Source organism: Plantibacter sp. PA-3-X8, assembly GCF_003856975.1.
Lineage (GTDB): Bacteria > Actinomycetota > Actinomycetes > Actinomycetales > Microbacteriaceae > Plantibacter > Plantibacter auratus.
Genome location: NZ_CP033107.1, coordinates 1,684,398 through 2,143,880, shown reverse-complemented (window position 1 = coordinate 2,143,880; position 459,483 = coordinate 1,684,398). Strand labels below are relative to the sequence as shown.

The 459,483-nt window shown below is 69.7% G+C and carries 418 protein-coding genes, 7 tRNA genes, 2 pseudogenes and 1 riboswitch (2 of these 428 running past the window's edge); of the genes and pseudogenes, 143 read left to right on the top strand and 284 right to left on the bottom strand.

The features are described 5' to 3' along the window. Window positions 1–699, bottom strand: partial view of a Gfo/Idh/MocA family protein gene (locus EAO79_RS10195; protein WP_124768904.1) — the 5' portion only. It extends 336 nt beyond the left edge of the window; 699 of the gene's 1,035 nt are visible here — the first part of the coding sequence; its start codon is at window positions 697–699; its stop codon lies beyond the left edge, outside the window. A 164-nt stretch (window positions 700–863) separates the two neighbouring features. Between EAO79_RS10195 and EAO79_RS10190 the strand changes: the two genes are divergently transcribed. Further along, window positions 864–1,361: a LysM peptidoglycan-binding domain-containing protein gene (locus EAO79_RS10190; RefSeq protein ID WP_159878082.1), complete on the top strand. Its 498-nt coding sequence runs from the start codon at window positions 864–866 to the stop codon at window positions 1,359–1,361. Between the two features lie 19 nt (window positions 1,362–1,380). On the opposite strand, the gene EAO79_RS10185 is transcribed toward EAO79_RS10190, so the two are convergent. Beyond that, a complete protein-coding gene (locus tag EAO79_RS10185) occupies window positions 1,381–2,805 on the bottom strand; it encodes a CitMHS family transporter (protein WP_124768902.1) in 1,425 nt (474 codons plus the stop codon). 228 nt (window positions 2,806–3,033) lie between these two features. Here EAO79_RS10185 and EAO79_RS10180 point away from each other — a divergent pair, with 228 nt between their 5' ends. Together EAO79_RS10180 and EAO79_RS10175 are read left to right on the top strand one after the other, a co-directional pair. After that, a complete protein-coding gene (locus tag EAO79_RS10180) occupies window positions 3,034–4,773 on the top strand; it encodes an ATP-binding protein (protein WP_124768901.1) in 1,740 nt (579 codons plus the stop codon). Next, complete coding sequence (locus tag EAO79_RS10175) at window positions 4,773–5,444, top strand: response regulator (RefSeq protein WP_124768900.1); 672 nt, start codon at window positions 4,773–4,775, stop codon at window positions 5,442–5,444. Before EAO79_RS10180 ends, EAO79_RS10175 begins: the two co-directional genes overlap by 1 nt. A 216-nt stretch (window positions 5,445–5,660) precedes the next feature. On the opposite strand, the gene EAO79_RS10170 is transcribed toward EAO79_RS10175, so the two are convergent. The 6 genes from EAO79_RS10170 to EAO79_RS10145 form a co-directional block, all read right to left on the bottom strand. Continuing rightward, a complete protein-coding gene (locus tag EAO79_RS10170) occupies window positions 5,661–6,314 on the bottom strand; it encodes a ScbR family autoregulator-binding transcription factor (RefSeq protein ID WP_079705384.1) in 654 nt (217 codons plus the stop codon). A 182-nt stretch (window positions 6,315–6,496) separates the two neighbouring features. Beyond that, complete coding sequence (locus EAO79_RS10165; protein WP_079705383.1) at window positions 6,497–7,339, bottom strand: LysR family transcriptional regulator; 843 nt, start codon at window positions 7,337–7,339, stop codon at window positions 6,497–6,499. Between the two features lie 78 nt (window positions 7,340–7,417). Next, window positions 7,418–7,489: transfer RNA gene (locus EAO79_RS10160), tRNA-Arg, on the bottom strand. Between the two features lie 25 nt (window positions 7,490–7,514). Continuing rightward, window positions 7,515–8,012: an HNH endonuclease gene (locus EAO79_RS10155; RefSeq protein WP_079001921.1), complete on the bottom strand. Its 498-nt coding sequence runs from the start codon at window positions 8,010–8,012 to the stop codon at window positions 7,515–7,517. A gap of 428 nt (window positions 8,013–8,440) precedes the next feature. Further along, window positions 8,441–9,610, bottom strand: coding sequence for a CHAP domain-containing protein (locus EAO79_RS10150; protein WP_124768899.1), 1,170 nt, complete (start codon window positions 9,608–9,610; stop codon window positions 8,441–8,443). Between the two features lie 249 nt (window positions 9,611–9,859). Continuing rightward, complete coding sequence (locus EAO79_RS10145; protein WP_079705381.1) at window positions 9,860–10,561, bottom strand: metal-dependent transcriptional regulator; 702 nt, start codon at window positions 10,559–10,561, stop codon at window positions 9,860–9,862. A 144-nt stretch (window positions 10,562–10,705) separates the two neighbouring features. On the opposite strand from EAO79_RS10145, the gene serC reads away from it, so the two are divergent. Further along, window positions 10,706–11,818: a phosphoserine transaminase gene (gene serC / locus EAO79_RS10140; RefSeq protein ID WP_124768898.1), complete on the top strand. Its 1,113-nt coding sequence runs from the start codon at window positions 10,706–10,708 to the stop codon at window positions 11,816–11,818. Window positions 11,819–11,904: 86 nt separating this feature from the next. Here the strand turns inward: serC and EAO79_RS10135 are convergent, their stop codons facing one another. Continuing rightward, window positions 11,905–12,591 carry a DUF3027 domain-containing protein gene (locus EAO79_RS10135; RefSeq protein ID WP_124768897.1) on the bottom strand — a complete coding sequence of 229 codons (687 nt, stop codon included), beginning with the start codon at window positions 12,589–12,591 and terminating at the stop codon, window positions 11,905–11,907. Beyond that, window positions 12,584–12,967, bottom strand: a complete 384-nt coding sequence (locus EAO79_RS10130; protein WP_079705376.1) for a cold-shock protein — start codon at window positions 12,965–12,967, stop codon at window positions 12,584–12,586. Before EAO79_RS10130 ends, EAO79_RS10135 begins: the two co-directional genes overlap by 8 nt. 136 nt (window positions 12,968–13,103) lie before the next feature. Between EAO79_RS10130 and EAO79_RS10125 the strand changes: the two genes are divergently transcribed. From EAO79_RS10125 to EAO79_RS10100, 6 genes are all read left to right on the top strand, one after another. Continuing rightward, window positions 13,104–13,379: a multidrug ABC transporter ATPase gene (locus tag EAO79_RS10125; RefSeq protein WP_124768896.1), complete on the top strand. Its 276-nt coding sequence runs from the start codon at window positions 13,104–13,106 to the stop codon at window positions 13,377–13,379. A gap of 5 nt (window positions 13,380–13,384) precedes the next feature. Beyond that, a complete protein-coding gene (locus EAO79_RS10120) occupies window positions 13,385–15,220 on the top strand; it encodes a helicase-associated domain-containing protein (RefSeq protein ID WP_124768895.1) in 1,836 nt (611 codons plus the stop codon). A 50-nt stretch (window positions 15,221–15,270) separates the two neighbouring features. After that, entirely contained in the window at window positions 15,271–16,914 is a 1,644-nt protein-coding gene (locus EAO79_RS10115) for a DNA repair helicase XPB (protein WP_124768894.1), read from the top strand. A gap of 46 nt (window positions 16,915–16,960) precedes the next feature. Further along, on the top strand, window positions 16,961–17,650 hold the full coding sequence (locus tag EAO79_RS10110) for a response regulator transcription factor (protein WP_056007716.1): 690 nt from the start codon (window positions 16,961–16,963) through the stop codon (window positions 17,648–17,650). A 10-nt stretch (window positions 17,651–17,660) separates the two neighbouring features. After that, complete coding sequence (locus tag EAO79_RS10105) at window positions 17,661–19,325, top strand: HAMP domain-containing sensor histidine kinase (RefSeq protein ID WP_124768893.1); 1,665 nt, start codon at window positions 17,661–17,663, stop codon at window positions 19,323–19,325. A gap of 153 nt (window positions 19,326–19,478) precedes the next feature. Continuing rightward, the gene (locus EAO79_RS10100) at window positions 19,479–19,769 is read left to right on the top strand and encodes a WXG100 family type VII secretion target (RefSeq protein WP_124768892.1); all 291 of its coding nucleotides are present in this window, start codon (window positions 19,479–19,481) and stop codon (window positions 19,767–19,769) included. Window positions 19,770–19,835: 66 nt separating this feature from the next. On the opposite strand, the gene EAO79_RS10095 is transcribed toward EAO79_RS10100, so the two are convergent. From EAO79_RS10095 to EAO79_RS10075, 5 genes are all read right to left on the bottom strand, one after another. Continuing rightward, the gene (locus EAO79_RS10095) at window positions 19,836–21,014 is read right to left on the bottom strand and encodes a hypothetical protein (protein WP_124768891.1); all 1,179 of its coding nucleotides are present in this window, start codon (window positions 21,012–21,014) and stop codon (window positions 19,836–19,838) included. A 179-nt stretch (window positions 21,015–21,193) separates the two neighbouring features. Then, window positions 21,194–22,813 (bottom strand): chaperonin GroEL, encoded by a 1,620-nt coding sequence (groL, locus tag EAO79_RS10090; protein ID WP_064296567.1) that lies wholly within the window; start codon window positions 22,811–22,813, stop codon window positions 21,194–21,196. 204 nt (window positions 22,814–23,017) lie between these two features. Continuing rightward, on the bottom strand, window positions 23,018–23,221 hold the full coding sequence (locus EAO79_RS10085) for a cold-shock protein (protein ID WP_079705369.1): 204 nt from the start codon (window positions 23,219–23,221) through the stop codon (window positions 23,018–23,020). A gap of 285 nt (window positions 23,222–23,506) precedes the next feature. Next, window positions 23,507–24,079 (bottom strand): LytR C-terminal domain-containing protein, encoded by a 573-nt coding sequence (locus EAO79_RS10080; RefSeq protein ID WP_079705367.1) that lies wholly within the window; start codon window positions 24,077–24,079, stop codon window positions 23,507–23,509. Window positions 24,080–24,100: 21 nt separating this feature from the next. Then, window positions 24,101–24,409 carry a DUF3263 domain-containing protein gene (locus EAO79_RS10075; RefSeq protein WP_079705365.1) on the bottom strand — a complete coding sequence of 103 codons (309 nt, stop codon included), beginning with the start codon at window positions 24,407–24,409 and terminating at the stop codon, window positions 24,101–24,103. 217 nt (window positions 24,410–24,626) lie between these two features. Here EAO79_RS10075 and msrB point away from each other — a divergent pair, with 217 nt between their 5' ends. Both msrB and EAO79_RS10065 read left to right on the top strand, forming a co-directional pair. Next, window positions 24,627–25,046, top strand: coding sequence for a peptide-methionine (R)-S-oxide reductase MsrB (gene msrB / locus EAO79_RS10070; protein ID WP_079705364.1), 420 nt, complete (start codon window positions 24,627–24,629; stop codon window positions 25,044–25,046). Next, window positions 25,043–25,591, top strand: coding sequence for a nitroreductase family protein (locus EAO79_RS10065; protein ID WP_124768890.1), 549 nt, complete (start codon window positions 25,043–25,045; stop codon window positions 25,589–25,591). The genes msrB and EAO79_RS10065 overlap by 4 nt, the downstream gene beginning before the upstream one ends. Before the next feature lie 42 nt (window positions 25,592–25,633). Here EAO79_RS10065 and EAO79_RS10060 read toward each other — a convergent pair whose 3' ends face one another. The 3 genes from EAO79_RS10060 to EAO79_RS10050 form a co-directional block, all read right to left on the bottom strand. Then, complete coding sequence (locus tag EAO79_RS10060; RefSeq protein ID WP_124768889.1) at window positions 25,634–26,590, bottom strand: DMT family transporter; 957 nt, start codon at window positions 26,588–26,590, stop codon at window positions 25,634–25,636. Window positions 26,591–26,651: 61 nt separating this feature from the next. Further along, a tRNA-Thr gene (locus EAO79_RS10055) sits at window positions 26,652–26,727 on the bottom strand. A gap of 46 nt (window positions 26,728–26,773) precedes the next feature. After that, window positions 26,774–27,742 (bottom strand): thioredoxin domain-containing protein, encoded by a 969-nt coding sequence (locus EAO79_RS10050; protein WP_079705360.1) that lies wholly within the window; start codon window positions 27,740–27,742, stop codon window positions 26,774–26,776. A 256-nt stretch (window positions 27,743–27,998) separates the two neighbouring features. Between EAO79_RS10050 and EAO79_RS10045 the strand changes: the two genes are divergently transcribed. Together EAO79_RS10045 and EAO79_RS10040 are read left to right on the top strand one after the other, a co-directional pair. Continuing rightward, the gene (locus EAO79_RS10045; protein WP_079705359.1) at window positions 27,999–29,108 is read left to right on the top strand and encodes an ABC transporter ATP-binding protein; all 1,110 of its coding nucleotides are present in this window, start codon (window positions 27,999–28,001) and stop codon (window positions 29,106–29,108) included. Between the two features lie 104 nt (window positions 29,109–29,212). Next, window positions 29,213–30,493, top strand: coding sequence for a DUF4032 domain-containing protein (locus EAO79_RS10040; RefSeq protein WP_064296363.1), 1,281 nt, complete (start codon window positions 29,213–29,215; stop codon window positions 30,491–30,493). Between the two features lie 95 nt (window positions 30,494–30,588). Here EAO79_RS10040 and rlmB read toward each other — a convergent pair whose 3' ends face one another. Together rlmB and cysS are read right to left on the bottom strand one after the other, a co-directional pair. Continuing rightward, window positions 30,589–31,599 carry a 23S rRNA (guanosine(2251)-2'-O)-methyltransferase RlmB gene (gene rlmB / locus EAO79_RS10035; protein ID WP_064296364.1) on the bottom strand — a complete coding sequence of 337 codons (1,011 nt, stop codon included), beginning with the start codon at window positions 31,597–31,599 and terminating at the stop codon, window positions 30,589–30,591. After that, window positions 31,589–33,043, bottom strand: a complete 1,455-nt coding sequence (cysS, locus tag EAO79_RS10030) for a cysteine--tRNA ligase (RefSeq protein WP_124768888.1) — start codon at window positions 33,041–33,043, stop codon at window positions 31,589–31,591. The genes rlmB and cysS overlap by 11 nt, the downstream gene beginning before the upstream one ends. A 40-nt stretch (window positions 33,044–33,083) precedes the next feature. On the opposite strand from cysS, the gene EAO79_RS10025 reads away from it, so the two are divergent. Continuing rightward, entirely contained in the window at window positions 33,084–34,196 is a 1,113-nt protein-coding gene (locus EAO79_RS10025; RefSeq protein WP_124768887.1) for a winged helix DNA-binding domain-containing protein, read from the top strand. Window positions 34,197–34,207: 11 nt separating this feature from the next. Here EAO79_RS10025 and ispD read toward each other — a convergent pair whose 3' ends face one another. Together ispD and EAO79_RS10015 are read right to left on the bottom strand one after the other, a co-directional pair. After that, window positions 34,208–35,452, bottom strand: a complete 1,245-nt coding sequence (gene ispD / locus EAO79_RS10020; RefSeq protein WP_124768886.1) for a 2-C-methyl-D-erythritol 4-phosphate cytidylyltransferase — start codon at window positions 35,450–35,452, stop codon at window positions 34,208–34,210. 46 nt (window positions 35,453–35,498) lie between these two features. Next, window positions 35,499–35,981: a CarD family transcriptional regulator gene (locus tag EAO79_RS10015; RefSeq protein ID WP_064296368.1), complete on the bottom strand. Its 483-nt coding sequence runs from the start codon at window positions 35,979–35,981 to the stop codon at window positions 35,499–35,501. A 211-nt stretch (window positions 35,982–36,192) separates the two neighbouring features. On the opposite strand from EAO79_RS10015, the gene EAO79_RS10010 reads away from it, so the two are divergent. Beyond that, entirely contained in the window at window positions 36,193–36,726 is a 534-nt protein-coding gene (locus EAO79_RS10010) for a hypothetical protein (protein ID WP_192005412.1), read from the top strand. A gap of 76 nt (window positions 36,727–36,802) precedes the next feature. Here the strand turns inward: EAO79_RS10010 and EAO79_RS10005 are convergent, their stop codons facing one another. Both EAO79_RS10005 and EAO79_RS10000 read right to left on the bottom strand, forming a co-directional pair. Further along, window positions 36,803–37,486 (bottom strand): response regulator transcription factor, encoded by a 684-nt coding sequence (locus EAO79_RS10005; protein ID WP_064296370.1) that lies wholly within the window; start codon window positions 37,484–37,486, stop codon window positions 36,803–36,805. Beyond that, window positions 37,483–38,649 carry a cell wall metabolism sensor histidine kinase WalK gene (locus EAO79_RS10000; RefSeq protein ID WP_079705355.1) on the bottom strand — a complete coding sequence of 389 codons (1,167 nt, stop codon included), beginning with the start codon at window positions 38,647–38,649 and terminating at the stop codon, window positions 37,483–37,485. The genes EAO79_RS10005 and EAO79_RS10000 overlap by 4 nt, the downstream gene beginning before the upstream one ends. Before the next feature lie 166 nt (window positions 38,650–38,815). Between EAO79_RS10000 and phoU the strand changes: the two genes are divergently transcribed. Beyond that, the gene (gene phoU / locus EAO79_RS09995; protein ID WP_064296372.1) at window positions 38,816–39,484 is read left to right on the top strand and encodes a phosphate signaling complex protein PhoU; all 669 of its coding nucleotides are present in this window, start codon (window positions 38,816–38,818) and stop codon (window positions 39,482–39,484) included. Window positions 39,485–39,558: 74 nt separating this feature from the next. Here phoU and EAO79_RS09990 read toward each other — a convergent pair whose 3' ends face one another. The 3 genes from EAO79_RS09990 to EAO79_RS09980 form a co-directional block, all read right to left on the bottom strand. Then, window positions 39,559–40,968 (bottom strand): chaplin family protein, encoded by a 1,410-nt coding sequence (locus tag EAO79_RS09990; RefSeq protein WP_124768885.1) that lies wholly within the window; start codon window positions 40,966–40,968, stop codon window positions 39,559–39,561. 110 nt (window positions 40,969–41,078) lie between these two features. Then, window positions 41,079–41,945 (bottom strand): hypothetical protein, encoded by an 867-nt coding sequence (locus EAO79_RS09985; RefSeq protein WP_124768884.1) that lies wholly within the window; start codon window positions 41,943–41,945, stop codon window positions 41,079–41,081. A gap of 162 nt (window positions 41,946–42,107) precedes the next feature. Then, window positions 42,108–42,857, bottom strand: coding sequence for a phosphoglyceromutase (locus EAO79_RS09980; RefSeq protein WP_079705352.1), 750 nt, complete (start codon window positions 42,855–42,857; stop codon window positions 42,108–42,110). A gap of 71 nt (window positions 42,858–42,928) precedes the next feature. On the opposite strand from EAO79_RS09980, the gene EAO79_RS09975 reads away from it, so the two are divergent. Beyond that, complete coding sequence (locus tag EAO79_RS09975) at window positions 42,929–43,753, top strand: class I SAM-dependent methyltransferase (protein WP_124768883.1); 825 nt, start codon at window positions 42,929–42,931, stop codon at window positions 43,751–43,753. A gap of 19 nt (window positions 43,754–43,772) precedes the next feature. On the opposite strand, the gene EAO79_RS09970 is transcribed toward EAO79_RS09975, so the two are convergent. The 4 genes from EAO79_RS09970 to EAO79_RS09955 all read right to left on the bottom strand — a co-directional run bounded on the left by EAO79_RS09970 (window position 43,773) and on the right by EAO79_RS09955 (window position 47,199). After that, complete coding sequence (locus EAO79_RS09970; RefSeq protein ID WP_124768882.1) at window positions 43,773–44,897, bottom strand: FUSC family protein; 1,125 nt, start codon at window positions 44,895–44,897, stop codon at window positions 43,773–43,775. A gap of 5 nt (window positions 44,898–44,902) precedes the next feature. Continuing rightward, window positions 44,903–46,069, bottom strand: a complete 1,167-nt coding sequence (locus EAO79_RS09965; protein WP_371413637.1) for a folate-binding protein YgfZ — start codon at window positions 46,067–46,069, stop codon at window positions 44,903–44,905. Between the two features lies 1 nt (window position 46,070). Further along, complete coding sequence (locus EAO79_RS09960; protein WP_079705349.1) at window positions 46,071–46,775, bottom strand: FABP family protein; 705 nt, start codon at window positions 46,773–46,775, stop codon at window positions 46,071–46,073. 133 nt (window positions 46,776–46,908) lie between these two features. Next, on the bottom strand, window positions 46,909–47,199 hold the full coding sequence (locus EAO79_RS09955; protein ID WP_064296602.1) for a hypothetical protein: 291 nt from the start codon (window positions 47,197–47,199) through the stop codon (window positions 46,909–46,911). A 110-nt stretch (window positions 47,200–47,309) separates the two neighbouring features. On the opposite strand from EAO79_RS09955, the gene EAO79_RS09950 reads away from it, so the two are divergent. From EAO79_RS09950 to pstB, 8 genes are all read left to right on the top strand, one after another. After that, a complete protein-coding gene (locus tag EAO79_RS09950; RefSeq protein WP_175116223.1) occupies window positions 47,310–47,999 on the top strand; it encodes a response regulator transcription factor in 690 nt (229 codons plus the stop codon). Further along, window positions 47,971–48,876, top strand: coding sequence for a mycothiol synthase (mshD, locus tag EAO79_RS09945; protein ID WP_124768881.1), 906 nt, complete (start codon window positions 47,971–47,973; stop codon window positions 48,874–48,876). Before EAO79_RS09950 ends, mshD begins: the two co-directional genes overlap by 29 nt. Before the next feature lie 90 nt (window positions 48,877–48,966). Then, window positions 48,967–51,162, top strand: a complete 2,196-nt coding sequence (locus EAO79_RS09940; protein WP_124768880.1) for an RNA degradosome polyphosphate kinase — start codon at window positions 48,967–48,969, stop codon at window positions 51,160–51,162. 52 nt (window positions 51,163–51,214) lie between these two features. Continuing rightward, window positions 51,215–52,153, top strand: coding sequence for an NUDIX domain-containing protein (locus EAO79_RS09935; RefSeq protein WP_085510315.1), 939 nt, complete (start codon window positions 51,215–51,217; stop codon window positions 52,151–52,153). Between the two features lie 193 nt (window positions 52,154–52,346). Then, window positions 52,347–53,438: a phosphate ABC transporter substrate-binding protein PstS gene (gene pstS / locus EAO79_RS09930; RefSeq protein WP_079706246.1), complete on the top strand. Its 1,092-nt coding sequence runs from the start codon at window positions 52,347–52,349 to the stop codon at window positions 53,436–53,438. Window positions 53,439–53,559: 121 nt separating this feature from the next. After that, entirely contained in the window at window positions 53,560–54,504 is a 945-nt protein-coding gene (pstC, locus tag EAO79_RS09925) for a phosphate ABC transporter permease subunit PstC (protein ID WP_124768878.1), read from the top strand. Beyond that, entirely contained in the window at window positions 54,504–55,604 is a 1,101-nt protein-coding gene (gene pstA, locus EAO79_RS09920) for a phosphate ABC transporter permease PstA (RefSeq protein ID WP_086474391.1), read from the top strand. The genes pstC and pstA overlap by 1 nt, the downstream gene beginning before the upstream one ends. Before the next feature lie 20 nt (window positions 55,605–55,624). Further along, window positions 55,625–56,404, top strand: a complete 780-nt coding sequence (pstB, locus tag EAO79_RS09915) for a phosphate ABC transporter ATP-binding protein PstB (protein WP_056007815.1) — start codon at window positions 55,625–55,627, stop codon at window positions 56,402–56,404. Window positions 56,405–56,532: 128 nt separating this feature from the next. Here pstB and EAO79_RS09910 read toward each other — a convergent pair whose 3' ends face one another. The 3 genes from EAO79_RS09910 to EAO79_RS09900 form a co-directional block, all read right to left on the bottom strand. Then, window positions 56,533–57,381, bottom strand: coding sequence for an anti-sigma factor domain-containing protein (locus EAO79_RS09910; protein WP_124768877.1), 849 nt, complete (start codon window positions 57,379–57,381; stop codon window positions 56,533–56,535). Next, complete coding sequence (sigK, locus tag EAO79_RS09905) at window positions 57,378–58,049, bottom strand: ECF RNA polymerase sigma factor SigK (RefSeq protein ID WP_079705341.1); 672 nt, start codon at window positions 58,047–58,049, stop codon at window positions 57,378–57,380. Before sigK ends, EAO79_RS09910 begins: the two co-directional genes overlap by 4 nt. Before the next feature lie 267 nt (window positions 58,050–58,316). After that, window positions 58,317–58,946 (bottom strand): DNA-directed RNA polymerase subunit beta, encoded by a 630-nt coding sequence (locus EAO79_RS09900; protein WP_079705340.1) that lies wholly within the window; start codon window positions 58,944–58,946, stop codon window positions 58,317–58,319. Between the two features lie 129 nt (window positions 58,947–59,075). Between EAO79_RS09900 and EAO79_RS09895 the strand changes: the two genes are divergently transcribed. The 3 genes from EAO79_RS09895 (at window position 59,076) to EAO79_RS09885 (ending at window position 60,815) form a co-directional block, all read left to right on the top strand. Further along, window positions 59,076–59,151 (top strand) — tRNA-Lys (locus tag EAO79_RS09895). 87 nt (window positions 59,152–59,238) lie between these two features. Further along, entirely contained in the window at window positions 59,239–60,165 is a 927-nt protein-coding gene (locus EAO79_RS09890; protein ID WP_241160845.1) for a pyridoxal-phosphate dependent enzyme, read from the top strand. A gap of 140 nt (window positions 60,166–60,305) precedes the next feature. Next, window positions 60,306–60,815 (top strand): hypothetical protein, encoded by a 510-nt coding sequence (locus tag EAO79_RS09885; RefSeq protein ID WP_124768876.1) that lies wholly within the window; start codon window positions 60,306–60,308, stop codon window positions 60,813–60,815. A gap of 59 nt (window positions 60,816–60,874) precedes the next feature. On the opposite strand, the gene EAO79_RS09880 is transcribed toward EAO79_RS09885, so the two are convergent. From EAO79_RS09880 to EAO79_RS09870, 3 genes are all read right to left on the bottom strand, one after another. After that, window positions 60,875–61,528, bottom strand: a complete 654-nt coding sequence (locus EAO79_RS09880) for a ScbR family autoregulator-binding transcription factor (RefSeq protein WP_124768875.1) — start codon at window positions 61,526–61,528, stop codon at window positions 60,875–60,877. A 301-nt stretch (window positions 61,529–61,829) separates the two neighbouring features. Next, window positions 61,830–62,633: a hypothetical protein gene (locus EAO79_RS09875; protein WP_124768874.1), complete on the bottom strand. Its 804-nt coding sequence runs from the start codon at window positions 62,631–62,633 to the stop codon at window positions 61,830–61,832. Between the two features lie 4 nt (window positions 62,634–62,637). Beyond that, window positions 62,638–63,249 (bottom strand): TetR/AcrR family transcriptional regulator, encoded by a 612-nt coding sequence (locus EAO79_RS09870; RefSeq protein WP_079705324.1) that lies wholly within the window; start codon window positions 63,247–63,249, stop codon window positions 62,638–62,640. Window positions 63,250–63,355: 106 nt separating this feature from the next. Between EAO79_RS09870 and EAO79_RS09865 the strand changes: the two genes are divergently transcribed. Continuing rightward, window positions 63,356–64,852 carry an MFS transporter gene (locus EAO79_RS09865; protein ID WP_124768873.1) on the top strand — a complete coding sequence of 499 codons (1,497 nt, stop codon included), beginning with the start codon at window positions 63,356–63,358 and terminating at the stop codon, window positions 64,850–64,852. An 81-nt stretch (window positions 64,853–64,933) separates the two neighbouring features. Here the strand turns inward: EAO79_RS09865 and EAO79_RS09860 are convergent, their stop codons facing one another. Continuing rightward, window positions 64,934–65,290 (bottom strand): DUF2200 domain-containing protein, encoded by a 357-nt coding sequence (locus EAO79_RS09860; protein ID WP_124768872.1) that lies wholly within the window; start codon window positions 65,288–65,290, stop codon window positions 64,934–64,936. A 117-nt stretch (window positions 65,291–65,407) separates the two neighbouring features. On the opposite strand from EAO79_RS09860, the gene EAO79_RS09855 reads away from it, so the two are divergent. Further along, complete coding sequence (locus EAO79_RS09855; RefSeq protein WP_124768871.1) at window positions 65,408–66,511, top strand: CPBP family intramembrane glutamic endopeptidase; 1,104 nt, start codon at window positions 65,408–65,410, stop codon at window positions 66,509–66,511. Here the strand turns inward: EAO79_RS09855 and EAO79_RS09850 are convergent. After that, on the bottom strand, window positions 66,453–66,968 hold the full coding sequence (locus tag EAO79_RS09850) for a YbaK/EbsC family protein (RefSeq protein ID WP_124768870.1): 516 nt from the start codon (window positions 66,966–66,968) through the stop codon (window positions 66,453–66,455). The genes EAO79_RS09855 and EAO79_RS09850 overlap by 59 nt on opposite strands. Window positions 66,969–67,045: 77 nt before the next feature. Further along, the gene (locus EAO79_RS09845) at window positions 67,046–67,858 is read right to left on the bottom strand and encodes a DeoR/GlpR family DNA-binding transcription regulator (RefSeq protein WP_079705319.1); all 813 of its coding nucleotides are present in this window, start codon (window positions 67,856–67,858) and stop codon (window positions 67,046–67,048) included. A gap of 83 nt (window positions 67,859–67,941) precedes the next feature. Here EAO79_RS09845 and galT point away from each other — a divergent pair, with 83 nt between their 5' ends. The 3 genes from galT (at window position 67,942) to EAO79_RS09830 (ending at window position 71,301) form a co-directional block, all read left to right on the top strand. Further along, window positions 67,942–69,093: a galactose-1-phosphate uridylyltransferase gene (gene galT, locus EAO79_RS09840; protein WP_124768869.1), complete on the top strand. Its 1,152-nt coding sequence runs from the start codon at window positions 67,942–67,944 to the stop codon at window positions 69,091–69,093. Next, entirely contained in the window at window positions 69,090–70,250 is a 1,161-nt protein-coding gene (gene galK / locus EAO79_RS09835; protein WP_124768868.1) for a galactokinase, read from the top strand. The genes galT and galK overlap by 4 nt, the downstream gene beginning before the upstream one ends. A 133-nt stretch (window positions 70,251–70,383) precedes the next feature. Then, window positions 70,384–71,301 (top strand): hypothetical protein, encoded by a 918-nt coding sequence (locus EAO79_RS09830; protein WP_124768867.1) that lies wholly within the window; start codon window positions 70,384–70,386, stop codon window positions 71,299–71,301. 26 nt (window positions 71,302–71,327) lie between these two features. Here the strand turns inward: EAO79_RS09830 and EAO79_RS09825 are convergent, their stop codons facing one another. Beyond that, window positions 71,328–72,200 (bottom strand): bifunctional methylenetetrahydrofolate dehydrogenase/methenyltetrahydrofolate cyclohydrolase, encoded by an 873-nt coding sequence (locus EAO79_RS09825; protein WP_071259424.1) that lies wholly within the window; start codon window positions 72,198–72,200, stop codon window positions 71,328–71,330. 11 nt (window positions 72,201–72,211) lie between these two features. Beyond that, window positions 72,212–73,483 carry a serine hydroxymethyltransferase gene (gene glyA / locus EAO79_RS09820; protein WP_124768866.1) on the bottom strand — a complete coding sequence of 424 codons (1,272 nt, stop codon included), beginning with the start codon at window positions 73,481–73,483 and terminating at the stop codon, window positions 72,212–72,214. Between the two features lie 42 nt (window positions 73,484–73,525). Continuing rightward, window positions 73,526–73,644: riboswitch (ZMP/ZTP riboswitch) on the bottom strand. 158 nt (window positions 73,645–73,802) lie between these two features. On the opposite strand from glyA, the gene EAO79_RS09815 reads away from it, so the two are divergent. Both EAO79_RS09815 and EAO79_RS09810 read left to right on the top strand, forming a co-directional pair. Beyond that, complete coding sequence (locus tag EAO79_RS09815; RefSeq protein WP_124768865.1) at window positions 73,803–75,305, top strand: beta-N-acetylhexosaminidase; 1,503 nt, start codon at window positions 73,803–73,805, stop codon at window positions 75,303–75,305. Between the two features lie 404 nt (window positions 75,306–75,709). Continuing rightward, on the top strand, window positions 75,710–77,947 hold the full coding sequence (locus EAO79_RS09810) for a sigma-70 family RNA polymerase sigma factor (protein ID WP_124768864.1): 2,238 nt from the start codon (window positions 75,710–75,712) through the stop codon (window positions 77,945–77,947). Window positions 77,948–77,986: 39 nt separating this feature from the next. Here EAO79_RS09810 and EAO79_RS09805 read toward each other — a convergent pair whose 3' ends face one another. Then, a complete protein-coding gene (locus tag EAO79_RS09805; RefSeq protein WP_124768863.1) occupies window positions 77,987–79,213 on the bottom strand; it encodes an MFS transporter in 1,227 nt (408 codons plus the stop codon). Between the two features lie 184 nt (window positions 79,214–79,397). Between EAO79_RS09805 and EAO79_RS09800 the strand changes: the two genes are divergently transcribed. The 5 genes from EAO79_RS09800 to EAO79_RS09780 are packed head-to-tail and all read left to right on the top strand — an operon-like array spanning window position 79,398 to window position 83,620. Continuing rightward, window positions 79,398–79,790, top strand: coding sequence for a MerR family transcriptional regulator (locus EAO79_RS09800; protein WP_161578547.1), 393 nt, complete (start codon window positions 79,398–79,400; stop codon window positions 79,788–79,790). 27 nt (window positions 79,791–79,817) lie between these two features. Next, on the top strand, window positions 79,818–80,714 hold the full coding sequence (purU, locus tag EAO79_RS09795) for a formyltetrahydrofolate deformylase (protein WP_371413636.1): 897 nt from the start codon (window positions 79,818–79,820) through the stop codon (window positions 80,712–80,714). Window positions 80,715–80,754: 40 nt separating this feature from the next. Continuing rightward, a complete protein-coding gene (locus EAO79_RS09790; RefSeq protein ID WP_234993927.1) occupies window positions 80,755–81,111 on the top strand; it encodes a YrdB family protein in 357 nt (118 codons plus the stop codon). After that, window positions 81,108–82,262, top strand: a complete 1,155-nt coding sequence (gene nagA / locus EAO79_RS09785; protein WP_124768861.1) for an N-acetylglucosamine-6-phosphate deacetylase — start codon at window positions 81,108–81,110, stop codon at window positions 82,260–82,262. The genes EAO79_RS09790 and nagA overlap by 4 nt, the downstream gene beginning before the upstream one ends. Further along, window positions 82,259–83,620: an FAD-binding oxidoreductase gene (locus EAO79_RS09780; protein WP_124768860.1), complete on the top strand. Its 1,362-nt coding sequence runs from the start codon at window positions 82,259–82,261 to the stop codon at window positions 83,618–83,620. The genes nagA and EAO79_RS09780 overlap by 4 nt, the downstream gene beginning before the upstream one ends. Window positions 83,621–83,817: 197 nt before the next feature. Here EAO79_RS09780 and EAO79_RS09775 read toward each other — a convergent pair whose 3' ends face one another. From EAO79_RS09775 to EAO79_RS09750, 6 genes are all read right to left on the bottom strand, one after another. Further along, on the bottom strand, window positions 83,818–84,972 hold the full coding sequence (locus EAO79_RS09775) for a mannitol-1-phosphate 5-dehydrogenase (RefSeq protein ID WP_079705308.1): 1,155 nt from the start codon (window positions 84,970–84,972) through the stop codon (window positions 83,818–83,820). Beyond that, complete coding sequence (locus tag EAO79_RS09770) at window positions 84,972–85,406, bottom strand: PTS sugar transporter subunit IIA (protein WP_064296632.1); 435 nt, start codon at window positions 85,404–85,406, stop codon at window positions 84,972–84,974. Before EAO79_RS09770 ends, EAO79_RS09775 begins: the two co-directional genes overlap by 1 nt. Before the next feature lie 118 nt (window positions 85,407–85,524). Then, entirely contained in the window at window positions 85,525–87,111 is a 1,587-nt protein-coding gene (locus tag EAO79_RS09765; RefSeq protein ID WP_124768859.1) for a PTS mannitol transporter subunit IICB, read from the bottom strand. Beyond that, window positions 87,108–88,787 (bottom strand): phosphoenolpyruvate--protein phosphotransferase, encoded by a 1,680-nt coding sequence (ptsP, locus tag EAO79_RS09760; protein WP_124768858.1) that lies wholly within the window; start codon window positions 88,785–88,787, stop codon window positions 87,108–87,110. Before ptsP ends, EAO79_RS09765 begins: the two co-directional genes overlap by 4 nt. 4 nt (window positions 88,788–88,791) lie before the next feature. Continuing rightward, on the bottom strand, window positions 88,792–89,067 hold the full coding sequence (locus EAO79_RS09755) for an HPr family phosphocarrier protein (protein ID WP_064296634.1): 276 nt from the start codon (window positions 89,065–89,067) through the stop codon (window positions 88,792–88,794). Between the two features lie 4 nt (window positions 89,068–89,071). Further along, window positions 89,072–89,395, bottom strand: coding sequence for a PTS sugar transporter subunit IIB (locus EAO79_RS09750; protein ID WP_124768857.1), 324 nt, complete (start codon window positions 89,393–89,395; stop codon window positions 89,072–89,074). 124 nt (window positions 89,396–89,519) lie between these two features. Here EAO79_RS09750 and EAO79_RS09745 point away from each other — a divergent pair, with 124 nt between their 5' ends. After that, the gene (locus EAO79_RS09745; protein ID WP_371413635.1) at window positions 89,520–91,505 is read left to right on the top strand and encodes a transcription antiterminator; all 1,986 of its coding nucleotides are present in this window, start codon (window positions 89,520–89,522) and stop codon (window positions 91,503–91,505) included. A gap of 59 nt (window positions 91,506–91,564) precedes the next feature. On the opposite strand, the gene EAO79_RS09740 is transcribed toward EAO79_RS09745, so the two are convergent. Next, window positions 91,565–92,137 carry a helix-turn-helix domain-containing protein gene (locus tag EAO79_RS09740; RefSeq protein ID WP_124768856.1) on the bottom strand — a complete coding sequence of 191 codons (573 nt, stop codon included), beginning with the start codon at window positions 92,135–92,137 and terminating at the stop codon, window positions 91,565–91,567. A 66-nt stretch (window positions 92,138–92,203) separates the two neighbouring features. Between EAO79_RS09740 and EAO79_RS09735 the strand changes: the two genes are divergently transcribed. Then, complete coding sequence (locus EAO79_RS09735) at window positions 92,204–92,893, top strand: AzlC family ABC transporter permease (protein WP_124768855.1); 690 nt, start codon at window positions 92,204–92,206, stop codon at window positions 92,891–92,893. Further along, window positions 92,890–93,213 (top strand): AzlD domain-containing protein, encoded by a 324-nt coding sequence (locus EAO79_RS09730; RefSeq protein WP_124768854.1) that lies wholly within the window; start codon window positions 92,890–92,892, stop codon window positions 93,211–93,213. The genes EAO79_RS09735 and EAO79_RS09730 overlap by 4 nt, the downstream gene beginning before the upstream one ends. A 4-nt stretch (window positions 93,214–93,217) precedes the next feature. On the opposite strand, the gene EAO79_RS09725 is transcribed toward EAO79_RS09730, so the two are convergent. Next, entirely contained in the window at window positions 93,218–93,997 is a 780-nt protein-coding gene (locus EAO79_RS09725; protein ID WP_124768853.1) for a glucosamine-6-phosphate deaminase, read from the bottom strand. Beyond that, window positions 93,990–94,901 carry an ROK family protein gene (locus EAO79_RS09720; RefSeq protein WP_124768852.1) on the bottom strand — a complete coding sequence of 304 codons (912 nt, stop codon included), beginning with the start codon at window positions 94,899–94,901 and terminating at the stop codon, window positions 93,990–93,992. The genes EAO79_RS09725 and EAO79_RS09720 overlap by 8 nt, the downstream gene beginning before the upstream one ends. A gap of 259 nt (window positions 94,902–95,160) precedes the next feature. Here EAO79_RS09720 and EAO79_RS09715 point away from each other — a divergent pair, with 259 nt between their 5' ends. Continuing rightward, window positions 95,161–95,574 (top strand): hypothetical protein, encoded by a 414-nt coding sequence (locus EAO79_RS09715; RefSeq protein ID WP_064296639.1) that lies wholly within the window; start codon window positions 95,161–95,163, stop codon window positions 95,572–95,574. 68 nt (window positions 95,575–95,642) lie between these two features. Here EAO79_RS09715 and EAO79_RS09710 read toward each other — a convergent pair whose 3' ends face one another. The 4 genes from EAO79_RS09710 to EAO79_RS09695 form a co-directional block, all read right to left on the bottom strand. Beyond that, window positions 95,643–96,467 (bottom strand): carbohydrate ABC transporter permease, encoded by an 825-nt coding sequence (locus tag EAO79_RS09710; protein ID WP_240044020.1) that lies wholly within the window; start codon window positions 96,465–96,467, stop codon window positions 95,643–95,645. 89 nt (window positions 96,468–96,556) lie between these two features. Next, window positions 96,557–97,510 carry a carbohydrate ABC transporter permease gene (locus EAO79_RS09705; RefSeq protein WP_371413634.1) on the bottom strand — a complete coding sequence of 318 codons (954 nt, stop codon included), beginning with the start codon at window positions 97,508–97,510 and terminating at the stop codon, window positions 96,557–96,559. Continuing rightward, window positions 97,507–98,844, bottom strand: a complete 1,338-nt coding sequence (locus EAO79_RS09700; protein WP_124768850.1) for an ABC transporter substrate-binding protein — start codon at window positions 98,842–98,844, stop codon at window positions 97,507–97,509. The genes EAO79_RS09705 and EAO79_RS09700 overlap by 4 nt, the downstream gene beginning before the upstream one ends. 149 nt (window positions 98,845–98,993) lie before the next feature. Continuing rightward, a complete protein-coding gene (locus EAO79_RS09695; protein WP_064296642.1) occupies window positions 98,994–100,208 on the bottom strand; it encodes an NADP-dependent isocitrate dehydrogenase in 1,215 nt (404 codons plus the stop codon). Between the two features lie 281 nt (window positions 100,209–100,489). Between EAO79_RS09695 and EAO79_RS09690 the strand changes: the two genes are divergently transcribed. Both EAO79_RS09690 and EAO79_RS09685 read left to right on the top strand, forming a co-directional pair. Continuing rightward, window positions 100,490–100,942 carry a GNAT family N-acetyltransferase gene (locus EAO79_RS09690; protein ID WP_079705295.1) on the top strand — a complete coding sequence of 151 codons (453 nt, stop codon included), beginning with the start codon at window positions 100,490–100,492 and terminating at the stop codon, window positions 100,940–100,942. 4 nt (window positions 100,943–100,946) lie between these two features. After that, on the top strand, window positions 100,947–101,267 hold the full coding sequence (locus EAO79_RS09685; protein ID WP_064296644.1) for an MGMT family protein: 321 nt from the start codon (window positions 100,947–100,949) through the stop codon (window positions 101,265–101,267). A 16-nt stretch (window positions 101,268–101,283) separates the two neighbouring features. Here the strand turns inward: EAO79_RS09685 and EAO79_RS09680 are convergent, their stop codons facing one another. From EAO79_RS09680 to sucC, 12 genes are all read right to left on the bottom strand, one after another. Next, complete coding sequence (locus tag EAO79_RS09680) at window positions 101,284–103,062, bottom strand: histidine kinase (protein WP_124768849.1); 1,779 nt, start codon at window positions 103,060–103,062, stop codon at window positions 101,284–101,286. After that, window positions 103,055–103,732, bottom strand: coding sequence for a response regulator transcription factor (locus EAO79_RS09675; RefSeq protein ID WP_124768848.1), 678 nt, complete (start codon window positions 103,730–103,732; stop codon window positions 103,055–103,057). The genes EAO79_RS09680 and EAO79_RS09675 overlap by 8 nt, the downstream gene beginning before the upstream one ends. Before the next feature lie 94 nt (window positions 103,733–103,826). Further along, entirely contained in the window at window positions 103,827–105,647 is a 1,821-nt protein-coding gene (locus EAO79_RS09670; RefSeq protein ID WP_124768847.1) for an ABC transporter ATP-binding protein, read from the bottom strand. Further along, complete coding sequence (locus EAO79_RS09665; RefSeq protein ID WP_124768846.1) at window positions 105,644–107,476, bottom strand: ABC transporter ATP-binding protein; 1,833 nt, start codon at window positions 107,474–107,476, stop codon at window positions 105,644–105,646. The genes EAO79_RS09670 and EAO79_RS09665 overlap by 4 nt, the downstream gene beginning before the upstream one ends. 159 nt (window positions 107,477–107,635) lie before the next feature. Beyond that, window positions 107,636–107,761, bottom strand: a complete 126-nt coding sequence (locus EAO79_RS19470) for a hypothetical protein (protein WP_255376697.1) — start codon at window positions 107,759–107,761, stop codon at window positions 107,636–107,638. Window positions 107,762–107,941: 180 nt separating this feature from the next. Further along, window positions 107,942–108,256 (bottom strand): hypothetical protein, encoded by a 315-nt coding sequence (locus tag EAO79_RS09660; protein ID WP_124770137.1) that lies wholly within the window; start codon window positions 108,254–108,256, stop codon window positions 107,942–107,944. An 88-nt stretch (window positions 108,257–108,344) separates the two neighbouring features. Continuing rightward, window positions 108,345–109,556, bottom strand: a complete 1,212-nt coding sequence (gene ddaH / locus EAO79_RS09655) for a dimethylargininase (protein ID WP_124768845.1) — start codon at window positions 109,554–109,556, stop codon at window positions 108,345–108,347. Between the two features lie 109 nt (window positions 109,557–109,665). Continuing rightward, window positions 109,666–111,273: a bifunctional phosphoribosylaminoimidazolecarboxamide formyltransferase/IMP cyclohydrolase gene (gene purH / locus EAO79_RS09650; RefSeq protein WP_124768844.1), complete on the bottom strand. Its 1,608-nt coding sequence runs from the start codon at window positions 111,271–111,273 to the stop codon at window positions 109,666–109,668. Then, window positions 111,270–111,896 carry a phosphoribosylglycinamide formyltransferase gene (gene purN, locus EAO79_RS09645; RefSeq protein ID WP_085510275.1) on the bottom strand — a complete coding sequence of 209 codons (627 nt, stop codon included), beginning with the start codon at window positions 111,894–111,896 and terminating at the stop codon, window positions 111,270–111,272. The genes purH and purN overlap by 4 nt, the downstream gene beginning before the upstream one ends. A gap of 9 nt (window positions 111,897–111,905) precedes the next feature. Further along, on the bottom strand, window positions 111,906–113,183 hold the full coding sequence (locus EAO79_RS09640) for a DUF6350 family protein (protein WP_124768843.1): 1,278 nt from the start codon (window positions 113,181–113,183) through the stop codon (window positions 111,906–111,908). A 125-nt stretch (window positions 113,184–113,308) separates the two neighbouring features. Further along, the gene (gene sucD / locus EAO79_RS09635) at window positions 113,309–114,199 is read right to left on the bottom strand and encodes a succinate--CoA ligase subunit alpha (protein WP_064296653.1); all 891 of its coding nucleotides are present in this window, start codon (window positions 114,197–114,199) and stop codon (window positions 113,309–113,311) included. 14 nt (window positions 114,200–114,213) lie between these two features. Beyond that, the gene (gene sucC, locus EAO79_RS09630) at window positions 114,214–115,377 is read right to left on the bottom strand and encodes an ADP-forming succinate--CoA ligase subunit beta (protein WP_124768842.1); all 1,164 of its coding nucleotides are present in this window, start codon (window positions 115,375–115,377) and stop codon (window positions 114,214–114,216) included. 160 nt (window positions 115,378–115,537) lie between these two features. Here sucC and EAO79_RS09625 point away from each other — a divergent pair, with 160 nt between their 5' ends. Both EAO79_RS09625 and EAO79_RS09620 read left to right on the top strand, forming a co-directional pair. Further along, the gene (locus EAO79_RS09625) at window positions 115,538–116,338 is read left to right on the top strand and encodes an oxygenase MpaB family protein (protein WP_124768841.1); all 801 of its coding nucleotides are present in this window, start codon (window positions 115,538–115,540) and stop codon (window positions 116,336–116,338) included. Window positions 116,339–116,442: 104 nt separating this feature from the next. After that, window positions 116,443–118,017: a hypothetical protein gene (locus EAO79_RS09620; RefSeq protein ID WP_124768840.1), complete on the top strand. Its 1,575-nt coding sequence runs from the start codon at window positions 116,443–116,445 to the stop codon at window positions 118,015–118,017. On the opposite strand, the gene EAO79_RS09615 is transcribed toward EAO79_RS09620, so the two are convergent. The 3 genes from EAO79_RS09615 to EAO79_RS09605 all read right to left on the bottom strand — a co-directional run bounded on the left by EAO79_RS09615 (window position 117,944) and on the right by EAO79_RS09605 (window position 122,577). Next, on the bottom strand, window positions 117,944–118,945 hold the full coding sequence (locus EAO79_RS09615; RefSeq protein ID WP_124768839.1) for an SseB family protein: 1,002 nt from the start codon (window positions 118,943–118,945) through the stop codon (window positions 117,944–117,946). The two genes, EAO79_RS09620 and EAO79_RS09615, sit on opposite strands and share 74 nt — an antisense overlap. A 70-nt stretch (window positions 118,946–119,015) precedes the next feature. Continuing rightward, entirely contained in the window at window positions 119,016–121,484 is a 2,469-nt protein-coding gene (locus EAO79_RS09610) for an ATP-dependent helicase (RefSeq protein WP_124768838.1), read from the bottom strand. Window positions 121,485–121,497: 13 nt separating this feature from the next. Continuing rightward, window positions 121,498–122,577, bottom strand: a complete 1,080-nt coding sequence (locus EAO79_RS09605) for a glycerophosphodiester phosphodiesterase family protein (protein ID WP_124770136.1) — start codon at window positions 122,575–122,577, stop codon at window positions 121,498–121,500. Window positions 122,578–122,771: 194 nt separating this feature from the next. On the opposite strand from EAO79_RS09605, the gene EAO79_RS09600 reads away from it, so the two are divergent. Next, window positions 122,772–123,629 carry a Bax inhibitor-1/YccA family protein gene (locus tag EAO79_RS09600; RefSeq protein WP_064296659.1) on the top strand — a complete coding sequence of 286 codons (858 nt, stop codon included), beginning with the start codon at window positions 122,772–122,774 and terminating at the stop codon, window positions 123,627–123,629. A gap of 220 nt (window positions 123,630–123,849) precedes the next feature. Here the strand turns inward: EAO79_RS09600 and guaA are convergent, their stop codons facing one another. The 8 genes from guaA to guaB all read right to left on the bottom strand — a co-directional run bounded on the left by guaA (window position 123,850) and on the right by guaB (window position 133,371). Then, on the bottom strand, window positions 123,850–125,454 hold the full coding sequence (guaA, locus tag EAO79_RS09595; RefSeq protein WP_124768837.1) for a glutamine-hydrolyzing GMP synthase: 1,605 nt from the start codon (window positions 125,452–125,454) through the stop codon (window positions 123,850–123,852). Next, window positions 125,451–125,894: a DUF3817 domain-containing protein gene (locus tag EAO79_RS09590; RefSeq protein ID WP_056778703.1), complete on the bottom strand. Its 444-nt coding sequence runs from the start codon at window positions 125,892–125,894 to the stop codon at window positions 125,451–125,453. Before EAO79_RS09590 ends, guaA begins: the two co-directional genes overlap by 4 nt. A gap of 37 nt (window positions 125,895–125,931) precedes the next feature. Next, complete coding sequence (locus EAO79_RS09585; protein ID WP_124768836.1) at window positions 125,932–126,708, bottom strand: SURF1 family protein; 777 nt, start codon at window positions 126,706–126,708, stop codon at window positions 125,932–125,934. 64 nt (window positions 126,709–126,772) lie between these two features. Then, window positions 126,773–128,149 (bottom strand): cation:proton antiporter, encoded by a 1,377-nt coding sequence (locus EAO79_RS09580; RefSeq protein ID WP_124768835.1) that lies wholly within the window; start codon window positions 128,147–128,149, stop codon window positions 126,773–126,775. A gap of 2 nt (window positions 128,150–128,151) precedes the next feature. After that, complete coding sequence (locus tag EAO79_RS09575; protein WP_056008027.1) at window positions 128,152–128,679, bottom strand: cation:proton antiporter regulatory subunit; 528 nt, start codon at window positions 128,677–128,679, stop codon at window positions 128,152–128,154. A gap of 109 nt (window positions 128,680–128,788) precedes the next feature. Then, on the bottom strand, window positions 128,789–130,522 hold the full coding sequence (locus tag EAO79_RS09570; RefSeq protein WP_201299379.1) for a glycerol-3-phosphate dehydrogenase/oxidase: 1,734 nt from the start codon (window positions 130,520–130,522) through the stop codon (window positions 128,789–128,791). 140 nt (window positions 130,523–130,662) lie between these two features. Next, window positions 130,663–131,781, bottom strand: coding sequence for a GuaB3 family IMP dehydrogenase-related protein (locus tag EAO79_RS09565; RefSeq protein WP_124770134.1), 1,119 nt, complete (start codon window positions 131,779–131,781; stop codon window positions 130,663–130,665). Between the two features lie 87 nt (window positions 131,782–131,868). Continuing rightward, window positions 131,869–133,371: an IMP dehydrogenase gene (guaB, locus tag EAO79_RS09560; RefSeq protein ID WP_124768834.1), complete on the bottom strand. Its 1,503-nt coding sequence runs from the start codon at window positions 133,369–133,371 to the stop codon at window positions 131,869–131,871. Between the two features lie 315 nt (window positions 133,372–133,686). Between guaB and EAO79_RS09555 the strand changes: the two genes are divergently transcribed. The 5 genes from EAO79_RS09555 (at window position 133,687) to EAO79_RS09535 (ending at window position 139,054) form a co-directional block, all read left to right on the top strand. Then, window positions 133,687–134,904, top strand: coding sequence for a branched-chain amino acid ABC transporter permease (locus tag EAO79_RS09555; RefSeq protein ID WP_079706237.1), 1,218 nt, complete (start codon window positions 133,687–133,689; stop codon window positions 134,902–134,904). A gap of 10 nt (window positions 134,905–134,914) precedes the next feature. After that, window positions 134,915–135,895 (top strand): branched-chain amino acid ABC transporter permease, encoded by a 981-nt coding sequence (locus EAO79_RS09550; RefSeq protein ID WP_124768833.1) that lies wholly within the window; start codon window positions 134,915–134,917, stop codon window positions 135,893–135,895. Next, entirely contained in the window at window positions 135,885–136,856 is a 972-nt protein-coding gene (locus tag EAO79_RS09545) for an ABC transporter ATP-binding protein (protein ID WP_064296668.1), read from the top strand. The genes EAO79_RS09550 and EAO79_RS09545 overlap by 11 nt, the downstream gene beginning before the upstream one ends. Continuing rightward, window positions 136,853–137,629 carry an ABC transporter ATP-binding protein gene (locus EAO79_RS09540; protein WP_064296669.1) on the top strand — a complete coding sequence of 259 codons (777 nt, stop codon included), beginning with the start codon at window positions 136,853–136,855 and terminating at the stop codon, window positions 137,627–137,629. The genes EAO79_RS09545 and EAO79_RS09540 overlap by 4 nt, the downstream gene beginning before the upstream one ends. 480 nt (window positions 137,630–138,109) lie before the next feature. Beyond that, a complete protein-coding gene (locus EAO79_RS09535) occupies window positions 138,110–139,054 on the top strand; it encodes a hypothetical protein (protein WP_124768832.1) in 945 nt (314 codons plus the stop codon). A gap of 341 nt (window positions 139,055–139,395) precedes the next feature. Here EAO79_RS09535 and EAO79_RS09530 read toward each other — a convergent pair whose 3' ends face one another. From EAO79_RS09530 to groES, 3 genes are all read right to left on the bottom strand, one after another. Further along, complete coding sequence (locus EAO79_RS09530) at window positions 139,396–140,673, bottom strand: ABC transporter substrate-binding protein (protein ID WP_079705276.1); 1,278 nt, start codon at window positions 140,671–140,673, stop codon at window positions 139,396–139,398. 187 nt (window positions 140,674–140,860) lie between these two features. Further along, window positions 140,861–141,799: an EamA family transporter RarD gene (gene rarD, locus EAO79_RS09525; protein WP_124770133.1), complete on the bottom strand. Its 939-nt coding sequence runs from the start codon at window positions 141,797–141,799 to the stop codon at window positions 140,861–140,863. A 195-nt stretch (window positions 141,800–141,994) separates the two neighbouring features. Further along, window positions 141,995–142,291, bottom strand: coding sequence for a co-chaperone GroES (groES, locus tag EAO79_RS09520; RefSeq protein WP_056008047.1), 297 nt, complete (start codon window positions 142,289–142,291; stop codon window positions 141,995–141,997). Between the two features lie 158 nt (window positions 142,292–142,449). On the opposite strand from groES, the gene EAO79_RS09515 reads away from it, so the two are divergent. Then, on the top strand, window positions 142,450–143,655 hold the full coding sequence (locus EAO79_RS09515; protein WP_124768831.1) for a class I SAM-dependent methyltransferase: 1,206 nt from the start codon (window positions 142,450–142,452) through the stop codon (window positions 143,653–143,655). A gap of 38 nt (window positions 143,656–143,693) precedes the next feature. Here the strand turns inward: EAO79_RS09515 and EAO79_RS09510 are convergent, their stop codons facing one another. The 71 genes and pseudogenes from EAO79_RS09510 to EAO79_RS09160 form a co-directional block, all read right to left on the bottom strand. Further along, window positions 143,694–144,431, bottom strand: a complete 738-nt coding sequence (locus EAO79_RS09510; protein ID WP_124768830.1) for a DUF4190 domain-containing protein — start codon at window positions 144,429–144,431, stop codon at window positions 143,694–143,696. A 94-nt stretch (window positions 144,432–144,525) separates the two neighbouring features. Then, a complete protein-coding gene (tsaD, locus tag EAO79_RS09505) occupies window positions 144,526–145,584 on the bottom strand; it encodes a tRNA (adenosine(37)-N6)-threonylcarbamoyltransferase complex transferase subunit TsaD (protein ID WP_124768829.1) in 1,059 nt (352 codons plus the stop codon). Next, window positions 145,581–146,117 (bottom strand): ribosomal protein S18-alanine N-acetyltransferase, encoded by a 537-nt coding sequence (rimI, locus tag EAO79_RS09500; protein WP_241161032.1) that lies wholly within the window; start codon window positions 146,115–146,117, stop codon window positions 145,581–145,583. The genes tsaD and rimI overlap by 4 nt, the downstream gene beginning before the upstream one ends. Next, a complete protein-coding gene (gene tsaB / locus EAO79_RS09495; protein ID WP_086474456.1) occupies window positions 146,114–146,743 on the bottom strand; it encodes a tRNA (adenosine(37)-N6)-threonylcarbamoyltransferase complex dimerization subunit type 1 TsaB in 630 nt (209 codons plus the stop codon). The genes rimI and tsaB overlap by 4 nt, the downstream gene beginning before the upstream one ends. A gap of 10 nt (window positions 146,744–146,753) precedes the next feature. After that, entirely contained in the window at window positions 146,754–147,254 is a 501-nt protein-coding gene (tsaE, locus tag EAO79_RS09490; protein ID WP_124768828.1) for a tRNA (adenosine(37)-N6)-threonylcarbamoyltransferase complex ATPase subunit type 1 TsaE, read from the bottom strand. After that, entirely contained in the window at window positions 147,251–148,411 is a 1,161-nt protein-coding gene (alr, locus tag EAO79_RS09485; protein ID WP_124768827.1) for an alanine racemase, read from the bottom strand. The genes tsaE and alr overlap by 4 nt, the downstream gene beginning before the upstream one ends. After that, window positions 148,408–148,764 carry a holo-ACP synthase gene (locus EAO79_RS09480; protein WP_064296680.1) on the bottom strand — a complete coding sequence of 119 codons (357 nt, stop codon included), beginning with the start codon at window positions 148,762–148,764 and terminating at the stop codon, window positions 148,408–148,410. The genes alr and EAO79_RS09480 overlap by 4 nt, the downstream gene beginning before the upstream one ends. 74 nt (window positions 148,765–148,838) lie before the next feature. Next, window positions 148,839–150,686 (bottom strand): glutamine--fructose-6-phosphate transaminase (isomerizing), encoded by a 1,848-nt coding sequence (gene glmS, locus EAO79_RS09475; protein WP_124768826.1) that lies wholly within the window; start codon window positions 150,684–150,686, stop codon window positions 148,839–148,841. A 126-nt stretch (window positions 150,687–150,812) separates the two neighbouring features. Further along, window positions 150,813–151,766 carry a type I pantothenate kinase gene (coaA, locus tag EAO79_RS09470; protein ID WP_064296681.1) on the bottom strand — a complete coding sequence of 318 codons (954 nt, stop codon included), beginning with the start codon at window positions 151,764–151,766 and terminating at the stop codon, window positions 150,813–150,815. Between the two features lie 46 nt (window positions 151,767–151,812). Then, complete coding sequence (gene glmM / locus EAO79_RS09465; protein ID WP_124768825.1) at window positions 151,813–153,174, bottom strand: phosphoglucosamine mutase; 1,362 nt, start codon at window positions 153,172–153,174, stop codon at window positions 151,813–151,815. Window positions 153,175–153,199: 25 nt separating this feature from the next. Next, window positions 153,200–153,685, bottom strand: coding sequence for a 30S ribosomal protein S9 (gene rpsI / locus EAO79_RS09460; protein WP_064296683.1), 486 nt, complete (start codon window positions 153,683–153,685; stop codon window positions 153,200–153,202). A 28-nt stretch (window positions 153,686–153,713) separates the two neighbouring features. Further along, entirely contained in the window at window positions 153,714–154,160 is a 447-nt protein-coding gene (rplM, locus tag EAO79_RS09455) for a 50S ribosomal protein L13 (RefSeq protein WP_071259493.1), read from the bottom strand. A gap of 176 nt (window positions 154,161–154,336) precedes the next feature. Then, on the bottom strand, window positions 154,337–155,281 hold the full coding sequence (gene truA, locus EAO79_RS09450; RefSeq protein WP_124768824.1) for a tRNA pseudouridine(38-40) synthase TruA: 945 nt from the start codon (window positions 155,279–155,281) through the stop codon (window positions 154,337–154,339). Beyond that, a complete protein-coding gene (locus EAO79_RS09445; protein ID WP_124768823.1) occupies window positions 155,271–156,284 on the bottom strand; it encodes a GNAT family N-acetyltransferase in 1,014 nt (337 codons plus the stop codon). The genes truA and EAO79_RS09445 overlap by 11 nt, the downstream gene beginning before the upstream one ends. Before the next feature lie 94 nt (window positions 156,285–156,378). Then, window positions 156,379–156,936 carry a 50S ribosomal protein L17 gene (rplQ, locus tag EAO79_RS09440; RefSeq protein WP_124768822.1) on the bottom strand — a complete coding sequence of 186 codons (558 nt, stop codon included), beginning with the start codon at window positions 156,934–156,936 and terminating at the stop codon, window positions 156,379–156,381. A gap of 44 nt (window positions 156,937–156,980) precedes the next feature. After that, complete coding sequence (locus EAO79_RS09435; protein WP_056008091.1) at window positions 156,981–157,973, bottom strand: DNA-directed RNA polymerase subunit alpha; 993 nt, start codon at window positions 157,971–157,973, stop codon at window positions 156,981–156,983. A gap of 157 nt (window positions 157,974–158,130) precedes the next feature. Continuing rightward, window positions 158,131–158,529, bottom strand: coding sequence for a 30S ribosomal protein S11 (gene rpsK, locus EAO79_RS09430; RefSeq protein WP_056008094.1), 399 nt, complete (start codon window positions 158,527–158,529; stop codon window positions 158,131–158,133). 41 nt (window positions 158,530–158,570) lie between these two features. Then, window positions 158,571–158,945: a 30S ribosomal protein S13 gene (gene rpsM, locus EAO79_RS09425; protein ID WP_064296688.1), complete on the bottom strand. Its 375-nt coding sequence runs from the start codon at window positions 158,943–158,945 to the stop codon at window positions 158,571–158,573. Between the two features lie 162 nt (window positions 158,946–159,107). Continuing rightward, a complete protein-coding gene (gene rpmJ, locus EAO79_RS09420) occupies window positions 159,108–159,221 on the bottom strand; it encodes a 50S ribosomal protein L36 (RefSeq protein ID WP_021759549.1) in 114 nt (37 codons plus the stop codon). Window positions 159,222–159,301: 80 nt separating this feature from the next. Further along, window positions 159,302–159,523, bottom strand: a complete 222-nt coding sequence (gene infA, locus EAO79_RS09415; protein WP_017885304.1) for a translation initiation factor IF-1 — start codon at window positions 159,521–159,523, stop codon at window positions 159,302–159,304. Between the two features lie 149 nt (window positions 159,524–159,672). Beyond that, window positions 159,673–160,557 carry an aminodeoxychorismate lyase gene (locus tag EAO79_RS09410; protein WP_241161030.1) on the bottom strand — a complete coding sequence of 295 codons (885 nt, stop codon included), beginning with the start codon at window positions 160,555–160,557 and terminating at the stop codon, window positions 159,673–159,675. 57 nt (window positions 160,558–160,614) lie between these two features. Further along, complete coding sequence (map, locus tag EAO79_RS09405; RefSeq protein WP_124768821.1) at window positions 160,615–161,454, bottom strand: type I methionyl aminopeptidase; 840 nt, start codon at window positions 161,452–161,454, stop codon at window positions 160,615–160,617. Window positions 161,455–161,475: 21 nt separating this feature from the next. Further along, the gene (locus tag EAO79_RS09400) at window positions 161,476–162,081 is read right to left on the bottom strand and encodes an adenylate kinase (RefSeq protein ID WP_124768820.1); all 606 of its coding nucleotides are present in this window, start codon (window positions 162,079–162,081) and stop codon (window positions 161,476–161,478) included. Continuing rightward, window positions 162,078–163,406, bottom strand: a complete 1,329-nt coding sequence (secY, locus tag EAO79_RS09395) for a preprotein translocase subunit SecY (RefSeq protein ID WP_064296691.1) — start codon at window positions 163,404–163,406, stop codon at window positions 162,078–162,080. Before secY ends, EAO79_RS09400 begins: the two co-directional genes overlap by 4 nt. Window positions 163,407–163,499: 93 nt before the next feature. Continuing rightward, window positions 163,500–164,096, bottom strand: a complete 597-nt coding sequence (gene rplO, locus EAO79_RS09390) for a 50S ribosomal protein L15 (protein WP_079705265.1) — start codon at window positions 164,094–164,096, stop codon at window positions 163,500–163,502. Continuing rightward, window positions 164,096–164,278, bottom strand: a complete 183-nt coding sequence (rpmD, locus tag EAO79_RS09385) for a 50S ribosomal protein L30 (protein WP_079001710.1) — start codon at window positions 164,276–164,278, stop codon at window positions 164,096–164,098. The genes rplO and rpmD overlap by 1 nt, the downstream gene beginning before the upstream one ends. Beyond that, a complete protein-coding gene (gene rpsE / locus EAO79_RS09380) occupies window positions 164,278–164,946 on the bottom strand; it encodes a 30S ribosomal protein S5 (protein WP_229939737.1) in 669 nt (222 codons plus the stop codon). The genes rpmD and rpsE overlap by 1 nt, the downstream gene beginning before the upstream one ends. Before the next feature lie 38 nt (window positions 164,947–164,984). Further along, complete coding sequence (gene rplR, locus EAO79_RS09375) at window positions 164,985–165,344, bottom strand: 50S ribosomal protein L18 (protein WP_064296693.1); 360 nt, start codon at window positions 165,342–165,344, stop codon at window positions 164,985–164,987. Between the two features lie 2 nt (window positions 165,345–165,346). After that, window positions 165,347–165,883 carry a 50S ribosomal protein L6 gene (gene rplF / locus EAO79_RS09370; RefSeq protein WP_064296694.1) on the bottom strand — a complete coding sequence of 179 codons (537 nt, stop codon included), beginning with the start codon at window positions 165,881–165,883 and terminating at the stop codon, window positions 165,347–165,349. A gap of 6 nt (window positions 165,884–165,889) precedes the next feature. After that, a complete protein-coding gene (rpsH, locus tag EAO79_RS09365; RefSeq protein WP_064296695.1) occupies window positions 165,890–166,288 on the bottom strand; it encodes a 30S ribosomal protein S8 in 399 nt (132 codons plus the stop codon). 145 nt (window positions 166,289–166,433) lie between these two features. After that, the gene (gene rplE, locus EAO79_RS09360; RefSeq protein WP_056008119.1) at window positions 166,434–167,018 is read right to left on the bottom strand and encodes a 50S ribosomal protein L5; all 585 of its coding nucleotides are present in this window, start codon (window positions 167,016–167,018) and stop codon (window positions 166,434–166,436) included. Continuing rightward, window positions 167,018–167,377 carry a 50S ribosomal protein L24 gene (gene rplX, locus EAO79_RS09355; RefSeq protein WP_056008121.1) on the bottom strand — a complete coding sequence of 120 codons (360 nt, stop codon included), beginning with the start codon at window positions 167,375–167,377 and terminating at the stop codon, window positions 167,018–167,020. Before rplX ends, rplE begins: the two co-directional genes overlap by 1 nt. A 3-nt stretch (window positions 167,378–167,380) precedes the next feature. Continuing rightward, on the bottom strand, window positions 167,381–167,749 hold the full coding sequence (gene rplN, locus EAO79_RS09350) for a 50S ribosomal protein L14 (protein WP_064296696.1): 369 nt from the start codon (window positions 167,747–167,749) through the stop codon (window positions 167,381–167,383). Between the two features lie 31 nt (window positions 167,750–167,780). Further along, the gene (gene rpsQ, locus EAO79_RS09345; RefSeq protein WP_056008125.1) at window positions 167,781–168,101 is read right to left on the bottom strand and encodes a 30S ribosomal protein S17; all 321 of its coding nucleotides are present in this window, start codon (window positions 168,099–168,101) and stop codon (window positions 167,781–167,783) included. Window positions 168,102–168,103: 2 nt separating this feature from the next. After that, a complete protein-coding gene (gene rpmC, locus EAO79_RS09340; RefSeq protein ID WP_064296697.1) occupies window positions 168,104–168,439 on the bottom strand; it encodes a 50S ribosomal protein L29 in 336 nt (111 codons plus the stop codon). Then, window positions 168,439–168,858, bottom strand: coding sequence for a 50S ribosomal protein L16 (rplP, locus tag EAO79_RS09335; RefSeq protein WP_056008131.1), 420 nt, complete (start codon window positions 168,856–168,858; stop codon window positions 168,439–168,441). Before rplP ends, rpmC begins: the two co-directional genes overlap by 1 nt. A 2-nt stretch (window positions 168,859–168,860) precedes the next feature. Continuing rightward, window positions 168,861–169,649: a 30S ribosomal protein S3 gene (rpsC, locus tag EAO79_RS09330; RefSeq protein ID WP_064296699.1), complete on the bottom strand. Its 789-nt coding sequence runs from the start codon at window positions 169,647–169,649 to the stop codon at window positions 168,861–168,863. Continuing rightward, on the bottom strand, window positions 169,649–170,041 hold the full coding sequence (gene rplV / locus EAO79_RS09325; protein WP_056008137.1) for a 50S ribosomal protein L22: 393 nt from the start codon (window positions 170,039–170,041) through the stop codon (window positions 169,649–169,651). Before rplV ends, rpsC begins: the two co-directional genes overlap by 1 nt. A 26-nt stretch (window positions 170,042–170,067) precedes the next feature. Then, a complete protein-coding gene (rpsS, locus tag EAO79_RS09320) occupies window positions 170,068–170,349 on the bottom strand; it encodes a 30S ribosomal protein S19 (protein ID WP_064296700.1) in 282 nt (93 codons plus the stop codon). Window positions 170,350–170,361: 12 nt separating this feature from the next. Further along, window positions 170,362–171,201: a 50S ribosomal protein L2 gene (rplB, locus tag EAO79_RS09315; protein ID WP_064296701.1), complete on the bottom strand. Its 840-nt coding sequence runs from the start codon at window positions 171,199–171,201 to the stop codon at window positions 170,362–170,364. A gap of 28 nt (window positions 171,202–171,229) precedes the next feature. Beyond that, window positions 171,230–171,529: a 50S ribosomal protein L23 gene (gene rplW / locus EAO79_RS09310; protein WP_056008147.1), complete on the bottom strand. Its 300-nt coding sequence runs from the start codon at window positions 171,527–171,529 to the stop codon at window positions 171,230–171,232. Further along, window positions 171,526–172,191, bottom strand: a complete 666-nt coding sequence (gene rplD, locus EAO79_RS09305; protein ID WP_124768819.1) for a 50S ribosomal protein L4 — start codon at window positions 172,189–172,191, stop codon at window positions 171,526–171,528. Before rplD ends, rplW begins: the two co-directional genes overlap by 4 nt. A gap of 4 nt (window positions 172,192–172,195) precedes the next feature. Further along, entirely contained in the window at window positions 172,196–172,849 is a 654-nt protein-coding gene (gene rplC, locus EAO79_RS09300; RefSeq protein ID WP_056008154.1) for a 50S ribosomal protein L3, read from the bottom strand. Window positions 172,850–172,873: 24 nt separating this feature from the next. Then, window positions 172,874–173,182, bottom strand: coding sequence for a 30S ribosomal protein S10 (rpsJ, locus tag EAO79_RS09295; RefSeq protein ID WP_005050520.1), 309 nt, complete (start codon window positions 173,180–173,182; stop codon window positions 172,874–172,876). Between the two features lie 469 nt (window positions 173,183–173,651). Then, a complete protein-coding gene (locus EAO79_RS09290) occupies window positions 173,652–175,466 on the bottom strand; it encodes a DUF4012 domain-containing protein (protein WP_124768818.1) in 1,815 nt (604 codons plus the stop codon). Between the two features lie 175 nt (window positions 175,467–175,641). Next, a complete protein-coding gene (tuf, locus tag EAO79_RS09285; protein WP_064296705.1) occupies window positions 175,642–176,832 on the bottom strand; it encodes an elongation factor Tu in 1,191 nt (396 codons plus the stop codon). A 141-nt stretch (window positions 176,833–176,973) separates the two neighbouring features. After that, window positions 176,974–179,088, bottom strand: coding sequence for an elongation factor G (gene fusA, locus EAO79_RS09280; protein WP_124768817.1), 2,115 nt, complete (start codon window positions 179,086–179,088; stop codon window positions 176,974–176,976). 87 nt (window positions 179,089–179,175) lie between these two features. Beyond that, entirely contained in the window at window positions 179,176–179,646 is a 471-nt protein-coding gene (rpsG, locus tag EAO79_RS09275; RefSeq protein ID WP_064296707.1) for a 30S ribosomal protein S7, read from the bottom strand. Then, window positions 179,646–180,020 carry a 30S ribosomal protein S12 gene (gene rpsL, locus EAO79_RS09270; RefSeq protein WP_056008169.1) on the bottom strand — a complete coding sequence of 125 codons (375 nt, stop codon included), beginning with the start codon at window positions 180,018–180,020 and terminating at the stop codon, window positions 179,646–179,648. Before rpsL ends, rpsG begins: the two co-directional genes overlap by 1 nt. 347 nt (window positions 180,021–180,367) lie before the next feature. Beyond that, window positions 180,368–181,843: a hypothetical protein gene (locus EAO79_RS09265; protein WP_124768816.1), complete on the bottom strand. Its 1,476-nt coding sequence runs from the start codon at window positions 181,841–181,843 to the stop codon at window positions 180,368–180,370. Between the two features lie 120 nt (window positions 181,844–181,963). Next, window positions 181,964–182,605 (bottom strand): spermidine/putrescine ABC transporter substrate-binding protein, encoded by a 642-nt coding sequence (locus tag EAO79_RS09260; protein WP_079705259.1) that lies wholly within the window; start codon window positions 182,603–182,605, stop codon window positions 181,964–181,966. A gap of 37 nt (window positions 182,606–182,642) precedes the next feature. Next, complete coding sequence (locus EAO79_RS09255; protein ID WP_124768815.1) at window positions 182,643–185,096, bottom strand: transglutaminase-like domain-containing protein; 2,454 nt, start codon at window positions 185,094–185,096, stop codon at window positions 182,643–182,645. After that, window positions 185,093–186,472 (bottom strand): DUF58 domain-containing protein, encoded by a 1,380-nt coding sequence (locus EAO79_RS09250; protein WP_124768814.1) that lies wholly within the window; start codon window positions 186,470–186,472, stop codon window positions 185,093–185,095. The genes EAO79_RS09255 and EAO79_RS09250 overlap by 4 nt, the downstream gene beginning before the upstream one ends. Beyond that, complete coding sequence (locus EAO79_RS09245) at window positions 186,469–187,437, bottom strand: MoxR family ATPase (RefSeq protein WP_124768813.1); 969 nt, start codon at window positions 187,435–187,437, stop codon at window positions 186,469–186,471. The genes EAO79_RS09250 and EAO79_RS09245 overlap by 4 nt, the downstream gene beginning before the upstream one ends. A 42-nt stretch (window positions 187,438–187,479) precedes the next feature. Further along, complete coding sequence (locus EAO79_RS09240; RefSeq protein ID WP_124768812.1) at window positions 187,480–192,726, bottom strand: Ig-like domain-containing protein; 5,247 nt, start codon at window positions 192,724–192,726, stop codon at window positions 187,480–187,482. Window positions 192,727–192,828: 102 nt separating this feature from the next. Then, the gene (locus tag EAO79_RS09235) at window positions 192,829–193,590 is read right to left on the bottom strand and encodes a hypothetical protein (protein ID WP_079705255.1); all 762 of its coding nucleotides are present in this window, start codon (window positions 193,588–193,590) and stop codon (window positions 192,829–192,831) included. Between the two features lie 39 nt (window positions 193,591–193,629). Further along, window positions 193,630–195,273 carry a serine/threonine-protein kinase gene (locus tag EAO79_RS09230; RefSeq protein WP_124768811.1) on the bottom strand — a complete coding sequence of 548 codons (1,644 nt, stop codon included), beginning with the start codon at window positions 195,271–195,273 and terminating at the stop codon, window positions 193,630–193,632. A 1-nt stretch (window position 195,274) separates the two neighbouring features. Then, window positions 195,275–196,633, bottom strand: a complete 1,359-nt coding sequence (locus EAO79_RS09225) for an FHA domain-containing protein (protein WP_124768810.1) — start codon at window positions 196,631–196,633, stop codon at window positions 195,275–195,277. A 10-nt stretch (window positions 196,634–196,643) separates the two neighbouring features. Beyond that, window positions 196,644–197,465 carry a PP2C family serine/threonine-protein phosphatase gene (locus EAO79_RS09220; protein WP_124768809.1) on the bottom strand — a complete coding sequence of 274 codons (822 nt, stop codon included), beginning with the start codon at window positions 197,463–197,465 and terminating at the stop codon, window positions 196,644–196,646. Next, window positions 197,462–197,863 carry a hypothetical protein gene (locus EAO79_RS09215; protein WP_164486925.1) on the bottom strand — a complete coding sequence of 134 codons (402 nt, stop codon included), beginning with the start codon at window positions 197,861–197,863 and terminating at the stop codon, window positions 197,462–197,464. The genes EAO79_RS09220 and EAO79_RS09215 overlap by 4 nt, the downstream gene beginning before the upstream one ends. A 140-nt stretch (window positions 197,864–198,003) precedes the next feature. Next, the gene (locus EAO79_RS09210; RefSeq protein ID WP_124768807.1) at window positions 198,004–199,662 is read right to left on the bottom strand and encodes a hypothetical protein; all 1,659 of its coding nucleotides are present in this window, start codon (window positions 199,660–199,662) and stop codon (window positions 198,004–198,006) included. Beyond that, complete coding sequence (locus EAO79_RS09205; protein WP_124768806.1) at window positions 199,659–200,603, bottom strand: hypothetical protein; 945 nt, start codon at window positions 200,601–200,603, stop codon at window positions 199,659–199,661. The genes EAO79_RS09210 and EAO79_RS09205 overlap by 4 nt, the downstream gene beginning before the upstream one ends. Further along, window positions 200,603–201,100: pseudogene (locus EAO79_RS09200) on the bottom strand (hypothetical protein); the annotation flags it as partial. The gene EAO79_RS09205 and the pseudogene EAO79_RS09200, both read right to left, overlap by 1 nt. 119 nt (window positions 201,101–201,219) lie before the next feature. After that, window positions 201,220–201,516, bottom strand: coding sequence for a WXG100 family type VII secretion target (locus EAO79_RS09195; RefSeq protein ID WP_056008215.1), 297 nt, complete (start codon window positions 201,514–201,516; stop codon window positions 201,220–201,222). Between the two features lie 121 nt (window positions 201,517–201,637). Continuing rightward, on the bottom strand, window positions 201,638–206,158 hold the full coding sequence (locus EAO79_RS09190) for an FtsK/SpoIIIE domain-containing protein (RefSeq protein WP_124768804.1): 4,521 nt from the start codon (window positions 206,156–206,158) through the stop codon (window positions 201,638–201,640). A 92-nt stretch (window positions 206,159–206,250) separates the two neighbouring features. Beyond that, entirely contained in the window at window positions 206,251–206,859 is a 609-nt protein-coding gene (locus tag EAO79_RS09185; protein ID WP_124768803.1) for a hypothetical protein, read from the bottom strand. Between the two features lie 7 nt (window positions 206,860–206,866). Next, window positions 206,867–209,260, bottom strand: a complete 2,394-nt coding sequence (locus EAO79_RS09180; protein ID WP_124768802.1) for a hypothetical protein — start codon at window positions 209,258–209,260, stop codon at window positions 206,867–206,869. Continuing rightward, the gene (locus EAO79_RS09175; protein WP_124768801.1) at window positions 209,260–209,538 is read right to left on the bottom strand and encodes a hypothetical protein; all 279 of its coding nucleotides are present in this window, start codon (window positions 209,536–209,538) and stop codon (window positions 209,260–209,262) included. The genes EAO79_RS09180 and EAO79_RS09175 overlap by 1 nt, the downstream gene beginning before the upstream one ends. A gap of 132 nt (window positions 209,539–209,670) precedes the next feature. Beyond that, the gene (locus EAO79_RS09170) at window positions 209,671–211,002 is read right to left on the bottom strand and encodes an FHA domain-containing protein (RefSeq protein WP_124768800.1); all 1,332 of its coding nucleotides are present in this window, start codon (window positions 211,000–211,002) and stop codon (window positions 209,671–209,673) included. Window positions 211,003–211,131: 129 nt separating this feature from the next. Continuing rightward, on the bottom strand, window positions 211,132–211,620 hold the full coding sequence (locus tag EAO79_RS09165) for a DUF6121 family protein (protein WP_124768799.1): 489 nt from the start codon (window positions 211,618–211,620) through the stop codon (window positions 211,132–211,134). A gap of 2 nt (window positions 211,621–211,622) precedes the next feature. Next, window positions 211,623–212,657 carry a hypothetical protein gene (locus tag EAO79_RS09160; RefSeq protein WP_124768798.1) on the bottom strand — a complete coding sequence of 345 codons (1,035 nt, stop codon included), beginning with the start codon at window positions 212,655–212,657 and terminating at the stop codon, window positions 211,623–211,625. A gap of 259 nt (window positions 212,658–212,916) precedes the next feature. On the opposite strand from EAO79_RS09160, the gene EAO79_RS09155 reads away from it, so the two are divergent. Beyond that, on the top strand, window positions 212,917–213,912 hold the full coding sequence (locus EAO79_RS09155) for an amidase domain-containing protein (protein WP_124768797.1): 996 nt from the start codon (window positions 212,917–212,919) through the stop codon (window positions 213,910–213,912). Between the two features lie 109 nt (window positions 213,913–214,021). On the opposite strand, the gene EAO79_RS09150 is transcribed toward EAO79_RS09155, so the two are convergent. The 6 genes from EAO79_RS09150 to EAO79_RS09125 form a co-directional block, all read right to left on the bottom strand. Continuing rightward, a complete protein-coding gene (locus tag EAO79_RS09150) occupies window positions 214,022–214,792 on the bottom strand; it encodes a hypothetical protein (protein ID WP_124768796.1) in 771 nt (256 codons plus the stop codon). 172 nt (window positions 214,793–214,964) lie between these two features. After that, window positions 214,965–218,846, bottom strand: a complete 3,882-nt coding sequence (locus EAO79_RS09145) for a DNA-directed RNA polymerase subunit beta' (RefSeq protein ID WP_124768795.1) — start codon at window positions 218,844–218,846, stop codon at window positions 214,965–214,967. 45 nt (window positions 218,847–218,891) lie between these two features. After that, window positions 218,892–222,383, bottom strand: a complete 3,492-nt coding sequence (gene rpoB, locus EAO79_RS09140) for a DNA-directed RNA polymerase subunit beta (protein WP_079705237.1) — start codon at window positions 222,381–222,383, stop codon at window positions 218,892–218,894. 236 nt (window positions 222,384–222,619) lie between these two features. Further along, a complete protein-coding gene (locus EAO79_RS09135) occupies window positions 222,620–223,486 on the bottom strand; it encodes a biotin-dependent carboxyltransferase family protein (protein WP_124768794.1) in 867 nt (288 codons plus the stop codon). Beyond that, window positions 223,486–224,181 (bottom strand): allophanate hydrolase subunit 1, encoded by a 696-nt coding sequence (locus tag EAO79_RS09130; protein WP_241161029.1) that lies wholly within the window; start codon window positions 224,179–224,181, stop codon window positions 223,486–223,488. Before EAO79_RS09130 ends, EAO79_RS09135 begins: the two co-directional genes overlap by 1 nt. Beyond that, a complete protein-coding gene (locus EAO79_RS09125; protein ID WP_124768793.1) occupies window positions 224,175–224,963 on the bottom strand; it encodes a LamB/YcsF family protein in 789 nt (262 codons plus the stop codon). The genes EAO79_RS09130 and EAO79_RS09125 overlap by 7 nt, the downstream gene beginning before the upstream one ends. Window positions 224,964–225,019: 56 nt before the next feature. Here EAO79_RS09125 and EAO79_RS09120 point away from each other — a divergent pair, with 56 nt between their 5' ends. The 5 genes from EAO79_RS09120 (at window position 225,020) to EAO79_RS09100 (ending at window position 229,192) form a co-directional block, all read left to right on the top strand. Next, window positions 225,020–225,874, top strand: a complete 855-nt coding sequence (locus EAO79_RS09120) for a spermidine synthase (protein ID WP_071259566.1) — start codon at window positions 225,020–225,022, stop codon at window positions 225,872–225,874. Window positions 225,875–225,876: 2 nt separating this feature from the next. Continuing rightward, complete coding sequence (locus EAO79_RS09115) at window positions 225,877–227,109, top strand: sorbosone dehydrogenase family protein (RefSeq protein ID WP_124768792.1); 1,233 nt, start codon at window positions 225,877–225,879, stop codon at window positions 227,107–227,109. Between the two features lie 73 nt (window positions 227,110–227,182). Continuing rightward, complete coding sequence (locus tag EAO79_RS09110; RefSeq protein WP_079705233.1) at window positions 227,183–227,707, top strand: SprT-like domain-containing protein; 525 nt, start codon at window positions 227,183–227,185, stop codon at window positions 227,705–227,707. Then, the gene (locus tag EAO79_RS09105; RefSeq protein WP_206428313.1) at window positions 227,704–228,270 is read left to right on the top strand and encodes a DUF1697 domain-containing protein; all 567 of its coding nucleotides are present in this window, start codon (window positions 227,704–227,706) and stop codon (window positions 228,268–228,270) included. The genes EAO79_RS09110 and EAO79_RS09105 overlap by 4 nt, the downstream gene beginning before the upstream one ends. Window positions 228,271–228,370: 100 nt before the next feature. Further along, window positions 228,371–229,192 carry a TspO/MBR family protein gene (locus tag EAO79_RS09100; RefSeq protein WP_124768791.1) on the top strand — a complete coding sequence of 274 codons (822 nt, stop codon included), beginning with the start codon at window positions 228,371–228,373 and terminating at the stop codon, window positions 229,190–229,192. A 27-nt stretch (window positions 229,193–229,219) separates the two neighbouring features. On the opposite strand, the gene EAO79_RS09095 is transcribed toward EAO79_RS09100, so the two are convergent. From EAO79_RS09095 to EAO79_RS09080, 4 genes are all read right to left on the bottom strand, one after another. Further along, window positions 229,220–229,723: a DinB family protein gene (locus EAO79_RS09095; RefSeq protein WP_124768790.1), complete on the bottom strand. Its 504-nt coding sequence runs from the start codon at window positions 229,721–229,723 to the stop codon at window positions 229,220–229,222. Further along, entirely contained in the window at window positions 229,723–230,025 is a 303-nt protein-coding gene (locus tag EAO79_RS09090; RefSeq protein ID WP_124768789.1) for a DUF427 domain-containing protein, read from the bottom strand. Before EAO79_RS09090 ends, EAO79_RS09095 begins: the two co-directional genes overlap by 1 nt. Window positions 230,026–230,034: 9 nt before the next feature. Further along, complete coding sequence (locus EAO79_RS09085) at window positions 230,035–230,685, bottom strand: 2-phosphosulfolactate phosphatase (protein WP_241161028.1); 651 nt, start codon at window positions 230,683–230,685, stop codon at window positions 230,035–230,037. A 194-nt stretch (window positions 230,686–230,879) separates the two neighbouring features. Next, window positions 230,880–231,353, bottom strand: coding sequence for an EVE domain-containing protein (locus tag EAO79_RS09080; RefSeq protein ID WP_124768787.1), 474 nt, complete (start codon window positions 231,351–231,353; stop codon window positions 230,880–230,882). A 73-nt stretch (window positions 231,354–231,426) separates the two neighbouring features. Between EAO79_RS09080 and EAO79_RS09075 the strand changes: the two genes are divergently transcribed. Further along, window positions 231,427–231,954 carry a hypothetical protein gene (locus EAO79_RS09075; protein WP_229940281.1) on the top strand — a complete coding sequence of 176 codons (528 nt, stop codon included), beginning with the start codon at window positions 231,427–231,429 and terminating at the stop codon, window positions 231,952–231,954. Window positions 231,955–231,988: 34 nt separating this feature from the next. Here the strand turns inward: EAO79_RS09075 and EAO79_RS09070 are convergent, their stop codons facing one another. The 15 genes from EAO79_RS09070 to EAO79_RS09000 form a co-directional block, all read right to left on the bottom strand. Continuing rightward, window positions 231,989–233,518, bottom strand: a complete 1,530-nt coding sequence (locus EAO79_RS09070) for an aldehyde dehydrogenase (NADP(+)) (protein ID WP_124768786.1) — start codon at window positions 233,516–233,518, stop codon at window positions 231,989–231,991. 26 nt (window positions 233,519–233,544) lie between these two features. Continuing rightward, entirely contained in the window at window positions 233,545–234,546 is a 1,002-nt protein-coding gene (locus tag EAO79_RS09065; RefSeq protein ID WP_079705225.1) for a proline racemase family protein, read from the bottom strand. Window positions 234,547–234,601: 55 nt separating this feature from the next. Then, a complete protein-coding gene (locus tag EAO79_RS09060) occupies window positions 234,602–235,516 on the bottom strand; it encodes a dihydrodipicolinate synthase family protein (RefSeq protein WP_064294275.1) in 915 nt (304 codons plus the stop codon). 41 nt (window positions 235,517–235,557) lie between these two features. Then, complete coding sequence (locus EAO79_RS09055) at window positions 235,558–237,078, bottom strand: FAD-dependent oxidoreductase (protein WP_124768785.1); 1,521 nt, start codon at window positions 237,076–237,078, stop codon at window positions 235,558–235,560. Then, window positions 237,075–237,425: a (2Fe-2S)-binding protein gene (locus tag EAO79_RS09050; protein ID WP_124768784.1), complete on the bottom strand. Its 351-nt coding sequence runs from the start codon at window positions 237,423–237,425 to the stop codon at window positions 237,075–237,077. Before EAO79_RS09050 ends, EAO79_RS09055 begins: the two co-directional genes overlap by 4 nt. Next, a complete protein-coding gene (locus EAO79_RS09045) occupies window positions 237,425–238,621 on the bottom strand; it encodes an FAD-binding oxidoreductase (RefSeq protein ID WP_124768783.1) in 1,197 nt (398 codons plus the stop codon). The genes EAO79_RS09050 and EAO79_RS09045 overlap by 1 nt, the downstream gene beginning before the upstream one ends. Window positions 238,622–238,739: 118 nt before the next feature. Then, entirely contained in the window at window positions 238,740–239,417 is a 678-nt protein-coding gene (locus EAO79_RS09040) for a GntR family transcriptional regulator (protein WP_064294279.1), read from the bottom strand. A 41-nt stretch (window positions 239,418–239,458) separates the two neighbouring features. Further along, on the bottom strand, window positions 239,459–240,949 hold the full coding sequence (locus EAO79_RS09035) for an aminopeptidase P family protein (protein WP_371413685.1): 1,491 nt from the start codon (window positions 240,947–240,949) through the stop codon (window positions 239,459–239,461). After that, window positions 240,946–242,259: an alpha/beta fold hydrolase gene (locus tag EAO79_RS09030; protein ID WP_124768782.1), complete on the bottom strand. Its 1,314-nt coding sequence runs from the start codon at window positions 242,257–242,259 to the stop codon at window positions 240,946–240,948. The genes EAO79_RS09035 and EAO79_RS09030 overlap by 4 nt, the downstream gene beginning before the upstream one ends. Continuing rightward, entirely contained in the window at window positions 242,256–243,134 is an 879-nt protein-coding gene (locus tag EAO79_RS09025) for an ABC transporter ATP-binding protein (protein WP_124768781.1), read from the bottom strand. The genes EAO79_RS09030 and EAO79_RS09025 overlap by 4 nt, the downstream gene beginning before the upstream one ends. Continuing rightward, complete coding sequence (locus EAO79_RS09020) at window positions 243,131–244,012, bottom strand: ABC transporter ATP-binding protein (protein ID WP_124768780.1); 882 nt, start codon at window positions 244,010–244,012, stop codon at window positions 243,131–243,133. Before EAO79_RS09020 ends, EAO79_RS09025 begins: the two co-directional genes overlap by 4 nt. Continuing rightward, window positions 244,009–245,004, bottom strand: a complete 996-nt coding sequence (locus EAO79_RS09015; RefSeq protein ID WP_079705218.1) for an ABC transporter permease — start codon at window positions 245,002–245,004, stop codon at window positions 244,009–244,011. Before EAO79_RS09015 ends, EAO79_RS09020 begins: the two co-directional genes overlap by 4 nt. Beyond that, the gene (locus EAO79_RS09010; RefSeq protein ID WP_371413691.1) at window positions 245,001–245,936 is read right to left on the bottom strand and encodes an ABC transporter permease; all 936 of its coding nucleotides are present in this window, start codon (window positions 245,934–245,936) and stop codon (window positions 245,001–245,003) included. Before EAO79_RS09010 ends, EAO79_RS09015 begins: the two co-directional genes overlap by 4 nt. Window positions 245,937–245,981: 45 nt before the next feature. Further along, the gene (locus EAO79_RS09005) at window positions 245,982–247,676 is read right to left on the bottom strand and encodes an ABC transporter substrate-binding protein (RefSeq protein ID WP_124768779.1); all 1,695 of its coding nucleotides are present in this window, start codon (window positions 247,674–247,676) and stop codon (window positions 245,982–245,984) included. 78 nt (window positions 247,677–247,754) lie between these two features. Next, complete coding sequence (locus EAO79_RS09000; RefSeq protein ID WP_124768778.1) at window positions 247,755–249,773, bottom strand: glycoside hydrolase family 127 protein; 2,019 nt, start codon at window positions 249,771–249,773, stop codon at window positions 247,755–247,757. A 478-nt stretch (window positions 249,774–250,251) separates the two neighbouring features. Here EAO79_RS09000 and EAO79_RS08995 point away from each other — a divergent pair, with 478 nt between their 5' ends. Beyond that, entirely contained in the window at window positions 250,252–251,841 is a 1,590-nt protein-coding gene (locus tag EAO79_RS08995; RefSeq protein ID WP_079705214.1) for a DEAD/DEAH box helicase, read from the top strand. Window positions 251,842–251,950: 109 nt separating this feature from the next. Next, window positions 251,951–252,445, top strand: a complete 495-nt coding sequence (locus tag EAO79_RS08990) for a GNAT family N-acetyltransferase (RefSeq protein WP_079705213.1) — start codon at window positions 251,951–251,953, stop codon at window positions 252,443–252,445. Between the two features lie 50 nt (window positions 252,446–252,495). Here EAO79_RS08990 and EAO79_RS08985 read toward each other — a convergent pair whose 3' ends face one another. Then, complete coding sequence (locus EAO79_RS08985) at window positions 252,496–253,065, bottom strand: NUDIX hydrolase family protein (protein ID WP_064294286.1); 570 nt, start codon at window positions 253,063–253,065, stop codon at window positions 252,496–252,498. A gap of 152 nt (window positions 253,066–253,217) precedes the next feature. Here EAO79_RS08985 and EAO79_RS08980 point away from each other — a divergent pair, with 152 nt between their 5' ends. Both EAO79_RS08980 and EAO79_RS08975 read left to right on the top strand, forming a co-directional pair. Beyond that, on the top strand, window positions 253,218–258,062 hold the full coding sequence (locus tag EAO79_RS08980) for an ATP-dependent helicase (protein ID WP_124768777.1): 4,845 nt from the start codon (window positions 253,218–253,220) through the stop codon (window positions 258,060–258,062). Window positions 258,063–258,142: 80 nt separating this feature from the next. Then, window positions 258,143–258,916 (top strand): DNA-formamidopyrimidine glycosylase family protein, encoded by a 774-nt coding sequence (locus tag EAO79_RS08975; RefSeq protein ID WP_124768776.1) that lies wholly within the window; start codon window positions 258,143–258,145, stop codon window positions 258,914–258,916. A 573-nt stretch (window positions 258,917–259,489) separates the two neighbouring features. Here the strand turns inward: EAO79_RS08975 and EAO79_RS08970 are convergent. Beyond that, complete coding sequence (locus EAO79_RS08970; protein WP_124768775.1) at window positions 259,490–260,182, bottom strand: TMEM175 family protein; 693 nt, start codon at window positions 260,180–260,182, stop codon at window positions 259,490–259,492. Window positions 260,183–260,184: 2 nt separating this feature from the next. Beyond that, a complete protein-coding gene (locus EAO79_RS08965; RefSeq protein ID WP_124768774.1) occupies window positions 260,185–261,087 on the bottom strand; it encodes a hypothetical protein in 903 nt (300 codons plus the stop codon). 72 nt (window positions 261,088–261,159) lie between these two features. On the opposite strand from EAO79_RS08965, the gene EAO79_RS08960 reads away from it, so the two are divergent. Further along, window positions 261,160–262,764: an AMP-binding protein gene (locus EAO79_RS08960; RefSeq protein ID WP_206428312.1), complete on the top strand. Its 1,605-nt coding sequence runs from the start codon at window positions 261,160–261,162 to the stop codon at window positions 262,762–262,764. Between the two features lie 120 nt (window positions 262,765–262,884). On the opposite strand, the gene EAO79_RS08955 is transcribed toward EAO79_RS08960, so the two are convergent. The 4 genes from EAO79_RS08955 to EAO79_RS08945 all read right to left on the bottom strand — a co-directional run bounded on the left by EAO79_RS08955 (window position 262,885) and on the right by EAO79_RS08945 (window position 265,424). Next, entirely contained in the window at window positions 262,885–263,874 is a 990-nt protein-coding gene (locus EAO79_RS08955; protein ID WP_124768772.1) for an NAD-dependent epimerase/dehydratase family protein, read from the bottom strand. A 112-nt stretch (window positions 263,875–263,986) separates the two neighbouring features. After that, window positions 263,987–264,160: a hypothetical protein gene (locus EAO79_RS19075; protein WP_164486924.1), complete on the bottom strand. Its 174-nt coding sequence runs from the start codon at window positions 264,158–264,160 to the stop codon at window positions 263,987–263,989. Between the two features lie 71 nt (window positions 264,161–264,231). Next, complete coding sequence (locus EAO79_RS08950) at window positions 264,232–265,065, bottom strand: SDR family NAD(P)-dependent oxidoreductase (protein ID WP_124768771.1); 834 nt, start codon at window positions 265,063–265,065, stop codon at window positions 264,232–264,234. Further along, the gene (locus EAO79_RS08945; RefSeq protein WP_079705204.1) at window positions 265,062–265,424 is read right to left on the bottom strand and encodes a hypothetical protein; all 363 of its coding nucleotides are present in this window, start codon (window positions 265,422–265,424) and stop codon (window positions 265,062–265,064) included. Before EAO79_RS08945 ends, EAO79_RS08950 begins: the two co-directional genes overlap by 4 nt. A gap of 296 nt (window positions 265,425–265,720) precedes the next feature. Here EAO79_RS08945 and EAO79_RS08940 point away from each other — a divergent pair, with 296 nt between their 5' ends. The 9 genes from EAO79_RS08940 (at window position 265,721) to EAO79_RS08900 (ending at window position 275,002) form a co-directional block, all read left to right on the top strand. Beyond that, the gene (locus tag EAO79_RS08940; protein WP_124768770.1) at window positions 265,721–266,386 is read left to right on the top strand and encodes a GtrA family protein; all 666 of its coding nucleotides are present in this window, start codon (window positions 265,721–265,723) and stop codon (window positions 266,384–266,386) included. Then, window positions 266,386–267,906 (top strand): glycosyltransferase family 2 protein, encoded by a 1,521-nt coding sequence (locus EAO79_RS08935; RefSeq protein ID WP_241161027.1) that lies wholly within the window; start codon window positions 266,386–266,388, stop codon window positions 267,904–267,906. The genes EAO79_RS08940 and EAO79_RS08935 overlap by 1 nt, the downstream gene beginning before the upstream one ends. Continuing rightward, entirely contained in the window at window positions 267,903–269,933 is a 2,031-nt protein-coding gene (locus tag EAO79_RS08930) for a glycosyltransferase family 39 protein (RefSeq protein ID WP_124768769.1), read from the top strand. Before EAO79_RS08935 ends, EAO79_RS08930 begins: the two co-directional genes overlap by 4 nt. Window positions 269,934–270,013: 80 nt before the next feature. Then, a complete protein-coding gene (locus EAO79_RS08925; protein WP_124768768.1) occupies window positions 270,014–270,862 on the top strand; it encodes a DUF4397 domain-containing protein in 849 nt (282 codons plus the stop codon). Window positions 270,863–270,864: 2 nt separating this feature from the next. Beyond that, on the top strand, window positions 270,865–272,049 hold the full coding sequence (locus EAO79_RS08920) for a glycosyl hydrolase family 8 (RefSeq protein ID WP_124768767.1): 1,185 nt from the start codon (window positions 270,865–270,867) through the stop codon (window positions 272,047–272,049). Next, on the top strand, window positions 272,046–272,717 hold the full coding sequence (locus EAO79_RS08915; RefSeq protein ID WP_124768766.1) for a class F sortase: 672 nt from the start codon (window positions 272,046–272,048) through the stop codon (window positions 272,715–272,717). The genes EAO79_RS08920 and EAO79_RS08915 overlap by 4 nt, the downstream gene beginning before the upstream one ends. Window positions 272,718–272,794: 77 nt before the next feature. Next, on the top strand, window positions 272,795–273,562 hold the full coding sequence (locus EAO79_RS08910) for a polyprenol monophosphomannose synthase (protein ID WP_079705198.1): 768 nt from the start codon (window positions 272,795–272,797) through the stop codon (window positions 273,560–273,562). Between the two features lie 103 nt (window positions 273,563–273,665). Continuing rightward, window positions 273,666–274,649, top strand: a complete 984-nt coding sequence (locus EAO79_RS08905; RefSeq protein ID WP_124768765.1) for an SDR family NAD(P)-dependent oxidoreductase — start codon at window positions 273,666–273,668, stop codon at window positions 274,647–274,649. Window positions 274,650–274,762: 113 nt separating this feature from the next. Then, window positions 274,763–275,002, top strand: coding sequence for a hypothetical protein (locus EAO79_RS08900; protein WP_086474520.1), 240 nt, complete (start codon window positions 274,763–274,765; stop codon window positions 275,000–275,002). A gap of 242 nt (window positions 275,003–275,244) precedes the next feature. Here the strand turns inward: EAO79_RS08900 and EAO79_RS08895 are convergent, their stop codons facing one another. Next, the gene (locus EAO79_RS08895; protein WP_079705195.1) at window positions 275,245–276,981 is read right to left on the bottom strand and encodes a sodium:proton antiporter; all 1,737 of its coding nucleotides are present in this window, start codon (window positions 276,979–276,981) and stop codon (window positions 275,245–275,247) included. 63 nt (window positions 276,982–277,044) lie between these two features. Next, the gene (locus EAO79_RS08890; RefSeq protein ID WP_124768764.1) at window positions 277,045–280,662 is read right to left on the bottom strand and encodes a DEAD/DEAH box helicase; all 3,618 of its coding nucleotides are present in this window, start codon (window positions 280,660–280,662) and stop codon (window positions 277,045–277,047) included. Window positions 280,663–280,841: 179 nt separating this feature from the next. On the opposite strand from EAO79_RS08890, the gene EAO79_RS08885 reads away from it, so the two are divergent. From EAO79_RS08885 to EAO79_RS08870, 4 genes are all read left to right on the top strand, one after another. Further along, window positions 280,842–282,335 (top strand): SDR family NAD(P)-dependent oxidoreductase, encoded by a 1,494-nt coding sequence (locus tag EAO79_RS08885; protein ID WP_064294305.1) that lies wholly within the window; start codon window positions 280,842–280,844, stop codon window positions 282,333–282,335. 16 nt (window positions 282,336–282,351) lie between these two features. Further along, window positions 282,352–282,621 (top strand): hypothetical protein, encoded by a 270-nt coding sequence (locus EAO79_RS08880; protein ID WP_241161026.1) that lies wholly within the window; start codon window positions 282,352–282,354, stop codon window positions 282,619–282,621. A gap of 9 nt (window positions 282,622–282,630) precedes the next feature. After that, complete coding sequence (locus EAO79_RS08875) at window positions 282,631–282,936, top strand: hypothetical protein (RefSeq protein ID WP_124768763.1); 306 nt, start codon at window positions 282,631–282,633, stop codon at window positions 282,934–282,936. 82 nt (window positions 282,937–283,018) lie between these two features. Beyond that, window positions 283,019–283,681, top strand: coding sequence for a pentapeptide repeat-containing protein (locus tag EAO79_RS08870; RefSeq protein WP_124768762.1), 663 nt, complete (start codon window positions 283,019–283,021; stop codon window positions 283,679–283,681). Between the two features lie 161 nt (window positions 283,682–283,842). On the opposite strand, the gene EAO79_RS08865 is transcribed toward EAO79_RS08870, so the two are convergent. Both EAO79_RS08865 and EAO79_RS08860 read right to left on the bottom strand, forming a co-directional pair. Further along, window positions 283,843–285,126 carry an FAD-binding protein gene (locus EAO79_RS08865; RefSeq protein WP_124768761.1) on the bottom strand — a complete coding sequence of 428 codons (1,284 nt, stop codon included), beginning with the start codon at window positions 285,124–285,126 and terminating at the stop codon, window positions 283,843–283,845. A 56-nt stretch (window positions 285,127–285,182) separates the two neighbouring features. After that, window positions 285,183–285,533 carry a DUF6804 family protein gene (locus tag EAO79_RS08860; RefSeq protein ID WP_124768760.1) on the bottom strand — a complete coding sequence of 117 codons (351 nt, stop codon included), beginning with the start codon at window positions 285,531–285,533 and terminating at the stop codon, window positions 285,183–285,185. Between the two features lie 71 nt (window positions 285,534–285,604). Between EAO79_RS08860 and EAO79_RS08855 the strand changes: the two genes are divergently transcribed. Continuing rightward, window positions 285,605–285,922: a hypothetical protein gene (locus tag EAO79_RS08855; protein WP_124768759.1), complete on the top strand. Its 318-nt coding sequence runs from the start codon at window positions 285,605–285,607 to the stop codon at window positions 285,920–285,922. Window positions 285,923–285,935: 13 nt separating this feature from the next. Here EAO79_RS08855 and EAO79_RS08850 read toward each other — a convergent pair whose 3' ends face one another. The 5 genes from EAO79_RS08850 to EAO79_RS08830 all read right to left on the bottom strand — a co-directional run bounded on the left by EAO79_RS08850 (window position 285,936) and on the right by EAO79_RS08830 (window position 288,738). Continuing rightward, window positions 285,936–286,427, bottom strand: a complete 492-nt coding sequence (locus EAO79_RS08850) for an SRPBCC family protein (protein ID WP_124768758.1) — start codon at window positions 286,425–286,427, stop codon at window positions 285,936–285,938. A 17-nt stretch (window positions 286,428–286,444) separates the two neighbouring features. After that, window positions 286,445–286,708: a DUF1653 domain-containing protein gene (locus EAO79_RS08845; RefSeq protein WP_124768757.1), complete on the bottom strand. Its 264-nt coding sequence runs from the start codon at window positions 286,706–286,708 to the stop codon at window positions 286,445–286,447. A 9-nt stretch (window positions 286,709–286,717) separates the two neighbouring features. Beyond that, on the bottom strand, window positions 286,718–287,086 hold the full coding sequence (locus EAO79_RS08840; RefSeq protein WP_206428311.1) for a nucleotide pyrophosphohydrolase: 369 nt from the start codon (window positions 287,084–287,086) through the stop codon (window positions 286,718–286,720). A gap of 40 nt (window positions 287,087–287,126) precedes the next feature. Continuing rightward, a complete protein-coding gene (locus EAO79_RS08835; RefSeq protein ID WP_124768756.1) occupies window positions 287,127–288,092 on the bottom strand; it encodes a nuclear transport factor 2 family protein in 966 nt (321 codons plus the stop codon). A 397-nt stretch (window positions 288,093–288,489) separates the two neighbouring features. Further along, entirely contained in the window at window positions 288,490–288,738 is a 249-nt protein-coding gene (locus EAO79_RS08830) for a hypothetical protein (RefSeq protein ID WP_124768755.1), read from the bottom strand. Between the two features lie 125 nt (window positions 288,739–288,863). Here EAO79_RS08830 and EAO79_RS08825 point away from each other — a divergent pair, with 125 nt between their 5' ends. The 3 genes from EAO79_RS08825 (at window position 288,864) to EAO79_RS08815 (ending at window position 290,951) form a co-directional block, all read left to right on the top strand. Next, entirely contained in the window at window positions 288,864–289,223 is a 360-nt protein-coding gene (locus tag EAO79_RS08825; RefSeq protein WP_124768754.1) for a hypothetical protein, read from the top strand. Window positions 289,224–289,697: 474 nt separating this feature from the next. After that, the gene (locus tag EAO79_RS19545; RefSeq protein WP_124770126.1) at window positions 289,698–289,751 is read left to right on the top strand and encodes a chloramphenicol resistance leader peptide; all 54 of its coding nucleotides are present in this window, start codon (window positions 289,698–289,700) and stop codon (window positions 289,749–289,751) included. Between the two features lie 21 nt (window positions 289,752–289,772). Continuing rightward, the gene (locus EAO79_RS08815) at window positions 289,773–290,951 is read left to right on the top strand and encodes a Cmx/CmrA family chloramphenicol efflux MFS transporter (protein WP_124768753.1); all 1,179 of its coding nucleotides are present in this window, start codon (window positions 289,773–289,775) and stop codon (window positions 290,949–290,951) included. Between the two features lie 190 nt (window positions 290,952–291,141). Here EAO79_RS08815 and EAO79_RS08810 read toward each other — a convergent pair. Next, a tRNA-Ser gene (locus EAO79_RS08810) sits at window positions 291,142–291,231 on the bottom strand. 109 nt (window positions 291,232–291,340) lie between these two features. Between EAO79_RS08810 and radA the strand changes: the two genes are divergently transcribed. Next, window positions 291,341–292,717 carry a DNA repair protein RadA gene (gene radA, locus EAO79_RS08805; protein WP_124768752.1) on the top strand — a complete coding sequence of 459 codons (1,377 nt, stop codon included), beginning with the start codon at window positions 291,341–291,343 and terminating at the stop codon, window positions 292,715–292,717. A 171-nt stretch (window positions 292,718–292,888) separates the two neighbouring features. On the opposite strand, the gene EAO79_RS08800 is transcribed toward radA, so the two are convergent. From EAO79_RS08800 to EAO79_RS08780, 5 genes are all read right to left on the bottom strand, one after another. Continuing rightward, complete coding sequence (locus EAO79_RS08800) at window positions 292,889–293,296, bottom strand: SseB family protein (RefSeq protein WP_079705172.1); 408 nt, start codon at window positions 293,294–293,296, stop codon at window positions 292,889–292,891. A 105-nt stretch (window positions 293,297–293,401) separates the two neighbouring features. Then, the gene (locus EAO79_RS08795) at window positions 293,402–294,067 is read right to left on the bottom strand and encodes a hypothetical protein (protein WP_124768751.1); all 666 of its coding nucleotides are present in this window, start codon (window positions 294,065–294,067) and stop codon (window positions 293,402–293,404) included. A gap of 120 nt (window positions 294,068–294,187) precedes the next feature. After that, window positions 294,188–299,101 carry an ExeM/NucH family extracellular endonuclease gene (locus EAO79_RS08790; RefSeq protein ID WP_124768750.1) on the bottom strand — a complete coding sequence of 1,638 codons (4,914 nt, stop codon included), beginning with the start codon at window positions 299,099–299,101 and terminating at the stop codon, window positions 294,188–294,190. 260 nt (window positions 299,102–299,361) lie between these two features. Continuing rightward, complete coding sequence (locus EAO79_RS08785) at window positions 299,362–299,880, bottom strand: amino-acid N-acetyltransferase (RefSeq protein WP_124768749.1); 519 nt, start codon at window positions 299,878–299,880, stop codon at window positions 299,362–299,364. A 226-nt stretch (window positions 299,881–300,106) separates the two neighbouring features. After that, window positions 300,107–301,483, bottom strand: coding sequence for a glucose-6-phosphate dehydrogenase (locus EAO79_RS08780; protein ID WP_124768748.1), 1,377 nt, complete (start codon window positions 301,481–301,483; stop codon window positions 300,107–300,109). Window positions 301,484–301,766: 283 nt separating this feature from the next. Here EAO79_RS08780 and EAO79_RS08775 point away from each other — a divergent pair, with 283 nt between their 5' ends. Then, the gene (locus tag EAO79_RS08775; RefSeq protein WP_064294323.1) at window positions 301,767–302,693 is read left to right on the top strand and encodes a Ppx/GppA phosphatase family protein; all 927 of its coding nucleotides are present in this window, start codon (window positions 301,767–301,769) and stop codon (window positions 302,691–302,693) included. A gap of 127 nt (window positions 302,694–302,820) precedes the next feature. Here EAO79_RS08775 and EAO79_RS08770 read toward each other — a convergent pair whose 3' ends face one another. The 8 genes from EAO79_RS08770 to lysS all read right to left on the bottom strand — a co-directional run bounded on the left by EAO79_RS08770 (window position 302,821) and on the right by lysS (window position 317,745). Further along, entirely contained in the window at window positions 302,821–305,349 is a 2,529-nt protein-coding gene (locus EAO79_RS08770; RefSeq protein WP_064294324.1) for an ATP-dependent Clp protease ATP-binding subunit, read from the bottom strand. Window positions 305,350–305,522: 173 nt separating this feature from the next. Beyond that, a complete protein-coding gene (locus EAO79_RS08765) occupies window positions 305,523–306,656 on the bottom strand; it encodes a hypothetical protein (RefSeq protein ID WP_124768747.1) in 1,134 nt (377 codons plus the stop codon). Window positions 306,657–306,835: 179 nt separating this feature from the next. After that, window positions 306,836–310,351 (bottom strand): SdrD B-like domain-containing protein, encoded by a 3,516-nt coding sequence (locus EAO79_RS08760; RefSeq protein ID WP_124768746.1) that lies wholly within the window; start codon window positions 310,349–310,351, stop codon window positions 306,836–306,838. 174 nt (window positions 310,352–310,525) lie between these two features. Next, complete coding sequence (locus tag EAO79_RS08755; protein ID WP_124768745.1) at window positions 310,526–314,104, bottom strand: SdrD B-like domain-containing protein; 3,579 nt, start codon at window positions 314,102–314,104, stop codon at window positions 310,526–310,528. Between the two features lie 75 nt (window positions 314,105–314,179). Next, window positions 314,180–315,649, bottom strand: coding sequence for a cardiolipin synthase (gene cls / locus EAO79_RS08750; RefSeq protein ID WP_124768744.1), 1,470 nt, complete (start codon window positions 315,647–315,649; stop codon window positions 314,180–314,182). 78 nt (window positions 315,650–315,727) lie between these two features. After that, window positions 315,728–315,925 carry a hypothetical protein gene (locus EAO79_RS08745; protein WP_194718988.1) on the bottom strand — a complete coding sequence of 66 codons (198 nt, stop codon included), beginning with the start codon at window positions 315,923–315,925 and terminating at the stop codon, window positions 315,728–315,730. Between the two features lie 111 nt (window positions 315,926–316,036). Continuing rightward, window positions 316,037–316,183: a hypothetical protein gene (locus tag EAO79_RS19070; protein ID WP_153303387.1), complete on the bottom strand. Its 147-nt coding sequence runs from the start codon at window positions 316,181–316,183 to the stop codon at window positions 316,037–316,039. A 41-nt stretch (window positions 316,184–316,224) separates the two neighbouring features. Beyond that, window positions 316,225–317,745, bottom strand: a complete 1,521-nt coding sequence (gene lysS, locus EAO79_RS08740) for a lysine--tRNA ligase (protein ID WP_086474544.1) — start codon at window positions 317,743–317,745, stop codon at window positions 316,225–316,227. 217 nt (window positions 317,746–317,962) lie between these two features. On the opposite strand from lysS, the gene EAO79_RS08735 reads away from it, so the two are divergent. After that, window positions 317,963–318,460 (top strand): DoxX family protein, encoded by a 498-nt coding sequence (locus EAO79_RS08735; RefSeq protein ID WP_124768743.1) that lies wholly within the window; start codon window positions 317,963–317,965, stop codon window positions 318,458–318,460. Window positions 318,461–318,517: 57 nt separating this feature from the next. On the opposite strand, the gene EAO79_RS08730 is transcribed toward EAO79_RS08735, so the two are convergent. From EAO79_RS08730 to tilS, 11 genes are all read right to left on the bottom strand, one after another. Further along, window positions 318,518–319,231: a Rossmann-like and DUF2520 domain-containing protein gene (locus EAO79_RS08730; protein ID WP_124768742.1), complete on the bottom strand. Its 714-nt coding sequence runs from the start codon at window positions 319,229–319,231 to the stop codon at window positions 318,518–318,520. Next, a complete protein-coding gene (locus tag EAO79_RS08725) occupies window positions 319,228–321,048 on the bottom strand; it encodes a PH domain-containing protein (RefSeq protein ID WP_124768741.1) in 1,821 nt (606 codons plus the stop codon). Before EAO79_RS08725 ends, EAO79_RS08730 begins: the two co-directional genes overlap by 4 nt. After that, on the bottom strand, window positions 321,045–321,659 hold the full coding sequence (locus tag EAO79_RS08720) for a PH domain-containing protein (protein WP_371413684.1): 615 nt from the start codon (window positions 321,657–321,659) through the stop codon (window positions 321,045–321,047). Before EAO79_RS08720 ends, EAO79_RS08725 begins: the two co-directional genes overlap by 4 nt. Next, window positions 321,616–322,095 carry a DUF3180 domain-containing protein gene (locus EAO79_RS08715; protein ID WP_079705159.1) on the bottom strand — a complete coding sequence of 160 codons (480 nt, stop codon included), beginning with the start codon at window positions 322,093–322,095 and terminating at the stop codon, window positions 321,616–321,618. The genes EAO79_RS08720 and EAO79_RS08715 overlap by 44 nt, the downstream gene beginning before the upstream one ends. Beyond that, window positions 322,092–322,652, bottom strand: coding sequence for a 2-amino-4-hydroxy-6-hydroxymethyldihydropteridine diphosphokinase (folK, locus tag EAO79_RS08710; RefSeq protein WP_124768739.1), 561 nt, complete (start codon window positions 322,650–322,652; stop codon window positions 322,092–322,094). Before folK ends, EAO79_RS08715 begins: the two co-directional genes overlap by 4 nt. After that, a complete protein-coding gene (gene folB, locus EAO79_RS08705) occupies window positions 322,652–323,041 on the bottom strand; it encodes a dihydroneopterin aldolase (RefSeq protein ID WP_079705157.1) in 390 nt (129 codons plus the stop codon). Before folB ends, folK begins: the two co-directional genes overlap by 1 nt. Beyond that, window positions 323,034–323,837 (bottom strand): dihydropteroate synthase, encoded by an 804-nt coding sequence (gene folP, locus EAO79_RS08700; protein ID WP_124768738.1) that lies wholly within the window; start codon window positions 323,835–323,837, stop codon window positions 323,034–323,036. Before folP ends, folB begins: the two co-directional genes overlap by 8 nt. A 4-nt stretch (window positions 323,838–323,841) precedes the next feature. Further along, window positions 323,842–324,504 carry a GTP cyclohydrolase I FolE gene (gene folE, locus EAO79_RS08695; protein ID WP_079705155.1) on the bottom strand — a complete coding sequence of 221 codons (663 nt, stop codon included), beginning with the start codon at window positions 324,502–324,504 and terminating at the stop codon, window positions 323,842–323,844. Window positions 324,505–324,509: 5 nt separating this feature from the next. Continuing rightward, window positions 324,510–326,528: an ATP-dependent zinc metalloprotease FtsH gene (gene ftsH / locus EAO79_RS08690; protein WP_079705154.1), complete on the bottom strand. Its 2,019-nt coding sequence runs from the start codon at window positions 326,526–326,528 to the stop codon at window positions 324,510–324,512. A gap of 154 nt (window positions 326,529–326,682) precedes the next feature. Further along, the gene (gene hpt / locus EAO79_RS08685) at window positions 326,683–327,234 is read right to left on the bottom strand and encodes a hypoxanthine phosphoribosyltransferase (RefSeq protein ID WP_064294334.1); all 552 of its coding nucleotides are present in this window, start codon (window positions 327,232–327,234) and stop codon (window positions 326,683–326,685) included. A 62-nt stretch (window positions 327,235–327,296) separates the two neighbouring features. Beyond that, window positions 327,297–328,304, bottom strand: coding sequence for a tRNA lysidine(34) synthetase TilS (gene tilS / locus EAO79_RS08680; RefSeq protein WP_241161025.1), 1,008 nt, complete (start codon window positions 328,302–328,304; stop codon window positions 327,297–327,299). A 129-nt stretch (window positions 328,305–328,433) separates the two neighbouring features. On the opposite strand from tilS, the gene EAO79_RS08675 reads away from it, so the two are divergent. After that, window positions 328,434–328,925, top strand: coding sequence for an inorganic diphosphatase (locus tag EAO79_RS08675; RefSeq protein WP_079705152.1), 492 nt, complete (start codon window positions 328,434–328,436; stop codon window positions 328,923–328,925). Between the two features lie 87 nt (window positions 328,926–329,012). Here the strand turns inward: EAO79_RS08675 and EAO79_RS08670 are convergent, their stop codons facing one another. Continuing rightward, window positions 329,013–330,308 (bottom strand): M23 family metallopeptidase, encoded by a 1,296-nt coding sequence (locus EAO79_RS08670; protein WP_241161024.1) that lies wholly within the window; start codon window positions 330,306–330,308, stop codon window positions 329,013–329,015. Window positions 330,309–330,599: 291 nt separating this feature from the next. Between EAO79_RS08670 and EAO79_RS08665 the strand changes: the two genes are divergently transcribed. The 9 genes and pseudogenes from EAO79_RS08665 to EAO79_RS19065 all read left to right on the top strand — a co-directional run bounded on the left by EAO79_RS08665 (window position 330,600) and on the right by EAO79_RS19065 (window position 335,524). Continuing rightward, window positions 330,600–330,675 (top strand) — tRNA-Glu (locus tag EAO79_RS08665). A 117-nt stretch (window positions 330,676–330,792) separates the two neighbouring features. Then, a tRNA-Asp gene (locus EAO79_RS08660) sits at window positions 330,793–330,866 on the top strand. A gap of 78 nt (window positions 330,867–330,944) precedes the next feature. Next, window positions 330,945–331,017, top strand: a tRNA-Phe gene (locus EAO79_RS08655). A 140-nt stretch (window positions 331,018–331,157) separates the two neighbouring features. Beyond that, window positions 331,158–331,610, top strand: a complete 453-nt coding sequence (locus EAO79_RS08650; RefSeq protein WP_124768736.1) for a hypothetical protein — start codon at window positions 331,158–331,160, stop codon at window positions 331,608–331,610. A gap of 362 nt (window positions 331,611–331,972) precedes the next feature. Next, window positions 331,973–333,244, top strand: a complete 1,272-nt coding sequence (locus EAO79_RS08645) for an HNH endonuclease signature motif containing protein (RefSeq protein WP_124768735.1) — start codon at window positions 331,973–331,975, stop codon at window positions 333,242–333,244. A 378-nt stretch (window positions 333,245–333,622) separates the two neighbouring features. Continuing rightward, a complete protein-coding gene (locus EAO79_RS08640; RefSeq protein ID WP_124768734.1) occupies window positions 333,623–334,081 on the top strand; it encodes a hypothetical protein in 459 nt (152 codons plus the stop codon). A 42-nt stretch (window positions 334,082–334,123) separates the two neighbouring features. Continuing rightward, on the top strand, window positions 334,124–334,723 hold the full coding sequence (locus EAO79_RS08635) for a TetR-like C-terminal domain-containing protein (protein WP_124768733.1): 600 nt from the start codon (window positions 334,124–334,126) through the stop codon (window positions 334,721–334,723). Further along, a pseudogene (locus EAO79_RS08630) lies at window positions 334,720–335,130 on the top strand (arsenate reductase ArsC); the annotation flags it as partial. The gene EAO79_RS08635 and the pseudogene EAO79_RS08630, both read left to right, overlap by 4 nt. A gap of 253 nt (window positions 335,131–335,383) precedes the next feature. Beyond that, on the top strand, window positions 335,384–335,524 hold the full coding sequence (locus tag EAO79_RS19065) for a hypothetical protein (RefSeq protein WP_159877829.1): 141 nt from the start codon (window positions 335,384–335,386) through the stop codon (window positions 335,522–335,524). A 26-nt stretch (window positions 335,525–335,550) separates the two neighbouring features. On the opposite strand, the gene EAO79_RS08625 is transcribed toward EAO79_RS19065, so the two are convergent. From EAO79_RS08625 to EAO79_RS08605, 5 genes are read right to left on the bottom strand one after another with little or no spacing between them, the layout of a single operon-like run. Beyond that, window positions 335,551–336,312 (bottom strand): GH25 family lysozyme, encoded by a 762-nt coding sequence (locus EAO79_RS08625; RefSeq protein WP_124768731.1) that lies wholly within the window; start codon window positions 336,310–336,312, stop codon window positions 335,551–335,553. A 45-nt stretch (window positions 336,313–336,357) separates the two neighbouring features. Further along, complete coding sequence (locus EAO79_RS08620) at window positions 336,358–337,434, bottom strand: sulfate/molybdate ABC transporter ATP-binding protein (protein ID WP_124768730.1); 1,077 nt, start codon at window positions 337,432–337,434, stop codon at window positions 336,358–336,360. Beyond that, the gene (locus tag EAO79_RS08615) at window positions 337,431–338,198 is read right to left on the bottom strand and encodes an ABC transporter permease (protein WP_124770124.1); all 768 of its coding nucleotides are present in this window, start codon (window positions 338,196–338,198) and stop codon (window positions 337,431–337,433) included. Before EAO79_RS08615 ends, EAO79_RS08620 begins: the two co-directional genes overlap by 4 nt. Before the next feature lie 52 nt (window positions 338,199–338,250). Beyond that, window positions 338,251–339,066, bottom strand: a complete 816-nt coding sequence (modA, locus tag EAO79_RS08610; protein WP_124768729.1) for a molybdate ABC transporter substrate-binding protein — start codon at window positions 339,064–339,066, stop codon at window positions 338,251–338,253. Continuing rightward, complete coding sequence (locus tag EAO79_RS08605) at window positions 339,063–339,467, bottom strand: molybdopterin-binding protein (protein ID WP_079705145.1); 405 nt, start codon at window positions 339,465–339,467, stop codon at window positions 339,063–339,065. Before EAO79_RS08605 ends, modA begins: the two co-directional genes overlap by 4 nt. Before the next feature lie 125 nt (window positions 339,468–339,592). Here EAO79_RS08605 and EAO79_RS08600 point away from each other — a divergent pair, with 125 nt between their 5' ends. Further along, window positions 339,593–340,261, top strand: a complete 669-nt coding sequence (locus EAO79_RS08600) for an SGNH/GDSL hydrolase family protein (protein WP_124768728.1) — start codon at window positions 339,593–339,595, stop codon at window positions 340,259–340,261. A gap of 21 nt (window positions 340,262–340,282) precedes the next feature. Here the strand turns inward: EAO79_RS08600 and EAO79_RS08595 are convergent, their stop codons facing one another. Further along, window positions 340,283–341,578 (bottom strand): M23 family metallopeptidase, encoded by a 1,296-nt coding sequence (locus tag EAO79_RS08595; RefSeq protein ID WP_124768727.1) that lies wholly within the window; start codon window positions 341,576–341,578, stop codon window positions 340,283–340,285. Window positions 341,579–341,597: 19 nt separating this feature from the next. Next, on the bottom strand, window positions 341,598–342,914 hold the full coding sequence (gene coaBC / locus EAO79_RS08590) for a bifunctional phosphopantothenoylcysteine decarboxylase/phosphopantothenate--cysteine ligase CoaBC (protein ID WP_124768726.1): 1,317 nt from the start codon (window positions 342,912–342,914) through the stop codon (window positions 341,598–341,600). Window positions 342,915–342,994: 80 nt separating this feature from the next. Between coaBC and EAO79_RS08585 the strand changes: the two genes are divergently transcribed. From EAO79_RS08585 to EAO79_RS08575, 3 genes are all read left to right on the top strand, one after another. Then, window positions 342,995–343,744: an NRDE family protein gene (locus EAO79_RS08585; protein WP_164486923.1), complete on the top strand. Its 750-nt coding sequence runs from the start codon at window positions 342,995–342,997 to the stop codon at window positions 343,742–343,744. A 99-nt stretch (window positions 343,745–343,843) separates the two neighbouring features. After that, window positions 343,844–344,749 carry a LysR family transcriptional regulator gene (locus tag EAO79_RS08580; RefSeq protein ID WP_124768724.1) on the top strand — a complete coding sequence of 302 codons (906 nt, stop codon included), beginning with the start codon at window positions 343,844–343,846 and terminating at the stop codon, window positions 344,747–344,749. 223 nt (window positions 344,750–344,972) lie between these two features. Continuing rightward, window positions 344,973–345,962 carry an MBL fold metallo-hydrolase gene (locus EAO79_RS08575; RefSeq protein ID WP_079705139.1) on the top strand — a complete coding sequence of 330 codons (990 nt, stop codon included), beginning with the start codon at window positions 344,973–344,975 and terminating at the stop codon, window positions 345,960–345,962. A gap of 9 nt (window positions 345,963–345,971) precedes the next feature. Here the strand turns inward: EAO79_RS08575 and EAO79_RS08570 are convergent, their stop codons facing one another. The 4 genes from EAO79_RS08570 to EAO79_RS08555 form a co-directional block, all read right to left on the bottom strand. Beyond that, window positions 345,972–346,460, bottom strand: a complete 489-nt coding sequence (locus tag EAO79_RS08570; protein ID WP_079705138.1) for a hypothetical protein — start codon at window positions 346,458–346,460, stop codon at window positions 345,972–345,974. 124 nt (window positions 346,461–346,584) lie between these two features. After that, window positions 346,585–347,100, bottom strand: coding sequence for a DUF427 domain-containing protein (locus EAO79_RS08565; RefSeq protein WP_079705137.1), 516 nt, complete (start codon window positions 347,098–347,100; stop codon window positions 346,585–346,587). Between the two features lie 40 nt (window positions 347,101–347,140). Continuing rightward, on the bottom strand, window positions 347,141–347,569 hold the full coding sequence (locus tag EAO79_RS08560; RefSeq protein ID WP_124768723.1) for a hypothetical protein: 429 nt from the start codon (window positions 347,567–347,569) through the stop codon (window positions 347,141–347,143). Further along, window positions 347,566–348,177 (bottom strand): helix-turn-helix transcriptional regulator, encoded by a 612-nt coding sequence (locus EAO79_RS08555; RefSeq protein WP_079705135.1) that lies wholly within the window; start codon window positions 348,175–348,177, stop codon window positions 347,566–347,568. The genes EAO79_RS08560 and EAO79_RS08555 overlap by 4 nt, the downstream gene beginning before the upstream one ends. A gap of 109 nt (window positions 348,178–348,286) precedes the next feature. Between EAO79_RS08555 and EAO79_RS08550 the strand changes: the two genes are divergently transcribed. Then, window positions 348,287–349,258: an NAD(P)/FAD-dependent oxidoreductase gene (locus EAO79_RS08550; protein ID WP_124768722.1), complete on the top strand. Its 972-nt coding sequence runs from the start codon at window positions 348,287–348,289 to the stop codon at window positions 349,256–349,258. A 91-nt stretch (window positions 349,259–349,349) separates the two neighbouring features. Then, on the top strand, window positions 349,350–349,724 hold the full coding sequence (locus EAO79_RS08545) for an iron chaperone (RefSeq protein WP_124768721.1): 375 nt from the start codon (window positions 349,350–349,352) through the stop codon (window positions 349,722–349,724). Window positions 349,725–349,739: 15 nt separating this feature from the next. On the opposite strand, the gene EAO79_RS08540 is transcribed toward EAO79_RS08545, so the two are convergent. The 4 genes from EAO79_RS08540 to EAO79_RS08525 all read right to left on the bottom strand — a co-directional run bounded on the left by EAO79_RS08540 (window position 349,740) and on the right by EAO79_RS08525 (window position 353,632). Beyond that, on the bottom strand, window positions 349,740–350,942 hold the full coding sequence (locus EAO79_RS08540) for an SLC13 family permease (protein ID WP_124768720.1): 1,203 nt from the start codon (window positions 350,940–350,942) through the stop codon (window positions 349,740–349,742). A gap of 102 nt (window positions 350,943–351,044) precedes the next feature. Next, the gene (locus EAO79_RS08535) at window positions 351,045–351,422 is read right to left on the bottom strand and encodes a DUF1801 domain-containing protein (protein WP_124768719.1); all 378 of its coding nucleotides are present in this window, start codon (window positions 351,420–351,422) and stop codon (window positions 351,045–351,047) included. 4 nt (window positions 351,423–351,426) lie between these two features. Further along, window positions 351,427–352,719, bottom strand: coding sequence for a C40 family peptidase (locus tag EAO79_RS08530; RefSeq protein WP_241161023.1), 1,293 nt, complete (start codon window positions 352,717–352,719; stop codon window positions 351,427–351,429). 427 nt (window positions 352,720–353,146) lie between these two features. Further along, the gene (locus EAO79_RS08525; protein ID WP_197977384.1) at window positions 353,147–353,632 is read right to left on the bottom strand and encodes a MarR family winged helix-turn-helix transcriptional regulator; all 486 of its coding nucleotides are present in this window, start codon (window positions 353,630–353,632) and stop codon (window positions 353,147–353,149) included. A gap of 486 nt (window positions 353,633–354,118) precedes the next feature. Here EAO79_RS08525 and EAO79_RS08520 point away from each other — a divergent pair, with 486 nt between their 5' ends. From EAO79_RS08520 to EAO79_RS08505, 4 genes are all read left to right on the top strand, one after another. After that, window positions 354,119–355,663 carry a sugar transferase gene (locus tag EAO79_RS08520; protein ID WP_241161022.1) on the top strand — a complete coding sequence of 515 codons (1,545 nt, stop codon included), beginning with the start codon at window positions 354,119–354,121 and terminating at the stop codon, window positions 355,661–355,663. 473 nt (window positions 355,664–356,136) lie between these two features. Further along, complete coding sequence (locus tag EAO79_RS08515) at window positions 356,137–357,405, top strand: glycosyltransferase (protein ID WP_124768718.1); 1,269 nt, start codon at window positions 356,137–356,139, stop codon at window positions 357,403–357,405. Continuing rightward, the gene (locus tag EAO79_RS08510) at window positions 357,402–358,175 is read left to right on the top strand and encodes a CDP-alcohol phosphatidyltransferase family protein (RefSeq protein ID WP_124768717.1); all 774 of its coding nucleotides are present in this window, start codon (window positions 357,402–357,404) and stop codon (window positions 358,173–358,175) included. The genes EAO79_RS08515 and EAO79_RS08510 overlap by 4 nt, the downstream gene beginning before the upstream one ends. 396 nt (window positions 358,176–358,571) lie before the next feature. Beyond that, window positions 358,572–360,212 carry a hypothetical protein gene (locus tag EAO79_RS08505; RefSeq protein WP_124768716.1) on the top strand — a complete coding sequence of 547 codons (1,641 nt, stop codon included), beginning with the start codon at window positions 358,572–358,574 and terminating at the stop codon, window positions 360,210–360,212. Window positions 360,213–360,245: 33 nt separating this feature from the next. Here EAO79_RS08505 and EAO79_RS08500 read toward each other — a convergent pair whose 3' ends face one another. Genes EAO79_RS08500 through EAO79_RS08490 form a run of 3 tightly spaced genes read right to left on the bottom strand, consistent with a single transcriptional unit; the run spans window position 360,246 to window position 363,837 of the window. Next, on the bottom strand, window positions 360,246–361,190 hold the full coding sequence (locus EAO79_RS08500; RefSeq protein WP_124768715.1) for a glycosyltransferase family 2 protein: 945 nt from the start codon (window positions 361,188–361,190) through the stop codon (window positions 360,246–360,248). Next, window positions 361,187–362,695: a lipopolysaccharide biosynthesis protein gene (locus EAO79_RS08495; protein WP_124768714.1), complete on the bottom strand. Its 1,509-nt coding sequence runs from the start codon at window positions 362,693–362,695 to the stop codon at window positions 361,187–361,189. The genes EAO79_RS08500 and EAO79_RS08495 overlap by 4 nt, the downstream gene beginning before the upstream one ends. Next, a complete protein-coding gene (locus EAO79_RS08490; protein ID WP_164486922.1) occupies window positions 362,692–363,837 on the bottom strand; it encodes a glycosyltransferase in 1,146 nt (381 codons plus the stop codon). Before EAO79_RS08490 ends, EAO79_RS08495 begins: the two co-directional genes overlap by 4 nt. Window positions 363,838–364,058: 221 nt before the next feature. Here EAO79_RS08490 and EAO79_RS08485 point away from each other — a divergent pair, with 221 nt between their 5' ends. Further along, entirely contained in the window at window positions 364,059–365,492 is a 1,434-nt protein-coding gene (locus EAO79_RS08485; RefSeq protein ID WP_164486921.1) for a polysaccharide biosynthesis tyrosine autokinase, read from the top strand. A gap of 14 nt (window positions 365,493–365,506) precedes the next feature. Beyond that, entirely contained in the window at window positions 365,507–366,865 is a 1,359-nt protein-coding gene (locus EAO79_RS08480) for an O-antigen ligase (RefSeq protein WP_124768711.1), read from the top strand. On the opposite strand, the gene EAO79_RS08475 is transcribed toward EAO79_RS08480, so the two are convergent. The 3 genes from EAO79_RS08475 to EAO79_RS08465 all read right to left on the bottom strand — a co-directional run bounded on the left by EAO79_RS08475 (window position 366,799) and on the right by EAO79_RS08465 (window position 374,299). Further along, window positions 366,799–367,722, bottom strand: a complete 924-nt coding sequence (locus EAO79_RS08475) for a glycosyltransferase (protein WP_124768710.1) — start codon at window positions 367,720–367,722, stop codon at window positions 366,799–366,801. The genes EAO79_RS08480 and EAO79_RS08475 overlap by 67 nt on opposite strands. 10 nt (window positions 367,723–367,732) lie before the next feature. Beyond that, window positions 367,733–373,417 carry a PKD domain-containing protein gene (locus EAO79_RS08470; protein ID WP_124768709.1) on the bottom strand — a complete coding sequence of 1,895 codons (5,685 nt, stop codon included), beginning with the start codon at window positions 373,415–373,417 and terminating at the stop codon, window positions 367,733–367,735. Window positions 373,418–373,636: 219 nt separating this feature from the next. Further along, entirely contained in the window at window positions 373,637–374,299 is a 663-nt protein-coding gene (locus EAO79_RS08465; RefSeq protein ID WP_124768708.1) for a hypothetical protein, read from the bottom strand. A gap of 230 nt (window positions 374,300–374,529) precedes the next feature. Here EAO79_RS08465 and EAO79_RS08460 point away from each other — a divergent pair, with 230 nt between their 5' ends. From EAO79_RS08460 to EAO79_RS08450, 3 genes are all read left to right on the top strand, one after another. Further along, window positions 374,530–375,009, top strand: coding sequence for an adenylyltransferase/cytidyltransferase family protein (locus EAO79_RS08460; protein ID WP_124768707.1), 480 nt, complete (start codon window positions 374,530–374,532; stop codon window positions 375,007–375,009). Between the two features lie 102 nt (window positions 375,010–375,111). Further along, window positions 375,112–375,834 (top strand): polysaccharide deacetylase family protein, encoded by a 723-nt coding sequence (locus EAO79_RS08455; RefSeq protein ID WP_124768706.1) that lies wholly within the window; start codon window positions 375,112–375,114, stop codon window positions 375,832–375,834. Window positions 375,835–376,191: 357 nt separating this feature from the next. After that, window positions 376,192–377,652 carry a hypothetical protein gene (locus EAO79_RS08450; RefSeq protein WP_124768705.1) on the top strand — a complete coding sequence of 487 codons (1,461 nt, stop codon included), beginning with the start codon at window positions 376,192–376,194 and terminating at the stop codon, window positions 377,650–377,652. Window positions 377,653–377,690: 38 nt separating this feature from the next. On the opposite strand, the gene pip is transcribed toward EAO79_RS08450, so the two are convergent. The 4 genes from pip to recQ form a co-directional block, all read right to left on the bottom strand. Next, window positions 377,691–378,650, bottom strand: coding sequence for a prolyl aminopeptidase (gene pip / locus EAO79_RS08445; RefSeq protein ID WP_079705114.1), 960 nt, complete (start codon window positions 378,648–378,650; stop codon window positions 377,691–377,693). Window positions 378,651–378,715: 65 nt separating this feature from the next. Next, complete coding sequence (locus EAO79_RS08440) at window positions 378,716–379,603, bottom strand: neutral zinc metallopeptidase (RefSeq protein WP_124768704.1); 888 nt, start codon at window positions 379,601–379,603, stop codon at window positions 378,716–378,718. Between the two features lie 90 nt (window positions 379,604–379,693). Next, entirely contained in the window at window positions 379,694–381,775 is a 2,082-nt protein-coding gene (locus EAO79_RS08435; RefSeq protein ID WP_124768703.1) for an acyl-CoA dehydrogenase, read from the bottom strand. A gap of 161 nt (window positions 381,776–381,936) precedes the next feature. Then, window positions 381,937–383,940, bottom strand: coding sequence for a DNA helicase RecQ (recQ, locus tag EAO79_RS08430; RefSeq protein WP_124768702.1), 2,004 nt, complete (start codon window positions 383,938–383,940; stop codon window positions 381,937–381,939). Between the two features lie 208 nt (window positions 383,941–384,148). Here recQ and EAO79_RS08425 point away from each other — a divergent pair, with 208 nt between their 5' ends. Beyond that, window positions 384,149–384,805: a fasciclin domain-containing protein gene (locus EAO79_RS08425; protein ID WP_079705110.1), complete on the top strand. Its 657-nt coding sequence runs from the start codon at window positions 384,149–384,151 to the stop codon at window positions 384,803–384,805. A gap of 483 nt (window positions 384,806–385,288) precedes the next feature. Here the strand turns inward: EAO79_RS08425 and EAO79_RS08420 are convergent, their stop codons facing one another. The 5 genes from EAO79_RS08420 to EAO79_RS08400 form a co-directional block, all read right to left on the bottom strand. Then, window positions 385,289–385,945, bottom strand: coding sequence for a copper resistance CopC family protein (locus EAO79_RS08420; protein WP_124768701.1), 657 nt, complete (start codon window positions 385,943–385,945; stop codon window positions 385,289–385,291). After that, window positions 385,945–386,712, bottom strand: a complete 768-nt coding sequence (locus EAO79_RS08415) for a YcnI family protein (protein WP_124768700.1) — start codon at window positions 386,710–386,712, stop codon at window positions 385,945–385,947. The genes EAO79_RS08420 and EAO79_RS08415 overlap by 1 nt, the downstream gene beginning before the upstream one ends. 142 nt (window positions 386,713–386,854) lie before the next feature. After that, window positions 386,855–387,469, bottom strand: coding sequence for a hypothetical protein (locus EAO79_RS08410; RefSeq protein ID WP_124768699.1), 615 nt, complete (start codon window positions 387,467–387,469; stop codon window positions 386,855–386,857). A 102-nt stretch (window positions 387,470–387,571) separates the two neighbouring features. Continuing rightward, window positions 387,572–388,015 carry a DUF3592 domain-containing protein gene (locus EAO79_RS08405; RefSeq protein ID WP_164486920.1) on the bottom strand — a complete coding sequence of 148 codons (444 nt, stop codon included), beginning with the start codon at window positions 388,013–388,015 and terminating at the stop codon, window positions 387,572–387,574. A gap of 47 nt (window positions 388,016–388,062) precedes the next feature. Next, window positions 388,063–389,181, bottom strand: a complete 1,119-nt coding sequence (locus EAO79_RS08400; protein ID WP_079705105.1) for an AI-2E family transporter — start codon at window positions 389,179–389,181, stop codon at window positions 388,063–388,065. Window positions 389,182–389,299: 118 nt separating this feature from the next. Between EAO79_RS08400 and EAO79_RS08395 the strand changes: the two genes are divergently transcribed. From EAO79_RS08395 to EAO79_RS08375, 5 genes are all read left to right on the top strand, one after another. Further along, on the top strand, window positions 389,300–390,250 hold the full coding sequence (locus EAO79_RS08395) for a pirin family protein (RefSeq protein ID WP_124768697.1): 951 nt from the start codon (window positions 389,300–389,302) through the stop codon (window positions 390,248–390,250). A 113-nt stretch (window positions 390,251–390,363) separates the two neighbouring features. Continuing rightward, entirely contained in the window at window positions 390,364–390,945 is a 582-nt protein-coding gene (locus EAO79_RS08390; RefSeq protein ID WP_079705103.1) for an ECF transporter S component, read from the top strand. Then, complete coding sequence (locus tag EAO79_RS08385; protein ID WP_124768696.1) at window positions 390,946–392,697, top strand: ABC transporter ATP-binding protein; 1,752 nt, start codon at window positions 390,946–390,948, stop codon at window positions 392,695–392,697. Next, window positions 392,694–393,524 (top strand): energy-coupling factor transporter transmembrane protein EcfT, encoded by an 831-nt coding sequence (locus EAO79_RS08380; RefSeq protein ID WP_124768695.1) that lies wholly within the window; start codon window positions 392,694–392,696, stop codon window positions 393,522–393,524. Before EAO79_RS08385 ends, EAO79_RS08380 begins: the two co-directional genes overlap by 4 nt. Window positions 393,525–393,571: 47 nt before the next feature. Continuing rightward, window positions 393,572–394,663 carry an Rv2578c family radical SAM protein gene (locus EAO79_RS08375; protein ID WP_124768694.1) on the top strand — a complete coding sequence of 364 codons (1,092 nt, stop codon included), beginning with the start codon at window positions 393,572–393,574 and terminating at the stop codon, window positions 394,661–394,663. A gap of 9 nt (window positions 394,664–394,672) precedes the next feature. Here the strand turns inward: EAO79_RS08375 and EAO79_RS08370 are convergent, their stop codons facing one another. After that, the gene (locus tag EAO79_RS08370) at window positions 394,673–395,095 is read right to left on the bottom strand and encodes a GNAT family acetyltransferase (RefSeq protein WP_124768693.1); all 423 of its coding nucleotides are present in this window, start codon (window positions 395,093–395,095) and stop codon (window positions 394,673–394,675) included. A 99-nt stretch (window positions 395,096–395,194) separates the two neighbouring features. Here EAO79_RS08370 and EAO79_RS08365 point away from each other — a divergent pair, with 99 nt between their 5' ends. Beyond that, window positions 395,195–396,712 (top strand): carboxylesterase/lipase family protein, encoded by a 1,518-nt coding sequence (locus tag EAO79_RS08365; protein WP_124768692.1) that lies wholly within the window; start codon window positions 395,195–395,197, stop codon window positions 396,710–396,712. 56 nt (window positions 396,713–396,768) lie between these two features. Here the strand turns inward: EAO79_RS08365 and EAO79_RS08360 are convergent, their stop codons facing one another. Next, a complete protein-coding gene (locus EAO79_RS08360) occupies window positions 396,769–399,201 on the bottom strand; it encodes a DEAD/DEAH box helicase (RefSeq protein ID WP_124768691.1) in 2,433 nt (810 codons plus the stop codon). A 244-nt stretch (window positions 399,202–399,445) separates the two neighbouring features. Here EAO79_RS08360 and EAO79_RS08355 point away from each other — a divergent pair, with 244 nt between their 5' ends. Continuing rightward, window positions 399,446–401,302 carry a glycoside hydrolase family 15 protein gene (locus tag EAO79_RS08355; protein WP_256386834.1) on the top strand — a complete coding sequence of 619 codons (1,857 nt, stop codon included), beginning with the start codon at window positions 399,446–399,448 and terminating at the stop codon, window positions 401,300–401,302. Window positions 401,303–401,356: 54 nt separating this feature from the next. On the opposite strand, the gene EAO79_RS08350 is transcribed toward EAO79_RS08355, so the two are convergent. Next, the gene (locus EAO79_RS08350; RefSeq protein ID WP_124768689.1) at window positions 401,357–401,842 is read right to left on the bottom strand and encodes an NUDIX domain-containing protein; all 486 of its coding nucleotides are present in this window, start codon (window positions 401,840–401,842) and stop codon (window positions 401,357–401,359) included. 65 nt (window positions 401,843–401,907) lie between these two features. On the opposite strand from EAO79_RS08350, the gene EAO79_RS08345 reads away from it, so the two are divergent. Beyond that, complete coding sequence (locus EAO79_RS08345) at window positions 401,908–402,522, top strand: antibiotic biosynthesis monooxygenase (protein WP_086474605.1); 615 nt, start codon at window positions 401,908–401,910, stop codon at window positions 402,520–402,522. A gap of 28 nt (window positions 402,523–402,550) precedes the next feature. Here the strand turns inward: EAO79_RS08345 and EAO79_RS08340 are convergent, their stop codons facing one another. Then, complete coding sequence (locus EAO79_RS08340; protein ID WP_164486919.1) at window positions 402,551–403,468, bottom strand: AraC family transcriptional regulator; 918 nt, start codon at window positions 403,466–403,468, stop codon at window positions 402,551–402,553. A 150-nt stretch (window positions 403,469–403,618) separates the two neighbouring features. Between EAO79_RS08340 and EAO79_RS08335 the strand changes: the two genes are divergently transcribed. Continuing rightward, window positions 403,619–404,101, top strand: a complete 483-nt coding sequence (locus tag EAO79_RS08335) for a hypothetical protein (RefSeq protein ID WP_064294230.1) — start codon at window positions 403,619–403,621, stop codon at window positions 404,099–404,101. Between the two features lie 46 nt (window positions 404,102–404,147). Here the strand turns inward: EAO79_RS08335 and EAO79_RS08330 are convergent, their stop codons facing one another. Next, window positions 404,148–404,900 carry an IclR family transcriptional regulator gene (locus tag EAO79_RS08330; protein ID WP_124768687.1) on the bottom strand — a complete coding sequence of 251 codons (753 nt, stop codon included), beginning with the start codon at window positions 404,898–404,900 and terminating at the stop codon, window positions 404,148–404,150. Window positions 404,901–404,945: 45 nt separating this feature from the next. On the opposite strand from EAO79_RS08330, the gene hutH reads away from it, so the two are divergent. Next, on the top strand, window positions 404,946–406,634 hold the full coding sequence (gene hutH / locus EAO79_RS08325) for a histidine ammonia-lyase (protein ID WP_241161021.1): 1,689 nt from the start codon (window positions 404,946–404,948) through the stop codon (window positions 406,632–406,634). Between the two features lie 107 nt (window positions 406,635–406,741). Here the strand turns inward: hutH and EAO79_RS08320 are convergent, their stop codons facing one another. Together EAO79_RS08320 and EAO79_RS08315 are read right to left on the bottom strand one after the other, a co-directional pair. Next, window positions 406,742–410,629 carry an efflux RND transporter permease subunit gene (locus EAO79_RS08320; protein ID WP_371413681.1) on the bottom strand — a complete coding sequence of 1,296 codons (3,888 nt, stop codon included), beginning with the start codon at window positions 410,627–410,629 and terminating at the stop codon, window positions 406,742–406,744. Between the two features lie 168 nt (window positions 410,630–410,797). Beyond that, window positions 410,798–412,240: a PLP-dependent aminotransferase family protein gene (locus EAO79_RS08315; RefSeq protein WP_079705091.1), complete on the bottom strand. Its 1,443-nt coding sequence runs from the start codon at window positions 412,238–412,240 to the stop codon at window positions 410,798–410,800. A 63-nt stretch (window positions 412,241–412,303) separates the two neighbouring features. Here EAO79_RS08315 and EAO79_RS08310 point away from each other — a divergent pair, with 63 nt between their 5' ends. Continuing rightward, the gene (locus tag EAO79_RS08310; RefSeq protein WP_064294226.1) at window positions 412,304–412,969 is read left to right on the top strand and encodes a YitT family protein; all 666 of its coding nucleotides are present in this window, start codon (window positions 412,304–412,306) and stop codon (window positions 412,967–412,969) included. 85 nt (window positions 412,970–413,054) lie between these two features. Here EAO79_RS08310 and EAO79_RS08305 read toward each other — a convergent pair whose 3' ends face one another. After that, window positions 413,055–414,377, bottom strand: a complete 1,323-nt coding sequence (locus tag EAO79_RS08305) for a cation:dicarboxylate symporter family transporter (RefSeq protein ID WP_124768685.1) — start codon at window positions 414,375–414,377, stop codon at window positions 413,055–413,057. Window positions 414,378–414,576: 199 nt separating this feature from the next. Between EAO79_RS08305 and EAO79_RS08300 the strand changes: the two genes are divergently transcribed. From EAO79_RS08300 to EAO79_RS08290, 3 genes are all read left to right on the top strand, one after another. Next, window positions 414,577–416,235, top strand: coding sequence for a sensor histidine kinase (locus EAO79_RS08300; protein ID WP_124768684.1), 1,659 nt, complete (start codon window positions 414,577–414,579; stop codon window positions 416,233–416,235). Further along, window positions 416,232–416,939: a response regulator gene (locus tag EAO79_RS08295; RefSeq protein ID WP_124768683.1), complete on the top strand. Its 708-nt coding sequence runs from the start codon at window positions 416,232–416,234 to the stop codon at window positions 416,937–416,939. Before EAO79_RS08300 ends, EAO79_RS08295 begins: the two co-directional genes overlap by 4 nt. Before the next feature lie 97 nt (window positions 416,940–417,036). Then, window positions 417,037–417,264 carry a hypothetical protein gene (locus tag EAO79_RS08290; protein WP_124768682.1) on the top strand — a complete coding sequence of 76 codons (228 nt, stop codon included), beginning with the start codon at window positions 417,037–417,039 and terminating at the stop codon, window positions 417,262–417,264. 62 nt (window positions 417,265–417,326) lie between these two features. Here EAO79_RS08290 and EAO79_RS08285 read toward each other — a convergent pair whose 3' ends face one another. Genes EAO79_RS08285 through EAO79_RS08275 form a run of 3 tightly spaced genes read right to left on the bottom strand, consistent with a single transcriptional unit; the run spans window position 417,327 to window position 419,643 of the window. After that, entirely contained in the window at window positions 417,327–418,979 is a 1,653-nt protein-coding gene (locus tag EAO79_RS08285; protein ID WP_124768681.1) for a hypothetical protein, read from the bottom strand. Continuing rightward, window positions 418,976–419,371: a hypothetical protein gene (locus tag EAO79_RS08280; protein WP_124768680.1), complete on the bottom strand. Its 396-nt coding sequence runs from the start codon at window positions 419,369–419,371 to the stop codon at window positions 418,976–418,978. Before EAO79_RS08280 ends, EAO79_RS08285 begins: the two co-directional genes overlap by 4 nt. Then, a complete protein-coding gene (locus tag EAO79_RS08275) occupies window positions 419,368–419,643 on the bottom strand; it encodes a hypothetical protein (RefSeq protein WP_124768679.1) in 276 nt (91 codons plus the stop codon). Before EAO79_RS08275 ends, EAO79_RS08280 begins: the two co-directional genes overlap by 4 nt. 205 nt (window positions 419,644–419,848) lie before the next feature. Here EAO79_RS08275 and EAO79_RS08270 point away from each other — a divergent pair, with 205 nt between their 5' ends. The 3 genes from EAO79_RS08270 to EAO79_RS08260 all read left to right on the top strand — a co-directional run bounded on the left by EAO79_RS08270 (window position 419,849) and on the right by EAO79_RS08260 (window position 422,077). After that, a complete protein-coding gene (locus tag EAO79_RS08270) occupies window positions 419,849–420,463 on the top strand; it encodes a hypothetical protein (protein WP_124768678.1) in 615 nt (204 codons plus the stop codon). A gap of 130 nt (window positions 420,464–420,593) precedes the next feature. Next, complete coding sequence (locus EAO79_RS08265) at window positions 420,594–421,451, top strand: DUF4097 family beta strand repeat-containing protein (protein ID WP_124768677.1); 858 nt, start codon at window positions 420,594–420,596, stop codon at window positions 421,449–421,451. Continuing rightward, window positions 421,448–422,077 (top strand): PadR family transcriptional regulator, encoded by a 630-nt coding sequence (locus EAO79_RS08260; protein WP_124768676.1) that lies wholly within the window; start codon window positions 421,448–421,450, stop codon window positions 422,075–422,077. The genes EAO79_RS08265 and EAO79_RS08260 overlap by 4 nt, the downstream gene beginning before the upstream one ends. Window positions 422,078–422,164: 87 nt before the next feature. Here the strand turns inward: EAO79_RS08260 and EAO79_RS08255 are convergent, their stop codons facing one another. Continuing rightward, the gene (locus EAO79_RS08255) at window positions 422,165–422,671 is read right to left on the bottom strand and encodes a septum formation family protein (RefSeq protein ID WP_229940073.1); all 507 of its coding nucleotides are present in this window, start codon (window positions 422,669–422,671) and stop codon (window positions 422,165–422,167) included. A gap of 260 nt (window positions 422,672–422,931) precedes the next feature. On the opposite strand from EAO79_RS08255, the gene EAO79_RS08250 reads away from it, so the two are divergent. Continuing rightward, window positions 422,932–424,935: an APC family permease gene (locus tag EAO79_RS08250; protein WP_371413680.1), complete on the top strand. Its 2,004-nt coding sequence runs from the start codon at window positions 422,932–422,934 to the stop codon at window positions 424,933–424,935. A gap of 59 nt (window positions 424,936–424,994) precedes the next feature. Next, a complete protein-coding gene (locus EAO79_RS08245; protein ID WP_124768674.1) occupies window positions 424,995–425,285 on the top strand; it encodes a hypothetical protein in 291 nt (96 codons plus the stop codon). 69 nt (window positions 425,286–425,354) lie between these two features. On the opposite strand, the gene crcB is transcribed toward EAO79_RS08245, so the two are convergent. The 4 genes from crcB to EAO79_RS08225 are packed head-to-tail and all read right to left on the bottom strand — an operon-like array spanning window position 425,355 to window position 427,276. Next, the gene (gene crcB / locus EAO79_RS08240) at window positions 425,355–425,735 is read right to left on the bottom strand and encodes a fluoride efflux transporter CrcB (RefSeq protein ID WP_124768673.1); all 381 of its coding nucleotides are present in this window, start codon (window positions 425,733–425,735) and stop codon (window positions 425,355–425,357) included. Next, window positions 425,732–426,109, bottom strand: coding sequence for a CrcB family protein (locus tag EAO79_RS08235; protein ID WP_124768672.1), 378 nt, complete (start codon window positions 426,107–426,109; stop codon window positions 425,732–425,734). Before EAO79_RS08235 ends, crcB begins: the two co-directional genes overlap by 4 nt. 53 nt (window positions 426,110–426,162) lie before the next feature. Beyond that, window positions 426,163–426,687 carry a universal stress protein gene (locus EAO79_RS08230; protein ID WP_124768671.1) on the bottom strand — a complete coding sequence of 175 codons (525 nt, stop codon included), beginning with the start codon at window positions 426,685–426,687 and terminating at the stop codon, window positions 426,163–426,165. A 4-nt stretch (window positions 426,688–426,691) separates the two neighbouring features. Then, a complete protein-coding gene (locus EAO79_RS08225) occupies window positions 426,692–427,276 on the bottom strand; it encodes an HhH-GPD-type base excision DNA repair protein (protein WP_124768670.1) in 585 nt (194 codons plus the stop codon). Between the two features lie 207 nt (window positions 427,277–427,483). Here EAO79_RS08225 and EAO79_RS08220 point away from each other — a divergent pair, with 207 nt between their 5' ends. Beyond that, entirely contained in the window at window positions 427,484–427,699 is a 216-nt protein-coding gene (locus EAO79_RS08220; protein WP_064294210.1) for a DUF3073 domain-containing protein, read from the top strand. Window positions 427,700–427,833: 134 nt separating this feature from the next. Beyond that, the gene (locus tag EAO79_RS08215; RefSeq protein WP_124768669.1) at window positions 427,834–429,024 is read left to right on the top strand and encodes a 2TM domain-containing protein; all 1,191 of its coding nucleotides are present in this window, start codon (window positions 427,834–427,836) and stop codon (window positions 429,022–429,024) included. A gap of 69 nt (window positions 429,025–429,093) precedes the next feature. Here EAO79_RS08215 and purF read toward each other — a convergent pair whose 3' ends face one another. The 3 genes from purF to EAO79_RS19215 all read right to left on the bottom strand — a co-directional run bounded on the left by purF (window position 429,094) and on the right by EAO79_RS19215 (window position 432,210). Next, window positions 429,094–430,551, bottom strand: coding sequence for an amidophosphoribosyltransferase (gene purF, locus EAO79_RS08210; RefSeq protein WP_079705073.1), 1,458 nt, complete (start codon window positions 430,549–430,551; stop codon window positions 429,094–429,096). A gap of 70 nt (window positions 430,552–430,621) precedes the next feature. Then, entirely contained in the window at window positions 430,622–431,734 is a 1,113-nt protein-coding gene (gene purM / locus EAO79_RS08205) for a phosphoribosylformylglycinamidine cyclo-ligase (RefSeq protein WP_124768668.1), read from the bottom strand. Continuing rightward, window positions 431,731–432,210, bottom strand: coding sequence for a DUF2273 domain-containing protein (locus EAO79_RS19215; RefSeq protein WP_206428309.1), 480 nt, complete (start codon window positions 432,208–432,210; stop codon window positions 431,731–431,733). Before EAO79_RS19215 ends, purM begins: the two co-directional genes overlap by 4 nt. An 84-nt stretch (window positions 432,211–432,294) precedes the next feature. Between EAO79_RS19215 and zapE the strand changes: the two genes are divergently transcribed. Continuing rightward, the gene (gene zapE / locus EAO79_RS08195) at window positions 432,295–433,440 is read left to right on the top strand and encodes an AFG1/ZapE family ATPase (protein WP_164486918.1); all 1,146 of its coding nucleotides are present in this window, start codon (window positions 432,295–432,297) and stop codon (window positions 433,438–433,440) included. Between the two features lie 6 nt (window positions 433,441–433,446). Here the strand turns inward: zapE and EAO79_RS08190 are convergent, their stop codons facing one another. The 3 genes from EAO79_RS08190 to EAO79_RS08180 form a co-directional block, all read right to left on the bottom strand. Further along, window positions 433,447–434,451 carry an NAD-dependent epimerase/dehydratase family protein gene (locus EAO79_RS08190; protein WP_124768666.1) on the bottom strand — a complete coding sequence of 335 codons (1,005 nt, stop codon included), beginning with the start codon at window positions 434,449–434,451 and terminating at the stop codon, window positions 433,447–433,449. 90 nt (window positions 434,452–434,541) lie between these two features. Beyond that, complete coding sequence (locus EAO79_RS08185; protein WP_124768665.1) at window positions 434,542–435,543, bottom strand: glycosyltransferase family 2 protein; 1,002 nt, start codon at window positions 435,541–435,543, stop codon at window positions 434,542–434,544. Between the two features lie 21 nt (window positions 435,544–435,564). Then, complete coding sequence (locus EAO79_RS08180; protein ID WP_124768664.1) at window positions 435,565–435,930, bottom strand: sterol carrier family protein; 366 nt, start codon at window positions 435,928–435,930, stop codon at window positions 435,565–435,567. A gap of 38 nt (window positions 435,931–435,968) precedes the next feature. Between EAO79_RS08180 and purD the strand changes: the two genes are divergently transcribed. Genes purD through EAO79_RS08165 form a run of 3 tightly spaced genes read left to right on the top strand, consistent with a single transcriptional unit; the run spans window position 435,969 to window position 438,625 of the window. Next, window positions 435,969–437,234, top strand: coding sequence for a phosphoribosylamine--glycine ligase (gene purD, locus EAO79_RS08175; RefSeq protein WP_124768663.1), 1,266 nt, complete (start codon window positions 435,969–435,971; stop codon window positions 437,232–437,234). Between the two features lie 11 nt (window positions 437,235–437,245). Beyond that, on the top strand, window positions 437,246–438,124 hold the full coding sequence (locus EAO79_RS08170) for an alpha/beta fold hydrolase (protein ID WP_124768662.1): 879 nt from the start codon (window positions 437,246–437,248) through the stop codon (window positions 438,122–438,124). Between the two features lie 3 nt (window positions 438,125–438,127). Further along, the gene (locus tag EAO79_RS08165; RefSeq protein WP_124768661.1) at window positions 438,128–438,625 is read left to right on the top strand and encodes a 2'-5' RNA ligase family protein; all 498 of its coding nucleotides are present in this window, start codon (window positions 438,128–438,130) and stop codon (window positions 438,623–438,625) included. A gap of 30 nt (window positions 438,626–438,655) precedes the next feature. Here EAO79_RS08165 and EAO79_RS08160 read toward each other — a convergent pair whose 3' ends face one another. Next, a complete protein-coding gene (locus EAO79_RS08160) occupies window positions 438,656–440,236 on the bottom strand; it encodes a DHA2 family efflux MFS transporter permease subunit (RefSeq protein WP_124768660.1) in 1,581 nt (526 codons plus the stop codon). Window positions 440,237–440,326: 90 nt separating this feature from the next. Further along, the gene (locus tag EAO79_RS08155; protein WP_124768659.1) at window positions 440,327–440,968 is read right to left on the bottom strand and encodes a PadR family transcriptional regulator; all 642 of its coding nucleotides are present in this window, start codon (window positions 440,966–440,968) and stop codon (window positions 440,327–440,329) included. A 94-nt stretch (window positions 440,969–441,062) separates the two neighbouring features. On the opposite strand from EAO79_RS08155, the gene EAO79_RS08150 reads away from it, so the two are divergent. Beyond that, the gene (locus tag EAO79_RS08150; RefSeq protein WP_124768658.1) at window positions 441,063–442,001 is read left to right on the top strand and encodes a phosphoribosylaminoimidazolesuccinocarboxamide synthase; all 939 of its coding nucleotides are present in this window, start codon (window positions 441,063–441,065) and stop codon (window positions 441,999–442,001) included. Between the two features lie 33 nt (window positions 442,002–442,034). On the opposite strand, the gene EAO79_RS08145 is transcribed toward EAO79_RS08150, so the two are convergent. From EAO79_RS08145 to EAO79_RS08115, 7 genes are all read right to left on the bottom strand, one after another. Then, a complete protein-coding gene (locus tag EAO79_RS08145) occupies window positions 442,035–442,739 on the bottom strand; it encodes a hypothetical protein (RefSeq protein WP_124768657.1) in 705 nt (234 codons plus the stop codon). Between the two features lie 211 nt (window positions 442,740–442,950). Further along, a complete protein-coding gene (locus tag EAO79_RS08140) occupies window positions 442,951–444,078 on the bottom strand; it encodes a zinc-binding dehydrogenase (RefSeq protein ID WP_124768656.1) in 1,128 nt (375 codons plus the stop codon). 19 nt (window positions 444,079–444,097) lie between these two features. After that, window positions 444,098–444,898, bottom strand: coding sequence for an HAD family hydrolase (locus EAO79_RS08135; protein WP_241161020.1), 801 nt, complete (start codon window positions 444,896–444,898; stop codon window positions 444,098–444,100). Continuing rightward, on the bottom strand, window positions 444,895–446,157 hold the full coding sequence (locus EAO79_RS08130; protein ID WP_241161019.1) for a TIGR03364 family FAD-dependent oxidoreductase: 1,263 nt from the start codon (window positions 446,155–446,157) through the stop codon (window positions 444,895–444,897). The genes EAO79_RS08135 and EAO79_RS08130 overlap by 4 nt, the downstream gene beginning before the upstream one ends. After that, complete coding sequence (gene phnE, locus EAO79_RS08125; protein WP_124768655.1) at window positions 446,154–447,911, bottom strand: phosphonate ABC transporter, permease protein PhnE; 1,758 nt, start codon at window positions 447,909–447,911, stop codon at window positions 446,154–446,156. Before phnE ends, EAO79_RS08130 begins: the two co-directional genes overlap by 4 nt. Further along, window positions 447,911–448,906, bottom strand: a complete 996-nt coding sequence (gene phnC / locus EAO79_RS08120; RefSeq protein ID WP_206428308.1) for a phosphonate ABC transporter ATP-binding protein — start codon at window positions 448,904–448,906, stop codon at window positions 447,911–447,913. The genes phnE and phnC overlap by 1 nt, the downstream gene beginning before the upstream one ends. 138 nt (window positions 448,907–449,044) lie before the next feature. After that, window positions 449,045–449,965: a phosphate/phosphite/phosphonate ABC transporter substrate-binding protein gene (locus EAO79_RS08115; protein ID WP_124768654.1), complete on the bottom strand. Its 921-nt coding sequence runs from the start codon at window positions 449,963–449,965 to the stop codon at window positions 449,045–449,047. A 261-nt stretch (window positions 449,966–450,226) separates the two neighbouring features. Here EAO79_RS08115 and EAO79_RS08110 point away from each other — a divergent pair, with 261 nt between their 5' ends. Beyond that, window positions 450,227–451,366, top strand: coding sequence for an alpha/beta hydrolase (locus tag EAO79_RS08110; protein ID WP_241161018.1), 1,140 nt, complete (start codon window positions 450,227–450,229; stop codon window positions 451,364–451,366). Between the two features lie 69 nt (window positions 451,367–451,435). On the opposite strand, the gene EAO79_RS08105 is transcribed toward EAO79_RS08110, so the two are convergent. Continuing rightward, window positions 451,436–453,199, bottom strand: coding sequence for a cell wall-binding repeat-containing protein (locus EAO79_RS08105; protein ID WP_164486917.1), 1,764 nt, complete (start codon window positions 453,197–453,199; stop codon window positions 451,436–451,438). A gap of 234 nt (window positions 453,200–453,433) precedes the next feature. Between EAO79_RS08105 and EAO79_RS08100 the strand changes: the two genes are divergently transcribed. Continuing rightward, window positions 453,434–454,864, top strand: a complete 1,431-nt coding sequence (locus EAO79_RS08100; protein ID WP_124768652.1) for an alanine--tRNA ligase-related protein — start codon at window positions 453,434–453,436, stop codon at window positions 454,862–454,864. A gap of 14 nt (window positions 454,865–454,878) precedes the next feature. On the opposite strand, the gene EAO79_RS08095 is transcribed toward EAO79_RS08100, so the two are convergent. Further along, a complete protein-coding gene (locus tag EAO79_RS08095; RefSeq protein ID WP_124768651.1) occupies window positions 454,879–456,930 on the bottom strand; it encodes a bifunctional lysylphosphatidylglycerol flippase/synthetase MprF in 2,052 nt (683 codons plus the stop codon). Between the two features lie 54 nt (window positions 456,931–456,984). Further along, the gene (locus EAO79_RS08090) at window positions 456,985–458,580 is read right to left on the bottom strand and encodes a PucR family transcriptional regulator (RefSeq protein WP_124768650.1); all 1,596 of its coding nucleotides are present in this window, start codon (window positions 458,578–458,580) and stop codon (window positions 456,985–456,987) included. A 156-nt stretch (window positions 458,581–458,736) separates the two neighbouring features. Between EAO79_RS08090 and gabT the strand changes: the two genes are divergently transcribed. After that, window positions 458,737–459,483: the 5' portion of a 4-aminobutyrate--2-oxoglutarate transaminase gene (gene gabT, locus EAO79_RS08085; protein ID WP_124768649.1), read on the top strand. It continues 618 nt past the right edge of the window; only the first 747 of its 1,365 coding nucleotides appear in the window; the start codon lies at window positions 458,737–458,739; the stop codon falls past the right edge of the window.

Sequence of the window (459,483 nt, the reverse complement as noted above, 5' to 3'; positions counted from 1 at the left end):
GCCGAAGAGGGTCGCGACCTGCATGTCCGCCCCCGTGTCGCGGAGCGCGGCCGTGGCCTGGATCGTCGTCGGGGTCCCGAAGACGGACGACGCGAAGGAGACCGGGTACACGCCGAGGTCGAGCAGCGCGCCGCCGCCCAGCTCGAGGTTGTTCATGCGGTGCTCCGGGTCGTCCGAGAGCAGCTGAGTGTGATCGGCGACGAGGCTGCGCGGCTGCCCGATGACGCCGTCGGCAAGCAGCTCGCGGAGCCGGACCATGTGCGGGAGGAACCGGGTCCACATCGCCTCGAGGACGACCAGACCGCGCTCCGCGGCGAGCGCCACGACCGCCTGCGCCTCGGCGGCGTTGAGGGTGAAGGGCTTCTCGATGAGGACATGCTTCCCGGCGTCGAGCGCCAGCACCGCCTGCTCAGCGTGGAACGGGTGCGGGGTCGCGATGTAGATCACGTCGACCTCGGGGTCGGCGGCGAGCGCCTCGTACCCCACGTGGACGTTCGGGATGTCGAACTCGGCGGCGAACGCGGCTGCGGTCTCGGCGGATCGCGAGGCGACGGCCCGGACGTCGAAGCCGTGCCGTCGGAGGTCGGCGGTGAAGCTCTTCGCGACGCCGGCGGGGCCGAGGATGCCCCATCGCAAGCCGGTGGACGGGCCTGCCGTTGGGGTTCCCGTTCCGGTCCGGTCGATGTCCTGCTCCGTCATGGCTCTCCTTCGATGCGCGTTCCAGCAGCCTACTGGAGGGCCTCCGGCGCTCGGGATTTCGGGGGTAGCCCTGCTCGGACTCGCGGCGCCTCGCCGTAGGCTGAGGGTTCGACCGAGCCCCGCCGACCGCGCTGAGGGCCCGGTCCATCCTGGGGGGATGCGTTGTGGGGCCGAAGGAATCGACCGGACGTCGACGTGCGCTGTCGCACGTCCGGACCCTCGCGATCGGTGTCGTCGGTCTCCTCGCCCTCAGCGGCTGCGTCTCGGAGCCGGCCCCGCCTCCGGTGACGGTCGTCGTCACCCAGCAGCCGGACCCGTCGCCCTCGGTCGCCCCGGTGCCCACCTCCACTGCGCGCGACGCGCTGCCTCCTGAACCGGCGCCGATCGTGCCGAACGCGCCGGCGGAACCGGCGGAACCGATTCCGGAGGGCCCCGCGTTCGACCTCGGGCCGAGGGACGGTGCGCTCGGCCCGGTCGTCTCGGACGCCGATGGCAATCCGATCAGTTACACGGTGGTCGCCGGCGACGTGTTCTTCGACATCGCGCAGCGCTTCGACCTGCCGCAGCAGCAGTTGCTCCGCATGAACCCGTCGATCCCCGGCTTCGGACTCGACATCTACATCGGCGACATCGTCAACCTCGACTGGACGACCACGCGTTGAGCCTCGGCGCCCGCCGGTGTCAGCCGAACGGGATGGTGCCCACGAGCACGCCGACGACGAGCATCACGAGCGAGACGATCGCGGCGCGCCACAGGACCTTCTTGTGGTGGTCGCCGAGGTTCACGCTGGCGAGCGAGACGAGCAGGAGGATGGCCGGCACGAGCGGGCTCTGCAGGTGGACCGGCTGACCGGTGATCGACGCCCGCGCCATCTCGACCGGCTCGATGCCGAAGGTCGAGGCGCTCTCGGCCAGCACCGGCAGGATGCCGAAGTAGAACGCGTCGTTGCTCATGAAGAACGTCATCGGGATGCTGAGCACCCCGGTGATGACCGCGAGGAACGGACCGAGCTCCGTCGGGATGATGTCGACGATCCAATCGGCCATCGCGGTGACCATGCCGGTCCCGTTGAGGACGCCGATCAGCACACCGGCCGCGAGCACCATCGAGACGACGCCGACGATGCTCGGGGCGTGGGCGACGATCTCCTTGGACTGCTGCGCGAGCCGCGGGAAGTTCACCAGGAGGGCGATGGCGGTGCCGACCATGAACACGTAGGGCAACGGCACGAGGTCGAGCACGAGCAGCGTCATGACCGCGACCGTGAGCACGAGGTTGACCCAGATGAGTCGCGGGCGCAGGGTGTCGCGCTCGGGGTCGAGCATCGTGTCGGCCATGGCCGTGTCGTCAGGGCGGACGAGGGTCGCGAGGCGCCCACGGGCACTGGTCGAGAAGGTCGTCGACATGCCGCCGGTGAGCGGGTGGTCGGCGGGCCCGGAACCCGAACCCGGTGCGGCGACGCCGGAGGCGCCGTCGCCGAGGAGGTCGACGCCCGCGAGGCGCTTGCGCTCCCCCAGTCCCAGGAACCAGGCGAAGGCGAACACGAGGACGAGGCCGGCGGCGAGCGACGGCAGCATCGGGACGAAGATCTCGGTCGGCGAGACGCCCAGGGCCGAGGCGGCTCGAACGGTCGGCCCACCCCACGGGACGATGTTGAGCGTGCCGTTCGCGAGCCCGGCGACGCAGGTGAGGACGACCGGGTTCATGCCGAGCCGCAGGTAGATCGGCAGCATCGCGGCGGTCGTCACGATGAAGGTCGTCGACCCGTCGCCGTCGAGTGACACCGCGCCCGCCAGGAGCGCCGTACCGACGACGATCTTCGCCGGGTCATTGCCCAGCGCACGGACGATGAACCGGACGAGCGGGTCGAAGAGCCCGACGTCGATCATGATCCCGAAGTACATGATCGCGAACATCAACAGGGCGGCGGTCGGAGCGAGGCTGCCGATCGCCTCGATGACCATGTCGCCGAGCCCGAGTCCGGCCCCGGCGAACAGCCCGAAGACCGTGGGGACGATGATGAGCGCCACCATCGGGGTGAGGCGCTTCGTCATGATCAGCACCATGAAGGTGAGGATCATCGCGAATCCGAGAATGACCAGCATGTCGACTCCTTCGTCTGCGTGCACCGCGGTGTGCACGACGGGACGCGGCGCGGCGACACGGGCGATGGACCGAGCGCGGCGGGCGTTCCCGGAACCGTACGGGAGCGGCACGGAGCTGTCTCGCTTGTGGGCGTTCGGCTCGGATCTGCGGGTTACACCACCTTCTGCGCATTCTGCTCATCACGCGGTCGACGCCGCCCATCGCCCCGGCGACGTACGATCGGAGCCATGATCGGCGACGAAGCGGAGCGGCCAGGTCGACGACGGGGCGGGCGCTCCAGCTTCGCGGCGCAGGTGCTCGTGCTGCAGCTGGTCGTCGTCATCGCGGTCGTCGCCGTGTGCACGGGCGTGTTCGCCTGGATGAGCAGCGAGCGCCTCGTGCAGGAGGCCCAGTCCACCGCCCTCGCGATCGCCCAGAGTGTCGCGAGCGATCCCGACGTCCGCACCGCCGTGACGCTCGAGGCACGTACCCCGGGGACGCCGACGGCGGCCGACCTCCGGACCGGCCCCCTGCAGGAGCTCGGCCGTGAGGTCGGCGCACGGACCGGGGCGCTCTTCGTGGTCATCACCGACGAGCGCGGGATCCGTCTGGCGCACCCCGACCCCGACCAGCTCGGGCTCCGGGTGAGCACCAGCGCGGAAGCGGCCTTGGCCGGTACGGAGTCGGTCTCGTGGGAGACCGGCACCCTCGGCCCGTCTGCGCGCGCCAAGGTGCCCGTCTTCGCCGCCGAGTCCTCCGACACCGGTGGGGCCGTGGTCTCGTCCGGCGCCGGCGAGGTCGTCGGCGAGATCAGCGTCGGGTTCGCCCCGCAGCGCGTGTTCGCCGACGTCGTGGGCGAGACCATGCTGGTCGCGGGCGCAGCGCTCCTCGCGCTGACGATCGGTCTGGTCGCTTCGATGCTCATCCGGCGCCGGCTGCGGCGGCTGACCCTCGGCCTCGGACCGGAGGAACTCGCCGCGCTCGTGCAGAACCAGGCTGCGGTCCTCGGCGGGGTCGGCGAAGGCGTCCTCGGTGTCTCGCCGGACGGCGTCGTGACGGTGTGCACCGATCAGGCGGCCAGGCTCCTCGACATCGGGTCGGTCGTCGGGCGCCGGTTCGACGACCTCGACCTGCCCGATCCACTGGTGGACCTCGTCGTGGACGACGCCGCATCGCCGACCTCGGCCCAGCTCGTCGTCGGGTCCCGCGTCCTGTTCGTCGACGTCCGGCCCGTGTCCCGGGACGGCGTCGACCTCGGGCGGGTGGTCGTCGTCCGCGACCGTACCGACGTCGAGGCGCTCACCCGGCGGCTCGACGCGGTCGCGACGATGACGACCGCCCTCCGCGCGCAGCGGCACGAGTTCGCGAACCGGTTGCACGCGATCTCCGGACTCCTCGAGACCGGGCAGGACGCCGAGGCCCGCGACTATCTCGCCAACGTGCTCGACCATGGACCGCTGAAGTACCCGGTGCAACACGCGGACCGACTCACCGAGCCCTACCTCCAGGCCTTCCTCGGCGCGAAGGGCGTCGAAGCTGCGGAACGCGGGGTGCTCGTGACCATCGGCTCCGAGACCCTCGTCACCGGCTCCCTGTGCGATCCTGAGGACGTGACCACCGTCCTCGGCAACCTGCTCGACAATGCGGTGAACGCGGCCGTCGCGGGCCGGGTCCGACCGGCCTGGGTGGAGGTCGAGGTCCTCGACCACGGCACCGAGCTGCACTGCTCCGTGATGGACTCGGGCGACGGCGTCGTGGCGACCGGCCAGGACGACGCTCCACCCGCCTCCCCGACCAGCGACCACGGCGATCTGGACGACGTCCACGGCCACGGGTTCGGTCTGCCCCTCTCACGCGACATCGCCCGTCGTCGAGGAGGGGACGTCTGGTTGGCGTCTCCCGGCGTCCGCGGCGAACACGGAGCGGTCTTCTGCGCGCGGCTCCCCGGGACGGTCGTACCGGCGCCGTCCATGGCGGGAGACGGATGATGGCGGCCGATCTCACCGTGCTGGTCGTCGACGACGACTTCCACGTCGCCCGCCTGCACTGCCGGATCGTCGACGAGGTCGACGGGTTCCGGGCGCTCAGTCCTGTCGGGTCTGCTGCCGAGGCCGCACGGAGCATCGCCGCCGAGCCGCCCGACCTCGTGCTCCTCGACGGCTACCTTCCCGATCGGAACGGGCTCGAGCTCCTCGTGGACCTCCCGATCGACACCATCGTCGTCTCCGCAGCGTCGGACGGTGCGTCCGTGCGCAGAGCGCTTCGTGCGGGAGCCCTCGGGTATCTGGTGAAGCCGTTCGCGCCGCAGGTGCTCCATGACCGGCTCGCCGCCTACGCCCGCTTCCGCAACGTCCTCGACGAGGCGGTGAACGCCGACCAGGAGAGGATCGAGCGCGCCCTGCGCATCCTGCACTCCGGCGACGCCGGGGCGACGACCCGGTCGAGATCCGCGACGGAGACAGCAGTCCTCGAAGCGGTGTCGGAGGCGGACGGAGAGCGCTCGGCCGCCGAAGTGGCCGAGCTGGTCGGCGTCTCACGCGCGACGGCGCAACGGTATCTCTCCGCGCTGGCCGCCCGAGGGCTCCTGACGACGCAGCTGCGGTACGGGACCGCCGGGCGTCCAGAGCACCGGTACGCGCCGCCAGGCGTCGGCCGCTGAGGCGTCCACACGCCGTCGGCTGGGCGATCCCCCCACGACATCGCCCAGCCCGGCACGTGAACCAACTCTTCACCGATGGAACGCGGAATGCCCCCGCACGCCGTGATCCATCCGTCGTCGCACGACGATCAGCAAAGTGAGTTAATCACCCGATTCAGTTTAGGGTGACCTCACGGCGCATGCGTCAGGGCTACCCCCTAACGTGCACCCGACCGCTCAGGCGTCCTGCGCGTCGAAGGCGGCGTCGAGGACGGCGAGCACCTCGGCCTGGCGATCCGCGACGATGACCGCTGCGATGAGGATCCGCCACATGGTGTCGACCGCGTTGAGGAGGTCGGTCCGGCCGGCCAGCAGGTTCGAGATGAGCTGCGTCCCGGTGAAGAACGCGACGAAGGACCTCGCCAGTTCCGCCGGCTCGAGCGGAGACTGCAGCTCACCGAGCTCGATCGAGGCCTGCACCCGCTCCTCGACGCTCGCTATCCACTGCTCGTGGAACGCGGTCGTCGGAGCCTGGATGACGCCCTGCTCGAGGGACAGCCGCAGGCCGGCGCGCGTGATGGGGTCGGTGAGCAGTTGCTCGGTGATGAGGCGGGAGGCCTGGACCAGCCCACCGAACGGCGAGGGCGCGGTGGTCGGCGCGGTCAACGCAGCGATCGAGCGCGTGCTCTGCTCGTTGATGACGGCGATCGCCAGTTCCTCTTTCGAGGGGAAGTAGAAGTAGAGCGAGCCCTGCGTCGTCCCCGCCTCGCGGGCGATGTCCGACAGGCTCGCCTGTCCGTAGCCGACCCGGTCGAACATGCGGGCGGCACCTTCGACGACGGTCTGGCGTCGTTCATGACCTCGTTGCTGCTGTGGTCGTCGTTCGGGCATGTGCGTTTCCTGCTTCTGTCATCCCCCGATTCAGGGATAAGCGTACCCACTCCGAGCTGAGAAGACGGTGTCGAACGCGGCAGAAATTCGGAACAAGTCGACCGACTTGATCGCGAGAAGATCCCGGTCGGGTCGCAAAAGGGCGCATCGAGGGTGTCATCACCGACCGCGACCGAGCGGACTCACTCGCGTCGGGTGACCAGGGCGAACCGTTCGCGGAGCTCAGGTGCGTCGGCGAACGGTCGCCAGCACAGGCCGTCGTCCTCCCGCATCGCAGCTACCGGACGGAGGGCGACGAGTCGCTCACCGAAGCGCAGGGCGTCGAGGAACAGGGTGTCGTTCCCCGCGTCGATCGTCAGCGAGCGCGGGTACCAGCCGCGCGCCGCGAGCGCGCCGGCCAACCAGGCCGAGTACGCCGGGTCCTTGCCGGGCTCGGGACGGAGCAGCTCCTGGTCGGCGAGATCGGACCACTCGATGACGTCCTTCGCCGACAGCGGGTGCGCGGCGCGCATGACGACGCCGAGCGGCAGCGCAGCGATCTCCTCTGCGGCGAGCTCGTCCGGCAGCTCCATCGGCAGACGCACGATGGTGGCGTCGAGACGACCGGTGGTGACGAGGTGCAGCTGCTCGACCGGTTCGATCGCGACGGCGACCGCCGGGACGTCGATGCGGCGACCGGCCTCGGAGACGACCGCGTCCCACGTCGTCGGCGGACGGCCGACCCGGATGTGCCGAGCCGGTGACGCGGGATCCATGTCGGCGACGACGTCGATGAAGGTGCGGACCTTCAACAGGAAGCGCTGCCCCTCACGCGTCGGGCGGTACTCCTCCCCCAGGACGCTGAACAGCTCGACCCCGAGCGCGGCCTCGAGCCGCCGCAGCTGCTGCGCGAGACTCGGCTGTGCGACCCCGAGCAGGTTCGCCGCGGCACCGAGCGTCCGAGCATCCGCGACGACCACGGCCGACCGCAGCTGACGAAGGGTGATGGCGTCGCGTTCGAGTTGGCGGTGGAGGTCGTGCGTCATGCTTCGAGCCTACGGCGTGCTCGCAGCCCTACCCGACAGGCGAAGCCGTGCTCGCCTGGACGACCGTACCTCCGACAGTGCCCCTGGAGGGACTCGAACCCCCAACCCTTTCCTTAGGACGGAACTGCTCTTCCATTGAGCTACAGAGGCTGACCCGACGAGTTTAGCCGGTCGCTCAGGCGGCGGGCGCCAGGTACTGCTCCCAGTCGGGCTCCGAGCGCTCGACGCCCCGCACCATCCACTGCGAGCCGTGCGGCGTCCCCGGTGAGACCCGGAGGCTCCAGTTCATCTCCATCGGCGTACGGTCGCCCTTCACGTTGTTGCAGCGCAGGCAGCAGGCCACGAGGTTCTCCCAGCTGTCCACACCCCCGCGCGAGCGCGGCTGCACGTGGTCGATCGTCGTCGCCGCCTTCCCGCAGTAGGCGCAGCGGTGGCCGTCGCGGCGCAGCACCCCGCGGCGGGTCACGGGCACCCGGCGGGCGTTCGGGATCCGGACGTATCTGGTGAGCAGGATGACCGACGGCCGATCGAACGATCCGCTCGTCGCCACCACGGGATGCGAGGAGTCGATCTCGACGACGGTCGCCTTGTGATGCATCACGAGCACGAGGGCCCGCTTGAACGAGACGATCGCGAGCGGCTCGTAGCCCGCGTTCAACACCAGTGTGCGCATGCACGTTCCCTTCCGAAGGGCCACGACGGCTGCCGTGACCGGTCGACGATCACCACCTGCAGCGTCCGTGACGCGCCGGATCGAGTCGTCTCCGGGGAACAAAAAAGGGCACTGTCATGACGACAGCACCCTCTTGACCCACGGCGGAGCCGCGGCACGCTTGGCTGGAATGCCGCAGCACGTAGAGGCCGCGACCATTCGCGACCACGTGGCGACGTATAGCGTGCATCAGCTCCTGAACCTCTCCGAGTTGCAGAGCACCAGATTAACCCACACCGACCGGATTTCCGCACGTTGCAGGAGAATTCCCCTCCGCGCCACCTCGGCTTCGACCGGCGGACACCGCATGGTCGCGAACGGTGACCCCGCATCGACGACGAATCGCGTCCCTCCGACGGAGGGACGCGATCCAGGTCGAGCGGGTCGGATCAGCCGACGCCCGGCGGGTAGAGGTAGAGCGCCACGGCACTCGCGGCGATGGTGCGCGTGTTGTAGCTGTGACGCGCGGACCCCCAGTTGTACTCCTCCAGGGTGACCGTCCCGTCGGCGTTGACCGACTGCACGTAGGCGACGTGGTTGTAGTTGAACCAGGCGACGGAGCCGGCGATGGCGTTGGTCCCCTTGTTGTACTGCCACGAGTCCGCCCAGCCGTAGGCACTGCTCGGCGGCAGGCCGTTGCCCCAGGTGAAGGCCCAGTTCCCGCTCGGCGTGCCCGCGTCGCGGTTGAGTCGCCAGGCGACGAAGTCCACGCACTCACGGTAGTAGTAGCGCAGTGGCGAGAGCCCGCCGCCCTCGTCGTCGGTCGCCTGGTCGAACCAGGGGTAGTCGTCGCCGGCCTGGCGTGCGCCGACGGTGATCGAGTAGGTGGCGTTGCTGGCAGCTGCCGCGGCGTCGAGCTGCCGCTGGCGCTCGGCGAGCTCGTCCGGCGTCGTCGCACTGTAGAGATCGCGAGAGATCGGCGCGTCGGCCACCTTGTCGGAAGCGACGACGCTCTGGGCGCCGGAGGTCTTCAACTGCTCCGAGGCGGACGTCCCGTACGTGGTCTGCGCGCTGCTGCTCGCCGCATACGCCGGGAGGGCGACGGTGGCGACCAGTGCCGGCACGAGGAAGGCCATGGTGGCGACGCCGCGGACGGATCCGGGTCGGGCTCCGGACGGCTTCGGCTTGCGCACGGCGACCGTCGACGCGGTCGGCTTGACCGGGGGCTTGCTGCGGGCGACGCGGTCCGCGCCGGTGCGGAGCGGAGCGACGGTCGCGAACGAGGTGTCGGTGGCGGACGTCACGGTGAAGGATTGGGGGGTCGTCGGCTCCGGCGCGGCGGGCTTCGTCAGCGGCCGCTCGTCGAGACGGACCTCGCCGGTCGTGACGGCGGCGTCGGCCTCCTCGACCACGGCATCGTCGAGGATGATCTCGGGGTGCTCGACGGGTGCGTCCGGAGCGACGTCGGCGACGAGCGCGTCGTCGGTTGCCGACTGGGACGGGGTGGTCGGCTCCGCCTGCTTCGCGGCCTGCTCCTGGATTCGGAGCTGCTTCCGGGTGAGGGGGACGTTCGGGGTCGTCTCGGCCTGTTCGGGGCCGCTCTCGCCAGCTGCAGTCAAGTGGATTCCTCCGGCACCCCGCATGAGCGACGACGATCGCGGTGTGGCGATCGGCATGGCGCAGCCCCATCCGACGATTGATGTCGGTTCGTGTGGCCGAGGGACGGGCTAGGGGGTGCCTCGGTCGTCTTCCTGGGGCCAGATCATGGCCTTCAGGACGAGTGACAGCCTACGGGTTACCCCTCAGAAAGTCACGTTTCGATCACGGGAAAACGGGCACATGAGGGAATCCTCATACACGTCTCATGCTCACGCGGCAGGGGTCTCCACGAAGATGTGCGTCGCGAGCTCGTTGGGCAGCTCGAGGCCGCCCTCGACACCGTCGATGGTGACGAGCACGTAGCCGCCCGCTGCCGCGAAGGTTCCCGAGCGACCCGGCATGACGCCGGCCTGCTTCAGCTGCAGGAGGAGTTCGGGGTCGACCTGCGCCGGTTCGCCGAGACGTCGGACCGTCGCCGTGACCGGCTCGGAGCGTCCTTCGACGAGGCCGACGATGTTGATGACGCCCTGCGAGAAGGCGACGGCGGGGCTGTCGCCGAACTCGTCGAGTCCGGGGATCGGGGTGCCATACGGCGACTCGGTGGGGTGGTTGAGCATGTCGAGCAGCTTGCGCTCGACCTGCTCACTCATGACGTGTTCCCAGCGACAGGCTTCCTCGTGGACGAACTCCCACTCGAGCCCGATGACGTCGCTCAGGAGGCGCTCAGCCAGGCGGTGCTTCCGCATGACGTGGACCGCCTTGCGTCGGCCCGGTTCGGTGAGCTCGAGGTGCCGGTCGCCCGACACGACGACGAGTCCGTCGCGCTCCATCCGACCGACCGTCTGCGAGACCGTCGGTCCGGAGTGCCCGAGGCGCTCGGAGATCCGCGCACGAAGCGGGATGATGTTCTCCTCCTCGAGCTCCAGAATGGTGCGGAGATACATCTCTGTGGTGTCAATCAAATCGGTCATCGACGCCCTCCCTGCCCGATTGCACGTTCCCGGTAAGCCTAGTGCGCGGCGGCGACGTTCCCGCGCCAAGCCACTCCGCCCCGCGTGGACGCATCCGGGCGCCGTGGCACGACGCCATCAGGCCCTCGCCTCTAGAATCGCCGTATGCCGGAGATCACGATTCCCACGTCCCTTCTGCCCGCCGATGGTCGATTCGGCTGCGGCCCCTCCAAGATCCGACCTGAGCAGATCGCAGCGCTCTCCGAGGCCGGCCTGTCCCTCCTCGGCACCTCCCACCGTCAGGCTCCCGTCAAGCAGCTCGTCGGCCGCGTGCGCGCCGGCCTGGCCGACTTGTTCCGCGCCCCCGAGGGCTACGAGATCATCGTCGGCAACGGCGGCTCGACCGCGTTCTGGGACGCGGCCGCCTTCGGCCTCATCGAGCAGCGCAGCCAGCACCTCGTCTTCGGCGAGTTCGGCGGCAAGTTCGCCAAGGCGGCGGGCGCCCCGTGGCTCACCGCTCCGGACGTCCGTGAGGTGCCGGGTGGATCCCGCATCGATCCTGAGGTGGTCGAGGGCGTCGACGTGTACGCCTGGCCGCACAACGAGACCTCGACCGGCGTCATGGCCCCGGTGCGACGCGTGTCCGGCGACACCGGCGCCCTCACGGTGATCGACGCGACGAGCGCCGCGGGTGGTGTGGACTTCGACGCGAGCCAGGCGGACGTCTACTACTTCGCACCGCAGAAGAACTTCGCATCCGACGGCGGCCTGTGGTTCGCGCTCTGCTCCCCCGCGGCGATCGAGCGCATCGAACGGATCGCGGCGAGCGGCCGCTACATCCCGGAGTTCCTGAGCCTGAAGAACGCGGTCGACAACTCCCGACTCGAGCAGACGCTCAACACTCCCGCGTTGTCGACGCTCGTGCTCCTCGAGGAGCAGATCTCGTGGATCAACGGCAACGGCGGCCTCGCCTGGGCATCGGCACGGACCGCCGAGTCCTCCGGCGCCCTGTACGAGTGGGCCGAGCGCACCTCCTACACGACGCCGTTCGTGACGAACCCCGACCACCGCTCGCAGGTCGTCGTCACGATCGACTTCGACGACGCCATCGACGCCGCGCTGGTCGCGAAGACCCTGCGGGCGAACGGCATCGTCGACACCGAGCCCTACCGCAAGCTCGGCCGCAACCAGCTGCGCGTCGCGACCTTCACGGCGATCGACCCCGCAGACGTCCGTCAGCTCATCGCGAGCATCGAACACGTCGTCGGGGCGCTCTGATCCGTCTCCCCCGCTGAACGCCGAACGGGCGGTCGAACCTTCTCGAGGTTCGGCCGCCCGTTCGTCTGTCTCGCGGTGTGCGAGTGCTACTCGTCCTCGAACCGGTCGTCGTCCTCGTCGGAGTCCTCGTCCTCGTCCGAGTCGTCCTCGTCCTCGTCCGAGTCGTCGTCATCCGAGTCGTCCGACGCCGCATCGACGTCGTCCTCGTCGTACTCGAGTTCGATGCCGTCGCGGTCGCGGTCGCGGGGGTCCCCGGACAGCGCGACATCGTCGTCGTCGAACTCGTCGGAGTCGTCCGCGTCGTCGAGCGCGTCGTCAGCCGCAGCCGCAGCCGCTGCCTCCTGCGCGGCGCGGTAGTCCGCGAGGCGTTCCGACCACGGCACCCACTGCGGAGCCAGCAACGCGCCGTCGCCGGGCATCAGCTCCGTCTCGAGCACGTTCGGCGCAGCGTCGTCTGCGGTCCGCGAGAGCGTCACCGTCCAGAACCATCCGGGGTAGCCCGCCATGGTGTTCGCGAACAGCAGCGAGACGACGTGATCATCGACCACGACGTGCCCGGCCGGCTCACCGACCGTGCTCGCGGGCGTGATCTCCTGCAGCGCTTCGCGCGCGAGCTCCACGGCGGCGATCAGGGTCTCGTCCGGCACGGGTGCCGGGGTCGACTCGCCATCGGTGCCGTCGTCCGAGCGATGCTCGTCCGACTCGGCTCGTGTGTCCGTCTCGGCCGTGACGTCGCGATCCTCGACGGGCGTCTCCTGATCGGCGTCAGGCATCCAGCTCGTCCGCGACCTTGCGCAGCACGGCAGCGATCTTCGTGCTGTGACTGCTGTTCGGGTACTTGCCGCGGCGCAGGTCGCCGCCGATGCCGTCGAGGAGCTTCACGAGGTCCTCGACGATGATCGCCATGTCGTCGGCCGGCTTGCGCTTCAGCTTGACGAGGCTGGGCGGAGCCTCGAGGACGCGCACGGACAGCGCCTGGGCGCCGCGCTTGCCGTCGGCGATGCCGAACTCGAGCCGCGTCCCCGGCTTCACGCCGGCCGTGCCCGCAGGCAGTGCGGAAGCGTGCAGGAAGACCTCCTGGCCGTCATCAGAGCTGATGAAGCCGAAGCCCTTCTCCTCGTCGTAGAACTTGACCTTGCCGGTGGGCATGGGAACCTCGCTGTGTGTCGTGCGCAGAAAATGCAGCGCCGTGCGGTGATCGCGCAGGAAGCGCGATCGAGAGGACCATCGGTCCTCGGCCCCCAGCCTATTCGGTGCAGCAGCCGCGTGCCTCTATCCTGGGAGCGTGACTGATGAGCAGACGCCGAGCATCTCGCGGCCCGAACGGATCCTGGCCTACATGGTCGTGACGATCGTCGCCGTGTCGATCGCCGCATTCGTCGCGGTGATGGTCGGCACCGCCACCGGCCTCGAGCAGGGCGACTTCGCCGTCGGCGTCTGGCCGGTCGTGACGATCCTGCCGCTCGTCGGACTCCCGATCGCCTTCCTGATGCTGATCACGCTCATCATCGTGGGTGCCGTACGACGGTCCCGCGAGTCCCGCGGTCAGTCGCCGCGCTGACGACCATGGGCGAGGCCTTCGCGATCGCGCGCCGCCTCCGGGAGCTCCCGGACGACGCGCTCCGCCGGCTGACTCCCGACCGCAGGGCCTCCTCAGCCCGCATCGCGGACTTCTTCGACTTCGCCGAGGCCCTGTTGGACGATGCGAGCGTCGCCCGCCGGATGGCACTGCTCGACCGGGACACCCTTGCAGTGCTCGCCGCCGCGCTGGACGGGACCGAGCGCCACTCGCTCGCGACCGCGCTCGGACGCGAGCAGTCGGAGGTGGATGCCGCCCTGGAGCGGCTGGAGCGGGACATCCTCGTGCTGGACGACGGAGCCGGTCCGATCAGGCCGGTGAGCGCGGTGGCCGCGGTGTTCGAGGAGTGGACGGCGAGCGGCAGACCAGGCCGAGCAGAACTCCGACTTCCGGCGGCGGCGCCGACGTCCCACGCGACCCGCCCCTCGCCCGACACGGACGCCCTCGCGAGCGAGCGAGCGGCCGGCGCGGTCGGCATCGTCGGCGAGAGCCTCCATGAACTCGACCGCGAGCCCGCACGCCTGCTCGGCCGTGGAGCCCCGTCCATGCCGGACCTCAAACGGCTCGCAGCCGCGGCGGCGAGCACGCCCGACCAGATCGAGCTCGCCCTGTCCGTGGCGTCGGCTGCCGGGCTCACGGACGCGATCGGCTCCGCCATCCGCCTGAGCGAGGTCGGCGAGGCCTGGCTGGCGTCGGCCACCGCGGAACGCTGGCTCCGTCTCGCGACAGCCTGGCGCGACGCGATCCCGGCCACGATCCGCGATCGCATCCTGACGGCGTACCGGCGCGGTTCCGTCGACCTGGTCGAAGAGCTCAGCTGGTGGTACCCGTTGGCGGAGGATGCCGTCGTGGCGCCGACGCGGGCGGTCGACGCGGTCGCCGAGCTGCTCGGGATCACCGTCGACGGCGCGACCAGCGGATTCGGACGACTCCTCGTCGACGACCACGCGGCCGACGCGGCCTCGACGCTCGCGTCCATGCTCCCCGCCGAGGTGTCGCAGGTCGTCCTCCAGGACGACCTGACGGTCATCGCGCTCGGTCCCCCGACGGCGGAACTCGACGTGCGACTCCGGGCCCTCGCGGAGCCGGAGGGGCGCGCTCAGGCGTCGAGGTACCGCATCACGACCGCGAGCGTCACCCGGGCCCTCGCCGACGGAGACACGGCCGAGGACCTGCTCGCGTACCTCGAGTCGATCTCCCTGACCGGCGTCCCTCAACCCCTGCGGTACCTCGTGTCCGAGGCCGCTTCCCGATTCGGCCTCGTCCGCGTCGGGACGATCCGCGCGTCGGCCGACGCCTCGGCCGACCCTGGACGCAGCAGCTACATCCGCTCCGAGGACGCCGGCCTGATCGCGGCGATCTCGGTCGACCAGAGCCTCGTGGCCCTCGGTCTCCGTCCGAGCGACGAGCACCGGCTCACCAGCCGGATCGAGGCGGCGACGGTCTACTGGGCGCTCCACGACGCGCGCTACCCGGTGGTCGCGGAGGACGACGGCGGCGCACCGCTCCGGATCCGCCGGCAGCCGGTCATGCGCACCAACCTCTCCGCTCCGGCCGCCTCGACGGAACCGGATCTGGTGTCGCGGCTCCGCGCCGACGACAGCGGCGACACGAGCAGCGCATGGTTGGCCAAGCAACTGGAGATCGCCGTCCGCGACCACACGCCGGTCACCGTGCAGCTGCAGCACGGCGAGCGCCGATCCACGTTCACGATCGAACCGGTGAGCCTTGCCGGCGGTCGCCTGCGCGGTCTGGACCGGTCGGCCGACGTCGAACGCACCCTGCCGCTCGCGATGATCACCGAGGTCCGGATCGCCGGCTGAGCGCTCGCTCAGGGGGTTGCGCACCGGATCCGCCGGTAGACTCGACCGTTATGTCTGATGGACCACTGATCGTCCAAAGCGACCGCACCGTGCTGCTCGAGGTCGCCCACCCGCTCGCCGAGGACGCCCGCCACGATCTCTCGGTGTTCGCCGAGCCCGAACGCGCGCCGGAGCACATCCACACCTACCGGATCACCCGTCTCGGACTCTGGAACGCACGGGCCGCCGGGCACGATGCCGACCAGATGATCGAGACGCTGGAGCGGTACTCGAAGTTCTCCATCCCCGCGTCCGTGACGATCGACATGCGCGAGACCGTCAACCGCTACGGCCGGCTCGTGATCGAACGCTCCGAGGAGGGCGAGCTCGTCCTCCGCTCCACGGACCTCCCGATCCTGACCGAGGTGGCCGGCGCCAAGCGGATCGCGCCCCTCCTCATCGGGCACCCGACGCCGGACACCTTCCTCGTCGAGCCGTGGGCACGCGGTGCGCTCAAGCAGGAACTCGTGAAGCTGGGCTGGCCCGCCGAGGACCTCGCCGGGTACACCGCCGGCACGCCGCACCAGATCGACCTGGTCGAGGACGGCTGGCACCTCCGCGACTATCAGCAGCAGGCGGTCGACAACTTCTTCTCCGGCGGTTCCGGCGTCGTGGTGCTCCCCTGTGGTGCGGGCAAGACCCTGGTCGGCGCCGGGGCGATGGCGACGGCGTCCACCAACACCCTGATCCTCGTCACGAACACGGTGTCGGCACGGCAGTGGCGCGACGAGCTGTTGAAGCGCACCTCCCTCACCGCCGAGGAGATCGGCGAGTACTCGGGGCAGGTGAAGGAGGTCAAGCCGGTCACGATCGCGACCTACCAGATCCTCACGGCCAAGCGGAAGGGCGAGTACGCCCACCTCGCGCTGCTCGACGCCATGGACTGGGGCCTCGTGGTCTACGACGAGGTGCACCTGCTCCCGGCACCCGTCTTCAAGCTCACCGCCGAGCTGCAGGCGCGGCGTCGCCTCGGCCTGACGGCGACGCTCATCCGGGAGGACGGCCGCGAGGGCGACGTCTTCTCGCTCATCGGCCCGAAGCGGTTCGACGCCCCGTGGAAGGAGATCGAGGCGCAGGGCTTCATCTCCCCCGCCGCGTGCTTCGAGGTGCGCGTCGACCTGCCCCAGGCGGACCGACTCACCTACGCCGCATCCGCCGACGACGAGCGATACCGCCTCGCGGCGACCGCCCCGGCGAAGCTCGACGTCGTCCGGCAGCTCGTCGAACGGCACCGTGGCGAGCAGATCCTCGTCATCGGGCAGTACCTCGATCAGATCGAGGAGCTGGCAGAGACGCTCGGTGCCCCGCAGTTGACGGGCGCAACGCCGGTCGACGAGCGCGAACGGCTCTATCAGGCCTTCCGCGACGGCACCGAGCAGGTGCTCGTCGTCTCGAAGGTCGCGAACTTCTCGGTCGACCTGCCCGAAGCGACCGTCGCCATCCAGGTGTCGGGATCGTTCGGTTCACGACAGGAGGAGGCGCAGCGTCTCGGCCGCCTGTTGCGCCCGAAGTCCACGGGACTCACCGCGAGCTTCTACACGCTGGTGTCGCGCGACACGGTCGATCAGGAGTTCGCGCAGAACCGCCAACGCTTCCTCGCCGAACAGGGCTACAGCTACACGATCCTCGACGCCCACGCCCTGCAGACCGCGTGAAACAGGCTCTCAGAAAAGTCTCAAGAAACGTGCAGATAATGGTGTCATGACCGGACCCCGCATCCTCATCGTCGACGACGAACCGAACATCCGCGACCTCCTCACCACCAGCCTGCGATTCGCCGGCTTCGCCGTCCGTGCCGTGGGCAACGGCGCAGCCGCCATCTCAGCGGTCCTCGAGGAGGAGCCCGACCTCATCATCCTCGACGTGATGCTGCCGGACATGAACGGCTTCGGCGTCACCAAGCGCCTCCGCAGCGCCGGCTACACGGCGCCCATCCTCTTCCTCACCGCGAAGGACGACACCGAGGACAAGATCACGGGCCTCACGGTCGGCGGCGACGACTACGTCACCAAGCCGTTCAGCCTCGACGAGATCGTGGCACGCATCAAGGCCATCCTTCGCCGGACCATGCAGGCCGACGAGGATGCAGTGATCCGCACCGGCGAGCTGACGATGGACCAGGACACCCACGAGGTCCTCGTCGGCGATACCCCGATCGACCTCAGCCCGACCGAGTTCAAGCTCCTCCGCTACCTCATGCTCAACCCGAACCGTGTCCTGTCGAAGGCCCAGATCCTCGACCACGTCTGGGAGTACGACTTCAACGGCGACGCCGGCATCGTCGAGAGCTACATCTCCTACCTGCGCAGGAAGCTCGACCAGTTCTCCAGCGAGCCGCTCATCCAGACCAAGCGCGGATTCGGCTACATGCTCAAGGCCGGAAAGGCGTAGCCCCCACCCGATGGCCGATTCCCTGTCCACCTGGTGGAGCAGCGTCTCACTCCGGACGAAGATCACCGGGGTGACGGTGCTCGTCCTCGCCTTCGGCCTGCTCGTCGCGGGCATGGGGACGACCCCGCTCCTCAAAGAGGTCCTCACCCAGCAGGCGAACGACAGTCTGGTCACTGCCGCCAAGGGCAAGATCGTCGGTGAGATCTCCGAGGACGGACAACTCCAGCTCGACGCCCCCTCGACGCTGTTCGTCGCCGTGTACGACACGAACGGCGAACTCCGCGCCTCGTCCGGGTGGGACGACAGCATCGCTCCCGAACACCCGGCGCACCTCAGCGCGAACGACGTCGCCGCGAGCGGGACCCAGATCTACACGACCACCAACGCGAGTGGCACGATCGTGTACCACGCGGTCTCCGTCCCGGTCACCCTCGACGGGTTCCGCACGGGAGCGGCATGGGTCGCCATCTCGATGCAGGGCACCGACAACACCATCGCGACCTACCTCACGATCTTCTTCGTCCTCGGCGTGCTCATCATCGTGGTCGGAGCGCTCCTCACCCGGTGGCTGGTGACCGGCACGTTCGAACCGCTCCGCCAGGTGGAACGGACGGCCGCCGCGTTCGCCGACGGCGACTTCAGCCAGCGACTCGCCGGCTCGACACCGAACACCGAGGTGGGGCGACTCAGCCGATCACTCAACACGATGCTGGCTCGCATCGACCGCGCGTACTCGGATCGCGGGAAGACCATCGAGCAGATGCGCAACTTCGTCGGGGATGCGAGCCACGAGCTCCGCACCCCGCTCGTCTCCGTGCGCGGCTACGCCGAGCTCTACCGGATGGGTGCCCTCCAGACGCCGCAGGACGTGGCACAGGCCATGGAGCGCATCGAGAAGGAGGCCATCCGCATGGGTGCGCTCGTCGAGGACCTCCTCCAGCTCGCCCGCCTCGATGAGACGCGACCACTGAATGTCGCCCCCGTCGACCTGCTCCCGATCGCGCGCGACGCCGCGCTCGACACCACCGCCCAGGCCCCCGGGCGCACGGTCCAGGTGGTCCGCGACGAACGCATGGCGCGAGCCGTCGACGACGATGCCTCCGAGACCACCGGCGAGTCCCCGGCCACTGCCGACGCACCAGCCCAGACGAACTCGACCGGGCCGATCTTCGGCGCGACGTTCAACCGCTTCCGGCGTCGGCCGAAGCCGTCCGGCGACGCCACCACGCCCGACACGAAGCCCATCGCCGAACCACTGACCCTGGCCGTGCCGCCGATCGTCCTCGGCGAGGAGAACAAGATCCGGCAGGTCGTCACGAACCTCATCGGAAACGCCCTGCGCTTCACGCCCGCCGACAGCCCGATCGAGCTCGCGGTCGGCACGGACGCCCGCGCAGGGACCGCCAGCATCGCCATCGTCGACCACGGCGAGGGCATCCCGCCACAGATCCGCGAGAAGATCTTCCAGCGTTTCTGGCGTGCCGACAGCTCGCGAACGCGCGAGACGGGCGGCAGCGGCCTCGGACTGGCCATCGTCGCCTCCATCGTCGCGGCGCACGGTGGCACGGTCGACGTGACCGAGACCCCCGGCGGCGGCGCGACGTTCCGCGTCATCCTGCCGCTCGCCCCGTCGGCGGCCACGAGCCCCATCGTCATCGCGGGCCCTCCGGCCTGACCCGCCGGCGGGCTGGCTCGACCCTCCTCCACAGGCTCCGGCCTGCTTCGGAGTGCGCGCACGAAACCTTCCTCGCCGGTTCCGGCCGGTGGCGAGCATCTACCGTCTCGGTAGCGGCGATGACAGGCATCGCCCGGACGAACGGAGTTCCCGATGGCCACTTTCCAGGTCGACAGCGACGCGGTCGAGCGCGCCTCCACGGCAGCACGCGTCACGATCGAGCAGATCCAGAACGAGGTCGCCCGCCTGCATACGCAGCTGGCGGCACTCGACGGCCAATGGACCGGCGCTGCGGCCGCCGCGTTCCACGGTGTCGTCGAGCGCTGGAGGGGCACCCAGCGTCAGGTCGAGGAGAACCTCGGCGAGATCAGCCGGGCGCTCGCCGTCACGGGTACCCAGTACGCCGAGATCGAGCGGGCGAACGCGAGTATGTTCAGCGGCTGATCCGCGCGCGGAAGGTCCCACCACCGGGCATCCCGGTGGCGGGACCTCCCGCGCGGGGTGCGGGGATCAGGGAAGCGCGGCGATACCGGCGGCGGCGAGTGCTGCGTAGGCGAGAGCCTGCTGACGCAGCTCGTCGACGTCGTAGGTGTCGTCGAGGGAACTCACGTTGTTCGCCTCGACTTCCAACCAGTGCCCGGCGACCGCCATCTGCACGCTGCACGTGGACCACGGGCTCGTCTTGCACTCGATGAAGGCGTCCCGGACTCCGAGCCCGTCGATCGTCAGGAACTCGATGTCCGCTCCCGCGCTCATGCGGGTCTCGACCAGCTGCTCGTACGCCCAGCGTCCGCCCGGGAGCGCTCGCAGGACGCCTCGCGACGAGTCACTGTCGGGGAGGGAGAAGATGCAGTCCGGCGCTCCGAAGTCCTCGGCGGCGACGCCTCGGTTCCACAGTCGCTTCTTCGGTGCCGAGTTGTAGGTGAGCTCCTGGCCGAAGGCCTCGCTCATCGCCGCCGCAGGCACGAACACCTCGCACTCCGTCGGCAGCGCGTTCGCCCCCGGCGTCGTCCCGCCCCAGGCGTACCGTGGCGCCGTGCCGACCGGTTCGAGCGCCGAGCGGATCGCCTCGATGAAGGGTGTGACTGCGGCGACGGCATCCTCGTCCGACGCTGCGGCATCGTCGGCCGGGCCATACATGATCAGGTCGACCCAGCTGTCGCCGACCAGGAAGTTGATGCTGCAGACGCCGGGCACAGCTCCGTTCTGGGTGAAGCAGGACAGCTTGGTGGAGTCCGGCCACGGCCCTGATTCGCCGTTCGCCCAGCGTTCGTAGTAGAAGTCCCAGTCGGCGTGCGACCCGGGCAGGATGGTCAACTCGGCCCACCGTTCCGTGCCGACCGGCGTCCCACCCTCCGCCAGGTCTCTCGGCTCACCATTGCTCCACGTGCAGTGCATGCCCCCGAGCGAGGTCGCCGCCCACAGCAGCGGGTTCGCACTGGACGGGTCAGCGAAAGCGGGCTCCAGGGTCGCCGTGGGGGCGAGCGCGGTCGCCACCACGTCCTGGGGGACGAGATTCTCGCACCCGAAGCCGTATGAGCTCACCGGCGCAGTCGGCTTAGCCGTCGCCGAGGGCTTCGGCGAGGACGACGCCGTCGGTGATGCGGTCGGAGCCGCTTCACTCGGCGTGCACGCGGCCAGCGCCAGAACCAATACAGCGGCGATCGCCGCTCCCCCGATACGTCTCATAGCTCGATCATAGGAACTGGCGTGCGGGCCGATATGCCGTTCCGATCACGTCTCTACAACGACTGTCGGACCCATGCGGAAACAGGCATACAGATCGAGGGTTCTCCCCGATGCGTCTGGTGGAAACGACGCAGGGCGCCTCCCGAAGGAGACGCCCTGCGCAGGTGTTGCTGTCGAACTTAGAAGTCCATGCCACCGGTCGGGTCGCCAGCCGGAGCCGGGTTCTTCTCCGGCTTGTCGGCGACGACGGCCTCGGTGGTGAGGAACAGGCCGGCGATCGACGCTGCGTTGAGCAGCGCGGAGCGGGTGACCTTCACCGGGTCGTTGATGCCGGCAGCGAGCATGTCGACGTACTCACCGGTCGCGGCGTTGAGGCCGTGTCCGACGGGCAGGTTGCGGACCTTGTCGGCGACGACGCCAGGCTCGAGGCCTGCGTTGAGCGCGATCTGCTTGAGCGGAGCGTCGATGGCGACCTTGACGATGTTCGCACCGGTCGCCTCGTCGCCGACGAGCTCGAGCTTCTCGAACGCGGTCTTGCCGGCCTGGATCAGGGCGACGCCACCACCGGCGACGATGCCCTCTTCGACGGCAGCCTTCGCGTTGCGAACGGCGTCCTCGATGCGGTGCTTGCGCTCCTTGAGCTCGACCTCGGTCGCTGCACCGGCCTTGATGACCGCAACACCGCCCGCGAGCTTGGCGAGACGCTCCTGGAGCTTCTCGCGGTCGTAGTCGCTGTCGGTGTTGTCGATCTCCTTGCGGATCTGCGAGACACGACCGGCGATGGCGTCGGCGTCGCCGGCACCCTCGACGATGGTGGTCTCATCCTTGGTGATGACGACCTTGCGAGCACGGCCGAGCAGGTCGAGGGTGACGGTCTCGAGCTTGAGGCCGACCTCTTCGGAGATGACCTGGCCACCGGTGAGGATGGCGATGTCCTGCAGCTGAGCCTTGCGGCGGTCGCCGAAGCCCGGAGCCTTGACGGCGACGGACTTGAAGATGCCACGGATCTTGTTGACGACGAGCGTCGCGAGCGCTTCGCCGTCGACGTCCTCAGCGATGATGAGGAGCTGCTTGCCCGACTGGATGACCTGGTCGACGATCGGCAGGAGGTCCTTGATCGCGGAGATCTTCTGGTTGGCGATGAGGATGTAGGGGTCCTCGAACACCGCTTCCTGGCGGTCGGGGTCGGTCACGAAGTACTGCGACAGGTAGCCCTTGTCGAAGCGCATGCCCTCGGTGAGCTCGAGCTCGGTGCCGAAGGTGTTCGACTCCTCGACGGTGACGACGCCCTCCTTGCCGACCTTGTCGATCGCCTCGGCGATGATCTCACCGATGGTGGTGTCGCCGGCGGAGATGGAAGCGGTCGCAGCGATCTCCTCCTTGGTCTCCACCTCCTTGGCGTTGGCGATGAGCTCGACCGTGACGGCCTCGACGGCCTTCTCGATGCCGCGCTTGAGGCTGATGGGGTCGGCGCCTGCGGCGACGTTGCGGAGGCCCTCGCGGACGAGCGCCTGTGCCAGCACGGTCGCCGTGGTGGTGCCGTCGCCGGCGACGTCATCGGTCTTCTTGGCGACCTCCTTGACGAGCTCCGCGCCGATCTTCTCGTACGGGTCGTCGAGTTCGATCTCCTTGGCGATGGACACGCCGTCGTTGGTGATCGTGGGGGCGCCCCACTTCTTCTCGAGGACAACGTTGCGACCGCGCGGCCCAAGGGTGACCTTGACCGTGTCAGCAAGAATGTTCAGTCCACGCTCGAGGCCGCGACGGGCCTCCTCGTCGAAAGCAATGATCTTAGCCATGTGTGTTTTTCGTCCCTCCCGGACGTCATGAACGTTGTTAGCACTCAATGAGTACGAGTGCTAAGTCGATTCTGGCACTCAGGGGGTGGGAGTGCAAGTGAGCACCGGCGCCCTGAGCGAACTCCCGGGAACAGCCCCGGAACGACGAACGACGCCGCCCACCGAAGTGGACGGCGTCGCAGGAATCGCGTACCTGATCAGCGGCTACGCCAGGCGCACACCCTCGGCCTGAGGCCCCTTTGCTCCAGTGCCGACCTCGAAGACGACCGCCTGGCCCTCTTCCAAGGACTTGTAGCCGCTCATGTCGATCGCCGAGTAGTGGACGAAGACATCCTGTCCGCCGTCGTCGACCGTGATGAAGCCGAAGCCCTTCTCAGCGTTGAACCACTTGACGGTTCCGTTCGCCATTTCATACTCCCATTGCTGCGTGCTCGCAGGCATCGACTGTTGCCGAACCCGGACCTGCCATCCGGGATCGGGACCCCGGTGACCACCCTGCGCCGAAGCGGACCCGGGGGCGAGTCGAGACGGGACGGGATGAGCGGCCAGTTCCAGATACTAATCCGGAGCACCGCGCGGATTCACCCTCAAATCGACAAACGGGGCCGAGTGATACGACAACTCAACATGGAGGAAACACTCCGGAAACACGGCGTGCCTGCGACCTGCTCGATCGACCTGCTCCAGCTGCGCTCAGGCGGCTGGCTGGTAGTCCGCGCCGACCACGACGACGATGCGGAGGACCGGTGCCTCGCCCTCCTCGACGGGGATCGCGTACGTGTCCGTGATCTGGATCGGGATGCCGCCGAGCGCGTTCGCGATGGCGCGGGCGACGCCCTCCTGCGACGGATCCTGGTAGTAGACGCCGCTCGCCGTGACGTCCTCCGTGCTGGCGTCGCTCGTCGGGATCTGCTGCGTGAAGCCGGCGGCCGTGATCGCTGCCGCCGCCGATGCGGCCAGGCCGGCGGTGGGTGTGCCGTTCAGGACGAGGATGCTGGCCGCGGGGTCGACGACGGGGGCCACCTCGGTCGGGGTGGGGGTAGGCGTTGGCGTGGCGCTCGGGCTCTGCGAGCCGCCGAAGAAGTCGATCCGGTCGTTCAGCCCGAAGAGGGCGAAGGTGCCGACCCCCACGAGGACGAGCGTGGCGACGACGGCGACGAGGAAGGCGATCCAGCCGCGTCCCTTGGGAGCAGGGGCACGGTGCGCGCCGACGCGCTTGAGGTCGGGGACCTCGTCGAAGCGGTCGGGCGGGAAGGATTCAGCCATGGTGTGGTCTCCGAGAGCTGCTCAGCCGTCGGTGCGGGGAGCCGAGGCTCCTCGCGCCGAGAGTCGGGCGTCGCGGGTGCGCTGCAGCCGCTTGATCAGCATGGGGTCGTGGGCGAGGGCGGACGGCGAGTCGATGAGCGCGCCGAGCAGTTGATAGTACCGGGCCGGGGACAGGGCGAAGCGGTCGCGGATGGCGGCCTCCTTGGCCCCGACGTGCTGCATCCAGTGGGACTCGAACTCGAGGATCTCGAGCTCGCGCTGGTCGAGGCCTCCCGTCGGCGTCGACGCGTCGTCATCGGCAGGCGTGCGCGACGCTGGCTGCATGCTCATCTCCTGCCGATCGGTGCCGATGCGGCGACCGTGGAGTCATGCTCCGGTCCGCCGCCGTCCAAGTCTATTCAGCCGATGGCCGCCGGGCCGCATCCACCCCGGCGAGGGCCGACGTTCACCGGGAAGGATCAGGCTCGGTGCAGTGTTATGGAATACGTCGGGAGCCGCATGCACGAGGCAGCCCCGCACGTAGGATGACCGAGACGAATGGAGCAGCATGACGTACGACGTGTCGAAGACCGATGAGCAGTGGCGCGAGGAACTCACGCCGGAGCAGTATCAGGTCCTCCGCGGAGCGGCGACCGAGCGGGCCTGGACAGGTGAGCTCCTCGACGAGTCGCGCGCGGGCCTCTACACCTGTGCCGCCTGCAACGCCGAACTCTTCAAGAGCGGTACCAAGTTCGATTCCGGCTGCGGATGGCCGAGCTTCTACGAGTCCGTGAACCCCGAGGCGGTGCAGCTCATCGAGGACCGCACCCTCGGCATGGTGCGCACCGAGGTCCGGTGCGCCAACTGCGGCTCGCACCTCGGCCACGTGTTCGACGACGGCTTCGGCACGCCCACCGGCGACCGCTACTGCATGAACTCGATCGCGCTCAACTTCGCCGCGGCCGACACCACCGAGCCGACGGAGTGACCGAACCGGTCGAGCGCCCCGTCCTCGCCGCCGTCGCCGGGCGGCGTTCGTGGTCCAAGGTCACCGACGTCGCTCCGAGTGACGCGGAACTCCTCGAGGTCCTCGCGGCGGCCGGTCGAGTGGCCGATCACAGCGCCCTGCGTCCGTGGCGGGTCATCACCCTCCGCGGCGACGACCGCGTGAAGCTCGGCCGGGCGTTCGCGAAGGCGGAGGGCGACTCGAAGCCCTCGACGAAGCCGCTCCGCGCGCCCCTGTTGCTCGCCGTCGTCGTGAGCGTGAAGAAGTCGAAGGTGCCCGCCTGGGAGCAGGAGGCGGTTGCGGCCGGAGTGGCCCACATGGTCAGTCTCCTGCTCGACGACGCCGGTTGGGGCGTGTTCTGGCGCACCGGCGGCGCGACTCGCGCCAAAGCGGTCCGGAAGGCACACGGCCTGAAGAAGGGCGAGGATCTCCTCGGCTGGCTGTACGTCGGGGGGAAGCCGGGTAACGCTCGCACAGGGCGCCGCAAGACGATCAACGCGAAGGCGCACCTCAGCTCCATGCCCTGAGGACGGAGTCGCTCACGGCATCCGACGGCTCGACGGCTCGACTCAGTCGGCGGACGACGATGCCGTGGGACGACGCCTGAACCGCGCCGATGCGATCGCCACGGCGGCGAACGCGAGGAGTGTCCCGACGACGGTCGCGACATGCACGCCGCCGTCGTCGGTGGGCAGGAGCACGTCGAGGGCGAGCGCACTCAGGGTCTGACCGGCCACCGTGCCGAGCCCGAGGATGAGCACGCCCGTGTGCTGCACGAGGAACGCCGCCACGGCGATGAACACGCATCCGATCGGGCCGCCGAGGTAGAGCCACCACTCCCCCGGGAGCGGTCCGGGCGGCGCGACGATGACCGCGTGCAGCGCGGCGGCGATGACCAGCACGACCGTCCCCACGACGAAGTTGATGAACGTGGCGGCGAGCGTGCTCTGTGCCCGCATCTTCACGCGGCCGTTGACCGCCTGCTGCCAGCCGATCCCGATCCCGGCGAGCAGCGGCAGGACGAGCAGGCCGAGTGGAATGCTCCCGCCGAGCTCGCCCGAGACCGCGACGCCGACTGCGATGAGGGCGACGACCGCCCCGAGGACGCGCTGGACGCTGAACCCGACGACGCCTCCCGGGCCGAAGCCGATCCGGTCGAGCACGAGTCCGCTCGCGGTCTGGCCGGCGACGACCGCGACCGTGAAGAGGGCGACGCCGAGCGTGGCGGCGGTGAGCCCCTGCGAGAGCACGAGGAACGCGCCGGCACACCCACCGAGCACCGTCCACCAGGGCATCTCCCTGCGTCGGACGGCACCGGCCACCGTGGAGAGACCGCGACGACCGGTACGGGACAGCGCCAGTCCGACGGTGAGGATGATCAAGCCGCCGCCGAACGAGATCGCAGCTGCGGTGAACCCGTCACCGAGGCGGGCTCCGAGTTCACCGTTCAGCCTTGCCTGCACCGCGATGAAGGCACCGCTGACGACGGCGATGAGGAGCGCGAGCGGCGCTGGGACACGGGTCACGGGAGGGTTCCTTCCAATGAGGAACCGCCCACTCAGCGAGGCTGAGCGGGCGGTTCTCGGCTGGAGCCGACGACGGGACTTGAACCCGTAACCTACGCTTTACAAGAGCGTTGCGCTACCAATTGCGCCACGTCGGCCGACAGGGGCTGGCCCCGGTCCCACCCATCCTACGATGACGGCGGATCAGCCGTTGGTCACGGGCGACTCGCTGGCTCCCGGCGTCGGCGTCCCGGTGGAGTAGCTCTCGCTCGAGACGGCGAGGACGAAGGCCGCGAACTGCTCGGCGTCGGTGAGCGAGCCCGTGTACTGCTTGCCGTTCACCAGGATGGTCGGCGTCCCCTCGACCTTGGCGACGTCGGTGCCGGGCAGCGGGCCGCTGCGCGCACGGTCGGTCGAGTCCTTCACCCACGACTTGTAGGTGCCGTCGTCGATGCAGGCGTTGATCTTCTTCTCGCCGCCGGAGATGACGCCCTTGGCGATCGACTTCAGCTCGGCGTCGGTCAGGCCCTCGGTGTTCTCCTTGGGCTGGTTCTCGAACAGTGCGGTGTTGAAGGAGAAGAAGTCGTTCGGCGAGTACTCCGCGACACAGGCCGCCGCGTTCGAGGCGCGCAGCGAGTACTGCGTCCCGAGCGAGAGGTTGCTCAGCGTTGCGAGGGGATGGACCGTGTAGGTCGCGGCGCCGGCCTCGAGCCAACCCTTGACCTGCTCGGCGTTCGTGGTCTCGAACTGACCGCAGTAGGGGCAGAGGAAGTCCTGGTAGACGGCGATCTCGACGCCGTCGGCGGCCGGGGTCTCGGAGGCTGCCGGCGTCTCGGCCGGAGCGGGCTCCGCGGGGGCGGCCGGATCGGTCGCGCTCGGCGTCGGTGTGGACGCACCGGCCGGGGCCCCGACCAGCTGCAACCCGGCGGAGACGGTGAAGCCGTCGTTCTTGGCCGCGGTCGGGACCGGTCCGGCGGGCTTGATCGACGTCACGATGATGACCGCCACCACCGCCACGATCGCGAGCGCACCGAGCACGATGCCGCCCTGGAGCAGCACCCGGTTGCGGCGGTCGCGGCGCTTCTGCTGCTCGCGCAGCACCCGCGCCTTCTCGCGTGCCGCGTCGCGTCGTTCGTTCTTGGTCGGTCGGTTCTGCGATCCAGCGCCAGACATTGATCCTCGTTTCGGGGGGCTCGCGCTGCGGAGACGAGGCAGCGCCAAACAGAGTAATCGTAGACCTGCCGCCTGGGAGAGGCCCAAACCAGGCCGGGAGCCGGCTGTGCGTCCACCGAGAGATCCACTGGCCGCTGGACCTTCCATTCACAGGTGGTCGTGGCATACTGGAACGGCGAACCGGCCATCGATGACGGGTTCGCGTCCATTCACAACGGATCGTCCGGCACGTACCTGCCGGTGAAGGAGAACAACCATGGCGTCTGTGACGTTCGACAACGCAACCCGTTTCTACCCGGGTGGCACCCGCCCCGCGGTCGACAAGCTGAACCTCGAGGTCGCCGACGGCGAATTCCTCGTCCTCGTCGGCCCGTCCGGCTGCGGCAAGTCCACCTCCCTCCGCATGCTCGCCGGTCTCGAAGAGGTCAACGACGGCCACATCTTCATCGGCGACCGCGACGTCACCGACGTGCCGCCGAAGGACCGCGACATCGCGATGGTGTTCCAGAACTACGCGCTCTACCCGCACATGACCGTCGCCGAGAACATGGGCTTCGCGCTCAAGATCGCCGGTGTCGGCAAGGAAGAGCGTGCCACCCGCGTGCTCGAAGCCGCCAAGCTCCTCGACCTCGAGGACTACCTGACCCGCAAGCCGAAGGCGCTCTCCGGTGGTCAGCGTCAGCGCGTCGCGATGGGTCGAGCCATCGTCCGTCAGCCCCAGGTCTTCCTCATGGACGAGCCGCTGTCGAACCTCGACGCCAAGCTCCGCGTCCAGACCCGCACCCAGATCGCGTCGCTGCAGCGTCGTCTCGGCGTCACCACCGTCTACGTCACCCACGACCAGACCGAGGCGCTCACCATGGGCGACCGCATCGCGGTCCTCAAGGACGGCATCCTGCAGCAGGTCGGCACCCCGCGCGACCTCTACGAGAAGCCGAACAACGTCTTCGTCGCCGGCTTCATCGGCAGCCCGGCCATGAACCTGTTCGAGGGCGAGATCGCCGACGGCGGCATCAAGCTCGGCGGATTCATCATCCCGGTCGAGCGCGAGATCACCGACGCCGCTCCGTCGAAGAACGTCACGGTCGGCGTGCGCCCCGAGGACATCACCGTGTCCAGCAACTCGGGCTCCGGCATCGAGGTGACCGTCGACCTCGTCGAGGAGCTCGGCGCCGACGGCTACCTCTACGGCCACACCGACGTCTCCGGCAAGCGCACCGACATCGTCGCCCGCGTCGACGGTCGCAACCACGCGCACATCGGCGACACGGTGTTCCTCGCGCCGACGCCGCACCACGTGCACGCGTTCGACTCGGCATCGGGTGAGCGTCTGGGCAACAAGCCGGTCGTGTCCTCCTCGATCTAGTTTCCCGCCGACGATGGTCGAGCGGTCGGTCTCCGATCGCTCGGCCATCGTCGTTTTCGCTTGTCCAGTCTCAGTACGACGATCCCCGAGGAGCGCTCCGCACCATGTCCGGCGCATTGAACATCACCGCTGCCACCGTCGACCCGGCGCTGCTCGATCTCCCCTGGGAGCTCCCCCTCGAGAACTGGCCGAATGAGGCCATCGCCTCGCTCCCGAAGGGCATCTCGCGCCACCTGGTCCGGTTCGCGAACCTGTCCGGCTACGTCATCGCCGTCAAGGAGACGACCGCGGAGATGGCGAAGGGCGAGTACGACATGCTGCGCACCCTGCAGCGGCTCGACATCCCCTGCGTCGACCCGCTCGCGGTCATCACGAACCGGAGCGATCGCAAGGGCCGTGAGCTGCCGAGCGTGCTCGTGACGCGGCACCTGAAGTTCTCACTCCCCTACCGTGCGCTCTTCCAGGGCACCCTCCGGCCCGACACCGCGACCCGCCTCGTCGACGCGCTCGCCGTCCTCCTCGTCCGCCTCCACATCGTCGGCTTCTTCTGGGGTGACGTGTCGCTGTCGAACACGCTCTTCCGGCGTGACGCGGGAGCTTTCGCCGCCTACCTCGTCGACGCCGAGACGGGCAAGCTCTACGAGGGCGGGCTGTCGAACGGGCAGCGTGAGAACGACCTCGAGATCGCCCGGGTGAACATCGCCGGCGAGCTCCTCGATCTCGAGGCCGGCGGACGCGCCGACGCCGAACTCGACCCCGTCACCGTGAGCAACGGCATCGTCGCCGCGTACCGGTCCCTCTGGAAGGAGCTCACGGGCTCCGAGTCCTTCGACGCGTCCGAGCGCTGGCGCATCACCGAGCGCGTCCACCGTCTGAACGAACTCGGCTTCGACATCGAGGAACTCGCGATCAAGACGACCGACGAGGGCTCGACCGTGCGGATCCAGCCGAAGGTCGTCGACGCCGGGCATCACCAGCGCCGCCTCCTGCGGCTCACCGGCCTCGACGCGGGCGAGAACCAGGCGAGGCGCCTGCTCAACGATCTCGACGCCTACTCGGCCTCGTTCGGGAAGGACGGGTTCGACGAGGAGATGGCGGCGCACGAGTGGCTCATCCGCGTGTTCGAGCCGGTGGTGAAGGCGATCCCGCGCGAACTCCGCGGCAAGCTCGAGCCCGCCGAGATCTTCCACCAACTCCTGGAGCACCGCTGGTTCCTCGCGCAGAACGAGGGTCGCGACATCCCGCTGGCGGAAGCCGTCGGTTCCTACGTGAACACCGTCCTGCGGCACCGCCGCGACGAGGCGACCATGATCGTGCCGCCGACCGAGGCGATCAGCATCCCCGCCGCCATGACCGGACCGGTCGACTGGCGAGACCTCGTCTGACCACGTCCGTCTCCTCGACTGACGACAGACAGGCCCTCGGAACGGAGATCCGTTCCGAGGGCCTGTCCTCGTTCGTGCGGCGCGAGCGCGGTCGCCTACTCGGCGTTCCGGCGACGCGCGATCTCGTACAGCGTCACGCTGGCCGCGATCCCGGCGTTGAGCGATTCGGTCGAGGCCGAGATCGGGATCGACACGACCGCGTCGCAGGTCTCGGTGACGAGGCGGGACAGGCCCTTGCCCTCGCTGCCGACGACCACGAGGATCGGCTGGTCGGCGAGTTCGAGCCCGGGAAGGGAGACGTCGCCGTCGCCGTCGAGACCGATCACGAAGACGCCGCGCTCCTTGAACGCTTTGAGCGTCTGGGTGAGGTTGGCGGCCATCGCGACCGGCGTCCGAGCCGCCGCTCCTGCCGAGGTCTTCCACGCGGAGGCGGTGAGGCCCACGCTCCGGCGCTGCGGCAGGATCACGCCGTGACCACCGAAGGCTGCGGTCGATCGGATGATCGCACCCAGGTTCCGGGGGTCGGTGATGCCGTCGAGGGCGATGAACAACGGGTTCTCGCCACGGGCGATGACCTGGTCGAGCAACTCCATGGGGTGCGCGTACTCGTAGGGCGGCACCTTGATGGCGAGGCCCTGGTGCACGCCGTCGAACCCGGCCATGCGGTCGAGCTCCGGACGCATGACCTCGAGCACCGGGATCCCGCGTCGGGTGGCGATGCTGAGCGCCTCCTTCACCCGGTCGTCCATCTCGATGCGGGTCGCGACGTACAGCGTGGTGGCTGGGATCTTCGCGCGGAGCGCTTCGAGGACGGAGTTGCGGCCGGTGACGACCTCGGACTCGTCGCTCGACTTCTGCTTGGTCCGGCCGTTCGTGGACGGGCGTCCGTTCTGGCCGGCCGCCTGCCTCGGCTTGCCGGTGCCGCCGGAGGCCGCGTAGCGCTCCTGCGCGGCCTTCCGCTTGCCGGCCGGGTGCCAGGCGCGGTCCTCGGCCTTGGGGGTCGGTCCACGACCCTCGAGCGCCTTGCGGCCGAGGCCGCCGGTGCCCTTGGTGGGACCCTTCTTCGCTTTCTTCGGCCCGGTCGGGCGGGAAGGCTTACTTGCCACTGATACTCCAATGTGCTCCGGACGGGGTGTCTTCGATGGTGATCCCAGCCGCTGTGAGTTCGTCGCGGATCCGGTCGGCCGCTGCGAAGTCCTTGGCGACCCTGGCGTCCGCGCGATCGACGAGCAGACGCTCGACGAGTGCGGACAGGGATCGGTGAGTGACGGGGTCGGTGCCCGACGACCACGAAGGGTCGGTCGGGTCGATGCCGAGCACCCGGGTCATGTCGAGGACGGCGACCGCACGCTCGCGGGCTGTCGCCAGGTCGTCGCCGCCATCGAGGGCGGCGTTGCCGACGCGCACGGCGTCATGCAACACGGCGAGCGCGCGGGGGATGTTCAGGTCGTCGTCCATCGCCTCGACGAAGGCGGCCGGGAGCGTCGCTCGACTGGCGGCCGTGTTCGTCTCGGTGAGCAGGTCGGCGCGGGCGGCACGATCGAGGAAGCCCTCGATGCGTCCGAGTGCGGCTTCGGCCTCGGCGAGTGCGCCCGGATGGAACTCGAGCGTCGATCGGTACTGCGCTGCACCGAGGTAGTAGCGGACCACGAGCGGCCGGGCTGCTGCCAAGAGGTCGGCTGCGTAGACGGAGTTGCCGAGGGACTTCGACATCTTCTGCCCGCCCGTGACGGCGACCAGCCCGTTGTGCAACCAGTACCGGGCGAAGGGGTCGCCGGCTGCGCTCGACTGGGCGAGCTCGTTCTCGTGGTGGGGGAAGCGGAGGTCGAGTCCGCCGCCGTGGATGTCGAACTCCTCGCCGAGGTACTTGGTCGACATCGCCGAGCACTCGATGTGCCAGCCGGGCCGTCCCTCGCCCCAGGGCGACATCCAGCTCGCCGAGCGCGGCTCCCCAGGCTTGGTGCCCTTCCAGAGCGCGAAGTCGCGGGGATCGCGTTTGCCGCGAGGGTCGGCGTCGGTCGCGGCCTCCATGTGCTCGGCGGTCTGCCGGGTGAGCTCGCCGTAGCGGCTCCATGAGGCGGTGTCGAAGTAGACGTCGCCGGAGTCGTCGGGAGCCGGGTACGCGTGCCCGGCGTCGATGAGCCGCTCGATGAGCTCCTGCATCTCCGGGATGCTCGCCGTCGCGCGTGGTTCGTAGCTCGGGGGCAGGATGCCCAGGGCACGGTAGGCGGCCGTGAACTCGAGTTCGTACCGGTAGGCGAGCGCCCACCACTCCTCACCGGGCTGGGCGAACCCGCCCTCGACGCCGGAGGCGGCGTTCGCGAGGATCTTGTCGTCGATGTCGGTGACGTTGCGGACGAGCGTGACGCGGACCCCGGACGCCGTCAGCCAGCGTCGCAACTGGTCGTAGACGAGCGCGCTGCGGAGGTGTCCGATGTGCGGGGAGGATTGCACGGTCGGTCCGCAGACGTACAGCCCCGCCTCGGCTTCGCGGAGCGGCACGAAGTCCCGGAGGGACTGCGTTTTCGAATCGTAGAGTCGGAGGGCCACGAGACCAGACTAGCCGCCGTCGTCCGGGCATGATGGTCGCATGACCACGGGACGCGACGACCAGCAGGTTCTCCGCGCGCGACTCGCGGCACAGCTCCTCGCCGGAGCCGATCACCGCTCCCCCACGGGTGTCGTCTCGCGGCTGCTCGCGGTCCAGGCCCAAGACCTCGCTTCGTCGCTGTGGGCGGTCGGCGTGAGGTCGAGCGGGACGACGATGGACGAGGTGCTCGCGGCGCTCGAGTACGGGTCGATCGTCCGGTCCTGGCCGATGCGCGGCACCCTGCATCTCGTCGCCGCCGAGGACCTCGGGTGGCTGCTCGGACTCGGTGTCCCGCGGGTCCGCTCGACGATCGCGGCCAGACACCGTCAGCTCGAGCTCGACGCCGAGACCTTCTCGCGCTCCCGTGCGCTCACCGAGGGACTGCTCAGCGGGCATCGGCGCGTGACGAGGGATGAGCTGTTGACGGCCCACACCGATGCCGGGATCCCGATCGACGGACAACGGGGCTCCCACCTCATCATGGAACTCGCGATGTCGGGCGTGGTCTGCTGGGGACCTCCAGCAGGAAGACAGCAGGCACTCGTCCTGACTGAGGAGTGGATCCGTGCACCGCGGGTGCTTGAGGCGGACGAGGCGCTCGGCGAGTTCGTCGTCCGGTATCTCACCGGCCACGGCCCGTCGACGATCGCCGACCTCACCTGGTGGTCGAAGCTCACCGTCGCACAGGCGAAACGCGGCGTCGACGTGGCCGCCGGACGGCTGGTCTCCGAATCGAGCGACGGGGTCACCCGCTGGTCGACGGCCGAGGGCATCGAGCCGTCAGCTGCTCCACGACCACCGCGGGTACTCGCGCTTCCCGGATTCGACGAGCTGCTCCTCGGCTACCGCGACCGCGAGTTGACGCTCCCGGCGGCGTTCGCAGACCGCATCGTGCCCGGCGCGAACGGCATCTTCCTCCCGATGATCGCCGTCGACGGACGCGTCGTCGGCACCTGGCGCCGACGGACGAGCGCGACCGGCGTCGTCGTCACCCCGACGCCGTTCCAACCACTGTCGCAGCGGGTGCAGGCGGGGTTCCGACGAGCCGCTGGCGAATACGGCCGGTTCCTCGGGCTCAGTGCGTCGGTCGACGAGGGCACGTCTGCCGTCTGAGGGTCGACCCGTCAGCGGCGCTCGATGAGGGCGGTGGCGATGGCTGTGACACCCTCGCCACGGCCGGTGAACCCGAGCGCATCCGTGGTCGTCGCCGCGATGCTGACCGGCCCGTGGACGAGCGCGCTCAACACGCTCTCCGCCTCCGTCCGACGTGGCGCGAACCGCGGGCGGTTGCCGACGAGCTGCACCGCGACGTTGACGACGACGAAGCCCGCGGCGTGCAGCCGTTCGACAGCTGCCCGCAGGAAGACCTCGCCGCTCGCCCCGGCGAAGCGGGGGTCATCGGTGCCGAACATGGAGCCGATGTCGCCGAGGCCGGCAGCGGACAGCAGGGCGTCGACGATGGCATGGGCGACCGCATCCCCGTCGCTGTGTCCGGCCAGCGGCCGTTCCCCCGGCCAGCTGAGGCCCGCGAGGCTCAGCTCGCCGTCGTCGGCGAAGGCGTGGACGTCGACGCCGATGCCTGTCCTGATCGAGGAGGTCGGCCGTGCGCCCACCTCGCGCTCTCGGCCTCGGTCCGCCAGGAGTCGCTCAGCACGCTGGGCGTCCCACGGGGTCGTGATCTTGAACGCCGCCTCCGATCCCGCGACCGTGAGGACGGGATGTCCGGCGTCCGCGTAGAGCGCAGCATCGTCGGTGGCCGCCGGGAGGCGGTCCTCGGCGACGCGGAAGGCCGCGATGAGGGCATCACACGGGAACGCCTGCGGTGTCTGGACGGCTCTGAGGGCGGCCCGATCAACGTTCTGCTCGACGAGGTCGCTCGCGTCGACGCGCTTGATCGTGTCGGTCACCGGGAGCCCCGGCACGACCCCCCACCCCGTTCGCGCGGCGGCGTCGATCACCCGTTCGAACTGTTCGGTCGGGGTGAGTGCTCGTGCGGCGTCGTGGACGAGCACCGTGCGGACTCCCGGCCACAGGGCGGCGAGTCCGGCGAGGACGGAGGACTGTCTCGTGTCGCCTCCGACGACGACGCGGAGGTGGTCGGCCGCCTTCCCCGCCGCGCGACGACCGATCGTCTCCGCCTCACCGACGCGATCCGCTGGGACCACGACGACGACCTGGACCGCGTCCCGCAGGCGGAAGACCGGGGCGAGCGCGTGTTCGAGTACGGTGCTGCCGGCGAGCGACACGAACGCCTTCGGGATGCCGGCACCGAGGCGCGTCCCACTGCCCGCCGCCACGACGATCACGCCGACAGCCGGGCCGTCCAGGGATGGGTCGGCAACGGCACCCGGTTCGTCGATCGCAATCATGCCACGAGCCTACTTCTCGGGCGCCCCGCCCGAACGGACGGTCGGCTCAGGAGGCGAGGACCTCGTCGAGGACGGACGACGCCTGCTCCTCGTCGGTCTGCTCCGCCAACGCCAGTTCGGAGACCAGGATCTGGCGGGCCTTCGCGAGCATCCGCTTCTCTCCCGCTGAGAGGCCTCGGTCCTGGTCGCGACGCCACAGGTCGCGGACCACCTCGGAGACCTTGATGACATCGCCCGAGGCCAGCTTCTCGAGGTTCGCCTTGTAGCGCCGGGACCAGTTCGTCGGCTCCTCGGTGAACGGCGCACGGAGCACGTCGAACACGCGGTCGACACCCTCGCGTCCGATGACGTCGCGCACCCCGACCAGGTCGACGTTCTCGGCCGGGACCTCGATCATGAGGTCGCCCTGGGTGACGCGGAGCTTGAGGTAGAGCTTCTCCTCGCCCTTGATGATCCGGGTCTTCACCTCGGTGATGGTCGCGGCGCCATGGTGCGGGTAGACGACGGTCTCGCCAACTTCGAAGATCATGGGTCTCGGTCCCTTCAGCGTCTCCCAGAATACCACGGGACCCCTGATCAGAGCCGGGTACCGGGTGCCCCGCGGACCGGGTGGCGCACCGGCCGATCACGGGTCGACGACCCGGCCACACCCCTTCGCAGCCGTGGGCTAGACTCGAATCCGGATCCCGGGACACCTGTCACTCGTCTGCGCCCGGGGCCACCACATCTTGGAGGGTTCTGTGAAGGCGCGTCTCATCGCTTCCATCGTCGTCGCGGGTGCTGTCGCACTCGGCATGAGCGGTTGCAACCTCATCGCGCCGCAGGCGACCCTGAAGCACTACGACGCCTCGGACGGCGTCGGTGTCACCGTCGGCTCCGTGGCCGTCCGCAACGCCATCGTCGTCTCCGACGACGGCGAGACCGGCAACCTCGTCTTCAGCGTCGCGAACCGCGACGACCGCGCCCACACGGTGCTGATCGAGATCGAGGGCAAGGACGAGCAGTTCCAGGTCCTCGCGGAGCCCGGCCTGACGACGTTCGACGGCTCGGGAGCCAACGACCCGCTGCGCATCGAGTCCCTCGGCACGCAGCCCGGAGCCGTCCTGGACGTCTTCTTCCAGTACGGCGACGAGACGGGCGCCACGGCGAGCGTGCCGGTCCTCACCGGCCAGCTGCTCGAGTACTCCACGCTCGTCCCGACGCCGCTGCCGACGGATGAGCCCACCGAGACGCCGACGCCGCTCGCGACGCCCACCACGGAGCCGACCGAATAACGCTCCGTCGCCCAACACGACCGAACGCCCCGCACCTCTTCAGAGTTGCGGGGCGTTCGTCCGTCCTGGACCTGCGTCAGGCCTCGAAGCGGTAGCCGAGCCCACGCACGGTGACGAGCATCACGGGTTCGGAGGGGTTCGCCTCGATCCGGGAACGGATGCGCTTGATGTGGACGTCGAGCGTCTTGGTGTCGCCGTAGTAGTCGCTCCCCCACACCCGGTCGATGAGCTGACCACGGGTGAGGACCCGTCCGGCGTTCCGCAGGAGCAGCTCGAGCAGCTCGTACTCCTTGAGCGGCATCGGGATCGGCGCCCCGTTGACCTCGACGACATGACGTTCGGTGTCCATCCGGACCGTGCCTGCCTCGAGCAGCACCTCCTCCTGCGCCTGGTCCGCCTCGACACGGCGTCTCAGCACCGCCCTGATCCGCGCGAGCAGCTCGCGGGTCGAGTAGGGCTTCGTGACGTAGTCGTCGGCGCCCAGCTCGAGCCCGACGACGATGTCGACCTCGGAGTCCTTCGCGGTCAGCATGATGATCGGCGTGCTCGAGACCGCGCGGATCTGACGGCAGACCTCCGTCCCGGGGATGCCGGGGAGCATGAGGTCGAGCAACACGAGGTCCGCGCCGCGAGCCGTGAAGGCCTGGACCGCCGAGGGGCCGTCCTCCGCCACCTCGACCTCGTACCCCTCCCGTTCGAGCAGGTAACTCAATGGTTCGCTCAGGGACGCTTCGTCTTCGACGAGCAGGATGCGGGTCACGGGGTACTCCTTGCCGTGCCGGTGGAGAGGTCCTCCGGCGGGGTCGTTGCTCTGGGAAGGCGGATGGTGAACGTCGAGCCACGGCCCAGCTGCGACCAGACCTTCACTTCGCCGCCGTGGTTCTGGACGGTGTGCTTGACGATGCTGAGGCCGAGGCCGGTGCCGCCCGTGTGGCGGGACCGCGCCTGGTCGACGCGGAAGAACCGTTCGAAGACCCGATCGCGGTCCTCTTCGGCGATCCCGACGCCCTGATCGGTGACGGCGATCTCGACGACGTCGTCGACCGCCCGGACGCCGACACCCACGTGTGCGCCGGTGGGCGAGTAGTGGATGGCGTTCGAGATGAGGTTGTGCACGGCGACGACGAGCATGGCCTCGTCACCGTACACCTCGAGGTTCTTGCCGCCTTTGAGGGAGAGCCCCACCCCGGTCGCCTCGGCCGGCACGCGGTTCTGGTCCACCGCCGCGGCGATGACCCGATCGAGGCGGACGAGTTCCGGCTGATGGAGGGCGTCGGCCGCCTGCAACCGCGAGAGGTCGATGATCTCCGCCGTCATCCGGGTGAGTCGCTGCGACTCGGTCGAGAGCCGGCTGGCGAACCGCTTCACCCGTTCCGGGTCGTCCGCCGCCGTGTCGAGTGCTTCCGAGAGGAGCCCGATGGCGCCGATCGGCGTCTTCAACTCGTGGCTGATGTTCGCGATGAAGTCCCGGCGGACCTCGTCGAGTCGACGCGCCTCCGTGTGGTCCTCGGCGAGCAGCAGGATGAACCGCGACCCGAGCGGCGCCGCCCGCACGCGCAGGTGCCGGGTTGCCTCACCGAAGCGCCCGAGCGCGAGTTCCAGGTCGCTCGTGACGGCCTCGCCGGTGCGGCGGACCTCGAGCGCGAGGTCGATGAACTCCTGGTTGTCGAGCACGCGGTCGCGCACCAGCCCGAGCGCAAAGGCCCCAGGAGAGGCCTTCAGCACGTTGTTGGACGGATCGACGACGATGCCCGCGCTGTCGAGGGCCTCGAGCACCTGGTCGACCCCGTCGGGCACGACCGGGTTGACGACCGTCGCGGCGCGCTCGCCCCGTCTGAGGGCGAGGGTGATGAGGGCGACGAAACCGCCCCCGACGATGAGGCCGAGTGCCAGGGCGATCAGCACCAACCACATGGTGTCCATGGGTACTACGTTACTCAGTCCGCCGAACGCCGAACTCGCGAATACCCCGCCACTTCGACGACTGTTCACGCTTGGTGCCCCAACTGTTAACCTTGGTTCGGCATCATCGGCGGAGCGGGCATCTGCCTGCCCACCGCCAGGTCACGGAAGGACGGCACCCAGAGCCATGCGCGAGGTATTCCAGCAGTCACTGCGAGAGGTCCAGGATCGCCTGGTCGAGATCGCCGAACTCGTCACGATCTCCATCGAGAAGGCGACGCAGTCCTTCGGCAACTCGGACGTCGCGGTCGCTGAAGAGGTCATCGCCAACGACAACCGCATCGACCAGCTCGCGATCGAACTCGACGAGCTCGCCATCGACATCCTCGCCCGCCAGCAGCCGGTCGCGCGCGACCTCCGCATCGTCGTGAGCGCGCTGCGCATCAGCGCGTCGCTCGAGCGGATGGGTGACATGGCCGAGCACATCGCCCAGCTGTCGCGGTACCGCTTCCCCGACAAGGCCGTGCCCAAGGGCCTGCGGACCACCTTCGCCGAGATGGGGCGACTCGACGTCTCGATCGCTCGCAAGCTGACGGAGCTGCTGCGCACCCAGGACCCGCGCATCGCCGACGAGATCCGCAACGACGACGACGACGTCGACGAGCTGCACGCCAGCGTCTTCGAGAAGGTCCTCGGCGACACCTGGAAGGGTGAGCCCGTCGCGACCGTCGACGCCACCCTGGCCTCGCGGTACCACGAGCGCTTCGCCGACCACGCCGTCTCCATCGCCAAGAAGGTCCAGTACCTCGCGACGGGCGACTGGATCCCCGAGGCGACCACGCCGGTGCACCACTGACCAGCTGATCCCGGACACCCCGACGAGCGGTGTCGACCCGAGACCGGGTCGGCACCGCTCGTCTGTTCGTGGGACTAGCTCATCCGACGACGGGTGATCGCGCCGCCTGCCAGGAGCAGGAGGCCGAGGACCGTGGCGAGACCGGCGAGCGGCAGGAGCTGACCCGCGGCGCTGCCGGTGTCGGCGAGCGTCGGCTCAGCTGAACGCGCGGCCGAGGCCGTCGTGTTCGAGCCGGTCGAGGACGCCGCCGTCGCGGTGGTGATCACCGTGGCGGGGACCGTCGGCACGACGGGGGTCACCGGGGTGGTGGGGTCCGTCGGGTCGGTCGGGTCGACCGGGGTGGTGGGATCGGTCGTCCCGGGACCACCGGTCTCGCTGTCCCCGATCACGGAGATCGCGTTGCCGCCGATCGTGACCGGCAGCTCCAGGCCGAGGTCGATCTGGTTCCCACCGCCGAGGCTGTCGTCACCATCCGTGGTCGACGTGGCGCCGCCGGACGATGCCGGAGCGGAGGCCGAGGTGCCCGTCGACTCGGAGTCGCCGATCACGCTGACGGCGTTGCCCACCACCGAGATCGGGAGCCCGACGTCGCCGAGGACCTGGTTGCCACCGGCGACACTGTCGTCACCGGTCGTGGTCGACGGCGCCGCCGGAACAGCCGCACCACCCGACGTGGCAGGTGCACCCGCCTGCTCACTGCTCGAATCACCGAACAGCGAGATGGCGTTCCCTCCGACCGTGACCGGAACAGTCACCACCGGCGACACCTGGTTGCCACCGGCGACACTGTCGTCACCGGTCGTCGTCGACGGCTCCACCGGGACAGCCGCACCACCCGACGTGGCAGGCGCACCCGCCTGCTCGCTGCTCGAATCACCGAACAGCGAGATGGCATTCCCACCGACCGTGACCGGAACGGTCACGACCGGTGACACCTGGTTGCCACCGGCGACACTGTCGTCACCGGACGTCGTCGCCTCGTCGGTGACCGGCGAGGCGGACTCCCCCGCCACCGGTCCGGACGTCGAACCCGACTGCTCGGCATCGCCGATGATCGAGATCGCGTTGTCCTCGACCGTCACCGGGATGGAGACGGGCAACTGGATCTGGTTCCCACCCGCGACACTGTCGTCACCACTGGTGGTGGCGGCCGGCGCGGGCTCGGGTACCGGTGCGGGCTCCGGCGCAGGTGCCGGCTCCGGTGCTGGCTCCGGTGCGGGTGCGGGTGCTGGTGCCGGCTCCGGTGCGGGTGCCGGCTCAGGCGCCGGTACCGCCTCCGGTGCGGACGTCGCCGTTGAATCGCCGACGACGCTCACCGCGGTGTCGACGATCTCGACGGGGGCCTCGAGGACCACGTCGACGAGGGTTCCGCCGAGGATGCTGTCGTCCCCAGACGTGTCGGCGTTGGCCGCCGTAGCGCCGAGGAACGTGAGTCCCGCGACGAACAGGCCGCAGTAGAGGCCTTTCTTGACATACGAATTCATGATTCCTGCTCCTTGCAGAGTGACTGATGTGCTCCCGTGATCGGGAGGCTTCGGACCGTTGAACCGCCCAGGGGGCGGGTCTCCGCCGCGAACGGCAGAGTGGTCCGGGGTCAGTCAGGAGAGGTATCGGAGGGGAACGTGGGTGAAGCCGGGAGGTCTTCGTCTCGCGCGGGTCCGCGACGGTCGTCGCCGGGCGCAGGGAGGATGACGGAGATCGCCTGTTCGGCCGCCGCGGCGCCACCGACGGCCCCACCGGAGCCGGAGGAACCGGAGCCGCTCGGCGTGACGGCCCAGCGGCCGTCGGCGTCCGGCAGCAGCGGAAGGTTCGCAGGGGTGGCGGGGAGGCTGGACGATCCGACGACGGCGGCGGGCTCGGCCGCGGTGGACGACGTGTCTTCGCGATCCTGGCCGCCCGACACGATCGTCGAGTCACCCTGCTGGCCGGTCGGCGGTCCGAGGACCGTCGTCGGGAGGATCACGCCAACGGCGGTCGAGTCAGTGGCCGACACGTCCTCTGCCGGGCCCTGCGGAAGCGCTGGGACGACCGGATCGATGATCGGCGTACTGGGGACCGGGACCGCGGTGACGACATCGGCGACGCCGGTCAACGTCTGGTCGACCGTTTGCACGACCGGATCGACGATCGCGGCGACCGGTGCCGCGCCGACGGTCTCCTCGACCACGTCGTTCACCACCGGTACCGCCGCGACGGTCTCGTCGACGACGTCGACCACCGGTTCGAGCACGGTGGTGTCGACGACGTCGACGACGTCGGCGACAGCATTGACGGGCTGTTCGAGCGAGCCGACGACCTCGGTCACGGCGCCCAGGAGCGACGGATCGGTGGCGCCGTCGTCGGCATGCGCGGAGGACGGGGACCCGAAGAGGGCCACCGCCGTGAACGCAGCGGCGGCGAAGCCACCGAGCGCTAGAGCGCGCCACAGGGGGAAGCGGGTGCCGTCGGTCGACTGCTCCATGCGTATCCCCCCAATCGGGTTACAGTGCAGTCACTGTACGCCCAACCCCGAAGCGGTTCAACCCCTTTTTTTCGACATGGAAAACCCCGGCCAGGAGCACTTTCGGCGACGATGTCGCCACGCCGCGCTCCCGACCGGGGTGGTGGTTTGGTGGGGTTTCCGCTACTTCTTCCCCTGCGCCGCGACGGCGGCGGCGCCTGCTGCTGCGGCCTCGGGATCGAGGTACCGGGCCGGGGCGACCGGACGGAAGTCCGCGTCGAGCTCATAGACGAGCGGGATGCCGGTGGGGATGTTCAGCTCGGCGATCTCGTCGTCCGAGATGTCGTCGAGGTGCTTCACGAGTGCGCGGAGCGAGTTGCCGTGCGCCGTCACGAGGACGGTCTTGCCGGCGGCCAGGTCGACCGTGATGTCGGACTCCCAGTAGGGCAACATCCGGTCGATGACGTCCTTCAGGCACTCGGTGCGGGGCAGTTCTCCGTCGATCCCGACATACCGGGGGTCATCGGCCTGCGACCACTCGTTGTCGTCGTCGATCGGCGGCGGCGGCACGTCGAAGGAACGACGCCAGGTCTGGAACTGCTCCGGGCCGTACTCGGCGAGGGTCTGCGCCTTGTCCTTGCCCTGCAGCGCGCCGTAGTGACGCTCGTTGAGGCGCCAGCTGCGCTTGACCGGGATCCACATGCGGTCGGCGGTCTCGAGGGCGAGGTTCGCCGTCTGGATCGCGCGGGAGAGCACCGAGGTGTACAGCACGTCCGGGGTGATGCCGGAGTCGGCGAGCAGTTCGCCCGCACGCTTGGCCTCCGTGACGCCGAGTTCGCTGAGTCGGACGTCGACCCAACCGGTGAACAGGTTCTTCTGATTCCAGTCGCTGTTGCCGTGGCGCAGCAGGACGAGGGTGTAAGTCTCAGGCATGTCCCCAGCATACCGACGGCGCATGACCGCAAGGTGGACGATGACCCCGCTCCGTGAGGGAGAATGGGTCCATGCCCGTCGGATCGATCACCCGCGGGACGACGGGTACGAACCGGCTCCGGCGGGTGGACCGCTGGATCGCGACCCACCCCTCACTCAGACGGACGACGAACCCGCTGGTGGTGGACCTCGGCTACGGCGCGAGCGGCATCACGGCGTTGGAACTGCACGACCGACTACTCGCCGTCCGGCCCGACGTACGGGTCATCGGATTCGAGATCGAGCCGGGGCGCGTCCGCACCGCCGACGCGCAGCTGCAGCAGGTGCGCGCGGGCACGACCCGGTTCACGCCGACGGCTGCGGTCTCCTTCGCACGCGGAGGGTTCGAGGTGCCGACCGGCGACGACCGTCCCACGGTGATCCGGGCGTTCAACGTGCTCCGGCAGTACGACGAAGCCGAGGTCACGGGGGCCTGGCGTCTCATGGCGTCGCGGCTGCAGCCCGGCGGTGTGCTCGTCGAAGGGACGTGCGACGAGATCGGACGGGTGTCCAGCTGGATCGCGGTCGACGACCAGGGGCGTGCTGAGTCGTTCTCCATCAGTCTGCGGCTCGCCGACCTCGAGCTGCCGTCCATCGTGGCCGAACGACTGCCGAAGGCGCTGATCCATCACAACGTGCCGGGCGAACGTGTCCATGCGCTCATGACGGACCTCGACCGCGCCTGGCGGATGCATGCGCCCTTGGCGGTCTACAGCCCGGTCCAACGATGGCTGGCGACCGTCCGGACGCTCCGGGACAGCGGGTGGCCGGTGCTGGCCGGCCGCAACCGTTGGCGCCTCGGTGAGCTGACACTGCCGTGGTCGGCTGTAGCCCCGAATCCCTCCTCGACGGACTGAGTGTCGGGGAAGGCTGCCGTCAGAGCGAGGGTAGCGCCGCCTGCGCCGCCTGCGTCGGCAGCCCCGTCGCCGTGAGCAGGTCGACGAGGTACGGCCGGAGCACGAGCACGAGCGCCTGCTCGGAGACCGAGGCGTCGGGGAGGACGGCGACCGGCTCGAGGTGCTTCGCGATCTCCAGCAGAGACTGCCTCGCGACCGGCTGCTGGGCGATGTCGCCGATCGACTGCGACAGGATGCCGAGCGCGACGGAGGTGCGCGCGAGCAGGTCCGCGAGCTCGGGGCGGCTCGTGGCGTCGCGCGACACGTAGTCGATGCGCCGGGCGATCACCCGGAGGTTGCGGGTCGCGAGGTCCATGCCGTCGAGCATGGTCCGCTGCCGTTCGAGGTCGAACACCGCCTTGCGGAGGAACGGCGAGATGCGCGCGATGGCGAGCCCTGAGTCGAGGGTTCCGCGCCACGCGTCCAGGGCCGGCTGGGTGGCCCTCGCCCGTGCGAGCGCGCGGTCAGCCTCCTCGAGGTCGCCGAGACGGAGGGCGGCGACGAGCGAGGCGAGGGTCCGGACGTGTTCGTCGATGAGCCGCTGGCCGTCCCGGCGAGCGCTCCGGCGTGGGTCGCGCGGGATGAGCGCGGTCGCGAGCAGGGCGAAGACCCCGCCGATCAGACCGTCGAGGGTGCGCACGAACGGGCCGCCGTCGGGCACGGGCAGGAGCATGACGAGGACGGACTGCACCGCCGCCGCGATCGCGAACGACGCCGCCGGCGACAGGAACCGGGCGACGAGCAGCGTGAGCACGAGCGCGACCGCGAGCTGCCACGTCCCCTGCCCGAAGCCGAGGAGCAGGATCTCGGCCAGCGCGATCCCGACGCTCATCCCCACGGCCGTCTCGAGGACCCGGATCGGACGGGCGTCGCGAACGAACCCGAGACTCGAGATCGTCACCGTCAAGGCGAGGAGTGGCACGGCGTGCCCGAGCACGTAGTGGGCGAACGCGTACGCGCCGATCGCCGTGGCGCTGACCTGCAGCACCGCCGGCACGGATCCGACGAGACGATGCCAGGCGTCGCCGAGCGCGATGCGGCGACGCACCGCAGCGGTCCATCGGTCGACCCGTACGCCCGGGTCCGAGGCGTCGTCCTTCCCCACCGAGGTCAGCGCCGGACGGCGCCGAGTCGCGGCAGCCGCGGCACGTTCGCCGTGGCCCCGGCATCCGCCGGCACGACGATCTCCTGCGATGCCGCGACATCGATGCCGTCGGCTTCCACCGTCAGCACGGCCGCCGGATCCGCGGAGCGCTTGACGATCGCCAAGGCCACCGGGCCCAACTCGTGATGGATCCCGCTCGAGGTGATGCGTCCGACGGGTTTCCGGGTCGCGTCGTCGCCGACGCCGACGAGCACCACGTTCGAACCGGCCGGCGGCAGGACCGCATCGGAGCCGTCGAGGAGGAGCATGACGAGGCGACGCGGCGGATGCCCGAGGTTGTGCACCTTGGCGACCGTCTCCTGACCGCGATAGCAGCCCTTGTTCAAGTGGACGGCCGAGCGCAGCCAGTCGAGCTCGTGCGGGATGCTCCGCTCGTCGACCTCGGACTGCAACCGCGGGCGCCAGGCAGCGATCCGCAGGGCCTCGGCGGCCAGCGAACCCGCGGCGGAGAACGTCCCCGCACGGACCTGCTGCACGAGCGACTCGAGCTGCTCGCGCGCGACGATCGTCTCGGTCCATGTCCACGCTGCACCCGGGTGCTCGCCCGTCGCGTACTGATGCCCGCCGACCGCGACCTCGGACCACGGATCGTGCCAGACGAGCGGCATGCCGTTCGGCTCTGCAGCGTCGACCGCGAGACCCGCCGCCGCACCGATCACGGCGTACTGCTCGGTCGCGACGGCCACCTCGACGCGCAGCATGAACCGCATCCGGTCGAGCCAGGCGTGGAGGGGCGCAGCATCGTCGGCTTCGGTGACGAGCCACGTGGTCGTGCCGTCGTCGAGCAGCTTGACCGCGTGCTCGATCCGGCCGCTCTGGTCGAGGAAGAGGGTCTCCGTCGAGATGCCGGCCGACAGCGAGCGCAGCTCCTGGCTCGTGATGGAGTTGAGCCAGCTCAGCCGATCGGGGCCGGTGACCGTCACGATGCCACGGTTCGACAGGTCGACGATCGCCTTACCGTTGGCGATGAGGCGCTGCTCGATGTTCGGGCTGCCGTAATGGGAGGGGACGCCGTGGTCGACGGCATCCGCCTGTTCGACGGCACCCGGCAGCGTGAGGAATGGCGAACCCGGAATCGGTTCCGGTGTGACCGCTCCGTTGGGAATGGTCACGTCAGTCGGCTTTGGCCAGGCGCGCCGAGGCGTGCGTCCGGAGGTCCTGTCCCAGGGCGGCGATGTCCCAGGCCCAGAGCAGGTGGTTCTCGACGAGACCGTACAGGCGGGTCGCGGCGGCGTACTCCTTGGCTCCAGCGGTCCGGACGACGGCGTCGGTCGCGAGGTCGATCCGCGGGCCGTCGATCTGGCCGAGGTAGAGCTCGCTCACACCGTTCGGGTGGACGATCGAGACCTGCAGGGGGAAGGCGCCGGTCGACGTGCGCAGGGTCTCGACCGATTGCGCGGTGCCGAACGGGCGGGGGCCCTGCCCTGGGAGCATGCCCGGGCCCGGGTCGCCTTCGATCAGCGGGCGTTCGAGGCGCCAATAACCCGTCTCGGTGACGAGCGGCTCGGGCACACCGGACTCGTCCGCCGAGGCTCCGTCAGGCGCGACGTCCGCAGCGGTGTCGTCCGACAGGGCGTCCTCGTCCGTGGACGAGGCCCCCTCGGCGTCGCGCGGGGGCTGCTCGGGCAGGAGCCAGGTGTAGGAGTTGTAGTTCAAGTACGGCAGGCCGTCGTGGCTGAAGCTCACGCGCTGACCGAACTCGCGGGTCACGGTCTCGTCGCCGACCTGGTAGTCGATGACGCCGGTGCCCTCCCAGACGCCGATGAGCCACGACAGCGGGACCAGTTCGCTCGGCAGGCCGCTCGGGATCTCGATCATCGAGGGACCCGGACTAGCGCTGACCGCGGTACAGGTTCTTCAGCACGACCACCGCGGTGAACGCGATGGCGAGGCTGGCGAGGACGAGCAAGCCGATGAAGAAGATTTCGAGAGCGAGCAGCATGGGGAGAGTCTACCCCGAGGCCAGGGCGATGAGGCCATACACGGCACCGCCGATGGCGAGGATGAGGACGGCGCCGGTGACGCTCGTCGACATCCGATCGACGAATCCCACCTTCTGTCGCGTCAACAGCTGTGCCGAGAACGCGGCCAGGGTGCAGAGGCCGAGCGTGGCCGACAGCCCGAAGAAGGTCTCCCCCGGGCTCCAGAGCAAGCCGGACACGACGACGCCGACGAGCGCGAGCGCCCAGATGGAGACGACACTGATCCAGCGCAGCCGGGGGGAGAGAGTGGTTTCGCTCACGGACCCATTGTCACAGAGCGGACGCCATCGGACCACCAGCGGGCGCCCGGTGCGGCGTGGGGTGCGGTCGTTCGCCTAATATGGTTCCAAACTCAGTCGGGAGGATGCGCGTGGCGCAAATTTTGGTCTTGACCTCCATGGTCGGCACCGAGGTCCTCCCATCCCTCGGGCTCCTGAGCCACCGCACCCGGCAGATCCCAGCCGACCCCGCACAACTCGTGAACGCTCCGAGTTCGGACCTCGTGCTCGTCGACGCCCGCCAGGACCTCGCGAGCGCCAAGTCGCTCTGCAAGATCCTCGGTGCGTCCGGGCTGTCGGTCCCACTCCTCCTCATCCTGACCGAGGGTGGCCTCACCGCCGTCAGCGCCGACTGGGGCGTGAACGACGTCATCCTCGAATCCGCCGGACCGGCCGAGGTCGACGCTCGGATCCGGCTCGCGATCGGCCGCGCCTCCCAGGAGCACTCGGCGAGCAAGATCCAGGCGTCGGGCGTCGTCATCGACGAGGCCAGTTACTCCGCGAAGGTCCACGGCAAGCCGCTGGACCTCACCTTCAAGGAGTTCGAGCTGCTCCGCTTCTTCGCGACCCACCCCTCCCGCGTGTTCACGCGCGAGCAGCTGCTGAGCGAGGTGTGGGGCTACGACTACTTCGGTGGCACGCGAACCGTCGACGTCCACGTCCGCCGGTTGCGCGCCAAGCTCGGCGACCTCGAGCAGCTCATCGGCACCGTGCGCAACGTCGGCTACCGCTTCAACGTCTACGAGGACGATCATGCCCCGGCTGACGCTGTCGGTTCGTAACGTCGACGACGCCCGCACCAGGGATGCGCTCGAGCGCGTCGTGCGCACGGCGTCGCTCGTCGACGGCCAGCCGCCGTTCAGCGACCAGTCGCTCATCGACGCCGCGTCCGGCGCCCGAACACTGATCCTCGCCGTCGAACCACAGGACCCGCCGGTCGACCCCGACGACTTCGCCGTCGTGGGCGCGGCCATCCTCGGCCATGGCGAACTCGAGTTCGTCGTCGAGCCCGAGTGGCGGGGTCACGGCTACGGTCGCGCCGCACTGCGCGGCGTCCTCGCCAACTGTCCTCCGCAGGTGCGCATCTGGGCACACGGCGACCACCCCGCCTCCCGGGTGCTCGCACAGGAGTTCGGCTTCTCGCCGGTCAGGACGCTGCTGCAGCTCCGCCTGACCAAGGCGCCGCCGAGCCGCGCACGACCGGCCACCACTGGGCACGCGGATGTCACGGTCGGCACGTTCCGGCCGGGAGTCGACGAGGAGGAGTGGCTCGAGGTCAACGCGCTCGCCTTCGCCGACCACCCCGAGCAGGGACGCATGACCCTCGACGATCTCCGCGCCCGGGAAGCCGAGTCCTGGTTCGACGCCGACGACTTCCTGCTCGCACGAGGCTCCGACGGCGACCTCCTCGGATTCATCTGGTTGAAGGTCGAGGACACGGTCGGCGAGGTCTACGCGGTCGGCGTGCACCCTGCGGCAAGTGGCCGAGGGCTCGGGCGACTCCTGATGGAGGCCGGCCTCGCCCGCCTGCGGGATCGACGCGTCGAGGCGGTCACGCTCTACGTCGAAGCCGACAACCTTCCTGCGGTGTCGCTGTACCGCTCGCTCGGATTCACCGACCACACGATCGACGTGCAGTACGCGAGAACCGACGCCTGATCCCCTCCACAGCGGCGCGGCGCTGCGGCATTTACACAGTGTTCACCGCAGTCGTCGCGACCACCCCCGCCACGGTGTCATGATGAAGACATGCCAGCAGACCCAACCGTGCTCGATGTCGGCCTCGATGGAGACGAAGAGGACTTCGACCCCGCCTTCGAGCGGAACGATCCCGCGCTGCCCGAACACCGTTACCTCGACCGCGAACTCAGCTGGCTCGCCTTCAACCAGCGTGTCCTCGAGCTCGCCGAAGACCCGGCGCTGCCCGTCCTCGAACGCGCCAACTTCCTCGCGATCTTCGCCTCGAACCTCGACGAGTTCTTCATGGTGCGGGTCGCCGGCCTGAAGCGCCGCATCCTCACTGGCCTGGCTGTCCCGACGAACGTCGGCAACGCTCCGGCCGACGTCCTGTCCGAGATCTCCCAGCAGGCGCACGTCCTGCAGGAACGGCACGCCCGCGCCTGGCACGACCTCGTCCGTCCCGACCTCGCCGAACGCGGCGTCACGGTCGTCACCTGGGACTCACTCGACGCAGCCGACCGCGAGTACCTCAGCGAGTACTTCAGCAACCAGGTCTTCCCGGTGCTCATGCCGCTCGCAGTCGACCCGGCCCACCCGTTCCCCTACATCTCCGGCCTCTCGTTGAACCTCGCGGTCCGAGTGCGGAACACCCGCACCGGGCGCGAGGAGTTCGCCCGGCTCAAGGTCCCGCAGATGATGCCGCGCTTCGTCCGCGTCGGTCCGGCGGAGCGCCGTTCCGCGTCACTGGACACCGCTCCCAGCGTGCGCTACATCGCCCTCGAGGAGGTCATCGCCAACCACCTCGGCCACCTCTTCCCCGGCATGGAGATCGTCGACCACCACGTCTTCCGCGTCACGCGCAACGAGGACATGGTGATCGAGGAGGACGAGACCGAGAACCTCATCCAGGCCCTCGAGAAGGAGCTGCTGCGCCGCCGGTTCGGGCCGCCCATCCGGCTCGAGATCACCGACGACATGGACGATGTCACCCTCGGACTCCTCGTCCGCGAACTCGACATCACCGAGCAGGAGGTCTACCGCCTACCCTCGCCGCTCGACCTCGGCGGACTCTTCAGCCTCGCCGGCATCGACCGCCCGGATCTCCAGTACCCGAAACGCGTCCCGACCACGGCGCTGCAGTTCCAGCCCGACGAGCCCAACGGCAAGCCCGACCTCTTCCGGTCGATCGCCCGTGAGGACGTCCTGGTCCACCACCCCTACGAGTCCTTCGCCACGAGCGTGCAGGCGTTCATCGAGCAGGCCGCCGCCGACCCGCACGTGCTCGCGATCAAGCAGACCCTGTACCGGACCTCGGGCGACAGCCCCATCGTCGAAGCACTCATCGACGCGGCGGGGGCCGGCAAGCAGGTCCTCGCGCTGGTCGAGATCAAGGCCCGGTTCGACGAGCAGAACAACATCTCCTGGGCCAGGAAGCTCGAGAAGGCCGGCGTCCACGTCGTCTACGGGCTCGTCGGACTGAAGACGCACTGCAAGCTCGCGCTCGTCGTCCGACAGGAGCGCGGCGTGCTGCGCCACTACAGCCACATCGGCACGGGTAACTACAACCCGAAGACGAGCCGCATCTACGAGGACCTCGGTCTGTTCACAGCCGATGACCAGGTCGGCAAAGACCTCACCCGCCTCTTCAACGAGCTGTCCGGGTACGCGATCGAGAAGAAGTTCAAGCGACTCCTGGTCGCGCCGCGCCACCTGCGCAAGGGCCTCCTCAAGCACATCGAGCAGGAGCGCACGAACGCGGAGGAGGGCAAGCCCTCCGGGATCCGCATCAAGGTCAACTCGATGGTGGACGAGTCGATCATCGACGCGCTCTACCGGGCCAGCCAGGCGGGGGTCCCGGTCGACCTGTGGGTTCGCGGGATCTGCGCGCTGAAGCCCGGCCAGCCGGGGATGAGCGAGACGATCCGCGTGCGCTCCATCCTCGGGCGGTACCTCGAGCACTCGCGCATCTTCTCGTTCCACAACGACGGCGACCCGCACGTGTTCATCGGCAGCGCCGACATGATGCACCGCAACCTCGACCGCCGCGTCGAGGCGCTCGTCAGGCTCACCGACCCGAAGCACCTCGAGGCGACCGCCGCGATGTTCGAGCAGGCCCTCGACGAGCAGACGTCGTCCTGGTGGCTCGACGCCGACGGCGTCTGGACGCGCCACGCGGTCGACGCTGACGGACGACCGCTCACGGATCTGCAAGACTCCCTCATGCTCGAGACCGCGGCGCGCCGCCGGCCGAGGAACCGTCGCTGACGACTTCGCACCGCGACCCACCCGAGCACCACGACACGACGAGGCAGTGACTATGACGACGACGGCAATCTATGCAGCCGGTGCCGTGTGCTGGCGTCTCATCGACGGCAAGGTCCACCTCCTCGTCATCCACCGGACGGTCTACGGCGACGTCACCATCCCCAAGGGCAAGGTCGATCCCGGAGAGACGCTCGCGCAGACGGCCGTGCGGGAGATCAAGGAGGAGACCGGCCTGAGCGTCCACCTCGGTGTGCCGCTCGGTGTCTCCACGTACCCCTTGTCGAGCGGACGCGAGAAGATCGTCCACTACTGGTCGGCCGAGGTCACCGACCAGGCCGTCCGCGAGAGCACGTTCATCCCCAACGGCGAGGTCGCCGCCCTGGAGTGGGTCACCATCAAGCGGGCACGGAGCTACCTCAGCTACGAGCGCGACGTGGAGATCCTCGACGCCTTCGCCGCGCTGGTCGACGAGGGCGTCACAGCGACCTTCGCCCTCATCGCGATGCGCCACGGGAAGGCCACGTCCCCCTCCGAATGGTCCGGTGAGGACGCGACCAGGCCACTGGCGCCGCGCGGCGTCAAGCAGGCCGCGGGGAACGTCCCCACCCTGCTCGCCTTCGGTCCTCGCAAGATCGTGACGAGCACGGCCGTGCGCTGCGTCAGCACCGTCAGCCCGATCGCCGCGGCCGCGGGCATCGAGCCGAAACGCTCCGACCTCATCAGCCAGGACGCCTACGAGCGGGGCGAATCGGATGTCCGCCGGGTCGTCGGCCGCCGCGTCAGGGCGCTCAAGACGGCCATCCTCTGCAGCCACGGACCGGTCCTCCCCGAGATCCTGCACGAGATCGCGCTCGCCACCGGGTCCACCCGAGGCTCCTACCTCGGGAGCGCCGCCGCACTCGAGACCGGGGCGTTCTCCATCGTGCACCTCTCCCGGACCAACCCGAGCTCCGGCATCATCGCCATCGAGACGCACGAACCCCGCGTCTGACCCATCCGCGCGAACCCCCTGAACAGGGGGCGTTCGTCGCGCATTCGCGGCATCGCCACGTCGGCCGCCATGAAGCCGTCGATATCCGTTCACCCGTTGTTTACCATCACGGGGGATGCTCGTCATGCCACGTGGTTAGCGTCACTGACGAGCCAGCACCGGCTCGCACCCACACCAATGAATGGACATCCCTGTGAAGTTCTCACGTTTCGGCCGCGTCGCGGTCGTAGCAGCAGTCGCAGCCGTCGCACTGACCTCCTGTGCGGCCAACGAAGGCGGCGCCACCGCCACGAGCGCAGCCGCCAGCGACCTCAAGGGCAGCCTGGCCGGTAGCGGCGCATCGTCGCAGGGCAGCGCCCAGGAAGCCTGGGTCGCCGCCTTCCAGACGTCGAACCCGGACGTCACCATCAACTACTCCCCCGACGGCTCCGGCGCCGGCCGCAAGGCGTTCATCGCCGGCGGCGTGCAGTTCGCCGGTTCGGACTCGGCCCTCTCCGACGAAGAGCTCTCGAGCACCTTCGCCGCATGTGCAGCCGACACCAAGGCGATCGACCTCCCGGTCTACATCTCCCCGATCGCGGTCATCTTCAACGTCGAGGGCGTCGACGAGCTCAACCTCGACGCAGCGACCATCGCGAAGATCTTCGCCGGCCAGATCACCAGCTGGGACGACCCGGCGATCGTCGCGCTGAACCCCGAGGCCAAGCTCCCCTCGACCCCCATCACCGCCGTCCACCGCTCGGACGACTCGGGAACGACGAAGAACTTCGCCGACTACCTGAACAAGAACGCTCCGGACGTCTGGACCGCTGAGCCGGCCGACACCTTCCCGTTCCAGTCGGGTGAGGGTGCCAAGGGCACCTCCGGCGTCGTCGACACCGTCAAGGGTGGCACCGGCACCATCGGCTACGCCGACGCGTCGAAGGCCGGCGACCTCGGTGTCGCGAAGATCAAGGTCGGCGAGGAGTTCGTCGAGTACAGCGCCGAGGGTGCTGCCGCCGTCGTCGAGGGCTCGCCGCTCGTCGAAGGCCGCGAGGCGAACGACATCGCGATCAAGCTCGACCGCGAGACCACGGACGCGACCCACTACCCGATCGTGCTCGTGAGCTACCTCATCGCCTGCCAGGAGTACGCCGACCCGAAGGTCGCCGACCTCGTCAAGGCCTACGCCGGCTACATCGCCAGCGACGCCGGCCAGGAAGAGGCTGCGAAGTCGGCCGGTGCTGCGCCGCTCTCCGCAGACCTCGCCAAGAAGGTCCAGGACGCGATCGCGTCCATCAAGTAGTCCAACGGTCGAGCGTGCCGGGTCCTGCCCGGCACGCTCGACCTGCGTCACCAGCACCCGCAGTACCCGCTCCCCGAGTCTGTCGAGGGGCACCACCATCGCATCGAGAGAACGGGAACCCATGGCTGTCGAGGCCCTAGCTGCGAGACCCAAAGCCAAGCAACGAGTCGGCGACCGCGTCTTCTCGACGCTCTCCGTCGTCTCCGGATCACTCATCCTCGTCATCCTGGCGGCGGTCGCGATCTTCCTCATCGTCCAGGCGTTCCCGGCCCTCATGGCCGACTCCTCGTCGTTCACCGGTGCTCCGACGAGCTTCTGGGCCTACGTCGGCCCGTTCGTCTTCGGCACCATCTGGGCGGCCATCCTCGCCCTCGCGATCGCCGTGCCGCTCTCGCTCGGGATCGCCCTCTTCATCACCCACTACGCGCCGCGCCGACTCGCGGTCGCCCTCGGCTACGTCATCGACCTCCTGGCCGCCGTGCCGTCGGTCGTCTACGGCCTCTGGGGTGCGCTCGTCCTCGCGCCGTTCGTCCAGCCCTTCTTCGCCTGGCTGTCCGAGAACCTCGGCTGGATCCCGCTCTTCGGTGGCACGGTGTCCGGCACCGGTCGCACGATCCTCACCGTCGCCCTCGTGCTCGCGGTCATGATCATCCCGATCATCACGGCCATCTCCCGGGAGATCTTCCTCCAGACCCCGAAGCTCCACGAGGAGGCCGCGCTCGCGCTCGGCGCCACGCGCTGGGAGATGATCCAGATGGCGGTCCTGCCGTTCGGACGCCCAGGCATCGTGTCCGCCTCCATGCTCGGCCTCGGACGCGCCCTCGGCGAGACGATGGCCGTCGCGCTCGTGCTCTCCCCCGCCGCCGTCTACTCGTTCTTCCTGCTCACCTCGAGCAACCCGAACACCATCGCGGCGAACATCGCCCTGAACTTCCCCGAGTCCTTCGGCATCGACGTGAACAAGCTCATCGCCACCGGCCTGATCCTGTTCATCATCACCTTCGTGGTGAACTTCATCGCCAGACTCATCGTCAACCGTCGTAAAGAATTCTCGGGAGCGAACTGATGACCGCCACGACCGACCGCCGCCAGGCGTCCATCGCCACGCCGTTCTCCAACTCGCTCACCGCGGGCAAGCTGCCGAAGTTCGCGCCGCTCACGATCCTCGCGGGCAGCCTCATCGTCAGCGGTGTCATCTTCCTGCTGTTGCAGCAGTCGACGGCTGACAAGAGCTACAACGTCCCCGGAGCCGTCGTGCTCGGCGCCGCGCTCTACGCGGTGACGGTGTACGTCTCGTCACTCATGGTGGAGGGACGCCGGAAGGCCAAGGACCGTCTGCTCACCACCCTGGTGACCGCGGCCTTCGTCGTCGCCCTCCTGCCGCTCGTCTCGGTCGCCATCACGGTGATCTCGGCCGGCGCCGCCCGCTTCGACATCGAGTTCTTCTCCCTGTCGATGCGGAACGTCGTCGGTGAGGGCGGTGGAGCACTGCACGCCATCACCGGCACGCTGCTCATCACGCTGGCCACGTCGGTCATCTCCATCCCGATCGGGATCCTGACGGCGATCTACCTCGTCGAGTACGGTCGCGGCAAGCTCTCCCAGGGCATCACCTTCCTCGTCGACGTGATGACCGGTATCCCGTCCATCGTCGCCGGACTGTTCGCCTTCGCCCTGCTGGCGATCTTCTTCGGCCCGGGCGTCCGGCTCGGCATCGGCGGCGCCATCGCGCTGTCGCTGCTCATGATCCCCGTCGTGGTCCGCTCCAGCGAGGAGATGCTGAAGCTCGTGCCGAACGAGCTGCGTGAGGCCTCCTACGCGCTCGGTGTGCCGAAGTGGCTGACCATCCTGAAGATCGTCCTCCCCACCTCGATCGCCGGCATCATCACCGGCGTGACGCTCGCCGTCGCCCGCGTCATCGGTGAGACCGCGCCCCTCCTGATCATCGCCGGCTTCACCCAGAGCATGAACTACAACCTGTTCGACGGCCCGATGATGACCCTCCCCGTCTTCGTGTACACCCAGTACGCGAACCAGGGCACCGACGGGGCCGCCTACGTGGACCGCGCCTGGACCGGCGCACTCGTCCTCATCCTCATCGTCATGGCGCTGAACCTCATCGCCCGACTCATCGCCAAGATCTTCGCCCCCAAGTTCGGCCGCTAGGCCGCGAGCAAAGGAACCCCGTGTCCAAGAGCATCGAAGTCAACGACCTCAACGTCTTCTACGGCAGCTTCATGGCTGTCGAGGGCGTCTCCCTCCAGATCCAGCCCCGCACGGTCACCGCCTTCATCGGCCCCTCCGGCTGCGGCAAGTCCACCTTCCTCCGCACCCTGAACCGCATGCACGAGGTCATCCCCGGCGCACGAGTCGAGGGCGAGGTCCTGATCGACGGCAACAACCTCTACGGCCCGGGTGTCGACCCGGTCCTCGTCCGTCGTCAGGTCGGCATGGTCTTCCAGCGCCCGAACCCGTTCCCGACGATGAGCATCAAGGAGAACGTCCTCGCGGGCGTCAAGCTCAACAACCGCAAGATGTCGAAGTCCGACCAGGACGCGCTCGTCGAGCGCTCGCTTCAGGGCGCCAACCTCTGGAACGAGGTGAAGGACCGCCTCGACAAGCCGGGCTCCGGTCTCTCCGGTGGTCAGCAGCAGCGTCTCTGCATCGCCCGCGCCATCGCCGTCTCCCCCGACGTCGTGCTGATGGACGAGCCGTGCTCGGCCCTCGACCCGATCTCCACGCTCGCCATCGAAGACCTCATCGAGGAACTCAAGCAGGAGTACACGATCGTGATCGTGACGCACAACATGCAGCAGGCGAGCCGCGTCAGCGACAAGACCGCGTTCTTCAACATCGCGGGAACCGGCAAGCCGGGCAAGCTCATCGAGTACGACGACACCACGACGATGTTCTCGAAGCCGTCCGTCCAGGCGACCGAGGACTACGTCTCTGGTCGCTTCGGTTGATCTGACGCCGGCATCACGACAGCCCCGCCCGGGAATCCCGGGCGGGGCTGTCGTCGTCTGCAGCGGCTCCGCGAGTCTGTCGAGGCGAAGGGCCTGCCGACACACCCTCTCGGGCCGGAGGGAACGGACTACGCCGTCTCGATGACCATGATCGGGTCGGTGGTGGGCTGCTTGGAGCCGCCCTGCGGCTCGACCGTCACGCCGACCTTGTCGCCCGCGCTCATGGCGCCGTCGAGGACCCGCCAGGTGGTGCCGTTCGCTGCGGAGAAGGTGCCGGCCGAGACCGGGCCTCCCTCGCCGATGTACCAGAGTTCGTAGACCTTGTCTGACGGCAGGGACCCGAGTCCGTCGACGAGCAGGGCTGACTTGCCGAGCTCGCCCGACCAGACGAGGGTCGCCGTCGCATCGTCCATGGACACCTTGGCGCGCTGGACGTCGGACGCCGCGTTGATCTCCGCGAGCGCGACCGTCTGCGTGAGGGATCCGCCACCGAAGGTGTTCGCGAGTCCGACACCACCGAAGATGAGGCCGACCGCTGCTGCGGCGCCGACCACCATGCCGACGGCGCTGCGACGCCACCGTGAGGCGGCCTTGCGCTCAGCCGCACCGGCCACCGGGGTGGTCGCTGCTGCGGGGACCGGCGTGGCGGTCGGTGTCGACACCGGCGTCTCGTCGACCTCTGGGACCGCGGTCGGAAGCGCCCGCACCTCGGCGACAGGAGCCTCGACGGGGGCGTCAGCGGGCAGCTGCGGCAGGTTCTGGATCGCAGCCATGAGCGAGTTCTTGAGCGCTGCCGACGGCTGCACGGGAGGTGCTGCGAGGTCGAGCATGGCGACGGTCTCCTCGAATTCCGCCGCTTCCTCGCGGACGGACTCGTGTTCGGCGCGCAGGCGGTCGAACCGCTCCTGCTCGCGCGGGGTCAGGGTGTGCAGCGCGTTTCCGGCTGCCAGGTCTGTTGCATCGTCTCGCTCGGTCATGTACGCACCCCCAACTCGTCTCGAAGTCTGATCATTCCGTCTCGCAACCTGGTCTTCACCGTACCGATCGGCACGCCGAGCAGGTTCGAGATCTCGCTGTGACTGTAGCCGCCGTAGTAGGCGAGAGAAACAGCTTCGCGTTGCAGCTCGCTCAACCGGACGAAGGCCCGCTTGACGCGTTCATGCTCGATCCGGATCTCGACCGTCTCCTGCACGTTGTCGACACGCTCATCGAAGTCGCGGATGCCGATCTTGAGATCGCGGTCGCGTCCGGCCTGTGAGGCGCGCACGCGGTCGATCGCACGACGGTGGGCCATGGTGAGCACCCAGGTCGTGGCCGTGCCCTTGCCCGCCTCGAACTTCTGGGCGTTCTGCCAGACCTCGAGGAACACCTCCTGGGTGACCTCTTCGGACTGCGCGTGGTCGACGAGCACACGCTTGACGAGTCCGAGGACCCGCGGCGCGATGTGGTCGTACAGCTCGCTGAACGCGACCTGGTCGCCGCCGGCCACGCGGATGAGCAGCGCGTCGAGCACGTTCGCCAAAGACACCTGCGGTGCAGCGTCGGCTTCCGGTCCCGTGGTCACAAGTCTTAGCTTCTCACGGACACCGGCCGTTTGCGCGACGCCCACCCGAGGTCGGGTCTGCGTGTACAGTGCGGCGGTCATACACGGAGTTCGGTGCCGACCCGGGATCCGATTGGAGGAATCGACGCGATTCGACACCCCAGTTCCGGTGTCATCACGGAACAGGCGGCAGGCGGCTGAAGACCTCCGCACAAAGTAAGTGCCAGGCCGCAGGAACGCCTCTCGGCGCAAGGCCGCTCGAAGCGGCGATTTTTGGAGCCCGGGGTTACTGCGGCCCGGCTAGAACAGTGTAGCAAGGGATCACCTGTGGACATTCCCAGGCCGAAGGCCTTGACCAGGGCGCCTGGATCAGTCCAGGGAGTCGGTGCGCCACAGTCGGGCGCAGCCGGCGAGCTCCTCGGCGATGGTGCTGAACCGTGCGGCCTTCGTGGTGAGTCTCGCGGCGTCTGCGGGGTCGAGCGCGTCCCGGTCGTTCGCGAGGGAGGTGCAGCCGACCGCGTTGATCCGGCAGAAGGACGCCGCCCGCTCGAGGGCGATCGCGAAGTCGCCGGTGTACAGCCCACGGAGGATCTGGTCGGCGAGGACGATGATCTCCTCCGGCCCGGTCGGCTCGGCCGCGCCGGCGATCACGGGGTCGACGGTGGTGATGAGCTCGGTGCCCCGCTGGAAGCTGAAGCTCGTGCCCACCGGGTCCTGCCTGATGAGCAGGCGCAGTAGGTAGATCCGCCAGAGCGCCCCTGGGAGACTCCGCGGGCTGGCGTGCGACCAGAGTTCGGCGATCGCGTCGATCCCGTGCTCGTCCGTGTAGGTCACGAGGCGATCGACCACGGCAGGATCCGGATCCGCCCGCACCCGGGTGAGGAGTGCGACGGCCGTCTCATGGGTGATCCTCGAGACGGCTTCCGGGTCGAGACCGCCCTGGATCGCTTCGAGCATCGACGGCGGAAGCTTCGTCGGACGATGGAATCCCTCGGTCATGCCTGCTCCTCCCTGCGACGCGCTTCGCGCACCCGACAACGGTACTCGCCCCGGCAGGCGATCCTCCCCTGTGGCCCCGACCCGCGCGTCAACGGGTGCCGTCGAAATCTCGTAGAGTAGAGCGCGTATGGGCCTGTAGCTCAGTTGGCAGAGCATCGGACTTTTAATCCGCGGGTCGTGGGTTCGAGCCCCACCGGGCCCACCACGACGCACGATGCCGGCGGATGCGATCTCGTCGTGACGAGGGGGACCCGTGAACGGTGAGCAGCAGCTGATTCCGGACCCGAGATTCGTGTCAGGCCCGACCCCGGTCGATCTGGCGGACCGGCTCGCGGTCGCGATCGGCCTCGACGCGGGCGACCTGCTCATCAAACGCGACGATCTCATCGGGCTCGGCGGCGGCGGGAACAAAGCGCGGAAGCTGCAGATCACCATGGGCGAGGCGTTACGGTCCGGTGCGGACTCCGTCCTCACGACCGGCGCCCCACAGAGCAACCACGCCAGGTTGACGGCCGCCGCGGCCGCCCGCGTCGGCCTCCGGTGCGTGCTGGTCCTGCAGGGAGACGCACCGCCGAGGTCGCTCGGCAACGTCCTCCTCGATCAGCTGTTCGGCGCGCACATCGTCTGGTCCGGTGACGAGTCGGCGGAAACCGTCGCCGATCACCTCCAGACCGCCGGTTCCTTCGGATCGATCTCTCGCATCCCGTTCGGCGGGTCGAGCGCTGCCAGCGCGAAGGCGTACATCGACGCCGCCGGGGAACTCCGGAACCAGGTTCTGGACGTCCGTCACGTCGTGGTGGCGGTCGGTTCCGGCGGCACGATGGCGGGGCTCGTCTCCGGTCTCGGAGCGGAGGTCGTACTCGGAGTCGACTGCGGCGCCGTGCCGGACGGACGCGCGACCGTCGCTGGACTCCTCGCCGCCATGGGCCACGGCGACCAGTATCCCGCTGAGTCCCTCCGGGTCGATCGCTCGCAGATCGGCGCAGGGTACGAACATCTCACGGACGGCACCCGCGCTGCACTCACGCTCGCCGCGGAGCGTGAAGGACTGCTCCTCGACCCCACCTACACCGGTCGCGCATGCAGCGGGCTCGTCGATGCGGTCGCGCGTGGCGACATCCGTCCGGGCGAGCGGACGGTGTTCCTGCACACCGGTGGGTTGCCCGGACTGTTCGGTCACCCGGCGTTCGCCGGACCCGACGCAGACCCGCCGGTCTGAGTTCCGGCTCGGGTCAGCGCATGAAGATCGCCGGTATCTGGTGGTCGTTTCCACCGGCTCGGCGCGACCGTATTTCTGGAACCATCGCCGTCGTGACGCCTGTGCTGTGCGAGTGTTCCCGTCGCAGGTAGGTTCGATGCATGGCTCAGACGCAGAACATCCAAGCATTCCGGAAGGTGGTCGATGAGCCGTTGGCCACCTGGCCGAGTGCCTTCGCGGTCCTCCTGGCGGTGTTGGGCGTCGGCTTCGTCACGGCGGCAGCGTATGTCGGCCCCCTGGACGGCTATTCGGAGGAAGAGCTGGCGCAGACGCTGCCGATCTTCGTGTCCTCGTTCGGGGCGCTCGTCTTGGCCGCCGGGGTCGCCGTCCAGCAGGGTGCAGGAACGGTGCAACTCCGGATCGACGCCGTCGTGCGTGCAGTGGAGCGTCTGACCGAGCCGACTTCCGCTCCGTCTCCGGAGACTCCTGCAGACGAGGCGCTGTTTCGCCGCTTCGGGGCGGAGATGGCGGGGTACATCGAAACCGTGACACGGCTCCGTCGACGCCTCGGCCTCGCCAAACGGACGAGCGCGGGCCTCGTCGGCAGTGCCGTGGTGATACTCGGTATGGGTGCGGCGCTGAGTTGCTGGGCGCTGCCGGTGCTCACCTGACACCAATCCCATGGAGGGAGGGCTGGCCGAGCCCTGCGTCTCGTCTCGCGCAGCCCGGCCTAAACCCCGAAGGCGTCCTCCCGGACGCTCGTCGCCGCTGACCGCCGCGCCTCGGGGACGATGGCGTCGATCGCGAGCCGCCACATGCGGTCCACCGACGCTGCGATGTCCGAGCGCCCGACCGTCGCCTGGGCGGTGAGCTGGACACCGGTGAAGAATCCGATCAGCGTGCGGGCCAAGTCCGGCGCCGACATCGAACTCACCAGATCCCCGGCTTGCAGCGCCACGTCGAGCTGAGCGGCCGTCCCCGAGATCCAGTCCTCGTAGAACGCGCCGGCCGGTTGGCTCAGCGAACCCTCATCGAGCGTCAGTCTGATCCCGGCCCGGACCACCGGGTCGTTCTCGAGTTGGTCGACGATGGCGCGCGAAACCCGGATGAGCCGTTCGAGGACCCCGTCGTACTGTTCCGACACCCTTGCCATGAGCGGCATCGACCGGTCGTGCTGCTCGTGGATCACCGCGAGGGCGATCTGTTCCTTCGATTTGAAGTGGAAGTACATGGAGCCCTGCGAGATCCCGGACGCCTGCGCGATCATCGACAGACTGGCGTTCCCGTAGCCGATGCGGTCGAAGACGGTCGCGGCACCCTCGACGATCGCGTCCTGCGTCACCTGTCCGCGCTCCTGGGTGGGCGTTCGTCGCGTCCCCGGCATCCTGACCTCCTCGCGCAGCCTGTGTTCCGACTCCGATCCACCGGCGCCGTATCCGTCGACCGTGGCCGGTCGGGGCCTCAGCCTAGAGGCTCGGAGCTCGCACAACCGACCTCTTCTCGATAACTGGTACGAACGACTTATTCGTGACACACTAGTGGAGGTGATGCCGCCGCGGTCCACGCCTCAGTGGACTGTGTATTCGCGACGGGGGTTTGCGACGCTCACCGCCTCGACCGGTGGGTCACGCAGGGATCGGGGGATCCAGCGCTGCGTGATCCACCCGGTCACACGCCCGAAGTGATCAGCGCGCGAGCAGCTCCGGGAGGCCGGTCACCGTCGCCTCGTCCGCGAGGCTCGCGTCGATCGAGACGAACGACAGGACCGTGATCGCGACCCCGAGACGCGCGGCTGCTTCGAGCTTGTGGTGGCCGTCGAGCACGAAGTGCACGAGACCCGTGTGGGCGTCGAAGCTGTCGAACGGCTGCGTCCGGTCCAGCACGGAGACCGCGAGCACGGTCGCCGCTCCCCCGGCACGAAGCCGCTCCTCATACGAGGCCACGCGCTCGCGGTCGTTCCAACCGGGCGGCACCATCGGCACCAGGAACTCGAAGAGGGTCTCGTGCTCGCCGGTCGTCCGGGTCGGGCCGCGGTAGTAGCCGGTCGCCGGGTCCTCCGGCGCACCAAGCGTGGGGTCGATGCCGCGGTGCGTGACCTGTTCCCGCGAGAAGTAGTCGTGATCGTCACCCGGAGCGACCAGGACGGGCTCGATGGACAGCAGGAGTGGCAGGTAAGTCCCCTCCGGCAGGATCGTCGACACGAGGTCGCGTAACGAAGGGTCGTCGATCGCGGGCACACCCTCGTCGAGGTGATCGTGCAGTGCGCCTGCGGCGAGCGCCCGAGCACCCTCGTCCAGACGTCGAAACAGCAGCGCGCAGCTTCCGCACGGGAAGCTCAACTCGAACGCCTCCGCGCCATCGACGATGAGGTGGCGTCCGCCCGGCTCACGGAAGCCTGAGAAGCGCAGTGCGGCGTCGGGCGTCCCGAGGTGGACCGGCGCGGCGTGATCGAGCAGCCCGGTTCGAGATCGGGCGGATCCGTCGGTCATCGAGCTACTTCCGGACGGCCGGGATGATGACGCCGTCGATCACCGACACGAGGAAGTCACGCGTCACCGGCTCCCGCAGCATGAGCACGCGATAGCTCACCATCGCCTGGCTGATCAGCGCAAGGGTCTCCACATCGGCGTCCGCGCGGATCTCACCGCGGTCGATCGCGCGCTGCAACAGGAAGCGGTTGACCGCCATGCGCGGCTCCACGATCGCCGCATGGATGGACTCGGTGAGCTCCGGGGCATCCGAGATCATCGACATCACGCCGGCGAACACGCGCATCTTGCGCTCGCCCTCGGCGATGGATGGCGCCTTGATCATCGCGACGAGGTCGCCGCGGAGTGAACCGGTGTCGGGCAGCTTCGAGAAGTCGGGATCGATCTGCTTCATGCAGGCGACCGCGTCGATCACGAGTTCGGACTTCGACGCCCATCGGCGGTAGAGCGTCGCCTTGCCGGCCTTCGCCCGCGCGGCGACCATGTCGACCGTCATCCCGGCGTAGCCCGTGTCGGCGAGGACGTCGAGCGCGGCGTCGAGGATCTCAGCGTCCCGCGTGTGGTCGCGCTTCCGGCCGAGCTTCGGCGCTGCGGGTGGGGTCTCGAGCTGCGTCATCGCGGCTCACCTCCCTTTCGTCTCCGGGAACAGCATAGTTCAGGAACTCGAACGTTCTGGAACTATTCGGTTCCGAAACTGCTCAGTTCCGTATAGAGTCCTCAGCATGACTTCGAATCTCGCCGCCGGAACCCCGGCAGTCTCCTCACGCCGCTGGTGGACGCTCGTCACCGTCGGCCTCGCGCAACTCATGGTCGTGCTCGACGCCACCGTCGTGAACATCGCGATGCCCGCCGCACAGGCCGACCTCGGGTTCTCCGACGGCGATCGCCAGTGGATCGTCACCGCCTACTCCCTCGCCTTCGGCAGCCTGCTGCTGCTCGGCGGACGCCTGTCCGACCTCATGGGCCGGAAGCGGGCCTTCATCATCGGGCTCGTCGGGTTCGCGATCGCCTCGGCCCTCGGAGGCGCAGCGGACTCGTTCGGCACCCTCGTCGCCGCGCGGGCACTCCAGGGCGTCTTCGCCGCCCTCCTCGCGCCGACCGCGCTCGCGATGCTCACGACCACCTTCACGATCCCGAAGGAGCGCGCCCGCGCGTTCGGCGTCTTCGGTGCGATCGCCGGCGCAGGTGGCGCGGTCGGTCTCCTCCTCGGCGGATTCCTCACCGAGCAGTTCGACTGGCGCTGGAACCTGTACATCAACGTCGTGATCGCCGTGGTCGCCATCGTCGGGGCGGCCCTCTTCATCATCACCCCGAAGACGACCGGCCCCCGCCCCAAGCTCGACGTTCCGGGCACCGTCCTCGTCTCGGGTGCGTTGTTCAGCCTCGTCTACGGCTTCGCCAATGCCGAGACCGACGGGTGGGACTCGCCGCTCAGCTGGGCCTTCCTCGCCGCCGCAGCCGTGCTCCTCGTCGTGTTCGTCCTCTGGCAGCGCCGGGCCGCGCACCCGCTCCTCCCGTTGTCGATCATCCTCGACCGCAACCGCGGTGCCGCGTTCATCTCGGTCATGATCGCCGGAGCCGGGATGTTCGGCATCTTCCTCTTCGTCACCTACTACCTGCAGGCCTCGCTCGGGTACTCACCACAGCAGACGGGCTTCGCCTTCCTCCCGATGATCGCGATGCTCGTGCTCGCCGCGCAGCTGGGGACCAACCTCCTCGTCCCCCGCTTCGGGCCGAAGGTCATGGTGCCGTTCGGCATGACGCTCGGTGCGATCGGCATGCTCCTCCTCACCCGACTCGACCTCGACAGCTCCTATGTCGGCAACGTCATGCCCGCGCTCATGGTGCTCGGCTTCGCGATGGGATCGATCATGCCCGCCTCGATGCAGACCGCGACGCTCGGTGTCGACCGGGCGTTCGCCGGGGTCGCGTCGGCGACGGTCAACACGAGCCAGCAAGTCGGCGGGTCGATCGGTGTGGCGCTGCTCAACACCCTCGCGGCGAGCGCCGCCACGGCCTACGTGACCGACAACGCGCCGCCCACCCCCGAAGTGCTGGCGCAGGCTGCGATCCAGAGCTACCAGACCGCCTATTTCTGGGGCGCCGGGTTCTTCGCGGTCGGCGCCGTGACGGCGGCACTGCTGTTCCGCCGACGCAACCAGGGGCTCGCCCTGCACCACGCCCCGGAGGCGTCCGCGGAACCGGTGCTCGCGCACTGATCCAAGCGGGTCCCGAGCACACGGCCGTCGCGCACTCGCGCGGCGGCCGTCTGCGTCATCGGAGGGGCTCGCGTTCGGCCGTCAGGCGGAGGTGCGGAGGATCGACGTCATCTTCTTCCCCTTCGCGACCTCGTCCACGAGCTTGTCGAGCTGACGGATGCGCTGCATCAGGGGATCCTCGATCTCCTCGACGCGGATGCCGCAGATGAGCCCCGTAATGAGCGACGCGTTGGGGTGCATCGCCGGCGCTTCGGCGAAGAAGGTCTCGAAGTCGGTATCGTCGGCGAGCACCCGTTCGATCGCGGCGTCGTCGTAGCCCGTGAGCCAGGTGATGACCTGGTCCACCTCGTCCTTCGTGTGGCCCTTCCGCTCCGCCTTCGCGACGTAGAGCGGGTACACGCTGGCGAAGCTCGTCGTGAAGATGCGGTGTCCGGCCATACCGGCCAGTCTCCCACCGTCGAGCGTTCGGGACCAGGCCGATCGCGGGCTATCCGTCGCTCGTCGTCCATCGCTCGGGGGACGCGTCCTGTCGCGACGGTTGCCTACCCTGGCAGCATGACGAATCCTGGACAGCACCCGCAGACGCCTTCGCCATCGCCATCACCATCACCCTCGACGGCACCAGCCTCGACGCCCGTCGATCCAGCCGTGCCCCAGCGGCAGCTCGTGACCTACGACCACGCCCTCCGCGCCGCACCGGCCTGGTGGCGCGGCGCCCTCGCACTCCTCCTCCTCGTCGTCGGGTTCCTGATCCTCTCGATCGTTCTCGGCGGCATCGCGCTCATCGTGGACGTGGCCACCGGGGCCTACACACTCGACGACGTCGCGAACGGCCTCATGACGCTGACGCCGGTGACGATGCTCGCGAACAACTTGTCGCTCGCCGCGCTCATCCCGGTGTCGATGCTCATCCAGTGGGCGCTCTTCGGCGTCCGGCCGCGGTGGCTGTCCTCGGTGGAGGGTCGCTTCCGCTGGCGCTGGTTCGGGCGTCTCGCGCTCATCATCGTCCCGGTGTGGATCGTGTACGTCGGAGCGTCCGTCCTGCTCTCGCCGCTCGAGCCCATCGTCGTCGACGGCACCATGATCGCGATGCTCGCCGTCGTGATCCTCACGACGCCGCTGCAGTCGGCGGGCGAGGAGTACGGGGCGCGCGGCCTCATCCAACGTTCCGTCGGATCCTGGTTCAGTCGACCGATCACGGCGTTCCTCGTCGGCACGGTCGTCTCCGGCGCGGTCTTCGCCTCGGTGCACTTCGCCGGCGACCCCTGGCTCATAGCCTACTACTTCGTGTTCGGCGCCTCGATGTCCTTCGCCGCCCGCGGAACCGGTGGCCTCGAGGCTCCGGTGCTCATCCACGCGACGAACAACGTCCTCCTCCTCGTCCCCACGGCCCTCATGTCGCAGACCGACCAGGTCTTCGAGCGAGGCGAGGGTGCCGGCGGACCGTTCATGCTCATCCCGATGGCGCTCTGCGTCGCCGCAGCCGTCGTGAGCACCTGGTGGGGGCGCAGGAACGGCGTGACCGCGACGGCTCCGCTGCCGCCGAGCCGGGTGACGAAGCAGCGGGGGACGCCGCCGGCCGCCATGGCCGCTCCGGTGGCTACACCGACGCAGCTGCCGACGACCCCGCAGGATCCGTCGGCGGCTCCACCGCGATGACCTGCCCGCCGGTCACCCGCACGAGCTCCTCGAAGGTCGTCGGGAACACCGTGTGCGCATGGCCGGCTGCGGCCCAGACCTCCGGGTAGGCGGTGAGCGCCTCGTCCACGTAGGTGCGGATCGGTTCCGGGTGACCGACGGGCGCGACGCCACCGATCACCTGTCCCGTCGCCGCCTTGACGACCTCGGCGTCAGCACGCTTCAGCCGTCCACCGAGCCGCTCGCCGACCCAGGCGGTGTCGACACGGTGGGCGCCGCTCGTGAGGATCAGCGTCGGCTCGCCGTCGAGCGTGAACACGAGGGAGTTCGCGATCGCCCCGACCTCGATCCCCAAGGCCTCCGCTGCGAGCGCTGCCGTTCGAGCAGCATCGTCGAGCCAGGTGACCTCGCCCTGAGCCCCACGATCACGCAGCGTCTGCTCGACGATTGACACGGCAGGATGCGCTCGATCACTCATGCGACCATGCTGCCGCATCGGGCCGTCGGCGCGCGAGTGCCGGGACGCCGCGCGGGACGGCAGGACGCGGCGCGAGGTCAGTCGCCGAGTGGGACGAGCGTCACCGCAAGTCCCGCTTCTCGGAGGAGCGCGATGGTCTCGGGCGCGGCCCCGTCGTCGGTCAGGAGGGCGTCGAAGGCCTCCAGCCCGGCGATCCGGCCGAGCTGCCGCACCCCGAGCTTCGAGGCGTCGGCGACCACGACCACCCGCTCGGCGGCGCGAACCATCCTGGCCTTCACCTCGGCCTCGGGCAGGTTGACGTTGGTCACGCCATGGCCGGCGTCGACACCGTTGCACCCGATGAACGCGAGATCGGCATGGACCTGGCTGAGCAGCGACCCGGCGAGCGGATCGACGAGCGAATGCTGGAGTGGTCGAAGCGACCCACCCGTGACGATCACCGAGAACCTCGGGATCTCCGACTCGAGTTCGAGCGCGATGGTCAAGCCGTTCGTGATGACCACCACGTCGGCGAGGTCGCGGCGAGCCTTGAGCGCGCGGGCGAGGGCGAGGCCGGTGCTGCCGACGTCGACGATCACGCTCTGACCGGAGCGCACCATCGCGGCCGCGGCCTCACCGATCCGCTGCTTCGCGTGCGCCGAGGTCGCGGTCGCGAGTTCGATCGGCGACTCCACGGCGCCGCGTCCCTGCACGGGCATCGCACCTCCGTGCACGCGGACGGCGTCGCCCTGGTCGACGAGGGTGTCGAGGTCCGTCCGGGCGGTCACCCGTGAGACACCGAAGTCGTCGGAGATGTCGGCCACGCGCACGAAGCCGCGCTCATCGAGGAGCTCGCGGATGCGGTCGCGTCGCAGCGGGGCGGGCAACAGCATCGGCTCGTCGTCGGACATGCTTGAATCTTCGCTGACTTGCCTATACTTTTCAAGGCGAAACGTTGTACGTTTCCTTTCGACAACCCGTTCTGAGGATCCCCATGCCCCCACTCGACGACACTTTCGTCATCGACCCGGCGATCGCGAGCTCGACCCAGCGCCTCGCCGACGGTCGCGAACTCATCTACTTCGACGACGTCGACTCGACGTTACCCGCGGAGCGACTGCCCGACGCACGCGAACTCGCCCCACGACCGCCGACCGCGTCCATGCGCCAGGACCCGCTGACGGGTGAGTGGATCTCGATCGCCGCCGCACGCCAGAACCGGGTGATGCTGCCCCCGGCGAACCTCGACCCGCTCGCACCCGCGAGTCCCTCGAACCCCTCCGAGATCCCCGACCAGTACGACGTCGCGGTCTTCGAGAACAAGTCGCCGTCCTTCGGGCCGCTGCTCGAAGACGAGAACGCACCGGTCGATCTCGCCGACCTCGAGACGATCGGGATCGGCCGGACGCGCACTTCGGTCGGCCGCTGCGAGGTCGTGAGCTTCAGCCCGTCGAGCACCGGCTCCTTCGGTTCGCTGTCCCGCACCCGGGCGCGCACGGTGATCGAGGCGTGGGCCCGCCGGACGCACGCGCTGTCGCAGATCGACTCGATCCAGCAGGTGTTCCCCTTCGAGAACCGCGGGGAGCAGATCGGCGTCACCCTCCACCACCCGCACGGACAGATCTACTCCTACCCCTACGTGACCCCGCGCACGCAGCGGCTCATCGCCGCGAGCGAGGCCTACGGTCCCGGGCTCTTCGCCGACATCCTCGCCGCGGAGCAGGCGGACGAGCGCGTCGTCCTCGCCGGCGAGCACTGGACGGCGTTCGTCCCGTTCGCGGCGCGCTGGCCAATCGAGGTGCACCTGCTCCCCCACCGCCACGTGCCCGACTTCGCTGCGACCTCGCTCGAGGAGCGCGACGAGCTCGCCGGCCTCTACCTGCGGTTGCTGCGCGGCGTCGACGCCCTGTACGACACCCCGACCCCGTACATCGCCGCCTGGCACCAGGCCCCGACCCGTGTCCACCGCGACGAGCTCCGACTCCACCTGCAGCTCACCTCCCCGCGTCGTGGAGCCGATCGACTGAAGTACCTGGCCGGCTCCGAGGCCGCCATGGGCGCCTGGATCGGCGACGTCCCACCGGAGACCACCGCCACCGCCCTGCGCGCCGCGATCGCCGCAGCCGACGAGGAGAACCCCGTATGACCGACCTGCAGCGCACCGCCACGAGCGGATTCGAGAACGCCTTCGGCAGCGAGCCGCACGGCCTCTGGACCGCGCCCGGCCGCGTGAACATCATCGGCGAGCACACCGACTACAACGACGGCTTCGTGTTCCCGATGGCGATCGACCGCCGCACCGTCGCAGCCGTCCGGCGTCGCGACGACGACCGCATCCGGGTGTCGAGCAGCTTCTCATCCGAGATCGTCGAGGTCTCCGTGCGCGCGCTCGATCCCGACGCCTTGCACGGCTGGTCCGCCTACCCGCTCGGGGTCGCGTGGGCGCTCGGCCAGTTCGGGGCTCCCTTGCAGGAGGTGCCCGGGGTCGACATCTACATCGACTCCGACGTCCCGGTCGGGGCCGGCCTCTCCTCCTCCGCGGCCATCGAGGCCTCGGTCGCCGTCGCACTGAATGAGATCTGGCACCTCGACCACGACCGCCGGACGCTCGCGAAGATCTGCCAGCTCGCCGAGAACCGGGCGGTCGGCGCACCGACCGGCATCATGGACCAGTCGGCGTCACTCCTCGGCCAGCGTGACTGCGGCGTCTTCCTCGACTGCCGCTCGCTCGAGACCGACGTCATCCCCCTCGGCTTCGAGGAGCACGACCTCGAGCTGCTCGTCATCGACACGCGCGTCGAGCATGCCCACGTCTCCGGCGGGTACGCGGCACGTCGGGCGTCCTGCGAGGCGGGGGCCGCAGCGCTCGGCGCCGACTCGCTGCGCGACGTCACGGTCGGCGACCTCGACCGCGCTCGTGAGTTGCTCGACGACGAGACCTTCCGTCGTGTTCGTCACGTCGTGACCGAGAACCAGCGTGTCCTCGACACCGTCCGGACCCTGCGCGAGCACGGCCCGACGTCGATCGGCGAGCTGCTCGTGGCCTCGCACGCGTCGATGCGTGACGATTTCGAGATCTCGGTGCCGGAACTCGACCTGGCCGTCGAGACGTCGATGGCGGCCGGTGCGATCGGTTCGCGCATGACCGGTGGTGGCTTCGGGGGTGCGGCGATCGCCCTGGTCCCCGTCGCCCTGGCATCGTCCGTGGCCGAGGCGGTCACGGCGGCCTTCGCCGAGGCGTCCTTCACCGCCCCGACCATCTTCCCCGTCCGCCCGGCCGCCGGCGCCACCCGAGAATCCTGACCTCCCCCTCCCCTGCCCGCGAACTGTCACTTCCGGCTAGTCCCGGCCGCTCGGACTAGCGTCGAGTGACAGTTCGCGGGCAGGGTGTGGAGAACTTCCGACGCCGAAGCGCCGCAGTCGGCACCGTGGTGGGATGGTCCGCCGACGTCCCCTCCCCCTCGAACTCAGCAAGCAGCCGTTCTCCATGGCCGACGCCGACGAACTCGGCGTGCCTCGATCGCGGCTACGAGCGGGCGACCTCGCCACGCCGCACCGAGGCGTCCGGGCACCGCTCGACCAGCCCACGGACATCCCCGGACGCTGTCACGCCTACGCCCCGCTCCTGCACGACGGGCAGTTCTTCAGCCACGTGAGCGCGGCGGCGTTGCACGGCCTCCCCGTGCCCACCTGGGAACACGAGGCACCACTCGATGTCGCCTCCATCGCGCCGGCACGCGCGCCTCGAGGAGCGGGCGTGCGCGGGCATCAACTCGACGGGGACCACTGGGAGGTCGTCGCCGTCGAAGGACTGCCGGTACTGACCGCCGTCGACGCCTGGTGTCAGCTCGGAACCCGGCTCCCCTTGGACGACCTGGTGATCGCCGGCGACGTGCTGCTCCGCCGCAAGCGACCACTGGCCTCGGAGCAGCAGATCGTCCGCGGGCTGGCACGGATGAACGGCCGTCGCGGCGCGAAACGGCTGCGGCTCGCGTTCTCGATGATGCGGCCTCGGACGGATTCGCCGATGGAGACCGCCTTGCGCTTGCTGATCGTCCGCGCGGGCCTTCCGGAACCACTCGTCAACGAGGTCATCTCAGACGCCCACGGACGGTTTCTGGCCTTGGGCGACCTGGTGTATCCCGAACAGCGGGTCCTCGTCGAATACGACGGCGGCACCCACTTCACGGATGAACGGCAGATCTTCCACGACATCGATCGCCTCGACCGAGTCATGGCAGCGGGCTGGCGGGTCATCCGGGTGAACCGCTCACACCTGACGGACCCGTCGCCCATCCTCACCGCCCTGGCTCGCGAACTGTCACTTCCGGCTAGTCGCGGGGCGCCGGACTAGCGTCGAGTGACAGTTCGCGGGCTGGGTTAGGGGGTGGCCATGCGGACGACGTTGGCGAGGAGACCAACGCGGGTCATGGGGCCGACACCACCGGGGTTCGGACTGATCCACGAGGCGACCTCGGCCACGTCGGGGGCGACGTCGCCCACGACCCGGGACTTGCCGGTCTCGGGGTCGGTCTCGCGGCTCACACCGACGTCGAGGACGATCACGCCCGGCTTCACGGCATCGCGCGTGACGATCCCGGGGACGCCTGCCGCGGCGACGATCACGTCGGCGGTGCGGAGGATGTCGTCGAGTCCGACCGTTCCGGTGTGCGTCAGCGTCACCGTCGCGTTGTATTCGCGACGGGTGAGCAGCGGGCCGATCGCGCGACCGACGGTGACCCCGCGGCCCACGACGACGACGTGCTTGCCCGCCCAGCTGATCCCGTGACGTTCCACCAGCTCGATGACGCCCTTCGGCGTGCACGGCAGCGGGGTGTGGATCGGACGGTTCACGTTGAGCACGAGACGCCCGAGGTTGGTCGGGTGGAGCCCGTCGGCGTCCTTCTCGGGATCGATGCGCTCGAGGATCGCGTCGGTGTCGATGTGCTTCGGCAACGGCAGCTGCACGATGTAGCCGGTGCAGCTCTCGTCGGCGTTGAGTTCGTCGAGGACGGCCTCGAGCTCCTCCTGCGAGACCGTCTCTGGCAGATCACGTCGGATCGACTCCATGCCGACCTCGGCGCAGTCGCGGTGCTTCCCGGCGACGTACCACTGCGAACCCGGGTCGGACCCGACGAGGACGGTACCCAGCCCGACCGAGATGCCGCGCTCCTTGAGCGCGGCCACCTCGATCGCGAGTTCGGACTTGATGGCGGCGGCCGTGGCCTTACCGTCGAGGATCTGTGCGGTCATGCTCCCGCGCCCTACTGCTGGAGGCCGGGGTAGAGCGGGAAGCGCTCGGCGAGCGCCGTGACACGCTCCCGGAGGGCTCCGGCCTCGGCACCGTTGCGCAGCGCGAGGGCGATGATGTCGGCGACCTCGGCGAACTCGGTGTCGCCGAAGCCACGCGTCGCGAGTGCCGGGGTACCGATCCGCAGCCCGGAGGTGACCATCGGCGGGCGCGGGTCGAACGGCACCGAGTTGCGGTTGACCGTGATGCCGACCTCGTGGAGGAGGTCTTCGGCCTGCTGGCCGTCGAGCTCGGAGGTGCGGAGGTCGGCGAGCACGAGGTGCACGTCGGTGCCGCCGGTGAGGACGTCGATGCCGGCGGCCTTCGACGCCTCGGAGGTGAGCGCCTCGGCGAGGAGCTTGGCACCGCGGAGCGTGCGCTCCTGGCGGTCCTTGAACTCCGCCGTGGCGGCGAGCTTGAACGCCGTCGCCTTGGCGGCGATGACGTGCATGAGCGGTCCGCCCTGCTGGCCGGGGAACACGTTCGAGTTGAGCTTCTTGGCGAGCTCCATGTCGCGGCTCACGATGAAGCCGGAGCGCGGGCCGCCGATGGTCTTGTGCACGGTGGAGGACACGACGTCGGCGAACGGCACGGGCGACGGGTGGACCCCTGCGGCGACGAGGCCGGCGAAGTGCGCCATGTCGACCCAGAGCTTCGCGCCGACCTCGTCGGCGATCGCGCGGAACGCGGCGAAGTCGAGCTGGCGCGGGTAGGCGGACCAACCGGCGATGATGACCTGCGGCTTGTGCTCGAGTGCCTTGTCGCGGACGACGTCCATGTCGACGAGGAAGGTCTCGGGGTCGACGCCGTAGGAGACGGCGTTGTAGAGCTTGCCGGAGAAGTTGAGCTTCATGCCGTGGGTGAGGTGACCACCGTGGGCGAGCTCGAGACCGAGGATGGTGTCGCGGGGGGTGGCGATCGCCGAGAGGACCGCCGCGTTGGCCGTGGCGCCCGAGTGCGGCTGGACGTTCGCGTACGCGGCACCGAAGAGGCTCTTGGCCCGCTCGATCGCGAGGGACTCGGCGATGTCGACGAACTCGCAGCCGCCGTAGTAGCGACGACCCGGGTAGCCCTCGGCGTACTTGTTGGTGAGGACGCTGCCCTGCGACTGCAGGACGGAGACGGGCACGAAGTTCTCGCTCGCGATCATCTCGAGGGTGTTGCGCTGGCGACCGAGCTCCTGCTCGAGGACCGCTGCGATCTCGGGATCGACCTCGGAGAGTGGCGCGTTGAAGGTGTCGGACAAGACTGGCTCCCTTTTGTGACAGAACGGATGTCGGTGATGTGCCGTTTCGGCCCAGGCGTGCGGCCGAATCCGCCCTTGTCTTCAAGGTGCAGGGTCGCTCCCCGATGGTGAACCATCTGAGGCGGAGCGGAACTCCGTCTATACGCCAGTTGCGACTGCTAGCAGCATAGCAACGGGACGCCCGACGCGCACCGTCCTGTGGAGAGGTCGGGCAGCGGTGGGGGCCGGTGTGTCAGGATGGCCCGACGCTTGTTCACCCTCCGAACAAACCCGTTCCAGCCCCCACGATCCCGCGTCGCCGACGCCGAAGGAACCGCGCATGAGCCTGCTGCCCCGCCCCGTCTCGCAGACCACGGACGCCTCCGCTCCCCCGTTCCGGTTGTCGACGGAGTCGGTGATCCGTACCGACCCGTCGGTGGCGACCACGGCTCGGATCCTCGCCGACGCCCTGCGCACCTCGACGGGGTTCGCCCTCCCGGTCGAGACAACCGGCACGGAGGAGGTCGTGGACTCCGCGGGTACGGTCATCACGCTGTCGATCGACCCCAGCCTGTCGACGACGAGCGGGGCCTACCGATTGACCGCCGCGGCCTCCGGTGTCGAGATCGTCGGCGCGGACGCCGACGGGGTCCACCACGGCACGCAGACGCTCAGACAGCTCCTCCCGGCGGCCAACTGGGCACCGACGGCCGGCGCACAGGACTGGATCATCGCCGCGACCGTCATCGACGACGCTCCGCGGTTCGCCTACCGCGGCGCGATGCTCGACGTCGCGAGGCACTTCTTCACGGTCGCGCAGGTGCAGCGGTTCATCGACCAGATCGCCGCACTCAAACTCAACCACCTGCATCTGCATCTCACCGACGACCAGGGGTGGCGCCTCGAGATCGCCGGGTGGCCGGAGCTCACCGGGATCGGTGCGGCGACCGCCGTCGGTGGTGGTACGGGCGGCTCGTACAGCGCCGACGACTACCGGGCGATCATCGAGTACGCCGCCGACCGCCGCGTCACGATCGTCCCCGAGATCGACGTCCCCGGACACACGAACGCGGTCCTCTCGGCGTATCCCGAACTCAACCCGGACGGCGTCGCCCGCCAGCCCTACACCGGCACGGAGGTCGGCTTCTCGAGCCTCGACATCCATGCCGAGTCCACCTACACGTTCCTCGAGGACGTGTTCACCCAGCTCGCCGCGATGACCCCGGGCCCCTACCTCCACCTGGGCGGCGATGAAGCGTTCGCCACCACTGAGGAGGACTTCCTCCACTTCGCCCGTCGGGTGTCCGAACTGGTCGCCACGACCGGGAAGACCGCCATCGCCTGGCACGAGTTCGGTACGTCACGCGACCTCGCTCCCGGCACCATCGGCCAGTACTGGAACTACGTCTCCCCCGAGGACGGTCACGCCGCCAAGCTGCGCTCGTTCGTCGATCAGGGCGGGCAGGTCATCATGTCTCCGGCCGACGCCGCCTACCTCGACATGCAGTACCCCGACGTCGCGACGGCCGGCCTCACGTGGGCGGACGGCCCCACGAGTGTCGAACGCTCCGCCGTCTGGGAGCCGACCGAGATCGTCGAAGGCGTCGGTGAGCAGGACATCCTCGGCGTCGAAGCCCCGCTCTGGACGGAGACCGTGGCCGACGTGCAGACGCTCGAGTTCCTCGTCTTCCCCCGTGTCGCGTCCATCGCGGAGATCGGATGGTCGGAGCGACGCGCGCCGGATTGGAGCGACTTCCGAGTCCGGCTGGCCGAGCTTGCTCAGAGCTGGTCGGCCGCGGGCATCGCCTTCCACCGCTCCCCCGAGGTCGGCTGGCTGGACTGATCCGAGCGACGGTCGGAAAAGCGGCCGGGAGTGATGCTCGCCCCCGAGCACCACTCCCGGCCTGTCGACGGGTACGCACGAAGGCGCCCCCTCCCGTCGAGATCTGCAACGTTTCGGGTCCGTTGCCCGATGCACACCGGCCGTGGCGCGCATCGTGGCCGTCCGAGGACGACCCAGCCGGGTCCCCGTCGCCGGGAATCCTGCTGTTCATCCTGAGAGAGTGCATCCCGAGCAGGTCATGACGCGGTTTCCCAGAACAATCGAAACGGATCTTCCTCGGCGCCAGCGGCTGTCCGCGAGACACCTCGTGCCAAGATGAGGAATCGGCGTCATGATCCCGCTTCACCCGACTCTCTTGAGCGGGCACGGTGCCCGGAAGTGCGCAGCTCGCAGACGGAGGCATCATGAGCCTGGACACATCCCCGGCTTCATCGCTCACCGAGCGATCGGATGCCGAGCTCATCGAGCGCACCCGAACGGGCTCGCAGGACGCCTACGCGGAGCTGTGGCGACGGCACTCGAACGCCGGACGGACCGTCGCCAGGTCCGTCACCTCGAGCCTCGATCCCGACGACCTCGTCTCGGAGTCCTTCGCACGCATCTATCAGGCGGTCCGCCGCGGGAAGGGCCCCACCGGCGCCTTCCGCCCCTACCTGTTCACGACCATCCGGAACACGGCGGCCGCGTGGGGCCGATCACGTCGGGAGACCTCGCTCGACACCCTGGACTCCTTCGAGGACCCGGACACGAACGAGGCGTCCTCGATCGAGGCCCTCGACCGCAGCCTGAGTGCCCGAGCGTTCCGAAGCCTGCCGACCCGGTGGCAGGAGGTGCTCTGGTACACGGAGATCGAGGCGATGACGCCCGCGGAGGTCGCGCCGCTCCTCGGGATGAAGGCCAACTCGGTGGCCGCGCTCGCCTACCGAGCACGCGAGGGGCTGCGCGAAGCGTGGATCCAGGCGCATCTGCAGGCCGTCGACGACGACTCGGAGCACGCCTTCACCATCAGCAGGCTCGGATCCTACGCGCGCGGGAACCTCTCCGCCCGGGACACGGCCAAGGTCGAGTCGCACCTGGACGCCTGTCAGCGGTGCACCATCGTGGCCGCTGAGGCGAAGGAGGTCGGCTCGCGCATGGCGCTCGTCCTCCTCCCCCTCGTCGCAGGCGCCGCCGGTGCGGCCGGCTACACCGCGTGGTTGCAGACGAACGGTGCGTCGACGACCGCGGTCGCCGCGATGCCGGCCGGCGTCACCGGCGGGGTCGCACTGACGGCGCACCTGAGCACCTCGGTGGCGGCCTCCGGCGGAGCAACGGCTTCCGGTGCGGCCGGTTCCAGTGGCGCCGCGTCCGGCGCGGGCGTCGCCTCGGGTGCGGGCGTCGCGGGTGCTGCGACGGCAGGTCTCTCCGGTGGCATCATCGCCGCGATCGGCGTCGGCGTCGTCGCGGTGGTGACCGCAGCCGCGCTCGTCCTGGGTCCGGTGGTGTTCCCACCAGCAGCCGACTCGGCGACCTCCGTCTCCGCCGACGAGAACAGCGACCCCGTCGCCGTGCCGACACCGGGCGCGACTCCGACCACGGGTCCGACGACGTCGCCGTCCGCGCCGACGACCCCGACACCCTCGGGACCGGCGCCCACGCCCCGGCCGACGCCCGGCACGGGTGCGACGCCGCCTCCGGTCGCCGAGCCGCAGGTCCCGTCGCCGACGGCTCCGCCCGTCGCCCCTCCCGTCGATCCCGTCGACCCGGTGGACCCCGTGGATCCGACTGACCCCGAGGAGCTTCCGGCGCCGACGATGGCCGCCGACACCGGTGGCGGCTTCCTGTGGCCTGCCTTCAGCGGTACCGCCGCGGCCGGCGCCACCGTCGACATCCTCGACGGCGACGTGGTCGTCGCGTCGACGGTCGTGCCGGCCTCCGCTCGGCCGGCGTCCGCCACAGCCGCTCCCGAGACCGCGACCTGGTCGACCGGCCCGATCGACCTCGGCCGCACGGGCACCTTCGTCCTGACCGTCCGCCAGACCCTGGGCGACGAGGTCTCCGTGTCCACCGAACCGGCCACCCTGTCGATCAGCGGGCCGGCCGTCACCGGGCTCCGGACGGTGCTGTCGGTGCAGTTCCTCGATCCGACCGGCCCGCTCGTGGTCGTCGGTGCTCCGAACGGCGAGGTCGGATACACGGTCGACGGTGGTGACGAGCAACGCGTCGCGCTCGACGCCGACGGTCGAGCGACGCTGACCGGCGCCGCCGTCGCCGTCGGGTTCCACGAGCTCAGCGTCTGGAGCGTCGACCCGTCAGACCCATCGCGCGTGGGACCTGCGACCTCCGTCGAGTACCTCTCGCTGACCGGACTCCTGAGTACCGACGCCGTCGTCGATCCGGCGACGGCCCCGCTCCCGGAAGCGGTTCTGGACACCGCACCGGAGGCGGCTCCCGCTCCGGTCCCGGTTCAGGCCGTCGTCGACCCGATCGCGGAGCAGGCCCCGGTGGAAGCGGCTCCCGCGACGGAGACGGACGTTCCGAGCGCGACCGAGCCGGATCCGGCGACGGAGACGCCGGTGGAGACCGCGCCCGACGTCACCGCGCCGACCGATGGTGCAGACGCCTCACCGGCGCCGACGACGGAAGAACCGGCTGTACCGTAAGCGGTCCCGCTCAGCACGTCCGCATCGGCTCGTGCTCGATCAGACGGTCTCGCGCTTGCGGGTGCGCAGCACGTCCGCCGCGAGGAGCGAGGTCGCGACCACGGCCAGGCACACGTACACCCACGGCAGCACGCCGAGACCGATCTCGGCGAGGAGCAACGCGCCGAGCGCCGAACCGCCACCGATCCCCGTGTTGAACGCGGTCGTGTAGAACGCGTTGGCGGTGTCGCGGATGCGCGGGCTCGCCGCGTGCAGGAGGCGCGTCTGCATGAGCGGCGGCAGCATGCCGAAGGCCGTCCCCCAGAGGAAGAACGCGACGAGCGCGCCCGGAAGCCACCCTGCCGAGAGGGCGAGGACGCTCACCATGGCCGCAGACACGGTCAGGGCGACGAACAGCCCCGTGGTCGCGCGCCTCGCGAAGACGCTGCCGGTGAGGATGAGGCCGATCGCGCCCGCGACGCCGTAGACGAGGAGGAGGATGCTGAGCTGGCCGGCCGGGACACCGACCTCGCCGATGAGGAACGGCGCGATGTACGTGTAGAACGCGTAATGGCCCGCCATGATGACGCCGACCGCGATGCAGACGATCGCGACCGGGACGATGCTCGGATCACGACCCGTGGCACCCGAGGCGGCCGCATGCGACTCCTCCCGACCGACGGGCGGCAGCTTCCACCACACGACGACGGCGCCGAGGAGCATGGCCGCGGCGAGCACGCCGAACGCGAGGCGCCAGCCGAGCGCGTGCCCGAGCGCGGTGCTGAGCGGGACGCCGAGGACGAAGGCGAGCGTGCCTCCGGCGATCGTCACGGACACGGCGCGGGCGAGCTGTTCCTTCGGGACCAGGTGACCGGCGTACGCGCCGACGACCGCCCAGAAGACACCATGGGCGAGCCCGCCGAGCACGCGGGTGGCGACGAGGAGCTCGTAGTTCGGGGCGAGCGCGCCGAGACCGGTGCTCACGCCGAGGACCACGATGACGGCCACGAGCAGCGCGTGTCGCGGGACACGCCTGGTGAGGTGGATGAGCGCGGTGCTCGACAGCACCACCGTGAACGCGAACACGCTGACGAGGAGCCCGATCTGCGACTCGGTGACGCCGAGCGAGGTGCTCATCTCCGGGAGGAGGCCGGTCGGGATCATCTCGCCGGTGACGGAGAGGAAGGTGCCCGCCGCGAGCGCGATCAGGCCGACCCAGGGGAACGGCGGTGACGTCGGCTTGGAGGGTTCGGCAGCGCGCGCCGAGGAGGGCGAAGAGGAGGTCATCGGATTGCTCCAACGATGGCGTTCACTCGTCGGCTGACGTGGCGGACGAGTTCGTCTACGCGCTGATGTGCGCGCCCAGGGTCAACCGACATCCGGCGACCGCGGACGAGTCTACCCGAGGGCGGGAATGCGGAGGGCTCGATCCGACGTTGCAGCTGACGTGAAGGTGACAGAGAGGCCGCTCATGCGCATTGCAGAACTCGCTGAACGAACGGGTGTCCCGGCCACCCGGCTCCGCTCCTACGAGGAGGAGGGACTCCTGGTGGCCGTGCGTGCGTCGCACGCGCCCGACGAGTACGAACCGTCCGCGATCGACCACGTCGTCACGGTCGACAACCTGTTCGACGCGGGGCTCACGACCCGTCTCGTGCGCGTGGTCCTCGATCTCGACGACGCACGCACCTCGCGTGCCGTGCCCGACTGCTCCCGCGCGACGGCCGAGTCGCTCCACGCGCAGATCGCCTCGATCGACGCCCGCATCGACTGCCTGCGGCAGAGCCGCGAGACGGTGCGGTCGTACCTGCGTCAGTCCTCGCACGCCGACCTCGTCGACGAGCGGTCCGTCCCTGCGGCTTGAGCGGTCGGGTCCCGGTAACCTGAGTCGGTGACGAACTCGACCGATCCCTCCGCTGTGCCCTCGACCACGCACGAGCGCTCCGTCCACTGGGTGCTCTCGATCATCTGCGAGGACCGGCCCGGCATCGTGCACGCCATCAGCGGTGCGATCGTCGAAGCCGCCGGCAACATCACCGAGAGCCAGCAGTTCTCGAGCGATGACACCGGACGGTTCTTCATGCGGCTCCAGGTCGAGGCGGCGGTCTCGCGCGAGCGGTTCGAGGCGGCCATCGCACCCGTCGTCGAGCGATACGCCCTCCAGTGGCGGCTCGACGTCGTCGGTCGTCCGCTCCGGACGCTCGTCCTGGCCTCGACGGCGGCGCACTGCGTCAACGACCTCCTCTTCCGCCAGCGGGCCGGCCAGCTCCCGGTCGAGATCCCCCTCGTGCTCAGCAACCACGGTTCGCTCCGCGATCTCGCCTCCTTCTACGGCGTGCCCTTCGAGGCGCTGCCCGTGACGGACGCCGCATCGAAGGCGGCGTTCGAGGCCAGGGTCGTCGAGGCCGTCGAGGAACACGACATCGAGCTCGTCGTCCTCGCCAGGTACATGCAGATCCTCTCCCCCGAGCTCTGCGAGCGCCTCGCCGGTCGCGCCATCAACATCCACCACTCCTTCCTGCCCGGTTTCAAGGGCGCGAACCCGTACAAGCAGGCGCACGCGCGCGGCGTCAAGCTCATCGGTGCGACGGCGCACTTCGTGACGAGCGACCTCGACGAGGGACCGATCATCGAGCAGAACGTCGTCCGCGTGGACCACTCCCGCTCCCCCGCGGAGCTCGTCGCCATCGGTCAGGACGAGGAGAGCCGCACCCTCACCCAGGCGGTGAAGTGGTTCGCCGAGGACCGCGTCCTCCTCGACGGTGCGCGCACGATCATCTTCCGCTGACCCGGAGCGGGCTCGCGGCCACGCGCCGTAGAATCGTGTGGTGTCTGAACGAACTCCCGCCGACGTGAAGATCGGCCCCAACGAGATCCTGCGGTTCTTCCTCGAACTCTTCGCCTTCTTCTCGCTCGGCTTCTGGGGCGTCGCGGTGTGGCCGTTCCCGCTGAACGTGGTCGTCGGGATCGCCGCCCCGGTCGTGGCGATCATCCTCTGGGCGCTGTTCCTCTCACCGCGCGCCGTGATCCGCATAGACCTCTACGGCCAGGCGGTCGTCGAGCTCCTCATCTTCGCGGCGGCGGCGCTCGCCTGGTTGCACCTCGGGCAGCCGATCATCGCGACCGTCTTCGCCGTGGTCGCCGTCGCCAGTGGTGTCGTCCGCGGACGGAAGCAGCTCGCATGACCGAGCTCCTGATCCACTCCACCACCAAGGTCGACGTCGACGGCCACCAGGACGCCTTCTGGCTGCACGCGGTCGACCGCGTCATCCGCTCCACCGGCACCGGCGACGACTGGCGGTCCATCCCCGTCGGCGACGGCGCATCCGTCCACGACGCACACGGCGGCCACCTCACGCCGGGGTTCATCGACCTCCACGTCCACGGTGGCGGCGGGTCGTCCTTCGACGACGGACGCGACGCCATCGGACGCGCTCTCGCGGTGCACCGGGCACACGGGACCACGAGGACACTCATCAGCCTGGTCTCGAACCCGGTCGACGCCCTCGTCGCGAGCCTCGAGGGGATCGCCGACCTCGTCGCCGAGGATCCCCTGGTCCTCGGCGCCCACCTCGAAGGTCCGTTCCTCTCACCGGCAAAGAAGGGCGCGCACGACCCCGGGGCGCTCATCGACCCGAGCCCGGCGGTCGTCGAACGCCTCATCGACGCGAGCCGCGGCACGCTGCGGCAGATCACGATCGCCCCTGAGCTGCCGAACGCCCTCGAGGCGATCCAGGTCCTCGTCGAGGCCGGCGTCATCGTCGCCGTGGGTCACACCGACGCCGACGAGGCACTGACGAAGACGGCGTTCGATCTCGGTGCCCGACTCGTCACCCACGTGTTCAACGCGATGAACGGGATCCACCACCGTGCGCCCGGACCGATCATCGCCTCCTTCGCCGACGAGCGGGTCACGGTCGAGCTCATCCTCGACGGCGAACACGTGCACCCCGACGTCGCCAAGCTCGCCTTCGAGCAGGCCCCGGGCCGCGTCGCACTCATCACCGACGCGATGGCCGCAGCCGGCTCTTCCGACGGCCGTTACCTCCTGGGCGCGCTCGAAGTCCAGGTGACGGACGGTCTGGCGCGGCTCGTGGAAGGCGACTCGATCGCCGGCTCCACGCTGACGCTCGACCGGGCGCTCCGACTCGCCGTCGCGAGCGGTGTGGCGGCGGACGCGGCGGTCGGTGCCCTCACGAGCACCCCGGCCCGTGTCCTCGGCCTCGCCGACCGCTTCGGACGACTGGCCCCGGGATACGCCGCCGACGCCGTCCTCCTCGACCACCAGTGGAACGTCCAGGCGGTCTGGGCCGACGGATCAGCCCTGCCGCGATGACGACGCCGACCGTCCTCGACGCCCTCCGTGACGCCCTCGGCGACGCGGTCTCGACGACGGACGCCGTCCTCGCGGACGCACGGTCCGACAAGTCGGGTCACGTGTCCGACGCCCCACCGATCGCCGTGGTCTCCGCGCGCTCCATCGAAGACGTCCAGACGGTCATGCGGATCGCCACCGCGACCGGGACGCCGGTCGTTACGCGCGGCGCCGGTACCGGACTGGCGGGCGGCGCGCTCGGCGGCGCGGGCGAGATCGTCCTGTCGACGCTCCAGATGCAGCGCGTCCTCGAGATCAACGAACCCGACCTCCTCGCGGTCGTCGAACCGGGCATCATCAACGGCGCCTTCAACGACCTCCTGCTCGCCCGTGGACTCTGGTTCGCGCCCGACCCGGCGAGCCGCGCGATCTCGACCGTGGGTGGGAACATCGCGACCGGTGCCGGCGGCCTGCTGTGCGCCAAGTACGGCGTGACACGCGACGCCGTCCTCGCCCTCAAGGTCGTCCTGGCCGACGGACGGCTCATCAGCGTCGGGCACCGGAGCGTGAAGGGGGTCACCGGCCTCGACCTCACGAGTCTCATGGTCGGCTCCGAGGGCGTCCTCGGCGTCATCGTCGAGGCGACCGTCCGCATCCGGCGCGTGACGCCGGGCACCGTCGCGACCATCGCCGGGTACTTCCCGAGCGTGGTCTCGGCAGCGGAGGCCACCGCCGCCGTCACCGCGTCCGGTGTCCAGCCGTCGATCATGGAACTGCTCGACCCCGTCGCGCTCGTCGCCGTGCACCGCTACCTGCAGCTGCCGACCCCGACCAGCGGCGAGGCGCACGTCGTGATCCAGACCGACGGCCCGAACGCCGAGGCGGAGGCCGCTGCAATCCTCGAGGTGCTCCGCGCCGGCGGCGGGCGTGCCGAGATGTCCACCGACCACGCGACGGGTGAGCACCTGTTGGCCGTCCGCCGCGCCCTGCATCCGTCACTCGAGCAGTTCGGCACCCCGCTCATCGAGGACGTGTCGGTCCCCCGCAGTCAGTTGGCGGCGATGTTCACGGCGATCGGTGAGATCGAGCGCCGGTACGGCATCTCCATCCCCACGGTCGCGCACGCGGGCGACGGCAACCTCCACCCGAACTTCGTCTTCGAGGGAGTCGAGGTACCAGACCTCATCTGGCAGGCCGCCGACGACCTCTTCACCACCGCGCTGCGGCTCGGCGGCACCCTCACCGGCGAGCACGGCATCGGCCTGCTCAAGAAGCGCTGGCTCGGCGACGAGCTCGGCGAAGATCAGCTCGCGCTCCAGCACGGGATCAAGCGGCTCTTCGACCCGGAGAACCTCCTCAACCCGGGCAAGATGTTCTGAGACCCTTCGACAGGCTCAGGGACCGGAATGAGGGGCGCTCAAGGACCGGAATGAGGGGCGTTCAGGGACCGGAATGGGGCGCGCTCAGGGACCGACGACGGGCGGCCGGAGGCAGGCTCAGGGACCGGAACAGGCTCCGGGAACGGCGACAGGCCCAGGGTCCGGACGGATCCGGTCCCTGAGCCTGTCGAAGGGTGTTACGCGAGCGATGCCTGTCGGGCGACGACCTGCGCGAGCACCGCGGGAGCCAGCGGGTGCTCGGGAGCGAGGCCGGTGACCTCCTCGACGAAGGTGCCCGGCGCGAGCTCGTGGAGCTTCGCCTGCAGGTGGACACTCTGCTCGTCGTCGGCGACGTCGAACTCGAGCGCGGCACCGATGGCCGAGACGAGGGCGTCGTGGGCCATGCCGCGCTCCGCCAGCTCCGCGGCGGGTCCGATGAACCGCTCGGTCCGGCTCAGCTTGCGCAGCGGCTGCCGACCGACGCGCTCCACGGTGTCGGGCAGGTGCACGTTCGCGAAGCGACGGAGGATCGTCTCGCGGTACTCGCGTTGCGCGTCGACGTCGAGCCCGTGCTTGGCGACGAGCAGCGCGGAGGTCTCCTCCAGCACCGCACCGACGGCTACGGCGATGGACGGCTCGGCGAGTGCTTCGGCGATGGTCCCGATACCGGCGCGTGCGCCGAAGTAGGCGACGGAGGCGTGGCCGGTGTTCACGGTGAAGAGCTTCCGCTCGATGTACGGCGCGAGCTCCTCGACGAAGTGGGCACCGGGGATCGACGGCAGCGAGCCGTTGAACGCCGGGGTCTCGATCGCCCACTCGTAGAAGGTCTCGACGGTCACGTCGATGCCCTGCCCGGCGGGCTGGCCCGGGACGATGCGGTCCACGGCCGTGTTCGCGAACACGGCCCGGGTCGACAGCGACGCCCAGGCCTCGTCGCCGACCGCCTGGCGCACCTCGGTGGCGAGAAGGTCGGTGGCGTTGATCGCGTTCTCGCAGGCCATGACGGCGAGCGGAGCGGCGTCGGCAGGACGGGCGGCGATCCCACGCGCGATGACCGGAGCGACGAAGCGCAGGATGGTCGGACCGACGGCGGTGGTCACCACGTCGGCGGCGGCGATCTCCTGGACCAGGGCCTCCTCGTCGGTGGCGCTGTTGATCGCACGGAACCCGGTGACGACCGTGTCCTTCGCGCCGTCGCCCACCTCGTGCACCGTGTAGCTGTCGGCCGCGGCGATCGCATCGATGAGCTCGGCGTTGACGTCCGCGAAGACGACCTCGTAGCCACCCTCGTGGAGGAGCAGGCCGACGAAGCCGCGCCCGATGTTGCCGGCGCCGAAGTGGACGGCTCGCATCACTCGTTGACCTCGCTCAGGAGCGCGTAGAGCTCCTCAGGCGTCTCGGCTGCGAGCAGCTTGGCGACCTCGTCGTCCTCGGAGAAGATGATGGCGATCTTGGAGAGGATCTCCATGTGCCCGCCGTCCTTGCCGGCGATGCCGACGACGAAGCGGACCTCGTCGCCGTCCCAGTCGATGGGGGTCTCATAGCGGGTGAACGACAGGGCGGAATCGCGGACCGCCTCCTTCGCGTCGTTCGTCCCGTGCGGGATGGCGAGGAGGTTGCCCATGTAGGTCGACACGGACTGCTCGCGGGCGAGCATGGCCTCGAAGTACTCGTCGGTCACGGCGCCGGCCGCTTCGAGGGCGTCGGCAGCGCGGCGGATGGCCTCCTCCTGCGTCACCGTCCCGGTGACGATGGTGATCCGATCCTGGGTCAGTACCTGCGACATGTCTTCCTCTGCATTCGTCGTGCGGGGCTCCGCCGGTGCGGTCCGGAGCCGGATGAAGGGCGGTGGATGGAGCCCCGGGGCGCACGCCCTTCGCGTGCGCCCCGGGATCGTTCCGTTGCTAGTGTGCTCCCTCTCCGCGGAGCAACTCCACCACTTCGTCGTACTTCGGAGAGTTCATGAAGTTGTCGACCGACATGTGCACGGCACTCGGGGTCTTCTCCTTCGCGCGCTCCGTCAGCTCGCGCTGGGTGATGACGAGGTCGACGTCGTCGGCGAGGTTCGCGATCGCCTTGTTGGTGACGGTGATCTCCTCGATGCCGGCCTTCTTGATCTTGTTGCGGAGCACCGAGGCGCCCATCGCACTCGAACCCATACCGGCGTCGCAGGCGAAGACGATGTTGCGGATCGGGCCGCGCTCGAGCGTCGTGACGACGCCCTCGTCGACGACGTCCGCACCGGCTGCGGCGCTTCCGGCGGAGAGGTTGCCGAGCACGCTCGACTTCTTGCCCTTGGCGGCTTCGGTCGCGGCGACGGCGGCCGAGAGGTCACCGGCGTTCTCGTTCTCGAGGTCGCGCTTCCGGCTGGCCCGCAGGATGATCGCGGAGATCCCGAACGAGACGGCTGCTGCGACGATGACCGACAGGATCACGCCGAAGTAGCTGTCGGGTGCGGTCTGGATGAGCACGGCGATGATGCTGCCGGGCGAGGCAGGGGCGCGGAGACCCGTGTTGAACGCGACGTTCGTCGCCACACCGGCCATGCCGCCACCGATCGCGGCCAGGACCAGCATCGGCTTCATGAGCACGTACGGGAAGTAGATCTCGTGGATGCCACCGAAGAACTGGATGATGACCGCGCCGGGGGCCGACGCCTTCGCGAGACCGATGCCGAAGAAGCAGAACGCGAGCAGGATGCCGAGGCCCGGGCCGGGGTTCGCCTCGAGAAGGAACAGGATCGACTTGCCGGTCTCCTCGGACTGCTGGACACCGAGCGGGGTCAGCACACCGTGGTTGATGGCGTTGTTGAGGAAGAGGATCTTGCCGGGCTCGATGAAGATGCTCGCGATCGGCAGGAGCGAGTTGGCGACGAGCCAGTCGACGATGCCCTCGAGGAAGCTGCTGAGCGCGGTGACGATCGGTGCGATACCGAAGAAGCCGCCGATGGCGAGGATGGCTCCGAGGATACCCGCGGAGAAGTTGTTGACCAGCATCTCGAAGCCGGCCTTGATCTTGCCGTCCCAGATCCGGTCCACCTGCTTCATGAGCCATGCGGCGAGCGGGCCCATGATCATCGCACCGATGAACATCGGGATCGCGCTGCCGACGATGACACCCATGGTCGCGATGGACGCGACGACGCCGCCACGCTCACCGTAGATCATGCGGCCACCGGTGTTCGCGATGAGCAGCGGGAGCAGGTACGTGATCATTGGGCCGACGAGGCCGACGTACTGCGGGAAGGTCGTGCCGTCGTCGGCCTGCGCGAGCGCCGTCGCGGCACCCTGCCAACCGATGAGGTCGGCGTTGCCGAAGCCGCCGAGGATCCCGTTCGGGAACCAGCCGGTCGCGATGAAGAAGGCGGTGATGAGGCCCCAGGCGATGAAGGCCGCGATGTTCGGCATGACCATGCCGGAGAGGAAGGTGCCGAATCGCTGAACGCCGACTCGTGCACCTCCCGGCTTCTTGGGAGTAGACGTCGTTGTCATGATGATGTTGCCTCTTTCATTTCGGGAGTCGTTGCAGCGGTGGCCGCTGCCCTGGCTTCGGCCGCACCGTCGGCGGCCAGTGCTGCTGCCGCGATGCGCCGGGCATCGTCGAGCGTGTACTGCTGGAGGGAATGACGGACGTCGGCGAGCGCCGACGGTGACATGGACAGGGTGGTGGCGCCGAGTCCGACGAGGACGACGGCGAGGAGCGGGTCGGCGGCTGCTTCGCCGCAGATGCCGACCGGCTTGCCGTGGTGCTGGCCGGCTTCGCCGACGAGCTGCACGAGACGGAGGACCGCCGGGTGCCACGGGTCCTGGAACGCGCCGACGGAACCGAGCAGGCGGTCCGCGGCGAGCGTGTACTGCGTGAGGTCGTTGGTCCCGATCGACGCGAATCCGGCGTGGGCGAGGACGCGGTCGGCGAGGAGGGCGCTCGACGGCACCTCCACCATGACGCCGGGCGTCTTCAGACCGTACTCGGCGGCGATCGCCATGAAGTACTTCGTCTCCTCGACGGTCGACACCATCGGGGCCATGACCCACAGGTCGGCGTTCGTCGCCGCATCGGCTTGGGCGAGCGCCGTGAGCTGCTCGCGCAGGATGTCCTCGCTCGCCCGCAACGCACGGAGGCCGCGGAGTCCGAGCGCCGGGTTGTCCTCGTGTGCGTCGTTCAGGAACGCCAACGGCTTGTCGGCGCCGGCGTCGAGGACGCGCACGACGACCTTCTGGCCGGGGAAGGCGTTCAGGAGCTTCTCGTAGTGCGCCCGCTGCTGCTCGACCGTCGGTGCGAGCGCCTGGTCGAGGAAGAGAAACTCGGTGCGGAAGAGGCCGACGCCTTCGGCGCCGAGCTCCGCGGCGGCGTCGGCGTGCTCGGCCGAGCCCAGGTTCGCGAGCAGCGGCACGGGGGTGCCGTCGGCCAGTGCACCGGGGACGACCGGTGCGTTCACGAGCGCGAGTCGGTCGGCGATGCGCTGCTCCGTGGCGGCGACGAGCTCGGGGGTCGGATCGACCGTGACCTCACCGGTTGCCGCGTCGACGACGAGCGTCGTGCCGTCGGTCAGTTCGGCTGCTCCGACGACGCCGACGATCGCGACGATCGACTTCTCGCGGGCGAGGATTGCCGTGTGCGAAGTCGGGCCGCCGTCGCTCGTGACGAGGCCCAGGACCAGGTCGAGGTCGAGGAGAGCGGTGTCGGCCGGCGCGAGGTCGCGGGCGACGAGGATGAACGGGTGGCCGGGCGAGGGGACGCCGGGGGCCGGCACGCCCATGAGGTCGGCGATGACCCGCTGCGACACGTCGTCGAGGTCGGCGGCGCGCTCCCCGAGGTAGCCGCCCATCGCAGCGAGCTGGTCGCGGAACGAGGCGAAGGCCGCGTAGACGGCCCACTCGGCGGTCTTGCCGTCCGCGAGCCGCGTGGCGATCTCCTCGGCGAGGGTCGGGTCCTCCGCCATCATCGCCTGGGCCTCGAGGACGTCGCGAGCGGCACCACCGGCGGCGGCGCCTCGGGCCTCGAGCTCACGGGCGACCGCGGCGAGGGAGGTGTTCGCGCGCTCGGTCTCGGTCGCGAGGTCGAGGGTGCTGGCGACGTCGGCGGGGGCGGGGAGCGGGTCGGCCATGCGGGCCACCGGGCCGACGGCGACGCCCTGGCCGATACCGATGCCCTGGAACGCGGTCATCGGACTACTGCTCGTCATGGTCGGTCACCAGGAGCTCGGAGAGCGTGTCGAGGGTGCCCTCGGCTGCGGCGCCCTCGCCGTCGACGGACAGGGTCACGTAGTCGCCGTGCTCGACGGCGAGCGCGATCACGCCGAGGATGCTCGCCGCGTTGACGGGCTTGCCGCTGCCCTTCGCGATCGTCACCGGGACCCCGGCGTCCTTCGCAGCCTGCGTGAACAGCTTCGCGGGCCTGGCATGCAGGCCGTGCGACGAGCCGATGCGGACGGTTCGAGTTGCCATGGGGTTACCTCCTGGTTGGTGATTGGATCGAGAGGACGAGTTCGAGGGCTCGCGCGCCGCCCTCGACGCCGAAGACGTCGCCAGGCAGGACGGCGACCGCGGTGCCGGTGGGCTCGGCCGCTGCGCGCAGCGCGGCCTCGTGGTCGGCGAGGTGGGCGCCGACGAGCAGGACGTCGACACCGTCGAGGGCGATCGTGCCGCTGAGGACCTGCGATTCGGCACCGGCCGCGACGGAGACGTCGACCGATCGGTCGGCTGCTGCGCGACGCAGGCGTTGGGCCATGAACGTGCTCGACGCACCCGCGCCGCAAATCACCAGGATCTTCATCGAACCTTCTCCAGAACCGCCGATTGCCTACCAACCCATCATTCCGTCGCGCCCCTCGCGGCTCCACCAGAAGCTCTTCCGCCGGGGCGGAAAGGTCGTCGAACGCGCGGAAGCAGCCGGGAAGGTGGTTGACTCGGTGGAGCGGTTCGCCCGGACCGCGCGACGGCCGACCGACGGAGAGGGCATCGTGGCACGCGAGAAACACGACCGCATGCTCGGCTACCTCGCGGGACGGGACGGTTGGACGACGGCCACGGAGGTCGCGGAGGTGCTCGGCGTCACTCCGCGGAGCGTCCGCAGCTACGTCACTGCGGTCAACACGCGCACCGCGCCGCACGATGTCGTCGAGTCCGGGCCGAACGGGTATCGGCTGAACGCCGACGGCTATGCGGTCTACCGGCGACGAGCCGCATCGGCGTTCGAATCGGAGACGCCCCGGGATCGGCTGTACGGGCTCGTCCGGTTGCTCATCAGCGCACCCTCGGGAATCGACGTGCACGAGACGGCACAGCGGCTCCACGTCAGCGAGTCGACCGTCGAGGGCGACCTGGGCCGGGTCCGCGCCATGCTCGCCGACACCGCCCTCACGCTCGACCGTTCCGGATCGACGGTGACGATGGCGGGCGGTGAGACCGAGCGGAGACGTCTCCTCAGCCGGATGTTCCGCGACGAGACCGATCGCGGCATCGTCGAACTCGAGGCGCTCCAACGCGCGTTCGCGCCGAACGAGTTCAGCCCGTTCAAGGGCGAGCTGCTCGAGGCGTTGACCGCGCGCGGTTACTACGTGAACGAGTACGGCATCGCGAACGTCCTGCTCCACATCGCGATCGCCATCGACCGCGTCACGAAGGACCGGCCGGCGGAGCCCGCAGACCATGCCCCGCGCACCCCGGAGGTCGAGGCGGTCGCGGAGGATCTGGCGCGGCTCGTCGACGCCCACTTCCACGTCGCGCTCGGCGAGGGCGACCTCGTGTACCTCAGCTACCTGCTCGTGACACGGGTGGTGACGCCGGGCAGTGGGGCTCCCGCTGAGGTCCTCGTCGACGACTACGTCAACCAGGACGACCTCGCCGCGGTCCGTCAGGCCGTCGACCGTGCCGGCCGCGAGTACCTCGTCGACCTCTCCGACGAGGACTTCATCGTCCGGCTCACCCTCCACGTCCAGAACCTCATCCGTCGTGCACAGGACCAGTCCTACTCACGCAATCCCCTGACCCGCTCGATCAAGACCTCATACCCGATGATCTACGAGCTCGCGGTCTTCATCGCCAGCCAACTGCAGCGGCACGGCTCGATCATCATCAACGACGACGAGATCGCCTACATCGCCATGCACGTCGGTGCCCAGCTCGAGCAGAAGGCCCGCAAGGAGGCCCTCCTCGGCTCCACGATCGTCTCCGCCGGCTACTACGACATGCACGAGGTGCTGCGCCGACGCGTCGAATCGCAGCTGGGCGACGTCCTCGACGTCCGATCCGTCATCACCCGCACCGATGTCGACTGGGCCGCCATCGACACCGACCTCGTGCTCACGACGATCGAGCCACCGGCCCCTGCCGACGGCATCGTCGTCATCCAACCGTTCCTCACCGCGGCCGACGTGGAGCGCGTCCGCACTGCGGTCAGCCGCGTCCGACGATCGTCCCGCTTGTCGGAGATCACCGACGAACTGCTGCAGTACTTCCACCCGGACCTCTTCCTCCGGAACGCGCGTGCCGAGGACGAGGAGGGCATGATCCGCCTGCTCGGCGAGCGCATGATCGCCCGGGGGATCATCGACGAGAGCTACCTCACCGCGGCGATCGAGCGGGAGCGCATGTCGTCGACGGCGTTCACCGACACGTTGGCCGTGCCGCACGCCATGGCGATGACCGCGCACTCGACGGCCATCGCGATCGCCGTGAACGAGACGCCGATGGAGTGGGGCGGAGCGCGCGTGAGCGTCGTCGCACTCGTGGCGTTCAGTGAATCGGGTCGCGCCGCGTTCCAGACGGTGTTCGACCAGTTCGTCGAGGTGTTCTCGGAGCGCTCGAGCGTCGCCCGGATCATCCGCCGTTCCGAGGACTTCGCCGGCTTCATCGACGAGCTCGTGCACGTCATCGACGGCTGAGCACCCGTCGCGCGGTCCCGGTCACCGAGCGGTCCCGGTCACCGAGCTTGTCGAGGTGCTCAGACGTGCTCGGTGACCACCACGGCGGTCGTGCCCGGCTCGAGTGCCTCGAAGACGTGCGGCACGTCCCCGGCGTGGGCGAGGTAGTCCCCCGGTCCGAGTTCGACCTCCTCGCCGACGGGTCCGACGGACGCGCGACCGGTGCTGAGGATCCAGTGCTCGACGACGCCCGGCATGTGCGGCTCCGAACGCCTCGGCTCCCCCGGTTCGACGACGATGCGGTAGATGTCGCGTCGGGCGTTCGGCGGGCACGCGGACAGCACCGTCGCGACGTAATCCGCCCCGGACGCGGCGAGGGTCGGCCCCTCACCGGCACGGATCACCTGGACCGGTCGCCGCACTGGCTCGACCAGGCGGGCGAACGGGACGTCGAGGGTGACGCTGAGCGCCCAGAGGGTCTCGAGACTCGGGTTCCCGAGCCCCGCCTCCAGCTGCGAGAGGGTCGACTTCGCGATCCCGGCTCGACGGGCCACCTCCGCGAGTGACAGGCCGGTGCGCTGCCGCTCGCGGGTCAGCGCCGCCGCGACCGCAGCGTGCGGTGCTCCGTCGTCGGATGGTTCGAGCTGCGGCATGCGTTCGCTCCAGAGTGTTACGCGTTCGATTTGACGAACGCCTGATCGACGTTCAATATAGTGTACGTGCGTTCGATATGGGGTCACCTCGGCCGGCCGACCACGCGGGCCATCGCGCTGGTCTGCATCGCCGACGGGCTGGTCGGCATCTCCTACGGAGCCGTCGCCGTGCACTCGGGCATCCAGCCCTGGGTCGTGCTGGCGCTCGCCTTGCTCGTCCTCGCCGGCGCATCGGAGATCCTGTTCGTCGGAATCGTCGCGGCCGGCGGGAGTCCGCTCACCGCGGCCCTGGCAGGGTTGCTCGTGAACGCCCGTCACCTGCCGTTCGGCCTCGCGATCCACGAGGTCGTCGGTACGGGCTGGCGTCGCGTGCTCGGGACGCACCTCCTCAACGACGAGTCCGTCGTCTTCGCGCTCGACCAGGACACCCTGGAGCGGAAGCGCGCCGCGTTCTGGGCGTGTGGCCTCGGCATCCTCCTCTGCTGGCCGGCGGGCGCGGCACTCGGAGCCTTCGCCGGCACGGTGATCGAGGACACGGACGCCATCGGACTCGACGTCATGTTCCCCGCCGTCCTGCTCGCCCTCATCTTCCCCGCCCTCCGCGAGCGCCGGACGCGCCGAGCCGCACTCGTCGGCGCGGTCGTCGCCGTCGCCGCGACGCCGTTCCTCCCTGCGGGGATCCCCGTCCTGTTGTCGCTCGTCGGTCTCCTGTTCGGCTTCGGCCGGAAGCAGCCGAAGCCGGAGGTCACCGCATGAACCAGTCGATGCTCGTGCTGGTCGGGATCGTGATCCTCGCGGTGGGCACCTACACGTTCCGCCTGGCCGGGCCACTCCTGCGGACCCGCACCGAGGTCTCGGAACGGGTCGAGACGCTGCTCGCGGACGCCGCCATCGTCCTGCTCATGGCGGTCCTCACGACCACGGCCCTGACCCAGGACCAGCAGTTCGCGGGATTCGCGCGACTCTCGGGCGTCCTGGTGGCCGGCGTCCTCGCGTGGAGGAACGCGCCGTTCGTCGTCATCGTCCTCGTGGCAGCCCTCACCACGGCGCTCCTCCGCCTGGCGGGCGTCGCCTGAGCCGTCAGATGCCCTGCCAGGCGGGCTTGTTTGCGTACGCGTAGCGGTAGTAGTCGGCGTGCTGCAGCTCGGACGCCGCCGCTTCGTCGAGGACCACCGTGGCACGCGGGTGCAGCTGCACGGCCGAACCGGGGAGGTTCGCGGAGAGCGGTCCCTCGAGCGCGGCGGCGATCGCAGCGGCCTTCCCCGCACCGAAGGCGAGGAGGACGAGGTGTCTCGCGCGGAGGATAGTGCCGAGTCCCTGGGTGATGCAGTGCATGGGTACGTCGTCGATCGAGTCGAAGAACCGTGCGTTGTCCCGGCGGGTCTGCTCTGTCAGGGTCTTCACGCGGGTGAGCGAGGCGAACGACGAGCCCGGCTCGTTGAACCCGATGTGGCCGTCGGTGCCGATGCCGAGGATCTGCAGGTCGACGCCACCGGCGGCCTGGATCGCCGCTTCGTAGTCGGCGCCGGCGTGCTGGATGGTCTCGGCCGCACCGTTCGGCACCTGGATGCGCTCGGGCACGAGGCCGAGTGGCTCGACGACCTCACGCGTGATGACGGAACGGTACGACTCGGGGTGCCCGGCCGGCAGGCCGACGTACTCGTCGAGGGCGAACCCGCGCACCTGCGAGAGGTCGAGGCCCTGCGAGCGTGCGGCGAGCGCCTCATAGACGGGGAGCGGTGTCGAACCCGTCGCCAGTCCGAGGACGGCGTCTGGACGCTCCTCGATCAGGGCGACGATCGCCTCCGCGACGAGGGCGCCTGCTGCACCGCTGTCCCCCACGATCACGACTTCAGCCATGCGACGATTCTCCTCTTCCCACGAGTGCTGCGCCGATCGCCGCGACGGGGGATCCCGTCGGCACGAGGCGCACGCGCTGTTCCAGTTGCAATGATGCGACGAATCGAGACCCGGCGGCGGATTCGGCCAGAGCCTCGCGGATGACGGCGAGCAGTCGCTCGCCGAGAGCGGTGAGTCCTCCTCCGAGGACGATGTCGTCGGCGTCGACGGTGAGGGTCAGGATGCGGACGGCCGCGGCCGCTCCGTGACCGAGGCGTGCGCGGAGCGCGATGGCCCGCGGGTCCCCGGCGTCGGCATGGTCGAAGAGGTCGAGCACCGGCAGCGCCACGTCGGCTCCCCAGGCGGCGGAGACCGCACCACCGGCGGCCATGGTCTCGACGCACCCGCGCTGCCCGCACCCGCAGCGGTCGCCGAGCGGATCGACCGACAGATGCCCGACCTCGCCGGCGACCCCGCTCGAGCCCTGCCAGAGCCGGCCGTCCGTGACGATGCCGGCGGCGACGCCCGTGCCCAGATTGAGGTAGGCCATCGTGCCGGAACCGTCGAGCAGCTGCCAGGCGCCGAGCGCGGCCGCCTTCACATCGTTCTCCACGGCGACGGGGACCCCGAGGCGCTGGGCGAGGATCGCACCGAGCTCGAGTTCCTCCACGTCGAGGTTGACGGCGTGGGTCACGCGGCCGGTGCCCGGGACGATGAGGCCGGGGATACCGACGCCGACCGACGTGAACGCGTCGACCGGACGCGCGACGGCGTCGGAGAGCCGGCTGACGGCCTCGACGGCGGTTTCGACGACCGCTTCCGGACCGCGTCCGGTGACCAGCCTGAGCCGGTGCAGGAGCGCGCCGTCATCCGTCACGACGACGGCATCGGTCTTCGTGCCGCCGATGTCGAGTCCCACCCTCACGCGGTTCGTCTCCGGAGGGCGTCGTGGCGCGTCTGCATGCTGTGGTTCCTTCGATCCGTGGTGCGACCCGCTCGCACCACCGGTTTGTTTGCCAAGCTTACAAATAAACGGGGCTCGCGTCCATGCCGACGACGACCGCACACGATGATCGGGCCGCGCACGCCTGCGGGTGGCGGGCTCCACCGGGTAGCCTGGAGGCCGACCCGCAGCGCGCGGGCGGGCCCGCCACGGGCACCGAACACGGGGGAATCACACCACCATGAAGAAGAACGCAGCAGCATTCCTCGGCGCGATCGCCGTCTCGGGCCTGCTCCTCACCGGCTGTGCCGGCGGCGCCCAGAGCAAAGAGGATGCGTGCAAGCTCATCCAGTCCGAGGTGACGGAGTCGGCTTCGCAGCTGCAGTCGGGCCTGAGCTCGCTGTCCTCCGACCCTGAGGCGGCCGTCACCCAGCTCGACGACTTCTCCGGAACGTTCAAGGCGGCGGCCGACAAGGTCACCAACGACGAGGTGAAGACCGCGGCGAACGACTCGGTGAAGGCGCTCAACGACTTCATCGACGTCGCGAAGACGGCTGTCGACGACCCGCAGAACGTCGACCAGACCGGGCTCACCGATTCACTCACGAAGCTCCAGGACGAGTTCACCACGCTCGGCAACACCTGCAGCCTCTAGCTCGACACGACTGATGACGGGCCCCGGATCGGCTGATCCGGGGCCCGTCGCCGTCTCCGGGCCGACGGCTACTTCACGGATCCCTCGGTGAGCCCGCCACGCCAGAAGCGTTGCAGCACGATCATCGCGATCGCCAACGGGATGATCGACAACAGCGCGCCGCCGGTCGTCAGCTCGTAGAACTCCGGCAGGCGGTCGACCTGGCTCCGCCAGTTGTTGAGGCCCAGCGTGATCGGGTACAGCGTGCTGTCGGACAGCATGACGAGCGGCAGGAAGTAGTTGTTCCAGATGCCGACCAGCTGGAAGAGGAAGACGGTCACGAGCGCGGGCGTGAGGATCTTCAGCCCCACGGTGTGGAAGATCCGCAGCTCGCTCGCGCCGTCGATCCGTGCCGCCTCGATGAGCGAGTCGTCGATCGTCGCGTCGGCGTAGATCCGGCAGAGGAACAACCCGAACGGCGAGACGAGCGACGGCAGGAGCACCGACCAGTACGTGTTCGCGAGCCCCATCTGGCTGAAGAGCAGGAACAGCGGGAGCGCGGTGGCCGTCCCCGGCACGAGGACCCCGCCGAGGATGGTGCCGAAGACGAGGTTGCGCCCGCGGAACCGGTACTTGGCGAGCGCGTACCCCCCTGCGGCGGCGAGGTACGTCGCGATGAGGGCTCCCACGCCCGCGTACAGCACCGAGTTGCCGAACCAGCGGACGAAGATGCCGCCGTCATAGGTGAGCACCTCGTGGAGGTTCGACCACAATGAGAACTCGGAGCCGAGGAGGAAGCCGTTGCTGCCGAACAGATCCTCGGTGCTCTTGGTCGCAGCGATCACCACCCAGTACACCGGTACCAGGAAGTAGATCGCGACGACGACGAGGATGCCCGTCACGAGCACCCGCATCGCCCTGGACCCACCGGGTCGACCCTGCTGGTCGCTCAGCCGCCGGGCACGCTTCGACGAGGTCGCGGTCGTGATGCTCCGGGTCTCGCTCATGATGCCCTCCTCGACGTCAGACGCAGGAAGATGAACGACAGCGCGAACGCGACAACGGCGATGAGCACCGCCTGCGCTGCGGCGACGTTGTAGTCGTTGTAGGCGAACGCGGTCGTGTAGGCGCTGAGGTTCGGCGTGTACTCGTTGTCGATCGCGGGCGACACGGTCTGCAGCACCTGGGGCTCGGCGAAGAGCTGGAGCGTGCCGATGATGGAGAACACGGTCGTGAGGATGAGCGCCGGCCGGATGAGCGGGAGCTGGATGCTCATCGCGACGCGGAACGGCCCGGCGCCGTCGACCTTCGCGGCTTCGTACACCTCGCCGGGGATGGCCTTCAACTGGGCGACGATGATCATCATGTTGTAGCCGGTGTAGGTCCACGTCACGATGTTGGCGATGGACCAGAGCACGGTGCCTGCGCCGAGGAAGTCGAGCTCGATCCCCATCGCCCCGGCGATGTCGATGATCGGGCTGAGTCCCGGGACGTAGAGGAACGACCAGAGGATCGTCGCGATCACGCCGGGGATGCCGTAGGGCAGGAAGTACACGGCCCGGAAGAATCCCGGCCATTTCGCGGAGGCGGACTCGAGGAGGAGCGCCAGCAGGGTGCACAGGGCGATCATGACCGTGACCTGCACGACGCCGAAGAGGAGCATCCGGCCGATCGAGGCGATGAAGTTGCCGTTCTCCAGGGCCTGGGCGTAGTTGGAGAACCACGCGAACTCGGTCGTGACACCTTCCTCGCCGAAGACGCCCTTCCGTGAGACCCGGAGGAAGCTGCTGCCGATCGCGACGATGATCGGCAGGATGAAGGTGAGGACGAAGAGCGCCAGGAACGGCCCGAGGAGCACCCACGGAGCCGCGATCGAGGTCCGGCGTCGGCGCTGCGCCCCTGACCGCGACGGGTCGTCCGCCACACCGCGCGCCGGGCGTTCCGTGACGGCGCTCACGACGCCGCCTCGATCCGGAGGCCCTTGTTGCGGAAGGCGGTGATGACGTCGCGCTGTCCCTGGACCACGGCGTCCACGAGGGTGCCGCCTGAGGCCTTGGCCCGGAACCCGTCGGCGAGGATGTTGAAGGTCTGCTGGGTGAGTGGCCACCACTGCCACTCGTTGTTCTGTTCCTTGGCCGCCGGCACGAAGACCTCCTCGTTGTAGTTCTGACCACCGAAGAACTCGCTCGGTTGCTGTCGGCGCGCGCCGATGTAGGCGTCGTTCGGCGACCACCCGATGCCTGAGTGCTCGATCATGGCGTCGATGCCGGCGTCGCTCGTGGTCATCCACACGGCGAACTCGAGCGCCTCGCTCGGGTGGGCGCTGTTCGCGAGGACGGCAGCCGTGGACCCGCCCTGGAAGGTCGAGCCGTACCCCTCACTCCCCCACCGGGGCAACGGCGCGACCTGCCACTTGCCCTCGGCCCCCGAGACGCCCTGCAGGAGGGCGTCTCCCCAGCTGGCTCCGGCGAGCGACGCGATCGAGTCCTTCGCCGCAGCGGCGAACCAGGCCGGTGAGAATTGACTGTAGGAGGTGGTCATGACGCCCTCGTCGATGGCCCGGTCGAAGAATCTGGCCGTCTCCAGGGTCGCGTCGTCCGTCATGTCCACGATCCACCGGTCGCCGTCGACACGGAACCAGGACGCGCCGGCCTGGGTCGCCATGGCCGCGAACCACGAGGCGTCGTCGAGGGCGAAGCAATCCAGGTACATGTCGGCCTCGCGCACCGCCCCGGCCACCTGCAACCACTCGTCCCAGGTGGCCGGGGGCTTCGCGCCCACCCGGTCGAGCAGGTCCGGGCGGTAATAGAGCGCCATCGGACCGGAGTCCTGTGGGATCCCGTAGACCCCGTCGACGTAGGAGACCTGGTTCCAGAGGGTCTCGTTGTACCGCGACGCGACCTCGTCCGCGCCGTAGCGCCGGAGGTCGACCAACCCGTTCACGAGCAGGAACTCGGGGAGCGTCCGCATCTCGACCTGCGCGAGGTCCGGACCACCACCCGCGGCGAGCGCCGAGTAGAGCTTCTGATACCCGCCGTCGTTGCCTCCGGGGATCCACACGGCCTCGACCTGCACGTTCGGGTGGTCGGCGTTCCAGACGTCCGCGACCTTCTGGAGGTCCTTCAACCAGGCCCAGTACGTGAGCGTGATCCGTTCGCCGGCGGCTGCCGGGGCGATCGTCGGACCGGTGTTCGGCGACACCGTCCCCGGGGTGGAACAGCCAGCCAGGAGCGCGGTCGCACCACCCGCTGCAGCCCAGGCGAGCAACTGTCTTCTCGTCATCGGTGACATCGATGGTCCTCACTTCGTCGTCGAGGTGGTCCATCGACGCTAACACGACCGTTGGCACCGGCGTCGAGACCCGAACGGCGGACGGGGCCCGGGAGCGTGTGCTCCCGGACCCCGTCCGTGTGGTGCTGGTGTCGGTCAGGCCGACGTCATCAGGCCAGGCGTGCCTTGAGGTTCGCCGAGATGGTCTCGAGGAACTCCTCAGTCGTCTGGTAGGCCTGGTCGGGGCCGACGAGGAGCGCGAGGTCCTTCGTCATGGCGCCGGACTCGACCGTCTTGATGACGACGTCCTCGAGGGTCGCCGCGAACTCGATGAGCTCCTGGTTGCCGTCGAGCACGCCTCGGTGCTGCAGGCCACGGGTCCACGCGAAGATCGAGGCGATCGGGTTCGTCGACGTGGGCTTGCCCTGCTGGTGCTGGCGGTAGTGGCGCGTGACGGTGCCGTGTGCCGCCTCCGCCTCCACGATCTTGCCGTCGGGCGTGGCCAGCACGCTCGTCATGAGACCGAGCGAGCCGAAGCCCTGCGCCACGGTGTCGGACTGCACGTCGCCGTCGTAGTTCTTGCAGGCCCAGACGTAACCGCCCTCCCACTTCATGGCCGAGGCGACCATGTCGTCGATGAGTCGGTGCTCGTAGGTGATGCCGGCAGCCTCGAACCGCTCCTTGAACTCCGCGTCGAAGATCTCCTGGAAGATGTCCTTGAACCGGCCGTCGTAGGCCTTGAGGATGGTGTTCTTCGTGGAGAGGTACACCGGGTAGTTGCGGTTCAGGCCGTAGTTGAGGCTCGCACGCGCGAAGTCGCGGATCGACGCGTCGAGGTTGTACTGCACCTGTGCGATGCCGTCGCCGGGCGACTGGAAGACCTCGAACTTCTGCGGCTCCGAACCGTCGTCGGGCGTGAACTCGACCGTGAGCTTGCCCTCGCCCTTGAACAGGAAGTCGGTCGCGCGGTACTGGTCGCCGAACGCGTGGCGGCCGATGATGATCGGCTTGTTCCACCCGGGCACGAGACGCGGGATGTTCGAGATGATGATGGGCTCGCGGAAGATGACGCCGCCGAGGATGTTGCGGATGGTGCCGTTCGGGCTCCGCCACATCTTCTTGAGACCGAACTCCTCGACACGGGCCTCGTCGGGGGTGATGGTCGCGCACTTGACGCCGACGCCGTGCTTCTGGATGGCGTGTGCGGCGTCGATCGTGATCTGGTCGTCCGTCTCGTCACGCTTCTCGATGCCGAGGTCGTAGTACTCGAGGTTCACATCGAGGTAGGGGTGGATGAGCGAGTCCTTGATGAACTGCCAGATGATGCGAGTCATCTCATCGCCGTCGAGTTCGACGACGGTGCCTTCGACCTTGATCTTCGACACTGGTTGTCCTTTCTGATGCCGCCCTGAGCCGAGCGGCCTACGGAGGTGCGCACGCGGTGGAGTGCTCCGCATGGCATGGAGGAGACCGCATCCGAAAGGTGGACGGCACGGCCACGCCCTAGCTTACAAGACCCGCCAGGTCTCTTGACATCGAGACAGTTGCGGATGGCCTGGTTCCGTCCACGACCCCAGCTGTGGGTCGGCCGTGGAAGTCGGCGGTCACCGCGTGTCGCCCGGGGGCCGGACTATCCGCGGTCGGCTCGACCGGTTAGCCTAAGGACATGGCTGAGCTGCGTCTGGAAGAACTGTCCGCATCGACGATCGTGGCGGTCAACGCGCTCACCATGAAACCCGGGCAGGAGCAGTTCATCGCCCCGGTGTCCTACGCGGTCGCCGCCGCGGTCGTGAACCCCGCCACCTCCTGGCAGCGCGTCATCCTCGACGGCGACGAGGTCGTCGGCTTCATCTCCGCCAACTTCGACCACGAGTCGACGCAGGAGGAGTTCCGCTCCGCCCTGTGGCGCATCAACGTCGACGCCGACGACCAGGGCCGGGGCGTCGGCCGGTTCGCGGTGGCCTCGCTCATCGAGGAGGCCAAGCAGCGTGACTTCGACCACGTCAACGTCATCTACGAGCCCGGTGATCTCGGTCCGGAGGCGTTCTTCCTCCGCGTCGGGTTCACCCCCGTCGGCGAGACCCAGTACGGCGAGACCATCGGCAGCATCAGTCTCTGAGGCCGTGAGCGGGTCGTCACCGACGGACTCGGCTGAGGCGTTCGCCGAGGCCGTACTGGCCGTCGTCGCCGACATCCCCGAGGGTTGCGCCTTGAGCTACGGCCAGGTCGCGTCGATCATCGGGTCGAAGTCGGCTCGTGGCGTCGGTCGCGTGATGGCGCAGTACGGGCATGCCGTGCCCTGGTGGCGAGTCGTCCGGTCGGGCGGTCTCCCTCCGACGGGGCACGAGGATCGCGCGCTCGAGCACTACGAGGCCGAAGGCACACCGATCGTCCCGATGAGCGGCGGGCGATACCGCCTGGGCCGCGAGGCGCTACTGTACTGACCGGATTCGCGCCCGATCAGCCGGGAAGGTGGATCGAGACGACCGTCCCTGCACCGACCGGGCTCTCGACGCGCATCGTCCCGCCCACGGCGTCGACCCGGTCCGCGAGGCCGCGCAACCCACTCCCCCGCGCAGGATCGGCACCGCCGACCCCGTCGTCCGCAACGACGACTCGGAGCCCGCCGTCGGGGTCGTCGGAGACGACCACCTCGCAGCTGGACGCCCCGGAGTACTTCGTGACGTTGGCCAGGCACTCCGAGACGACGTAGTAGACGGTCGCCTCGATGAGTTGCCCGGGCCGCTCGCGCAGCTCGACGGTGACCTTGGTGACGACGGTGCACCGGCGCCCGAGCTCGGCGATCGCCGGCACCAGTCCCCCCTCGGCCAGGAGCGCCGGATGCAGTCCTCGGGCGAGCTCGCGGAGCTCCTTGATGGCGCTCGCGAGCTGATCGATGGTGGTCTCGAGGCCGTCGGCCAGGGCGAGTTGGCCGTCGGCGCGTGCCGCGTCGCTCGCCATCCGGAGTCGCAGGGCGACGGAGAACAGCTGCTGCTGCGAGCCGTCGTGCAGGTCTCGCTCCGCCCGCCGTCGCGCTTCGTCGGCCGCCTGCACGATGCGCAACCGCGATCGGCTCACCTCCCGCAACGAGTGGCGGAGTTCAGCGGTGAGTCGTTCGTTGTCGATCATGATGCGCAGCGACGCCGACACCGACCGGAGCAACTGCGGGTTGTCGAGCAGTGCCGCGTCGTGCTCGATGTACACGAGCGGCGCGTCCGCATCGCCGACGCTCGACATCGCCCGACCGCGTGGGTCCCGGTCGGTGGTCCGCTGCGATCCCGGCCAGACGAGCCGGGCGGTGCGGTCGCCGAGGACGGTCTTCACGGCACCGTCCCAGCGGTCGTGGCCGGTCTCGCTCAGCTGTCCGGTCTGCACCAGGTCGACGGCCCTGGCGCGGATCGTCCGCATCCGGATGAGACCCGTCGCGTACGCCGCGGGAACGAGCACCACCGAGAACGCGTTGAGGTCTTCGACGAAAAGCCGGAGATGCTCCGGCCATCCCCCGAGGCGGACGAGGGACCACGCCACCCCGATGACGAGCCACAGCACGAACGCGACCGGCATGATGAAGGCCACCTGTCTGGCCGCTCCGCTGCTCCGCGCCCATCGCAGCAGCACGACACCCGCGACGACGACCGCGAAGGCCCCCATGACACCCGCATGGACCCGACCGAGCACGTCGGCCACGTCTCCGGCGGCGAGGACGGCATACCGACTCCGCTCGTGGCTCGCGTCGAGCACGTGGTTCGGCGTCGCCAGGAGCGTCACGATCGCATAGGTGACGAGGTAGACCGATGCGGTGATGACGAGCCGCCGGTCGAAGCCGCGCCGCAGCCGGCCGGCCGGGAAGGCCAGCGCGAGCCACACCAGCGCGACCCCCGGGAGCACGGAGATCGACATGAGGAGCGGCCACAGCCAGCCCGCGTCGACGCCGTACGCCCACATGTAGGCCGTCTCGGCCAGCGCGTACCCGACGATCACCCAGCCCGGAGTTGCCGTCGGAGCCAGCCACCAGATCAGCCCCGCCGCCACCAGCGCCGCGAGGTGGCCCACCAACCAGGGCAGACCGTTGCCGTCGGCGACGCCCGGCTGGACGACGCCGAACACGACCGACAGGACGCACACGAGCGCGGCGGCGAGCAGGATGCCGAGTCGCAGCGGCCACGGCAGTCGACCGCGGCCGGCCGGTGCCGGGATCGGCAGCGATGTCGCCCGTCCGTGTGGGCGACCGTCAGCCATCCGCGTGTTCCAGCCATCGCACGACCGCGAGGACGCGGCGGTGGTCCGCCGGAGAGTCCTCGAGTCCGAGCTTGGCCAGGATGCGGCTGATGTGTGCTTCGACGGTCTTCAGACTGACGACCAGCGCCTTCGCGATGCCGGAGTTCGACCGCCCCTCGGCCATGAGGGTGAGGACTTCACGTTCCCGCTCCGTGAGGTGGTCGAGACCGTCCGACCGGGTCCGCTCCGCGACGAGGAGGGAGACGACCTCGGGATCCACGACGGACTCACCCGCCGCCACGCGCTCCACGGCGTCGACGAGCGTCCCGGAGTCGGCGACGCGATCCTTCAGCAGGTAACCGGTGCCACCACCGGAGCCGAGCGCGCGGACCGCGTAGGACGGCACGGCGTAGGTGCTCAGCAGGAGCACCCCGGCGGCGAAGCCCGACGCCCGCAACTGCTCGAGGGCGACGATGCCCTCGTCGGTGTGGGTGGGCGGCATCCGGATGTCGAGCACGACGGCGTCGAGCTGCAGCCCCGCGTCGATGCGATCGACCAGGTCGACCGCCGAGCCGAACGAGCCGACCACGTCGTGACCACCCGCCTTGAGGATCTGCGCGACACCCTCACGGAGGAGCACCGCGTCGTCCGCGACGGCGACACGGAGCGAACGCGGTTCCAGACTGGTCATCCGCTCATTGTGGCAGGTCGACGAGACGAGGTGTAGTGCCCACGGGGTCACTCCGTCACCGGAGGACCCCGTGGACACGCCTGCGCGGTCCTGGTCAGCCGACCGAAGACCGCCAGGCGGCGTGCATCGCGGCGAACCGACCCGTCCCGCCGATGAGCTCCGCGGGCGCGCCGTCCTCGATCACCCGGCCGTGCTCCATCACGAGCACCCGGTCGGCGATCGCGACGGTCGACAACCGGTGCGCGATGATGATCGCGGTACGGTCCGCGAGCAAGGTCTGCAGCGCCTCCTGGACGAGTCGCTCGCTCGGGATGTCGAGCGAAGCGGTCGCTTCATCGAGGATCAGCACGGCCGGATCCGCGAGGAACGCCCGTGCGAACGACAGGAGCTGCCGCTGGCCGGCCGAGACCCGACCACCGCGCTTGTTCACGTCGGTGTCGTAGCCGTTCGGCAGCGCCTCGATGAAGGTGTGCGCGCCGACGGCCTTCGCTGCGGCGGTGATCTCCTCGATCGTCGCGTCGGGCTTGCCCAACGCGATGTTGTCGGCGACCGAGCCGGAGAACAGGTACGCCTCCTGCGTCACCATGACGATCGCCCGACGGAGGTCCTTCGGGTGCAGGTCGCGCAGGTCGATGCCGTCGAGGCGCACCGCACCGTCGGTCGGGTCGTAGAACCGACTGATGAGCTTCGCGAGCGTCGATTTGCCCGCACCGGTCGTGCCGACGAGCGCGATGGTCTGCCCTGCGGGGATCTCGAGGTCGAACTTCGGGAGCACCACCCGGTCGGCGGCGTACGCGAACGTCACGTCGTCGAAGGTGATCCGTCCCTGCGACGTCCACAGGTCGACCGGCGCGACCGGGTCTGGCACCCCGGGACGCTCCTCGAGCACGCCGGAGATCTTCTCGAGTGCCGCCGCGGCCGACTGGTAGGAGTTGTAGAACATCGCCATCTCCTCCATCGGGTCGAAGAACCGGCGCGTGTAGAGGAGCGCCGCGAGCAGCGCTCCGATCGCGAGCTGTCCGTCCGCGACGCGGAACCCGCCGACGAGGAGCACCACGGCGACGGAGACGTTGCCGATGAACACCAGTCCGGGATCGAACACCCCGAACAGCTGGATGACCCGGGCGTTGGTGTCGCGGTACTGCTCCACGAGCTCGCCGAACGCGCGCTCGTTCCGCCGCTCCTTCCGGAACGCCTTCACGGCACGGATGCCGGTCATCGCCTCCACGAAGAACACGATGAGCTTCGCCGACCGGACCCGCGACTCGCGGAACATCCGCTGCGAGCGGAGCTGGAACCAGCGCGTGAGCACGAACAGCGGGATGAGCGACCCGAGCAGCACCAGCCCGCTGACCCAGTCCACGAGGACGAGGGCCACGGCCGTGAAGCCCATGTACAGCACGCCGGACACGAGCTGGTTGATGCCGGAGTCGAGCAGCTCGCGGATGGAGTCGAGGTCGCTCGTCTGCCGGGAGATGATGCGACCCGAGGTGTAGCTCTCATGGAAGTCGAGGCTGAGCCGCTGTGTCTGCAGGAACACGCGCTTCCGCAGGTCGATCAGGATCGCCTGGCTGATCCGAGCGGCGAGCACGGTGTACCAGGAGATCAGCGTCGCACCGGCGGCGCCGGTCAGCAGGTACGCGCCGACCACGAGGAAGGCCGGCATCCAGTCGGCGCGTTCCAGGACGGCCGGGAGGGCGCGGTCGATGCCGAGGGCGATCAGCGCGGGCCCGGCGACCTGGGCGGCGGTCGACACCACGACGATGGTCATGGCGGCGATCACGCGCAGGCGCAGGGGCGCGAGCAGCGATCCGAGCAGGCGCAGCGAACGGCGCCGGATGTGCGCGGACTCGTCACGGGTGAGGTCGTCGCGCTCCTCACCCTCCACTCCGTGGACGGTCGTCGGCGGGGTCACAGGTTCACCTCCTGGCGGTTGGACTCTCGTTCGTCGTCTTCCAGACTCGAGATCACGTAGCGGTAATGGGCGTTGTGCTGCAGCAGCTCGGTATGGCGACCCACCGCGGTGATGCGACCGTCCTCGAGGAGGGCGACGCGGTCGGCGAGGGTGACGGTGCTCGGTCGGTGGGCGACGATGAGGGCCGTGGTCGAGGCGAGCACTCGGCGGAGTGCCGCCTCGACGAGCGCCTCGGTGTCGACGTCGAGCGCCGACAACGGGTCGTCCAGCACCAGTACCTCCGGCCGCGCAGCCACCGCTCGGGCGAGTGCGAGCCGCTGACGCTGCCCACCGGACAGGCTGAGCCCCTCCTCACCGACCAACGTCTCCACACCGTTCGGCAGTTCGTCGACGAACCCGGCCTGGGCGATGTCGAGCGCCTCGTGCAGGATCCGATCGGCCTCCGCGGAGTCGAGGTCGATGTCGTCCCGCCCGAGGAGGACGTTCTCCTTGACGCTCGCGGAGAAGAGGGTCGCATCCTCGAACGCCATCGCGATGTGCCGGCGCAGGTCCTCCCGGGTGAGCGCGCGGATGTCGACCCCGTCGAGCAGGATCCGCCCGCCCGTGACGTCGTACAGGCGGGTGGTCAGTGCCGTGATCGTCGACTTCCCGGAGCCCGTCAGACCGACGAGTGCCATGGTCTCCCCCGGCTCGAGCCGGAGGTCGACGCCGTTCACCACGTCCGCGTAGCGGTCGGGTGCGTCCTGGTAGCGGAAGTGCACGTCCTCGAACACGAGCTCACCACGCGGTTCACGGATGCGCTCGGGGTGTTCGGGGTCGGTGATCGTGTTGACCGAGTCGATGACCTCGAAATACCGGTCGGTCGCCGTACGGGTGTCGAAGGTCATCGCGAGCAGGAAGCCGATCGACTCGATCGGGAACCGCAGGATCGTGGCCGTCGCGAAGAAGGCGAACAGCTGACCGACGGTGAGTTCGCCGATCGACGCGAGCCAGACCCCCGCCAACAGGCAGAGCGCGAAGGCGACGTCGGGCAACAGGACCAGCCAGAACCAGATCCCCGCGATGGCCTTCGCCTTCTCGATCTCGGTGCCCCGCAGGTCCTCGGCGCGCGACGCGAAGCTCCGCAGGGCGTGCTTGCCTCGACCGAACGCCTTGAGCACCCGGATGCCGTGGACGGACTCCTCGACGGCGGTCGCCAGGTCACCGGCCTGGTCCTGGCTGCGCCGGGCGATCACCGAGTACCGCCCCTCGAAGGTGAACCCGAACACCCACACGGGGATGGCGAGCGCGATGAAGATGAGTCCGAGCAGCCAGTTCCAGGTGAACAGGATGACCGCACCGATGACGATCGTGACACCGTTGACGATCAGGAGCACGAAGCCGAACGAGATCCACCGGCGGATGAGTCCGAGGTCGCTGACGGCGCGCGAGAGCAGCTGCCCGCTCTGCCAGCGGTCGTGGAAGGTCACGGGGAGGTCCTGCAGCTTGGCGAACAGCGCATTGCGCATCCGCGCCTCGACGTGCGTCCCAGGAGTCAGGACGAACCAGCGGCGCAGCGCGATCATGACCGCCTCGAGGACACCGAGCGCGAGGACCACGAGCACCGCCGGCCAGATCTGCGAGGAGTCGCCGGTCGAGAGCGGGCCGTCGACGAGGGCCTGCAGCACGAGCGGGATCGCGAGCGCCACCAGGCCGGCGACGAGCGCGGCGACCATGCCGAGCACGATCCGCGGCATGGCCGTCTTCGCGAACGGGTAGATCCGCATCAGGGCACGGAAGGTGCTCTGACGCGGTTGGACAGGACGGCGTTCATCGCCGAGCGGAGTCATTGCGGGGATTCCTTGCGAGAGTGTCGGTGACGTCGATCACCGACGGAATGATGGTCGTGGAACGGCCGGACGGCGAGGTCGCTGTGCGAGGTCGCAGCATCCGGTGACGGGCCCGGACGAGGCCGGACGGACGGTGAGGTGGACTGCCTGGCGCTCGTGCTAAGCGTCGGCGTCCGCTGCGGCGGCGCGTCCGGCTGGCGCCGGGACGGCCACCGGGCGGCGGCTCGAGGCGGAGCGTGCACGATCGACCGTCGGCGCGAGCGCGGTGTGGTTCGAGAGCGTCATGGCATCCTCCTCATCCTGTGGGGCGAGAGCCGCGGGCCGGGTGCACAGGTCGCACTCGAACGCGGACGGCGACCGATCACGGTGAACGAGGTTCGGCGCAGCAGACCAGACTATGGGAATCGGCCGTCAGGCTGCAAGGGATCCATGCGGTTGCACGCACCGGACCGGGTGCGCTCGTCGTCAGGAGGTCGGTTCGTCGACGATGCCGACGAAGGCTCCGATGCCGTCGACCTCGCGCCGACGGGCGCCCTCGGGCACCGGAGGCAGCTCGTCGGCGCCGTGCCAGGAGCAGCTCACCATCGAGAACTCCGGCCACCACTTCTTCGGGCGGAGCGTCTCACTGGTGCCGCAGATCGTGCACCGCAACTCCACCCAGACCGGCCGTTTCCCGGTCCGGTTCGCGCGTGACTGCACGTACCAGGCCGGCGGGTCGGCCAGGAACGCCGCCAACTGGTCCGCCGACCAGAACGGCGGGATCCCGTGGTGCCTGGCCATCTCGAGCGGGATGTCCAGTCGCTGCGCGACGGTCCTCCGACTCAGATCCCGACCCCCGCGCGCTCCAGCCTGCTGCTCCACGATCGACTCAGCTGACCCGCACGGACAGGCAGGTCACGCAGCCCTCGAGCTTCTCGAACTCGCTGATGTCCACCTGGACCACGGTGTAGCCGCGGTCCTCGAGCAGCGCGGCCGTCTTGGGAGCGGCTGCGGAGATGAGTACGGTGTCCTCCGCGAGTTCGACCACCGCGACGCCCTCGCGCTCGGGCACGACGAGGTGGCGACCGAAGAAGGACGGGTCCTCGACGAGGTCGGGGTGGACGAGCACGGTCCCGTCGGGGAGCGCGGTGACGGTCGACTTCAGGTGGAGGGCGGTCGTGACGGGGACCGCCACGACGTCGAACCCGAGCGGCGCGAGGATGGCTCGGAGCTGCCGGACGCCTTCGGCGTTGGTGCGGCCGCTGCGACCGACGTAGACGGTCGTGCCGACCCGGAGGACGTCGCCGCCCTCGAGGGTGCCTTCGCCCTCGATGCGGTGGATCCGGAGGCCGAGCTCACGGGCGGTGGTCTCGGCTGCGACGACCTCGGGGCGACGGCTCTCGGCGCCCGGTCGGGTCACCACGGCGACGTCGCCGATCACGATGACGGCGTCCTCGATGAAGACGGAGTCGGCGAGCTGGTCGGCCCAGGAGACCTCGGTGGTGTCCCAGCCGGCGGCGTCGAACGCTGCGACGTACGCGTCCCACTGCTTGTCGGCGAGTTCGGTGTCGATCGGCGTGCGCTCCAAGTGCGTCACGAGGCCTTCAGCGAGGTTGGAGGCGGGCATCCGCACGAGTGCGACGCGGCGTCCGTCGTCGAGCACGGCGTCCTGCGTGCGGACGACCATCCAGTACACGGGGTATCCGATGAAGGCCGCGGAGAGCGCGACGACGACCACGAAGACGAGGTTGAGGCTGATGAGCGTCGCGACGATGCTGCCGAGCACGGTGCTGTCGATGGGCTGCCCCGTCGTCGCCACCTGGACGATGAGCCCGAGGAGCGCTCCGATGACGGCGAGGGCGGCGCCGCCCAGCAGGGCGAGGAGTCGGTACCGGTAGAGGCCGACGACGCCCACGATCAGCAGCAGCACGAAGGTGATGATCGTGCTCTCGAAGAAGTACGGACTCGCCTGGGCGAAGATCGTCCCGGCGAACTGGTAGCCGACGAACGTGACGAACATGACCCCCAGGAAGCCCACGACGATGGTCGCGGCGGCGGCGGCGGCGGATGCGATGAGCTTGCGGCTCCAGGTGGCAGTCATTCGACAACCGTAGCTCAACGACACAGCGGCGTCGGGCCACGAGGGCCCGACGCCGCTGGGAGATCACCACGAGCCTGCCCAGAACCCCCACAGGGGCGGGCGGCACGGCCTAGTGGAAGAAGTGACGCTCCCCCGTGAAGTACATGGTCACACCGGCGGCTTCGGCCGCAGCGATGACCTCTTCGTCGCGGACGGAACCACCGGGCTGCACGACCGCGCGCACGCCGGCGTCGAGCAGGACCTGCAGGCCGTCGGCGAACGGGAAGAAGGCGTCCGAGGCCGCGACGGAACCCGCGGCACGGTCACCGGCTCGGCTCACGGCGAGGTGGCAGGAGTCGACGCGGTTGACCTGCCCCATGCCGACGCCCACGCTCGCGCTCCCCTTGGCGAGCAGGATGCCGTTGGACTTCACCGAGCGGCACGCCTTCCACGCGAAGATGAGGTCGAGCAGGGTGTCGTCGTCGGCGGGTTCGCCAGTGACGAGCGTCCAGCCCTTGGCGGTGTCCTGGGGGTCGTCGGCGAAGCGGTCCGCGTCCTGGTAGAGCAGGCCACCGGAGATCTGCCGGACCTCGCGGTCCTCGCGCACGAAGTCCTCCGGCAGCTGCAGGAGCCGCAGGTTCTTCTTCGTCTTGAGCACCTCGAGCGCGGCGTCCTCGAACCCCGGGGCGACGAGCACCTCGGTGAAGATCTCCTTGACCGTCTCGGCCATGCCGAGGGTCACGACGCGGTTGGCCGCGATGACGCCGCCGAAGGCGGAGACCGGGTCGCACTCGTGCGCCCGACGGTGGGCCGAGGCGATCGGGTCGGGTGCCTTCGGGTTCGCGAAGGCGACACCGCACGGGTTCGCGTGCTTGATGATCGCGACGGCGGGGTTGGCGAAGTCGTAGGCCGCGCGGACTGCCGCGTCGGCGTCGACGTAGTTGTTGTACGACATCTCCTTGCCGTGCAACTGCGTCGCCTGGGCGATCCCGGCACCGCCCGGACGGACGTACAGCGCCGCGGCCTGGTGCGAGTTCTCGCCGTAGCGCAGTACCGCCTCGCGACGACCGGTGACGGTCAGCGTGCTGGGGAAGGCCTCGGCTGCGGTCGTCTCCGTGCTCGCGAACCACGCGGACACAGCCGCGTCGTAGGAGGCGGTGTGGTCGAAGGCCTGCGCGGCGAGCGAGCGACGCTGAGCGAGCGTGGTGCCGCCGGCGGCGACGGCCTCGGTGATCAGCCCGTAGCGCTCGGGAGAGACCACGATCGCGACGTTGGCGTGGTTCTTCGCCGAGGCGCGCACCATCGCCGGTCCACCGATGTCGATCTGCTCGACGACGTCGTCACCGGCTGCGCCGCTCGCGACCGTCTCGACGAAGGGGTACAGGTTCACGACGACGAGCTGGAACGGCTCGATGCCGAGCTCGGCGAGCTGGGCCTCGTGGGATTCGAGCCGCAGGTCGGCGAGGAGTCCGGCGTGCACCGAGGGGTGCAGGGTCTTGACCCGACCGTCGAGCGACTCGGGGAATCCGGTGACCTCGGACACATCGGTCACCGTGTGGCCCGCACCGCGGATGGTCGCCGCGGTGGACCCGGTGGAGACGATCTCGACGCCCGCTGCGGCGAGTGCGCCGGCGAGCTCGAGCAGCCCGGTCTTGTCGCTGACCGAGATCAGCGCCCGGCGGACGGGGACGAGGTCGCGTTCGCGGTAGAGGCTGTGGTCGTGGCTGGGACCGCTCATGACTGGGGTGCTCCTTCTGCTGGCGGGCGGGACGCCGTGGAGAGCGCCTCGAGGTCGATGGTTCCGGTGGCGAGGTCACGGACGGCCTGGACGAGGAGTCGACGCTCCACCGGCTTGATCCGCTCGTGGAGGCTGTGCTCCGTGTCTTCGGGCAGGACGGGGACGCGTTCCTGCGAGATGATCGGTCCCGCGTCCACGCCATTGTCGACGACGATGATCGATGCCCCGGTCTGCGAGGCGCCTGCCGCCAGGGCGTCCCGGACGCCGTGCGCACCCGGGAACTCGGGGAGGTACGCGGGGTGCGTGTTGATGATACGCGGCGAGAGGGCGTCGACGACGACGGGTGGCAGGAGGCGCATGAGGCCGCTGAGCACGAGGACGTCCGGGTTCCAGACCCGGATCTGTTCGAGGAGCGCCGCGCCCCACTCCGCCCGCGAGTCGAAGGACGAGTAGGGGACGGTGAACGACGGGATGCCGAACTCCTCGGCGTGAGCGAGTCCGTCAGCCTCCCGATCGGCACCGACGGCGATGACGCGAGCGGGGAAATCCGCGTCGCGTGAGGCTTCGAGGAGGGCGCGGAGATTGGATCCGCCACCGGAGATCAGCACGACGAGTGACAGCACCAGAGCATCCTATCGGTCGCGGGCACCCCGGCCGCTCGGCTGGGCGTGCAGCTCCGGGAGGCGGTCCTCCTCGGCGAGATGCGTCGGACCGGCCGCCATGCCGACCACGGCCGCGATCCCGACCGTCAGCGTGGTCCACAGGCCCGTCGCCCAACCGTTCGGGCCGACCTCGATGAGGCGGCCTGGGCCTGCCGCGCCCGCCGAGAGGGCGGCGAGGACACCGACGATGATGCCCGCTGTGACCCCGACGCCGAGACCGACGACCGCCAGCCGTGCGAGCCCGCCACGCCCGTCGAGGTCGACGAGCAGACGACGGCGCAGCACCACGGCAGCGGCGAATCCGATGACGACCGGGACCACGAGGACCGCGAAACCGAGTGGGCTCTCCCCCGTCGGGATGGCGCCGAGGACCGGCACGGCCGGCATGGGCCCGACGAGCGTGCCGATCGGCGAGATCGCCGTGCCGCTCCCGATGGCGAAGCCCGCGCCGGTGATCCAGCTCATGGCCCAGATCACGAGGTTCGGCAGGTACAGGAGTTCGGCGCCGGTGACGATGGCACCGCCCAGGACGCCGAACTGCGCGCTCTCATGCAGGGAGATGATGGCGCCGTAGCCGACGGCGATGAGGATGGCGGTCAGGACCGCGGAGACCGCCACGAGTCCGGTGGCGGCGAGTGCTCCACCACGCAGCGCCGCGACGACCATCGACCAGGTCCCGTCCGGCATCCGGTCCCGCATCGCGCGGAGTCCGTCGAGGATCGGATCAGCCGCGTCCTGCTCTCGGAACCGGACCCACAGCGCGGCGACCACGACCCCGCCTGCGAAGCGCACGGTCGGCGCGAGGGTCCCCTGGACGATCGAGGGACGCACCGCCGGGTGGAGGGCGGTGAGGGTCACGAGGAACGAGAGCAGGGCGAACACGAGCACCGACAGCACGACGGCACCCTGCCACCAGGTGCTGCGTGCCGCGCGGGCCCCGGTGCGCAGGCCGAACAGGACCGTGCCGATCGTGAAGGCGAGGGGCGCCAGGGAGACGAGGAACGGTTCCATCCCGGCAGGCAGGCCGAGCTGCGTGACGAGGGCCGTGTCGAGGGTGATGCGCATGCTCGAGCCGTTGCCGAGCGCCCAGATGTCGACGGCCCCCCGCCAGAGCGCGGCGGGGTCGACGTCCAACTGGAAGTGCAGGGCCCACAGGGCGAGGAGTGGGACGAGTGCGACACCGATGCCGATGGCCACGGCGAGGGTGGCATCGAGGGCGGCGAGGAGGGCGACGGTCAGACGGTTCATGCGCCTTCGACCCTACCTGGAGCCGCGCGTGCGGACGGTCAGGCACACGGCGTGCGTGGGCCGAAACGCCACGACGCGACGCCCGATCCGGGCGTCGCGTCGTGGTCGCAGTCGAGCTGCGGGTGTTACAGCGAGGCGATGATCTCGCGCATGAGGTCGGCGGTCTCGCTCGGCGTCTTGCCGACCTTGACGCCGGCGGCCTCGAGGGCCTCCTTCTTCGCCTGCGCGGTGCCTGCGGAGCCCGAGACGATCGCGCCGGCGTGGCCCATCGTCTTGCCCTCGGGCGCGGTGAAGCCCGCGACGTAGCCGACGACCGGCTTCGTGACGTTCGCCTTGATGAAGTCGGCCGCGCGCTCCTCGGCGTCGCCACCGATCTCGCCGATCATGACGATGGCCTTGGTCTCGGGGTCGGCCTCGAACGCGGCGAGCGCGTCGATGTGCGTCGTGCCGATGATCGGGTCGCCGCCGATGCCGATCGCCGTCGAGAAGCCGATCTCGCGCAGCTCGTACATCATCTGGTACGTGAGGGTGCCCGACTTCGACACGAGGCCGATCGGTCCCTTGCCGGCGATGTTCGCGGGCGTGATGCCCACGAGCGACTCCCCCGGCGTGATGATGCCGGGGCAGTTCGGGCCGATGATGCGGGTCTTCGAGCCCTTCGACTGGGCGTAGGCCCAGAACTCGGCGGAGTCGCCGACCGGCACACCCTCGGTGATGATGACGAGCAGCGGGATCTCGGCGTCGATGGCCTCGATGACCGCGTCCTTGGTGAATGCCGGGGGCACGAAGGCGATCGACACGTCTGCGCCGGTCTCCTTGATGGCCTCGGCGACCGTGCCGAACACGGGCAGCTCGACGCCGCCGTCGTGGGTCACGGTCGTGCCGGCCTTGCGGGCGTTGACGCCACCGACGACCTGGGTGCCGGCCTTCAGCATGAGCGCCGTGTGCTTGGTGCCCTCGCCGCCGGTGATGCCCTGGACGATGACCTTGGAGTCCTTGTTGAGGAAGATTGACATGCTTGTGCGATCCCTTACTTCGAAGCCAGCTCGGCGGCCTTGTCGGCGCCTTCGTCCATGGTTGCGGCGAGCGTGATGAGCGGGTGCGCGGCGGCGGCGAGGATCTCGCGGCCCTCCGCGACCTTGTTGCCGTCGAGGCGGACCACGAGCGGCTTCGTCGCTGCGTCACCGAGGATCTCGAGCGCCTTCACGATGCCGTTCGCGACCGCGTCGCAGGCGGTGATGCCACCGAAGACGTTGACGAACACGCTCTTCACCTGGGCGTCGCCGAGGATGACGTCGAGGCCTGCTGCCATGACCTCGGCCGAGGCGCCGCCGCCGATGTCGAGGAAGTTGGCCGGCTTCACGCCGCCGTGCTGCTCGCCCGCGTAGGCGACGACGTCGAGCGTGGACATGACGAGTCCAGCGCCGTTGCCGATGATGCCGACCTCGCCGTCGAGCTTGACGTAGTTGAGGTCGTTCTCCTTGGCCTTGAGCTCCAGGGGGTCCTCGGCTGCGGTGTCTTCGAGTTCGGCGTGGTTCGGGTGACGGAAGGCGGCGTTCTCGTCGAGCGAGACCTTGCCGTCGAGGGCGACGATGCGCCCCTCTTCCGTGAGGACGAGCGGGTTGACCTCGACGAGCGTCGCGTCCTCACCCTTGTAGACGTCGTAGAGCTTCACGAAGACGTCGGAGACCTGGTCGACGAGCTCCTCGGGGAAGTTCGCAGCCTTCGCGATCTCGACCGCGGCCGCCTTGTCGACACCGGTGAGCGGGTTCACCTCGATGCGCGCGAGCGCCTCGGGCTTCTCGACCGCGAGCTGCTCGATCTCCATGCCGCCCTCGACGCTCGTGAGCGACAGGTAGGAGCGGTTGGCGCGGTCGAGCAGCACCGAGAAGTAGAACTCCTGAGCGATGCGTGCGCCGGCCGCGACCATCACGCGCTTGACGACGTGACCCTTGATGTCGAGCCCGAGGATGGCCTTCGCCGCCTCGTAGGCCTCGTCGGGGGTCTTGGCGACCTTGACGCCGCCGGCCTTGCCACGACCTCCGACCTTCACCTGCGCCTTGACGACGACCACGCCGCCGAGACGCTCAGCCGCGGCCCGCACCTCGTCCGGGGTGTCGGCGATGATGCCGGCGAGGACCGGCACCTCGTACTGCTCGAACAGGTCTCGTGCCTGATACTCGTAAAGATCCACGTGTCATTCCCATCCGCGCTTCGCGCGTTCTGCTGTGATTGTCGTGGCGATTTTCGGCCGCGCGTTATCTCGGCGGCGAGAGAAAAAGGGCCAGTGACGACTCTACCCCCAGCGCTGCGCCGCAACCGGACGTTCACAGTGAACGACTAAGGTCGGGTCCATGACCGGCATGGCGGACCTCGCTCGCGAGGGCATCCTCGTCGCCGGCGCCGGGCGGGCCATCCTGCTGCAGATCGCGGACCCCTCGGTCGCCGCCGGGGTGGCCCGGCACAGCGACTTCGGTTCCCGTCCGCTCGACCGGCTGCACGCCACCCTCACCTTCGTCTACGCGCTCGCCCTCGGCACACCGGACGAGCAGCGCAGCGCGGCCCGGCGGGTGAACCACGCCCATGGACCGGTGCGCAGCCGACCCGGTGAGGCGGCTCCCGGGTACTCGGCCTTCGACCACGACGCGCAGCTCTGGGTCGCGGCCACGCTGTACGACACCGCCGTCCAGGTCTACGAGCTCGTGTTCGGCCCGCTCGACGAGGAGTCGCGGGAGCGCCTGCACCGTGAGTACGCGATCGTGGGGACGAGCCTGCAGCTCCCGCCCGACCGTTGGCCTCCGACCCGGGCCGCGTTCGATGAGTACTTCGCAGCCCGTGTCGCGCGCCTCCACGTCACCGCGGAGGCGCGTGCCGTCTCGATCGAGCTCCTGACCGCTCGCGCGGCGCCGCTCCCCGTCCGGTGCCTGCTCCCGCTCGTCCGGCTCGTGACGGCGGGACTGCTGCCCGACGGCCTGCGGAGCGCCTACGGGTTCCGTTGGACGCCGCGGCAGCAGCGTCGCTTCGCACGTCGGGTAGCCATCGCCCGAGCCGTCTGGCCGCGTCTTCCGCGGCGACTGCGCGCGGCACCCTCCGCCTGGTATCTCCGGGCAATGCGAGAGCGCGAACGCACGGAGGCGGCGCGCCACCGCGGCTGACGACGTTCCAGCACCGCCCTCCACAGCCCGCTGGCGGAGCCGTCCCGTCCACATTCGGATTCCCGCCCGGCTGACCGAGGTGCCGCGGTTCGCACGATGGGGGCATGACAACACACCACCTCCCCCAGACCGGCCGCCTCCTCGGCGGCAGACCGCGGATCCTCGGGCTCCTGGCAGCCGTCCCGATCCTGCTCACGCTCGTCCTCGGCATCGTCCTCGGCGGCGCGACCGCATCCTCCGCACTGACCGCCACCGGCGCCGCCTACGGTCACCGCGACGCGTCGAACGGCCGCTGGCTCGGCTCGTGGGCCTTCGACGACGGGACGGTCGGGTTCTGCATCAACCTCGACCTCCCGATCCCGCCGGGTCACGCCTACGAGCACGTCGACGGATCATCGCTCGGGTGGTTCACCCCCGAGGACGCCGCCCGCCTGGCCTACCTGTCGCGGCACTGGGGCGCCAGCCAGGACGCCGACGAGGCAGCTGCAGGCCAGCTCGCCACCTGGATCATCACCGGCCTGAACGGGTGGACGCCGGCGCAGATCGCCGCTCGGGCAGGAGCGAGCGCCGACCGCGTGCTCTCCCGGGCCCATCAGATGCTCGCCGAGGCCGACGGTCCCGGCGGCGCGAGTCGGGGAGCGAGCGCCACCATGTCCATCGAACGCGGCGAGGACGGATTCGACCTCGTCCGAACCGAACTCGCCGTCGACTTCATCTCCTCCGGCGTCACCACCCTGCCACCGGGCACCCACACCGGGACCGTCACCCTCGACGGCGCTACCTTCGAGGACGGCACGTCCGAGCGGGCCGTCGGGAACGGTGAGAGCCTGCGGATCCTGCCGAGCACCGATGCCGCCGTCGTGGCGTTCTCAGCGAACGCCACGTTCGGTGAGCTGCCCTACGGTGCCGGCCTCACGATCGCTCGAAGCGCCGCCAACGTGCAGAGCGTCCTCATCGCCCGCCCGATCACGGTCGCGGCCGGAGCGAGCGCCGACCGCGAGCGCCCCACGCCACTCCCCTTCCAGCCGGTCGTCGTCACCACCACCTCGCACGCGACGGCGACACCGGGAACCGAGGTCACCGACCGGCTGTCCGTCGGGATCGCGACCGACACCGGCCTCGCAGCGGAGTGGGGCCTCATCGGGCCGGAGGGTGGACCGTACACGCCGATCCCGGTGACCGTCCGAAGCCAGTTGCTCGGTCCGTTCGCGGAGCGCCCGGTCGAGGCACCGGAGGTCCCGCTCGGAGCACCGGTGGTCTGCGAGGTCGAGACGCTCGTGGATGCAGGCCCCGGCGAGTACACGACGCCGTCCTGCGTCCTCCCCGAGGACGGCTACTACGTCTGGGTCGAGCGCATCGAGCCGAGCGACACCCTGCCGGAGAACGGCGGCACGATGATCCGCCCCTGGCGATCCGCCTTCGGCGTCGCCTCGGAGATCACCCTCGCCTCGACGCCGACCGTGCCCGAAGCGCGCCTCGCCGAGACCGGCGCCGACGACCGCTCCCTGCTCCTGGCCAGCTCCGCGGCGATCGGAGCGCTCGCGCTCGGCGGCATCCTGCTCGCTCTCCGTCGGCGGATCACTCCGAGTGGTGCGGGTGCGGGGCTCAGCGCACGTCGAGGAGGGGTGCGAGCTGGGCGCGGTCGACGTCCAGCCACGGCGCCGCAGGGTTCACGATGATCCCGGTGATGCCCTCGTCGCTGCGGAGCGCGGCCGCGAGTTCCGCTGCGGTGACCGGGTACGCGTCATCCCCTCGTCCCAGTGCGGCGATCTCGATGGGCGAGGTGAAGACCTCGAGCAGTCGGCGGTCCCCGAGGCGCGTCTCCGCGATGCCGACGGTCTTGCGGTTGCCGTCCTCGTCGACCTCGGCGCGACCGGCTACGAACCCGCCGTGCGCGGCGAGTGCCGCCACCAGCCGCTGGAGGGCGTCGGGTTCTCGCGGCTGGGCGAGCGCCTGCTTCGCGAGGTCGTTGTTCCGGCCGTCCCCGAACAGACGCACGATCAGCGTCTTCGGGACGACCGCACTCGCCTTGCCGTCGGCGGGGTTCAGGACGATGCCGGCGTAGCCTTCGCCGGTCGCCTGACGGAGTGCCCAGACGGCGTCCACCGCGACCCCGGTGACCGGCCCGTCCGCCGTCCGCGTCTTCTCGAGCTCACGCGACGAGGTGAAGGCGAGGAGGTAGACGGCGCCCTCCGGGTCGCGGTGGACGCCGAGCGGGATGCGCCCGGCAGCCTTGTCTTCCTCCGAGACGCCGTCGAGGCTGGTGGACAACAGCAGCTTGCCCTGGATGCTCTGCCGCAACACGTGCATCATCGCCCGTTCATCGCCACCCTCCGCCAGGGCCGTGAGCGCCTGCGCGAGGTCGACGTTGGAGTCAGGCTCGACGGGAGCGGGCGCCCGGGCCGGCGCCGGGGCCGCAGCAGGCACGGAGACAGGTGCCTCCGGTGTCCGAGCGGCTGCGTTGACCGTCGTGACCGAGATCGACACCTGCGGCACGGTCTCCGGGGCTTCCGCGGCCGGATCCACCTCATCCTCAGGTGCGGATGTCTCGGCCTCCACGGCTGCAGATCGGGCATCGGACGCGTTGCGCTTGGAGAACAGACCCATGATGCATCAGCCTAGATGCTGGATCCCGCTCAGGGAACCGGCCGGACCGACGGTGCGCGCCTCAGCGCAGTCAGTCGAGCTTCTCGATGGGCGCGATCTTGATCAGCAGCTTCTTCGCTCCGGCTGACTCGAACTGGACATGGGCGATGCGCTTCGCGCCTTCACCGGTCACCGCGTTCACCCGGCCCGGTCCGAAGTCCGCGTGGGAGATGCGGTCGCCGGGAGCGAGCTCGAGATCGCCGTTGTCGCGGACCTTCGCCGTGATGCGGTTGGCCCAGGCCGTCTCCGGCTTGCTCGAACCGCCGGAGAACCGGGTGTCGCCCGCGGAGGCGCCCTCGGGGAGCGAGCGGACCGACCAGCGGTCGCTCGAGGGGGCACGGCGGGCGTTCAGGGCACGCGACTGCGTGCCACCACGACCGTTGACATTGCCGGGCGACTGACGCCACTCGATCAGTTCGGCCGGGATCTCCTGCAAGTAGCGGCTGGGCATGGCGACGGCCGTCTCGCCGTACTGGGCACGCGTCATCGCCAGCGAGAGGTACAGGCGCTTCCGGGCGCGGGTGATGCCGACGTAGAACAGGCGTCGCTCCTCGGCCGGGCCGCCAGGCTCGTTCGCCGACATCCGGTGCGGGAGGAGGTCCTCCTCGATGCCCGTCAGGAAGACCGCGTCGTACTCGAGGCCCTTCGCCGTGTGCAGGGTCATGAGCGACACGCTGCCCGTCGCGTCGTCGAGGTCGTCGGCCGCGGCGACGAGCGAGACCTCCGTCAGGAAGTCGACGATGCCGCCGTCGGGGTTGTTCTTGGCGAACTCCTTGGTGACGGCGATGAGCTCGTCGACGTTCTCGGCGCGTGCCTCATCCTGCGGGTCGCGACTGTTGCGCAGCGAGTCGAGGTAGCCGCTCTTCGTCATGAGGAGCGACAGGACGTCGCCGACGGCGGTCGCGGACGCCGTCGGGCGGTCGGCCGCGGCGGCGTCGTCGAGCGCGGCCTGCGCTTCGTCGAGGAGCGCCGACAGCTGCAGGATCGCGCTCGTGACCTTCGGCCCGAGCCCGAGGGCGTCGGCGCGCCGCATGGCCTCGCGGAAGGTGACGCCGTTGTTCTCGGCGAAGCTCGCGAGCGCCGTCTCCGTGGCCGGCCCGATGCCACGCTTGGGCGTGTTCAGGATGCGCCGCAGCGCCATGATGTCGGCCGGGTTCGCGACCGACACGAGGTAGGCGAGGGCGTCCTTGATCTCGGCGCGTTCATAGAACTTGGTGCCGCCCATGATCCGGTACGGGAGGGCCGCACGGATGAAGATCTCCTCGAGCGCACGCGTTTGGGCGTTCGTCCGGTAGAACACCGCGATGTCGCTGTAGGCCGTGCCGGCGTTCCGGAGCTTCTCGATCTCGTCGGCGATGAACTGCGCCTCGTCGTGGCCGGAGTACCCCGTGAAGCCGACGATCTTCTCCCCGTCGCCGACGGCCGTCCAGAGCTTCTTGTCCTTGCGGTCGAAGTTGTTGGAGATGACCGCGTTCGCGGCCGAGAGGATGTTCTGCGTGGAGCGGTAGTTCTGCTCGAGCAGCACCACCTTGGCACCCGGGAAGTCGCGCTCGAACTCGGTGATGTTCCGGATGTCGGCCCCGCGGAACGCGTAGATCGACTGGTCCGAGTCACCGACGACGGTGAGCGAGGCACCCTCGGTGCGGGTGGTGGCGAGCTGATCCGTGCCGGCCTCAGGCGCGCGGGTGAGCTCCCGGATGAGCGAGTACTGGGCGTGGTTGGTGTCCTGGTACTCGTCGACGAGGATGTGGCGGAACCGCTGCTGGTACTGCGCCGCGACGTGCGGGAACGCCCGGAAGAGGAACACCGTCTGGCTGATGAGGTCGTCGAAGTCGAAGGCGTTCGCGTCGGCCAGCGCGCGCGTGTACTTCCGGAAGACCTGCAGGAACACGAGTTCCTGCGGGTCGTTGGTGTTGATCGTGCGGGAGTACGACTCGACGTCCGACAGCTCGTTCTTGAGCTTCGAGATCTTCGCCGAGGTGTTCGACGGCGTGAAGCCGTATGCGTCGGCCTCGAGCTCCTTGATGATGCGCTTCAGGAGGGCACGTTGGTCGCCGCTGTCGTAGATCGTGAAGTTCTTGGTGAAGCCGAAGTGCTCGGCCTCGCGGCGGAGGATGCGGACGCAGGCGGAGTGGAAGGTGGAGATCCACATGCCCTGCGCGGCCTGGCCGACGAGCGCCTGCACCCGCTCGCGCATCTCGGCGGCGGCCTTGTTGGTGAACGTGATCGCCAGGATCTGGCTCGGCCAGGCCTCCCGCTGCTCGAGCAGCAGCGCAACGCGGCGGGTGAGCACACTCGTCTTGCCGGACCCGGCACCGGCGATGATGAGCAGGGCCTGGCCCCGGTACTCCACCGCGATCCGTTGCTGCGGGTTGAGCCCCTCCAGCAGCCGACTCCCGCCGGCACGCTCGTCGGAGGACGACTCGGGGACGGTTGCCGTGGGCCAGCCGACGATCACCGGTTGCACGGCGTCGGCGTTCGAAGAAGGAGAGCTCGCCATATCGCCTGCAAGTCTAGGCGCTGCCCCCGACATCGCTCGGCCGAGCATGACCGTCGCGGTGATCCGCACGGTCGCCGGCCGCCGACCGGGCGGCGACGCCGAGGTCGGCCTGGTCCACGAAGCAGCCGTCGACCCCCGAGGAGAGCACCAGGACGAACTCCTCGAGCCAGCGGCCGACCGCCGCCGGATCGGACCCGTCCCGGAAGGGTGGCGCGAGGAACCGGTTCTCGGGGCGGAGGGTCCAGGTGTAGACGCGCAGGCCCGCCGCGTGGGCACGCTCCACGAGGTCCGTCGGGTGGGCGCCGTCGTCGTCGCCCAAGTCGATGAGCATGGCCTTGTCGACACTGATGGCGTCGACCTCGAGGGCGAGCGCCGCGAGCCCGGCGTCGGTCATCGCGTCGGCGTAGGACGGGGCCGAATCCCCCAGCCGGGCGACGAGATCGCTCGGTCTGCCCGACCGCTCGATGAGGTACACGAACTCCGCCTGCACCCGACGGGCCTGCAACGCCATGAGGACCGACTGCTCGAACGACTCGATGATGAGCGGCTCCGCATCGGGATCGGTGCCGAACTCCAGGGCGGCGAGCTCCTCGGCGAGGAGCCGATCGAGCGGGAGGCCGATCGACGCGAAGTAGTCGGCGTGCTTCACCTCGGCCACGATGCCGACGGGTCGTCGGTGCGCTTCGGCCGCGCTGCGCACGACCGCGACGAGGTCGACGAACCGCAGGATGCCCTCGGTACCGTCGAATCCCGCGCTCACCGTCCGTACCTCGGGGATCCGCTCGCGTGCGGTCAGGGTCGACAGCTCGGCCCAGGTGAAGTCCTCGGTGAACCACCCGGTCAGCTCGTGGCCGTCGACGCGCTTCGTCGTCCGCCGGTCGGCGAACTCCGCTCGGGCGGCGACGTCGGTCGTCCCGGAGATCTCGTTCTCGTGTCGGACCACGAGGACTCCGTCCTTCGACGCGACGAGATCGGGCTCGACGGCGTCCGCACCGAGCGCGACAGCCAAGCGGTAGGAGGACTCGGTGTGCTCGGGGCGGTAACCGGGAGCCCCGCGGTGTCCGATGACGAGCGGGTTGGGCAGGGAGTCGATGCGCACGCCATCAGCCTAGGACGACGCTCCGGCGTGCGCGCAGGGAGCCGGCTGTCAGCCCGCCGCGAACATCGGCGTCCGTTCGGGGTTTTCCACGCGCGACCCGGCTGATTCAAAGGGAACTCGGATACTCTGGGTGTCAGCAGCGCCGCTTGGCGCGACACAGCCTCCACGACTGAGAGTAGGAATCAGCCATGGCCCTCGACAATCCCGCGTTCTCGAAGAACCCGGCATTCGCGAAGCAGGGAGGCGGGACGCTGCAGGCAGCTCAAGCAGCGAACCCCTCGCTGACCGCCGAACAGCTCCGCAAGATGTACGAGCAGCCCACCGCACCGGCGGGCGTCGGCACCGCCGACCGCATGACGATCGAGAACACGCTCGTCAAGACCCTCGGCTCGTTCGCCGTCCTCGTCGTGTTCGCCGTCATCTCCTGGATGTGGACGACCTCCCTCCTGCAGGCGGGCAGCGGCTACGCCCTCCCCATGATCATCGGCATGATCGGCGGCCTCGGCCTCGGTCTCGTCAACTCCTTCAAGAAGGAGCCGGTCCCGGCGCTCATCCTCGGGTACGCGGTCTTCCAGGGACTCTTCGTCGGTGGCATCTCGCGCGTCTTCGAGGCGAACCCGGCCTGGTCCGGCGTCGTCGTCCAGGCGGTCCTCGCGACCCTCGCCGTCGTCGGCGTGACCCTCGCCCTCTTCGCGAGCGGCAAGGTCCGCGCCTCGAAGAAGCTGACGAAGGTCTTCCTCGTCGCCATCATCGGCTACGGCGTCTTCCAGCTCCTCAACCTCGTGCTCATGTTCACGGGCGTGCTGAACAACCCGTTCGGCCTCTACGGCGCGACGATCTTCGGCATCCCGCTCGGGATCGTCATCGGCATCTTCGCGGTGCTGATGGGTGCGTACTCGCTGGTGCTCGACTTCGACTTCATCCAGCGTGGCGTGCAGAACCGCGCACCCGCCAAGTACGGCTGGACCGGCGCCTTCGGCATCATGGTCACGGTCATCTGGATCTACGTCGAGATCCTGCGTCTGCTGGCTATCTCCCGCAACTAGGAGCGCACGCACTGCAAGGCCCGTCCCGTTCGCGGGGCGGGCCTTCGTCGTTCCCCGGGCCGGTCGAGGTACTGCCCTTCGACAGGGACCGAACCCCTCGGACCGAGGCACCATCCCCGGTCGCTGAGCCACCCACCCCGGTCCCTGAGCCTGTCGAAGGGCGCGGACGACGGAAGGCCGCCCCGCGAACGGGACGGCCTTCCGATGGCTCAGGGAGCGATCACTCCCACTCGATGGTCCCCGGTGGCTTCGACGTGACGTCGAGCACGACGCGGTTGACGTCCTTCACCTCATTGGTGATGCGGTTGCTGATGCGCGCGAGGACGTCGTACGGCAGGCGGGTCCAGTCGGCGGTCATGGCGTCTTCAGACGAGACCGGTCGCAGCACGATCGGGTGGCCGTAGGTGCGGCCGTCGCCCTGCACGCCCACGGAACGGACGTCCGCCAGCAGGACCACGGGGCACTGCCAGATCTCCTGGTCGAGCCCGGCCGCGGTCAGTTCCTCGCGGACGATCGCGTCGGCGTCGCGGAGGAGGTCGAGACGCTCGGCCGTGACCTCACCGACGATGCGGATACCGAGTCCGGGACCGGGGAACGGCTGACGTCCGACGATCTCCTCCGGGAGGCCCAGCTCGCGACCGATAGCCCGGACCTCGTCCTTGAACAGGGTGCGCAGGGGCTCGACGAGTTCGAACTGGAGGTCTTCCGGCAGGCCGCCGACGTTGTGGTGGCTCTTGATGTTGGCCGTACCGGATCCGCCGCCGGACTCGACGACGTCGGGGTACAGCGTGCCCTGGACGAGGAAGCGGATGGGCTCACCCTCGCTCTGGGCCTCCTTCACGAGGTCGATCTCGGCCTGTTCGAAGGACCGGATGAACTCGCGGCCGATGATCTTGCGCTTCTGCTCCGGGTCGCTGACGCCGGCGAGCGCCGACAGGAACTGCTCGCGGGCGTCGACCGTGACCAGCCGGACGCCGGTCGAGGCGACGAAGTCCTCCTCGACCTGGCGTCGCTCGTCCTTCCGGAGCAGGCCGTGGTCGACGAAGATGCAGACGAGCTGGTCGCCGACGGCCTTGTGCACGAGCGCCGCGGCGACGGCCGAGTCGACACCGCCGGAGAGCCCGCAGATGACCTTGGCGTCGCCCACCTGGGCGCGGATGCGGTCGACCTGTTCGGCGATGACGTTGCCGCTGTTCCAGTCGGCCGGGATGCCGGCCGCCCGGTGGAGGAAGTTCTCGAGCACCTGCTGGCCGTAAGCGGAGTGCTTGACCTCGGGGTGCCACTGGACGCCGTAGAGGCCGCGTTCCGCGTTCGCGAAGGCGGCGACCGGGGTCGAGGCGGTCGAGGCGAGGACCTCGAAGCCCTCGGGGGCCTTGGAGACGGAGTCGCCGTGGCTCATCCAGACGTTCTGCTCGGTCGGGACGCCGTGCAGGAGGGTGCCAGGGACGTCGACGACGCTGGTCGCGTCGGTGGCGCCGTACTCCCGGAGACCGGTGTGCGCGACCTCTCCACCGAGCTGCTTGGCCATGACCTGGAAGCCGTAGCAGATGCCGAAGGTCGGGACGCCGAGCTCGAGGATGCCCTCGTCGAGCGACGGAGCGCCCGGCTCGTACACGCTGGACGGACCACCGGACAAGACGATCCCGACGGGGTTCTTGGCGGCGACCTCGGCGGCGGACACGGTGTGCGGCACGATCTCGGAGTACACGCCGGCTTCGCGGACGCGACGCGCGATCAGCTGCGCGTACTGCGCACCGAAGTCGACGACGAGGACCGGTCGGGCGGCGGTCTGCTCCGCTGCGGCGGCGGGGGTGGTTTCACTCACTGCATGGACTCCACGGGTTCGGCGGCCGCTGCTGCTTCGCGGCCGGAGAGGTAGCCCTTCACTTCCCGCGGGATGCGGCTCTCGAAGAAGAAGGACAGGAACGGGATGATGCCGCCGAGCGCGAGCCAGAGCAGACGCAGGACGTTCCACCGCATGAGGCTCCAGAGCCGGAACGCGGCGAACAGGTACACGACGTAGAACCAGCCGTGGATGATGAGGATGCCCGTGCTGAGGTTGACCGCGGTGGCGGTGCCGGAGGGCACGAAGGCGAGGAAGCCGTAAGCACCGCCGAGCTCGAGCTCGAGGCCGAACGCGTACTTCATGAGCATCTCGGCGCAGAGCGACAGGAGCAGCACACCGGTGATGGGGGCGGCCACCTGGTAGAACTTCAGCGCGCCTCGGATCGCGGGAAACGTCGACGGTTTCGGCTGGAGGGGCATGCCCCCATCTTACCCGTGGCCGCCAGGCGACCGGACATCACGGACGGAGCGCTGCGGCCTCCTCCTCGGCGTCCTCGAGCTCCTCGATCTCGCGCTCCCAGGCGTCCTTGGCGAGCCGGAACCAGAGGAACACGGCGAAGCACGCGAAGACGACCCACTCGGCCGCGTAGAAGATGTTCAACCAGTTGAGCTGGATCTCCTGGCTGGGCGCGGGCGACGAGATGGGCTCGAGTCCGTCGGCGGCGACGTCGTCCACGACGAACGCGCTGAACACCCGCAGGCCGTCGGCGTCGTTCCAGCGGTTCAGCAGTGCGGCGACCGACATGTTGTCGAGGTCGGTCGGTGCGGCGTCCGCTGCCGGCTCCTCCGGGCCCTCCGGCGGGTTCAGCCGCCCTTCGAGCTCGACGGCGCCGGTGGGGGCGTCCGCGTTCAACGCCTCTGCGACGCGGTCGGCGGTCTCGCGGTCCTTCGTCCAGCCGAGCGCGACCGCGAGACCGGCATGGTCAGGGCGGTCCGTCGCGAGGTGGCCCGTCACCCAGTACCCGAGCGTTCCGTCGTTCACCCGGTTGCCCACCACGAGGTAGTCCTCCGGCACCCAGGTTCCCGACACGCTCACCCGCTGTCCGGCGTCGGCCTCTCGGATGCCGACACCCGGTTCGAGGACGTCCGCGAGCGGCCGGACCGACTCGGTCTCGGTCGGCACCACCTGCCCGGATTCGATGGCGCGTGCGAGCTGCCACTGCCCGAGCGCGGCGAACGCGCCCGCGACGGCGAGACAGAGGACGAGGACGCCGATCCACCGGGGACGCAGCATGACGGAGCGGAGCGTCGGACGGACCTGTCCGTGGTTGTCGGGGCCTGGTGCCGACGGGGCGGTGCTAGTAATCGGGCTCTCGCTTTCGTGCTGGTGGTTCCTGGTCGTTCATCGCCTGTTCGACGAGTCGGTCGATGGCCGCCTGATCGGTGTCGGCGGGTGTCGTGTCCTGGGCGTCGCCCGCACCCTCGACGAGCGCGATGGCCTCCTCCGCCGTCGTGTCGACCTGCTCCACTCGGCGCGCCTTCCGGCGGCGCGGACGCAGGATGACGGCGCCGATCTGCTCGGACCGACCGGCGACGATCGGGCCCATCACGGCCATGATGAGCACGTAGAGCCCGGCGAACGGTTGGATGAGCGGATTGAGCCCCGCGCTCAGCGAGAGCGTCGCGAGGATGAGGGCGAACTCGCCGCGATTCTGCAGGATGACCGCGGCGTTGATCCCAGCTTGCGGCCCGAGTCCGTTGAGCCAGGCGACGAACTGACCGGCCAGGACGTTGAGGACCACCGTCATGAGGACGGCGAGGAGCACCGGGACGAGGACGCTGCCGAACTTCGTCGCGTCGAGCGCGAGCCCGAAGTTCAGGAAGAAGAACGCACCGAACACGTCGCGGAGCGGGATCGCGATCTGCTCGATCTTGTTGCGGAACCGGGTGGCACCGAGAACCAGGCCGATGAGGAAGGCGCCGATCGCGTCGGTGACCCCGAGGAGCTCGCCGATACCGCCGAACGCGACCGCGAGGCCGAAGAACAGGATCGTGAAGAGCTCGTCGTCCTTGGTGCGGAACAGCCGCGATACGAACCGACCGCCGAACCGGGCGATCGCGAACATCACGAGGATGAACGTGAAGGCGATCGCGAGCTTGCCGATGACCGGCCACACCTCGGTCTCGCCGCTCAGGACGACACCGACGATGGCGAGGTAGATCGCGATGAAGATGTCCTCCACCACGGTGACGCCCAGGATCATCGGCGTCTCGTCGTTCGTCAGCCGTTTGAGCTCGATGAGGAGCTTCGTGACGATCGCGCTCGAGCTCGTCGCCGTGATGCCGGCGATGATGAGCGCCTCCCGCGTGCCCCACCCGACCAGGAACCCGAACACCAGCCCGGCGGCCATGTTGACGAGGATGTAGGAGCCGCCGGAGACGATGAGCTTCCCGGCGTTGCCGAAGAACTCGTCCTGATCGAACTCCAGGCCGAGGTTGAACAGCAGGAGCACGAGGCCGAAGACGGCGATGAGTTCGATCTGCGCGCTGGCGAAGTCGAGCGGGAACCAGCCCGTGTACGGACTCGCGAGCAGGCCGACCAGCATGTAGACGGGGATCGACGGGAGGCCGATCAGCTTGCCGAGGCGGCCGAGGATGTAGGCGATGACGAACAGGACGCCGAGGATGAGCAGATCCTGGCCGAGGTGGGGGTTGTCGGTCGCGGCGTGCAGCATGCCTACCCTCCGGGCGGAGCGTCGACGGCGACCTTCTTGACGGCGCCCGAACGGAAGTAGGCGAAGGCCTTGGCGACCTTCTCGGGACTGCCCGCGACGACGAGGGTGTCTCCCGGGAAGACCCGGAAGTCCGCAGCAGGGGCCGGGTTGGCGGAGTCGCCGCGCACGACGGCGACGACGGTCAGCCCGACCATGCCCTTCTCGGCGGGGTTGCCGAGCGGCTGCCCGGCGATGTGGTCTTCGTAGTCGACGGTGAACCAGTCGATGCTGAGCCCGGGGATCTGGTCGAGCGCGCTGAGCGACTCGGTGATCTGCGTGCCACCGAGGAGTTCGGCCAGCGTGTGCGCCTCGTCCTCGTTGAGCCGGAGCGACACCTTGCCGGCATCGGCGCCGTCCTCGTGGTCGGCGAAGGTGATGAGGTCGCTGTGGCCGGACCGGTGGGCGATGACGCCGACCTTGCCGCCGTCGTCCGTGACGAAGGTGTGGAGCACACCGACCCCGGGAAGTTTGACCCGCCGAACATCCACCATGGCTGTACTCCTCAGGCTTGTTGTGGCAGTCCTCCTAGTCTATCCGCCACACCTGGCCCGCTCGCCCGAGGCGCCCGCAGCCGTTGCGCTGCGGGCGATCACCGCCGGTTCAGGCCCCGGGGACGATGTCCGGTGCCTCCAGGCGCACGCGGTCGGCGGCCTCGTCGTTCGGCTGTTCCTGCGAGGCCCGCTCCGCCGCGACGCGCGTGAGGTAGTAGGAGACCTCCTTCTCGATGCGCTCCTCGTCCCACCCCAGGACCCCACCCATGAGCTTCGCCGCGACCGGGGCCGCCGAGACGCCACGGTCCCAGGCCTCGATGGAGATGCGCGTCCGACGGGCGAGGACGTCGTCGAGGTGGAGAGCACCCTCGTGGGAGGCCGCGTAGACGACCTCCGCCCCGATGTAGTCGTCCGCCCCCGGCAGCGCTTCGGCGAGCGTCGGGTCATCCTTGATGAGGTCGAGCAGTTCGTCCGTCAGCACGCCGTAGCGGTTCAGCAGGTGCTCGATGCGAGCCGTGTGCACCCCGAAGGCCCGCGCGATCTTGCCACGCTTGTTCCAGGCCGCCTGGTACCCCTCGGCTCCGAGGAGGGCGATGTTCTCCGTCGCGCTGGCCGGGATCTTGCCGTCGAGTGCATCCACCGCGGCGTCGATCGCGTCCTTCGCCATGACCCGGTAGGTGGTCCACTTGCCGCCGGCGATGACCACGAGACCGGGCACGGAGTGCGCGACGAGGTGCTCGCGAGAGAGCTTCGACGTCTGCTCCGATTCGCCGGCCAGCAGCGGACGGAGGCCGGCGTAGACGCCCTCGACGTCCTCTCGGGTCAGCGGCACGGCGAGGATCGTGTTGACGTGGTCGAGCAGGTAGTCGATGTCGGCCGCGGTCGCCGCCGGGTGCGCCTTGTCGAGGTGCCAGTCCGTGTCGGTCGTGCCGATGAGCCAGTGCCGGCCCCACGGGATGACGAAGAGGACGCTCTTCTCCGTGCGCAGCAGGAGACCCATGTTCGACTGGAAGCGGTCGCGCGGGACGACGAGGTGGATGCCCTTCGACGCGCGGACCTTGAACTGGCCGCGCTCCCCCACCATCGACTGCGTGTCGTCGGTCCACACCCCGGTCGCGTTGACGACCTGCTTGGCACGGATCTCGAAGCGCTCGTCGGTCTGCAGGTCGTGCGCCTTGACGCCCACGACGCGCTGTCCGACCTTGACGAACCCCTCGACCCGCACGCGGCTCGCGACGTGCGCGCCGTAGGCCGACGCCGTCCGCGCGAGTGACGAGACGTACCGGGCGTCGTCGACCTGGGCGTCGTAGTAGGTGAGCCCGCCCACGAACGCGTCCGACTTCAGACTCGGGATCGAGGTCAGGACCTGACGCTTGGACAGGTGCCGGTGGTGCGGGACGCCGGGCGGACGGCCACCGCTCCAGCTGAAGAGGTCGTAGAGCAGCATGCCGGCGCCGATGTAGAGGCGCTCGAAGACCGGCTTGTTGAGCGGGTACAGGAACCGGACCGGCTTCACCAGGTGCGGCGCGATGCGCTGCAGCAGCAACCCGCGCTCGATGAGCGCCTCCCGGACGAGTCGGAAGTCGAGTTGTTCGAGGTAACGGATACCGCCGTGCACGAGCTTCGAGGACCGGCTCGAGGTGCCGCTCGCCCAGTCACGCGCCTCGAGCAGACCGGTGCTCAGACCGCGCGTGACGGCGTCGAGCGCAGCACCGGTGCCCACGATGCCACCACCGACGACGAGGATGTCGAGCTCTTTCGACTTCAACGCTTCGATCGCGGCGTCGCGCTCCTCCATCCCCAGCTTGGTGGAACGTGACACGTTGTTGTGGGTGGTGGCCATCGTCGAACTCCGCTCGCTGGAACCGCCCTCGCGATGATCCTGCCGGAGGCAGGTGCTCGTCCACGAGGCTCTGCCTCAGAGGCTAGTCGGCGCGATGCGACCCGACAACCGCTTGCGGAAGCGGCTCGCTTCCGGCAGGGCTAGGCGCCCTGGTACGGCGCGACGACGACCTCGACCCGCTGGAACTCCTTGAGGTCGGAGTAGCCGGTCGTGGCCATCGAGCGACGGAGCGCGCCGATGAGGTTGGCCGTACCGTCCGACTTCGGTGACGGGCCGTACAGGATCTCCTCGAGGGTCGCGACGGTGCCGACCTCGACACGGCGACCGCGCGGCAGGTGCAGGTGGTGCGCCTCGGCACCCCAGTGCCAGCCACCGCCGGGTGCGTCCGTGGCGCGGGCCAATGCGGTCCCGAGCATGACGGCGTCGGCACCCATCGCGACGGCCTTGACGATGTCGCCCGAGGTCCCGAGACCGCCGTCGGCGATGACGTGCACGTAGCGGCCGCCGGACTCGTCGAGGTAGTCGCGACGCGCACCGGCGACGTCGGCCACGGCGGTCGCCATCGGGGCGTGGATGCCGAGCGAGGCCCGCGTGGTGGAGGCCGCACCGCCACCGAAGCCGACGAGCACACCGGCCGCCCCGGTCCGCATGAGGTGCAGGGCCGCGGTGTACGTGGCCGCGCCACCGACGATCACGGGGACGTCGAGCTCGTAGATGAACTTCTTGAGGTTGAGCGGCTCCTGGTTCTTGGAGACGTGCTCGGCGGACACGGTGGTGCCGCGGATGACGAAGAGGTCGACCCCTGCGGCGACGACCGTCTCGTAGAGCTCCTGCGTGCGCTGCGGCGAGAGGGCGGCGGCGACGGTGACTCCGGCCGCGCGGATCTCGGCGAGCCGGGCCCTGACGAGTTCGGGCTTGATGGGCTCCGAGTAGATCTCCTGCATGCGCGCGGTCGCGCGGCCGACCGGCAACGACCGGATCTCGGCGAGCAGCGGCTCAGGGTCTTCGTACCGCGTCCAGAGGCCCTCGAGGTCGAGGACGCCGACGCCGCCGAGCTGGCCCATCATGATCGCGGTCGTCGGCGAGACGACGGAGTCCATCGGTGCTGCGAGCACCGGGATCTCGAACTGGTAGGCGTCGATCGACCAGGACACCGAGACGTCCTGTGGGTCGCGGGTCCGCCGCGACGGGACGACGGCGATGTCGTCGAACGCGTAGGCGCGCCGTGCGCGCTTTGACCGGCCGATCTCAATATCCATGCTCACCGCACCAGCCTACCGGTCGCCTGGAACGAGGACGGTCCGGCAGGCGGAAGCCTGCCGGACCGTCGGTGTTCGTGCGGGTGCCTACTTGCGGTAGTTCGGCGCCTCGACGACGATCTGCACGTCGTGCGGGTGCGACTCCTTGAGGCCCGCCGAGGTGATGCGGACGAACTTGCCCTTGGCCTTCAGCTCGCCGATGTTGCGCGCGCCGACGTAGAACATGGACTGACGCAGCCCGCCGATGAGCTGGTACGCGACGGCCGACACCGGGCCGCGGTAGGGCACCTGGCCCTCGATGCCCTCGGGGATCAGCTTGTCGTCGCTCGGCACGTCGGCCTGGAAGTAGCGGTCCTTCGAGTACGAGGTCTTCTCGCCTCGCGTCTGCATGGCTCCGAGCGATCCCATACCGCGGTAGTTCTTGAACTGCTTGCCGCCCACGAACACGAGGTCGCCGGGGCTCTCGTCGGTGCCGGCGAGGAGCGAGCCGAGCATGACGGTGTCGGCACCCGCGACGAGTGCCTTGGCGATGTCGCCCGAGTACTGCAGACCGCCGTCGGCGATGACCGGGACGTTCGCCTCGCGCGCCGCGAGCGACGCCTCGTAGACGGCGGTGATCTGCGGGACACCGACACCGGCGACGACGCGCGTGGTGCAGATGGAACCCGGACCGACGCCGACCTTGATCGCGTCAGCACCGGCCTCGATGAGGGCCTGCGCGCCGGAGCGGGTCGCGACGTTGCCGCCGATGACGTCGACACCGGCGAACGCCGGGTCGGCCTTGAGCTTGCGGATGATGTCGAGCACGCCGGCACTCTCACCGTTGGCAGTGTCTACCACGATGACGTCGACGCCGGCGTCGAGCAGCTGGCCCGCACGGGACCAGGCGTCGCCGAAGAAGCCGATGGCCGCACCGACCCGCAGACGACCCGTGTCGTCCTTCGTGGCCAGCGGGTACTTCTCGCTCTTGTCGAAGTCCTTGACGGTGATGAGGCCCTTGAGCTTGCCCGCCTCGTCGACGAGGGGCAGCTTCTCGATGCGGTGCTGCGCGAGGAGCGCCATCACCGCGTTGCGGTCGGTGCCGACGGGAGCGGTCACGAGACCGGTGCTCGTCATGACCTCGCTGACGCGGGTCGTGGCCTTCTCGAACGGCGACACGAAGCGCATGTCGCGGTTCGTGATGATACCGACGAGCACACCCTTGTCGTCGACGACCGGGAGGCCCGAGATGCGGAACTGGCCACACAGTTCGTCGACCTCGGCGACGGTGGCGTCGGCCGTGGTGGTGATCGGGTTCGTGATCATGCCCGACTCGCTCCGCTTCACGCGGTCGACCTGTTCGGCCTGGTCGGAGATCGACAGGTTGCGGTGCAGGATGCCGATGCCGCCCTCGCGAGCCATCGCGATCGCCATGCGGGCCTCGGTCACGGTGTCCATCGCGCTCGACAGCAGCGGCGTGTTCACGGTGATCCGCTTCGTCAGGCGGGACGAGGTCTCCGCCTCGCTCGGGATGACGTCGGTGTGCCCGGGCAGCAGCAGCACGTCGTCATATGTGAGTCCTACGAATCCGAACGGATCAGGCTGGTCCATTTATCCCTCTCATAGCCACGAACACACCGGAGAAACGCAGACCTGCCGGTATCACCATCGTAACCGAGCGGGGCCTACCCCTATTCCACGATCCCGACAAATCGATGCGGAGAAATACGCACGGGCGAAACATGTAGGCAATAATCAGGTTCTATCGTCGAACAGCGTTGTCCGACGCAGGAGAACGGTCCACGGAAGTGGCCCGGCACTGGAGGTGCAGTGAAGTTCGCTGGAACGACCCGAAACCCGAGACTGGCACGGAGATTCGTGCTCCTCATCGCCCTGTTGTTCGGGGCCATCACCCTCACGTCCGTCATGAGCGCCGTCCCGGCCCATGCTGACGAGGTGGGCGAGGAGTACGACTTCTACTTCGCTGGGAACGTCAAGTACGACGACAAACCACTCGAAGGCGTGAACATCACGGTCGACGGCAACGGCTACAAGGCCGATGTCGACACCGACGCCGACGGCAAGTGGAAGATCGGCGTCCCCGAGAAAGGTACGTACAAGGTAACGCTCGACGAGGAGACCCTCCCGAAGGGCGTCATCGTCGCCGAGGGCGGCTCGACCATCGAGGCCGAGTTCGGTCTCACCCAATCGAAGTCGGTGAACTTCTTCCTCGGCGAGGGCGTCCGCGTCACCGTCAGCTTCTGGGATCAACTCGCAGAACGACTCGTCAACGGCCTGAACTTCGGGCTCATGCTGGCCCTGGCTGCCATCGGAGCCTCCCTGGTGTTCGGCACCACCGGACTCAGCAACTTCGCCCACGCGGAGATGGTGACCTTCGGCGCGATCATGGCGCTCGTGTTCGGGGTGTTCCTGCAATGGCCGATCTGGCTGGCCATCATCATCGCCCTCGCCCTGAGCGCCGCGTTCGGCTTCGCGCTCGACGCCGGCATCTGGAGACCCTTGAGACGCAAGGGCGTCGGCATCGTGCAGGTGATGATCGTCTCGATCGGCCTGTCGCTGGCGCTCCGCTACGTCTTCCTCTACTTCGTCGGCGGCGGGACGTTCCAGCTGCCCGGTTCGGGAGAGGAGAACATCAAGCTGTTCGGCACGGTCTCGCTCAGCGTGACCGACATGATAAGCATGGCGGTCAGCGTCGTGGTGCTCCTCGGTGTGGCCTGGTGGCTCATCAAGACGAAGACCGGCAAGGCGACGCGAGCCATCTCGGACAACCCGAGCCTCGCAGCGGCCAGCGGCATCGACGTCGACCGCGTGGTCCGCATCGTCTGGATCCTCGCAGCGACCCTCGCCGGCCTCTCCGGCATCCTGTGGGCGTACTTCCGACCGGGCATCAAGTGGGACATGGGAGCGCAGCTGCTCCTCCTCATCTTCGCGGCCATCACCCTCGGCGGGCTCGGAACCGCCTTCGGCGCCATGGTCGGCGCCCTCATCATCGGCATCCTCGTCGAGGTCTCGACGCTCTGGATCCCGTCTGACATCAAGTACGTCGGCGCCCTCGTGGTGCTCATCGCGGTGCTCCTCGTGAGACCGCAGGGCATCCTCGGACGTCGCGAGAGAATCGGTTAGGGGCACGCGCATGGACTGGGGAAGCATTCTCTCGAACACGCTCGCTTGGGTCATCAGCCCGGAGACGATCGCGTACGCGCTCGCAGCACTCGGCTTGGCCGTGCACTTCGGCTACGGCGGTCTGTTGAACTTCGGTATGGCGGGGTTCATGGCGCTCGGCGCCTACGGCTACGCCATCTCGATCCTGAGCTTCAACCTCCCGTGGTGGGCGGGCATCATCGTCGGCTGTCTGGCCTCGGTGGTCTTCGCCTTCATCCTCGGCATCCCGACCCTGCGACTGCGGGCGGACTATCTGGCCATCGTCACCATCGCGGCGGCGGAGATCGTCCGACTCCTCTTCACCACGCAGGTCTTCGACGAGTTCACGAACTCGGCCGACGGACTCGGTAACTACCACGCAGGGTTCCGGGCCGCGAACCCGATCCCGGAGGGCATCTACGGCTTCGGCCCGTGGGAGCTCAACGCGAACCAGTGGTGGGTCCGCATCTTCGGCATCCTGCTGCTCGCCGTCGCCGCCCTCCTCGTGTTCCTCCTCATGCGCAGCCCGTGGGGCCGTGTGCTGAAGGGCATCCGCGAGGATGAGGACGCCGTGCGCGCCCTCGGCAAGAACGTGTTCGCCTACAAGATGCAGGCGCTCGTCGTCGGTGGTGTCTTCGGCGCACTCGGCGGGGTGGTGCTGGCACTCCCCTCCGCGGTCGTGCCGAGCGTGTACGTCACGAGTCTCACCTTCTTCATCTGGACGATCCTCCTCCTCGGTGGAGCCGCGACGGTCTTCGGGCCGCTGCTCGGCTCGGTGATCTTCTGGGTGATCATGGCGTTCCTCTCGAACGTCCTCCCGGCGCTCGTGAAGGCGGACGTCCTGCCGTTCATGAGCTCGACGCAGGCGTCGACGCTCCGCTACGTGCTGGTCGGTGTCGCGCTCATGCTGATCGTCATCTTCAGGCCGCAAGGCATCCTCGGAAACAAGAAGGAGCTGACCTTTGTCAAGTAACAGCTCACCCACCTCGCGACCGGTCAAGACCACCGGCCTCCACGTCGGCGAGATCGTCCCGGGCGTCAAGAAGGTCGACCCGATCCTCATCGCGGACCAGGTCACCCGGACCTTCGGCGGCCTGCAGGCGGTGAACGTCGAGCACCTCGAGGTGCCCCGCAACGCGATCACCGCCCTCATCGGCCCGAACGGTGCCGGTAAGACCACGCTGTTCAACCTGCTGACCGGCTTCGACAAGCCGAACACCGGGACGTGGAACTTCGACGGCAAGAGCCTCGGGGGCGTCCCGGCGTTCAAGGTCGCCCGCATGGGTCAGGTCCGGACCTTCCAGCTGACGAAGGCGCTCGGCCTGCTCACGGTGCTCGAGAACATGAAGCTCGGCGCGACCGGCCAGACCGGCGAGGGCATCTTCTCCAGCCTGGTGAAGCCGCTCTGGCGGAAGCAGGAGGAGGACCTCGAGGTCAAGGCGATGGACCTCCTGCGTCGCTTCAAGCTCGACACCAAGCGTGACGACTACGCCGCCAGCCTCTCCGGTGGGCAGCGGAAGCTCCTCGAGATGGCGCGGGCGCTCATGAGCGACCCGAAGCTCGTCATGCTCGACGAGCCGATGGCCGGCGTCAACCCGGCGCTCACGCAGTCCCTGCTCGACCACATCCTGGCGTTGAAGGACGAGGGCATGACCGTGCTGTTCGTCGAGCACGACATGCAGATGGTCCGGCACATCGCCGACTGGGTGGTCGTCATGGCCGAGGGTCGCGTCGTCGCCGAGGGCCCGCCCGACACCGTCATGGAGGATCCGGCCGTCATCGACGCCTACCTCGGGAGCCACCAGGACGTCGACCTCGGGGTCGTGACCGGCAGGATCGCCGGAGAGGACAGCGCTGCGGCCGAGGAGCTGCTCGCCGAGATCGAGGACGAACGGCTCGCGGCTGGTGCCGAGCCCGAGGAGGAACGGAAATGAGCGACGTGAAGGGTGCGCCGGTCGGCGGCACTGCGGTCAAGACCGCCGAGATGGTCGTGGAGGTCACCGATCTGACCGCCGGGTACCTCCCCGGCGTGAACATCCTGAACAGTGCCAACCTGACCGCCCGGAAGGGCGAGCTCATCGGCATCATCGGACCGAACGGTGCGGGCAAGTCGACGCTGTTGAAGGCGATCTTCGGACAGGTCAAGGTGCGCAGCGGACAGGTGCTGCTGAACGGCGAGGACATCACGGGGCTCCGGGCGAACAAGCTCGTGGCCCGCGGCGTCGGGTTCGTCCCGCAGACGAACAACGTGTTCCCGAGCCTCACCATCGAGGACAACCTCAAGATGGGGCTGTTCCAGAAGCCGAAGCAGTACAACGAACGCCTCGAGTTCGTCACCGGGATCTTCAGCGAACTCGGCAAGCGGCTCAAGCAGCGCGCTGGTTCGCTGTCGGGTGGTGAGCGCCAGATGGTCGCGATGTCGCGGGCCCTCATGATGGATCCGCATGTGCTGCTCCTCGACGAGCCGTCCGCGGGATTGTCGCCGGTGCGCCAGGACGACGCGTTCATCCGGGTCTCGGACATCAACAAGGCCGGCGTCACCACGATCATGGTGGAGCAGAACGCACGTCGCTGTCTGCAGATCTGCGACCGCGGGTACGTGCTCGACCAGGGTCGTGACGCCTACACCGGGACGGGCCGCGAGCTCCTCTCGGATGACAAGGTGATCGGCCTCTACCTGGGCACGCTCGGCCAGGACGAGGACTGATCAGGGCGATCCCCACTCGCGGGTCGGCGGGTACTTCGGTACCCTCGAACATGCTCGTCCCGGCCGCGTGCCGAGCGACGGGCCAGAAGCCACCGGATCCCGACCGGTGAACGAACCACAACTCCTCCCTCCCCCGAGGGGCACCGTCGTACCAAGACGGCCTCCTGAGACGGGGACGGAGGAGTTGTGCATTCTCCCTCCTCCTCCTTTCGCCAGCGCGGTGCGCTGACGCGAGCGCGGTCCTGGCGCGTGAGCGCGGGTCTCCGGAGGCGCGCGCTCACGCGCTGGACCCGCGCTCACGCCGAATCCCCGCCCCCACGGCACAGCGACCCGCGCTGAGGCCGACGACCCGCGCTGGCGTCAGCGCACCGCGCTGGGCGCCGCTCCACCCTCGCTCCACCGGAGGCCGGATGGGAGTAGTTCTCCACATCGCTTCCACGACACGAGGTGACGGCGGAGGCGAACGGGCACGGTGAGGCGATGGAATCCTTCGATCTCAACCTGCTCCTCCGCCCGAACGGACTCCTGCTCGTCCGCGACGCACGTCGGGTCGGTGCCGAGCGTCTGGTGAGCGCCGCCCACCGCGACGGCGACCTGGTGCGACTGCGGAAGGGCATCTACGTCCCTGAACCGATATGGAGTTCCCTGTCCCCCGATGACCGCTACCGGGTCCGGATCGATGCGGCGGCCGTCGCGCTCCGGAAGGACGCACTGTTCAGCCACTACTCGGCGGCGCGGTTGTGGGGACTCCCGATCGTGGGTCCGTGGCCTCCCGAGGTGCACACGCTGACGAGCGGTGATCGCGGAGGGCGTTCGGCACCCGGCATCATCCGTCACACGACGCAGGGCTCCGTCACGCGACGGATGCGGCACGGGCTCGCGGTCACGGACCCGGCACGGACCGTTGTCGATCTCGCTCGGATCGCCCGCCTCGAGGACGCCGTCGCCGTCGCCGACGCTGCCCTCCGGCTCAAGCTCACCGACGAGACGGCGCTCCGCTCGCTCGCACGAGACCTGCCGGGCCGTCGGGGAGGGCGCCAGGTGCGTTTTGCGATCGAGTTCGCGGACCCCCTCGCCGCGAACGGTGGTGAATCGAAGATGCGGGTCGTGATCGCGCAGCTCGGTTTCGCCCTGCCGGTGCTGCAGCAGGCCTTCTCCGACGCGGACGGACCGGTCGGTGTGGTCGATGCGGTCTGGCCGGACGAACGCATCATCCTCGAACTCGACGGCCGCCAGAAGTATGTACGGGAGGAGTTCACGCAAGGACGGGATGTGGCCGACATCGTCCTGGCGGAGAAGCATCGGGAGGATCGGCTGCGCGCGCTCGGCTACACGGTCGTCCGCGCCACCTGGGAGGACCTCGTCCATTCGAGCCGGCTCGCCGCGAAGCTCGAGCGCGCGGGACTGCAACGCGCGTTCCGTTGACTCGGGCGCCCAACTGGTCGCTGTCAGCGCGGTGCGCCGACGTGACCGCACCGCACCCTCCGTCAGCGCGGTGCGCTGGCAGGCGCCCCGTCGCCAGCGCGGTGCGTCGGCGTGAGCGCGACCCGTTGTGCCGCCTGGGCGCGGAATCGGCGTGAGCGCGACCTAGGCGCGTGGGCGCGGGTCTCCAGAGACCCGCGCCCACGCGCTGGACCCGCGCTCGCGTCAGCGCACCGCGCTGGCGCCGCCACACACGGCGCAACACTCAGGGCAGCGGTCAGAGATACGGCCGGGCACGACGAAGGCCCCGGATCGCTCCGGGGCCTCGTCAGTCGCGTAGGCGACTAGTTGGTGCGGGTGTACTTGTTGTCGTCACCGTACTGGTAGATACCGATGGTCGCCTCGGTCGGGTCACCGTTCTCGTCGAACGTGATCGGACCGGAGTTGCCGTCGTAGTCGATCTTCTTGCCGTCGGCGATGGCCTTCGCACCCTCTTCGAAGGTGGTCACCTTCTCGCCCTTGTCCTTGCCACCGGACACGGACTGGAGCTGGGCCGCCATGTCGGCGCCCTCGGTCGAGCCGGCCTGCAGCGCCGCGAGGGCGAGCAGGATGACGGCGTCGTAGGATTCAGCCGCGTAGCTGTAGTCCTTCAGCGGCTCGCCACCCTCGTCCTTCACGAACGCCTGGAGGCGGTCGGTGAAGTCACCGAGCTTCGCGGTGTCGAGACCGGGCAGCGTGCCCTTGGCGCCCGTCAGGGTGCCCGGAGCGAAGTCCGCGCTGTAGTCGGCGAGGTTGCCGTCGACGAAGTAGAGCTTGTCCGACGGGAAGCCGGCGAGACCGGGGACGATCGTCTTGGTCTCCTCGAACGCGATGATCGCGATCGCGTCGGGGTTCTCCGCCTTGACCGCGCTGATCTGCGCGTCGAACGAGGTGTCACCGGTGTTGTACGACTGCTCGGCGACCACTTCACCGCCGGCACTCTCGAACGCCTCCTTGGTGAACTTCGCGAGGCCGGTGCCGTACGAGTCGTTCAGGTAGATGATGCCGAGGGTGGCGTTGCCGTCCTCCGCGATCAGGTTCCCGAGGACCTCGCCCTGCAGCACGTCGGACGGCGCCGTCCGCCAGTAGAGACCGTTGTCGTCCCACGTCGTGAAGTCCGCGGAGGTGTTCGCCGGGGAGAACTGGATGACGCCTGCGCCGGTGACTTCGTCGATGAAGAGCTTCGACACACCCGAGGACGCTGCACCGATGATGGCCGTGACGCCCTCGGAGAGCAGACGGGGGACCTCGGTCGCGTACGCCTTGTTGTCGGAGTCACCCGAGTCGCCGAGCGTCAGGTCGATCTTGATGCCGAGGTCGGCGTCGTTGACCTCCTTGACCGCGAGACCGACACCGGCCTCCTCGGGCGGGCCGAGGAACGCGAGGTTACCGGTCTGCGGCAACGCCGTGCCGAGCTTCAGGGTCAGGTCGCCAGCAGGCTTGCTGCTGCTGCCGCTGTCGCCGCTACCACTTGAGGCGCAACCGCTCAGGACCAGCGCGCTGGCTCCGATCAGTGCGATACCACCGAGAACGATGGAACGTGGGCGGGAGCGAGCGGCCGTGGCCTTCGAAAAGACGCTCATGGTACTCCTTGCTTGTCAGAAGAGTGGCAGCTCCAGGGGCTGCCGTTGAGTCAAGTTATCCGCTGCACGTGCGCTGGACAATGTCGTTGACGTTACAAGCGTGTAACACGACCAAATCGTTACCTCAGGAGGGCCTGTTTCGCGCTTTTCCTGCAGTGGTCGCGCGATCAGCGCTGGAATCCGCTGTTCAGACCCGCGTGGAGCGGCGCCGTTCGGCCCCGGCGGCCCGACGACCCCGCGTTGAGGCGACGAGCATGTCGACGGTGAGGATCGCGAGCGCCAGCCACACGAGACCGAAGCCCAACCAGCGCTCCGGCGGCATCGCCTCGTGCAGGACGGCGACACCGACGACGAACTGGATGATCGGTGCGAAGTACTGGATGAAACCCATCCAGGTGAGCGGGAGGCGGCGGGCCGCCGCCGCGAACAGCAGGAGTGGGACGGCGGTGATGACACCGGCGCCGACGAGCAGCAGGGCGTGCCCGACACCCGCGGTGCCGATGGTCAGCCCACCGGTCACGCCGACCGCGATGAGCTGGGCGATCGCGACCGGCATCAGCCACACGGTCTCGAGCGTCAACCCGGACACGGCGTCGACCGAGCCGCCCACGAGTTTCTTGATGTAGCCGTAGAGGCCGAACGAGAAGGCCAGGATGAGGGCGATCCACGGGACGCTGCCGTGCCCGATCGCGAGGACGAGGACCGCGATCACGCTCACGACCACCGCGGCCCACTGGGCCGGACGCAGCCGCTCACGGAGGAAGAAGACGCCGAGGAAGACGGTCACGATCGGGTTGATGAAGTACCCGAGCGACGCCTCGACCACTTGGCCGTTGAGCGCACCGTACACGTAGGTCTGCCAGTTGACGTAGATGAGCGCTCCGGCGAGACCCATCGTCAGGACGATGCGGCGCTGGCGGAGGATGCCGAACAGTCGACGCCAGGAACGGGTCGCCAGGATGAGGACGGCGCAGAAGACGAGGGAGAAGAGGATCCGCCACGCCACGACCTCGAAGGCTCCGGCCGGTGCGAGGGCGATGAAGTAGAGCGGGAGCGCTCCCCAGAGGCAGGAGGCGGCGACCGCCGAGAGCAGTCCGGACCGGCTCCCCTGCTGGGGTACGGCCACACTCGCACGTCGGTCGTCTCCCCCGTCGACGGTGACGGGGTGGATGTCGACGTCGGCTGGATCGCTGGGGTTCTGCACTGGTCCAGGCTAGACCCGCGACTCCCCGCGACACCCTCCGGAAACGGACACAGCCCGAACGGCGAATGCCATTCGGGCTGTTGAGCGGCCTGGGCCGCCGGATCCGTGCGCTGGTGACTAGCGGACGACGACTGCGAGGACGTCGCGCGCGGACAGGACGAGGTAGTCCTCACCGGCGTACTTGACCTCGGTGCCACCGTACTTGGAGTAGATCACCTTGTCGCCGACGGCGACGTCGAGCGGGACGCGGTTGCCGTTGTCGTCGATGCGACCGGGTCCGACCGCCACGACCTCGCCCTCCTGGGGCTTCTCCTTGGCGGTGTCGGGGATGACCAGACCGGAAGCGGTGGTCTGCTCTGCCTCGACCTGCTTGATGACGATGCGATCCTCGAGCGGCTTGATGGAGACCGACACGGTTGACCTCTTTCTTGAAACGAAGACGTGGTTAGCACTCACACTGCGAGAGTGCTGATTCCAGTGTAGGCATCTTCTGGCACTCATGCAATGCGAGTGCCAATCAGCGACTGCTACCGTTGCCGGATGCATTTAGCTCCGCCCGAGGCCCGCTGACCATGGACCGTTCGGAACTCGTCGAACTCCTCACGGCCGACGGCCTCAGGCTCCTCGACGCCCTCCCTCCCTACCCGACGAAGGACGAGGCCGTCCGCCTGGTCGGGCGCCTGCGCAAGGAGGGCCACTCCCCCGAGCTGGTCGCGGCGGTCCTCACGCAGTCGCGGCTCAGGCAGAAGGCCGTCGGGAAGTTCGGACCGTTCGCCGGCCGCATGCTGTTCACCGAGGCCGGGCTCGAACAGGCCACGCGCCTTCCCGTCGCCGCATTGCACGCCGGGCGGTTCGCCCGGGCCGGCCTCACGCGGATCGCCGACCTCGGCAGCGGCATCGGCGCCGACTCGATGGCCATGGCCTCGCTCGACCTGGAGGTCACGGCGGTCGACATCGACGAGGTCACCGCGGCCATCGCCAGCTACAACCTCGCTCCGTTCCCCACGGCGACCGTGCGGAACGCCGCCGCCGAGGACGTCTCCCTCGACGACTTCGACGCGGTCTGGTTCGATCCCGCGCGGCGCACCGCAGGACACGCCGACACCGCGCGGCTGTCGAGTGCCGCCGACTACACCCCGTCCCTCGACCTGGTCTTCGGTGCGGCGACCCGCCTCCCCACAGGCGTCAAGCTCGGGCCCGGATTCGACCGCTCCCTCATCCCCGACGACGCCGAGGCGCAGTGGGTGTCGGTCGACGGACAGCTCGTCGAGATGGCGCTCTGGTTCGGCCCGCTGGCCCGTCCGGATGTCCGACGGTCCGCGCTCCTCCTCGCGGACGGCGTCCACCACGAGTTGCACGCCGAGGCTGACGCCGACGACGCCCCAGTGCGGGAGCTCGGCGACTACGTGCACGAACCCGACGGATCCGTGATCCGGGCCCGACTCATCGGCGACCTCGCCCTCCGGTTGGAGGCCGGCATGCTCGGCCAGGGCATCGCCTACCTGACCTCCGACACCGCGACGAGCTCGCCGTTCGCCACGACCTTCCGGGTCCTCGAACGGCTGCCAATGGACGAGAAGGTCCTCAAGCGCACCATGCGTGATCGCGGGATCGGCGTCCTCGAGATCAAGAAACGCGGCGTCGACGTCGACCCCGCGGCGTTCCGGAAGCGCCTCGCGCTCAAGGGTGACGGCTCGGCCACGATCATCCTCACGAGGATCGCCGGCAAACACAGTGCGCTGCTCGTCGAACGGGTGACGCCGGCCGCCGACGCCTGACCCGACGGCGTCCGCCGGGCCGCAGCGCCTGTGGAGGATCAGGTCGAGACGTAGCCGATGATCACGACGACGCTGTAGACGAGCCAGCCGACCGAGCAGGCGAGGCCGACGAACCCGGTCACGAGGCCGGTGAGGGCGCGACCTCGGCCCTGCGGCTCGCGACGCCTGGCTCCGAACCCGAGCACGATCGCGGCGATCGACAGGGGGAAGCCCCAACCGACGAAGACCGACACGACGAGCCCGACGACACCGGTGATGAGCGACCAGGTGCTCCGCGAGGTCCCGGTCGACGCGGCAGGGGTCTGCGTCTGCGACTGCTGGTACGCGGCGTAGCCACCCTGGCTCGGCGCCTGGTAGACCGCCGTCGGCACCGTCTGGAGATAGGTCGCGTGATCGCCCTGCCAACCCGCCGGAGGCGCCGAGGGGGACGCCCCCTGCTGGGCAGGGTGCGTCGGCGGCGTGACGGGCGCGCCGGCGCCGCGCTGCCAATCCGTGGGCGGCGGGGAGGCCTGACCCTGAGGCTGGTACGGCTGTTGCTGGCCGTAGGGCTGAGGCTGGTACGGCTGCTGCTGGCCCTGCGGCGCGACGCCGGCCTGCTGGGAGGGCTGTGGCGGCTGGTACGGCGACCAGGGCTGCTGGGCCTGGGGCTGGGGCTGCTGCCCCCACGGCTGCTGCGGCTGCCCGTTCGGCTGCTCGGCTTGCGGCGGGCGCGACTGCCCGTCCACCGCACCGTCCTGGTGCTGAGGTCGTCCGTCGGGGTGCTCGTGCTGATCCATCGCCGCTCCTTCGATCCGTGACCGGGTACCGGCCCATCCTATGCGCCGACGTCTGCGCACCCGGTCGACGGCCGCGAGACGGCTCGTCGAGCGGTCAGAGCACCTGGATCTCGGTGACCGGCAGGGTCGAGTCCGCGCCGAAGTCGAGCGACGACGGCTCGTGTCCGGCGGAGATGAGCTGCGCGGCGAGCGCGGCGATCATCGCACCGTTGTCCGTGCACAGCTGCAACGGCGGGATGCGGAGTTCGATCCCGGCCGAGGCGGTGCGTTCGGCTGCCACCTCGCGGAGCCGCGCGTTCGCGATGACACCGCCCCCCAGCAGCAGGCGGGGCACGCCGAGCTCGGTGCATGCCTTGACCGCCTTCGAGACGAGCACGTCGACGACGGCCTCGCGGAAGCTGGCGGCGACGTCCGCGACGGGGACCGGCTCCCCCGCGTCCTGCTTCGCCTCGACCCAGCGTGCCACGGCCGTCTTCAGGCCGGAGAAGGAGAAGTCGTAGCGATGCCGCTCCATGTCCTTCGGCAGGCTGAGTCCGCGGGGGAAGCGGATCGCCTTCGGGTCGCCGCCGACGGCCGCCCGGTCGATCTGCGGACCGCCCGGGTACGGCAGACCCAGGATGCGCGCGACCTTGTCGAAGGCCTCGCCCGCCGCGTCGTCGATGGTCTCGCCGAGCAGTTCGACGTCCGACACAAGGTCCCGCACGAGGAGCAGCGAGGTGTGCCCGCCGGACACGAGCAGGGCGATCGTCGGGTACTCGATCGTCCCGTCCTCGGAGTCGAGGACGTCCGCGCCGACGTGACCGACGAGGTGGTTCACGGCGTACAGCGGTTTGCCGAGGGACACGGCGAGCGCCTTCGCTGCACCGACGCCGACCATGAGTGCGCCGGACAGGCCGGGGCCACTGGTCACCGCGACGGCGTCGAGGTCGGCCAGGGCGATGCCGGCCTCGGCGAGCGCCGCCGTGAGCGTCGGCTCGAGGGCCTCGAGGTGGGCGCGAGCGGCGACCTCCGGGACGACGCCGCCGTACCGTGCGTGCTCGTCCATGCTCGAGGCGATGGTGTTCGCCAGCAGGTGGTGTCCGCGGACGATGCCGATCCCGGTCTCGTCGCAGCTCGTCTCGATGCCGAGGACGAGCGGTTCTGCACGGTTCACGCGATGCTCCCGGGGTGCTGGTCGGTCTGGTCGAGCGGGGACTGGCCGTGGGCGGGCATGGGCGGCCTCGGCTGGACCGTGAGTCGCATGACGATGGCGTCGACGTCATCCGGCTGGTAGTAGCCGGGGCGGACGCCGAGTTCCTCGAAGCCGATACTCCGGTACAGCGCGATCGCCACGGGGTTGTCGGCCCTGACCTCGAGGAACACCTGGGTGACGTCCTGCTGCCGGGCCTGCTCGATGAGCGCCTGCATGAGGAGTCGTCCGAGCCCTCGTCCTCTGGCGTGCCCGGCGACGGCGATGGTCTGGATGTCGGCGTCATCGGACCGGGACGGTGCGAAGAGACCGCCGTAGCCGGCGAGTGTCGCGTCGTCGGCGTCGACCTCCGTCGCCACGAGGTAGTACCCGTGCGGCGACGACAGTTCGGCGCGCATCATGTCCGCCGACCAGGCGTCGTTCACGAAGACGGTGTGCTCGAGCTCCATGATGGCGTCGAGGTCGGCGACGCCGGCGCGGCGCAGCGACCAGGTCACGCCGTCACCCGCTTGGCGCCCGCGGACATCGTGACGTCGGGCGAGCGGAGGTACAACGGCTCCTCCCCCGCGAACGCGCCGTCGGTGGCGAGGAGTGCGGCGGCGACCTGTCCCAGTGCCCCGGCGGGGACGACCAGCGCGTCGAGGCGCACGGATTCGGAGGTCGGGAGGTCGTCGGGTTTCGCGAGGGCCGGCCCCTGCACACGGACCGGGAGGCCGGCTGCGTCGAGTCCGGCGTAGCTCGTCCAGTAGCGTTCGCGACGGCGGGCGTCGGTGACCACGAGCAGTGTGGCGTCGGGTGCGGCGGAACCGGAACGGTAGGCGTCGAGCGCGATCGCATCGTGGCTCACCACGGGGTGCACCGGGAGGCCTGCACCGATCCCGAAGCTGCGGGCCGCGGCGATCCCGATCCGGAGTCCGGTGAACGGCCCTGGTCCCATACCCGCGACCAGCCCGGTGAGCGCGGCGACCTCGATCCCGGCGTCGTCGAGGCATCCGGCGATGAGCGTCCCGATGACCTCGGCGTGCCGCATCGGGTCGTCGGAGGACCGTTCGGCCAGCACCTCGCCACCCAGGGTGACGACGGCGACGCTCGAACCCGCGGATGTATCGATCGCCAACAGCACGTCGTCCAGCCTACCCGGCGTCGATGGCGGGGTGCCGCGAGAGCGTGAGGGTCCGGCGCTCGATCGGCTCCTCGCCGGCGTCGTCCGTGGCGGGCTCGTCGCCGGCTCCGGTCGGACGTTCGATGACGAGCTCGAACCAGGTGGGGACCACGCCGTCGAGCAATCCGGCTCCCCACTCCACGACGACGACGGACCGGGCGAAGTCGATGTCGAGGTCGTCGAGTTCGAGCGCCGAGCCGAGCCGGTAGGCGTCCACGTGGACGAGCGGCGGACCGCCGACGAGGCTCGGGTGCGTCCTGGCGAGCACGAAGGTGGGGCTGGTGACGGGGCCGCGGACCCCGAGGCCCTCGCCGATCCCTCGCGTGAGGGTCGTCTTGCCTGCTCCGAGCGGCCCGGTCAGGACCAGGAGCTGCCCTGCACGCAGTTCCGTGCCGAGTCGGACGCCGTACGCGTGCATCTCCTCGGGCGTCGCCACCTCGACGGTGCCCGGGGTGAGGACGTGATCGGTCATGACCGCTCCCTGGTCGTCCGGACCACGCGCGGCCCGATGCGGGTGACGAGTTCGTAGTTGATGGTGCCGGCGGCCTCCGCCCACTCCTCGACACGCGGCGCGCCGGACGCCGGATCGCCGAAGAGCACGGCGTCGTCACCCACCGCGACCGCGTCGTCGCCGACGTCGACGACGAACTGGTCCATCGCGATCCGCCCGCACACCCGGTAGCGGCGTCCGTTGATCACGACCGGACCGGCGTTGGAGGCGCTTCGCGGCACACCGTCGGCGTATCCGAGCGGGATGAGGGCGAGCGTCGTCGCCGTGCTGGTCCGGTAGCTGTAGTCGTAGGACACCCCGGCGCCCGGCTCGACCCGACGCACGGCGGCGACCGTCGCCCGGAGGGTCATGACGGGCCGGAGGCCGAAGGCGTCGGCCGAGCGGTCGGCGTCCTCGGTGGGCTCGAAGGGTGACAGGCCGTACACGGCGAGTCCGAGGCGGACGGCGTCGTACCGGAGGGACGGCTCGCCGAGTGCTGCCGCCGACGCGGCGAGGTGCAGACTCCGCGGTGCGAGACCGGCCTCCCTGGCGAGGGCGACCCCGCGTTCGAAGCGGACGGCGGCGGCCCGGTCGTCGGCGGTGGAGGTGTTGGAGACGTGCGAGAACAGCCCGTCGACCCGGACGAGCCCGGCGGCCTCGGCGGCTGCGGCGGTCTCGAAGAGCGCCGGCCAGTCGGCTTCGGCCGCGCCGTTCCGGCTGAGCCCGGTCTCGAGTTTGAACTGGACGACCGGCACGACGGACGGCCGATCCCGAGCGGCCTCGATCACGCGGTCGAGCTGCGCCACCGACGACAGACCGAGGTCGAGCCCGGCGTCGAGTGCGGCGCCGAACCCCGCTTGTGGGCCGTGCAGCCAGGCGAGGATCGGTGCCGTGATCCCGGCGGCACGCAGCGCGACGCCCTCGGTGATGTCGGCGACGCCCAGGCGATCGGCCCCGGCCTCGACCGCCGCGCGGGCGATCGCCTCGGCACCGTGCCCGTAGGCGTCGGCCTTGACGACGACGATGAGTTCACCGACGTCGGTCAGTTCGCGCAGACGACGGACGTTGTGGCGCAGGGCGTCGAGGTCGATGATCGCCTCGCGGGTCGGTCGCTCATCGTGCTCGGACACGGGCGTCATCCCTCCCGCTCCGCGACGACGAACGCGACGGCGACCCCGGCGTCGTGCGTCATGGTCAGGTGCATGCTGGTGATCCCCCGTTCAGCCACGACACCCGCCGTGACGCCGGACAGGGCGAAGTCAGGCTTCCCCTCGGGGCCGTTCACGATCGCCATCTCCTGCCACCGGATGCCGTCCGAGGAACCCAGTGCTTTGATGAGCGCCTCCTTGGCGGCGAACCGCCCGGCGAGGGACCGCAGCGGGAGGTCGCGCTCCGACGGGACGAAGAGCCTGGCCAGCAGGTTCGGGGTGCGCGTGATCGCCCGTTCGAACCGTGCGAGGTCGACCAGGTCCACCCCGATGCCGATGATCATCCCTCTACTCTACGGCCGTCGTGTGCGGCCCGGAGGCCCGCACGACGGGCCACCTCGGACCCCGCGGACCGCCCCTACTCGACCGTGACGGACTTCGCGAGGTTGCGCGGCTGGTCAACGTCGAGGCCCTTCGCCGTCGCGAGCTCCATCGCGAAGATGTGCAGCGGGATGACGGCGAGCAGGGGCTCGAACAGCGGACCGGCGAGCGGGATCGGGATGACCTCGTCGGCCGAGGGCAGGACGGCGGCGTCGCCCTGCTCCGCGATCGCGATGACCCGGGCACCACGTGCGCGGATCTCCTCGATGGTCGAGATGACCTTCGGGTGCAGGATTGCCGAGCCACGCGGGCTCGGGACGACGACGAAGACGGGCTGGCCCGGCTCGATCAGGGCGATCGGGCCGTGCTTGAGCTCGCCACCGGCGAAGCCTTCAGCGTGGATGTACGCGAGCTCCTTGAGCTTCAGCGCACCCTCGAGCGCGATCGGGTACCCCACGTGGCGGCCGAGGAAGAGCACGGCCCGGGAGTCGGCCATCCAGTGGGCGAGCTGCGCGATCTTCTCGGAGGCCCCGAGGATGCTGGCGATCTTGTCGGGCACGGCCTGCAGCTCCTCGACCTGCGACGCCAGGAACGCCGGGGTCTGCGTGCCGCGGACCCGCGCGAGGTGCAGCCCGAACAGGTACAGCGCCGTGATCTGAGCGGTGAACGCCTTCGTGGACGCGACCGCGACCTCGGGCCCCGCGTGGGTGTACACCACGGCGTCCGACTCGCGCGCGATCGTGGCGCCCTGGGTGTTGCAGATCGACAGGGTCTTCGCGCCGGACTCGCTCGCGAAACGCACCGCCATGAGCGTGTCCATGGTCTCGCCCGACTGGCTCACCGAGATGACGAGCGTGCGCGCGTCGATGACCGGGTCACGGTAGCGGAACTCGTGGCTCAGCTCGACGGTGACCGGGATCCCGGCCCAGCGCTCGATCGCGTAGGTGCCGACCGTGCCCGCGTAGGCGGCGGTGCCACACGCGATGATCACGATGCGGTTGATGTCGAGGAAGAGCTCGTCGAGACCGGCGAGTTCGGGGATGACGACCTGGCCGCCCTCGACCCGCCCGCGGATCGTGTTCGCGACCGCGTCGGGCTCCTCGCTGATCTCCTTCGCCATGAAGCTCGACCAGCCGCCCTTGTCGGCCGCCGAAGCGTCCCACTGGATCTCGAACGGCTCGGTCACGACGTGGTTGCCGGAGAAGTCGGTGACCGTCACGTCGTCGGGCGTGATGACGACCATCTGGTCCTGGCCGATCGCGACCGCGCGCTGGGTGTACTGCACGAACGCGGCGACGTCCGACCCGAGGAAGTTCTCGCCGTCGCCGAGCCCGATGACGAGCGGCGAGTTCCGACGCGCACCGATGACGACGCCGGGCAGGTCCTGGTGCATGGCGAGCAGCGTGAAGGCGCCGTCCAGGCGAGCGACGACGCGACGGAAGGCTTCGGTGAGGTCGCCGGTGGAACGGTACTCGCGGCCGATCAGCACGGCGGCGATCTCGGTGTCGGTGTCGCTCTCGAAGGTGAAGCCGTCCGCGAGGAGCTCCGCGCGCAGTTCGGCGAAGTTCTCGATGATGCCGTTGTGGATGAGCGCGAGGCGTCCTTCGTCACCGAGGTGCGGGTGCGCGTTGCGGTCCGTCGGTCCACCGTGGGTCGCCCAACGGGTGTGACCGATACCGGTCGAGCCCGGCGCGATGGGGTTCGCGGCGAGGTCCTCGGTGAGGACGGCCAGCTTCCCGGCGCGCTTCCGGGTGTTCAGCGAACCCGTCGCGTCGAGCACGGCGATCCCGGCGGAGTCGTACCCCCGGTACTCGAGCCGCTTGAGTCCGCCCATGAGGACGTCCACCGTCTTGTCGTTCCCGACGTACCCTACGATTCCACACATGTAGAGCAGCATAATCGTGCGATTTTGCGAGGATCCTGCACCAACCTCGAGGCGCCGGCGCTCAGCCTCGGAGCAGGACGGTCTCGCCGAGATCCACCGGTTTCCGGGCCCTTCCTCTGCCGCGGGTCAGAGCTTGCGGAGCAGCACCGAGGACACCGTGTGATCGGAGTCCTTCCGCAGCACGAGCTTGGCGCGCGAGCGGGTCGGGCGGATGTTGTCGATGAGGTTCGGTTCGTTGATCGAGCGCCAGAACCCACGCGCCTGATCGGCCGCCTCCTCATCGGAGAGCTCGGCGAACACGTTGAAGAAGGAGTTCGGGTTCGAGAACGCGCCCCGCTTGAGCGCCATGAAGCGGTCCACGTACCAGGACTCGATGTCGCGCGTCCGTGCGTCGACGTAGATGCTGAAGTCGAACAGGTCGCTGATCGCGAGTCCGCTCGCCGTCGCAGCCGGCTGCAGCACGTTCAAGCCCTCGACGATCAGGACGTCGGGGCGCCGGACGACGACCTGCGCCGTCGGGATGATGTCGTAGCGCAGGTGCGAGTAGAACGGCGCCCGCACCTCGGCGGCACCGCTCTTCACCGCGGTGATGAACCGCAGGAGCGCGCGCCGGTCGTAGGACTCGGGGAAGCCCTTGCGATCCATGATGCCGCGCCGCTGGAGCTCCTCGTTCGGATAGAGGAAGCCGTCGGTCGTCACGAGTTCGACGTGCGGGGTGTCCGGCCAGCGCGACAGCAGCTCGCGCAGGAGCCGCGCGATCGTCGACTTGCCGACGGCCACGGAACCCGCCACACCGATCACGAACGGCGTCCGGAGGGCCTGGTCGCCGAGGAACCGGCTCGTCGCGCGCCCGAGGTCCTGAGTGCCCTTCGCGTAGAGGCTCAACAGCCGGCTGAGCGGCACGTAGACCTCCTCGACCTCACGCATGTCGAGACGGTCGCCGAGGCCACGGATCTGCACGACCTCGGTCTCGCTGAGCGGTGTGGCCGTCTCCGGAGCGAGTCGCGCCCATTCGGCACGGTCGATCTCCACGTAGGGCGTCGGCTGCCCGGAGGCACCGCCCGTCGTCGTCGAAGTCATGCGATCACTCTTCCACAGCTGAGGTGCCGACCCGCCGCCGGACGACTCAGATGGCGAGTCGCTCGCGGACGACGTCGGCGAGGCGGTGCGCCAGACGATCGGCGGTCGGCTGGTCGGCCGCCTCGACCATGACGCGGACGAGCTGCTCGGTGCCGGACGGCCGCAACAGCACGCGTCCGTCGTCTCCGAGCTCGACTTCGGCAGCCTGTACGGCAGCGTCGACGACCTCGTCGCCGACGAGGCGCGTGCGGTCGACACCCGTGACGTTGACGAGGATCTGCGGGTACACCTGCATCACCGCAGCGAGCTCCGCGAGCGTCTTCCCGGTGCGCGCCATCTCGGCCACGATGTGCAGGCCGGTGAGGATGCCGTCGCCGGTGGTGGCGTAGTCGGCCATGATCACGTGGCCCGACTGCTCACCGCCGAGCGAATAGGCGTTCGCGTTCATCGCCTCGAGGACGTAACGGTCGCCGACCCCGGTCTGGACGACGTTGATGCCGTGCTCGCGCATCGCGACGTGCAGGCCGAGGTTGCTCATCACCGTGGCGACGAGCGTGTCGTCCTTGAGCTTGCCGCGCTCCTGCATCGAGACCGCGAGGATGGCCATGATCTGGTCGCCGTCGACGATCTTGCCCGCAGCGTCGACCGCGAGGCAGCGATCGGCGTCGCCGTCGTGTGCGATGCCGAGGTCGGCGCCGTGCTCGAGGACTGCCTTGGACAGGAGGTCGAGGTGCGTGGAGCCGACGCCGTCGTTGATGTTCATGCCGTCGGGGTCGTTGCCGATGATCGTGACCTTGGCTCCGGCGTCGCGGAAGGTCTCCGGCGACACTCCTGCGGCCGCGCCGTGCGCGCAGTCGAGGACGACGTGGATGCCGTCCAGGCGGTTCGGGAGGCTGCCGAGCAGGTGGAGGACGTAGCGGTCCTCGGCGTCGGCGAAGCGGATGATCCGGCCGACGTCTGCGCCGGTCGGGCTGAGCTTGGGGCGGTCGAGGTACTCCTCGATCCGGCGTTCCACGGCGTCGGGCAGCTTCGTGCCGCCGCGGGCGAAGATCTTGATGCCGTTGTCGGGCGCGGGGTTGTGCGAGGCGGAGATCATCACGCCGAAGTCGGCGTCGATGTCGGCGATGAGGAACGCCGTCGCGGGCGTGGGCAGCACGCCGGCCTCGAGCACGTCGACGCCCGAGGACGCCAGGCCCGCCGCAACGGCGGCGGACAGGAACTCGCCGGAGATACGTGGGTCGCGTGCGAGCACGGCGACCGGGCGCTTCCCGGCGGCACGGCGGGCCTCAGCACTACGGCCTTGCCCAAGCACCACTGCGGTGGCTTGGGCAAGGCCGAGAGCGAGGTCTGCCGTCAGGTCGGCGTTCGCGAGTCCGCGTACGCCGTCGGTACCAAACAGCTGAGGCATCGAGCTTCGCTTGTCTTGAGAGCGCTTAGCGCTTCGAGAACTGCGGAGCCTTACGGGCCTTCTTGAGTCCGGCCTTCTTGCGCTCCTTGACGCGAGCGTCGCGGGAGAGGAAGCCGGCCTTCTTCAGGGTGGCGCGGTTGTTCTCCTCGTCGATCTGGTTCAGCGAGCGAGCGATGCCGAGGCGCAGCGCGCCGGCCTGGCCCGAGGGGCCACCACCGGAGATGCGTGCGATGACGTCGTAGCCGCCGGCCAGGTCGAGGACGGTGAACGGGTCGTTGATGAGCTGCTGGTGCAGCTTGTTCGGGAAGTAGTCCTCGAGCGTGCGGCCGTTGACCGTGATGGTGCCGCTGCCGGGGACGAGACGCACGCGGGCGATGGCCTGCTTGCGACGGCCGACGGCTGCGCCGGGGACGCTCAGCACGGCGCGAGGTGCGGTGACTGCTGCTTCAGGAGCCGACTCGGTGGAGTAGCTCTGCGGGGTCTCTTCGATGGAATCTGCGATGTTCGCCACTGTGTAATCCTTTTTTCTTGTCCGGTGCTTACTGGGCGACCTGGTCGAGCGTGAACGGCTTGGGCTGCTGAGCGGCGTGCGGGTGCTCGCTGCCCGTGTAGACCTTGAGCTTCTTCAGCTGGTCGCGGCCGAGCGTGTTCTTCGGCAGCATGCCGCGGATCGCCTTCTCGACGGCGCGGATCGGGTTCTTCTCGAGGAGCTCGGCGTAGGTGACGGCCGAGAGCCCGCCCGGGTAACCGGAGTGGCGGTAGGCCTTCTTCTGCAGGAGCTTGGCGCCGGTGAGGGCCACCTTGTCGGCGTTGATGATGATGACGAAGTCGCCACCGTCCATGTGGGGGGAGAAGGTCGCCTTGTGCTTGCCGCGCAGGAGCGCTGCAGCGTGGCTGGCCAGGCGGCCGAGGACCACGTCGGTGGCGTCGATGACGACCCAGTCGTGCGTGATCTCACTGGCCTTCGGGGAATACGTGCGCGTCACAATAGTGCTGCTTTCTGGTCGGAGTTGGTCGTTCGTGAATCCCGCTCCTGTTGGGTGTTCCGAACGGAACGCCCGAGGTGGAGGGCTCAACTTCGGGTACCGCGCCGCAGAAGGCGCAGGCACCAACGGGAGAGTCTACGCGACGACGTCCCGGCGGTCAATTCCCACCGGGAACCTCACTCGGCGCTCGCTTCCACGTGCTCGTGGCTCCGCCGCTGACGGGTCTCGGCGGCCCGCGCGTGCAGCAGCCCCGGCTCGGGGTAACCGACCTCGACGAGGGTGAGCCCGCGCGCCGGCATCACCCGGAAGTCGATCTCCCGCCGCCCGCCGTCGCGGAGCCGGACGACCTCGTCGAGCGACATGCGCCCCTCCCCCACGGCGACGCAGGCGCCGACGAGCGCCCGCACCATGCTGTGGCAGAACGCGTCGGCGGTGAGGCTCGCCACGAGCACTCCCGCCTCGTCCCGCTCCCAGCTGAAGGACTGCAGGGTCCGGATGGTCGTCGCGCGCGGTCTCGGTTTGCAGTACGCCTGGAAGTCGTGGAGCCCGACGAGCGAGGTGGCCGCCCGGTGGACCAGCTCGACGTCGAGCGACGCCGTCGTCCAGCTCGTCGTCCGCCGGAGGATCGGGTCCTTGCGGACGTCGGCGTCCGCGAGGCGGTAGCGGTAGTGACGCCAGACCGCCGAGAAGCGCGCGTCGAAACCCTCCGACGCCGGTTCCGCCGTGTGGATCACGACGTCGCGGTCCATCCCGAGCACGCCGTTCAGTCGACGCACGAGGAGGGAGCTCGCGGTCTCGTTCCGCGGCGTACCGTCGTGGAACTCGGCGTGGCGCCCCTGCAATCGCGTGATCTTCGCGAGCTGCGGCTCGGTGAGGTCGAGGTGCGCCACCTGACCGGCCGCGTGCACCCCGGCATCCGTCCGTCCGGCCACCACGAACCGCGGCATCGGCGGGACGGTCTTGCCGAGCACGCGATACAGCGCCTCTTCCAGGACCCCCTCGACCGTCCGGAGCCCCGGCTGCTTCGCCCATCCGGCGAAGTCCGTGCCGTCGTACGCGATGGCGAGCCGGAACCGCTGGGTCGGGAGGACGTCCGCTGCCGCGACCTGCTCAGCGCTCACGGACGTACGCCAGATCACGCGTCGTCGCGACGAAGCCCTGTCGTTCGTACAGCCCGAGTGCACCCGTGGGGCTGGCCGTGTCGACCTCCAGCGTCGCCCGCTCGAGGCCGGCTGCCTGGATCCGACGAAGCGCCGTGGCCAGCAGAGCCGGTGCGAGTCGTCGGCCACGCCAGTCGCGCACGGTCCCGACGAGGGCGATGTACGCGCTGGTGAACCCCTGCGCGGACCAGCTGTCCTCGTCCACCTCGGCCAGCGTGAAGCCGACGACCCGTCCGTCGTCGTCGATCGCGACCACCGAGAGGTCGGCTCGGAAATGGGACCCGCCGACGAACTGCTCCCACATGGCCGGGACCGTCTCCAGGCTGCCCCAGTGGTCCCGGAACGAGTCGTTCCGAGCCTCCCTCGTGCGTTCGGCCACGTCCGGGTGGTACGCCTCGAGCCGGACACCGTCGGGCACGTCGATCTCGTCGACGGGCGCGGAGAGATCGCGTTCCATGATCGTGAAGTACCGCGCCACGGCGAAGCCGAACCGCTCCAACAGGCGCGCCGCCCCCGGGTTCCGTTCGTCGACGTAGGCGCGGGACGAAGCTGGAGCACCAGTCTCGACGGAGGCCAGCTGCTGCTCGGACCGTTCCAGCGACCACGCGAGCAGCGCTCGGCCGATCCCCCGCTCACGCCATGCGGGATGCACGCCGCCGAAGACGTACGAATACACGGACACGTCTCGTGAGGGCGACAGGATCACCATGGCGTAAGCGACCAGCGTGCCGTCGGCGGCGATCGCCAGCAGGCTGTCCGCAGCCATGTCGATCCACGCGTGGTCGAACTGGTCCGCGATCTCGTCGCGGCTCGTCACCCGGTGGGGGTTGTCGAACGGATCCATGGCGCGGCACAGCGCCACGATGTCGTCGATGTCCGCGCGGACCGCCGGACGCCATTGGTCGACGTCGGGGTGCTGTGGCAGGGCCGGCTGGCCGGCCGGAACGGCGGGAGGGGTACTCATGTCTCCAGCCTAGGACACCGTCGCAGCGCCGCCAGGAACGACGGAACCCCGCCCTCCAGGTGGAGAGCGGGGTTCCGTTCGTGTGTCGCTGAACCTACTTGGCGTCCTTCGCGGGTGCCTCGTCGGTGGTCTCGCCGGCGTCGATGGACTCGCCGTCGGTCTCGGTCGCCTCGACGGCTTCCGTCGCCTCGGCGTCGGCCGAGGTCTCGGCGGGGGGCTCCTCGGCCGGAGCCTCGTCGACCGGCGCTGCGGCGTGCTTCGCGGACTGCTTGGCCGGCTTCGCCTTCGGCGTGACGGGCTCGAGGACGAGCTCGATCACGGCCATCGGAGCGTTGTCGCCCTTGCGGTAACCGGTCTTGATGATGCGCGTGTAGCCACCCTGACGGTCGGCGACGAGGGGCGCGATCTCCGTGAAGAGCTCGTGGACGACGCTCTTGTCGGTGATGGTCGCGAGCACCCGACGGCGGGCGTGCAGGTCGCCGCGCTTCGCGAAGGTGATCAGGCGCTCAGCGAGCGGACGCAGGCGCTTCGCCTTGGTCTCGGTGGTCTGGATGCGCTTGTGGGTGAACAGCGCAGCAGCGAGGTTGGCGAGCAGCAGACGCTCGTGGGCAGGTCCGCCTCCGAGGCGGGGTCCCTTGGTGGGAGTAGGCATTCTTGTCTCTCTTCAGGTTGGAAAGTCGTCAGGTGGATCGCGTGCTAGGAGACGGTCTCGTCGTCGTAGCCGCTGTAGAAGTGGGCGCCGTCGAACCCGGGAACCGAGTCCTTCAAGGAGAGGCCCATTTCGGTGAGCTTGTCGCGAACTTCATCCACCGACTTCTGTCCGAAGTTGCGGATGTTCATGAGCTGCGTCTCCGACAGCGCGACGAGCTCGCTGACGTTGTTGATGCCCTCGCGCTTGAGGCAGTTGTACGAGCGCACGGAGAGGTCGAGGTCCTCGATCGGGATCGAGAGCTCGCCCGGCAGCACGGCGTCGACCGGCGCGGGGCCGATCTCGATGCCCTCTGCGGCGGTGTTGAGCTCGCGAGCCAGGCCGAACAGCTCGGTCAGCGTGCGACCGGCCGACGCGATGGCGTCGCGCGGCGTGATGGCCGGCTTCGACTCGACGTCGACGACCAGGCGGTCGAAGTCGGTGCGCTCACCGGCACGAGTCGCCTCGACGCGGTAGGTCACCTTGAGGACGGGCGAGTAGATCGAGTCGACGGGGATCTGACCGGCTTCGCTGAACTCGTTGCGGTTCTGCGTGGCCGACACGTAGCCGCGGCCACGCTCGATCGTGAGCTCGAGCTCGAACTTCGCCTTGTCGTTGAGGGTCGCGATGACGAGGTCCGGGTTGTGGACCTCGACGCCGGCCGGAGCCGAGATGTCGGCTGCGGTGACCTGGCCTGCGCCGGTCTTGCGGAGGTACGCCGTGATCGGCTCGTCGTGCTCGCTGGAGACGACGAGGCCCTTGATGTTCAGGATGATCTCGGTGACGTCTTCCTTGACACCGGGGATCGTGCTGAACTCGTGCAGCACGCCGTCGATGCGGATGCTGGTGACGGCTGCACCCGGGATGGACGACAGCAGGGTGCGACGGAGCGAGTTCCCGAGGGTGTACCCGAAGCCTGGCTCGAGCGGCTCGATGATGAACCGGCTGCGGAACTCCGAGATGGATTCTTCGGTGAGCGTAGGGCGCTGTGCGATGAGCACTATGGATTCCTTTCGGCTAAGTGTCCGCTATATGACACTTGCGTTGGCGAGGTAGTGAATGGTGTTCGCTGGCCCTGGTCACCAGGACCATGCCGTGATCCGTCCGCGGCGATCAGACGATCGCTACGGACGGATCACGGCCGGTGAACCGAAGGAATTAGACGCGGCGACGCTTCGGGGGGCGGCAGCCGTTGTGTGCCTGAGGCGTGACGTCGTTGATCGAGCCGACCTCGAGGCCTGCGGCCTGGAGGGAACGGATCGCGGTCTCGCGGCCGGAGCCGGGTCCCTTGACGAAGACGTCGACCTTCTTCATGCCGTGCTCCTGCGCCTGACGCGCAGCCGACTCGGCGGCGAGCTGTGCGGCGAACGGGGTCGACTTGCGCGAACCCTTGAAGCCGACGCCACCGGACGAAGCCCAGCTGATGACCGCGCCCGAGGGGTCGGTGATCGAGACGATCGTGTTGTTGAACGTCGACTTGATGTGGGCCTGGCCCACGGCGATGTTCTTCTTTTCCTTCTTACGCGGCTTCCGAACGGCCGACTTTGGTGCTGCCATGAATATCTCCTGAGTCCTATGACGAGGCGACTAGGCGGGGCCTAGCGAGCCTTCTTCTTGCCGGCGACGGTGCGCTTCGGGCCCTTGCGGGTGCGCGCGTTGGTCTTGGTGCGCTGGCCGCGGACCGGAAGTCCACGACGGTGACGGATGCCCTGGTAGGACCCGATCTCCACCTTGCGGCGGATGTCGGCGGCGACCTCACGGCGGAGGTCACCCTCGACCTTGAAGGTGCCCTCGATGTAATCGCGCAGGGCGATCAGCTGGTCATCGGTGAGATCCTTCACGCGGATGTCTCCGCTGATGCCGGTGTCGGCGAGGGTCTTGAGTGACCGCGTGCGGCCAACACCGTAGATGTACGTCAGTGCAACTTCCACGCGCTTGTCGCGTGGGATGTCTACGCCGGCGAGACGTGCCATGGTGGCTTCTCCTAGGAGTTGTGGAGGTGTGGAGCAGTTCCGGTGCTCGGGCCTCCGACCCGAGGTGTCACCCGCGGCGCACGATGTGCTGCGGGATCTGGAACTGCCGTTAGAGGAGTGGTGCTGTGTTGCTCAGGGCTGCGTGCTGCAGATCCTCTGAGATCAACCCTGGCGCTGCTTGTGGCGCGGGTTCTCGCAGATGACCATGACGCGGCCGTTGCGACGGATGACCTTGCACTTGTCGCAGATCTTCTTGACGCTGGGCTTGACCTTCATAGTTCTCTCTTTTCGCTGTCATCGTGCCGGGCCCACCACCGGATAGTGGCGGCGCGTCCGGCCGTTACTTACAGCGCGACCTACTTGTAGCGGTAGACGATCCGACCACGGGTCAGGTCGTAGGGGGTCAGTTCCACGATCACGCGGTCCTCTGGGAGGATGCGGATGTAGTGCTGACGCATTTTGCCCGAAATGTGGGCAAGTACCTTGTGTCCGTTGGTCAGCTCAACGCGGAACATCGCGTTGGGCAGAGCCTCGACCACTTGGCCCTCGATCTCGATGACGCCGTCTTTTTTGGCCATAGCCTCACTGTCGCTCAGGTTGAGTCGCACTGGTCGTGCGGATGGATTGCGGTGCGGATGTCGGCTCGCCGAAGGCATGCAGAAAGCACCAAAGATCGATTCTATGCTATGTTTCCGGGTTTCGCCAACTCAACGTCGGCCAGGGCCCGTCAGTCGGTGCGGGAGCGCAGCGCGTCGTTGATCTGCGCCGTGAGACCGGCGTCCATCGGCAGCGGACGCCCGTCCACGCCACGCACCGGCGCGGCCAGTCGGACGCTGGAGAGCAGCCAAGCCGCCTCCGCGTCGAGCATGTCCTCCGGTGTCAGCATCCGGTACTCGTGCGGGAGCCCCTGCTCCTCGAGACGGGCCCAGAGCGCGAGCTGCGTGGTGCCGGGCAGGATGCCACTCGACGGAGGCGGTGTCACGAAGGTGCCGCCGATCCGCACGACCACGGTGGAGGTGGGTCCTTCGAGGACGAAGCCGTCGCTGCTGACGAAGAGCACGTCGTCCGCTCCACGTCGGTGCGCCTCACGGAGCGCGGCCATGTTGACCGCGTACGACAGCGTCTTGGCACCGGCGAGCAGCCACGGCGAACGCTCCTGCACGTCGCTCGGGAGGCCTCGGTCGAGTAGGACGACCTCGATGCCGTTCTCGCGCTCGGGGAACCCGTCAGCCGGTGTCGCCGAGATCCACGCGGTCGGGCGTCCGCCACTCCCCCGCGTCACGACGAGTCGGACGGCGCTCTGATCGACGGCGGGGAGTTCCGCGACCGCGCGGGCGATGGCGAGCCGCCACTGTGCGTGGTTCGGCGCGGGCAGATCGAGGATCGCCGCCGACTCGGTCAGCCGATCGAGGTGCGCCTCGACCGACTGCGGGTGCCGGCCGACGACACCGATCGTCTCGAAGATCCCATCCCCCCGCGCGGGGCCCATGTCGAAGACGCTCAACACGCCGGACCCGTCGCCGGCCGGCGTGATCGTGGCCGCGAGGTCGGCGTCGTCGATGACGGTGTCCGCAGGGAGGACGTCGAGAAGGAACACGATCGGCACGCTCATGCCGAGCAACTCTACCGGGACGTGCGAGGTCCGGACGGCGACCGGGCGGCCGCTCGGTCAGGCGGGACGGACGGGGGTGACGCCGAACGCGGCGAGGGCCGCGGCCCCGCCGTCGTGAGCGGTCAGGACCCAGATGCCGTCGCGATGCACGGCGACGCTGTGCTCCCAGTGGGCAGCCGAACCACCGTCGAGCGTGGCGACGGTCCATTCGTCGTCGCGGACGAAGGTGTCGGGGCTCCCGGCGACCACCATGGGTTCGATGGCCACCACGAGTCCGGGCTTCACTTCGGGGCCACGCTGGCGGACCCGGTAGTTGAACACCGGTGGCGCCTCGTGCATCGTGCGTCCGATGCCGTGCCCGACGTAGTCGGTGAGGATGCCGTAGGGCTTCCCCTCGGGTGAGTGGTCCTCGACGTACTCCTCGATCGCGGCACCGACCTGGTTGAGGTGTCGGGCGGTCGCGAGCTCGGCGATCCCGGCCCACAGCGAACCCTCCGTCACCGCAGAGAGCCGCTCGCGCTCGGTGACGAGCTCCGGGCGCGTGGGATCGGGCAGCACGATGGTCATCGCGGAGTCGCCGTTCCAGCCGTCGATCTCGGCGCCGCTGTCGATCGACACGATGTCGCTCGCCTGCAGCACGCGCGACCCGGGGATGCCGTGGACCACGTCCTCGTTGACCGAGGTGCAGACCGTGTGGCGATAGCCGGGGACGAGCTTGAAGTTGGAGTGCCCGCCTGCCGCGACAATGGCCGCCTCGGCAGCCGCGTCGAGTTGCAGCGTCGTCACCCCGGGGGCGACGAGCGCGCGAACCGCATCGAGCGATGCCGCGGTGGCCAGCCCCGGCGCGATCATGGCGCGGATCTGGTCAGGGGTCTTGTAGATCGACTTCCGGAACACCGTGGTGGACGTGTCGGTGCGTCAGACGGCCGGAACGATGATGCCGCGGGCTGCGAGGGCCGCGTCGATCCGCGCGGTCACCTCGGCGACCTCGCCGAGACCGTCGACGGCCACGACGAGTCCACGAGCGGTGAAGACCTCGATCAGCGGGGCGGTCTCCTGCGCGTAGAGCTCCAGCCGGTGACGGATGACCTCTTCCGTGTCGTCGGGACGACCTTCGGCTTCAGCACGCTTCAGCAGCCGTACGACGACCTCTTCGGTGTCGGCCTCCAACAGCACGACGGCGTCCAGACTCGCTCCACTCTCGGCGAGCAGCGCGTCCAGCGCGACGACCTGGTCGGTCGTCCGCGGGTATCCGTCGAGCAGGAATCCGTCGATCGCATCAGGCTCGTGCAGACGGCCCCGGACGATCTCGTTGGTGACCGAGTCGGGAACGTACCCGCCCCCGCGCACGAGCTCCTGGACCTGCTTGCCGAGCGGTGTGCCGCCCTTGATGTGAGCGCGGAAGATGTCGCCCGTCGAGATCGCGGGGATGCCGAAGCGCTCCGAGAGGAAGGCCGCCTGCGTGCCCTTGCCGGATCCCGGAGGACCGACGATGAGCAGACGGGGCTTGCCGGCCGCGCTCAACGCAGGAGCCCTTCGTAGTGGCGCTGCTGGAGCTGCGAGTCGATCTGCTTGACCGTCTCGAGCCCGACACCGACGATGATGAGGATCGATGCGCCGCCGAACGGGAAGTTGGCGTTCGCGCCCACCAGCGCCAGGGCGATGAGCGGCAGGAGGGCGATCAACCCCAGGTAGATCGATCCGGGCAGGGTCACGCGGGTCAGGACGTAGTCGAGGTATTCGGCCGTCGGGCGTCCGGCACGGATGCCGGGGATGAACCCGCCGTACTTCTTCATGTTGTCGGCGACCTCTTCAGGGTTGAAGGTGATCGCGACGTAGAAGTAGGTGAAGCCGACGATGAGCAGGAAGTACATGAGCATGTACAGCGGGTGGTCGCCCTTGGTGAGGTACTGCTGGATCCACAGGACCCAGGGTGCCGGGGTGCCGGTCGTCGGCTGGTTGAACTGCGCGATGAGGGCCGGCAGGTACAGGATCGACGACGCGAAGATGACGGGCACCACACCGGCCATGTTGACCTTGATGGGGATGTAGGTGTTGTTGCCGCCGTACGTCCGGCGTCCGACCATGCGCTTCGCGTACTGCACCGGGATGCGACGTTGCGACTGCTCGACGAAGACGACGAGTCCGACGATCACGAGGCCGACGGCGAGTACGAGGAGGAAGACCTCCGGGCCCTTCGCGGTCCAGATGGCGGCCAGCGAGCCCGGGAAGGTGGCTGCGATCGAGGTGAAGATGAGGAGCGACATGCCGTTGCCGACGCCGCGCTCGGTGACGAGCTCGGCCATCCACATGACGAGGCCGGTGCCCGCGGTCATGGTGACGACCATGAGGAGCATGCCGTACCAGGTGCCGCCCTGGGCGGTGATGAGGTCGGCGCAGACGCCGCCCTGGTTGCCGAACAGTGCACCGCTCTTGGCGACCGTGATGAGCGTCGTCGACTGGAGGATGCCGAGGAAGATCGTGAGGTACCGCGTGTACTGCGTCAGCTTGCCCTGGCCGGCCTGGCCTTCTTTGTGCAGCGTCTCGAAGTGCGGGATGACCACGCGGAGGAGCTGGACGATGATCGACGCGGTGATGTAGGGCATGATGCCCAGCGCGAAGATGGAGAGTTGGAGGAGCGCGCCACCACTGAAGAGGTTGACGAGCTCGTAGAGGCCTGATGCGCCGGCGGCCTGCTGGTTCGCGAGGCACTGCTGCACGTTCGGGAAGTTCACGAACGGAGCGGGGATGAAGGACCCCAGCCGGTAGATGGCGATGATCCCGAGCGTGAACCCGATCTTGCGACGAAGATCCGGGGTCCGGAAGATCCGGCCGATGGCGCTGAACAAAAGGGGCCTCCTGTGAGATGTTGCGGGGTCGGCCCGGGTGACCGGCATGATGCCGGCCACCCGAGTGAGCTCCTGTGCGGAGCCGGCCGAGGGCTACTTGACGCTGCCCCCGGCTGCCACGATCTTCTGCTCAGCTGAGCCGGAGACCTTGTCAACCGCGACATTCAGCTTAACCGAGATGTCACCGTTTCCGAGAACCTTGACCTTCTCGTTCTTCCGGACGGCACCCTTGGCGACGAGGTCCACCGTGGTGACGTCGCCACCCTTCGGGTACAGCTCGGCGAGCTTCTCCAGGTTCACGACCTGGTACTCGACGCGGAAGGGGTTCTTGAAGCCACGGAGCTTCGGGGTGCGCATGTGCAGCGGCATCTGCCCACCCTCGAAGCCGACCTTGACGTTGTAACGCGCCTTCGTACCCTTGGTACCGCGACCAGCGGTCTTACCCTTGGACGCCTCACCACGGCCGACGCGCATCCGGGACTTCTTGGCTCCGGCGGCCGGACGCAGGTGGTGCACCTTCAGGACCTGCTCGCGCTTCTCAGCGGGCTCGTCCTTCGCGGGCTTCTTGGCGGCAGCAGCCTTGGGGGCAGCCTTCGCCTTGGGCTCGGCCTTCGCGGCAGCCGTCTTCGGAGCTGCCTTCGCAGCGGCCTTGGGGGCCTTCTCCTCAGTGGTTTCGTTCTTCTCAGCCATTAGTCGATCTCCTCAACCTGTACGAGGTGAGCAACAGTGTTCACGTAGCCGCGGTTCTGCGCGTTGTCCGGGCGGACGACGACAGCACCGATGCGACGGAGACCCAGGCTGCGAAGCGTGTCGCGCTGGTTCTGCTTCTCACTAATTCTGCCCTTGATCTGGGTGATCCTCAGCTGGGCCATCAGGCACCTACCTTCGCAGCAGCGGCCGCCTGAACGGCCTCTGCCTCTGCACGGAGCAGGCGGGCCGGAGCGACCTGGTCGAACTCGAGACCACGACGGGCTGCAACGGCACGAGGTTCCTCGAGCTGCTTCAGCGCCGTGACGGTCGCGTGGACGATGTTGATCGTGTTGGACGAACCGAGCGACTTGCTCAGCACGTCGTGGATGCCGGCGCACTCGAGGACGGCGCGGACGGGACCACCGGCGATGACACCGGTACCAGCGGCGGCGGGGCGCAGGAGCACCACACCGGCTGCTGCCTCACCCTGGGTGGGGTGCGGGATGGTCGAGCCGACGCGCGGGACGCGGAAGAAGTTCTTCTTCGCCTCTTCGACGCCCTTCGCGATCGCGAGCGGGACTTCGCGAGCCTTGCCGTAGCCGACGCCGACCATGCCGTTGCCGTCACCGACGACCACGAGGGCGGTGAAGCTGAAGCGACGACCACCCTTCACGACCTTCGAGACACGGTTGATGGTCACGACGCGCTCCAGGAACTGGCTCTTGTCGCTGTCGCGGCTACCGCGGTCGCGGTTGGGGTTGCGCTCGCGGCCTCCGCGGCGCGCCTCGCGCGGCTCGCGGTCGCCGGTGGGCGCCGTCGATGCCGCGGTCTCGACCGGGGCCTCGGCCACGGTCGCCACAGGCTCTTGCTGCTGCTTGTTGTCTTCGCTCACAGGTTCAATCCGCCCTCTCGAGCACCATCGGCAATTGCTGCCACGCGACCTGCGTAGCGGTTGCCTCCACGGTCAAATACGACATCGTCGATGCCGGCTGCCTTGGCACGCTCGGCGATGAGTTCGCCGACCTTGCGCGACTTGGCGGTCTTGTCGCCGTCGAACGTCCGGAGGGTGTCCTCCATGGTCGAGGCGGAGACGAGGGTGTGACCCTTCGTGTCATCGACAACCTGCACGAACACGTGACGGGCTGAACGGTTGACGACGAGGCGCGGACGGACCGCGGTGCCCTCGACCTTCTTGCGCAGACGCGTGTGGCGACGGCCACGTGCGGCAGTCTTCGTTGGACGAGCCATGGTTACTTACCAGCCTTTCCGGCCTTGCGACGCACGATCTCGCCGGCGTAGCGCACACCCTTGCCCTTGTACGGCTCGGGCTTGCGGATCTTACGGATGTTGGCGGCGACCTCGCCGACGGCCTGCTTGTCGATACCGGCGACCGTGAGCTTGTTGTTGCCCTCGACGGTCAGCGTGATGCCGACCGGCGGCTCGACGGTGACGGGGTGCGAGAAGCCGAGCGCGAACTCGACGGCGCTGCCCTTCTGAGCGACGCGGTAACCGGTACCGACGACCTCGAGGCCCTTGGTGTAGCCCTGGGTGACGCCGATGATCTGGTTCGCGATGAGCGTGCGGGTCAGGCCGTGGAGCGAGCGCGAGTTGCGCTCGTCGTCGGGACGCGTGACGAGCAGCTGTGCGTCTTCGAGCTTGACCTCGATGGGGCTCGCGACGGTGAGCTGGAGCTCACCCTTCGGGCCCTTGACGGTGACGTTCTGACCGGCGACGTCGATGGTGACGCCTGCCGGGATGTCGATGGGGAGTCTTCCAATACGAGACATGACTGGCTACCACACGTAGGCGAGGACTTCCCCACCCACGCCCTTCTTCTCGGCCTGGCGGTCCGTGAGGAGGCCGCTGGAGGTGGACAGGATGACGACGCCGAGGCCGCCGAGGACCTTGGGGATCTCGTTCGACTTCGCGTAGACGCGGAGGCCGGGCTTCGAGACGCGCTTGATGCCGGCGATGGAACGCTCGCGGTTCGGGCCGAACTTGAGGCTCAGCGAGAGCGTCTGTCCGACGGCCGCGTCAGCGACCTCCCAGCCGGAGATGTAGCCCTCGGACTTGAGGATCTCGGCGATGTTCACCTTGAGCTTGGAGTGCGGCATCGACACGGTGTCGTGGTGCGCCGAGTTCGCATTGCGCAGTCTGGTCAGCATGTCTGCGACCGGATCTGTCATGGTCATATCGAGTGTTTCCTTTGTTCACCAGGTTTCGACATCCTGTGCAAGGGTGCCGACCTGTGGTGGTTGAACCGTTCTGGGCAGGAGTGCCCCGAACGGGCGGAAGCCCGGTCCTCGACATACACCGAGGACCGGGCAGAAGCTCAGCCTACTTGGACTCAGCCGCCTTGAACGGGAAGCCGAGCGCCTTGAGCAGCGCGCGACCCTCGTCGTCGTTCTTGGCCGTGGTCACGACAGTGATGTCGAAGCCGCGGACACGATCGATCTTGTCCTGGTCGATCTCGTGGAACATGGACTGCTCCTGGAGACCGAAGGTGTAGTTGCCGTTGCCGTCGAACTGCTTGTCCGAGAGACCGCGGAAGTCGCGGATACGCGGAAGAGCGAGGCTCAGCAGGCGGTCGAGGAACTCCCAAGCGCGGTCGCCACGAAGCGTGACGTGAGCGCCGATGGGCTGACCCTCGCGCAGCTTGAACTGCGCGATGGACTTGCGTGCCTTGGTGACCTGCGGCTTCTGGCCGGTGATCTTGGTGAGGTCCGAAACAGCGCCGTCGATGACCTTGCTGTCGCGAGCGGCCTCGCCCACACCGGTGTTGACGACGACCTTCACGAGTCCGGGCACCTGGTGCACGTTCGTGAAGCCGAAGTCCTTCTGCAGCTGCGGAAGGATCTCAGCGCGGTACTTCTGCTTGAGACGGGGCTGGATTTTGCCAGTCGCCACTTCTGTGTCGGTCATTACAGGTCCTTACCTGACTTCTTGGCGTAACGAACGCGGACCGTCTTGGTGACGCCGTCCTTCGTGACTTCCTCGTTGCGGTGGCCGACCTTGGTCGGGCCCTTGGTCTCCGGGTCGACGAGCGCGACGTTGGAGATGTGGATCGAAGCCTCGACGGTCTCGATGCCGCCGGTCTTCGTTCCACGCTGGGTCTGGCCGACACGGGAGTGCTTCGTGACGTAGTTGACGCCCTCCACGATCACCCGGTTCTTGTCCGCCAGGACCTCGATGACGCGACCCTGCTTGCCGCGGTAACCACCGCGGTCCTGCTTCGGGCCGGAGACGACCTGAACCAGGTCGCCCTTCTTGATCTTTGCCATGACTTAGATAACCTCCGGCGCCAACGAGACGATCTTCATGAACTTCTTGTCACGAAGCTCGCGACCGACCGGTCCGAAGATGCGGGTACCACGGGGGTCCCCGTCAGCCTTCAGGATGACAGCGGCGTTCTCGTCGAACTTGATGTACGAACCGTCGGAACGACGGGTCTGCTTGCGGGTGCGGACGATGACCGCCTTGACGACGTCGCCCTTCTTGACGTTGCCACCGGGGATCGCGTCCTTGACGGTCGCGACGATGGTGTCACCGAGGCCCGCGTAGCGGCGGCCGGAGCCACCGAGCACGCGAATGGTCAGGAGCTCCTTGGCGCCGGTGTTGTCGGCGACCTTGACTCGTGATTCTTGCTGAAGCATTGTTCGCTTTCCTCTCAGTAAGCCGCGAGGCCTACTTGGCCTTCTCGAGAATCTCGACCAGACGCCAGCGCTTGGTGGCGCTGGTGGGGCGGGTCTCGCTGATCAGGACGAGGTCGCCGATGCCGGCGGAGTTCGCCTCGTCGTGAGCCTTGACCTTGGAGGTGCGGCGGATGACCTTGCCGTAGAGCGGGTGCTTCACGCGGTCCTCGACCTCGACGACGATGGTCTTCTCCATCTTGTCGCTGGTCACCAGACCACGGCGGGTCTTGCGGTAGCCACGAGCAGCGGCGTCCTTGACGTCGTGCTCGGCCGACTCGTGACCCTCGGGGGCCTTGTCAGTAGCGGTAGCCATGTCTAGGCCTCCTTCGTGGTCTCGGCGTCGGCTGCAGCGGTGTCCTCGGACTTCGGTGCGGCCTTGGCCTTCTTGGTCTTCTTCTCGGCCTTGGCCTCGACGACCTCGACGGTCGGCGTGGCCCGGATGCCGAGCTCGCGCTCACGGATGACCGTGTAGATGCGAGCGATGTCGCGCTTCACGGCGCGCAGGCGGCCGTGGTTCTCGAGCTGCCCCGTGGCCGACTGGAAGCGCAGGTTGAACAGCTCTTCCTTGGCCTTGCGGAGCTCCTCGATGAGGCGCTGGTCTTCAAAGGTGTCGAGCTCGACGGGGGTGAGCTCCTTGGATCCGATCGCCATTATGCGTCGCCCTCCTCGCGCTTGATGATGCGTGCCTTGAGGGGCAGCTTGTGGATTGCACGGGTCAGCGCCTCGCGGGCCAGGGTCTCATCGACTCCGGCGACCTCGAACAGCACACGACCCGGCTTGACGTTCGCGACCCACCACTCGGGCGAACCCTTACCGGAACCCATGCGGGTTTCGGCGGGCTTCTTGGTCAGCGGACGGTCGGGGTAGATGTTGATCCACACCTTTCCGCCACGCTTGATGTGACGCGTCATGGCGATACGAGCGGACTCGATCTGACGGTTGGTCACGTAAGCGGGCGTCAGGGCCTGGATACCGTACTCACCGAACGACACCTTGGTGCCACCGGTCGCCTGGCCGGAACGGCCGGGGTGGTGCTGCTTCCGGTGCTTGACTTTGCGTGGGATCAACATGGTTATGCCTCAACTCCTGCGGCGGCGGGCGCCTCAGCAGCTGCCTTGGGGGCGCTGCTCGGACCGGCGTTCCGACGGGGGCGGTCGCCACCGTCGCGACGTTCCGGACGCGTCGACTTCTGGTTGGCCTGCTCGCGAGCAAGCTCCTTGTTGGTGATGTCGCCCTTGTAGATCCAGACCTTCACGCCGATGCGGCCGAACGTGGTCTTCGCCTCGTAGAAGCCGTAGTCGATGTTCGCGCGGAGCGTGTGCAGCGGCACACGGCCTTCGCGGTAGAACTCGGAACGGCTCATCTCGGCGCCGCCGAGGCGGCCGGACACCTGGATGCGGACACCCTTGACGGTGGACGTGCGCTGAGCGCCCTGCAGGCCCTTACGCATCGCGCGGCGGAAGGCCACACGTGCGGAGAGCTGCTCGGCGATGCCCTGCGCGACAAGCTGAGCGTCGGCCTCGGGGTTCTTGACCTCGAGGATGTTCAGCTGGATCTGCTTCTTCGTGAGCTTCTCGAGGTCGGCGCGGATGCGCTCGGCCTCGGCGCCACGGCGACCGATCACGATGCCCGGACGGGCGGTGTGGATGTCGACGCGGACCCGGTCACGGGTGCGCTCGATCTCGATGCGGCTGACACCAGCGCGGTCGAGCGAGGTCGCCAGCAGACGGCGGATCTTGACGTCTTCCGCGACGAAGTCGCTGTAACGCTGACCCTTCTTCGTGCTGTCGGAGAACCAACGCGACACGTGGTCGGTCGTGATTCCCAGACGGAAGCCGTATGGATTGACTTTCTGACCCATTACTTGCTCACCTTCTTGGCCTTGGCAGCGCCGGCAGTCTCATCAGGCGTCGAGAGCTCGACGGTGATGTGGCTGGTGCGCTTGAGGATGCGGAACGCGCGGCCCTGTGCGCGGGGGCGGAAACGCTTGAGGGTTGCACCCTCATCGACGTACGCCTTCGCGATGTACAGGTCCTGCTCGTCAAGGAACACGTTGTCCTTGTCGGCCGTGACGCGAGCGTTCGCGATGGCCGAGGCAACGAGCTTGTAGATGGGCTCGCTGGCGCTCTGTGGTGCGAACTTCAGGATGGCCAAGGCCTCCTGAGCCTGCTTGCCACGGATGAGCGCGACGACACGACGGGCCTTCTGGGGGGTGACGCGGATGTGTCGCACGCGGGCGATCGACTCCACCATTTCTCTTCCTCCTTCACGTCACCGCGTTAGCGGCGACGGCCCTTCTTGTCGTCCTTCACGTGTCCACGGAAGGTGCGGGTGGGCGCGAACTCGCCGAGCTTGTGCCCGACCATCGTCTCGGTGACGAACACCGGGATGTGCTTGCGACCGTCGTGGACGGCGATGGTGTGACCCAGCATCGCCGGGATGATCATCGATCGACGCGACCAGGTCTTGATCACGTTCTTGTTGTTGGCCTCGTTCGCCGTGACGACCTTGCGGAGCAGGTGGTCGTCGACGAAGGGGCCCTTCTTGAGACTGCGTGGCATCTTCTCTTACTCCTACTTACGCTTCTTGCCGGCGGTACGACGACGAACGATGAGCTTGTCGCTTTCCTTGTTGGGGTGGCGCGTGCGGCCTTCCTTCTGGCCCCACGGGCTGACCGGGTGACGTCCACCGGAGGTCTTGCCCTCACCACCACCGTGCGGGTGGTCGATCGGGTTCATCGCGACACCACGGACGGTCGGGCGGACGCCCAGCCAGCGCTTACGGCCGGCCTTACCCCAGTTGATGTTCGACTGCTCGGCGTTGCCGACCTCACCGATGGTGGCGCGGCAGCGCAGGTCGACGTTGCGGATCTCACCGGACGGCAGGCGGAGCTGCGCGTACGGGCCGTCCTTCGCGACGAGACGCACCGATGCACCCGCGGAGCGGGCCATCTTCGCGCCGCCGCCGGGACGGAGCTCGATCGCGTGGATGACCGTACCGGTGGGGATGTTCTTCAGCGGCAGGTTGTTTCCGGGCTTGATGTCCGCGCCGGCACCCGACTCGACCACGTCGCCCTGGCTGAGCTTGTTCGGAGCGAGGATGTACCGCTTGGTGCCGTCCACGAAGTGGAGCAGCGCGATACGCGCGGTGCGGTTGGGGTCGTACTCGATGTGAGCGACCTTGGCGTTGACGCCGTCCTTGTCGTTGCGACGGAAGTCGATCAGACGGTACTGGCGCTTGTGGCCACCACCGATGTGACGCGTCGTGATGCGGCCCTGGTTGTTGCGACCACCGGTCTTCGACAACGGACGAAGCAGCGACTTCTCCGGCGTGGTGCGGGTGATCTCCGCGAAGTCCGCGACAGACGAACCGCGACGACCAGGAGTCGTGGGCTTGTACTTACGAATAGCCATTTCTTATTCCTCTTCGTTCCCGGCCGTCTTAGCCAACAGCCGTGAAGATGTCGATGGAACCCGACTTGAGCGACACGATGGCGCGCTTGGTGTCCTTGCGCTTGCCGGTGCCGAACTTGGTGCGACGGGTCTTGCCCTGACGGGTGAGGGTGTTGATCGAAGCGACCTCGACACCGAAGATCTTCTCGATGGCGAGCTTGATCTCGGTCTTGTTCGAGCGCGGGTCGACGAGGAAGGTGTACTTGCCCTCGTCGATCAGGCTGTAGCTCTTCTCGGAGACGACCGGCGCGAAGATGACGTCGCGGGGGTCCTTGTTGATCGCGGTCATGCCGAGACCTCCTCGGTTGCGGCCGTGTTGCCGGTCTTGCTGGCGACGAATGCCTCGAAGGCGGCCTTGGTGAAGACGATGTCGTCGGAGACGAGCACGTCGTATGCGTTCAGCTGGTCGTACGACAGCACGTGCACGTTCTGCAGGTTGCGGACGCTGCGGAGGCTGAGCTCGTCGTCGCGCTGGAGGACGATCAGGACGTGCTTCGAGGAAGCGACGTTCGTCAGGTACTCGGACACGGCCTTCGTCGACGGCTTCTCACCGATCGAGAGGGAGTCGACGACGTGCAGGCGGCTGCCGCGTGCGCGGTCGGAGATGGCGCCGAGGAGAGCCGCGGCGATCATCTTCTTGGGGGTGCGCTGTGCGTAGTTGCGGGGCACTGGACCGTGGACGATGCCACCGCCGGTCATCTGAGGTGCACGGATGGAGCCCTGACGAGCGTTACCCGTACCCTTCTGCTTGAACGGCTTGCGGCCGGCACCGGACACTTCGCCGCGGCGCTTGGTCTTGTGCGTCCCCTGGCGGGCGGCAGCGAGCTGCGCGACGACCACCTGGTGGATGAGCGGGATGTTGGTCTGAACGTCGAACACCTCGGCAGGAAGGTCGACGGTGCCGGCCTTCTTGAGCTTGGTGTCGAGCACGTCGAGAGTAGCGATAGCCATGGAACTACGCTCCCTTCACTGCGGTGCGGACGAATACGATGCGGCCACGAGCGCCGGGAACGGCACCCTTGACGAGCAGCAGGCCCTTCTCGGCGTCGATGGCGTGAACCCGGAGGTTCAGCACGGTGACGCGCTCGCCACCCATACGACCGGCCATGCGCATGCCCTTGAAGACACGGCTCGGGGTCGAGGAGGCGCCGATGGAGCCCGGCTTGCGGTGGTTGCGGTGAGCACCGTGAGATGCGCCCGTTCCCTTGAAGTTGTGACGCTTCATGACACCGGCGAAACCCTTACCCTTCGAAGTGCCGACGACGTCGACCTTCTGGCCGGCCTCGAAGACACCGTCGACGGTGAGCTCCTGGCCGAGCGAGTACTCGGATGCGTCGGCAGTGCGGACCTCGGTGAGGTGGCGACGCGGCGTCACGCCGGCCTTGTCGAAGTGACCCGCGTCAGGCTTGCTGACCTTGCGGGGATCGATCTGGCCGTACGCGATCTGCACGGCGTCGTAGCCGTCGACCTCGGGGGTGCGAACCTGCGTGACCACGTTGGGCGTGATCTCGATGACGGTGACGGGAACGAGCTTGTTGTTCTCGTCCCACACCTGGGTCATGCCGAGCTTGGTGCCGAGCAGACCCTTGCTGGTCTTCGTGTTAGACATGTCTTCCTTCCGTCTCTACCGAGCTCAGAGCTTGATCTCGATGTTGACGTCCGCCGGCAGGTCGAGACGCATGAGCGAGTCGACGGCCTTCGGGGTCGGGTCGATGATGTCGATCAGACGCTTGTGGGTGCGCATTTCGAAGTGCTCCCGGCTGTCCTTGTACTTGTGCGGCGAACGGATCACGCAGACCACGTTCTTCTCCGTCGGAAGCGGCACGGGGCCGACGACGGTTGCGCCTGCACGGGTGACCGTGTCGACGATCTTGCGCGCCGAAGTATCGATGACCTCATGGTCATACGACTTCAGTCGGATGCGGATCTTCTGTCCCGCCATGTGTGACTCACTCTCTGTCTCGCGTCGTGCGGATCGCTCCGTATTGGACGCATATCGTGCGCTTTGCAACGTTCGGTTGCTCCGCGCCATTGGCACTACTGGTGTCGCACCACTGTTCTGCTGTCAACGACCACTCGTGTCTTGCGACCCTCGTGGTCATCCACCGGCTTCCACCCCGACTCGTGGTCGGCGCTGGGCGTAGCACTGCTACGACCTGGATTGCGATGAAGTGATTGGTGTTCTGCTACCCGCGGCCTAGGCTCGATCCCTGTCGCGTTGCCGCGTCTGGGAGCTCCTATGCACTACCTGGCAGTGATCCGCCGGAGCGCGCACAGGCACGCTCGTCCGAAGTACTGAACTGGACTAGTTTGCCACGGATCCACCATGCGTGCAACCCGGGCGTGTCGCGGGCGTCGGATGGTCAGGATCCGCTCAGTCTCGGGCGTCGTGAGCACCGAGGCGCCGCTGCTCAGCAGGGCTCGACGACGTTGTCGACCTCGACCGGACGCACCCCCGGGGTGCCCAGGAACCGCACCGCGTCGACCGTCGCGCCGGACACGTCCGCATCGACCTCGAGTGTCACCGTCGCGCCCGGCGCGATCGTCACCACCATGTAGGCCACGGGGCGTCCGTCGTCCGATCCGGCCGTGTACGGGGCCTCGGCGCCGTCAACGCGAACCGAGCGGATGTCGGCACCGTCGGGCGCGTAGGCCATGACCCGCAAGCGCATCCACCCACGCGGGAGCCCCTCACGCTCGTGGAACCCCGCGATGTAGTCGAACGCCTCCGTGTCGAGCTCCGGCTCCGTGTCGATCGTGTTGGAGAGCTCGGACGTGACCATCACCGTGCGGGTCCCGTCGACGTCGCACGACGCCGCACGGACACGGACCCGCTGTCGGAGGTAGTACTCGAGTTTGGACCCGACCGCGTCCGAGAGGTACAGCCCGAACGGCACCGAACGAGACGAACGCTCGGGCAGGGCGCCGCCGACCCCGGCGAGCACCAACGCCCGCTCCTCGACGCGGTCGGGACTCCAGGCGAGCAGACGCCGCTCGTCGACCGCCTGCACCCAGCCGTCGATCGCACGGGGCACCACCATGGAGCCCGCCTGCAGCTGCGAGGTGAGCGCCTGCACGACGGCGGTGAAGGTCGCGTCCTGCGCCCGGTTCGCCTCGTCGCTGAGACCCGGGTGGTCTCGGTACACGCCGTTCAGGAGCTCGTCGACCACCGTCTCGCTCGACAGCTCCGTACCGTCGTCCAGCACGACGGGGCCGGTCGCTCGCAGCAGATGGGAAAGCGCGACCGGGTCCACGGCGAGCACCAGGTCGGGCGTGACGCCCTGACTCTCCTGCCACAGCCGCGAAGCCACCTGCGCACCGTACGGGAAGTCCGGCCGCGCCGTCACCTCATGGATGGAGGTGCCTGCGGCAGCGTAGCCCTCGGTCCGGTAGAGCGCGTCGGCATCGGCCGGGAGGGGCACCACCGGATCGGCGTGCGACACGAAGTCCGCGCCGCCGAGGGTCCTGGTCACGCTCAGCGCGCCCTCCTCGACGTGCACGAGCACCGAAGCTCCCGCGATGCCGCCGAGGGCTCGGCTCTCCGCCGAGTTCTGGAACAGGACGACCACGTCTCGCGGCCCCTCCTCCCCCAGGAACCCGGGCAGCGCTCGCAGCACCGGTGCGAGCCGCGAGGCGAGCGATGAGGCCTCGCGCAGCGGTCCGTCGAGTCCGACCAACGCCGACGCCACCTGAGGCAGGAGCACCGACCGGTCGAGGCGGTCGAGGCGCGCGACCTGCTCCTCGAGTCGCTCGAGCGCGCGCGCCGAGGTGCGCGCCAACCGCCCCACCCGCTCCGTGTCCAGTCGCCCGTCGACCGCGAGTCCGTCGACGGACAGGTCGAGGACCGGCTCGACGACCTCGTCGACGACCACGTGGGCCGCCTCGACGGCCGTGCGCACCGCGACGAAGTTCACCCCGGAGACGGGCACGCGTTCGGCGAGCCACCAGTCAGGCCGCCGAGTCGACGTCAGGGCCCGCTCGACCGCGTCGCCGGCGCGCTGCACGACGGCAGGATCGATCGCGTCGGCGCCGTCACCGACGACGCCCGCACGGATCGCCTCGAGCTCAGGCAGGACCGACGTGAGCTCCTCCCGGACGGACATGGCCTCCACCGCCGCCGACACGGTGGCTCCAGCGATGCCGAGCAGAACGGACAGGGCGACGATGCTCGGGATCAGGACACGTGGGCGCGACAGGCGACGCGGACGGATGGACGAACGGGACACGGTCACCTCGGCGGCTCGATGCAGAATGGGTCGCCTGATCTCTTACATATGAGGTACCGGGGTCCCGACCGTCCGACGGCACGCACGACGAAGGGCCCGGAGCGAAATGCTCCGGGCCCTTCGTGTGGAACCGTGTCGACCCTGCGGTCGATCAGGGGTTCGCGTCAGCGGATGCTTACGCGAGCACCTTGGTGACGGTGCCGGCGCCGACGGTGCGGCCACCCTCACGGATGGCGTAGCCGAGGCCGACCTCCATGGCGATGGGCTGGATCAGCTCAACGGTCATGTCGGTGGTGTCGCCGGGCATGACCATCTCGGTGCCCTCGGGCAGCGTGATGACGCCGGTGACGTCGGTGGTGCGGAAGTAGAACTGCGGACGGTAGTTCGCGTAGAACGGGTTGTGACGCCCACCCTCATCCTTGGACAGGATGTACGCGGTGCCCTCGAAGTTCGTGTGCGGCGTGACCGAACCCGGCTTCACGACGACCTGGCCGCGCTCGACGTCTTCACGCTTCGTGCCACGGAGCAGGAGACCACAGTTCTCGCCGGCCCATGCCTCGTCGAGCTGCTTGTGGAACATCTCGATACCCGTGACGATCGTCTTCTGCGTCGGGCGGATGCCGACGATCTCGACCTCGGAGTTGATCGCGAGCGTGCCACGCTCGGCGCGGCCCGTGACGACGGTTCCACGACCGGTGATCGTGAAGACGTCCTCGATCGGCATGAGGAAGGGCTTGTCCTTGTCGCGCACGGGGTCGGGGACGTTGGCGTCCACGGCGTCCATGAGGTCGAGGATGCTCTGCACCCACTTCTCGTCGCCCTCGAGCGCCTTGAGGCCCGAGACGCGGACGACCGGTGCGTCCTCAGCGAAGCCCTGCGAGGCGAGCAGCTCGGAGACCTCGAGCTCGACGAGCTCCAGGATCTCCTCGTCGTCGACCATGTCGGACTTGTTCAGCGCGACGAGCAGGTAGGGGACGCCGACCTGCTTGGCGAGCAGCACGTGCTCACGCGTCTGAGCCATCGGGCCGTCAGTGGCGGCGACGACCAGGATCGCGCCGTCCATCTGCGCAGCACCGGTGATCATGTTCTTGATGTAGTCAGCGTGACCGGGGGCGTCGACGTGCGCGTAGTGGCGCTTCGGGGTCTCGTACTCGACGTGCGAGATGTTGATCGTGATACCACGCTGACGCTCTTCCGGCGCGGAGTCGATCGACGCGAAGTCGCGCTGCACGTTGGTCGCGGACGGGAACTTGTCCGCCAGGACCTTCGAGATCGCCGCGGTGAGCGTGGTCTTGCCGTGGTCGACGTGACCGATCGTACCGATGTTGACGTGCGGCTTGGTCCGCTCGAACTTGGCCTTTGCCACTGTGAGTCCTCCTCAGGACGTTGTGCGGGACGCCGGGCACCATTCGATGCCCGACGCACTGCAGGGATGTGTATTCATGTTACGCGATCCGCCCGGGTGTTCGCACACCCGGCCGGACCGCGGTGAAGAGAGAGTGAGTGACTACTCGCCCTTGTTCTTCTGGATGATCTCGTCGGCGACAGCCTTCGGGACCTCCGCGTAGCTCTCGAACGTCATCGAGTACACGGCACGACCAGAGGTCTTCGACCGGAGGTCGCCGATGTAGCCGAACATCTCGGAGAGCGGCACGTTGGCACGGATGACCTTGACGCCGGTGGCGTCGTCCATGGACTGGATCTGTCCACGGCGCGAGTTGAGGTCTCCGATGACGTCGCCCATGTACTCCTCAGGAGTACGCACCTCGACCGCCATGAGCGGCTCGAGGAGGACGGGGTTGGCACGCGAGTAGGCCTCCTTGAGACCCATCGAGCCGGCGATCTTGAACGCCATCTCCGAGGAGTCGACGTCGTGCGCCGCACCATCGGTGATGATCGCCTTGACACCCACGACCGGGTAGCCGGCGAGGCCACCGACCTGCAGGGCGTCCTGGAAACCGGCGTCGATCGACGGGATGTACTCGCGCGGGATGCGACCACCGGTCACGGCGTTCACGAACTCGTAGGTCGTCTCCGGAGTGACGTCCATCGGCTCCAGATCGAACTGGATCTTCGCGAACTGACCCGAACCACCGGTCTGCTTCTTGTGCGTGTAGCCGTACTTCTCGACCTTGCGCTTGATGGTCTCGCGGTACGCGACCTGCGGCTTGCCGACGTTGGCCTCGACGTTGAACTCGCGCTTCATGCGGTCGACGAGGATGTCGAGGTGGAGCTCGCCCATGCCCTTGATGACCGTCTGGCCGGTCTCGGTGTTCTGCTCGGTGCGGAACGTCGGGTCCTCTTCGGCCAGCTTCTGGATCGCGGTGCCCAGCTTCTCCTGGTCGGCCTTTGTCTTCGGCTCGATCGCGACCTCGATGACGGGCTCCGGGAAGCTCATCGACTCGAGGACGACCTGGTGCTGCGGGTCGGACAGGGTGTCACCGGTGGTGGTGTCCTTCAGGCCGATGACCGCGTAGATGTGACCGGCGGTGACGAAGTCGACCGGGTTCTCCTTGTTGGCGTGCATCTGGAAGATCTTCCCGATGCGCTCCTTCTTGCCCTTGGTCGAGTTGATGATCTGCGCACCGGAGTCGAGACGACCCGAGTAGACGCGGACGTACGTCAGGCGACCGAAGAACGGGTGCACCGCGACCTTGAACGCGAGCGCGGTGAAGGGCTCGGTCGAGTCGGGGTGACGCTCCACGACCTTCTCCTCGTCGCGCGCGTCGTGGGCCTCGATGGCCGGGACGTCGAGCGGGGAGGGGAGGTAGTCGATGACGGCGTCGAGCATCGGCTGGACGCCGCGGTTCTTGAACGCGGAGCCACAGAGGACCGGGTACATGGTGCTCGTGATGGTGAGGTGACGGATCGCGGCCTTGATCTCCGCGACGGTCAGCTCTTCGCCACCGAAGTACTTCTCCATGAGTGCGTCGTCGGTCTCGGCGACGGCCTCGAGGAGCGCGGTGCGGTACTCGGCCGCCTTCTCCTTGAGGTCTTCCGGGATCTCCTCGATGGCGTACTTGGCGCCCATCTCGACGTCACCCTTGGCGTCTCCGCGCCAGGTGAGCGCACGCATCTCGACGAGGTCGACGACGCCCTCGAAGCTGGACTCGGCACCGATCGGCAGCTGGATGACCAGCGGCTTCGCGCCGAGGCGGCTGATGATCGTGTCGACGGTGAAGTAGAAGTCGGCGCCGAGCTTGTCCATCTTGTTGACGAAGCAGATGCGCGGCACGTCGTACTTGTCGGCCTGACGCCAGACGGTCTCGGACTGGGGCTCGACGCCCTCCTTGCCGTCGAACACCGCGACCGCGCCGTCGAGGACGCGGAGCGAACGCTCGACCTCGACCGTGAAGTCGACGTGGCCGGGGGTGTCGATGATGTTGATCTGGTTCTTGTTCCAGAAGCAGGTCGTCGCGGCGGACGTGATGGTGATGCCGCGCTCCTGCTCCTGCGCCATCCAGTCCATCGTCGACGCACCGTCGTGGGTCTCGCCGATCTTGTGGTTGACGCCCGTGTAGAACAGGATGCGCTCGGTGGTGGTGGTCTTGCCGGCATCGATGTGGGCCATGATGCCGATGTTGCGGACCTTGTTCAGGTCGGTGAGCACGTCTTGTGCCACGGGGTCCTCCGGGGATAGGTAGGGGTGAGCTGATTCACTCAGGTGTGCGAGGGCGGGCGGATCGCCCGCCCTCGCATCGGGCGGCGACTACCAGCGGTAGTGCGCGAACGCCTTGTTCGACTCGGCCATCTTGTGCGTGTCTTCACGACGCTTGACGGCTGCACCGAGACCGTTCGATGCGTCGAGGATCTCGTTCTGGAGACGCTCGGTCATCGTCTTCTCGCGGCGGCCCTTCGCGTAGCTCACGAGCCAGCGCAGGGCGAGGGTGTTGGCGCGGTGAGGCTTGACCTCGACCGGCACCTGGTAGGTGGAACCACCGACGCGGCGCGAACGCACCTCGAGGGTCGGGCGGACGTTGTCGAGCGCCTTCTTGAGCGTGACGACGGCGTCGCCCTGGTTCTTGGCGGTGACGCCTTCGAGTGCGTCGTAGACGATGCGCTCAGCGAGGCCCTTCTTGCCGTCCAGCAGGATCTTGTTGACGAGCTGGCTGACGATGGGGGCGCCGTAGACGGGATCGGCGACGACGGGACGCTTCGGAGCTGGACCCTTGCGAGGCATTACTTCTTCTCCATCTTCGCGCCGTAGCGGCTGCGAGCCTGCTTGCGGTTCTTGACGGCCTGCGTGTCGAGGGCGCCACGGACGATCTTGTAACGGACACCCGGGAGGTCCTTCACACGACCACCACGGACCAGGACCAGCGAGTGCTCCTGGAGGTTGTGGCCCTCACCGGGGATGTACGCGGTGACCTCGGTGCCGTTGCGCAGCTTCACGCGGGCGACCTTGCGCATCGCCGAGTTCGGCTTCTTCGGGGTGGTGGTGTACACGCGGGTGCACACGCCGGCCTGCTGGGGGTTGCTCTTCAGGGCGGGCGCCTTGGTCTTGACGACCTTGGGGCTGCGGCCCTTCCGAACCAACTGCTGAATGGTTGGCACTACTTGCTCCTTGATGATGACTGCACGGTGACAGTGGTACTGCAGCATTCGTGGACCGGTCTCCCGGATCACGAGGTCGTATGGACCCACCGGCGCCGCGCGAGTGCGCGTCGCTTTCGTGGTGGGTATGCCGTGGGGGCGATCGGCAACCGGGACCAGCCCGGCGGGGATCAACCCGATGGTGCAAGACTGCTGTCCACTCCCCCGAGCCAGGCTCCGGAGAACGTGGACAGCACGAGAGCGCACGACAGCGCGCACACCCAAACAAGACTAGCCCGCCGACAGGCTGTGGTCAAACGACGACGGCCCCTGGGAGCATCGCTCCCAGGGGCCGTACAGCTCGGCCTCTACGGGGACGGGACGAAGGTCGCGCCCTCGTCGGTGAAGCCCTCGATCGTGCCGCCGACGACGAAGTCGACGGGGTTGATGCTGTAGCCCGGACCGGTCTGGCCGGTGGCCGGGTCGGTCAGCGTGCAGGTCATCGACATGCGTCCGACGGTCTCGGAGTCGACGGTCCAGCCGCCTCCCGCGAAGTCACCGATCGTGAAGGTCGGGCGCGTGTCGAACTTCCAGGTCACACCGGAGGGGGTGAAGCCGGTGTCGTTGCGGATCTCGAAGGGGCACCCCTCCGGGGCGAGCTCCGTCGCCGCACCGCAGCCGTCGATGTACGCGTTGACGGCCTCCTCGACGGCGGTCGTCCCGGCGTCGGTGAGGGCGACGGCGAGCGTCGCGGGTTCCGCGGCCTGACCGAAGCCCACGGCCGTCGTGGTCGTCGCCTCGGCGGTGTACCAGTCGCTCTCGCTGAGGGCGACGTCGTAGGTGCCCGGGAGGGCACGCAGCTGGTACGAACCCTCGGCGATCGGTTCGACGTCGGTGAGGTCGACGCCGCCGACCGTCGCGACCGCGTCCTCAGGGGCGACCACGTCGACCTGGACCGTGCTGAGTTCGGGAGCCTCGAGCTTCCACTTGTCGAAGAGCACGGCGTCCTTGCCGACCTTGGTGAGCGTGAACTCCTGGTCGACGCTCTCGCCACCCTGAGTGAGGCGGGCCTCGACGGTCGCGGTGTTCCCGCTGGTCGTCGTCTTCCCGATCGTGTAGCCGGAGACCTTGCCGGACGCCGCCTTGTACGCGTCGTCGGTCAGCAGCACGTCGGCCGCCGACACCTCGGTACCGGAGAGCTTGAGCGCCTGTTCGGCGTCGCCCGACTTGAGGGCGTCGAGGTAGCTCTTGACCGTCACCTCCGGGGCGTGGAGGGCGTTGCCGACACTGACGCCGACGATGCCACCGACGATGATGAGGAGGAGGGCGCTCCCGCCGGCGATGATGCCGGTGAGCCCCTTCTTCGAGAGCTTCTTCTTGGGCGGCTGCTGGCCGCCGCCGTACCCGCCGGCGCCCTGCGCGTAGGGCGCCTGGCCGTACTGCTCGGTGGGCTGCTGGCCGTACTGCCCCGTGGGCTGCTGGCCGTACTGACCGGTTCCCTGCTGACCGAACTGCTCGGTCGGCTGCTGGCCGTACTGCGCCGTCTGACCGTACTGACCGGTCTGCTGGCTGTACTGACCGGTCTGCTGGTCGTACTGGCCCGTCTGCTGGTTCTGCTGGCCGGACGACTGCTCACCGTACTGGCCGGACTGCTGCCCGTACTGCCCAGACGGCTGCGTCGGCGACTGCCCGTACGGCGACTGCTGTCCGTACTGACCCGTCTGCTGCTGGCCTGAGCCCGACTGCTGCGGGCCGTTGCCCTGCCACCCCTGCTGCGGGTCGGGCTGAGCGGGTGGTCGCTGCCACTGGGGCTGCTGCGGGTTCTGATCTCCGGGATCGGTCATGGTGTTGCGCCCCCAATGAGCATGGATCGTGCTGATGACAAGTGCTCGAAAGTATAGTGACGGGTGTCGGACAGCACGATGGGGAGATCTCCCCTCCTGCGTCCGGGTGAACCCCGACGGCTACCAGGGCGAGGTGGGGGAATCCAGCTCCAGTGCGAGGTCGTCGAGGAGCGCGGTGACCTGCGGTTCGACGTACCGCTCCACGGCGTCGTGGATGGCGAGGCGGTGCCCGACGAGGAGTTCGCAGATGCGGCGCCCGGTCTCGTTCGCGCACTGGTCGGCGAGGGCGATCTCGGTGCGCAGCGCCTCCTTCGCGTCGTCCGACAACGGCGGGGGTGGCGGGACGGCCCTCGCCTGGGATTCGCCGAGCTCCGCGAGGGTGAAGAGGTAGGGCTGCTCGGGATCCGGGTCGGGGTCGAGCTGCAACCCGTCGAACTCCGGGTCGAGCCCCTCCCCGGGGCGGTAGGCACGCTGCGCCTCGCGCAGGTCCGCCGCGCGCAGTTCGGCGCGGAGGACGGGGAGGTTCCGCTCGGTGTACTCCGCCACCGCGTGGTCGACGAGGGCCTTCATCCGGGTGGCCAGGCCGTGCTGCACCTGGTGCGGGACGTCGTCGACGAGGCCGGCCGCCCGGAGGATCGGCGACCCGATGCACCGGCGGCAGATCCGGGTGCGTCCACGGTGGGCGGCGGGGTGCCAGCGCGGCAGCCACCGGAGCCAGGCGTCGACGGCCTGACTCACGCTGGTCTCGAGCGAGCGCTCCATACTCACCGAGGGTAGCGCCTCGGCGGTCGTATCGGCCTCAGCGCCGCCCGGCGGCGCGCTGGTCCCATGCTGCTCGACGGGCGAGCGCACCGGACGGCTGCAGCCGGCTCACGAGACTGCGCTTCGCGCGGTAGCGGAACCGGCTCCGCTGGCGGGCGAACCAGCCGAGCGCTCCCTGTGCCCGGGAGGCCTCGGCCTCCGACCGCTGCCACAGCTCGTCGGCCGTCGTGTCGTCCACGTCACGACCGGAGAAGACGACATCGTCGGTCGTCCCCGCGAGCACGGTGAGCGTGGTCGCGCCCTCTGGTTCCTGGGCACCGAGCATGGACGCCGTGGCCGACCGCGTGGCGGCCGGGGGCACCGTGTACCCGAGCTCGGCGTAGCGGTCGATCAGCTCGTCCCACGCACCGGCGGCGCTGCGGTCACCACTGCCCGCGCGGCGACGCTTCGTCCGCCGACGCTTCGCGCCGGAGATGGCGAGGAGCGGGATGAAGTACAGCGACACCGGGACACCCACGATCAGCGCGAGCCACCAGACCCACTCCGGGATCACGAGTCCGTCGTTCTTGTCCTTGTCGTCGCCATCGTCGATCGAGGCCTCGGTGAGGAGGCTGTCGTCGAGGCTGTCGCTGCGCGGCGGCTGACGCACCTGCGGCTGCGGCTCGGTCTTGGGCTTCGGGTCCTGGTCCTGCGGGATCTCGGTCTCATCGGGGGTCGGTGAGAACGCCACCCAGCCGTAGCCCTCGAAGGGCACCTCGACCCACGCCGTCACGTCGTCTCCGACGACCTGCACCGAACCCTGGCCCTCGGTCACCTCGGGCGCGAAGCCCATGACGACCCGCGCGGGGTAGCCGAGCGAGCGGGCCATGAGCGCGAACGCCGACGCGTACTGCTCCTCGTCGCCGACCATCGGTGTGCGGGTGAACAGCTCCGACATCCGGTCCGCACCGTGGCCGGCGCGTGACGGAGAGCTGTCCGAGGCGAGCCCGTGGCTGAGGAACCCGGTGGTGCGGAGGGTCTGCTCGATCGCGCGCAGCTGCCCCATGGGCGTCGTCTCGGTTCCGACGAACTCCGAGGCCTTCGCGACGACGATGTCGGGGATGTTCGTGACGGGCGGCAGCTCGACCGCTGCGGTCGGTGTCGTCGCGAGGGCCGTGTCGCTCGGGACGGCCTGCGTCGTGGTCCGCTCCTCGTAGTCGTCGCCCGTGCCGATGCCCGAGGTGATGACGGCCGCGCCGCTCTCGGCGTTGTAGCGGATGTCCTCGGATCGCTCGGACGCCTTACCGTCGAGGGTGAGCGCGCTCGGATATCCGACACTGGGCACCCAGATGTCGTCGTAGCCGGTGATGTCGATCGACACCCGACGGTCGCTACCGGCCGTGATGAGCTTCGGTCCGGGCAAGTGGTCGCCGACGAGTTCGAAGGCACCGGAGCCGTCGGTCGCCGTGGACGGTCCCGAGACGGTCCACAGGCGTCCGTCGTAGCTGTCCATGGCCGCCAGACGGATCCGATCCCCCGGCTTGAGGCCGGTGGCGGTGAAGAGCTTCGTCTCGGCGAGGTCCTTCGTGTACTCGCGGAACCCGGCGAGCGGGCTCGGGTACTCCAGGGGGTCGAACGGCGGGGTGACGACCTCGCGGAGGACGAACCGGGAGTCCGTGGGCGGTGAGGCGACCACGGCCGCGCCGCCGCCGACGACGACCGCGACCGCGGCGAGGACGGCCGTGCCGATGATCTTCTTGCGACGGAGGACGGCGGTGGTCGACGCCGCCGCGTTCTCGCCACGACCGGCACCCGGCCGCCACCCGAGCCAGAGGAGGGCGATCAGCGCGAACGCGATCCCGCGGACGGCCGCCAGGAAGGGCGTCTGCGTACCGAGGAGGACGCCGAGCGCGTACAGTACGGTCGGGCCGACGAGCAGGACGGCGCAGCGCACGGCGACCTGCGGACGGCGCGGCAGCCAGCGGACGGCGAGCACGGCGGAGACCACCCCGACGAGCATCCCCGCGACGTAGGGCAGGGTCATGATGTAGGCGGGCGCGCTCAGCGGGGTCTGCAGGGTGACGAAGTCCTTCCACCCGAACACCGCCCCGATGCTGATCCCACCGAGGGTCCGCAGGTTCGGGAGGATCGCGAACGTCGCGACCGACGGCATCGCCAGGGCACTGCCGAAGACGTAGAAGACGAGGACGGTCGAGAGACCGGTCAGGAGGGCGTTCAGCCGGAGCGCGTGGGAGGCGACACCGACCCCCATGCCGAGCGCGAGACCGCCGAGGCCGGCGAGGAGGAAGCCGGTGCCGCTGAGCGCCGCACCGAAGCCGAGCAGGCCGAGGGCCGCGAGGACGAAGACGACCACGAGGTCGATCCAGGAGCGGCCGGGCAACGGCCACGGCGCGACGAAGGTCGGGACGATGCCCTGGACGTCGACGTCCGCGGCCGAGCCGGCGGGAACGCGTCCGGGGCGCACGGTCGTGCGCTCGTCGACCCCGCTCACAGGGCCCTCGACATGACCTTGGCGAGGTCGCTCAGTGCCCCGACCGTCATGACGTTCATCCCGGCGACGTCCTTGATGCCGGCCCGTGCACCGCGTTCGACGCGGATGCCGAACACGTTGACGTCGGGACCGAAGAGGCGTTGGATCCCCCGGTACTCCTGTGCCTCGAGCCGCGAACCGGCGACGATGATGACGACACTCGGTGCAGGCAGACGCTTCGTGGTCTCCCGGGCGAAGGTGCGTGGGGTGTCGAAGGTGCCCTCGGCGAGCTGCAGCCTGCAGCTGTCGTCGAGGAAGGAGGTCACGGTGTGGGTCCGCAGCGCGAGCCGGTCGGTCACGACGCTGATCGGCACCTGGTCGAGGATCACCTGGGTCGCGATCGACGCGGTGAGCGACACCGCCAACTCGAACTCGTCCTCATCGTCGGCGTAGTAGCGGGAGTCGGTCGTCATCACCATGGTGAGCTGCGACCGCCGAGTCTCCTCGAACTGCCGCACCATGAGCTGGCCCGTCTTCGCGGAGGACTTCCAGTGGATGTAGCGGCGGTCATCACCGGGGACGTACCCGCGGAGCGCGTGGAAGGAGATGTCGTTGTTCGTGATGGTCTTCGTGACGAGGCCCTCGAGGTCGCGGATGAGACCGGCGGCCGTCGGGTGGAGCCGCGTGGTCTCAGGGTGCACGAAGAGCTCGACCGGTTCCGTCCAGCGCACCTCGCGGCGCAGCAGACCGAGCTGGTCGCCGCGGACCGACACGGCAGGCCCGGCCGGGATGACGGCTCGCCGGTTCGTCGGGACGGCGAACAGCTCCTCGTGCTCGCCGTCCTTCGGGATCGCCGGGATGGCGAACTCCGCGAGGCCGTAGCCCACGGGGACCTCGAGGCGCGTGGGCGTCGTGGCGCGGTTGCCGGGGTTGGCGATGAGGACCTGCCCGATCGCGCGCTCCCCGACGGTGACGCGGCTGGGGTTCAAGTGGATGGAGATGCGGAAGGTCGACCGCCCGAAGAGGTACGCGACGGAGGCCAGCAACGCGGCCAGCGGCACGAAGCCGAGGAAGACGAGCTCCGCCCACCCCAGGATGAAGCCGGCGACGGTCGCGATGACGCCGATCGCGAGCACGACCCAGCCGAGGCCGCTGACGACAGCGAGCACGGGCTGCGCAGCCGACCAGACGACCCTGGCCCAGGGCACGACGACGGCACCGACGCCGTCGAGCGCGCTGCGGAACGGGTTCGGCCGTCGAGCGGGAGCCGGCGCGCCATCGATGTGCGCATCGGGACCCTCGGGCCCCGCCTCGGCAGGCGCGCCGACCGTCGCCGTGCGGACCGGCCCGGATCCGTCCGGCGCGGTGTCGGCGCGCTGCTCGAGGGTCTCGCTCATGCTGCGCGGTACGCCGGCGGAGCGATGCTGACGAGGACCCGGGCGACGACGTCCTGCGCGGTCACGCCGGCGAAGTCGGACTCGGGGTCGATGATGATGCGGTGCGCGAGGACGGCCTGCGCGAGGTCGTTCACGTCGTCGGGGGTGACGTACGTGCGCCCCTGCGAGATCGCCCAGGTCTTGACCGCACGCACGAGCGCGAGCGCACCGCGCATGCTGACGCCGAGGGCGACGTCCTGGTCGTCCCGCGTCGCCGCGACGACGTCGGCGACGTACTCGAGGATGCTGCCGTCGACGTGCACCTCGGTGGCGAGCTGCGCCATGGTGATGACCGCGCTGGAGGCGATGATCGGCTGGACCTTCGTCGCGCGCGCCCGGTTCGAGGCGTCGAAGAGCAGGTTCACGGAGGTCTGGCGGTCGGGGTAGCCGAGCGTGGTCTTGATGAGGAAGCGGTCGAGCTGCGCCTCGGGCAGTTTGTACGTGCCTGCCTGCTCGATCGGGTTCTGCGTCGCGATGACCATGAACGGCTTGCCGGCCTCGTAACTCGTGCCGTCGATCGTGACGATGCCCTCCTCCATCACCTCGAGGAGCGCCGACTGCGTCTTCGGCGAGGCGCGGTTGATCTCGTCCGCCAGCACGATGGAGGCGAAGATCGGTCCCTTGTGGAACTCGAAGATCCCCTTGCCCTGGTCGTAGATCGTCACACCGGTGACGTCGGACGGCAGGAGGTCGGGCGTGAACTGGATCCGCGAGCTCGTGCCGTCGAGCGTGTTCGCGAGCGCCTTGGCGAGCACGGTCTTGCCCGTGCCCGGGTAGTCCTCGAGGAGCACGTGGCCCTCCGAGAGCATGGCGGTGACGACGAGCTTGATGACGTGCTCCTTGCCGAGGATGGCCTGCTCGACGTTGCCGACGAGCTTGCCGAACGCGTCGGCGAACCAGGTGGCCTGTTCCTGCGTGACAGTCATGGGTGTGTTGGGTGCTTTCTCATCGGGTGATCGGGAACGGGGTCACCAGTCGGTGCCGTTGGTCTGTGCGACGTCCCAGGTCTTGCCGTCGGACAGTCGGGTGAACTTCACGTACAGGGAGAAGTTGGTCTTGCCGTAGAGCCGGGAGAACTGTGCGCTTCCGCTGGCACCGATGTTCTGGCCGTCCAGCGTGCTCACGACCGAACCGTTCTCGTACAGGTCCATGCGGTAGGCGCCGGCTTCGAAGTCCTTCCAGTTCACGACCACCCGGTAGCATCCGAAGCGACCGTCACTCGGACAGGTCACCGGACCTGCACCTCGACTGATGGATCCGGTCGGGTTCTTCGGCGGCGGATCCTTCACGGTGACCTCCACCGGTCCGCTCTCCGGTCCGGTGCCACCCGGCCCGGTGGCGGACACGTAGAGCTGGTAGGTGCCGGCCGGGACCTGCCCCTGGATGATCTTCGTGCCGCCGGTCGTACCGGAGTAGGCGACGCCTGAACCCTTCATGACACGCCAGCTGTAGCTGTCGACCCGGCCACCGTCGTCGGCAGGGGCGGACCACTGCATGGTCAGTGTGGTGGGTGCGTCGCCGGAAGCGTTGATCGACAGGCCGCGCGGCTCGCTCGGGACGCCGAACGCGGTCGCGGTCTCCGTGCCGGATTCCGCGCTCGGGCCCACGGCGTTCCGCGCGTAGGAGCTGAAGGTGTAACTCTGACCGTTCGTGACGTCGAAGGAGCAGTCGTTGCCGGGAGCACACTGCCGGTCGCCGCCGCCGGACCACTTCACCCAGTGCGACTCGATCGGCGATCCGTTGCTCGCCGGAGACCCGCCGACGACCACGACGATCTTGCCGCTCTTCGCACTCTTCACGGCGATCGTCGGCGGATCGGGCACGTCCTTCACGATGACGGTGATGCGACCCTGGACCTTCCGGTTGGGGTCGTTCGTCGCATCCTGGACCGTGTAGATGACGCTGACGGTCCCGCTCTTGGACGAGCCGGGGGTCACCGTCACCGTGCTCCCGGAGAAGGTCGCCGTCGCTCCACCGGCCGGCGCGCTCTCCACGGTGGCGTCGACGATCTTGAGCGGGGTGTCCGGGAAGGGGTTGTAGTCGTTCGCGAGGACGTTGATCGATTCGGCTTTGTTCTTGCGGCCCTCTTCGACGCGGTCGTCGATCGCTCGCGGCAGCGGACGGGTCGAGGAGACGACCTGCACCTGCACCGATCCGGGGATCGAGTACTCCTTGTAGGTCACGGTGAAGTTGAGCGTCGCGGAGGTCCCGGGCTGGGTGCCCTGCGGCGCGGAGACGGACAGCTGCGAACCGGACAGGGTGGCCTGGACACCACCGGAGGTGCCGCTGAGGCCCTGGTAGGACAACGCGGCCAGGATCTTCGGGTTCGGGTGGTCGCTCGAGGCGCGCAGATCGACGACGATCGCCGGTTCGCCAGCTTCGACCGGGACCGTCACCGGGGTGAAGGTCGGCGGCACGTCCTCGAGGTCGGGGTCACCCACCGTGATCGGCAGGGTGAGCAGTTTGCTCTCGCGACCGTCCGTGGCCTCGAAGCTCACCGAAGCCGGACCGCGGTAGTCCTTGGCCGGCGTGAAGGTGATCGTGGCGTCGTCAACGTAGCTCGAGGTGCCGTTGCCGCGGAAGTTGACCACGCTGCCCTCGGACGCGATGGTGACGGGCTTGCCGGACGGCGCCTCGGTGATGTCCGAGAGCTTCCAGGTGCGCGTCTCGTTGACCTTGACGATCTGCTCCGGTAACGGGTTCTTCATGCGCGGCGGCTCGCCGTCGGTCGCCGCCGGGACGATGATGAACGCGGCACCGCTCAGCTGCGTGACCGGGTCCGTCAGGCGGTAGGCGATCGCCTGGCGTCGGTCGGTGAGGGTCACCCGGATCGTGCCACCGTCGCGGACCTCGCCGGAGGCGGCGTTCACACCTTCGAGGCTCGGCTGCAGGTCGTCGATCAGCCCACCGGGGTTCTGCGCGCCGTCGAGCACGTCGATGTCGATGGTCTTCTTGCCGACGATGTCGGCGTCCTCGAGGACGTGGTCATCCGCCTCGGGGAACTGCGGCTTCGCGTCCTTCGTGACCTTGACCTGGATGTAGGCGCTGTCGATGCCACCCTTGCCGTTGGTGATCTGGTACCGGACCGTGAAGAACGCCTCCTCCTCCGGCACTTCGATGACGACACGGCTCTTGCTGACCTCGGCGGTGAGGCCGTCGTCCACCGAGAGCAGCTTCGGTTCGAGTTTGAGCTTGTACCCGTTCGGGTCGGAGTCGTTCGAGAGCACCGGCACGGACGCCACCTTGCCCGGCAGGACCTCGATGTAGTCGTCGACCGCGTTCGGCTGGCCGTCGACCTCCGGGCGTCCGATGACCCCGATCTTGATCGTGCCGACGGCGACCGCGCCGTAGGTGTCCTTGACCCGGTACTGGAAGGTGTCGGTCCCGGAGGAGTCCGGAGCCGCCTCGTAGACGAACCAGGTGCTCCCCTGATCGATGACGCGACCGAGCAACGGTGCCGAGGCGATGTCGTCGACGACGACGGAGTCACCGTTCGGGTCCAGGCCGTCGAGCGGGACGTCCACACGGACCGTCGCACCGGCGAACACGCGCGAGGTGAGCAGCTGCGGCACAGGCGGCTGGTTGTTCTTCTTGTCCTCGCCGACCACGTTGAAGGTGACCGTCGCCGTGTCGGCCTCGCCGAAGGTGTCGTACACACGGTACGTCGTCGTGTAGGTGCCCGGTTCGCTCGGCGCCTGGAAGCGGACCTCGTCGTCGTCGACGAAGGCGAGGCCGGCGGTCGGATCGTCGACGAGCTGGCGGTCGACGAGCATGACCGCCGCGTCCGGGTGGTAGTCGTTCTCGAGCACCGCGACGTTGGCGATGTCGCCCGCGCGGACGACGACGGCATCGTCGGTCGCGACCGGTGCCTGATGCTTCGGCAGCGGTGGCACCGGGACGACCGTCACGGCCGCCTGAGCCGACGAGGTGCCGTCGGACACGACGTAGGTGAACTGCAGCTGCTGCTCGATCGGCGCGGAGGAGGACACGCGGATGACCGCGCTGTCGAGGACCTCGACGGACAACGAGGTGGACTCGTCGGGAACGGAGACGGACTGCACGGCGAGCACCTGCCCACCCGGCGACTCGTCGTTCGCGAGGACCGGGATCGTGATCGTCTCGTTCGGACGCAGATATCCTTCGTCCTTCACGGCGACCGGCGGACGCACGTCGGTCGGCTTCTCGAGGACGTCGACGCGGATGAGCCCGATGCTCGAGGCGATACCGGCGCCGAGCGTGTACTTCAGGTAGTAGGTGCCGGGCTCGTTCGAGGAGACGGTGACCGACTGCTTCTCGAGGCTCGGCGAGGACACGAGACCGCCCTGCAACGCTTCGACGCCGATGAGACCGAGCGGGGCCCCACTCGGTGACTGGTCGTTCGCCAACGGCTGGACGAGCGCGGACTCGCCGACGAAGGTCGAGACGAAGTCGGGTGTGCCGATCGGGCTCAAGGCTCCGGCGGGCTGGACATCGACCTTGAGGGTGCCCTCCGCCGAGTTGACCCCGTCGGACACGACGAACTTGACGTCGCGCGGGCCCATTTCGGGCGAGGCGTGCGTGAACGTGACGAAGCCGTCCGGGGTGAACCGGACGAGGTCGCTGGACGCCGGTGAGGCCGACTGGAGGAAGATGTCGTCGCCGTCGGGATCACGCCAGTCGGCGAGCACGTTGTAGGTGACCGTCTGCCCGGCCTCGACCGACACTGCGGCCTCGCGATGCGACGTCGGCGGCTCGTTGACCTCGGGTGGCTTGATGGCGATGCTCACGTTCGCTTCGGCCACGCCGCCTGGGCGGCCGTCGTTGACGGAGTACCGGAACGACGTCGTCCCGGCCACGAAGCCCTCGGCCGGGGTGAACTGGAGCGCGCGCCCGCCGTCGATGTACTCCAGCTTGCCGGTCTCGGCCGCGACGTCGCTCGTGTTCTGGATCGTCAGGACGTCGCCGTCGGCGTCGGAATCGTTGTCGAGCAGTGGAAGAACGGTCGCGCGACCCGGGCGGACGCCGAACGCGTCGTCGCGGGCGATGGGCGGACGGTTCTCCTCGGTGCGCTCGGCGAGCGTGTCCTCGAAGGACTGCTCGGAGGCCTTCTCATCGCCGTCCTCGCCGTCCTCCTCCTGCGGGGGCGTCACCTCGTCCCAGTTGTCGACGAGACGCATGTTCGCCTGCACGAGCCAGGAGTTGCCGGTCTGGACGTTGTTGAGGGCGATGACCGAGCGGTTGACCCGGAAGACGAGCTGCTGGCCGATGGTCTCCGGGTTGATGTCCTCGATGACGGGCTTCTTGTCGGCGCACTCGGCTGCGTAGCGGCTCGATGAGGCCCAGGCTCCGTGCATGCAGCCGTCGAGGTTGACCGGTGCCGTGACCTCGGCAGCGCTCGTCGCCGCCGTCGTGACATCGGCGTCGAGCACCTCGGGGTCGCCGCCGCCGAGCGGGACGCGGACGAGCGAGTCACCGGTGGCGATGACGGCGGCGTCGTCCGATGCCGACGGCTCCTGGATCTTCAGCGGTTTGCCCGGCAGCTCGACGACGGAGCCGTCCTGCTTCACGAGGTCGCCGGACTTCACGTCGAGGATGACGGCCTGCTCACCGGCCGCACTCAACTGGTAGTCGTCGAGCTTCGGGAGCTTCGACTCGGTCTTCGTGCCGTCGGGCAAAATGCGGTAGAGGCGCCCCTTCGCGGGTGCGACCGCGAGGATGGTGCCCGTCGAGGTGACGACCGCTTGACCGGCCTTGCCGATGGACACGATCGGCTTCGTCTCCGTGGGGTCGAAGCGGAGCTCGCCCGCGGCGTCGACGGACCAGAGCTTGCCGGTCTCCCCCGCCACGACCGAGAGTCGGTCGCCGCCGTAGTGCACCGTCGCGCCGGTCGGCAGCGAGACACGCTGGATGAGGCTCGTGAAGGCCGGGTCGATGCGCTCGAGCGAGGACAGCGCCTTGTCCTGGAGGAAGACGTCGTCACCGTCCTGCAGCACGTCGGCGTTGTTCGACGCCGTCGACACCGCACCGTCGAGTTCGGAGATCTGATCGTTGAGACGCCCCGCGAGGAGCGACTCGCCGTTGGTGACCCAGACGTCGCGGGACTCGAGGTCGACCTCCGTGACCGGGAAGCCCTGGTGGATGAGTGCGGCGGTCACCGGTACGGCGACGAGGACCGACAGGGCCGTGATGGACGCCGCCGTCTTGCGTTTGCGCAGCCAGGCACTCCAGTTGCTCACGGTCCCCCAGGTGATGTTCGGTCAAGCATCGGTCGATGCGCCACGCTGCAAACGCGGAGTCACTCTAACAAAGAAGTCCGTCATGGAAAACGGTTGCGAGGGTCAACCACGAACCGGTTGTCCCCCGCCGACGTCCGCCTGATCGGCGTGGTCGAGGAGCGGGAGGTCACTGGCGTCCACGAGTCGGGTCGAGACCGCGTACTCGACCAGCCGTGCACGACGGCCGGTCGCGAGCTTCCCCGGCCCACCGCGGAGCCCCTGCACCCCGAACTTGTCGAGCTTGTCGCAGACGTTGTCGAGCTTGCGGTTGAAGGTGGTCTGGCTCCAGCCGAGGCGGGCGGCAGCGGCGGCCGACGCCGGGATCTCGCCGCGCCCGGGCGACGCCTGGCGCAGGACGTCCTCCGCCAGGGCGACGATGAGGAGGCGCTGGCTGCTCGTCAGGTGGATCGGCCCGACCGTCGTGGTTCCGGCGGTGGTCGTCGAGAGCTGCGACGGACTGAAGTACTCGAGGTCCGAGGTGATCGTGAAGTCGTAGGTCGTCGTCCCGGCACTGAACAACACCTGCAGCTCGGGGAACACGATCGGGAGCCGGGCACCGGGCGCGAGCCACGCCTGCACGTTGCCGGTCGTGTCCGTCACCGTCGCGGAGAGGGTGTTCCCGATGTTCGTGAGCCACCAGAGCCCGGCATCGAAGGTGACACTGAGGAAGGTGCGATGCAGGAAGGGGTTCTCGTCGACGACGAGGTCGCCCTCGCGCCCGATCAGGAACGGCTTGCGTGCGTCCACGGCGTACTCCTCGCCGCAGAACTCGACGCGCACCGCCGTCTTCGTCGTCGCCGTGTCCGTCGCCTCGTCCGTGGTCATCGTCTGGTCCCCCTGTGGTCGGTCATCGTCTCGCTCCAGCTACTGCTGCGAGCACATCTCGAGTGGATCCGGTGAGGTGACGCCGCCTCGGACGATCACCACCTCGATGCACAGCTGCGCACCCGGAGCGCTCGGCTTCAGGTCGACCGCGTACGTCGAGGTCGGTACCTTCGGCGAGTTCTTGCCGCTGCTCGTCACCTGGTAGATGTACGAGTCGCCGTCCTGCGGATCCGGGTTGTCCCAGATGAACGTCACGACGCTGCCGTCCTCGCTGATGTTCACCCCGAACGGCTTCGGCGAGGGGACGTCGCTCAGTTGGATGGGCGCCCCGGTCGCCGCGGCCGTCGGCTTCGGGTCGGCGGCGGCGCCCTGCCAGATGATCCCGGCCGCGATACCGCCGACCGCGAGCACCGCGACGCCGCCCGCGACGAGGAGGCGGGTCAGTCGGCGACGTCTGGCCCGTCCGGCGGCGTCGGCATCGGGATCCTCCGCGGGAACTGCAGCCGCGGTCTCGAGGCGGTCGCGGCGGATCGTCTCGGAGGGCACCGAGGCCGCTCCGACGGTGATCGGCGCCGACGGCTGGATCGGTTGGACGAGCGGTCCGGCCGAGCGCACGACCGTCTCGTCTCCGATGGACGGCTGCACACTCGGCACGCCGGGTCGGGGCTGGGCCTCGACCGTCGGGACCTGCCGGACCCGCGTCTCGTCCGACGCACTGCTGGACGTGTCCGGTCGGGGGGCCTGCGACTGCGGCTGTACGAGGTTCGGGATGTCGATGGGCGTCGGCGCGTAGGCCAGCTCCATCTCGACACGCTGCAGCGCCCGCGCGAAGTCGACGGCGCTCTCGAAACGGTTGGCGCGGTCCTTCGCGAGGCCCTTCTGCAGCGTCGCGACGAGGGACGCCGGTGCGTCGTCGCGCCCGAGCGGGGTGACGGTCCCGCGCTCGATCCGGCTGATGAGGTCGGCCGCACCGTTCGACTGCCCGGGGATCTCGAACGGCGTGCGTCCGGCGAGCAGCGTGTAGACCGTCGCGGCCAGGGAGAAGACGTCGGATCGGACGTCGGGATGCGGCTCGTCCTCGAACATCTCGGGCGGTGACCAGGGGATGGAGAGACCCACCGTCTGGGTACCCGAGGCGCCTGTCGAGCCGACGTCGCCCGGCCGCCCGGGGCCGGCCGTCGACGGCACCTCGAGTTCGACGGCCTGCGAGATGCCGAAGTCGGTCAGCGCCGGCCAACCGTACGCGTTCGTGAGCACGTTGGCCGGCTTGATGTCGCGGTGGAGGATGCCGGCGGCGTGTGCGGTCGCCACCGCACTGGCCAGGCGGACGCCGGTCCGCAGCGCGTCGGCGACGGCGAACCGCCGCAGCTTCGCCTGCTCTGCGAGGCTCGGCCCCGCGCAGTACTCCATCGCGAGGTACGGTCGGCCGTCCGGGGCGACGTCCGCCGTGTAGATCGTGACGATGTACGGGTGCGCGGAGAGCTGCGCCATGAGGTTCGCCTCGGCGACGAAGGCCTCGCGGGTCTGCTCACTGAGGTGCTCGGCGAGAAGCACCTTGACGGCGACCTGACGCCGCGGCAACTGCTGCTCGTACAGGAAGACGTCGGAGAACCCACCGGCTCCGAGCTGTCGTTCGAACCGCAGCCCGGGGATGGCCGGCGGTTGCGAAGGTGAGCGGCGCACGTCAGCCCTCTCGGACGCGCAGCGCGACGCCGCCGCCGAGGTCGATGACGGTCCCGACGATCACCGGTGTCGGCTCCCCCGGTCGCAGGGACTGCGGCGCCTGACCGGGCAGGACGACCTGCGTGCCGTTCCGCGAGTGGAGGTCGGTGACGACGACCGTGCCGCCCTCGACCGCGACGCGCACGTGGCTCCGCGAGATGTCGTCTCCCGTGAGCGTGACGAGCGTCGGGACGATCGACGCCGGGACCTGCGAGACGCTCGGCGCCCGGCCGAGCACGACGGGTGAGGCGAGCGACTGGCGAGTGCCGCCGGGGAGCTCGAGGTAGGTGAGCGGCGTGGCCGACGGGGTGGTCGATCGAGCAGGCGGGGTCTCGGCCGCGCGACGCGCACGCAATGCGGCGAGATCCTCGGCGAGGATCGTGTGGCCGTCGTGGTCGCCGAGGTCCGATGGTCCGGCTGCTGCGGGTTCCGGCGCGGCGACTGCGGTGGGGGCCGCCTGCTGGTGCGCCGACGCCTCGGCCGCCGCGCGTTCGGCGTCGCCGGCCTCGTCGACCGCCGCCGCACCGACCGGACGGAGCACGGTCTGGCCGAACAGGAAGTCGTAACCCTCGTCGACGGGCTCCTCCGGGGTCGTCGGGGTCTCGTCCGGGTCGTCCTCGTCGTGGAAGAACTGGGTGTCGGAGACGGACGGCACGACGTGGAGCGGTTGAACGGGCTCGACGTGCGCAACCGGGGTCGCCTCATCGCCGCCCGTCCCGTCGTCCGCGTCGTCCGAGGTCGCCGCGGATGCAGCGGGCTCGGCGGGCGCGTGGACGGGCGGGGCCGCGAGCTGCTCCGCCGCGGTCGGCGTGCTCGTGGACGACTCGGTCGGTCGGCGCTCGTCGGTGGTCGGAGTGGCGAGGGAAGCCGTGGCCTCCTCGTCGAGGGTCGCCGTGATGGAGGTCGTCCAGACGGCTCCCGACCCGAGCGGGAGGCGCACGCCGGACGGGTTCGGCTGGTCGCTCCGGAGCGTGACGCTCACCGCGTCGGCGTGGTGTTCCTCGACCCAGGTGGTCGCGCGGGCGCCCAGGACCGTCTCGGTCCCGGCGGCGCTCGTCACGACGGCGGCCGCGAGCCCGCGCACGATGACCGTCGCGCCCGATTCGTCCCAGACGGCCGCGGCGAACGCGGGCGTGTTCGAGAGACCGCCGGCCGCGAGGCGGTCGACGATCAGCGACAGCGACGCGTCGCCCGGGAGGTCCGCGGCGAATGCGGCAGCGGCGGTGTCGTCGCCCTGGGCGTCGACCAGCACCAGTCTGCCGGGCTCCGCCACAGCGAGCCAACGGCGGACCTCGGCCGGTTCCATTTCGTACGAGTACACGGCCACTCCTCTAGCCTCGCGGCATCGTCTCTTCAAGATACCCGAGACCACCCGCGTCATCGTAGCCGGGGCCGCTGGACATCAGCGAGGTCGACACGACGTCGACGACGAGCGCGGTCACGTTGTCCCGTCCGCCGGCGGCCAGCGCGAGCTCCACGAGGCGGTCTGCGGCTCCCTCGAAGCCCTGCGACAGGACCTCGGCGATCAGCTCGTCGGACAGCTCGCCCGTGAGACCGTCGGAGCAGAGGAGGAACCGCTGCCGCCCGGCGACGGGGAGGAGCCAGACGTCCGGGTCGATGCCGGCCTCGACACCGATCGCCTTCGTCACGATGTTGCGGTCGGGGTGTTCGCGCGCCTCCTCCTCCGTGATGGAACCGGCGTCGACGAGTTCCTGCACGGCCGAGTGGTCGACGGTGATCCGACGGAGTGCGCCATCGGCCCAGGTGTACACGCGAGAGTCGCCGACGTTGAACACCATCCAGTGCAGATCGGTCTGCGGCGACAGCGCCACGAGCGCGAGACCCGCGACGGTCGTGCCGATGACCCCGTTCGGAGTGGGGATACTCCGGATGACCGCGTTGGCGGCGACGATCGTGGTCACGACCGCCTCGGTCGTCGTCGGCATGCCGATCGGGATGCCGCGTTCGAGCGCCGCCGCGACCTCACGGCTCGCGACCTCGCCGCGTTCGTGCCCGCCCATGCCGTCGGCGACCACGAAGGCGGGCGCGCCGGCGTAGAACGCGTCCTCGTTCAGGCGTCGGACCAGCCCGGTGTCGGTCCGGCCCTCGCTGCGCAGGGTGTGCGTGGACCGCGCGGTCTTGATCGTCGTCATCCCGTGCCTCCGAACGTCGCGGGCAGTTCGGGGACTGCCCCCGGCCAGCTACCGTAGCGCGACTCGAGGTCGGCGAGCTTCAGCGAGACCGACTGCCCTGAGTACGGGATGGCAGAGACACCGATCTGGGCGAGAGCCGCTGTGACGGCGGCCTGGTCACGACCCGCACCCGTGACGCCTAACGTCACGTACTGCTCCGGTGACTCCTCACCCTGCGACCACACCTGTCCCAGAACGAAGTCGAGGAGAGCCGCGTCTCGTGTCTCGCCATCCCCCGCCGCGATCTCCGCGGTGAACGCTTCGTCGAGTTCCACGTTGACCGAGAGGTACCCCCTGGATCCGTCGTTCGCTCGCGCGATGCGAGCAGTCACACCGTCGATGGCCTGGATGGCCTCCACCGACTCGTCTATGGACCGAACCGGACCGGACGGGGACGGATCGCCGGCCGGTGGGCGCTGAGCGCTCGGCATGAACGTGCACCCTGCGAGGAGTCCGCTCAGCAGCACCGATGCGATGAGCGATGCCGTCGTCCTGCGCCTCACTGGCGGGTCCCCCGGTAGTCGACGACGGTCTGATCGCCGCTGAAGAACGGGTCCGCTGAATCGACGAAGGCATCGACACTCGGGTCGCCAGCGCTCGCCACATGATCGGCGAACTCCTCGTACCGATGCGAATTGTGCGAGAACGCGATTCCCGGGCCATCCTCCTCGAGCTCCTGCGTCGCCGGGTCGATCAACCGTGGTGCGTCGCCCTGCACCGTCGTCCAATTGGCCCTGTCCGGATTGTCCCGTCCGTCCAACCGTGCCACTGGGTCCTCTTCGAACTCGAGTGACAGCACCTGGACGTCATCGGGGATGTCGTATCGCGCGACCGGCGAGCCCGCGGTGGCGACATGGGTGATGTTGAAGGGTACCGACGGGTCCGAGGCGATCAACCCGGCCGTGATCCCGCCCAGGCTGAACCCTTCCAGCATGACCGGATCGGTCGATGAGATGCCCGCGGCGCGCATGGCGTCGAGCACCGCGGAGGCCAATGCGGTCTGCTCCCCCTGCATGGCGACGACGTCGGAGGTGGAGTCGTTCGCGGCGGGCCCCGCGTCGGGATTCCACACCTGGGTACTGGGTATCTGCACGATGTACGACTTCGGCGGGCCAGCGCTCTCCACGATCCGGATGTCGCTGAAGTCGTCGCCGCCGATCCGATCGATTTCGCTCGAACCGTTCATGAGATCGCCGAGCCCCCGCACGTCCGTGTCCGGGACGGCATGAGGCTTCGGCTTCCCGTCGGCACCGACCTCGAGAGCGGCGGTGCCATCCTCGAAGAGGCCGAACCGGCCGCCACCGGTGGCGATGGCGTCGATCGCCTGCTCATAGGTGAGCGGCGGCCAGCCCTGGCCGGTCACGACCGACATGAGTCCGTTGAAGCCGGGCAACAACCCGGGGAGGAAGGTGAGGCCGGCCAGCAGGCCTGGCGCGCCGTCCGTGAGGATGTCCTCGATCCACGCGTTGTCGCCCAACCATTCGTTGGCCGCCTGACCTGCGATCGGAGCGAGTTCCTGCAGTCTCGCGAGCGCGTCCGCATACGTCGCGGCGGTCCGGTCGATGACCTCCTGCGGTGAGTAGGCGGCGATCGAGTTGGCGGTGAACAGTCCCGCGACGCCGGCCGGCGAGAGCAGCAGCCAGGGGTTGTCGCCGATCTGGTCCAGCGTCTGCTCGGCGCCCTCGACCAGCGAGTCGACACCCTCGACGACGACGTTGACGCCTGCCACGGTGAGCATCCACGCCCCGCCCACCACCGCCACGCCCGCAGCTGCGACGAGGCCGACCGGCACCGCGAGGACGCCGATGACGAAGGCGACCCCGTTGTGGAGGGCGACGGTCGCTGCGGCGATCAGCTGGTCGGCGGTCTCGTAGGCGACCACGGCGCCTTCCAGGAAGACGGCCGAGACGCCGGTCTCGGTCGCCACGAGGAGCAGGGAACCGGAGGCGAGGACGATGGCGCCTTCTGCAGCCGCCCCCGTCACCGGCGACAGGATCATGGATTCGAGCAGGTCGCCGTCGACCGCTTTCGCAGCGGCCGTGCCCGAACGCCCGATCAGCTCGGTCGACAATGTGGCGAGTTGCTGCGCCTGCAGTCGCATGTCGTCGAGCTTCGCGCCGACGCCTCCGGCTCCACCGGAGACCGTGATACCGCTCATGCCCGTGCTCCCTGGATGGTCGCGGCGATCGCCAACACCTCGGCGACGATGTCCGCGCGACGGACGGCCCGGAGCGAGACCCGGGTCCCCTCGGCGACGGTGGACGGGTCCATACCCGCCGCTTCGACGTCCGGAGTGTCGACCGACACGGCGACCCAGCCGTCGGCACCACGGAGCCACGTGTCGGTCCACCGTCTCATGGGCTCCCCGCTCCGGGAGAAAGCGTCGAGCCGGAAGCCGCCGTCGATCCGCTGGGCGACGCCGCCGAGGAGCACTGCGGCCTGCGGGCTGTGGAGCTGTTCGACGACCGCGCCGACGACGTCCGGTCGGTCCTGTCGGAGCGCGAGGACGAGCGCCTCGGCGTCCGCGAGCGGGAGGACGACCACCTCGGTCGAACGGCCCCGCGTGTCGGGGACGTCGTGGAGCGCGGAGAGGGGTCGCAGGAGTTGCTGCGCCAGGCCGGCGGTGTCGAAGGCGCGGATCTCGACGGCGTCCTCGTCGCGCGCGGCCGTGCCGTGCTCGGCGACGGACGCGTCCGAGTGGTCGACCCGCTGCGTCCGCAACAGCGCCAGAGCGTGCGCGCCGATCACGGAGACGGACTGGATCGCCGTCCGGTCGAGGGTCCAGCAGGAGGCGTCGACGGCCGCCGTCGCGAACTGCGGCATCGACAGGAAGGCGGCGAAATCGGGATCGACGTCAGCGGTGAGGTCGTCCGGGAGGCTGTCGTCGCCGCCGGCGAGGAGTCGCCGCTCCCGGAGCCGCGCGACGGCTCGCTGCTCGCGCTCACGGACTTCGGCGGGCTGCACGTCCGAACCCCATTCGGTGTGGAAGGCGGGTGGCAGCACGATGTGCGGGGTGCGGTGCTCCAGGACGTGGAGTTCGTCAGCGGTCAGCAGGAAGGCTGCCGCTGCCGGAGCCGGGCGGGTACGGGTCATGGGCATCAGGGGGTCCATCCTCGGCTGCGGTAGAGGTCTGCCAGGTCCAGCCAGCTGCGGTCACCGGGTGTCGGAAGCGATGGCGTGGAGGCGACGATGTCCTTGGCCTGGTGCACGAGGAAGTCCGGGACCTCCTGGCCGAAGAACTCGAACACCTTCGCGGCACCGTCCTTGACGGTCTCGACCGCGCCGGAGACGAGGTTCACCGCGTCGTTCCAGCGGTCGCCTACCCAACGCGCGGCATCTTCGATGAGCTGCTTCACGTGTTCGACGGCGGTCGCGTGCGCGTCGAGCTTGTCGGCCGCGTCGTCGAGCTGCGTCGCCGAGTTCTCGAGCGAGACCGCCCGGGTGCCGAGCTGCTCGATGAAGGTCTCCGCCGCGGTGGAGGTCCACGCGAGCTCGGCGGCCGAGCGGAGGTCTCCGGCACGGCTACGGACCTCGGTCGCGAGGGTTCGTAGCTCCGTCGCGCGGAGGCGGATCTGTTGGGTGTCGCCGTACACTGCTCGCTCCTCGTCGGGTGATGCTGCGTCGCTGTCGCCGTGGGTCGACTTCGCCGGAAAACCCGCGCGCCCTCACCGACACGTGGTCGGGAGGGCGCGCAGAGCGAAGCCGACGGTGGTGACTACTGGCCGGCGCCGGCAGCGAGCGCTGCGTCGGTCTGCTCGAGCGTGGTCACAGCGTTGTTGAGGTAGCCCGACAGCTTGTCGAGGTGCTGGATCGTGACCGTCGCGCTCTGCGTGAAGGCCGTGTAGGTCTCGTTGAAGGTGCCGGACGCGGTGTCGGTCTGGAACCCGGAGGACACGAGGTTGTTGATGAGGGTCTGCAGGCGGTTGAGCGTGGTCTCGACCTCGCCCTTACCCGTCGTCAGGTTGACGGCGGCCTGCTTGATCTCGCTGTAGTTGACGTTGATGTTGGCCATGAGTCTTGCTCCTTCGTTGTGGTCACCGGCACCGTCGGTGCCTTCATCATGTAACCACAACGCCTCGCGGGAGCACATGGGGAGCACTCCCCATGCAGTCCCCACCCAGGGACGACGCCGCTCAGGCGACGGGGAACTCGGGCACGATCGGCAGCTGCACGCGCGACAGTGCACCGCGGTTCGCGTAGATCCCGCGCCCCTGCGGGAAGTCCTTGCGTGCGAGCCTGGGGAAGGTCGTCCGGAGGACGAGGTCGCCCTCCATCTGCTCCGGCTGCAGCAGGATGCCCCGCCTGGCGCTCTTGATCTCGCCCATGAGCGGCCAGGACGACGACCAGCCCGACACCTCGTTCTCGGCGATCACGAGATGGTCGCTGCGTTTGATGGCCTTGATGAGCTCCACGAGCGGCGGGTCGGCGATGCCGTTGAGGTAGTCCGACAGCGTCTCGATGACGACGACCGTCCGGCCGGTCACCGTCTCGGCCGCGATCGCGGCGGACAGCGCCTTCGCCTGCTCGGCGATCGTCTCGGGGGTGACGGCCGACTCGTCGAAGCGCAGCTCCCGCAGCAGTTCCGAGCGCTTGGAGCCGAAGTAGACGAAGCGCGTCGCCGGATCGAAGCGTCGCATGGCGCCGACCAGGGATGCGACGGCGTTCGTCCGACCGCTGCCGGGAGGGCCGCCGACGAGGAACGCGCCGGACGGGTCGAACCCGATCGGTGCGAGGTCGGCGTCGCCGATGCCGAGTACGGGGCGGTCGCCGACCCGCTCGGGCAGTTCGCGCGCCTCGATCTCCTTCGGCAGTGCGCCGATCGGCGGGGCCGTGATCGTGGCTCCCGCGCGGGACATGGCCTCCGCGAGCCGGACTGTCGCGACCGACTGGTCCGAGAGCACCGGCGAACCACCGAGGATCGCGACCTGGACCTCGAGACCGTCGACGATCGCCCGGCCGGCGGGCGACTCGGGGCCGAGGATGTCCTTCGGCACACCGAGGAGCTGGTAGCCGGTCTCGTCCGCGAGGCGCAGCACCACGCGTCGCTGCACACCGGAGCTGATGTTCGTCGGGACGGAGCCCGGGCGGTCGGCCGAGAACGCGATGTTCACGCCGAGCTGCCGGCCGTCGGTGATGAGCTGCTGGAACAGCGTGTACCACGAGGACAGGCCGAGCGTCGTCTCGTACTCCTGCCGGAAGGACTGGAAGCCGTCGACGAGCAACAGGATGCGGCGCTCGTCGTTGCGACCCGAGACGCGGCGGTAGTCGGTGATGGACGACGCGTTCGCCTCGGCGTACCGGACGCTGCGCTCGTCGACGATCTCCTTGATCCGGCGGAGCAGTCGGATGACGCGCTCCTGGTCGTCGCCGGGGATGATCGAGCCGACGTGCGGCAAGGCCTCGAGCATGCGGAGGCTGCCCGCGCCGAAGTCGAGGCCGTACACCTCGACCGGACCGCCACGCGGCGTGATGCCCGCCGCGGTGGCGAGGGTCCGCAGGACGGTGCTCTTGCCCGATCCGCCGGTGCCGAACACGGCGATGTGGCCGTCGACGTCAGGCCGGAAGTAGACCGGGCGCTGCTCCTGCGAGTCCGGGAGGTCGGCGACACCGATGAGCAGTTCGGCGTCGGACCGCTGACGGAGCTTACTGAGGTCGTAGACGGGCGCCAGCTCGTCGAGCCAGGGCCGTCGCGGCGCCGGGATGGATGCCCTGTCGGCTGCGGCGATGATGCTCGCGACGAGCCGCTGCTGGTCGGTGGGGCCGAGGTCGCGCTCCTCCTCGGCGTCGGCCGCGCGGGGCTCCTCCCAGCGCGTCTCGCCGCCGAAGCGAAGCTCCCGGACCTCGATGTCGGAACGCTTGGGCTCGTCGCTCGTCCAGCCGCCCGCATAGCCGGACTGGAAGATGCTCAGGCGACCGGGACCGGTCTTCGCGATGCCGCGGCCGGGGACGCCCGGGTCGAAGTGCGCCGCGTCCTTGACGCCGACCACGTCCTGGCTGTCGGACTCGTCGGCCATGCGCAGCGCGACGCGGAGGTTGGTGTTCGCGCGCAGGTTGTCCTTGATGACACCGGCGGGTCGCTGGGTCGCCATGATGAGGTGGATCCCGAGCGAGCGACCGCGCTGGGCGATGTCGACGACGCCGTCGACGAACTCCGGGACCTCGCCGACGAGCGCCGCGAACTCGTCGATGACGAGGACCAGGGCGGGTGGTGAGTCGGGGTCGCCCCGCTTCTCGAGCTCGAGGAGGTCCTTGGCCTTCTTCCGGTTGAGCAGGTGCTCGCGGAAGTGCAGCTCGGCGCGGAGGCTCGTGAGCGCCCGGCGGACGAGGTGCGGGCTGAGGTCGGTGACGAGTCCGACGCAGTGCGGGAGCGTCACGCAGTCCGCGAAGGCCGAGCCGCCCTTGTAGTCGACGAAGAGGAACGAGACGCGGTCGGGGCTGTACTCGGCCGCCATCCCGAGCACCCAGGCCTGCAGGAACTCGCTCTTACCGGCACCCGTCGTCCCGCCCACGAGGGCGTGGGGGCCCTGGGCGCGGAGGTCGAGGTGCATGGCGTCGACACCGCCCGATCCGACGGTCGCGCGCAGCTGGCCGGCCCGTCGGGGCTTCGGCGGGAGCCCGGGCGTGCGGTCGTGGATCGAGGAGTTCTGCCGCCAGCGGTCGACCACGGCGTCGCTCGAGGTCGTGAGCTCCGGCCCGAGCAGCGTCACCATCGACACCGACCGCGGGAGGTCGCTCGAGTCCTCGACGAGGGCGCCGGCGTCGATCACGGACGCCATGCGTCGCGCGTAGTCGAGGGCCGTCACCGGGTCGACGAACTCCGGGCGGGCGTCGTCGACGGAGTACCCGAGGCGGACCATGCCGACCGTCGCCGGTGCGTCGACGCCGGCCCCGGCCTCCGGGACCTGCAGGAAGGTGCGGCAGGCGGCGGGGAGCGAGACGACATCGTCGGCGATCCAGATCGGGAAGACCCCCGCGTCCGCCGCGATCTCGGCGAGCTGGACGAGGCGTGCGCGGTCGACGCCGACGTCGTCGGAGATGAGCAGGACGATCGCGGGGATGGGGGACTTCGTGCCGGTGTCGTTGGAACTCTTCGTCCCGATCTCCGCGCCGCGCTCCTGGGCCGCCTGCTTCTCGGAGATGGCTCCGCGTCGGGCGTCGCCGGCCCGGGCCGCCTGCAGGCGGGTCTGGACGAGCTCCTCGATCGCGGCCAGCAGCAGGTTGCCGCTCGACACGCTGTCGGCGAGGTGGCCGACGTCGAGCGGGCTGTTCGGCGAGGACGCGTGCGGGAGCCACTTGACCCACGAGAGGGCGTTCGACCACGCGGGCGAGACGATCGCCGAGACGACGACCTCGGCCGGCGAGTGGAGGGCGGTGAGCTGGACGAGGATGCCGTTCACCGCGCCCCCGGCCGTCTGCGGTGAACCGGCGATGCCGAGCGCGCCGGCGTCGTAGAGGTTGTCGATGATCGGCACGTCGGCGACGGTCGCGTACTGGTCCTTGAGCTTCTCGAGTCGTTCCTGGAACTCCGGCAGGAAGCTGTCGCGGGCCTTCGCCGAGACCTCGTTGCGCGACGGCATCGTGCCGACGCCGAGTCGGAGGTTCAGGAAGGACCAGTGCTCGGGGCGCCTGGTCCACAGCAGCGGCCCCCGTGTGAGCGCGTGCTTGAGCGCCTCGGAGGTGGACGGTGCCTCACGCATGCGGACGTCGTGCTCGATCTCCCGCTCGGCCGCGAGCTGCTTGCCGAGGGACTCGAGCCTCTCGTCGAAGATCTTGATCTGCTGCTTGAGCTTGCGCTTGTTGCGCCCGCGACCGGTGAAGTAGTTGCCGATGAGCATGAGCGGCGTCATGGCGATGAAGATCAGTGACAGCGGGTTCTTCGTGAAGAAGTACATCGCGCCACCGAGGAGCATGGGCGTGAGCATGCCGAGGAGCGGGAACGGCTGGTTCTCGCGCTCGGTCGGCGGCTCGGGAGCGGGGAAGGTCTCCCCCGCGTAGCGCTGTTCGACGCGCGGCGAGCGGTTGAAGTACACCGGCCCGGCCTTCGGGACGACACCCGCGCGACCGACGGTCCCGGCGAAGCCGATCTCGACCTCGGTGTCGCCGATGAGCACGCGCTCCGGCTCGATGACCTTGAGTCGAGGCACGATGCCGCCGTCGACGACGATGCCGTTGGCGGCGCCGAGGTCGACGAGTTCGATCTCGCCGCCGACCTCGAGGCGTGCGTGCCGCTTCGAGACGAGCGGGTCGTCGAGGACGATGTCGCAGCTCGCCTCACGTCCGATGGTCCAGCTGCCGGCCGGCAGGGTGAACTCACGGCCGGCGTCGTCGCCGGAGAGGACCCGCACGACGGCGACGGCGGGCGCCTGGCCGGTGCGCGCCGCGGAGTAGTACACCCCCGCGTCGGCGAGCTCGATGACGGCACCCGAACCGACCCACGCCTCGCCGATGGGGGCCTCGGGCGGGAGCGGCAAGGTCTCGGTCGATCCCGGCAAGCGCGCGTGCAGCGTGAAGTCGGCGTTCGCGGAGTCCGGCCCCTGCGGGTCGACGCGCGCGATGGTCGACGCGACCTCCGCGATGCTCGCCGCCGCGTCCGTCGTCACGACGATGTCGGCGGACGACCCCGACGGCCTGGTCAACGTCAGCTTGATGCGCATGCAGGATCCCCTTGGAAGTGCGGGCCGCTCGACGCGACCTCGATCAGCCTAGCGACGGAAGCGGTACCGGCCTCGATCTCGGACCGGCCGGATCAGTCTCGGGTCGGCCGGATGATCCGCTCGACGTCGTCGACGGTCGACGGTTCCGGTGCGGGGTCGAACAGGGCGACGGGCGGGTCGACGGTCGAGCAGTCGAGGTCCGGGACGTTGACCGTCGACGTGACGGTCCTGGACCCGTCCTCCTGGGCGAGCCGGTACTCGATACCGCGCGCACCGGGCACGGCCGGCGGGGTGCCGCCCTCGCTCGCCCATTGCTCGGCGACGCACCCGCGGACGGACCCGGTCGCGTCCTCCGGGACGCCGGTCACCTCGACAGGGGCGAACGGGAGTGGTCCGGGCAGGATCTCGGTGCTCCCACTGCTGGTCACCTGGTCACGGGCGGCGCTGTAGAGCCTCGACCGCAGGTCGTAGGAGGTCGTCTCCGTGAGCGACGCCAGCGAGAAGTCGTTGCGGTTCACGGCGATCGCCTGCGCCTCCAGGGATGCGCGGACGGTCTCCACCCACGGGTCGCCTTCGAGGGGACCCTCCGGTGCCGCGGACGTCCAGACGGTCGTCGGCATGGGCGCCGGTCCGTCGTCCGTCGGCGTGCAGGCCACCAGCGAGCCGAGGACCAGGGTTGCGAGGGCGACCGGACCGATCACCCGCACATCAACCCTCCGCATCCGCCTGATACGCGTCGAAGGCGTTCGAGGCGTTCGTGGCGATGGAGGCGAGGGTGCGGGTGCTCCCGGAAGCCGGGTCGATGATGTCGTCGAGCGCATCCCGGTTGTCCTGCACCCAGTCCCACCAGACCTCGGCGTCGTTCGTGGTCGGCGGGACGAGACCCTCCGGCGGCGAGAGCTCCATGAGCGTCTGGGCGACACCGATCTGCGTCGCACGCAGACGGGCGTCACCGCCGTCCTCGAGCTGGGTGAGCAGATCGTCGTGCGAGCCGGCCCAGGCGTCGCCGGCCGCGCCGGTCGCCGCGTCCGTCAACTGCCCGCGCACGTAGCCGATCCCCTCGCTCGCGATTTTCTCGGCGACAGCGTCACCGAGCGTCCCGACCAGCTTGTCGAGCCCCGGGATCGGGAGCATCCCGACGCCGGTCTCGACGACACCGATGGCCGACTGGACGGCCTCGTCGTGACGCGTGGCCTCGCCGAGGTCGACACCGGCCGTGCTGCCGTCGAGCACGGACTGCAGCATGGAGACACGGGTGGCCGCGTCCACAGGGCTGTACAGGCCGAGCTCCGCTGCGCCGAGGACCGTGTTCTGGTAGTCGGTGACGACGGCCTGCAACGCTTCGGCACCGCCGCCGTTGCTCCCTGCGATCCCGAGGATCCGAGCGAGCGCCTCGGGTGAGAGGTTGGCGTAGACGCGCGGATCGCCCTCGACGCCGTACGGATCGATCGACGTCGTGGGGTCGGAGGCCCCATCCGGGTTCTGGCCCACCATCGGGTGCTCGACGAGCCCCGGGATCTGCGGCGCCAGGGCGTCGACCAGCTTGACGCTCCCCAAGTCGCTGATGTTCTCACTCGTGAAGTGCGGGTTGCCAGCGACGTAGCCCTCGGCGTCCTCGGTGGCACGCGGCTCGCCGATGAGCCGCGAGATGACGTCGTGGCTGAGGGTCGACGCACGGTCCCAGGCTTCGGGGCTGTACGCGGTGCCGTCGGTCGGCCCGCCCGGGATGGACTGGGCACCGTCCCAGAGGGCGAGGACGCCCTCGAACCCGTCGAGGCCCGAGTCCCGGCGTCCGTACCAGTACTCGATCCGGTTCGCACCCAGATCGTCCGAGGCGTACGGCTCGTCCGGATACATGGGGGCGTCACGGTACGGGTCATCCTCGGTGGAGGTCAGCCAGTCCATCGCCGCCTCGGGATACTCCCCGAGGGTGCTGAAGACGCGCGAAGTCCAGTCACCGAGCCGGTTGACGTCGTACCCGGCCTGCTCGGCCTCGGCGAGACTCAGGAACCCGCCCGGGCCCATGACGCCCTGGCCCGGACCGTACAGGCCCTCGCTGGCGCCCGGGAACCCTCGTTCCATCTCGTCGGCGATGTTCGCCAGGCCGACCGTCGTCGACTCGCCGATCGGGCTGTCTTGCTCATCGCCGAAGAGGAACGCAAGGCTCGTCCAGCTGTCGGTACCGTGGACGGAGGCGGAGCCGTTGTACAGCTCCTGGGCGAACCCCTGCCCCACCCCGTCTGTCCACCGCTGCGACCCGACGGACAGACCACTCCGCACGGACTGCGCGAGGAGGAGGGCTGCACCGGCCTCCATCCAGCCGTTTGCTCCAGCGTCGTCGATCCGGCTGATGAGCGAGATGAGGTCCTCGCCGCCGAGAGCGAGGTTCATCTGCGCCATCACCGACGGGTCGTTGCCGTAGAGGGCGTACAGCGACTGGAGCTGCGTCGCCAGTTCGGATTCGAACGTGCCGTTGCCGAGCTCGGAGGCCATCTCGGCCATGCCCTGCGCGATCGCGGTCGGCGTGAGGTCGCCGGCCGAGGTGATGCCGATCGCGGCGAGAGCGGCCTGCTGCCGATCCCAGTTGTCGCCACCGGGCGAGGACAGCGCGGAGACGAGCGCGGCGTCGGCGGCTTCGCGTTCCTCGGACAGCGCGTCGAGGAGCCGCTGCGCGCTCGCGCGGTCGGAGACGGCCGTCTGGTGCACCTGATCGCGCTGGGCCTGCTCGAGTGGGCTGGGGCCGCCCTGGGGGTCCAGGTACTGCTGGTTCGCGGTGATGTTGGCCTGGAAGATCATCTCCGTGTAGGTCGCCGCACGCGACTTGATGCCGTCCACGGTCGTCGTGTACGTCGAGATCGCCGCACGAACCGCCGCCAGCTCCGGCACGACCGCGTCGATCTTCCCCATCGGCGTCGACAGGGAGGACACCCACGTGGCCGCGGCGTCGCCCGTCCAGATCGCGTCCGTGATCCCGCCCTGCGCGGCGAGCGCAACGGCGCGTGCATCGGTCAGGGCCGTCTCCGTCGTCTGGATGGTGGTCGCGGTGGTGCCGAGCGCACCCGAATCGATCCGCCCGGGATCATCTGCAGTCCAGTTCGCCATCAGCCCTGTGCCTCCTCCGCGATCGCCGCTTCCGTCTGCTGCCAGACGCTCACCGTCTCACTTGCGACCCGACCGGCCTCCACCATCGCTCCGCCGGCGAGGGAGACGTGCACGGACACCCACATCGCGAAGCTCTCCGCGGCCGTCGTCACCGCGCTGCTGCAGCTGCCGGAGAAGTCGAGGGGGACGTTCTGTGGAAGCCCGGATCCGCTGGGTGTCAGTGGCGCGGCGACGGCCAGGATCTGGTCCCCGTCGACGACGAGTGGTTGCTCGCTCATCATTCCCCTTCGTAGCCTCGGCACCGGTGGTCTGCACCGCAGTACCGGACAGTGGTCCGGCGTGTACGTCGTTCAGCGTAACCGAGCGAGGACGACGCGACGATGGGGAGCACTCCCCATGCGCGAAGTGGGTCAGCCCGCGACCACGACGCGGATCGGGAACTCCCCGATCCCGATCGTCGAACCGGCTTCGACGACGTAGGCCTCGCCTGGCTGGCACACGGTGACGGCGCCGGACGCGTCCGTGATCGTCGTGCCGTTCGTGGAGTGCAGGTCCGTCACGCGGAGCGACCGCCGACCGGGTACGACGACCGTGTGCGTCTTCGAGACGGACATGCGCGGGTCGACGAGTGCACGCAGCTCGGCGTCGGGCTGTTCCGGCCGCGCCGAGGGGTTTCGCCCGAGTAGGACCGGCCCGCTGAGCGGGATGCGCTCGCCGCCGGGGAGCTCGAGGGCGAAGTCCCCCGCACGCAGCGACGACGAGACGACCGTGGCTCCCACATCCTCCGCCTGGACCGCGACGCCGTCGGTCGGCCGGACCGGTTCGGGCGTGGCCGGTCGGGGACCCGCCGGAGCACCGGCGATCAAGCCGGGCGGGACGGTGATCTGCAGCTCCGGCGGCACCGAGGACGTCGACGCCGCGGGAGCGTGCGTGTGGGCGAGGGCCGTCGGAGGCTCACGGAACTGTGGCGGGGATGCGGGAGTTGCGGACGCTGGAGGTGCAGCGACTACCGACGCGACCCCGGGAGCCGGTTCAGACGGGCCGGCATGCGGCTCGGCCGCCGGAACCTCGGCCGCCGGAACCTCGGAAGCCTGAGCCTCAGTCCACGGCTCGGAAGCTGCTCCCGTGACCGGGGGTTCTGACACCGGAGTCGACGCGGCGGAGTTCTGGGCGGGGATCTCCGCAGGGTGCGCCTGTACCGGGGCCTGCTCCTCGACGGCCGCTGGCACCCAGCTCTGGATGGCCGGTGCCCCTGTGACCGGCGCACTCGCCGGTGCCGTCTCGGGGACGGCCGGCTCGCTTCCGGTCGACACCGCTGCGCGCGGAGCCAGGACCGTGCGGGCACCCTGCACGCGCAAGGTTGCGGACGCGCCGGGATCGGCATCGGAGACGAGCCCGGCGAGGGCCTGCAGGAAGCCGAGGAACGGCTCCTGCCCGAGCAACGAGCGCTGACGCCGACGCTTCTGGACGCCGTGCTGCATGATGAACGTCGCGGCGGCCGTTCCCCGTGCGGACGGGGCGGTCGTGATCGCGAACGCGAGCAGCGGAGCCGGATCGTCGACCGAGACGACCCGCAGGCGGATGTCCGCGCTCGTCCCACCGTCGATCGCGACGTAATGCCTGGTCTGCTGCGCATCCTCACCGGAGGCGGCGACCGCACGTTGGACGAGCGCGACGACGTCGTCAGCGGTCCCCGCGAGGTCGAGATCCAGACCGGTGTCGGTCAGGTCGGGTGATCTCATCGGTGGTTCCTCCCCAAGCGCCGTCGGCCGACGACGGCAACGGATCGATTATCGCCTACGCCGTCGCCCTCGTGGGGAGGGTCGAGCAGCGCACCGCGCGGGCGGGCCCGGGGTGGACGTCGCATCGGCTCACCGCGCGTCGTGCTCCCACGGCCAGCGCGGGGTCGGACGCCGCCCGGTCGACGACGTGGCGACGGCGGCGGCCGCGAGGACGATGACGAGCGCCAGCACACCGACGGTGACCGAGAACGGCCCGGTCAGTGTCGTCACGGCGAAGGCGGCGGCGTCCGCTCCGTCCCGGCTGGCGATCGCGTCGAACACGCCGCCGCTCACGCCGTACGCGAGCCAGGCGAGGAGCCCTGCGAGGACCGCGGAGCCGACCGAGACGCGCAGCGGGGTGCGGCGCGTCTCACGGATGATCCCCCAGAGGACCACGATCGTTGCGACCACGACCATGAGCGGACCGGTCAGTGGGCCGGCGTCCGGGTCGGTCACGACGTCGAGGTCTGCCAGCAGGCTGATGAACCCGAAGGCGCAGACGACGAGTGCCACGTAGGTGACCGCTGCGAACGGGGCGATCCACCAGGGACCGCGTTCTCCGTCCGCGTCACCGGTCATGCTCAGCGGGCGGTCGTCGGTCCGGCTTCGAGGACGCGCTCGTACTCGGCACGCGCCTCGAGGTTCGCCTCGCGCACCTTGCGGCCGCGGGCGGCGATCCAGCCACCGAACCAGACGGGGATCTCGCGGGCGACGACGAAGGCGAGGACCGGCCCGAACGTGAAGGCGACTCCGGTGACCTCGGCGAGGATCTCGTCGATGCTGAGCGTCCAAGCGCGCTCCTGGATCAGGAACCCGCCGACCCACGCGAGGAAGACGACCAGGCCGATGATGAAACCGCCGAGCACCCAGTGCACCCAGCCGGAACGGTTCACGATGGTCGCGGTCACGACCCAGGCCAGGAAGAAGCCTGCGGCGGCCATGAGGAACGGCCAGCTGGTGGCGATCTGGATGAGGTTCTCGACGAACGTACCGTCGCCTTCCAGCACCAGCTGGAGGCCCGCGACGGCCGCCGCGTAGAGGCCGGCGAAGATGATGGTGCCGAGGAGACCGATGAGGATGCCGAAGCCGCGGTTGCCGCGGACCTCCGGCTCGGAGGGTGCCTGGACGTACAGCGGGAAGGCCTGCTGCTGTTCGGTCTCGGCGGCGGTGGCGGTCTCGGTCGCGCCGGAGCGGGCGACCGGCTCGTAGGCCGCGGCGGGGTACGGGTGGGCACCGGTGTCGGCCTGCCGGGTGGCCGCCGTCGACGTCGGGGTGCCGGCGGTGTCGTCGTCGTCGAAGTCGATGTTCGAGTACGCGCGCTGCGGCGTGTGCGGCTGGTACGGACGCGTCTCGCGCACCCCGGCGTCCGAGGCCGTGTCGGCGCGGTCTGCGACCCGACGGTCGTCGACGACCGGGTCCGCGCCGACGCCGTCCGCCGTGGTGATGGTGTCCTGCTGCACGGTGTCCTCGGAGAGGATGTCCCGCTCAGCCACGGGCCGCTCGGCCGCGGGCTGCTCGGATGCGGTCGTGGGACGCGCGGAGCCAGACGCGGTCTGGGCAGCCGCCGGAGTGCTCGGGTCGGTCGGCGATCCGGGCTCGGGGTTCTGGGTGCTCATCGCGTACTCCTTCGGCGGAAGCCAGTTCAGGAGCGCCCTCACGGCACTCCGCTCGCCACGGTAGCAAGCCGGGGCACGGATGCTCGGCAACCTCGCCGGGACTCGCTCACTCCCGTCGACCCGATTCAGGTCTGATTCATATCCGGAGGAAACGGTCTCCTCAGCTCCGCGCGGTTGAGTGGGAGTTCTAACAGATCTGTCGGATCACTGCCGATCCCGCGACGCCGAGCCCCCACGGCGCATCCCCCGGAAAGGCCCCATGCCCGAGCAACTCCCCCACGCCCGTCACGCCGACGACCGTTCCCCGTTCGGTCGGCTCTCCGCTCGCTACCGCGCCCTCCCCCTGCGCGGGCGACGCGTGGTCGCCGGTACCGCTGCCGGAGCCGTCCTGCTCCTCGCCACCGCGGTGATCACCCCGATCGCGCTGCAGCACTCCGAAGCGACCGGATCCGAGCCGGCCGCGCAGGCTCTGGACGGGACGACGTCCACGGTCCCGGCCTCCACGGTCAACGCCACGGCGGTCACCGCGATCTCCGCCACGACCGGATCCGTCGCAGGCGGGAGCACCCTGACCGTGAGCGGTGTCGATGTGGACGGCGTGACCCGCGTCGTGTTCGGCGAGGAGGAAGCCCGGATCCTGTCGGCGACGAGCACCGAGGTGACCGTCGCCGTGCCGGCAGCCACCGGCTTCTCCCCCGCCGACGTCGGCATCGCCGTCTACGCGGACGATCTCCGGGTCGACGGTGATGCGCTGAGCTACAGCTACGACATCACGAGCCCCGTCGACGCGCAGATGGCCTACGTGTTCACGCACTGGAACGACTACAACCTCGCTGAATACGGCTCACTGGTCGACACCGACTGCGCGAACTTCGCCAGCCAGAGTCTGCTGGAACGCGGGTGGACGATGGACGAGGACTGGCGGGCCGAGGGGACCGGCGACGACTTCGACTTCTCGAAGGCCTGGGTCAGCTCGACGTTCTTCATGAACTACGTCGAGGAGCACCCCGAGCTCGCCACCGCCCTCGACGACACCCAGCGCGACCAGGTGAAGGTCGGCGACATCGTGCAGTTCGACTGGGACAACAGCGGCGACCGCGACCACACGGGCATCGTGTCCAAGGTCGAGACCACGGACGCCGGCACCCAGGTGTACTACGCGGGGCACACCGACGACACCGACTACCGAACCGTCGACGAGGCGATCACCGTCATCCACCCCGGCGCCTCCGTGTACTACTGGAGCATCGCCTAGCCGCCCGCTCGGTTCACAACTCAGGACGTCATCGGCATGTCGGCCCCGCTCACACTCGTTCGAGCGGGACGCGCCGGACCCGTCCTGAATTGCGAACGGGACGCCGGGGTCAGGCGGGGAAGAGCGTGGAGACGATCGCCTGGGTCCAGCCGCTGATGTTCGTGTTCGACCAGCGCGTGGCGATCCAGGTACCGTCCCGCACGAAGTGACGTTCGCCGTACGTTCCGGCGTCCTCCGAGACCTCGGTGAAGCACATCGTTCCGCCGGTCTCCTCGGAGCAGGTGAAGCCTGCCTCGTTCATCCGCGCGATCACCGACGCCTGGGTCGCAGCGTCGATGGAGAGGAGATTGGTGGTGATGCCGACGTCGCCGCCACCGCTCGCCTTCACCAGGGCACAGTTCAGACGGTCGGTGTTCGACGAGATCACGGCCACGAGGGCGCTGTCGTTCGAACCGAAGAAGTCGGTGGCGAGTTCCGGCAGTGACCATTCCGGGTTCAAGGCGAGGAAGCCGTCTGCGGTGAGTGAGTCGATGTAGTCGGCGGGGAAGAGCTGCGTGCATTCGGTCGGACGCACCGGTGCAGCAGGGGTCTCAGCGGTGTCCGTCGTGGTCGGAGCAGGAGTGGAGCCGGCGGTCGCCGTCGCACTCGGTGTACGGGTCGAGTCGGCGGCGGGGGTGCCGCCCGGGCCGACGACCAGGAGCCCGATGACGACGATGAGCGCGATCGCCAGCACGCCGGCGAGCACGCTCAAGCCGATCACGACCGGATTGCGCTTCCGCCTGGGTGCCGGAGCGCCGTAGCGGACGTCCGGCTGCACCGGGGTCGCGTCCGGCTCCAGCGGCTGGAACTGGCCGGTGGGCTGCTCGGGCTGATCACTCATCGGACCAGCATGTCGTGCAGAGACCCGCCACACAACTCACCGATGCCCGATTCGTTCGCCCATTCCGGGGCGAACGGGCATTCGCTCGCCCAGGAATGGGCGAGCGAACGACGGAGGGCCCGTCCCGATCGAGAAACGATCGGGACGGGCCCTCCGGGTGAGTCGTTCAGCCCTAGTTGTAGTTACCGGGGGTGAAGTCGTCGGAGCTGAAGCTGTCGAAGTCGACGAAGCTCAGGTCGGACTCGTTGAACGCGCCGTCCTCACCGAAGATGCGGTTCGGGTAACGCTCCGCCTTCGCCTCCTCGGTCGCCTCGACCGTCACGTTGCGGTAGCGCGCCAGGCCGGTACCGGCCGGGATGAGCTTACCGATGATGACGTTCTCCTTGAGGCCGACCAGCGGGTCGCTCTTGCCTTCCATGGCGGCCTGCGTGAGGACACGCGTGGTCTCCTGGAAGGAAGCGGCCGACAGCCACGACTCGGTCGCGAGGGACGCCTTGGTGATACCCATGACCTCCTGGCGAGCCGATGCGGTGCGACGACCCTCCGACACGGCCGAGCGGTTGAGCTCGGCGTAGCGCAGGCGGTCGACGAGCTCACCGGGCAGCAGGTCGGTGTCGCCGTGGTCGACGACGGTCACCTTCCGCAGCATCTGGCGCACGATGACCTCGATGTGCTTGTCGTGGATCGGGACACCCTGCGAGCGGTACACGCCCTGGACGCCACCGACGAGGTGCTTCTGGACCTCGCGGACGCCCTGCACGCGCAGGACCTCCTTGGGGTCGACCGCACCGACGTGGATCTTCTGACCGAGCTCGACGTGCTGTCCGTCCTCGACGAGGAGGACCGCACGCTTCAGCACCGGGTAGACGACCGGCTCGTCGCCGTTGTCGGGCGTCAGGATGACCTTACGAGCCTTGTCGTTCTCGTCGATCGTGATGCGACCGGCGGCCTCGGCGATCGGGGTCGCACCCTTGGGGGTACGAGCCTCGAACAGCTCCTGCACGCGGGGCAGACCCTGCGTGATGTCGTCCGCCGATGCCGAACCACCCGTGTGGAAGGTACGCATCGTCAGCTGGGTACCGGGCTCACCGATCGACTGGGCCGCGATGATGCCGACGGCCTCGCCGATGTCGACGAGCTTGCCCGTGGCGAGCGAGCGGCCGTAGCAGGCTGCACACACACCGACGGTCGACTCGCAGGTCAGGACCGAGCGCACCTTGATGTTCTCGACACCCGCGGAGACGAGCTTGTCGATGAGCACGTCACCGACGTCCTCGCCGGCCTCGGCGACGACCTCACCCTTCGGGTTGACCGCGGCAGCGGCCAGCGAACGGGCGAACACGGAGTTCTCCACGTTCGGGTCGCGCACGAGCTCACCCGAGCTGTCGGCGTTCGCGATCGCGAGCTCGAGACCCTTGGTCGTGCCGCAGTCGTCTTCGCGGATGATGACATCCTGCGAGACGTCGACGAGACGACGCGTGAGGTATCCCGAGTCGGCGGTACGGAGCGCCGTGTCGGCCAGACCCTTACGAGCACCGTGGGTCGCGATGAAGTACTCCGCGACCGACAGGCCCTCACGGTAGGAGGAGATGATCGGGCGAGGGATGATCTCACCCTTCGGGTTGTTCACCAGGCCTCGCATACCCGCGATGTTGCGGATCTGCAGCCAGTTACCACGAGCACCCGACGACACCATGCGGTTGATGGTGTTGTCCGCCGGGAAGTTCGCGCGCATGGCCTCGGCGACCTTCTCGGTGGCCTCCGTCCAGATCTTGATGAGCTCCTGACGACGCTCGGCATCCGTGGTCAGACCCTTGTCGAACTGGCTCTGGACCTTGGCGGCCTGCTTCTCGTAGCCCTGCACGATCTCGCGCTTGTTCGGCGGGGTCAGGACGTCGCTGAGCGCAACGGTCACACCGGAACGCGTCGCCCAGTGAAAACCGGCGTCCTTGATGTTGTCGAGCGTGGCGGCGACGACCGTCTTCGGGTACCGCTCCGCGAGGTCGTTGACGATCGAGGACAGCTTGCCCTTGTCCGCCACGTCTTCCACGTAGGGGTAGTCCGCCGGCAGCGCCTCGTTGAAGAGTGCGCGACCGAGGGTCGTCTCGACGAGTGCGACACCCCAGCCCTCGTAGCCCTCGGGACCCGTGCCCTCGGCGAACGTCACGTCGGTCAGACGGATGCGCACCTTGGCGTTGAGGTCGAGCGAGCCCTGGTCCTTCGCGAGGATGGCCTCGGCGACGGACGAGAAGGCACGGCCCTCACCCTCGACACCCTCCTTGAGGGTGGTCAGGTGGTGGAGGCCGATGATCATGTCCTGCGTGGGCAGGGTGACCGGGCGGCCGTCGGACGGCTTCAGGATGTTGTTCGACGCGAGCATCAGGATGCGCGCCTCGGCCTGGGCCTCGACGGAGAGCGGGAGGTGGACAGCCATCTGGTCACCGTCGAAGTCCGCGTTGAACGCGGCACAGACGAGCGGGTGCAGCTGGATGGCCTTGCCCTCGACGAGCTGAGGCTCGAACGCCTGGATGCCGAGACGGTGCAGCGTTGGCGCACGGTTCAGCAGCACGGGACGCTCGCGGATGATCTCCTCCAGCACGTCCCAGACCTCGGGACGGCTGCGCTCGACCATGCGCTTCGCGGCCTTGATGTTCTGAGCGTGGCTCAGGTCGATCAGGCGCTTGATGACGAACGGCTTGAAGAGCTCCAGCGCCATCTGCTTGGGCAGACCACACTGGTGCAGCTTCAGCTGCGGGCCGACGATGATGACCGAACGGCCCGAGTAGTCGACGCGCTTGCCGAGCAGGTTCTGGCGGAATCGACCCTGCTTCCCCTTCAGCATGTCGCTGAGGGACTTCAGGGCACGGTTGCCGGTACCGGTGACGGGGCGACCACGACGACCGTTGTCGAACAGTGCGTCGACGGCCTCCTGCAGCATCCGCTTCTCGTTGTTGACGATGATCTCGGGAGCCCCGAGGTCGAGCAGACGACGCAGACGGTTGTTGCGGTTGATCACACGACGGTAGAGGTCGTTGAGGTCGGAGGTCGCGAAGCGGCCACCGTCGAGCTGCACCATCGGGCGGAGCTCCGGCGGGATGACCGGGACCACGTCGAGGACCATCGCGGCCGGCGAGTTGCCGGTGATGAGGAACGAGTTAACCACGCGCAGACGCTTGATGGCGCGGATCTTCTTCTGACCCTTGCCCTCCGCGATCTGGTGGTGGAGCAGCTCGGACTCGGCCGCGAGGTCGAAGGACAGCAGGCGCTTCTTGACCGCCTCGGCACCCATGTAGGCCTCGAAGTACAGGCCGAAGCGGTCCTGCAGCTCGTGGAACACGGAGTCCTCGGGCTTGAGGTCGCCGACCTTGAGGTTGCGGAAGTCCTCCCAGACGCGCTCGAGGTGAGCGATCTGCTCGTCGTAGGACTTGCGGGTCTGGCTCATCTCCTTCTCAGCGGCGTCCTTGGTGCGACGCTTCTGCTCGCTCTTGGCGCCTTCCTCCTCGAGGGCGACGAGGTCGTCCTCGAGCTTCTTCAGGCGGTCTGCGATGCGCGAGTCGCGCTGGTCGCCGAGCGTCTTGATCTCGAGACGGAGCTCGTTCTCAAGGCCGGGCATGTCCTGGTGACGTGCGTCCTCGTCCACATCGATGACCATGTAGGCCGCGAAGTAGATGACCTTCTCGAGGTCCTTGGGCGCCATGTCCAGCAGGTAGCCGAGGCGCGAGGGGACACCCTTGAAGTACCAGATGTGCGTGACCGGGGCGGCGAGTTCGATGTGGCCCATGCGCTCACGGCGCACCGACGACTTCGTGACCTCGACACCGCAGCGCTCGCACACGATGCCCTTGAAGCGGACCCGCTTGTACTTGCCGCAGGCGCACTCCCAGTCGCGGGAAGGACCGAAGATCTGCTCACCGAACAGACCGTCCTTCTCGGGCTTGAGGGTGCGGTAGTTGATGGTCTCGGGCTTCTTGACCTCTCCGTGCGACCAGGCACGGATGTCGTCTGCGGTGGCCAGACCAATGCGAAGCTCGTCAAAAGTTGTGACGTCGAGCAATGTATCTCCTATGAAAGGTTTCGTCAGTCTCTACAGTGGTCAGGCTTAGATCTCGTCGATGGACGACGACTCGAACCTGGAGGAAATGTTGATCCCGAGCTCCTCGGCGGCGCGGAACGCGTCGTCGTCGGTGTCGCGCAGGCTCACCGCGGTGCCGTCGGCCGAGAGGACCTCGACGTTCAAGCACAGCGACTGCATCTCCTTGATGAGCACCTTGAAGCTCTCGGGGATACCCGGCTCCTGGATGTTCTCGCCCTTGACGATGGCCTCGTACACCTTGACGCGGCCGAGGATGTCGTCGGACTTGATGGTCAGGAGCTCCTGGAGCGCGTACGCGGCTCCATAGGCCTCGAGGGCCCAGACCTCCATCTCACCGAAGCGCTGTCCACCGAACTGAGCCTTACCACCGAGCGGCTGCTGCGTGATCATCGAGTACGGACCCGTCGAACGCGCGTGGATCTTGTCGTCCACGAGGTGGTGCAGCTTGAGGATGTACATGTAGCCGACCGAGACCGGTGCCGGGAACGGCTCGCCGGAGCGGCCGTCGAACAGACGGGCCTTTCCGGAGGAACCGATGAGGCGGTCGCCGTCACGGGTGACGTTGGTCGAGTCGAGCAGACCGGCGATCTCCTCCTCGGAGGCGCCGTCGAACACCGGGGTCGCGACCTTGGTGTTCGGCTCGGCCGAGTGCGCGGCAGCCGGGAGCTTCTTGGCCCAGCTGGGCTTGCCCTCGACGTTCCAGCCCTGCTTCGCGATCCACCCCAGGTGGATCTCGAGGACCTGACCGAAGTTCATTCGACCGGGGATACCGAGCGGGTTGAGGATGACGTCGACCGGCGTGCCGTCCTCGAGGAACGGCATGTCCTCGACGGGCAGGATCTTCGCGATGACACCCTTGTTGCCGTGACGGCCGGCGAGCTTGTCGCCCTCGGTGATCTTGCGCTTCTGGGCGATGTAGACGACCACACGCTGGTTGACGCCCGAGCCGAGCTCGTCGTCGCCGTCCTGTGCGTCGAACACCTTGACGGCGATGATCGTGCCGGCTTCACCGTGGGGAACCTTCAGCGAGGTGTCGCGGACTTCGCGGCTCTTCTCGTTGAAGATGGCGCGGAGCAGGCGCTCCTCGGCGGAGAGCTCGGTCTCACCCTTCGGCGTGACCTTGCCGACGAGGATGTCGCCGGGGCGGACCTCGGCACCGATGCGGATGATGCCGCGCTCGTCGAGGTCCTTGAGCAGCTCCGGGCTGACGTTCGGGAGATCACGGGTGATCTCCTCCTTGCCGAGCTTGGTGTCGCGGGCGTCGACCTCGTACTCCTCGATGTGGATCGAGGAGAGGACGTCGTCCTTCACCAGGTTCTGGCTGAGGATGATCGCGTCCTCGAAGTTGTGACCCTCCCACGTCATGAAGGCGACGAGGAGGTTCTTGCCGAGCGCGAGCTCGCCGTTCTCCGTGGCGGGGCCGTCGGCGATGACTTCGCCGGCCTCGATGCGTGCACCCTCGGAGACGATGACGCGGTTGTTGTAGCTCGTGCCCTGGTTGGAGCGGTCGAACTTGCGCAGGTAGTAGGTCTGCGTGCCACCCTCGTCGAGCTGGATGGTGACGGACTCTGCCGACACCTCCTGGACGACGCCGGCCTTGTCGGCGGTGACGACGTCACCCGCGTCGATGGCTGCGTAGCCCTCCATACCGGTACCGACGAGCGGCGAGTCCGACATGAGGAGCGGGACGGCCTGACGCTGCATGTTGGCACCCATGAGTGCGCGGTTCGCGTCGTCGTGCTCGAGGAACGGGATGAGGGAGGTCGCGACCGACACCATCTGGCGCGGGGAGACGTCCATGTAGCCGATCTCCTCGGACGGGATGAGGTCGACCTCGCCGCCCTTCTTCCGGGCGAGGACGCGGTCCTCCTGGAAGTGGCCGTCGCTCTTCAGCGGAGCGTTGGCCTGCGCGACGATGTAGTTGTCCTCTTCCATCGCGGTCAGGTAGTCGATGTCCTCGGTGACCCGGCCGTCGACGACGCGACGGTACGGGGTCTCGATGAAACCGAACGAGTTGATCCGCGCGAACGATGCGAGCGAACCGATGAGGCCGATGTTCGGGCCTTCCGGGGTCTCGATCGGGCACATGCGGCCGTAGTGCGACGGGTGGACGTCTCGCACCTCGACGCCTGCACGCTCACGCGAGAGACCACCGGGGCCGAGCGCCGAGAGGCGACGCTTGTGGGTCAGGCCCGCGAGCGGGTTGTTCTGGTCCATGAACTGCGACAGCTGCGAGGTCCCGAAGAACTCCTTGATCGCGGCGACGACGGGGCGCACGTTGATCAGGGTCTGCGGCGTGATGGCCTCGATGTCCTGCGTGGTCATGCGCTCGCGGACGACGCGCTCCATGCGGGACAGACCGGTGCGGACCTGGTTCTGGATGAGCTCGCCGACGGCGCGAATGCGACGGTTGCCGAAGTTGTCGATGTCGTCCGTGTCGAGACGGAGGTCGACGGGCTTGCCGTTGCGGACACCCGGGAGGGTGGCCGTGCCGCGGTGCAGGGCGACGAGGTACTTGATCGTGGCGACGATGTCGTCGGTCGTCAGGACGGAGTCGCTGAGCGGCTTGTCGAGACCGAGCTTGTTGTTGATCTTGTACCGGCCGACCTTCGCAAGGTCGTAGCGCTTCGAGTTGAAGTAGAAGTTGTCGAGGAGCGCACGCGCGGCCTCGGCTGCGACCTGCTCGCCCGGACGGAGCTTGCGGTAGATGTCGCGGAGCGCGTCCTCCTTGGTGAGGATCGTGTCCTTCTCGAGGGTGAGCTCGATCGACTCGTAGCCCTTGAACTCCTCGAGGATCTCCTCGCTCGTCATGCCGAGCGCCTTGAGGAACACGGTGACGGACTGCTTGCGCTTGCGGTCGATGCGGACGCCGACCTGGTCGCGCTTGTCGATCTCGAACTCGAGCCAGGCACCGCGGCTCGGGATGACGCGAGCGGAGAAGATGTCCTTGTCGGAGGTCTTCTCCTGAGCCGACTCGAAGTACACGCCCGGGCTGCGGACGAGCTGCGAGACGACGACACGCTCGGTGCCGTTGATGATGAAGGTACCGCGCTCGGTCATGAGCGGGAAGTCGCCCATGAAGACCGTCTGGGTCTTGATCTCACCGGTGAGGTGGTTCATGAACTCGGCCTCGACGTAGAGCGGGGCCGCGTAGGTCTTGCCGCGTTCCTTGCACTCGTCGATGGAGTACTTCTCGGGCTCGAGGTACGGGTTGGCGAAGGAGAGCTGCATCGTCTCGCCGAGGTCCTCGATGGGCGAGATCTCCTCGAAGATCTCGTCGAGGCCGCTCTTCGTGGGCAGGTCCTGTCGGCCGGCCTGGGTGGCTTCTTCGACGCGTGCCTTCCACACGTCGTTGCCGACCAGCCAGTCGAAGCTCTCGGTCTGCAGAGCCAGGAGGTCTGGAACCGTGAGCGTGTCGGTGATCTTCGCGAACGAGAGGCGGGATGCTCCGCGGCCGTTCTTGGGTGAGTTGGTGGTTGCGTTGCGCGCAGCAGCCAAGGGGATAACCTCCGGAGGCCTGTTGGGGGCCGAGTTACTGGTCGTCAGTGGAGTTACTCACCAGAAAGGAACATGTGGCGGGTTGGACCCGCACACCAGCCGACCGCAATATGAAGGCATAGAGATTCTGGGAGCGCAAAGAACAACTATATGCCGGAATCTGCGGCGTGTCTACTCTTTCCTTGACGAGTTTTCGACTTTCCGGTATAACCGCCGCGTCGCCCCCGGTGTTCCCGTCAACCCGCGCCGAACCGCAGGCGCTGACCGGGCCGGAGTTGCGCCAGGAGGTCGCGGTCCGCGGCGCGCACGACCGCGATGACCGGATACCCGCCGGTGACGGGGTGGTCGGCCGACAGGATCGTCGGCAGACCGCTCGGCGGCACCTGGACCGCCCCGGCGACCATGCCCTCACTCGGCAGTTCACGACCGGGATCGAGTCGCTCGAGCGGCGTCCCGTCGAGGCGGATCCCGATGCGGTCGGCGTCGGCCGTCACGCTCCACGACTGCTCGACGAGACGCTGCAGGGAGGCGGCGTCGAACCAGTCCCGGCGGGGTCCCGGCGAGACCCGTATGAGCCGCTCCCCGGGGTCGGGCCGCGTCCAGGGGGCGATGTCGAGCGGAGGGACGCGGCGGCGCGGGGTGGGGAGGACGACGAGTCGATCGCCGCCGACGACCGGTGCCGGGCCGAGGCCGGCCAGGGTGTCTGTCGACCGCGAGCCGAGCAGTTCCGGACCGTCGAAGCCGCCCCGGACCGCGAGGACGTACCGCAGCCCGTGCGTCGCCGCACCGAGTTCGAGCCGGGAACCGGCCGCCACGCGGACGGCGTGGTGTCCGTCGACCGCTCGGCCGTCGACGGTGATCGCACCCCACGCGCCGGTCACGGCGATCCAGAGGTCGACGTCGGGGACGGCGACGAACGGGCCCAGGACGACCTCGAGCGCCGCACGGCCCTCCGGGTTGCCGACGAGACGGTTGGCGAGGCGCAGGGCACCGCGGTCGAGCGCGCCGGACGGGCTGACCCCGAGGGCCGCGGCACCCGGTCGACCCAGGTCCTGCACGGTGGTCGCCGGTCCAGCAGCCTCCACGAGCAGCGTTCCGCCCATCACGCGCGGACCTGTGCGAACCGAACCCGACCGCCGGGGACGAGGAGGGCTGGTGGATCCGCTGCGTCGTCCCACAGCACGGCGTCCGTCGTCCCGATGATGCGCCACCCGCCCGGGGAGGCTCGCGGGTAGACGCCGCTGAACGTCCCGGCGAGCGCCACCGAACCGGCGGGGACGGTCGTCCGCGGCACGCTCAGACGCGGGATCTCGAGCGGCGGGCCGATCGTCTCGTCCTCCCGCTCCGGCACGAGGTAGGCGAACCCCGGCGCGAAGCCGCTGAAGGCGACGGTCCACGCTCGACCGGTGTGCCAGGCGATGAGACCGTCGGCGTCCATGCCGAGCAGCGCCGCGGTCTCAGCGAGGTCCTGGCCGTCGTAGCGGACCTGGATGACGGTGTCCGACCGTCTCCCCGCCTCGTCGACAGCGCCGGTCGAGCTTCCCACGCCGGGCGCGAGCACCCGTTCCCCGGTCGCGAGCAACCAGGCCCCCACCGCGGCGAGCGCCGGGCCCCGCGCGTCCGTCACGGCGAGCACGGTCCGGGCTGCCGGGACGAGGTCGACCAACCCCGCCGGGCGTGAAGCGGCGAGCGCCCGGTGCACGAGCAGGACGTCCTCGAGCGATGCGAGTTCGAGGAGTACGGCCTCCTTCCCCATCGCTCGGAGCACGGGTCCGGTGGAGGTGTCCGCGGTCACCACGGCGCGACCAGTTCGACGCCGGCGTCCAGCAGGGCGGCTCTGACCGCCGTGGCGAGCAACACGGCCCCCGGGGTGTCGCCGTGCACGCAGAGCGAGACCGCGTCGAGTTCCACGTCGGCACCGTCGACGCTGGTGATGCGTCGGTCGAGAGCGAGGGAGACGGCCCGGCGGACGGCCACCGTCTCATCGGTGACCAATGCCCCGGGCGCGTCGCGCGGGACGAGCGAACCGTCGGAGCGGTAGCCGCGGTCGACGAAGGCCTCCGCGACGAAGCGGAGTCCGGCGGCGAGGAGCTCCTGTTCGATCACGGAGCCGGGCATCCCGAGGACGGGAAGTGACCGCCCGAGCTCCTCGGAGGCCGTGACCACCGCTCGGACGACCGCCCGCGCCTGGACCCGGTCGTGTGCGACCCGGTTGTAGAGGGCACCGTGCGGCTTCACGTAGGCGAGCCGTGCGCCGACCCCGTCGGCCTCGCCGACCTCGTCGACCGCTCGCTGCAGGGCGCGGAGCTGCTCCAGGACCTCGGCCTCGAGCACCTCGGCCGGTACGTCCTGGTCGCGGCGCCCGAAGCCCGCCTCGTCCCGGTAGGACGGATGGGCGCCCAGCGACACCCCGTGGGCCGTCGAGCGGCGGACGGCGTCGCGCATGGACGCGTCGTCCCCGGCGTGGAAGCCGCAAGCGACGTTCGCGCTCGTGATCAGGGCGAACATGGCGTCGTCGTCGGCGGTCGGCACACCGCGCCAGACCTCGCCGAGGTCGCTGTTGAGGTCCACCTGCGCCACGGCCGCTCCCCTTCCGCTCCGCCTCCCGCCACTGCGGGAAAGTCTAGGGTGGGGGTATGGACGAGGCACAGGTACGACTCGGCGTCAGCGGATACCTGGCCAGGATCGAGGCCGACCGCTTCGTGCCGGGCACCTATCAGCTGGTGGTCGACGGCACGCCGCAGTCGCACGTCAACCTCGATCAGCCCGAGGAGCTCTTCTTCGAGTACATCCAGCGGATCGGTCACATCATCGACGAGATCGCCGACCCCGGTCAGCCGATCACGGCGGTGCACCTCGGTGCCGGCGCGCTCACCCTCCCCCGCTACGTGGAGGCGACGAGGCCGGGCTCGCGGCAGCAGGTCGTCGAACTCGAGCGCGAACTCATCGATCTCGTGCGCGAGCACCTCCCCTGGTCGAAGCGCGCCCAGATCCGCGTCCGCTACGGCGACGCCCGCGAGATCGTGGCGAAGCTACCGCCCGGCCTCCGCGGCACCGTCGACCTCGTCGTCGTCGACATCTTCAGCGGCGCCAACACGCCGGCCCATGTCACGAGCACGGAGTTCTACGCCTCGGCGGTCGAGCTGCTGTCGCCGACCGGCGTCATCGTCGTGAACGTCGCCGACGGCCGCGGGCTCGCGTTCGCCCGCGGACAGGCCGCGACGCTCGCCGACTCCGTGTCGCACGTCGCCGCCCTCGCGGAGACGCAGATCCTCAAGGGCCGTCGCTTCGGCAACGTCGTCCTCGTCGGTTCGAACACCGCCCTCCCACTCGACTTCCTGCCGAGGCTCCTCGCGGCCGGACCCCACCCCGCCAAGGCGGTGGCGGGCGCCGAGCTGCGCGCCTTCATCGCGGGGGCACAGGTCGTCACGGACACGACCGCCGTCCCCTCCCCGAACCCCGCCCAGGGCATCTTCCAGACGAAGGGCTGACCATGGCCACCACGCAGACGCCGCGACGACGGGGCCTGCGTGCGCCCGCCACGCTCACCACCCTGCTCGCCGCCACCGCCCTGGCGCTCGTGGCCTGCACCGACGGGGAGCCACGATCACCGGGTACGGCCTCCCTTTCACCTTCCCCCGCGCCGAGCGCGTCCGCGTCGACGCCTACATCCGCGGTCCCCGCCGGACCGGTCGCCCCGACCGGTGAGGCCACCACGGTCGTCGGCGGCCTCGACGCGCCCTGGTCGATGGTCCGACTCGCCTCGGGCAGCACGCTGGTGAGCCAGCGCGACGCGGGCGACGTCCTCGAGGTCGTCAGCGGCGGCGCGGTGCGGCAGGTCGGCGTGGTCCCCGGGGTGGCCGCGGGAGGCGAGGGCGGGCTGCTCGGCCTCGCCGTCCTCACGCCGGCGGGATCGGAGCCCGCGGGAACCTGGCTCTACGCCTACCTGACGACGTCGTCCGACAACCGCATCGTGCGGTTCCCGCTCACGGGAGCGGCCGGGTCGTACGCGCTGGGCGACGTCGAGGAGGTCCTCGTCGGCATCCCCCGGGCCGGGAACCACAACGGCGGACGCATCGCGTTCGGACCGGACGGCATGCTCTACGCCACCGCGGGCGACGCCGGCGACCGCAGCCTGGCTCAGGACGTGGACAGCCTCGGCGGGAAGATCCTGCGGCTCACACCCGACGGTGCGGTGCCAGGTGACAACCCGTTCCCGGGGTCGCCCGTCTACTCCCTCGGTCATCGCAACCCGCAGGGCATCGCGTGGGATCACGACGGCGGCCTGTGGGCGAGCGAGTTCGGGCAGAACACCTGGGACGAGCTCAACCGGATCACCCCCGGCGGCAACTACGGCTGGCCGGTCGCCGAGGGCGTCGCAGGAGCCCAGGGCATGATCGACCCGGTCGCGCAGTGGGCCACGGAGGACGCGAGCCCGAGCGGTCTCGCGATCATCGACGACACGATCTTCATGGCCTCGCTCCGCGGCGAGCGCCTGTACGGCATCACCGACGGCGTGCACGTGCCGGCGGGGAGCAGCGCGCTCGTGGGCGTGATCGACGCGGTGCCCTACCTCGTCGGCGAGTTCGGACGGATCCGCGACGTCGTGGCCGGCCCGCCGGGGACCGCCTGGATCCTCACGAACAACACCGACGGCCGCGGTTCGCCCGGGTCCCAGGACGACCGGATCGTCGAACTCCCCCTCGCCCCGCTCGCGGCCCGCTGAGGACTCACCGCCACACCTGTGGGTCATCCCGCTCCTGCGGTCCGGTGTCGGTCGCCGGGAGTACCATCCAGGCATGGCAGAACTCAGTCGGGTCACGGCGTGGGCACAGGCGCTCATCGTGCTGCACCTCGACCCGACGGTCTGGACCTTCGGCTTCGACAACGCCAAGCGACGCGCCGGCCTGTGCAACTTCACGACGAAGCGGATCACCGTCTCGCGCTATCTCGCGGCACGCTACGACGACGACGAGATCCACCAGATCCTGCTCCACGAGGTCGCGCACGCCCTCGCCGGGGCGCGCGCCGGGCACGGACCCAAGTGGCGCAAGGTCGCCGAGGAGATCGGCTACGAGGGCTCGCGGCTCCACGAGGGCCAGACGGCCGACGAACTCGCCCCGTGGGTCGGCACCTGCCCCTCGGGCCATGTCCTCTACCGGCACCGGCGCCCGAGCCGGGCGACCTCCTGCGGCAAGTGCTCGCGCTCGTGGGACGAACGCTTCCTCCTCAGCTGGGTGCACCGGGAGGTCACGCCGGCCATGCGGCGTCGGGCGGCCGCGTTCGACGGCTCCACCTCGCCTGAGCCGGGCATCGGGTCATGACCGGCGGCGCGGTTCCCGCCGGCAGCTGGATCGCACTCCTGCGCGGGATCAACGTCGGCGGCGTCACGATCCGCTCCGCCGACCTCGCCGAGGTGTTCCGATCGGCCGGGTTCTCGGGAGTCCGCACCGTCCTCGCGAGCGGCAACGTCGTCTTCGACGACCCCGAGCACCAGCCTGGCGAGACCGCGGACGATGCACGTGGTGCGCTGAAACGGCGCATCGAGCGGTCGCTCGCGGAGGCCTTCGGCTACGAGGCGTGGATCGTGCTCACGCATCAGCGCGCACTCGCCGACGTCATCGAGGCCTACCCTTGGCCGGAGGCCGAGCAGGTCCAGCCGTACGTCATGTTCTCCTCCGAGCAGGGCTCACTCGACGCCCTCCTCGCGTTCTCGGCGGCAGCCGGGGAGCAGCCCGACCGCGTCGCATCCGGCGACGGCGTCCTCTACTGGGAGGTCCCGAAGGGGTCGAGCACCGACACCCCCTTCGCGAAGGAGTCCTCGAAGGCCCGGTTCAAGCCGCACGTCACCACACGCAACCTGCGGACGCTGCGCAAGCTCCTCTGAGCAGGCTGTTCCGCGGCACCGGCGCAAGCCCCTGCGAGGTGCTCCACGGTGGCGTACGCTGAATTGATCAGCTAGCTGCACAATTCTGGAGGCATGCGTCATGACCGGCACCGATTCACCCACCACCGCGGACCGCGTCCGGCAGATCGCCGTCGCCGTCAGCGCGGTCCTCGCGATCATCGGCTCCTACATCGGGTCAGGAGCCGCCGGGGGCACGCAGGTCCAGAACGCGGCGAACGGCGCGTTGAGCGCCTCGTCGACGCCGATCGCACCGGACGGGCCCGCGTTCTCCATCTGGAGCATCATCTACCTCGGGCTCGTCGCCTATGCGGTCTGGCAGTTCCTGCCTTCGCAGACGACCCGTGAGCGCCACCGTCGTCTCGGCTACTGGGTCGTGGCGAGCCTGCTGCTGAACGCGGCGTGGATCCTCGTGGTGCAGGCGGGCTTCCTGATCCTGAGCGTGTTCGTGATCATCGCCCTCCTCGGTGTCCTGGCCCGCATCTTCGTGATCGTGCTCCGGACCAAGCCGTCCAGCGTGGTCGACGCGATCATCACGGACGGCACGATGGGCCTCTACCTCGGGTGGGTGTGTGTCGCGACGGCGGCGAACATCACCGCTGCGCTCGTCGGATCCGGGATCGGGAGCGCGGACGGTCCGGCCGCCGGTGTCTGGGCGATCATCGTCCTCGCGGTCGCCGGAGCGGTCGGGATCCTGCTCGCGGTCGTCGGTCGTGGACGGATCGCCCCCATGCTGTCGCTCTGCTGGGGGCTCGCGTGGGTGGCCGTGGGCCGCTTCACCGGCGAACTGCTGTCGACCGAAGCCGGGGTCACGGCGCTGGTCGTCGCGGTCGTGGTGGCCGTCGTCACCGTGGCCGTCCGCGTCTCGCGGGGACGCGACCGCGCAGCGATCGTGCGCGCCTGACGCTCCGCACGCTCGACGGCCTCGGCGCTACTCGCCGGTGCGGCCGTCGAGCTGTTCGCGGAGGACGTCGATGTGCCCGAGGTGCCGGGCCGTCTCCTCGATCATGTGGAGCTCGATCCACCGCAGCGTGAACCGCTGGTCGTTGCCGAGGCAGACATCGTCGAGCTGATACCGCGAGGCCACGTCGCGGGACTCCGCACAGGCCGCCTCGTAGTCCGCGATGATCTCGGCCAGGCTGTCGTCGGCCGTGACGCGCCATTCGCCGTCGGGGTCGTCGTCGGTCCACCGCGCCGGGACGTCCGATTGCCCGTCCATGTCCTCGCGGAACCAGCTGCGCTCGACATCGGCGAGGTGTCGGATGACGCCCGAGACGGTCGTGATGCTCGGCAACAGTCGCTTGGCCGCGAGCTCGTCGGTGAGTCCGCGTGCCTTCCAGACGATGCTGGCGCGCTGCAGATCGAGGAAGCCCTCGATCGTCTCGCGCTCGCCCCCGCGCTCAGGCGGCTGCGGGCGGTCGCCCCAGTCGGCCATCAGTCGACGACCTCGACCTCGTTCCCGAAGGCGACGTAGCCGGAGAAGTCCTTGCCGACCCGGTCGAACGCGGTCGGATACGGGGTCGGGTACGACCAGGCCACATCGGGCTTGACCTCGCCGCCGTCGGTGATGCCCCAGTACTGGGCGTCGCCCTTCCACGGGCAGTGGTACTGGGTGTCGGTCTCGACGAAGCGCTCGCGGTTGAGGCTCGACGGCGGGAAGTACCAGTTGCCCTCGATCTTGATGAGCTCCGATTCGGGGGCTTCGGCGAGGACGGTGGTTCCGAGGAGTGCGCGCATGCGCTGAGACTACGCCCGGAACACGGCTCCGTCCAGGACCGGGACGACGCTTGACACGTCGACCTCGCGTGCCGCCTGGACGTGCTGTGTGGCACCCGCCTGCGCGAGCTGCTGGGCGGTGGCGGACGCGGACAGCAGGTGCCCGACGCCGTTGCGCAGGCCCTCGTACGCGGCGGCAGCGGCGGCGGCCTCCGGTGAGGTGAAGTCGATACCGCGGAGTCCCAGCGCCTCGATCACGGCACCGGCCCCGAAGAGGTCCTCGACGGCGAACCGGGTCTCGGCCGTGTCGTCGAGTTCGCCGACCGCGATGACGACGATGCTCGTACGCCGTCCGAGCTCGGCCTGCTTCGCGATGATCCAGTCCGCGACCGCCGACCGGTTGCGCAGGCACCCGGCGACGACCGTCGCACCCGCGTCGGCGAGGAGCGTGGCGATCTGCGCCGTCTCACCGCGGTCGTCCAGCTCGGCGACGGCGACGGCCTCCCCGCCGCTCACGCGCTGCTCCACGGAGGTCGTCGCGTGGAGCACGTCCACGACGACCGCGACGTCCGCCGCCTCGACCCGCCCGGCTCCTGCGACGCCCCAGTCGAACCTGACCTGGTACTTGGTCTGGGCGAACGGCGGGTGGACGGGCGGCGGTGTGGCGGCTGCGATACTCACCCGTTCATCGTATCCAGGCGCACCCACCCACCCCACGAGTGTTGCGTCCGAAGACCTCCGTGGGGGTGGTCGCCAGCGCGGTGCGCTGACGCGAGCGCGGGTCATCGGACGTGAGCGCGGGCCTCCGGAGGGGCGCGCTCACGCGCCAGACCCGCGGTGACGCCAGCGCACCGCGCTGGCGCACGGGCAAGGGTTCAGCGGGAGGCGGTGGGGAAACGACGGTCGTCGGGGTGGGGCGGGCGCATCTCGTTGCGGATGAGCTCGAAGTCGTGACGACTGAGCTCGAGGAACCCCCGGCGGAGCTGGACACCCCAGTTCCGGGTGAAGCTCGTGAAGTCGAGGAGCGCGAGCATCGGACGGATGGGCGCCTCGACCGCGTCCGCGTACCAGTCGACACTCCGCCGCCAGGGCCGCCAATCGGCACCGTCCGGTCGCGGCACGGCCGCTTGGTAGACGGTGTCGTCGGAGACCCGCCCGATCGCGGTGAACGCCTTGAGCGGCTCGCCGTCCGGGGTGCTGACCCGCGGCGAGTAGTACACGAAGCCGTCGGACTCGCGCATCTGGTCGAGACCGCCGCGCTGCCCGTGGTTGATCTGCACGAAGCCGTGACGGACACCGAGGACGACGTGATCCCGCTGGATCACGCCCAGCCAGTACCGGATCGCCATAGGCACAGTCTTCCCTACCGGCGCACCCCCTGCAGCCGCCGAGCCGCACATGCGACACTGAGGCATGCGCGTGATGCTGAAACTCGTCCTGGACTGTGATGTCGACGTCGCCTGGCGGGCACTCCGCTCCCCGGCCGTCCTGCGGGAGCTCTACAGCCCCGTCATGGGACTCGAGGCGCTCGACGCCGACGGGTTCCCGACCATCTGGGAGCCAGGGGCGCACCGCGTCCGTGTGAAGGCCGCCGGCGCGATCCCGGTCGGCGACCAGATCATCGACCTCGAGTTCATCGAACGTCGCGACGGCACCCGCATCCTCCACGACCAGGGCGACCCGGTCAGCGGGCCGCTCAGCAAGCTCGCCGGGTGGGACCACCAGATGGCGGTCGCCCGCGACAAGCACGACCCGACGAAGACCCTGTACCGCGACCGACTCGTCATCACCGGCGCGATCGCCCCGCTCTACTGGTACCCGCTGTGGGCGACGTGGCAGTGGCGCGGTGCCCGCATCAAGGCGCTCGCGCCGAGCTGGGCCTACGACCCGCCGCTCCCCGGCGACGAGGAGGACGACGAGGTCGGCGCAACGGTCGAAGGCGCCATCTGACGCCTCGCCGTCCGGAGGCCCGGCCGGCCGGCCGTCAGCGCTGAGCCGCCTCGCCCCAGTGCGTCGACTCGCCCGCGGGCGCGACCGTGCGTGGGACACCGGTGGCCGACGACCGCAGCACCTCCGGCAGGAACCGGTCCGGCATGTTCTGGAACGCGACCGGCCGCAGGAAACGGGTGATCGCAGCCGTCCCCACCGAGGTGCTCGAGTCGTTCGTCGTCGCCGGCCACGGTCCGCCGTGCTGCATGGCGGGCGTGACCGCGACGCCGGTGGGCCAACCGCCGAACAGCACCCGGCCGGCGTGCGCCGAGAGCTGCTGGACGAGTTCCACGAGGTCGTCGCTCGTCTCGTCGGCACCGGCGTGCAGGGTGGCCGTCAGGTTGCCCTCGCAGAACTCCGGCACGAGCGGCGCGAACGCCGTACCGGCCGGGACCTCGACGAGGATCGACAACGGACCGAAGGCCTCGTCGAGCAGGGCGTCCCGACCGGCCCGCAGCGCGTCGAGTGAGACCGCGACGATCGTGGGGGTCGCCCAGCCGTCGCCGTCCTCGTCGACCCGGAGCGAACCCTCGGCGATGACCCGCACGCCGTCGGTGCCGAGGATGGCGTCTCGCCTCGCCTCGTACCCGGCCGTGATGCGGTCGTTCAGGAGTCGGTGCTCGGGAACCGCGGCAGCAGCCTCGCGGATCGACTCGTCGAGCCCCGCGCCGTCCGGCAGGTAGACGAAGCCGGGCTTCGTGCACAGCTGACCCGCCGAGCCCGCGACACTCGTGACGAATCCCGTCGCGATGGCCGTCGCGGACTCGTCGAGGGCGGTCTGCGTCACGAACACGGGGTTGACGCTGCCGAGCTCGCCGAAGAACGGGATCGGGACGGGGCGCGCCGCCGCGAGGTCCGCGAGGATCCGGCCGGCCCGGAGGGAGCCCGTGAAGGAACCGGCCCGGACGCGCTCGTCCTGCAGCGCGACGACGCCGGCTTCCTGGCCGATGATCGTCTGGAACACGCCGTCAGGAGCCCCGGACGCCCGGAGCGCGGCCTCGACGACGGCCGCCGTCGCGAGCGAGAGCCGCGGGTGCCCGTCGTGCACTTTGAGGATCACCGGGCATCCGGCCGCGAGGATCGACGCGGTGTCGCCACCGGCGACGGAGAAGGCGAACGGGAAGTTGCTCGCCGCGAAGTTCACGACCGGGCCGAGCGGCACGAGGACGCGGCGGAGTTCCGGGCGTGCGCCGAGTGCGAAGTCCGGGTCGGCCTCGTCGATCCGGACGTCGAGGTAGGACCCGTCGACGATCGTCTCCGCGAAGAGCCGCAGTTGCACGGCGGTGCGACGGAGCTCGCCTCGGAGCCGTGCCTCGGCAAGCCCCGTCTCGACCATGCCGACCGGGACGAGCTCGTCCGCGTGGGCCTGCAGGGCGTCGGCGACGGCGACGAGCGCTCGCGCACGGGCGTCCGCCGGCGTCGCGGCCCACGCAGGTGCAGCCGCGGCGGCTCCCCGGAGGACCTCCTCGAGCTGCTCGGGGGTGGTCTCAGCGATGGTGGCGTCGGGGGCTGGCGTGGTCGTCATGTGATCCTCCGGGATCGTGGTGCGGTTCAGAACTGGAAGCCGGTCGGGAACGGATCGGCGGGGTCGAGGAGGTAGGAGCCGATGCCGGTGACCCAGGCCCGACCGGAGATGGTCGGGATGACGGCCGGCCGGCCCGCCACCGTCGTCTCGGCGATCAGCCGGCCGGTGAACCGGCTGCCGATGAAGGACTCGTTGACGAAGTCCTGGTCGAGCGGCAGCTCACCGCGGGCCCAGAGCTCGGCCATGCGCGCCGAGGTGCCGGTGCCACATGGCGAGCGGTCGAACCACCCCGGGAAGATGGCCATGGCATGCCGGGACAGCACGGCGTCGGATCCCGGCGCGATGAACTCGACGTGGTGGCAGTGGTCGAGCCCGGCGATCTCGGGGTGCACGGGCGGCGCCTGCTCGTTGATCGCCGCCATGATCCGCAGGCCCGCGTCGAGGATGTCCTGCTGGCGGTCGCGGTCGAAGGGCAGGCCGACGTCGTCGAGGTCGACCATCGCGTAGAAGTTGCCGCCGAACGCGAGGCTGTAGGGCACGGTGCCGAGGCCGGGCACCTCGATCGTGGCGTCGAGGCGGTCGACGTAGCTCGGGACGTTCTCGATGGTCACGCGGTCGGCGTGCCCGTCGCTGACGTCGACCCGGGCGATCACGAGTCCGGCGGGGGTGTCGAGCCGGATCGTCGTGACCGGCTCGACCACCTCCACCATGCCGGTCTCCACGAGGACCGTCGCGACCCCGATGGTGCCGTGCCCGCACATCGGCAGGCAGCCGGACACCTCGATGTACACGACGCCCCAGTCGCAGTCCGCGCGCGTGGACGGCTGCAGGATCGCCCCGCTCATCGCCGCGTGACCGCGAGGCTCGTTCATGAGGAAGAGCCGCAGGTCGTCGAGGTGCTCCATGAAGTGCAGGCGCTTCTCGTTCATGGTCGCGCCGGGGATCACGCCGACCCCGCCGGTGACGACGCGGGTCGGCATGCCCTCGGTGTGCGAGTCGACCGCACTGATCATGCGGGAGGACTTCATGGTGTGCCTCTCAGGACTGGTGGTCGTGGTCGGGGTGTCGCGTCGGCCGTCGGGCTCAGCGTGCCGCGAGGTAGTCGAGCGCGCGACGCGTCTGCGTCGTGACCTGCTCCGTCTGGAGCGCGTTCAGCGGACCGCGCGGCGGACGCGTCGGACCACCGTAGCTCTCGCCGGCGATGTCGATCGACAGCTTGATGGCCTGGACGAACTCCGTCTTCGAGTCCCACCCGAAGACGGGCACGAGCTCGCGGTAGAGGGTGCGGGCCTCGTCGACGCGACCGGAGGTGACGAGCGTGTACAGCTCGACGGCCTCGCGCGGGAAGGCGTTCGGGTAGCCGGCGAACCAGCCGACCGCGCCGGCGACGAGGGACTCGAAGAGGAGGTCGTCCGCCCCCGCGATGACGTCGAGGTCGGTCTTGTCCTGGATCTCGAGCACACGACGGATGTCGGCCGAGAACTCCTTCACGGCGACGACGTGCTCGAGCTTGGCGAGCTCGACGAGCAGGTCGGGCGTGAGGTCGACCTTCGTGTCGATGGGATTGTTGTAGGCCATGATCGGCAGGCCGACCTCGTCCACGCGGCTGTAGTGCTCGATGACCTCGTCGTCGTTCGCCCGGTAGATGGTGGGCGGCAGGAGCAGGACGCCGTCCGCGCCGTCCTCCTTCGCGTACTCGGCCCACTGCTGGGCCTGGTGCCAGCCGACCCCGTGTACCCCGGCGACGACGAGGCCGCGGTCGCCGACCGTGTCGACCGCGACCTGGATGACCTTGCGACGCTCGGCGTCCGTCAGCGACGAGTACTCACCGAGCGAGCCGTTCGGGCCGACGCCGCGGCAACCGTTCTCGATGAGCCAGTTGCAGTGCTCGGCGAAGCGGTCGTAGTCGACGGCGAGGCCTGCGGGCGCCGAGGCGTCCTCCTTGAACGCGAGGGTGGTCGCGACGATGACGCCGCCGAGGTCGAACTGTTTGGCCATGGGTGGTTCCTTTCCGAGGGAGTGGTGCGGAGACCGGTCGGTCATCCTGGGTGTTCGGCCGTCGGGGTCGACGGCGGTTCGTGGGGAGGGTGTCCCGGTGCCTGCGCGGCGAGTTCGCCGATGCGCAGCGGGGAGGCGATGGGCCGGCGGTCGCTCGAGACGCCGTCGATGAGGCCGCTGCCGCCGGATTCGGAGGCGACGCGGTGGAGGAGCTCCTCGACGGTGCGACCGCACATGCGGCCCTGGCAGATCCCGAGCCCGGCACGCGTGCTGAGTTTGAGCGAGCGCAGGCCGGTCGCGCAGGTGGCGGTCGCCGTCGCTCGCAGGGAGCCGTAGTCGACCTCCTCGCAGCGGCAGATGGTGGTGTCGTCGTCGAGCCAGTCGCTCCAGCCGGCACGGATGCCGTGGGCACGTTCGAGCCGGTCGGCGAAGGCGAGGAACGTGTCGCGTCGGCTCACGGCGGCACGGATCCCGGAGGCACCGGGGAGGCCGCCGGCCGCAGCGTGTCCCGCGATCGCGCCCTCGGCGAGCGCGGCGTCGACACCCCCGATCCCGGTGATCTCCCCCGCCGCGAAGACGGTCGGGACGCTCGTGCGCTGCTCGGCGTCGACCTGGACGAACCGGGCTTCGGTGAGCGCGCAGCCGACCGCGACGGGCAGTTCGAGCCGCGGGGTGAACCCGTGACTGACGCACACGGCGTCCGCTTCGACCGTGCGCTCGGTGCCGGGGATCGGCGACCAGTCGGCGTCGACGGCGGCGATGGTCACGCGCTCGACCCGGTCGGCGCCGTGCGCGGCGACCACCGCGTGACCGACGCGGTACGGGATCCGGTGGCGGAGGTGTCCACCGACGTAGCCGAGCAGTTCACCGGCCTTCCCGGTCACGCCGAGCAGCTGCCAGGGCTTGGGGAGCCAGCCCCTCGCGAGGCCGCCGACGGTCGTGGCCTCGTAGACCCCGAGCACGCGTGATCCGGTCGCGGTCAGGGACGCGGCCACCGGCAGCAGGAACGGTCCGGCACCGGCCACGACCACCCGCTGACCGACGGCGACCCGCTCGCCCTTCGCGAGGGCCTGGGCGGCACCGGCCGAGAAGACGCCGGGGAGGTCCCAGCCGGGGAACGGCAGCGTGCGGTCGTGCGCGCCGGTCGCGAGGACGAGCGCGTCCGGCCGGAGGGTGAGGGGCGTGCGGTCGGTGCCGTCCGGCGGTCCGACGAGGACGTGCAGGCGCAGGCCGGTCGCCCCGGAGGTGTCGTCGGACCCGTGGTCGGCGGCGGCGCCGCGGTCGACGTCGATCGCCCACACCTGCGCCTCGGTGATCACCGTGCAGGCGTCGTCGGCGTCGAGCGCCGCGCGCATGGAGACGAAGCGCTCGAACCCGTGGTGCAGCGAGGCCTCTGCTTCCGACGGCCGGCTGGCCGGCAGGTGCCGCCAGTACTGACCGCCGAGCTCGTCCGAGGCGTCGAGCAGCGTGACGGCGGCGCCGAGCGCCCGGGCGGCGAGCGCGGCCTGGAGGCCGGCTGGCCCTGCGCCGACGACGACGACCTCACGCTGCCGGGCGCTCATGTCCGGTCCCCGAACGGGTCGTTCTCCGTCGTGGGTTCCGGGAGGGCGTCGTGCTGTGTCTCGATGCGGTCGCCGTCCGCGGCGCGACGCTGGCAGGCACGGACGTCCCGCTGGCCGTTCACCGTGACGATGCAGTCGAAGCAGACCCCGATGCCGCAGAAGACGCCGCGTGGCTTGCCCGAGCCGCTGGTCCGACGCCAGGCGAGCACGCCGGATCCGAGCAGGACGCCGGCGATCGTCTGGCCGCGGATGCCGTCGACGGGCGTCCCGTCGAGGTCGATCCGCAGCGCGTCCTCCGGGCCGGGACCGATCCGGTCGCTCGTCGCGGGCAGTCGTCGTGACGCCATCAGGCCACCTCCGCCGGTCGGTCAGTGCCCAGATGGGGAGCGAGGCCAGGACGGTCGAGTTGGAAGGGGGTGTCGTCGAGGGCGGCCGATCCGCCGAGCATCCGGGCGGCGATGAGCTCGGCCGTCGCCAGGGCGAGCCCGATGCCGGCACCCTCGTGCCCGGTCGCGTGCCACAGGCCGTCGACCCGGTGGTCGGGGCCGATGACCGGGAGGTGGTCGGGCATGTACGGCCGGAAGCCGCCGTAGCTGCGCATGACCGAGGCGTCGCGGAGGAACGGGAAGAGGCGCAGCGACTTCGCCGCGACCTCGCGGAGCACGTCGACGTCGAGGCGCGCGTCGAACCCGATCTGCTGCCGGCTCGAGCCGATGAGGACCGTGCCCGCGGCGGTGGACTCGACGACGCTCGAGGTCTGGAGCGAGGCGTCGCTCGACTGCGTGGCCCCGAAGTAGTCGCCGTCGTAGACCTTGTGGTGCACGCGGTGCGGCATGCGGGTGGTGACGAGCACCATGCCGCGACGGGGACGGACCGGGACGGGCGCCCCGAGCAGGTCGCCGAGCTCGGCCGACCACGGTCCGGCGCAGACGAGGACCGCGTCGCCCGAGACGTCGCCGACGGATGTCCGGACACCCGTGAGGCGTCCGGTCGCGCTCCGGACGCCGCCCGTCACGGTGACGCCGGTGCGCACGACCGCGCCCGCCTGTCGGGCCGAGGCGAGCAGGGCCTCCGTGGCGATGACGGGCTGCACCTGTGCGTCCTCGGGATAATGGACGGCCGCCGTGGACGAGCGGGTGATCGACGGCTCCGCCGCGAGCAGCTCGTCCTCGGTGAGGGGTCTGGCGTCGACACCGGCGGCGCGCTGGGCGGCGGCGAAGTCGAGCAGGGGCTGCGCGCCGGCCTCGGTGGTGGCGACCACGATGCCGCCCTTGCGCTCGAACTCGATGCTCGGGAAGGTCGGTCCCAGTTCGGCGCTGAGTTCGGCGGTGACGACGGGCCAGAGGCGTGAAGCGTACCGCGCGAGGTCGAGTTCGGGGCCGGGCCCCTTGTCGGAGACGAGGAGGTTCCCCTCCCCCGAGCCGCTCGTGCCGCCGGCGGCCGCCGAACGGTCGAGCACGACGACCTCGGCACCGCGTCGGGCGAGGATCCGCGCGCAGGCCGCACCGACGATGCCGGCGCCGACGATGACGATGCGGGTCACGTGCGGTCCTCTCGGTCGATGCGGGGAAGGGCTTTCAGTAATGTGTCACACATTCACTGAACAGGCAAGCGTGCATGATCGCGGATCCTGGTCGAGGTCCGCGCACGCACGCCAGGGGCTACTCGGCGTCGGACTCGGGCTTGCCGGCCCACCAGCCGGTGGTGTGCCCGATGTGTCGGTGCATGAGCTCGCGAGCGGCGACCCCGTCACCCCGCTCGAGGGCGTCGAGGAGTTCGTGGTGCTCCACGGCCGAGCGGTCGAGCTGCTGCGAATCGAGCATGGCGGCCAGTCCGACGAGCCGGGTACGTCCGCGGAGGTCCGCGACGAGCTCGACGAGCAGCGGGTTGCCGAGTTTCGCGGTGAGCGCGAGGTGGAACGCCTGGTCGGCTTCGAGGTACCGGGTCAGGTCGCCGTCGCGGGCACCGGCCACGATGTCGTCAGCCTGCTGCCGGAGCTCGGGCAGCGACCCGTGATCGAAGACCTCCGCCAGGTCCGCCATCGCGGGCGGCTCGAGGAGCTGGCGGATCTGCGCCGTGTTGCGGAGCGAGGCCTCGCTGACGACCGTGACGCGGAACCCCTTGTTCCGGACCGCCTCCACGAAGTCGCGCTTCTCGAGGTCGAGCATCGCTTCGCGGACGGGCGTCGCCGAGACGTTGAACTGCACCGCCAGCGTCGGTACCGAGATCATCGTCCCCGGCGCGAGCTCGCCCGAGATGATCGCCGCGGACACCGCCCGCTCCACCTGCGCCCGCAGGCTCAGCCGTTCCTCGGCCGGTCGGATCGCCGACATGCTCATCGCGACTCCCATCCTTCATCTCCCACCACGGTCCGCTCAGGTTACTGGGCGCGCATCCACGCTTCGATGCCCGACGCGTCGATGGGCAGCGCATCCGACAGCACCTCGGTGCCGTCGGCCGTCACGAGCAGGTCGTCCTCGAGCCGGACGCCGATGCCGCGCAGTTCCGGTGGAACCGTCTCGTCGAAGGCGTGGAAGTACAGCCCCGGCTCGACCGTGAGCACCATGCCGGGCGCCATCGAGCCGCCCTGGTAGGCCTCGTAGGAGGACTTCGCGCAGTCGTGGACATCGAGGCCGAGGTGGTGACCGATGCCGCACACGAGGTACCGCCGGTGCTGTTGCCCGACCGGGCTCAGCGCCTCGTCGACGGACACCGGCAGGAGGTCCCAGTCGTGGAGTCCCTGCGCGATGACCTCCATGGCGGCGTGGTGGAAGTCGGTGAAGTCGCGGCCCGGACGGACGGCGGCCATCCCGGCGCGGTGGGACGCCTCGACGAGGTCGTGGACGCGCCGCTGCTCCGGGCTGAAGGTGCCCGAGACGGGGAAGGTGCGGGTGACGTCCGCCGTGTAGAACGCACGCGTCTCCACGCCCATGTCGAGCAGGATCGCGTCCTCGGGGCGGACCGGACCGTCGCAGCGCACCCAGTGGAGCGTGGGTGCGTGCGCGCCGCTGCCGACGATGGTCGAGTAGCCGGGGCCGTTCCCCGTGGTGCGGGCGTGCCGGTCGAAGGTCCCCTGCAGCCAGCGCTCACCCCCGCCGGCGACGGCCGTCGGCAGCTCCCGGATCACGGCGGAGAACCCGCCGACGGTCGCGTCGACCGCTCGCCGCAGCTCCGCGATCTCCCACTCGTCCTTGATCATGCGCAGTTCCGAGAGCACACGGCCGAGTTCCGGCGCGACCGTCAGCGGCTCGAGCGCGCGATGCTGCGAGGTCAGCGTCCCCGCGAGGAGCGGTCGGTCGACGCCTCGGAGCGCGTCGGGCAGCGCGGCGAGCACCTCGACGCGGAGGTCGAGGACCGCCGACCAGTCGGCCGGCCCCGGCGCGGAGCCGACCCAGAGCTCACCGTGGTTGGCGTCGGCGAAGAACCCGGTCTCGCCCGGGTGCGCCGGTGCCGGGATGTACAACGTCGCGTCGTGAACGGCGCCGCTCGGACGCAGCACGAGGACCGCGTCCTCGGCGGAGCAGCCGGTGAGCCAGAAGAAGTCGCTGTCGGGGCGGAAGTCGTAGTTCGAGTCGTTGGCACGGACGGGCGCGCGTCCGGCGGCGACGACGAGTGTCCGCCCGACGAAGGCCTCGCTCAGCCGACGACGGTGCTCGGCTGCGGCCGCGGCGATCCCGGGCTCGACCGGCGGCGTGCGGTCGGGGGTGCCCCAGCCGGTGCCGAGGAACTCGCGGAACGCCGGCACCTCGGCCAGGCGGGGCAGCTTCGGGTCCGGGTTCGCCGGGCGCGGCATGGACCTGGCGGGTGCCTCCGTGGTGGCCGGCGCGAGGCCCGCCGTCTGCTCGGGTGCCTGCTGCTGCGTGTCGGTCATGCCTGCTCCTCATCCGCGCGACGGCCGCCGCGCTCGTCCACCATCGAGAACAGGTGGCGCACCACGGCGGCGTCCTGGATCCCGTCGTGCTCGTACTCGTTCGTGACCCAGGCGGTCGCCCCGCCGACGGCGTCGACCGTCTCCAACTGCAGCTGCGCGTCCACGTACATGTCGTCGAAGTACACGGCCGCGGCGAGCGGCACCGTGCTCGCCTGCAGGACCGCGGGGTCGTACAGCGGGTCCCAGTCGGTCTTGGCCGCCAGTCGCTCCACTGCACCCTGGAAGGGCCGGAGCGAGCGGATCTCCTCGAACATCCAGGGATAGACCATCTCGCCCGTGAACAGCAGCGGCCTGGCCGTCTCGGCGAACGCCGGCCGTGCATCGCGCTCGGCCTGCGCCGCCCACGCGGTCGCCCCCGCGCCGGCGGCACCGTAGATGCTCTCCTGCAGGGCGATGAAGAGGGGGTTGTCGACGTAGGACGTCCTCCCCCAGGCCTGCGCCAGGAAGGTGTCGCTCAAGCGGTCGCCGCTGTCGAACGCCTCGTCGAGCAGCCAGTGGAGACGCTCGTAACCGGGCTTCATCCCGAAGTCGATCCCGAGGTTCTGGAAGCGCCGCACGGTGAGTCGGTCGCCGTCCGGCAGGAGCACCTCCTCGGCGGCGAGTCGGTCGGCGATCCGCGCGACGGTGTCGACGTCCTGGGGGTACCGCTCGGCGAAGGCCCGGTTCTTGCGCTCGGTGCGCGGATAGGTGCGTCGGTAGACCTCCGCCGCCGACGGGTGGATGCCCGCCAGACCGCCGGTGACGTAGCAGGCGGCCAGTCCCTCCGGGGCTCGCGAGAGGTAGGTGAGGGTGAGGAACCCGCCGTAGCTCTGACCGAGCGTCGACCAGCGACGGCCACCGAAGACGGTGCGGCGCAGGTACTCGGCGTCGTCGACGATCGAGTCGGCCCGGAAGCGTTCCAGGTACTCGGCCTGTGCGGCAGCATCACCGACGGCCGCGATGGACCGGCCGTCGATCCTGGTGCTCCGGCCGGTGCCGCGCTGGTCGAGCAGCACGAGCCGGAAGGTGCGGAGGGCCTCGGCGATCCAGCCGTCCCTGGACACCGGACGCGGGCCTTTGCCGCCCGGTCCGCCCTGGAGGAACACGAGGATCGGGAGCTGCTCGTCGCGACGCAGGGGGTCGACGAGTTCGCGGGCGAACACGCTGATCGTGCGGCCGTCGTCGGGCCGTCGCCAGTCGAGCGGGACGTCGACCGTGTGGTCGGTCACGTGGATCCCCGGCAGCAGGGAGGTGGTGGTGCGGTGGGTCATGCCTGTGTCCTTCCGGCGGCCGGTCCGTGCGTCCGCTCCTGTTCGAGCATGGTGGCACGCGCGGCCTCCCAGCTCGGGTCGATCGTGGGCACGGCGGCGAGCAGGGTCTTCGTGTACTCGTCCTGCGGGTGGTCGAAGATCGCCTCGCGGTCACCCTGCTCGACCACCTTGCCCCGGTGCATGACGGCGACGTCGTGCGCGATCTGCCGCACGACGGCGAGGTCGTGCGCGATGAACAGGTAGCTCAGGCCGCGCTCGGCCTGCAGGTCGCGCAGCAGGTCGATGATGCGTGCCTGCACCGACACGTCGAGCGCCGACACCGCCTCGTCGCAGATCACGAGCTTCGGGGAGACGGCGAGCGCCCGGGCGATCCCGATGCGCTGGGCCTGGCCGCCGGAGAACTGCCGCGGGTAGCGCTGGAGGTGGTCGGGGTTCAGGCCGACGCGGTCGAGCAGGTCGCGCACGAGGGCACGCTTGCCCTGCTTCGGGGTGATGCCCTGGTAGTCGAGCGGTGCCGACACGATGCGCTCGACGGTGTGCCTCGGGTTGAGGGAGGAGAACGGGTCCTGGAAGACGACCTGCACCTTCGTCCGGAACGCGGCGAGCGCCGGCCCACGCGCAGTGGTGACGTCCTCGCCGTCGAAGGTGATCGTGCCGGCGGTCGGTTCGATGAGCTTCGCGATCATCCGCGCGGTCGTCGACTTGCCGCTGCCCGACTCCCCGACGATGCCGAGCGTCTCGCCGGCGCGGACGGCGAACCCGACGTCGTCGACGGCGCGGAACTGGGTGGTGCGTGCGCGGAACGCGCCGTCGCCCCTCGTGGTGAAGTCCTTCGTGAGCCCGGTGGCCTGCAGGAGCACTGGTGCGTCGTTCATGCCTGTCCCTCTCCGGTCGTGGCGGGTGCCGTCGGCCGCCCGGTGAACGGGTCGTCGATCCGCGGGAGGGCGTCGAGGAGCGCCCGGGTGTACGCCGCCTGTGGTCGGGAGAAGATCTGTTCGGCCGTGCCCATCTCGACGGGGTCGCCGCCGCGCATGACGAGCACGTCGTCGGCGACCTGACTGACGACGGCGAGGTCGTGGGTGATGAAGATCATGCCGGCACCGGTCTCCCGTTGCAGTTCGGAGAGGAGGTCGAGGATCTGCGCCTGGACGGTGACGTCGAGCGCCGTCGTCGGTTCGTCCGCGATGAGCAGGTCGGGTTCCAGACAGAGCGCCATGGCGATCATGATGCGCTGCCGCATGCCGCCAGAGAACTGGTGCGGGTAGTGGTCGACCCGCCGGGAGGCGTCCGCGATGCGGACCCGTTCGAGGGCCTCGATCGTGACGGCCCTGGCGGCCTTCCGGGAGCCGCCGCGATGGGCGCGGTACGCCTCCTCGATCTGCAGTCCGACGGTGTAGTACGGGTTGAGCGAGGAGAGCGGGTCCTGGAAGACCATCGCGATCCGATCGCCGCGCACCCGCCGCATCTCGCGGTCGCTGCGACCGACGAGCTCGTGTCCGCTCAGCCGGACGCTGCCGGTCGTGCGCCCGCCGTTCGGGAGCAGTCCCATGATCGCGAGCGAGGTCATGGACTTGCCGGAGCCGGACTCGCCCACGATGCCGAGGGTCTGGCCGTGCTGGACCGCGAACGACGCCTTCCGCACCACGTCGATGTCGCCGGAGGTGGTCGGGAAGGTGACCGTGAGGTCGTCGACCTCGAGCAGCGCCGCCCCGGGGACGGGCAGGGAGATGGTCCTGGTGACGGTGGGGCTCATGCGCTCTTCACTCTCACTCTCGGGTCGAGGAACGTGTACACGACGTCGACCACGACGTTGCCGATGACCACGAAGAACGCGGCCAGCAGGGTGACGCCCATGATGACGGGCTGGTCGTTCTTCGCGATCGAGTCGGCGGCGAGCTTGCCGACGCCGTTCAACCCGAACACCGTCTCGGTGATGAGGGCGCCCCCGAGGAGGCCCGCGAAGTCCATGCCGAAGAGCGTGACGACGGGCGTGAGCGCCGGGCGCAGCGCATGGCGGCGCAGGATGAGCGGCGCGGGCAGGCCCTTCGCCCGGGCGGTCCGCATGAAGTTCTCACCGAGGGTGTCGATGACGTTCGCCCGGACGAGCCTCGCGTACATCGACGCGTAGCCGAGGGCGAGCACGATCCACGGCATGAGGTAGTTCTGGAACCACCGGACCGGGTCCTCGGCGAAGGGCACGGCCTGCGGGAACGGCAGGATCTGCAATTGCACCACGAGGACGTACTGCAGGAGGAGCGCGAGGAAGTAGTTCGGCAGGCTGATACCGGCGAGGGCGACCATCATCGCCCCACGGTCCCAGCCGGTCCCCTGCTTGACGGCGCTGAGCAGGCCACCGCTGACGCCGACGAGCAGCCAGAGGACCGCCGCACCGATCGCGACCGTCGCGGTCACCGGGAAGCGCGCGGTGATCATGTCCATGACGGACTCGTTGGTCTGGAAGCTGAAGCCGAGGCACGGCGCCGCGCAGGAGACCGCCGAGGCGCCCTCCCCGTAGCTCCGGCCCATGACGATCCCCCGGATGAACTCGAGGTACTGCTGCCAGAACGGCTGGTCGAGCCCGAGCTGCGCCCGGATCTGGTCGATGCGGTCGGGGGTGCAGGTCTTGCCGCAGATCTGCACCGCCGGGTCGGGCGACAGCAGGAAGAAGATGACGTAGGTGAAGAGGCTGATGAGCAGCAGGATGCCGATCGCCGACGCGATCCGGCGCAGGAGGTAGAGGGTCATGAGGCGGCGTCTCCCGAGTCGAGGGCCTTGCGCAGGCGGTCGCCGAGCACGGTGAAGGACAGCACCGTGAGGAACAGGAAGGTGCCGGGGATCAGGAAGTACATCGGGTCGACCGCGTACCAACCGACCGCGGTCGCGATCATCTGGCCCCAGCTCGGCGTGGGCGGGGTGACGCCGACACCGAGGAAGGAGAGGCCCGCCTCCGTGCCGATGTAACCGGGAACGGCGAGGGTGGCCAGGACGATGATGGTGCCGCGGAGGTTCGGCAGGATCTCGCGGAAGACGATGCGGATGCCCCCGGCGCCCGAAGCACGCGCCGATTCGACGAACTCGCTCGTCCGCAGCGACATCGCCTGACCGCGCACCACCCGAGCGGTGTACGGCCAGCCGAAGAGGCTCAGCACGACGACGAGCAGGACCGGTCGGTTGCCGGCGGGCAGGGCCGACAGGAGCGCGATCATGAAGATGAGCGATGGGAACGCCATGAGGAAGTCCATGACGCGGGAGACGACCTGGTCGACCCACCCGCCGTAGAAGCCGGCGAGCATGCCGAGCACGACGCCGAGCACGGTGGTGACGATCGTCGCCGAGACGGCGATCGACAGCGACACCTGCGCACCGAAGGCGATGCGCGCGAAGATGTCGCGTCCGTTCCCGGGTTCGACCCCGAACCAGTGCTCGGCGGAGATCCCGCCGAGGTTGCCGATCGGCACGCCGCCGAGGTCGGAGTCCACCGCCGACTTGTCGAAGGTGTACGGACCCCAGCCGCTGATCGCGGTGATCAGCGGGGCGAGGATCGCGAGCAGCACGACGAGCACGATGAACGCGACGCTGAGCAGCACCGGCGGGCTGGAGCGGAGGGAGGCGATCACCCGCCGCGCGGGGGTGGGCGCACCGACCGGCGCACCCACCTCCTCGGCGACGGTGGTCAGCTCACTGGGAACGGACGACGACATCTGCGGCTACCGGCTTTCCGACTACTTGCCGGCCGAGGACAGGCCGACGGACACGTAGTCGATGCCACCGGAGTACCCGGCGTGCGAGTACGCACCGGCGACGTTCGCTCCGACGACCATGACCGTCTTCTCGAACAGCAGCGGCACCGTCGGCACGAGCTTCTGGATCTGCTCGTCGAGCGCGCCCCAAGCGGCGTTGGCCTCGTCGGTGTCGGTCATCGCGCGGATCTCGGCGATGCGCTCGTTGACGGCGGGGTCGTTCAGCTGTGCGATGTTCGAGTTGCCCTTCGGGAAGATCTGCGAGCCGTCGAAGAGCGGCGGCAGGAAGGTCGAGCCGGAGGCCCAGTCCGGGCACCAGCCGGTGATGGCGGCGTCGTTCTGCTGCGACGTCGTGCCGATGACCTCGTAGTAGGTCGAGGTGTCGATGAGGTTGAAGTTCACCGTGATGCCGGCCTTCGCGAGCGCCTGCTGCACCGCCTCGGCCTGCGCCTGCATCTTGGGCTGGCTGCGGATGTCGAGCGTGAACGAGAAGCCGTCGGGGAGGCCCGCCTCGGTGAGGAGTTCCTTGGCCTTCTCCGGGTCGCCTGCGTTGTCCTTGCTCGGGTAGAGGTCGAATTCGGTGTGGCCGGCGACGGTGGGCGGCAGCATGGTGGTCGCGATGTCCGCGAGCTGCGATCCGCCCGAGGCGTCCTTCACCGACTCGCGGTCGATGGCGTAGGCGATGGCCTGGCGGACCAGCGGGTTGTCCATGTTCGGCTTGGTCGTGTTCAGACCCATGTACGTGGTGCAGCCCTGGAGGCCGGCGATGGTGCGTGCCTTGAGTGCCGGCGTCTGGATCCGGGAGATGGAGGCTGCCTGGACGGACCCGGCGATCGCGTTCGCGTCGTCACCCTGGCCGGCGATCATGCGCTCGTCGATGGTCGAGGCGTCGAGGCCGAAGGTGAAATCGAAGCCGTCCGGGTAGGCCTTGCGGACGTCGTCCGTCTTCGGGTCCCACGAGTCGTTGCGGACGAGCTTCAGCTGCGAGCCGCGCTCGTAGCTGTCGACCTTGTAGGGGCCGGAGGCGATCGGCATCTTGTCGAGGCTCGTCGTCGTCACCCGCTCGGTGTCGGCGGGGAAGGGCGTGAAGCTGTTCTGCCCGACGACGCTCGCGAAGTCGGCGAACGGCTCCTTGAGCGTGAAAACGATGGTCTGGTCGTCCGGCGTCTGGATGGACGGCAGGTCACCCGTGATGTACGGGCCCTCGTACGAGTCCGTGCCGGCGATCGTGAGGCGGGCGTAGGGCGATCCGACGGCGATGGCAGGGTCGAAGGAGCGCTCGACGCCGAACTTCACGTCCTTGCTCGTGATCGGCGTGCCGTCCTCGAACTTGAGGTCGTCCTTGAGCGTGAACGTCCACTGGAGGCCGTCGTCGCTCACCGTGCCGAGGTCGGTCGCGAGGTCGGGCACCATCTCGGTGCCCTTGGCGCCCTCGCCCGTGGACTGCGTCGTCAACGTGCGGTAGATGAGGCGGTAGAAGTTGTTCACGCCGCCGTCGAAGCCCTGGACCGGGTCGAGGTGCGAGAAGTCCGCGTTCAGGAGGACGTCGACGGTGCCGCCCTTCACCGGGGTGCTGGACGGTCCGTCACCTCCCGAGCCCGAACCCGCGGAGGTACACCCCGCGAGGAGGAGGACGGCCGCCGCCGCGAGGGCGGGGATGGAGAATCGTTGCTTCATGACGCTCTGCTTTCGTGTCGATCGGGCGGGTCGCCCGCGGGTGGAGAGGGTGGAGCGGGGTCGGGGGACGGGAGGAGGTCAGTGCGAGCGGAACCAGACGCGCATGGCACCCGGTTCGCGGTTGCCCCAGAGGGCGTAGGGGATGAGGGTCGCGGTGGTCTGTGTCACCGAGGCCGTCGTCGCGACCTCGGCGAGCGGTGCCGTGGCGGGCTCGGCGTCGGGCGCCCCGGACAGGATCGGGTAGAGCACGGCCGGAGCGGGGGCGTCGACGGTCGCCGGGACGAGGAGCGTGACGGCGTCGATCTCCTCCCTGTCCAGGATCCGACGGTGCTCGACGACCGCGCGATCCGCGTCGGCTCCGGAAAACCGCAGGAGGTCGAGGTCCGCCGTCGTGTCCTGCTGCTCGGCGCAGGAGACGATCGGTCCGCGGGCGAAGGCGATCGAGCCGCGGAGCGCGTCGACGGAGGGGTGCGCGCCGTGCGCCCGAACGGGCATCGGGAGGTCGAGCTCCACGGTGTCGCCGGCACGCCACCACCGCCGGACACGGATCCACCCGTCGACGGGCTCGAGCGGCGCGCTCGATCCGCCCACGCGGATGGAGCCGCCCACGACCCACGCGGGGATGCGGATCGCGAGCTCGACCTCGTCGTCGGCGGCGGTGTCCACCGTCACGGTGACCGCTCCGTCCCACGGATACGCGGTGTCGACGGTGACGGAGAGCCGCTCGGTCGTGATCGACGCCGCGGTGAGGTGGGCGACTTCGACACCGGCGGGGGTCGACGTCGCGAGGTGATCCTGCAGCTCCGCGGTCCAGCGCACGATGTTCGGCGGGCAGCACGGGCAGCCGAACCAGCTCCGTCTGAGGAGTTCGCCGTCCGCCTCCGCCCCCGACCGCTGCAGGTGGTCGGGGCGACGCTGCAGCGGGTTGTCGTAGAAGAAGGCCATGCCGTCCGCGGAGAGGCCGGCGGCGTACGCGTTGTAGAGGACGGTCTCGACGGTGTCGAGGACGGCCGCCGACCCGGTCGCGAGGTACAGGCGCCAGCCCCACTGCATGACGGCGATCGCCGCACACGTCTCGCTGTAGGAGCGTTCGGACGGCAACTCGTAGCGGTCGCCGATCGCCTCGTCGGAGTGTCGACTCCCGAGGCCGCCCGTGAGGTAGAGCTTCGTCTCCACCATGTCGTCCCAGAGCCGCTGCAGCGATGCGAGCAGCTCCTGGTCGCCGCGTTCGAGGGCGACGTCGGTCGCTCCGGCGGCCAGGTAGGCCATGCGGACGGCGTGTCCGGTCACGGAGTCGAGGTCGCGCAGTGGGGCCGAGTCCTGGAAGTACTCGGCGGGGAAGACCCGGAGCTCGACCGTGCCGTGACCACGTCGGTCGACGAACGCGGTCGCGAGCTCGAGGTAGGACGGCACGCCGGTCTCACGGAACAGCTCGACCAGGGCCATCTCGACCTCGGGGTGCCCGCACACCTGCGGGTTGCCGTCCGGTCCGAACCGTTCGACGGCGAGGTCGGCGAACGCCCGGGCGACGATCAGCAGACGGTCGTCGCCGAGACGACGCTTCGCGGCGATCGCCGCCTGGATGAGGTGCCCGAGGTTGTACAGCTCGTGGCCCCAGGCGAGGTCCTCCCAGGGTTCCTTCTCGATCTCCGGAGCCTGGAAGTAGGAGTTGAGGTACCCGTCCTCCCGCTGCGCGGCTTCGATGACGCCGACGGCCTCCTCGTAGAAGTCGCGGATATCGCCGGGTGCCGCCCCGACGACCTCGTCCTCGGCGAGCAGGTAGGCGAGGCCTTCGAGGGTCTTGAAGACGTCCGTGTCGAGGAACGGGTAGCGCCCGCGGAAGCGTGACGTGCCGTCGCCGGGATCGGCGATCCGGGCGAGGTTGTCGAGGTTGCCGGCGAGGCGGAGCTGCTCGATCGAGTGCGGGACGGTGGCGTCGCGGTTCCGACGCTGCCACGCACCGAGCTCGCCATCTCCCAGCGCGACCTGTCGGGCGCCCAGCGGGATGCGGACTCCCGCGATCGGTGCGACGGCGGCGTACCGGCCTCCCGCGTGCACCGCGGTGCTCGCTGCTCGGGCGTCTTCGTCGAAGCTCATGGGCGACAGGCCTTTCTGTACCGTGTGACACAGTACACGGATCCGGGTTTGTGGTGGGTGACACATTACTCACCTGCTCCAGCGGACTGTCAAGCGCCGACGACCGATTCCAGGAGATGGAAACACAGCCGTAACGCGCCTCTCCCAGCAGACTCCTCGCTGGATGCGCTACGCTGGAGGAACTTGCGTGCGATCGCGCCATCCGGTGCGGTACTCGCTTGCGTCGTAGAACGCTCCCTCTCTCCCCTGCACGGCACCCAGCGGTGCATGCCAGGGTCGATGACACTTCATACGGCGAACGGATGCGCGACCTGCGCCTTCGCCACCTCCCACCAGCGACGACGCCGACGGAAGCACGCCGTACCATCCACGTGAGTCATCACGTGCGTGGTCATCCCGGCAGTGCCCGCTACCGCACACGAGTGCGCCGGCAGCCGTCATCGAAGCTCGTGGCCGTGCCTGAAAGAGACACACACCCATGACCGAAGCAACCATCACCTTCGACGCCCTCGGCGTCCCGGCACCGCTCGTCGCCTCCCTCGCGAAGGACGGCAAGACGAGCGCGTTCCCCATCCAGATCGACACGCTCCCCGACACCCTCGGCGGACGCGACGTCCTCGGCCGCGGCAAGACCGGCTCCGGCAAGACCCTGGCCTTCAGCATCCCGATGGTCGCCCGTCTCGGCGGCGCCCTCGCCGGTGGCAAGCGCCGCCCGGGTCGCCCGCTCGGACTCGTCCTCGCACCGACGCGCGAGCTCGCCACCCAGATCGCCGCGGTCATGCAGCCGCTGGCTGACGCCTACTCGCTGAAGACCACCACGATCTTCGGCGGCGTCTCGCAGAAGCGTCAGGAAGAGGCGCTCCGCGCCGGCGTCGACATCGTCATCGCCTGCCCCGGCCGCCTCGAGGACCTCATGAAGCAGGGCTTCGTGAACCTCGACGCCGTGGAGATCACCGTCCTCGACGAGGCCGACCACATGGCCGACCTCGGCTTCCTGCCGGTCGTCACGCGCATCCTCGACAAGACGCCTCGCGGCGGGCAGCGTCTGCTGTTCTCCGCGACGCTCGACAACGGCGTGGACAAGCTCGTCCGCAAGTTCCTGCAGAACGAGGTGCTCCACTCCGTCGACGAGGCGAACTCGCCCGTCGCCGCGATGACGCACCACGTCTTCACGACCCCCTCGGTCGAGTCGAAGAAGGACCTCATCCAGGCCCTCGCCTCGGGTAGTGGCCGACGCATCCTCTTCATGCGCACGAAGCACCACGCCAAGAAGCTCGCGAAGCAGCTCACCGACTCCGGCATCCCCGCGGTCGACCTGCACGGCAACCTCTCGCAGGTGGCCCGCGACCGCAACCTCGCGGCCTTCAGCGCCGGGACCGCCAAGGTCCTCGTCGCCACCGACGTCGCCGCCCGCGGTGTGCACGTCGACGACGTCGAACTCGTCATCCACGTCGACCCGCCGACCGAGCACAAGGCGTACCTGCACCGCTCGGGCCGCACGGCTCGTGCGGGCAGCGCCGGTGACGTCGTCACCCTCGCGATCCCCGGCCAGATGGAGGACCTCAAGAAGCTCCTCCGCAAGGCCGAGATCAACGTCACCCCGCAGGCGGTCACCGCGACCTCCCCGGCGGTCCTCGAGCTCATCGGCGACGTCGCCGCCTACGTGAAGCCCGCGCCGCGTGCGGCCGTGCAGCAGCAGGGTGGTGGCGGTGGTGGTCGCTCGCAGGGTGCCAACGCGCAGCGTAAGCGTGCAGCCCGCGACGGCAACGGCCTCGGCAACGGTCACCGCGACCGCGACGGTGCTCGCGCCGGCGCGAGCCGCGACAGCGCTCCTCGCGAGGGCGGCCAGGGCGGCGGCGGTCGTCGTGGCGGTCGTCCCGCCGGCGGTAACGGTGGTCAGGGCGGACAGCGCTCCGGCGCCGGTCGCTCGGGCGGCGCGCGTGCAGGCGCCGGTGCCGCCACCGGTGGCAGCCGCACGCACTACAGCACCGGCTACGCCGCGAACTCGGGCGCTCCCGCCGAGTCCTCGCGCCCCCGGACCAACCGTCGCGCGTCCAGCGGCAACTAGCAGCGAACCGCTCGAACGAAGCGCCGTCCACCGCAGGGTGGGCGGCGCTTCGCCGTTCGCGGACCCACTCGATTTCGCGAGACGGGGGCGCTCGGGATACGGTTCCACCATGAACGCCACCGCAGTCGTCCGCCCCATCCGAGACGTCGACGCCGAGTCGCTGGGGCGTGTGCACGCCACGTGCTGGCACGAGACCTACGACCACCTCATCAGCTCGGCCACCCTCGCGAAGCTGTCACCACGCCGCATGGCCGAGCTGTGGACCCACTGGGCCGCGCAGGGTCCCGAGTACACGCACTTCGCAGCGCTCGTCGACGGCGAGATCGTCGGCTTCTCGGGTTCGGGCCCAGCCCGCGACGAGGACGCACCCCGTGAGCGCGAGCTGTACTTCATCTACCTGTTGGACGCGTTCCACGGGACCGGCATCGGTCAGCAGCTGTTCGACGCCGCCATCCCCGACGGTCAGCCGTCATTCCTGTGGGTCGCCGCGGACAATCCGCGTGCGCACCGCTTCTACCAGCGCAACGGGTTCGTCCTCGACGGTGGAGCCAAGACCGAGCCGTTCCTCGGCGAGATGATCGACGAGGTCCGCTACACCCGCTGACGCATCCCGGTCCCTGAGCCGCTCCCCCGGTCCCTGAGCCTGTCGAAGGGCTAGCGCAGCCGGCCGACGGAGGCGAGGGCCGCGCGGAGGAGCGTGCCTCGGCCGCCCTCCATCTCGGCGGCGATGGCGTCGGAGGACGCCGCCTCGGGCGTCATCCACGTGAGTTCGAGCGCGTCCTGGCGGGGTTCGCAGGTGCCGGTCACCGGGACGACGTACGCCAGCGCGACGGCGTGCTGCCGGTCGTCGGAGTACGGCGACAGGCCCGGCAACGGGAAGTACTCGGCCACCTGGAACGGCACGGGCGACGCAGGGAGCAGCGGGAACGCCATCGGACCGAGGTCCTTCTCCAGGTGACGGAAGAGCGCGTCGCGGATCGTCTCGCCGTACATGACGCGACCGGAGACGAGCGTGCGCGTCATCTCGCCGAGCGCGGTGGCCCGGAGCAGGACGCCCACCTCGGTGACGACACCGAAGCCGTCGACGCGGACCGGCACGGCCTCCACGTACAGCAGCGGGAGCCGGCGGCGGATCTCCTCGAGTTCGACGTCCGACAGCCAGCCCGGATTGGAATTGCCGGGGAGATCGGGTTCCGGGTTGGGATCAGGGGTGCGAACGCTCATAGCTCCTTCATACCGTATGGAGCCGAGCGGCGATCCAGGTGGGCGGCGGTTCGACCGGACACCGCGCCCGACCCGCGGCGGGATCATACGGGGCCACGCGGCCGCGCGCGACGCCGGTCGCGGTGTCGGTGGGGTGCAGGATGATGGAACCCATGACCGAGGTGCTCGAGCGCTTCTCCCCCGCGACGCGCGACTGGTTCGAGGGGGCGTTCGTCGCGCCCACGCCGGCGCAGGCGGGTGCCTGGGACGCGATCTCCCGCGGCGCCAACGCCCTCGTCGTCGCGCCGACCGGTTCGGGCAAGACCCTGTCAGCGTTCCTCTGGTCGATCGACCGCCTGCTCTCCGAGGCCATCGCCGAGCACGCCGTCCGGCCGCGCACCGGCGTCCCGCTCACCGGGCTCGAGGCCGACGAAGCGGAGGCCGCCGCCGCCCAACGTGAGCGCTCCCGCGGCACCCGTGTCCTCTACATCTCGCCGCTGAAGGCCCTCGGCGTCGACGTCGAGCGCAACCTCCGCACCCCGCTCGTCGGCATCGCCCAGGCGGCACGCCGCCTCGGCACCGAGCCACCCACCATCAGTGTCGGCGTCCGCTCGGGCGACACCCCGTCCGCCGACCGCCGGGCGATGGCCAAAGAGCCACCGGACATCCTCATCACCACCCCCGAGTCACTCTTCCTCATGCTCACGAGCGCGGCGCGGGAAACCCTCCGCACGGTCGACACCGTCATCATCGACGAGATCCACGCCGTCGCCTCGACGAAGCGCGGCGCGCACCTCGCGGTGTCGCTCGAGCGGCTCGACGCCATGCTCGAGAAGCCCGTGCAGCGCATCGGGCTCTCCGCCACGGTGCGCCCCGCCGAGGAGGTCGCGCGGTTCCTCGGAGGCCGCGCACCGGTCGAGATCGTGGCCCCGCCGGCCGCGAAGACCTTCGACCTGCACGTGGTCGTCCCGGTCGACGACATGACCGACCCCGACGCCGGCATGCGGACACCCGGCGAGGCCGACGACGACGGCAGCGGTGGCGGGTTCACCGGGTACACCCCGAACAGCGACGGCGGCGGCGAAGACCGCGTCGGCAGCATCTGGCCGCACGTCGAGGAGGCGATCGTCGACCGCGTGCTCGCGCACCGCTCCACCATCGTGTTCGCCAACTCCCGTCGGCTGGCGGAGCGGCTCACGGCCCGGCTCAACGAGATCAACGAGGCCCGACTCAGCGACGCCACCCTCACGACCCCCGGTGCCGGGCGTCCACCGGCGCAGCTCATGGCCCAGAGCGGCCAGACCCGAGGCTCGACGAGCGTCGCGGCCGCAGCCGCCCGGCCGGCAACCGAGGAGAGCGACGACGACATCCCCCTCCTCGCACGCGCCCACCACGGATCCGTCTCCAAGGAGCAGCGCGCGGGCATCGAGGAGGACCTCAAGTCCGGACGCCTGCGCTGCGTGGTCGCGACCTCGAGCCTCGAGCTCGGCATCGACATGGGCGAGGTCGACCTCGTCATCCAGGTGGAGTCCCCGCCGAGCGTCGCGAGCGGCCTGCAGCGGGTCGGCCGCGCCGGCCACCAGGTGGGCGAGGTCTCCCGCGGCGTCCTGTTCCCGAAGCACCGCGCCGACCTCATCAGCACCACGGTCGCGACCGAGCGGATGGAGGCCGGGCTCATCGAGGCGATCGAGGTCCCCTCGAACCCGCTCGACATCCTCGCGCAGCAGACGGTCGCTGCGGTCGCGCTCGACGAACTCGGCGTGGAGGACTGGTTCGAGACGGTCAAGCGCAGTGCCCCGTTCGCCTCCCTGCCCCGCTCGGCCTTCGAGGCGACGCTCGACCTCCTGGCCGGACGCTACCCCTCCGACGCCTTCGCCGAGCTGCGCCCGCGGATCGTCTGGGATCGCGACGCCGGGGTCCTGACCGGGCGACCGGGAGCGCAGCGCCTCGCCGTCACGAGCGGCGGCACCATCCCCGACCGCGGGCTCTTCGGCGTCTTCATGGTCGGCGAGTCGGGTGCCGGCGCGCGCGTCGGCGAGCTCGACGAGGAGATGGTCTACGAGTCCCGCGTCGGCGACGTCTTCGCCCTCGGCGCCACGAGCTGGCGCATCCAGGAGATCACCCACGACCGCGTGCTCGTGACGCCGGCGTTCGGCCAGCCGGGGCGACTGCCGTTCTGGAAGGGCGACGGCATCGGTCGCCCGGCCGAGCTCGGTCGCGCCATCGGCGCCTTCGTGCGCGAGCTCGACACCACCGGAACGGGCTCCACCCCACGTCTCGAAGCGGCCGGCCTCGACGAGCGAGCCATCAGCAACCTCGTCGCCTACGTCCGCGAGCAGCGCGAGGCGACGGGCGTCGTCCCGAACGACACGACCCTCGTCGTCGAACGTTCACGCGACGAACTCGGCGACTGGCGGGTCATCCTCCACTCCCCCTACGGACTCCGTGTGCACGCCCCCTGGGCGCTCGCGGTCGGCGCCCGGGTGCAGGAGCGGCTGGGGGTCGACGGCTCGGCGGTGGCGAGCGACGACGGCATCATCGTCCGCCTCCCCGACACCGAGAGCGAGCCGCCGGGAGCGGAACTCTTCGTCTTCGAACCGGAGGAGCTCGACGCCCTCGTCACGCAGGAGGTCGGCGGCTCGGCATTGTTCGCCTCGCGGTTCCGCGAGTGCGCCGCCCGTGCCCTCCTGCTCCCGAACTACTCGCCGCAGAAACGCTCGCCGCTCTGGCAGCAGCGCCAGCGGTCGGCGCAGCTCCTCGAGGTCGCGAAGCAGTACCCGACGTTCCCGATCATCCTCGAGACGCTCCGCGAGTGTCTCCAGGACGTGTACGACCTCCCGGCCCTCGACCACCTCGCGCGTGAGCTGCAGTCGCGCGCGATCCGCATCGTCGAGACCACGACCGATCAGCCCTCGCCCTACGCCCGTTCGCTCCTGTTCGGCTACGTCGGCGCGTTCATGTACGAGGGCGACAGCCCGTTGGCCGAGCGTCGGGCCGCGGCGCTCGCGGTCGACAGCACCATGCTCGGCGAACTCCTCGGTCGGGTGGAACTCCGCGAGCTCCTCGACCCCGGCGTCATCGAGCAGACCGCGCTCGAGCTGCAGCGTCTCGACCCCGAGCGACGACTCAAGGGGATCGAGGGCGTCGCCGACGCGCTGCGGATGCTCGGCCCGCTCACCATCGACGAGATCGCGGCCCGGACGACCTTCGACGGCGTCACCGTCTCCGCCGACGGCGAGGCGAGTCGTGGCGACGACCCGCAAGCCTGGGCCCCCGATCCGGCTCGCTCGGCGGCCGCCGTCGCCGAACTCGAACGCTCGAAGCGCGTCATCCGCGTCCCCATCGCCGGCGAGGAGCGCTTCGCCGCGATCGAGGACGCAGGCCGACTCCGCGACGCACTCGGCACCCCGCTGCCCATCGGCGTACCGGTCGCGTTCACCGAGCCGGTCGCCGATCCGTTGGGCGACCTCCTCGCCCGCCACGCGCGCACGCACGGGCCGTTCACGACCGGGCAGACGGCCAGGCGCTTCGGTCTCGGGACTGCGGTGGTCCAGCACACGCTCGCCCGGCTGGCCGACGCCGGCCGCGTGGTCAAGGGCGAGTTCCTCCCCGCCGGCCGGCAGCAGGTGGGCGAGGACGACGACGCCGACCGCAGCCCCACCGATGCGACGGAGTGGTGCGACGCCGGCGTGCTGCGCAAGCTCCGCATCCGTTCGCTCGCCGCGCTGCGGCACGAGGTCGAGCCGGTCGAGCAGCAGGCGTTCGCCCGGTTCCTGCCGGTGTGGCAGCACCTCGGCGGGACGCTCCGCGGCGTCGACGGCGTCGCGACGGTCATCGACCAGCTCGCCGGCGCGCCCATCCCGGCGTCTGCCTGGGAGTCGCTCATCCTGCCCTCGCGCGTCGCCGACTACAGTCCCGCCATGCTCGACGAACTCACCGCGACGGGCGAGGTCGTGTGGTCGGGTAGCGGTTCGATCCCCGGCAACGACGGCTGGGTCGCGCTCCACCTCGCCGACACGGCGCCCCTCACGCTGCCCCTCGCTCCGACGCCGCACACCCCGGACGCCCTGCAGACCGAACTGCTCGCGACGCTCGGCGGGGGCGGCGCGTACTTCTTCCGGCAGCTCGCGGAGTCGGTCGGCTCGACGGACGACAAGCTCCTCGTCGACGCCCTCTGGGAGCTCGTGTGGGCCGGGCTCGTCACCAACGACACCTTCTCGCCGCTCCGCACGCTCGTCGGTTCCGGCTCGGGGAACTCAGCGCACCGGGTGCAACGGCAGACCCCGCGCTCGAAGCTGTACCGCGGGCGCAACCTGCAGCGTCCCTCGATGTCGACGCGCGCGAGCCAGACCCTCGGCGGCCGGTGGTCGATCCTGCCGCTGGCCGAGCAGGACGCCACCATCCGAGCCGTCGCCACGGGCGAGACCCTGCTCGAACGGTACGGGGTCGTGACGCGCGGCTCCGTCGTCGCGGAGGGCGTGACTGGCGGCTTCGCCCTCGCCTACCGCGTGCTGAAGCAGTTCGAGGAGAACGGTCGCTGCCGTCGCGGATACTTCGTGGAACGCCTCGGCGGGGCGCAGTTCGCCTCCTCCGGCACCGTCGACCGCCTGCGCGGGTTCATCCGGACCGACGACGAGCCACCGCTCGACGCCGTCACCCTCGCCGCGACCGACCCGGCGAACCCCTACGGCGCCGCCCTCGGTTGGCCGGGCCAGGAGGTCACCGGGGTGAAGCACCGGCCGGGGCGGAAGGCGGGTGCGCTCGTCGTCCTCGTCGACGGAGCGCCGGTCTACTACCTGGAACGCGGTGGCAAGACGGCGCTCGTGTTCTCTGAGGACGATGACCAGCTCCGCGCCGGGGCGCGTTCCCTGGCGTCCACGGTGCGCGCTGGTCGCATCGAGAAGCTCGGCATCGAGCAGGTCAACGGCGCCTTCGTGCTCGGCACCCCGACGGGCCACGCCCTCCGCGACGCCGGATTCGTCGAGACGCCGCGTGGATTGCGGCTCCGGCGTGGGTGAACCGGCTCGCGGCCGTCCCGCCACGGGTTGCGCCGGACACCCTGCCGGTGGCACCGTAGCCGGAACGGACGGAGCGGTTCATGCCAGAGGGTGACACGGTCTTCCAAGCCGCGCACCGGTTGCGGCAGGCGCTCGCCGGCGAGGTCGTCACCGGCTTTGACCTGCGGGTGCCTGCCTTCGCGACCGTCGACCTGCGGGGCGACGTCGTCCACGACGTCATCCCGCGTGGCAAGCACCTCCTGCACCATATCGGCGACCACACGCTCCACACGCACCTCAAGATGGAGGGGCTGTGGCACGTCTACCAGCCGGGTGAGCACTGGCGGCGGCCGGCGTGGAAGGCCCGCGCGATCGTGTCGACGCAGCACTGGGTGACGGTCGGGTTCGAGCTCGGCCTCGTCGAGGTGTTCCCCTCCCGCGAGGACGAGGAGCGCTTCGGCTGGCTCGGTCCCGACCTCCTCGGTCCGGACTGGGACGATGAGCGTGCCATCCACAACCTCGAGGCCGACGGTCGCGAGATCCACGTCGCCCTGCTCGACCAGCGCAACCTCGCGGGGCTCGGCAACGAGTACGTCAACGAGCTGTGCTTCATCCGCGGCGTCCTCCCGACGAGGCCCACCGCCGAGGTCGACCTGCCGGGTGCCGTACGCCTCGGCTACCGGCTCATCAACGCCAATCGCGACCGCCGCAACCGGGTCACGACGGGCGACACGCGGCCGGGCCGGAAGACGTGGGTGTACGGACGCGACGGTCAGCGCTGCCTGCGGTGCGGCACCCGGATCCAGCGGGGCAAACTCGGCGCCGACCCGACCGCCCTCCGCGACACCTACTGGTGTCCCCACTGCCAGACCTGACCCGACTGCAAGCTGCCGGTCCCTGAGGCACAACCGGTCCCTCAGCCACCGCCGCCGGTCACTGAGCCCGCCACCACCGGTCACTGAGCCCACCACCACCGGTCACTGAGCCTGTCGAAGTGCAACCCCACCCGACGCACCCCACCCTTCGACAAGCTCAGGGACCGAAACACGCTCACGGACCGAAGGGTCCCCGGTCCCCGAGCCACCACCACCGGTCTCCGAGAGCCATCATCATCGGTCACTGAGCCTGTCGAAGTGCAGCCCCACCCGACTCACCCCACCCTTCGACAAGCTCAGGGACCGGAACACGCTCACGGACCGAAGGGTCCCCGGTCCCCGAGCCACCGCCGCCGGTCACTGAGCCCGCCACCACCGGTCACTGAGCCTGTCGAAGTGCAGCACCACCGGACTCACCCCACCCTTCGACAAGCTCAGGGACCGAAACACGCTCACGGACCGAAGGGTCCCCGGTCCCCGAGCCACCACCACCGGTCTCCGAGAGCCATCATCACCGGTCACTGAGCCTGTCGAAGTGCAGCCCCACCCGACGCACCCCACCCTTCGACAAGCTCAGGGACCGGAAGGTTCCCCGGTCCCTGAGCTTGTCGAAGGGGCGTCCCGGTGCCGCCGGCCACTGATCCACCCGATCGGGAGCGACAGCAGCAGGAGGTACAGCGCCTGGGCACCGAGCCCCGGCACCGTCGCGGCGAGGACGCCGGCGAGCAGCATCAGGCCGGTCGGGAACCACACGAGCGGCCACGGTCGGCGCGCCGCGGCCGCCGCTTCCTCGCTGAGCAGCCCGTCGCGCTCGACGACCACCTGCTGGAGCCGTACCGCGACCATCGACACGAGCATCGTCGCGATGTAGAGCGTGGGGGCGCCGCGGTCGTCGCCCGTCCCGTCGAAGAGGAGCACCGTCGGCAGCGGCAGGAACACGATCCCGGCGAGCCAGACGAAGTTCAGGGTCACGAGCCGCGTCGAGTATCCGACGGTGCGCTCGAACAGGCGGTGGTGGTCGCGCCAGAAGTTGGCGATGACGACGAAGCTCAGCGCGGCCGCGGCGAGGCCGGTCCAGTTGTGGCCGAAGAACGCGACCACGGAGCCGTCGTCGTGTTCCTGGGCGAGGTCGACGAGCGGGAGGATGATGAGCGTGATCGCGATCGCGACGACGGCGTCGCTGAAGTTGACGACGCGGTCGAGCCCTCGCTCCGTCGTCGGACCGGGTCGACGGCGGCCCGTCGGACGCCCATCCTCGCCGGCCATCGTCAGCTCACGTCGGCGTCGTCGGTCGCGGTCCCCTGCACCATGGCGACCCAGCGGGCCAGGAAGGCCGCGCCCGCCTCGTCGTGGATGAGCGTCGGGTGGGTCAGCACCGGGTAGGGCTTCTCGGGCACGCCGTCGGCGGGGCGGACGTCCACGTGCGCGACCTCGAACCCGTGCTCGAACAACCAGTCGGCCATCGCGTAGTCGCTCCGGGAGTCGCCGACCGTGCGCCAGGCGAGCGGGAGCGCGCCGCCGTCGGCCTCGAGGAGTTCGAGCGCGCGCTCGGCGCCGAGGTCCTTGCCGAGCCGGACCGACTCGATGTCGGTGGAGATGATCGTGGGATCGATGCGGTACTGCACGAGGCCGGCGTCGTCCGGGTACCGGCCGGGCGCGTGCTCGACCCCGAACCCGCGCCGGGCGAGTTCGGCCCGGGCGTCGTCGTCGAAGTGCTTCCGCACGACCGCGTAGTCCGCTGCCGGCACCTCGACGTGCTGCTCGACCGAGACCATCGCGCGCTTGGTGTGGTCGAAGAACACCGTCTCGGCGTACCGCTCGTCGACGAGGCGCTCGATGACGTCGCCGTACCCCTCCGGCATGGCGACGTCCTGATCGAGGCTCAGCTCGTCGACCCCCGCCGCCGAGAACCCGAACCACACGGCGCCCTTCTCGCAGATGCCGTAGAGCCGGACGTCGTCCGCGAGCCCAGCGGCCAGGAGCGGTGGGACCACCACCTCGCGGAGGAACGCGTCGCTCCGCCCGGTGTTGAAGGCGATCGGGACCCCGGCGTTCGCGAGCGTCGCGAGGTCCTGCGCGATGCTCGGGAGGTTGATCGTCCGAGTGATCGGACTGGCGATGGGGCCGTCGACGTCGAGCAGGAGACCGAGGATGGGGCGGGACGCGTTCACGGGTTCAGCCTAACGAGCACCCGGCGTGGATAGACTCACTCCACCATCACCGGTGTTCGAAGGAGATCACTCGTGTTCACCAGCCCGCATCCCGACGTCGAGATCCCCGACCTGAGCGTCTACGACACCCTGTTCGGCGGCATCGCCCCGAGCGACCTCGACCGCATCGCCCTCCGCGACGGCACGACGGGCGCCGAGACGAGCTACCGACAGCTCATCGGCCAGATCAACGCCCTCGCCGGCGCCCTCGCGGCGGCCGGCATCGGGGTCGGCGACGTCGTCGCCCTCCACGCGCCGAACGTCCCCGCCTTCGCGACCGTGTTCCACGGCATCCTGCGCGCGGGCGCGACGGCGACGACGGTGAACGGCCTCTACAACGCCGAGGAGATCGAGGCGCAGCTGCGGGACGCGGGCGCGACGATGCTGTTCACCGTCTCCCCGCTGCTCCCCCAGGCCTGGGCTGCGGCGAGCGCCTGCGCGATCCCCTCCGACCGCGTCGTCGTCCTCGACGGCGCGGAGGGGCACGCGTCGCTGAGCGACCTCCTCATGCGCCGCCTCCCCGCGCCGGACGTCTCGTTCGACCCGGGCACGCATGTGGCGGTGCTGCCCTACTCCTCGGGCACGACGGGTCGACCGAAGGGTGTGATGCTCTCGCATCGGAACCTCGTCGCGAACGTGCAGCAGTCGATCCCCCAGCTCGGCATGGTCGCCGACGACCGGATCCTCGCGGTCCTGCCGTTCTTCCACATCTACGGCATGACGGTGCTGCTCAACCTCGCGCTGTCGCGGCGTGCCTCGCTCGTGACCATGCCGCGGTTCGACCTGGCGGAGTTCCTCCGGATCATCCAGGACTTCCGCTGCAGCTACGTGTTCATCGCCCCGCCGATCGCGGTGGCGCTCGCGAAGCACCCGCTCGTCGACGAGTTCGACCTCTCGAGCGTCCACACGATCTTCTCCGGTGCCGCGCCCCTGGACGCGACACTCGGGCGGGCGGTCGAGGAGCGTCTGGGCTGTCGGATGCGACAGGGCTACGGCATGACGGAACTCAGCCCGGTCAGCCACGCGATCGCGTTCCAGGCCGAGGGGGCGTCCCTCGACAGCGTCGGCACGACCCTCCCGAACATGCAGTGCCGGATCGTCGATCCGGAGACCGGCGCCGAGGTGGACTACCCGGCGGAGGGCTCGGACGAGGAGAGCGCGGCGGGCGAGCTGCTCTGCGCCGGCCCGAACGTCATGCTCGGGTACCTCGGCAACGAGGAGGCCACTCGCGAGACCCTCGAGGACGACGGCTTCCTCCACACCGGCGACATCGCGACCGTCCGCGGCGACGGCACCGTGCGCATCATCGAGCGGTTGAAGGAGCTCATCAAGTACCACGGCTATCAGGTGGCGCCGGCGGAGCTCGAGGCGCTGCTGCTCGGCCACCCGGCGATCGCCGACGCGGCCGTCATCGGGGTGCTCGACGACGAGGGCCAAGAGGTGCCGAAAGCGTTCGTGGTCCTGCAACCGGGCCAGGACGTCACCGCCGAGGCGCTCATGGCGTGGGTCACGGAGCGCGTCGCGCCGCACAAGAAGATCCGGCGCGTGGCGTTCGTCGACGCCATCCCGAAGTCGGCGTCAGGCAAGATCCTCCGCAAGGACCTCCGGGCCGCGGAGGCCGCCCCCGCCGGTTCCTGAGCCTGTCGAAGGGCGTGACCGGTGTCCCGGTTCCTGTGCTTGACCGAGGGCCGCCCTTCGACAAGCTCAGGGACCGCAGATCGCTCAGGGACCGCAGATCGCTCAGTGACCGACTGCCGCTCAGTGACCGACGGCGGCGACCATCCGGTCGAAGGCGGCGTCGAGCTCCGGCTCGGCCGGCTGCCAGTGCGGGTTCGCGTCGTGGAACGCGACCATCTCCGCCGCGCCGTCCCAGAACGGAATGGTGGGCCGGAACTCCGGCACGAGACTGCGGATGCGCGTGTTGTCGAAGACCATCGGGAACGCCTTGTCGCCGAGGAGCGTCGGCCCGAGCGGCGGGTGGACCTCCGCGATGACGTCGGACGGCACGTGCACGATGTCGGCCTCCACGCCGGCCGCCTCCGCAATCCACCGGGTGATGTCGTTCCAGCTCGGTGCGTGGTCGCCCGTGATGTGGAACGCCTCGCCCAGCACGTCGCGGCGTCCGAGCAGACCGACGAACCCGACCGCGAAGTCCTCGGTGTGGGTGATGGTCCAGCGGGTCGTCCCGTCGCCGTGGACGACCACCGGCTTGCCCGCGCGCATGCGGTCGAGGTCGGTGCGCCGTCCCATCGTGGGGATGAGCGTCCGGTCGTAGGTGTGTGACGGGCGCACGATCGTCGCCGGGAACCCCTGCTCGCGGTAGGCGTGGACGAGGACGTCCTCGCAGGAGATCTTGTCGCGCGCGTACTGGGAGAACGGGTTCCGGAGCGGCGTCGACTCCACGACGGGCAGGCGCTGTGGCGGCTTCTGGTAGGCAGAAGCGGAGCTGACGAACACGTACTGGCCGATCCGACCGGCGAAGCGGTCGATGTCCGCCTGCACCTGCGGTGGCGTGAACGCGGTGAACTGCGCCACGACGTCGAACTCGCGCGAGCCGAGCGTCTCGGTCACCGCGTCGGTGTCGCGCACGTCCGCGCGGAGGAGCTCGACCTCCTCGGGGAGGGGGCGGACGTGGGACAGGCCGCGGTTCAGGACGGTGACGTCATGGCCGAGCGACACCGCTCTGGCGACCGACGCCGAGGAGATGATGCCGCTGCCGCCGATGAACAGGATGCGCTTCGTCGTCATTGGTCCATCCTCGCGCACCAGAGACCGACTCGTTCAGGCCTGGACAGGATAGGGAGGTCCCTTCTGGCACTTCGACAAGCTCAGTGACCGGGAGAGGTCTACCCGGACTGGGTCAGCGCTCGCGCTTGACGAACGCCATGGCACCGACGACGAGGGCGAGCAGCACCCCGGAGACGAGTCCCCACACGACCGGCGCCTCGGGTCCGAGGACCAGGAGCATCAGCAGCGCGGCGAGCGCGAGGATCCCGGCGACGACGAGCGCCGTCGTCCACTCGTTCCATCGCATTCCACCAGCCTAGGCTCCCGTCACCACGAAACGGCGACGCGGGAGCCACTGAGACGGACCGAGGGGACCGCTCAGCGGTGCTCGGCGAGCAGCTCCGCGGTCCGTTCCCAGAGCCCGCGGGCGAGGGCGACGTCGTCGGCGAGCTTGTTCGTGCGTGCGGGCTTCCGCTTCACGAAGTAGCCGCCCGAGGTCCAGTCGAGGCCCGGCTGACTCTCGGCGAGCCAGAAGAGGGTGTCGGCGCCCTCCTCGGGGGTGTTCAGCAGGCGACGACCGAGCGGGTTCGCATACAGGAACCGCATCGCGCCGTCGGGCGCGCTGGAGAAGTTCGTCGAGATGACCCCCGGGTGGAACGCCGCGGCGGACAGTCCGCGCGGGCCGTACCGGCGGTCGAGCTCCTTCGTGAAGAGGATCTGCGCCAGCTTCGCGTTGCCATAGGCACGCGTGGGCGAGTAGGAGCGTTCGGCGTCGAGGTCGTCGAGGTCGAGCTTCCCGAACAGGCGGTTGGCGACGCTCGAGGTGTTGATCACCGTCGCCTCGGACTCGAGGAGGCGGTCCAGCAGGAGGTGGGTGAGGAGCGCGGGTGCCAGGTAGTTGATCTGGAACGTCTGCTCGTGGCCGTCGGCCGTGACCCGGCGGTCGGCGCCGAAGATCCCGCCGGCGTTGTTGGCGAGGACGTCGATCCGCGGGTACCGCTCGAGGAGCTGTTCGGCGAGGAGCCGCACCTGCGCCAGTTCGGCGAAGTCGGAGATGAACGAGGCAGCCCCGATCCGCTGCGCGACGGCCGCGGTCTTCTCCGGGGACCGCCCGACCACCACGACCTGCTCGCCCGCGTCCGTCAACGCCTTCGCGGCCGCAGCACCGATGCCGTCGCTGGCGCCGGTGAGGACGATCACCCGGTCGCTCACGCGGAGGACTTCCGGGGGCGGGGTTCGCTGACGTTGGTCGGGCGCGCCCGCTGGTCGATGTCGGGGACCTCACGTCCGATGGCGAGGTCGCCGGTCTTGTTGGCGTCCTGCATCATCGACTCGAGCCAGCTGCGGTTGAGCTCCGGACGCTCCTCCTGGTCGAACTCGAACTGCAACGAGATCGAGGGGTGCACCCAGATCGTCACGCGTCCGCCACCGGTCTCGAGCGAGCGCGGCCAGGAGATCGTGAAGGACTCGTTGCGCCGCAGCTTCATGACCGCGATCGACTTCACGTGCGCGAGCATCCGGTCGTCGAGTTCGAGTTCTCGCGATGAACTCCCGTAGATCAGCTTTCCCACCAGATGTCTCCCTCTGTGCCGGTCGTCTCGCGCACCCTCGAATCAGGGCATCACGACGCCCGAGCACACCGGGCGTTGCCCCCATCGTAGGCGACCGAAGGATCGCCGTCGTGCCGGTTGACGGGCGGGCGAAGGCCCAGTTCAGGGGGCCTCGGTGTTGTCCCCCATGCCCTCGCGAATACGTCAACTTCCGCGGAAAATCAAGGGATTTCAGCCCTGTTTCGTGAACCTGGCAAAGCCCTGGGCGGCGGCGGAATCGACCAAACCGCGGTTCGCGCTGCCCCCGAACGGCGTGCATGACCGCGAAGCCCGAATCTTCCGTCGTGCACCCGAGCCAGCCGTCCGTCCCCGAACGATCCGTCGCTCCGGGAACGCGTCCCCGCCGTGCACGCCAGCCGTTGCGTCTCCCCAAGCTCGTCTCCCAGCTGGTCACCTTCGGCCTCGTCGGTGGCACCGCGTTCGTCGTGGACGTCGGCGTGTACAACCTCCTCCGGTTCACCGTGCTCGACGACAAGCCGATCGGCGCGAAGGTGATCTCCGTCGCCGTCGCCACGATCGTCGCGTGGCTCGGCAACCGGGCGCTGACGTTCCGGACCGAGCACCGCCGCGCGGTATGGAAGGAGGGCGCCCTCTTCGCGCTCATGAACGTCCTCGGCCTCGGGATCGCGGCGGGGTGTCTCTTCGTCTCGCACTACGTCCTCGGCTACACCACGCCGCTCGCCGACAACATCGCGGGCAACGGCGTCGGACTCGTCCTCGGCATGGTGTTCCGCTTCCTCGCCTACCGCTTCGTCGTCTTCCGACCCGCCGAGTCGGCGACCGATCGCCGTCGCAGCACGACGACGCAGGAGACGACTGTTTCGAGCCCGGCCGCATCGGCACCCGCCGCCGCACCGCGCACCACGACCCCTCGTCGATCCGCACCGACCCACGCACTGCCGACCTCTGGAGGCCTGTCCTGATGGCACCCGCACTCGCACCGCTGCTCGGAGCGCTCGCGCTCATCCCCTCCCGCCCGTTCGCCGCCGCGGACGAGCCCGCTCCCCTGCTGACCCCGCAGCCCGCGGCACCCACGGAACCGCTGCCGAACCGCGGCACCCTGGTGGACCCGGCGTCGGCGGCCGACCCCGGCTCCTGGAGCATCGGTGAGTGGCTCGGCTACGGCACCATGCTGCTGTTCGCCGCCGCGCTGACGATCATCGCCGTCACCACGCTCTACTGGATGCTCCACGCCTGGCGGTCGACAGGCCACCTGAAGAACACGGGGTTCGCCGCGGTCCCGCTGCCCGCCAAACACTCCTTCACCCTGCTCGTCCCCGGTCGGCATGAGGAGGAGGTCATGGGTCAGACCCTCGACCGCCTCGCCGAACAGGACCACCCCGACTTCGAGATCATCGCGATCGTGGGCCACGACGACCCGGGGACCGAGCGCGTCGTCCGCGAGGCCGCCGCCCGGCACCCCGACCTCATCAAAGTGGTCGTCGACGACAGCGTGCCGAAGAACAAGCCCAAGGCCCTCAACCGGGCGCTGCAGATCGCCCGTGGCGACGTCGTGGGCGTGTTCGACGCCGAGGACGAGGTGCATCCGCGCCTGCTCACGCTCGTGGACTCCCGCTTCACCGAGAGCGGCGCCGACGTCGTCCAGGGCGGCGTGCAGCTCATGAACTTCCAGTCGAGCTGGTGGTCACTCCGGAACGTGCTCGAGTACTACTTCTGGTTCCGGTCGCGCCTGCACTTCCACGCGAACTCCCGCTTCATCCCGCTCGGCGGCAACACGGTGTTCGTGAAGAAGACCTGGCTCGACTGGTCGGAAGGCTGGGACGACGGCTGCCTCGCTGAGGACTGCGAGCTCGGCGTCCGACTCTCGAGCGCCGGCGCGACGGTCGTCGTGGCCTATAGCCCGGAGGTCGTCACCCGCGAGGAGACGCCAGGCACCCTGCAGTCGCTCTACAAGCAGCGCACGCGCTGGAACCAGGGATTCCTGCAGGTCCTGAAGAAGGGCGAATGGCGCAAGCTGCCGACGTTCCGTCAGCGCATGTTCGCCCGCTACCTGCTGTCGATGCCGTTCCTCCAGGCGGCGACCGGGCTCCTCATCCCCGTCTCGGTCCTGCTGGTGCTGTTCGCGAAGGTCCCCGCGCCGATCGCGCTCCTCACCTTCATCCCGCTCGCGCCGACGATCGTCACCCTCGCGGTGGAGGCCTCCGGGCTCGGCGAGTTCGGCCGCCTCTACGGCCAGAAGGTCCGCCTCCGCGACTACGCCCGGCTGATCCTCGGCACCTTCCCGTACCAGATCTTCCTCGGCCTGGCCGCCGTCCGTTCCGTCTTCCGCGAGTGGAAGGGCGACCACTCCTGGGAGAAGACGGAGCACACCGGCGCCCACCGCAGCGAGGAGGTCGCCGAGGCCACCGAGGCCGCTCCCGTCTCCGTCGACCTGCCCGACCGCGCACCCGAGCTCGTCCTCCAGAACGGAGCAACCCGATGACCGGCATCCTCGAACGACCGGCCGCCCCCGGCCGACCAGAGCTCCACCTGGAGAGCGACAGCCTCGGCTGGCTCACCTCAGGGCCACCGGCACAGCGAGGCCCCGGCGTCGTGCGCCGCTGGCTCTCGCGCCACGGTCGCACCCTGGCCTTCCTCCTGCCCGTGCTCGCCATCGCCGCCGTCGTGCAGGCCATGAACATGGGCGGATCCCCGCAGCGCATCGACGACGAGGGCACCTACACCGCCCAGGCGTGGAGCGTGCTGAAGCTCGGCGAACTCGCCCACTACACCTACTGGTACGACCACCCACCGCTCGGCTGGCTGCAGATCGCGGCCTACACGGGGCTGACCGGCGCGTTCGACCGCTACGACATCGCCGTGGTCGCGGCACGTGAGGCCATGCTGGTCGCGACGCTCATCGCCGTCGTGCTCGTGTGGGTCCTCGCCCGCCGCCTGCACCTCAGCCGGGCCATGGCCGCCGTCGCCGCACTCGTGTTCGCGATCTCGCCGCTCGCCGTGCAGTTCCACCGCACCGTCTACCTCGACAACGTCGCGGTGCCCTGGCTCCTCGGTGCCTTCATCCTCGCGACGAGCCGCAAGCACCAGCTCGTCGGCTTCGCGGGTTCCGCCGCCGCGTTCGGCATCGCCGTACTGAGCAAGGAGACCTTCCTGCTCGCGCTGCCCTTCCTCGCCTGGACGATGTGGCGGGCCGCTCGGAAGGAGACCCGCCGGTACACGCTGCCGGTCGCCGCGACGATCGTCGTCGTCATCGGCTTCACGTACGTGCTCTTCGCCGCCATCAAGGGCGAGCTCATTCCCGGCCCTGACCGGGTGAGCCTCCTCGGCGGCGTCTTCTTCCAGCTCGGATCCCGCGTCGCGAGCGGGTCGCTGTTCGACCCGGAGAGCCTGTCGGCGAAGACCCTCGGCATGTGGTGGCAGTTGGACGCGGCCCTCCTCGTCGCCGGAGCGGTGGCCGCCGTCGCCGGGCTCTTCATCTCGCGACTGCGTGTCATCGCCGCGATGACCGTCTTCCTCGGCCTCTTCATGCTGCGCCCAGGCGGCTACCTGCCGGTGCCGTACGTCATCATGCTGCTGCCGTTCATGACGATCCTCATCATGGGCGTGACCGGCGCGGCCATCCGACAGTTCCGTCGCCGCTCGACCGTCGAGGCCGGTGCACCGCGCCGTCGTCTTCTCGGCGGACGCGCGGCCGGAGCCGTCTGGGTCGCCGCCGTGCTCGCGGCAGCCGTCGTCGCCGTCCCGAACACGGCGACCCAGCTCCGCGGCTTCCTCCTCGCCGACCTCGACAAGCCGGTCCGGCAGGCTCAGCAGTGGGTCCAGACCAATGTGCCGAAGGAGTCCCGCGTGATCGTCGACGACGCGATGTGGGTCGACCTCGTCGAGAGCGGCTTCGATCGCGACAACGTCATCTGGTACTACAAGATGGACACCGACTCCGCCGTCCAGGCTCAGTCGCCCAACGGCTGGCGCGACGCCGACTACATCGTCACGACCGACTCGATGCGGACCTTCCCGACCACCTTCCCCGAGGTGAAGGGTGCGATCGACAACTCCGAGCTCGTCGCGACCTTCGGCTCCGGGACGCAGGCCGTCGAGGTCCGCCGCATCGACGCCGACGGTCTCGACGCGGCAGCCGAGCAGGCTGCCGGACGAACGGCGGCTCGGGCAGCGCTCGGCGCGCAGCTCCTGCTGAACCCCTCGCTCAGCGTCTCGGCGGAGGCCGCGCAGACCGTGAGCGACGGCCAGCTCGACTCCCGCGCCCTGCTCGCCCTCGGACAGGTGCTCGCCACGACGCCGGTCAGGCTCGAGAGCACCCCGGTGCTCGACGGTGAGACGGGCGACGTGCGCCGGACCATGGTGCTCCGCACCGGCACCGAGGCGGGCGACGGCCGTCTGGCCGACTCCATCCGCTCGATCCAGGGCGACTACGCGGCCGACCGCGTCGAGCAGACGGCGGCCGGCGTGCGGGTCACCTACTCGGTCGTCGAACCCGACGTCGTCCGCTGACCACCGTCCCGAGCACCGGCTCGAGCCGGACGCCCGGGCCATCCGAACCCCCGAACCACCCGAAGAACAGGAGTTCCACCATGCGAACCACCACCACGAGGCGACTCGCCCTCAGCGGCCTCGCCGCCGTCGCGACGGCAGCACTCATCGGCTTCGGCACCACCGCCGCGAGCGCCGCCACCACCGATGCCGCAGGCTCCGGCTGGATCCGTGTCGGCCACCTCTCGGCCGACACCAAGACCGTCGACGTGAAGCTGTCGGCACTCTCCGGCGGCGCGACCGTGTTCGAACTCGACGACGTCGCCTACGGCCAGGTCTCCCCCTACACCGACCTCGCCGCCGGCACCTACGTGGTGTCGATGGTGCCCGCCGGGGCTCCCGACAGCACGAAGCCGGTCATCAGCACCAACGTGACCATCACGGCCGGGGAAGCGGCCACCGTCGCCGCCTACGGTCCCAACAAGGACCTGCAGACGAAGGTGTTCGAGGACGACCTCACCGGTCCGGCCGAGGGTGCGGCGCGCATCCGGCTGATCCAGGCGTCGACCGATGTGAAGAGCGTCGACGTCAGCACCTCGACCGGCATGCCCATCGCGAAGGGCGCCACCACCGGCACGGCGACCGACTACGCGAGCGTCCCCGCCGGCCCGTGGGATCTCGAGCTGACCGGCGGCAAGCAGGCGGCGGAAGCCTCTGTGAACCTCGCGCCGGGCACCGTGAGCACGCTCTTCGTGCTCGACAACGCCGCAGGTGGCGTCACCCTCATGCCCGTCCTCGACAGCTCAGCGGCGGGTGACGCTCCCGAGGGTCCGGTGGAGACCGGTGGCGGAGGACTCGCCAAGGAGTCGTCGACGCTCGGGTCCGTCCTCGACGACCTCGACGCGAAGCTCGCCCGGCTCGTGCGCGACCTCGGGACGGCGGTGAGCTGACCATGAGCGCCAAGAAGACGATCGGCATCGCCGCGACCGCGGTCGCCGCGGTCACCGCGACCGCCGTGATCGCCTCGCTGGCGACCGGGTTCCCGGCGAACCTCCTCCAGGGTCCGACCGCGGCGTCCCCCGGCTCCGCCGACGCCGACGGTCAGCCTGGCCCGACCTCGACGGTCACGGACCGGACCACCACGGAGGCCGCCGACGCGTTCCTCGCCAACTGGGTCGACGATGGCCGCGTCGTGCGCCGGGACCAGGGCGACGACACGGTCAGCGAAGGGCAGGCCTACGGACTACTCGTCGCGGCCGGGGTCGGGGACGAGCAGTCCTTCACCGAGATCTGGGACTGGACCGAGCAGCACCTGCAGCGCCCCGACGGGCTGCTCGCCTGGCGGTGGAGCGACGGTGAGGTCGTCGACGACGAACCCGCAAGCGATGCGGACCTCGACGCCGCCCGCGCGCTCGTCATCGCCGGTACCCGCTTCGACGAACCGCGGTTCACCGAGGCCGGCGTCACGCTTGCCGGTGTGATCGCGGACCGCATGACCGCCGAGACCGCCGCGGGCCGGATCCTCCTGCCCGGCGTCTGGGCCGCAGCGACCGAGCCCTACGCGTACAACCCGTCCTACGCCTCCCCCGTCGCCTTCTCGGTGCTGGGCGCGGCGACGGGTGACCCGCGGTGGGCCGAACTGCAGGCGGGTTCCGCAGCGGTCACGACCACCCTGCTCGACGAGAGCCCGCTCCCGCCCGACTGGGCCCAGGTGCACGCCGACGGCACCGTCGACGCCATGCCGGGTGCGGCAGGGACCGGGCAGAGCGTCCGCTACGGCTACGACGCGGCCCGACTCCCGATCCGCTACGCCGAGTCCTGCGACACCGCCGACCAGGCGACGGCCGCCCGCCTCGCCTCGACCCTCGCGCGGTCGAAGGAGCTGCGGGCGGAGACCGACCTCGGCGGATCACCACTGACCTCGGACGTGCACCCGCTCGCCCTCCAGGCCCGAGCAGCCGCGCGCGCAGCCGTCGGCAACCTGCCGGAGTCGGCTGACGACCTCCGTGCCGCCGACGAACTCGCGCAGGAGGTGCCGAGTTACTTCGGCGCCGCCTGGGCAGCCCTCGCGCCCATGATGCTCACGACCGGTGAGCTGGACGGGTGCCCGCCGCTCACCGAAGGAGCCACCTCATGATCCGCGCACACCGCCGGACGATCGGCACGCTCGCCGCGGCCGGAGCACTCCTCACGGCGCTCGCCCTCTCGGGCTGCGCCACGACGCACACCGGGCAGACGCCGACCTCGCCGAACGCCGCCGACGGGCCCATCACCTCCTCGGAGGCGACCGACCGTGGCGCCGCCGGTGCGAAGCAGGACCCGGTCGCCCAGGCGCCGGCCGCCGATGTCAGCGCACTGAGCGTGAGCCGGGTGCAGATCCCGTCGATCGGGGTCGACGCGGCGGTCGAACCGCTCGAGCGCGATGCGTCCGGTGTCCTCCTGCCGCCGGTCGAGTGGGAGGACGCCGGGTGGTACCGCGCCGGCGTCCTGCCCGGCCAGGTGGGGCCCGCGGTCATCGCCGGTCACCTCGACACGACCCTCCGTGAGGCGGTGTTCGTCCACCTCAAGCAGCTCGTGGCGGGCGACCAGGTGACGGTCACGATGTCCGACGGCTCGACCGCCACCTACGCGGTGGACCGCGCCATCGACGTCGAGAAGAAGACCTTCCCCACCGAGGAGGTCTACGGACCGACGCCCGACGCGCAGCTCCGGCTCATCACCTGCAACGGGCCCTTCGACGACGCCGCGAACACCTACGCGAACAACTACGTCGTCTTCGCCTCGCTCGTCAGTACGACCCCGTAGCGCCGCTCCCCACCCCTCGCTCCTGTCGAGGGGCCGCCCCGCTCCGAACCACTCCCAACGACCCGAAAGGAACCGACGTGAACCGCTCCCTCGTCGTCATCCCCACCTACAACGAACTCGACAACCTGCAGCCGATCGTGAACCGCACGCTCGCCGTCGCCGGGGTCGACATCCTCGTCGTGGACGACTCCTCCCCCGACGGCACCGGGTTCCTCGCCGAGCAGCTCGCCGCGCAGCACCCGCAGGTGCACGTGTTCCACCGGGCCGTGAAGGACGGGCTCGGCGGGGCGTACCTCGCGGGCTTCGCCTGGGCGCTCGCGCGCGGCTACGAGGTCATCGTCGAGATGGACGCGGACGGCTCCCACCACCCCGAGGACCTGCCCCGCCTGATCGGACTCCTCGACGACCACGACCTCGCGCTCGGCTCGCGCTGGGTCCCGGGTGGCGTCGTCGAGAACTGGCCCGCGCATCGGCTCGCGCTGAGTCGCGGCGGCAACCTCTACACGCGACTCGCCCTCGGGATCGGTGTCGCCGACGCGACCGGCGGGTTCCGCGCGTTCCGCAGCGAGGCGCTGCGCCGGATCGACCTCGCCGACGTCGCGTCGCAGGGGTACTGCTTCCAGGTCGACCTCCTCTGGCGGGCGCTGCAGCGCGGGCTCCGGGTCGTGGAGACGCCCATCGTCTTCACCGAACGGGTGTCTGGCGAGTCGAAGATGAGCGGCGGCATCGTCTCCGAGTCGCTCAAGAAGGTCACGATGTGGGGCGTGCGTCGCCGCCTGCAGGAGGTCCGTGCGCTGCTGCACGGCCACCCGCTCCCATCCGTGCGTGTGCTGTCCACCCGCTGAGACCAGGTGGTGCGGGCGACGACGACCACGGGCCGACGAGGGCTGCACATCTTCCCAGGTCCTTCCGGTTCCGCCGCCCTCCCCGGAGTCGTAGCGTGAGGGCATGACCAATCGCACGCGCACCCCGCAGCACCCCATCGGTTCCGGCTTCGGCCACTCGAGCACCGCGGCGGAGGTGCTCCAGGGCATCGACCTCACCGGCAAGCTCGCCATCGTCACCGGCGGCTACTCCGGTATCGGCCGCGAGGCCGTCCGTGCCCTGGTCGGCGCGGGCGCCCACGTCATCGTCCCCGCGCGGCGCCCGGAGACCGCTCGCGAGGAGCTCGCCGGCATCGACGGCGTGGAGGTCGACGAGCTCGACCTGGCCGACCTCGCGAGCGTCGCGGCGTTCGCCGACCGTTTCCTCGCCACGGGCCGGGGCATCGACCTCGTCATCACGAACGCCGGCGTCATGGCGGCTCCCGAGACGCGCGTCGGCCCCGGCTGGGAACTCCAGTTCGCGACGAACCACCTCGGCCACTTCGCCCTCGTCAACCGCCTCTGGCCCGCCATCGTCAAGTGCGGCTCCTCGCGGGTCGTCGCGTTGTCCTCCAGCGGCCACAAGCGCTCGGGGATCCGCTGGGACGACGTCCAGTTCGAGCACGGCTACGACAAGTGGGAGGCCTACGGGCAGGCGAAGACCGCCAACGCGCTCTTCGCCCTCCAGCTCGACACGCTCGGTGCCGAGGAGGGCGTCCGCGCGTTCTCCGTCCACCCCGGTGGCATCCTCACGCCGCTACAGCGGCACCTGCCCCGCGAGGAGATGATGGCGCTCGGCTGGGTCGACGCCGACGGCAACCTCCTCGTCTCGGGGTTCAAGTCGCCCGAGCAGGGTGCCGCAACCGAGGTCTGGGCCGCGACCTCGCCGTCGCTCGACGGCCTCGGCGGGGTGTTCTGCGAGGACTGCGACATCGCCGGCCCGGCCGAGACCGCGGTCTCCCCGGCCTCCGGTGTCGCCGACCACGCGACCGATCCGGAGGAGGCGGCCCGCCTCTGGGCGCTCTCCGCCGAACTCACCGGCGTCGACGCCTTCGCCGCCCGCGACTGATCGGCCGGCGCCACCCCTTGCAGCCACCCGCCCACGGACCTACCGTGAGAGCGGATCAGCGCGACGATGCGCGAGACGGAGACCGCCCAGGCGGATCTCGGAAGGAGCACCCCATGAGTGACCAGAACGCCGACATCAACAACCCGGGTCCACACGACGAGGCCGTCGACGACGCGGCGGCCGAGCGCGTGGCCTCCACGACGAACCCCGGCCCGCACGTCGCCGCCGACGACCCCGCGGCGAGCGGCGAGGCCGACATCACGAACCCCGGTTCGGAGACCGAACGCGACGCTGCGGCCGAGCGCGAGGCGGAGCGCGTCGCGAACATCACCAACCCCGGCCCAAGTTCCTGACCGCAACGACCCTTTCTCAGGAGTTCGCCGGCGCGTCGGTCCGTTTCCCGGGCGGCGCGCCGGAGGACTCCTGAGAACGGTCAAGCAGCTTCAGCCGTCGGCGCGAGGCGGAGTGCGTCGCCAACATCACCAACCCCGGCCCGAGTTCCTGACCGCAACGACCCTTTCTCAGGAGTTCGTCGGCGTGTCGATCCGTCTGTCGGGCGGCGCACCGGAGGACTCCTGAGAACGGTCAAGCAGCCCTAGTGGTCGGCACGAGGCGGCCGCAGGCGCGTCTCCTCGATGTCGAGCATCGTCTGCGCCTCGGCGAGGATGCGCGACGGGTACGCACCGCGCGCCCGGGCGTCGAGGAGCCGCTCACGCTCGGCCTGCACGACGGCGAGGCGCAGCTGGCGGTAGAGCCGGTGCGGTGTCTCGGCGTGCGTCTCACTCGGCGAGACCGACTCGCGCGAGCGTTCCCAGGCGGCTTCCGCCCGCAGGAACGTCGACTGCCGGACGCGTTCGAGCAGATCGGGGTCGATCTCCTCCTCGATGCCGACCGCCGAGGCCGGGTCCTCCAGCACACTGATGCCCGCGTAGCTGATCTCGTCGAGCAGGGTCGCGAGCTGTCGACGGTCCTCGGACTCGTCGATCCCCTGCACCTTGAGCAGCCGGATGAGCCACGGCAGTGTGCCGCCCTGGACGACGAGCGTCACGACGGCGACCGTGAAGGCGATGAGGACGAGCTGCTCGCGGTACGGGGTGCTCTGCGGCAGTGACTGTGCCGCGGCGAGCGTCACGACGCCGCGCATGCCCGACCAGCTGAGGATGACGCCACCCCGCCAGTCGATCTGCTCCAGCCGCAGCTGCTCGAGGTCGGCGCGCTGCCGCTCGTAGGCGCGCTCCCGACGCCGCCGTCGATGCCATCGGCGGTTCTGTCTCGGGAACCGTTCCGAGTACCCCATCGACAGCCACCGTTGCAGGGTCTGCCGCTCGGCCCAGCGTTCTCGTGCACGGAGCCCGAGCACCAGCGGACCCACCCACAGGAACCGCAGCGCGATGAGCGCGGCCGTCGCGACGAGACCGATCCCGATGGACTCCTCGACGGACAGGATCTCGGCGTCGACGGCGCCGATGAGCGTCCGGATCTCGAGTCCGATGAGGAGGAACACGGCGTTCTCGAGCAGGAACTGGATGGTCCGCCAGTTGATGCGGTCGCTGATCCGCGCCTGGGCCGAGAACGCGGCCGAGCTCGCGTGCCCCGTGTACAGGCCGGCGATGACGACGGCCAGCACGCCGGACCCACCGAGCGCCTCGGTCGGCATGAACGCCACGAAGGGGACGGCGATGGAGATCGCGGTGTCGAGGACGGAGTCGTTGAGCTTCGACCGCAGCCAGACGGTGACGTACCCGGCGATGAAACCGACGATGATCGCAAGCACGACCGCGTAGACGAAGTCGCCGACCGTCGCCCACGGCGTGAGCATGCCGCCGGCCGCCGCAGCGCTCGCCGATCGGAGGAGCACGAGCGCGGTCGCGTCGTTCACGAGCCCCTCGCCCTCGAGCACGGTCAGGAGGCGGGGCGGGAGGCCGAGACGGCGTCCGATGGAGGTCGCCGCGACCGCGTCGGGCGGGCTGATGATCGCGCCGAGGGCGATGGCGGCGGCGAGGTTGAGGTCGGGCAGGAGGCTGAAGAGGAGGAAGCCGGCACCGAAGGCGGTGACGATGACGAGCACGACGGACAGACTCGTGATGGTGGCGAGGTTCCGGCGGAAGTCCATGATCGGGACGCTGATCGCCGCGGCGTAGAGGATCGGCGGCAGGACGACGTCGAGCACGAGTTCCGGTTCGACCTCGATCTCCGGGACGCCCGGGAGGTACGAGAGCCCGACACCGACGATCACGAGGATGATCGGCGCGGCGACGCCGAGCTTGCGGGAGAAGGCCGCGACGGCGACGATCACCGCGATGCCGACGACCGCATACACCCCGAGTTCCATAGCGATCAGGCTATCGGTCGCTCGACCGACCCCATCCCGACGGCTGTCGCGGGTGCCGGGAAGCTATTCGAGCAGGCCCCGGATGTCCTCCGCGGTGAGCGCCTGGCTGAAGACCGCGTCGTCGTCGAGGACCGCGGCGAAGAGCTCCGACTTCTTCGCCTGGAGCGCCATCACCTTCTCCTCGATCGTGTCGGCGGCGACCAGTCGGTAGACCATGACGTTCTCCGTCTGGCCGATGCGGTGCGTGCGGTCGATGGCCTGCGCCTCTGCTGCCGGGTTCCACCACGGGTCGAGCAGGAAGACGTAGTCAGCCTCGGTGAGGTTGAGGCCGAACCCGCCGGCCTTCAGGCTGATGAGGAACACGGGGGCGTCACCGGTGCGGAAACGGTCGATGACCTCACCCCGACGACGGGTGGACCCGTCGAGGTACTCGTACGCGATGCCCTGCTCCTCGAGCCGACGAGCGGCGGTGCCGAGGAAGCTCGTGAACTGGCTGAAGATGAGCGCCCGGTGCCCCTCGGCGACGACGTCGTCGAGCTGTTCGAGGAGTGCGTCGAGCTTGCTCGAGGGGATGCCCGCGTGCTCCTCGGCGTCGATGAGACTCGCGTCGAGGCTGAGCATGCGGAGGAGCGTGAGCGAGCGGAACACGATGAACCGGTTGCGGTCGAGGTCGTCGACGAGTCCGAGGAGCTTCTGCCGTTCGCGTTGGAGGACGAGGTCGTAGAGCTTGCGGTGGGCCGGTGCGAGCTCGATGCGCAGCACCTGTTCCTGCTTCGGCGGCAGTTCGGGCGCGACCATCTCCTTCGTCCGGCGCATGAGCAGCGGTCGGATGCGTCGGCGCAGGGTCTGCAGCCGACTGGAGTCGAGCCCCTTGCCGATCGGCTTGACGTAGTGCTCGGTGAAGCGTGGCGCTGACGCGAACAGGCCCGGCGCGACGATCGACAGCAGCGACCACAGCTCCATGAGGGTGTTCTCGATGGGCGTGCCGGTGATCGCGAGCTTGAACGGTGCCCGGAGGTCGACGGCGCACTCGTGCAGCTTGGCGCGGTGGTTCTTCACGAACTGCGCCTCGTCGAGGATGAGCCCCGACCACTCGACCGCCTGGTACGCCGCTGCGTCGAGCCGGAACAGCGCATAGCTCGTGACCACGATGTCGGCGCCCGCCGCGAGGTCCGCGATCGACGCGCTGCCCTTCGCCTGCGTGGCCGTGATGCTGCGGACGACGAGGCCGGGCACGAAGCGCGTGGCCTCGGCGACCCAGTTGGAGACGACCGACGTCGGGGCGACCACGAGGAACGGTGGTGCCGTGGACCCGGTGGTCTCGCGCGCGTGGGCGACGAGGGCGAGCGTCTGGAGCGTCTTGCCGAGGCCCATGTCGTCGGCCAGGATGCCGCCGAGTCCGTGCTGCCAGAGGAACGCGAGCCAGCGGAAGCCCTCGACCTGGTAGGGCCGGAGGTCGGCGTGGAGCCCCGACGGCAAGGGGGTGTCGGGGACCGCTTCGATCGCGTTGAGTCCGGCTGCGGCCTCGCGCCAGGAGACGGCCTGCTCGGTCTCGTCGGCGAGGTCTTCGAAGTCGGCCCAGAGGCTCGCCTGGTAGCGGCTGATGCTCGGCTTCGTCTCCCACTCCTTGAGCGCGGCCGCCTCGGTGAGCAGTTCGCGCAGGCGGTCGAAGGCGGGATGCTCGAGCGAGAGGTAGGTGTGGTCGACCATGAGCAGCTTCGTGCGCCCCTTCGAGAGGGCCTTGAAGAGGGGCTCGAAGGGGACGCTGTACTCGCCGATGTGGATGACGATCCCGAGGTCGAACCAGTCGCGCTGCTCCGTCTCCACCGTGGTGACCGAGATGTGAGGTGTGCCGGTGAGCTCCCGGTACTCAGGGCGGTCGCCGGACACCTCGACGAGGACGTCGTCGAGCGATTCGAGGACGGGCAGGGTGCGCTCGGTGACGAGTGCCGCGTCGAACTCCGTCAGGACCTGCGGCCTGGGCGGCCAGACGCCCGGGGTCGTGAGCTCGTCGAACGAGCCGGCGGCGAGCGCGCGGCGTTCCGGTTCCGCTGCGGCGGCGATGGCGGCACCGACCCGGTCGAGGATGGCCCGTTCCGCGCGTTCGTCGCGGAGGACCTCCGCTGCGGCAGCTCCGGTGGCGGCGTCAGTCGGCGCGCCGTTCGGCACCGTGGACACGAGTGGTCGCCCTGCGGCAAGCGCCGGGGTGCCGCCACCGATCGGGACGCGCTGGGCCGGGGCGTACTGCCAGAACCAGGCGAGGCGAAGGGTCTGCTTCGGTTCGAACGAGGCCGCGAGCACGAGCACCGGTGGCACGATCTCGGGGAGGGCGACGGTGCCGTCCGTCGAACTCAGCGAGATGCTGCGGCGGAGTCGTGGGACGTAGTGCTCGAGGAACTCCGCCACCTCGGCTTCGGGGACCACGACGGGCTCGCCTGGCCCGAGGAGTCCGCGGGCCTCGTCCGTCAGCGGTTCGGCGAGGGGTGCGAGCACGAGCGCCTGCTGGGGTTCGAGCGTGTAGTGGTAGAGCCCGTGGTCGCCGAGGGCTCCGCTCGTGGCGGCGTCGACGTCGGTGCCGTCGATCGTCACGACGGATCGGAGGACCACGCCCTCGTCGTCGTGCGCGGCGTCCAGCCGGATGGCGGCTGTGGTGCCGAGGGTGACCGTGCCCTTGCGCGTGCCGACGAGTTCGATCCCGAGTTGGGCCGCCTCCTCGAACAGATGCCAGAGGACGGGGCTGCCGAAGTCGTCGAGGACGAGCCAGTCCGAGTCACCGGCGTAGGCACCGGCCGGCGGACGGGTGGCACGCAGGAGCGCCTGGAACTGCGTGAACCACTGCTGGTGCGCCGGATCGAGCGACAGCCGGTGGCCCTGGTGCGTGAACGAGGTCCACGAGATCGTCGACTTCACGAAGCCGCCGCCGGCCTTCCTGACCACGGGTCGGACGGCGATCCGGCGGGGATGCCGCGGCTCGGGCGGGCCGTCGGCAGTGCGGGAGGTCGGTCCGCGCCAGCGTTCGGCGGTGCGCGGGATGCTCTCGCGGACCTCGAACTGCAGGCCCATGGCCGTCGGTGCCGTGGCGCGACCGGCGTCGCCCGCGAGGGAGTCGAGTCGGTTCCGCCAGCTGGGCGGCGCCGTCGGCGTCTGCGGGCTCGGGTTCCACCGCGCTGCTCGCCGTTCCGCCTCCGGACGCCAGGCGTCAGGGAGGTCGTCGAGCTCGTCGAGGGCGTACATCGGCTGGTGCTCGGCCGGTTCGTCGAGCGCGGGGTCGTTGATGGGCGCGGTCCAACGCCGGTCGGAACGCCAGGACGCCTCCTTCCCCGAAGGCGGCCGTTGTGGGGCCACCCACCGGTCGGAGCGACCTTCGGCCCGGAGGTGGGCCGCGTTGCTGTGCAGCAGGGTGGCGACGATGTGCTTGCAGTCACCGCGGAGCGGGCAGGAGCACGCGCTGCCTTCGATCCGAGCGAACCCGCCGGTGTCGTCACCGAGGTCGACGATGCAGGCGTACGGCACGTCGGTGGAGCCTTCGACGATCCCATGGAGCCGACGCTTGTCGGGGTCCCAGTCGGCGGCGGTGACCCGGCCGTCCCTCGCGTAGACCCGGCCGCGGTCGAACGCCACCCGCCCGACGAGCCGGACGAGGTCGGCCACGTCGACCAGTGGTGCGGGCTCGGGAGTCATCGCCCCATGGTCTCACGCACGACGGACACCCTTCCCTCGGGCCAGCGCGGTGCGCTGACGCGAGCGCGGGTCTCCGACGTGAGCGCGCCCCTCCACACCTGTGGGTCGCGGTCGGTCCAGCGCCCCGCGCTGACCACAGCACCGCCCGAGGCACGTCCGGCGGCTCGTAGAATGAAGCAATGACCTCTCTCCCCCACGACGAGCCTGCGAACCACGCTCCCGGCGACGACGCGGGCATCGATCCCACCGATCTCGAGGTCACACTGCGCGTCCTCCAGACCATGGCGACGATGGACGAGGAGCACCCCGACTACCTCCAGGTGCGCCGCGCCACCGCCAAGATGTTCAAGGCGGTCAAGAAGGAGCGCCGACTCGACCGTCGGGCCCGGATCGCCGACGCCGACCGCGCCGTGATCGCCGCCACCGCGACGGGCGCCCCCGACCGCATCGACGACGAGACGCGGGGCATTCCGCTCGCCACCACCACGACGGCTCCGACCGCCGGCGAGCTGCTGGTGCCGCGCAACTGCTACATCTGCAAGCAGCCGTACACGACGGTCGACGCGTTCTACCACCAGCTCTGCCCGCAGTGCGCGGCGATGAGCCACGCGAAGCGCGACGCCCGCACCGACCTCACCGGCAAGCGCGCCCTCCTCACGGGTGGCCGCGCGAAGATCGGCATGTACATCGCGCTGCGACTCCTGCGCGACGGTGCACACACCACCATCACGACGCGGTTCCCACGCGACGCCGTCCGACGCTTCAGCGCGCTCCCTGACAGCGCCGACTGGCTGCACCGCCTGCGCGTCGTCGGCATCGACCTCCGCGACCCGGCCCAGGTCATCGCCCTCGCGGACTCCGTGGCTGAGCAGGGTCCGCTCGACATCCTCATCAACAACGCCGCGCAGACGGTCCGCCGCACGAAGGGCGCGTACCAGCCGCTCGTCGACGCGGAGCTCGCCCCGCTGCCCGACGGCCCGCTGCCCGAGCTCGTCACCTTCGGCCACACGAACGACGCACACCCGCTGTCGCTCGCGGCGTCGGTGTCCGCGCACCCGATCCTCGCCGCTGCGGCCGCCAAGGCCGACGCCCTCACCGAGGCGGCCATGACGGCCGGGTCGTCCTCGCTCGAACGCCTCGCCGCCGGTACCGCGATCGACGCCGGTGGACTCGTGCCCGACGTCGACCACAGCAACAGCTGGGTGCAGAACGTCGACCAGGTCGAGCCCATCGAGATGCTCGAGGTCCAGCTGGCGAACGCCACCGCCCCGTTCATCCTCATCAGTCGCCTGCGTGCCTCGATGGCCGCATCCGACTTCCCGCGCACCTACGTGGTCAACGTCTCCGCGATGGAGGGCGTCTTCGGTCGCGGGTACAAGGGCCCGGGCCACCCGCACACGAACATGGCGAAGGCCGCGCTGAACATGCTCACCCGGACGAGCGCGCGGGAGATGTTCGAGACCGACGGCATCCTGATGACGAGCGTCGACACCGGCTGGATCACCGACGAGCGCCCGCACCCGACCAAGGTGCGACTGGCGGAGGAGGGCTTCCACGCCCCGCTCGACCTCGTCGACGGCGCGGCGCGAGTGTACGACCCGATCGTCCGCGGTGAGGCCGGCGAGAACCTCTTCGGCGTCTTCCTCAAGGACTACCGCCCGAGCTCCTGGTGAGCTTCGACGCGCGGTCGTGGTCGAGGTCCAGGCGATGATCGGTCCGGACGCCGTCCGCTTCCTCCGGGAGGCACCGCTCGGTTCGCGGGTCGTCGTGCGGTTCGCGCTGCCCGAAGGCGCCGAGGCGGGTGCGACCGACGCCCTCGGCGAGCTCGTCGAGCGGTCGGACACGGGCTGCACGGTCGAGACCAAGCGCGGACCGGTCGTGATCGCCGACGCCGACGTCATCGCGGCGAAGCGCGTCCCGCCGGCACCGGCACCACGGGAACGCCGCCGCTCGCCCTAGGCTGGGCCGATGAGCAGCGAAGTCACCCAGGACCCGTCGCCGACGCAGCATCGCGTCGAAGTGACACTCCGACGTCCCTGGTACGGCGCCCTCCAGCGTCCGACGGTGGTGTTCGACGGGCGCGGCCAGCCGGCGCAGTGGGGCACGGGGAGCTGGCAGGTCGGCGGGACGGACGTCTCCTTCGAGGTCTTCCTGTTCAACCGGGTCTGGCGGTACGGCGCGGCCCGGACCACCTTGACCGCCGGCGTCGACACGTCGCTCGTCTACCGCGCTCCACTCCTGCCATTCCTCCCCGGTCGGTTCACAGCGAGCTGAGCGGTGGCTCGGAAGCCCGTCGGCGGCCGCCCCTAGGCTGGCCGGATCACCCCATCACGCACGGGCATCGGGAGAACACGGCATGGCGAAACGCACCGGAACGACGGCACCACGGCTCGACCCCGTCCGTCTCATCGGATTGACCGACGGCGACGAGGGCGCCCTCGACGCGCACGACAGCGTCGAAGGCCTGCGGTTCGCCGACCTCGACCTGTCGCACCGCGACCTCTCGGGCATCACGATCTCTGAGTCCTTGCTCACCGGCATTCGAGCCGACCAGACCGACTTCCGGGCGGCGTCGTTCCTCGACACCCGGCTCGAACGATGGGACGCGCCCATCCTCCTCGCCCCTCGGATTCGGCTGCGCGACGTCGAGCTGGAGGGCTCCCGGGTCGGTTCCGCCGACTGCTACGACGCGAACTGGCAGTCGGTGCGGGTCACCGGGTGCAAGCTCGGGTTCGTCAACCTGCGAGGTGCTGTCCTGCAGGACGTCCTGTTCGAGGACTGCACGATCGACGAACTGGACCTCGCCGATGCGACGGCCACCCGGGTGCGGTTCGTCGACTGCACCCTCAACAGTCTCGACGTCACGCGGGCGAGGCTCACCGACGTCGACCTCCGGACGCTCGAGCTCCGGCGCATCGCCGGCATCGAGCATCTGCGGGGCGCGACGATGACTCCGTTCCAGGTCGGCGAGCTCGCGGCGATGTTCGCCGAGCAGTTCGGCATCCGAGTCGAGGACTGACCTCCCGGGTTGCGCCAGCGCGGTGCGCTGACGTCACCGCGGGTCTGACGCGTGGGCGCGGGTCTCCGGAGGCCCGCGCTCACGCGTGTGCCCCGCGCCCACGCCGGTTCCCCAGCGCTCGCGCCAGCGCACCGCGCTGGCACCCGAGCCATCGGCACCCGCTACCGGGGCAGACGGACCCCGATGCGCTCCAGGTGTGCGTTCGAGAAGGTGCCTGCCGGGTCCAACTCCTCGAAGAGGTCCCGCGCGTCGGCCAGCCGCGGCACGACCTCGGCGATGCGCTCGGCGGTCAGGAGGTTGAGCTTGCCCCAGTGCGGGCGGGCACCGAAGGGCGCGAGCGCCTCCTCGATCGCGGGCAGCACCGCCCGGACCTCCTCGGGCAGATTGCGCCACGTGAAGTGCACGGCGAGCATCTCCCGGTGGTACGCACCGCTCAGCCAGAGCTTGTCGGGCGCTGCCGTGCGCAGTTCGGTCACGAGCAGCAGCGGAGCGATGCGGTCGCCGAGCGCACGCAGGGCCGTGATCGCGGCGGGTCCGTCGGCGCGGTCGATGAAGTACTCGGTCTGGATCTCGTCACCGTTGCTCGGCGTCGACTCGAGCCGGAAGTGCGGCAGCCGCTCCCACCAGTCGCCGGGGACACCACCCTGCAGCGTGAGGTTGTCGGGGTCCGTCTCGACGAGGTTGCCGGCGGTCAGGGAGTCCCGCTGCACGCCGAGCCACGACTCCGGGACCACGGGCAGCTCGTCGTCACCGGCGGCCAGGCGGGTCTTCCACCAGATCTGCTCGACGGTGTCGCCGAGCCAGTTCGTGAAGATGCTGACGCTGTAGGCGCCGCCGGTGACGCCCTCGAAGTCGGCGAGGACGGCGTCCCACGGGACGTCGCGGTAGACGTCCTGACGCACGCGGTAGGCGGGCTGCACGTCGACCGTCACGCGCACCACGATGCCGTACGCGCCGAGCCCGACGACGAGTCCGTCGAAACCGGGGTCCCCACGACGGACGTGGACGAGCTCGCCCGTGGCGTCGACGTACTCGAGGCCGCTCACCGCTGAGGACAGGATGCCGTTGTCGTTGCCGGATCCGTGGGTGCCGGTCGCGATCGCGCCGCCGATGGAGATGTGCGGGAGCGAGCCCATGTTGTGGAAGGCGAGGCCCTGTTCGGCGAGCCAGGCGGCGGCGATCCCGTAGCGGGTCCCGGCTCCGATCGTCACCGAGCCGGCGGCCTCGTCGAACACCGGGTCGGCGGGGATGTCGAGCACCGTGATGAGCGTGCCGTCGGAGTCGGCGAGGTCGGTGAACGAGTGTCGGGTGCCGAGGGCGCGGACGCGCGTGCCCGTCCTGGCGGCCTCCGCGACGAGTGCGCGGACCTCGTCGATCGACGTGGCGTTCACGATCCGCGGCGCTGCGAAGGTGTGCGTGCCGGCCCAGTTGCGTTCAAGCGTCATGAGCGCAAGCTTGCCAGAGCCGGGGCGACCCGCAGGCGTTCCCGAAACATTTCCGGTCAGGCGGGCGGGGCGGCGTGCTTGTTCTCGAGCAGGATGCCGACCGAGACGAGCACGACCGCGCCGAGGAACTGCGCGATGATCCAAGGGATGCCGCTGAACGGGAGCGGGAGGACCGGGTTCCACACGATCGCGACGAGCAGCGTCGGGATCATCCAGAGCGGCTGCTTGGCCTGCCAGGCGAACACGGCCATGATGAGCGCGAGGATGCTCACCACGAACAGCACGATCGTGAAGGCGTCGAGTTCGAGCAGTGCGAGCCCGAGCATGAGCGCGACCGCACCCATGATGCCCGGGATGAGCGCCGGGCGAAGGGCGAAGGGTGCGGGTGCGGGGGTCGGACTCGGCATCCCACGAGTTTACGTGGAGTGGCGGGGCGTCGCCGAGCGGTGCGGCGGGGCCGATGCGGCACAATCACTGCATGGGGGTTCTCATCTACGGTGCCGGAAGTCACTACGACTTCGACGACCGCGTGCTCGCCCACCTCAGGGCGGCGATCGGCAACAAGCTGCGTCGTCGGGAGTCCTTCTTCGTCGAATGGACGAAGGGGGCTGTGGACGGCGGCGGGCGGGTGAGTCTCTGGATCACGAGCGACGTCCCGTTGCAGTTCCGGTTCGCGCAGCCGGAGCCGTCGGTCAACCAGGCGTGGGTGCGCGCCCTGCTCGACTCCTCCTACACGCCGGGCGGCATGATGCTGACGCCAGAACCCAGCACTGCGACCGATCCGGAGACGGCGTGAGTGGAGGGCTTGCTCAGCGCTGCTCCACCAGCGCGGCGAGTTGTTCCGTGACAATCCCCCAGCCGGCGTGGAAGCCGAGTTCGAGGTGTTCGTCGCGCTGGGCGACCCCGCTGTGGAGCGCGGTCGCTCGGTAGCGGGTGCCGTCGGGGTGGTCGGCGAGGTCGATCACGGCGGTGATGAACGGCTGCTCGGCTGGCCGCCAGCCTGCGGTCAGCGCCGTCGTCCAGACGAGACGCTGCTCCGGAACGACCTCCAGCACGCATCCGGTGATCTGCGGCACGAAGTCGACGCCGTCCTCGCTGAACTCGGTGCGGAAGGACCCGCCGGGTCGCAACTCGAACTCGACGACCCGACACACCGCCGGCGACGGCACCCACCACTGACCGAGCGTCGCGGGGTCGGTCCACGCCGCCCAGACGGCCGATCGCGGCGCGTGGATGATGCGCTCGACCAACAGGTCGCGCTCGTCGGCCGGTTCGGGTTGGGTGTGATCGGTGTCGCTCATGCGGTGCTCCTCCGTGGTCAGTCGTCGTCGTCCTCGACGCGGGCGAATCGCGGTCCCTCGTAGCCGTCGCGCGAGACGGGCTCGACGAACATCGCGAGCGGTCGCACCCACGACGTCGGCGGGGTCGTGGTCGTCCGGTAGAAGACGTACGGCTCCTCGGTCTCGCTGTGGCGTCCGACGCCGATGACCTCGTAGCGCGCACCCTTGAAGTGCCGGTAGGTGCCGGGCTCGACGCCGAAGGACTCGCCGTCGTCGGTGCTGGCCGTGCTGTCGTCGCTCATGTCGCGATTCTAGCCAGCGGGCGTCGCGGAGTCAGTGCTCGCTTCGTCGGCCCGGAGCTCGGACACGTGCCGCACCAAGTGCTGCATCTGACGGGGGAACGCCTCGCCGATGTCGATGCCGAACCGGTCGGCGAGCACGAGACAGGACCAGATGGCATCACACAGTTCGTGCTCGAGCTGTTCGAGTCCGATGCCGTCGATGCGACGCGTCCCTTCGAGCGTCATCACGATCTTGGCGAGGTCACCGACGTCGCCGACGAAGCCGAGGGCGACCTCCTGGTTCGTCCACGGGCGTCCGATCCGCTTCGTGCTGAGATCGTCGTAGGCGGCGGCGACCTCCATCGCGTGGGCATTCAGCGTTGCGAAGTCCTGAGTCATCCCCAGAGCCTAATGAGCGCGCAGCTTGGAGGCCCGACAATCACCCGGCGGCCGGCACGACGTCCCAGTGCTCGCGGATGAGCTTGTCGTCGACGCGGAAGATGTCCGCTGCCAGAACGGGGTCGTCCGCCTTCGCGCCGACGCTCTGCGAGAACGTCCACACGAGGTCGCCGTCGCTCAGCGAGATGACCGACTCCTGCGGCGGGAAGGTCGCGGAACCCGAGAAGAAGGACTTGAGCGCTGCCGTGCCGTTCGGTGCGACCGGGTTGTGCTGGAGGTAGGCAGGGTCGAACGCTTTGTCGAGGATGGAGACGTCCTGGTCGCGGAACAGCGTGTTGTACGCGCTCACCGCGAACGTCCGGTTCTGCTCCTCCTGCGACTCCGACGGCGCGACCGCGGGCTTCGCCGGGCTGTAGAGGTCGCTGAACATCGTGTTGGTGTTCCCACTCGCCGGCGTCCCGGTCGCGATCGGCTGATCGAACGCCCAGCGCTCCACGACGGCGCCGTCCCGCACCCGGAACAGGTCGACAGCGGCCTCGCCTGTTCGTTCATCGGCCGGGTCGGAGGCGACCTGGTAGTGCACGGCGACGAGGTCGCCGTCAGCCGCGGTGTGCTTGACGACCGCCTGCGCCCCGGGGACCCGCGTCCGGTCGGCGGTGAACTCGGCGAGGACGCCGCTCGGACCAGACTTCTGCCCGGAACCGTGCGCGACGGCGTCGGCCGCGACCAGCTTGTCGGTCGTGGCAACCGCCTTCGAGGAGGCGGGGTCGGGGAAGGCGTCCGTATAGAGCTTGAGCACGGCGGCGAGGTTCTTCTGCTCGGTCTTCGAGTCGCTGCGGTCGCCCGTCGAGCCGCCGTCGGCACTTCCCTTCCGCGCTGTCGAGACCGAGGACGACGGATCGGGCACGGCTGCCGAGGTGGCCTGGCACCCCGCGAGCAGTGAGACGCCGGCGAGGACGGCGGCGGTGCGGACGAGGGGGACGACGAGGGCGCGTGATCTGGTCATGGAATCACTGTGCGACGGCGTTCTGAACCTCAGGTGAGGTGTCCCTGGGCTTCGCTGGGAATCCGTGTCTTTCAGTTCTGCGGCGGTTACCGCCCCGCGAGGTCTTTCATTCCGGGTGTTTCATCGGATCTGCGCGGCTTCCCACGCCAACCGTCCGCGCCGAGCACGGTAGGCCGCTGCTCGCGAGGCGGTGGCTAAGATCCGCTCATGAATGCCCCTTCAAACAAGCGTCCATTGTCGACGAAGATCATCGGCAGTGTCGCTGGCCTGATCCTCATCGCCTTGATCATCTGGATAGCCGTGAACACCATTGGGAGGGTGTAGCGAGGACGCAGGCATTCCTTGCCCACAACAACGAAACCGTTCCGGCTGCAGGCCTGAGAACCCTCAGACTGGGCTAGCCGCTCGGCCGGGTCAGCCAGACGATGACGACAATCGTGATGACGACGATCAGAAACCCGATCGCTGCGCGGATGATTCGGCGGCGACTGAACGTGCCCTTCCGCAACGAGTCTCGGGACACGCGGTCCAGATTCGGGAAGATCGCCTGAAACGGCGGCTCGGGCTCTCCTGGTGGGCTCGGAGGCGCCGCTTCTCCCGTCGGCAGATGCGCGCTTCGGTCACGTTCCTCATCGAAGGTAGCCATATTCGACTCTACCGAGCACCGGTCCGGCCCCTGGTACGGTCGAAGCTTCGGCTGGACCCGGGGGCGGGGGAACTATGCAGGGTAGGGCACGTCGTCGTGCCTGGTCGACGGCGCTCATCATCACCATGGCTCTTGTTCTGGACGTCGCCATGCACGTCTATCCGCTACGCCTCCTGGCGCTCGACTTCGAACGGTTCGGCGGCACCGCGGTGCCGCCGAGTGAGGCTATGCAATTCCCGGAGGGCACCGAACTGCTTCGCGTGCGGAACGAATGCACGAACGCCGGCAACGGCGGTTGCTGGTCTCTCTTCACCGTGCGACCACCGATCGGTGAAGCGCGTGTCGCGTTCGAGGACACCTACCTCGTCGAGTTCGGACGAGTGCCCGGGACCCTCTGGGACCCGCAGCCGATCAGCGTCTCGGCAAAGGAGTTCGGCGACGACGTCTGGGTCGTGCGCGGCGACTATCGGCGGGACGCGCCCTAGCGGATGACGCCGGGCCTGCACCGAAAAGCCCCCTCCGTCCCGGTGTTGCTCGGGGATGCACGGGGCCTCATCGTGGCGGTACCGATGGGATTCAGTTCCATTTGCGCCGTCACGAAACCATCGCGCCCTTGCGAAAAGCCCCGCCAGATCAGCGCAAATGCCAGCGTCGCCTCACAGGTACACGCACCCGTCCACGGGGAGATCTGCACCAGAAATGCACCACGGCGCATGCGATCCGCTGCCGTGAGGACCCGGGTCCGATTGGACTTTGCTGACGCGTCGCCGTCTCAAGATCAGCTCACGCGCGGTCGGATGACGCCGGACCGAGGGGGACCGATCGCTCCACGCCACGCGCAGTTGAGCGCTGTAGAGTTTGGGACATGTCGAGTCCCGAGTCAGACAGGCCAGGGGTTGTCGGTCACACCGCCAGCCCCGTGAACCAGTAGTTGCGACGCCCACGATCGGTGTGCGCGTATTTCTGGCGTGCCCGGGGTACTGGCCGTGGTGACAAGAAGAACCATTTCTTGATCTCTCACCTCGGAGTACTCGATGCCTTTTGCTCTCTACATGCTTGCTCTGGCGGTTTTCGTCATGGGCACCTCAGAATTCATGCTCGCGGGATTGCTCCCCGCGATCGCGACCGAGCTTGACGTCTCGGTCGGCACGGCCGGCCTGCTGACCTCGGCCTTCGCGGTCGGTATGGTCATCGGCGCGCCAGTAATGGCGGCGTTCGCTCGCCGCTGGCCACCGCGGCTCACGTTGATCGTCTGCCTTCTCGTGTTCGCGGGAAGTCACGTGGTCGGAGCGATGACACCCGTGTTCTCGCTCCTCCTCATCACCCGGGTGCTCAGCGCTCTTGCAAACGCAGGATTCCTCGCCGTAGCACTGAGCGCGGCAACTACCCTCGTGCCAGCGAACCAGAAGGGGCGGGCACTGTCGATCCTGCTCTCCGGCACGACGATCGCAACCGTCGCGGGTGTCCCCGCGGGGTCTTTGCTCGGCACAGCGCTGGGCTGGCGAACGACGTTCTGGGCGATCGCAATCCTCTGTATTCCGGCGGTCTGCGGAGTCATCCGAGGGATCACGAATAACGCCGGTCAGACCGATTCAAGCGCTTCCTCGCCACGGCTTCATGCCGAGCTCAGCCAGTTGGCACAGCCGCGGCTCATCCTGGCCATGGCACTTGGAGCGGTGATCAACGGAGGGACCTTCGCGGCATTCACTTTCCTCGCACCCGTCGTGACCGAGACCGCGGGGATGGCTGGTGGGTGGGTGTCCGTCGCGCTGGTGATGTTCGGCATGGGATCGTTCCTTGGCGTCACGATTGCAGGGCGACTGTCGGATCGACGCCCCGGCGTCGTGCTTGCGGTCGGCAGTCCGCTGCTGCTGACAGGCTGGATCGCATTGGCATTGGTCGCGTCGCATCCCGTCGCGCTTATCATCCTCGTCTTCGTTCAGGGCTTCCTGTCGTTCGGCGTGGGTAGCACCGTGATCACTCGTGTGCTGTATGCGGCGTCGGGTGCGCCAACGATGGGCGGTTCGTACGCAACCGCAGCATTGAACATCGGAGCTGCCGCGGGGCCCGTGCTTGGCGCGTTCGGGCTCGCGACCGGGCCGGGCTTACTCGCTCCGATCTGGATCGCATCGACGCTGACAGCGATCGCTCTCGTCATCATGCTCCTCGCGGGGCACGCGCTCACGAAGGCTGCTGCGGAGGCGAGTCGATGACTCACCCGAGTGCGCTTCTCAAGCTTCGTACATCCTCGACACCTGAGCCGTCATGCGAGGTCGGATCTGACCCCGTTCGAACCCCGCCGAATGAACCTTGATCGGCACACTTGTCCGAAGACCTGCATGACGCTCGCACCACGCCACAGCCAGAAATACAGAAAACCCCTGGACAACCAGGGGTTTTCTATGGCGGTACCGGTGGGATTTGAACCCACGGTGCTCTTTCAAGCACACAACTTTTCGAGAGTTGCACCTTCGGCCGCTCGGACACGGTACCGGGGTCGAGTGTAATAGAAGACGAGCGCCGACGCGAATTGAGCGATGCCGGTCATCCACAGGCGGCGCGGAGGGCCGGCGGTGTCGGCGGCCGCGCTTAGGCTGGCCGCATGGCCAAGGCACCCTCCCCCGCATTCCGCTGCACCGAATGCGGCTGGACCACCGCCAAGTGGGCCGGCCGATGCGGTGAGTGCCAGCAGTGGGGCACGGTCGTCGAAGCCTCGGCTCCCACCGGCGTCCTCGGCAAGCTGACCCCGATCCGCGCCACGGACGAACGCGCCGCACGCCCCATCACCCAGGCAAGTGCCGACGAGGCACCACGCTGGTCGAGCGGCATCGCCGAGTTCGACCGGGTGCTCGGCGGCGGCATCGTCCCCGGCGCCGCGATCCTCCTCTCCGGCGAGCCGGGCGTCGGCAAGTCGACCCTGCTGCTCGAGGTCGCGTCCCGAGCGGCGAAGACCGGCGCCCGCGTCCTCTACGTCAGCGCCGAGGAGTCGGTCGGCCAGGTCCGCCTCCGCGCCGAACGCACCGGGGCACTCCACGACGACCTCTACCTCGCCTCCGAGACCGACCTCGCCACCATCCTCGGCCACATCGACCAGGTGCAGCCCAAGCTCCTCATCGTCGACTCCGTCCAGACCGTGTCCTCCTCGCAGTCCGACGGCCTCGCCGGGCAACCCGGCCAGGTCCGCGAAGTCTCCGCCGTGCTCACCCGTATCGCCAAGGAACGCGACCTCCCGATCCTCCTCGTCGGCCACGTCACGAAAGACGGCTCGATCGCCGGCCCCCGGCTCCTCGAGCACCTCGTCGACGTCGTGTGTCAGTTCGAAGGCGACCGCCACACCGCGCTCCGCTTCCTCCGCGCGCAGAAGAACCGCTTCGGCGCCACCGACGAGGTCGGCTGCTTCGAGATGGCCGGCGACGGCATCGCCGAGGTCCCCGACCCCAGCGCCCTCTTCCTCAGCCAGAACGAACCCGTGGCCGGCACCTGCGTCACCATCGTCATGGAAGGCCGACGCGCCCTGCCCGTCGAGGTCCAGGCGCTCATCAACAAGACGCAGGCACCGAACCCCCGTCGCGTCACCAACGGCGTCGACCCCTCCCGCGTCGCGATGATCCTCGCGGTGCTGCACGGCCGCTACTCCTACGACCTCACCGACCACGACGTCTACATCTCCACCGTCGGCGGCGTGAAGATCAGCGAACCGGCAGCCGACCTCGCGATCGCCCTCGCCCTGGTCTCGGTCATCCGCGACCTCGCCCTTCCCCGCGACCTCGCGGCCTACGGCGAGATCAGCCTCAGCGGCGAAGTGCGCCCGGTGAGCGTCGCGAAGCAGCGCGGCTCGGAGGGCAACCGCCTCGGCTACAGGCTGCTGCTCAACTCCGACGTCAGCAACGACCTCAAGTCGGTGCTGGGCATCGCGAAGACCGCAGCCGAGGCAGTACAGCCCGCCCGACGCGAACGCGAGCTCGACGCGGCCTTCTGAGCGCACCCGCGCACCTGGTCCACGAACCAGGCCCGGGGGCGTACTGCTCACAACTCCTGCGGACTGGTCCCGCAGGGCCCCAGAACGGGACCTGCCGGGGTTCGGAGGACGACGTGCAGGAGTTGTGAACCGCGGACGACGCAGAGAGCGGGACTTGCGGTCGGGGTCGGGCTATTCGGCGGCCGGCGCCTCGAGCTCGAGGACCCGCAGCAGTTCCTCCGGCGAGGCCTGCAGCGAGTGCGGACCGGCGACGTCGAAGAGCACCGTCTCGATGTCGTCGCCGTAGGTGCGGAGGAAGCTCGCCAGCCAGGTGCCGTCGTGCAGGCCGACGTAGGGCGGCAGAGCGGCCGGCTTGTTCTTCGCATCGGAGAAGAGGAGCAGCGCGAGCCTCGCGGTCTCGGGCTGACGGAACATCCAGACCTCACCGGTCTCGGTCGGCTTGTCGGGGTTACCCGGCTTCATGAGCGGGACGACGAACCGCCCGTTCCGCAGGGCGAGGGCCACGGCCACCATGTCGCCGGCGGCGAGGGCCGCGGCCAAAGGCTCGGAACGGAACTCGGGTCGCTTCTGCTTCGCCATGCGTCCATTGTCGCAGGCTGGTGCGGGGCTGCGGGTCGAGCACTTCGACAGGCTCAGTGACCGGGGGGGGCTCAGTGACCGGGGCGGCTCGGCGAGCAGGTTCCGTCAGTTGAGCAGGAACTGCGCGCTGTCGGCGGAGGCGAACCCACCGATCGACGTGTTCAGGTGGTAGGAGGCACCGCCGGCGGGCACCGGGTCGCGCGGCTGGTCGCAGGTGTCGGGCGCCGACCGCGTGCGGTCCCAGGTGATCGGCGGGTTCGACGAGACCGTCTTCCCCGGCTCGAGGAGCACCTGCTGGTCACTCGGTGCGGTCTGGCAGTCGGTCGACGTCCAGTACGGCTCCTCACCGCTCGAAACGGTGAACACCTGCTGGCTCGTGCCGGCGTTCATCGTGCACGCGGCCGAACCGGTGTTCGTCACACTGAGCGAGAGCTGCGGGAGTTCGTCCGCCGCGAAACTCGTCCCGTTCACGACCGCCTCGACGCGGATCTGGTCGGCCGTGCACGCGGCCGCCGAACCGGGGTCGGTCGTCGCGGCCTCATCGATCGGTGCGGTCGTCGACGCTTCCGGCGCAGCCGTCGGCGCGGGGGTCGCGGTGGGCGTCGGGGTCGGCGTCGCGGCGGTGTTCTCGGTGCCCGGACCCGACGCGAGCCGGACGATGAGCACGATGACCAGGACGATGACGGCGAGCAGGACACCGAACACGATCAACCTGCGTCGCCAGTAGACGGCGGGCCGCTCCGGTCCGCGGGGATTCGTGAGGCTCGACATGCTCACAGATTAAGTGCAGTGGCGCGGAAACGCCCGATGCCCCGCCGTCGGTGCGGACCGTGGTCCGACCGATGACGGGGCATCGGGATGGTGCCGGGTGGTGCTCGGTGGTGCGAGCGCCTAGAGCTGCTGCGCCGAGCGACGACGGGCGATCACGAGCGCGAGGCCGCCGACGAGGAGCAGTGCGGCGAGCGCCGCGTTCCCCCACGGCTCGGCACCGGTCTTGCTCAGGCTGCCGTCCTGGCTGCCGCCGGCCGTTCCCGAACCGGTCCCGCCGCCCGCGCCGGGCTGGGTGCCCGGGTCGGTGCCGGGGTCGACCGCCGCAGCCTGCACGACGATGTCCTGCCAGCCGATGACGTTGCCGTCGGCGTCCTGGACGACGAGGCGGTGAGCACCGACCGGGGCGTCCTCAGGAACCGTGACCTGCACGTTGCCGTCCGCGTCGACCTGCACGAGGCCGTCGCTGACGAGGATCGGGTCGGAGTGCAGCCAGACGCTGACCCAGGTGCCGGCGTACTCCTTGCCGACGTGGATCGTGGCGAGCTTGCCGATGATGAAGTCGGTGATCGCCTTGATCAGGTCCTTGAGCGCCTGGATGAGCGCGGACTCTGGTGCGGGCGTCGGCGGCGTGACCACCGGCGGCGTCGCGACCGTGAGCGGCACCGTCAGCGTCGTCCCCGACTCGAGTGCCGTGAGGCGCACCGTCGCCGCGCCGTCGGCGGTACCCGCCGGGACGGTGAAGGACACCGTCGCGGCCCCCGCGGTCACCGGGACCGTCCCGATCGGCGAGCCGTTGAGTTCGATCGCCAGCGAGGTGTTCACCGGGCTGCCGGTCGAGGTGAGGTCGAGCTTCGCGACGTCGAACGAGACCGTCTTCCCAGCGGCGACCGCTGCGGTCGGCGCGTTCGTGACCTGCACGCTCTGGCGGGCGAAGTCCGGGGACACCGGGCTGTTCGCCGTCAGGTAGGCGATCCACGCGTCGCGGTCGACGAGACCGGAGTCGCGCGTGTCCGTGCCGTTCGCGAACTCACGGAAGTTGTCGCCACCCTGCAGCAGGAAGCTGAAGGAGCCGATCCGGTAGCTCTTGCTCGGGTCGATCGGCGCACCGTTCACCGTGATGCTCGTGATCCGCTGCCCCTGGGCCTTCGTGGGGTCAAACGTGTACTGCACGTTCGACGACAGTCCGAGCTGCAGGTACGGACGGGACGGCACGTTCCCGGCCGCGTCGAGCTGCCACTGCTGCTCGAGCACGGTCTTGAACTGTGCACCCGTGAGCGAGGTCGTCCATAGGTTGTTGAGGAACGGCAGCACCGCGTTCGCCTCGGCGTACGTGATGTCGCCCGCGAGGATCTCCTCACGCATGCCACCCGGGTTGACGATGCCGATGTCGGCTCCGCCCCGGTCGGCACTCGAGAGCGAGGCGCGGAGCGAGTCGGCGACGAGCGCACCGAGCGTCGACTCGGCGCCGCGGTCGTCCTTCACCCCGTTGTTGAACGCGCGGGTGATGTCGGCCTTCGCCTCACCGATCTTCTGGTTGCCGATCTCCGCCGCGACCGCGAGGGCCTTGTCGGTGATCGTCTTGACCGTCGCGACCGCGGGGAACTGCTTGACCAGGTCGGCCTCGGCAACGGTGGTGCGTGCGACGTTTTTCGCCGTGTAGGCGGTGACGTCACCCGACGCGCGGTCGACGGTCAGCGTGATCTGACCGATGAACTCGCCGTAGCTGCCGGTCTGGAGCACCGGACGGGTCTTGCCGGTCACGCCGGGGATCGGAGCGTCCCACGCGTACTGCTTGTGCGTGTGGCCGGTGAAGATGGCGTCGACGTCCGCGCTCGTCGTGGTGACGATCTCGGTGAAGGCGCTCTGTTCGGCGAGCTCCTGCTCGAGGGTCGCGCCGTCCGGCGTGCCTGCTCCAGCACCCTCGTGGTACTCGGCGACGATGACGTCCGCCTCACCGTTGGACTCGTCGCCGTCGGTGAGCTGCGCCGCGACGCGGTTCACGGCCTCGACCGGGTCCCCGAAGTCGAGGTCGGCGATGCCTGCAGGCGACACGAGCGTCGGCGTCTCCTGGGTGATGGCACCGACGACGGCGACCTTCACTCCGTCGATGTCGAGGATCGTGTACTCCTCGAGCGCGGGCTTCTTCGTGCCCTTCTCGTACACGTTGGCCCCGAGGTACGGCCAGGCCGCGTTCTTCCCGTCGGCCATGACGCGGTCGACGAGGTCGCCGTAGCCCTGGTCGAACTCGTGGTTGCCCACCGCGGAGGCCTTCAGGCCGAGTGCGTTGAGCACGTCGATCGTCGGCTGGTCCTGCTGCGACGACGAAGCGAAGAGCGAGGCACCGATGTTGTCACCAGCGGAGATGAACGCCGTCTGGTCGGGTGCGAACATCGCCTTGAGCTGCTCGATCGTGCCCGCGAACTTCGTCGTGTTGGCGTCGATCCGACCGTGGAAGTCGTTGATGTTGAGCAGGTTGACGGTCGCGGTCTCGCTCGCGTCGGCGCTGATGCCGACGATCACGGGGTCGTGGTCGCTCGAACGGAACATGTCCGGCACGTTGAAGTCGGTCACGTTCGCGTTGTAGCGGGAGTACTCGAGGGCGATCGACTCGACGGAGTTGATGTTCCACACGTCGGCACCGGTGACGCTCTGGTCTGCTTCCGGCGACGCGAAGATGTGGTCGAGGGACCCGACCGCACCGTCGAACGCGTAGGTGTACTCGCCGGTCTTGGCCTCCTGGCTGATGTAGCCGGCGTCGCGGAGCACGTCCAGCGGGTCCTCGGCGTCGTAGGAGTTGAAGTCGCCGACGAGGAAGACCTTCTTCGTGCCGATATCCTTCGAGACCGTGTCGGCGAAGGTCACGAGGGCCTTGGCCTGACGCGTGCGGTCGCCGGTGAAGGCGCCCTGGCCGGTGTTGGCGTTGTCGCCCGTCGCGGCCTTCGAGGTGCTCTTCGACTTGAAGTGGTTCGCGATGACGAGGAACGTCGCCGCGTCGTCCGCACCCTTGGGCTTGAACGCCTGCGCGTCTGGCTCACGGGCGTTGTCGAAGGCCGGCTCGTCGAGCAGGATGCGCGACTCGCCGACGGTCTCGACGGCGGCCGACTTGTAGATGAACGCCGTCCGGATGACGTCCTCGTCCGCGGGGACCTTCGCGGGCGACGGGACGAACGTCCAGGTGCCCGCACCGGCATCGGCGTTGAGCGCCGCGGTCAGGGTCTTCAGCGCGTCGTCGCGGTCGAGGCCGATCGAGGCGGAGTTCTGGATCTCCTCGAGCGAGACGACGTCGGCGTCGAGGGCGTTGATCGCCGAGACGATCTTCGCCTGCTGACGCGCCAGGCTCTCGGCCGTCGCCGCTCCTCGGACGCCGCAACCGGCGGCATCGGAGTCGTCGACGGTCGTCTTGCCGCCCTCGCGGTCGGTGAAGAAGGTGCAGCCGGTGCGCGAGTCGCCGGTGGTGGCGAAGTAGTTGAGCACGTTGAAGGTCGCGAGGGACACGTCGCCGCCGACCCCGCGAGGCGAGGTGGAGCGGGTGTTCTCGAAGGACGCCGGCTGCACATCCGCGGCGTTGGCGCCGGTGAGGTGCTGCGTGGGCTGGAACTTCCAGTTGCTGTTGCGGAAGTCGAAGACGACCGGTGCGGTGAAGTCGACGGCGGCACCGACCCGGACGGGCGCGGTGGTCGAGACGTACGGGAGCGGGATGCCCGTGTTCTCAGCCTTCGAGAAGTCCACGGTAGAGCCGTCGTCGAGGACGACCTTCTCCGCCGGCACACGGGCCGCGGCCGCGAGCGCCTCAGCGGAACCGGGCTTGCCGAGGACCGTCGGCGTGACGAACGGCGTCGTCGATGCCGCGAGCGCGACCTCGCCGTAGCGGTTCGTGCTGTAGGTGTCGGTGACCGAGTAGTCGCCGGCCGGGTCGAGCAGCATGCCCTCGAGACGCTCGCGTTCTTCATCGGTGGCCGGGAAGGCGACACTGGCGGCGGTCGGAGCGCTGACACCGGTGGCGTCGAGCACGGAGACGGCGGCCGGGTCGGTGACCTTCAGCTGCGTGAGGCCGTAGTACTCGTCCACGACGCCGGTGACCTGCAGGTACTGGCCGACGGCGACGGAGCCGACGGTGGCCGGCGAGTAGACGAAGACGCCGTCGGACGCGAGGTGCGTCGCGGGGTCGATCGCTCCACCGGTGCCCGCGGTCTGCAGGTAGTAGCCGTTGAAGCCGCCGGTCGGGAAGCTCGCGGTGACGAAGCCCGTGGTGGTGACCGTCTGGCCGACCATCGTGCTCGCGGCACCGGTGCCCTGGATTTCCGCGATCGTCGCCGTACCGGGCTCGACCGGGGTGGTCGGGTCGGTGGGCTCGGGGGTCGGCTCCGGCGTGGGCTCGGGGTCGACCGGGGTGTCGCCGGCGCTGTTCTGCGGCGTGACCGTGTCGCTGAGCGTGAAGTCGGCGGCGTTGCTGTCGGTGTCGGCGAAGGTGGTGCGCACGATCGACTGCGGAACGGTGTTGCCCGACGGGGACGGCGACGCGGCCGTCTCGAAGGTGTTCGACGTGCCGTAGCCGAGGAGGTCGACGACAGCCGGGTCGCCGACGACGGAGCCGGGCGTGAGCGTGACCGCAGTGGTCGAGGCGACGAGCGCGAGCGTGCCGTTCTGGCCCTGGGGGCTGAGGGTGCTCGTGACGTCGGGGGTCGGCAGGGCGACGCCGTTGGCGCCGTTCGAGGAGCCGGAGACGAGGTAGTAGCCGCCGGCCGCGATGGAGCCGGTGAGTGGCACGACGGTGGACGAGGCGCCGACGCCGTCGAGCTTGCGGTACTGGATCGACCAGCCGCTGACGTCGACCACCGCGTCGCTCGGGTTGTAGAGCTCGACGAACTTGTTCAGGTAGGGCGCGTTCGCGCTCCCGCCCGAGAGGTAGGCCTCGTTGATGACGACACCGAGGCCGTCGGTCGAGGCGACGGCTGGTGTCGCCACGAGGGGCGCGGCGACGAGCCCGGCAAGGGCGGCGAAGGCGGACAGCCTCCACGGGTGTTTGAACGACATGTGGCTCCGAATCGAGGGCCGTCCTCGTTCGGAGCGCGCGACAACGCACCCCCCATTCGAGGCACAGACGATGGGTAGTGCCTCACAAGCTAACCGACATGCGTGACGGAAGACCACCGCGAATGTGAACGGCACGTAAATCCGGGCCTGCTCATCTGAGCACGGGCTTCGCGCTGGAAACGAAGGAAAGCGCTGATCAGCGCGGCATTGTGAACGGTCTCATCGGTCACTCCGACGAGCACCAACCTTCAAGCTGTGGTTCAGAGCAGCTTGAGCATCCGCGTGTTACCGAGCGTATTCGGCTTGACCCGCGCGAGGTCGAGGAACTCCGCGACACCTTCGTCCGACGAGCGCACGAGCTGTGCGTAGACCTCGGGTGGGACGATCTCCTCGCCGATCTCCTGATAGCCGTGCCTCGTGAAGAAGCCGGTTTCGAAGGTCAGGCAGAACAGGCGACGCAGACCGAGCTCGACCGCGTCGTGCTCGAGGCGCTCGACGAGCGCGTGGCCGACCCCGGTGCCGAGGTGGTCTGCGGAGACGGCGAGCGTGCGGACCTCACCGAGGTCCTCCCAGATGACGTGCAGCGCGCCGCAGCCGATGAGTTCGCCGTCGGGTGTCTCGGCGACGCGGAACTCCTGGACCGCTTCGTAGAAGACGACGTCGTCCTTGCCGAGGAGGATGCGCTGCTGCACGAGTGGTTCGACGAGCGCCTGGATGCGGCGGACGTCGCTCGTGCGGGCGCGACGGACCACATACCCCTGCTGAGCCTGCTCGACCATCCCGCCTCCTCCTGTCAGAACCTCCGAGAAGTCTACTGACGCCAGCGCGGTGCGCCCGACCGAGCGCGGGTTGGTGGGCGCCAGCGCGGTGCGCTCGAGCGAGCGCTGCCGAAGCGGCATGAGCGCTACCCAGCCGCGCGAGCGCGAGCCTCCAGAGGGGCGCGCTCGGTCCGGTGGGGCGCGCTCACGTCAGCGCACCGCGCTGGCGCCAACGCAGGAAGTACGATCAATGCCAGGACCTCGGGCCCGCGGTGCCGGCCGGGTAGGTGTCGATCGACACCTCGTCCTTGCGCCACGCCTTGAGGACGGGCGCGACGATCCGCCAGCATTGCTCGGCCACGTCACCGCGCACCGACAGGGTCGGGTCTCCCTCGAGGATGCTCGACAGGACCTCGCCGTAGGCGCTGAGCTGCCCCGCCTGGAGTTCTGCGTGGAGGGCGACCGGGTCCAGTTCGAAGGGGTCGTCCTCGCCGTTGATCATCAGGTCGAGGTCGAGCGACGCCGGCTTCAGGCCGATACGGAGCCGCGCCGGGGTCTTCATGCCGTGCAGGCCGGACGGGAGGTGCGGCACCGGCTTGAAGGTGAAGACGATCTCCTGACGGGTGTCCGCCAACGCCTTCCCGGACCGCAGCACGAACGGGACACCGGCCCAACGCCAGTTGTCGATCGCGAGGGTCATCTCGGCGAGCGTCTCCGTGTGGTGCGACGGGTCCACGCCCTGCTCGTCGATGTAGGCGGGCAGCTTGCGGTCGCCGATCGTCCCGGCGCCGTAGCGTGCACGACGACTCTCCGTGCCGTTCGCCTTCCACGGACGGGTCGCCCGCAGCACCTGGGCCATGCCGCCGCGCAGATCCTCGGCGTCGACGCTCGCCGGTGGCTCCATGGCCGCGAACGCGAGGACGAGGAGCAGGTGACTCTGGATCATGTCGATCAGGGCGCCCGCACGGTCGTAGTACCCGGCGCGGCCCTCGAGGGCCAGCTGCTCGTCGAAGACGATGTCGACGCGTTCGACGTTGTCGGCGGAGAGGAGCGGTTCGAAGATGCGGTTCGCGAAGCGGAGGCCCAGCAGGTTGAGGACCGTCGACTTGCCGAGGAAGTGGTCGACGCGGAACACCTGCTCCTCCGGCACCAGGTGCTGGAGCAGGCGGTTGAGCGAGCGGGCGGAGGCGTAGTCGGTGCCGAACGGCTTCTCGAGGGCGAGCATGATGCCCTTGGGGAGCTCCAGCTTCCGGAGCGCCTTACAGGCGAGCAGGGTGATGGCGGGCGGCAGAGCGAAGTAGAGGGCAACGTTCGCTCCCGCGGCCGCGAGGACCCGTTCGAGCGACGCCGGGTCGGAGACATCGGCCTGCACGTAGGTGGTCTCGGCGACGATCGTCTCGGCGAGCTTCGACGGGGCGTCGGCGAATGCGGTCTCGACACGCTTCCGCCAGGCCTCGTCGCTCGACTCGGAGCGGTCGACCCCGATGAGGCGCACCGCCTCGCCACGCGGGGAGGCGAGGAGCGACGCGAGTCCCGGCAACAGGAGTCGGGCCGTGAGATCGCCCCCGGCACCGAGGATCACGAGGGTTCGAGGGGCGGAGGATTCCGAGGTGGCGGCGGTCATGCGGCGATCCTACGCGGTGGGCCGACGACGTCGCGCGGCCTTGCGCCCTCCCGAGGTCCGCCCCACCCCGGCCCAGTGCGGTGCGCTGACGCGAGCGCGAGGGTGTGGGCGTCAGCGCGGTGCGCTGACGCGAGTGGCGCGGTATGGGCCTCGCCGCGGGTCAGGGACGTGGGCGCGCCCCTCCGGAGACCCGCGCTCACGCGCTGGACCCGCGCTCACGTCAGCGCACCGCGCTGGCGACCGACCACAGCAGACCCGGGCGGGCAGGCAGTACTGTGAGCGCATGCGACTCGGAGTCCTCGACGTGGGATCGAACACCGTCCACCTGCTCATCGTCGACGCCCACCCGGGAGCACGGCCGATCCCCCAGTCGTCGCACAAGTCGGTGCTGCGACTCATGCGATACCTCACGCCGGATGGATCGATCAGCGATGAGGGCGTCGCGGTCATCCTCGAGTCGATCGGTGCAGCCGCAGCGATCGCCCGCGAGAGCGGCCTCGACGAGCTCCTCTCGATGGCGACCTCGGCCATCCGTGAGGCGACGAACGGGCCGGAGGTCCTCGCCCTCGTCGAGGAACGGACCGGCATCGCCCTGCAGGTCCTCTCCGGTGACGACGAGGCGAAGCTCACCTTCCTCGCCGTCCGCCGCTGGTACGGCTGGTCGGCCGGCGAGATGCTCCTCCTCGACATCGGCGGCGGCTCACTCGAGATCGCGGCCGGCGGCGACGAGTACCCTGATGTCGCGATCTCCCTCCCGCTCGGCGCCGGACGCTCCACCGTCGGCTTCCTCCACGACGACCCACCGACCGCCGCACAGCAGGAGGCACTCCGCCTACACGCCCGCGAGGTGCTCACCGCAGCACTCCCCGCGTTCGCCGAAGAGCCCGACGCCCATCACGTCGTCGGGTCGTCCAAGACCATCCGCTCCCTCGCACGCCTCGCTGGATCGGTGGCCGACGGCATCGGTGGCACCGAACGGTCGCTGCTCCGGCGCAGCCAGCTCGACGACTGGATCCCCCGGCTCGCCCGCATTCCGGCTGAGGCCCGCCCCGCGCTCCCCGGGATCACTGCCGACCGAACCTTCCAGATCGTCGCCGGCGGCATCGTCCTGTCCGAGGCGATGGCCGCCTTCCGCGTCCGCGAGCTCGACGTCTCCCCGTGGGCGCTCCGCGAGGGCATCATCCTCCGCTACCTCGACCGCCTCGGCTGACCGCCGCCGTTCGCTCGCCCAGGTTCGGGCGCTCCAGTGCTCGCGCGCCCGAAGATGGGCGAACGAACACGACCAGACACGACGAAGGCCCCCACTCCGCGGAGTGGGGGCCTTCGGTGACTCGGGACTACTCGCCCGTGATGGCGAGGTCCGGCGTGGCCGAACCCGTACCGAGCGACGCCTGCGCGTTGACGCCGGCACCGACCGACTCACCACGAGCCGAGGTCGTGAAGGCGAACGCGCCGTTCACGAAGTCGACGTGCACGTGGTCGCCGGCGTTGAGCTCGCCGTGGAGGATCTGCTCGCTGAGCTGGTCCTCGACCTCGCGCTGCATCGCACGACGCAGCGGACGAGCACCGAGGGTCGGGTCGAAGCCGACCTCGATGAGGCGCTCCTTCGCCGGCAGCGTGAGCTCGATCGTCATGTCGCGGTCGAGCAGACGCTCCGAGAGACGCTTCGTGAACAGGTCCACGATCTGCAGGAGCTCCGGCTTCGACAACTGCGGGAACACGATGATGTCGTCGACACGGTTCAGGAACTCGGGCTTGAAGTGCTTCTTCAGCTCCTCGTTCACCTTGCCGCGCATGATGTCGTACCCGGTCGAGGCGTTGCCCTCGATCTGGAAGCCGACGGGACCACCGGCGATGTCGCGAGCACCGAGGTTGGTGGTCATGATGATGACGGTGTTCTTGAAGTCGACGACGCGACCCTGACCATCCGTCAACCGGCCCTCTTCCAGGATCTGGAGGAGCGAGTTGAAGATGTCGGGGTGGGCCTTCTCGATCTCGTCGAAGAGCACGACGCTGAACGGCTTGCGACGCACCTTCTCGGTGAGCTGGCCGCCCTCTTCGAAGCCGACGAACCCGGGAGGAGCACCGAACAGCCGCGAGACCGTGTGCTTCTCGCCGTACTCCGACATGTCGAGGGAGATCAGCGCGCCTTCGTCGTCGAACAGGAACTCGGCGAGCGCCTTCGCGAGCTCGGTCTTACCGACGCCCGTGGGGCCGGCGAAGATGAACGAGCCCGAGGGACGCTTCGGGTCCTTGAGGCCGGCACGCGTGCGGCGGATGGTCTTGGAGAGCGCCGAGATGGCCTCCTCCTGACCGATGACCCGCTGGTGCAGCGCCTTCTCCATGAAGACGAGTCGCGAGGACTCCTCTTCCGTGAGCTTGAAGACGGGGATGCCGGTCGCCTGGGCGAGGACCTCGGCGATCAGACCCTCGTCGACCTCGGCGGTCGTCTTGACGTCGCCCGAGCGCCACTGCTTCTCGAGGCGAAGACGCTCGCCGAGGAGGTTCTTCTCCTCGTCGCGGAGCGACGCCGCCTTCTCGAAGTCCTGCTCCTCGATGGCCGTCTCCTTGGCCTCGCGGACGCCGGCGATCTTGTCGTCGAACTCGCGCAGCTCCGGGGGGCTCGAGAGGATCGACAGACGCAGGCGTGCACCGGCCTCGTCGATCAGGTCGATGGCCTTGTCGGGCAGGAAGCGGTCGGAGATGTACCGGTCGGCGAGGTTCGCCGCCGAGACGAGCGCGCCGTCGGTGATGGACACCTTGTGGTGTGCCTCGTACCGATCGCGCAGCCCCTTGAGGATGTTGATCGTGTGGGGCAGCGACGGCTCCATGACCTGGATCGGCTGGAAGCGACGCTCGAGTGCGGCGTCCTTCTCGAAGTGCTTGCGGTACTCGTCGAGCGTGGTGGCACCGATGGTCTGGAGCTCACCGCGAGCGAGCAGCGGCTTGAGGATGGAGGCCGCGTCGATCGCGCCCTCGGCGGCACCGGCACCCACGAGGGTGTGGATCTCGTCGATGAAGACGATGATGTCGCCGCGGGTGCGGATCTCCTTGGTGACCTTCTTCAGGCGCTCCTCGAAGTCACCGCGGTAGCGGCTGCCGGCGATGAGCGAGCCGAGGTCGAGCGAGTACAGCTGCTTGTCCTTCAGCGTCTCCGGGACATCGCCCTTGACGATCGCCTGGGCGAGACCCTCGACGACGGCGGTCTTGCCGACGCCGGGCTCACCGATGAGGACCGGGTTGTTCTTCGAGCGACGGGAGAGGATCTGCATGACCCGCTCCATCTCCTTGTCACGACCGATGACCGGGTCGAGCTTGTTGTCGCGCGCGGCCTGCGTGAGGTTACGGCCGAACTGGTCGAGGATCTGCGACCCGCCCTGTGCCTGCTGCTCACTCTGGTTGCCGCCGACCGGGGCTGCTTCCTTGCCCTGGTAGCCGGACAGCAGCTGGATGACCTGCTGGCGCACGCGGTTGAGGTCGGCACCCAGCTTCACGAGGACCTGGGCTGCGACGCCCTCGCCCTCGCGGATGAGGCCGAGCAGGATGTGCTCCGTGCCGATGTAGTTGTGGCCGAGCTGCAGCGCTTCGCGCAGGCTCAGCTCCAGCACCTTCTTGGCGCGCGGCGTGAACGGGATGTGTCCCGTCGGCTGCTGCTGGCCGGTGCCGATGATGTCGGTGACCTGCTCGCGCACGGCATCGAGGGAGATCCCGAGGGACTCGAGCGCCTTGGCGGCGACTCCTTCTCCCTCGTGGATGAGGCCGAGCAGGATGTGCTCGGTCCCGATGTAGTTGTGGTTGAGCATCTTGGCCTCTTCCTGGGCCAGGACGACGACACGACGCGCACGGTCGGTGAATCTCTCGAACATGATCACTCTCCTCCGGCACCGGGCAGGGTGGTGATGCCGTTAGTAGGAGCGTAACGACCGCCGCAGCTCTCTTCGCCCCTGTTCGCCGTGGGCGTGATGCGCGGCCACCGGGAACGCCGCAGCGCACGTGCACCGGGCACGTGCGCTGCGGGTGTCGGAGGATCGCGGCTCGGTCAGACCGGGAACCGGACGGTCGCCGCGAGGGCGCCCCCACCGGGGACGTCGTCGGCGCGGACGGCGAGAATCCGGGCGTCGGAGAGCAGCGCCCGGCGGAGGATCTCGTCGATCACGCCGTAGTTCGTCGCGTCGGCGTCGTCGGCGAGGGTGACGACACCGGTGGTCTCGTCGACCGTGCCCGGCAGGTTGCTGTCGATGTCGACGAACAGGGTGTCGACCGCGTTCGCCGTCGCGGCGCGTGCCACGTCGCCGAGGTCGGTCACGGCACGGCCGTTCGACGCGCGGGTGCCGAACTCCTCGCACAGTGCGTGCAGTTCGGCGGCGTACAGCTCGTCGAGGATCGGGCGGGCCGCCGCGGCGAGCTGCTCGTCCGAGCGCTCCTGCTGATTGCCCTCGATCTCGGGCTTCACCAACTGCTTCGAGGTGCACACCGATCGGAAGATTCCGGTCATCGGCTCGGCTCCGGCGAGGATCAACGGCTCCTTCGAATTCGCGAGGATAGGGGCGAGCGCCTTGTCGATCACCTGTGCATACTCCTGCATCCGGATCTTCTGGCCCTCCGACCCCTGGATGCGTCCGAGCTGCTCCCGACCGTTCGATCCACGCCCACGGATGGAGTCCACGGGGGCGGCCGCCGCGACGTCGTCGGGGATGTCCAGTTCGATGCTCGTCGCCGGGAGGTCCCGTGCCACGGCGACGAGCCGCACGCCGCTCTGCGCCAGGGCGAGCACGTAGGCGGATTGCGGGAACGTGAGGGCGCGCATGAGCGGCTTGATGTAGAAGCGGTCGGAGACCTCGTTGCACGAGCGCAGGACGTTGGGCACTCGGAAGTACCTGGTCGTCGACGGGCTCACGAAGATCGCGAGGCTCGACGACAGGTACCGCAGGAAGTCGGGGTCTTCGAGGAGCCGATCGATCTCGTCGGTGAACCGGCTGACGTCGGTGCGGTCCGCCCCGGCCGACGCCAACTGTTCGACGGCCTGTTTGACCTGGTTCTTCAGGTCGAGCCGGATGTGGCTCGTGTCCGCGGGGTTGGTGCTCGTCTCGAGGTAGATCGACACGCTCGACGCTTCTCGGGCGGTCGCGAGCTCGACGATGTCGGAGCGGGTCGGAATATCGGTGTGGTGCACTGATGCCTCCTTCGATCGCGTCAGGCGAAGGGTCGACCGGGAGCAGGCGACGCCGTCGTGGGCCTGACTTGACCCCAGTATAGGGAGCGCCAACCCCTCGATCCGGGGTCGATTCTGCGGACATTCGGAGCCGGGTCGGGCCGCGGGACCTCGATCCCGCGGCCCGACTCACGGCCTCGTCACTCGGTCGTGACCGAGCTGTCCGTCGGCTGCTCCGATGCGACGAGGCGTCGCGTCCGCCGCAGCGCGAGGACGAGCAGACCGGCGACGACGAGCAGGCCGGCCGCGAGGAGCGCGCCGGTCGTGAGCCCGGCGCCGGTGACGGCGAGCGGACTCGCGGTGTCCCGGCCGGTCGTGGCCTCCGGCGCACCCGGCGTCGCTCCCGGTCCCTCCGGAGCCGGGCCGGTCCCGGGCTCGGTCGCGATGAGACCGCCGTTCCAACGGAGGTCCTCGCCGTCGGTTCCGTTCGGCGACGGGTCCGCGATCACGATGTCCGGCATGACCCACTCCGCCGGGTTGATCGCGGAGTTCCGGAGATCGTCGTCGCCGACCCGAGGCGACGTGGCGTCGGCCATCAGGTCGTCCGGGAGTCGCACGTCGATCCGGTAGGCACCGGAGCGGAGCGCATCGAACCGGTATCGGCCGTCGACGTCGGTCGTGGCGGTCCGGGTGACCGGCTCCCCGCGTTTGTCGGTGCCGGTCAGTTCGAGCTCGACGTCTGCGACACCGGGCCCGGGCGTCCCGTCGAGCCCGTCGTCGTCGAGCCCGTTCGCGTCGAGATCCCACCAGATGCGTTCGCCGAGCGCCGAGCTCACCAGCTGCGCCGCGACCTGGGGCGATTGTGCGCCGAGCGATTGCGTCGCGGAGTGCACGACGGCGTCGTTCACGAACCGGGCGTCGACCGCGGCACCGGAGGTCGTCAGCTCGTAGTCGACGACCACCGGCGCGAACGGCGCGAGCTCGGCGACGGTGGCCTCGATCGCGGTCGCCTCTGCGATGGACGCCGGGCACCCGGTCATGCCGAACTCGTCCGCCGCGCACCACCGCGCTCCGTCCGGCAGGGTGCCGAAGCCGTCGTCGACGACGGGGTCGACGTTGCTCGCGACCGCATCACCGGGGGCCGCCGTGTAGCGGAGGTCCGCTCCGTCCGACGAGGCCGGACCCGCCAGGACGCCCTGCCCGGTCGAGCCACGTTCGTCGCCCGGGTACGGGAGGACGTCGATCATCCGCACCTCGCGCTGCACGGCCCCGGCGCTCATGTTCCCGAAGACGACGTCGACCTCGACCGCGTCGCCGAACTCGACGACGGACCGGGCCACGTGCTTGTCGATCTGCAGTCCGGATGGGGTGGTGACCACCATCGACTGCCAGGAGTAGTGGGAGTCGAGTCGTCCTGGCTCCGCGGGGAAGTCCGTCAGGGACCCCGGGTCGTCCGGACTCGCGACGATCGCACGATTGAGGAACTGTCCGACGGAGAAGCGGTCCGAGACCGCGGTGTAGGCGATCACCGGCTCGGCTCCCTGTCGGATCCGCCCGAGGTCCCAGGTGAGGAGCGTGCTGCCGTCCGCCTGCGGGACCACGGTCGTGGCCGCCGGGGTCGCCGAACCCTCGTCGAAGAGGAATCCGGCCGGCAGGGAGTCCGTGACCGTCACGGCGTCGGCTCGATCGGCCACCCCGTCGGGGGTGATGATCTGCGGACGCACCTCGAAGGTGATGGGTGAGCCAGCCGCGATCGGTGCCGGAGCGCCAGGCGCGACCTCCGGTGAGGTGGCCCGCTTGTTGAGCGTGACCGCCGCGTTCGCGGCGACCAGTTGATCGCCACGGGGGTACTGTGCGTTGCCCTCGGACGCGCGGTACCGGCCGTGCCACCATCCGTCCTCCACCCAGGCGGTCGCCGACTCCCGGTCCGGACCGTTGCCGGAGGACTTGATGCTGTAGGTCTCGGTGATCATGGTGCCCACGTCGAGGCCCTGTTCGGCCTGCAGTTGCACCCACAGGGTCACGCTCGTGCGAGGAGGGAGCTCGCCGTCGACGGGACGAAGACGGACCTTCGTGATGTCGTCGGTGTCGACGAGTGACGGGTCGGCGATCCAGGTGTCGTCGGCGTCGTCGCAGGTGGTCGCATCCATCTGCGCCTGCCGGGTCTCGGCGTCGGCCGCGGCGTCGACGCTGGGCGTCGTCCCGTACTCGACGATCACAGCCCCGGCGGTTGAGCGGAACTCTGCAGGGTCTCCTCCGCCGGGACGCTCACCGACCTGCTGGGTGGCCGGGTCGAACACCGCGCAGAGCACGGCGCCGGTCAGGGCACTCGTCGTGGTGTTGTTCCAGGCGACGGTCTGCTCGAACCGCTGGCCGCCGGCGACAGGCCCGTCGCCGGAGCCGGCCGTGCTCTGTCCGGGCACCATGCGGTTGTCGGTCCGGCGGTCCGAGTACCGGCTCGCGTGGTCTCCGCCGCCGGTGCGCTGGGCGATCGTCGCGGTGGCGACGTTGTCCGCCAGCGGCTCCGGAGCGTTCGGCAGGGGCGTCCCGTCGGCGGCGACACCGGTCACGCGGAGATCGGCGAGGTCCAGCCGCACGGGCAGGGCGCCGTTCGCCGGGACGTCGTCCTCGGGCACGAACACGCCGAATCGTCCAATGGCGAGGTAGCCCTGCGCCGTGATCGCGGAGCCGGAAGCGGACCGCGAGGGGATGTGGTCGCCGCTCAGGTCGGCCCCACTGACCGTGACGAGGACGGAACGGCCGTCGGCTGCCGGTTCGCAGGTCCAGGTCCCGGAATCCGAGACCGCGTCGTCGCCTCCGCCCGCCGCCTTCGGGAAGACCGCGGAGTCGAAGGCCCCGGTGAGACAGCTCTGCGGCACTGGCCTCCCCTCAGGGTTCACGGTCGCGAGCCGCGTGCCGGCTGGATACCCGTTGAGATCGATGACGAAGGTGACGTCGCCCACGACGTTCCCGGATCCGCGGGCGCCACGTCCCTCATCGGTGCCGAAATCGGTGATCGAGAGGTAGGTGTCGTGTGCGATGTACCAACCCACCGTGCCGTCCTGCTCCTGCACGCCGTCGACGACCGGGCCCCGTCGGACGCCGACGTTGACGCGCGGGCCGCTGCTCACCACCAGATCCGGTGCGGTCGTGCTGGCCCGGATCTCGGACCCGTCGGCGGCGTCGGCGGCGATGATCTCGATACCGTCCTGCGGCGCGCTGATGACGGTGCCGTTCGCCGGCGCGGTGGTGAGCATCGCGGTGAGCTCGATGGCGCTCACGGAGTTCGGGAGGACGTCGGAGCGGACGCAGTCGAGGACGGCGCGGTCGGGACTGACCGTCGATCCGGCGACGCAGTACCCCGGCAACTGATCGACGGTGGGCCACTGCAACCCTTCGGGCAGCTGCTGTCGGACGACCACCCGGTTGTCGCGGGCGGCCCCGCGCAGCTGCGCCTCGATCGTGTATGTCACGGCGTCGTGGGACCGCAGCACCGCGTCGTCGGGTGAGAGGTCGAGCCCCGGACCGGGCGCCGGATCGAAGGGAACGCTCCCGGTGGCGGTCCGCTGCAGCGAGGTGTTGAGCCCGAGCGCCTGGGTCGCGGCGGCAGCGGGAGTCGAGGTGGTGTCCGGTGCCGTGACCGGCAACATGGCGCCGCCGGCGACGGCGACGATGGACAGGGCGCCGAGCGCCCTGCGGAAGAGGATGGTGTTCACGTGGGTCCGACCTTCTGGAGGAGAGGGGGCCGTCACACAATACACAAATTGGTCGACTGATATGTGAGATATTCGACCTTCATTACGATGCAGGACGGCTGTCGGGGACGGGCGCGACATCCGGAGCACGACGAAGGGGGCCGACCGCGATGCGGTCGACCCCCTTCGATGGGATCACTCGGCCGTCGTCTCAGGCTCCATCCGACGACGGCGGGCGAGGACGAGACCGGCTCCGATCGCCAGGAGCAGCGCGGCCGTCACGGACCCCGCGAACACCCAGGCCGTGCCGGTGTCGGCAAGGCCGCCGCGGTTTGCTTTCGCAGCAGCTTCGTCGACCTTCGGAATGCCGGGCGGATCCACGGGCGCAACCGGGGGCTCGGCTCCGACGACCAGCCCACCGTTCCAGGTCAGGTCCTCACCGTCCGCACCGGTGGGTGAGGGATCGATGATCGTGATGTCCTCCATCACGCCCGCAGCGGTGTCCACGGCGGAGTTCAGCAGGTCGTCGTCGCCGACGCGGAAGGTGGTCACACCCGCGTTCACCGGGACGTCCACGACGATCGCGTATTCACCGGACACCAGACCCGAGAACCGGTATGAGCCGGTCGAGTCGGTCACCGTCTCGGCCTCGACGACTTCACCGAACTTGTCGACTCCGGACAGGTGCATGGGCACGTCGGCGACGCCCTCACCGGGCGCCCCCTCCGGGCCGTCGTTGTCGAGACCGTCCTCGTTCGTGTCCCACCACAGACGCTGACCGATCGACGAGGACACCACGCGGGTGCTCACGAGCGGCGACCGGGCCCCCAGGGTCTGGGTCGCCGAGCGGACGGTCGCGTCGTTCGAGAAGGTGGCACCGCTCGGCGCACCCTGTGAGACGAGGGTGTACCGGACCTCGACGCGCTCCAGGGCCGCGAGCGAATCGACGTCCATCCGGATCGCGGTGACGTCGGCGAAGGACGTGGCACAACCCTCGGCGCCGAGCTCGGACGCGGTGCACCAGGCCGAACCGGCCGGGAGCTCACCGTATCCGGCACTGCCGTCGACGACGGATGCCGCGGCGACGGCCGCCGGATCGGCGTCCGTGTACCGGACCGTGACGCCGGACGGTGCCTCGACCGCTGCTGCCAGCACGCCCTCGACGGACGACGAGCGTGCATCACCGGCGTAGGGCAGCACGTCGATCGACGAGGCGCCCTGCTGCGGGGTGTCGGCGTTCATGTTCGCGAACGCGACCGTGTAATCGAGGTCGTCGCCGGACTCGACCACCTGCTGTGCCACCGACTTCTCGATGCGCAGCCCGCCGGGAGCACTGAGCGAGACCGTCTGACGAGAGTAGTGCGCGTCGGAGATCGTCGGGGAGGCCGGGATCTCCTCGAGGGACGACGGATCGTCGGAGCTCGAGACGATGACCTGGTTGACGAGGTCGCCGACGATCGTCGAGTCGGTCTTGGCCCAGTAGGTGATGACGGGCTCGCTCCCGCGGTCGATCCGCTCGAACGACCAGGTGAGCTCGGTCGTGCCGTCCTCCGCGGTCACCACCGAGTCCGGAGCGGACGAGACGTCTGCAGGGTCGAAGGCGAGCCCCTTCGGGAGTCGGTCGACCACGACGACGTCGCGCGCGGCGTCGGCGAGACCGGACTTGCTGGCGATCTGCGGGGTCAGTTCGAACTGCACGCGCTCTCCTGAGGCGACGTGCGCCGGCGATCCCGCATCGACGGCGGGCGCGATCGCGCGCTTGGCGATGGCGACGGACCCCTCCGAGACGAGGAGGCGGTCTCCACGGGGGAAGTCCTTGTTCGTCGACTGCACCGGATTGTACTTCCCGTGGTACCAGGCGTCCTCGATCCAATGGGTCGGCGCATCGGCGTCGTCGCTGTACATCGAGGTCGACTTCACGGAGTAGGTCTCCATGGTGGCCTCGCCGACCGGCAGACCATCGCGGAGCTGCAGCGTGAGCGACCCGTTGAACTGCGCTCCCGCAGACAACTCGCCGCCGACGGGACGGTAGCGCACCCGCGTGACGTCCTCGAGATCGAGCGACTGCCAGTTCGCGGTCCAGGTGTCGTCTGAATCGTCGCAGGTCGCGGCGTCGAGGCCGCTCCAGCGGGTCTCGTCGTCGGCGGTGGCGTCGACGACCGGCGTCGTGCCGTACTCGACGATGACCTGACTCGGGTTGAACCCGTCGGCAGCCCCGCTCGCCCGGACGGTGACCGGAGGAGCGCTGGCACCCGCGGTCGCGACGAACTGGGTCTTGGGGTCGAAGACCTGGCACACGATCGCGCCCGTCATCGGCGCCTCGACCGAGGAGTTGATGACGGCCGTGTGTGCGACGAAGGTCTGCCCGCTGGTCACCGGGCCGTCTCCGGAACCGACCGTGCTCTGGCCGGGGACCTTGGTGAGGTTGGACGCACTGTCGAGATACCGCGTGCTGTGGCCCGCACCCACGCGTCGGGTGAGGCGCGTCGTCACGGTGTTGTCGGTCAGCGGCTCCGCACGGTTCGCGATGGGCTCACCGGCTGCGTTCTCACCGAACGCCACGAGGTCGCGCAGGGTGACGAGCGAGTCGATACTCCCGTCGGACGGGACGTCGGTGTGCGGCACGAAGACCGCGAACTTGCCGATCGCGACGTAGCCCCGAGTGGTGATGTTGGCACCGGCCGCGGTCTTCGTCGGGATGTGATCCGCGCTGAGGTCGGCACCCGAGACGACCACGTGGATCAGCTGGGGATTCGCCGCATCGGGCGTGCACGTCCAGGTGCCCGAGTCGGTGACGCTGTTCTCCGCACCGCCGGCGCTCCAGGGGAACGCACTGCCGTCGTAGGGGTTCAGCGCGCACCGCTGCCCGGCCAGATCGACGGCTTCGGCGTGGTCGCTGAAGTCGGACAGGTCGATGTCGAACGTCACGTCGCCGACGATGGCCGACTGGCCCCGTGCGCCGAGTCCGCCCGCTGCGTTGTAGTCGGCGAGGTCGAGGAACGTGTCGAAGTACACGCGGTACCCCCTGACCCCCTCCGCGTTGACCGCGACCTGGTCGGTGGTGTGCCGCTTGACGCCGAGATTGAGGCGGGGACCCGTACTCATGACGAGGTCGTCCGGCGTCACCGTCGAAGACGCGGCCCGCCCACTCGTCGCGTCGGCGGCCGACACCTGGATGGCGTCCGCCGGAGCCGGCAGGACGGTTCCGTCGGGCCGTGCCGTGCTGGCGGAGGCGATCAGGTCGTAGGTCGACACAGAGTTCGGCGCGACGTCGTGCACGACGCAGTCGACGGTGCGCGCATCATCGCTCACGACCGAACCGTCGCCGCAGTAGCCGGGTAGGGACCCGACGGCAGGCCACGTCATGCCGCCGGGGAGCTCCTGACGGATCGTCACGACACCGTCCTGGGCCGTGCCGTTCACCTGGACCTCGATGCGATAGGACACCGTGTCGTGCGAGCGGACGATGAGATCCTCGCCGCTGATGTCGCGACCGGGCCCTGCATCGTCGTCGAAGGGAGCCGTACCCGTGACCGTGCGCTGCAGCTTGGTCAACAGCGTCAGTGGACCGGCGTCAGGCGTCACCGCCGTCGGAGCTGCGGGCGCCTGGTCGGGCGCCGTCGGCGCCTCGGGAGACGCCGACGAGGTGTCGTCGGTCGTCGGCGGATCGGTCGCGGCCGACGCAGGCACGATCGCGCCGAAGCCGATCACCGCTGCTGCCGCAACGGCGGTGCAGGCCGCGAGTGCGCGTGGCGGGGAGAACAGAAGTGACATGGAGTCGCTTTCTCGAGGGGGTGAACCCTGCGAGAATATCAGACAGATATATCTGTTGAAAACAACACATATCAGTTACTGCAGCGCGGACGTCAATCTGGCGAGGTTGTCGAGCACCGTCGACCGGAGGGGCTGCTTCAACCATTCCGCGAGCGTCAGTTCCTTGCTGATCTCCCGGTACCCGTCCTCGACGCCGCGCATCTCCTGAACGAACTCGCGCCCGCGGACCATGAGCGAGACCTCCAGGTTGAGACCGAAGGAACGCATGTCCATGTTGCTCGACCCGATCACGGCGACGTCGTCGTCGATCGTGAAGTGCTTCGCGTGGAGGATGTACGGCGCCGGGTACTGGAAGATCCGCACGCCGGCTCGCAGGAGCGCCTCGTAGTAGGAGCGCTGCGCGTGCCAGACCATCGCCTGGTCGCCGATCTCCGAGACGAACAGGTCGACCGGCACACCACGCTGGACCGCCGTCGTGACCGCTGCGAGCAACGACTCGTCGGGCACGAAGTACGGACTCGTGATGACGATGCGCCGCTGCGCCGCGTAGATGAGCGTGAGGAACAGCTTGAGGTTGTTGTCGCCGTCGAACCCCGGCCCGCTCGGCACGACCTGCAGCTCGAGGTCGCCCACCGGTCGGGCCTCGAGCAGACCGACCTCATGAGACAGGACGTCGCCCGTCTCGCTGTACCAATCGCTCAGGAAGATCGTGTTGATCCCCGCGACCCCGGGGCCCTCCACCCGCGTCATGAGCTCCTGCCACTGGAGACCCCGCTTGATGTTGCCCGGCTTGTTGTAGCTCCGGTCGATCATGTTCTGCGAGCCCATGAACGCGACCGCGCCGTCGACGATCACCATCTTGCGGTGGTTCCGGAGGTCGGGACGTTGGAACTTGCCCTTGAACGGTTGGAGCGGCAGCATGAGCGCCCACTGGGCACCCATCGCGGTGAGGCGTTTCAGCGTGTGCTTGTAGTCGGGGGTCCGCCAGCTCGCGAAGTGGTCGAGCAGCACCCGGACCGTGACGCCGCGGGCCACCGCGCGCTCGAGCGCGTCGAAGAACGGCTTCGTGGTGCGGTCGCAGGTCAGGATGTAGAACTCGACGTGCACGAACTGCTCGGCACGGTCGACCTCGTCGGCCATGGCATGGAGCGAGGCCTCGTAGTCACCGATGAGACTCGCGGTGTTCCCGCCCTGCAGCGGCATCGACCCGAGGTTGCGATTGAGCGTCACGACCGACCGGAACCAGGCCGGGGCGTTCGACGTCAGGTTCGCCTTGACGAGGTCGCGGGTCGTCTGGCGGATGTAGACGTTGATGTCGTACTGCTTCCGCCGGCGCACCCGTGGGAGTTTCGGGTTGCCGATGAGGAGGAAGGCGAGGACACCGATGTACGGGATGAGGAAGATCGCGAGCAGCCAGGCCATCCCCGCGGTCGGGCGCCGGTTGCGCGGGACGACGATCACCGCGATGACACGGATGATGAAGTCCAGGACGAGGGCCGTGATGCCCAGCCAGTTCCAGGAGAACTCGATCGTCATGTCGCCCATCCGCTCAGCTGCCGAGGCTCCAGCCTACTGACCATGCCGGACAGCTGTGGGGCGACATCGCCACGTGATACGGGCGGGTCAGACCTCGCGAGGGGCGGAGGGCTCGACCGGCGGGAGACCGAGCTTCGCGCGCTGCTCCGCCTCGACCTGCGCGTACGCCTTGCGCTCGTTGCGGTCGGACCGCAGGATGGCGCGCATGACGACCCAGAAGATGATGCCGACGACCACGGTGGGCAGCAGCGACCAGAGCGCATTGAGCCAGTAGTCTTCGATCACTCGTCAATCGTACCGCCCTTCGACAGGCTCAGGGACCGGAGGGTTCGCTCAGGGACCGGAGGGTTCGCTCAACGACGTGGTGGCGCTATCCCGAACGGGCGCGCAGCCAACTCAGGAGCCTCCGGCGAGGGCACCCCACAAGCCGCTGACGACGAGGTACAGGCCGATCCCGCCGACCACGATCCAGATGGTGATGCGCGCCGTCGTCGGCCCCTGTTTCTTCGGGTCCTGGTGGTCGCCGGGGTCCATCATGCTCATCGTCGCGCCTGACTGTCGGTGGTCGTGCTGCCGGGTGGCCGCTACTTGACCAGGGGGAAGAGGATCGTCTCGCGGATACCGAGACCGGTCAGCGCCATGAGGAGTCGGTCGATGCCCATCCCCATGCCTCCGGACGGCGGCATCCCGAACTCGAGCGCACGCAGGAACTCCTCGTCGAGACGCATGGCCTCGACGTCGCCCTGCGCGGCGAGCTTCGCCTGCTCGATGAAGCGTTCGCGCTGCACGACCGGGTCGACGAGCTCGGAGTAGCCGGTGGCGAGCTCGAAGCCGCGGACGTAGAGGTCCCACTTCTCGACCGCGCCCTCGATGGAGCGGTGGGCACGCACGAGCGGGCTCGTGTCGACCGGGAAGTCCATGACGAAGGTCGGGCGCTCGAGGCCCCCCTTGACGAAGTGCTCCCACAGCTCCTCGACGTACTTGCCGTGGATGGGGTGCGGGACCTCGACGCCCTCACGCTCGGCGAGCGCCTTGAGTTCCTCGATCGGCGTCTGCGGCGTGATCTCGACACCAGCGGCGGCGGAGAGGCTCTCGAACATCGAGATGCGGTCCCACTCGCCACCGAGGTCGAACTCCGTGCCGTCGGCCCAGGTGACGACGTGGCTCCCGCTCGTCGCGAGCGCGGCGTTCTGAATGAGGGTCTGCGTGAGGTCGGCCATGGTGCCGTAGTCGCCGTAGGCCTCGTACGCCTCGAGCATGGCGAACTCGGGGCTGTGCGTGGAGTCGGCGCCCTCGTTGCGGAAGTTGCGGTTGATCTCGTAGACGTGGTCGATGCCGCCGACGACGGCGCGCTTCAGGTACAGCTCGGGCGCGATGCGCAGGTAGAGCTCGGTGTCGAACGCGTTCGAGTGGGTGACGAAGGGGCGGGCCGAGGCTCCACCGTGCATGACCTGGAGCATCGGCGTCTCGACCTCCACGAAGTCGCGCTCGGTGAAGGTCTGGCGGAGGCTGGCCACCGTCTTGGCCCGGTCGAGCACGTTCTTGCGCGCCTGGTCGCGGGCGATGAGGTCGAGGTACCGGCTCCGGACCCGCGTCTCCTCGTTCAGCTCGTTGTGGAGGTTCGGCAGGGGCAGAATCGCCTTCGCCGCGATGGTCCACTCGGCCACCATGATCGACAGTTCGCCGCGGCGGCTGGAGATGACCTCGCCGGAGACGAAGACGTGGTCGCCGAGGTCGACGAGTTCCTTCCAAGCGGCGAGCTGTTCGTCGCCGACGCTGGCGAGGCTCACCATCGCCTGGATGCGGCTGCCGTCGCCCGACTGCAGGCTGGCGAAGCAGAGCTTGCCGGTGTTGCGCAGGTGCACGACGCGGCCTGCGACGCCGACCGTGACGCCCGTCGCCTCGTCGGGCTGGAGCTCACCGAAGCGGGCGCGCACCGCCGGGATCGTGTCGGTGATGGGGAGGGTGACGGGGTAGGCGCCACCGGCACCCGACGTCGCCTCGTCGATGAGGCGCTGGCGCTTCGCGAGCCGGACGGCCTTCTGCTCGGAGAGCTCTGCCTGCTCTGCTGCGTCGTCGATCGGCTCTGGCGTCGTGTCAGTCATGCGGTGGGATTCTCCTCGTGCGGTCACTGGAGTTTACCGGGGACCGTGCGGGCCGCGCGCACGGCCGGTTTCCTATGAACCGGCTATCGACGCCCTGACAAGGGTCTGCGAACAACCATTCGGAGGACATGGCCGGGTACCCGGGCCGTGCTTGGCTCGAAGGACAGGAGTCCCGATCGGGGGCACCGACGCCGGAAACGAACTCGAAAGGCTCGTCATGACGACGCTCTCCGACCACCAGCACACCGACCACCGTGAAGCCACCACCGTCCCACCGGTACCGGCCTCCCCCGCCGCGCCGCGCGGACAGGCGGGGATCGACGCCGGTCTCCTCCTCCTGCGCCTGGCCCTCGGTGTGGTCTTCATCGCCCACGGCCTCCAGAAGTTCCTCGTCGACTCCATTCCAGGCGTCGCCTCCGGCTTCGGAGGCATGGGCATCCCGGCACCGGAGATCGCGGCGGTCGTCGTCGCCGGGCTCGAGGTGGTCGGTGGCCTGCTGCTCATCGTCGGCCTCGGCACGCGCATCGTGGGCGCCCTGCTGGCGGTGACGATGGCCGTGGCGATGGTGCTCGTGCACCTGCCGGCGGGGTTCTACGCCGCAGACGGTGGCTTCGAGTACGTCATGCTGCTCGCGCTCGCGTCGCTCGCGCTCACCCTCGCCGGCCCGGGCCGATTCGCGATCGACGCGCTGATCCGTCGCCGCCGCAGCCGCTGACACGGGCCCGCCCGCCTGCCCGGACTCGGGTGGGCGGGCGGCAGTCCGTCCACCCGGCTAGAGCAGCTCGTCGACGTCGGGCGTGGTCGCCCCGCGCAGCGCCTCGTCGACCGACGACCGCACGAGCGACGACAGGAAGCCGCCGGCGTTCTCCACGCCGATGTCCTGGAGCAGAGCCGTCGACTGCTGCACGACCGCGCGGGAGAAGCTCGCGGCCGTCTCCACCGCTTCGGCGTAGGCCGCACGATCGGCCTCGGCGATGATCACGGGCTCCGCACCCATCTCGACCACGAGCGCCTGCCCGATCGGTTGGACGGGGGCCGGTGCGGTCACGGCGAACGACGTCTCGTGGAGCCGGGCGAGGTCGAGGCTCGTCCCGGTGAACACCATCGCGGGGTGCAACGCCAACGGGATGGCACCGGCGCGCGCTGCCGGAGCGAGCACCGCCGTCCCGAACCGAGCCGAGGTGTGCGCGACGAGCTGACCCGGCTGCCACGCACCGACCGCCGCGAGCCCTTCGACCAACGACGCGAGTTGCGCATCGGGTACGGCGATGACGACGAGTTCGCTCCGCTCGACCACCTCGGTCGGATCGAGCACCGGCACATCCGGCAACAGGGCGTTCGCCCGTTCGAGGCTCTCCTCCGACACCGCGGTGATGCCGACGATCGCATGTCCGGCTCCCCCGAGCGCCGCTCCGATGACCGGGCCGACGCGACCACTCCCGATGATCCCGACGCCGAGCCTGGCGCTCCGTCGTTCCGCGCTCACGTGGCCCTCCGGTCCTGGTCGGTCGTCGGGAACGGCACGGACGGTGCCGGGCGCTGCTCCTGCCACGGCTCGGCGTGCGCCCGCGTCGTCGGTTCGGTGCCGGACTGCGCCACCGGCTCATCGAGGTAGGGCGCCGTCGCCTGCGCCTCGTCGGGCTGGTGCTCGGGGTCGAAGCTCGCCCACCGGTGGCTGCGGTCGGTCGACTGCGCGACCACGATCGCCGCCGACGCCGCGTCGAACATCCGCACCGCCTCGTCGCGGGCCATGGCCGGGAGCTTGGCGATCACCGGGCCAGGGACCGTGTGCGCGGTCGCGGAGGCGAGGTCGAGCGCGCGCAGGAGCGGCCCCTGGTCGATCCGGATGCTCTGCAGGCGTGCGAGCGGGAGGATGTGGAGCTTGCGCCAGACCACCCCTTGCCGGAACAGCAGCATCCCGTCGCGCAGGGCGTAGCCGGTACGACGCCAGGAGAACCAGTTGATCCATCGCGAGCGGCGGGGCGAACCCACGAAACCGACGCCGTCACGCGTGGCGAGAGCCGACTGCAGGGGTGCCCAGGCACTGCCGTCGATGCGGCCCGCGAGCATCAGCTCCACGACCTGGGCGGCGTCCACGAGCGACCCGACCGGCAACACCGTGTTGCTCGTCGCACCCCGGGCAGCCTGCTCCAGTGACAGGCCGGCCTTGTTGATCCGGACCCGCCACCAGCCGAACGGGCGCCAGATGATGGGCTGTGACACCTCGATCGCGTGGATCCGCCCGGGCGGGACGGTGTCGTTCGTCGTCGAGAAGAGCCCGAAGCCGATGCGGACGCCCGAGGCCGTCGCGGCGATGCTGTAGCGCAGCGACTTCGTCACGCTCGACCAGACGAAGGCCCCGAGACTCAGCACCATCGGGACGAGCCAGAACCAGGCCCAGTCCAGCCCGTTGACGAGGAGCACGACGCCGGCCACGACCGAGATCAGGACGATCACGGTGAACGGGCTGAGCAGCGTGGATCCGACCAGGCGTCCGAGCGTCAATCGCACGACGGAGTCCGGCACCGCCTCCTCCGGGTCGAGTTCGGGCGAGATGAAGTCGTCGACGCGCTCGGTGACGAACCGGGACACCCCGCCGGCGCCGTCGGGTACCGATTGCGGCGGCGGGGTCGGGTCGGCCGGGTCGCCGGCTGCGGCGGTCTGCCGGCGTTCGGCGAGCTTCACCCCGCTCGCGAGCGTGAGGACGTCCCGGCGGAGGCCGTCGGCGTCGGCGCCGTACAGGTACTCGAGTTTGACGTTCGCGTCCTGGCCCGCGACGCTCACGTTGATGCGGGAGGCCCCGATGAGCCTGGCGAGGAGCGGCTTCTCGATGGAGACGCCCTGGATGCGGTCGAGCTTGGCTTTGCGGTTCGTGCGGAACAGGATCCCGCTGCGCACCTCCACCGCCTCGTCGGTCACCCGGAACGTGTGCATGCGCCATGAGAACCAGAACACGGCGATGACCACGATGAGCCCGACGGCGATCGCGAGGAGCACCCACCCGACGAAGCCGTGGTTGAGGATGTAGTCGATCGGGTCGGTCGGCTGCTCCATCCCCGGGGCGGGGATGAAGAACTCGATGAGCCGCTCGCGGAGGTTCGCGATGACGATGCCGAGGATGGCGACGAACGCGATCCCGCCTCGGAGCAACGGCGTCGCCGGGTGCAGCCGGTGCCACTGCCCGTCGACGAGAATCTGTCCGGCCACCCGTGGGACGATCGCCTCGGCTGTCGGCTTCACCCGAGGACCCGCGGCCGGAGCCTGGAACCGCTCCGGCGGTCCTGCCGCCTGGTGCTCGCTCACAGTCCGGTCCGCCGGCTCTCCGCCACGGCGACCAGATGGTCGCGCAGCCCCTCAGCCTCGGCTTCCGGCAACCCGTTGATCACCACTCCGGTCGAGGCGGAGGCGGTCACGAACTTGAGGTCGGCGAGGCCGAACGCCCGCGAGAGGGGCCCGCGGTTGATGTCGACGAGCTGCATGCGCCCGTACGGCACGGCGACGAAGCGCTGCCACATGATCCCTCGGCGGAACAACAGATCGTCCGCGCGCAGTTGGTACCCGATCGATCGGATGCGACGAGGGATGAACGCCGCGGCGGTCAGGGAGATCACGGCGAAGGCGGCGAACGGCCACCAGATCCAGGTCCAGTCCCAGACGAGCGCGACGAAGACCACGGCCGCCGTGACGAGCACGAGGCCGGCGCCCTCGGAGATGAACTCGACGGCGATGAGCTTGCGACTCACGCGTCGCCACTCGGCATCAGGCAGTTCCAGCCGCTTGCCGCTCTGCTCCGCAGGGTCGGCCTGGACCGTCTCCGGCGACGACAGCTCCTCCAGCGGCGTCTCGATCAGCGGCCGCTCGGCGGGCTGATCAGGTGTGGGACGGGGCTCCCCCGGGTGCGGCGTCGTCATCATCATCCTTCGGAACGGTGCAGAACCACTCGGCCACCAAGGCGGCGGCGACGAGTGCGACGGATCCCACGATGGACGCGATCACCAGCCACAACGAGCCTATCGCGGGCAGGATCGGGCGGGTCAGGACGAAGAGCAGGATCCCGACGGTCGCCCCGGCCACCAGGGAGCCCGCATGGCTCGAGGCCTTCGCGAGCGCGGCGACCCGCATGGCGCGGAACGGATCGATCCGACGGGTGGCGCGACCGGTCGTGCTGCGGCGGATCGGCCAGGACAGGGCGATGAGGATGATCGCGACCGCCACGAGCGAGACCGCGAGGGTGACGGGCGGGATGATCGACGCGCGTCCGCCGGAGACCATCGCGACCTCGACGAGGAAGCCGAAGACGACGCCCACCCCGGCGAGGACGATGAGCGGTGTCGCGGTGGTGCGGGTCACGGGTGCGTGCCGTCGTCGGGGACCACGGAACCGTCCTTGGCGGCCGCGAGGGTGTCGAGGCGGCCGACACCGGGCAGCGTCGCGTCGGGGTCGAGGAGCAGCCAGGGCACGACGACGAACCCGCGCTCGGCGGCTCGCGGGTGCGGGACCGTGAGGCGTTCGTCGTCGATCGTCTCGTCGTCGTAGGCGACGAGGTCGAGGTCGAGCGTCCGATCGCCCCAGCGTTCCTCGCGGACGCGGCCGTGCGCGAGTTCGATCCGCTGGAGTTCGTCGAGGAGCGCGTGCGGCTGGAGGCGGGTGCGGACGGCAGCGACACCGTTGAGGTAGGCCGGAGCCGACTCGTCGACACCGGACGACTTGACGGCCGCGCTCGAGACGAGCGGCGACGGCCGCACCTCGAGCACCCCGTCGACGGCGGCGAGGTCGTCCACCGCCTGTGCGATCGTCCCGCGGCGGTCCCCCAGGTTGGCCCCGATGGCCACGACGGCCCAGACGGCGCGCGGCTTCGGTGGTCCGGGCCGACGGGCGGGGTCGTGGATCGGTGTGCGCGAGACCATCAGACGGCCCGCCCGGCCTGCGTGCGGTCGGCCTGGGTGCGCTCGATCGTCACCGCCACGTCCGCGAAGGGCACCGTGATGGGGGCGCTCGGCTTGTGCACGGTGACCCGGACCGCCTCCGCGCGCTCGTTCGCGAGCACCACGTCGGCGATGCGCTCGGCCACGGTCTCGATGAGGTCGACCGGGTCGCGCTCCACGGCCGCGACGACCGCCTCGGCGAGCTCGCCGTAGTGCATGGTCGCGCCGAGCTCGTCGCCGCCGGCGGCCGGGCGGAGGTCGAGCGACACGGTGACGTCGATGACGAACTCCTGTCCGGCCTCGCGCTCGAAGTCGAAGACGCCGTGGTGCGCGAACGCACGCAGGCCCGTGAGGGTGATCGAATCAGTCATCGGCTCCACCTTGCCATGCATCGAGGGTATCGAGAGCGAGTCTGGTTGCGGCGACGTCGTGGACGCGCACACCCCAGGCTCCGGCCTGCGCGGCCAGCACGCTCACCACGGCGCTCGGCAGGTCGCGCGCCTCCATCCGGGCGTCCTCGGGGAGGAGCGCTCCGATGAACCGCTTGCGGGACGCACCCACCAGCACCGGGTACCCGAGCTCGCGCAGCAGGTCGAGTCGGGCGAGGATGCGCCAGTTGTGCTCGGCGTGCTTGGAGAACCCCAGGCCGGGATCGACGACGATCCGGCCGGGGTCGACGCCCTGACCGCGGAGGGTCGTCACCCGGTCGTCGAGTTCCCGAGCGACGTCGACCGCCGCGTCGGTGTAGGTGGCGCGGCTCGCCATGTCGGCCGAGTGCCCGCGCCAATGGCTGATGACGCAATCGAGACCGGACGCCGCCATGACGCCCGGCATGCGATCGTCGGCGAGGCCACCGGAGACGTCGTTGATGATCGAGGCACCGGCATCGGCCGCGGCACGGGCGGTCTCCGCGTTCATCGTGTCGATACTCACTCGCGCACCAGCGGCGGCCAGTGCGGCGATGACGGGTGCGACCCGGTGCTGCTCCTCGCGGGTGTCGACCCGGGCGGCACCGGGCCGGGTCGATTCGCCGCCGACATCGATGATGGTCGCGCCGGCCGCGATGAGCTCGAGCCCGTGGGCGACGGCGTCGTCGACGTCCAGGTACCGGCCGCCGTCGCTGAACGAGTCGGGGGTGACGTTGACGACGCCCATGATCTGGAACATGCGATCACCCCGCCTGGTCGGCGGACGCGCCGATCAGGACCATCAGCTCGGCCCGTGCAGCCGGATCGGCCAGGGCTCCACGGCTGGCGATGGTGACGGTGGTGCTCGTCAGCTGGCGTGACCCGCGCATCGAGACGCAGCCGTGTGCGGCCTGGAGCACGACGAGGACGCCGCGGGGCGCGAGCCGTTCGACGAGGGTGTCGGCGATCTGCTCGCTGAGGCGCTCCTGGACCTGCGGGCGCGAGGCGAGTGTGTCGACGAGCTTCGGCAGGGCACCGAGTCCGATGACGAGTTCGTCGGGCAGGTAGGCGATGTGCGCCGTGCCGAGGAACGGGAGCAGGTGGTGCTCGCAGACGGAACGGAAGGCGATGTCGCGGACGAGCACGACGTCGCTGGTCGCGCCCTCCTCGATCGGGATGGGGCGCGCCAGGTGCACACCGGCGTCCTGACCGACGCCACCGAAGAACTCGGCGTACGCATCGGCGACACGCGTCGGGGTGTCGGCGAGGCCGTCGCGGGAGGGGTCCTCGCCGATCGCCTCGAGGATCTCGAGGACCGCTGCGGCGATCCGCTCGCGGTCCACGGACGACCGCGAGGCCGAGCCCTGATCGGGCTCGGCCTGCGCGGCTGCGACCGCGTCGTCCGCGGTGTGCTCGCCGTGGGTCATGCGGGCTAGGCGGTCGCCGGTCGCGGCTTCGTCGCGCGGGTGCGCTTGGGCTTCACGGGAGCCTCGGGCTCGGGCTCCGAGCTCACGCCGCCGTCTGCCGCACCGGAGTCGATGGGTGCGGTGAACGATGCGGAACCGACGGCCGAACCCGACCCGACGGGACGCTTCTTGCTGGACAGCCAGACGGGGCGCGGCGGGAGCTTCTTGACGTCCTTGAAGATCTCGGCCAGCTGGTTGTGGTCGAGGGTCTCCTTCTCCATCAGCTCGGCGGCGAGGCGGTCGAGCACGGCCCGGTTGGTCGTGATGACCTGCCAGGCTTCGTCGTGTGCGGCCTCGATGAGCTCGCGGACCTGGGCGTCGACCCGCTGCGCGATCTCCTCCGAGTAGTCGCGCTGGTGGCCCATGTCGCGGCCGAGGAACATCTCGCCCGAGGACTGCCCGAGCTTGACGGCACCGACATCGGTGGTCATGCCGTACTCGGTGACCATCTTGCGAGCGATGCCCGTGGCCTTCTCGATGTCGTTCGACGCACCCGTGGTCGGGTCGTGGAACACGAGCTCCTCGGCGACGCGGCCGCCCATCGCGTAGGCGAGCTGGTCGAGCAGCTCGTTGCGCGTGACGGAGTACTTGTCTTCGAGGGGCAGGACCATCGTGTAGCCGAGGGCACGGCCGCGCGGGAGGATCGTGACCTTCGTGACCGGGTCGGTGTTGTTCATCGCCGCCGCAGCGAGCGCGTGCCCGCCCTCGTGGTAGGCGGTGATGAGCTTCTCCTGCTCGCGCATGACGCGCGTGCGGCGCTGCGGGCCGGCGATGACGCGGTCGATGGCCTCGTCGAGAGCGCGGTTGTCGATCAGCTGGGCGTTGGAGCGCGCCGTGAGCAGCGCGGCCTCGTTGAGGACGTTGGCGAGGTCGGCACCGGTGAACCCGGGCGACTTGCGGGCGACGACCTCGAGGTCGACGCTCGCGGCGAGCGGCTTGCCCTTGCCGTGCACCTCGAGGATCTTCTTTCGGCCTGCGAGGTCGGGGGCGTCGACGCCGATCTGGCGGTCGAAGCGACCCGGGCGCAGGAGCGCGGGGTCGAGGATGTCGGGGCGGTTGGTCGCGGCGATCAGGATGACGTTCGTCTTGACGTCGAAGCCGTCCATCTCGACGAGCAGCTGGTTGAGGGTCTGCTCGCGCTCGTCGTGTCCGCCGCCCATGCCGGCACCGCGGTGGCGACCGACGGCGTCGATCTCGTCGACGAAGATGATCGCGGGCGAGTTCTCCTTGGCCTGCTGGAAGAGGTCGCGGACGCGGCTCGCACCGACACCGACGAACATCTCGACGAAGTCGGAACCGGAGATCGAGTAGAACGGCACGCCGGCTTCACCGGCGACGGCGCGGGCGAGGAGCGTCTTGCCCGTTCCGGGAGGGCCGTACAGCAGGACGCCCTTCGGGATGCGCGCACCGACGGCCTGGAACTTCGCGGGCTCCTTGAGGAAGTCCTTGATCTCCTCGAGCTCCTCGATCGCCTCGTCGGCACCGGCGACGTCGTCGAAGGTCACCTTCGGCGACTCCTTCGAGACGAGCTTCGCCTTCGACTTGCCGAACTGCATGACCTTGTTGCCGCCGCCCTGCATGCCGGAGAGCATGAGCCAGAAGAAGACACCGATGAGGAGCAGCGGGAGGAGGAGTCCGAGCATCGACAGGAGCCAGCTCGGCTGGGGCACCTTGTCGTTGTAGCCACCGGACGGGTCTGCGGCGTCGACGGCCTCGACCACGTCGGCCGCACGGGCGCCGACGTAGTAGAACTGCACCTGCTTGCCGAACTCGTCGTCCGCCTTCGTCAGCGTGAGGTCGACTCGCTGGTCGCCGTCGGTGATGACGGCCTCCTTGACCTGACCCTTCTCGAGGAAGGCGAGACCCTCTTGCGTGGAGACCTCACGGAAGCCGTTCATGCTCATCAGGCTGATGCCGATCCAGAAGACCAGGGCGGCGATGATGAGGTACGGGATGGGACCCTTGAAGAGACGCTTGACGTTCATAAGTTGAGAGGCCGGGGCTGGCCCGTTCCCTTTCTGCAGGAGGGGTCGACGGGCGGAGCCGCGTCGGAAATCAGGCTACCCCCTCGCCGCTGGATGCCTCCCCTGTGTTTGCCGTGGGCTTAACGGGGGTGCGGTGTGAGGTCGGTGGAGTGGTTCAGGCGTAGACGTGCGGGGCGAGGACGCCGACGTCGCGGAGGTTACGGTACTTCTCGTCGAAGTCGAGACCGTACCCGACGACGAAGTCGTTCGGGATGTCGAAACCGACGTACTTGCACTCGACGTGCACCTTGGCGGCCTCGGGCTTGCGGAGGAGCGCGCAGACCTCGATGGACGCGGCTCCGCGCGAGGCGAAGTTCTCGAGCAGCCAGGAGAGGGTGAGGCCGGAGTCGATGATGTCCTCGACGATCAGGACGTGGCGGCCCGTGAGGTCGGCGTCGAGGTCCTTGCGGATCTGGACGACACCGCTCGACTTCGTGCCGGCGCCGTACGAGCTGACGGCCATCCAGTCCATCGAGAGCGGGATGCGGAGTTCGCGCGCGAGGTCGGCCATGACCATGACCGCACCCTTCAGCACGCCGACGAGCAGGACGTCCTTCCCGGCGTAGTCGGTCTCGATCTGCCGGGCGAGTTCGGCGAGCTTGTCGCGGATCTCCTGCTCGGTGACGAGGATGGTCGTGAGGTCGTCGGAAATGTCGCTCTGCTCCATGCGTCGAGTGTATGCGAGATGACCCGGAAGCCCGTGCGCCTCCTGCTCGGAGAGCCCGGCGGTCAGCGGGCCGCGAAGACGATGCGTCCCGCGTGTCGGGACGCCGTCAGGCCGGGCAGATCGATCGGACCCTGGCCCGCCCAATCGGTGACGAGCCGCGCGACCTCGATCGTCTGCGACCGCGTGAGCGAGACGCCGAACTCGCTCTGCACGATGTGCCGGATGATCCGCTGGCGGAGCGCTGCAGGGTTGGCCGCGAGTGCGCCGGCACTGACGGAGATCCCGGCCTCGGCGTGCTCGACGAGCTCCTCGATGGTCTCCTCGATCATCTCCTCGAACGCTTCCGCGTCCTCCCGGGCGGCGTCGGCGGTGCGGGCGAGGGCCTCGGCGATCCCCGGCCCGAGCTCCGCCTCGAGCACCGGCAGGACCCGTTCCCGGACCCGGACCCGCGCGTAGGCGTCGTCGGTGTTGTGCGGGTCGTGCCACGGTTCGAGTCCTTCGGCAGCGCACGCCTCGCGGGTCTGGGAGCGCCGGATCCCGAGCAGGGGTCGGAGGAGCGCACCGGAGACGGGCGCCATCCCCTGGAGGCTGCCGGTTCCGGACCCGCGAGCGAGGCCGAGGAGGACGGTCTCCGCCTGGTCGTCGAGGGTGTGCGCGAGCAGCACCAGGGACGCGCCGACCTCGACTCGCGCGGCGTCGAGTGCGGTGTACCGGGCCGCCCGTGCCGCGGCCTCCGGTCCACCCTCGGAGCCCACCTCGACGACCCGGACGAGGACGGGGTCGAGCCCGAGGGCACGCGCCTGGTCCGCGGCACGCGCCGCGACGTCCGCCGAGCCCGGCTGCAGTCCGTGGTCGACGATCACGGCGCCGGCCCGCAGACCGACCTTTCCGGCTTCGAACGCGGTCGCGGCGGCGAGCGCGAGCGAGTCCGCACCGCCGCTCAGTGCGACGAGCAGGTCGGCACCGGCGACGTCACGCGACGCCGTGGGCGCCGTGCCCGCGATCGCGTCGCGCACCGCCTTCCGGAGGGCGGCGACGGACGGGTGGAGCGGGGGTCGGACGTCGTTCACGCGGACCACGCTATTGCACCGCGCCGAGCGCCTCCCCACACCGTTCGCTCCGGGACGCATCGGTTATGGTTGGTCCTCGTCGGCGACCGCGCCGACTCAACGTCATCCAACCGCGCAAGGAGCAGGCTTATGGCCGAGTACGACGCCGTCATCGAGATCCCGCGGGGCAGCCGCAACAAGTACGAGATCGACCACGAGACCGGTCGGGTCTTCCTGGACCGCGTCCTGTTCACGAGCTTCGTCTACCCCGCCGACTACGGCTTCTTCGAGAACACCCTCGGCGAGGACGGCGACCCGGTCGACGTCCTGGTCCTGCTCGACTTCCCGACCTTCCCGGGCGTCGGCATCAAGGTCCGCCCCGTCGGCGTGCTGCACATGACGGACGACGGCGGCGGCGACGACAAGGTCATCGCCGTGCAGTACAAGGACCCGCGCTGGTCGCACATCCAGGACCTGACCGACATCCCGCAGGCGACGCGCGACGAGATCGAGCACTTCTTCGTCCACTACAAGGACACCGAGCCCGGCAAGTGGGCGCGGATCGACGGATGGGGCGACGCCGCAGCGGCCGAGAAGATCATCCTCGCGGGCTTCGACAAGCTCAAGGCGGAGGGTCACTGACCCACTGCGGACCTCCGCACACCGCACGACGAAGCGGCCGGCACCCTCGGGTGCCGGCCGCTTCGTCGTGCGGGTCGCTGCGCTCGGTCAGCCGAGCGGCGCCCCGCGGTCGGCCATGAACGGCTGCGCGTCGATCGCACTGCCGTTGATGCGGACCTCGAAGTGCAGGTGGCAGCCGGTGGAGGCGCCGGTCGTCCCGACGTAGGCGATGACCTGTCCGGCGGAGACCTGGTAGCCGACACCGACCTGGATGCCGCCGTTCACGATGTGCGCGTAGCCGGTCGAGACGCCGGAGCCGTGGTCGATGAGGATGAAGTTGCCGTACGTGCCGTACCAACCGGCGTAGGTCACGGTGCCGGAGGTCGCCGCGTAGATCGGGATGCCGCAGCCGCCCGCGATGTCGGTGCCGCGGTGGAAGCTGCCTGAGCTGCCGCCGCCCGTGGAGATCGGATCGCGGTAGCCGTAGGTGCCCGAGATGCTGCCGGAGGCCGGGATCGCCCAGCCCTGGCTGCTGAGCTGACCGCCGTCGGCGCTCTGCCCCCGTGCGGCGGCTTCGGCCGCGGCCTTCGCCTTTGCCGCAGCGACTCCGGCTTCGTAGTCCTGAACCGTCTTCGCCGTCGTGTCCTGCAACGCGGTCAGCTGCGCGTTCAGCGTGACGATCAGCTCCTGGTTCTTCTCGAGCTTCGCCGCCGCCGCGGACGCCGCCGCCTGGGCGGCCTCCATGGCCGCCTGCGCCGCCTGCCGGAGCGACTCGCGCTCGTCGCGGGCGACACCGGCCTGTTCACCGAGCGCAGCCGCGGTGTTGCGCGCGGCGACCGCCTGCTCGTAGACGCCGTTGCTGTGCTCGGCGACCTGGTTCATGTTGCCGAGCTTCGACAGGAGGTCGGTCGCGCCCTTGCTCTCGCCGTCGAGGAAGAGGCTCAGGCTGAGGTCGGCGCCGCCGGAGCGGTAGAGCTGCGAGGCGACCCGACCGGCCTGCTTCGTCGCGGTGTCGGCCTCGGCCGTCTTGGCGTCGGCCTGCGACTGGATCGCGGTGGCTCTGGCGTCGGCCTCGAAGAAGGCCTCCTCAGCGGCCTGGAACTCCGTACCGCGCTTCTCGGCCTCGTCCTGGGCGACCTGCAGCTCGTCCTGCAACTGGACGATGAAGTTCTTGATGTTCGTGACCTCGGCGGCCTTGGCGGCCTCATTGCCCTTCGCGGCCTGGACGTCGTCCCACGAGGGGTAGTCGGCTGCCGACGCCGGGCCGGCGACACCGAAGGAGCCGACGATCGCGAGCGACATGACGATGGCGGCGGTGAGGCGTCCTCGCCACCGCACGGAGGACGCCGATCCGGCGTTGGCCGTCCGGCTTCGGCGCCAAGCGCCGGCAAGCTTCTTGCTCATGAAGTAGGGGCCCATCTCGGTTCGCTGCAGTCACATCGGTCACATCGGTACCACTGTCCACGCTAGCCCGACGGGGGGCGGGACCGGCTGTGGACACTCCCGTCGGCCGCGGCATCCGGGAGTGGTCCACGCCAGAGGCTAACCCCGGCCGGGGGCCGTGGAGTGGTCATTCGGCGCCTGTCGTCACATCCGGCATGGAGCGCCGATCGCTGCTCCGCGAACCCGATTTTGGATTCGGGGGTTTCATCCGTATGCTTGTCGCTCGGTAGTCATGAAGCTTCAGGGCTTCGCGGCCCTATCGTTTAGCGGCCTAGGACACCGCCCTTTCACGGCGGCAGCACGGGTTCGAATCCCGTTGGGGTCACCACCGACTACTGGAAAAACAGCCGCTCGGATTCAGGTATAGTGAGTCTGCGCGACTGCGAGAAGCACCGAGTAACACCAGCATCACCGTGGTTCGCATCACCAGCAATTCAACATGTATGGCCCTGTAGCGCAGTTGGTTAGCGTGCCGCCCTGTCACGGCGGAGGTCGCGGGTTCAAGTCCCGTCAGGGTCGCAAAAGGTCGGAAGCCCTCTCGCAAGGGAGGGCTTCTGCTTTTGAGACATCGTCGCCGTTCGTGCAGCTGATGTACTCGGCTCTGTAGCTCAGTTGGTAGAGCGCACGACTGAAAATCGTGAGGTCACGGGATCGACGCCCGTCGGAGCCACGGAACCCCCACCTAGCTTCTACATGGTGGGGGTTCTTTTTTTGCCCGGATGCCCGCGAACACCCACGCCACCACCGGAGTTGCCACTCCTGGCCCGCGGCGGACAGACTCGCAGTGTGGAATCGAAACCATCACACTGGGTGACCGCCTCCGTACTCGCAGTCCTGCTCGGCACGTCGCTCGTCGCCTGCTCGGACACGCGGTACGGACTGCCACGTGGTGAGGCCGTCGGCACCTGGCGCGGTGGGGACACCCGGCTCGAGCTCGCCGACGACGGGACCTTCGAGGCCACCGCCTGGCCCTCGGATGTCCAGTGCAGTCTTGACGACGACCCCCGCGCGGACGACCCGATCGACTTCTCCGGGACCTGGATGGTGGACAACGAGGGGACCAATCGAGACCTCGTCCTCCATCCCGGCGACGGCGCATGCGAGACGTCCCGGATCACCTCCGACGTGCGGAGCGACGACGGTCTCGCGCGCCTGTGCGTCCACGCCCGCGGATCCTTGTCCGGCCCGGCCGAGAACTTCTTCACCCTGTATCAGGGTGATCCTCCGGAGACCGAGGATCCGGATCGCTGCCTGAACTACTAGCCCGGCCGGGCAGACGAGTCTCACCCGTCCGATCCCTGAACCTTCCCCGCTCCCTGAGCCTGTCGAAGGGCGCACGGAGAAGCATCCAAGACCAGCGACACCCATCCGGTCCCTGAGCCTGTCGAAGGGTACTCGTAGGCACTTCGACAAGCTCAGTGACCGGAAGAGGTGCACCCGCACTCACTCCGGTCTCCGCGCAACCTTCCCCGGCCCCTGAGCTTGTCGAAGGGCGCCCGGGAGAACCCCGCGAATCCGGCATGCCTCCTCCGGTCCCTGAGCCTGTCGAAGGGCACACGAGGAGACTCCCACATCCGAGACGACTCGGCATCTGGAATGTCAGTGGTCCATGATGGACTTGTCTCATGACCGAGACCACCCCAACCGCGACCCGCGCAGGCGACGAATACGCCGCGCAACTCGCGGAGTTCTCGGACGAGTGGGCTGAGATCCACCGGCAGCAGGCCGTCCTGGACGCGCGGAAGGCGCGCCTCCTGGCCCATTCCGCCGCCTATGCGGCTGCCTTCGCGGACGCCACAGTCCCGGCCATCTTCCCGCCGGCCGAGCGTCAGGCGCTCTCACGCCGGTCAACGTGCGCGGCCCTCGCGATGGCGACCCGGATGCCGGAGCGGACCGTCCAGCTTGCGACGAACGACGCCGAACGTCTCGTCAACGACGCACCCGTCGTGCTGGCGTCGCTGGAGGCGGGGCGGATCTCGGCGCGGCATGCGCAGGTGATCACCGACCAGCTCTGTGACGTCCCTGCTGCTGGGCGGGCGGTGTTCCTCGAGCAGGTGCTGCCGGTCGCCGAAGGTGCGACCGTCTCGTACCTCCGGCAACGCGCTCGCATCATCCGCGAGCGCCTCCACCCCGAGTCCATCACCGCCCGAGCGGTCCGTTCCGAGGCTGACCGCCGCGTCGAGTTCGAACCCGCAGCCGACGGCATGGCGTGGGTGCACCTCTTCACCACGGCGCCGATCGCGCAGGGCATCATCGAGCGCGTCGAAGCAGCCGCCGCGGAGTCGCGCGCTGCCGGCGACACCCGCACGTGCGCCCAGCTGCAAGCGGACGCCCTGGCAACCCTCGCCCTCACCGGCGTGACCCCGAACGACGTGATGTCGAGCCCGGTGCTCCCGCACCCGATCGAGGTCCAGGAGCACATCAAGCCCACCGTGCAGATCACCGTCCCGGCATTGAGCATGGCCGGCGTCAGCGACGCCCCGGCCACCCTCGATGGCTACGGCCCGATCGACCCCGAGACCGCGGCTCGCATCGCGGTGAACGCGCCCAGCTTCACCCGGATCCTCGTCCAGCCGGAAACCGGCGCCGTCCTCTCCGTCGGGCGGAATCAATACCGGGTCCCGGCCGACCTGCAACGCGCGGTCCGCCTGCGGGACGGCACCTGTCGCGCACCAGGCTGCGGCAGGCGAGCCCGGGCCTGCGACCTCGACCACTCGGTCGCATGGGAAGACGGCGGAACGACGGATGTCGGTAACCTCGCCTGTCTCTGTCGACATCATCACCGGATGAAGCACCTGCCCGGGTGGAACCTCGAACACGGACCCAGCGGGGTCCTCGACTGGACGACACCCGACGGCAAACACCACCGGACCGAACCGGACCCCGCACCGTTCTGACCGTTTCCGGTCCCTGGGCTGCGCCGCACTGAGCTTGTCGAAGTGTCGAAGGGTTCCCCGTGGGCACTTCGACACGCTCAGCGACCGAGAAAAGTGTGCCCGGAACGATGAGGCGTCCTCGTGGGCACTTCGACAAGCTCAGTGACCGGGGTGGACTGTGCTCGCACGCTTTCGATCCCTGAGCCTGTCGAAGGGCACCTCGGTCGCGCCGGCTCCGTGGCCGGGAACGGTACGGCCGGATCCCTTCGATCCCTGAGCCTGTCGAAGGGCAGGCGGGGTGCTCTCGCTCGGTGCGCGGGAGGACATCCGCCGGCTCACATCGTGCACCTCCGTCCGCAAGCCCCAGACATCCGGGGCCGATCCGGACAGACTGGTCGTATGAGTTCTGCAGACGACCGCGCGACCGACGGCCCCGACGACGCCCACCGAGTCCCCGCAGGGGTCGACGACGCGACCGTGGAAGCGGTCGGCAAAGTGACCGAGGCGCTCGAAGTGGTCGAGCAGGCGCGCGGCATGCTCTACGGCTTCCATCGCCTGACCGGCAAAGCGGACCTCGCGCTCGGCGAAGCCGCGGACGCCCTGCGCGAAGCCGGACACGACGCGCTCGCCAACCGGATCGACACCGAGCTGGTCGGACGCAACGTCATCGACGGACGCTGGACGTTCCAGATCGTCGAAGACTACGACGGCAACTACTGGGAACCGTTCCGCACGCTCGAGGCGGAGGTCCGCAACGAACTGGCGGGCGGCCGACGCCACCTCGCGGAAGCCGCCATGAAGGAGGACCGCCGCACGCACGGCGCGCCCCACCACGAAGCCACACCGCCGACGGTCTGAAGCCGCACGGCATCAGGGCCGCGTGCCGTTAGGCTCGATCCGATGACCGATGCACCCGTTTCCCGGACGAAGCTCTCCCGCCAACGGGTGATCGTCGGAGCCGCCGAGTTCGCCGACACGCACGGCGCCGACGCCCTCACGCTCGCCGCCCTGGCCCGCGAGCTCGACACCTCGGCACCGGCCCTCCTCAAGCACGTCCGCAGCACCGAGGACCTCCGCGCTGCCGTCGCCCAACTCGCCCTCGCCCAACTGGCCAGCGGACTCGACATCGCGACGAACGGCCTGAGCGGGCCCTCCGCACTCACCGCGCTGGCCGACGGGTACCGCCGCTTCGCCCTCACCTATCCCGGTCGGTACGCCCTCGCGTTCTCGATCGAGGACGTCCGCACCGACACCGGCGAGCCGGCCGACCGCGAGCTCGTGATGCTCGTCGAACGAGCACTCGCGGGGCGCGGTCTCGACAGCGTGGCGATGACGGACGCCGGACGCATCGTCCGGGCCGCCCTCCACGGCTTCGTGTCCCTCGAGCTCGTCGGCGGCTTCACCCGCGGCGCCGACCCCGCCACCAGCTACGCTGCCCTCGTGGACCTGCTCGACCATTCGTCCGCGCTCGGCTCACGCCACCTCCAGGAGACGCCATGACCAGCACGACCACCACCGCCCCCACCGTCCTCTTCGTCTGCGTGCACAACGCCGGTCGCTCCCAGATCGCAGCCGGCTTCCTCGACGCCCTCGCCGGCGACCGGGTCGAGGTGCTGTCGGCCGGGAGCGAACCGAAGGACCGGATCAACACCGTGGCGGTGGAGGCGATGGCCGAACACGGCATCGACATCACCGCAGCCGTGCCCCGCATCCTCACGACCGACGCCGTCCGGGCGTCCGATGCGGTCATCACGATGGGCTGCGGCGACGCCTGCCCGATCTTCCCCGGCAAGCGCTACGAGGACTGGGAACTCGAGGATCCGGCCGGGCAAGGCATCGAGGCCGTCCGCCGCATCCGCGACGACATCGAGGAGCGGATCGCCGCACTGTTCGTCGAACTCGTGCCCGCCGAGGCATCCGAGTTCCCGGCCACCATCGGCTCGGTCGCCCACGAAGCGCTCGGCGCGCACGGGTTCACCCGCTTCGAGCAGCTCACGCGGGTCTCGCCCGCCGCCCTGCTCCGCATCCACGGCGTCGGCCCGAAGGCCGTCGACGTCCTGACCGAAGAACTCATGTCCCGCTCACTCGCCTTCGCATCCTGAGGACGCCTGCGGCGCGCAACCCCATTGCCCAGCGCGACACCCGTCGTATCGTGGTCGTATGAGCAAGCACGCAGCGAACGACGACAACCTCCCCGAGGACCACGAGACCACCGAGGACTCCATCGAGCAGGAGGTCGACGGCGAGGACACGTTCCTCCCCATCGCCGAGCCGACCACCGGTCCCGCTCCCGCCCCGTAACCCGACGCGCCTCCGGGGGCCGCGGATCAGGGGCCGACGAGGGCCTGGAGGTCGCGCAGGGAGCCGTCGAAGACGTTCACGTCGATGAACTCCTCCTTGCCGACGTACCCGGGCAGCCGCTCCCGGCTGGTGTACTGCCAGAGGTCCCACGCCCGCCCGTCCGACAGGACCGGCGGCGTGACGACCGAGCGGATCCAGATCGGGTTCCGCTCGTACGAGCCCGCGAGGAACGCGTCGTAGTACCGCATGGTGGCGTAGATGATCGGCGGCCGACCGTAGTGCTCCTCGAGTGCCGTGAGGAGCGGATCGAGCACGGCAGCGACCCGCTCCGCACTCGGTGGCGTCCGGCAGTAATCGGCGTAGCACTCGAGGTCGATGGTGATCGGGAGAGCGCCCGCCGTGACCGGCACGGTGTCGAAGATGTTCTGCGCCTGCGTCTCGGCAGGGCTGTCGAAACTCAGGAAGTGGTACGCCCCGATCAGCAAGCCGGTCTCGTCGGCCGCTCGTTGCGCGCCCGCCCAGTTCGCGGCGAACCGTTCGTCCTGATCGCCGGATCCCTCGGTCGCCTTCATGATCGCGAAGTCGATGGGCTGCGCCGCGAGCACGTCCCAGTCGATCTCGCCCTGGTAGGAGGAGACGTCGACACCGCGCACCGCGTACGAGGCGGCCAGGATCGCGTTCGGCCGCACCAGCCCCATGGCGACGAGCGCCGCGCAGATCCCGCCGATCGCGAGGGTGCCGGCCGCCCCGACGACGATCGGCAACCAGCGTCTCCAGAATCGGTTCATCGGCTCACTCTGTCACGTCTCGGCCGTGTCCCGATGCAGGACGCCTCAGCGCGGGTAGAGGACGGCTGCCCGCGGGTCGACCACGAAGTCGACGACGTCCCCCGTCGACCAGCCCGCGGCCGCGAGCTGCTGCACGGCGACGTCGGCGGTGATGAGCGCCGAGCGGACCCGGACGACGTCGCCGCGGGGTTCGACGTCGGTGATCGTCGCGCGGACGGCGCCTGACGCACTCGGGCCGCCAGAGCCGTCAGCCTCGCGGACCTCGACGCGGGACGGTCGGAACGCGCAGGCGACGGCGACCCCGGCCGGGATCGGGTCGGCCTCCGCGGAGGAGTCGACCTCGACATCCGTTCCGTCCGGCAGACGGAGCCCGCGTGCCGTGCGGACGCCCGTCAGCAGTTCGAGTCCCGCGAGGTCCGCGGTGAACGCCGTCCGCGGCCGCTCGAGCACCTCCGCCGTCGGCCCCTGCTCGACGACGCGCCCGGCGTCCAGGACGATCACCCGGTCCGCGAGTGTGTACGCGTCGAGCACCTCGTGCGTCACGAGCACGGTCGTCCGCCCACGCAACTGGTCGCGGAGCATGCGGCGGAGGTGCGGGGCGACCGTCGCATCGAGCGCGGCCATCGGTTCGTCGAGGAGGAGCAGGGCCGGGTCCGGGGCCAGCGCGCGGGCGAGCGCCACCCGCTGCGCCTGGCCGCCGGACAACTCGGCAGGACGGCGCCCCTCGAGCTCGGACGCCTCGACCTCCGCGAGCCGTCGTCGGGCGATGTCCCGAGCCTCGCCGCGTGACGCACCGGCGACCAGCGGGCCGTAGGCGACGTTGTCGAGCACGGAGCGGTGGGGGAAGAGCATTGCTTCCTGGGCCAGGGGCGAGATCCCCCGCCGATGCGGCGGCGACCACTGGTCCCGAGCCGATCCACCGACCGCGAACAGCTCGCGACCGGCGAGGGTCGCGTGACCGGTGTCCGGACGCAGGAGCCCGGCGAGGACCGCGAGCAGCGTCGACTTGCCGGCGCCGTTGGGGCCGAGCACGGCGACGGTCTCCCCCGCGGCGAGGTCCACGGCGAGCTCCCAGTCGCGTTCACGCAGCGTCGCTCGGAACGCCAGGGCCGCCCCGGTCATCGAACCACTCCGGCGACGGTCCGTCCACGGCGGATCGACCCCTGCGCCCCAGCGACGCCGACGACGAGCACGGCCACGACGACGAGGACGAGCGACAGTGCGACAGCGGCGTCGGGATCCGTCTCGCGCTGCAGGTAGATCTCGAGCGGCAGCGTCCGGGTGACCCCCTGGAGGCTGCCCGCGAAGGTGAGGGTCGCCCCGAACTCGCCGAGGGCCCGCGCGAACGAGAGGATCGCGCCCGACACGACGGCGGGCGCGAGGAGCGGCAGCGTGACGGTGCGGAAGACGGTGGTGGGACGAGCACCGAGTGTCGCGGCGACGGCTTCGTACCGCGAGCCGGTCGTGCGGATCGCCCCCTCCAGGCTCAGCACGAGGAACGGCAGGGCGACGAAGGTCTGGGCGAGGACGACGGCGGTCGTGGAGAACGCGATGTCGATCCCGGCGTCCGCGAGTGCCGGTCCGAGCAGGCCGAGCCGGCCGAAGGTGTAGAGCAGGGCGATCCCGCCGACGACGGGCGGGAGCACGAGCGGGAGGAGGACGAGCGACCGCAGCAGACGCTGCCCCGGGAACCGGGTGCGCGCGAGGACGAGGGCGAGCGGCACGCCGAACACGATGCAGAGGGCCGTCGCGAGTGACGACGTCCGCAGACTCAGCCCGAGCGCCGCGACCGACGACTCCGAGCTGACGAGCGCACCGAAGTCCGCCCAGTCCACCCGCAGGACGATCGCGACGAGCGGCAGCAGGACGAACGCCGCGCCGACCATGGCAACGACGACGATCCAGCGGGGCACCCCCGAGCCGAGTCCTCTCACGGGGTCACGGTGCGCCGAAGCCGGCTTTGGCGAGCACCCGCTGTCCCTCGGCGCTCACGACGTAGGCCGCAAAGGCCGCCGCGACCGTGGGGTTCGCGCTCCCTGCGAGCGGCGCGATCGGGTAGGTGTTGACGGCCTTCGACGACTCGGGGAAGGTGATACCCCGCACGGCGTCGCCGGCCGCGATGACGTCGGTCACGTAGACGAGCCCGGCGTCGGCCTCGCCCGAGGTCACCTTGCCGAGGACGTCGGTCACCGACGACTCCTCGCTGACCGGGCTCAGCGCGACACCCGAGGCGTCCTCGACGGCGACGGTGGCCGCTCCACAGGGGACCTGCGGCGCGCACACGACCGTCTTGACGCCCGGACGGGCGAGATCGGCGAAGGTCTCCACGCCGGCGGGGTTCGACGGGGGCACGGCGATCTGCAGGACGTTGGTCGCGAAGTCGACCGGGTCGCCCTCGACGAGGTCGGCATCGGTCAGCTTCGCCATGTTCTTCTCGTCTGCGGACGCGAACACGTCGCCGGGAGCACCGTTCGTGAGCTGCGTGACGAGGTCGGAGGATCCGGCGAAGGTCAGCTCGACCGTCGTACCGGGGTGCGCCTCCTCGAAGTCCTCCGCGAGCGCGGTGAAGGTCGTCTTGAGCGAAGCCGCCGCGTAGACCGTGATCGAGCCGCTGAGCTCGGCCACCGCGGTTGAGGCGGTGGGTGTCGGCGTCGCGGCGGGGGCGGCGCACGCGGAGGCTGCGAGCAAGACGCCGGTGCCGAGGGCAAGTGCGCTGAACAGTCGGAAGGACCGACGGGGTGCGGTGCGGTTCATGAGCTCGCCTTCGGGGTCTCGATGAGGACCGTCGTGGCCTTCACGACGGCGATGGCCGTGGAGCCGAGTTCGAGGCCGAGTTCACGCACGGCCTCACTGCTCATGAGCGACACCACGCGATGCGGGCCGCACTGCAGTTCCACCTGCGCCATGACCGTGTCCATCGTGATGTCGGTGACGATGCCGACGAAGCGGTTGCGTGCCGAGCGTCCGATCTCCGAGGGGTCGACGGGGAGGACGGCGTTCTGCCTGGCCAGTTGAGCGAGCGACAGGCCGTCGACGACGCCACGGCCTGCGTCGTCCTTCGCGCTGACGAGTGCGCCCTGGTCGATCCAGCGACGGACGGTGTCGTCGCTGACCCCGAGGAACAGGGCGGCGTCTCGGATACGGATCTGCGGCATGGAGTCAGGCTAGTGCACGTATTCGCGTTGACACGACCTAGCTGTAACCGCATTCGCGCTTCGGGTCGTCGGCGGCCGACCGGCGCTTCGACCCTCCGCGACGCCCACCGCTCCGAAGCATCCCTATGAGATCACGACTGCTCGCCGCCGTCACCCTGCTCGCCCTCGCCACTGGCCTCACCGCCTGCGCGTCCCCCGGCTCGGGGACCGGCGGCGCCCCGGGCGACGGACCGCTCGTCGCGTTCTACGGCGATTCGTACACCCTCGGCACCGGAGCGAGCGACCCGGCCAACCGCTGGTCCACCGTCGTCAGCGAGGAACGCGGCTGGCGGGAGTTCAACCCCAGCGTCAACGGCCTCGGGTTCGTGAACCACCGCGACCGCTTCGGCGACGGCAGCGGCGACCTGCCCTCCCTCATCATCGCCGAGCAGCCCGACATCGTCTTCGTCACGATGGGGCTCAACGACGCGTTCAGCTTCGACGATGCCGCCGACCGGATCCACGAGCAGATCACGACGGACCTGCAGCGCCTCCGCGACGCGCTCCCGGAGGCCCGCTTCATCGTCGTCGAACCGTTCTGGTACACCGACGAGCGTCCGCAGTCGATCGAGACGATCATCGGCTGGGTGGACGACGCCGCGCAGGAGATCGACGCCGACACCATCCCCGGGGCGTCGCACTGGATCGAGGGGCACCCAGAGTGGATGGCCGCAGACGGCCTCCACCCGAACGACGAGGGGTACGCGGAGATGGCTCGGCGGATGGATGCCGAGCTCGAGCGACTCGGACTCTGACGCCCCGGTGTCCGTCGCCGCTCAGCCCAGGCGGATGCCCCGGTCAGCCATGAACGGGACGGCATCGACGCGCGAGCCGCCGATCCTGACCTCGAAGTGCACGTGGCATCCGGTCGAGGCACCCGTCGTCCCGACGAGCGAGATGTTCTGACCGGCGGACACCCACTGCCCCTCGCCGACGAGGATGCTGCTGTTGTGCGCGTACCCGGTCATGACGCCGCCACCGTGGTCGACGAGGACCCAGTTGCCGTAGGTGCCGAGCCAGCCGGCGTAGACGACCGTGCCGGCGTTCGCGGCGTAGACCGCTCGCCCGCAACCCGCTCCGATGTCGGTGCCCGAGTGGAACGGGTTGACGCCGGGCACGGGGCGACCGGGTCGCGGTCCGTAGTTGTCGGTGATCCGGCCGGAGATCGGCAGGGCCCACCCCTGGCTCCCGACGGCACCCGAGGCACCGCCGCCACCGCCGCCGCCACCTCCGCCACCGCCGGCGTTCGCAGCGGCCTCGGCAGCCGCCCGTGCAGCCTCAGCCGCAGCCGCCGCGGCTGCAGCAGCAGCGGCCGCAGCCGCCTTCACTTCCTCGCCCTTGCGGTAGTCGGCCTCGGTGGCTGCGCGGTTCTCCTTGAGGACCACGAGCTGGGCCTCGAGCGTCGCGAGGTACTCCTGCTGCTCGGACACGGCGGTCTCGGCGTCGGCACGGGCTGCGACCGCGTCCCCGAGGGCGGTCTCGGCCGCCGCGGCGAGCTCGCCGAGGGCAGCCTCGGCGATGGTCGCCTGCTCGGTGAGGAGCGACGCCGTGTTCGCATCGGTCCTCGCCCGGTCGTAGGTGCCGTCCGTGGACTCGCTGAGCTTCGTGATCGTGCTCAAGCGCCCGAGGAGCGACTCCGGCTCCTGGCCGTCGAGGAATGCGGCGGTACTGAGGTCGACGTTCCCCGACCGCAACCACGCGGCGACGAGCGCGCCGGCCTGGCGTTTGGAGGCCTGCGCCGCGGTCGTCGCGGCGACGGCCTGCTCGTGGAGCGAGACGGCACGGTAGCTCGCCTCGTCGACGGCCAGCTGAGCGGCCTCGTACTCGTCGGCACGGAGGACGGCCTCGGCTTCGGCGAGCGCCGCAGCGGTCTTCAGCTGCTGGACGAGCCCTTCGATCTGACCGATGGTCGACTGCTTCGAGGATTCGCTCGAGCGGGCCGCCTCGACGTCCTCCCAGCTGGGGTACTCCGTAGCTGCGGCCGGCTGTGCGAGACCCATCGAGAGGACGATGACTCCGGCGAGGGCCGCGGCGATGGAGGCGCGACGGCGCGCGGGACGGAGGCGTGGCATGGTGCCATCGTGGCAGTGGTCAGCCCTGTTCGGGGGGAGGCTCGCCCGCCTGGGAACGAACCGGCTCCGCCCGGTGGGCGAGCATGATGTCGAGGAGCCGGTCGGCGATGCTGCGCTTCGATCCGGTCGCCTCACCGACCACCTCGCCGGCACCGTCGATCACGACGACCTCGTTGTCGGGCGTGCCGAAGCCGTTCGTCCACCCCACGCGATTGAGCACGAGGAGGTCGGCGCCCTTGCGTACCGCCTTGGCCCGGCCGAGGGCCAGCAACTCCTCGCGGTCGGTGGCGGTCTCCGCGGCGAACCCGACGACCATCCGTCCCGGCACCCGGGCCGCGGCGAGTCCGGCGAGCACGTCGGGGTTGCGGACGAGTCGCAGGGTGAGCTCGTCGCCGGTGTCGTCCTTCTTGATCTTCCGTTCGGCGATCTCGGCGGCGCGGTAGTCCGCCACAGCGGCCGCCATGACCACGAGCGTCGCGTGGGCCGCCACGTCTTCCATGGCCGCTGCGAGTTCCGCTGCGGTGCCGACCGGGACGACCCGCAGACCGTCGACCGCATCCGCTTCGGCCGCGACGTCGGAGTCCAGGTGCGCCGCGACGAGCACGACCTCGGCTCCGCGCTCGGCGGCGGCCTGCGCGATGGCGAGCCCCTGCCGACCGCTCGACCGGTTCCCGAGGAACCGCACCGGGTCGAGCGGCTCCCGGGTGCCGCCGGCCGAGACGACGACGCGCTCGGCGCGGAAATCGTCCGGGTGCGCGTCCGCTCCACCGCTGCGTCCGGCGAGCAGCGCCAAGCCGGCGGCCACGATGTCGTCGGGTTCGCTCATGCGTCCCGCCCCCGTGTCGCCGCCGGTCAGCGCGCCGTGCGCCGGCCCGATGACGGCCACCCCGCGCGATCGCAGGAGGGCGACGTTCGCGGTCGTCGCCGGGTGCTGCCACATCTCGGTGTGCATCGCCGGCGCCAGCAGGACCGGCGCCCGGCTGGCCAGGATGGTGGTGCCGAGGAGGTCGTCGGAGAGTCCCGCCGCGAGTTTCGCGAGGGTGTTGGCCGTCGTCGGCGCCACGACGATGAGCTCCGCGCGCTGCCCGAGGGCGACGTGCCGGACTTCGGCGACGCCGTCGTACAGCGAGGTCGTGACGGGGTTCCGGCTGATCGCCTCGAGGGTCGGCAGGCCGACGAACCGGAGTGCGCTCTCAGTCGGCACCACGTGGACGTCGAATCCCGCGAGCACGAACCCGCGGACGACGCCGACCGCCTTGTACGCGGCGATCCCGCCCGTGATCCCGACGACGACCGTGCGCCCCGCCGCCTCCCGCGATGCGTCCTGCACGCCCATGCCGCCTCCTCGCTTCCGGCGCTCCCGCGCCGGGTCCTCGTCTAGTCTGTCCTAGTCCGGCCGGCCGAGGAGGAACCAGCGTGTGCACCGTGATCATCGACTTCGAGCCGGGGCGCGCGTGGCCGATCGCCGTGCTCGGGCTGCGAGACGAACAGCCGGGGCGTGCCTGGGACCCACCAGGCGCGTGGTGGCCCGGACTCGGTGACAGCGTCCGCGGCATCCACGACCGCGAAGCGGGCGGCGCGTGGCTGGCGACGAACGACGGCGCCCCGGGCGGCCCCCGGGCGGCGGTGGTCCTCAACCGACGCGAGGACCTCGACATGCCCGCCGCCGGGTGGACCTCGCGGGGCGTGCTGCCGCTGGAAGCCGTCACGACCGGCGTCGACCCGGACGACGCCCGCAGCGCCAGGTCCTGGAACCTCGTGGAGCTGCGTCCTGACCGCGTCACCGTCACGAGCTGGGACGGCACCTCACCCCGGTCCATCGACGTCGAACCCGGTCTCCACCTCGTGACGCACGAGGGCCCCGACCACCTCGACGTCCCACGGGTCCACCGGTGGCGGCCGGCCTTCCTCGACGTCCCGTCGCCCATCGGGCCGTTGGACGGTGCGACGGCCGCGTCCTGGGAGCCGTGGTTGCGCACGTTGCGCTCCACGACGACCGTGCGCGCCGATGCCGACGAGGCGATCGTCCGCATCGACGACCACGACGGCCTGCGTCTCGCCTCGCTCTCGGTGACGGCGCTCTCGCTCGGCCCCGACGGTGCGGTGCTCCGGAACGCCCGACTCGCCGAGCCCGGCCATCTGCCGGAAGAGCTCGTCTGGGAGTGACCAGGACGGCGACGGTCGGCACCCGCCGGGAGCCACGGGACCCGGATCGGACTGCCACCCGTGTGGAGGGCGCCCTGGCGCGCTCGATACTGTTGCAGCATGGCCCTGAACCCCGTGCGACTGCGACTGCTCGAGGCGTTCGACCGCCTCGGTACGATCCGCGCCGTCGGCCGTGAGCTCGACCTCAGCCCCTCGACCGTCTCGCAGCAGCTCTCCGTGCTCGAGGCCGAGACCGGCGCCGCGCTCCTGGAACGACGCGGCCGGACGCTCACCCTGACGCCGACGGGTGCGCTGCTCGTCGAGCGCGCTCGGGCCCTGCTCGCGCAGATGGACGCCATCGAGGTCGAACTGGCCGAGGTCGAGTCCGAGCCGTCCGGTCGGTTCCGCATCGCCGGGTTCGCGAGCGTCATCGCCCCGATCCTCATCCCGGCCGCGCGCTCCCTCGCGCGGCAGTACCCGCGCCTCGAGGTCGAACTCATCGAGGTCGAACCGCACGAGAGCACCACCGCCGTCCAGCGGGGCAGCTGCGACGTCGTGATCACCGTCGATCAGGAGGACGGGTTCCTCCTCGACCCCTCAGTGCACAGCGTGCCGCTCACCACCGACCCGCTCCTGCTCATCGCGCCGCTCGACCACCGACTGGCCGCGCAGGATCAGGTCACCTTCAGCGAGCTGCAGACGGAGTCCTGGGCCCTCGACGCACCGGGCACCTACCTCGGCGAACTCGTCCCGCTGATCTGTCGTCGCGCGGGGTTCGAGCCGAGGGTGGCCGGACGGTTCACGAGTTACGAGGTCGTCATCGACCACGTGGCCGCCGGGCTGTCGATCGCCGTGCTCCCGGACATCGCGATCGGCTCGCGGACGGACGTCGTGCGGAAGCCCATCGCCGGGATGAGCGAGCGGAAGATCGTCGCGACGGCGCGGAAGGGCTCACTGCAGCGTTCGGCCGTCGCGGCAGCGCTCGCAGCCGTCCAACGGGCCACGGACGAGGCCGTCGCCCGCTGAGCCGCCGCGGAACCGGCCGAGCCTCCTGCGGGGAGGATCAGCCGTGGTAGCCCGACTTGGCCATGGCGACGAGCGCCCCGACCAGGCCGATGCCGCCGAAGACGGTGATGAAGGCGATCACGCCGATGAGGATGTCGTTGACGGTCATGCACCCATCGTACTGAACCCGACGGGCCCCACGACTAGGGTTGGTCCGTCCCCCGACACCACCCGGAGCAGCACCATGATCACCTCATCGAGCGAGTCCCAGGCTGCCGCCTTCCGCGACGGCCGGATCCCTGCGACGGAGCACCTCGACGCCGACACGGTCGTCATCGCCGTCCCGACCGGCGACCCCGGCAATCCCTTCACCCTCTGCTCGGTCCTCTTCGGCACCGACGGTCGCGCGATCGTCGTCGACCCCGGAACCGACACCCCCGAGGGCCGCGAGCACCTGTTGCGGGAGCTCCGCGGCATCGGGGTGACGACGCTCACGGGCGTCGTCGTGACCCACCTGCACCCCGACCACCTCGGCCTCGCCGGCGCCCTCCGCGACGAGCTCGCCGCACCCGTCCTCATGCACCGTCTCGAAGACGAGGCGGCGGGCTCGACGCCACCGGGCCCGGCCGACCTCGCTGCGGCGTTGGACGAGTGGGGCGTCCCGGCCGACGACACGACCGTGCGCCCCTGGGCCACTGGTGCGACGGCACCCGCCGGGCACCTCGGCGACACCCGTGCGGACCGGACGCTCGAGGACGGCGAGCTGCTGACGCTCCCCGGTCGCTCGATCAGGGTCCTGCACACCCCCGGCCATACGACGGGCCACCTCACCCTGCGCGATGAGGACCGCGGCTACCTGTTCACGGGCGACCACGTGCTGCCGACGATCTTCTCGGGGCTCGGGCTCGGCGCGCGCACCTCGGAGAATCCGGTGACGGCCTACCTGTCATCACTCGACCGCGTCCGCGGATACGACGGCGATCAGGTGGTCCCCGGACACGGCTTCCGGTTCACGGGACTCGCGGACCGCTGCGATGAGCTGTCCGCGCACCATCTGCGGCGAGCCGACGAGGTGCGCTCCGTCCTCGCGGACGACCCCGACGCGAGCGTGTGGACCATCGCCTCCCGCATCGGCTGGTCGGCCGGATGGGACGCGCTGACCGGTCTCCTCCGCGTCTCGGCCCTCACGCAGACCGACTGGCACCGGGCGCGCCTTCAACAGCTCGCCGGCTGACCGTCCGCGCTACCGGCTGAGGCCGGCCCACCCGGATCGACGACGCGCCAGCGCCCGTTCGAAGGCGTAGAGCCCACCGCCGGCCGCCACCCCGGCGGCGAGCACCGCGAACACGACGACCCCGATCGTCGAGGCGAGTCCGATGGGTGCGGCGATGAGGCCGCCGACGATCAGGACGAGGAAGGCCGCACCACCACCGGCGATCCAGGCCCGGTGGACCGGGCCCCGCTCGCCCCAGTGGTCGAGGATGCCGAGCGCCAGCAGCGCACCGACCGCCCCGACGGCGGCGAGCATCCCTCCGACGAGTCCACCGACGAGGACGGCGATCCCGCCGAGATCGGCCGGATGCACCGAGACGGTCCCGACCGTCCCGAAGAGCTCTGCACCGGCCGCGAGGGCCGCTCCGGCGACCGCTCCGACGCTGACGGCGAGGCCGAACAGCGGGACGACACGGAGGAGGGACCAACCCGGGTCCGCTGCTTCATCGAACACGTCCATGGCTTCGACCGCCTCCTGCGCGCCTCGTCGTCGACGGCGCTTGGCGCTCAGCGTGGCATGTCGGTGCGTGGTGCCCCAGGGCGTTGCGCGCGGAGGAGGAGCGGGTGTAAGGCTGCGGCGTCTGCTACCAGCCGCGCGTGCCCGGGGCGCCCTTGAACGGCCCGACGATGCCCGGCGTGATCCATCCGCCGTAGAAGTCGCCCTCCTGCGCCTGCACCGGCACGCCGTCGACCTCGCAGGCGTCCATGCGTCCCGGATAGACGGCGATCATGCCGAACAGCGGCGCGTATCCCGGACGCGGATCGGGGTAGGTCCACGCGGCGGCACCGGCGACCGCGTCGCCCACCCGCACGTCGAGGTAGTGGGCCTCGCCCTTGAACTCGCACATGGTCGTCCCGTCGACCGGCACCAGGACCCCCGGCGAGAAGTCCGCCGCCGGGACGTAGTACACCGGCGGGTGGCTCGTCTCCAGGACCCGGACCGCGGCCGTCGACTCCGCGATGACCGTGCCGCCGAACCGGATCACGACGCGCTCGTCGCGCGGCTCGACCCGCGGCGGACGCGGGTACTCCCAGACGGACTCCTCACCGGGTCCGGGCTGGACGGGCAGGGGGCGGCGGAATCGCGAGGAGTCGGGCATCTCCCCATGCTGCCCGGTCCACCTGAGCGACGACCGCGAATCAGGCGCGCCGGCCCACGGTCCGGAGCGCGAGCCAGAGCAACCAGGCACCCGCCGCCGCATACCCGATCAGTAGCAGCACGACGGCCGTCGACCCGAGGTCGTAGACGACGGGGATCACCGGCGAGCCACCGACGCCGGCGTCCGTCGACTTCCCGTTCGCGGTCAGGAGGGCCAGGACGAGCAGCACCGCGGCGCTCGCGAGGATCGGTCCGCCAGTGGCCCAGACCTTCTGCTTGGTCGTCCAGGCGCGCGACCGCCACAGCATGACCATGCCGGCCACCCAGCCGACGAACGGCACGACGAGCCCTCCGAGCATCACGAACAGGGCTGCCGTGAACGCGAACCCGCGGCGTTCGAGGACCTGCTCCGCGAACGGCCGGCCGTCCTCGGGTGGGCGGGCACCCTCCTCGTCATCGTGTCCGATCATGCGCTCCTCCTCGTCGACGTCGCGCGGACGTGCATCCGTTCGCCCTGCTTGCCGAACAGGCTGAGGAACTCCACCGCTGCGGCCTCAGCCCGGCCGAACCAGTGCGGGACGCGGGTGTCGAACTCGGCGACCTCACCCGCGGTGAGGACGATGTCCTGGTCGCCGAGGAGAAGCCGCAACCGGCCGTTGAGGACGTAGAGCCATTCGTAGCCCTCGTGGACCTTCTGCGTCTCGGGCGTCTGCGGGCCGTCGCCGCCGTGGATGATGCTCTTGAACGCGTGGAGGCCGCCCGATCGACGCGTCAGCGGCACGATCGTCTGGCCGTACCGCTGGACGGGCTTCAGGTGGACGCGGGGATCACCCGTCTGCGGAGCGCCGACGAGGTCGTCCAGAGGCACCTGGTGCGCTTTGGCGAGCGGCAGGAGCAGCTCGAGGTTCGGTCGGCGCTGGCCCGACTCGAGCCGGGAGAGGGTGGAGACCGAGATGCCCGTCTCAGCCGACAGGGCGGCGAGGGTGGTGCCGCGATGCTGCCGGATGGCTCGCAGCCTCGGCCCGACGGCATCCAGGACGCCGTCGATGGACCGTTGCTCGTCGTGTGCATGCGCCATGGGTCGATTCTCGCTCGTACGTTGCCGCTTCGGCAAGTGTTCTTGCCACTTCGGCACCGCTGGGCGCACCCTGGACACCTCCCAGCACGTCGACCGAACGGAACGATCCATGAGCACCCCCGTCACCCCAGCACCCACCACCGACCTCGTCGACGCCGTCATCGTCGGCGGGGGCGCCGCCGGGCTCAGCGCAGCCATCATGCTCGGACGATCACGACGGTCCGTGATCGTCGTCGACGGCGGCGAGCCCCGGAACGCGCCCGCCGACGGCGTCCACGGTTTCCTGTCCCGCGAGGGCACCCCGCCTCGCGAGCTCCTGCGCCTCGGCCGCGCGGAGGTGGCGTCGTACGGCGTCCGCGTCGTCGACGGTCAGGTCGTCGATGCGAGGCGTGACGATGACGGATTCACCCTGACGACGGCGGACGGCGCGATCGTCCGAGGTCGCCGCCTCCTCATCGCCACCGGCACCGCCGACGAGCTCCCGTCCATCCCCGGCCTCTGGGAGCGGTTCGGCCGCGACGCCCTCCACTGCCCCTACTGCCACGGCTGGGAGGTCCAGGACCGCGTGATCGGTGTCCTCGGCACGAACGCGGAGGCCGCAGCCCATCAGGCGCAGCTGTTCCGGCAGCTGAGCGACCGGGTCGTCGTGCTCCGCAACACCGCGGGCGCCTTCACGGCGGAGCAGGAGGCGGCATTCGCGGCGCGGGGCATCGAGGTGGTCGACGGCGTCGTGGAGCGGCTCGAGATCGCCGACGACCGGCTCGTCGGCGTGCGACTGGACGACGGCCGCACCGTCCCCGTCGAGGCGCTGGCCGTCGCCCCGGTCAACCGAGTGCGCGCCGAGGCGTTCACCGGTCTCGGGCTCCACACGCGACCGCACCCGCGTGGGGCCGAGTTCGGGGACGCGATCGGCGTCGACGAACTGGGCGCCACCTCGGTGCCGGGTGTCTGGGCGGCCGGAGACGTCACCAACCTGCGTACCCAGGTCCTGCAGGCGGCGGCCGCCGGATCGATGGCAGGTGCGATCATGAACGCCGACCTCGTCCAGGAGGACGTACGCCGCGCCCTCGCGAAGCGGTAGAACCACCACTGTTGCGCGAGACGCGGACATGGGACGATGACGGCACGGGGGCAGGGGCTCCCGTGCCGTCTCCGTTCCGACGAGGAGAGACATGCCGGGTGCACCCACAACGATCGACGACTACCTCGCCGCGCAACCCACCGACGCCGCGGACGCCATCGAGGAGATCCGACTCCGCGTCCACCGCATCGTGCCTGGAGTCACCGAGGCCATCCGCTACGGCATGCCGACGTTCATGCTCGACGACCGCTACCTGCTCTACCTCGGCGCCTGGAAGCACCACATCGCCCTGTACTCGATCCCGCCGTTCGACGGCCCCCTCCAGAACGCCGTCGCCGACTACCGGGCCGCGAAGGACACGCTGCAGTTCCCGTTCAGCCGGCCGATCCCCTTCGAGCTCATCGACCGGATCGTCACGGAGCTGTTGGAGCGGCGTCGGGCGGCGGACGCACGCCACGAGCATTGAGGGCGGCGTGGGAAGTCACGGGAGCATCGCGCCGGCACCGTGGGCCAGCCAGAGCCCGACGGTGGCGAGGGCGACCGTCAGCGGGGCGACCACGAAGCCGAGCGCGATGAACCGGCCCCAACCGAACTCGACGTCCGCCGCGGTGAGCCGCGCGTGCCAGAGCAGCGTCGCGAGCGCCGCCCACGGGGTGATGAGCGCGCCCGCGTTCACGCCGATGAGCAGTGCCGCGAAGCGCACGGGGTCGCCGGCCACCGGCTCGAGGGCCAGGTACGCCGGGAGGTTGTCGACGAGGTTGGCGCTCGCCATGCCGACCCCCGCCAGCTGCAGGAGCGCCAGGAGCGAGTCGCCGGTCCCCGCGATGGACGCGAGCGCCCGCGCGAGCCCGAGGGCGTGAGCCGCCTCCACCACGAGGAACAGTCCTGAGGCGAGCAGGACGAGCTGCCACGGAACGAGGGCCGGACGGAGCGCCCCGGGACGCCGGATGAGGAAGACGACCACGAGGATCACCGCCGCACCGAGCGCCGACATCCACACCGGGATGCCGGACACCAGCAGCGGCAGGAGCACGAGCACGACGAGCCCGGACGTCCACAGCAGCACCCGGTCGTCGTCCTGCGCCTCCACGTCCACCGTGTAGGCACCGGCGAGCTGACGGCGGTACACGATCGCGAGGACCACGCACGGGACCACGACCGCGATGATCGCGGGGACGACCATGAGCGCTGCGAATCCGCCAGGGCCGAGCGGACCGCCACCCGAGGCCGTGGCGGCCTCGTCGATCGCGTGCTCCGCGAGGAGGTTGGTGAGGTTCGACACCGGCAGCAGCAGCGACGCCGTGCATGCCAGCCAGACGGTGGTCAGGGCGAACGGCACCGGCGACAGCCCGGCGTGCCTCGCGAGCGTGATGACGACCGGCGTCAGGAGGACGGCCGTGGTGTCGAGCGAGAGGAAGACGGTGCTGAGCGTGGCCAGCGCGACGACGAGCAGCCAGAGCAACCAGGTGCTCCCCCGGCCCCAGCGCACGAGCCGCGAGGCGACGAGGGTGAACAGGCCGGCGTCCGCAGCGAGTTCGGCGACGACGGTGATCGCGACGACGAACAGGAGGATCGGCCAGACGCGGTCGGCGATGCCGAGGGCCTCCGGGGCGGGGAGGACACCGGTGAGGATCGCGATCGTCCCGATGACGAGCAGCACGAGGCCGAGCACGGCACTGCGCACGAGGCCTCCTTCACCGCCGGTCCGTCGGTGCGCTGTCGCCCGCTCGGCAGTCGATCATACGACGGCTCGCCGACCGCGTGCTCCCGCGCTCGTCGACGGGTGTCAGGCCCGCACCCAGCGCCCGATGAGTTCGAGCAGGGCGGGCTCGGCATCCGCCGCCGCTTCGATGCTGGAGAAGGTGACGACACCGCGGTCGGGTGCCGCCCACACCACCAGTCCGGAGGGGTCGTCGAACCGGAAGGCGTCGCTGTCGTCCCGCTGATGCGCGCCCCGGTGCAGGATGATCCGGATGCGGTTCGCCGGGTGCAGAGCGAAGGTGACGCGGTCCTCGCCGTCGTAGACGAAGCTCGGCGCCTTCCACTTGAGGTGCTCCGACATGCCCTCGTCCGAGGCCATGATCGCCTCGCGCAGCCGCACGACCGCCGGCTTCAGCTGGTGCGTGAGGGAGGCGAGGTAGGCGTCGACCTCGGCGGAGCTCATGGGATCAACCCGTCGGGCGACCGACGTAGGGTGCGACGTCGCCGGATCCCCAGATGCCGCCGACCCGGGTGCCGGCCCGCTCGTTGGCCGCTTCGACGATCTGGCCGTTCCCGAGGTAGATGGCGACGTGGTAGTAGTCGTAGCCGCTCGACCAGAAGATGAGGTCGCCCCGCTGCTTCTGGCTGTAGGGCACGAGGCGTCCCTGCGACTGCATCGTGTAGTACTGGTTCGTCGCCGAGTGCGTCCCGATGCCGCTCCCGTAGGCCGCGCGGGTGAGGCCCGAGCAGTCCCAGACGTTCGGCCCGGAACCGCCGAGCTGGTAGCCCTTGCCGACCTGGGCGAGCGCGAAGGCGATCGCCGACTCGACGCCGGCGGAGTCCGGAGGTGCGACCGAGCCGCCGCCGCCACCGCTGGACGCGCCGCCGCCGCCACTCGATCCACCGCCGCCGGACGAACCGCCGGACGAAGCAGGAGGGGTGTTGGCCGCGGCAGCAGCAGCCGCTGCTGCCGCCGCTTCCGCTGCCTGGCGAGCGGACTCACCGGCCGCGTACCCGCGCTCGGTCTCGGCAGTGGTGTTCTTCAGGGAGGCGAGCTGCGCGTAGAGCTGGTCGGCCTGCTGCTCCTGGGCTGCAACCGCTGCGGATGCCGCCGCCGAGGCGCTCTCCGCCTCGTCGTACTTCGTCTGTGCTTCGCCCTCGAGACGTTCGCGTTCCGTCTTCGCCACCTCCGCCTGGTCGGTCAGGCCGCTCGCCGCGTTGCGGTCGGTCACCGCCTCGGCGTAGCTAGCGGCGTTCCGTTCGCCCAGCTTGTCCATGACCGACAGCCGGGACAGCAGGTCGTCGGACTTCCCAGCGCCGAGGACGAGGTCGAGCGAGACGTCGCCACCGCCGCCACGCGACAGCTGCGCGATGAGCGCTCCGGCGCGCTGCTTCGAGACCTTGGCGGCGGCCGCAGCGGCCTCGGCCTGCTCGCGCAGCGCCGACTCGCGGGCGGTCGCCTCGGTCACGGCGTCCTGCGCCTGACGATAGGCCTCGGCGGCGATCTGCGCCGTGCGGAACGCGGCGTCGGACTGCTCCTGCAGCGAGGTGATGAGTGCGGTGATGTTCGTGATCTCGGCGGCCTTCGCGGACTCGCTCGACTTGGCCGCTTCGACATCGGCCCAGCTCGGATAGTCGTCCGCGTGGGCGGGCAAGGCACCGACGGTGAGTGACGCCGTGACGACGCCGACCGAGAGGGCCATCGCCAGCCAGGGACGGCGGCGGCCGTACTGCGCACCGGGCGTTCGTGCGGGGGTCATCATTCTCCAGTCCGACGACACGATCACGGCGAGCTCGGCGGGTCGCGGCCGTCATCCTGTCACAACAGTCACAATAGAAACTTTGATCACACTAGCCACTCTCGTCCCGGAGCACCAGCTCGAATCCCCCCCGGACGGGGCACGGGTGCGCCTGGGCGTGCCCCTGAACGGACACCCGAAGTGCCGCCCCGGCCGGACGCCCTCGCATCATGAAGGTTCCTCGTGGGCGCTTCGACAAGCTCAGCGACCGGGAGAGGTGCACCCGGACCTGGAACGGTCCCTGAGCCCGTCGAAGGACAGCCCCGGGTGGGCACCTGCGCATCGCAACGGTTCCTCCGGGCACTTCGACAGGCTCAGTGACCGGGGGCGAGCTCAGTGTGACCGGGGGCACGCTCAGTGACCGGGGAAGGGCGGCCCGGCAGGCAGGTCAGGCGGGTTCGACGTCCTCGGGCGACCAACGGGCGGACTCACCCGAACGGATGATCGCGAGCAGCTGGGACCGCAACGCCGACTCGTCGGGTAGTTCCGGGAAGACGTCGGCCTCGAGCCGATGCGCGGCCAGCCAGGCCTCATCGCCCGCCGGCGTCCGGCTCACCACGTGACGACGACGGTCGTCGGCCGCGGCGATGCGCTCGATGTGGCCGGCCCGCTCCAGTCGGTCGAGCGTGCGTGACATCGTCTGGTTCTGGACGCGGGCTCGTCGGGCGAGCTCCTTCTGACTGGCGGGGCCGCTGTCGAGCAGGTGCAGCACGATGAGACCGGCGTGGGTCACCCCGATGCCGTCCAGGGCCTGCTGCCAGGTGTGCTCGATCAGTCGTGACGCCGTGGACAGGAGGCGTCCGGTGGGCCAATCGGCCATGGGATCGCGGGCGGCGTCGGCGATCACGCCATCGGTCGCGCGCGCTCCATCCATGGCACCAATGTAGTCGCTGAGCGTACGGCCGAGCCGCCACCCACCACCGGTGTGACGTCGGCGGACCGTGCTGTCCCCCACCAGGTGGCGACGAGAGCGACCGACGAGGTCCGTGGCCAATTTGATGAATGACGACGGAATCACGCGTCCAGGATCGCCCTCACCCCCAGAATTGGGGGCCGTTACCCCCCTGGAGTGGGGGATCCGCCGATGACCCCCGCTTCCTACAGTTGAGGGATATCCAAGGGGGACGCTCATCTCGACCGGTATCACCGGTCGGTCGTGGGCACACGAGCGACGTCGCGTTCTCCGCGGGCGGCCCGAACCGCCCGTGCGCACCGCGCACCAGCACCACACCCGAACCCACAAGTGGATAGCAGCCCTCATGACGACGTACCCGAACCGCCGTCGGACCTTCCGACGCCCCTGCCCGCACACCCGGACCGCGGCCACCCTCCCGCACCCCTCGGAACGGTGGACCACCGCGTGAGCACCGACATCAACGAGCATGCGTTCCCGATCACCGGTCCGATCGCGAGCCCCATCGGGCTGCACCGGCGTCGTGCCGCCGCACTCGGTACGGCCTCCTCCCCCGCCGCGGTCGCCTCGCTGACGCAGCGCGAGTGGTCGAAGCGATACCGTCGTCGGGTCGTCCTCACGGACAGCGCGATCGCGCTCTTCGCCGTCTCCGCCGCGTTCGTCGTGCGATTCGGTGACGCCCCGGTCGGCCCGGAGGGCCAACAGCTCTACGTCCTGCTCTCCGCCGTCATCGTCGTCGTGTGGCTGGCCTTCCTCGGGTTCACGAGGACACGGGACAGCCGCATCATCGGTTCCGGTGTCACCGAGTACAAGCGCGTGGTCAACGCCAGCGCCTTCGCCTTCGGCATCCTCGCGATCGCCTTCCTCATCCTGAAGATCGACATCGCGCGCGGGTACTTCATCCTCGCGCTCCCCGCGGGGACGCTGGCTCTCCTCGCCTCACGGTGGATGTGGCGCAAATGGTTGCTCAGCCGCCGTCGCGTCGGTGAGTACACGGCACGGACCGTGGTCGTCGGTCGGCGCGACGACGTCGACTACGTCCTCGAACAGGTCGCGAAGCAGCACAGCATGAGCTACACCGTCGTCGGTGCGGCGATCGTCGACGAGGAGACCGCCGAGCCGTTCTCGAGCCGCGGACGATCCGTACCGGTCATCGCCCACGTCGACGGCGTCGCCCAGGCCGCCGCGAACCTCACCGCCGACGCGGTCATCATCGCCGGACCCGTCGACGGCGGCAGCGACTACATCCGCCGGCTCGGGTGGGACCTCGAGGGCACCGCGACCGAGCTGGTGCTCGCCGCGCGGCTCACCGACGTCGCCGGACCCCGCATCCACTTCCGTCCCGTCGAGGAGTTGCCGCTCATCCACGTGGAGATCCCGCAGTTCGAGGGCGGTCACCACATCATGAAGCGCGCACTCGACGTCGGCCTCACGAGCCTCGGCATGCTGCTCATCTCGCCGCTGCTGGCCCTCATCGCCCTCGCGGTCAAGCTGGACAGCCCAGGCCCGGTCCTGTTCCGGCAGGAGCGCGTGGGACGGAACGGCGAACGGTTCACGATGTTCAAGTTCCGATCGATGGTCACCGACGCCGAGGCGGCACTCCCCGCCCTCATGGCGCAGAGCGAGGGCAACGGCGTACTCTTCAAGATGAAGAACGACCCGCGGGTCACCCGCGTCGGCCGCATCCTCCGCAAGTACTCCCTCGACGAGTTCCCGCAGCTGTGGAACATCCTGACCGGCGACATGAGTCTCGTCGGCCCGCGGCCACCGCTCGCGAGCGAGGTCGCCGAATACGAGAAGGACGTCCACCGCCGCCTGCACATCAAGCCAGGCCTCACGGGCATGTGGCAGGTCTCCGGGCGTTCCGACCTGACGTGGGAGGAGAGCGTCCGCCTGGACCTCTACTACGTCGAGAACTGGTCCATCACGGGCGACCTGATGATCATGTGGCAGACCGTCAAAGTCGTGCTGAAACCGGTCGGCGCCTACTGATGCACGACCACTGTCGGTGTTGCCCCCAAAGCGAGGGGTGTCCTGCGAAAAGAGGACAAATCCCCTTCCAGAGGGGACAACACTTCGATACAGTCGTCTTCACCACCGCGAACTGGTGGGTCTCCCGGCACCCGAACCCGCCGAGCCCCACCCGGTCAATGAAGCCATTCGCGCGCATGCACCCGAAGCTGCGACGAGTCACGCGACGCTTACCCGAGCCGACCGCGCCTCCGTCCCGTCCTCACCCGACGACGGACGCTTCGCTCGCACGCTCGTGAGCGGCACCATCATCGACGTACACCGGTTCCCGACCGAGCACCCGATACCCGAACGCCGGCGCCTGAGGCGCCGGGCAGCAGTACCGCCGCACCGACCCGAAACCCGTGCGCCGGTCGAACGACCATGAGAGACCCGAACTCAGCCATGTACAGCATCGTGCAGTCCTTCCTGCGAACAACGTCCGCGTCCACCCGATGAGCGACCCGAGACGCAAGACCGTCGCCCACGGCCGACGTCCCGACGGCACGCTTCGCATCGCGATGGTCGGGACCCGAGGGGTCCCGGCTGCCTACGGCGGATTCGAGACCGCCGTCGAGGAGATCGGCAGCAGGCTCGCCGCGCGCGGCCACGAGGTCACCGTCTACTGCCGCCGCACCGCGGCCGAGCAACCGGCCGAACACCTCGGGATGCGACTCGTGCACCTGCCGGCGGTCCGCAAGAAGGTCTTGGAGACCCTCAGCCACACCGCGCTGTCCGTCCTCCACATGGCGGTCACCCGACGCAACGACGTCGCCTTCGTCTTCAACGCGGCGAATGCGCCCTTCGTCCCCGTCATCCGTGCCAAGGGCGTCCCGACCGCCGTACACGTCGACGGCCTCGAGTGGAAGCGCGCCAAGTGGAGCGGCTCCGGCAAGCGCTACTACCGGTGGGCGGAGGAGCGGTCCGTGCGCACCGCTGACGCCCTCATCGCGGACGCGGCGGGGATCGCCGACTACTACGAGCAGCAGTTCGGCGTGCCGACCGAACTCCTCACCTACGGCGCCAAGATCCTCGAGCAGCCTCGGACGGATCTGCTCGGCTCCGGTGCCGGCGTCGAGGCCGGTGCATTCCACCTCGTGGTCGCCCGCTTCGAACCGGAGAACCACGTCGACCTGATCGTCGAAGGCTTCATCCGCAGTGCCGCGCGGCACCCGCTGGTGGTCGTCGGCTCGGCACCGTACGGCGCCGAGCACAGCGAGCGCATCGCCGCCCTTGCCGCGAGCGACCCCCGGGTGCACCTGCTGGGCGGCGTCTGGGACCAGGAGCTCCTCGACCAGCTGTACGCCGGCGCACTCACCTACGTCCACGGCCACTCGGTCGGTGGAACCAACCCCTCGCTCCTCCGCGCCATGGGTGCCGGTACGGCCGTGATCGGCTTCGACTCCGTGTTCAACCACGAGGTCGTCGGCAGCGCCGGCTCGTTCTTCGCGACGGCCGACGAGGTCGCCCGCCTCGTCGAGCAGGCGGAGGGGGACGAGGCGGGCACCGCCGCCCTCGGCGCAGCCCTGCAGGTGCGCGCCGCGGATGTCTACCGCTGGGACACGATCGCCGACGGCTACGAGGCGCTCGCCCTCCGTCTGGCGGACGGCGCGACGATTCACGGCACCGGACGCTTCACCCGCCTGCCCATCGACTGGAACCCGAAACCGGTCAGCGGCATCAACCCGACACGCATCACCGAGAGCACCGGAGGATTGGCATGACCCGAATCACTGCCGACACCCGTTCGACCACCGAGTCCTACACCGAGATCGTCGCCCGGCTGGCCGGTGCGCAGAAGAAGCGCGCCGCCGGAGCCCCGGCCTACTCGATCTACGTGAACCGCAAAGCCGGCCGATACCTGGCCGCCGGCGCCTACAAGGTCGGACTCACCCCGAACATCGTCACGGCCATCAGCGCGGTGTTCACCTTCTCAGGCATCGCGATGCTGGCCATCCTCCCGCCGGCGTGGTGGGTCGGCATCGCCGTCTGGCTCGCGCTGGCGATCGGCTACGCCTTCGACTCGGCTGACGGACAGGTGGCGCGTCTGCGCGGCGGCGGATCCGCCAGCGGCGAATGGCTCGACCACGTCGTCGATGCGACGAAGATCTCGACCCTGCACCTCGCCGTGCTCATCATGGTGTTCCGTCACTTCGAGTTCACGGATCCTGCGCTCTACCTCATCCCGATGGGGTACACGGTCGTCGCAGCGGTGTCGTTCTTCGCGATGATCCTGAACGACCAGCTCAAGGCCGCCTACGGTTTCAAGCCCGCTGCGGACGCGCGCAGGAGCTCACCACTCCGCTCGCTCCTCGTGATCCCCACGGACTACGGGTTCCTGTGCCTGGTGTTCCTGCTCATCGGCGCGCCCGTGCTCTTCTTCGCCGCGTACACGCTGATGTTCGTCGCGAACGCCGGCCACCTGCTGCTCGCCTCGGTCAAGTGGTTCAGGGACATGGACCGCCTCGGTGCGGCACCGGTGTCCGCCGAGTAGCGGCGCTCCCTCCCCCTCGACGTCGGTCGTCGCCTCCGGGCGACGACCGACGTCGTATTCGTGGGCACGTTCACGGCCGGTTCCGAGGGGGGCATCACCGACGTTCTCCACGCCGGTTCTCCGACGCCGATGACGGGCGCACAGCTCCGCCCTGCGTGCGTGGAATCGTCGTCGGCGTTCCTCTCTTATAGGCCACCCTCCTGCAGCCGAGCGCGAGCGGACGGGCGCCCTGCAACTGCCATCCACGGTTCGGGGGTCATCAGCTCCGACTCCACCAGATCCGGCTTGCGAAGCGGGTTTCGGTTCGGGCAAGGTATTGCACACTCGCGATGCACGGACCCCCCGATCGGGGGAGGATCCCGCCGAACCGAAGCAGCTGTCCGACGGAGGATTCACATGGGTGGATGGAGTGGTGCCAGGCGCACCGGTGCTGACGGCGGAACCGGGGCGTCGCTCGCGACACCGTCATCCTCACGGATCAGGGCGGCTGTCCTGACCGGAGGGCTCCTGGCCCTCGTCGGGACGACGATCGTGGCCGGGCCGGCCGACGCCGCGACGAACGGGTCACTCGCCCTGCGGACCGGCTACTCGACCGCGGTCACCGTGTCGGAGGCTGTGCTCGGCAATGTGACGGCGTCCGCGTCCTTCACCGTGCCGGAGCAGCGCTCCACCTACCTCGCGGTGCAGATGCGTTCGACCGATCCGGGATCGGGATATCGAGCCAAGGTCCGCATCCAGGATGCCGGAGAGGTCTCGGTCGGTATCGTCCGCGTCGTCGGCGGCGTCGAGACCACGCTGGCGAGTGGTTCGACGAGCCTCGCGGTGTCGACCGGTCAGCAGCTCCGGATCGAGGGCGTCGTCGCCGGCACCAACCCGGTGCGGATCGCCGTTCGAGCGTGGGCCGACGGTGCCGCGAAGCCCGGGTGGCAGCAGTCGATCGCCGATGCGAGCTCCCGACGGATCTCGACCCCCGGCGTCGTCCGCCTCTGGGGATACCTGTCCGCGTCGGCGGCGCTCAGCGCGACCGTCCCGTTCTCGAACGCCTCGACCTCGACGGTCGTGCGGCCGCCCGCCCCGACCCTCACGACCCCGCCGGACGACGACCCCGCGCCCGGCCAGCCGTCACCGGCTCCGAGCGCATCGCCCAGTCCAGCCCCATCCGCGTCACCCTCTCCCGCTCCGTCGGCCGTCCCCTCCCCGGATCCGTCCCCGTCACCCGCTCCGCCGACCGGAGGTCAGCCGAGTTCCCCGCCGAAAGACCCGGTGAAGCCCTCGGCGAGCACGACGGGTGTCCCGGCCGGGACGAAGCTCACCCGATACGACGGCGACCTCACGATCACGACACCGGGCACCGTCATCTCGGGCCTCGACATCCACGGCTTCGTCACGGTGAAGGCACCGGACGTCACGATCAAGAACTCGATCGTCCGCGGCGGCAAGGCACGGGGGTACGCCCTCGGACTCATCACGAACTACGGGTACGACAACCTCCTCATCGAACGGGTCGACGTGATCGCCGAATTCCCGTCGGTCTACTTCGACGGCATCAAGGGCTGGGACTTCACCGCCCGCGGCGTGCACGTCGTCGGCAACGTCGACTCGATCAAGATCCACGGTGACAACGTCCTGGTCGAGAAGTCCCTCCTCGAGGACACCGTGTTCTACGCGAACGACCCCGCGCAGGGCGGCGGGTCGACCCACAACGACAACATCCAGATCCTGCGCGGCAAGAACCTCCGGATCATCGGGAACACCATCCGCGGCGCGACGAACTTCGCCATCCTCGGCGGTGCGGAGCAGGACGATGTGACGCTCACCGTCGACGGGAACTGGATCGACGGAGGCCATTGCTCCGTGAAGCTCCAGACCCGCAAAGGGTGGAGCCAGACGGCCACGGTCACGAACAACAAGTTCGGACCCAACCGGGTGGTCTCCTCGTGCCCCTTCACCGCGTACCCGGCGGTCAGCCTGACGCAGAGCGGCAATGTGATGGAGCTCACGGGGACGGTCGTCAGCGCACTGCTGCTGGTGTCCTGACCGGGAGACATCCGGGTCGGCGACCAGTCCGGGTCAGTGGGACGCCCGCGCGTACTCGCTGTACACGCCGCCGAACGCGCCTGCGATCATCCCCGCTCCGCGTCGGGCGGTGCGGCGTCCTCGCGCATCGTGCCGCATCGAACCGCGCACCCGTCCGAGCAGACTCTGCGCGGAACCGCCCACCAGCCGCACCGCACCCTTGGACAGGAGCCCTGCGCGGATCCGCAGGCGGCCGAGGCGAGACGGTTCGAGCACCAGGGACGTCCTGCTCCAGGAGTTGCCGCTCCGGTAGGCGCGCTGCAGGACCCATGCCCTCGTGATCCGGCTCACCGGCACCTCGTCGGTCACCTCGGCCTCGTCGCACCAGAGCATCCGTCCTCCCTGCGCCACGATCGCCCGGGAGAAGAGCGTGTCCGAGCCACCCGACAGACCGAAGCGGTGGTCGAACACGATCCCGTGCCCACGGAGCCATCGGAGGTCCAGGAGGAGGTTGTTCGTCGCAGCCACCGTGATCTCGGTCCCGGTGGCGAGGCGCCGCCGGTCGAAGAACCGACCGGCCTCGACCCACGGCTCCGGCTCACGCTCGAAGACGGACACGACCGACCCCACCACGGCCACGACGGACGGATCGGCCTGACGGTAGACCTCGACGAGCTGCGCCAGCCACCGTGCCGACGGCACCTCGTCGTCGTCGATGAACACGAGCAGGTCTTGGTCGCCCGACGCGGCGAGGGCACGGTTGCGTCCTGCGACGATCCCCGGGACCGCCTCGTGCACGTAGACGCCCTCATCGCCGAGTGCCGCGACGACCGCTTCACGCGCGCCGGCCTCCGGGTCGTTGTCGACGACGAGGATCCGCACGCTCGCATCGACCATGCGGCCCTGCTCGACGAGCTTGGGGATCAGGTCGACGATCTGGGAGACACGCTTGTAGGTGAGCACCGCGATCGTCAGGGTGGTGAATGGTGGGGTGCTCATACGGCATCCTCTCCTGGAGTGGTCGGCTTGGGCGCGCGACGGGACCCGATGGTCTCTCGGGCCCGCTGGACGAACCGTCGCGCGGTGCGGCGGTGGAAGAGCAGGAAGACCCCGACGCAGCTGAGGACGAAGGCGAGACCGCCGACGACGAGGTGGAGCAGGTCGGGGAGCCCGAGCAACCCGATGCCGAGGTAGACCGCCGCGCCCCAGATGCTCGCGTGGACGGCCGGCAGCATGACGCCGAGCTGGGCGCGGATGCGGACACCCGTCAGCCGGCGCTGGATCGCGAGGAGCACGGGCGCGAGGACGAATCCGGCGATCGTGTACCCGGCTGCGACGCCGACGACGCCGAACTGCAGACCGATGACGATCCCGCCGACCTGGAGCGCCGTGGCGAACAGCTCGTATCTGAGGTTCAACGAGGCGAACCCGAGGGCCTTCATGAGTGACGGGGTGATGTAGAACACCGTTTCGCGGGCGCCGCCCAGCGCCAGGATCGAGATGAGCACCGCGGCGGCGGCCCATTCAGGGCCGAGGACGGCCATCACGAGTTGGGGAGCCGCCGCGGAGATGAGCACCATGATCGGGATGACGGTGGTCGCCAGCATCTCCGTCGCGTCGGTGAGCTGCCTGGCGATCCGGACCCGGTCGCCGGCGTTCCTGGAGAACACGGGGAAGAGCACCCGGTTGACCGTCTGCCCGATGAGCTGCACCGGGATGGACAGGACGCGGTAGGCCATCCCGTAGAACGCGAGTGAGGTGACGCCGAGGAAGCGTCCCACCAGGATGTTGTCGATGTTCCGCGAGAAGTACGCGATGCAGTTCGTCGCGAACACCTTGATGCTGTAACTCAACAGCATGCCCATGCTGCGGAACGCGAGGTTCGGAACCGGCCCGCGGAAGGCGATCAGGAGCACGACCGCGACGAGCGCATCGGTCACGAGGGTCTGGTAGACGGTGGCGAAGAAGTCGGCGCCGAGCAGTGCCGATGCGATACCGGCGATCGCGCCGATGACCGCGCCGACGACGTCGGCGACGGCGATGTGCTTGAACTGCAGCGTGCGGGACAGCATCGCACGAGGCACGACGGCGAGCGCCTTGAGCGGCAGGAGGACGCCCAGGATCCGCAGCACCTCCGCCAGCGCGTCGACGCGGAAGAAGTCCGCGATGACGGGGGCGAGGAACCACGTGAGGACGGCGAGGAGGACGGCGAGGAGGATGTTGAGGGTGGCGACCGCACCGGGTGCTCGTCGTTCCAGGGAGGGCCGCTGGATGAGCGCCGAGGAGAGGCCCTGGTCGAGCATCAACGTGGTCAGGGTGACGTAGATCGTCGCGGCGCTCACGACCCCGTAGCTCGACGGGCCGAGGATGCGTGCGATCACCAGTGCGCTGGCGACCTGCGCGAGCTGCCGCAGGATGACGGCGGTGCCCGACCACTTCACGCCCTGCGCCGTCGTCTGGGGCGGTTTCCTGAGCCCGTCGTCAGCCGGGTCGGTCGCCGTCACGACGCAGCCTCGACCCCACGGCTCCGACGCCCCTGGAGCGCCCGGGACACGGCGGTGCGCAGGTGTTCGCGGTAGGAGGCGGTGCTGTGACGCTCGGTGGCGACCAGGGCGTCACGTTCTGCGGCCTCCCGCACGTCCGACCAACCCGTCGCGATGGACTCGATGGCGCTCGCGATGGCGGACGCGTCACCGGGGGCGACGAAACGCGCGGATTCGTAGCCGGCGGCCGCCTCCCGCAGACCGGAGGTGTCGCTGACGACGACCGGGCGCGCCGCGAGCATCGCTTCGACTGCGGTGTTGCCGAAGGGCTCGTCGACGCGAGAGGAGACGACCATGACGTCGGCGGCACTGATCATCGGGTAGGCGTCGTCGACGAACCCCTCGAAGGCGACACGCTCCTCGAGCCCGAGTGCACCGACCCGCTCGCGGAGCGCCTCCTCGAACCACTCGTACCCGGGGTAGACCGCGCCGACGAGGCTGAGCGACGCCGGCAGGGTCTCCGGGAGCTGTGCGATGGCCTCGACGACCACGTCAGGCCCTTTGCGCGCCGACAGGCGGCCCACGTACACGACGCGGATGCCACCCTCGAGGGTGGGACGGGGGGCGTGGACGGTCCTGGGAGCGGTGACCCCGTTCAACACGATCTCGGATCGTGCGGCCAGTGCTGGGAACATCCGCTCCACGGTCCGCTGCGAGAAGCCACTGTTGTAGACGATGCGGTGGGCGAGATGGAGGGGGGCGGACAATGCGAACCGCGCCAGACGTCCCGCGCTGTCCTCCGCCTCGTGCACGTGCACCACGAGCGGGATGCGGGAGAGCCTCGCGATCACGTTGGCGATGGGGATGGTGACGGTGCTCACATAGACGACGGACGGTCGCACCCGACGGACGAGGCGCCGTCCGCGGAACACCCACACGATCGAGCGGCCGGCGAGTCGGACGAGCCCGACCGGTGACAGCATCGACTTGCGGAGCACGGGGAGGTCCGTGACCTCGACCTCCGCACCGATCCGACGCAGTTCGTCCACCAGTGGGCCGTCGGACGCGAGGACGACCGTGACCGGCACGTCCCGCTCCGTATAGGCGGCGACGCTCTCGAGCAGCACCCGGTCGGAGCCGTAGAGCTCCGCGCTCGGGTGCATGACCATGACTCTCATCGAGCCGACCCCATCTCGTCGCAGCGTGTTGCGAGCGGGCACCCAGGCCCAGGTCACGCTTCGGGTGCGAACGGGGCGGCGGAGACAAACGGGTACACGCTGGAATCAGCGTACCGGACTGCGGACGTCCCGCACCGCTCACGGCGTTCGGTCCTCGGAGAACGCCGTAAGATGCGATGCAGGCCCGACCACCCAGGAGACCACCCGTGACTTTGCTCGGATACGTACGCGCCATCGTGACCGGGTGGTGGATCGTCGCCATCGCGCTCATCGCGGGCCTCGGCCTCGCAATGGTCTACAACTCGATCAGCACCCCGGTCTACGCGAGCAGCGTCAAGTTCTTCGTGTCCACCCAGACCGACGTGGGCGGTTCGGCGCTTGCCGCGGACGAGTTCGCGCAGCGTCGCATCAACTCCTACGTACAGCTGCTCACGAGCGAGTCGATGGCTCGTCAGATCATCGAGTCGAGCGGGGTCGACCTCACGGTCGCCGAGGTCTCCTCACGGATCAACGCCTACTCCGACCCGGAGACCGTCCTGCTGGGCGTGGAGGTGCAGGACACCGACAAGGACCGGTCCTTCGCGCTCGCGCGCGCCGTCGCCGACCAGTTCGGTCAACTCGTCTCCACGCTCGACAACCGCGGTGATGCCGAGCTTGCGAACGTCAAGTTGAACGTGGTCTCCGGTCCGACGCTCAACGAGGACGCGATCTCACCGAAGAAGCCCCTGAACCTCGCGCTCGGTGCCATCGTCGGACTCGCTCTCGGAGCCACGATCGCCATCGTCCGTAAGACGAGCCGCCGGGCGATCGGGACCGCCACCGAGCTCGAGGACGCCCTCGAACTGCCCGTGCTCGCGAGCATCCCGCGGGTCCGCACCCGCGGACTCCTCGCCCGGCGGGCGGCGGGCGGCCATGATCCCGCCGGCCAGCTCGACCGGCCGGTCGAGCGTCTCGTCGCGGGTCTCGGCCTGGACGTGGCGAAGCCACGGCAGCAGGTGATCCAAGTCTCCAGCGCCCATGCGGGCGACGGGCGGTCGCTCGTCGCAGGCTCCCTCGGGCTGTCCCTGACCCGGTTCCACTCGACCGTGGTGATCGTCGACGCCGATCTCGCCCATCCGGCGCTCAGCGCGGCCTTCGGCCTCACCGAGTCACCGGGCCTCGGCGAGTACCTCGCCGGAGAGGCGGAGGTGTCCGACATCATCGCTGAGACCTCCACCCCGGGCCTGCTCGTCATCCCGGCGGGCCGTGCGCACCTCGACGCCGCGCAGGGGTTCGCCTCGACCCGGTTCGCGCAGCTGGTCGAGCACATCAGGGCGAACTGCGACCTGGCCGTCATCGACACCGCTCCCCTGTTGCCCCGCATCGACGCCTCGCTCATCGGTCGGCTCTCGGACGGCGCGGTCCTCGTGGTCGGTCGCGACCGGGCGACCAAGCCGCAGCTCCTGAGCGGCATGGAGGCGCTCGCGCCGGCCGGCACCCTGGTCCTCGGTTCCGTGCTCAACTCGTCTCCACGTCCGTCCAGGCGCCACGGGGGCGCCCATGCGCGTCGGATGGACGAGCAGCTGCGTTCCCTCATCGGTCAGCGCGGCGGAGACGAGCGACCGAAGACGACGGCCCGGACCGCTCGCGCCGAACCGTAAGCCGCGCTCCGCCCATGACCCAACTCATCCTCTGGATCCTGGTCTGCCTGGCGGTGGCGCTCGTCCTGCGCGACCGCCCGATGGCGAGCGTCGCCATGGCGGTCTCACTCTGGTTCCTCGTCCCGACCGTCGGCGGATACGTGCTGACCGGCCAGGCGAGCGGAGGGCTGGCGTTCCATCCGGCCACCTGGCTGGTCATCGCCACCGTCGCGATGCAGGTGATCCACAACGGACCGCGGCTCGCCGAGGTGGTCGCCGAGCACGTCGTGGTGTTCCTCGCGCTCGGGCTCGTCGTGTCGGTCGCGTTCGTCACGACCCGGTTCAGCAGCTACGGCGGCGGCATGAATCTGCTGGTCGACCAGATCCTCGTGCCCGTATTGCTTCTGCTCCTCATCCTCGAGGGTGCCGACCGCCGGTGGCTGTTGCGCCTCCGCGATCTGATCATCCTCCTCACCACCGTCGCCGTCGCCGTCGCGATCGCGCAGTGGATCGTGAAGGAGCCGATCGTCTACGCGGCAGGCTTCGAATCCCAGTACTGGTTCAACCCCGTCCACGACCGGTGGATGGGCACGCTGGACCAACCGCTCGCGCTGTCCCTCGCCGTCTGCGTCGTGACCCCGCTCCTCGCCGGTGTGCGCCACTGGTGGCTCCGGCTGCCACTGCTGGCCGTGATGTTCGTCGGCGTCCTCGTGTCGCAGTCGCGCCTCGGGCTCATCGTCATGATCGTCGGCGCCCTGTACGTGGTCGGGATGTCGACGAAGAGTGCCGCCGCACGACTCGTCGGCATGGTGCTCGCCTCCGTCGCGATCGTCGCGACCGCCCTCTCACCCCTCGCGGCCGGCGTCCTCGATCGTGTCCAGGACGACACGGGGTCCACCCGCGCCCGGCTCCTCGCCCTCGACTTCTTCGCCCGGGAATGGCCGGACTTCCTGCTGACGGGGCAGGGGATCTCCTCCAGCTACCGGATCGGGTCGGCGGCCGGCCTCGGCACCAGCCTCGAGAGTGCCGTGCTCATGTACTCGATCGACATCGGGATCGTGTTCGCGCTGCTGTACTTCGGGACGATGGTCGCACTGCTCGTGACCGCTCGACGATGGGTCTCGATGCCCGGGGTCATGCTGGCCGGTGCGATCGCGGTCATCATCCCCCAGACGTACAGCTCACTCGCCACCCGCTCCGTCGCCGGCATCGTGCTCTGGGCGGTGATCGGCATCGCCGTCGCGGATGCGACGATCGGCCGCCGGACGGCTCTCGCGCTCAGGCCACCCAGGGTCGTCGTCGCCCGACACGCCTCCCGGCGGTCCGCTCAGGTGCCGGTCCGCCTCGCTCCGCGATCGATGCCGGTGAGGACGGCTCGGTCCTCCGGTCCGTAGACCCGGTCGATGGCGTCGTCGTTCCCGGTTCCCGCCACATTGTCCGCACGCAGGCTGATCACCTGGGTTCCTGGGACGGTGAGGAAGTGCACGGCCTTGTCGCGGACCTGGGCGACCGGCACGCCGGCGCGCAGGGCGATCGCGTGCAGCCAGATGTCGTCGGCCTTGGGGGTCACGGTCTCGAAGGCACGCCCGGCTCCGTGGAGCGCGTCGAGCATACGTGGCGGGTACAGGACACCCGAGACGCCGAGGGCGAAGTTCGCCGGGGACGGTGCGGTGTCGGATGCCGACGGCCACGAGCCGTAGGGTGCGAAGCGTCCGTCGTCGTCCAGTCGCACCACCCGTGCCCAGTAGCAGTGGATCGTGTCGGGGCGCGTTCGACCCGCCTCGAGCAGGTCTGCGAGCCATCGACGGGGGTAGATGATGTCGTCGTCGGCCGTCACGAGCGGTACCGACCGATCCGGCGTCGATTCGACGTACGGCCAGTATTTCGTGTGGGGGCCGAGGTTGTCGGCGAGACGCACCTCGAGCCCACGCCGCTGCAGACGTCGAAGCTGCGGCGTGGACCGTTCCAGAGCGTCAGCGTCATCGAGCCAGAGGATGATCCGGCGAGGGCGGACCACGCCGCGTCCGATCGACTCGATGGTGGTGTGAACAGCGTCGATCCGCACGCCGTAGCTCGTCAGCGAGACGACGGCATCGCCGTCTCCGAGCAGCGAGGACCGACGCGTGGCTTCGAGCGCGCCGAGGGTGATCGTGTCGAGGCGCGCGACGAGGTGCTTGAGCCGCTTGCGAGCGCGGCGCAGCGCGCCGCCACCCTTCGGTGACGACGCGTGGCCGGTGGAGACGGCGCTCATCGAGCCGCGCTCACTGGACGGGCCGAGCGACGAGGCTGTCGAACGACACGGACACCGGGAAGTTGGTCGAGCTGCCACTCAGGTACGCGACGAGCGCGACGGTCCCGGCGCCCTGCAACTCGGCCGATGCGTCGGTCGCGGTCGTCTGCCAGGCGGCCGGCTCGGTGGAGGCCGCAGCCCAGACCTTGGCGCTGATGGTCGACGTCCCGCTCCCCGTCACCTGCACGCGCACGGTGTACTCCGTCGCAGGAGCGAACACCCCGGCCACGGCGACCGTCTTGAGGGTGGTCTCCACACCCGCGACCGTCTTCGTGACGTAGAGGGTCATCGCGCCGTTGGAAGCGACCTTGACCTTCGCCCGGTAGTCGTTCCCCGGGGACACCTGGCGGCCCGCGAGGGAGACGAAGGCGCCTCCACCGTCGGGCAGCTTGTCCAGGGAGAAGTTGACGGTGGCGTCCGTGCTCTGCGCCGAGACACCGGCCAGGTACGCGCTCACTCCGGCGCCGGCCTTCGTGAGCTTGAGCACGCCCTTGCCGGCCGCCACGGACGCGTTGGCCGCTCCCCCGGTGACCGTCCAGGCACCACCCGTGTCGGCGTTGCCGAAGCCGCCGGCCTGGGTGCGCTCGAACGTGTCGGCAGCGAACTTGGCTGCCGGGTCCACCGGCGGGTCGACCGGCGGGGTCACCGGGGCGGTCACGGTCGCGACACTCGTGACGGTGCCTGTGGCACCGACGTTGTCCGTCACGGTGAGCCGCACCGTGTAGGAACCTGCCGCGGCATAGGTGTGCGTCGCGGTGGCACCGGTCGCGGTCCCGCCGTCTCCGAAGTCCCAGGCGTAGGAGGCCAGCGTCCCGTCACTGTCGCTCGACGTGGAGCCGTCGACACTCAGCACGAGGTCCGCAGCCGACTGGGTGAACGCGGCCACCGGGGCGACGTTCGCGACAGGTGGGGTCGTCGGGGCACCGACGGGCACCACCGTCAGACTGTCGAACGCCACGGAGACCGGGAAGTTGGTCGAGCTGGCGCTCAGGTAGGTCATGACCCCGACGGTTCCCGCTGTCTGGAGGACGGCCGTGCTGTCGGTCGTCGTCGTCTGCCAGCTCGTCGGCTCGGCAGTGGCGGTGCGCCACGCCTTCGCGTTGACCGTGGTCGCGTTGGCGCCGTCGACCTGGACACGGATGGTGTACTCCGTGCCGACCGTGTAGGTGCCTGCAAGGGCGACGGTCTTCAGCGTGGTCTCCGCGCCGCCCACCGTTCGGGTGATGTAGAGGGTCATCGCGCCGTTCGACGCCACCTTCACCTTCGCCCGGTAGTCGTTGCCTGCGGACACCTGGCGTCCGGCGAGCGAGACGAATGCCCCGCCGCCGTCAGCCACCTTGTCCAGGCGGAAGACGACGCTGGCGTCGGTCGAGGTCGACGAGACGCCCGAGAGCGACCCGTTCACGCCTGCCCCGCCCTTGGTGAGCTTCAGCACACCCTTGCCGCCGGTGACGGTGGCGTTCGCCGCACCTCCGGTGATCGACCAGGTGCCGCCGCTGTCCGCCGTGCCGAAGCCACCCGTCACCGAGCGCGTGAACGAGTCGTTCGCGAGCGAGGTCGGGGTGACCGGTGCGGTGACGGTCACGCTGCGCGTGGTCGAGTTCGTCGCACCGCCGTTGTCGGTCACCGTCAGCGTGACCGTGTAGGTCCCGGCGGCGGCGTAGCTGTGCGAGGCCGTGGCTCCGGTCGCCGTCCCGCTGTCGCCGAAGTTCCAGGAGTAGGACGCGATGGTGCCGTCGCTGTCGGTCGAGGTGGAGCCGTCGACCGCGACGACGAGGCCGCTCGGCGTCGCCGTGAAGGCGGCCGTCGGAGCGACGTTGGCGGGAGCCGCGACGGTCACGACGGAGGTGCTGCTGCCCGTCAGGCCGTCGTTGTCCGTCACCGTGTGCGTGACTGTGAAGCTTCCGGCGGCGGCGTAGGTGTGCGAGACCGTGGCTCCGGTGCCGGTCTGACCGTCGCCGAAGTTCCAGGCGTGCGACACGATCGTGCCGTCGCCGTCGGTCGAGGTCGAACCGTCGAGGCTCACCGCGAGACCGGCGGCCGACTGCGTGAAGTGCGACGTCGGCGCGACGAGGACCGGCGCGCTGACGACGATGGTCTGGGTGACCTCGCCGATCGCGCCCTGGTCGTCCGTCACCGTGAGCTTGGCCTGGTAGCTGCCCGCGGCCGTGTAGGTGTGCGACGTGGTGGCGCCCGTGCCGGTCGTGCCGTCACCGAAGTTCCAGGCGAAGGACGCGATCGAGCCGTCAGGATCCGTCGACGCCGAAGCGTCGAAGGCGACCGTCAGGTTCTGCGCGGACGGACTGTAGGCGGCGGTCGGAGCGACGTTCGGGAGCTTCGTCGTGACGGAGCCGGTCGTGGTCGCCGTCGCGCCCCGGTTGTCGGTGACGGTGAGGGTCACGGTGTGCGCACCGGCCGTCGTGTAGTCGTGGCTCGGCGTCACGCCGGTCCCCGTCGTCCCGTCGCCGAAGTCCCAGGCGTAGGACGCGATGGTGCCGTCCTGGTCCGCCGAGGCGGAGGCGTCGAACTCCGCGTGCAGGTCGACGGCGGAACCGGTGAACGATGCGGTCGGAGCGACGTTCGGCACCACGCCCGTCCCGAGTTCCCAGTGGTTCTGGACCTGGGCGTTCGTGAGCGGCGTCGGGTAGACGGCGACCTCGTCGAGCGTCCCGGAGAAGAACGGGTCGGTGCCGTTCCACACGTTGTCACCGGCGATCCGCCAGTAGCCCGCGTAGTCCTGCGCACCCGTCTGCGGGTTGGTGCCCTGCAGCGCCCCGTCCACGTAGAGCTTCATCCCGTCGCTCGACTGCTCGGCCACGAGGTGGTGCCAGGCACCGTTGTTGAGGCCGGCGACCGAGGTGATCGTGTTCGTCTGGCCCGTCCAGGTCCCGAAGGTCAACGCACCGTTCGGCTCCATGTAGACGTGGCGGTCGTAGCTGCCGGACGTACCGGTCTGACTGCTCCCGAAGCCGATGAGCTTGCCTCCACGCGTCGTCGTGGTCTTGAACCACAGTTCGAGGGCGTACGAGTTCGGGCTGGAGAACTGGTCGTTGCTCGCGACGCCGGCCTGCTGCCAGCCGCCCTGGTTGATGGGGTCGAACGCGGCGGCCTTGTTGGCCGTCCCGGTGATCGCACCGTCGACGCCCTGGTTCACCCGGCCGGTGTACGTTCCGGCGTGATCGCTCTTCGAGGAGTCGAGCGCCGCAGCGCCCGCCGTCTCGCCGAGTCGCCAGTACAGCGTCGGGTCCAGGTTGTAGACCGAGGCGCCGTAGCCGTCTGCGGGCGCCGCCGGGATCGGCGAGGTCCGTCCGGAAGCGACGAAGTGGTTGATGATCGAGTCCTGGCTGAGCGCAGCGTCGTAGATGGCGACCTCGTCGATGTTGCCGGCCAGGTAGGACGATGACGGCTGGTTGGGCCAACCGCCCAGGTTGTCACCGCCGATCCGCCAGTAGCCGTTGAAGGGCTGACCGGTGGTCGTGTCGGCACGGCTCGCCACGAGGCGGCCGTCGACGTACAGCTTCATCCCGGCGCTGCTCATCGACGCTGCGACGTGGTGCCACTGTCCGTCGTTGTAGCTCTTCGACGAGTTCACGGTCCTGACCTGGCCCGGGTAGACCCCGAAGAAGATCCGGCCGTCGTTGTCCAGGTACACCTGGCGGTCGTAGTTGTTCGAGTTGCCGGTCGCAGAGCCGCCGAAGCCGATGATCTTGCCACCGCTCGTGGAGGTCGTCTTGATCCAGCTCTCGACGGTGAACGTGTCCGGGGACAGCTGTACGTCCGGCGTCGTCACGTTCCCGTTGGTCCCGGAGAACCCGTAGGAGGCGTTCGTGTCGCCGATCCCCGAGCCGTCCTGGTTGAGCGAGACGTCACCGGTGATGTTGCCGTCGGCGAAGCCCGCCCAGTCCTCGGCGGTGGTGCCGCCCGATTCACCGAACCGGTAGTAGGTCTTCGGGCTGTCGGCCAACACGGACGACGAGTACGCGCTCGAGCTCTGACCACCGGACGCGATCGTCACGGTCACGGTGTCGGAGCGAGCGATGTTCCCGAAGGGGTCGGTGGCGAACACCCGGTAGCGGTAGGTCTGACCGGGGGTCAGACCCGTGTCGACGTAGCCCATCGAGCCACGTTGCCAGAAGGTCGACTCCTTGGTCGTCGTGTAGATCGGCTTGGCCGTGTTGCCGTCGCGGATCACCTGGTAGGTGAGGTTCGTGTTGTCGCGGTCCCAGTTCGCCGTCCAACGGATGCGTGCCTGGCCGTTGACCGACGAGGTGACCGTCGGGTTGAAGCGCGAACCCGTCACGACGGGACCCTGCGCGTTCGGCGCCTTCGACGACACCGCGAACCGGACGAGACCCTGCTGACCGGATCCGTTCACGTTCTTGAACTCGCCGCCCATCACGACGTACTGCGTGTTACCCGCGACGGACCATGGGCCCTGGTTCTGACCGGTCTTGGTGCCGGTGTCGAGGTTCGGGAACCAGTTGAGGAGCGTCGGCGAAGCCTGACCGCCCCAGCTCGGGTAGCCGTAGATGTCGGGGGTCGCCGTCCCGGTGGCCGCCTTGCTGAAGGCGATCCCGCGGTAGAACGACCAGGGGTCGGTCTGCGGGAACCCACCGATGTTGCCGCAGTAGTGTGCGTGGCCCGCGGTGTACACGACGTCTCCGACGACCGCGGCACTGTACGTGTCACCGTGGCAGTCTGCGACCCACTGGAGCGCCCCGCCGTCCCATGAAGCGCGGAAGCTGTTCTCGAGGTTGCCACCGGAACCGAAGACGTAGCCGGTGCCGTAGACGCTGTCGCCGTCGGAGGTGAGGCTCGTGATCCCGGCCTGGGTGCCGCCGTTGCGCACCTTGTCGTTCGCACCGAACGGCAGCAGCGCACCGTCGGTGAGGTTCACGGCCGCGACACCGTACCCCGGGTTGGTCGAACCGTTGACCGACGTGAACTGGCCGCCGACGACCGCCTTCGAGCCGTCGGGCGACAGGACGATCGCGTTCACCCGCCCGCCGTCCGCCGCCGGTGCCCATGGGAGGACCGCGCCGTTGGAAGCGCTGGCCGCCGCGAGGCGGAGGCGCTGGTCGGTCCCGACCGAGGTGAAGAGTCCGCCGAAGTAGACGGTGCTGTTCGTCGCGGCGATTGCGCGCACCGTCGAGGCCGGCTTCGGGAGGAAGGAGGTGATGAGCGCGCCGGTGGTCGGGTTGAGCGCGGCGATCCGCCACACCGTCGCGCCGTTCACCGCGGTGAACGAACCGCCGACGTAGATCCGCGAGCCGTCGGGGGATGCCGCGACGCTGACCGCCTCGCCGCCGGTGAGGCTCGGAGCGAAGCCCTGGATGAGCTCACCGGTCGAGAGCTTGTACGCGAGGATGTTGTTCCGCGTCACCGTGTTCGTGCCGGGGGCGGCACCCGCCGGACGGGCCGTGGAGAAGTCTCCCACCGCGTAGACGGTGTCGCCGACGACGATCTGCTGCCAGACCACACCGTCCACCTGGACGGTCGGGAGCGCGTCGGCGCTGACCGTGGTCGGCGAGGCCGGACTGGTCGGATCGACCGGCGCGGTGTCGGCGTACGCAGGCGTGGCGACGAGCGCGCCCGTCAGGACCGCGGCGAGCGCCACGGCCGCGACGGCAGCCTTCGAGAAGAGAGAACGGGTCATGATCGGGTGCCCCCATCAGTCGCCGAGCAGGCGACCGGTAACGGTGAGAGAGATGCACGACACGGCTTCGGGTGCAGTGGCGCGATCGGATGCTATCAGCGCCGCTGACGCGCCAGTATCCCTCGAACATGGGTGATTTTGCCCCCCGCTGTTGCCCCGCGGATCACCCCCTCAGGTCGCCATCGGCCACCGTCGCCGACCTCGACTCGCTCGAGATGATCAGGCGGACGGCGCTGCGCCTTCGAACAGCACCACCGGTGCGGTCACGACCGAGTCGACGAACACCCGGAACGACTCGCGCTGGTCGGCCGGCACGGCGAACACGTAGACCGCTGTCGCACCGTCCCCAGCAGCGAGCCGGGCCGGGAAGGCCACGACGCCGGGACCGCTCAGCTCGGAACTCGCGGTCCGGTCCGGGCCGGAGTCGGCCGTGACCTGCACGGTGCGAAGGTCGACCTCGGCGTCGGAGCCGTTCACGAACTCGACCGACACCCGCACGGCGGGCCCGGATATCTCCCCCACGCCGGTCGCCTCGCCGTCGACGGCCTCGAGCCCGGTGATCGCGACCGTGACACCGGGGAGCGGCTCGGCGTCGTCGTCGAAGGCGATCGGCGTCTGCGTGGGCCGTCCACCCGGTTCCACCGGTGCGCCGGTCGACGAGCCGGTCGCTCCAGGCGTCGTGGCTCCGGCGCTGGTGGACGAGGTGGGGACCGCCGTCCCGGTCGCGCCGCCCGCATCGGTCGTCGTCGCCGGACGGAAGAGGAGGAACGCCACGACGAGCAGCGCGACGACCACGACCGCCGACACGACGATCAGCGTGGTCCGACGACGGGTCTTCGGCACGTTCGTGTCTGCCGTCTGTTCACCCTCGAGCTCGGTCACCGTGGTACCCCGTTCCGAGCGATCCGCCCGTGTCCGCTGCGGAGGCCTCCGGAAGGAGTCCTCTCGGGAGGCAGCTTATTGGGCCCGGCCTGACGCTGCCAGGCGTCGCCCCCTCCTCGGGTGGCACCTGAAAGTGGACTCGGCAAGCGGTGATGACCCTCCTACGCTCGGACCAGGCTCAACGAACGCGCCGGAGACGTCAGGGAAACACACACACGGGGAGCGTTCAGATGAGCGATCAGCACGCAGCAGCACGACCGGGACGCGTCGGCTACGCGGCAGGCGCCTTCGACCTCTTCCACGTCGGGCACCTGAACATCCTTCGTCATGCCAAGAGCGCGTGCGACTACCTCATCGCGGGGGTCGTCTCGGACGAGCTGCTCCGCACCCGCAAGCGCATCGAACCCATCGTCCCACTGACGGAGCGTCTCGAGATCGTCCGCCACATCGGCTTCGTCGACGAGGCCGTCGAGGAGACCTGGGACGACAAGCTCCAGGCCTGGGATGCGCTCCGGTTCGACATCTTCTTCAAGGGCGACGATTGGCGCGGGACCGCAGAGGGCCTCCGGCTCGAAGCGGAGTTCGCCAAGGTCGGCGTCGAGGTCGTCTACTTCCCGTACACGATGAGCACCTCGAGCACCGCACTCCGCCGTGCACTCGCCCAGCTCGAGGAGCAGCGCGAGCTCGACACCACGCTCGTCCAGGCCTGACACCCGCCGCACCCTGCGCCCGTTCCGCCGCCGCGGCCGCGCTCCCGTTCGCCACGACAGCGAGGTACTGTTGGACGGATCGACTCACAGGGCGGTGGACACATGACGAAGGCTCGGCAGGCGCTGCTCGCACGCCTCACCGGTTCGCTGCCCGTCCACGGTTCGATCGTCGGTGTCGCGACCGAGGAGCGCACGGTCGTCATGACCTACGGCGACGGTCCGAGCCCCGACGGCACGCCGGGTGTCCTCGACGCCCTCGCCGAGGCCGGCGCGACCGCGACGTTCTTCGTCCTCGTCGGCCGCGCGCGGAAGTACCCGGAGCTCCTCGAACGCATCGTCGCCGGTGGGCATGAGCTTGCCCTGCACGGCGACGACCACGTACGCCTCACCGACTTCTCCGAGGAGGTCGCCTACCGGCGCACCCTCGCGGCGAAACAGGAGCTGGAGCAGTTGAGCGGCCAGTCGATCGAGTGGTTCCGGCCGCCCTACGGCGCGCAGAGCATCGAGACGTGGCAGGCCGTCAAACGAGCCGGTCTGCAGACGGTGCTCTGGACGGCGACCGCCTGGGACGTCAAGGACGTCGGCGAGCACGAGCGCGTCGCCCACGCCGTCCGGCACTGCCACCAGGGCTCGATCCTGCTCGCCCACGACGGCTTCGCCGGCCCGGCCGACGGCGTCGACGACGGCCCGGAGCCCGAGGTCGACCGCGGCGCGCTCGCTGCCGAGCTGCTGAGCGGCTTTGCCCGCGAGGGCCTCATCGGTCGGTCGCTGCGCGACGCTCTCGTCGCCGGGAAGGCCGTCCGCCGCGCACGGTTCTCCGAGTAGTCCACGACCCGCGCACGGCCCACGTTCAGCGCATCCCCAGTTTGCGCGGGGGTCATCACGATGCGCCCTGCGGTCACTCCACGACCCACATCGGTCGCCGCACGGACGGTCGTGTCCAAGCCACCTCGCCTCCCCCGCCGGTCGCTCGCTCAGCGCGGTCGAGGACGACCGTCCATGAACGTGGGAAGCCTGTCGACTACCTCACATCCTCGTGCGGGGGGCATCATGAATATCCTGGTCAGCGGCAACTTGCGCTCCCTGGGGCCGTACTGCAAGGTTAACGGATCACGAACAGGGACCGACCGGGGGCCGGGATCCGCCGAACCGTAACACGACGTCCGACGGAGGACTCCACCCATGAACGGGTATCCACGATCAGCACGACCGAACCGCCGCAGACACTCCTCGATCGCATCGGCTCCGACCGGCGTCCGCACACCTCTCGGCGCCGCGATCATGGCGATCGTCGTCACCCTCGCGACGATGCTCGCCGTCCCGACCGCTGCGAACGCCGCGACCTCGGGGTCCTTGAGTGTCGCACCGGGCGCCTCGGCTGCCGCGGTCGTGACCGCGTCGAATCTCGCCGACACCACGGCGTCGGCGCAGTTCACCGTACCGGCACAGCGGACCGCGTACGTCGCCGTCCAGCTCCGAGCCCCGTCGAACGCCGCGGGATATCGCGCCAAGGCGCGCATCCTGGCGAACGGCGAGGTCACCGTCAGCATCTCCCGTGTCGTCGCTGGAGCTGAAACCTCACTCGTCAGCGGCGCCACCGGGATCACGGTCGCCACCGGACAACAGCTGAACCTGGAGGGGACGGTGTCCGGATCGAATCCGGTGAAGCTCTCCGTCCGCGCGTGGGTGGAGGGCACCACCAAGCCCTCGTGGCAGCAGAGCGCCTCCGACAGCTCCGCCACCCGCGTCAGCGCTGCCGGCCCAGTCCGCGTCTGGAGCTACCTCTCGGGCTCCGCAGGCTCGGCCGCGACGATCGGCTTCGGCAAGGCCGCAGCCTCCACCCCGGCAGCGGCTCCGGCCGGGTCGACGTCAAAGCCGTCGGCATCCACCACCGGCGTGCCGTCGGGGACCTCGCTCACCAGACACGACGGCGACCTCACGATCACTGAGGCCGGGACCGTCATCGACGGGCTGGACATCCACGGGTTCGTGACCGTGCGAGCGGCGAACGTGACCATCAAGAACTCGATCGTCCGCGGCGGCAAGGCGAAAGGCTTCGCGGTCGGCCTCATCACGAACTACGGATACGACAACCTCGTCATCGACCACGTGGACGTCACGGCCGAGTTCCCGTCCGTCTACTTCGACGGCATCAAGGGGTGGGACTTCACGGCGCGCAACGTCCACGTCGTCGGGAACGTCGACTCGGTCAAGATCCACGGTGACAACGTGCTGATCGAGAAGTCCCTGCTGGAGAACACCGTGGACTATGCGAACGACCCGGCGCAAGGCGGGCGGGCCACCCACAACGACAACATCCAGATCCTGCAGGGGCAGAACCTCCGGGTCGTGGGCAACACGATCCGCGGAGCGTCCAACTTCGCGATCCTCGGCGGCGCCGAGCAGAACAACGTCAACCTGACGGTCGACGGCAACTGGATCGACGGCGGCCACTGCTCGCTCAAACTGCAGGTGAAGCAGTCGTGGACGCAGACGGCGAAGGTCACGAACAACAAGTTCGGCCCGAACCGCGCCGTGTCGTCCTGCGCGTTCACGTCCTACCCTGCGGTGAGCCTCACCCAGAGTGGCAACACGATGGAGCTGACGGGCGCGAAGGTCAACCCGCTCATCGTCGTCTCCTGAGCCTCGGGCGGTGCCGCAGCCCGTGGCTCGTCCGCCCCTCAGTCCTTCGCGAAGCGGTCCGTCGCATCGATGAGTGCCGACAGGATGCCCGGCTCGTCGAAGGCGTGGCCCGCGTCGGGGACGATCGTGAAGTCCGCTTCCGGCCAGGCCCGATGCAGGTCCCACGCGGTGAAGACCGGGGTGCACATGTCGTAGCGGCCCTGGACGATCACGCCGGGGACTCCGGCGAGTTTGCCGGCATCACGGATGAGCTGCTCGGGTTCGAACCAGCCCTTGTTCGTGAAGAAGTGGTTCTCGATGCGCGCGAACGCCACCGCGAAGTGCGGGTCGGTGAACCGGGCGACGGTCTCCTCCTGCGGGAGCAGGGTGATCGTCGAGGACTCCCACCGCGACCAGGCGACGGCCGCCGGCCCGTGGACGGCCGGGTCCTCGTCGAACAGACGCCGGTGGTAGGCCTCGATGAGGTGACGGCGCTCACCGACCGGGATCGGCTCGAGGTAGCCCTCCCACAGGTCGGGGAAGACCGCGGAGGCACCACCCTCGTAGAACCAGTCGAGCTCGGCGTCGCGCAGCGTGAAGATGCCTCGGAGCACGAGCTCGGTGACACGCTTCGTGTGTTTCTGCGCATACGCGAGCGCGAGCGTCGAGCCCCAGGACCCGCCGAACACCATCCAGCGCTTGATCTTCAGCGCCTTCCGGAGGACCTCGAGGTCGGCGACGAGGTGCCAGGTGGTGTTCGTCGACAGGTCGGCCGCCGGATCGCTCGCGTGCGGGGTGCTCTTGCCGCAGCCGCGCTGGTCGACGAGGACGATGCGGTAGCGCTTCGGGTCGAAGAGCCGACGGTGGATGGGGCTCGTCGCGCCGCCCGGGCCACCGTGGAGGAACACGACGGGCTTGCCGTCGGGGTTGCCGGAGGTCTCCCAGTACAGCGACTGCCCGTCGCCGACGTCGAGCATGCCGGTCTCGTACGGCTCGATTTCGGGATACGGCTCACCCATACGGTCCACTTCCTCCTGTGTTCACGACACGTGTCTCATCTAGCATGCCGCACCCGGCACGCCGGTCAGAGCTGGTCGGCCGACACCGAGAAGGTGTCGCACGCGGACGGACCGGACTGGTAGCCGGTCATGAACCAGCGCTGCCGCTGCTCGGCGGAGCCGTGGGTCCAGGCCTCGGGGTTCACCTGGCCGGTCGCCGCCTCCTGAATGCGGTCGTCGCCGACAGCCGCCGCGGCGCTCAGGGCGTCGTCGATCTCCTGCTGGGTCACGGGCTTCAGGAAGGCGACGCCCTTCGCGTCCTCGGTGTCGGACGCCGCGGCGACCCAGGCGCCGGCGAAGCAGTCGGCCTGGACCTCGATGCGGACGGAGTCGGAGGTCGGACCCGTACCGCTGCGGTCGGCGCGGTCCATGATGCCGGTGAGCGCCTGGATGTGGTGCCCCCACTCGTGGGCGACGACGTACATCTCGGCGAGCGGTCCGCCCGAAGCGCCGAAGCGGTCGCGCAGTTCGGCGTAGAAGCTGGTGTCGATGTAGATGGTCTGGTCCGGCGGGCAGTAGAACGGGCCGGTGGCGCTCGTGGCGGCACCGCAACCGGTGTTCGTCTGCTGGTCGAAGATGATGAAGTCCGCCGGCGAGGTGTAGTCGGCGCCGAGCGCGGGCAGCTCCTCGGCCCAGTAGGCGTCGAGCGACGAGTAGGCACCACCCATGCGGCAGTCGACGTTCGCGTTCGCGTCGGCACCGGTCTGGCATTCATCGGAGAGCTGGCTCTCCTCCTGCTGGCCCCCGCCGACGCCACCGCCGCCGAGGATACCCGACACGTCGACCCCGAGGAACTGCGAGATCAGGGCGATCACGATGACGCCGACCGCGCCGCCACCGACGGCGATGCCGGTCGTGCGGCCCCGTCGCTTGACCTTGTTCCCGCTGATGTCGGCGTTGTCGTTGAACGTCATGTCGGCACCCTATCGCGCGGCGCGAGGTGAGGCATATCGTCGCCGGACCCTTGCGCGGACGACGATCTGCCTCCCGTCAACCGCGCGTGGTCAGCGGGACTTCTTCGTGAGCGTCTTCTCGTCGACGGGTGCGTCGCCCGAGGCACGGAGCTCGGCGAAGTAGTCGGCGGCCTCCTGCTGGCGCTGCGCCTCCTGGCCGGTCGCGATGGGTGCGCGCACATGCTCGGGGGCGAAGCCGAACGCTTCGACGAGGTCGAGGGCGTGCGGACGCAAGCGGGCGATGAGGCGGTCGACGTAGGCGCTGACGGCCTGGCCGCGCTGCGGGGAGAGGCGCCCGTGGATGAGGTACCAGGCAAGGTGCTTCTCGATGAGCGAGAGCCCGAAGAGGTCGTGCACCCAGGTCAGCACCTGCTTGGTGCCGGGGTCCTGAATCTGCTCGACACCCTCGGTGAACGCCTCCCACTGGAGGAGCTCGCCATGAGCGCGCGCCGCCTCGATGAGCTCGTTCTGGTGCGCGTTGAACAGGTCGGACGCGGCCTGCTTGGAGAGCTTGTTGGCGCCGCGCAGCTTCGTCGCGACCTCGGCGATCATCGACTCGACGCGCTCGGTCAGCAGCTCGCGCTGGACGTTCGTGTCGCGCAGCTGGCTCACCGAGCGCGCGGTCGACCCGAAGTCCTTCACGGTCTGCGCGAGGCTCCGGAGTCCACTGCTGTGCACGGCGCGGTCGGTCGCCTGCTCCACGACGTAGCGGGCGAGCGCACCGGCGTCGACCTTCGCGAACTTCCGGCTGTAGTCGGTGAGGAGGCGCTTGGCGACGAGCTGCAGCAGCACGTTGTTGTCGCCCTCGAAGGTCGCGTAGACGTCGAGGTCGGCGCGCAGGCCGGTGAGGCGGTTCTCCGCGAGGAAGCCGTTGCCACCGCACGCCTCGCGCGCCTCCTGGAGCGTGTCGAGCGCGTGCCAGGTCGACAGCGGCTTGAGGGCCGCCGCGAGGGTCTCGAGGTCCTGACGGTCGTCGTCCGAGTCGGCCTTGCCGCTGAAGACCTCGTCGAACTTCACGAGCAGCCGGTCGTGGGCGAAGATCTGCGCGTACGTCGTCGCGAGGCGCGGCAGGAGCCGTCGCTGGTGGCGCTGGTAGTCGAGGATGACCTCCTCCTGGGTGTCGCTGCCCGCGTTGAACTGCCGACGCTCACTGCCGTAGGTGATCGCGATCTGCAGGGCGAGGGCGGAGGCCGACGTCGCGGCTCCGTCGAGCGACACCCGGCCCTGGACGAGCGTGCCGAGCATGGTGAAGAAGCGTCGCCCGGGGCTCTTGATGGGCGAGGAGTAGGTGCCGTCCTCGGCGACGTCGCCGTAGCGGTTGAGGAGGTTGGTGCGCGGCACGCGGACGCCGGTGAAGTGCAGCCGGCCGTTGTCGATGCCGTTGAGCCCGCCCTTCAGGCCGTCGTCCTCGCCGCCGATCCCGGGCAGGAATGCGCCCTCGTCGTCGCGGATGGGCACGTAGAAGCAGTGCACGCCGTGGTTCACGCCGTTCGTGATGAGCTGCGCGAACAGGGTCGCCGCCTTGCCGTGCACGGCCGCGTTGCCGAGGTAGTCCTTCCACGCCGCGCGGAACGGGGTGTCGATGACGAACTCCTGGGTCTCCGGGTCGTACGTCGCGGTCGTCGCGATCGAGGCGACGTCGGAGCCGTGACCGGACTCCGTCATCGCGAATGCACCGGGGACGTCGAGGTTCATCGCGCCGGGCAGGAACGCGTCGTGGTGCGGCTCGGTGCCGAGGTGCAGGATCGCCGCACCGAAGAGGCCCCACTGGACACCGGACTTGATCTGGAGGGACGGGTCGGCGAGGACGAGCTCCTCGAACCCGGCGATGTTGCCGCCGTGGTCGTCGGCGCCGCCGAGGCGCTTCGGGAACGCCTTGAGCACCTGGCCGTTCTCGACGAGGAGCTTCAGCTGGTGGAAGACGCGGTCGCGGTGGTCGTCCATCGACTGGCCCTCGATCCGCTGCATCTCCGGCTTGGCGGCGAGCGCACGCGACGCGAGACGGGCCTCCGGCCAGGTGCCGAGCAGCTGGTGCGCGAGCGCGGGGACGTCGATCCTCGCGTCGGACGGCGCCACCTCGACCGTCGCTGCCGTCGTACCGCTGACGCTCGTCCGGATCGCTGTGTCGACCATCGCTGTGTCCTGCCTTTCACCCATGAAAACCTCCCACAATGGTAGGACTGTCATAACGATGGGTGAAAGCGCCTGTGGGATGTGGACAAGGGCCCGCCCCATCGTCGTCGATCGACTTGGTCCTCCCCCACAGCTGTCGCAGCTCGCTCCCAGGAGCGGCGTCAGGCGTTGGCGGCGACGACCTCGATGAGCGCCTGCCCGTAGGCGTCGAGCTTCTTCGCACCGATGCCGCTGATGCCGTCGAGCGCACCGAGCGAGTCGGGCTTCGCCGTCGCGACCTCGCGCAGCGTCGCGTCGCCGAAGACGATGTAGGCGGGGACGCCCTGCTCCTTCGCCACCCCGGCGCGCCAGGCACGCAGGGCCTGGAACAACTCGGCCGCGGCCGGCTCGAGCTCGGCGTTCGCGCTCGACGAGCGCGAGGACGACCTCGACGAGGAGCGGGCGGCACGTTCCGGCTCGCGACGCATGGCCACCGGTCGGTTCCCTGCGAGCACCTCGGCGCTCCCGTCGGTAAGGCCGAGCGTGCCGTACTCGCCGACGGTGGCCAGGAGGTCGCGTGCGAGCAACTGACGGACCACGCCGCGCCACTCCTGGTCGCTGAGGTCCTCACCGATGCCGAAGGTCGCGAGTTCATCGTGCCGCTGCTGGGCGACGCGGTCGGTCCGCTTGCCGCGGAGGATGTCGATGATCTGCCCCGCGCCGAAGGACTGGTTGCGCTCGCGCTTCAGGCGCACGATCGTCGAGAGGAGTTTCTGCGCCGGCACGGTGCCGTCCCAGGTGACCGGTGGTTCGAGGCAGGTGTCGCAGTTGCCGCACGGCGTGGAGGGCTGACCGAAGTAGCGCAGCAGGTTGACCCGGCGGCAGTCGACGGTCTCGCAGAGGGCCAGCATCGCGTCGAGGTGGGCGCTGAGGTTGCGCTGGTGCGCGAGGTCGCCCGGTGATTCCGCGATCATGCGCCGCTGCTGGACGACGTCCTGCAGGCCGTAGGCGAGCCAGGCGATCGACGGCTCGCCGTCGCGCCCCGCACGGCCGGTCTCCTGGTAGTAGCCCTCGACGCTCTTCGGGAGGTCGACGTGGGCGACGAACCGGACGTCGGGCTTGTCGATGCCCATCCCGAAGGCGATGGTCGCGACGACCACGACACCGTCCTCGCGGAGGAAGCGGGACTGCGCAGCCGCTCGCACGGAGGCGTCGAGTCCGGCGTGGTACGCCACGGCGTCCACCCCGTTGTCGCGCAGGAGCTGCGCCGTCTGCTCCACCGTCTTGCGGCTGAGGCAGTAGACGATCCCGGCGGTGCCGGCCGGCTGTTCCTTCACGAACGCGACGAGCTGCTTGCGGACCTCGTTCTTGCCGACGATCCGGTACTGGATGTTCGGGCGGTCGAAGCTCGAGACGAAGTGCTTCGCCTCGCCGAGATGGAGCCGCTGCGTGATCTCCTGGTGCGTCGCGTCGGTGGCGGTCGCGGTGAGCGCGATGCGCGGGACGTCGGGCCAGCGTTCGGCGAGCTCGCCGAGCATGAGGTAGTCGGGGCGGAAGTCGTGCCCCCACTGCGACACACAGTGCGCCTCGTCGATCGCGAGCAGGGCGATGGTGCCCTGGCCGAGGAACCGCCGGGTCGCCTCGGAGCTCAGGCGCTCGGGCGCGACGTAGAGGAGGTCGAGCTCGCCGGCGAGGTAGGCCTGTTCGACCCGCGAACGCTCAGCGGGATCCTGCGTCGAGTTGAGGAACGCGGCACGGACGCCGACGGCGAGGAGTGCGTCGACCTGATCCTGCATGAGCGCGATGAGCGGGGAGACGACGATGCCGGTGCCCGGTCGGAGCAGGGCGGGGATCTGGTAGCAGAGGCTCTTGCCCCCACCCGTCGGCATGAGGACGACCGCGTCGCCGCCACCGGCGACCTGCTCGATGATCTGCTGCTGCTCGCCGCGGAACGCGTCGTACCCGAAGACGGTGTGGAGTGCCTCCTGCGCCGTGGCGAACTTCTGGCCGGCCGCACGGGCAGCCACCGGAGCCGCTGCGGGCGGAGCGGCTGGAGCGGACGCGACCGCTCCACTCCCCCACGCGACACCACCGCCGAGGTACGCGTCGTCGGGCGGTGGGGCGTCGAAGTCGTCGGGAGCGTCCGCGTCGTCCGGGATCCAGTCGGGTTCGGTGCTCCAGCTCATCCGTCGATCGTAGCCGCAGCAGCTGACACCCCGGTGCCCCTCCACAGGAACGGATCCGAAGAATTTCGCTCCTCTTAATGCGCGACCCCGTCCGACACGCGATCGGATCTTTTTCCAAACCACCCCCGTGGGGGCTCCGAAGTGTCATCGAGGGCCGGTTCTGAGAGGCACTCGACAACCGGTCCAAACCTCATCAAAGGAGAATCACATGCGTACCATCAAGCGAAACCACATGGCAGTGCTCGCACTCGCCGCCGTCGCGACCTTCGGCCTCGCAGCCTGTTCCAGCGGCTCCAGCTCCGACAGCGGTTCCTCGATGGAGCCGAGCTCCGCTCCCACCGAGTCGATGGCTGCAGACCCCGCAGCGGACCTCGTCGGCTCGGGCTGCGCCGCCTACGCTGACGCCGTCCCGGACGGTGCTGGCTCCGTCGCCGGCATGTCGGCCGACCCGGTCGCCGTCGCCGCGTCCAACAACCCGCTGCTGACCACGCTCACCGCTGCGGTCTCCGGCCAGCTGAACCCCGACGTCAACCTCGTCGACACGCTGAACGGCTCCGAGTTCACCGTCTTCGCCCCGGTCGACGACGCGTTCAAGAAGATCGACGCCGCGACGATCGACAGCCTCAAGACGCCTGAGGGCGCTGCGACGCTGACCTCGATCCTCACGTACCACGTGATCCCCGGCCAGATCGCTCCGTCCGACATCGACGGTGAGCAGACCACCGTCGAGGGTGGAACCGTCAAGGTCGAGGGCTCGGGTGACAACATCACCGTCAACGGTGCCAAGGTCATCTGCGGTGGCGTCAAGACCGCCAACGCGACCGTGTACCTCATCGACTCGGTGCTGATGCCGCCGGCAAAGTAGCCGACCGCGGGTTCACCCGCAAGCTACACCGGTAACAACCCAACAGCCCCGTCATCCTCTCGAGGATGGCGGGGCTGTTCCGTTGTGTCGGGACCGGGACCCGCTCGCCCGACCCTCCCCCGGTCACTGAGCCTGTCGAAGTGCCCACGAAGCACCTCGCCATCCGAGGACACCATCGACCGGACTACCCTTCAACAAGCTCAGGGACCGAAGCGTGTCACCTCCACCGGTCACTGAGCCTGTCGAAGTGCCCACGAAGCACCTTGCCATCCGAGGACACCATCGACCGGACTACCCTTCGACAAGCTCAGGGACCGAAGCGTGTCACCTCCCCCGGTCACTGAGCCTGTCGAAGTGCCCACGAAGCACCTCGCCATCCGAGGACACCATCGACCGGACCGCCCTTCGACAAGCTCAGGGACCGGGCGGGGTGCGGCTCAGGGACCGGACGGAGTGCGGCTCAGGGACCGGAACGGGTGCGGCTCAGGGCGCGGAGGAGTCCGTGCCCTGGTCGTCCGAGGTCGGCTCCGGCTTCCGCCGGGTCACGAGCAGCACGCCGATGCCGGCGATCAGGACGACGCCGATCGCGCCGACGATCCACCACACATCGCCACTGAGCCCGCCAGCGGACGACTCCGGCTCGACACCACCCGCCTCCGACGAGGGTTCGACCGTGGAGGCACCACTCGTCGCGCACGCGGGCTTCGCGCTCCCCGCGGCGAGTTCCTGGCCCTCGGCCGGCGCCCACTCGAAGGTGTAGCTGCCCGACAGCGGGTGGCCGTCGGTCGAGACGAGCTGCCAGACGACGGTGTACTCACCCGCTTCACCGAGCTGCAGCGGCATGACGAGCGCGGGCCCGTTGACCGCTGCGCACGCGGTGCCGTAGAACAGTCGCTCGTCGCCCGGGCCGGTCACCTGGATCTGGTTGGACTGGCCGGCGTCCCCGAGGTCGAGCAGGTTGTCGTTCGTCGTGATGACGAGTTGCTCCGGCTGTTCGGTGATCGTCGACCCCTCGGCCGGTGTCGTCGAGATGATGCTGTTGTGCGCTGAGGCCGGCTGGGCCACGGCGAGCACTGCTGCGACCGCGAGGAACGCGGTCGCAGCGGTGCCGACGAGACGGCGACGACGGGAGACCGTCATCAGGCCTGGCGCTTCGCGTCGGACGCTGCGCGGCGTGCGGAGGCAGCGATGACGATGCCGGCGGCACCGACGACGAGACCGGCGATGCCGAGCACGCGGCCCAGCACGTCGGTGGTGCCGGCGTCGGTCGAGGCAGCGGCCTCGGTGTGGTCGCCGTCACCGTCGTCGTCCATGGCGGCACCACCGTGGTGGTCGCCGGCCTCGGCAGCGGTCACGACCACGACCGGCGCCGGCGACTCGAGGTCGTCCTCGGTCTGACCGTCCTTCGCGACGTCGGTCCAGTCGGTCTGGCCGACCTCGCACGTCTGCGTCACGGGGAAGACGAGCGTCTTGCCCTCGGCGTCGGCCGGCAGCTGGACCTGGAAGGAGACGGTGTCGCGGTAGCCGTCGGCGAGCGGCGTCTTGGCCGTGTAGACGACCGTGCCGACGCGCTCGGCGAGCTGCTCACCGTGACTGTCGGTGATGGGCTTCGCGAGCGGGGCCATCTGCTTGTCGATGGTCCAGTTCGGGTTGACCGTCGGCGTCACGGCGTTGATCTCCTCGGGGATCTCGAAGGAGAGGCTCGTCGTGGGCGAGCCGTCGCAGCCGTGACCGACGGCGAAGCTCAGCACCGTGTAGGAGCCGGCGGCGGTGGAGGTCGGCGTGACGCTGACGTGAGCGCTGGCGGCGAGCGGTGCGCCGACCGCGAGGAGCGCTCCGGCGCCGATGGCGATGGCACCGAGCACGGCGGGCTTGCGGAAGGTCGGGCGGGGGGTGGTTGCGTTCATGATCGTCCTGTCGACTGATCCGCACGGCGTCGAGCGTGCGGAAAGGGGATGGTCACGCCGGATGGCGCGCCGAAGGGTGCTGCTGCGTCGGGGCCGACCGGCCACGCACGGCACCCGTCCCGGTCGGAGGGTGGTGCGTCGGTCAGGCGGCGGCGAGCGCCGGCGGACCGCGGTGTCGCAGGTGGAGCAGGACCACCCCGAGGTTGCGGGGACGACGGTTGACGCGGACCCAGCGCACCCGGCGGGGCGCGGGGACGAGGTGCGTCGGTGCGGCACGGCGGGCGAGGATCCGGACGGTCAGGGCGGCGAGCGCGGCGAGCGTCGCGCGTTCGGCGAACAGGATGGCTGCGATGGTCGCGACGGCCGCGACGAGGTGCGCCGCCCACATCGTGGTGTCGCCGTGGGTGTGCGCCGCGGTGACGCCGCCGGTCGCGAGTTCGACGACCCCGTGCCGGTGCCAGTTCGCGGGGCCGGTCGCACCGCCGGATGCGACCGTGGCACTGACGGTGCTCGGGACGAGGGTGAAGAGCGCGTGGTAGCCGAGCTGGCTCACGAGCACGGAGGCGACGACCCCGAGTGCGGTGATGCGGCGGCCGGCGAGGAGGACGCAGACCAGGACGGCGAAGGTGCCGCCGACCAGGAGGACGAACGCGGACGGTGCGGCGACCCCGCCGATCGTGTGCGAGAGGGCTGCGGCGAAGGTGGCGAACGCGGCTGCGGCGGTGCCGCGGGCGACACGGGCCCACCGTTCCGTCATGCGATGCCTCCGGGAGAGCGAGCGGACCAGGTGTCGACGCTCGTGTTCACAGCCTACCCGAGCGTCGCCCTTCGACAGGCTCAGGGACCAGGGAGCGGGCGCTCAGGCCCCGGTGTCGGCGACGAACAGCAGGACGATCGAGGCGATGGAGCAGACGACGCCGATGCCGAAGGTCACGCCGAAGAGCAGCCGGAGCGCCCTCGTGTGATCGGCCGTCCGGCGGAAGCGTGCGCGCGACGGTTCCCGACGGGCGTAGAAGACGTTCGGCTCCTCGGGGTCGCGCAGGGCGTCGAACTCCGCATCCGTGACGGGTCGTGAATACAGCTCGGCCGCCTCGGTCATCCAGCGGACCTCGCGCCCCGGACCTCGATCGACGTCACCGCCGCCCGCGTCCTCCGGCACGTCCACGATGACCCCGTGCGTCTCCACCCAGCTGCCGTCCGCGGCCCGCGCGATGAGCATGACGAGCAGCACGACGACGGCGCTGCCGAAGCCGATCCAGGTGAAGACCTCGAAGACGAGGCCGAGGAGATCGTGGGGGTCCACGATCACATGCTATCCGGCGGGCGGACCCACGACCCGGACGGCCTCGCTCAGACGGACTCGGGTCGCTTCTGCCGCATGGGCTCGGCGGGCTGGTCCGGACCGTTCCAGACACCGATGATGCCCCACGCGACCGCGGCGATCGGGACGGCGAGGACCGCGCCGACGATGCCGCCGAGGATGGTGCCGGCGGTCAAGGCGAGGAGGACGACGAGGGCGTGCAGCTTGAGCGAGCGTGCCATGACGACGGGCTGGAGGAAGTTGCCCTCGAGCTGGTTCACGAGCACGACGATGCCGACGACGATGAGGGCGGCGACCGGACCGTTGGCGACGAGCGCGACGAGGGCCGCGAGGATGCCGGCGGCGGTCGCACCGACGATCGGGATGAAGGCGGTCAGGAACACGATGACGCTGAGCGGCAGCGCGAGCGGGACCCCGATGATCGCGAGGCCGATGCCGATGCCGATCGCGTCGACGGCCGCGATCGTGGCGGTGCCGCGCACGTACCCGCCGAGGGTGTCCACCGTCTTGCCGCCGATGCGCTTGGCGCGGTCGTACGCGGTTCCGGTGAAGGGACGGAGCAGGAACTCCCAGAGCCGCGGTCCGTCCTTGAGGAAGAAGAACAGGACGACGACCATGAGCACCAGGCCGGTGAGGAAGCTCGCCGTCGCGGAGACCCCGGCGAGTGCCCCGCTGCCGAACTGGCTCGAGGTGAGGAAGTCGACCGCGGTCTGCTTGGCGTCCTCGATCTGCTTCTCGTCGATGTCGAACGGCAGGGTGCCGAGCCAGTCCTGCAGCTGCCCGAAGCCCTTCGAGGCGGAGTCGACGAGGTCGTCCCACTGGCTGCGAACGGCCCAGACGATGAGCCATCCGATGCCGCCGAGGACGACGAGGATCGAGACGAGGGCGATCCAGGTGGCGAGGATCGACGGGAGCCCCTTCGACCGCATCCACCGCATGAGCGGGTAGATCGCCGAGGCGAGGATGAGTGCGATGACGACGGGGATCATCACGAGGGAGAGCTGGGTCAGCGCGAAGACGATCAGTGCGGCGACCGCGACGATGGCGAGCGTCTGGATGCTCCGGGTCGCGAACGTGCCGATGCGGTCGTGCCAGAGGCCGCGGGCGAGCGGTTCCGGTGCGTCCTCATGCTTGTCGAACAGGCCCATGGGATCCCCAATCTCGGCAGCGGCGGAGCCGGACGGGCCCCGCGCCCAGTCAACCACGTCGGTCCGGGCCGAGGTCAGGCCGAGCGGGAGTAGCGTTGTCCGTGATAAGGAGGCGCTCATGACGAGACTCGACGCCGACCCGGTCCCCAGCGTCTGCCACGCACCTGACGGATCCGGGACGAGACTCCTCGAGGCCCGCGAGGTCCCCCTCGGCGGTGTCCGCGGCCTGAGCGTCCATCGCACCCTTCCGCAGCGCGAGCTGCCGATGATCGGCGCCTGGTGCTTCCTCGACCGCTTCGACGAGGACCGCTCACTGATGCGCGTGCTGCCGCATCCGCACACCGGCCTGCAGACCGTGACGTGGCCGCTCGTCGGCGACATCCGCCACCGCGACAGCGTGGGCAGCGACGTGGTCGTCCGCCCGGGCGAGCTCAACCTCATGACGAGCGGTCGAGGCGTGTCGCACTCCGAGTTCTCGGTGGGCGAGGAGGCGGCCGCCATGCACGGCCTCCAGCTGTGGGTGGCGCTCCCGGAGGCCGCCGCCCAGGTGCCGGCTGCGTTCGAGCAGCACACGGACCTGCCCGTCCACCGCGCTCCAGGATTGGAGGCGACCGTCCTCATCGGCACGCTGGGCGGCGTGACGTCGACCGCGACCGTCCACTCGCCCCTGCTCGGTGCCGACGTGACGCTCGAGGCCGACACCGTCGTCGAGGTGCCGGTGGATCCGTCCTTCGAGCACGGCGTCCTGGTGATCGACGGGGCGCTCGAGGTCGGCGGCGTCGAACTCGGCTCCGGCCCGTTGCTCTACCTGGCGCCCGGGTGCGATCGCCTCGAGCTCCGGAGCGCGACCGGTGCCCGCTTCGTGCTCCTCGGAGGGACGCCGTTCCCGGAGGAGCTGGTCATGTGGTGGAATTTCGTCGGTCGCAGCCACGAGGACATCGCGTCCGCCCGGGAGGACTGGGAGGCGGGGTCGCCGCGCTTCGGGTCGGTCGCCGGCCACGGCACGGACCGCATTCCGGCGCCGCCCTTGCCGAACGTCCGTCTGACCCCGCGCCGACGCTCGATCTGATCGCCCGGACGGGGCGCTCGGGACCCCGTTCCGAGCGATGTCCACCGGCGTCTCGACAGGCTGATAAAGGATAGGCTGTCCTCAGGAGATCGGCTGCTCGTGAAGGTGGGCTCATGCAACGTCTGAGTACGCGACTGCTGCTGACCTGCGCCGCCATCGGCGTCGGCGGCGGCCTCGTCTTCGTCGTCTCCGGGTACGTCGGCGGCACGATCTCCGCGACCGCCCCCGTGCTCTACGGCCTCATCATCGGCGTGTACTTCCTGCCGGGCGTCGTCTCGCAGGCGCTCCTCCGACGTGGTGGCGTGGCCCTCATGACCGGGCTCACCGCCGGCCTCGTCTCAGCGGCGTTCAGCCCGCAGTGGTTCTTCCGGTACTTCGGCACCGGCCTCGCGATCGGGCTCCTGCAGGAGATCCCCTTCGCCGTGTCGCGTTACCGCGTCTGGAGGGCCTGGGTCTTCTACCTGGCAGCGGGCATCGCCGGACTCGTCTTCGGCGGCTCCGTGCTCGTCGTCCTCGGGATCGAGCATTTCGCACCCCTCGCCCAGACGGTCTACATCGCGCTCTTCGTCCTCAGCCCGATCGCCTTCACCGCGCTCGGGCGGGCGGTCGCAGCGGCCCTCGCGAGAGCCGGTGTGGGGCGGTCCATCGCGAAACCCCTGCAGCGCGACCGCGGCTCGGCCGGCACGCGGGCCTGAGTGGACCCCGTACCGCCGACGCACCCCGCCACCGTCGTCCGGCGGGTGCGCATCCGCCACGACGAGCGTGAGGAGTGGACCCCGGACGACGTGTCGTTCCAGGTCGCATCCGGTGAGGTGGTCCTCCTGCTCGGGCCGAGCGGCTCGGGGAAGTCGACGCTCGCGCTGGCCCTCAACGGCCTCGTCCCCCACGCCGTCCCGGCCGAGTTCGAGGGTGCTGTGGTCACCGGCGGGCTCGACACGGCCACCTCGACGGTCGCGCAGTTGAGCGAGCACGTGGCGATGGTGTTCCAGGACCCCGACGCGCAGATCGTCACCGGAACGGTCCTCGACGAGGTGTGCTTCGGCCCGGAGAACCTCCTGCTCCCCGTCGAGGAGGTGCTGTCCCGCGCCGAGCGCGCGCTCCGGCAGGTCGGGCTCTGGGAGCGCCGGGCTGAGAACCCCGACCGACTCTCAGGCGGAGGCCGACAGCGACTCGCGATCGCCTGCGCCCTGGCCATGGGGAGCGACCTCCTCGTCCTCGACGAGCCGACGGCGAACCTCGATCCGGCCGGGATCGAGGAGGTCTACGCCGCCCTCCGTTCACTCGTCTCCGGACCGGACGGCGCCGGGAAGCGGCACGCGATCCTGCTCGTCGAGCACAACCTCGACGCCGCCATCGACCTCGTCGACCGGGTCGTCGTCCTCGATCGCGACGGGCGGCTCGCCTTCGACGGCCCGACCCGCGACGTCCTGCTCGGACACCTCGACGAGCTCCTCGCCATGGGTGTCTGGCTTCCCGTCGCGACGCTCGCCGCGCTGCGTCTGCGGTCGGCCGGTGTCGCGTTGCCGGACCTCCCCCTGACACCCGCCGAGTTGACCGCCGCACTCGACGCGATCGCGCTGCCGACGCCGCCGCCGACGGTAGCCGTCGCGCCGGTCACCGCCGAGGGACCGGTCGCGGTCCGCGTCGACCGGCTCAGCGTCGAACGCGGTCGGGGCCGCTGGCGCACCCCGATCCTCCACGAGGTGAGCCTCGAGGTCGGGACGGGCGACTTCCTCGCGGTGATCGGGACGAACGGTGCAGGCAAGACGACCCTGCTCCAGGCGATCGCCGGGGTGGTTCGGCCACCCCGCGGCCGCATCGACGTCGGCGGGATCGACCCGGCGCGCAGCGACGTCCGGACGATCGCGGCGCACATCGGCTTCGTCTTCCAGAACCCCGAGCACCAGTTCATCGCCCACACCGTCCACGACGAACTCGCGCACGGCCTGCGGATCCGGGGCGTCGACGACACCGGGATCGAGCGGCGCGTCGACGACCTGCTGCGGCGGTTCGGCCTGGCATCCGCCCGCGACGTGCATCCGTTCCTCCTCTCCGGCGGCCAGAAGCGCCGACTGTCCGTCGGGAGCGCCCTCATCGCCGGAGCTCCGGTGCTCGCGCTCGACGAACCGACCTTCGGTCAGGACCGGGCGCGGGCGAACGAGCTCCTGGACCTCCTCGCCGGACTCAACGCGCAGGGCACCACAGTCCTCGTCGTGACCCACGACCTCCAGCTCGTCGCCGATCACGCGAGTCACGTCGCGGTCATGGCCGACGGTCGCCTGCTCGCCCACGACACGACCGCCGCGGTCCTCAGCGACGACGAGCTCCTGCGCCGCGCGGGGCTCCGGCCACCGCCGCTCGCCCAGGCGATGCGCTCGCTGACGAACCACCCCGACTGGCGGCACCTGTCGAGACTCGACGACCTGCCCGGGGCGGCCGCCCGATGAGCGCCACGACGATCGACCCGTACGCGTCGAGCACGGCACCGGCCGGTCGATTCCTGTACCGGTTGAACCCGCTCGCGAAGCTCGGTGCTCCGCTCCCGGCGATGATCCTGCTCGCGTTCACGAGGGACCCGGTCACGCCGACGCTGTTCATCGCCCTCGCGGTCGTGGTCATCCTCGTCGGGGCCAGTCTCACGCGGACGGTCGCCCTCCTGCTCTTCGTGGCACTGCCGCTCATCGTCGCGATCATGTCGTTCAGCTTCGGCCTGTGGACCGACCCGAGCCGCGTCGACCAGTCCGTCCTGCTGTTCCAGGTCGGCGACTACCGGTTCTTCCTCGGGGCGCTGCTCGTCGGCCTCGCGACGGCACTGCGGCTCGCGGCCCTCCTCGTCCTCGCCTGCATCGGCGGCCTCACCTCGACCGGCCCGGAGTTCGTCCGCGCGATGATCCAGCAGCTGCGCGTCCCGTATCGGATCGGGTACACGGCGCTCGCCGCCTACCGGTTCGTGCCGCGGTTCGGGCACGAGCTGGAGGTCATCCGTTCCGCCCACCGGGTCCGCGGCATGGCCGAGGGTCGCGGACCGATCGCCGCCGTCCGCCGCGCCGCCGGCACCGTCGTGCCGCTGCTGGCCGGTGCCATCCGTCACGCGGAGCGGGTCGCGCTCGCCATGGACTCCCGCGCGTTCGGCGCCCATCCGCAGCGGACGGAGCGGACCCGCATCCCCTTCCGCACCCGCGACTGGTGCTTCATGGTCGCCTTCTGGCTCGTGAGCGCCGCCCTCGTGTGGTGGAGTCTCGCCGCCGGTCCGGGCCCCGTCATCCGGAACTGATCGTCCGGAGTCACCCGGAGGACTCGAACGTATGTTCTAATGGAGGCATGCGGTGGAGCGGACAGGAACTCGGGGTTGAGACGACGTCGGCGCTGCCGGGCCTCGCGAAGCTGAACAACCTCGTGCGCAGCGTCCAGACGCCCGAGTTCGCCGGGATCACCTTCCACGAGGTGCTCGCGAAGTCCGCACTCAACCGCGTGCCCGGCCAGTCCGTGATGCCGTTCGGGTGGACCATCAACCCCTATCGGGGCTGCTCCCATGCCTGCGTGTACTGCTTCGCCCGACCGACGCATTCGTACCTGGACCTCGATGCCGGGAAGGACTTCGACTCGCAGCTCATCGTCAAGGTGAACGTCGCCGAGGTCCTCGAGAAGGAGCTCGCGAAGGCGAGCTGGGGCAGGCACCCGGTGGCACTCGGCACGAACACCGACCCGTACCAGCGCGCCGAGGGCAAGTACCGCCTCATGCCGGGGATCATCAAGGCCCTCGCCGACTCGGGAACCCCGTTCTCGATCCTGACGAAGGGCACGCTGCTCCGGCGCGACCTGCCCCTCCTGGCCGAGGTCGCTGAGCGCGTGCCGGTCGACCTCGCCATGTCGATCGCCATCTACGACGACGAGCTGCAGCAGTCGATCGAGCCCGGCACCCCGACGGCGGCGGCCAGACTCGCGACCGTCCGCGCCGCTGCCGACCTCGGCTTCGACGTCGGGGTCTTCATGATGCCGATCCTCCCCTACCTGACCGACACCGTCGACCACCTCGACCTCGCCCTGTCGCGCATCCGCGAGGCCGGCACGAGCACCGTCCTCTTCTCGACCCTGTACCTGAAGGCCGGCGTCAAGCCCTGGTTCATGCAGTGGCTGTCGCGGGAGCACCCCGAGCTCGTCGACCGGTACACCTCGATGTACGCCGACGGCGCCTACGCCCCGAAGGAGTACCGGAAGTGGCTGGCAGCGCGCATCCGCCCGATGATCCGCGACCACGGGCTCGAGCGCGGCACCGAGGACCCGGCCACCGGGGGTGTCCGCTCGTCGGCGCTCGGCATGTTGCGCGACGGGTACGGCGAGCGGGCCGAGCTGCGCAAGCGGGCGCCGGAGTTCGTCACGACCGGCCTGCAGGTCCAGCCGACCCTCTTCTGACCCGGAGCCTCAGGCGTCGGGGATGAGCCGCTTGCTGAGCAGCGCGACCTCGTCGGTGCCGTACCCGAGCGCCTCGTAGAACCCGATCACGCGGTCGTTGCCCGTCCGGACCATGAGGTTGATCTTCGGGCACCCGAGTCCGATGAGCAGGCGCTCGGCCTCGGCCATGAGCCCCCGACCGAGTCCACCACCCTGCTGCGCCGGTGACACGGCCAGGTAGTGCACCCATCCGCGGTGGCCGTCGTACCCCACCATCGCCGTGCCGATGAGGGCGCCATCGGCATCCACCGCGACGAGGAACAGCTCGGGCTGCGTCGTCGACTTGCGCTCGATGTCCTTCGCCGGGTCGTTCCACGGTCGTGTGAGCCCCACGGTGTGCCAGAGGGCGATGACGGCGTCGGTGTCGGCTGGGGTGAACGGACGGATCTGCATCGTTCCAGTCTTCCGCACCCGTCTCCCGTCCGATGCACAGGCGCGCGTACGACCGCCGTCGATACAGTTGGTCACCCGAGCATTGACGAACGGACGCGTATGAGCATCGACCCTGGGCTGGAACCGGCCGACGACGACACCCGGTCGGACGACCAGCCCACGCCGATCACCGTCGACACCGGCAGCGGCCCGGTCACCGGACGCAGTGCGGGCGGTGTCTCCAGCTTCCTCGGCATCCCGTATGCGGCGGCGCCGTTCGGCGACGACCGGTTCCGCCTCCCCCAGCCGGTCGAGCCCTGGGACGAGCCGCGCGACGCGACCCGGCCCGGCGCCACCGCACCGCAGGCCCCGTATGCCGGCGCGGTCGGCGACCTCCTCTCCACGGTGACCGTGCCGGGGAACGAGATCCTCAACGTCAACGTGTGGACACCGACTGAGCCGTCGACCGCCCTGCGCCCGGTGATGGTCTGGATCCACGGAGGCTCGTTCGTCCACGGCTCCAACGCGCTCGACGCCTACGACGGCACCGCATTCGCTCGCGACGGCGTCGTCCTCGTCTCCGTCAACTACCGTCTCGGGTCCGAGGGGTTCTCGGTGCTCGACGACGTCCCGCTGAACCTCGGCATCGCCGACCAACTGGCGGCCCTGACCTGGGTCCAGGACGAGATCGCCCGGTTCGGCGGCGACCCCGACAACGTCACCGTGTTCGGCGAGTCCGCGGGCGGCGCCTCGGTGGCGACGCTCCTCACCCACCCGGACGCTCCAGCCGTGATGCGCCGGGCGATCATCCAGAGCGGGCCGCTGGAGGCGCAGACGCGCGAGCGGGCGGGCCGCATCTCGAAGCTCATGGCGAAGGATCTGGGGGTCGCCACCACCCGAGCAGGCTTCCGACGTGTTCCACCGGAGGGGCTCGTGGCCGCGCAGGAGCGGGCCATGGCGGGCGGCAACCCGCTGAACGGCGGCGCCGGCTTCGCGGTCGCGACAGCCGCACCACTCGTACCGGACAGTCCGTTCGATGCGTTGCTCGCCGGACGGGCGGCCGGCATCCCCGTCCTCATCGGCAGCACGACGGAGGAGTACCGACTGTGGTTCGTTCCGACGGGACTCCTCCCGACGATCAAACGCGTCCATCTGCTCGCGGCACGCCTCAAGCTCGGGATCCCCGCGGCGACGGTCCGCACCTTCCGACGGAACCGTCCGAAGGCCTCGACCGGGGAGATCCTCGGTGCGATGGCGACGGACGTCCTGTTGCGCGTGCCACTCAACCGGGTCGCCGACGCGCGTGCAGCCGCGGGTGCGGACACGTGGGTGTACGAGTTCGCTTGGCGGAGCCCCGTCGGCGAGGACGGGCCCGGTGCCCTCGGAGCCGCCCACGCGATGGAGATCGGCTTCGTGTTCGACCACCTCGACTCGCCGGAGGCCGTCCGGATGGCGGGCCCCTCGGCGCCGCAGTCGCTCGCGACCGCGATGCACGACGCCTGGGTCGCGTTCGCGAAGGCGGGCGACCCGGGCTGGCAGCGTTGGGACGCCACCCGTCCGGTCCGGACCTTCGACGGGGTCGACGACGCCGTCGTCCTCGCGCCGCGCGACGACGAACGCGCGGCCCTCACCCCCTGACACGCGAGAACGCCCGCCGAGCGTGAGCTCGGCGGGCGTTCCTGATGCGGTGCGGACTACGCGGTGGCGATGTCCTCGACGAGCTGGTCGCCGGGGGCGGCGTCGTCGAACGCGGCCTCGATCTCAGCGCGGTCGAGCAGTTCGGTCATCCGGCGGCGACGGGCCTTGGGGATGATCGTGACGACGCGACCGATCTTGCCGGCACGGCCGGTGCGGCCGGCACGGTGCAGGTACGTCTTGTACTCGTCCGGGGCGTCGGCCTGCACGACGAGCGTGATGTCGTCGACGTGGATGCCGCGGGCGGCGACGTCGGTGGCGACGAGCACGTTGACCCGACCCGAGGTGAGCTTCTCCAGGTTGCGCGTGCGGCGCGCCTGGTTGAGGTCGCCGTGGAGCGAGACGGCGGGGATACCCGCCATGCCGAGCTGCTCCGCGAGACGCTCGGCGTACGCCCGGGTGCGGGCGAACACGAGGGTCTTCTCGGTGCGGTTGACGAGCTCCTCGATGAGGCGGTCCTTGCCCTTGTGCTCCACCACCAGCACGCGGTGGTCGATCGTGGAGGACGCCTGGTCCTCACCGGCGACCTCGTGCACCGACGGGTTCGGGAGGAACTCGTTGACGAGGGCTGCGACACCCTTGTCGAGGGTGGCGGAGAAGAGGAGCTTCTGGCCGTCGGGCGCGGTGCGACGCAGGATGCGCTGCACGGGCTCGAGGAAGCCGAGGTCGCACATGTGGTCGGCCTCGTCGAGGACGGTCACCGTGACCTGCGAGAGGTCGAGGCGACCCTGCTCGATGAGGTCCTCGATGCGACCGGGCGTACCGACGATGATGTCGACGCCGCGCTGCAGTGCGCCGACCTGGCGACCCTGCGGGACACCGCCGTAGATCTGCGTGGTGAAGAGGCCGACGGCGCGCGCGATGGGCTGCACGGTGCGGTCGATCTGCAGGGCGAGCTCACGCGTCGGGGCGAGGATGAGGGCGCGGGGCTTGCGACCCGGCTTGCGGTTCTTGCCGCCACCGTTCTCCATGAGCTTCTCGACGAGCGGGGCACCGAAGGCGATGGTCTTCCCGGAGCCGGTGCGGCCACGGCCGAGTACGTCGCGGCCCGCGATGACGTCCGGGATGGTCGCCGCCTGGATCGGGAACGGGCTGTCGGCGCCGAGCTCGGCGAGCGCACGGACGATGTTGCCGCCGAGGCCGAGGCTCTCGAACGTCACACCCTCGACGTCGCCGGCCTGGATCGCGTCGGCCTCGAGGCGCTCGAGCACCACGTCGTCCTGGGGCGTGTAGGAGCCGGCGTCGCGCTTCGGGTAGTAGTCGCTGCCGCGGCCGGCGTCGGACGCGCCGCGGTCGTCGAAGGAACGCTTCGGGCGGTCGTCGAAGGACCGCTTGGGGCGGTCGTCGTACGAACGCGCCGGACGCTCCTCGAAGGAACGCTTCGGACGGTCGTCGTAGGAACGCGCGGGGCGGTCGGTGCGGTTCGCCTGACGCGGGTCACCCTGACGGGCCGGGCGGTCACCGTAGGAGGGACGCTCGGTCCGCTCGCCACGGTTGTACGCGGGACGCTCGGTGCGGTCACCGTACGAGGGACGCTCGGTCCGCTCGCCGCGGTTGTACGCGGCACGCTCGGTGCGGTCACCGTACGAGGGACGCTCCGTGCGCTCACCCCGGTTGTAGGCCGGACGCTCGTTGCGGTCGCCACCACGGTTGTACGCGGGACGGTCGTTCCGGTCGCCGTACGAGGGACGCTCGGACCGCTCACCACGGTTGTAGGCAGGACGCTCGTTCCGGTCACCGTAGGAGGGACGCTCGGTCCGCTCGCCGCGGTTGTACGACGGGCGCTCATTGCGGTCACCGTACGACGGACGCTCGGACCGCTCACCACGGTTGTACGCAGGACGCTCGTTCCGGTCGCCACCGCGGTTGTACGCAGGACGCTCATTGCGGTCACCGTACGACGGACGCTCGGACCGCTCACCACGGTTGTACGCAGGACGCTCGTTCCGGTCACCGTAGGAGGGACGCTCGGTCCGCTCGCCGCGGTTGTACGACGGGCGCCCATTGCGGTCGCCGTACGAAGGACGCTCAGTCCGCTCACCACGGTTGTAGGCGGGGCGCTCGTTGCGGTCGCCACCACGGTTGTACGCGGGACGCTCATTTCGGTCGCCACCACGGTTGTACGCGGGACGCTCATTGCGGTCGCCACCACGGTTGTAGGCAGGACGCTCGTTGCGGTCGCCGCGGGGTGCGCGGTCGCCGCGCTCCTCCGACTCGAAGCGGGCGGCGCGCTCGGCACGCTCGTCTGCGTTCCAGCGAGACTTCTGCGGCGCTCCACCGGCGTCGGGACGGTAGCCGCGGTGGCCTTCGCTCTTGCTGCCGGACTTCGCGCCGGGACGCGAACCGAAGGGCCGCTTGTTCTCGCCGTACTTGGACTTGGGGTCGAAGTTCTTGGCCGGGCGTTTGCCGGCGGGGGTGTTGTTCTTGGGCATGGAGAAATGCTTTCCGGGTTATAACTCGTTCGCATGAACAACCTGCATGACTCACACAGCGCCATCCGAAACCTCGGCTGCGCTGCGGCATGCTCATACCCGGGCGATCACTGGCCGGGGCCGTCCACATCATGTGTGTGTTCGCGGAGTTCTCTCCGACGAAACCGGCCCACCAGACTGACATAACCCTCCGCGGTACAAACGCGGTGTCTAGAGCCGACTCACCTACGTTACCCGATCCACCCTGAGAAGTCACGGAGCATCACTCCCAGGCAGGCGCGCGGCGGCGTGGCAGCATGGGTGCATGCCCAGCCCCATCGAGGATTACGCCCTCATCGGTGATTGCCACACCGCCGCGCTCGTCTCGTCGGAGGGCAGCATCGACTGGCTGTGCCTCCCCCGGTTTGACTCGCCGTCGATGTTCGGTGCGCTGCTCGGCACCGAGGACCACGGCTGCTGGACGGTCCGGCCCGCCGACGCGCGGGCGACGGCGAGCCGCGCCTACCTCGACGACACCTTCGTCCTCGAGACCGTCTGGACGACCCCCGACGGCCAGGTGCGCGTGACCGACCTCATGCCCCACGGCGACCGCCGGGCGGATGTGGTCCGCCGGATCGAGGGGCTCAGCGGCACCGTCGCGGTCGACGTCGAGGTTCGCCTCCGCTTCGGGTACGCCGACGCGATCCCGTGGGTGCGGCAGCTCCCGGACGGCTCCGGGATCGTCGCCGTCGCCGGCCCCGACGCCGTCGTGGTCCGCGGCGTGCACCTGACGGCGTCCGATCACGCCCACTCGGCGACCGTCGAGGTCTCCGCGGGCGACACCGTCGACCTCACCCTCACCTGGTACCCCTCGCACCGCGAGGTGCCGGACCCGGTCGACGTCGGCCCGCGCATCGACCACACGATCGCCTGGTGGCGCGACTGGGCGTCCCGCTGCGATCCCGCCGACGAGTACGAGGAGGCGGTCGTGCGGTCGCTGCTCGTCCTTCGCGCCCTGACCCACGAGGACACCGGGGGCATCGTCGCCGCCGCGACCACGAGCCTGCCGGAGTCGTTCGGGGGCGTCCGGAACTGGGACTACCGCTACGTCTGGTTGCGCGACGCCTCGCTGACCCTCGAAGCCCTCATGCAGCACGGCTTCACCGAGGAGGCGCACGACTGGCGCAGGTGGCTCCTCCGGGCGATAGCCGGTGACCCGAACGACCTGCAGATCATGTACGGCCTCGCCGGCGAACGCCACCTCGTGGAGGAGGAGCTCGACAGCCTCCCCGGCTACCTCGGTGCCGCCCCCGTGCGCGTCGGCAACGGCGCCTACACGCAGTACCAGGGCGACGTCTTCGGGTCTGTGATGATCGCCCTCGACGAGGCGCGCTCGGTCGGTCTCGCGGACGACGACTTCTCGTGGAGCCTCCAGCGCGCGCTGCTCGGCGTCCTCGAGGAGCACTGGAACCGCCCCGACCGCGGCATCTGGGAGGTGCGGGGCGACGAGCAGCACTTCACCCACTCGCGCGCCATGATCTGGGCGGCGCTCGACCGCGGCGTCCGAGCGGTTCGCGAGCACGGCATGGACGGGCCCGTCGAACGTTGGGAGGCCCTGCGCGAGACCCTCCGCGAGACGATCGAGCGCGAGAACGTCGACCACGCACGCGGGTGCTACGTCCAGCATGCCGGGACGACCGAGGTCGACGCGTCGCTGCTCGTCCTCGCGCAGATCGGCTACGTGGCGCCCGACGACCCGCGCATGCTCGCGACGGTGGCCGCGATCGAGGAGGACCTCCTCCAGGACGGTCTGCTCCTGCGCTACCGCACGACGAGCGGGGTCGACGGCCTGCCGGGCGACGAGCACCCGTTCCTCGCGTGCTCGTTCTGGCTCGTGCAGCAGTACGCGGCCTCGGGCCGACTCGACGACGCCCGCGAGCTGATGGACCGGCTGCTGTCCTTCCGCAACGACCTGGGCCTGCTGTCCGAGGAGTACGACGTGCAGCAGGCGCGGCAGGTCGGCAACACCCCGCAGGCGCTCTCGCACCTCACCCTCGTCCGAGCCGCCGACGCCATCGCCGCAGCCACCCCCTCCAGCCCGCGAACTGTCACCAAACGCTAGTCACGGGCCCCGGAACTAGCCTCAAGTGACAGTTCGCGGGCAGGTGGAGGGACGTCAGCGGGTGAAGCGGGCCTCGCGCTCGTCGGAGGCGGCGAGCGCTATCCGGGTGCGGAAGTTCTGCGAGACCTGCTCGGGCAGGGCATCGAGCGGGAACCACCGCGCCTCGGAGTTCTCGCCGTCAGCCGGATACGGCTCGCCCGACTCGTAGCGGCATCGGAACACGAGGTCGATGTACTGCGTGACGTCGCCGTTGTCGTAGACGTTCTGCGGGAGCACCTGCACCTGGGCGAGACGCTCGGCGACGGCGACCACGGCCGCCTCCTCGAGGACCTCGCGCTCCGCCGCGACCGCGGGCTCCTCGCCCGGGTCGATGATGCCGGTGACCGGCGTCCACGCCCCGTTGTCCTGTCGCCGGACGAGCAGGACCTCCGCCTCAGGCGTCCCGAGACCGCGCAGGACGACGGCGGTCACCCCCGTCAACCAGAGGGGTGCGTGCCCGATCCGCTCGCGGAGGGCCAGTACGAAGTCAGGAGTCGCCATGCCTCGACTCTACGGGGGCCGCAGCGGGACACGAGATCGAAACACGAGTGCGGTCTACTGGGCGCATGGAACACGATCCCATCACCGTCTCGATCGAGCGACGCGTCAACCCGGCGTCGATCTCCGAGGCCACCATCTGGGTCCAGGCGGGCATCAACCTGGCGAACCGATACCCCGGCTTCCTCGGCTCCGGCTGGGTGCGCGCCGGCGCCGAGAGCGACGTCTGGTACATGCTCTACCGCTTCGCGGACGAACAGACGCTCACCGACTGGGAGGAGTCGAAGGAACGCGCCTGGTGGCTCTCGAGCGGCCGCGAGTTCATGGAGCAGTCCCGCGTCGAGCGGCGCAGCGGGATCGAGGGGTGGTTCGACGCGCCCGACGGGATCCTCCGCGTCGAGGAGGCCGAGCTCTCCGGCGACCCGGACCCGATCCCGCCGGCACCGCCGCGCTGGAAGCAGGCGGTGAGCATCTGGTTGGGCTTCTTCCCGCTCAACCTCGTCTTCACCCTCCTCGTCACGGCCCTCGTGCCCGGTTGGGAACCGCTCGGCGTGTTCCTCCACGTGCTCATCTCGACGCTCATCCTGACGCCGATCATGACCTACTGGCTCCTGCCACTCGTCACGAGGCTGCTGCGGCCCTGGTTGACGGCTCCGCGACGAAGCGGGCGCACCGCAGGCTGATCCGGCGCACTCGGACGGCGCTGCGACCTCAGGCGTCCTCCGCCTTGGTCTGCTCTCGGAACTGGCTCGGGCTGAGACCGGTATGCGCGACGACCGCTCGACGGAGGTGCGCCTGCGAGTGGTAGCCGCAGCGGGCCGCGACCTCGGCGATCGACAGGCCCCGGTGGTCGGGGTCCGACAGGGGGGCGGGCGCGAGCTGCACCCGCCGCTCGGCGATCTCGCCGGCGGCGCTCGTGCCCGAGCCTTCGAACACCCGTTGCAGGGACCTGGTCGACATGTTGAAGCGACGCGCCAGCGTCTCCGGTCGCAGCTCCCGCTCGGCGAAGGACGCGGCGATGTGCTCGATGATCCGGAGTCGGAGCGGAACCCGTCCGGCCTCACCCTCGGCCCGGAAGAGGTCGTTCTCCGCGTAGAGGGTCGCGAGCATCGTGTCGATCACCCGGCAGAGTCTGAGCTGCGCGGCGCCGCCGATCGGTTCGAACGCGGAGATGACCTCCACGAGGAATGCGGCGCTGGCCCGCAGCAGCGGCGACGGTGCCAACGGTCCGAGGGCGCTCGTCGGGGCGATGCCGAGGCGGCGGAGCGCACGCATCGGCACGAACACGTACAGATAGGTCGCGTGGTCGTGGATCGTCGTCCGGTAGGTCTCGGCGCCCTCCGTGAGCGTCCCGGTCCCGGGGAGCAGGTCGAGTTGCTGTCGGCCGTGGACCAGACTGGCCGCACCCTCGATGAGCATCACGATCGTCGCGACCGGCTCATCGAGCCCATAGGCGTCGGCGAGGACGTCGAACGTCCCGGGCCCGACCGTGTTGCGATGGAGGACGTACTCGCCGAGCACGACCGAGTCGACGGTCATCGAGAACCGGTCGGGGTCCACGTCCACGAATCGCAGCGCGCCCGACGCCTCCTGCATCCCAGTCGCACCCTCGAACCGTCGTGTGGTCACGCGGCCGCGCGCAGGGAACCGACCGGATAGGCCATCATCAGGTGCGGGCATCATCGGACCCTTCGAAGAGTTCATCCACCCTCGCACAGGGTTCCGTCCGAATCGAGGGGTTGCCAGCCGCATCGCACGGTGGTCGGCGATACTGGACTGATGATCTCCGCTGACCTCGCCCGAGCGCTCCGCACCGCCGGCCTGCGCTGGACCCCCGAACCCGGCGACCGCTTCACCATCGACGGCGGCGAGCTCGCCGGCGACGTGTTCACGGTGAGCGAGATGACCGTCGAGGTGCACGAGCACCCGGGTGGCCGCAGCTTCGGCTTCAACGGCACGACCGAGTGGGCGTTGGACTCCGTCGACCAGGAGGAGACGCTCTGGCTGCCGTCGGAGCACCAGCTGCGCGCTCTGCTGCGCGGCTCGTTCCGGTCGCTCGAACGCGCGGTGTCCCCCGCTGCACCGACCGACGGTGAGCCGACCCTCGACGACGAACTCGACGTCCTCCTGTCGTTGGGCGACGCCGAGGCGTACACCGTCGTGGTCGAGCTTGGCGGCGAACTGCGACGGTTCAGCGCCGCGACGGCGCCCGACGCGTATGCGACCGCACTGCTCGAGCTCATCCTGCGCTCGGTCGCCTGACCACGGTTCCGGAGCCGCCGCACCGCCCGCCCGCTCCGCCGCGCGCTCAGCGACCCCGGATCCGGCGCGACAGCTCGGCCGCCGCCGGGTGGATCTCGCGGGCCAACCACGCCGGGTCGAGCCCGGTATCGGCGTCGTAGGTGACCGCGATCGCCGCCGCCGGCCAGCCCGTGTGGTCACGGACGACCACCCCGACACTCGCGAGGCCGAGCGTCACCCCGCCCGCCTCGCGCGCATACCCGTCCTGCGTCGTCTGGGCGAGCAGCTGTCGCAGCTCGCGGTACCGCTTCGGCCCGTGGCCGGTGCGATCGACGAACGCCGCCTGGTCGGGGAACAGGGCGCGCAGCTGGCCAGCCGGCAGCGCGGCGAGGATCGCGCAGCCGCTGGCGGTCAGGTGAGCCGGGAGGCGCACACCGACGTCGGTGACGAGGTGCGGCCGACGCGGTGCCCGCTCGTCGACGATGTAGAGCACGTCCCGGCCGTGCAGCACGGCGAGATGCGCGCTCTCACCCACCCGGTCGACCAGCTCGGCGAGCAACGGGCGCCCGAGCATGCTGAGCGGCTCCTGGCGCGCGTACCCACCGGAGAGTTCGAAGGCGGCGACCCCGAGCCCGTAGCGACGGGCTTCCGGCAGGTGGACCACGAAGCCGTGCTCCTGCAGCACGCTGAGGAGGTGGTAGACCGTCGATCTCGGCAGGTCGAGGGCCGAGGCGATCGCCGCGGCCGGAAGCGGGCCGCGGGCGCCGGCGAGATGGCTCAGCACGCGCAGGGTGGCGTCGGCTGCCGGGACCTGACTCACCGTTGACCTCGTCTCCGCGGCTCGGACGCGGCCGCCTGGTCGTCCATGTCTGTCATCCCAGACACGGACGACTCTACGCGCACCGCCGCGGTCGGCGTCCGGGTGTTCCATCGGAACATGGACATCCAGCCCGGCGCGACCCCGACCACCAGCGACCCGACGACCTCCGGTCGCTCGCATCCCGAGCCCGTCGGCCCGACCTCGGTCGTCCTGGGCACCGGACCGCTGTCGATCGACGAGGTCGTGGCCATCGCCCGACACGGCGCACGGATCGACCTCGACGACGAGGCCCTCGACGGCGTCGCGGCATCGCGCCGGATCATCGAGGCGCTCGCCTCCGACCCCGAGCCCCACTACGGGATCTCGACCGGGTTCGGTGCGCTCGCGACCACGTTCATCGAGCCGACGCGCCGCGCGCAGCTGCAGGCGAGTCTCGTCCGCTCGCACGCCGCCGGCAGCGGCGAGGTCGTCGAGCGGGAGGTCGTGCGTTCTCTCATGACGCTGCGCCTCTCGACGCTCATGACTGGCCGCACCGGGGTGCGGATGGAGACGGTCCGCGCCTACGCGGCGATGCTGAACGCCGACATCGCCCCGGTCGTGCGCGAGTACGGGTCGCTCGGCTGCTCCGGCGACCTCGCGCCCCTCGCACACTGCGCGCTGGCGGTGATGGGCGAGGGCGAGGTGACCGATGCGTCCGGGCGCACGCGCTCCGCTGCGGAGGCGCTCGCGGACGCCGGCCTCAAGCCGGTACAGCTCGCCGAGAAGGAGGGGCTCGCGCTCATCAACGGCACCGACGGCATGCTGGGGATGCTCGCGCTCGCCGTGGACGACCTGCGGATGCTCTTGCGCACAGCCGACGTCGCCGCGGCGATGAGCGTCGAGGGCCTGCTCGGCACGGACGCGGTGTTCGCCGCAGACCTGCAGGCCCTGCGCCCGCAGGCGGGTCAGGCCGAGAGCGCCGCGAACCTGCGGTTGCTGCTCGACGGCTCCCCGATCGTCGCGAGCCACCGGGGTCCCGAGTGCACCCGGGTGCAGGACGCCTACTCACTGCGCTGCGCCCCGCAGGTGCACGGTGCCGCCAGGGACACCGTCGACCACGCCGCGATGGTCGCCGAGCAGGAGCTCGCGAGTGCCGTCGACAACCCGGTGCTCACGCCGGACGGGCGGGTCGAGTCGAACGGGAACTTCCACGGCGCCCCGGTCGCCTACGTGCTCGACTTCCTCGCGATCGCCGTCGCCGATGTCGCGTCCATGTCGGAGCGCCGCACCGACCGCTTCCTGGATCGGAGCCGGAGCAACGGCCTCCCACCGTTCCTCGCGCACGAGGTGGGTGTCGACTCGGGCCTCATGATCGCCCAGTACACGGCGGCCGGCATCGTGAGTGAACTGAAACGGCTGGCGCACCCGGCGTCCGTCGACTCGATCCCGTCCTCCGCGATGCAGGAGGACCACGTCTCGATGGGCTGGGCGGCGGCGCGGAAGCTCCGTCGGGCGATCGACGGTCTCGGCCGCGTGCTGGCGATCGAGGTCATGACGGCGGCCCGTGGCCTCGACCTGCGCAGCCCGCTCGAGCCGGCCGTCGGCACCGGGGCGGTGCTCCGCCGGGTGCGTGAGCAGGTCACGGGTCCCGGACCCGACCGGTTCCTCTCCCCCGAGATCGAGGCGGTCACCGCGCTGGTGCAGTCGGGCGAGGTCGTGCGGGCGGTCACCGGCGCGGTCGGCGAACTCCGCTGAGTCGGGCGTCACACGACGAAGCCCTCGGGCGCCGGTGACGGCGTTCCCGAGGGCTTCGTGTCGAGGGGCTCGAACCTCAGCTCATCGACCGAGCGGGAGGCGGTCGATCACGGCCACTGCGCGCGGCGGCGCTTCGGCCGTTCGGTGCCCGAAGACGGCTCAGTCCCGGGTGCCGGGTCGGCATCGGGCTTCGGCTCAGCGTCAGGCGTCGGCTGGGTGTCGCTCGTCGGGCTGGAGTCAGCAGGGAGCTCGGACTTCTCCGCCGCCTCAGCCTCTCCGGCCGGCTCCGTCTCCAGGATCGGCTCGGGCTCGGCGACCGGCTCAGCCGTCGCTTCCGGCTCAGGCCGCACCGCAGGGGCTACGTGCTCGCCGGAATGAGCGACCTCGTCCGCAGGGCCTTCGGAGACCGCGTCGGGAAGGGTGATCGCTTCGGTGCGCGGCAGCTCGTCACCCGTCGCCACATGCGCCCCGTGCACCTCGTGGGCTTCGTGCACCTCGTGCGCGGCGGGCCGCGTCATCGGTCGATCCACCGCCGGCTCACTCGGCGCAGCGACCTGTGGCTCGAGTGCCGCATCCGAGTCCGTGGGAGCCGCATCGGCAGGATCGGCGTCGGCAGCAACCGAATCGATCGGGGCCTCCTCCGCCGGTTCCGCGTCAGCGGGAGTGGCGCCATCTGGAGCCGCGTCCACCGGAGCCACATCCGCCGAGGCCGACGGAACGGATGCGTTAGGCACGCTCGGCGCGGTTGCAGCGCTTCCGCCACCGGCGCCGACGAGGACCGGCTCCTCCGCGGGGACAGTCGCGGCCCGCGGCCCCTCGATCGCGGCGACCGTGCGCGCCGTCGGCTTCGGCTCGGCTGCAGCCCGCCGCTGCTCGCGACGTTCGCGGAACCCCTCGACGAGGTTGTAGAGGGTGGGGAGCACGACGAGCGTCAGGATGGTCGAGGAGACGAGCCCGCCGATGACGACGATCGCGAGCGGCTGCGAGATGAAACCACCGTGTCCGGTGATGCCGAGTGCCATCGGGGTGAGGGCGAAGATCGTCGCGAGCGCCGTCATGAGGATCGGACGGAGCCGGCGTGCGGCACCGTGCTCGACGGCCTCGATCACCGTCATGCCGCGGCGCCGGTACTGGTTCACGAGGTCGACCAGCACGATCGCGTTCGTCACGACGATACCGATGAGCATCAGCACGCCGATGAGCGACGGGACGCCGAGCGGCACGCCGGTGATGATCTGGAGCCCGATCGCGCCGGTCGCGGCGAACGGTACCGACACCAGCAGCAGGAGCGGCTGCCGCAGCGAACGGAAGGTCGCGACCATGATGACGTAGACGATGAGGATCGCGGCGAGGAGCGCGAGGCCCAGCTGTCCGAACGCGTCGCTCTGCGATGCCGTGACACCCCCGAGGGTCGCCGTGGTGCCGGCGGGCAGCTTGACGTCGTCGATCGCCGTCTGCACCTCGGCGCTGGCGGTACCGAGGTTGTCGCTGCCCGGAGTCGCGCTGATCGTGGCTGAGCGCAGCCCCTTGACGGTCGAGATCGTCGCGGGTCCGTCGACCTGCGAGACCGTCGCGAGGGTGTCGAGGCGTCTCGGGCCGGTGGCCGTCGGGACCTCCGTCGCCGCGAGGGCGTCGACGGTGGTCGGCGGGTCCTGGGCGTCGACGTAGATGGTGAGCGTGGTGTCGTCGATGACGATGGAGCCCACCGTCGTCGGCTGCATGAGCTGCGAGACGTACGCACCGAGCGCGACCTCGCTGAACCCTGCTGCGGCGGCGGCGTCGCGGTTGACGGCCACCTGGACGTAGGGCCGCGATTCGCTGAGGTTGCTCGTGACCTGGTCGATGCCGTCGAGACCGGTGACGGCCTGCTGGATCGCGTCGGCGGCCTCCGCGAGATCGCTCTGCCGTGCGGAGGTGATGTCGATCTCGATGTCGCTCGACCCGCCGAAGCCCGCGGACGCGGCGACCTCGATCTCGCCGACGTCGTCGAGCCCGGACAGGTCCTTGCGGACCGTCTTCTGGAGTGCCGTCTGGTCGGCGTCTTCGTTCGTCGTGATCGAGTAGGTGATGGCTCCGCCACCGCCGCCCGAGAACGCGTCGCGCAGGGAGCTTCCGCTCGACCCGATCGAGAGCTGGACGGTGTCGATGCCGTCGATGTCGCGCAGCTTCGTCTCGACCTGCTTCGCCGCCGCGTCCTGGGCCTCGAGGCTCGTGCCGACCGGCAGGGTCTGCGTGACCGTGAGGGTGTTCTGGCCGGAGTCACCGAGGAAGTTGGTCTTCATGAACGGCGTCAGCGCGAAGGTGCCGACGAGCACGAGCACCGAGAGCAGCAGGGTGGTGACCGAGTGCTTGAGGGTCCAGTGGATGATCGGGAGGTAGGCCTTCTGGAGCCGTGACGGCTTCTCGAGGTCGTCTTCGTCCTGCACGCTGACCCGGCGCTCGCGTCGGCTCCGGACCGGTCCGTTCGTCGCGTCGGACGGCGCTTCCTCCGCTGCGGCTGCGGCTGCGAGGCGCTGGGCCTTCGGGGCGCGGAGGAACCAGTAGGCGAGCACGGGCACGATGGTGAGCGCGACGAGGAGCGACGCGAGCAGCGCGATCGTGACGGTGAGGGCGAAGGGTCGGAAGAGTTCTCCGGTGACGTCGCCGACGAACGCGATGGGCAGGAACACGGCCACTGTGGTGATGGTCGAGGCGGTGATCGCGCCCGCGACCTCCTGGACGGCGCTCAGGATCGACCCGGCGCGCTGTGCACCCGTCCGATTGTCGCCGAACGAGAGGTGTCGCTTGATGTTCTCGATGACCACGATCGAGTCGTCGACCACGCGCCCGATGGCGATCGTCAGCGCGCCCAGCGTGAGGATGTTGAGCGAGTACTCGGCGACCTGGAGACCGATGAAGGTGATGAGCACGGACGTCGGGATGGAGATCGCCGTCACCAGCGTGGCCCGGACGTCGAGGAGGAACACGAGGATGATCAGCACCGCGAAGACGAGGCCGAGCAGTCCTTCCGTCGTCAGGGCCTCGATGGACTGCTCGATGTAGGGCGCCTGATCGAAGACGACGGTGAGCTTGGCGTCGGAGCCGATGGTCCGCTCGAGCTCGGGAAGGATGTCGCGCACGCCCTGCGAGACCTCGACGGTGTTCGCCGCGGGCAGTTTCGTGACGGCGATGGTGAGCGCCGGCTCGCCGTCGACGCGCGAGATCGACGTGATCGGGTCGTCGCTCAGGGCGACCGTCGCGACGTCGCCGATGGTCAGGACGGAGCCGTCGGCGGCGAAGGCGCCCGTGATCGGCAGGGCGGCGATGTCGTCGACCGAGGTGAGCTTGGTGCCCGTCTGCACGGAGAACGTCTTGTCGCCTTCGGTGATGTCGCCCGCGGGCTGCAGGGAGCCGTTCTGCTGCAGCGTCGTACCGATGACCCGGCTGGTCTGCCCCGCGAGGGCCAGTTTGGCGTCGTCGGGGGTGATCGTGACCCGCTTGCCCACCTCACCGACGATCGCCGCGTCGCGGACGCCGTCGACGTCCTTGATGTCGGGGACCACGGAGCTCGAGAGTACCTCGGCCAGGGAGTCCTGATCGGCCGCGCCGGACACGGCGATCTGGATGACCGGGAGGTCGTCGATGCTGCCGCTGACCACCTGCGGGTCGACGGTGTCGGGCAGGGTCGACTTGATGCGGTTGATCGCCTGGGTGATCTTCTGCTCGGCGGTGGCGAGGTCCGTGCCGTAGGTGAAGGTCGCGCTGATGAGGCTCGAGTTCGTGCTCGACGTCGCAGAGGTGGACTCGATACCGGGCACGCCCTGGATCGCGGTCTCGATCGGGGTCGAGACGTCGTCGTTGACGACCTCGGGTGCCGCACCCGGGTAGCTCGTGATGATCGCGAGCTGTGGGAACTGGACCGACGGGATGAGCTCCTGCTTGAGGCCGCCCACCGCCAGGACGCCGAACACGGCGGCCACGATGGTGACGAGCGCGATCAAGGCGCGGTTCTTCATGCTGAGGACGGAGAGCAGGTGCACGGAGCCGCTTTCGGTTGTTGCGAGAGGTGCGGACGCTGTAATTATGTCACCGCACACCCGTCCGACGGCGGTCTCGCGCGGAGGCTGGACACGGCACGCACAAGCACTGCGTGTGGAGCGGTGTCACGCTCGTCGGCGACGAGGTCAGACGACGTCTTCGAGGTAGTCCAGAGCCGGCACGTGCCCGAACATCGCGGAGTGCCAGGTCTGCGTCAGCAGCTCGACCGCCTGCTCGGTCTGGGCCCACGGATAGCTGATCGGGATGCGAAGGTAGCGCTCGAACGCCCCGTCGATCCCGAACCGTGGCCCGGCGACGATCACGAGCCCGTGGCTGCGAGCCGCGAGCGAGAGCTGCGATGACGCGGCCTCGCCGAGGTTCACCCAGGTGGCGATCCCACCGTCGACCCGCGGCACGGTCCACTCGGGAAGGCGGTCGGCCAGGAGGTCGACGAGCCGGTCGCGGGTCTCGCCGAGCGCGACACCGCGCCGGGCGACGATGCCGTCCATCGCCGGCATCAACTGCTGGACGGTCAGCTGGTCGAGGATCGGCGTGCCGAGGTCGCCCAGCGAGCGTGCCGAGACGAGCTTCCTGATCGTGCCGCGCTCGGCCCGGATCCACCCGATGCGGAGGCCTCCCCAGATCGTCTTGCCCACCGAGCCGATCGTGATGATCGACGCCGGCGCGCCCTGGAGTGCGGCGAACGGGGTGCCGTCGAGGCCCTGGTCCGTCGGCCGGTCGATGTCGAGCTCGGCCGTGGTCTCGTCGATCACGAGCACCGTCCCGTGCCGCTCGGCGGCTGCGGCGACCCGTCGCCGGGTCTCGAGCGGCATCGACGCCCCGGTCGGGTTGTGGAAGTCCGGCATGAGGTACGCCATCGCGGGGCTCGTGCGCTCGAACCACTGCTCGAGTTCGCGGACGTCCCAGCCGGTCTCCGAGGAGACGGTCGCGGCGCCGAGCCTGGCCCCGGCAGCCCGGAGCGCCTCATAGGCGTGGGGATAGCTCGGCATCTCGACGAGGACGCGGTCACCTCGGCTGAGCAGGGTGCGCGCGATGAGGGCGATCGCGTGTTGGGCCCCCACGGTCACCATGATCTCGTCGGGGTCGGTGGGCAGCCCGCGCGCGGTGTAGCGGTCGGCGATGGCCTGCCGCAGCTCGGGCATGCCGACGAGGTCGTAGTCGAAGTCGTGCATGTACCGCGGCAGTTCTGCGGCGGCGGTGGCCACGGCGTCGATGATCTCGGGGCACGGCGGGACGGCCGCCTTGCTGAAGTCGAGGAACCCGCCCTGTGGCACGGGAGCCAGCGCAGTGGGCGCCGACGGCAGGAGGGTGACACTGCCCGAACCGCGGATGCTGCGGAGGTAGCCGGCCTCGCGCAGTTCGCGGTACGCCGCGGTGACCGTGGTGCGGCTCAGTGCGAGCCGATCGGCCAGTTCCCGCTCGGCCGGCAGACGGGTGCCGACCGGGATGCGTCCGTCGAGGACGAGGAGTCGGATGCGGTCGGCGAGACCGCGGTATGCGGGCGCAGCGGTCTTCCACTGCCCGAGCAGGGCGGCGAGCGATCGGGCACTCAGGGTGATGGAAGCCATTGAACCACGATACCCAGATTGGCCTCTAGCGCCAAAGCCAATCGTGCAATTGGATTGTCCACCATGACCCGTCGTGTGCTCCAACTCCTCATCGGCCTCTTCCTGTACGGCATCGCCATCGCGATGATCGTGCGCGGTGCGGTCGGCGTCGCCCCATGGGACGTCCTCACCCAGGGACTCAACCTGCGGACCGGCCTGAGCTTCGGACTCATCACGATCATCGTCGGCGGGCTCGTGCTCCTCGCCTGGATCCCGCTCAAGCAGCGGCCGGGTGTCGGCACCGTCCTGAACGTCCTCCTCGTGGGGCCCTCGGCCGACATCGGGCTGGCGTTCATCCCCGCGGACCTCGACCTGTGGGCGCGCATCCTGCTGTTCGCCGGCGGACTGCTCCTCCTCGGCGTCGCCTCGGGCCTCTACATCGGCGGCAACTTCGGCCCCGGCCCGCGAGACGGCCTCATGACCGGCATCCACCGCGTCACCGGGTGGCCGATCTGGGTCGGGCGCACGGGCGTGGAGCTCGTGGTCCTCGGCATCGGGTGGCTGCTCGGCGGGAACGTCGGCATCGGAACGGTGGTCTTCGCCGTGCTCATCGGCCCGATCTGCGGCTACACGATCCCGTTGTTCCGGATCGCTCCGCGGACGGAGCACTCGACCACCGCCGTGGACGAGGCGGTGCTCGAGGGCGACACCCCGCCGTCGAAGCCGATCGTCGACTCCCCGGCCAACTGAGCACCCTTCGACAGGCTCAGGGACCGGGAGGAACAGGCTCAGGGACCGGATGTCCGGTCCCTGAGCCTGTCGAAGGGCCGATCCCTCAGGGCTTCGCCACCGCCACCGCGCCCGTGTGGTCGTCGACGCTCATCGTCGCCTCGTCGAACCGCGAGCGACCGGAGAGGACCTCGCCGACCTGCACCCGGTCGACCTCCTTCACCCACGTGCCGATGATGATCGTGGCGACCGCGTTTCCGGTGAAGTTCGTGAGCGCACGCGCCTCCGACATGAAGCGGTCGATGCCGACGATGAGGCCGACCCCGTCGACGAGGTCGGGTCGGTTGGCCTGCAGGCCGCCGGCGAGGGTCGCGAGACCGGCGCCGGTGACGCCCGCGGCGCCCTTCGACGCGATGATCATGAACACGAGGAGCGAGATCTGCTCCCCGAGGTTCATCGGGACACCCATGACGTCGGCGATGAAGATCGACGCCATGGTGAGGTAGATCGCGGTGCCGTCGAGGTTGAAGGAGTAGCCCGTCGGGACGGTGATGCCGACGACCGGCTTGGAGACACCGAGGTGCTCCATCTTCGCGATGAGTCGCGGCAGCGCAGCCTCGGAGGAGGAGGTGCCGACGATGAGGAGGTACTCACGGCCGAGGTACTTCATGAGATTGAAGATGTTGAAGCCCGTCGCGAGGCGCAGGACGCCACCGAGCACGACGACGATGAACAATGCGCAGGTGATGTAGAACGCGATCATGAGCGTGGCGAGCCCGACGAGCGCGCTCGCACCGGCGGACCCGGTCACGGCGGCGATCGCACCGAAGGCACCGATGGGCGCGATCCACATGATCATCGCGAGCACCCGGAACACGAGCGCCTGGATGAGCTTGATGCCGCGCAGGATCGGTTCTCCCGTCGTCCCCATCCTCTGCAGGCCGAATCCGACGAGCAGGGCGACGAAGAGGACCTGCAGGATGTTGCCGCCGGTCAGCGAGGACACGAGCGTCGTGGGGATGATGCCGAGGATGAACTCGGTCGTGCTCTTGGCCTCCCCCTCCACCTGGTAGCTCGTCTCGGCGAGGTTCAAGCCGGCGCCCGGCTGGATGAGGTTGCCGACGACGAGGCCGATCGCGAGGGCGAAGGTCGACATCACGATGAAGTACAGCAGCGCGAGCCCGCCGACCTTGCCGACGGTCGCGGCCTTCGCGATCGACCCGACGCCGATCACGATGGTGCAGAAGATGACCGGGGCGATCATCATCTTGATCAGCGCCACGAAGGCGTCGCCGATGGGTTTGAGTCCCTTCGCGAACTCCGGGGCGGCGAGTCCGACGACGATGCCGGCGAGCACCGCGACGATCACCGCGAGGTAGAGGTAGTGGGTCTTGTCCAGCCGTTTCAGGGAGGAGAGCGTCATTGCCATTCCGGATCCGTTTCGTCGGCCGCGTCAGTGCGGCAGCGGGTGGTCGATCGACCCATGCTGCGACCACGCCGGCGGATCGACCGGGTTGTGGTCGTAGTGACCGCTTGTGGTCGTACTGGTCGCGGTCGGCGACGCCTGTGGCCGTCGTCACCCCCGATACTTGAGGGGTCGACGCGACGGAGCAGACGGAGGTGACGCGATGGCCGGTCGGTCCAGGAGCATCGCCTCGCGGCTCTTCCTCGTGCAGCTCGTCGCGGTCGTCGCGATGACGCTCGTCGCCGGAGTCCTGCTGTGGTCCCAGGCCCGCACCGAGACCGAGGACCGCGCGGTCGCGAAGTGCCTCGACGTCGCGAACGGCGTCGCGGACAACCCCTACGTCGTCGCGCAGCTCGGCTCGGATCGCCCGTCGGACGCACTCCAGCCCTACGCCGAGGCGCTCATGCGCGACACCGGTGTCGACTTCGTGACGATCATGGCTCCGGATCGCACCCGGTACACGCACCGCGAGCGCGACCAGATCGGCAAGCCGTTCATCGGCACGATCGGACCGGCGCTCGAGGGACGGACCTTCACCGAGACGTACACGGGCACGCTCGGCCCCTCCGTCCGCGCCGTCGCACCCATCCGTGACGGCGCCGGCGAGGTCGTCGCCCTCGTCGCCGCAGGCGTCACGGTCAGCAACGTGTCCGAGACCTTCGAGACCCGGGTGCCGTGGTTGCTCGGAACGGCTCTGCTCGTGCTCGTCATCGGCGCGATCGGCTCCTGGACGCTCCGCCGCTACCTCGCACGGGTCACCGGGTCGCGCGGACCGGAGGACCTCGCCAGGATGTTCGACTACTACGAGTCGGTGCTCCACTCGGTGCGGGAGGGGCTCGTCCTCGTGGACCGCCACCGCCGTCTCGTGCTCGTCAACGACCAGGCGTCCGAACTGCTCGGGCTGCCCCTCGGCGAGCGTTCCCCGGGAGCGGCGCCGGTCGACGAGCTGCCGATCGACGCCGGCCTGCGCGAGCTCCTCGCGAGCGGACGCCAGGCCGTGGACGAGATCCACCTCACACGCGACCACGTGCTCGTCGTGAACCAGGAATCGGCGGTCGGTCCGGGCGAGACGGCAGGCCCGCACCCGCGTGGGTGGGTGATGACGCTGCGCGACCACACCGAGATCGAACACCTGAGCGGTGAGCTGGCGTCGATGCGGACGATGAGCGACGCCCTGCGCTCGCAGACCCACGAGTTCGCGAACCGACTGCACACGATCGTCTCGCTCATCGAGCTCGACCGGCGGGAGGAGGCGCTCGACCTCGCGGCGCAGGGACTCGGAGCGAGTCAGCGGTTGACCGACCGCGTGCTCGCGGCGGAACAGGAGCCGGTGATCTCGGCGCTGCTGCTCGGCAAGACGGCGCAGGCGGCCGAGCAGGGGGTCGAGCTGCACCTCGAGAGCGACCCCGCGCTCGGACGCGTGCGCGTCGACCCGGCCGTGATCGTCACCATCCTCGGCAACCTCATCGACAACGCGATCGACGCGGCGTCCGGCGATCGCCCCTGGGTGGAGGTCTACCTCGGGCAGGGGCTGCCGGACGACCTCGGCGCCGGGCGGTCCGACGACGCCGAGACGACGGAGCTCGTGATCCAGGTGACCGACAGCGGACCGGGCCTGCCCCCGGAGGCCCTCGACCTCGCGTTCGTGCGCGGCTGGTCGACGAAGGAGCCCGGCCGCTACGGTCGGGGGTTCGGTCTCGCGCTGGTCCAGCAGGCGGTGACACGACTCGGCGGCACGATCGAGGTCGTCCGCGAGCCGTCCTCGGCGTTCGTCGTGACGCTGCCGGCCGCGGTCGGCGTCCGGGACGAGGCAGGCACATGAGCGAGCGCATCCGGGTCCTGGTCGTCGAGGACGAACCGATCACCCAGCAGGCCCACGCGTCCTACCTGCGCCGCGTCGAGGGCTTCGAACTCGCCGCCGTGGCGGGCGATGCGGCCACCGCGATGCAGGCGCTGCGGGCAGCTGCGGCCCACCGCTCCCCCGACGACCGGATCGACCTCGTCCTGCTCGACCTCAACCTGCCGGACGCGCACGGTCTCGAGCTCTGCCGACGCATCCGGACGGCGGGTATCGACGTCGACGTCATCGCCATCACCGCGGCCCGTGATCTCCGGATCGTCCGAGCGGCGGTCTCGGCCGGCATCGTGCAGTACCTCATCAAGCCGTTCGCATTCCCGGCGTTCGCCGACAAGCTCGAGACCTACCGCACCTTCCGGCAGACCATGACGGCGGAGGGAGCCCTCGCCAGCCAGCACGAGGTGGACCTCTCGCTCGCCACCCTGCGAGCGCCGTCCTCCCGTCCGCAGCTGGCGAAGGGGCTCTCGGAGGACACCCTGCGGCTGGTCTCGGACCTCCTGCGCAACGCGGCGGCTCCGCTGTCGGCGAGCGAGGCGGCGGCGGCCGGGTCCCTGTCACGGGTGACGGCGAGACGCTACCTCGAGTACCTCGCCGAGACAGGCGCGGTGGAGCGGTCGCCCCGGTACGGCTCCCCCGGCCGCCCGGAACTCGAGTACCGCTGGCGCTGATGCCGCGCCGACCTCCCCCGCTCGGCGGAGACCGTCTCGATGACGGATCAGTCAGCCGACGGATGTCGGCTGAGCGGGTGGTTCCTAGGCTCGGAGCATGACCTCCTCGACGACATCCACCGCCCGCCCCGCGCTGATCGACCCCGTCATCATGAGTGCGATGACCGGCGCCGGAGTCGGCCTCGGGTTCGCCGTCGCCCTCGCCGTCGCGGCCCTGCTCGACGTCCCCTTCGGCCTCCCGCTCGCGATCGCCCTGCCGTCCTCGATGCTGCTCGCCGTCGGTGCCGCCATCCTCATCACCCGACGACGCAAGCGGGTCGGCTGAGCCGCGGACGGCCGCGCCCGGTCCCTGAGCCACCCCACGCGGTCCCTGAGCTTGTCGAAGGGTCAGCTCGGGTTCACGACCGCGTAGATCTGGTTCCAGTTCGCGAAGCCGGTGACTGGCTCATCCGAGCCGTTCAGCATGATGTCCTCGTCCACGGAGTTCGTCTCGCCGGTCGACGGATCGTAGATCTCGTAGTCGCCGTCGTGGAAGCCGATGATGAGCACGTAATGCTGCGGGATGGTGTTGTCGCTCGGGCCGACGAGGAGCGGGACGGGCGTCCCGTCGTTCGCTGCCGCCGCGGCCTCGGTGAGCGCCGCCCCTCGGCCCGAGTCACCACCCAGGGCGTTGGTCCAGTCGATGTGGTAGTCGGTACCGGTGCGGTCGGATTCGGCGACCGCGCCGCCGGGTGCCGTGCCCGCGACGTTCGGGTAGTCGATGGGGCCGGGGAACAGGTCGTTCGCGCGGTCCTGGACGGCCTGCTGCAGGAACGTCATCCGATCCTCCGTGTCCAGACCGGCCGCATCGGCGAGGTCGAGACCCCGGAGGTAGTCGGGCACATGGCCGTCGAGGAACTCGCCGGTCTGCAGCCAGTAGGCGAGGAACGGGTCCGACTGGGCGGCGAGGGTGATGAGCGTCGTCGACCCGCAGGTCTTGTTGTTGTACTGGTCGAAGGTCTCGCCGTTCACCGTGGCGTCCCCGTTGTCGCCGACGCCGAGGTTCGTGAGCTCGTCGATCATGCGCTGGCGTTCGCCGGGGGGAGCGTTCTTGATCGCGTCGGCGAGGGCGAGCACGGAGGAACTGCCGGCGCCGGTGGCTATCGCACTCATGAGGAGGGCGCTGACGGCGGGGTCGCCGGACTCCTCCATCGCCGCGAGGATGCGCTCCCGTTCGTCGTCGCTCATCGCGTTCCAGTTCTGGACGTAGTTGGCCCACTCCGTCTCGGAGAGGACCGAACCGTCGGGGTCGCCGTTCGGGAACTGCGTCCGCGAGACGAGGACGTCCAGCCGCGTCTGGCCCACGGGCACCTCGACGCCGGCGAGCACGGCGTAGCCCTCGGAGTCCGACAGGGCCCGCTGCAGCGCCTCACCGGCCGCCCATGCGTCCTCGTAGGCTTCGTGGCAGACGGATACGCCGTCGAGGATCTGACCGGCTCCGCGGATGAGGTCCGAGATCACCCCGGCGACCTCTCCTGCTCCGGTGATCGGGTTCGTCATCGCCCACGGGTTCACGGAGATGTTCCCGATGGTCCGGTGGCCGTCGCGGATGCTGTCGGCACCCGGCTGGTGGGCGGTGCGCGCCGAGGTGATGGCGTCCGCGTAGTCTCGGAGGCCGCTGGCCCCGGATCGGAGCCCCTCGATCTCGGTGCCGACGAGGGTGTCGACGGACGCCAGGACCTGCGTCGCGCTCGCGCCCGTCACCCCGACGAGGGCGTCCGGCAGGCTCGACCCGGTGACGGTGGAGAGCGTGGTCTGGATCGCCTCCGCGGCGAGCGCCGCGTTCTCGTACTGCTCCGCGAGCCCGTCGATGGTGGCCGGGTCACCCGGCGGCGGGGTGTCCGCGAACGTGGAGGATCTGGGGATGAGCCCGACCGCGCGATCGACGAACGAACCGATCGACGTGATGAAGCTCAACGGGTCGCCGCTCAACGAGCCGATGAAGGTGGCGAGCACGTCGATCTCGGCTGAGCTCTTGGCGCGGAGTTCGGAGAGGTTCATGGTCGGTCCTTGTTTCCGGTGGTGCTTCTGGTCGCGGCGAGGCCGGAGAGGAGCCGCAGGACGACGGTCTGCAGCTTGGCGACCGCGCGCAGTTCGGCGGCCGTCTCCGCACTGTCGGCTCCTCGGCGACGCGCGTCGAGGAGGGCGTCGAGCAACACCGCCCCCGCCTGCTCGTCCGTCAGCATGCCGGCGCCGAGGCCGATGACGGCGTCGAGACCGGCCGTGCGGACCACACTCGCGACCTGCTCGGTGACGCCGGCGGGGACGCCGGCACCTCGGAGTTCCGCGGCCAGCGACGCGACCCGCGCGCCGGTCTCGGCCCGCTCGGCCGCATCACGGCGGTCGGGCTGAGCAGCCGTGCATGTCCGGGCCGGCGGCGACGGCGCGGTCATGAGGCGTCCTCGGCGAGCGCCGCATCCGTACCGGCCATCGTGTCCGCGACGTTCTGCATCCACCGCGCGAAGTCGTCGAGCGTCTTGCCCGCCTCCGTCATCTCGGTCCGCCACGTCAGTTCGAAGGCGGCGGCGCTCGTGGCCACCTGCTCGTCGAGGAACGACGTGTCGAGGCACGTGGAGAAGATCCCCGTCGCGCTCGACGCCGCCCCGGCGACCGCTTGGACGACCGCCGCCAGGCCCGCATCGTCCACCTGCATCGTGCCGCTCATGGTTCCCCGCTCTCCGGTGCTGTTCGCGCTGCCAGGCCGATCCCGGTGGTGCGCCTGATCCGATGGCTCCACCCTGTCCCAGCCGGCTCCCCAAGACGATGGGCAGCACTCCCCATAGCCCGGTGGGCGTCGGACCTGGCGCACGACGGAGCGTCGGTTACGGTGAGGGTGACGCGTCCACCCGGGCGCCGCGGAAGGGGCCGTCATGCAGCAGATCCATCGTCGCCTCGCGACCGTGTCGTTGACCATCCTCGTCGCGGCGCTCTGTTGCACGGGATGCGGCCTGTCGTCGACCCCCGTCGTGGCGGACGAGACCGACGATGCCCGGCTCACCGCGTTGGCCGATGATCCGCTCTTCGCGGACGGCAGCGTCACCGGGCCACGGGTTCCGGACACCTCGGCCAACGTCAGCGTGCAACGCGGGGCGATCACGGTCGACGACCTCTGGCCGACGGACGTGACCGCGGAACCAGGAGTGAGCGGGCCCGCCTGGCCTGCCGCCACCGCCATGTTGGCCCGGCTGCGCGAAGCAGGTTGGCGCCCGGTGGCGGTCTCCTGCGAGCTGGATCGGTCGTCCGGGCTGGAGGGCGCGACGGTGTACGCCACGAAGGAGTTCGACGGCTTCACCGCTGCGCTCGAGGCCGAGGTGAGGCCTCCGTCCTCGAAGCTCGTCGGGTACGTGCCCTTCCATGCGGAGGCCGACGACCCGTGGTCGGCGCGCTCGGAGGTCCCGGCCGGGTCGAGTTGCCTCGACGGCGACGGACCGCCGAGCGACGAGGGGTCCGTACCGGACGACCTGGCCATCGCTCCCTGGTACTGAGCGGCCGCCGATCCCAGGGTCGACTCAGGGTGATCCCGGAGGTTCCCGGGGTTGCCATGCACCGAGACGCGATATATCGTGAATTCCAGTTCAACGCGATATATCGCGATCACTCGGAAGGAACCGCACCATGGCACAGGAGAAGTGGATCATCGCTCCCGGCGAGAGCCGCATCATCGACCTCGAACTCGTGAGACGACTCAAGGTCGGCCTCATCGGCGGCCAGGTCGACATCATCGGACACGACGAGCCCGGCGCCCGCATCGAGGTGGGGGCCGTCACCGGCAAGGACCTCAAGATCACCATCGACGGCGACGTCGCCGAGATCGACCACCCGCAACTGCGCTGGGACAACTTCCTCGAAGTGTTCTCGAACTTCGGCGCCAATCGCGCCACGGCCCAGGTCAGCGTCCTCGTCCCCCGCGACATCGCCCTGACGTTCGGCGTCGTCAGCGCCAGCGGACTGGTCGCTGGCCTCACCGCAGACGCCAAGCTCAACACGGTGTCCGGCGACCTCGTGGCCGACCGCATGACGGGGCGACTGGACCTCAACTCGGTGAGCGGCGAGCTCACGGTCCAGAGCCACACGGGTCGCATCCAGGCGCACACGGTCTCGGGCGACGTCACCGTCTCCGGCGACATCACGCGCGCCTCGATCGACGGCGTCTCCTCCGACCTGCTCCTCGACATCCACGGTGCGTGCGAGCAGCTCGACCTGAACACCGTGAGCGGCGCGATCACGGTCCGCCTCGACGAGGAACTCGCCGCCCGCTACACCGCGAACTCGGTCGGCGGCCGCCTGGCGATCGACGGCGTCGTCCTCAAGGGACTGCGCGGTGGCGGGTACAACTCGCACACCGGCGCCCTGTCCGGACAGTTCGCCGAGGTGCGCATGAACACCGTCGGCGGCGCGGTGACCGTCCTCCGCCGCCCGGCTGCCGAGCCGGCGGGCGCGGCCACCACCGCAGGGAGCGAGGCAGGCGCATGAGCCCCGTCTTCGCCCACGGCAGCCTGCGGCTGTACCTCCTGAGCCTGCTCGACGAGTCGCCGAAGCACGGCTACGAACTCATCCAGGCGCTGACCGACCGCAGCGGCGGCACCTACAGCCCGAGCGCCGGCACCATCTACCCGCGCCTCGCGAAGCTCGAGGAGGAGGGACTCGTCACGAAGACGAGTGACGGCCGGAAGACCGTCTACGAGATCACCGAGGCGGGCCGGGCCGAGCTCGCGGCACGGGCGGGTGAGCTCGACGGCATCGAGGATCAGCTCACCGATTCCGTCCGTCGCATCGCCGACGAGGTCCGTAGCGGGGTCACGGCGGCCATGAAGAGCCTCCGGGCCGATCTCGCCTCCGCCGCGCGCGAGGCGAAGCAGTCCGCGAAGCCCGGTCCGAGCTGGACGTCGACCGCAGAGGAGAGCGCCGACCAGAAGGTGCAGGGTCGCCTGGCGCTCCACGAGACCGACGTGTCGATCAACGAGTTCCGGCAGGCGGTCCGAGCCGAACTCCGCGAGCACGTCGCCCGTGGGGGCGTGCTCGACGACGACACCGTCTCGGCCCTGCGTGCCGACCTCGTCGCCGTCCGCGACCGCCTGCGGGAGCGCCTCCAGGGCTGAGCACCCCGACACGCAGGCCGAGACACGGAACCGCCCGGCCCCTCACGGGAGTCGGGCGGTTCCGTCGATACGGCGCGTGCGGTCGGCCTACCGTGCGGCGCCGGCCAGCGAGCCCGTGGTCGCCGCCGAGTCGTAGATCACGCAGGTGACGAGCCGGTCGTCCACCCCGTTCCAGCTGGCCTCGGTCGGCGTGTAGTAGTTGAACTCGAGGCTGGAGTCCTCGTAGACGATCCCGACGAACGCCTGGAACTGCGCGTAGCAACCGTCGTCGGCCTGCTGCGTGACGGCCTCCTCGCCGGGCCACTCGTCGCCGGTCAGCGTGACCTCGCCGTACACCTCGTACTGGTGCGGCTCGGAACAGGGCACGGTCGGCACCTCCGTGACCTCGTCGGACGACGACTCGTCGTTCAGGCAGTCGCCGACCGAGAGGGTGAAGACGTCCGTGGTGCCTCCACCGACGATCTCGCCGGACTGCGCGTCCCGGGTCTCGGCGGGCTTCGGGAGGATGCCCTCCACGACACTGCAACCGGAGAGCGTCAGGGCCGCGGCGAGAGCGGCGAGGGCGAGCGGGAGGAGACGACGGCGAGCGGTCACGATGAGGGTCCTTGAGGTGGGTGTCGATCACGAGCGACTGTTCAGGCTCACAGCCAGGCAACAGCCGTCGATCAGGATATTGGTCGACCATCCGGGTCCGCCACTCCCCCGCTCGATGAACACTGCGTCACGGTCGGGTGACGATGCCTGTCCATCCAGCTCATCCCCGCTTGACTCCGGTTCCCGAAGGAGTAATATCGCCGCTCGTGACAACTGAGGGTCGAGAGCCCGGGACAGAACCACGATCGGCAAAACGCTGGTTGATCGGGGACCCGCTGCCGACCGAAAACCTGGAGGGCCAGCTCCTCCCCAAACGCCTCGCACTGCCGATCTTCGCGAGCGACGCGTTGTCGAGTGTGGCGTACGCGCCGCAGGAACTCCTCATGATCCTGACGCTCGGCGGGCTCGCCTTCCTGAGCTTCGCGCCGTGGGTCGCGGCGTGCGTCGTGATCCTGCTCGTGGTGGTCGTCGCGAGCTACCGACAGCTCATCAAGGCGTACCCGTCGGGTGGTGGCGACTACGAGGTCGCCCACCGGAACCTCGGCGAGAAGGCCGGCCTCGTGGTCGCCTCCGCGCTGCTCGTCGACTACGTCCTCACGGTCGCCGTGTCGGTGGCCTCGGGCGTCGACAACATCATCTCCGCGATCCCCGGGCTGAACCCCTGGCGCGTCGAGCTGGCCGTCGGGTTCGTGCTCGTCCTCATGGCCGTGAACCTCCGCGGCGTCCGGGAGTCGAGCAAGGCCTTCGCGATCCCCACCTACTTCTTCATCGCGAGCGTGCTCGTCATGATCGTCGCGGGACTCGCCCGCACGTTCATGGGCGACGCCCCGGTCGCCTCGAGCGCCGCGTTCACCGTGCAGGGCGAGAGCCTCACCCAGGCGGCGTTCATCCTGCTCCTCCTGCGCGCCTTCTCCTCCGGTTGTTCAGCGCTCACCGGTGTCGAAGCCGTCTCGAACGGCGTCCCGGCGTTCCGTCGCCCGCAGATCAAGAACGCCCAGAAGACGCTGGTCCTCATGGGCGGCACCGCGATCGTGCTGTTCGTCGGCCTCACCGCGCTCGCCCTCATCTCCCGCGTGCACTACGCCGAGAACGCCTGTCACCTGGAAGGGTTCGCGGACTGCGCGACGACCCCGCAGCCGAGCCTCATGGCACAGGTCGCGACCGCGGTGTTCGGTGCGAACAGCATCCCGTTCTTCCTCATCCAGGCGGCGACCGCGTGCGTCCTGCTCCTCGCGGCCAACACGGCGTTCAACGGCTTCCCGCTGCTCGGCGCCGTCCTCGCGCGCGACTCCTACGCGCCGAAGTCGCTCAACACCCGTGGCGACCGCCTCGTGTTCTCGAACGGCATGATCATCCTGGGTCTCGCCGCATGCGCGATCCTCGTGGTGTACCAGGCGAACCTCACCCAGCTCATCCAGCTGTACATCATCGGGGTGTTCGTGTCGTTCACCCTCGGCCAGACGGGCATGGTGAAGCACTGGCTGCGGATGCTGCGGGAGGGCTGCGACAACCGCGGCTCCGTCTACCGGGGCCTCGCGATCAACGCGTTCGGCGCCCTGCTCACGGCGAGCGTCCTCATCGTCGTGACGATCACGAAGTTCACCCATGGCGCCTGGCTCGTCTTCGTGCTCATGCCGATCCTCTTCGTCCTCATGCTCGGCGTGAACCGCTACTACCGCGACGTCGAGAAGGAGGTCGAGGTCGACCCGACCACGACCTTCGGCGCGACCGGCGACCACGCGATCGTCCTCGTCGGCAAGATGCAGAAGCCGATCCTCAAGGCGCTGGACTACGCGATCGCCGCCAAGCACGACAGCCTCGAAGCGGTCCACATGTCGATCGATCCGGAGGCCACGAAGCTGCTCGAGCAGCAGTGGATCGAACAGAACATCCACGTGCCGCTCGTCATCCTCGAGTCGCCGTACCGCGAGTTCGCGATGCCGCTCGCGAAGTACATCAAGGCGCACCGTGCCGAGCACGGCGCCGAGGTCGTCACCGTCTACATGCCGCAGTACATCGTCGGGCACTGGTGGGAGAGCCTCCTCCACAACCGACGGGCGTCGCGGATCCGCAACCAGATCATGCTCGTCCACGGCGTGACCGTCGCTCTCGTGCCCTGGCTGCTCGACTCCTCGGAGCTCATCTACGGACGTCGGTCACGGCCGCTGCCCGGCCAGGAACGACGTGGCGAGATCGTCCGCGTCAAGAAGCCGATCGAGCGGAAGCCGCACATCGACCGCAACACGGGGCAGCCCCGCTCCTGATCGGCCACGCGCTCCGGCGACGGCGTGAGGGAGTTGTCGCAGACTGACAGACTGGGGACATGTTCACCTGGGGTCTCTCGCTGCTGTTCCTCGCGGCCGTCTTCGGGACGCTCTCGATGGCCCGCCTCATCGCAGCGAACCCCGACTCGCCGCTGCCGATGTGGCAGGGCCGCCCGCAGCGACTCCCGCAGTTCACGATCATCCTGCGCGGCCTGTCGGGCGGACTCGGGGTCTTCGGGGTCTTCCTGCTGTGGTCGGAGATCGGATTCTGGAGCATCCTGCTGCTCATCGTCGCCCTCGGGATCCCGATCGTGCTGAACCTCCGGCACAACCGCCGCTTCGAGGCATAGCCGCCGCGTCCGTTCGCCCATCTTCGGGCGAACGAACGCTCATTCGCCCATAGTTGGGCGAACGAGCGGCTAGGCGAGGAGCGAACCGAGCCCGTAGCCGACCAGGGCCGCGACGACCGACGCGACGAGCATGCCCAACGCGTTCGTCAGTCCGGCCCGGGAACGTCCGTCGTGGAGCAGCCGGACGGTCTCGACACTCGCCGTGCTGAACGTGGTGTACCCACCGAGCAGCCCGCCTCCGAGGACGAGCCGCCACGCCTCGTCGACGACCCCGCCGAGGGCCAGCGCGGTGACGAGGCCGAGCAGCAGCGACCCGCTGACGTTGATCACGGTCGTGCCCCACGGGTAGGCGCCGCCCACACGGGAACGGACGATGCCGTCGACGACGAAGCGGGCCGCGGCACCGACACCGCCGGCCGCCGCGATCGCGAGGAAGAGCCAGGGCGTCACGAGCGGCCACCGCCGATCCGTCGGGCGAGGACGATGCCGCCCCAGCTCGCCAGGGCGCCCAGCACGACGCTCCCCACCGCGTACAGCACCCCCACGAGGGCGCTCCCCTCGATGAGGAGGACACTGCTGTCGGCCGCGAGCGCGCTGTACGTCGTGAAACCGCCGAGGACGCCGGTGCCGAGGAAGAGGCGGAGATCGCGTCGACGGCCGGCGTCGGGCCCGCGTCGGAGGAGCGACTCGAGGAGGAGACCGAGCAGGAAGGCGCCGACGACGTTGATGCCGAGGATGGCCACGGGGAGACCACCGATGGGCGGGATGGCGAGGGAGATCGCCTCGCGGGCACCCGTCCCGATCGCGCCACCGAACGCGACCATCGCGATCGTGGCGGGTTGGAGGTGCGGAGCCCGTGTGCCCGTCGGAGCGGCCGTCACCGCAGGTCGCCGGCGGGGGCGTCCCAGAGTGGTTCGTCGGTGGCGCTGGGCGCGAGTGGGACCACGATCACCGGACGCGCCTGCCGATGGGCCAGCGTCGCGGCGACGGAACCGTTGAAGAACTCGAGGATGCCCTTCCGGAGGCCACGCTCCCGGGTTCCGACGATGATCGCCCGCGCGGACACCGAATCGGCGAGTCGGCCGAGGGCACGCGCCGGGTCCCCGGCGAGCTGGGTCAGCTCCCACACGACGCCGCTGTCGTCGAGGAGACGATGCGCCGTCGCCTCCAGGCCGGGATCGGCGGGCTCCGGTTCGAAGTCGTGCAGATCGGCGTCGAACGGCAACGACGTGACGGTGCCGTCGACGTTCTCGACCACGACGAACCGGCTCGCGTCGACGTGGGCGAGGACGAGCCGGCAGGCGAAAGCTTGCGCGAACGACGCCGCCTCGACGAGCACGGTGTCGGGCTGCCCCGGCGTGACACCGACCACGATCGCGGTACCCCGCTGCGCTTCGCTCATGTCGTCACTCCCCCTTCGTACGCTTCGCGGCGGCCTTGGCCGCCTGCTTCGCCGCCCGCACCTGCGCGAGCGACTCCGGGTCGACGATGTCGGCGACGGACCGGAGGCTGCCGTCCTCGCCGTAGGGCGCCGACGCTTCCCGCCAGTCGGCCGCGTCGAGCCCGTACTGCTTGCCGAGGAGCGCGAGGAAGATCTTCGCCTTCTGCTCACCGAACCCCGGGAGGGCGAGCAGGCGCTTCAGGATCTCCGGGCCATCGGGCGCGTCGCGCGTCCAGATCGCCTCAGCGTCGCCGTCCCAGTCGTCGACGATCGCGGCGCAGAGCCCCTGCACCCGGCCGGCCATGGAACCCGGGAACCGGTGCACGGCGGGACTCGTCTTGAAGAGGGAGGCGAACGCCTCGGGTTCTTCCCGCGCGATGGTGGCCGCGTCGAAGGAACCGAGTCGGTCACTGATCTTCAGCGGGCCGGCGAACGCGGTCTCCATCGGCACCTGCTGATCGAGCAGCATGCCGACGAGCAGGGCGAGCGGGTCGGTCGACAACAGGCGGTCGGCGTCCGCATCTCCGGTGATGTGCAGGGTTCCGGTCATGGGTCCATCGTCCCACCACTCGACGTCCTGGCCCAGCCCCGTTCCGTCGCGGTGTCGGCATCGGTGCCCGGCAGACCGTCTCCGTACGAGCGCCCCGTCCACGGGCGGCATGGTAAGCTCAACGCTAGTCTTTATCGTTCCCTGGTAGGCGAAAGCCCCGGACGCCCCGCAAGCGCGGCCGGTCAGAAAATCATGAGGGGGTCTCGCATGGGTCGTGGCCGTCAAAAGGCAAAGCACACGAAGATCGCTCGTGAGCTCAAGTCGTTCAGCCCGGACGTGAACTACAACGCGCTCGAGCGCGAGCTCACGGGGCACTCCGTCGACCACCCGGGCACGGGCGTCGACGAGAGCTACGACGACGAGATCGCCAAGTGGGCTGAATACGCCGAGAAGTACGCCGACGGTGAGGCGAAGGGCGCGTAGGCGCGCCCTTCGCACCGTTCCGGCGCGCCCCCGCATCGGCGGTTCGCCCTCGCTCCAGCACCTCGCGGCTGGGTGATCTCTCAGACGACTGTTGGCAAATGGAGTTCTCGCTGGGCGGAGACTAGCCTGGACGGATGAACACCGACGAACTCCGCGTTGCCGCCAAGAAGCGCCTGAAGGCGCAGCACGATTTCAAGCAGTTTCTCGCCGTCTGGGGTGCGGTCTCCGTCCTCCTGATCGTCATCTGGCTCCTCACCGGCGCCTGGGGATACTTCTGGCCGATCTGGCCGATCTTCGTGATGGGCATCGCCCTGGTCTTCGTCGGACTCGACGCCTACGGTCCGTCCAAGCACATCACCGAGGACGCCATCGACGCCGAGGTCGCGCGCCTCGTGAACCAGCAGCAGCAGCGCGCTGCCGCTCGTGAGGCCGCCTCGCAGCCGAACGCCACGCAGGCACCGTACGCCGGCCAGAGCGGTTACGAGCAGCACCCGTACCAGGCGGGCCAGACCGGCCAGGCGCCGGTGTACGACCCCGCACAGTACGGACAGACGACCGCCTACGACACCTCGCAGTACGCGGGTGGCCAGACGAGCGGCTACGGCACGCAGCAGACCCAGCAGGGCTCCCAGGCGACGCAGCAGTACGGCGCCTACCAGGCACCAGCGACCGAGTCTCCGAACCCTGAGGCTCCTGCAGCGGAGCCCACCTCGGACTGGGTGCGCGCCGCCGAGCCCACCCCGACCGAGCAGTTCGCCGCGGTCTTCTCCGGCACCGACCGCGCGCCCGAGGCCGCAGCCGCGCCGAACACGTCCGCCGAACCGGCCGAGTCGATCGTCCTCGAGTCGACGTCCACCGGCGACGCCGAGACCGTCGCAGCCGCCGCAGACGAGACCGAAGCGCGCCTCGCGAGCGACGAGACCGGAGCCGACGCCACGACCGGACGCGACGAGACCGTGTCGGCCGCCGCACCGGCCGCGGCCGTGAGCGCGCCCCGCACCTCGACCAGCCGGTCGACGACGACGCGTTCGACGACGGCCCGGAAGCCCGCCGCCAAGACGACCACGTCGGCGACGGCCGCGGGCAGCACCGTCCGCAAGACGAGTTCGACGCGCGCCACCACCGGTTCGACGACGCCCAAGGCCGCAGCAGCCAAGACCACGACGCCGAAGGCCGCAGCCACGAAGGCACCGACGACGAAGACGACGGGCGCCGCAGCGAAGCCGGCCACCGCGAAGGCACCGGCGAAGCCGCGCACCACGAAGCCGAAGGCGGCCCCCGCGGCCACGCCGGCGCCACTCGAGCAGCCCGGTACGCCGGAGTAGCAGCCGGTTCCTGAACGACGAAGCGCGCGATCCCCTCGGGGCTCGCGCGCTTCGTCGTTCAGGTGGGACTCAGGAGAGCTGCGAGCGCTCCACCCACTCGAGGTACTCCTCGGAGACGGTCCCGGTGATGTACTCGCCGGTGAAGCAGCTCATCTCGAGGTCGCTGATGCCGGAGCCCTCGAGGATGGCGGCCTTCATGTCGGCGACCTCCTGGTAGATGAGGTTGTCGGCGCCCAGCTCGCGGGCGATGTCGGGGATCTTCTTGCCGTGTGCGACGAGCTCCTGGCGGGACGGCATGTTGATGCCGTACACGTGGGGGTAGCGGACCGGCGGTGCGGCGGAGGTGAAGGTCACCTTGTTGGCACCGGCGAGACGCGCCATGTCGACGATCTCCTTCGACGTCGTGCCGCGGACGATCGAGTCGTCGACGATGAGGATGTTCTTGCCCTTGAACTCCGAGCCCATCGCGTTGAGTTTCTGACGGACGCTCTTCTTGCGCTGCGCCTGGCCCGGCATGATGAAGGTGCGCCCCACGTACCGGTTCTTGTAGAAGCCCTCGCGGTACTCGATGCCGAGCTTCTGGGCGACCTGCATGGCCGCTGGGCGGGAGGAGTCCGGGATCGGCATGACGACGTCGATGTCACCCATCGGCGTGTACTCGGCGATGGTGTCGGCGAGCCGGTTGCCGAGACGCAGTCGGGCCTCGTAGACCGAGATGCCGTTCATGACGGAGTCGGGGCGAGCGAGGTACACGTACTCGAAGGAGCACGGAACGAGCCGCGGGTTCTTCGCGCACTGCCGCGAGTACAGCTCACCCGAAGCGGTGATGAAGACGGCCTCGCCCGGGGCGATCTCGCGGACGATCTCGTAGCCGCCGGCTTCGAGGACGAGCGACTCCGAGGCGACCACCCAGTCGTTGCCGACCAGGCCCGTCTGGCGCTTGCCGAGGATGAGCGGGCGGATGCCGAACGGGTCGCGGAAGGCGAGCAGGCCGTGACCGGCGATGAGGGCGATCGTCGCGTAGGACCCCTCGACCCGCTCGTGCACGTTCTCGACGGCGTTGAACACCTGGTCGGGATCGAGGTCGAGACCGCTGATCTGCCCCTGCAGCTCCGTCGCGAGGACGTTGAGCAGCAGCTCGGTGTCGCTCGTGGAGTTCACGTGGCGGCGGTCGACGTGGAACAGGTCCTTGCTGAGCTCGCGGGTGTTCGTGAGGTTGCCGTTGTGGATGAGCGTGATGCCGTAGGGCGCGTTCACGTAGAACGGCTGCGCCTCGCTCTCGTTGGCGGCGTCGCCCTTCGTCGCGTAGCGCACGTGGCCGAGGCCCATGTTGCCGAGGAGCGAGCGCATGTCGCGGGTGCGGAAGGCTTCACGCACCTGGCCCTTGGCTTTGACCATGTGGAAGGTGCTGCCGTCGGCGGTGGCGATGCCGGTGGAGTCCTGACCGCGGTGCTGAAGGAGCAGGAGGCTGTCGTAGACCTGCTGGTTGGCAGGCTCGGTTGAGACGATGCCGACGATGCCGCACATGCGTGGGGACTCCTTGGGGTTCGTGCTGGGCGAGTGACGGAACGGAGGAAGGTGTGCCGGAGCGGTGCGACTAGTCGCGGTAGGCGCCCACGAGGCGGACGGCACCGCCGTCGACCCCCTTGGCACCCTGTTCGAACGCGCTGAGGTCTGCGGTGGCGTCGCCGAGGTGCACGGTGCCGACCTGCCAGGTCGCGATCCCGTCGGCCTCGAGCGCGGCCGTGACACCGGCGGCGACCGCCGGCGAGACGACGGCGAAGAATCCGACGCCCAGGTTCCAGGTGCCCTCGCTCGACTCGAGCGAGGATCCGGCCAGCTCGCTCAGCGTCCGGAACACCGGCGACGGGCTCCAGGTGGAGCGGTCGACCTCGGCCCAGGACCCCTTGGGCAGGACGCGCGCGAGGTTGGCGGCGATCCCGCCTCCGGTGACGTGGCTGAGCGAGTGGACGCCACCCGCGAAGGCCGGGGCGTCGAGCAGCCGCAGGAGGGGCAGGGTGTAGAGCCGCGTCGGCTCGAGGAGGGCCTCGCCGAACGTCGTGCCGAGGTCGTCGCTGTGGTCGGCGTAGCCGACGCCCGCCTGGGCGAGGATGTGCCGCACGAGGGAGAAGCCGTTCGAGTGCAGGCCCGAGGACGCGAGTGCGAGGACGACGTCGCCGTCCTCGACGCGGTGCTCACCGAGGATGGCGTCCGCCTCGACCGCACCGGTGCAGGCGCCGGCGACGTCGTAGTCGTCGACCCCGAGGAGTCCGGGGTGCTCCGCGGTCTCGCCGCCGATGAGCGCCGTCCCGGTGTCGGAGCAGGCCTGGGCGATGCCCGAGACGATCGAGGCGATGCGCTCCGGGTGGACCTTGCCGCAGGCGATGTAGTCGGTCATGAAGAGCGGCTTCGCCCCGACCACGACGATGTCGTCGACGACCATGCCGACGAGGTCCTGGCCGATGGTGTCGTGCTTGTCGATGGCCTGGGCGATCGCGACCTTCGTGCCGACGCCGTCGGTCGACGTCGCGAGCAGGGGCCGATGGAAGGCGGTGAGCGCCGAGGCGTCGAACAGGCCGGCGAACCCGCCGAAGCCGCCGAAGACCTCCGGACCGTGCGTCTTCGCGACGGCGGCCTTCATGAGCTCGACGGCGCGGTCACCGGCTGCCGTGTCGACACCGGCCTCCCGGTAGCTGGTGGATGAGGTCATGACCGTCCTGAACCTTCTGCGATGGGTGGATTCGGGGGGCCGGACTCACCTGGCTCGGCACTGACGGAACCGTTCGGTTCCGCGTCGGCCGCGGGGGTCCCGGCTGGATGCACGTCAACTCTATCCGCTGCGACGATCCGCGTCCGTCGCGCCATGGAACGGTCGATGAGGAGACCGACGACGAGGGCGATCGCACCGAAGACGACGACGCACACGAGCAGGAGGAAGCCGAACACCTGGGTGAGCGAGTAGTCGGCGCTCCCCGGGAACGCGAAGGTGAGGATGAGCGCGGCGATGATGCCGACGAAGACGCCGATGACGAGGAACCGCCAGTAGCGCGGCGACCGGCGCACCGAGACCGAACCGGAGGAGTACACGGTCGCGACCTCGGTGTCGGGCTCGGTCGAGGGCGTCGGACCGCTCGGTTCGGATGGGTGCTGAGCTTCCGGTGCTGGCTGCCCGGTGGCGTCTGTCATGCCTCCATTCTCCCCCACGATCCTGGGCATCGTGAACCGATGGTGAACAGCCGCGGTCGACGTGCCGACGGGTACGATCGAGCGGTGGACACGACGGGGACCGAGACGACCGATCCCGCTCCGATCCCTCCCGACGACACCCTGCTCTCGGCGGTCGAGTCCGCCGCCGCCGACGCCGGGTTCACGCTCGAGCCGGAGCAGCTGGAAGTGGCGAGGCGTCTGGCGTCACTCCGGATCGGCGAGGACCGACCCGGGCACCTGTACCTGTGGGGTGCGGCCGGGCGGGGCAAGACCTGGCTCCTCGACGCGTTCTTCGAGGCGCTCCCGACGCATCGGAGGCGTCGCGTCCACTTCCACTCCTTCTTCCGCGGGCTGCACGCCGCGATCCACCGGGTCCGCACGGAGGCCGCCGACGCCGCTCGGGCGACGGGTGAGCCGGGCGCCGGGTCCCGCGCGGCGGCCGGAGCGGTGACGAACGCGGTCGAGCAAGCGGTCGACGAACTGCTGGACGAGGTGGACGTCGTGCTCTTCGACGAGTTCCAGGTGCACGATCCCGGCGACGGCGCGCTCATGATCCGGCTGCTCGACGCGCTCTTCGCCCGACAGGTGACCCTGTTGACGAGCTCGAACTCCGCGCCGCAGGATCTGCTGCCGGACCCGGCTCACCACCACATCTTCGAACCCGGCATCGCCCTGATCGAAGCGAACATGCAGGTGCTCGAACTCGCCGGCTCGACCGACCACCGTCGCAGCTCCCCGGTCAGGCACGGCGACGGCTTCGCCCGCGGCAGCTGGTCCATCGCAGGCGAGTCCGCGGACGCCCACCTCGCGGCACTCGGCCTCCACCGTCCGGGGCCAGGCGAGGCGACGACGCTGACGATCAGTGGCCACACGTTCCAGGCAGCCGCCGCGCGCGACGGCGTCCTCTGGTTCGCCAGCGCCGAACTCATCGAGCGTCCGACCTCGGTCGGCGACTACCTCGCCTGGGCGGCGGACGACGGCCGGTGGGTCCTCGACGCCCTGCCCGAGTCCCACGCCCTCACCCGGGAGGCGCGCGCCCGATTCGTCCACCTCGTCGACGCTCTGTGCGATCTCGGCGTCGAACTCCACGTCGTGGCCGCCACCGACCAGGAGACCTTCATGACCGATCCCGCCCTCGGACCGGAGGGGTTCGCCCGCGACGCGGTCAGGACGCGCAGTCGGCTCGCCCTCCTCCGCGAGATCCGCTGACAGCAGTCAGTTCCCGGCGAGCACGGCCCGCTCGATGGCACGGTCCAGTCCGACGACGGGCCGGTCCGGGCGCTGCGGCGCCACGCCGCCGAGTGCCTGCAGCCACACCCAGGTGTCGGCGACGGTCTCGGTGACCGGACGACGACGGAGACCCGCCGCAACCGCACGCGAGACATCACCGTGATGCATCGCGTCGGCGTCCGGTCCGGTGGGGAGCCAGACGGGCAGTTGGGTCCAGGGCTGGATCCTGGCCGCGAGCACCCGCTCCTGATCCACCCAGCGGAGGGTCGCACCCGACCCGGTCGCGGCGACGCAGGCGTCGAGCAGCTCCCCCAACGTCGTCGCCCGCGGCTCGCTGACGACGTTGAACGCACCACTCGCGCCCGTCGAACCGGCGGCGAGGAGGAAGGCCGCGAGATCCCGCGCATCGATGTACTGGATGGGGTCGGAAGCGGCACCAGGGGCGAGCACCTCACCGCCCTCGGCGATCCGCGCCAGCCACCAGGGCAGTCGTCCGATGTTCTCGTGCGGGCCGAGGATGAGGCCGGCTCGCGCCAGGACCGCTCGGTCGCCGAACGCCTGGACGGCGGCCAGCTCACCGCCGCGCTTGGCACGGGCGTAGTCCGCGAAGCCGTCGTCGTGCGCCGACCCGTCGACGACCGGCGCGTCCTCGGCGGCGCCGGCGGGCAGCGGGTCGGCGTAGACCGAACGGCTCGAGACGTAGACGTAGCTCCCGACCCGGTCCGCCAGCAGCGCGGCCGCGTCGCGGACGGCGACCGGAGCCCATGACCAGGTGTCGACGGCGAGGTCCCACGACCCGACCCGGAGCGCGTCGAGTCCGCCGGGCATCGTCCGGTCGCCGTGCAGCACGGTGACCGCGTCCGACGGCGAGGAACGGTTCGTACCGCGGTGGAAGACGGTGACCTCCCAGCCGGCGGCGACGGCCTCGTCGACGACCGCTCGCCCGACGAACTCCGTCCCGCCCAGGACCAACAGCCGATTCGTGCTCATGACTCCATCACAGCGCACGAGGCGGTGATGCACCACCCCGGTTCGCTGGGAGCAGCGAGCAGTGCGCGCGAGCGGAGCGCCGTCCGCGGACTACTTGCGGCTGTGCTCCAGCGAGCCGGCGCGCATGGCGGCCTCGTCGTCCAGGTCGACGCGGGAGGCCACGTAGTAGCTGCTCCACTTCGCCGCGTGATAGGCCGGGTTCATGACGAACCAGTAGGCACGTCGCTTCCAGCTGTACTGGGGGTCGCGGACGATCCGCTTCGCGTCCCGAAGGGCGCCGAAGACGGTGTACCCCACCTGCCGGAACCGACTCAGCCGCGTGATCGGCTTCCCGATCCGACGCAACGCCGTCGTCTCGTCGAAGATCCGCTTCCGGTACTCGTCGAGGGTGAGGTCGTTGGAGTGGACGACCCAGCCCCGCGGTGCGTACGCCTTCCGCAGTCCGGCCGCGATGATGTCGGCGCCGAAGGCCATGTCCTCGGAGTACGGGAGGTCGCGGTACGGGATGTCGCCGAGCAGCAGGTCGCGGCGCGTGGCCGAGTTGACGTCGGAGTAGAACGCGAGGGCGTCGAGCAGTCCGCCGTTCCCGTCGGCGAAGCCGTCGTTCGCGAAGACGGTCGTGCCGAAGTCCGGCCCGAAGTTGTGGAACACGTCGTGGATCTCGTACTTGAGCAGCGGGAAGCAGTTCGGGCGTGCGATCTGCTTGCCCATGACGGCGACGACGTCCATGCCGTCCGGGTCCAAGGGCGTGGTCAGCTCGTGCAACCAGCGGGAGTCGCCCGGGATCGCATCGTGCGTGAGGTAGGCGACGTACCTACCCCGGGCAAGCCGGGCGGCGAGCTGGCGGGTCCGGCCGTGGCCGAACTCACTGTTCGGGATGACGTGCAGCCGGACGTCCGGGTGGGCGGCGACGATGTCGAGCGTGCGGTCGGTGGAGCCGGAATCGATGACGAGGGTCTCGTAGGTGCCGTCGTAGTCCTGGCCCTCGATCGCCGAGAGGATCTGCTCGAGGTACCGCTCGCCGTTGTACGTGGGGATGACGATCGTCGCGTCGAGCGTCGTCTCGGCTGGGGCGTCGATGTCAGAGGTCACCGCACCAATGTACCCGGACCGTCAGCGCGGCAGCAGCAGTGGCACGAGGCCAGTGAGATCCGCCCGCTGGCCGGAGGCGTGCACCGTGCCGCCGGCCATCGCCGTGGTCCAGTCGATGCGGCCGGAGGCGAGCGCGAGCCAGGTCGGTGCGTCCATCTCGATGACGTTCGGCGGCGTGCCTCGGGTGTGGCGGGGGCCCCCGATGCACTGCACCGCACCGAACGGCGGCACCCGCACCTCGACGGTGTTGCCGGGCGCCCGCTCGACGAGGAGCTCCAACAGGTAGCGGACCGCGGTCGCCGTGTCCGTGCGCGACGCCGGTGCGTCCCCGAGCGCCTGCTCCAGGGCTGCGCGACCGACGGCGTCCGTGATCCTGGGTCTGGCCATGCATTCGAGGCTAGGCCATTGCGCCTTAAGCTAGACGGGTGAAGATCCTCGTCCTCGGTTCCGGTGCTCGCGAGCACGCCATCATCAAGGCTCTCCTCTCCGAAGAGGCCGGGCACCACATCATCGCCGCGCCCGGCAACGCGGGCATCGCGGGGGATGTGACCGTGGTCGGCATCGACCAGGAGAACCCTTCGATCGTGCGCGACTTCGCCCGCGACGAAGCGGTCGACCTCGTCGTCATCGGGCCCGAGGCCCCGCTCGTCGCCGGCGTCGCCGACAAGCTGCGCGCCGCCGGCATCCCGGTCTTCGGCCCCAACCGCTCGGCGGCCGCACTCGAGGGCTCGAAGTCCTTCGCGAAGCGGATCATGGACGAAGCCGGGGTGCCCACAGGTCGCGCGGTCCGCGCAGAGGACCTCGACGCAGCGATCGCCGCGCTCGACGACTTCGGTGCACCCTACGTCGTCAAGGCCGACGGCCTCGCGGCGGGCAAGGGCGTTCTCGTCACCCACGACCGCGACGCGGCCATCCAGCACGCCACCAACTGGCTCGGCTACGGCGGCGTCCTCGTCGAGGAGTTCCTCGACGGCCAGGAGGTCTCCCTCTTCTTCATCACCGACGGTGAGACGGTGCTCCCACTCTCCCCCGCGCAGGACTACAAGCGGCTGCTCGACGGCGACGCCGGCCCGAACACCGGCGGCATGGGCGCCTACTCCCCGTTGCCCTGGCTCGACAACCGCTTCGGGAGCGAGACGGCCTTCGTCGACGAGGTCCTCGAGACCGTCGCCGTCCCCGTCGTGCGGCAGCTGGCGTCGGAGGGCAACCCGTTCCAGGGTCTCCTCTACGCCGGCCTCATCCTCACCGAACGCGGGATCCGGGTGATCGAGTTCAACGCGCGCTTCGGCGACCCGGAGACGCAGGTCGTCCTCCCCCGGCTCGTCACGCCGCTGTCGACGCTCCTGCTCGGCTCGGCCAACGGTACGCTCGGCGAGCAGCCCCGACCCGCGTTCGCTGAGGCGAGCGCGGTGACGGTGGTGCTCGCGAGCCAGAACTACCCCGAGACGCCCGTCACCGGCCGGAGCATCACCGGCCTCGACGCCGCCGTCGCCGTCGAGGGGGTCCACCTCGTCCACGCGGCCACGGCCGACGTCGACGGTGGCCTGGTCGCCACCGGCGGCCGCGTCCTCAACGTCGTGGCCCTCGGATCCACGTTCCCGGAGGCACGCGGCCGTGCGTACGAGGCGCTGTCGCGCATCGAACTCGAGGGCGGTCAGTACCGCACCGACATCGCCGCACGCGTCTCCTGATCGCGGCCAGGATGAGCGCCGCAGCGGGAACCGGGTCGTCGGCCGTCGTCGAGAGCCACGACGGCACCCGACTGCACGTGGACGTGATCGGCGACGACACCCTGCCACCCCTCGTCGTCCTCGCCGGTGGTCCGGCGCGCCACCCGGTCTACCTCGGTGATCTCGGCGGCCTGAGCACCAGGCGTCGCCTCATCGTGCTGCACCAGCGCGGGGTCGGACGGTCCGAGAGCGGATCGTCGACCGCTGCGGCGAGCTGGCCGGAACTCGCCGAGGACGTCGAGGCCGTGCGTCGCTGGCTGGACGTCGACCGCCTCGAGCTCCTCGGGCACTCCGCCGGCACCCGCGTCGCCGTGAGCTACGCCGCGCGCTACCCGCACCGGCTCGACCGCCTGTGCCTCATCACGCCGCCCGCCACCTGGCTCGTCGACACGGACGACGACAGCGCGGAGATCATCGCGCGGCACGCGGCGGAGGACTGGTACCCCGGCTTCCTCGAGGCGCTGCCCGCGCTGCTCGCGGCGCCGGACTCCGCGTCGGGGAACCGCTTGTTCCCGGCGGTGGCGCCCATCGCCTGGGGCGAATGGGACGACACCGCCCGCGAACACGAGCGTCTGGGCGCCTGGCACCCGGCCGCGCAGGACGCGTTCGTGCACACCCCCACGATCGACGAGGTCGAGGACATCCGCGACGCCCTCCGCACCGTCACCGCGCCCGTGCTCGTGGTCGCGGGCTCCGAAGACGGCCTGACGGGACTCGCGCCCGTCGTCGACCTCGCGAAGCGGTTCCCGCTCGGCCAGGCCATCGTGCTCGACGGGTGCGGACACTACCCCTGGGTGGAGCAGCCGCGATCCTTCGCCGCCGCCGTACACGGCTTCTTCCCGATCGGCTGACCGGTGCGCAGCGTCGATCTGACGTTCGACGAGGCCCTCGAGGCCGCCGTCCGCGACCGCTGGCAAGCGCTCCTCGACCTCGGCATCAGCAGTCTCGCCACGCATCGCGGTGCGAGCAACCGTCCGCACGTCACGCTGTCGGCCGGCGAGGACCTCGAGCTCACCGGGCGACCGGCCTTCGCGCCGTTCGCCGTCCGGCTCGGGGCTCCGCTGCTGTTCCCGCGTCGCTCGGGCGCCGTCCTCGCGCTCACGGTGATCCCCTCGCACGAGCTGCTGGAGCTGCACGGACGTGTGGCCGGCGACGTCACCGGTACGTTCGAGCACACCCGGCCTGGTGCCTGGACACCCCATGTGACGCTCTCCCGGCGCGTCACCGGCGAGCAGACCGCGGCGGCACTCGACGGGCTCCGGTCGCTCGGCGACCTCCCGTCCGGGCTCGTCACCGGGCTCCGGTTCTGGAACGGCGACACCAGGACGGTCACGGACCTCCTCAGCCCGTGACCGTCCGGTTTCGCCGTGTCGGTCGAGCCGCTACTCGGCTTCGGACCGGGCGTTGGCGGCAGCCGCGGCGACCGCGGCGGCCTGTCCGTGCTGCGTCTCCGGAGTCGACCAGGCGGCCGCCTTCGGCTTCTGGAAGAACAGGACCACGACCGCGCCCACGAGCGCGAGTGCTGCCGGGAGGAGCAACGACTGGGCCATGGCGGTGGTGAACCCGGCGTGCAGGAACTCGGGCAGCTCGCCACCCGTCACCTCGCTCACGCCGCCGGCCGCCCCACCGGGTGCAGCGGGCAGCTCGGCCGCGAGGCGCCCCTGGATGAGCGCGGCGATGGCCGCACTGCCGAGGACGGCTCCGATCTGACGCGTCGTGTTGAACACGCCTGAGCCGGCACCGGCCTGGTGCTGTGGGAGCCCCCGGGTGGTGAGGTTGGAGACCGGGCCCCACATGAAGCCGTTGGCGAGGCCGAGGACGGCACTCGGGAGGAGCAGCATGAGGATCGGCTGCTCGGGCGTGAGGAGGATCGAGTACCAGCCGAGCGCGAGGGCCAGCAGAAGGAGCCCGGCGAGGGCGAACCACTTCGGGTTCACCCGGTCGATCGCCCGCCCGACCACGGGCGCGAGCCCGGCGGAGAGCACGGCCATCGGGACGAGCATGAGCGCGGACTGCGTCGGGGTCAGGCCGCGGACGGTCTGGTAGAAGAAGACGAGCGGCAGCGACATGCTCGTGATCGTGAACCCGATCGTCGAGATCGCGAGGTTGCCGACCGAGAAGTTGCGGTCGCGGAACAACGCCAGCGGGAGCAGCGGCTCGCCCTTCATGACGGCCTGCCACACGACGAACAGGCCGAGGACGACCACGCCGGCGATGATGAGGCTCCACACGGTGATCGGACCGGTGATCGTGCCCCAGTCGTAGCTCTGGCCCTCCTGGATGCCGAACACGAGGAGGAACATCCCGAGCCCGCTCAGGACGACCCCGAGCACGTCGAACTTGTGCGGGTGCGTGGCGAGCGCGGGGACGTTGCGCCAGACCATGATGAAGCCGATGACACCGACGGGCACGTTGATGAAGAAGATCCACTCCCAGCCGAAGCCGTCGACGAGCACGCCGCCCAGGATCGGGCCGACGAGCGTCGCGACGCCAGCGGTCGCTCCCCAGAGGCCCATGGCCGCACCGCGGCGGTCCGGCGGGAAGATGCGGGTGATGACGGCCATCGTCTGCGGGGTCATGAGCGCGGCGCCGAGACCCTGCACGACGCGGGCGACGATGAGCATCTCGATCGAGCCCGACAGGCCGCACCAGAGTGAGGCGAGCGTGAAGACGACGAGGCCGATGAGGTAGAGGTTCTTCGGGCCGAAGCGGTCGCCGAGACGGCCCGTGATGAGCAACGGCACCGCATAGGCGAGCAGGTAGGCGCTCGTCACCCAGATGACGTTGTTGATGCCGGTGTCGAGGCCGCGCATGATCGCGGGGTTCGCCACGGACACGATGGTCGTGTCGATGAGGATCATGAAGAAGCCGATGACGAGCGACCAGAGCGCCGGCCAGGGGCGCACGGCCCCTGGCGTCGGACCGGAGACGCCCTGGGGAGGCGTGGTGGGGGTGGTGGACATGATGTCCCTTTCTGCACGGAGGACGGGTTCGCGTTCGGGACGCGAGGATGAGCGGGACCGCCGGCCGGACTGGTCGGTCGTCCCGGAGGTTCAGGTGGAGGGTGTCGGCTGAGCGGACACGGGCGGGGTCGCCGCCTGCTCGTGGAGTGGCGCACGGGTCCCCGGCACGTGCCAGGCGAGTGCACCGTCGGCGATCTCGGCGAGGAGCGATTCGAGGTGGGCGATCTCGGCGCGCAGCATGGCGGCCGAGTAGGGGACGTTGATCCAGTACACGCGCGGGATCCCGCGCTCGAGCGCCCACGTCATGCGGCGATCGAGGTCGGCGAGCTCGGCCTGCTGCCGGAGGATGCGGGTCTCGAGCAGCTTCCGCACCTCCTCGGCGCCCAGTTCGTGCGCCTCGGACAGCGCGAGCCCGAGCTCCGGGTACTCGTTCGTGGGGGTGCTGAGCAGCTCGCGCAGCCGCTCCCCCAGCAGGTGCCGGCCGAGGTCGGTGATCTCGAAGGTGGTGCGCTCGGGCCGGGCTCCCTCGCGGTCGGTCCCGGAGGCGAGCACGAGGCCGTCGGCCTCGAGTCCGTAGACGGCCCGGTAGAACGAGCCGGGGCTCACCTTGACGACGCGGTCCTCCTGGCGGTGGAGCGCGAGTTGGTACATCTCGTAGGGGTGCATGGGGCGCTCGGCCAGGTAGCCGAGTGCGGCGACGGCGAGCAGGCCGAGCGGCTTGACCTTGCCCATGACCCTCCCATCACTCCATGCGAACTATTCCACATGGAATATACGCGTACCGCCCCGAGGTCGCAAGCCTCGGCGACCGACCCGGCCACCGCCGATGCACGATAATGAACGAGTGAGCGCACCCTCGGAGACCAACGCCTGGAACCACGTCTACTCGGGCAAGGTCCGCGACCTGTACGAGCCGGCCGCCGGGCCCGACGACCTGCTGCTCGTCGTCGCGAGCGACCGGGTCAGCGCCTTCGACCATGTGCTCGAGCCGGGCATCCCCGGTAAGGGCGATCTGCTCACCAGTCTGAGCCTCTGGTGGTTCGACCAGCTCCGCGAGGTGCCGAACCATCTCGTCCCCGATCACGAGCTCGACGCCGCGGGTGTCGCGGTGTCCAGCATCCCGGCGGAGTTCGCCGGCCGGGCGATGCTCGTCCGCAAGCTCGACATGTTCCCCGTCGAATGCGTCGTCCGCGGCTACCTCACCGGCTCCGGCTGGAAGGAGTACGTCGCGAACCGCACCGTCTGCGGCATCCCGCTGCCCGACGGCCTCCGCGACGGCGATCGCCTGCCCGAGCCGTTGTTCACCCCCGCGTACAAGGCGCCGCTCGGCGAGCACGACGAGAACATCTCGTTCTCCCGCATGGTCGAGCTCATCGGCGAGGACGACGCGGTCGCGCTGAAGGACCTGTCGCTCGGCATCTACGAGACGGCATCACTCACGGCGGAGCGCCACGGCGTCATCCTCGCCGACACGAAGTTCGAGTTCGGCCGCAACCCGGGGACCGGCGTCATCACGCTCGGCGACGAAGTGCTCACCTCCGACTCCAGCCGGTACTGGGACCGCGACGTCTACCTGACGAGCGACGACCCCACCGCACGGATGGCGAGCTTCGACAAGCAGATCGTCCGCAACTGGCTGGCCCACAACTGGGACCAGGACGACGCCTCGACACCCACACCACCGACGCTGCCTGCCGAGATCGTCACGCAGACGGCCGACCGCTACCGCGAACTCCTGGAGCGCCTCACCGGCAGCGGGCGCTGACCACCGAAGCCATCCGCATCGCGGAGGTGCCGGTCAGCTCGTCTTCCGACGGGCGCGGAGCCGAGCGTTGTCGGCCAGGATGGCCTGCGCATCGGGCAGCGGCCCCTCCGGCACGATGACGCCCATGAGCGCGGCCGTCTTCTCGAGGGCGTCGCGTGCGTCGTCGGCCGCGAGCCGCGCCTCGACGAGATCGCAGGAATCGTCACTGCCCACCTCGCTGCGGGTGCCGCTGCGCTCCACGAGCTCGCGCTGCAGGCGCTCCGCGGTGGCGTACATGCGCGTCAGCGTCCAGAGCGAGGTCCACGGGAGGTCGTCGCTCAGCCCGATGAGGTGATCGTTGAGTGGGTCGATCCACCGCGACGGCTGGTGCCCGCCGTCCAGGCGACGACGACGGTTGCGTCGTTCGGCCGACACGAGCAGGAAGACGGCGACGAGGATGGCACCGAGCAAGGCACCGACGACGTCGAGTCCGGGCACCCACTCCGGGTCGAAGCCGGGGAGCGACACGGACGAGCGTTCGTCGTGGACGATCGACCACTCGACGAGCACGCCCACCGTCGCGCCGACGACGAAGCCGGTGAGCAGGAGGAAGCCACCGAGCAGGAGCGTGATCCTCCGCCGCAGCTGGTGACCGCGCTGTTGATCCTCGGTGAGCTCACCTCGTTCCGCGAAGGGATCCACGACCATGAGGCGACCACCGACACGGACCACACCAGGGTGGCGAGTCGTGACCGTCATGGCCCGAGGATACCCCACAAGGTGGGTCATGGGGCGGGATTCACGAGCCGAGATCGGCGGAAATCCGCGGTGGATCGGCCGTCGTGACCCCCGGAATGGGGGCGCTCGAAGAGGTCACGTCGCCCTCGGATGCCGTCGCCGAGACCTCGACCGGATCCCGCGAGGCTCGCCGGAGGGTTCGAGCCGGCTCGCGTGACCTCCCGCGGGTCGTTCAGGGTCGGACACCGACGCGCGGGAAGGCGCCCGATGCAGCTGCGACGAGCGCCTCGTCGACGTCCTGCAAGGGGAACTCCGGGCCGACGAGTTCGGCGAACGGATACCGACGCCACGCACCGGTCAGGAAGTCGACCGCGCGTGCCAGATCCCGCGGTCGGTAGTTGTGTGCGCCGCGCACCGTGAGGAGGCGTCGGACGATCCGTTCGGCGTCGATGCCGAGCGGCGCACCGGGCGACACGCTGCCGACGAGGACCGCCGTCCCGCCGATCGACAGCGACGCGATGGCGGCGTCGACGGCACGGGCGTCGCCGGACATCTCGATGGCCACCGGGAAGCCCTCAACGCCCGCCGCCAGGTGCGCGGCGTCGAGGTGCTCGGCGGCGCCGATCGTGGGGTCGACGGTCGCGATGGCGCCGAAGCGACCGGCGAGCAGCCGGCGGGCGGGGTCCGGATCGCTCACGACGACGCGCGCCCCGGCATCGGTCGCGATGGCTGCGACCGTCAGCCCGAGCATCCCGGCGCCGGTCACGAGGACCGCCGTGCCGGGCAGGTCGTGCCCGGCCGCATCCAGTGCGGCGATCGCGGTGGCCGTCGCGCAGGACGCCGGCGCGAAGACGGCGGCGGGCGGCGTCTCCCCCACGATCACGATGGCCGTGCCCTCGAGGAGTTCGACGTGGGTGGCGAATCCGCCGCTCAGCTCCCAGCCGCGGTGGACCCGGTCGTGCCCGTACTTCGCGAGCCGGCGGCACTTCTGCTCCAGGCCGGCGGAGCAGCGGTCGCAGACGCCGCAGCTCACGACGACCGACCACACGACCCGCATCCCCGCGACGAGGACCGTGCCGTCCACGGCGGTGACGGGTCCCCCGACCGCCACGACGCGTCCCACCTGTTCGTGCCCGAGGACGAGCGGCGTGGCGGCGTCACGGTGCCCGAGGACGGTGTGCACGTCGGAGCCGCACACGGTCGCCAGTTCCACCTCGACGAGGACGTCGCCCGGCCCGAGCGTCACCCCGGGCACCGCCATCGCCTGGTGCGGGTGCCCCGGCCCCTGCCAGACCATCGCGATCGGCGACGGTCTGATGAAGACGTCGTTGCCCTCGTGCGCGGTGAGCGTCGTGTGCATGGTTCCCCCGGTCGATCGTTCAGTCGAGACCGAGCAGCGCGGGCAACTCGGCGATGCTCGTGATGATCTCGTCGGCGCCCGCCTCGAGCAGCGTCTCCTCGTCGTGTGCTCCGGTGAGCACCCCGACGACGAGCCCGGCGCCGGCGTTCACCCCGGACAGCATGTCGCTGGCCGTGTCGCCGACGACGACCATGGTGTCGACGGCGCTCGCACCGAACCGGAGGAGCGCCGTCAGCGGCAGGTCCGGCGCTGGACGCCCTCGACCGGCGTCGGCGGGCGACAGGGCGTCGTCGGCGAGTTCGGACCACCTGAGGCTCGCGAGGAGCGCGTCGCGCGTGGCGGGGGCGAACCCGGTGGTGAACACGACGCCCACGCCGAGCTCGCGGAGCCGCCGCACCGTGTCCTCGGCTCCGGCGATCGCCTCGACGCGCCCCTCGCCGACGAGTCGCTCGTAGGCCTCTTCGAAGGCGGCGTTGCCGGAAGCGGCTCGAGCCTCGTCGCCGTCGGTCAGCATGAGGAACACGTCGAGCTTCGACTGGCCCATCGTGTCGCGGACGAGCTCGATGGCCGCGTCGAGCGCGTCCTCGGTGTCGATGCCGATCGTCTCGGCGGCGACGCGGAAGGCGTCCTCGACGACGCCGTCGTCCGAGACCGTCGTCCCGGCGAGGTCGAGGACCACCAGTTCGAGCAGGAGGTCGTCCTCGTGCGCGTCGTCGAACCCGCCCTCCAGCTCGTCGAGGTCGGCGAGGTCGGTCTCCACGTCGTCGTCGAGGTGGGGCGCCGCGGTGCTGTCCTGCTGGGGTCGATCGATGCTGGTCACGAGAGGCCTTTCTGAAGGTGGGCTGATGCGGCACGGATGCTGGTCGGCTGCGCCGGCGAGAAGGTCGGGCCGAGGTGCTCGGCCACGGCCAGCTCGCCGAGCGCGGGTCCGGTGGTCATCCCGATGCCCGTGGTCGCGGCGACCACGCGGACGCCCGGGGTCGGTTCGTCGATGAGCAACTCCTCCGGGGCGGTGGCGTAGACGCCCTGCCAGCGTTCGAGGACGTCGAGCCTGGTCCCGAACAGCGTGCTTCCAGCCCGCAGGAGTTCGTCGAAGGCGTGCTCGGACTGGAACGGGGAGACCGCTTCGCCGCGACTGTGGGTGTCGCCGAGGATGATCGAGCCGTCCGGCAACTGGGTCGCCATGAGGTTGACGTCGAGCGAGGCGAGCCCGGGGTGGTCCTGCTGCAACCGCTCCCGGAGTGCCGGGATGGCGGGCGAGTCGGCGAATCCCGCGTAGCGCAGGAGCGACCACCCGGTCAGGAGCGGCGCCGGCATCGGCATCGGGAGTTCGGCGCGCACCCGCACCATGTCGAGCGCGCATCGACGGACGACCGCCCGCTCGGCCAGCTCGGGGAGGAGCGTGTCGATGTCGTGGTTCACCGCGACCACGGTGAGGCCTGCGGCGATGACCCCGCGGCTGGTGTCGACGAAGCCGGAGCGCAGTCCGGTCACGGTCGTCCGGCGTCGGAACTCGACACCGCGGCGTTCCAGGTACGCCGTGACGGCGCCCAGTGCCTGACGCGGGTTCACCTGGAGGTCGCGTGGCAGCCAGGCGCCGCCCACCACGTCGTCGGCACTGATCGGCACCTGCTGCAGGAACTCGGCCGCGTCGTACAGGCGGACGTCGGCCGCAGCTCCCGCCTGGGCACGGGACGCAGCGAAGTCCTCGAGGACGCGCAGCTCGTCGAGGTGCCGGGCGACCACGTGCGTGCCCGAGCGCCGGACCCACAGCCCAGCGTCCTGCTCGAGTCGCTGCCAGATCTGCGCCGAACGCGCGGCGAGGCGGGCGGCGAGCCCGGCCTGCGGCGTCGCGGCCAGATGACCGAAGTTGCGGACCGACGCACCCTGGGCTTCGGCCGAACGTTCGACGACCACGACCTCGGCACCGGCGTCCACAGCGGCGAGCGCCGCGGACAGCCCGACGATGCCGGCTCCGACGATCACGACGTCCGCGCGATCGGCCGAGGCACCGAGCGAGCCGACGCCGAGGCCGACCCGCGGCGCCGACACCCCGCCGCTCATCCGTCGTCCGTTCACGAGAACACCCTCCGCATCCACATGGCGATGCCCTCGACGACGAGGACCACCGCGAGGATCATCAGCACGATGGCCGTGACCTGGTCGTAGTTCCCGCCCTGGTCCGCCTGGATCAGGTAGTAGCCGATGCCGCCTCCGCCGACGATGCCGAGCATGGTCGCGGCGCGGATGTTCGTGTCGAGCGTGTAGAAGGTGTGCCCGACCAGTGCACGGGCGCCCTGCGGGAGCGTCGCCGCGGCGTAGACCTGTGGGCGCGTCGCGCCGACGGCGGTCAGCGCGCGTTCCGGTCCGGGCGCGACCTCCTCGAAGGAGTCCGCGATGAGCTTGCCGAGGAGGCCGATCCCGCAGATGCCGAGCGCGAGCGTCCCCGCCTGGGCCCCGAGCCCGGTGACCACGATGAGGAGGATCGCGAGGATGAGCTCCGGGATGCCGCGGATGCCGACGAGCGCGAACCGGGCGCCGGTGCGGACACCGCGGTTCGGGGCGACGTTCCGTGCGGCGAGGGACCCGATGACGATCGAGCAGACGAGGGCGATGAGGGTCGCCGCGAAGGCGATCGCGACGGTCTCGAACATCGCCTCGACCATCTGCTCCGTCGTGCGCATGCCGAACGACGGAGGCCAGAGTCGGACGAGGACGTCGGGGGCCTTGGCCCAGAACGTCACGAGGTCGCCCCACTGGATGTCGGACACGACGACGCCCCAGACCACGACCGCCACGGCGAGCCAGGCACCGACGGTGTCGCGGACGCGGGCCGGCGTCCACGGACGCTTCGCTGCAGCGGCGATCCGGGACTCGGCGCTCGGAGAGGCGACCGTGCGGCTGCTCCCACCCGCCGCACGACGTGCCTCCCGGCCCGCGGCCACCCGACGCACGACGCGGTCACCGAGTCCACGTCCGGTCGGCTGCACCCCGAGCATCACGGTCCGCACGGTGCTCGACACGATCTCCATGACGACGCACAGCGCGAAGATGACGATCGCGAGTCCGATGCCGAGCGAGTAGTCGAGGGATTTGAACGCGAGCGACAGTTCACGGCCGAGGCCGAGGACGCCGACGTAGCCGAGGAGGACCGAACCGCGCAGGTTGATGTCGCCGCGGTGGAGGACCGTGGCCACCCAGGACGGGAGGACCTGCGGCAGGACACCCGAGGTGAACTCCTGCAGCTTCGAGCCGCCGGCCGCCCGGATCGCGAGTCGTGGCCCCTCGTCGACCTGCTCGATCGCGTCCGCGAAGAGCTTCGAGATCATGCCGACGGAGTGCAGCCCGATCGCGATGATGCCGGGCAGCGAGCCGAGCGAGAACATGAGCACGAGGATCATCGCGATGACGACGTCCGGCACGGCACGGCTGAGCACGCCGACGAACCGACCGACCGCGCGCCAGGCCGGTCCCGGGGTCGTGTTGGCGGCCGCGAGGTACGCGACCGGGATCGAGAGCACCGCAGCGAGGACGGTGCCTGAGATGACGATCCCCAGGGTCAGGGCGGTGAGTGACAGCAGTTCCCCGGGCGGCGGGAACGTGATCGTGCCCACCCGGTTGAAGAAGTTGACCGCGTTGCCCCAGCTCGCCACCATGTTCGGGATCGAGATCCCGACCTCGAGGAGCGAGTAGACCGAGAACGCGAGCAGCGCGATCAGCGTGAGCACGGCGGCGATCGTCTGCGGTCGGAGCCGACCGACCGGAACGGGTCCGGAGAGTCCTGGCGGGCGGCCGGCGGACGGTGCCGTCTTCGCGGGTGCGGTGACGACCATCAGCGGGTCCTGCCCGGTCGACGGAGCTCGTCGGGCTCGCGGCCGTCGACATCGGCGTCGAACTCCCACTCCGGGTCGTCGGGCAGTTCGTCCTCGCCCACGCGCTCCTCGACACCGAGCAGGCCGCGGAGGTCGTCGTCGGGGTCGCCGAGCAGCTCGTCGGTCTCCAACTCCACAGCGATCGCCTGCAGCTCACGGGTGCTCGTCGCGACCCGGCCGTAGATCTCCATCACCTCGGTCTTCGACAGGCCGTCGGTCGTGGTGTCGAGGACCACCTCGCCGTGGCGGAGACCGACGATGCGGTCGCCCCAGGAGAGCGCGAGGTCGACCTGGTGCAGGCTGCACACGACGGTGAGTCCGCGGTCGATCGCGATCTCGCGGATGAGGGCCATCACCTGCTCGCTCGATTCCGGGTCGAGGGAGGCGACGGGCTCGTCGGCGAGGAGGATCTCGGGGTCCTGCATGAGCGCTCTGGCGATGGCGACGCGCTGCTGCTGACCGCCGGAGAGGGTGTCGGCGCGCTGGTAGGCGCGCTCGAGGAGCCCGACGCGGTCGAGGTGGCCGAGCGCCTTCAACTTCAGGGTGCGGCCGTAGCCGAGGATGCCGAGACGCGGTCCGCGGACGCCCGCCAGCGAACCGGTCAGGACGTTCTCGAGGACGGTGAGGGACGGGACCAACTCGAACTGTTGGAAGACGAACCCGACGCGGGCGCGGAGTCGGCGCAGGGCGCGCTGCCCGAGGGCCGGCACCTCATCGCCGAGGACCGAGACGGACCCGGCGGTGGGCCGCTCGAGACCGTCCAGGTGACGGAGGAGCGTCGACTTGCCGGAGCCCGACAGACCGAGCAGGACGACGATCTCACCACGACGGATGTCGAGGTCGACGCGCTGCAGGGCGACCGTCCGGTCGAAGCGCTTCGTGACCCCGCGGAGACGCACGAGCGGTTCCGCTCCGTCGGGTGCGTTGCGACGCGCCTGCTGCTCGGTGACGCTCATGACTGCTGCCTCTCGTGAGGTTGGTGGTGATGCGGATGTCGCGCCTCGACAGGCTCGGTGACCAGGTACCGGAGCCCCGGTCACTGCCCTTCGACAAGCTCAGGAACCGCTTGTCGAAGGGCGGGACTGGCGCTCAGCTCAGGCCTGGCACTGCTTGGCGTTGGTCTTCTTGCAGATGTCGCGGATGGTGTCGTAGTACGCGTCGTCGACCGGCGAGGTGCCGTAGAAGGTCGCGCGGAAGGCGTCGCTGTCGGCGCTCTTCACGCCGGAGTCGATGATCTGGTCGATCGTGACCTCGGACAGGGCCTTCTCGAGCTTCTCCTTCACGTCGGCGGGCAGCGAGTCGGACTCGACGATCGGCGCACCGGGGACCATCGTGCGGTCGATGACCTTCACGCCGTCGTTCTTCTCGACCTCGGAGTCCTCGGCGAAGCCCGCCTCGCACTCGACGCCCTCGGCGGTCTTCGTCACCGAGACGTCGTGCTTGCCGGCGAAGACCGGGGTGATGTCCTTCTCGGGGTCGATGCCGGCCTCGAGCAGGTTGTAGCTCGGGAAGAGGTACCCGGACGTCGAGGACGGGTCGACGAAGCAGACCTTCTTGCCCTTGAACTCCTCGATCTTCGTGATCGACGAGTCCTTCGGGACGATCGCCTCGGAGTAGTACCCCGGCTCCTGCCCCTTGACGGTGATGATCGACGAGATCGGCGTGATCTTGGCCCCGTTGTTGAGCGCGGTCACGTAGGTGAAGCCGGAGAAGGAGGCGACGTCGATCTTCCCGGCCACGGCCGCCTCGATGAGGGCCGCGTAGTCGGTCGACTCGTGGTACTCGACCTTCTTGCCGGTCTCCTGGGCGATGTAGTCCATGAGCGGCTGGTAGTTGGTCTGCGTGTCGACCGAGTCGGGGACGACGCCGAAGACGAGGGTCTGGTCGTCGACCGCGAAGGTCCCGGCCGCGGCGGAACCGGTGTCGCTGGCGGTGGCGCTCGAGCAGGCGGCCAGGCCGATCGAGAGGAGGGCGGCGGCGCCGAGCGCAGCGACGCGGGTGAGGGAGAGCTTCATGTGCTGGGACGTACCTTTCAGAAGGACCGATGCACCCGCCCGCTCCGCGCGTTGCTCCGGTGGATCGGAACCGCGAGTGACCGACGCGGGCACTGCTGTGTGCCGTACGTGTGATCACGCTACGAGCGGCGCCCGAACAGGGCCGGGCTTCCCGGTGAACAGGAGGTGAAGCCCCGCGGAAGGATCGATCAGGCAAGCCACGGCCGTCGTCCGCCGAGCCGCCTAGACTGCTGGAATCCGCCCATCCGAGCAGCAGAGCAGGTGAGTCGTTTGCCCCTCGACCCGATCTTCGTCGAACGAGCGCGGACGCACCGCGCCTACCTCATCTCGACCGCACTCGAGCAGGCGAAGGCCTTCTTCCTGCGACCGAAGACGACCACCGTCGCGCGCCCGAAGCCCGCTCCCGCGGCGGACCCGACGGCGACCTCCCCGAAGGCCGCCGGGCCGAAGGCGAAGCCCTCGAGCCCGACGGCGAAGGCCACCACCGCCGCACCCCGCCGCAAGAAGACGCGCGCACAGCACCGCAAGGCCGCGCGGAACTGGGACAAGAAGGAGCTCGCGACCGTCGGCGTCCCGGGCCCGGAGCTGCGCATCGAGGAGCACACGATCCCGGTCGCCGGCTTCCCCGACGTCCGGATCCGGCTCTACCACCCGCCGACGGCCGACGGCGACCAGGCGGTGCCCGCGGTCCTGTCCTTCTTCGGTGGGGCGTTCCGCATCGGCGGGATCGACTACCCGACGACCGACGCGGGGTTCCGTCGTCGGGCGGCCGACGCCGGCGTGGTCATCGCCGCCGTCGATTACGCGCTCGCTCCCGAGCACCGGTACCCGACGCAGCTGGAGCAGGCCCACGCGGCGCTCGAGTGGCTGTTCGCCGAGGCCGCGACGCTCGGGATCGACTCGGGGCGGATCGCCGTCGCCGGGGTGTCCGCCGGCGGCAGCATCGCGGCGGCGCTCACGCTCGTGAATCGTGAACGCGGCCGGCTGCCCATCCGACTCCAGCTGCTCGAGGTGCCGGTCACGGACCTGACCGGCGGCCACATCGACCTCCGCCCCGTGCGGGAGATGGGCATCCCGAGGATCTTCGCGATCAAGGAGCTCCGTTCCGTCGCGAAGACCTACCTCCTGGATCGACGTCAGGCGAAGGAGCCGCACGCGTCGCCCCTCCTCGCGCGGTCGCACGCAGACCTCCCCCGCGCCGTGATCCTCACGGCCGAGTACGACCCGCTCCGCGGCGACGGCGCGGCCTACCTCGCCGCGCTCCGGGCCGACGGCGTCGACGCGAGCGGGACGATGTACCTGGGCGCGACGCACGACACCCCCATCTTCGGCGGCGTGCTCCCTGCGGCCCGCCGCTGGCACGACGACGTCGTGACCGCCCTGCGCTCGCTCCACGACTGAATCGACGCGACATGCCGGCGGCGGCCCGCGTGACCGCTGCCGCTGCACCGGGCGGCACCCCGCGCTGCGTCAGCAGGAGAGCAGACGACCGACGTTCTCGTTGAGGACGCTCACGCCGCCGAGCAACGTGACGTTCGACGCGTTGGCCCGGAGGACCGCGTTCGTCGTCGGAGGGATGCAGTACTGCCTGGAGAGGTAGAGCGGCGCGTGTTTCAGGGCGGCGAGGGCGCCACCCGTGAGTGCATCGGCGAAGTCGCTCCCGGTGGCCAGGTAGAACGTCGCGGGCGAGGAGTCCTTGAAGAACTCCGAGTTGATGACCACCGCGGTCTCGAACCGGTCGGACCCCGCCAGTCGGATGACGTTCCCGGCTCCCTCCTGGCTCCCGATGCCGTCCGCGATGCCCTGCGACACCGACACCGTGCCTCCCGCGATGTAGACGCTCTTCACGTCCATGGCGGCCAGACGACCGAGCGTGGCGGCGTCGGCGGTCGGTGCGGTGCCGTCGACGAGCAGCATGGGTCCTGCGTCGGAGATCGCCGCCGCCCCGGTGAGCGCATCGGCGAAGCTGAGTCCGGTGGCGATGAACGCCTTATCGGCTGCCGGGAAGACCTCGCTCGCGACCGCCAACGAGGTCGCGAAGCGGTCGTCGCCCGCGTACCGCACGACGGGTGCGACGGTACTGAGCTGCGCGAGCGCCGCTACCGAGACGGCTTGTTCACCGCCGACGACCTTGATGGTCTTCGGCTTGAGACGACGCAGCTCGGTCATCACCGCCTCGGGTACGGCGTCGGCGAGGGTGAGCAGCACCGGGCCGTTCTCCTTGGCCGCTGCAGGCGCTGCCGACAGGGCGTCCGGCGCGGAGAGCGCGTTGGCCACGTAGGCGACGCCGGCGTTCCCGCTGGGGAACGCTCGTTGCGACACGGCGACGGCGGTGCCGAAGCGATCGGAGCCGGCCAGCCGGTCGACCGGGGCCCATCCGCTCCGGGTGAACGTGTCGGCCTTCGCGAGGTTCACGTCCACGGCACCGGAGAACCCGGCCACCACGCCGCGGCTCGAGTACTGCCACATCGACCAGTCGGACCAGTTCCGGGTCAGCTGCGGCGAACCGTTCGGCGCCCCGTTGTTCGAGCCCCACACCGCAACCCACAACGGGTGGCCGGCGTTCGCGACCGCACTCCAATCGCCGTTGTTGACCGCGTTCTGGTTGAGGTAGATGAGCACCTTGAGGCCGGGGTAGCTCTGCTGCACACGCTGGATCCACTCCATGGCCTGCGCGGGCGTGTACGCCGCGACGCCGTCGATGGCCTCGATGTCGAGCGCGACGACCTCGCCGATGCGGATGTCGCTCTGTGCGACGAAGTAGTCCGCCGCGGCTGTCGGCGTGAGACCGTTCTTGTCGCCGTTCATCCAGTAGTGACCCACGAGGAGTCCTGCGGCTCGCGCACGGGCGAGTTGCGCACGGTAGGCGGGCGCGACGTAGGGGCTGTCCGAGGCGTTCCCGCCGCCCATCTTGATGATCGTGAACTGCCCACCCGCCGCCTTGAACGCCTGGAGGTCGATGTTGGTCTGCGACGTGGCGATGTCGATACCGAAGAGCTGGCCGTCGGCGCGGGCCGGGACGCTCGCCTCACCGAGGGGCGCGGGCGCCACTCTGCGCTGCTGTTCCTCCGCTCGAAGCTCGGCTCCCATGCCGTCCTCGACGGCGACCGGTTCGCCCGACGGGGTGTCGCTGTCGGCTGACGCCGCGGGCGCGATGCCGACCGATGTGGCGAGCAGCGCCATCACCACCGCCGAGAGCACGCCAGCCGATCGGGACCGCCAGAATTTCGTCATCGCCTCACCAAACATCCTTCGTCGTCTCCGGGCTCCGTGTCGGCCCGCGGGCCGCTTGGAGGGGCCGCATTTCGTACAGTATGGTCCGAGCGGCTCGCCGGGGGCCGCATTCCAGGACGATCGGGGCGTCGAGACCCCCTCGCGGCGCGACGGCCGGTGACCCGAGATCGCAGTGGCCCAGGTCGCCGCGCCGACCGGCTTCCCCTCGGGCCCGAAAGCTGGAATCGTGTCGGCATGGACGCCCACGAGATCCGCAACGCCTACCTCGACTTCCTCGAACGGAACGGCCACGCGCTGATCAAACGGGCACCGCTCGTCCCGCGGGGCGACACGAGCACCCTGTTCAACGGCAGTGGCATGCAGGCACTCCTGCCATACCTCCTCGGTGAGGATCACCCCGACGGGCGGCGGCTGACCGACAGCCAGCCGTGCGTCCGGGCCCAGGACATCGAGGACGTCGGCGACAACCGGCACACCACCTTCTTCGAGATGCTCGGCAACTGGTCGCTCGGCGACTACTTCAAGGAGACGCAGATCCGGCAGTTCTTCACCTTCCTGGTCGACATCGTCGGGCTGGATCCGGAGCGGATCTCCGTCACCTGCTTCATCGGCGATCCCGCGAACGGCATCCCACGCGACGACGAGGCCGCGTCGATCTGGGCGTCCGTGTTCGCCGAACGCGGGGTCTCCAACGGGATCGCGGAGATCGGCTCCCAGGCCGACGGCGACGCGCGCGGGGTGCGGCCCGGAGAGCGGATCTTCTTCTACGACGGCGGCGAGAACTGGTGGTCCCGCGGCGGGTCACTCGAGGGCACACCGATCGGCGACCCGTGCGGCCCCGACAGCGAGGTGTTCTACGACTTCGGCCCCGAGTTCCAGGATCCGTCCTACGGCCTCGCGCATCCCGCGAGCGACGGCGGACGGTTCATGGAGATCGGCAACCAGGTGTTCATGCAGTACCGCCGACGCGAGGACGGCTCGTTCGAGGAGCTCGCCAGGCGCAACGTGGACTTCGGCGGCGGCCTCGAGCGCATCGCCGCCGCGTCGATCGACTCCGACGACGTCTTCCGCATCTCGCTCCTGTGGCCCATCGTCGAGCGACTCCAGGAGCTGACCGGGAAACGCTACGAGGACGAGACCGCCGCCATGCGCATCATCGCCGACCACCTGCGGGGTGCGACCTTCCTGGCGGTGGACGGCGTGCGTCCGTCGAACAAGGAGCAGGGCTACGTCATGCGGCGGCTGCTCCGACGGGCGATCCGGCTCGCGCTCTCGCTCGACCTCCACGAGAACTTCTTCGGCGAGATCGTGCCCGTCATCGCCGGCTTGTACGCCGACGACTACCCGGAGGTGGCCGCCGCCCGCGACGAGGTCGTGGCCGTCCTCGTCAAGGAGGAGCAGTCGTTCCGACGCACGCTGGGCGCAGGCCTCCAGATGGTCCAGGGGTACGCCGGGCGGGTCATGACGGGACACGACGTGTTCCGACTGTCGGACACGAACGGCTTCCCGAAGGAGCTGACCATCGAGGAGGCCGGGCGCCTCGGCATCGAGGTCGCTTCCGACTGGGAGGCGGAGTTCGCCGCCGCGCTCGCGGAGCAGCGTGCGCGGTCCCGCGGGGCGACGCACCTCGGCGCCGCCGGCCTCCCGGGCGGCGACACCGCCTGAGGGTCGGCCTCCGCTCAGTCGCGCTTGAGCATGTCGATGCCGGCACCGGCGAACTGGCGGAGCGTCGCGTCCGGCAGGAACGCGCGGGTGAGCGCCGCGGCGATCCGCGTGAGGTCGCCCTCGTCGCGGTACAGGAGGTAGATCGGCTCCGATCGGGGGTTGAACTTCTGCTTGAACCGGTGGAGGGACGAGAAGCCGTACACCGGCTCCAGGATGCCGCTGAGCTGACCCAGCAGGTGCGCGATGCGCCCCTCGTCGTCCTCCACCCGGTGCGCGAGCGGCGCGCCCGAGAGCGAGAGGATCTGCGCGCCCTCCTCGGCGAAGACCTTGGCCGAGGAGGCGATGAGGAACTCCATGACCGAACCGAAGCCCTCTTCGCGTCGCCGCATGAGGTCGAGCGTCCACCCGCGGTGCTCGCCGTCGGGGCCGAAGACCGGAAGCCAGCTGAGGAAGCCGTCGACGTCGCCGTCCGGTGAGATCGCGAGTGCCAGACGGACCTCGGGGTCGTCGGCCTCCTGCAGGGTCCCGAGGGTGAACCGCATCTCCGGCAGACCCTTGTCGCCGACCCAGCCCTCGGAGATGGCGCGGATCTGCTGCCGGACGCCCCACGTCTCGGCGGCGTAGGTACTCATGCGGAAGACCATGCCCTCGCGCTCCGCCTTATTGAGCGCCGTGCGGATGTTCGACCAGGCCTTGCCGGTGAACGCGAGACCGGGGAGGTCGACGATCGTGTCGTCGGCGATGATGAGGTCGCGCCATCCCTCGGGCATCGCGTCCTTCGTCGCCTGGCTGGAACTGAAGAAGCACGGGATGAGGGAGTCGCGCTCGGCCGCCTGGACGAACTCCTCGACGCTCGCTCGGAGGTGCTCCGGCGGGCCGAGCGGGTCGGCCAGCACGATCGCGACGCCGGCGTGCTTCTGGTAGGGCACGAGGCCCACCGAGGTGCGGAAGTACTCCATGCCGTCCCACGTGGCCATCCAGGAGAGCGAGCCGCCGCCGTCGGTCCGGATGAGCGCGCGGGCGTCGTCCGCCGACGGCAGGTCCTGCTGCTGCTTCCGCCCGACGCCGAGCTGCCGGCGTCGGTGGGACGAGAACGCGCTGCGGGTCGCAAGGAGGTAGACGAGGAAGGCGAGCCAGAGCACGGACGTCGCCAGGAACACGTCGGTGTCGCCCCAGTCGATCGGGAGCTCGGCGGGGTCCAACGGAGACAGCGCCAGGTACAGGACCGCGACCAGGACGTTGAGCACCGCCCAGACGACACTCAGCACCCATGCCCAGCGGCGACCGAGCCGCAGGCCGTTGGCGACCAGGATGATCACGACCGTGTCGATCGCGACGTCGAGCCACGGGCCCTCCGCCGGAGCGGTCGGACCGAACGGGCCGTTGGTCGGCACGAGCAGGGCGACGATCTGGACGACGCCGAGGGCCACGCTCGTCGTGAATGCGAGGAGTCGGCGCTCGCGGACGCTGGCCCGCTGGATGCGGAAGGAGCGGTTCACCGCGAGGACGAAGAGCACCGCGAAGGCGTGCTCGAGGTCCGCGAGCGAGCCGATGAAGAGGACCCCGATCGCGGCGTAGGACGCGACGATGATCCAGCCCCGCTGCCGCCACGGTGAGGCGAAGAGCGACACACACGCGGCGAAGCACGCCATCGTCCCGCCGGACGGACCGACGTCGAGCATCCCGGCGAGGCTCGTCGCCCACGGCCAGGGCAGCTGACTTGCGGCCCAGAGGAACCCGGCGGTGGCGAGGACGGCGACGAGCTGACCGGCGGCGAAGGTGATGAGCGCCACCTTCGATCCCCGCCACCACTCCAGCAGTCCGACCCAGGCGAACCCGATCACCGCGAACACGTAGGCCCAGGGCTCCACGACGAGGAACGTCCCGGTGACGGGGGTCCACCAGCGCCCGGCCTCGAAGGCGGGCAAGCCGTAGGCGACCGCGTCCCACCACGGTTGCGCCGTCGTCGACTCCCAGAGGCCACGCCCGACGACCCCGACGACGAGGACGACCAGCACCAGGGCGATCGTGACCGGCACCCGGCCGACCACCGTTCGTATCCTCATGCGCGTTGCCCCCTTCGTGGTTCCACGGAGCACACGCGCGCCGTGCGGTCGAGGCTACAGAACGGCCGCGTGGGACCGCAACGCATCGCCGTCCGGCAGGCTGACCAGCGCGAGCCAGAGTTCGGCCCGAGCGGCGAAGGTGTCGAGGGGTCGCCCGAGCACCTGTTCGACCCGGGTGATGCGGTTGCGGAGCGTGTGTCGATGGATCCCGAGTCGCCGCGCGGCGGGCTCCCACTGACCGTTCGCCTCGAGCCAGCCGCGGAGGCTCGGCACGAGGTCGGAGCCCTCATCGCGGTCGACGCGGAGCACGGGCTCGAGCAGTTCCTCGGCCACGGCGGCGGCGCGGACGGGGTCGAGCAACCCTGCCATCCCCGCTGCGGCGAGCGCCCCGAACCGCACGACGGCCTCGCCGGCGGAGACGGCGTGCTCGTGTGCGGAGACCGCCTGCTCGATCCCCGTCGTCAGTTCGGCGAGCGCGACGGCTCGGGAGAGGCCGAGCCGCCGAGCGGGTGCCGCCGCGATCACCGCTTCGACCGCCCGATCGACGTCCGTCCCGCTGTCCCCTTCGGCCGCTGCGAGGAGGAGGACGGGCCGTCCGTCCTGCTCGGCGACGAAGAGCGAACCTGGACTGAGCGTCTCGGCCCGTTCCAGCTCGGTGAGGAGTGCCTCGCGTGCTTCGGTCGGCCCGGAGCAGACGCCGACGCGAACCGCTCCGGTCGGCAACGGCGTACCGAGCTGTTCGGCGACCTCACGCGCCGCGGTGGTCTGTCCGGCGCGGAGCAGCTGCCAGACGCCGGTGCGCAGCGAGCGCCCAGCCCGTCCGAGCGCGCCGCCCTGCTCGAGGGTGAGCCCGGCGATGGCGACGACGGAGGTGACGACGCTCTGGGCTGCGGCGTCCAGGGGGCCGTCGGTCCCGGCGATGGCGAGGACACCCCGGAGGTCCCCACGCCGACCGAGGGTCTGGAGCGAGACCGTGCGGGTGCGGCTCGCGAGCGTCGCACCCGACCGCTGCCCGCGGCTGAGGAGCATGGTGGCCTCGCCGGCCACCCGCTCCAGGAGGCGCTCGGTCTCGGGACCGGCGGTGGGCCCGTCGCCCGCGATCGCCACCGGGGTCGCATGCGCGTCGAAGAGCACGACCCAGGCACCGAGCGACCGCGCGAGTTCGGTGACGACGGCGGCCGTCGCGTCGGGGCGGAGCGCGGCGAACGCGATGGCGCGCTGGGCGCCCAGGGCCCAGGCGTCCCTCGCCCGCGCCGCCTCAGTGAGGAGGTCGGACGCGTACCGGATGACGGCGATGAACGGCGTGCGGTACGGGACCTCGATGAGCGGCATCCCGTGCGCCGCGCAGGCCTCGGCGAGTTCCGGCGGTGTCCCGGCCGTGATCACCTCAGTGCCGAACCCCAGTCCGGCGACACCGGCGTCGGCGAGACGGGCGACGTACGCCTCGACCTGCGTCGTCGACACCGCGGTCCCGAACTGCGTGCCCGTCGTGAGCAGCACCTGGTCGGCGAGGAGGAAGGGCGTGGGGTCCGGCAGGTCGGACCCGGACACCCAGGCGACCTGCCGGTCGAGCGCACCCTCGGTCCCGGCCACCACGAGCTTGAGGCCGAGCGCGCGGTGGTCGAGGAGGTCCTGCAGCGTCGGCGCCATGGCGTGAGTCTACGCATGGATGCCGAATCGTCCAACCGATGCCGCTGGCATGGACAGACTGTCGACTGCCCCGAGGCGGACCGCTACCTAGCCTGGGTGCACTGCTCGCGGACGACCTCGGCGCTCCCGCCGGACGCGGCAGCCGAAGGAGTACCGATGACGAGCAGCACCGCAGCCCCCGCGCCCTCCATCCTCGGCGGACCCTCGCTCCCCCAGGAACGTCGCCTCGTCACCGCCATCCCCGGACCGATCTCCGAGGAACTCATGGCGCGGAAGCACGCCGCGGTCGCGTCCGGCGTCGGCACCACGATGCCGGTGTTCGCGGCCGGCGCGGGCGGTGGCGTCCTCGTCGACGTCGACGGCAACTCCCTGATCGACCTCGGGTCCGGCATCGCCGTGACCGGTGTGGGCAACAGCAACCCGCGCGTCGTCGAGGCCGTCACCCGACAGCTGCAGGAGTTCACCCACACCTGCTTCACCATCACCCCCTACGACTCCTACGTCGAGGTCGCCGAGGCGCTCAACCGCCTCACCCCCGGCGACCACGCCAAGCGGACGGCACTGTTCAACTCGGGCGCCGAAGCGGTCGAGAACGCGGTGAAGATCGCCCGCAGCCACACGAAGAAGCAGGCGGTCGTCGCCTTCGACCACGCGTACCACGGCCGCACGAACCTGACGATGGCCCTCACCGCGAAGTCCATGCCCTACAAGAGCGGCTTCGGCCCCTTCGCCTCCGAGGTGTACCGCGCGCCATTGTCCTACCCCTTCCGTGACGGCGGGCTCACCGGCGCCGAGGCGGCGCAGCGCGCGATCACCCAGATCGAGAAGCAGATCGGCGCAGACAACCTCGCGGCGATCATCATCGAGCCCATCCAGGGCGAGGGCGGCTTCATCGTCCCGGCG

Coding starts and splice junctions, on each gene's coding strand:
- serC (WP_124768898.1), top strand. CDS start 10,706: ATGCCGGAGATCACGATTCCCACGTCCCTTCTGCCCGCCGATGGTCGA.
- EAO79_RS10155 (WP_079001921.1), bottom strand. CDS start 8,012: ATGCGCACACTGGTGTTGAACGCGGGCTACGAGCCGCTCGCGATCGTC.
- EAO79_RS08840 (WP_206428311.1), bottom strand. CDS start 287,086: ATGACTCAGGACTTCGCAACGCTGAATGCCCACGCGATGGAGGTCGCC.
- EAO79_RS09625 (WP_124768841.1), top strand. CDS start 115,538: ATGACCGGCATGGCGGACCTCGCTCGCGAGGGCATCCTCGTCGCCGGC.
- EAO79_RS08500 (WP_124768715.1), bottom strand. CDS start 361,190: ATGAGCACCCCACCATTCACCACCCTGACGATCGCGGTGCTCACCTAC.
- EAO79_RS09065 (WP_079705225.1), bottom strand. CDS start 234,546: ATGAAGTCCTCCCGCATGATCAGTGCGGTCGACTCGCACACCGAGGGC.
- EAO79_RS09075 (WP_229940281.1), top strand. CDS start 231,427: ATGCTGAAACTCGTCCTGGACTGTGATGTCGACGTCGCCTGGCGGGCA.
- folE (WP_079705155.1), bottom strand. CDS start 324,504: ATGACCCACGGCGAGCACACCGCGGACGACGCGGTCGCAGCCGCGCAG.
- EAO79_RS09845 (WP_079705319.1), bottom strand. CDS start 67,858: ATGTCCGACGACGAGCCGATGCTGTTGCCCGCCCCGCTGCGACGCGAC.
- hutH (WP_241161021.1), top strand. CDS start 404,946: ATGTCTGTCATCCCAGACACGGACGACTCTACGCGCACCGCCGCGGTC.
- EAO79_RS08625 (WP_124768731.1), bottom strand. CDS start 336,312: ATGAACCGATTCTGGAGACGCTGGTTGCCGATCGTCGTCGGGGCGGCC.
- EAO79_RS09260 (WP_079705259.1), bottom strand. CDS start 182,605: ATGGAGCGCTCGCTCGAGACCAGCGTGAGTCAGGCCGTCGACGCCTGG.
- EAO79_RS08595 (WP_124768727.1), bottom strand. CDS start 341,578: ATGCCACGCCTCCGTCCCGCGCGCCGTCGCGCCTCCATCGCCGCGGCC.
- EAO79_RS09235 (WP_079705255.1), bottom strand. CDS start 193,590: ATGACCACGGACGAGGCGACGGACACGGCGACGACGAAGACGGCGGTG.
- EAO79_RS08850 (WP_124768758.1), bottom strand. CDS start 286,427: ATGAGCGACACCGATCACACCCAACCCGAACCGGCCGACGAGCGCGAC.
- EAO79_RS10075 (WP_079705365.1), bottom strand. CDS start 24,409: ATGAGCATGCAGCCAGCGTCGCGCACGCCTGCCGATGACGACGCGTCG.
- EAO79_RS09880 (WP_124768875.1), bottom strand. CDS start 61,528: ATGCCGGGGACGCGACGAACGCCCACCCAGGAGCGCGGACAGGTGACG.
- EAO79_RS08475 (WP_124768710.1), bottom strand. CDS start 367,722: ATGAGCGCCGTCTCCACCGGCCACGCGTCGTCACCGAAGGGTGGCGGC.
- EAO79_RS08450 (WP_124768705.1), top strand. CDS start 376,192: ATGAACGGGTATCCACGATCAGCACGACCGAACCGCCGCAGACACTCC.
- EAO79_RS08160 (WP_124768660.1), bottom strand. CDS start 440,236: ATGTCCACCACCCCCACCACGCCTCCCCAGGGCGTCTCCGGTCCGACG.
- EAO79_RS08555 (WP_079705135.1), bottom strand. CDS start 348,177: ATGGCGCATGCACACGACGAGCAACGGTCCATCGACGGCGTCCTGGAT.
- rpsH (WP_064296695.1), bottom strand. CDS start 166,288: ATGACCATGACAGATCCGGTCGCAGACATGCTGACCAGACTGCGCAAT.
- folK (WP_124768739.1), bottom strand. CDS start 322,652: ATGGTCTCGCGCACACCGATCCACGACCCCGCCCGTCGGCCCGGACCA.
- EAO79_RS09155 (WP_124768797.1), top strand. CDS start 212,917: ATGCCCGAGCAACTCCCCCACGCCCGTCACGCCGACGACCGTTCCCCG.
- rpsC (WP_064296699.1), bottom strand. CDS start 169,649: ATGGGTCAGAAAGTCAATCCATACGGCTTCCGTCTGGGAATCACGACC.
- EAO79_RS09815 (WP_124768865.1), top strand. CDS start 73,803: ATGAGCCTGCTGCCCCGCCCCGTCTCGCAGACCACGGACGCCTCCGCT.
- EAO79_RS08090 (WP_124768650.1), bottom strand. CDS start 458,580: ATGGCGCCGACGCTGCAGGACCTCCTCGACCACCGCGCGCTCGGCCTC.
- coaBC (WP_124768726.1), bottom strand. CDS start 342,914: ATGGGCGTGCAGGACGCATCGCGGGAGGCGGCGGGGCGCACGGTCGTC.
- EAO79_RS09825 (WP_071259424.1), bottom strand. CDS start 72,200: ATGACCGCACAGATCCTCGACGGTAAGGCCACGGCCGCCGCCATCAAG.
- EAO79_RS08490 (WP_164486922.1), bottom strand. CDS start 363,837: ATGCACCCGAGCGCGGAGCTCTACGGCTCCGACCGGGTGCTGCTCGAG.
- EAO79_RS08755 (WP_124768745.1), bottom strand. CDS start 314,104: ATGTCACTTCTGTTCTCCCCGCCACGCGCACTCGCGGCCTGCACCGCC.
- EAO79_RS08275 (WP_124768679.1), bottom strand. CDS start 419,643: ATGAGCGGCACGATGCAGGTGGACGATGCGGGCCTGGCGGCGGTCGTC.
- EAO79_RS08100 (WP_124768652.1), top strand. CDS start 453,434: ATGGACGCCCACGAGATCCGCAACGCCTACCTCGACTTCCTCGAACGG.
- EAO79_RS09110 (WP_079705233.1), top strand. CDS start 227,183: ATGGCAGAACTCAGTCGGGTCACGGCGTGGGCACAGGCGCTCATCGTG.
- modA (WP_124768729.1), bottom strand. CDS start 339,066: ATGAACCGCACCGCACCCCGTCGGTCCTTCCGACTGTTCAGCGCACTT.
- EAO79_RS08615 (WP_124770124.1), bottom strand. CDS start 338,198: ATGGTCGGCGCGGCGTTCGTCCTGCTGCCGCTCGTCGCGATCGTCCTG.
- EAO79_RS19070 (WP_153303387.1), bottom strand. CDS start 316,183: ATGAGCATGATGGACCCCGGCGACCACCAGGACCCGAAGAAACAGGGG.
- EAO79_RS08470 (WP_124768709.1), bottom strand. CDS start 373,417: ATGACCCGTTCTCTCTTCTCGAAGGCTGCCGTCGCGGCCGTGGCGCTC.
- EAO79_RS09755 (WP_064296634.1), bottom strand. CDS start 89,067: ATGGCAACTCGAACCGTCCGCATCGGCTCGTCGCACGGCCTGCATGCC.
- glmM (WP_124768825.1), bottom strand. CDS start 153,174: ATGCCTCAGCTGTTTGGTACCGACGGCGTACGCGGACTCGCGAACGCC.
- EAO79_RS08365 (WP_124768692.1), top strand. CDS start 395,195: ATGAGCATCGACCCTGGGCTGGAACCGGCCGACGACGACACCCGGTCG.
- EAO79_RS09550 (WP_124768833.1), top strand. CDS start 134,915: ATGGACTGGGGAAGCATTCTCTCGAACACGCTCGCTTGGGTCATCAGC.
- EAO79_RS09660 (WP_124770137.1), bottom strand. CDS start 108,256: ATGGCCAGGCACCACGGGATCCCGCCGTTCTGGTCGGCGGACCAGTTG.
- EAO79_RS09245 (WP_124768813.1), bottom strand. CDS start 187,437: ATGACTGTCACGCAGGAACAGGCCACCTGGTTCGCCGACGCGTTCGGC.
- EAO79_RS08860 (WP_124768760.1), bottom strand. CDS start 285,533: ATGCCGAGTCCGACCCCCGCACCCGCACCCTTCGCCCTTCGCCCGGCG.
- EAO79_RS10110 (WP_056007716.1), top strand. CDS start 16,961: ATGACCGGACCCCGCATCCTCATCGTCGACGACGAACCGAACATCCGC.
- EAO79_RS10050 (WP_079705360.1), bottom strand. CDS start 27,742: ATGTCTGGCGCTGGATCGCAGAACCGACCGACCAAGAACGAACGACGC.
- rplE (WP_056008119.1), bottom strand. CDS start 167,018: ATGACCGACACAGAAGTGGCGACTGGCAAAATCCAGCCCCGTCTCAAG.
- EAO79_RS09265 (WP_124768816.1), bottom strand. CDS start 181,843: ATGACCGATCCCGGAGATCAGAACCCGCAGCAGCCCCAGTGGCAGCGA.
- EAO79_RS08675 (WP_079705152.1), top strand. CDS start 328,434: ATGGCCGAGTACGACGCCGTCATCGAGATCCCGCGGGGCAGCCGCAAC.
- EAO79_RS08770 (WP_064294324.1), bottom strand. CDS start 305,349: ATGTTCGAGAGATTCACCGACCGTGCGCGTCGTGTCGTCGTCCTGGCC.
- EAO79_RS09515 (WP_124768831.1), top strand. CDS start 142,450: ATGGACCGTTCGGAACTCGTCGAACTCCTCACGGCCGACGGCCTCAGG.
- EAO79_RS08870 (WP_124768762.1), top strand. CDS start 283,019: ATGGCGAAACGCACCGGAACGACGGCACCACGGCTCGACCCCGTCCGT.
- EAO79_RS09830 (WP_124768867.1), top strand. CDS start 70,384: ATGGTCCGCCGACGTCCCCTCCCCCTCGAACTCAGCAAGCAGCCGTTC.
- EAO79_RS08265 (WP_124768677.1), top strand. CDS start 420,594: ATGGCACAGGAGAAGTGGATCATCGCTCCCGGCGAGAGCCGCATCATC.
- rpmD (WP_079001710.1), bottom strand. CDS start 164,278: ATGGCCCAGCTGAGGATCACCCAGATCAAGGGCAGAATTAGTGAGAAG.
- EAO79_RS08515 (WP_124768718.1), top strand. CDS start 356,137: ATGAGCGACCCGAGACGCAAGACCGTCGCCCACGGCCGACGTCCCGAC.
- glmS (WP_124768826.1), bottom strand. CDS start 150,686: ATGTGTGGAATCGTAGGGTACGTCGGGAACGACAAGACGGTGGACGTC.
- galK (WP_124768868.1), top strand. CDS start 69,090: ATGACCGACCTGCAGCGCACCGCCACGAGCGGATTCGAGAACGCCTTC.
- EAO79_RS10000 (WP_079705355.1), bottom strand. CDS start 38,649: ATGGACACCATGTGGTTGGTGCTGATCGCCCTGGCACTCGGCCTCATC.
- EAO79_RS08180 (WP_124768664.1), bottom strand. CDS start 435,930: ATGGCCAGACCCAGGATCACGGACGCCGTCGGTCGCGCAGCCCTGGAG.
- cls (WP_124768744.1), bottom strand. CDS start 315,649: ATGGGCGACATGACGATCGAGTTCTCCTGGAACTGGCTGGGCATCACG.
- EAO79_RS08095 (WP_124768651.1), bottom strand. CDS start 456,930: ATGAGGATACGAACGGTGGTCGGCCGGGTGCCGGTCACGATCGCCCTG.
- EAO79_RS08220 (WP_064294210.1), top strand. CDS start 427,484: ATGGGTCGTGGCCGTCAAAAGGCAAAGCACACGAAGATCGCTCGTGAG.
- EAO79_RS08315 (WP_079705091.1), bottom strand. CDS start 412,240: ATGGCTTCCATCACCCTGAGTGCCCGATCGCTCGCCGCCCTGCTCGGG.
- EAO79_RS10105 (WP_124768893.1), top strand. CDS start 17,661: ATGGCCGATTCCCTGTCCACCTGGTGGAGCAGCGTCTCACTCCGGACG.
- EAO79_RS09115 (WP_124768792.1), top strand. CDS start 225,877: ATGGCCACCACGCAGACGCCGCGACGACGGGGCCTGCGTGCGCCCGCC.
- EAO79_RS08550 (WP_124768722.1), top strand. CDS start 348,287: ATGAGCACCCCCGTCACCCCAGCACCCACCACCGACCTCGTCGACGCC.
- EAO79_RS08895 (WP_079705195.1), bottom strand. CDS start 276,981: ATGGAACTCGGGGTGTATGCGGTCGTCGGCATCGCGGTGATCGTCGCC.
- EAO79_RS09015 (WP_079705218.1), bottom strand. CDS start 245,004: ATGACCCTCTACCTCCTGCGCCGGATCGCGTCGGCGATCGGCATCCTG.
- tsaE (WP_124768828.1), bottom strand. CDS start 147,254: ATGACCGATCACGTCCTCACCCCGGGCACCGTCGAGGTGGCGACGCCC.
- EAO79_RS09540 (WP_064296669.1), top strand. CDS start 136,853: ATGAGCGACGTGAAGGGTGCGCCGGTCGGCGGCACTGCGGTCAAGACC.
- EAO79_RS08310 (WP_064294226.1), top strand. CDS start 412,304: ATGACCCGTCGTGTGCTCCAACTCCTCATCGGCCTCTTCCTGTACGGC.
- ddaH (WP_124768845.1), bottom strand. CDS start 109,556: ATGACTGCCACCTGGAGCCGCAAGCTCATCGCATCCGCCGCCGCCGCC.
- EAO79_RS08600 (WP_124768728.1), top strand. CDS start 339,593: ATGAGATCACGACTGCTCGCCGCCGTCACCCTGCTCGCCCTCGCCACT.
- EAO79_RS08230 (WP_124768671.1), bottom strand. CDS start 426,687: ATGAGCGAAGCGCAGCGGGGTACCGCGATCGTGGTCGGTGTCACGCCG.
- EAO79_RS08990 (WP_079705213.1), top strand. CDS start 251,951: ATGAACGCCACCGCAGTCGTCCGCCCCATCCGAGACGTCGACGCCGAG.
- EAO79_RS09875 (WP_124768874.1), bottom strand. CDS start 62,633: ATGACCGACGGATCCGCCCGATCTCGAACCGGGCTGCTCGATCACGCC.
- EAO79_RS08735 (WP_124768743.1), top strand. CDS start 317,963: ATGACGACGCTCTCCGACCACCAGCACACCGACCACCGTGAAGCCACC.
- EAO79_RS10165 (WP_079705383.1), bottom strand. CDS start 7,339: ATGACGCACGACCTCCACCGCCAACTCGAACGCGACGCCATCACCCTT.
- EAO79_RS09850 (WP_124768870.1), bottom strand. CDS start 66,968: ATGAGTGATCGAGCGCATCCTGCCGTGTCAATCGTCGAGCAGACGCTG.
- EAO79_RS08980 (WP_124768777.1), top strand. CDS start 253,218: ATGACCGAGGTGCTCGAGCGCTTCTCCCCCGCGACGCGCGACTGGTTC.
- EAO79_RS10170 (WP_079705384.1), bottom strand. CDS start 6,314: ATGCCCGAACGACGACCACAGCAGCAACGAGGTCATGAACGACGCCAG.
- EAO79_RS09990 (WP_124768885.1), bottom strand. CDS start 40,968: ATGAATTCGTATGTCAAGAAAGGCCTCTACTGCGGCCTGTTCGTCGCG.
- EAO79_RS08105 (WP_164486917.1), bottom strand. CDS start 453,199: ATGACGAAATTCTGGCGGTCCCGATCGGCTGGCGTGCTCTCGGCGGTG.
- EAO79_RS19075 (WP_164486924.1), bottom strand. CDS start 264,160: ATGCGATGGAACGAGTGGACGACGGCGCTCGTCGTCGCCGGGATCCTC.
- EAO79_RS09600 (WP_064296659.1), top strand. CDS start 122,772: ATGGCCCTCGACAATCCCGCGTTCTCGAAGAACCCGGCATTCGCGAAG.
- EAO79_RS08800 (WP_079705172.1), bottom strand. CDS start 293,296: ATGGCGAAGCAGAAGCGACCCGAGTTCCGTTCCGAGCCTTTGGCCGCG.
- EAO79_RS09730 (WP_124768854.1), top strand. CDS start 92,890: ATGAACCAGTCGATGCTCGTGCTGGTCGGGATCGTGATCCTCGCGGTG.
- EAO79_RS10040 (WP_064296363.1), top strand. CDS start 29,213: ATGTCCGGCGCATTGAACATCACCGCTGCCACCGTCGACCCGGCGCTG.
- EAO79_RS08785 (WP_124768749.1), bottom strand. CDS start 299,880: ATGGTCGAGCAGGCTCAGCAGGGGTATGTGGTCCGTCGCGCCCGCACG.
- EAO79_RS08930 (WP_124768769.1), top strand. CDS start 267,903: ATGACCGGCATCCTCGAACGACCGGCCGCCCCCGGCCGACCAGAGCTC.
- EAO79_RS09865 (WP_124768873.1), top strand. CDS start 63,356: ATGACTTCGAATCTCGCCGCCGGAACCCCGGCAGTCTCCTCACGCCGC.
- EAO79_RS10085 (WP_079705369.1), bottom strand. CDS start 23,221: ATGGCGAACGGAACCGTCAAGTGGTTCAACGCTGAGAAGGGCTTCGGC.
- EAO79_RS10025 (WP_124768887.1), top strand. CDS start 33,084: ATGACCACGGGACGCGACGACCAGCAGGTTCTCCGCGCGCGACTCGCG.
- EAO79_RS09960 (WP_079705349.1), bottom strand. CDS start 46,775: ATGATCGAGATCCCGAGCGGCCTGCCGAGCGAACTGGTCCCGCTGTCG.
- EAO79_RS19215 (WP_206428309.1), bottom strand. CDS start 432,210: ATGACAGACGCCACCGGGCAGCCAGCACCGGAAGCTCAGCACCCATCC.
- EAO79_RS08360 (WP_124768691.1), bottom strand. CDS start 399,201: ATGCCCAAGAACAACACCCCCGCCGGCAAACGCCCGGCCAAGAACTTC.
- EAO79_RS08955 (WP_124768772.1), bottom strand. CDS start 263,874: ATGACGACGAAGCGCATCCTGTTCATCGGCGGCAGCGGCATCATCTCC.
- EAO79_RS09690 (WP_079705295.1), top strand. CDS start 100,490: ATGGCTGAGCTGCGTCTGGAAGAACTGTCCGCATCGACGATCGTGGCG.
- EAO79_RS08775 (WP_064294323.1), top strand. CDS start 301,767: ATGCGACTCGGAGTCCTCGACGTGGGATCGAACACCGTCCACCTGCTC.
- EAO79_RS08940 (WP_124768770.1), top strand. CDS start 265,721: ATGACCGCGAAGCCCGAATCTTCCGTCGTGCACCCGAGCCAGCCGTCC.
- EAO79_RS08335 (WP_064294230.1), top strand. CDS start 403,619: ATGATCTCCGCTGACCTCGCCCGAGCGCTCCGCACCGCCGGCCTGCGC.
- EAO79_RS09190 (WP_124768804.1), bottom strand. CDS start 206,158: ATGCGCATCAAGCTGACGTTGACCAGGCCGTCGGGGTCGTCCGCCGAC.
- EAO79_RS09610 (WP_124768838.1), bottom strand. CDS start 121,484: ATGGCGAGCTCTCCTTCTTCGAACGCCGACGCCGTGCAACCGGTGATC.
- EAO79_RS09615 (WP_124768839.1), bottom strand. CDS start 118,945: ATGGGTCTGTTCTCCAAGCGCAACGCGTCCGATGCCCGATCTGCAGCC.
- EAO79_RS09940 (WP_124768880.1), top strand. CDS start 48,967: ATGCCAGCAGACCCAACCGTGCTCGATGTCGGCCTCGATGGAGACGAA.
- EAO79_RS10015 (WP_064296368.1), bottom strand. CDS start 35,981: ATGATCTTCGAAGTTGGCGAGACCGTCGTCTACCCGCACCATGGCGCC.
- EAO79_RS09250 (WP_124768814.1), bottom strand. CDS start 186,472: ATGAGCGAGACCCTCGAGCAGCGCGCCGACACCGCGCCGGACGGATCC.
- recQ (WP_124768702.1), bottom strand. CDS start 383,940: ATGAGCTGGAGCACCGAACCCGACTGGATCCCGGACGACGCGGACGCT.
- EAO79_RS08480 (WP_124768711.1), top strand. CDS start 365,507: ATGACCCAACTCATCCTCTGGATCCTGGTCTGCCTGGCGGTGGCGCTC.
- EAO79_RS08155 (WP_124768659.1), bottom strand. CDS start 440,968: ATGGGCAAGGTCAAGCCGCTCGGCCTGCTCGCCGTCGCCGCACTCGGC.
- EAO79_RS08645 (WP_124768735.1), top strand. CDS start 331,973: ATGACCGAGACCACCCCAACCGCGACCCGCGCAGGCGACGAATACGCC.
- EAO79_RS09740 (WP_124768856.1), bottom strand. CDS start 92,137: ATGCCGCAGCTCGAACCATCCGACGACGGAGCACCGCACGCTGCGGTC.
- EAO79_RS08900 (WP_086474520.1), top strand. CDS start 274,763: ATGAGTGACCAGAACGCCGACATCAACAACCCGGGTCCACACGACGAG.
- EAO79_RS08350 (WP_124768689.1), bottom strand. CDS start 401,842: ATGGCGACTCCTGACTTCGTACTGGCCCTCCGCGAGCGGATCGGGCAC.
- EAO79_RS10095 (WP_124768891.1), bottom strand. CDS start 21,014: ATGAGACGTATCGGGGGAGCGGCGATCGCCGCTGTATTGGTTCTGGCG.
- EAO79_RS09715 (WP_064296639.1), top strand. CDS start 95,161: ATGAAGAAGAACGCAGCAGCATTCCTCGGCGCGATCGCCGTCTCGGGC.
- rplV (WP_056008137.1), bottom strand. CDS start 170,041: ATGGTGGAGTCGATCGCCCGCGTGCGACACATCCGCGTCACCCCCCAG.
- EAO79_RS09030 (WP_124768782.1), bottom strand. CDS start 242,259: ATGACCCACCGCACCACCACCTCCCTGCTGCCGGGGATCCACGTGACC.
- EAO79_RS08640 (WP_124768734.1), top strand. CDS start 333,623: ATGAGTTCTGCAGACGACCGCGCGACCGACGGCCCCGACGACGCCCAC.
- EAO79_RS09675 (WP_124768848.1), bottom strand. CDS start 103,732: ATGACCAGTCTGGAACCGCGTTCGCTCCGTGTCGCCGTCGCGGACGAC.
- EAO79_RS08795 (WP_124768751.1), bottom strand. CDS start 294,067: ATGTCGAGCCTCACGAATCCCCGCGGACCGGAGCGGCCCGCCGTCTAC.
- EAO79_RS08935 (WP_241161027.1), top strand. CDS start 266,386: ATGGCACCCGCACTCGCACCGCTGCTCGGAGCGCTCGCGCTCATCCCC.
- EAO79_RS09575 (WP_056008027.1), bottom strand. CDS start 128,679: ATGGTGGATGTTCGGCGGGTCAAACTTCCCGGGGTCGGTGTGCTCCAC.
- rplD (WP_124768819.1), bottom strand. CDS start 172,191: ATGGCTATCGCTACTCTCGACGTGCTCGACACCAAGCTCAAGAAGGCC.
- pstC (WP_124768878.1), top strand. CDS start 53,560: ATGGCTGTCGAGGCCCTAGCTGCGAGACCCAAAGCCAAGCAACGAGTC.
- EAO79_RS09870 (WP_079705324.1), bottom strand. CDS start 63,249: ATGACGCAGCTCGAGACCCCACCCGCAGCGCCGAAGCTCGGCCGGAAG.
- EAO79_RS09080 (WP_124768787.1), bottom strand. CDS start 231,353: ATGGCGATCCGGTACTGGCTGGGCGTGATCCAGCGGGATCACGTCGTC.
- EAO79_RS08320 (WP_371413681.1), bottom strand. CDS start 410,629: ATGAAGAACCGCGCCTTGATCGCGCTCGTCACCATCGTGGCCGCCGTG.
- EAO79_RS08460 (WP_124768707.1), top strand. CDS start 374,530: ATGAGCGATCAGCACGCAGCAGCACGACCGGGACGCGTCGGCTACGCG.
- EAO79_RS09985 (WP_124768884.1), bottom strand. CDS start 41,945: ATGGAGCAGTCGACCGACGGCACCCGCTTCCCCCTGTGGCGCGCTCTA.
- EAO79_RS09565 (WP_124770134.1), bottom strand. CDS start 131,781: ATGGATATTGAGATCGGCCGGTCAAAGCGCGCACGGCGCGCCTACGCG.
- EAO79_RS09640 (WP_124768843.1), bottom strand. CDS start 113,183: ATGAACCGTCTGACCGTCGCCCTCCTCGCCGCCCTCGATGCCACCCTC.
- EAO79_RS09765 (WP_124768859.1), bottom strand. CDS start 87,111: ATGACAACGACGTCTACTCCCAAGAAGCCGGGAGGTGCACGAGTCGGC.
- EAO79_RS08995 (WP_079705214.1), top strand. CDS start 250,252: ATGACCGAAGCAACCATCACCTTCGACGCCCTCGGCGTCCCGGCACCG.
- EAO79_RS08970 (WP_124768775.1), bottom strand. CDS start 260,182: ATGGCCGGCGAGGATGGGCGTCCGACGGGCCGCCGTCGACCCGGTCCG.
- EAO79_RS09020 (WP_124768780.1), bottom strand. CDS start 244,012: ATGAGCCCCACCGTCACCAGGACCATCTCCCTGCCCGTCCCCGGGGCG.
- EAO79_RS09680 (WP_124768849.1), bottom strand. CDS start 103,062: ATGGCTGACGGTCGCCCACACGGACGGGCGACATCGCTGCCGATCCCG.
- EAO79_RS09100 (WP_124768791.1), top strand. CDS start 228,371: ATGACCGGCACCGATTCACCCACCACCGCGGACCGCGTCCGGCAGATC.
- EAO79_RS10045 (WP_079705359.1), top strand. CDS start 27,999: ATGGCGTCTGTGACGTTCGACAACGCAACCCGTTTCTACCCGGGTGGC.
- EAO79_RS09780 (WP_124768860.1), top strand. CDS start 82,259: ATGACGACGCCGACCGTCCTCGACGCCCTCCGTGACGCCCTCGGCGAC.
- EAO79_RS09900 (WP_079705340.1), bottom strand. CDS start 58,946: ATGACCGAGGGATTCCATCGTCCGACGAAGCTTCCGCCGTCGATGCTC.
- EAO79_RS09150 (WP_124768796.1), bottom strand. CDS start 214,792: ATGAGTGATCAGCCCGAGCAGCCCACCGGCCAGTTCCAGCCGCTGGAG.
- EAO79_RS09040 (WP_064294279.1), bottom strand. CDS start 239,417: ATGAGCATGTCGGCGATCCGACCGGCCGAGGAACGGCTGAGCCTGCGG.
- EAO79_RS08605 (WP_079705145.1), bottom strand. CDS start 339,467: ATGCCGCAGATCCGTATCCGAGACGCCGCCCTGTTCCTCGGGGTCAGC.
- nagA (WP_124768861.1), top strand. CDS start 81,108: ATGACCGAGCTCCTGATCCACTCCACCACCAAGGTCGACGTCGACGGC.
- EAO79_RS08440 (WP_124768704.1), bottom strand. CDS start 379,603: ATGACGTTCAACGACAACGCCGACATCAGCGGGAACAAGGTCAAGCGA.
- EAO79_RS09160 (WP_124768798.1), bottom strand. CDS start 212,657: ATGAGCACCCAGAACCCCGAGCCCGGATCGCCGACCGACCCGAGCACT.
- EAO79_RS08565 (WP_079705137.1), bottom strand. CDS start 347,100: ATGCCCGACTCCTCGCGATTCCGCCGCCCCCTGCCCGTCCAGCCCGGA.
- phoU (WP_064296372.1), top strand. CDS start 38,816: ATGCGCGAGGTATTCCAGCAGTCACTGCGAGAGGTCCAGGATCGCCTG.
- pstA (WP_086474391.1), top strand. CDS start 54,504: ATGACCGCCACGACCGACCGCCGCCAGGCGTCCATCGCCACGCCGTTC.
- EAO79_RS09910 (WP_124768877.1), bottom strand. CDS start 57,381: ATGACCGAGCGAGACGATGCAACAGACCTGGCAGCCGGAAACGCGCTG.
- phnC (WP_206428308.1), bottom strand. CDS start 448,906: ATGAGCGTCACCGAGCAGCAGGCGCGTCGCAACGCACCCGACGGAGCG.
- EAO79_RS08845 (WP_124768757.1), bottom strand. CDS start 286,708: ATGAGCGACGACAGCACGGCCAGCACCGACGACGGCGAGTCCTTCGGC.
- rpsJ (WP_005050520.1), bottom strand. CDS start 173,182: ATGGCGGGACAGAAGATCCGCATCCGACTGAAGTCGTATGACCATGAG.
- EAO79_RS08825 (WP_124768754.1), top strand. CDS start 288,864: ATGGCTCTTGTTCTGGACGTCGCCATGCACGTCTATCCGCTACGCCTC.
- EAO79_RS10080 (WP_079705367.1), bottom strand. CDS start 24,079: ATGGCTGAATCCTTCCCGCCCGACCGCTTCGACGAGGTCCCCGACCTC.
- ptsP (WP_124768858.1), bottom strand. CDS start 88,787: ATGACCGCGTTCCAGGGCATCGGTATCGGCCAGGGCGTCGCCGTCGGC.
- EAO79_RS09665 (WP_124768846.1), bottom strand. CDS start 107,476: ATGACTCCGCTCGGCGATGAACGCCGTCCTGTCCAACCGCGTCAGAGC.
- EAO79_RS08455 (WP_124768706.1), top strand. CDS start 375,112: ATGACGAAGGCTCGGCAGGCGCTGCTCGCACGCCTCACCGGTTCGCTG.
- EAO79_RS09165 (WP_124768799.1), bottom strand. CDS start 211,620: ATGACCGGTGACGCGGACGGAGAACGCGGTCCCTGGTGGATCGCCCCG.
- EAO79_RS09210 (WP_124768807.1), bottom strand. CDS start 199,662: ATGAGCGGTATCACGGTCTCCGGTGGAGCCGGAGGCGTCGGCGCGAAG.
- EAO79_RS19065 (WP_159877829.1), top strand. CDS start 335,384: ATGAGCAAGCACGCAGCGAACGACGACAACCTCCCCGAGGACCACGAG.
- hpt (WP_064294334.1), bottom strand. CDS start 327,234: ATGGAGCAGAGCGACATTTCCGACGACCTCACGACCATCCTCGTCACC.
- EAO79_RS08370 (WP_124768693.1), bottom strand. CDS start 395,095: ATGCAGATCCGTCCGTTCACCCCAGCCGACACCGACGCCGTCATCGCC.
- EAO79_RS08720 (WP_371413684.1), bottom strand. CDS start 321,659: ATGATGACGACGCCGCACCCGGGGGAGCCCCGTCCCACACCTGATCAG.
- EAO79_RS09855 (WP_124768871.1), top strand. CDS start 65,408: ATGACGAATCCTGGACAGCACCCGCAGACGCCTTCGCCATCGCCATCA.
- EAO79_RS09180 (WP_124768802.1), bottom strand. CDS start 209,260: ATGGCGAACTGGACTGCAGATGATCCCGGGCGGATCGATTCGGGTGCG.
- sucD (WP_064296653.1), bottom strand. CDS start 114,199: ATGTCAATCTTCCTCAACAAGGACTCCAAGGTCATCGTCCAGGGCATC.
- EAO79_RS09530 (WP_079705276.1), bottom strand. CDS start 140,673: ATGAGCGTCTTTTCGAAGGCCACGGCCGCTCGCTCCCGCCCACGTTCC.
- EAO79_RS08395 (WP_124768697.1), top strand. CDS start 389,300: ATGACGAGACTCGACGCCGACCCGGTCCCCAGCGTCTGCCACGCACCT.
- EAO79_RS08150 (WP_124768658.1), top strand. CDS start 441,063: ATGCACGATAATGAACGAGTGAGCGCACCCTCGGAGACCAACGCCTGG.
- EAO79_RS08890 (WP_124768764.1), bottom strand. CDS start 280,662: ATGACTCCCGAGCCCGCACCACTGGTCGACGTGGCCGACCTCGTCCGG.
- EAO79_RS08905 (WP_124768765.1), top strand. CDS start 273,666: ATGACCAATCGCACGCGCACCCCGCAGCACCCCATCGGTTCCGGCTTC.
- EAO79_RS08380 (WP_124768695.1), top strand. CDS start 392,694: ATGAGCGCCACGACGATCGACCCGTACGCGTCGAGCACGGCACCGGCC.
- rpsK (WP_056008094.1), bottom strand. CDS start 158,529: ATGGCAGCACCAAAGTCGGCCGTTCGGAAGCCGCGTAAGAAGGAAAAG.
- rplP (WP_056008131.1), bottom strand. CDS start 168,858: ATGTTGATCCCACGCAAAGTCAAGCACCGGAAGCAGCACCACCCCGGC.
- EAO79_RS08415 (WP_124768700.1), bottom strand. CDS start 386,712: ATGAACGCAACCACCCCCCGCCCGACCTTCCGCAAGCCCGCCGTGCTC.
- EAO79_RS09810 (WP_124768864.1), top strand. CDS start 75,710: ATGAGCCTGGACACATCCCCGGCTTCATCGCTCACCGAGCGATCGGAT.
- EAO79_RS08145 (WP_124768657.1), bottom strand. CDS start 442,739: ATGACGGTCACGACTCGCCACCCTGGTGTGGTCCGTGTCGGTGGTCGC.
- rpmC (WP_064296697.1), bottom strand. CDS start 168,439: ATGGCGATCGGATCCAAGGAGCTCACCCCCGTCGAGCTCGACACCTTT.
- EAO79_RS08535 (WP_124768719.1), bottom strand. CDS start 351,422: ATGAGCTCCGCCGAGGTCGACGCCTACCTCGCCTCCCTCACGCACCAG.
- EAO79_RS09170 (WP_124768800.1), bottom strand. CDS start 211,002: ATGAGATCACCCGACCTGACCGACACCGGTCTGGATCTCGACCTCGCG.
- EAO79_RS08505 (WP_124768716.1), top strand. CDS start 358,572: ATGGGTGGATGGAGTGGTGCCAGGCGCACCGGTGCTGACGGCGGAACC.
- EAO79_RS08580 (WP_124768724.1), top strand. CDS start 343,844: ATGGCCCTGAACCCCGTGCGACTGCGACTGCTCGAGGCGTTCGACCGC.
- EAO79_RS09095 (WP_124768790.1), bottom strand. CDS start 229,723: ATGGCCGACTGGGGCGACCGCCCGCAGCCGCCTGAGCGCGGGGGCGAG.
- EAO79_RS09000 (WP_124768778.1), bottom strand. CDS start 249,773: ATGAGCTTCGACGAAGACGCCCGAGCAGCGAGCACCGCGGTGCACGCG.
- EAO79_RS08510 (WP_124768717.1), top strand. CDS start 357,402: ATGACCCGAATCACTGCCGACACCCGTTCGACCACCGAGTCCTACACC.
- EAO79_RS09480 (WP_064296680.1), bottom strand. CDS start 148,764: ATGATCATCGGCATCGGGGTGGACCTGGTCGACCTCGCACGGTTCGAA.
- galT (WP_124768869.1), top strand. CDS start 67,942: ATGCCCCCACTCGACGACACTTTCGTCATCGACCCGGCGATCGCGAGC.
- infA (WP_017885304.1), bottom strand. CDS start 159,523: ATGGCCAAAAAAGACGGCGTCATCGAGATCGAGGGCCAAGTGGTCGAG.
- EAO79_RS09725 (WP_124768853.1), bottom strand. CDS start 93,997: ATGGCTGAAGTCGTGATCGTGGGGGACAGCGGTGCAGCAGGCGCCCTC.
- EAO79_RS09935 (WP_085510315.1), top strand. CDS start 51,215: ATGACGACGACGGCAATCTATGCAGCCGGTGCCGTGTGCTGGCGTCTC.
- EAO79_RS08270 (WP_124768678.1), top strand. CDS start 419,849: ATGCAGCAGATCCATCGTCGCCTCGCGACCGTGTCGTTGACCATCCTC.
- EAO79_RS09580 (WP_124768835.1), bottom strand. CDS start 128,149: ATGCTGCACGCCGCGACCGACAACCCCCACCTCGGCCAGGATCTGCTC.
- EAO79_RS09750 (WP_124768857.1), bottom strand. CDS start 89,395: ATGAAGATCCTGGTGATTTGCGGCGCGGGTGCGTCGAGCACGTTCATG.
- EAO79_RS08525 (WP_197977384.1), bottom strand. CDS start 353,632: ATGGATGGAGCGCGCGCGACCGATGGCGTGATCGCCGACGCCGCCCGC.
- EAO79_RS09570 (WP_201299379.1), bottom strand. CDS start 130,522: ATGGCCACCACCCACAACAACGTGTCACGTTCCACCAAGCTGGGGATG.
- EAO79_RS09050 (WP_124768784.1), bottom strand. CDS start 237,425: ATGGCGTCACGACGACTGCCCGCGACGAGCGACCGGATCGGTCCCGGC.
- radA (WP_124768752.1), top strand. CDS start 291,341: ATGGCCAAGGCACCCTCCCCCGCATTCCGCTGCACCGAATGCGGCTGG.
- EAO79_RS08345 (WP_086474605.1), top strand. CDS start 401,908: ATGGAACACGATCCCATCACCGTCTCGATCGAGCGACGCGTCAACCCG.
- rpsS (WP_064296700.1), bottom strand. CDS start 170,349: ATGCCACGCAGTCTCAAGAAGGGCCCCTTCGTCGACGACCACCTGCTC.
- EAO79_RS08830 (WP_124768755.1), bottom strand. CDS start 288,738: ATGGCTACCTTCGATGAGGAACGTGACCGAAGCGCGCATCTGCCGACG.
- EAO79_RS09775 (WP_079705308.1), bottom strand. CDS start 84,972: ATGCGAGCCGTCCACTTCGGCGCCGGCAACATCGGGCGCGGCTTCGTC.
- rplN (WP_064296696.1), bottom strand. CDS start 167,749: ATGCTTCAGCAAGAATCACGAGTCAAGGTCGCCGACAACACCGGCGCC.
- coaA (WP_064296681.1), bottom strand. CDS start 151,766: ATGACTTCGACGACGACGGGCGGTGCCTCCGGGCAGCCGACGCCCTAC.
- EAO79_RS08575 (WP_079705139.1), top strand. CDS start 344,973: ATGATCACCTCATCGAGCGAGTCCCAGGCTGCCGCCTTCCGCGACGGC.
- EAO79_RS08400 (WP_079705105.1), bottom strand. CDS start 389,181: ATGGGCCTGTTCGACAAGCATGAGGACGCACCGGAACCGCTCGCCCGC.
- EAO79_RS09195 (WP_056008215.1), bottom strand. CDS start 201,516: ATGGCCAACATCAACGTCAACTACAGCGAGATCAAGCAGGCCGCCGTC.
- EAO79_RS08855 (WP_124768759.1), top strand. CDS start 285,605: ATGGGGGTTCTCATCTACGGTGCCGGAAGTCACTACGACTTCGACGAC.
- EAO79_RS08300 (WP_124768684.1), top strand. CDS start 414,577: ATGGCCGGTCGGTCCAGGAGCATCGCCTCGCGGCTCTTCCTCGTGCAG.
- purF (WP_079705073.1), bottom strand. CDS start 430,551: ATGTGCGGCATCGTCGGCATCGTCTCAACCGAGCCTGCCAACCAGCAG.
- EAO79_RS08835 (WP_124768756.1), bottom strand. CDS start 288,092: ATGACCAGATCACGCGCCCTCGTCGTCCCCCTCGTCCGCACCGCCGCC.
- EAO79_RS09090 (WP_124768789.1), bottom strand. CDS start 230,025: ATGCGCGCACTCCTCGGAACCACCGTCCTCGCCGAAGCCCCCGAATCG.
- EAO79_RS08865 (WP_124768761.1), bottom strand. CDS start 285,126: ATGACGCTTGAACGCAACTGGGCCGGCACGCACACCTTCGCAGCGCCG.
- sigK (WP_079705341.1), bottom strand. CDS start 58,049: ATGACCGCCGCACTGTACACGCAGACCCGACCTCGGGTGGGCGTCGCG.
- EAO79_RS08260 (WP_124768676.1), top strand. CDS start 421,448: ATGAGCCCCGTCTTCGCCCACGGCAGCCTGCGGCTGTACCTCCTGAGC.
- EAO79_RS08375 (WP_124768694.1), top strand. CDS start 393,572: ATGCGGTGGAGCGGACAGGAACTCGGGGTTGAGACGACGTCGGCGCTG.
- purH (WP_124768844.1), bottom strand. CDS start 111,273: ATGAGCGGTCCCAGCCACGACCACAGCCTCTACCGCGAACGCGACCTC.
- EAO79_RS08115 (WP_124768654.1), bottom strand. CDS start 449,965: ATGAAGCTCTCCCTCACCCGCGTCGCTGCGCTCGGCGCCGCCGCCCTC.
- EAO79_RS09025 (WP_124768781.1), bottom strand. CDS start 243,134: ATGAACGACGCACCAGTGCTCCTGCAGGCCACCGGGCTCACGAAGGAC.
- EAO79_RS08815 (WP_124768753.1), top strand. CDS start 289,773: ATGCCTTTTGCTCTCTACATGCTTGCTCTGGCGGTTTTCGTCATGGGC.
- EAO79_RS10175 (WP_124768900.1), top strand. CDS start 4,773: ATGGCGGCCGATCTCACCGTGCTGGTCGTCGACGACGACTTCCACGTC.
- EAO79_RS08285 (WP_124768681.1), bottom strand. CDS start 418,979: ATGAACCTCTCCGAACTCCGCGCCAAGAGCTCAGCCGAGATCGACGTG.
- EAO79_RS08280 (WP_124768680.1), bottom strand. CDS start 419,371: ATGACCGCGCCGTCGCCGCCGGCCCGGACATGCACGGCTGCTCAGCCC.
- EAO79_RS08545 (WP_124768721.1), top strand. CDS start 349,350: ATGCCGGGTGCACCCACAACGATCGACGACTACCTCGCCGCGCAACCC.
- EAO79_RS08620 (WP_124768730.1), bottom strand. CDS start 337,434: ATGACCGGGGCGGCCCTGGCGTTCCGAGCGACGCTGCGTGAACGCGAC.
- rpsG (WP_064296707.1), bottom strand. CDS start 179,646: ATGCCTCGCAAGGGTCCAGCTCCGAAGCGTCCCGTCGTCGCCGATCCC.
- rplF (WP_064296694.1), bottom strand. CDS start 165,883: ATGTCTCGTATTGGAAGACTCCCCATCGACATCCCGGCAGGCGTCACC.
- EAO79_RS08925 (WP_124768768.1), top strand. CDS start 270,014: ATGCGAACCACCACCACGAGGCGACTCGCCCTCAGCGGCCTCGCCGCC.
- groL (WP_064296567.1), bottom strand. CDS start 22,813: ATGGCTAAGATCATTGCTTTCGACGAGGAGGCCCGTCGCGGCCTCGAG.
- EAO79_RS09700 (WP_124768850.1), bottom strand. CDS start 98,844: ATGTCACCGATGACGAGAAGACAGTTGCTCGCCTGGGCTGCAGCGGGT.
- EAO79_RS09510 (WP_124768830.1), bottom strand. CDS start 144,431: ATGGATCAGCACGAGCACCCCGACGGACGACCTCAGCACCAGGACGGT.
- EAO79_RS09035 (WP_371413685.1), bottom strand. CDS start 240,949: ATGACCGACACGCAGCAGCAGGCACCCGAGCAGACGGCGGGCCTCGCG.
- folB (WP_079705157.1), bottom strand. CDS start 323,041: ATGACTGATTCGATCACCCTCACGGGCCTGCGTGCGTTCGCGCACCAC.
- EAO79_RS08190 (WP_124768666.1), bottom strand. CDS start 434,451: ATGAGCACGAATCGGCTGTTGGTCCTGGGCGGGACGGAGTTCGTCGGG.
- EAO79_RS09060 (WP_064294275.1), bottom strand. CDS start 235,516: ATGGCCAAACAGTTCGACCTCGGCGGCGTCATCGTCGCGACCACCCTC.
- EAO79_RS08790 (WP_124768750.1), bottom strand. CDS start 299,101: ATGTCGTTCAAACACCCGTGGAGGCTGTCCGCCTTCGCCGCCCTTGCC.
- EAO79_RS08560 (WP_124768723.1), bottom strand. CDS start 347,569: ATGATCGGACACGATGACGAGGAGGGTGCCCGCCCACCCGAGGACGGC.
- EAO79_RS08670 (WP_241161024.1), bottom strand. CDS start 330,308: ATGAGCAAGAAGCTTGCCGGCGCTTGGCGCCGAAGCCGGACGGCCAAC.
- EAO79_RS08410 (WP_124768699.1), bottom strand. CDS start 387,469: ATGACGGAACGGTGGGCCCGTGTCGCCCGCGGCACCGCCGCAGCCGCG.
- EAO79_RS08920 (WP_124768767.1), top strand. CDS start 270,865: ATGAGCGCCAAGAAGACGATCGGCATCGCCGCGACCGCGGTCGCCGCG.
- ftsH (WP_079705154.1), bottom strand. CDS start 326,528: ATGAACGTCAAGCGTCTCTTCAAGGGTCCCATCCCGTACCTCATCATC.
- EAO79_RS08420 (WP_124768701.1), bottom strand. CDS start 385,945: ATGACGGTCTCCCGTCGTCGCCGTCTCGTCGGCACCGCTGCGACCGCG.
- rpsM (WP_064296688.1), bottom strand. CDS start 158,945: ATGGCACGTCTCGCCGGCGTAGACATCCCACGCGACAAGCGCGTGGAA.
- EAO79_RS09005 (WP_124768779.1), bottom strand. CDS start 247,676: ATGAAGCAACGATTCTCCATCCCCGCCCTCGCGGCGGCGGCCGTCCTC.
- EAO79_RS08975 (WP_124768776.1), top strand. CDS start 258,143: ATGCCAGAGGGTGACACGGTCTTCCAAGCCGCGCACCGGTTGCGGCAG.
- EAO79_RS08635 (WP_124768733.1), top strand. CDS start 334,124: ATGACCGATGCACCCGTTTCCCGGACGAAGCTCTCCCGCCAACGGGTG.
- EAO79_RS09205 (WP_124768806.1), bottom strand. CDS start 200,603: ATGCCCATGACCCGTACCCGCCCGGCTCCGGCAGCGGCAGCCTTCCTG.
- EAO79_RS09120 (WP_071259566.1), top strand. CDS start 225,020: ATGGACGAGGCACAGGTACGACTCGGCGTCAGCGGATACCTGGCCAGG.
- rpsQ (WP_056008125.1), bottom strand. CDS start 168,101: ATGGCTACCGCTACTGACAAGGCCCCCGAGGGTCACGAGTCGGCCGAG.
- EAO79_RS09805 (WP_124768863.1), bottom strand. CDS start 79,213: ATGACCTCCTCTTCGCCCTCCTCGGCGCGCGCTGCCGAACCCTCCAAG.
- EAO79_RS09055 (WP_124768785.1), bottom strand. CDS start 237,078: ATGAGCGCCCGGCAGCGTGAGGTCGTCGTCGTCGGCGCAGGGCCAGCC.
- EAO79_RS10135 (WP_124768897.1), bottom strand. CDS start 12,591: ATGCCTGACGCCGATCAGGAGACGCCCGTCGAGGATCGCGACGTCACG.
- EAO79_RS09105 (WP_206428313.1), top strand. CDS start 227,704: ATGACCGGCGGCGCGGTTCCCGCCGGCAGCTGGATCGCACTCCTGCGC.
- EAO79_RS08215 (WP_124768669.1), top strand. CDS start 427,834: ATGAACACCGACGAACTCCGCGTTGCCGCCAAGAAGCGCCTGAAGGCG.
- EAO79_RS09770 (WP_064296632.1), bottom strand. CDS start 85,406: ATGTCGCAGGTACTGACCCAGGATCGGATCACCATCGTCACCGGGACG.
- EAO79_RS10185 (WP_124768902.1), bottom strand. CDS start 2,805: ATGCTGGTCATTCTCGGATTCGCGATGATCCTCACCTTCATGGTGCTG.
- rplB (WP_064296701.1), bottom strand. CDS start 171,201: ATGGCTATTCGTAAGTACAAGCCCACGACTCCTGGTCGTCGCGGTTCG.
- alr (WP_124768827.1), bottom strand. CDS start 148,411: ATGACGCCCGTGTCCGAGCACGATGAGCGACCGACCCGCGAGGCGATC.
- EAO79_RS10115 (WP_124768894.1), top strand. CDS start 15,271: ATGTCTGATGGACCACTGATCGTCCAAAGCGACCGCACCGTGCTGCTC.
- folP (WP_124768738.1), bottom strand. CDS start 323,837: ATGTTCCAGATCATGGGCGTCGTCAACGTCACCCCCGACTCGTTCAGC.
- EAO79_RS09535 (WP_124768832.1), top strand. CDS start 138,110: ATGGAATCCTTCGATCTCAACCTGCTCCTCCGCCCGAACGGACTCCTG.
- EAO79_RS08305 (WP_124768685.1), bottom strand. CDS start 414,377: ATGGCAATGACGCTCTCCTCCCTGAAACGGCTGGACAAGACCCACTAC.
- EAO79_RS09710 (WP_240044020.1), bottom strand. CDS start 96,467: ATGCGGGTGCTCGTGACGGGCATCCTCGTCGTCGTCGCGATCTACTTC.
- EAO79_RS19470 (WP_255376697.1), bottom strand. CDS start 107,761: ATGACGCTCTCGAACCACACCGCGCTCGCGCCGACGGTCGATCGTGCA.
- EAO79_RS09860 (WP_124768872.1), bottom strand. CDS start 65,290: ATGGCCGGACACCGCATCTTCACGACGAGCTTCGCCAGCGTGTACCCG.
- EAO79_RS08140 (WP_124768656.1), bottom strand. CDS start 444,078: ATGCACACGACGCTCACCGCGCACGAGGGCAACGACGTCTTCATCAGA.
- EAO79_RS09585 (WP_124768836.1), bottom strand. CDS start 126,708: ATGCTGCGTCCCCGGTGGATCGGCGTCCTCGTCCTCTGTCTCGCCGTC.
- lysS (WP_086474544.1), bottom strand. CDS start 317,745: ATGACTGACACGACGCCAGAGCCGATCGACGACGCAGCAGAGCAGGCA.
- EAO79_RS08390 (WP_079705103.1), top strand. CDS start 390,364: ATGCAACGTCTGAGTACGCGACTGCTGCTGACCTGCGCCGCCATCGGC.
- rpmJ (WP_021759549.1), bottom strand. CDS start 159,221: ATGAAGGTCAAGCCCAGCGTCAAGAAGATCTGCGACAAGTGCAAGGTC.
- EAO79_RS09975 (WP_124768883.1), top strand. CDS start 42,929: ATGCCCGTCGGATCGATCACCCGCGGGACGACGGGTACGAACCGGCTC.
- EAO79_RS08295 (WP_124768683.1), top strand. CDS start 416,232: ATGAGCGAGCGCATCCGGGTCCTGGTCGTCGAGGACGAACCGATCACC.
- EAO79_RS08915 (WP_124768766.1), top strand. CDS start 272,046: ATGATCCGCGCACACCGCCGGACGATCGGCACGCTCGCCGCGGCCGGA.
- EAO79_RS08170 (WP_124768662.1), top strand. CDS start 437,246: ATGAGCGCCGCAGCGGGAACCGGGTCGTCGGCCGTCGTCGAGAGCCAC.
- EAO79_RS10100 (WP_124768892.1), top strand. CDS start 19,479: ATGGCCACTTTCCAGGTCGACAGCGACGCGGTCGAGCGCGCCTCCACG.
- EAO79_RS09175 (WP_124768801.1), bottom strand. CDS start 209,538: ATGAGCGAGCAACCACTCGTCGTCGACGGGGACCAGATCCTGGCCGTC.
- rplC (WP_056008154.1), bottom strand. CDS start 172,849: ATGTCTAACACGAAGACCAGCAAGGGTCTGCTCGGCACCAAGCTCGGC.
- EAO79_RS09590 (WP_056778703.1), bottom strand. CDS start 125,894: ATGCCCCTCCAGCCGAAACCGTCGACGTTTCCCGCGATCCGAGGCGCG.
- rplX (WP_056008121.1), bottom strand. CDS start 167,377: ATGGCAAAGATCAAGAAGGGCGACCTGGTTCAGGTCGTCTCCGGCCCG.
- mshD (WP_124768881.1), top strand. CDS start 47,971: ATGCCCCGGCTGACGCTGTCGGTTCGTAACGTCGACGACGCCCGCACC.
- EAO79_RS08780 (WP_124768748.1), bottom strand. CDS start 301,483: ATGACCGCCGCCACCTCGGAATCCTCCGCCCCTCGAACCCTCGTGATC.
- EAO79_RS08530 (WP_241161023.1), bottom strand. CDS start 352,719: ATGACCCCCGCACGAACGCCCGGTGCGCAGTACGGCCGCCGCCGTCCC.
- EAO79_RS09555 (WP_079706237.1), top strand. CDS start 133,687: ATGAGCGCCGTCCCGGCCCATGCTGACGAGGTGGGCGAGGAGTACGAC.
- EAO79_RS09885 (WP_124768876.1), top strand. CDS start 60,306: ATGGCTCAGACGCAGAACATCCAAGCATTCCGGAAGGTGGTCGATGAG.
- EAO79_RS09070 (WP_124768786.1), bottom strand. CDS start 233,518: ATGACGACCACGCCAGCCCCCGACGCCACCATCGCTGAGACCACCCCC.
- EAO79_RS08425 (WP_079705110.1), top strand. CDS start 384,149: ATGCGTACCATCAAGCGAAACCACATGGCAGTGCTCGCACTCGCCGCC.
- EAO79_RS10130 (WP_079705376.1), bottom strand. CDS start 12,967: ATGCCCACCGGCAAGGTCAAGTTCTACGACGAGGAGAAGGGCTTCGGC.
- purM (WP_124768668.1), bottom strand. CDS start 431,734: ATGACCTCATCCACCAGCTACCGGGAGGCCGGTGTCGACACGGCAGCC.
- phnE (WP_124768655.1), bottom strand. CDS start 447,911: ATGGTCGTCACCGCACCCGCGAAGACGGCACCGTCCGCCGGCCGCCCG.
- EAO79_RS09980 (WP_079705352.1), bottom strand. CDS start 42,857: ATGCCTGAGACTTACACCCTCGTCCTGCTGCGCCACGGCAACAGCGAC.
- EAO79_RS08245 (WP_124768674.1), top strand. CDS start 424,995: ATGTTCACCTGGGGTCTCTCGCTGCTGTTCCTCGCGGCCGTCTTCGGG.
- EAO79_RS09135 (WP_124768794.1), bottom strand. CDS start 223,486: ATGGGCGGAACGCTGCTCGTGGAGGCTGCTGGACCGGCGACCACCGTG.
- EAO79_RS09445 (WP_124768823.1), bottom strand. CDS start 156,284: ATGAGTACCCCTCCCGCCGTTCCGGCCGGCCAGCCGGCCCTGCCACAG.
- EAO79_RS10180 (WP_124768901.1), top strand. CDS start 3,034: ATGATCGGCGACGAAGCGGAGCGGCCAGGTCGACGACGGGGCGGGCGC.
- EAO79_RS10145 (WP_079705381.1), bottom strand. CDS start 10,561: ATGACCGATTTGATTGACACCACAGAGATGTATCTCCGCACCATTCTG.
- rplQ (WP_124768822.1), bottom strand. CDS start 156,936: ATGCCTACTCCCACCAAGGGACCCCGCCTCGGAGGCGGACCTGCCCAC.
- EAO79_RS09220 (WP_124768809.1), bottom strand. CDS start 197,465: ATGACGACGATCAAGACCGCGCGGTCCACGCACACCCTGCGCAGCGAG.
- EAO79_RS08570 (WP_079705138.1), bottom strand. CDS start 346,460: ATGGACGTGTTCGATGAAGCAGCGGACCCGGGTTGGTCCCTCCTCCGT.
- EAO79_RS09800 (WP_161578547.1), top strand. CDS start 79,398: ATGCGCATTGCAGAACTCGCTGAACGAACGGGTGTCCCGGCCACCCGG.
- EAO79_RS08235 (WP_124768672.1), bottom strand. CDS start 426,109: ATGGTCGCGTTCGGTGGCGCGATCGGGACGGGTGCCCGCGAGGCGATC.
- EAO79_RS09620 (WP_124768840.1), top strand. CDS start 116,443: ATGACAACACACCACCTCCCCCAGACCGGCCGCCTCCTCGGCGGCAGA.
- EAO79_RS08885 (WP_064294305.1), top strand. CDS start 280,842: ATGACCTCTCTCCCCCACGACGAGCCTGCGAACCACGCTCCCGGCGAC.
- rplR (WP_064296693.1), bottom strand. CDS start 165,344: ATGGCTCGTCCAACGAAGACTGCCGCACGTGGCCGTCGCCACACGCGT.
- EAO79_RS08875 (WP_124768763.1), top strand. CDS start 282,631: ATGAGCAGCGAAGTCACCCAGGACCCGTCGCCGACGCAGCATCGCGTC.
- EAO79_RS08225 (WP_124768670.1), bottom strand. CDS start 427,276: ATGACCGGAACCCTGCACATCACCGGAGATGCGGACGCCGACCGCCTG.
- EAO79_RS08985 (WP_064294286.1), bottom strand. CDS start 253,065: ATGAGCGTTCGCACCCCTGATCCCAACCCGGAACCCGATCTCCCCGGC.
- EAO79_RS08435 (WP_124768703.1), bottom strand. CDS start 381,775: ATGGTCGACACAGCGATCCGGACGAGCGTCAGCGGTACGACGGCAGCG.
- EAO79_RS08290 (WP_124768682.1), top strand. CDS start 417,037: ATGACCTCCTCGACGACATCCACCGCCCGCCCCGCGCTGATCGACCCC.
- EAO79_RS10120 (WP_124768895.1), top strand. CDS start 13,385: ATGGGCGAGGCCTTCGCGATCGCGCGCCGCCTCCGGGAGCTCCCGGAC.
- rplO (WP_079705265.1), bottom strand. CDS start 164,096: ATGGCTGAGAAGAACGAAACCACTGAGGAGAAGGCCCCCAAGGCCGCT.
- pip (WP_079705114.1), bottom strand. CDS start 378,650: ATGGGTGAGCCGTATCCCGAAATCGAGCCGTACGAGACCGGCATGCTC.
- rplW (WP_056008147.1), bottom strand. CDS start 171,529: ATGACCGCGATCAACAAGGACCCCCGCGACGTCATCTTCGCGCCGGTC.
- msrB (WP_079705364.1), top strand. CDS start 24,627: ATGACGTACGACGTGTCGAAGACCGATGAGCAGTGGCGCGAGGAACTC.
- ispD (WP_124768886.1), bottom strand. CDS start 35,452: ATGATTGCGATCGACGAACCGGGTGCCGTTGCCGACCCATCCCTGGAC.
- guaB (WP_124768834.1), bottom strand. CDS start 133,371: ATGGACCAGCCTGATCCGTTCGGATTCGTAGGACTCACATATGACGAC.
- EAO79_RS09410 (WP_241161030.1), bottom strand. CDS start 160,557: ATGAGCGTGCCGATCGTGTTCCTTCTCGACGTCCTCCCTGCGGACACC.